We start from the raw sequence: 456,982 nt of genomic DNA on the forward strand, positions 1-456,982 counted from the left end.
TACGACTTCTATCCGGAATACTCGCTGCATCCGTACATCGGCGCCGGCGTCGGCCTCGACTATGTCAACGGCAAGGTCGACGGCCGCCTGGCCCAGGTTTCGGAAAGCATCAGCCTGAAGGGCAGCAAGGTCGTTCCGGCGGCGCAGTTCCTGATCGGTGTTTCGGCGCAGCTGTCCGAGCGCCTGAGCCTCGATCTCGGCTACCAGCTGACCTATGCCGGCAAGGTGAAGTACAATTCGAGCGTCGCCCCGCTGTCGGGCAACGCGAACGCCGACTACACCCCGGGCGCGTTCCAGGGCGACTTCAACGACCAGGTCCTGCTGGTCGGCCTGCGGTATTCGCTGGGCGCCAAGCCGGCTCCGGCCCCCGCGCCGCAGCCCTACACGCCGCCGCCCGCTCCGGCGCCGCAACCGGCCCCGGCGCCGCAGCCGCCTGTCGAGGCCGCTCCGGCCCCGGCCGCCGCTCCGGCCGCCGAAGCCCGTCAATTCACCGTCTACTTCCGCTTCGACCGCTATGCGCTGACGCCGGAAGCCAAGGCCGTGGTCAAGTCGGCTGCCGACTATGCCCTGAGCAACAACTCGCACAAGGTCACGGTCGTCGGCTATACCGACACCTCGGGTTCGGCCGCGTACAACATCAAGCTGTCGCAACGCCGCGCCAGCTCGACCGCCAAGGCCCTGGTGGCCGACGGTGTCGCGAACGCCGACGTTTCGGTCAGCTGGAAGGGTGAAACCGACCTGGCCGTGCCGACCGCCGACGGGGTGCGCGAACCGCGCAACCGCCGTGCGACGATCGACATCCAGTTCTAAGTAAAGGACGCCCGGCTGGGCAACAGCCGGGCGTCTGCCGCTCTGCCGGCAAAATTGTGGTGACGTATAGCGTTCAGGCTGCTAAGACAGTAACCATGTTGCGTCAAAGGGGCTGGCAGATCGCAAGATCCGGGTTGCCCGCCTCTATACTTCACAAAAGTCCGTAGCCGCGGAGTTTTGGCGGCGAACTTAATGCTTCTTGGCGACGGTCGATTTTCGTCGCGCGGTTGAATTGGCTGGCTTGTACTTTTTGATATTTGTTTTGCTGCGCACGTGAGGGCTGCAGCGGATATTGCGATATTTATTTGATTGGGGATTGTGATGCTTCATGTCGATGCAGGAGTGCTTAAGGCCGACAAGGTGACGGACGCGCAGGGTATTTCCGTGCAGACTGTCCGCCACGAAACGGCTGTGCCGCAGGCGACCGTGTCCGAGCGTATCATCCGCCTTCTGGACATCTTCATCAGCCTTGCGGTGTTGATTTTCTTCTTCCCGGTTCTCGCCGTCGTCGCCGTCGCGGTCAAGCTTCAGGACAACGGCCCGATTTTCTTCGGCCATACGCGCATCGGCTGCCATGGCCAGGAATTCAAGTGCTTCAAGTTCCGCAGCATGCTGGTCGACGCCGAGGCGCGTTTGCAGCGCCTGCTCGAGACGGATGCCCAGGCCCGCGCCGAATGGGCGCAGGACCACAAGCTGAAGAACGATCCGCGCATCACGGCCTTCGGCCTGCTGCTGCGCAAGACCAGCATCGACGAGTTTCCGCAGCTGTGGAACGTGCTCAAGGGCGATATGAGCCTGGTCGGCCCGCGTCCGATCGTCCGCACCGAGATCCGCAAGTACGGCAAATCCTTCCGCCAGTACGCCTCGGTTCGTCCGGGCCTGACGGGTCTGTGGCAGGTCGCCGGCCGTAACGATGTGTCCTATACCCGCCGCGTGGCCATGGACCGTCTGTTCTCGCGCCGCAAGAGCGTCAGCCTGTACCTCTATATCCTCTTCATGACGGTCCCGGCGGTGCTGATGCAACGCGGATCTTACTGATTTTTCCAAATATATTCGTGTTTAAAGCCGCCGTTATATTCACGGCGGCTTTATTTTTACCGAATTGTGAACACGTTAATTTGAATTTAACCACAATATCTTATAGTAAACGTGAATTAACTGTGATCATAGTTGAAGATTTAATCATGATCCTTAGACGTTAATTCAAATATCTATGCGAGGGTAAGCTTCGAAAGTGAGGCTTATTCTATGCGCTCTTCCGATTGTGCCGCTCTGGTTCCGACGCTTGCGAAGATGGGTGTGCTTGCATCCCTGCTCGGTCTCGGTGCCTGCTCCACGGTCAACTCGACGGCATCGCTGGAAGGTCCCGGCGCCGCTCCGGCGCGGGTTGCGGACTATGGCCGTTCGCCGGCCTACGAAAACTCCGATCCGGCGCCGCGCCGCGTAGCCCTGTCGAACAACCTCCGGTCGGACGCCATGCCTTATGGCGGCCGCACGGCGGCCCCGATGGGCTTCCTGGAAATGTGCTCGCGCTCGCCGATGGATTGCTCGCACTCCTCGCAATACGATCCGCAGCGCATCCGCATGCTGGCGCGCGACGGACTGGTCGCCCGCTATCAGATCGCCATGACCGGCCGCGATCCCAATTCCAATGTTCCCGATTTCCAGGTCGCGGCCACCGGCCAGGCGCCGGTTGCGGCAGCGGCAGCCCCGGCGCCGCAGATCGACCGCGCCTCGCTGGTCAACGGTTTCGTCAGCGGCGGCGTTCATCGCCTCGGGGGCTATCTAAATGTTCCGGCAGACAGCCCGAAGGGCGGCCCGGAAGGCGGCCCAGAAGGCGACAATACGCAGGTCGCCGGCAATGACGGCCCGGCGCCCGCCGCCGTGTCGTCCGACATGCGCCCGATGTTGAGCTGGGGCGCCAAGGCTTCGACGGAACAGGCCGTCCCGGTTGCCGCCCAGCTGGGCGGGGACGCGCGCGTCATGACGGCGGAGATGTCCGACCAGGCCCAGGACTATGTCCGGATCACGATGGACACTGACACGCTTGCCGTGATGCGGGCTGTCAACGACCAGGTCAACGGCATAATGCGCCCCGCGACCGACATGCAGAACTATGGCATCGCCGATTACTGGAATGTCCCGGCCCTTGTTCGCGGCGTCCGCGGCGACTGCGAGGACTTCGCCCTCGAAAAGCGCCGTCTGCTCATCGAGCACGGGGTTCCCGCCGGTGCGCTCAGCATCGCCATTGTCCGGACGCGTCTGGATGAGGAGCATGCCGTCCTCGTGGTCACGACCGACGCCGGCGACTACGTCCTCGATAACCTGGCCTATGATGTCCGTCCGTGGCGCCGCGCCGGCTACATCTGGGTCGCCCGCCAGGGTCCCGGCGACGACCTGACCTGGGTGTCGCTGGCCACGGCCAATTTCGCTCCGCCCATGCGCGCCGCGACCGTCTATGTAGCCAACGCGCGGTGACTGTGCTACCGCTCCACAATGGCTGAAACCTCCACCCATGCAATGGCGGCCAGGGTCACCCTGGCCGCCGTTTCGCTTGCCGTCGCCGTGGCCTGCGGGCTGGGTGCCTGGCAGCTTGCGGCGCCCCTGTCCGCGCCGGCGGTCTTTCCGTTTTCGGAAACCTTTTACGTGCGCTCGGCGGCGGCGCAAAAGCCCGCCGACGCGATCGGCTGGGCCCTGCGGGCCACCCAGGTGGCGCCGGCGCGGCCCGAAAACTGGCTTCTGCTGGCCCATGCCTATCACGTGGCCGACGGCTATCTTTCGACGCGTACGGTCAACGCGATCAGGACGTCCTACGCGGTGGGCGCCCTGTCCCCCAATGCCCATGAGTGGCGGCTGGCCTACGTCTATACGAACTGGGGCGCCATGCCGCGCGACATCCAGGTTTCGGCCCGCAACGAGATCCTGACCTATTCGACGCGGGGCGCGGGCCGGGCTTACCTGCGCAAGCTCCTGGCCATGACGACCGATCCGGATGCCCGCCTGGGCCTGGGGGCGCTGATGCTGAGGCGTCAGACGGAAGACCAGTTGCACGACTTCGAGATGCGCCGCAATTCCGCCCGTTAGGGGTGGCAATTTCGGGACATGTATCGTCTGGCACGAATCTCGCTTGTTATGTGCAGTGCAACAGAATATTGTGCCAAAATATTTGAAGCTTTTGATTGACCCGTGATGCTTGCTGCATTGAAGTCCTTTCTGAAACCCTCTGAAAGCGTCCGGCCATCGACGATTGGCCGGCTGACCTATGCTATCGGCGATATTCATGGCCGCGACGACCTGTTCGCGCGGATGATCGAGCGGATCGAGGCGGACAGCGCGCTTCAGGGCGAACGTCCGGTGATCGTTCTGCTGGGCGACTATGTCGACCGGGGCGCCGCGTCGGCCGAGGTCCTGGACCGCATTCTTCGCCTGGAACAGGCCGACTGGTGCGATGTTGTCGTCCTGCTTGGCAATCACGAGGAAACGCTCCTCAACTTCCTGTCGGATTCTTCCTGCGGCCCGGCCTGGGTCGAATACGGTGCCGGCGCAACGCTTGCCTCGTACGGCGTCCAGACACCGGCCATGCGGACCGATCCGGAGGCCTGGGAGCAGGTGCGTGAAGAACTGGTGGCCGCCATTCCGCCTGCCCATGTCGACCTGCTCAGGCGCATGCGGCTGACCTATCGCGACGGCGACTATTTCTTCGTCCATGCCGGCGTCCGTCCCGACGTGCCGCTGGAGGCGCAAGGGGCTGAGGACTTCCTGTGGATTCGCGGGGCGTTTCTGCAGGCTAAGAGAGCCTGCGACTATGTCGTCGTCCACGGCCATACGCCGGCCGAGGCGCCGGCGAACGACCGCTGGCGCGTCGGCCTGGATACGGGCGCCTATGCGACCGGCACGCTGACGGCGATGCGGTTCAAGGGCGAGTCACGTTTTGTGATGGACGTGCGGGTCTGATCGGCGGCTAACCCGTTGGCGGCCCACGAAATTTATTGTAAATTGAGCGTTAAGTGAATTTGACGCGTGAATATTGACGACAACACGGACTTTGAAGAGGTCGGACGAAATGAAGAAGGCGGTATTTGGTGCGTTTGTCCTGGGCGTTTCCGCAGCCCTGGTGCTTAGCTGGCAGTCGGCCGCAATGGCACAGGTCCCGACGGTGCCGTTGCCGACGGCTGCGCCGCCGCAGCCCGCGGTAGCCGCCGCGCCGGCCGTGCCCGAGGCCGGTGCCGGGTCTTCGAACAATGCGATCTATACTTACCGTCTGTCGGCCGGCGACAAGCTCAGCATTGCCGTTTTCGGCGAGCCTGATCTTGGTGGTGCCTTTACGGTTACTGGCGAAGGTAAGATCGCAGCGCCCCTGATCGGCGACGTCTACGTGATGGGTATGAGCGCCAGCGAAGTCCAGGCGACCCTGGAGACGAAATACCGTCAAGGTTACCTCAAGGATCCCAAGGTCCAGGTCCAGTTTACCAGTTATCGTCCGTTCTATATTCTGGGCGAAGTCAAGACGCCAGGGGAGTATGCCTATGACTCCGGTATGACCGTGGTCAAGGCAGTCGCTTTGGCACAAGGTTTTACCTATCGCGCCGACCAGAAAAAGGTGTATATTAAACATGTTAACGCCACCAAGGAAATTCAGGTGCCGTTGACTTCGACCCAAACGGTCGAACCGGGCGATACCGTCCGTATTGGTGAGCGTTACTTTTAAGCATCAACTCCGCATGGAAATACCAATTTTTGTGCGGGTGCGATATAAATGCGTTGTTATTGCTTGAAACATCTGTCGATGTATGCATTTTTGAATTCAGGGTTTTATGTGGAGGTGTGGTTATGAAGAAATTTGTTCTCGTGTGCGGGGCAGCCTTGCTCGCCATCGCGCCGATGACGTCGACGGTTGCCTGGGCGGCCAAGACGGTTAACGAAGCAACCGCGAACGCGCTTGCTGATCAATTCGTGGCGGCTGCCAAGGCGGCTGAAGCTTCGGCCAAGTCGGGCGGCAAGTCGGGCGATGAATTGCGTGCGGCTATCGTCGCGGCAATTGAATCGTCGGTCGAGCAAGCCGTCTCGCAAGGCAACAGCGGCGCCGATATCTCGGCGGCTCTGGTTCGCGGCGGTAACACGCCGGGCATCTCGGCTGACGTTGCCGCGGCCTTCGGCGTCGTTCAGGCGCAGCTGGCTTCGCTGCTCGACAAGAACGGACCTGGTGTTACCACGGGTGCCGGTGGTGGCACGGGCGGCGTTGGTACGCCGACCCCGCCGTCGCCGTCCGTGGCCGGTACCGGCTACGTCAGCGGCAGCTGATATTTTGCGTTCCGTACCGGCGCTTCGGCGCCGGTACACCCTTTAGTATCTTATTTTTAACGCACCATTTCCTTCGCGCGGGTTTTTGCGCGTAATGGGGGTTTTCTTATGTTATCTAAATCTGCGCTGTTGGTTGCTACGGCAGCCGTTCCGGTTTTTCTGACGGCCGGTCAGGCCTCGGCTCAAAGCACGTCCAATTTTGCCCGTGACCGGAACGTTGCGGTTACGGAACGCATCCCCGCGGGTTATGAGCCGCTCGGACTGCGGGTCGGTGCTTTTAACGTGTCGCCCACCCTGGGGATCGGCGCGGAAGCCAACGACAACATCTACTATACCAGCCAGGGCAAGACGCATGACATGATCTACAGCGTCGCGCCGGCGATCAGCGTTTCCTCCGACTGGAGCCGCCACGCCGTCACGGCCAAGATCAATACGCAGTATAATTCGTTCGCCAGCCACTCGGAAGAAAACACCTTCTTCTGGGACGTGGGCGTCGGCGGCCGTCTCGACATTCATGGTCATTCGTTCGCCTCGGCGGGCTACGACTTCAGCCAGAGCTTCGAGCCGCGCTACAGCCCGAACTCGCTGACCAGCAGCTTCGCCAAGGATCCGGCCAAGCCGATCAAGTTCGACGTCAACCAGTTCAACTCGAACCTTCACCTCGAAGGCAATCGTCTGCTGGTGACCCTGGGCGCCGACTACGCCAACTTCAACTACTTCGATGTACGCGCCAATGACGGCACGATGATCGACCAAGACGTTCGCGACTATCACTGGTGGAACTGGACGACGCGCGCCGATTACGCCGTCAGCCCGGACACTTCGATCTACCTGACCTATGTCGGCAACGACCGCAAGTATCGCGTCAGCGACACCCACGACTCGCACGGTTACATGGTCGGCATCGGCGCCAGCTTCGACCTGACCAACCTGGTCCGTGGCGACTTCTCGGTCGGCTCGCTGAAGCAGACCTACAAGAACGGTATCTACAAGCCGATTACCGGTACGGCGTTCAACGCCAACATCCAGTATTTCCCGACCGAGTTGACGACCGTGTCGTTCAACGCCAATACCTCGGTTCAGGAAACGCCGGACCAGCTGGCTTCGGGTTATCTGCAAAGCGGCACCGGCCTGCAGGTCGATCACGAGCTGCTGCGCGACCTGCGCCTGTTCGCCGGAACCAACTTCACGGAAGACAAGTACAAGGGCGAAGACCGCAAGGACAGCATCCACGGTATCAGCCTCGGCGCCAACTATCTGTTTTCGCGTAACCTGAATCTCCGAGCTGCGTACCAGTACAACAAGTTGTCGTCGCGCGGGTCGGCTTCGATCCGTTCGTACGAAGACAATGTGTTCAGCGTCACGCTCGGCCTGCAATATTAAGCAATACGCAACTGTTGATTTGATAATGCTGTCCGCGGGTAATCAAGCTTGTGGACAGCATTTTTCGCATTTAACGTCCTGGCGATTTTGGTATGAACATTATTACACAACACGCTCCCGAAGACACACAAAGCGGCGCCCGCCTGTTCCAGGCGGTTGACCTCAACGCCATCATCGCGGATTTCCGGCGCTTCAGCCGGTTTTTCGCGGCAATTTTTGTCCTTGCCTTTATCGCCATCGTCCTGCCGATCCTGACCAAGGCGCCGCAATATACGGCGACCTCGAGCGTCATGATCGACCCGCGGCAGATCAATGCCGCGCCGGATCAGGACGTGCTGTCGGGCTTGCCGCCCGACACGACCACCATCGATACCGAAGTCCAGGTGCTGTATTCGAACGCCCTGGCCGACCGTGTCGTCACGTCGCTGAAGCTCGACGAAGACCCCGAATTCAACGGCTACCTCAAGCCGAAGATGTTCCACGACAAGCCGGTCCCGATGGACCAGCTGACGCCGGAGCAACGCTCGCGTCTGCACGATTCGATCGTCCAGTCCGCCATCGGCCACATCTTCGTCCAGCGCCAGGGCCTGACGCGGATCATCGCCATCTACGCGACCTCGACCTCGCCGCAAAAGGCCCAGAAGATCGCCAACGAATGGGCGCGCCTGTACCTGTCGCAGCAGCTTGAAACCAAGTACCAGGCGACCAAGGAAGCCAATGACTGGCTGAATTCGCGTCTCGCCGACCTCAAGGTCCAGGTCGAACAGGCCGAAACCGCCGTCCAGCAGTACAAGATCGCCAACGGCCTGATGGCCACGGCAGGCGACACCACCATTGCCCAGACGGAAATCTCGACGCTCAACCAGCAACTGGCCACGGTCAAGGTCGACCAGGCCGAAAGCGAAGCCCGCCTGGCGGTCGCCAAGCGCCAGCTGGCTGGCGGTTCGCAGGGCGACGACGTCGGTGAAGCCCTGAATTCGCAGGTCATCAAGGATCTGCGCGCCCAGCGCGCCCAGGTCAGCGCCCACCTGGCCGACCTCGAAACCAAGTACGGCCCCCTGCACCCGGATATCGTGAAGTCCAAGCGTCAGATGGATGACATCGACAGCCAGATTCAGGCGGAAATCAAGCGCATCATGTCCAACCTGGAAGCGCAGGCGCAGATTCAGCGTCAACGCGCCGGCTCGCTGGCCGGCTCGGTCAACCAGGCCCGCGGCGCGCTTGCCAGCAACAATACGGCCTCGGTGAAGCTCAACGAACTGCAACGCAACGCCGATGCCGTGTCGAGCCTCTACCAGTCCTATCTCGACCGCTTCAAGCAGACCTCGTCGCAGGCCGGTCTGGACAAGACCGATGCGCGCATCGTGTCGACGGCAACCCTGCCGGGCTCACCCAGCGCGCCCAAGGTCCCGATGACGCTCGCCATCGGCTTCATGGGCGCCCTCGGTATCGCGGCCGCCGCGGTTCTTACGCGCCGCGCCCTCGACAGCGGCCTGACGACCGGTCAGGACGTCGAGCAGGTCCTGGGGCAACCCTACCTCGCCGGCGTCGCCAGCCTGGCCTCGACCGTGGACAAGTCGGTCAAGACCTCGCCGACCGACTATGTCGTCGAAAAGCCGCTGTCGGTCTTTGCCGAAGGCTTCCGCAGTCTGCGCGCCTCGCTGCTGTACACGCGCCTCGGCGAACAGGTGAAGATCGTCGCGGTGACCTCGTCCCTGCCGGGCGAAGGCAAGACCACGACCTCGGTCTGTCTGGCCCGCACCGCGGCCCTGTCGGGCCAGTCGGTCGTCATCGTCGACTGCGACCTGCGCCGCCGTTCGATCAACGCCTTCATCGGCCGCGACGTCGAAGTCGGCCTTCTGGAAGTGCTGGCCGGCAGCGCCAAGCTTGAGGACGTCCTTGTCAAGGACGAAGCCTCCGGCGCCAGCTTCCTGCCGTTGGCCCCCAGCGCCTACACGCCGAAGGACGTCTTCGGTCTGCCGGTGATGGACAAGCTGCTGGACGACCTGCGCAAGAAGTTCGACCTGGTCATCCTCGACACCGCACCCGTCCTGGCCGTGTCCGACACCCGCATTCTGGCGCGCAAGGCCGACATCGTGGCCATGCTGGTCCGCTGGCGAAAGACCCAGCGCAAGGCGGTCGGCACCTCGATCGGCCTGCTGGAAGACACCGGCGCCCGCATCGGCGGCGTGGTCCTGACCCAGGTCGATGTCCGCGAGCAAACCAAGTATGGTTACGGCGACAGCGGCTACTACTACAAGCAGTACAAGAAGTACTACACCGAATAGGAACAGAGGCCGCCGTGACCCGGCGGCCTTTGTCTTTTCTGCGATACCAAGGGGATATGATGACGCTTCCGCCCGCGTTGAAGATATGGGCCGCGCCCGGCCTGTATGCCGCGCTCCTGATCCTGGGCTTTGCCGTTCGCGGATCCGACCAGCCCTTGTGCTCCCTGGTACTGTCGGCCCTGTGGGCGCTCTTTGCCGCTGTCCTGTGGCTCCTGCCGAGCCGCAAGGCGGATCAGCGGCTCGCGCAGCCCGCCCTGGGGCTGATCGCCGCGGTCTTCGTGCTGTTCTGCGCCGTGATCGTGCTGGAGCCGGTCGTCGACTCGCGCTCCGTTTTCGACCTGTCCGCCTTCGTCACCGCTTTCCTCAAGCTTATGGGCCTGGCCTGCGCCTTCCTGGCCGGGGTGCGGCTGTGTTCCGACAATGACGGTGCCCGCCGGATCGTCGACGCCATCCTGGCCGGCGGCACCCTGTGGGCCATCTTCGCCATCCTGATGCAGGCCATCGATCCCTATGCCATCTACGGCGTCGCCAAGATCGGCGATCCGCGGCGGCTGGCAGCCGCCTTTACCTCGCCCAACAGCGCCGCGACCCTGTTCGGCTCGCTGGCCGTGCTGGCCTGGGGCCGCACACTCAGCCGCTTCATCCTGTCGGACCGCCATGAGTTCTTCGAACGCATCGATCCGCTCTACATCATCGAATTCGCGGTCTGCGCCACGGCGTTGATCATGAGCCTGTCGCGGTCGGGCTGGCTGGCGACCGCCGCCGCCCTGGCCGGGTTGACCATGGTCATGTTCCGCCGCCGCATATCCCTGCCGCTGTTCGCCGGCGGCCTTATCGCCGTCGCCGCGGCGGTCGCCGTCGTCCTGAAGCTGTCGTCCTTCACCATGGTCGACCGCCTGGTCAAGCTGCAGGCCGATATCGACACCCGCCAGATGCTATTTGCCGCGCACGCGGCCGCCGGCATGAAGCACCCTGTCATGGGCTGGGGCCTGGGGTCGTTCATCACCATCAACAACAGCGTCGTCACGGCCGACACCTATCCTGCCCTGTGGGCCGTACGGGCCGCGCACAATGTCTATCTGCAGTGGTTCGAGGAGACCGGCTTCGTCGGTATCGGCGCCCTGGTCGTTCTCAATCTCGCCGTCCTCGGAACCCTGTTCGCCGGCGCCATCAAGAAGAAGCGCATGGGCGACCGCCTGTGGGCCATGCTGTTCGCCTATCTCGTCTTCCTGATCCACGGCCTGACCGATTATGCCTTTCAGGAAACGTCGCTCAGCCTGTATGTCGCCATGCTTCTCGGCACCGGCTTTGCCATGGCGACCCGGTCCGAACGCGAAGCGGCGCCGGCCCGGCGACGCATGGGCGTGCCGCGCAACCGCAAGGCAGCCTGATCGCGGTCTTGTGAGCAGTCGTGAGTAGCGGCCGGGCCCGATTTTTACTATGCTTATTTCACGGGAAATGACCCGTATTCACTCCCCGGACTTTTGTCACGGGGCGACCCGGCGCCAGGGCACGGCAACCCGGTCTTTCGACACGGGACAGATTGCAAAGCCACACGCCATTTATGAAAGGCCCTCCGAGCGATCGGAGGGTCTTCGTGTTTGTGCGCGTGTAGAAGGAACCTTAAATCCCTTCGCCGCCGTAGATCGGGTTGTGAATGCCGCACTCGACCTTTTCGGAATCGGCCCAGCGGCCGGAGCGCGCGTCCTGGCCCTGCTCGACCGGCTTGGTGCAGGTGAAGCAGCCGATCGACGGGAAGCCCTGCTCGACCAGCGGGTGCGGCGGCAGGTCGTGCTGGGCGAAATAGGCGTCCAGGTCGGCCTGCGTCCACTTGGCCAGGGGATTGACCTTGAAGTGCTTGCCGTCCCATTCGACGATGGGCAGGTTGGCGCGCGTGCTGCTCTGGTGGCGCTTGCGGCCGGAAATCCAGGCGCCGTAACGCTCCATGACCCGGTTCAATGGCCGAACCTTGCGCAGGTCGCAGCAGGCGTCGGGATGGGTGCGCCACAGCGTACCCTTGGCGTCCTCGGTGGCCGCCTCCGTCTCGTCGGCCTTGAGCACGACCAGGTTTTGCAGGCCAAGCTTCGCCTTCAACTCGTCGCGGTATTGCAGCGTCTGGAAGAAGTGGCGGTCGGTGTCGAGGAACAGCACCGGCAGGTTCGGATCGATCTCCGACACCATGTGCAGCAGCACGGCGGAATCCGCGCCGAAGGACGACGACAGGGTGATGTCGCCGAAGAATTCGTTGCGGATGGCGTCGCGCAGGATGTCCTGCGGCGTCATGGTCTCATACTTGGCGCTGAGCGCCGCGGCGCGCTGACCGTTTTCCGAACGCGCCTGGTCTTTCACGATATCAATCAAGACCGTCATAACAATATGCCTTTCAGGCGCCGATTCCGTGGCGCTGGGCCCAGACCGGGCGGGCCGTGTCGGCCGCGCCCTGATAGGTAGTGGAAAAGCGTTGTGCCGCCGCCGCGATGGCGCCCGCCGGATCCCGGTCCTTGACCAGGAATTCGTCGAAGCCGCAGCGCATCATGATGAAGAGCTGGTCGCGCAGCACATCGCCGACGGCGCGGATGGCGCCGGTAAACGCCAGGTCCTCGCGCAGGATGCGGGCCGTGGAATAGCCGCGGCCGTCGCGATAGCCGGGGAAGGCGACCTCGATCAGGGTGATCTTTTCGAGGAAGGGCTCGAGCAGGCGCACGTCGTCGCCGGGATTGATGCGCACACCGTAATGACCGTTCAGGCCGTCGAGATCGCGCAAGGCGCGCTCGAAACCGAGGACATGCGGGCCGTCGGCGCCGGTCGTGTCCTCGTCGGCCAGCAGCTGCCAGCCATTGGGCATGACGTCGCCGGCGCGGGTAACCAGGGCGGGCTCGTAGGACGAATTGGGCTTAGGCAGGTTCATGCAGGGCCTCCGCGAAGGCATCACGGCCGACGCGCTCCAGGGTATCGATAAAACGTTCGGTGTCGTGGGTGCGCAGCTGGAGATACAGTTGCACCACGCGCTCGATGGCGGCGGGGACGGCCTCGGCGGGCAGCCCCTTGCCGGTGATCTGGCCGAGCGCGGCCTTTTCATCGGCGCGGCCGCCCAGCAGGATCTGGTAGAATTCGATGCCCTGCTTGTCGACGCCCAGGATGCCGATGTGGCCGACATGGTGGTGGCCGCAGGCATTGATGCAGCCTGATATCTTGATCTGCAGATCGCCGATCTTGTCCGTCAGGTTGGCGTCTTCGAAGCGCTGTGAGATCTCCTGGGACAGCGGGATCGAACGCGCATTGGCCAGCGAGCAGTAGTCGAGGCCCGGGCAGGCGATCATGTCCGTGATCTTGCCGACATTGGCGCTCGACAGGTTGACGGCGTCGAGGCGCGTATAGAGCGCATAGAGGTCGTTCTTGGCGACGTGCGGCAGGACGATATTCTGCTCGTGGCTGACGCGCAGTTCGCCATAGGCAAAGGCGTCGGCGACGTCGGCCATGACGTCCATCTGCGCCGACGACGCGTCGCCGGGCGGCAGGCCCGTGGGCTTCAGCGAAATGGTCACCGACACGTGGTCATCGCGCTTGTGGGCGTGGGTATTGTTCCGGATCCAGCGGGCGAAGGCGGCGTCGGCCGTGCGGGCACGCTCGAAGGCGGTCTCGTCGAACGCCGCCGTGGTGAAGGCCGGATCGGGGAAGAAGGTCTTCAGGCGATCGACTTCGGCCTGGGGCGCGTCGATCTTGCTCTTGTCCATGCGCGACCATTCTTCCTCGACCTGACGCTTGTATTCGTCGGGGCCCAGGGCGGCGACCAGGATCTTGATCCGGGCCTTGTAGCTGTTGTCGCGGCGGCCATAGCGGTTGTAGACGCGCAGGGCGGCTTCGAGATAGCTCAGCAGGTGCTCGCCCGGCAGGCCGGTGCGGATGCAATGGCCCAGGCTGGGCGTCCGGCCCATGCCGCCGCCGACATAGACGTCGAAGCCTTCGGGTTTCAGGTGCAGGCCGATATCGTGCACGCGGATGGCGGCGCGGTCCTTGTCGGCGCCGGTGATGGCGATCTTGAACTTTCGCGGCAGGAAGCTGAATTCCGGATGGTTCGACGACCACTGGCGGATCAGTTCGGCCCACGGACGCGGGTCGGAATGCTCGTCCTGGGCAGCCCCGGCGAACTGGTCGGTCGTGGTGTTTCGGATGCAGTTGCCCGAGGTCTGCAAGGCGTGCATCTCGACCTCGGCCAGCTCTTCCAGGATCTTCGGCACCTCGGCCAGCTTGATCCAGTTGAATTGCAGGTTCTGGCGCGTGGTGAAGTGACCGAAATCGCGGTCGTAGGTCCGCGCGATATGGGCCAGCTTGCGCACCTGGCGCGACGACAGCACGCCGTACGGCACGGCGATGCGCAGCATGTAGGCGTGCAGTTGCAGGTAGACGCCGTTCATCAGCCGCAGCGGCTTGAACTGGTCCTCGGTCAGCTCACCGCTGAGGCGGCGGGCGACCTGATCGGCGAATTCGCGGTTGCGGTCGCGCACGAAGGCGTGGTCGAAAGTGTCGTAGGCGTACATGATCAGTTCTCGAAAATGTCGGCGCGGTTGAACGCCTTGGACAGGGCGTCGGCGGTCTGGCCGATGGTCGGGCCGTTGGCACGGACGAATTCACGGACGTGTTCGCGCTGGACCGGCGTACCCGTGTCGGTGAGCGGGATGAGATAGGGCGCCACCACTTCGGTTTCGCGCAGCTTCCATTCGATGAGCAGCGTATCGGCCACTTCGTCGGCCAGGGCCGCGGCCTTGGCGCCGTCCTCAACCCAGCCGGCGCCGCTGTACCAGACGGTCAGGCCGTCCTGCAGGCGATTGGCGGTCAACAGTTTCATGCATTCATCCTTGAAGCGGTTTCTACGATGCCGGCGACTGCGGCCGCATCGTCGTGGTAAAGGGCGGCGACTTCGCCGATGATCAGCAGGGCAGGGCCCCTGGGCGGGGCCGCCGTAATGGTGGCGTCGAGCGATCCCAGCGAGGTGAGGCGGCGCGTTTCATCGGCGCGCGTGCCGTTTTCGACGACCAGGACCGGGGTTTCGGGCAGGCGGCCATGGCGCATCAGCTTGTCGGCGATCTCGGCCGAGGTCGCGACACCCATATAGACGACCAGGGTGTGATTGGAAGCGCTGAGCGCCGACCAATCGAGCATCAGCGGCGAATTTCCGCTGTCGCCATCCTTGGCGTGGCCGGTGATGAAGGTGACGCTCTGGGCGTGGTCGCGGTGGGTCAGCGGCACGCCGCTCGACGCCGCGCAGCCGAGCGCCGCCGTGATGCCGGGCGTGACGTGGACCTCGATGCCGGCTTCGCGCAGGGCTTCGACCTCCTCGCCGCCCCGCCCGAAGACGAAGGGATCGCCGCCCTTCAGGCGCACGACGCGCCTGCCCAGGCGGGCCTGTTCGACCAGCAGGTCGTGAATCTGGTCCTGCGGCACCGAGTGGTTGGAGCGCGCCTTGCCGACATAGAAGCGTTCTGCGTCGCGGCGCGCCAGGTCCATGATGGCGTCGCCGACCAGGCGGTCGTAGACGATGACGTCGGCTTCGGACAGCAGGCGCAGCGCCTTAAGCGTCAGCAGTTCGGGGTCGCCGGGGCCGGCGCCGACCAGGTGCACCACACCCTGGCGTTCGGCGCGGGTCTCGACCCCTTGCAGGGCCAATTCGACGGCTTCGGCGACCTGGCCACGGCGCGCCAGTTCGGCGGCGGGCGATTTCAGGACGGCTTCCCAGAAGCGGCGGCGGTCGTCGACATCGGGGATAGCCGTGCGCAGGGGCGCGCTGAGCGCCAGGGCGAATTCGGCGACCGAGGTTTCGGACGGGGGGACGGCGGCTTCGATGCGCGTGCGCGTTTCGCGGGCCAGAACGGGCGCGGTGCCGCCGGTGGCGACGCCGATGCTCATCGGGCCACGGTCGATGATGGCCGGGAAATGAAAATCGCTGAGGTCGGGATAGTCGACGACGTTCAGCGGCGCGCGCGATGTGCGGGCAAGGGCCGCGCCCCTTTCGGCCAGGGCGCGATCCTCGAACGCCACGACGACCAGGGCGGCGTCGTTAAGGTCCGCAGCTTCGGGCCAGCGGGCGTGACTTGCGGCGACGCCTTCCAGAACGGATTGTTCGGCGGGTTGGAAGGCGACGACCTCGGCCGGAGTCCGCTTGAGCAGGTTGACCTTGCGCACCAGCCACGCGCCGGCGCCGATCAGGACAACCCGACGGTTTTCCAGCGGCCAGGACAGGGGGAGGGCTAACATCGCGAATACTTCCTAACGAGGCTCTTATCTAGGAGTTTGCCCGTATGAAATAAAGCGATGGTTACTGTTTCCCGGGTTTAGGCTATCTCACCTTAAGCCCTATACCCGCCGGATTCGGCAGTCTGTTCAAGGTGTTGGGCGCCGGCTCGGTCGAGCAGAAGCGGTGGCTGAGCCGGAAGCGATTGAAGCGATGCGAGGGAGAACCGTCCTTCAGCGTGAGAGGGTCGCGTGACAGGAAGGCGACCAGGGTGCCGTGCGGACGGCAGATCGCGCAGTCGCAGGCGGCGCCATCGATATAGTCGGCATCGATCTCATAGGCGATATTGTGGGCGCTGAAAGGCGGTTGGTGACGCATGGCACTGATTCTCCGTTGAGAAGACGGTGCGACGCTAAAAAGTCGTCAATAAGGAAACAATGTGTGCGAATGGTGGCGGAACAAGAGACCTTTCGCCGCAGGACATGCGCTGCCGGAAAGCCTATAGTCTCCAACGGCGCTCGCGCCGTTGGCAAGGGCGACTGCCTGCCGCCGCCGATGCGGCGAGCCATGCGGCGTCTGAGCTGAAAAGACCTCAGGAGTACAGTTTATGACGTCCCCTCATGCCCTCGCCGCGCGCCAGAAGGTCCGCGAAGACGCTGCCGCGATCGGCGTCGACGAAGCCTTTATCTCGACCCTGGTCGATACCTTCTATGCCCGGGTGCGCGAACACCCGCAGCTGGGTCCCGTGTTCAACGGCGCCGTCGACGACTGGCCGGATCATCTGGCCAGGCTCAAGCAATTCTGGGAATCGGTCGCGCTCAATGCCGGCGTCTATTCCGGGCGGCCGATGCAGGCGCACATGCGTGTGCCGGCGATCGAACCGGCGCATTTCGGCCAGTGGCTCTACCTGTTCGAGCAGACCCTGCGCGACATCGCGCCCGGCGAAGAGGCCGTCGAATACTTCATGGTGCGCGCCCACCGTATCGGCGAAAGCCTGAAACTGGGCCTCTTCTTCCGTCCCGACCAGCCCTATCCGGGATAGAGGCGGTCCCACGTCAGACGTGCGATGCCTCGGGCACCGTTTCGTCCTCGCCGGTATCGTTCGGATTGTTGCCTTCCGGGTCCTCGGCGTCGCCGGCATCGACATCGTCACCGGCTTGTTTGATCGTGTCGGCATTGTTGCCGCCGGCGTCGTCCGCAGTGCCGATGTCGGTGTCGTAGCGGTCGTCCTGGCCGATCGGGCCATTCGGTTCCTGGCCGGTCAGCGGATCGATAGTGGTATTGGGCATGGCTGTCTCCTTTGGCTTCGAGACTAGGCTCATGGCGATAAAAACACCGCATGGCTGCGCAGCCCCGGCATAAGGACGCGGTAGAATTACGCGAGCTCAAGCCGCATGAACTGGTTGTGCGGGCTTGGCTGGTAATCGGCGAAGGCGCCGCAGGTCACGAAGCCCGCCCGGCGGTAGAGCGCGATCGCCGGGGCATGCAGTGCGGCGGTGCCGGTTTCCAGGCTCAGGCGGGTGTAGCCTCTCAGCCGGGCTTCGGCGATGACCTGCTCGAGCAGGGCGCGGCCGACACCTGTACCGCGCGCAGCCGGGGCGGCGCGCATCGATTTCACCTCGCCGTGCGTTGCGTCCAGGGCTTTCAGCGCGGCAAATCCGGCCAGTTTATCCCCGCGCCAGGCGGTCCAGAAGGTCACGTCGGATGCAGACAGTCCCGATGCGTCGAGCGCGAAGGCGTGTTCGGCCATCACACTGCGCAGCTCTTCGAGATGGTGGTTCAGCAAGCCTGCCACGTAAGGCGCGGTCGGGTCGTCCCGGCGGATGTCCAGCATTCGGCGGCGCCTATCCGCGATAGCTGTTCATCGTGTCGCGGATGATCTTCGCGCTCTTGTCGGCCGGCAGGTCCTCACCCAGCGGCGAGTCGAACTTGCCGGCGGGATTCATCAGGTAGATGACGGCCGAGTGGCTGTAGCTGTAGCTATCGCCGCTGCCCTGTTTGACGGCGGTGACGCCGTAGGCCTTTTCGACTGTGTCGATCTGCGTCTGCGTGCCGGTCAGGCCGATGACGCCTTCGGGAAAGCCGCCGCTTTTCAGATAGGCCTTGAGGTTGGCGGGCGTGTCGCGCGCCGGATCGACGGTGATGAAGACGATCTGAAGCTTGTCCGCATCGGCGCCCAGCGCCTTTTTCGTCCGCGCCAGCGATTGCAGGGTCAGCGGGCAGACGTCGGGACAGTAGGTGTAGCCGAAGAAGACGGCGGTCCATTTGCCTTTGAGCAGCGACTGGTCGGCCGGCTTGCCGTCCTGGTCGACCAGGGTAAAGGCGCCGCCGATGCGCGCCACGGCGGCCGGGTCGGCCTCGGACGTCATCTGCGGGCTCCTGAGCGTGCTGTACCAGCTCCATCCGGCCAGTCCTGCCAGCAGGATGAAGGCGGCGGCGATGATCGCCATGCGTAGTTTTGTCATCTATGCCAGTCCGTCGCGGGGCGGTAAAAGGCGGAGTCGTGCCACTTTCAAGGGGCTTTCCATGCCGGTCCGGACCCTAGACCGCCTCAGCGCCTTTTTCAACGGCGACAGATCGTCGCTGAGCGTCATCGGGCCGCGCGATCACCTGCGCCTGCGCACCCTGGTCCTGCTGCGCTGGCTGGCCATAGCGGGCCAGAGCGCCATGGTCTTCATGGTGTCCTGTGCCTTCGGATTCCATATCCATATCTGGTTGTGCGTGGCCATCATCATGGCGTCGGTCTGGCTGAACCTGGCGCTGGCCTTCGGGCGCCAGGACGCCCAGCGCCTGCGCGACTGGGAAGCCGCCCTGCAGCTCGGTTTCGACGCCGCGCAGCTGGCGGCGCTGCTCGGAATCACGGGCGGGCTCAACAATCCGTTCTGCCTTATGCTTGTGGCGCCGGCCACCATCGCCGCGGCCAACCTGCCGACGCGCTTCGGCATGATCGTGGTCGGCGTGTGCATGGCGTCGGGCTTCGTCCTGGCCTTCTGGTCGCTGGACCTGCCGTGGATCGCGGGAGAGGCCTTTGCCTTGCCCGAAATCTACCGCATCGGCATGCTGGTGGCGCTGCTTCTCGGCATCGTCTTCACGGCCGGCTATTCGTGGCAGGCCTCGCTGGAATCGGCGCGCATGGAGCAGGCCCTGGCCGCCACCCAGGCCGTGCTGGAACAGGAACACCGCATGAGCGCGCTGGGCGGCCTGGCGGCGGCGGCGGCGCACGAGCTGGGCACGCCGCTCGGCACCATCCAGGTCGTGGCCAAGGAAATGCTGCACAGCCTGAAACGCGACGATCCGCTGTATGAGGACGCCGAACTGCTGGTGTCGCAAAGCCAGCGCTGCCGCGACATCCTGAAAAACCTGTCGGCGCGGCCCGAGCGCAGCGATTCCGTATTCGACGAAACCACCCTGCGGGATTTCCTGGCCAGCGCCGTTGCTCCGTATACGGACAAAGGTAAGCGCATCGATATCGCGATCAAGGCCTATGACGCGCCGGACGGCGTCGATGCGGGGCAGGCGTTGCGTATCCGGCGGCGGCCGGAATGGCTGCACGCCCTGTCGGCCTTCGTCGAAAACGCCAGCGATTTCGCCAGGTCGGCTGTCCTGGTCCGCGTCGAAGTCACGCGGGCCTATGTCAGCCTCCGGATCGAGGACGACGGTCCGGGTTTCGCGCCGGACATATTGTCGCGGCTGGGCGAGCCCTACATCTCGTCGCGGGTCTATGGCGCGTCGTGGTCGGGGGAGGGCGCAAAGCCTTCCGGACAAAGCCATTCCGGCATGGGACTCGGCTTCTTCATCGCCAAGACCCTGTGCGAACATACCGGGGCCCGGGTGACGTTCGGCAATCGCGACGAGGGCGGCGCCTACGTCAAGGCCTTGTGGCGGCGGGACCGGATCGATATTTTGTATGACCGGAACGCGCAATAGCCCCGGATCTCCGGCGCGCATTGCGGCAGATCAAATCCGCGCGGGCGGATGATCCATACCGGATCGGAGACGACGATGAGCGATGAAGGGCATGAACTGGCGGCCGGCGACCTGAGGGCCGCCATCGCGGCCAGGCTGGAGGCTTTAAGCGACCGCTCCCTGCTGCTGATGGACGACGATGCGCCCTTCCGCAACCGGCTGGCGCGCGCCCTGGAACAGCGGGGCTTCGCGGTGACCATGGCGGAGAGCGTGCACCAGGCGCTCGATATCATCGCAAAGGCGCCGCCGGCCTTCGCGGTCATGGACATGCGGCTGGAAGACGGCAGCGGCCTGAAGGCGATCGAGGCCCTGCACGCCCGACGGCCCGACGCCCACGCCATCATGCTGACCGGCTACGGCAATATCGCCACGGCGGTCCAGGCGGTGAAGTCGGGCGCGATCGATTATCTGTCCAAGCCCGCCGACGCCGACGATGTCGCCCGCGCGCTGCTGGCGGTCGAGGACCATGCGCCTCCGCCGCCGGAAAATCCCATGTCGGCCGACCGCGTGCGCTGGGAGCATATCCAGCGCGTCTACACCCTGTGCGGCCAGAACGTGTCGGAAACGGCCCGTCGTCTCAACATGCATCGCCGGACGCTTCAGCGCATTCTGGCCAAGCGCGCGCCGAAATAATTATTCGTCCGCGATGACGATGCCCGGATTGTCGGGCGGGATGAAGTCGAACAGACCGAAGTCGAGCGCCTTCTGCGGGCGTGCCGGTTGCAGCGGTGTTTCCGTCAGGGCCAGGATCTGCTCGGGCGTCAGCTCGTAGGCCTTGCGCGATCGGCGCAGGGTCCGCGCCTGCTGGCCGGGCGCGGCATCGCCATGGGCCTGGCGGGGCGGCGGCAGGCGCTTCCAGTAGCTGACCGACAATTGCCAGATGGCGTGCGGCGCCTTGTCCGCCTTGGGCCAGCGTACCCCGTCGGCGAAGACCGGCTGCATCGGCGCGTGCTTGCGCGGCGGCGGCACCGCGATGCGGCAGGTCAGCACGCACACCTTGCTGTCGTCGAGCACCGAAGCGTAGACCTTTTTCGCCTCGGCCTCGCTGTCGAACAGCGGCCCCAGCGACTGGGTGACGAAGACGACCGGACCGCCCGCCAGACCCTCGGCTTCGCGTTCGCGCGCGGCACGATGGGTTTCGCCGCTGCGCAGGGCTTCGAGCGCGGCGTGTCCGTCACTGGCAATAGGGTAAAGGGGCAGGGTCATTGTCGTTCACGTTTTGATCCGATGCATCCTAAAGCGTGGCCCGGTGCGATGCAATCGCCATGCTCGGTCACTTGACGCCAATCCTTTATTTTGTTATTTTCCAAATTAACAAAGAAGGTGTCATGTCCGAAGTCTACAAAGCCCTTGCCGATCCGACCCGCCGCCGCATCCTTGAACTGCTGCGCGACGGTGAGATGAATGCCGGCGACCTGTCCAACCACGTTTCGGTCGCCAAGCCGACCCTGTCTGGGCATCTCAACGTGCTCAAGGCGGCGGGGCTGATCGATGTCACGCGCCAGGGCACCAGCCTGATCTACCGGCTGAACACTTCGGTGCTGGAAGACGCCATCTTTGGCCTGATGAATGCGTTCAGGGTCGGTCTTGAACGCAAGGCGGACCCCGGGGAGGCCGGTCATGTTCCTGAAAACTGAGAAGATCCTGATACCCGTCCTGTGCCTGGTCATGGCGGGCATCGGCCTGTGGGGACACATGACCCTGCCGGAGGGCGCCATCGCCGTGCATTTCGGCAGCGACGGCGCAGCCAACGGCTTCATGCCGCGCGATATGGGGCTTATGGTCCTGCCCGGCATGGCGGTGGTCATGATGGTGGCTCTGGTGTGGATCGTGCCGGCCCTTATGCCGAAATCGGCCAATCTGGAGCGGTCGTGCGCGGCGTACGGCGCCGTCATGCTGGCGACCTTTGCGCTTCTGACCGGCATCCAGGTCATGCTTGTCCTGACGGCGAAGGGCGTCGAGATCGATCATATTCGTGTCGCGACCCTCGGCGTCGGCGGTCTGCTGCTTGTCATGGGCAATTACCTGCCCAAGACGCGGCGCAACTATATCATGGGCATCCGGACGCCGTGGGCGCTGGCCGACGAACGCGTCTGGGACAGGACGCATCGCTTCGCCGGGCCGTTGTTCATGCTGGGCGGGCTGGCTGCCATTGCGGGCGCGATCTTCGGTGCGCCGCAGATCGCTATCGCCGTCCTGATGGCCGGCGCCCTGGTTCCGGGCGTCGTCAGCTATATCTATTCCTACCTCGTCGCCCGCGCGCTCAACCTGACGTAAACGGGGTGTTGCTCTTTTTTGTCCCGTCCGAAGCCAAACTGCTTTATAGTTAACCGTTAGACTTGATTCGGTTGGAGTTTGGAGCAGGCGTACACATGGCGATGGAGTCGATAGCCTATACGGCGGCAGCCGGCGCCATGACGCTGGCCCTGTCCACCACCTATCTCGCCTGGCGCATGCGCCGCCGGCTGACCTCCTCGCGCGATGCCCTGAAAACCGATCTCGGCGTCAAGGACACGATGCTGAGCGAGCTCGACGCCGCCACCTCGGCCTTCGACGAAGCCTTTCTCGCCGTCGAAGGCGATGCCGTCCGCCTGGTGTGGGGCGACGAAACCCTGAAACACTGTGCCCAGGCGCTGGGCCTGCGCAATATCGCCGATGCCGACTTCGCGCCGCGCGTCGTCGAGGCGCTGGGCGAGACCTCGCCCGAAGCCGCCATGGGCCTGAAGCGCCTGATCGCCGAGGGCCGCTCGTGCCGCTTCGAGGTTTTCGCCGAAGGCTCGGGCTCCGTGGTTACCGCCACGCCGGGCGTCACCCTGGTCGTCGAAGGCAAGTCGTCGGGCGCCACGGCCTGGATCCGCCTGGCCATCGCCGGTGGCAAGGCGTCGCTGTCGTCGGGCCCGTTCGCCCAGATGGCCGAGCATCTGCCGGCGCCGTGCTGGATCTGCGCGCGCGACGGCCGCATGGTATGGGCCAACGATGCCTGGCTGAAGGCGGTCGATGCTCCCAGCCTCGACGCCGCCCTGAAGGACAATATCAGCCTCGACCGCACGGCCGACGCCATGGTGACCGAGGCGATCGACAGCCGCAGCCGGCGCGAAGGCTATCGCTGGCTGACGGTCGGCGGTCAGCGCCGCTCTTTCCACATCATCGCCGAGCCGCTCAACGACGCCTATACCTGCGCCTACGCCATCGACGTCACCGAGGCCGAGGACAGCCGCGAAGCCTTGAAGCGCCACGCCAAGGCGCACGACGAAACCTTGAATGCCCTCGAAGACGCCGTCGCCATCTTCGGCCCCGAAAAGCAGCTGATGTTCCACAACCTGGCTTTCGAAAAGCTGTGGGACCTGGAACCGGCTTGGCTGGCGGAACGGCCGACGCATGGCGAATGGCTCGATCGCCTGCGCCAGAAGCGCCGCTCGCCCGAAACCTCGGACTATGCGGGTTTCAAGGCGCGCGAACTCGAATTCTACGGCCTGACGCACACCGCCGACGACGAGATGTGGACCCTCCCCGACGGCCGCTCGATGCGCGTCGTGCGCCAGCCGCATCCGCTGGGTGGCCTGCTGATCCTGTTCAGCGACAAGACGGGCGAACTCAAGCTCAAGGCGCAGTTCAACGCCCTGATCCAGGTGCAGAAGGCGACACTCGACCAGCTCAACGACGCCGTGTCGGTGTTCGGCAGCGACGGCCGCATCCGCCTGCGCAACCTGTCGTTCGAAAAGTTCTGGAACCTGCGCGGCGAAGACATCGGCGCCATCGCCGACTTCGCCGAGATTTCCGAGATGTGCCTGCCGCTGGTCCACGACCGCGGCTTCTGGTCCGAGCTCAAGGCGCGCATCACCGACACCGATCCGCTGGCGCGCGCGCCGCAGTCGGGCGAGGTCCGCATCTCGGATGGCCGCCTGGCGCAGTGGCGCACCCAGCCCCTGCCGGACGGCGCGACCCTGGTGGCGTTTTCCGACATCACGGCGACCCGCCAGCTGGAAAAGGCCATCGAGGCCCGCGACGAGGCGCTGAACGAGTCGGTCCGCCTGAAGCGCGACTTCGTCGCCAACGTGTCGTACGAACTGCGTACGCCGCTGACCACCATCGTCGGTTATGCCGACCTGCTGCACGCCCAGAACAAGGGCCAGGATCCCAAGCAGCGCGCCTATCTGGAATCGATCCAGTCGGCGGCGCAGGAACTGGCGCGCTCGATCGACGACGTGCTCGACATGGCGCAGATCGACGCCGGCGAAATGTCGATCACCCTGTCGGACGTCCGTTTGCTCGACGTTGTCGCCGAAGCCGGCGCCCGCCAGGCCGAGGCCTTCAAGGCGCGCGGCGTACAGTTCGACTACACGGGCGTTCGCGAATCCGGCATGATCCGTGTCGACGCGCGCCGCCTTGGCCAATGCCTGGAACACCTGCTGGGCAACGCCATCCGCAATGCGTCGAACGGCGGCGCGGTGCGCCTGAAGGCCACCAAGGACGGCGACAATCTCGAGCTGGAAGTCTCCTACGCCGGCCGCGGCATTCCCTATCACATGCAGGCGCACATCTTCGACCGCTATGTCGGGCGCGAGCGCGGCGGTCCGGGCCTTGGCCTGGCCCTAGTCAAGGCGCTGGTTGAGTTGCATGAAGGCTGGATCACGCTCGAATCCGAACCGAACGAGGGCGCCAGCTTCAAGATCCACCTGCCGAACCAGAGCGGCGCCGGTCAGTCGACCACGGCGGAAACCGTCATCCATCCGGCGGCGCCGGTGGCGATCATGGACCGGCTGGAAAGCGGCGACGGCGGCATCGAGGACGTAGCCTGATGCCTCGCGCCGAAGGGCTGTTCGACGTCAAGCGGGCGCCCGAGGCGGTACACGGCAAGGCCGAGGGTCTGCTGGGACGTCATGCGCTCGACAAGCAGTATCATGGCGCGCTCGACGCCACCGGCATCGGTGAGATGCTGAGCGCGGGCACGGCCACGCCGGGTTCGGCCGGCTATGTCGCCATCGAAAAGGTCACGGGCACGCTCGACGGCCGGGCCGGCAGCTTCTACATCCAGCATTCGGGGACGATGACGCGGGGGCAGGGCACACTTGTCATCCACGTCATTCCGGATTCCGGTACGGATGAATTGACCGAGCTCACCGGCACGATGCAGATCGTCATCGCCGACGGCAAGCACAGCTACGTTTTCGACTACGAGATTGCCTGAGGTTTGAAGGTTTTGCTTTAGGTCGAACCTATGCAATGCCCCTTCCGTCTACCCTTCGCCAAGGCTTAGAGCACTATGACTTTTGCTTGAAGCGGCAGCATTTGTGACGCGTTGGGCTCCCCCCTTCCGTCACTCGCTCCGCTCGCGCCACCTTCCCCGTAAACGGGGAAGGAATTAGATGGTTTAACTCCCTTCCTTCCCCGTTTACGGGGAAGGTGGCTGGATCGGCGCCAAGCCGAGCCAGACGGAAGGGGGAGAACGCTGCCACGCCTAATACTGCTTCCGCCTAAAATCACAACGATCTAGGGTAGCCACCTTCCCCGTAACCGGGGAAGGTGGTGCGAGCGAAGCGCGTGACGGAAAGGGGAAGCCGGACGTATAACAAGCGCCAGCATGTCCTTCTTACGGGTTTGGCGACTGCGTGGGGTCGTCCGGCAGGGTCCACACCTTGATATAGTCGATGACCATGTCGGACGGCGTCATGTCCGTGCGCTTTTCAGCCGAGCTGTAGGCCAGGTTGGCCAGGATGAACATCGGCTTCTGGAATTCCGGCAGGGATTCGAAGCGCATGATTTCCTGGCGGTCGAAATAGACGATCACCCAGTCGGGCGTCGTGCGGATGCCGAACTGGTGGAACTGGCCGTCGAACAGCCCGTCGGGAATCTTGCGGTAGCAGGACTTGCCCCAGTGCTTGGTCACGACATTGGACGGATCGGGTTTTTCGGCCGGCCACAGGTGGACCGAAAAGTGGAAGCCGTTGGGATCGCCCCCGCCATAGCCCTCGAAGACGTCGATCTCGGTGCGGGTTTCGGACGGGGCGGTGAACTGGTTGACGGTCTTCAGCCAGAAGGCCGGCCAGTTGGACGCGCCCTGCGGCAGCCTGGCGCGCATCTCGAAATAGCCGTAGGTCTGGGCGAAGCCCTGGCCGTGGGAATCGACCGACTGGATCAGGCCGGATGTCCACCGGCCGTCACGGTTCTGCATGCGGATGGTCAGCATGCCGTCCCTGAACTGGAAGGTGTCGTCGTCCTTGCGGTAGTCGAGGAAGCGGGCGCCGCCGAAGCCGCCGTGGACGCTGGTGTACCACTTGCCCCGACCACCGTCGCGCGCGATGTCGGGCGTATCGAAATCGTCGGAAAAGGTCATCGTCGCGCCGGTCAGATCGATCGTCTGACCTTCGTGGACGGCTGTTTTCTGGCAGTTGAAGGCTTCGAGGCGGGAAAGCGGCGTCTGCTCGGCAAGGGCGCTGCCCGCCAGGGTGCAGGCCGCGAAAACGGCGGCTGCGCCCGTCAATAAAGCGGTCTTCATCATACGGCTCCATGATCCCCGGCGGGGCGCACAGTTTCTCATATGATGGCGGTTGTCAATTCGCTGCGGTGCAGCGAACAGATGAATTTTGGATGACGCGTTCGTTACGCGAACAGCGACCAGACACCCGCCCAGAAGGCGCCGCAGATCACGGTCAGGCCGACCAGGGTCCAGGCGATCGGAATCTTCCTGACCTCGATATTGTCGGTGTCGAGCGGCGGCAGGCCCGAGATTTCGAAGCTGCGGTACAGGTCGTTTTGCAGGGTCAGGGCCGGGGAGGGCACGGCTTCGACCGTCTGGCCATCACCAACCAGCGCGATCTTGCTCTCTTCCACGGCCGGGGCGGGCGCGGCGTGGAGTTCAGCGGCTTCGACGGCTTTGGTCTTCAGGCGAGGCATGTCTTTAAACTCCTGAGGGTGGCTTTCCCGTTACTATGGACGTCTCAGGTTAAGACAAGGTTTTTAACGGCCAATTTTCGCCGCATTTACCAGGGTTTATTGTGGTTAACGGGCCGGTTACTATAGTACAGGGCCGGGATGTGCTGCCGGATCCTGATAATACGGTTTACAGCGAGTAAATATATTGCGATGCGGCGATGGCGAGAGCCTGATTGTCTCGCTCTCGCGGGAGAAATCTGCCTTTCAAGGGCCGTGGTATTCGCAGCCGCAATAACATTTCATAGGGCCGGTTGCCCGACTCGCTGCGCTGCATTATGAAGACGAAGCTGCGATATGGGGCGTTTCGATGCTGAAATCCTGTCTTCCCGCGCTGATGCTCGTCCTTGCCGCCCCCGCGACGGCGCAGACCGCCGAGCAATGGACCGACACGCCCGTCATCGTATCGGCGCAGTTGTCGGGGCCCGCCCTGTGGCGGTTGAAGAAGGGCAATTCCGAAGTCATCGTTATCGGTGTCCCGCCGGTCTTTCCAAAAAACCTCGGCTGGAAGACAAAGCGCGTCGAAAACGCCCTGAAGGGCGCCAAGGCGCTGATCACCCCGCCCGCCGGCAAGGCCGGTGTCGGCGACATGCTGAGCCTGATGCGCATGAAGGGACTGCCGAACGGCCAGGACCTGAAATCCGTCCTGCCGGCCGATCTCTATAATCGTTATGAGACGACGGCGGCGCGCGCCGGTGTGTCGACCCGCGCCTTCCAGCACGACAAACCTGTCTGGGCCGCTGCCCGGCTGCGCCAGGACGTGCTCGGTCACCTTGCCCTGACCGGCGACGAGCCCGTGCAGACGATCGCCCGCCTGGCGCGCCGCCAGGACGTGCCGGTGCGCGTGGCGGCGCGCTACAGGCTCAGTCCCGTGCTCAAGGATGTCAACGCGATGGACGCGGCGGCGGAGCGGACCTGCATGACACGCACGCTGGACGATATCGACTTCGATATCGACCGGGCGCCCAGGACGGCCGCCGCTTGGGTCGCCGGCGATATGAAGACGGTCCTTGCCAACTATCACGGCTCGGCCCTGATGGACTGCCTGGATGGTTCGGGCAAGGGCTCGGCCCTGATGGAGCAGGCGACCGACGACGCCGTCGATGCCATCACGGATGCCCTGGCGACGCCGGGCAAGACGGTGGCCGTCCTGCCGCTGGCGCCGTTGCTGCGCAGGGGCGGGGCGCTCGATCGCGTCCGCGCCCAGGGGATCGCGGTGACCGCGCCGAACTATTAAGCGGTTGCCGCCTTTTCACCGCGGATGACGGCCGATACGGCGTTGACCACGGCGGCGATGCGCAGGGCGGCCTGGACCTGGACATTGGTCACGTTGTGCTGGCGCAGCACCTTTTCGTGGCTGTCGAGACAGAGGCCGCAGCCGTTGACCGCCGACACCGCCAGCGACCACAGCTCGAAATCGACCTTGTCGACGCCCGGATTGGCCAGGATGTTCATGCGCAGGCCGGCGCGCAGGGTCTCGTATTCCTTGTTGTGCAGCAGGTGCAGCGAGCGATAATAGACATTGTTCATGCCCATGATCGCCGCGGCCGCCTTGGCGGCGTTCAGCGCTTCCGGCGTCAGGCTGGCGGCAGCCGACAGGTTCTGCACCACCTCCGGCACGCCGATCGCGTAGGCGCAGGCGACGAAGGCGCCCCACTTCTGCTGGTCGTTGAGCGTGGTCTCGTTGGCCAGCGTGGACAGGTTGAGCGACAGGTCCTTGGCATAGGCGGGGATCAGGTCGCGGAGGGCATCGATGGACATGACTATTCCTTATCTACAGGCATGAAAAAGGCGGCGCGCAAAGGAAAGAACGCGCCGCCTTTTTCGGATGGGCCTAGGCCCGTTTTGACTTACGCAGCCAGGGTCTCACCGCCGACGGCGCGGTTGCACGGGCACAGTTCGTCGGTTTGCAGGCCGTCGAGGACGCGCAGGGTTTCTTCCGGCGAACGGCCGACGTTCAGGCCGTTGACGGTCACGTGCTGCACCACATTGTCCGGATCGAGGATGAAGGTGGCGCGGAGCGCGACGTGAGCCTTGGGGTCAAGGACGCCGAGCGCCTGGGCGAAGACGGCACCGTTGTCGGCAAACTGCCAGATGGCCAGCTTGTCCAGGTCCTTGTGGTCGCGGCGCCAGCCGAGCTTGGAATGCTCGTTGTCGGTCGAGCCGCCGAGCACGACCGCGTCGCGGTCTTCGAAGTCACGGGCCAGGCGGGCATAGCCGGCGATTTCGGTCGGGCAGACGAAGGTGAAGTCCTTCGGGTAGAAGAAGATGATCTTCCACTTGCCCGGGAAGCTGGCCTTGGTCACGTCCTCGAAAGCGCTCTGGCCGTTTTCTTCATGGCGGTTGAAGCCGGGCTTCACACCGACGACGCTGAAGTCCGGGAGGGTTTCGCCAACACCGATCATAATCTGTCTCCTTGTCTGGATATCTTTCGGCCGGGAGTGCCGATGCAGAGGCCTTACGCCTCACAGGGGTAGAACTCAAATTAATTGTTTTTGAATTTTTTATAAATTGAATTTATGGGCCGGCGTTACTATAATGTGGGGCATGTTACCCACCCTGCGCCAGCTTCAGTATCTCAAGCTCCTCGACGAGCATAAGAGCTTCATGGCGGCGGCCGAGGCCGCGCACGTGTCGCAGCCCGCCCTGTCTTCGGGGATCGCCGAGCTCGAAAAAGGACTGGGGGCGCGTCTGGTCGACCGGACACGCGGGCAGGTGATTCTGACGGCGGTGGGCGAGGAGACGCTGAAGCGTGCGCTCGATATCCTGGCGCGGACCGAGGACCTGGTCGAGGCGGCACGCGGCGCCAACCGGCCGCTGAGCGGGCGGTTCCGCCTGGGGGTCATCCCGACGGTCGCGCCCTTCCTGTTGCCCAAGGCGCTGGTCCGCCTGCGCGAGGACTTTCCGCAACTGCGCCTGTTCCTGCGCGAGGACCAGACGGCGCGTCTGATCGCCTCGCTCAAGGCCGGCGCGCTCGACGCGGCGGTGATCGCCCTGCCGTATGATTTGAATGGGCTCGACCACGCTTTTGTCTGCAAGGACGAGATCATGGCCGCGACACCATGCGGCCATCCGTTGGCCCATGAGGACCGTATCGCGCCGGAATCGCTGAAGGGTGAGGAACTGATCCTGCTCGAAGACGGTCATTGTTTGCGCGACCATGCCCTGGCCGCCTGTTCGTGGACCGGCCCGACCGGTGGGGTCGAGACGCTCGGCAATCCCAATGGCGGCTTCGCGGCGACATCTCTCAATACTTTGGTGCAAATGGTGGGGTCGGGTTTGGGCGTTTCCCTGCTGCCGGCCATGGCCGTCGATGCGGGACTGGTGCGCAGCGACGAAGTGACCGTGCGGCCCTTGAAATCCGATCATGCCTATCGTGATATCGTCGTGGTCTGGCGGGCCGGATCGAGCCGCGCCGCCGAGGCGCGGCTGCTGGCCGACAGACTGAAGCTCACCGCTCCGGAGGCACACGCGGCATGAAACGGATAGCCTGTCTTTCGCTGCTGCTTGTACTGGCAGCGTGTTCGAAGCCGCAGGAAGCGGATGCGCCGCCCGCGCCGGTGGCGGTTCAGCCGGCAGCGCCCGATCCGTGGCCGGGCAAGTATGAAGGCGATGTCATGGTAGATGTGACGGGCTTTGCCGGCGCCTATCGCGCGTGGCTGCTGACGGCGAAGGCCGACGGCTGCACCGGCGATCTGGGCGTGGCGGACAAGGGCCTGCCGGCGCGCTCCGACGGCGACGCGCTTGAGGTCACGGTGCCGGCCAGGGACGCCTTGCCGCAATGTAGCATCCGCCTGACGCGCAAGGGGGCCGTGGTGACGGTGACCGAGGATGCCGGCTGCGCGTCCTATCACGGTGCCACCTGTGCCTTTGCCGGCACGGCGCGCCGGGTCCAGCCCGCGCATTAACCGGTCATAAACCCTGTTTGCCTAGCCTGAAGGCCTGACGAATCGCGCCTTTTCGGACGGTCATACCGGTCCGACCGCACGGTAGTGCGCGGCTATACCGGCATTATCACACCGTTTCCGGCACATTGTCCCTAAGCTCCTGAAGCCACAGTTTCGCATTGGCGTCCGACGGCATGCGCCAGTCGCCGCGTGGGCTGAGCGCCCCGCCGGAGATCAGCTTCGGCCCGTTCGGTATGGCCGAGCGCTTGAACTGCGAAATCGTGAAGAAGCGCCACAGAAACACTTCCAGCCAGTGCCGGATGTCGCCGAGCGCGTAGGCGCGGCGCTTGTCTTCCGGGAAATCGGGCGGCCAGCCGCCGGCCGCGGCGTCCTTCCAGGCGTGCCAGGCCAGGAAGGCGACCTTGGACGGTTTCAGCCCGTAACGCGTGATGTAGTAGAGGCTGAAGTCCTGGAGTTCGTAGGGTCCGACCTTGTCTTCGGTGCGCTGCGTCTTGCCGTCCTCGACCGGCACCAGTTCCGGTGAAATCTCGCGCTCCAGCACCGAATGGAGGATGCGGCCGGTCCGGGCGTCGAACTCCCGGGCGGCGGCCCAGCGGATCAGGTGCTGGATCAGCGTCTTCGGCGCGCCGCAATTGACGTTGTAATGGCTCATATGATCGCCGACGCCGTAGGTGCACCAGCCGAGCGCCAGCTCCGACAGGTCGCCGGTGCCGATGACGAAGCCCTTTTTTTCGCCGGCCAGGCGGAACAGGAAGTCGGTGCGCAGCCCGGCCTGAACGTTTTCGAAATTGACGTCGTAGACCTTTTTGCCCTCGGCATAGGGGTGGCCGATATCCATCAGCATGCGCTTGGCGGCCGGGCGGATGTCGAGGGTTTCGGCCGAGATGCCCAGCGCGCGCATCAGTTTCAGCGCGTCGTTCCTGGACCCCACCGTCGTGCCGAAGCCGGGCATGGTGTAGCCGTGGATATTGGCGCGCGGAAGGCCCAGGCGGTCGAAGGCCTTGCAGGTGACGATGACGGCGTGGGTAGAGTCGAGACCGCCCGAAATACCGATGACGACGGCCTTCGTGCCGGTGGTTTCGAGGCGCTGCATCAGGCCGTGGACCTGGATGTTGAAGGCTTCGTAGCAGTCCTCGTCGAGGCGCTCCCGGTCGCTCGGCACGTAGGGAAAGCGCGGGACGGCGCGGTAAAAGTCGGTCAGGTTATGTGGCGCCCAGGCGAAGGATGGACCTTTGCCCTCCGAAGGCAACGCTCTCAGGCGGGCGTCATTGAAGGTCGCAGTGCGTAAGCGGTCCTGGGCGATCCGCTCGACATCGATATCGCCGATCGTCACGGTGCCGGACGAGAAACGCTCGCCCTCGGCGACCAGCTCGCCCATCTCGTAGATCAAGGATTGGCCGTCCCACGACAGGTCGGTGGTCGACTCGCCCGGACCGGCGGCGCTGTAGGCATAGGCGCACATCAGGCGCTCGGATGTGGCCGCGCACAGCCGTTTGCGCGCCCGCGACTTGCCGACCACGACCGGCGAGGCCGACAGGTTCAGGATGAGGTGCGCGCCGTTCAGGGCTAGCCGGGTGCCGGGCGTGTCGGGCGCCCAGAGGTCTTCGCAGATTTCGACCGCAAAGGTAAAGGCATCGAAGCCCTGTGCTCGAAAGACAAGATCGGTGGCGACGGGGGCGGCGCCCGCGCCGTAAGCAAAATCGGCGGCCAGGCCCGCGCCCGAGGCAAACCAGCGCTTTTCGTAATATTCACGGTAGTTGGGCAGGAAGATCTTCGGGACGATGCCGAGGATGACGCCCTTATGGATCACGACCGCGCAGTTATAGACGGCGTCGCCGATCTTCAGCGGCGCGCCGGCGACGACGATGCCGCGCCAGGCGGCCGATGCCGCGACCAGGCCGTCGACCGCCTGGCGCGCGGCCTCAAGCAAGGCCTGTTGCAGGAACAGGTCGTCGAGCGCATAGGCCGACAGGCTGAGTTCGGGGAACAGGATCAGGTCGGCGCCGGCGTCGTCGGCTCGACCGGCCAGATCGATATGTTCGCTCAGGTTGGTCGCCGGATCTGCGATATGCACCTTCGGCGTTACGCAGGCTATGCGAACGAAACCATGTGTGGCGGGCGAAAAGAAGATTTCGGCAGTTTTGGGCATGATTTTTGTCCCTTGCGCGGATCGCGTTGGCAAATATGTGGTCTTTCTATCAGAAAATGTCTAATGCGTCGGGTTATGTTGCGAAAAATCGTTCACATATTGCGCATGTGATCGGACATTCGTGAGATTGTGTGAAAACTAGTATCAATTGATATTTATTGGTGCCTGCATTTTTTCCACCCCACGCAATCGCCCTCTGTTATGAGGCGCCATGAGCGTAACCTTTGCCGATATCGAAGCCGCCGCCGCGCGTATCGCCGGCCATGTCGTGCGCACGCCGTGCGCCTTTTCCCAGCGCCTGAGCGCCATTACCCGCGCAAAACTGTGGATCAAGGCCGAGAACCAGCAATACACCTCGGCCTTCAAGGAGCGCGGCGCGCTCAACAAGCTTTTGCAGCTTTCGGAAGACGAGCGCCGGCGCGGCGTGTTCGCAGCGTCCGCGGGCAATCATGCGCAGGGCCTGGCCTATCATGCCCAGCGCCTGGGCATTCCGGCCACCATCGTCATGCCGCAGGGCACGCCCTTCGTCAAAATCCAGAAGACCGAAGGTTTCGGCGCCACGGTCGTCATGGAAGGCAAGGGCTATGACGAGTCGTCGGCCCACGCCATTAAGCTGTGCGAAGCGGCGGGCGGTGTGTATGTGCACCCGTTCAATGACGAGGCCGTCCTGGCCGGCCAGGGCACCATCGCCATCGAAATGCTGGAGCAAGCGCCGGAACTCGACACGCTGATCGTGCCGATCGGCGGCGGCGGGCTGATCGCCGGCATGGCGATCGCGGCCAAGACGATCAAGCCGTGGATCAAAATCATCGGCGTCGAAGCGGCCATGTTCCCGTCATTCACGGCGCGGCGGCGCAACCTGCCCCTGCCGGCCGGCGGGAGCACGATCGCGGAAGGCATCGCCGTGCGCGAAGTCGGCGATATCACCTTCGCATTGGCCAACCCTTATGTCGACGATGTGCTGGTGATCGATGAAGCCGATTTCGAGCGTGCCATCGCGGCCTATGCCAATATCGAAAAGACAGTGGCCGAAGGCGCAGGCGCGGCGGGCCTGGCCGCGGTCATGCGTTACCCCGAACGCTTCGAAGGGCAGAATGTCGGCCTGGTGTTGTGCGGCCGCAATATCGACCTGCGCCTGCTGGCCAGCGTGTTGCAACGTGAACTGGTGCGTGAAAAGCGCCTTGTCACCTATCGTATTTTGGGCGACGATCGTCCCGGTATGCTGTCGCTGATGGCCGACGTCATCGCCTCAAAGGGGGGCAATATCGTCGACGTGGCGCACAATCGCCTGGTGCTCGACGTTCCGGCCAAGGGGGCGGAGTTCGACATCATGGTCGAGACCCAGGGGCCGCGTCACGCCTTTGAAATTTCAGAAGCCTTGAGGAGCACGGGATATGCGTTGCGCATGGATTAGCGGACTGGTTTTGGCGGGCGTCCTGTGCGCGGCGCCGGTGTTGGCGCAGACCGCGGCGGAGAACCTGAAGGCCGGCCAGGCCTATCTCAAGGCGGTGGCCAAACAGCCGGGCGTCGTCACCCTGCCGTCGGGCGTCATGTACCGCATCGTATCGCGCGCGCCCCAACCGGGCGCCCAGCCGACCGTGGCCGATACGGTCACCATCGACTACGAAGGCAAGTTGCTCAACGGATCGGTCTTCGATTCGTCCTATGCGCGCCACGAAGCCGCCAGCTTTCCGCTGGGCCGCCTGATTCCGGCGTGGCAGGAAGCCATTCCGCAAATGCATGTCGGCGACGAGATCATCCTGTACACGCCCGCCTCGCAGGCCTATGGCGACCGCGACCTCAGCCCCGACATCCCGCCGAACAGCACGCTGGTCTTCCGCGTGCACCTGATCGGCATCGGCGGACAATAAGGAAAGACCATGATCCGTACACGTATCATTCTGCCGCTGGTCGCGGCGTTCGCCCTGGCGGGCTGCGGCCAGAGCATGGATTCCGTCGACAAGGAAATGGCGAAGCGCGAGGCTCAGGACGAAGCGGCCGCCGCCGCCAATATCAAGGCCGGGCAGGCTTTCCTCACCAAGGTCGCCAAGGAGCCGGGCGTGGTCACCCTGCCGTCCGGCCTCATGTACAAGGTGGTGTCAGCGCCCGATCCCAACGGCGCCAAGCCGTCGCCCAACGCCACGGTCAAGATCAATTACGAAGGCAAGCTGATCGACGGCACGGTCTTCGATTCGTCCTATGACCGCGGCACGCCGGCCAGCTTCCCGCTGGCCCGCCTGGTCAAGGCCTGGCAGGTCGCCCTGCCGATGATGCACAAGGGCGATACCTGGATGCTGTACGTCCCGGCCGAGCTGGGCTACGGCCAGGCCGACATGGGCGCCATCCCGCCCAACAGCACGCTGGTCTTCAAGATCCAGCTGCTCGATTTCCAGGGTTAGAACTTAAGCGTTTCGTCGACGACCTGGCCGTTATGCCATACGCTGGCGGTCAGGGTCTGGCCCGACTTGAGGCTCAGGCCTGTCACATCGGCTGCCGCCTTGACCGGCTTGCCGTCGATGGCCAGCAGGATGTCCTCGGCCTTGATCCCGGCCGTCAGGCCCGCCGAGTCCTCGTTGACCGCCTGGATGAACAGGCCGTGGTCCAGCCCGTAATTGTTCATCAGGTCCGCCGGCGTCATGTCGCTGAACACCAGGCCCATAGGCACGGGTTGCAGCAGTTCGGGACGTACGGTGTAGCGCTTGCCGGCGGGAACGAGGTCGTTCAGCGCCATGAACTGGCGCTCGATCTGGTCGGGCGTCAGCACGACGCGCACCTCTCCACCCCGGCGCAGGCCGACCATATAGGTGATGCCGGTGGCCGCGTCGCGGCGCAGTTCGGCGTCAGGCACGGACAGCGTCAGGGTTTCCTTGTAGCGGCACTGGTGGGTGTCGCCGTTCTCGCCGCAGCGGACGATTTCACGCATCGGTGAGTCGGCGGGCACGGCCTTGCCGCCGCTATGCACCGAGCGGACGGTGCGCCAGTCGGTATCGACATAGTCGATGGCCAGGGTGAAGGTGTGACGGGGCGACCGCACCTTGCGGTCCATGTCGCTTTGCAGGACGGTGCGGGTATTGACCGTTGCCGGATCGAGCGTGCGCAGGATCAGGCCCGAGACATTGATATCCGACATCAACCGGTCGTCGACGACGACGACACCGAGCGGCGCCTGCGCATGTGCGGCGGCAGCCAAAAGAGAGGCGCCCACAAGCGCTGCGGCCAAACGGCGTTTCATGTCCCTAACCCCTTTCCCAGCAATGGGTTAGGGACATTTGCTCTGTCTTATGGGCGGCTGCAAGGCCGATATGTGTCAAAACTGAAATAATGTCAGTCTTGTCACTTTACGCGATTGATCAGCGCCGTGGTCGAGGGATCGTGATCGGCGACGGTGGCCGCGGTGAAGTCCTTGAGCACGCCGCTGGCCAGGGTCTTACCCAGCTCGACGCCCCACTGGTCGAAGCTGTTCAGGCCCATGACGATGCCTTCGGCGAAGGTCTTGTGCTCGTAAAGCGCCAGCAGCGCGCCCAGGGTCTCGGGCGTCAGTTCGCTGATGAGGACGGTGGTCGACGGCTTGTTGCCGGGGCAGACCTTCTGCGGGGCGATCTGGGCGGTCCGGGCGTCGTCGAAGCCCAAGGCCTTGCATTCGGCGACCGAGGTTTCCAGCGATTTGCCGACCATGAAGGCTTCGCCCTGGGCGATGACGTTCGACAGCAGCTTCTTCTGCATGTCGTCGGACGCTTCGGCGTTCTTTTGCACGGCGATCAGTTCCAGCGGCACGACGTCTTCCGACTGGTGCAGCATCTGGAAGAAGGCGTGCTGGGCGTTGGTGCCTTCGTCGCCGAAGACGACCGGGCAGGTCTTGGTCGCCAGCAGTTCGCCGGTCGGAGACGTCCGCTTGCCGTTCGATTCCATCTCGAGCTGTTGCAGGAAGGCGGCCAGGCGGCGCAGACGGTGGACATACGGGATGACGGCGCGGCTGGGGCGATCGTGGCCGATACGGTTATAGACCTGGGCGGCGGCCAGCAGGATCGGCGCGTTCTTTGAGAACGGCGCGGTCAGGAAGTGCTGGTCCATCTGGCGCGCGCCGTCGAGCAGGCGCTCATAGACGTCGAAGCCGAGCGCGATGATGATCGACAGCGACACGGCCGACCATAGCGAATAGCGGCCGCCGACCCAGTCCTTGAAACCGAAGACACGGTCGGGCGCGATGCCGTAGGCGCCGGTCTTATCGGGTGCGGCCGACACGGCGGCCAAGTGCTTTTTGGCGGCGTCTTCGCCGAGGCCCTTGATCAGCCAGTCGCGCGCGGCCAGGAAGTTGGCGAGCGTCTCCTGCGTGGTGAAGGTCTTCGACACGGCGATGACCAGGGTTTCGGCCGGATCGAGGCCGGCCAGCGCCAGGGCCAGTTCCGAACCGTCGACATTGGCGACGAAGCGGACGTCGATCTTCGGCGTCAGGGGCGACAGGCCTTGGAAGACCAGGCGCGGGCCCAGGTCCGAACCGCCGATGCCGATATGGATGATCGTTTTGAACGGCTTACCGGTAGCGCCCGTGATGGTGCCCGAGCGGATGGCGCCGGCATAGTCGCGCATGGCGTCGCGCGCCGATTTGACGTCGGCGGTGATTTCGGGGCCGCGCAGGCGGGCGTTTTCGGCGTCGCTGTCGCGCAGGGCGACGTGCAGGACGGCACGGCCTTCGGAGACGTTGATCTCTTTCCCGGTCCACATCTTCTCGCGCGCTTCGACCAGGCCTGACTGTTCGAACAGCTCGACGGCGCGGTCGAAACCGGGCTTCGACCAGGCTTGTTTGGAGACATCGACATAGAGGCCGCAGACATCGAGCGACATGTGGCTGAGGCGATCGGGGTCATTGCGGAACTGATCGACGATCTTTCCGTTGGCATCGACGAAGGCTTGCGTCTTCAGGGCGTCTAATGCGGCACTGCTCATGGGGACCTCCGGATGATTTTCAAAGGGTTCCATGTCAAAACTTTCGCCAGCCGTAAAGCGCCGATTTGCCGTTCACGCTGAATTTGTGTGCGGCTGCGAAGAATTGGTCCCATGCCTTTGCACGCGTCGCCAAGCGCCCGCCAGACAAGGCTGCCCTTGCCGTTCAGCGTGTCTTTGACCGCGCCTAAAAGCGTAAGACCAGTATGGATCGGAAGGGTCGGGATGAGCAGCAGAAGCGGCATGGTCTTGGCGTAGAGCCAGAGCCGATTGCGATAGCCGTGATAGAGGGCGAAGTCCGAGCGCACGCCTGTGCTGGCTGAGCCGATGTGCGCCACTTTCGCCTCCGGGACCAAGCGGCAATTGTGGCCGAGCAGGCGCGCCCGGGCGCCGAGATCGGCGTCCTCGCAATAGCAGAAGAAGCGTTCGTCGAAGCCGCCAAGCTGCCGGAACAGGTCGCGCCGGATGACGAAGGCCGCGCCGCACGGGGAAAAGACCGATTTGCCGTTGAGCTGTGCCGGCAAGGTTTGGCCGAAGCCGGCGCGATAGGGAAAGCCGAAGAAGGTCATGCCGTCGCCGGCACCGTCCATACGGCTGGGGTTGGCGGCGTCGACCTGAAGCGAGGTGAACATCGAGGTGTACGGCCAGGAGGTGATGGCCGTGGTCATGGCGTCGAGCCAGCCGGAGTCCGCAAAGGCGTCTGGATTGATAAAGCCCAGCCAGTCGCCGGTGGCCGCTTCGGCGGCACGGTTGTTGCCGGCGGCAAAGCCGAGATTCTCACTGAACGGCAGGCATTTGACCGTTGGATATCTCGTCTTTAGCGCGTCGAAGTCGAGATCGCCTGAACCGTTGTCGGCCAGGATGATTTCGACATTGAACGGAATCAACGCATTGAGGCAGCGATCGACATAGGCTGCACTCTTGTAGGCAAGAACTATGATCGAGAAGGTGGTCACAAAGATACCCCTCCACCCCTTCGGGGTGAGCGCAGCCGACATACAGCGTCGGCAAGCGCAAGTCCCCATCTAACGATGGGGAGGAGCGTTCGCGCATGTTTCTCCTCCCTACGCCAACGGCGTGGGCGAGGGTGAGCGCAGCCGAAGTATAGCTTCGGCAAGCGCAAGGAAGCGGTGGAGGGGTCAACCGTCAGAGTCATATCGCCCCTCCCATTCGTAGAGCACGCTGTCGTCGGTTTCGCCCGGCAGTCGTCCGGCCTTCAGTTCGACGAAGGCCTCCGTCGAAAGCCCCTGCCGCAACGCCCACACCGCCGCTCCCCGCACCACAGCCGCCTCATCGCCAAGGCTATTCATCAGTACGCTGATGATTTCATCATCCGGCACCGACTTGGCCGCATTCCCCAGCCCATAATGGACATTGCGCAAAAACGCCGCCCGTCCGATGCGCTTGATCGGCGATTTGCGGAACAGCGTCCGGAAGGCTTCGTCGTCAAGCCGCGCCAGGTCGGTCAGCTTCAAATTCGTAAAGCCGTCGCGCGTTTGTAATCGCGTCTCATGCGTCGCCTCGGCGAACTTGTTCCACGGGCACGCCGCCAGGCAGTCGTCGCAACCATAGACGCGATTGCCCATCTGGTGGCGGAACCGCTCCGGCCACGGCCCGCGCAGTTCGATCGTCAGATAGGACAGGCACTTGCGCGCATCCAGCCGGTACGGACCGACAAAGGCGCCGGTCGGGCAGATATCCAGACACGCCCGGCATGATCCGCAATGATCGACCTCGGGCGCATCGCCGGTCACGACCTGATCGAGCAGGATAACGCCCAGGAACAGCCAGGAACCGAAGTCGCGCGACACCAGGTTGGTGTGCTTGCCTTGCCAGCCGAGGCCGGCCAGTTGGGCCAGCGGCTTTTCCATCAGGGGCGCCGTATCGACGAAGACCTTGAGTTCGCAACCGGTCTTGGCCACGATCAGCCCGGCCAACTGTTTCAGCTTGCCCTTGATCAGTTCGTGATAATCGTCATTGCGGGCATAGACGCTGATATTGGCGACGTCCGGCCGCGTCAGCCCGTCCAACGGGTTTTCCGCCGGACCGTAATTATAACCCAGCACCAGGGCCGACTTCGCAGCTGGCCACATATTCCGCGGGTGCTTGCGCCGTTCCAGCGTTTCTTCCATCCACGCCATGTCGCCGTGGAATCCGGCCTCGACAAAGGCTTCGAGCCGGCCGGACGCCGCCCATACGTCCGGCAAGGGCGCAAAACGCGCGGCCGAAAACCCCAGCGCCGCCGCCTCGGCCCGGATCAGGGCGGCGAGGTCCACGGCAGGTTTCGCGGACACGCCCATTGTCTAGAAGTCTAGCTCTTTATAGTGCGCCGACGCCGGCACACCCGGCATCTTGTCGTTGAGCAGCGGGCGGAAGCAGGGCCGCGACTTGATAACCATGTACCAGGTCTTGAGCGCCGGATAGCGCGCCCAGTTGACCTCGTCGAGATAGTCGAGGACGCTCAGCTGGCCGGCGCAGGCGAAGTCGGCATAGCTCAGCGAATGGCCGGCCAGCCAGTTGCGCACCTGAAGCAGGCTTTCGAAATAGCGCAGGTGGTCCTTCAGTGCTTCGCGGCCGGCGCGCATCGACGCGATGTCCGGCGCGCCACGGCCCATCAGGCGTTTTTCCATCTTTTCATGGAGCAGCAGGGCGTTGACCTCGTAATCGAACTTGCGCTCGAACCAGCCGACCAGGCGGCGGGCTTCGGCGCGTTCATTGAGGTTGGACGGCCATAGCGCCGGATCGCGCACCGTCTCTTCCAGGTGCTCCATGATGGAGCGGTCTTCGCACACCTTGTGCGTCTGGCCGGTATTGCCGGGCTCCGGCGTCTCGACCAGGATGGGCAGAAGGCCCGACGGATTCAGGCGCAGGACGGTGTCGGACGGTTCCCAGTAGCGGACGTGGATTTCCTCGAACGGCAGCTTCTTTTCACCCAGGGCCAGGCGCACGGCGCGCGAATGCGGGTCGAAGGCAAAGTGGTAGAGCTGGCGGGTATAGGTCATGCCTGTCTTTCTGCCGTGGCCGGCCCGGAAGCACCTCCGGATTCGGCCTCGTGAACGTCGCCACCGTGAAACACGCCGGCGTGCGGCTCGGCAAGTCCCTTGGGATCGGGATGGATGATTATATCCGCATTCGGATAGACCTCAATCAGTCTGTTCTCGGCGGCGATGATAATGGTGTGGGCATCGGCCAGGCTGAGGCGCGGGTCGAGCTCGACATGCATCTGGATCAGGATCCACGGTCCCGCCAGGCGCGTGCGCAGCTCATGCAGCCCCAGAATCCGCGGGTCGGTCATGACGACTTCGCGGATGTGGGCCACGGCATCGTCGGGCAGGGCTTCGTCCATGAGGTGGGTCGAGGCTTCGCGGAAGACGCCGATGGCCGTCCACAGGAACCAGGCCGCCATGACGAAGCCGGCCAGGGGGTCGAAGATCGGAAAGCCCGCCGCGGCGACGACGACACCGATCAGGCCGATGATATTGGTCACGAAGTCGGTGAGATAGTGCATGCGGTCGGCGGACACGGCCACCGACTGTTCGTTTTTCAGCGCGCGCGTCTGTACCGTTACCAGCACGAAGGTGAGGACCAGCGAAAGGACCAGCACGGCGATCGACCAGGTTGACGCCCGCGCCGGTTGGGGATGCAGAAGGATATGGAGGCAATCCTGCATGATCAGCGCGCCCGAGGCGAACAGCAGGGCGCCCTGGAAGAGCGCGCTGAAGGCTTCCGCCTTGCCGTGGCCGAACGGGTGTTCCTTGTCCGGCGGCGTGCGGGCATAGCGCACGGCGAAGAAGGTGATCAGCGACGCCAGCAGGTCGAGGCCCGAGTCGGTCAGCGAGGCCAGGATCGCAGGCGAACCCGACAGCATGAGAACCACGGCCTTGGTCGCGACCAGGACCGCCGACACCGTGACGGACAAGGCCGAAGCCAGGGCGACGTGGCTGGCCGCTGTTGAAGGAGAGGTCGGGGCGCTCATGGCCTCGTCTTACCATGCATGACCCTGCGCGCAAGCCTGGAAGACGCACCGGACGCGCGAATCGCGAGGTGTCGCAAAGCTGTTAATAAGCGGTAAACCGCCATGGATTTTTGTAGCAAACGCGCCTACATCGAGGATCGGAATCAATCTTGATAATAATCGCCGCAGCATGCGGCGTATGCCACAGGACAATGCCATGTCACGTGTCTGGATCAGCCGTACGGAGGCGCTGAAGCGCCTCGACGTCAAGCCGCAAACCCTCTACGCCTATGTCAGCCGGCAGCGCATCGCCGCCAAGAGCGATCCCACGCATCCGCGCAAAAGCCTTTATGCGCTGGACGACGTCGAACGGCTGTCGCGCCGGGCGCCGGGCCGTACGGCGGGCCAGGTAACGACACCGGCGTCCGCGCCGGTGGTGTCCCTGGGCGGCGGTACGGTGACGCGCGGCGAGGCCGCCATCGACACGGAAGTTTCGATCACCGTCAATGGCCGGCATTATCTTCGCGGCCGCGATTGTCTGGAGCTGGCCGAGGGTGAGAATTTCGAGGCCGTGGCGGCGCTGCTGTGGCAGAGTCCGACCCCAAATCCCTTCGGCCCCCTGAAGCCGCGTCCTGACGTGAACTTCCCCGGCGGTCCGCGCATGCGCGTATTGTCGATGCTGGCGCGCCGCCTCGAAGAAGATGCCATGGCCGAATTCCATTCGGATCGCGATCTCGGCATCGAGGCGGCCGGCCTGGTCAACGAAATGGTCGATTCCATCACCAATGGCGGGCCGCGCCTGTTCTTCCACCAGCGCCTGGCGCGCGCCTGGAAGGTCTACGACAACAAGGATATCGACCTGCTGCGCCGGGCGCTGGTCCTGTCGGCCGACACCAGCCTGGACGAAGCCACCCTGGCCGCGCGGGCTGCCGCGGCGGTGCAGGGGCCTTTGGCCATTCCGTTGAACGTCGCCTTTGCCACGATGACGGGCCCGAAGCTGGGCGGGCGCATTTCGCGCGCCGAGCTTTATGTCACCCAGGTTCGCCGCCAGGGCAATCCGCAGCTGGTGGCGCGGACCCTGATGAACCAGGGGCTGGAGCTGCCGGGCTTTGAAAAGGATCCGTCGCCGTCCGAGCACCTGCGCGCGCGCAACCTGATCGAGGCGGCGCCGCATATGGGCGAGGACCTGAAGGCCATCCTGAAGGTCGGCGAGGACATGACGGGGCAGCCGGCGGGCATGTCGCTGGCTTTGGCGCTGATCGGCCGTCACCTCGACCTGCCGCGCGAGGCGCCGATGACCTTGTACGGCATCGGCCGCAGCGCCGGCTGGCTGGCGCACGCCATCGAACAGATGCACAGCGGTTCGGGCCCCAAGGCGCGGTTGCGTTATATCGGTGTGGCGCCCAGGGTCGTGGCGTCCGAGCTCAACTGAGAAATTTCGCAGCGCACCAATTAACAGCGCCGGAAATATGCTTTATGACCCGTGATATCGTAACGCGGGGATCATCATGCATTATCTGTTGTCGGTGCTGCTGGGCATCATCGAAGGGTTGACCGAGTTTCTGCCGGTTTCGTCGACGGCGCACCTGCTGATCGCTGAAAAGCTCATGGCCTTCCAGGATCCGGGTGGCAATTTCACCGTCATGATCCAGCTGGGCGCCATCCTGGCCGTGGTCATCCTGTATTTCGCCAAGCTATTCAAGGCGGTCGTCACCCTGCCGACTTCGGCGGAGTCGCGCCGGTTCGCCATCAGTGTCCTGGTGGCCTTCTTTCCGGCCGTCATCATCGGGGTGGTGGCCAAGAAGTCGCACCTGATCGACTTCCTGTTCGACAATATTCCGGTCATCTGCGGTGCGCTGATCGTCGGCGGGGTCGCGTTGTGGGCGGTCGACAAGTACGCCAAGCCGCCGGTGCATCACGACTCGGCAAAGCTTGACCTGAAGACGTCGCTGATCATCGGCCTGTTCCAGTGCCTGGCGATCATTCCGGGCATGTCGCGGTCGGGCTCGACCCTGATCGGCGCCATGGTGTGCAAGGTCGACAAGAAGGCCGGTGCGGAGTTTTCGTTCTTCCTGGCGATCCCGACCATGCTGGGTGCGTTCGTCGTGGACTTCGCGGAAAGCCACAAGCTCCTGACCTCGGATCAGTACAGCTCGATCGCCATCGGGTTCGTCGTGGCCTTCCTGGCGGCGCTGCTGGTCATCAAGCCGTTCATCAGCTTCGTGCAAAAACGCGGCTATGGCTTCTTCGCCCTGTGGCGCGTTGTGGTGGGTGTTGCCGGGCTGGTGTGGTGGTTCGGCTTCGCGCACGCTTGACGAATGGGGTGTGGGGTCCGCGACCCCACATCTTCTATGACCCAAAGAAAAAGCCAGGCCCAAAAGGCCTGGCTTTTTCTTTGGGTATTAAAGGCATTGGGGCCGCAGGCCCCAAACCCCATTCGTCAATCAGGCTGCGACGGCAAACTGCCCATTCTTGCGGAATCGCCACAGATAGGTCGGCACGATCGACTCGACCGCCGTGGCGGCGATACCGAGGTCTTTCAGGCCCTTGGCGCCCTTGGCGACCACATTGTCCTTCTGCAGCATCAGCACCTGGTCGGTCGTCAGCGGCGGACGGATCGGCGTGATCGACAGGATATTGCCCACCAGGCCGATAGCGCTTGCGGCCGCGAACGGCAGGTAGACCAGCGGGCGCGGACACATGACTTCCTGCGCCGTGTACTTGATCAGGTCCTTGAACTCGAACACTTCGGGGCCGCCCAGCTCGTAGGTCTGGCCGTAAGCCTTGGTGTTGCCGACCGTGCGCGCGACCGCCGCGGCGACATCGGCGACATAGACCGGCTGGAACTTCGTGTGGCCGCCGCCTATCGACGGCATCAAGGGCAGGCTCTTGATCTGGATCGCAAGGTTGGTGAAGAAGCTGTCCTGGGGACCGAACATCACGCTGGGACGCAGGATGACCGCATCCGGGATAGCCTTGCGCACGCCGTCTTCGGCGCGGCCTTTCGAGGCATAATAGCTGGACGACGACTTGCCGTCGGCGCCGATGGCCGAAACCTGCACGAAGCTGCGGATGCCGCGCGCGGCTGCCAGGCGGGCCACAGCGTCCGACGCCTGGCGGTTGACGCCTTCGAAGCTCTGCGACAGGCCCTGGTACATGATACCGACCAGGTTGACGACGGCGTCAGCGCCCTCCAGCGCACGGCTGATATCGGCTTCGCGTTTGACGTCGCAGCGCATGACCTGGATCTGGCCGACATCGCCCTGCAGGCGCAGGTCATAGGCTTGGGTCGGGCGACGGACGGCGACGCGAACGCGCCAGCCCTGACGGGCCAGGGCGCGCACCACGTGCTTGCCGGCAAAGCCCGAACCCCCGAAAACCGTGACAACCTGCGTCATGTGCATGTTCCCTGAAATCATACTCTAGGCCGGGATAGCGCAAGGCTTTCGCGACTGCAATGGATTATCGCGGACACACTGTAATTCTCCGGCGTCAGCCGGCAAGCGCGACTGCGCGCCCGAGCATGTGCGAGGAGCCATGCGGCGCTTGAGCTGAAAAAAAGACTGACATCGGACTCCGTGAAACGGAGACCGATGTTAGTCCGCGCCGAACAGGTCGCGCGTATAGACCTTGGTCTCGACGTCGCGAATATCGTCCGAGATGCGGTTGGCGACGATGACGTCCGACATCGACTTGAACGCATTGATGTCGCGGATGATCGGCGAGTTGAAGAAATCGTCGCCCTGGAAGGCGGGTTCATAAATCACGACCTCGACACCCTTGGCGCGGATACGCTTCATGATGCCCTGAACCGACGAATCGCGGAAATTGTCAGAATTGGTCTTCATGGTCAGGCGGTAGATGCCCACGGTCTTCGGCTTGCGCGACAGGATGCTGTCGGCGACGAAGTCCTTGCGCGTCGTGTTGGCGTCGACGATCGCCTTGATCATGTTCTGCGGAACCTTGGAATAGTTGGCCAGCAGTTGCTTGGTGTCCTTGGGCAGGCAGTAGCCGCCGTAGCCGAAGGACGGGTTGTTGTAGCCCTTGCCGATGCGCGGATCCAGGCTGACGCCCTCGATGATCTGCCGGCTGTCGAGACCGTGGGCCTCGGCGTAGGAATCGAGCTCGTTGAAATAGGCGACGCGCATGGCGAGGTAGGTGTTGGCGAACAGCTTGATCGCTTCGGCCTCGTCGCAATTGGTGAAGAGGATTTCGATATCCTTCTTTTCGGCGCCCTGGCGGAGCAGGTCGGCGAAGATGCGGCCGCGTTCCGAACGCTCGCCCACCACGATACGCGACGGGTAGAGGTTGTCGTACAGCGCCTTGCCTTCACGCAGGAATTCCGGCGAGAAGATCACGTTCTCGGTATCCAGCTCCTTGCGGACGCGGGCCGTGTAGCCCACCGGAATGGTCGACTTGATGACGATGGTGGCCGTCGGATTGATCGGCTTGATCGTGCGGATGACCGCTTCGATCGTCGAGGTGTCGAACTGGTTGGTGTTCGGATCGTAGTTGGTCGGCGTAGCGACGATGATGTAGTCCGCGCCGCCGAAAGCTTCCTGGGCGTCGAGCGTCGCCTTGAAGTCCAGCTTTTCGTGCGCCAGGAAGTGCTCGATCTCGGCATCGACGATCGGCGACGTCTTGTTGTTCAGCATCTCGACCTTGGCCGGCACCACATCGTAGGCGACGACCGTATTATGCCGCGCCAGCAGCATGGCATTGGACAAACCCACATAACCGAGGCCCGCAATCGCAATCTTCATTTTCGCTCCACGCGTTCAATCGTGCCCGGCATCCCCGCCGGGCCGTGTCAAAAATCATATCGGGTAAATACGCGCCCCGACCGCTCGTGTCTTTTTGGCACGGACGCGCCAAAAGAACAACTGGTTGCGCCGCAACATAACACGTCGCCCCGTCGTGCGGCAGGCCCTGCAAAGGGCCTGCCAAAACGGTAGTCCTTACTCGGCCGGTTCAGCCGTGCGCTCTTGCGCAAAGAAGGGCGTCAGGGCATCGCGCGCCGCCGCACCCAGTTGCGGATGTTTCAGGGCGAGAGCGACATTGGCCCTCAGGAGGCCGATCTTGTCGCCGCAGTCGTAGGTGACGCCGTCATATTCCAGCGCGTGGAAGCTTTGCGTCGTCATCAGGCGCGCCATGGCGTCGGTCAGCTGGATCTCGCCGCCGGCGCCGCGTTCCTGCGAGGCCAGAAGCTCGAAGATTTCGGGCTGGAGGATGTAGCGGCCCGACACGATCAGGTTCGACGGCGCCGTGCCCTTGGCGGGCTTCTCGACCATGCCGGTCATCTTGTTGAGGCGGCCGGACTGCGTCTCCAGCGCGACGACGCCGTATTGGTGCGTCTGGTCGTGCGGCACCGGCTCGACGACAATGATATTGCCGCCGACACTTGCCTGCGCGTCGATGGCTTGTTTGAGGGCAGGGACGTCAGCGTCCATCACCATGTCGGGCAGCAGCACGGCGAAGGGTTCGTCGCCGATGATGTCGCGGGCGCACCAGACGGCGTGGCCCAAACCATGCGGCTGCATCTGGCGCACGAAGCTCATCTGGCCGGCCTGCGGCAGTTCGCTCAGCAGTTCGTCCAGGATGGCGGTCTTGCCCTTGGCGGTCAGCTGCGCTTCGAGTTCGAGCTGATGGTCGAAATAGTCTTCGATGGCGCCCTTGTTGCGGCCGGTGACGAACACGAAATGCTCGATCCCCGCAGCCTTGGCTTCGGCGACGACGTAGGACAGGATCGGACGGTCCACCACGTTCAGCAGTTCCTTCGGGACGACCTTCGTCCCCGGAAGAACCCGCGTTCCCAATCCCGCAACCGGCACTACCGCCTTGCGTACCCGCTTCAATGACACGATGAAACTCCTGAATCCAAAATGGTGGCTGGTAAAAAATCGCTACTGGAATCCAATACTGATCCCTTGCCCGCAAGCTACTTTGTTGCGGCGCAAAATTCAATCGGGAAACCGACCGGGATCGTGCTACGCCTGCCTGTGTGGCACGGCGGCACTGGCAAGAAGTGTGCCGCCGCTACGTTTCGGAAAAATTAATGGAAAAATTTGCCAACCCCATTTCACATATGTCCGGGATGGTTATTATGTGCGCCGCATCGTGGCGGGGGCGTCGCAGCAAAAACGGAGACGGGAATGACGGCGGTACTGGTAGCAGGTGGTGCGGGGTTTATCGGGGCGCAGACCTGCAAGGCGTTGTCGCAGGCGGGCTACCTGCCGGTAACGCTCGACAACCTGGTGACGGGGTACGAAGCCGCCGTCAAATGGGGACCGCTGATCAAGGCCGATCTTCGCGACCGCGAAGCGATCCTCAAGGCCATTTCGGACCACAAGATCACCAGCGCCATCCACTTCGCTGCCTACAGCCTGGTCGGTGAAAGCACGAAGAACCCGGCCAAGTACTACGACAACAATGTCGGCGCCGCGACGGCCTTTGCCTCGGCCCTGGTCGAGGGGGGCGTTGAAGCCATCGTCTTTTCGTCGACGGCGGCGGCCTACGGGATTCCCACGGTTACGCCGATCCCCGAGGATCATGTGCTGGCGCCGATCAATCCTTACGGCGGCAGCAAGATCGCCTTCGAACAGGTCCTGCACTGGATGGGCCAGGCGCATCCGCTGCGCCATACCATCCTGCGCTATTTCAATGCCGCCGGCGCCGATCCTGACGGTGAGATCGGCGAAAGCCACGACCCGGAAACCCACCTGATCCCGTTGATCTGCCAGGCGGCGCTGGGCACCGGCAAGCCGCTGACCGTGTTCGGTACCGATTACGACACCAAGGACGGTACGGCCGTCCGCGACTATATCCACGTCGTCGACCTGGCGGCGGCGCACGTCGCGGCGGTCAAGCGCCTGCTCGACGGCGGTTCCAGCCGCATCTTCAACGTCGGCACGGGTGAAGGTGTCACCGTGAAGGAAATGCTGACGACGGCGGAAAAGGTGCTGGGCCGTCCGGTGCCGCATTCGTACGGCCCGCGCCGCGAAGGCGATCCGCAGTCGCTGGTGGCCGACGTCAAGCGCATCCGCGCCGAGCTCGACTGGGAAGCGAAGCACAGCGATCTCGAAACCCTCATCCGTACGGCCGCGGCCTGGCAGGCCAACAAGAAATATTAAGTCAGGGCCGGCTTCATCTGCGAGACCTGGTCCGACACGGACCTGATCCGGTTCCAGGTCTTTTCCAAACCTTCCCAGACGCTCCACAGCACGATGCTGAGGCCGACGCCGAACACCCACATGCCGACGCCGCCTTGCGGTGTCTTTAGGTGCGCCACGCGCTCATAGATCTCGTAAAAGAAGCGGTGCCACAGGAAGATGTTGAAGCTGGCGGCGGCGATGATCGACACCGTCTTGTGCGCGATGGCGGGCAGCGAGATCCGCTTGACGAACAGGAACAACAGGCTGCCGATGCTGAGCGTGTAGGTCACCAGCACGTTCGGCCCAAAGATGGCGAAGATGCTGACCAGGGCGACGCCGGCCATGGCCAGACGCGCGCGTAGCGGCGATCCCGACGGGTCGCTGACGAAGTAGAAGCACCAGCCCAGGCAGAAGTTCCAGAACTGCAGGTGCGGCAGGTGATGCATCAGCGGCACCGTGTCGACATATTGCGGCAGGACCAGCCGGATGACCGCGAAGACGCCGAACACGCCCAGCACCCAATAGGGCTGAAGGCGGCGGCCGATTGCGCCGAGACCGGGAATGAACGACAGGGCGTAGATGATCAGCAGGATCTGCAGCATGACCTGCGGATACCAGGTCGGGTATTTGGACACGCGTTCGGGCGAGAAGAAATTCTTGTAGAACAGCAGTTCCTGAACGTCGAAGCGCTTCAGGAGGGCGAAGAAGAACAGCACCATCAGGAAGCTGGGGATGATGAACGACGCGCCGTAGCGGATCAGCTGATGGCGCATCTGGCCGACGCTCGGCGCGGTCAGCACCAGCTTGGCGAAGTAGTAGCCCGAGATCATGAGCAGTACGTTCATGCCGCCGTCCAGCGAGAAGCCGAGGAATTTCGGCGCATCCGGATTGGCGTGGTTGAACGCCACCAGGCAGATGGCGACGGCGCGCAGGACGACGGCGACGTCGATGGCCTTGAGTTTAAACAGGTGTGTCATATTTCAGGCTTTCGAGTTCGGCGACGCTCAGCTTGTCCCAGTTGTCGGGCAGGAAGCCGAGATATTCGCTGACGGCGAGGCTGGTCTGGACGTAGGACAGGGAATCGGCCGCGACCTGGGCATAGGCGGTCTGGTCGCCGATGTCCTTGGTGCGCGATCCGCCTAGGAAGATGTCGCGGATGCTGGCGAAACTTTCGTCCTTGATGCTGTAGACATTGAACCAGTTGACGACAAATTCGCGCAGGAAGATGCCGGTCATGCCGACGGTGCGGAGGATCGGACTTGGTTCCTGGTGCAGGCGGATGATGTCGTGTTCCAGCGGATCGGCGCCCTTGCGCTCGACCTTTTCCATGAAGGTTTTAAGCGTCGCGAAGTCGTACTTGCCGTTCGACAGGCGCGGGATGGCGTCGGTGTGCACGACGGCGAAGGCATGCGGCGGAATGTGGAACTCGTCCTGCAGGACCTGCTCGACCGCGGCCTTGCGGTCTTCGGCGACGGTCGTCACGGCGACCAGGCAGGTGTCGTCGCCGGTACAGACGACCTCCATCTCCTGGCTCTGGAAGTGCTGCTGGATCTGGTCGAGGCTGATGCGGTTGCCGAACAGCTTGAGGAAGCGCGAACGGCGGCCAACGATGTAATAGAGGCCGTGGTCGTTGATGGCGCCAAGGTCACCCGTGGCCAGTTCGTTCGGCGTCTCGTCGGTCGAAAGATCGGCCGGTTCCAGCGCATAGCCGATCATGACATTGGGGCCGGCATAGAAGATTTCGCCCTGGACGCCGGGCTCGGTGACTTCGTTGCCGTCTTCGTCGCGGATGATCAGGCGGCCGCCCGGCACGGGCACGCCGATGCAGGTCGGAAAGTCGGCGACCTTTTCCGGCGGCACATAGGCGATGCGCGGCGCGGCCTCGGTCTGGCCGTACATGACATAAAAGCGCTTGCCCAGCGCGTTGCAGGCGGAAGCCATAACCGCCACCTTGTCCTCGGCCAGCTTGCCGCCGGCCTGGGTCAGGTATTCGAGGCTGGGATAGTCGTTGAGGTCGATGCGCTGGCTGAGGATCATCTCATAGGTATAGGGCACGCCCGAGAAGCTCTTGGCGCCGGTCCTGGCCAGCAGCGTCCAGAACTCGGAGTCCATCACCGAGCGGTCGGTCAGGACCAGTCTGGCGCCCGACACCAGGTAGGAATGGACGATCGACAGGCCGTAGGAATAGCTGGGCTTCAGCGTGGTGATTTCGATGCTGTCGCCCGTGATCCTCAGATATTCGGCGATGCTTTCGGCGTTCGAGATCAGGTTGCCCTGGCTCAGCTTGACGAACTTGGGCGTGCCGGTCGAACCCGAGGTCGAGAGCAGGATCGCCAGGTCGGCATGCAAGGCGATCGGCGTGGCGTCGAAAACGTGCAGGCCGTACACGCCGTTGTCGGTGCGGCCGATCAGGTTGGGGCGGTAGATCTCGGCCAGGGCCAGGGCCTTGTCGGCGTCGGCCGGATTGTACGGGAAGACGACGTGGCCGGCGGTCAGCAGCGCCACATAGTGCGACAGCGACGCGATGGTGTTGTCGACCTCTGCGAAGACCAGCTGCCGGCCGGTCCAGGCTTCGGCGAGGCGATCGGCGAGGACGGTCAGGTCGCCGTAGGTCGCGGCGTTGCCGGCTTCGTCCTGCCAGATCGTCCGCTCACGGAATTTTTCGAGAAAGGGTCTGAACATCGGCGTTTGTCTTTCCGTCAGTCCGCGCCCTGGCGGCCGAACTTGCGCAGGAGCTTGGTGCGGATGCCCGCGGTCTTGGCGATGACCTGCGCACGCAGGTCGATCAGGGCCTCGCCCAGCAGGTGGGCCGGCAGGTACAGGAAGAGCGCGGCGGCGACGCCCAGGCCGATCATGCCGCCGACGACATTGGCGACGAAGAAGGACAGGGGCAGGATGCCCGCCGTGACCACGCTGTCGATCAGGAAGATGAGGCCGGCCAGGATGGCGGCGCGGATATGGACCTCGATGACGCGCAGGAAGCTCAGGCCCACCAAGCGCATCGCATAAGCCAGCGACGACAGGTAGAAGATGGTGACGGCCAGGCTGGCACCGACAGCGACCCAGACCGGTCCATGCGGCGCGGCGAGAGCCGAGAAGCCGATCATGGCGGCGGCGTAGAGGCCCTGGCGCAGGGCGGCGGAGCCCGAGCGCTGAAAGGCCACGGTGACGCTTTCCGACACCTTGTAGCAGCAGCGCGGTACCAGGGCGAGGAAGAGTATGCTCATGATCACCGCCGTGTCGGCCCATTTCGGACCCAGCGACACCCAGACGATGAACTGGCTCTGCGCGATGGTCAGGGCGGCGATGGTGGCGAAGAAGGGCACGGCGACAGCCAGGGCGCGTTCCAGCGCCTTACGCGCGCGTTCGGGGTCGTCCTGCATGCGGGCGAAGGCCGGGAACAGCACTTCAGACATCGGCTGGGCCGACACGGTGGTCACCAGGTCGAGCAGCTTCCAGCCGCGCGAATAGAGGCCGAGCTGGGTTGCGCCCAGCATGCGGCCGACGACGCTGTTCGAGCCGGTCAGCGCCGCCCAGTTCAGAATCTGCGATACGGTCAGGAAGCCGCTGGTGGCGAAGACGTGGCCGATGTGCTGGCGCTGGATGAAGCGGTGGTAGGGCATCTTGGCCAGGAAGAGCGCGGCCACCGAGGTCAGGACGGCGACGGCGACCTGGCCTACGGCCAGCGCCCACACGCCATAGCCCATCAGGGCCAGGCCGATGGATACCGGGCCATAACCGATCAGCGAACAGCCGACCTGGTATATGGCGATGGTGCGGAACTGACCGCTGCGGCGCATCAGCGAGTACGAGACGTTGCTGGCGGCGTTGAAGACCAGCGAGGTCGAGGTGAAGCGGATGATGTCCGCCAGGTGCGGCATGTGGAAGAAGCCTTCCAGCCAGGGCGAAATGACCCACAGCACGCCGACCAGTATGGCGCTGAGGATGACCGATAGCCAGAAGGTGGTGGCGATATAGCCTTCGTCGATATCCTTCTTGATGGTCACGCCCATGCCGAAGGCGCCTTCGAAGATGGCGTTCGACAAGGCGATGACCAGCAGCACGACGGCCATGACGCCGAAGTCGTACGGCGTCAGCAGGCGCGCCAGCACCGCCGTAGTGACGAAGGAGATGGCCATGGAGACCAGCTTGCCGATGGCCAGCCAGCGCATTCCGCCCATGACGGCTTCACCCTTGCCCTTGCTCATCTCAGACTGCCTTCGCCATGGGGGTTTCGGACGGGTCGGCCTGTCCCAGGCGCGATTGGTACAGTTCGATATAGGCGCGCGCCACTTCGTCGATGCTGAAACGCTCGAGGATTGTATTGCGCGTCGCTGTACTCAGGGACTGCCATTGGTCGGCGGACTGGCTAAGCGCGGTTTCGATGGCCGCTTCCAGCGTGTCGGGCTGGTTGTCCGCGACGATGAAGCCCGAGCGGCCGGTATCGACCAGGTCGGCGGCGCCGCTGACCGGCGTGATGATCGGCACCACGCCATGCGCCATGGCTTCGAGAAGCGCGTTCGACATGCCTTCGGAGTCCGATGGCAGCAGGAACCAGGCATTGCCGCCGAATATCCGGGCCTTGTCGCTTTCGACGCCGTGCAGGCGGATGATCTCGCTGAGGCCCGCGGCCGTAACGCGGTCTTTCAACATGTCCTTGAGCGGGCCGCCGCCGAAGATGTTGAGACGGGCGTCGGGATGGCGCTTGGCGATGCGCTCGAAGGCTTCGACCAGCTTGACGATGCCTTTTTCATGCTCCAGCCGGCCGGCGAAGGTGAAGTTGCGCGTGCCGTCCGGGCCGGTAAAGGCCGCCATGGAGGCGGGCGGACATTCGACGCCGTTGGGCAGGCGGACGATATTGCCGGCCTTGGCGCCTTCCTTGACAAGGTCGTCGACGATGTCGGCGCTGTTGGCGATATACAGCATGTCCGAGGCGCGGATGGTGTCCGCCAGCCATTTACCCATGGGCAGCTTCTTGCCGCGCAGAAGTTTCAGGTCGAAATGCTCGCCGCCGCGGCCGAGCTTGCCCGAGACGATCTTGCCGAAGGCTTTGGCGAAACGCACGCCTGGAATGCTGTGCAGGCGCAGGTGCTGGATGGCCACCACGTCGATCTGGTCGCGGCGGTCGAAGAGATAGCGGTAGACCTGGCGCCACCAGTGGATCAACGACGGCAGCTTCTTGCCGCCCAGGAACGGCGGCTGTTTGGTCGCGATGCGTACGACCTTGACGCCGTCCTCGACCGTCTCGCCGGCAGCACCGGGGGTTTGTGTCGGTGCGATCAGGGTCGCGGTGTGGCCCAGGCGCTGGAAGGCGATCGCCAGAATGCGCGTGTGCTGCTCGGCACCACCCACCGTATCCGGAAAATAGGACGGCAGCAGCAGGACGATGTTCAGGGGGCGAGGCTGGGTCATGGCTGGGGTTTGGAAACAAAGCCGAACAGCGACTTTCGTACGCGTACGGTCCAGGAAAGAATGGGTATTTCGAGATATCGGTAAACGAGGTAACCAGTCGCGAGGCTGGCGACTATGCAAAGGCCCAGAACGGGATAGGTGCCGATCTTGGCGAGAAGATGAAGCTTTTTGGCGATCAGTATGACGCCGTTGATCGCGAAAATGTGGAACAGATAAAGGCTGAACGAAGCATCGCCGCCGGTGGTGAGTACCCGCGATACAATCGTCTGATCGTCATTGATGCGGATAAAGGCCGCGGCCGCGACCAGAGCAATCGCCAGCGGGAACTCTTCCTGTATGGGGCCGTCTACGGGTACGAAGGCCTGCTTTATACCCACAAGCACGGCAATAATGGCCAGGAAAGCCCAGCTGGGCAGGTTCAGGCGTTGCGGTATCACCTGGTGCAGGTAGGAAATGAGAGCGCCGGCCAGGAACAGCAGAATGATCGGCTTCGACAGATAGTGCGGGGCGGTGGCCTGCGGCGTGAAGCCATGCAAGGCGGCGACCAGCACGAAAGCTGCAGTACAGGCCAGGGTAATCGAGCGCGTGTTCAGGAAGATGCAGGCGCCGAACAGCACGTAGAAGAACATCTCGTAGTTCAGGCTCCAGCCGAGCGCCAGCACCGGGCTCATTTCCTGGTCACCCGGCCTCGGGTAGGGCACGAAACCGTAGGAGGCCAGGACGTGCAACGGATCCATGGCGGCATGGTTGACCTGCGACGAGAACAGGGTAGCCGCGCACAGGAAAAGGGTCGTTGCGATCCAGTACATCGGCGCGATACGCAGAAAGCGTTCGACCAGGAATTTCCACCAGTACCCTGGGGTCTTCAGTCGCGGCTTGGCCAGCGCATGCATGATGAAGCCGCTGATGACGAAGAAGATCTTCACTCCGAAAACGCCATCCACGGTCAGGTTGGTTATGCCGAAATGACCTTTGGCGGCAACCTGGTCGACCTCATGTATGCTGTGCTGGAACACAACCATCAGTGCCGCGACGATGCGAAGGTACTGAATGCTGTGAATCTTGTCTTTCGTGCTTTTGGCGGGTGCATCCGGCTGTGCGGACGCGGCCTTCGGCGTCGCCTTTTGCCGCGCGGATTCGGCGGGCACCGCAAAAGTCTGTGCCTCATCGTTCATCCGCGCACCCGCACGGCTATCATCTGGTTATGGAAGCCACTCATGGGAAGCCGCTGTAAAACAATATTAAATTAGATAGTAGTGCCGGTGGGTGACCGCCGGTTTGTCATGGTCTTTGGGCGTTCAGGCCCGCAGGCGCCAGCCTGGGGCGGGGCGCGGTCAACCGTCGCATCGCGTCGCTGAACTTGACCCGCTTGATGCTGCGGCCGAAAAATTCCGGCAAAAGCGCGATAATGATGAAGGCTACGAAAGCGCGTTGCCCGCCGCCTTCGTAATAGTTCGAAATGAAGACGACGATCATCGCCATAAGATAGGCCACGGCGGTCCGGCGTGAGAGGCTGCGGCGGTTCAAAAGCAGCCACAAAAGGCTACGCAGCCATGGGATGCAGTAGATGAACAGGCCGACGAAGCCGTTTTCCACGAGCGTTCGCTGGAATTCGCCATGGATGCCGAGGCGCATGTAGCCCGGCAGATAGGGACCCCAGGCGTCGCTCAGGTAAGGCAGGAAGCCGTCCGTACCGACACCGAACAGAGGATGCTGCTTCACCAGGGGTACGGACAGACGGTTGACGAATTCACGCTGCAGATCGCTCGGGGAATTGCCCTCTTCGTTCATGACAAGCTGGGCCAGCGTCATGTTCTTGACGCCGTTGCCTTCGGTGAGCGAGGTGAACTGCCGTATCAGGTAAGGGTTGGCGATGATCGCGGCTGAAAGCGCTACGGCCATTACGGCACCGCCCGTCGCGGCCACCAGAACGTTAAGGTATCCGCCGTAGATGGCGAGGCCGACACAGATCAGATAGGCAATCTGCGCCTTGCGCTCGCCGCTGAAGATCAGGATCACGCCCAGAAGCGCAATGCCGGCATATTCCAGGATCGTCGCCTGCCGTTTGGCAAAGATCATGTACCCGAAGATGATCGGCAGGCCGAAATTGAACATCGTCTTGGAGGCTTCAAGTTCCTTCCAGCCGGTGAGATAACCGTGGGAAATATGCCAGATCACGACGTACGCGATCATACCGATGGCATACAGGAAGAAGTAAAGCTTGACCGCGTTCCAGTTGAAGCGTGGGGCCGCCAGGGACACCGCCCAGGCAAAGACCACCATTTCAACCCCTTGCAAGCCTTCACGAACGAAGGTCTGTGTGCCAAGTTTCAGCGCGCCGAAAGCCAAAAGCGCGAAAAACGCAGCGATGATCAACAGGTTGAAGCTGAAGCGAAGACGGCGTGCAAAGACCGAATATACGATATAGGCGAGCGCCGCCGGAAACCCGATAATGTCGAACAGACGGATCTTGCCGCCGATATGAAACTGAAATTCGACGAATAGCGAGGCTAAGGCTATGCACAGCAATGCCACCAGGCCGTCTTCGATCGACCATGTCGCTCGAACGGGCTTGCGGAAGGTGGGGATGTTGGCCGTCAGCATAGTCGAAACTCTCTCAATCCAGTCGCGCCAGGGCGTCAGGAGCAGCCTGCCGGACATGATGCACGGCTTCCGCAACGCCGCACAGGCGCCGGCTCACCGTCGCCAGCCGTTCACGCATGGCCGCTTCCGAATAGATCCGTGCCATGTCGCGCGCGGCCGTTGTGCCAAGACGTTCGCGCAAGGTCGCGTCCTGCAACAGTCTTGCCAGTCCCTGTTCCAGGCCGTCAAGATCGCCGCGCGCCATGACCAGCCCGTTCTGTTCCGGTACAAGATAGTCCTTCAGGCCGCCCACCGGCGTGCATACCGAAGGAAGACCCGTCATCAGGGCTTCGGCGGCGACGATACAGAAGCCTTCCTCGTCGCTGGGGTTGACGAACAGATCATAATCGGCGGCGTTTCCCCACCAATCCTTGACGAAACCCTTGAAGAGCACGCGGTCGCCAAGGCCCAGCTCCGCGGCCAGGGCCTCGAGGCGCCCCTGCTCGGGCCCTTCGCCGAAGATCGACAGGCTGAGATCGTGGCCCTTTTCGATCTGGCGCGCCATGGCCTCGAGCACCAAGTCGTAGCGCTTGCGGGCAATCAGCCGGCCGACGGCCAGAAGGCGCACAGGCGAGCCCAGGGTATAATCCGACTTGGTCCGGACATTGGCCGGGCGGATGAACAAGGGAATGACGGTCTCGACGCGGCCGGGCTTGGGTGTGTAATAGGCGCGCGTTTCGACGAGGGTCGATTCACAGTCCGCCCAGACCTCGTTGACGCGGCCCGACAGGCGCTTCAGCAGGCCTTCGTACACGTTTTTGAGCTTGCCGGCCTCGAGTTGGGCGATGTGTTCGAAACCGACACACCAGATGCCTGGAAAGAAGCCCAGGACGAAGCGGCCGGCGATATTGCTCTGCTTGAGCGACAGGATGGCGACCTTGGGCCGCCAGCTCATCACCACCCCGAACAAGCGAAGGGTCCCGATCAGCAGGCTGGGCAGGGTCAGTTTCGGGGCGTTCGACACCAGGGTAACGCGGTCGGCGCCGATACGATCGCACAAAGCGTCGTAAAGCGTGCCGTTGCCCTTCATGAAGGCAAAGACGCGAAAATCGGCGTCCTTCATGAAGCCGTTGTCGAGGATGGTCAGCAGCCCCTGCTCGGCGCCGCCGCGCATGAAGCCGTTGATAACGTACAGAACCCTACTGGCCATAAGCGACCTGGCCTTCGCGGCGCGCGGCCGCTTTTTTCTTCATGGCGCCCAGCGGCAGGCCAAGGCGATGCGCCCAGAAGCTGAGTTGCGCGCGCCACGACAGCGGCGACAGCTGGACGGCCAGGCGATAGAAACGGCCGGCCTCGGCGTCGCTGCCCAGTTCGACCGCCGTGTTGCCGAGCTTGCGCGCGCGCTCGGACAGGCGGCGCGGCACCAGCGGATAGAGCCGTGGGAATCGCGCGGCCAGGTGGAAAGCGACGAACGCATGATGCGCCATCATCTCCTGGCGCTTCGCCGTGATCGAATTGGCGTGCACGCGCTTGAGCAGCAGCGGCTTGTCGATGCAGCAGAATTCGCAGATATCGGCCATGCGGCCGTAGAATTCCGTATCCTCGAACACCTTGATCCTGGCGTCGAAGCGGCCGACCTGCTCGAACAGGTCGCGGCGCACCAGGATGGTCGACGGGATGATCGGGCCTTCCTTCAGGAAGTAGTCGCGCAGCAGGTCGGACGAGCCGCCCAGATCGTTGACGTGCGCCACCATCCGGTTCTCGGGGTTTTCGTTGTCGAACTGCAGGTAACCCGAATAGACAAGTCCGGCATTCGGCCGGGCGCCGATGGCCGTGACCTGGTGTTCAAGCTTGTCCTCGGTCCAGATATCGTCGCCGTCGAGAATGGCGATCCAGTCGGAGGTACAATGGTCGGCGGCGAGGTTGCGCGCCTTGGGCAGGCCGTTGCCGCCGGAATAGATGACCTTCAGCCGCGAACAGCGCGCCTCCAGCCCTTTCAGAATCTCGAGCGTATCCGGGCGCGATCCGTCGTCGACGACGACGATGCGCTCGACCAGGTCATAGCGGCTCTGGTTGATGATGCTGTCGATCGCCGCCGTGATGTACGGGCCTTCATTGTAGCACGTCATGATCACGTCGACCGTCGGCCCCGCCGTCGTGCGGGGCGCGGTCGTCACCGATGTATCTGCGACCGTATCCATGGAATCGTGCAATCGAAGTCCGAACTGATGTCAGCGATAGAGTTAGGGCGAGACGGGTTAAGAACCCGTCACGCGTAGGTCTTCTTGAACCAGGTGCAGAACGATGCCACGCCTTCACCGACCTCGATAGCCGGCTTGAAGCCCGTCAGCGACTCCAGCAGCTTGGGGCTTGCGAAGGTGCGCGGCACGTCGCCCTTTTGCATGGGCAGCATGTTGCGCGTCAGCGGAACGCCCAGCGTTTCCTCGACCGTGTCGATGAAGGGGAGGAGGCCGACCGGGGTTCCGCCGCCGAGATTGACGACGCGGTACGGCGCTTGAGGAGAAAGCGTGTCGTTGACGCCGTCGGCGTTGACGCGGTTGTCCTCGGCCGGCACCACGTCCATCAGGCGGACGATGCATTCGACCAGGTCGTCGATATAGGTGAAGTCGCGTTGCTGCTGGCCTTCGCCGTAGACGTCGATCGGCTCGCCCTTGAGGCCGGCCTTGGCGAACTTGAACAGCGCCATGTCCGGACGGCCATAGGGACCGTAGACCGTGAAGAAGCGGAACGCCGTCGTCGGCAGCTTCCACAGGTGCGAATAGGAGTGCGCCATGACTTCCATCGACTTCTTGGTCGCGGCGTAGAGCGTCATCGGCTCGTCGGTCTTGTCGCTTTCCTCGAACGGGATCTTGGCGTTGGCGCCGTAGACGGACGAGGTCGAGGCCAGCATCAGGTGGCGCGGCTTGAACAGGCGCGCGATCTCGAGGACGTTGAACGATCCGACCAGGTTCGAGTCGACATAGGCGCGCGGGTTTTCGATCGAATAGCGCACACCGGCCTGGGCGGCCAGGTGGATGACGATCTCAGGCTGGCAGGCTTCGGCGGCGGCCGTCAGCGCCGGCATGTCTTCCAGCATGGCTTCGGTATGGGTGTATTCCGGATAGGCCTTCAGGATATCGCGACGGCTGTGCTTCAGCGACAGGTCGTAATATTGCGTCATCCCGTCATAGCCATGGACCGTATGGCCGTCGTCGAGAAGGCGTTTGGCCAGGTGGAATCCGATAAAGCCGGCCGTGCCCGTAATGAAAATCCGCATGCTTCAGTGCTCTTAATCTATGACAAACGCAAAAATCTTCAGACGCAGCGTAATGAACAAAAAATCTTAATAACCCGCCACTTGCTGAAAAATTTCAGGCTTTGGCCGGTTCGCAGGGTGAAACAAATATCGACGCCCGCACCCCCGCTTGCATCCGCCTAATTCCCTATCATAATTTTGCTGCAAAGCAAAAAAAATTTGCCGCCTTATGATCGGGACGGTAAGATCACTTAAAAGGTCATGTGCTTATTTTGCGCGGACTGCGACCTTTTTTCATTTTGAATTGTCCATTTATTCGGGGGTTTCGATTGTCATCGACCTGGAAGATTGCCCACGTCATTACCCGCTGGCTCAAGGCCGGATCGGAAGAAAACACGCTGGCCACATGCGTGTACCAGCTCAAACAAGGCCATGAGGTCACGCTGATCTATGGCGAGGAGTACGATCCCGTCTTTCTCGACAGCCTGCCCAAGGACCTGAAGCGGCTCCAGGTTCCGAGCATGGTGCACAAGATCGATCCGGTAAAGGATCTGCAATGCACCATGGACCTGCGCAGGATCTATCGCCAGGAAGGCTATGACGTCGTCCATACCCACCAGAGCAAGGCCGGTATCGTCGGCCGTTTCGCCGCGGCTGGCCTCAGGAAGCCGGTGGTCGTGCACACCGTCCATATTGCACCCTTCCTGAGCGTTTCAGGCGCAGCAAAAACGGTCTACCTTGTGACCGAACAACTGGGCGCCAAGCTCAGCGACCGTATTATCAATGTCAGCGAAGGCATGAAGAATGCCTGTCTCGACCACAAGGTGGGTACGCCCGAACAGCACGTGGTCATCCATTCCGGCATGCCGATCGAAAAGTTCCAGGCCGCCGAGCCTCCGGCCGACTGGCGCACGCGCATCGGCGGCTGGCCCGAGGGACCAAAGCCCAGGATGATCCTGATGCTGGCGGCGTTCGAACCGCGTAAGCGCCAGAAGCAGCTGATCGAAGCCATAGCGCCGATGCTCAAGGACCGTTCGGACGTGTGCCTGATGTTCGGCGGGCAGGGCACCATGTTCGAGGACTGCAAGGCGCTGGTCTCGTCGCTGGGCGCCGAGGACAAGATCCGGTTCCTGGGGTACGATGCCAATCCGCAGAGCCTGGTCGCCATGGCCGATGTCTGCGTGCTAACCTCTGAACGCGAAGGCCTGCCGCGTGTGGTGGTGCAATATCTTGCCGGCGGCAAGCCCGCCGTGGTGATGGACCTGGCCGGGATCGACGAAATCGTGACCGATGGGGTCAATGGCCTTGTCCTGCCGGCGGACGATTTTGCCGGCTTCAGCCGTACGCTGCTGTCTACCCTGGACGATCCGGCCAGGCTTGGCCAGTTGGCCGAAGGCGCGCGCCGGACCAATGTGTCGAAATGGGCGGTCGAGGAAATGGGCAAGCGCATCAGCGAGGCTTACGACCACGCTATACGGCGCCGCGCCTGAGGGCGCGGCCCGCCTCCAAATGCAACCGGGCAACCCTTACCGCCGCGACATAGTGTTCGCGGCGGTGCGTCCGGCCTTTAACTTTCGCTTAACTCTGACGGACGTTATTTTATATCAGCGATCGTCGGCGCCGCGGCGATCGAAATCCTTCAAATAGTCTGTATGTCTTCTATACACCTTCTATATATTTGACGGCGTTTAAAGTCCAAGATGTGGGAGTTTCTGTATTTTGTGCGCCAACACGCGTATAATTTTTCGTGCCGCCACTTTTACACTTCATTTCAGGCGTTTTATAATGTCGGGGACGGGGGAGTGTGATATCAGCACATCCGCCAGGTTTAGTGTTGTGGCGCCGCCGGGAAGCGGAATGCCTCGTTGAGGTTTTGCATGTCGTCCGACAAGGATATTTTCGGGAAGCTCAGCCTTTCCACTTCGTTTCTGAATCGCCGTCAGGCGCTCATGGGTCTGACCGGTCTGGCGGGAGGGACGGTTCTTCTGTCGGCCTGTGGCGGCGGGGGAGGCGGCGGATCGTCGCCGCAGCCGTCGAGCGGCGCTTCGTCTTCCAGTTCGTCGTCGAGCAGTTCGTCGTCGGTGACGCCCGCGCCCCAGTACCTGTCCGATCTCTCGACGGCGCCCGCCGCGGCCTATGCGACGCGCAAGGTGGTTGCCACTTACGCGGGGCCGGCGTTGCAGATCTATGTCGGCACGACCCTGACCGACCTCAACTTCACCGGCGACGATCTCGATGTGTCGGCCCTGGCCGACGGCCGCTACGAGGTCCAGAAGTGGTACGATCAGTCGGGGAATGCGCAGCACCTCAAGGGCGGGACGTCGCAGCGCCCGCACCTGTACATCCGCACCGGCCATCGTCCGTGCGTCATCTTCGCGGACAACGAGTTCATGGATGTTCCCGCCGCGGTCAAGCTGAACCGCGGCAATATGGCCGCCTTCATCGCCGCGCGTTTCATCTGGCAGTCCGAGACGCCGACCCATGCCTTCCATGTCGGCAACATCGCGACGGCCGTGCTCAAGGTCGGCACCTGGCTCGACCGGACGAAGCCGGAAACCCTGCATCTCGTGACGGAAAGCGCCACGACCGTACCCTCGTCGCCGTCGCTGCTGCCGACCTGCACCCCGTGCCTTGTGGGCATCAACAGCAGCGGGTCGGGTGTAAGCCTGCGCCGCGATGTGGCGACCGAAACCCTGTCGGCCCTGCCGTCCCTGACGCTGGCGGGCGGTCAGCTCGGCAACCAGAGCCCGACCTTGCCCGAGACCACGCGCCAGGACGTCTTCGGCTTCGTGCTCTACAGCACCGCCCTTTCGGCCGCCGTCGAACTGGCGGCCGCGGAAGTCATGACGCAGAAGCTGAACCTCAACAGCTGGACGCCGACGCACAATATCCTGGTCATCGGCGCCAGCACGGTCAAGGCGCTGGCCTCGACCAACAATATCGGCCTGACGCGCGTCATCCACGACAATTTCGCCAACAGCCCGAACATCTGGATCCGCAACGTCGTGTCGCATGACACCCTGTCCGCTGACGCCGGCACGATCCTGGCCGTATACAAGCGCTACTGGAATCAGACATCGCCCTATCTGAACGTAGAGCCGGCGGCGACGCACAACATCCTGTATTGCTGGCTGGGCGGCAACGACATCCGCTGGCTCAACGACACGCCGGCCCATGTCGAAAGCCTGCTCAACCAGTTCTTCAATATCCCGGCGGGCAACGGGCCCAGTCTTTCGGCCCAGGGCTGGACGGGCACGGTCTGGTCGACCGTCCTGCCGCGCGTGCCGCTGGTCGCGGCCTTCGATACCGGCCGTCGCCAGCTCAATATCGACATGAAGACGATGGCCGGGAACACCACGATTTGCGATGGTGACGCCCAGACGGCCACGGGCGGCGCCTTGCAGGGCTTCCCGTCGGACACGTCCTTGAGTTATGACGGCACCCACCTGACCGAGAAGGCCTATATCCTGCTCGGACCGACGGTTAAGGCCTCGATCGACAGGGCGTCTTAAGCGGTCAGGGAACGGGGCGCAGTGCTCACGGCCTCGAAGGTCAGGGGGGCGCCCCAGAAGGCTTCGATCAGCGTCGATTGCGATTTCGGTGCGCCGGTGGTGAAGAAGGCGCGGCGGCCGCTGTTTCCGATATCGTAGTCAGGATGGCGCGTAACATAGTCGCCAAGCGCCTTCGCGACCGAGGGCGGCTGGTGGATGATCGGCGTGCCTTCGGGGAGCGCCGCGCGGAACAGCTCGGCCACCAGCTCATAATGCGTGCAGCCCAGGATGGCGCGGTCGGGAAAACGTCCGATGCGCAGACGCAACGCCTGGACGTGGGCTTCGATCTTGGCCTTCAGCGCCTCCTGGCCAGCGCCCTGCTCGATCATGTCGGCCAGGCCCGGACAGGGCTCAGTGAAAACCGCCAGATCCTGGCGGCGCTTGTCGATTTCGATCTCGTAGACGCGGCTGTTGGCCGTGGCCCTGGTGGCGAAGATGCCGATGACGTCCAGCTTCTCGATCTTGGGGCCGCGGCGCTCGGCCTCGTGCTCCCACGGCAGCCCGGTGGCGGCCTCGATCGTCGGCACGATAATGCCCAGCACGTTGACGGGGCGGCCATAGGTCTTGCGAAACTGGGCCAGCCAGGTCGATTGCAGGCGGCGCAGCGCCACGGCCGAGGCGGTATTGCAGGCCAGTACGACCAGGGAGGCGCCGGCGTCGAACAGGGTTTCGCAACCCTGGCGCGTCAGCTCGACGATCTGCTCGCCGGTTTTGTCGCCATAGGGCGTATTGGCCTGGTCGGCCAGATAGATGAAATCGGCTTGAGGCAGGCGGTTGACGAGCGCGTGGTGGATGCTTAGTCCGCCGACGCCGGAATCGAATACGCCGATGGCCATGAGTTGCGTTTCCGGGGGTTAAAGAATCTTAACTTTACGGGCCTTTCCAGGCGCCTAATGTGAATCCCTACTCGCTTTGCTGCTTGCCGTAAACTGCCCATGTGGTAGCAATTGCAACAAATATGACGGGCGTCCGGCCCGTCTTGCTGAAGGGTTTTTCATGTCTCTCCATCGCCGCCATCTCCTGACCGCCATAGGCGCAGCCGCGCTTAGCCCGTCGCTCGGTTTCGCCGCCACGAAAAAGGCCTCAGCCGCATCGGGAAGCTATCTGACCAAGCCGTGGACAGGCCCCTATGGCGGGGTGCCGCCCTTCGACAAGGTGAAGATTGCCGACTTCGAGCCCGCCTATAAGGTCGCCATGGCGGAAAAGCGCGCCGAACTACGCGCCATCACGGTGGTGCGCTCGGTGCCGACCTTTGCCAACACGATCGAGGCCTTCGAGCGCGCCGGCCAGGCCTATGACCGCCTCGGCAACATCTACAGCATCTGGGATTCCAACCTGTCGACCACGGAATTCCAGGCGGTCTCGGAAAAGCTGTCGCCCGTCAAGGCGGCCTTCGAGGATGAGATCAACCAGAACCAGCCCCTGTTCCAGCGCATCGCCCAGGTCTACGACAAGCGCGACAGCCTGGCCCTCAATCCGCAGCAAAAACGCCTGCTGTGGAAGAAGTACAACAAGTTCGTGCGCAACGGCGCGAAACTGTCCAAGGAAGACAAGGCCCGTGTCGCCGACATCAACAAGCAGCTGGCCAGCCTGTTCGACGCCTTCTCGAAGAACCTGAAGCACGACGAAGCGCAGGCGACCTTCATCACGAAAGACGATCTTGACGGCCTGCCCGACACCTTCGTCGCCAGCGCCGCCACCAAGGCCAAGGCGATGGGCAAGGACGGCCTGTACGCCATCCAGAACACGCGCTCGGCCATGGAGCCGTTCCTGACCTTCTCGACGCGCCGCGACCTGCGCCAGAAGATCTGGAGCGCCTACATCATGCGCGGCGACAATAACGACCAGTGGGACAACAAGAAGATCAACAGCCAGATCCTGCGTCTGCGCGCCAAACGCGCCAAGCTGCTGGGCTATGCGACGCACGCCCATTGGCGGCTTGAGGTCGCCATGGCCAAGACGCCGGAAAACGCCATGGGGCTGATGGAGGCTGTGTGGGGCCCGGCGGTCAATCGCGTCCACGAGGAGGTCGCCGATATGCAGGCGATCGCTGACGCCGAAGGCAAGGGCGTGAAGATCGAGGCCTGGGACTATCGCTACTACTCGGAAAAGGTTCGCAAGGCGCGCTACGACCTCGATGAGGCGGCGCTGAAGCCTTACCTGCAACTCGGCAGGATTCAGGAAGCCATGTTCTACTGCGCCGGGCGCATGTACGGCTTCTCGTTCGAGCCGGTCCACGACGTGCCGGTCTTCCACCCCGACGTCACCACCTACAAGGTCCTGCGCGACGGCAAGCCGGTCGGCCTGTGGTACTACGATCCCTATGCCCGCGAAGGCAAGTCGTCGGGCGCCTGGGAGATGGAGTACCAGTCGCAGTCGGGCATGCGGAAATCGATCTGCATCTGCTCGAACAACTGCAACTTCCTCAAGGCCGAGGCCGGCAAGCCGATCCTGATCTCGTGGATCGACGCCACCACCATGTTCCACGAATTCGGCCACGCCATCCACGCCCTGTCGTCGAACGTCTACTATCCATCGCAGGCCGGCACCAATACCGCCACGGACTTCGTCGAGTTCCCGTCGCAGCTCAACGAACACTGGCTGCCGATCCCGGAAGTGCTGGAAAAGTTCTGCGTCCACGCCGAGACCGGCCAGCCCATGCCCAAGGACCTGCAGGACAAGCTGGCCAAGTCGGCCAAGTTCAACCAGGGCTTCGACACGGTCGAATACCTGGCCGACGCCATGATCGACATGGCCTACCATCTGGCGGGCGACGTCGATGTCGATATCGGCCAGTTCGAAAAGGACTACCTGGCCAAGATCAACATGCCCAAGGAGATCGTGCTGCGCCATCGCCCGACGCAGTTCGCGCACATCTTCTCCAGCGACGACTATTCGGCGGGCTACTATTCCTATCTGTGGTCCGACGCCCTGGTCGCCGATGTCTATGAAAAGTTCATGGCGGCGGGCGGTCCCTTCGCCGGCACGACGGCAAAGGACTATTTCACGCACATCCTCAGCGTCGGCGACACCATTCCGCAGGACGAAGCCTTCCGCAACCTGATGGGCCGTGACGTCAATCGCGATGCGTTGATGAGACTGCGTGGGTTCGCGTAAGGCTTTGTAGCTTGTGGCGGGCGGCGGATTGCCCCTTCCGTCATCCGCCGCTTGACGCGGCGTCTGCCACCTTCCCCGCTCCGCAGGGAAGGAATTAGTCAACTCATGCTCCCTTCCTTCCCCTTTTAAGGGGAAGGTGGCTGGGTCGGCGTCAAGCCGATCCAGACGGAAGGGGGGACTACAGGCGATATCAAGCGCCGAGCCTATTCCTTGAGCTTGTGGATCCGATCGTAATGCACTTCGAGGGTATTGTCCGCCTTGCGGTGCAGAATGCCCTCGAAGCTGCGGTCGAAATGGATTTCCTCGGACATGTAGGAATAGCGCGTCTGGATGCTCGACGACAGCGACTCGTCCAGGCCCGAGATCGAGACGATGATTTCGATATTCTTGTCGTGGATGGTTTCGGGTGTTTCGCCGAACAGCGGGCTCTGCTCGTCGATCCTGTGCATCAGGCTCCACGACAGTTGCATGATCGGCACTTTCGAGCGCACCAGCGACAGGTCGTGGTAACGCCGCATGATCGTGCCGTCGGGTAAGCGATCGTCGCGCATCATGAACAGCGACGCCTCGGCGTCGACGATGCGGTTGCCACGGTCGTTGACCAGCCGCATGATCAGGTGGCGTTCGCCCATGTCGTTATTGACGACCGCGTGCTCGGAAAAGGTGACGCGCGCCGTGGGGCGTGAAAACTTGGTGAAGATCAGCCCGGTCATCAGGGCATAGAAGGTGAAGCCCGTCACGGCTTCCAGCGTCACCAGCACATTGGCGACAACGCCTTCGGGGCTCATGCCGCCATAGCCGATGGTGGCCAGGGTTTGCACCGAAAAGAAGAAGTAGTCGAGGAAGACGCCGTGGCGGGCATGGACTATGCCTTCGCCCGGCCACAGGTCGGCCAGGCCGAAATAGGCGATGGCAAACGCCGTATTGATGACGCCGAAGGTGACGATGAACACCCACACCAGCTGCGGCCAGGTGGCGTCCATCAGCTCGGCATAGAGGTCGCCGTAGAAGTGCTTGCGCCGCCCGTGGATGATGACGCGTGGCGACGGCTTGCCGGGCCGCGGCACCAGGCGCGGGCGGAAGGTCGAGGCCGGTTTAGGCTCTGGCGTCCCGGTGTCCGGGAGGTCTTCGGCGGCGTTGGGTGTGGTCATCTTTGTCCGTCTGCGCGTGAATCGCCTGCATTAACGCTTTGGCGTCGCGACTTTTCAACAAAACTCTACATTTGTCGGCGCTTTGGCCCTATATAGCGCGCAATGACACGCCCGTTTCTCAAGATGAACGGTCTCGGCAACGACTTCGTCGTCGTCGATGCCCGCCAGACCGCTTTCTCTCCCGCGCTCGACCAGGTCCGCGCGTGGGGCGACCGTGCGTCCGGCATCGGCTTCGACCAGCTGATCAGCATTGAAGGATCGCAGGACGGCGACGCCTTCATGCGCGTGTGGAATTCCGATGGCAGCCCCGTCGAAACCTGCGGCAATGCCCTGCGCTGCGTCGCCTGGGTGCTTAATCCCGACGCCAGCGACAAGACGCTGAAGATCGACACTCTGGGTGGGCCGACAAAGGCGCGCGTGCTGCGCGCCGACGCCAAGACCGGTACGGCCAGCGTCGACATGGGCCGGCCGCGTCTCGACTGGCGCGAGATTCCGTTGTCGGAAGATATGGATACGCTGAGGCTGGAGCTTAAGGTCGGGCCGTACGACGCGCCGCTCTATCACACGCCGTGCGCCGTCTCGATGGGCAATCCGCACTGCGTCTTTTTCGTCGAGGACGTGTCCAAGGTGGATGTCGCCGCCACCGGCAGCCTGATCGAAAACCACCCGCTCTTCCCCGAAGGCGTCAATGTCGAGTTCGTCCAGGTGATCGATCGCGACACGCTGCGCATGCGCGTCTGGGAACGCGGCGCCGGCATCACGCGCGCCTGCGGCACCGGCGCCTGCGCGACGCTTGTGGCCACCGCGCGCCGCGGCCTGTCGAACCGCGCCGCCACCGTCATCATGGACGGCGGTCCGCTGCACGTCGCCTGGGCCGAAAACGACCACGTCGTCATGACGGGTCCGGTCGAGGTCGAGTTTTCCGGAGAGCTGTCGTGAGCGCCGACGATTCCGGCATGCAGAAGCCCTCGGTGGATGTCGTCACCTTCGGGTGCCGTCTGAACGCCTATGAGAGCGAAGCCATCCGCAAGACGGCGGCCGACGACGGCCTCGACAACGCCATCATCTTCAACACCTGTGCCGTGACGGGCGAGGCCGTGCGCCAAGCGCGCCAGGCCATCCGCCGCGCGCGCAAGGAAAACCCCGAAGCGCGCCTGATCGTCACCGGCTGCGCCGCCCAGACCGACCCCGACATGTTCGCCAACATGGCCGAGGTCGATTTCGTCATCGGCAATGGCGACAAGGCGAAGGCCGGCAGCTACGCCCTGACGCCCGACACGACGCGCGTGCGCGTCAACGACGTCTTTTCGGTGCGCGAAACCGCCGGCCATCTGATCGACGGCCTGAAGGACCGCGCCCGCGCCTTTGTCGAGGTGCAGAACGGCTGCGATCACCGCTGCACCTTCTGCATCATCCCTTACGGGCGGGGCAATTCGCGCTCGGCCGCCGCCGGCGACATCGTCGCCCAGACGCAGCGCCTGGTTGCCGAGGGTTATAACGAGATCGTCCTGACCGGTGTCGATTTGACGTCGTGGGGTGCCGATCTTCCGGGCACGCCGCAACTGGGTCACCTGGTCGTCCGTATCCTGCGCAATGTGCCGGAACTGAAGCGCCTGCGCCTGTCTTCGATCGATGCTGCCGAAATCGACGATACCCTGTTGCGCGCCTTCGCCGAGGAAGAGCGCCTGGCGCCCTACCTGCACCTGAGTTTGCAGCACGGCGACGACCTGATCCTCAAGCGCATGAAGCGCCGTCATTTGCGCGCCGACTCGATCCGTCTGGTCGAAAGCGTGCGCCGCATCCGTCCGGACATTGCGTTTGGCGCCGACATGATCGCCGGATTCCCCACCGAGAGCGAAGACCACTTCGCCAACGCCGTGTCGCTGGTCGATGATTGCGACCTTAGCTTCCTGCACGTCTTCCCCTATTCGCCGCGGCCGCAGACGCCGGCGGCCAAGATGCCGCAACTGCCGCGCCCGCTGATCAAGGAGCGCGCCGAACGCCTGCGTGCCAAAGGCACCGAGGCCCTGACACGCCACCTTGACCGGCAGGCCGGGCGCACGCTCAGCTGCGTTGTCGAAAAACCGGGCTTCGCCCGCGCCGCCGACTTTACCGAGGTGGTGTTCGAAGGTTCGTCCGTCCCCGGACAGCTGGCGGATATCGCCATTCACGGCCACGACGGCAAGCACGCGCTTGGCGCAAGCCTCTAGAGGATTCATGGCGGAAGAGAAGAAAAAAGGCTGGTTCCAGCGTCTTACGGAAGGTTTGTCGCGCACCTCGCAGACCCTGACCGAGCAGGTCACCCAGGTCTTCACCCAAAAGGAAGGGCTGGACGCGGCGGCACTCGAGGAGCTTGAGGACCTGCTGATCGAAAGCGATCTGGGTCCGGCCATTTCTGCGACGATCGCGCAGAAGATGGCGGACGCTCGCTTCAGCTCGGCCAGCGATCCCAACGCGGTGCGCACCGTCCTGGCCGACGCCCTGGCTGACGAACTGGTCGGCCACGAAGGCACCTTCGATCCCCTGTCGGGTCCGCGCCCCTATATCGTTCTGTTCGTCGGCGTCAACGGCTCGGGCAAGACGACGACGCTCGGCAAGATCGCGGCGTCGCTGACCGCCAAGGGCGCCAAGGTGCTGGTCGTCGCCGGCGACACCTTCCGCGCCGCCGCGGTCGAGCAGCTGAAGATCTGGGCGCAGCGCGCCAATGCCGACTTCATGGGCCGCAAGACCGGCGCCGACGCGGCGGGCCTGGCTTTCGATTCCGTCACCAAGGCCAAGGAAGAGGGCTACGACGTCGTGCTGATCGACACGGCCGGCCGCCTGCAGAACAAACAGCAGCTGATGGACGAGCTGTTGAAGATCGTCCGGGTCATCAAGCGCATCGATCCGGAGGCGCCGCACGAAACGCTGCTGGTGCTCGACGCCACGGTCGGGCGCAACGCCTTGTCGCAGGAACAGATTTTTGGCCGTCAGGCCTTCGTGTCGGGGCTGGTCATGACCAAGCTCGATGGCACGGCGCGCGGCGGTATCCTCATTCCCATTGCGAAAGCATCGGACGCGCCCATAAAGCTGATCGGTGTCGGTGAAGACATCGAAGACCTGCACGCCTTCAAGGCGCGCGATTTTGCCCGCTCCATGGTCGGGCTGGAGCCCGAAGCATGAGCGACAAAAAGCCTGACCTGCCCGAAACGGTGATGGAGGCCAATCCTGAGGTCGCCGCACGGGCCGGAGAGCCGCAGCAGAACTATGTCAAGATGGCCGTCGACTATGGCCCTGTCATCCTGTTCGGCCTGACGTTTTTTGCCTGCTCTGTCTTCAAGCTGGTGCCCAAGACCGACGCCCTGATATGGGCCAGCGGCGTACTGGCCGCGGCGTCGGTGCTGGCGGTGCTGGCCGGCCTGGTGCTGGAAAAGCGGATCGCATGGATCGGCCTGACCGCCGCCATCCTGGCGGTTCCCTTTGCCATCCTGACCGTGGTGTTCAAGAACGGCATCTTCATCAAGATCAAGATGACGATCATCGACCTGCTGATCGGATCGTTCCTCCTGGGCGCGCTGGCCATGAAGAAGCAGCCGCTGAAGGCGCTGCTGGGCGAAAGCCTCAAGCTCAGGGACGAGGCCTGGCCGAAGCTGACCGTCTATTACGCCCTGTTCTACTTCGCCATGGCGGCGATCAACGAGGTCGTATGGCGCACCCAGACCGAGGGTGTGTGGGTCACCTGGAAGATGGCGTCCATGGTCGGCGGCCCGATCGTACTGGCCCTTTGCCTGCTGCCGGTTTTCATGAAGTACATGATTGTGCCGGACGGCCCGGATGATAAAACCAACCGTCATAAGCGATGACCGTTGGTTTTATCTTTTTTAGCTCAAGCGCCGCATGGCTCGCCGCATCAGCGGCGGCGGGCAGTCGCCCTTACCAACGGCCATCGCCGTTGGTGTAAGGCCAGCTCTTGACAGGTTTCATCATCCGTGTGCGGATGGAAACGTCTTAAAAATGTTGTATAATCGTGGCAGTGTCCGGCACATGACTCAAAGCGTATCGGCCGAAACCCTGGATCAAGGGCTGACCATGAAGAAATCACGCCAGGCTGACGGAGCCGCGCCCCGCACGGTGCTGGAAGATTCTCCGTCCCACCTCCTGCACCGCGTGCTGCAGATTGCCCTCGACATCTACAATGCCGAAGCGGGCGAAGGGGCGCTGACCCAGCGCCAGTACGCCGTGCTCAAGGCCCTTCAGGGTACGGAAGGCCTGTCGCAGACCGATCTGGTCCGGCTGACGGGGATCGACCGCTCGACCCTGGCCGACCTGGTCGCGCGCATGTTGACCAAGAATTTGCTGAAGCGCGAACGCTCGACGACCGACGCCCGCGCCAATCTGGTGCAGATTGCCGAAGCCGGGCAGACGGCGCTGGACGAGATGGAGCCGCGCGTCATGGCGGCCGACGAAAAGATCCTGTCGCTGCTGTCGCCGCCCAAGCGCGACAGCTTCGTCAAGCTGCTGCGCAAGATCACCTCGGCCCGTGAAGACGGTACCGTGGCGCCGGAAGACCGCGCCGTGCAGAAGGCCGAAAAGGCCGCGCACAAGGCCGAGAAGAAGGCGCGCAAGAAGGCCAATAAGAAGGACGACACCAAGAAGCTGGCCAAGAAGCTGCGCAAGCTGCCGATGCCGGCTCTGTCGGAGGGCGTGGTGGGTGAGGATGTCGCCGCCGAGCCGGTGGTCGCGCCCGTCGCCGTAAAGGCCTAAACGACTATATTCAGATAGGAACCCGGCCGCCGCAGCGGTTGGTTCGGATCGGCCGCCTGCGCGGGGGCCGTCTTTTGTGTTGCCTGGGGCGCGGCGGTGGCGCGGGCAACATCGGCGGCCGTATAGGTCGGAGGAGTGACCTGCGGCGTCGTGATCTGGTTGAAGAAGGCCTTCTGAGCCGCCATGGCACTGGCGAAGCCACCCTGCGCCGCTTGCGGACGCGGAGTCGCGGCCGGCGCCGCTGCCTGCGGGTTCAACATCTGGGCGAGGGAAGGACGAATCTCTGTGGCCATGGCCGCAGAATGCACCAAATCAGGTATTTAAATGGTTAACGCGCGTTAGGCTTGGTTAAGCGGGCCCGATAAGCGCAAAAACGATGAGAGACCCTGATGGGGTGCAATGGTCTCTGCCATCACCCAAAACGCAAAGCCCCAAACGCAAAACGATGAGAGACCCTGATGGGGTGCAATGGTCTCTGCCATCACCCAAAACGCAAAACGGAGACCATTGGGGGGCAATGGTCTCCGTCGCATGCCACCGGTTTCGAGGGGGGGGATGATCCCGGTGACGAACTTGTAAGCCCTACGCTATCCGATAGAGGAAAACGGTCGGTTAACGACTCAGGCCTTCAGTCCTTAAATAGTACCTTCACCCTGTATGACAAGGTGTGCGGTGCAAAAAAATCTTCACGATTGGTTGAAGAGCTTGGCCCAGCGGCGCTTTTCACGGCCCTGCCAGTGCCCGCGGTGATAGGCGTCCGAACCGATCAGCGGCACGACGGTCGTCGCTTCGGCGAATACCATCTGTTCGTAGGTGGTCGAAACCTTGCCCCACGAAGCGGCTTCCTTCAGCGTCGACGACGAGCAGGCGCCGTCGCGGACGTCGGCGACCGTGATCTGGACGGCGTACTTGTGCATGTCGGCTTCGACGCCGAGGATTTCGGCGCAGACGACCGTGTCCTGGGCGAAGTTCTTCGGCACGCCGCCGCCGACCATGAACAGGCCGGTGGTGCCCGCCGCGATCTTGATGTCGGTCAGTTCGCGGAAGTCCGCGACCGCGTCGATCATCATGTAAGGCTTGCCTTCCTTGGCGCGTTCCTTCTGGTGCTTGACCAGGCCGAAACCGGCCGAACTGTCGACGAAGGCCGGGCAGAAGATCGGCACGCCTTCTTCATAGGCGGTCTGGATCAGCGAGCCGGGCTTTTTCGCGTTGCCTTCCGACAGCCACTTGCCCATTTCCCAGATGAATTCGCGCGAGGAATAGCCGCGCGGCTCCAGGCGGTTGGCGATCTCGAGGATCGTGTGGTCGCAGGCCTGCAACTCTTCTTCGTCGATATAGGTGTCGTAGATGCGGTCGATATAGTTGTCGCGCAGCACGTTGTCGTCGACGGTACCTGCCGCCTGGTAGTGCTTGAAGCCGAGCGCTTCGAAGAAGTCCATGTCGACGATCGAGGCGCCGGTGGCGACGACGGCATCGATCATGCCGAACTTCACCATGTCGCGATAGACGTGCATGCAGCCGCCGGCCGAAGTCGAACCGGCCAGAATCAGCCACGGCGAGCAGGACTTGTCTTCCAGCGCCATGTTGAAGATGTCGGCGGCGCGCGCGGTATCGCGCGACGAGAACGACATCTTGCGCATCGAATCGATGATCGGGCGGGCGTCGTAGGACGTGATGTCGACGTGCTCGACCGTTTCGGCGAGCAGGGTGGCCTTCATATTGGAAAGGGTTGGGGTGTCAGCGTTCATCTCTTGATCCTTTGAGAAGAGGAAAAGGTGGACGCCCGTCATTCCCCCTTGGATCCTCAGACGGAGCGATGAGGAGGGGTGATCGGCCGATCCGGATGGGACAGGACAGAATTTCGCGCGCCCTATAGCCGACAGGGCGCGCTTTGGCAAATCATGATTAGATGACGGTAGCGATTACGCCTTGGCCTTGACGCGCTTCTTGCCGCGCTTGCCGCCCTTGGGACGGTTCAGACGCACGACCTTGTTCGCATCCTCGATTTCGAAGGCCGAACGCGGATTGTTGAGCGTGCGCGGCCCCAGCCCGAACAGCGACGCCATCGGCGCGTCGTCCAGGAAGACGGTTTCCGTCTCGCCATAGCCGTTGAAGCGCGTGCCCATGGTGACGCCATAGGCGCCCAGCATGCCGATTTCGACGTAATCGCCTTCGTCGACATCGGCCGGCAGCCAGAACGGGCCCGGCATCGAGTCGATGGAATCGCAGGTCGGGCCGTAGAAGCGGAACGGCTTCAGGGTTTCGCTTTCGACGTCTTCGTCCTGGCGGTGCAGGCGCACCGGGAAGGGCCACTTGGCGTGGGTGGCGTCGAACAGGTTGCCGTAGGAACCGTCGTTGAGGTAGAGGGCGTCGCCCTTGCGCAGCTCGACCTTGGTCAGGACCGAGGTCGATTCCGCCACCAGCGAGCGGCCGGGTTCGGCCCAAAGCTGGGTTTCCTCATGCACCTTCATTTCGTCGAAGGCGCGGTTGATGACGTCCATGTATTCGGACAGGGCCGGCGGGATCATGCCGGGATAGACCGACGGGAAGCCGCCGCCGACATCGACGACGTCGGCGAAGACGCCGGCGCGGACGAGGCTGCGCGAAGCCGCCGCCATGGCCGCCGCATAGGCGGTCGGGCGCATGCATTGCGAACCGACGTGGAACGAAATGCCCATCAGGCCGCGCGTCGCCTGGCGCGTTGCCATCAGCAGCGACGGCGCTTCGTGCGTCTGGGCGCCGAACTTGTTGGTCAGCGGCAGGTTCGAGCCTTCGCCCGACGTCGCCAGGCGCACGATCAGGTTCAGGTCGCGGGCATTGCCGGTCGCCTGGAGGATCTTGGCCAGCTCTTCGTGGGTGTCGAGGCTGAAGGTGCGTACACCGAAATCGGAATAGGCCTGGGCGATCGCCGCGCGGCTCTTGACCGGGTGCATGAAGGCAAGGCGGGCCTGCGGCAGGGTCGAGCGGACCAGCTCGACCTCGTTCAGCGAGGCGACGTCGAACGAACGGACGCCGGCATCCCACAGGGTTTCCAGCACCCACGGCGACGGGTTTGCCTTGACGGCATAGAAGACATCGCCTTTGAAATTGGCCTGGAACCATTGCGCCGCAACAGTGACGGGCGCACGACGCACGAGGGCGACGGGGCGTTCCGGAGGCTGCTTGCGGACCAGGTCCAGGGCGGAAGTGTATGTGTCCACTTCAATTCCCCGATTTTGAAAACGTTAAACCCAGACCGGCGTTAGCAGCGTTACGAGAACTCTAGGGGTCCGCCGGAAGAACGCGTAAAATAGTGATATCGCCTCGCGTGTAAAGATGCAGCAGTAAAAAAATTTCGCATACGGGCAAGGGCTTCGCTGTCACGCCATTGTCACAAAATTCCCATCGTTAACTGCTAAATCCTGTTGCAACCGCACAGGAAACGTTAATAAAAGTTTCTCTGTGTATCAGTTGTCCGTCTCGGCGGATGCCGTTTCGTGCGCCGCGTTTTCGGTGGACATCAATAGGGATTGGCCATGGCGGCGCCGCTTGTCGAAGTCAAATCGATCAGCAAGACCTTTAACCGCAAGGCCAGGGCCGCCGGCGGATCGTCGATCCACAAGGCGCTGGATACCGTATCGTTCACCATGGACCGGCCGGAACGCATCGCCCTGATCGGGCCGTCGGGTTCGGGCAAGTCGACCCTGCTGCGCTCGATTTCGGGCCTGCACACCATCGACAGGGGCCAGGGCACGGTCGCCGTTTTCGGCCGCACCGTGCAATCGAACGGCCGGCTGGCCGGTGATGTCCGCAAGACCCGCGCCGACATGGGCCTGATCGCCCAGCAGTTCAACCTGGTCGGCCGCCTGTCGCTGTTCACCAATGTGGCGCTGGGCTTTCTCGGCAAGATTTCGGCCCTGCGCGGCCTGTTCGGCCTGTGGAGCGCCGACGAAAAGAAAAAGATCATGCAGGCGCTCGACCATGTCGGCGTCGCCGCCATGGCCGGCCAGCGCGCCAACACCCTGTCGGGCGGGCAGCAGCAGCGCGGTGCCATCGCGCGCGCCATCGTCCAGGGCGCGAAGGTCGTGCTGGCTGACGAGCCGGTCGCCTCGCTCGACCCGGTCACGGCGCGTAAAGTCATGAAACTGCTGGTCGACCTCAATGAGCGCGAGCAGGTGGGCGTCATCGTCACCCTGCACCAGGTCGACTACGCCAAGACCTATTGCGACCGGATTCTGGCGCTGAAGGACGGGAAAATCGTCTATGACGGCCCGTCCGCCGGGCTGGACGACGGCACGCTGAAAGACATTTACGGGGCGGAGATCGAGGACGCCTACTGGGGAGAGACCAATGCTCACTAAGACCGTTGTGAAAGCCGTTTCGGCCCTGGCCCTCGGTGTGGCCGGGCTGGTCCTGGGCTCGTGTTCGGAAAAGCCGGCCGAGGCGCCGGGCGGCCCGAAGGAAATCACCTTCTCCATCCTGTCGTTCGAGAAGTCGCAGAATCTCGACAAGATGTGGCAGCCGATCCTGGCCGACATGGAGAAGCAGACCGGCCTGAAGATCAAGCCGTTCTATTCCAGCAACTATACGTCGCTGGTCGAGGCCATGCGCTTCAACCAGGTGCAGGCCGGCTTCTTTTCCAGCTCGTCGGGCCTCGACGCCATGAAGCGGGCGACCGGCGAAGTCTTCGCCCACACCACGAATCCGGATGGCTCCGACGGCTATGAGAGCATCATCATCGTGCGCGCCGACTCCAGGCTGACGCTCGACGACGTGCTGAAGTGCGACCACAAGATCAATTTCGGTATTGGCGACGTGAAATCGACCTCGGGCACTATCGTCCCCAAGGTCCATCTCTTCCTGCCGCACGCTATCGATACCGACAACTGCTTCCGCTCGATCCATTCGGGCTCGCACCAGAACAATGTCGAAGGCGTCGTGGCCGGTGTCTATGACGCCGCTACCGCCAATACGGACACGCTCAAGGAACTGAACGACACGCCGGAAGGCCAGGCCAAGGCTGCCAAGCTCAAGGTTCTGTGGAGCTCGCCCCCCATCCCGAAGGGCGTCATCGAATACCGTTCCGACCTCAATCCCGCGGTCAAGGAAAAGCTGCGGTCCTTCTTCCTGAGCTATGGCCAGGGCACGGGCCCGGAGGCCGACCGCCAGCGCGCCAACCTGAAGGTCATGCAGTGGGGCGCCATGCAGCCGGCCGATGCGTCCTACCTGCTGCCGGAACGCCTGCTGGAGGCCACTGTTGCCGTGGCTGAAGCGAAAAAGGGCGGCGACGCCGGCAAGATCGCCAAGGCGCAGGCCGAGCTGGACGAGGTCAAGAAGGCGCAGGCCGTGGCGGCGTCCAACACGGTGCCGCAGGCGCCGGCCGATGCGCCGGCTTCGGCAAGCCGGTAATGGCCGGGACCCAAACGATGAACGACCTGGCGCCGCCGACGACCGGCATGGCGACGCGCATCGCCAACTGGCTGATGATCCTGGTGGTCGTTGCCATCCTGGCGGTCGCCTTCAAGGGCGCGCATATGCAAGACCTGCACAAGCTGGTCGATAAGTCGGCCAATACAGGCACCTACCTCCAAGCCTATCTGAAGCCCGATTTCAGCGATTGGAAGCGCTATATCGCGGCCATGTGGGAGACGCTGCAGATCGCGGTCTGGGGCACCTTCCTGTCGATCATCTTCGCCATCCCGATCAGCTTCCTGTGCTCGCGCAATATCGCGCCGGCCTGGGTGGTGCAGCCGATGCGCGGCCTGATCGCCTTGCTCCGCGCCTTCCCCGATATCGTGCTTGGCACAGCCTTCCTGGTGGCCGTGGGCCCCGGGCCGCTGGCGGGCGTGCTGGCGTTGACCATCAACAATACCGGGACCCTGGCCAAGCTCTTTTCCGAGGCGGTTGAGGCCATCGAGGCGGCACCGGTCGAAGGCGTTCGCGCCACGGGCGGGTCGCGCTTGCAGGAAATCGTCTGGGGCGTCATCCCGCAGGTCGGGCCCCTATGGACGTCGTTCGCGCTCTATCGTTTTGAATCGAACGCGCGTTCGGCGACCGTGCTGGGCCTGATCGGCGCCGGCGGCATCGGCCAGCTGCTGTTCGATAACCTCAACGGCTACGACTATGCCAGCGTCTCGGCGATCGCCCTGATCATCGTGGGGGCCGTGACCCTGATCGACATCCTGTCGCAGCAGATCCGCAAGCGCCTGCTCTAGGCTTGTGGTGTACGCTTGGGCCGGCGGCGCGTCAGATGACGCAGCCGGTTCCACAGTTTTGTCTTGGCGGGTTCCGGGTAGGGCTGCAGATTGTGGATGAACTCCTCGGCGCAGGCCCGCCAGGAAAACTTCTCGGCATAGGCGCGCACCGCCTTGCGGTCGAGCTTGAGCGCTTCGGTGATGGCGACGCCCAGGTCGTCGTCGATGACGCCGGCGCCCGAACCCGGGATCAGGTCGATCGGGCCGTGCGCCGGGAAGGCGGCGACCGGCGTACCGGTGGCCATGGCCTCGATGATCACCAGGCCGAAAGTGTCGGTCAGCGACGGAAACACGAAGACGTCGGAATCGGCGTAGGAGCGTGCCAGCTCGGTACCGAAACGCGGGCCGGTGAAAATCGCCTTGGGGTACTTGACCTTCAGGTCCTCGACCTGGGGGCCGCCGCCGACAATGACCTTGGTGCCCGGCAAATCGAGCTTCAGGAAGGCCTCGATGTTCTTTTCGACGGCGACGCGGCCGACATAGGTCATGACCGGGCGTTCGATGTCGCCGAGGATCGGCTCGAGGCCCGGACGGAAAAGCTCGGTATCGACGCCGCGCGTCCACGGCGAGATGTTGCGGAAGCCCCGCGCTTCCAGGTCGTGCTGAAGCGTCGGTGTGGCGACCATGACGCGGCCGGACGGCTGGTGGAACCAGCGCATGATGGCGTAGCCGACGCTCAAAGGGATGGGCAGGCGCGCGGCGACGTATTCCGGGAACTTGGTGTGGTAGCTGGTCGTGAAGGGCAGCTTCCATTCCTGGCAGACGCGGCGCGCGGCGAAACCCACGGGGCCTTCGGTGGCGATGTGGATGGCGTCCGGCTCATAGTCCTGGATGATCTCGCGGACTTCCTCGTAGCAGCCGAGCGCCAGCTTGACCTCGGGATAGTCCGGCCAGGAAATGGTCTTGAACTGGTTGTAGTCGACGATGCGGAACTCGTGGCCGAGTTTTTCGCATTCCTCGATCGTCCGCTTGAGGGTCGTCACCACCCCGTTGACCTGGGGTTCCCACGCGTCGGTGGCCAGCAAGATACGCAAAGTCCGGGTGTCCTGGATAAGATCAATGACAACCCCTCAATGCCCACTTCACAAGGACTTGGCAAGGGCAGGGTGACGGAAGTCTTGCGCCTCGCCGCAAACGGGATAAGTCCGGGCAGCGAACTATTTTGCGTTGCACAAATCGACGGTTATGTCGAAAATGTACAGCCCGGCCGCGCATTGTGGCTTGCTTAAAACGCCAAACGCCTTTATTTTAAAGGAAGGGGAGCCGCTGCGCCGAGCCACCGGCGGACAAGGCGGAACGAAAGAGTCGCGATGAACGATCGATCCAAATCACCGCAGGTGCGGGATAATTCTCCGGTTTCGGCCGGGGCTGCCAAGGATACGCCGAAATCGCGGCGCACCCGGGTGCAGATTCTCGAGACCGCCATGCGCCTGTTCGCCGAACTGGGTTACGATCGGGCCGGCAATGCCGCCATCGCCGAAGCGTGCGGCCTGACGCGCGGCGCCATGCTGTATCACTTCCCGACGCGCGAGGACCTGGTCGAGGCGGCCGCCTGGCACATCCACACGGCGCGTGAGGCCGCCTTCGAGGCCGAGGCGCGCAAGCTGAAGCCCGGCCAGGACGCGCTGGACGGCGCCATCGACGCCTATTGGCGCCTGCTCAATTCCGTGCCGTTCTCGGCCTTCCTGGCGCTGGAACGCGCCGCGCGCCAGGACGCCGACGTGGCCCGCGCCATCCGCCCGGCCCAGGAGGCCTTCGACAAGGCCGCCATGGGCCGCGCCACGCCGGGTTTCATCATGGCCGGCAACGACGCCCGCTTCCAGGCCAGCCGCGACCTGGCCCGCTTCGCGCTCGACGGCATGCATCGCTCGGCCCTGACCTACGAAACGGATGCGCGCGTCGAAAACGTGCTGAGCGTCATCAAGCGCGCCATTCACATGCTGAACCGCAAGGGCGACGTGACAGACCTGTGGTCTGACTGACGCTAACCCTTTCACGCACTTCGTGTATTGCCAGCCGCGGCGGGCACCGGCACAATGGCCCGCAGTCGCCGCCAGAAGCGTCGATACCGGTAAAATCGCACTGTACGCATGACCGATATCTGGTTCTATCACCTCGAACGCACCTCGCTTGAACAGGCCTTGCCGGATCTGCTGGAAAAGGTGTCTTCGCGCGGGTGGAAGGCCTATGTCCACGGCCTGGAAGAGGACATGGTCACGGCGCTCGATTCCCATCTCTGGACCTACAAACCCCAATCCTTCCTGGCGCACGGCCGCGAGGACGCGGAATTCGCGGCGCGCCAGCCGGTCCTGTTGGGCACGTCGGGCAAGATGGCCAACGAACCGCAGGTCTACCTGTCGGTGGCGCCGGTCGATCCGCCGACGCTCGACGGCCTGGAACGTGCCCTGATCGTGTTCGAAGGCAATGACGCCGCGCACCTCGGCTGGGCGCGGGAGCAGTGGAAGCGCATGAAGGGCGAGGGGCTGAACCTCGCCTACTGGAAACAAAACGACGACGGACGTTGGGAGAAGATGCAGTGAAGCTGTCGCGCAAACACGTGCTTGGGTTGGCTGTCGTGGCCGGGTTGCTGTCCGGGTTTCTGGCCGGATGCGGATCCGCACCGCGCGAACGGCCCGAGCCGGAGCCCCGCATGCCGTCGGCGCCGCAGCCCTATGTTCCGCCGTCGCGCCCGGTGCCCCAGCAATCCACGCCGCGCCCTGCGCCTGCGCCTGCCTACAGGCCGGCGTCCAACGACACCTGCGGCGCGGCCGCCCTGCAGTACCTGGTCGGCAAGCCGCGCACCGAGATTCCCGTGCCGCTGCAACCGTCTCAGCGCCGGGTCGTGTGCTCGACCTGCGTGACGACCCAGGAGTTCCGCGCCGACCGCCAGACCATCGTTTTCGACAGTGACACCGGCCTGATCACCTCCGTGAAATGCAGTTAAAGAACGCACCCATGGGGAGATCGTATTAAGGACACGTGTTATAGATATCTTTGATATTTAAGGGTCAGCGTAGACGCTGGCTGTAGCGGACACGGATGACCGGTGCTACCTTGAGTTTATCGCCCGATTCGGCGACAGCGCCTGGGGACCGCGATGAGACTGAGAGTTTGGGGGACACGAGAGAGGCGTTCGATGCACAAACTTGGCCGTCCGGCCCGGATTCTTCTGATCGATGACAATCGCGGCGACGCCATCCTGGCGGAACGCGCCTTTCGTGAATTGCAGCCGCCGCCCGAAGTGACGACCGCCTCCACCGGCGAAGCCGCGTTGGCCATCCTGAAGCGCGAGGGCGAACACGCAGACGCCGTGACTCCGGATGTCGTCCTGCTCGACCTCGGCCTGCCGCGCATGAGCGGGCTCGAGGTCCTGACCGCCATCAAGACCGACAGCGCCTTGCAGCATATTCCGGTCATCGTCATGTCGGCCTACGGCGCCGGACAGAACGTACTGAAAGCTTATCAGACGCACGCCAATGCTTATCTGGTCAAGCCATCGGATCTTAACCAGTACCGGGATACAATCGCGACCGTGGAAAAGTTCTTTCTCGGTACGGCCGCCCTTCCGGCTATGACGCATGACTGAGCCACGGAGACAAAACATGCACGCTTTTCAGCAGGTTATGGCGCCTACCGTCTCTACGCCCGAGGACGAGTTCCGCGATTTCGCCTATATCGTGTCGCATGACCTTTCGGGACCCGTCCGGACCATCGTCGGATTTTCCCAGCTTCTCGCCGAAAAACTGGACCAGTTGCCGAGCGACGAGGATCGCCTGCATCTCGAACTGATCCTCGAAAGCGGCCAGAAGCTCAACGAGATGATCCAGGGCCTGCTGGTCTTTTCGCGGTTGAATACCGTACCGCGCGCGCCGGAACTGATCGACCTCGAAATCACCCTGGCGCGGGTGCACATGGAGTTGCAGGCGCTGATCGATGCGACGCGCGCCCAGCTGACCTATCCGCGCATGCCGGAAATCCTGGCCGACAACAACCGCATGTTCTCGCTCTTCTATTTCCTGATCGAGAACGCCATCAAGTTCCGCCGCAAGGACACGCCGCCGGACATCCGCATCTTCGTCGCCGAGCGGCCCGAGGAATGGGAATTCTGCGTCAGCGACAACGGTATCGGCATAGACCCGATGTTCTATGACGATGTCTTCCGCCCCTTGCGCAAGCTGCACACCGACGACGCCTATCCCGGCGTCGGCATGGGCCTGACCCTGGCCCGCAAGATCGTCCTGCAGCATGGCGGCAATATCCGGCTCGAGGCCTCGCCTTCGGGCGGCACCGCGGTGATCTTCACCCTGTCCAAGGCGGGACCCGTAAAGTCGTAAGGCATTTGCCGCCGACAGAAAACAAAGGGCGCGGAGTGATCCGCGCCCTTCGTCTTTTTACGCTTGCTGTACCGGCTCGGCGTCCGGCTTGACCGGGGTATCGAGCTTGTCGGCCAGCAGCATGGCCATCAGGGCCTGGATGGTGCCTGAGCCGGCCATGTCGGCGCCGGGCGTGCCCGCGCCACCGCCGATGGCGATTTTCGGCACGATATCGACGCCCGACTTTTCCAGCGCCTCGGCGAAGCGTTCGGCGATCTGGCGCGCCAGCTGGTACTTGGCGCCGCCCGACGCTTCGGCCTGCTTGGCGATGGCCTCGGCCTGCGCCAGGCCGACCTTGGTCACCCGTTCGGCGTCGGCTTTCGCAAGGGCGACGATCCGGGCGGCTTCACCTTCACCGAGCAACTGGGTTCGGTCGGCTTCGGCTTTCGCGAGGGTCCGCGTCTGGTTGGCCTCCTGCTGCGAGCGCGCCAGGTTGGCGCGGCCGGCGTTTTCCTGGACCTGGATCGACAGGGCCGATTCCGTGATGGCCGTCTGCTGCTTGGCCTGGGCCTCGGCTTCGCGCAGGGCCCGTTCCTTTTGCGCGGCGATGACCTGGCGCTCGTAGGTGCCGACCTTTTCGTCGGCCAGCTGGCGTTGGCGCAGCTGATTGAGGATCTGCTCGATCTGGTCGTTGCCGGCGGCGGCGCGCGGCGTACCGATCAGCACTTCTTGCAGTTCCAGGCTGTAGCCGGCGAACTTGTCCTTCATCTCGACGGCGCTGATGCGCTGGATCTCGCTGCGGTCCTGCAGCAGTTCGATCAGGGTACGCGTCTGGGCGACGTTCTTGAAGTAGGCCGAGACCATGGGGTCCAGCGTCTGTTCGACCAGCTTCTTGATGTCGCCGAAGCGCTGCACGACCAGCGGCGCCTTGCGGTAGTCGATATGGACGACGACCGACAGGGGCAGGATGGGCTCGAACGCGTCCTTGGTGATCAGCGACACTTCCGACAGGTTTTCGTCGAACTTGTGCGGGCCGATGGTCGACTGGTCCCACTTCAGGATGAAGTTGGTCGTCGGGACCATCAGGATTTTACCCGCGTAAGGGTTGAAGGCGTACTTGCCGGGCAGCAGGGGTTCCGACCACACGCCGCGCGTGCCGCGGGCGACCAGTTCGCCGTGGCGGTAGTCGTCGCCCGACGTGTCCTTGCCCAGTTCGCCGGTATAGGAGACGACGACGCCGACATGGCCGACCTCGATGATGGTCTTGGCGACCTTTTCGACCGTGGCGAACAGGCGGTTGATGAAGTAGCTGCCTTCGACCAGAACCTGGAGCTGACGGCCGCGGCGGCCGCCGGCGGTGAGAAACGCTTCCGGGTTCTGGAAGTTGTTGTGGAAGGTGGCCGCGTTGGCGGGATCGCCGCCGACGGTGGGCGCGATGATCTGTTCGGCAGGAAGCGACGGGCCGTCGTGCACGGTGACGACGCCGATCGAATCTTCGCCGTCCTTGATGATGACGGCGTCGAAGCCCTGGCGGGACTGGATGATCTTGCTCATCTCCTCGAACAGGTCGCTGTCGGCGGCATCGAGCCGGACGCCGTAGATGCGATCGGCGGTGATGATGACGAACTGCGCCAGGTTGATGGCGTAGGTGCCTTCGCGCAGGATCTTGCGTTGCGGGCCTTTCTGGCCACCCGATAGCAGGAAGGTGCGGGCGTCCTGAAAATCCGTGGCGGTGTCGTTGTGCGCCAGGGTTTGCGTCGCATCCAGCGGTGCGCCGTCGCGGGCGAAGACGTAGCCGATCTGGCCTTGCGGGATCGTGACCAGCGGCTGGACGTGCAGGCGGTATTGGAAGGGCACGAAGAAATGGTAGCCGCCACGCAGGGTGCCCGGTTGAAAGCCGGCTTCGCCTTTGAGCGCGATCAGGCCACCCTGAATCGAGCCCCTGGCGGACCACAGTTTTTCAACGACGGCGACGTGGTTGTTGCCGACATAACGGATCATGCCGGACGTTACGACCAGCACGACAACGAGCAGCGCGCCGATAGCCAGCGCGGCCCAAGGTAAGTATTCAAAGCTCATAAAAGCCCCCGTGTGCGCATCGTGGCGGCCCCCGCCGCTGGTTTCGCGATGCGCGTGTTCGCAGGGACTTAGGCGGTCAGACCCATGCCGGGCCGCAGTCCCTGACGGCTTAAATATGGTGTGGCAAAACTATGGCCGCCATAATAATCAAGCGGATGTGATCAGGAGATGATTCCCATGACGCCCTGCTACAATGTCATTGCCGACCGGTTTCGCGATTGCGTGCGCCTGAGCGCGAAGATCGAACGCTTGTATGATGACTGCCGATGGGCGGAGGGGCCGGCCTATTTTCCGGCGCATCGATCGCTGGTGTGGAGCGATATTCCGAACGACCGCATGTTGCGCTGGGACGAGGCCAGCGGCCAGGTGTCGGTCTTCCGTGCGCCGGCGAACTATTCCAACGGCAATACGATCGATCGACAGGGGCGATTGGTGACGTGCGAGCACGGCGGCCGGCGCGTGACGCGAACTGAGATTGACGGGTCGGTAACGGTGATCACCGACAGCTATGACGGCAAGCGCTACAACAGTCCGAACGACGTGGTGGTGAAGTCGGACGGGACGATCTGGTTCACGGATCCGACCTATGGCATCGATACGGATTACGAGGGCCACAAGGCTGAGGCCGAGCAGGACGGCAGCCATGTCTACCGGGTGGCTACGGACGGTACCGTGGTCCGGGTTTTGGATGATTTTGTGAAGCCGAACGGGCTGGCGTTTTCGCCGGATGAAAAGCGTCTGTATGTGGTCGACAGCGGCCGGACGCATATTGCGACCGGCCCGCGGCATATCCGCGTGTTCGATGTAGGTTCGGACGGGAGTCTGACCGGCGGCGCGGTCTTTGCCGACAAGGGCAATTATGACGGGCTGCGGCTGGACGAAGACGGCCGCATCTGGACCAGCGCGACCGAGGCCGTGCACTGTTACGAGCCGGACGGAACGCTGATCGGGGAAATCATGATCGGTGAGCCGGTGTCCAATGTCTGCTTCGGCGGTCCGAAGCGGAACCGGCTGTTCATCACGGCGACGACAAGTGTGTATGCGGTGATGCTGGCGGTGAACGGAGCGAAGACGTTCTGAAACGAATGGGGTGTGGGGTCCGTGACCCCACAAACCTTTCTTCTCCAATAATAAGGCCCGCCCCTTAAAGGCGGGCCTTATTATTGGAGAGGGAAGACTTGGGGCCGCAGGCCCCAAACCCCGTTAGTTACACACCGGCTTCCGTCCGTGCGGCCTCATACACCTCAGCCGCGTCCATCCATTCCCCCTCAAGCGCCACCAGCTTCTCCTCCAGCCGCGCCTTGTCTTTCCCCAAGGCCACGGCTTCCGCAGCCCGCTTCACATAGATATCCGGATCGGCCAGTTTCAGATCGAGCAGCTTGATCTGGTTGCCCACCGTCTCGATCTGCTTTTCCAGGTCGTCGGCCTTCTTCTTCAAGGGTGCGATCGCCGCGCGGGCCGCCGCGGCCGCCTTGCGGGCGTCCTTCGAATTCACACCCTGCGGCTTGGCCGCAGCCGTTGCCTGAGCCTCCTCACGCGTCGCAGTCTTGGCGCGCTCGATCACCAGCTTGGCGTAATCGTCGAGACTGCCGCCATACGACTTCACCGTGCCGTCATTGACGAGCCACAGCTTGTCCGCCACCAGCTCGATCAGCGACCGGTCGTGGGTGATGATCAGCACCGCCCCCTCATAGTCGTTCAATGCATCGAGCAAGGCCCGCCGGCTGTCGATATCCAGGTGGTTGGTCGGTTCGTCGAGGATCAGCAGGTGCGGCGCATCCATCGCCACCATGTTGAGCAGCAGACGCGCACGCTCGCCACCCGACAGGTCCTTGACCTTGGTCTCGACCTTTTCGACCGTCATGCCGAAACTGCCCAGCCGCGCCCGGCGCCGGGACTCGGTTTCTTCCGGCCGTGCCCGCCGGATCATCTCCAGCGGGGTATCCTCCGGATCCATCGCCTCGATCTGATGCTGGTGGAACCACGCCACCGTCATGCGCCGGTCGCGCCATTGCGTGCCATGGCTTTCGGTCAGGGCGCCGGCCAGCAGCTTGGCGAAGGTCGACTTGCCCGCACCGTTCACGCCCAGCACGCCGATGCGATCGTCCGGGTCCAGACGAACATTGATATGTCGCAGGATCACCGTGCTGCCATAGCCCACGGACGCGTCTTCGAGCCGAAGGATCGGCGGCGCCAGCTGCTTTTCCGGCGACGGCAGAATAAATGGCGCGACGCGGTCCTCGATCGTCGCGGCGATCGGCGGCAGCTTTTCCAGCTTCTTCATGCGCGACTGCGCCTGGGCCGCCTTCGACGCCTTGGCGCGGAAACGGTCGACGAAGGCCTGCAAGTGCTCGCGCTCCGCCTCCTGCTTGGCGCGGTTGGCGGCGTTCAGGCGCGCCTTTTCGGCGCGCATTCGCTCGAAATTGTCGTAATTGCCGCTGTAATAGTCGAGCCTTTGTCCCACCACGTGGACGATGGCGTCTACCGCTTCGTTCAACAGGTCGCGGTCGTGGCTGATCATCAGCGCCGCATTGGGATAGCGCTTCAGCCGGGCCTCAAGCCACAGGGCGCCTTCCAGGTCGAGATAGTTGGTCGGCTCATCCAGCAGCAGCAGGTCGGGTTCGGCCAGCAACGCCCCGGCCAGGGCCGCGCGCATGCGCCAGCCGCCGGAAAAGTCCGAGATCGGCCGCGTCAGGTCGGCGTTGGAAAAGCCAAGGCCCGACAGGATTTCCGCCGCCTTGGACGGCGCACGGTCGGCGCCGATGGCGTAGAGGTCGTGGTGGATTTCGGCCTGGTGCATCGGATCGGCCGTTTCCAGCGCCTTCAGCAGGTTGGCGCGGCGCGTATCCAGCGCCAGAACGGCGTCGATCAGATGGACCGGCGAGGCGGCGATTTCCTGGTCGACACTGGCAATGCGCCAGGCCTTGGGCGTCGTGATCTCGCCGCCACCGGTCTGGAGTTGCCCCAGGATCAGCTTGAACAGGGTCGACTTGCCGACGCCGTTCAAACCGACAAGCCCGGCCTTCGTCCCAGGTGTCAGGGTGAGCGTGGCGCCATCGAAGAAGCGGCGGCCATAGGCGTCAAAGACGAGGTTGGTGATCTGCAACATGAAGGAAATGCGAAAGAAATAAGGGTTGGCGAACGCGGTGGCTGTCGCTATAAGCCGCGCAAACCTAAACACCAACCAAAATCGGAACCTCTTCCATGTCCCGTACCTTCTCGATCATCAAGCCGGACGCCACGCGCCGCAACCTGACCGGCAAGATCAATGCCGTCATCGAAGGCGCCGGCCTGCGCATCGTCGCGCAACGCCGCATCCGCATGACCCGCGAACAAGCCGAAGCCTTCTACGGCGTCCACAAGGAACGCCCCTTCTTCGGCGAGCTGGTCGCGCAAATGACGTCGGAACCGGTCGTCGTCCAGGTCCTGGAAGCCGACAACGCCGTTCCGGCCTACCGTGAAATCATGGGCGCCACCAACCCGGAAAACGCTGCCGAAGGCACGATCCGCAAGCTGTTCGCGCTGAACGTCGGCGAAAACTCGGTCCACGGTTCGGACTCGGACGAAAACGCCGCCATCGAAATCGCCCAGTTCTTCAGCGACGACCAGATCGTCGGCTAAGGCCTGGCGCCTCCGGACTCTAAAAACCCCGAAGGTCCGCCTTCGGGGTTTTTTGTTATATATAGAAGTGCAAGGCGTTTGTTGCTTCCTGCGCTTCCCCCTTCCGTCTGGATCGGCTTGACGCCGACCCAGCCCCTCCCTCGCGGAAGCTATACTTCCGCTTCGCTCGATCCGCCGTAAAAGGGGAAGGAAGGGAGCTTAACCGTTCAGTTCCTTCCCCGTTTACGGGGAAGGTGGCTGCGAAGCAGACGGAAGGGGGGAGCCGCGCGGCGTGGCAACCTCCAAGGCTTCCACTATATCTATGTCGTTCTAACCCCCGAAGATCATCATGCGTTCCCTGCTCCGTTCCAAGATCCACAATGCCTACGTCACCGAGGCGAACCTGGCCTATATCGGCTCGATCACCATCGACGAGACGCTGATGGACGCCGTCGGCCTGTGGGAAGGCGAGCGCGTGCTGGTGGTGTCGAACACCTCCGGTCACCGCCTCGAGACATATGTCATCAAGGGCGATCGCGATTCGGGAATCATCGCGATGAACGGCGCCGCCGCCCACCTCATCTCCGAAGGCGAGCAGATCATCATCATGGGATTCGAACTCACATCCGAGCCAATTATCCCCAATGTCGTGCTGGTCGACCGTCACAACAGGGTTGACCGCTACCTGTCGGAAACCCCCGGCCAGACCGTGTAATGATTCTTTCACAGAAATCGTGAATCGCGCGAATTTCTGTTAACAATTTGCAAGCCTTTGAGTGACTTGGGTAAAGCCGTTTTTTAAGGTTCTGTTAACGAAAAAGTCCACCAAAACATGGTCATAGTCGCTTGACGAAACTGGCGACTTGATCCCCATATATCGTCAGAAGGCGTGGTTAACACACTAGATGTAGTTGTTAACCGGCATTAATGGGTGCCCCGGTTGAGGGGCGAATCGCGTGAGGTTGAGACGATGTCGTTGGGTGAGGCAGCCAAGGCTGCGAGCGGTAAGCGTGGTGTATCGGCCGGCAAGACGAACGTTGAGGTGCGCCCCAAGGCCCGCCCCGAATTCAAGCTACTGCGCTCGGTCGTCACTGACCCGTCGCGCGATTCCAAGCTGACCGATTTCGGCAAGACGACGCTCGACGACCGTTATCTCCTGCCGGGCGAAACCTACCAGGACATGTTTGCCCGCGTCGCGACGACCTATGCCGACGATTCGGATCACGCCCAACGCATCTACGACTATATCTCGAAGCTTTGGTTCATGCCGGCGACGCCGGTCCTGTCGAACGGCGGCGCGGCGCGCGGCCTGCCGATCTCGTGCTTCCTGAACGCCGTGCCGGACAGCCTGGAAGGCATCGTCTCGACCTGGAACGAAAACGTCGCGCTCGCCAGCAACGGCGGCGGCATCGGCACCTACTGGGGTTCCGTCCGTTCGATCGGTGAAAAGGTCAAGGGCGCCGGCCAGACCTCGGGCATCATCCCCTTTATCCGCGTCATGGACTCGCTGACCCTGGCCATCAGCCAGGGGTCGCTGCGCCGCGGTTCGGCCGCCGTCTATATCGACATCTTCCACCCGGAAATCGAAGAGTTCCTCGAAATCCGCAAGCCTTCGGGCGACTTCAACCGTAAGTCCCTGAACCTGCACCACGGCATCGGCATCACCGACGAATTCATGGAAGCCGTGCGCGACGGCGTGCCCTTCGGCCTGCGCTCGCCCAAGAGCCATGAAGTCGTCCGCTACATCGACGCCCGCTCGCTGTGGCAGAAGATCCTGGAAATCCGCCTGCAAACCGGCGAGCCTTACCTGATCTTCTCCGACACCGTGAACCGCGCCATGCCGCTGCACCAGCGCGAGCTGGGTTTGCAGGTCCGCCAGTCGAACCTGTGCTCGGAAATCATGCTGCACACGGGCCCGGACCATCGCGGCATCGACCGCACCGCCGTTTGCTGCCTGTCGTCGGTCAACGCGGAAACCTTCCTGGAATGGCGTGAAGAGCCGCGCTTCATCGAAGACGTCATGCGCTTCCTCGACAATGTGCTGGAAGACTTCATCCAGTCGGCGCCCGAGGCGATGAATTCGGCTGTCTATTCGGCCATGTGCGAGCGCTCGGTCGGCCTCGGCCTGATGGGCTTCCACTCCTTCCTGCAAGCCCAGGGCGTCGCCTTCGAATCGGCCATGGCCAAGTCGTGGAATATGCGCCTGTTCAAGCACCTGCGCCGTGAAGCCGACAAGGCCAGCGTCAAGCTGGCCGAGGAACGCGGGCCGTGCCGCGACGCCGAGGAACGCGGCGTCATGGAACGCTTCTCGCACAAGCTGGCCATCGCGCCGACCGCTTCGATCTCGATCATCTGCGGCGGTACGTCGGCCGGCATCGAGCCGATCCCGGCCAACATCTACACGCACAAGACCCTGTCGGGCTCGTTCGCCGTCAAGAACCCGTACCTGGAAGCGCTGCTCGAAGCCAAGGGCCTCAACACCGCCGAGGTCTGGGACACGATCGTCCAGCACGAAGGCTCGGTCCAGCATCTCGACGCGCTCAGCGAAGACGAAAAGGCTGTCTTCAAGACCGCCTTCGAAATCGACCAGCGCTGGGTGGTCGAACTGGCCGCGGACCGCACGCCGGAAATCTGCCAGTCGCAGTCGCTCAACATCTTCCTGCCGGGCGATGTCGACAAGTGGGACCTGCACATGCTGCATTGGACGGCGTGGGAGCAAGGCCTGAAGTCGCTCTATTACCTGCGCTCCAAGTCGGTCCAGCGTGCGTCGCACGCCGGCGCCGAAGACAAGGAAGTCGTCGAAAAGATGGAAACGCCGCGCACCGACTACGAAGAGTGCCTGGCCTGCCAGTAAGCGGCCGAGCGACCGATCCCATCCAACCCCCGCGGCGTGCCGCGGGGGTTTTTCATTTCATTATATTTTTTAGCCGAGATGCCTGCTGCTTCTCGATTGGGCGCAAAGCTAGGGTGACGGCCTGTCACATCTCACAAGGGGCTTTTCCCATGCGCAAAAGCGACGCTATCTCCCTGCTGAAGGCCGACCATGACCTGGTCAAGAAGCTGTTCAAGGACTTCGAGGCCGCCGAAACCACCCGCGAAAAATCCGCCATCGCCAAACAGGCGATCCTGGAACTCAAAATCCATACGACGATCGAGGAAGAGATCTTCTATCCGGCCGTGCGCAAGGCGCTGAAGAAGAAGATCGGCAAGGACGAGACGACCGACCTGATGGACGAGGCCGACGAAGAGCACCACGTCGCCAAGCTTTTGATCGCTGAGCTTGAAACCATGAAGGCTTCGGACGATCATTGGGGCGGGAAGTTCACGGTCCTTTCCGAAAGCGTGCTGCACCACGTCAAGGAAGAGGAAAACGAGATGTTCCCCGAGGCGCGCAAGCTCGACCTCGACTACGAAGCGCTCGGCGCCGAGATGCTGGCCCGCAAGGAAGCGCTCAAAGCCAATGGCGTTCCGGAGTTTGCCGAACAGAGCCTGATCGCCAGCTTCGGCATAGCGGATTCGCCCGCCGAAGCGTCGCGGGTGCGTTAAGTGTTAAGCCAACCGGTATAAAACGCGTATAGTCGTCAAATCCAAAAGGAGGAACCCATGTCCCTGTCGCCCAAGGCCAAGGCCGCCGCCGACAAGATCAAGTCGTTCGACGAAGACGATCTGCATTCCATTTCCGAGGTGATCCGTCATGAGGTCGAACACGCGACCAATGTCATCACCGACCGCGCCAAGAAGGCCGAAGCGCGCATCCGTCAGTTCACGGACAATGCCGGTGAAAACCTCGGCGCCGCCAAGGATCGCGCCACCGAAGTCATCACCGACAACCCCGTCCCCGCCAGCCTGATCGCGCTCGGCGTCGGCGTGGTGCTGGGCATGATCCTGTCCAGCGGCCGCCGTTAAAACCGATACATTCGAAGGACAAAGGCCGCATCGATGATGCGGCCTTTGTTATTTTTACGGAAAACTTATTTCAAATCCGCGCCTTGAAGCTTTACCCATAGGGTATGAGCGACGGGGCCATTCCTGAAGACGCACGGCAGTTCCTGCTGAAAACCATCGATTCCGTCGCCCAGTGGGAAGCGGTTCTTTACCTGCGCACACATTCCGACCGCGCGACGGATGCGGCGGCGGTCGCCGGCCATCTCTATATTTCCGAAGCTGACGCCGTGCCGCTGCTGGAAGCCCTGGTTCGCCGGGGCGTCCTGAAAGCCTCGGACCATCGCTATGCCTATGCGCCGAAAACGCCGGATCTCGACGTCATGATAAGCCAGGTCGCGGACCTGTATCGCCAGTACCTCATTCCCGTCACCAACATCATCCATTCCCGGCCGCGCTCGCGCGTCCAGGAATTCGCCAATGCTTTCAGGATCAGGAAGGACTGATATGGCCGCGCTCATCTACAGCCTGTGCGCCCTGACCGCCTTTCTCTGCAGCTGGCTGCTGTTCGCCGCCTGGCGCCGCAGCCGCTACCGCCTGCTGCTGTGGGGCGCCTTGTGCTTTGCCGGCCTGACCTTCGGCAATCTCGTTTTGATCGTCGACAAGATCTTCCTGCCGGTCGAGATCGACCTGTCGGTCTGGCGATACGGCATTACGCTGGTTGCATTGCTGATCCTGCTCTACGGCCTGATTTTCGATACGGAGTGACCATGCTGAAGATGATGCTTCTCGGTGCGATTGCCATGGCGGCCTTCACCATCGCCCTGATCTTCGTCCGTTTCTGGCGCACGACGCGCGACCGCTTCTTCCTGTTTTTCGCGGCGGCCTTCGTCCTGATGGGGGCCGGGCGGATCGTGCTGGGCGCGGTGCCGCATTCCGACGATCAGACGCCGGTCATCTACCTGATCCAGCTCCTGGCCTTCGTCGTCATCCTGTTCGCCGTGGTCGACAAGAACCGGCGGACGCGCAAAGGCGGCTGACTATTTCTTCTCGGTGGGATGGCTGTTCACGACCGGCGCCGAATGGTCCTTCTTCTGCAGGTCGTGGATGCGCAGGATGACCGGGCCCAGGATGACCAGGAACAGCACGGGCAGGAAGAAGATGATCATCGGCACGGTCAGCTGGGCCGGCAGGGCGGCCGCCTTCTTTTCCGCCGCCGACAGGCGCAGTTCGCGGTTTTCCTTGGCCATGACGCGCAGGGCCGTGCCGAGGGGCGTCCCGTATTTTTCGGCCTGGATCATGGCGGTACACACCGCCTTGATACCGGGGTGGCCCGTCCGGCGCGACAGACCTTCATAGGCCATGCGACGTTCGGGCAGATAGCTCAGTTCAGCGACCAGCAGCGACAATTCCTCGGCCAGCTCGATAGAATTCGGGCCCATTTCGGCGCTGACCTTTTGCAGGGCGGCTTCGATCGACATACCGGCTTCGACCGAGATCAGCAGCAGGTCGAGCGCGTCCGGAAAGGCGGCGACGATCGATTCGCGGCGCTTCTGGGCCATGTTCGAAATATAGATGTTGGGCGCGTAATAGCCGGCCACGAAGGCGCCGACCGTGATCAGCAGCTTCACATTGAGCTGGAAGTGGCCGACCTTGACGACGAAGACTTCGATAAAGGCCAGGATGCCCAGCACGAACGGCATGGCCAGGCGGAAGAAGTAGAAGGTCGACACGGGCTTGGGACCACGGAAGCCGGCCATGGCCAGCTTGTCGACAACCTTGGGGTCTTCCAGCAAGGTCTTGAGGTTCAGCCGGTCGACGATCTTGCGGTACAGGCTTTCGTCGGTCTGGCGGATCGAGGTCGAGGCGACCTGCTGGCGCGACATGCGGCGCAGTTCCTCGCGCCGGGTCTGCACCGCCTTCATGCGCTTTTCCAGCTTTTCATCGACCACCATGCCCTTCATCAGGGTAATGACGGTGAAGAAGACCAGAAGGGCGACGGCGAACGACACCAGGGTCGCGGGCGACATCAGGGAGGCGGCGAAATCTTCCACGTCGTCCCCTTACATCTTGAAATTGATCATCTTGCGCATGGCAAGAATGCCCATCACCATCCACACGGCACCGCCCAGGAACATCATCTGGCCCATCGGGCGCGTGAACATGGGGTGCAAGTATTCGGGACGGGTAATGGTGATCATGACGCCCACCGCCGGCGGCAGCGAACCGATGATGCCGGCCGAGGCGATGGCTTCCGACGACAGGGCCTTGATCTTCTCGCGCATCATCTTGCGGGCGCGCAGGACGGACGACAGGTTGCCGAGCGCTTCGGCGAGGTTACCGCCGGTCTTGGCCTGGATAGCGATGACGATGGTGAAGAAGCGCAGTTCGGGCGAGGCGATGCTTTCGCTCATGCGCTCGAGCGCGTTATCCAGCGTCATGCCCACGCCGACATTCTCGACCAGACGCTGGAACATGGGGCCTAGCGGCGCCGGGCTTTCCTTGGCGATGATCTTCAGGCCGTCATTGACCGGCAGACCGGACTTGATGCCGCGGACGATGATGTCCATGGCGTTGGGGAATTCCTCGGTGAACTTCTTGAGGCGGCCGCCGGCCATGAAACCGAGGACCCAGCGCGGCGCGCCGTAACCGAAGGCGAACCCCGCGCCCACGCTGACCAGAAGCTTGATCGGCAGAGGCATCTTGAGCAGCACGAAAGGCACGATGGTCGCCACGATGCCGAACGCGATACTGTAGATGAGGAATTGTTTGATATTGGGCGTCAGGCCGGCGTGCTGCATGCGCGTACTCAGCGTCATGCGCTTCTTGCGTTCGCGCTTTTCGGCTTCCTTCAGCTGATCGGTAATCTGCTTTCGGCGCTCTTCCGGCGTCTTGGCGGTCGCGGCGCTCTTGCGCTTGGCGCGCGTCATGGCGCCCGTGCCGATGGCCTGGGTGCGCTTGGCCAGTTGCGGCGACGACGACGAGCCGGTCAGCACGAAGCCGACCGAAGCGATCAGGATAAAACCGACGAAGGCGATAAGCGCGATCAGCATCAACTACTCCGATGCGTCCAAAGCCTCGGCGAGCTCGCGCTCGAGGCCGTAATACTTGGCGCGGTCCCAGAAGCGCGGGCGGCCGATGCCGGTCGAACGGTGGCGGCCGATGATCTTGCCTTCCTTGTTCTCGCCCTCGATCTCGTAGAGGAACAGGTCCTGGGTGACGATGACGTCGCCTTCCAGGCCCAGCACCTCGGTGATGTGGGTGATGCGGCGCGAACCGTCGCGCAGGCGGGCGGCCTGGACGATCAGGTCGATCGAGCCGACGATCATTTCGCGGATGGTGCGCGACGGCAGGCCGTAGCCGCCCATGGTGATCATCGATTCGAGACGCGACACGGCTTCGCGCGGGCTGTTGGCGTGGAGCGTGCCCATCGAGCCGTCGTGGCCGGTGTTCATGGCCTGGAGGAGGTCGAACGCCTCCGGGCCCCGGACTTCGCCGACGATGATGCGTTCGGGGCGCATCCGCAGACAGTTCTTGACCAGGTCGCGCATGGTGATCATGCCCTGGCCTTCGAGGTTGGGCGGACGCGTTTCCAGGCGCACGACGTGCGGCTGCTGCAGCTGAAGTTCGGCGGCGTCTTCGCAGGTCACGACGCGTTCGGTCGGGTCGATGAAGGCGGTCAGCGTATTGAGCAGGGTCGTCTTGCCCGAACCGGTACCGCCTGAGATCAGGACGTTACAGCGCGACGCGCCGATGACACCCAGGACACGCGCCCCTTCCGGGCTGATGGAGCCGAACTCCACCAGGTTGCGCATGGTCAGCTTGTCCTTCTTGAACTTCCGGATGGTGAGCGTCGGGCCATCCAGCGCCAGCGGCGGCGTGATGACGTTGACGCGCGAACCGTCCGGCAAGCGGGCGTCGCAGATCGGCGATGCTTCGTCGACGCGGCGGCCGACCTGGCTGACGATGCGCTGGCAGATGTTCATCAGCTGCTGGTTGTCGCGGAAGCGCACATTGGTCAGCTGGACCTTGCCGCCGACTTCGATGAAGACGCGCTGGGCGCCGTTGACCATGATGTCGGCTATGTCGTCGCGCGCCAGCAGCGGTTCCAGCGGACCGTAGCCGAGGACGTCGTTGATGATGTCCTGGACCAGGCTGTCCTGCTCGGCCACCGACATCGATACGTTCTTGATGGCGACCAGTTCGGCGACGATGTCGCGGATTTCCTCGGACGCCGCCTTGTGGTCGAGCTGCGCCAGCTGCGACAGGTCGATCGTGTTCAGCAGCGCGTTGAAGATCGCGGTCTTGGTGGCGTGGTAGTAGTCGGACTGCTCGCGGACGATCTCGGTGATCGCCTGAGCCTTGTGCATCTGTTCCAGGCCGGCGGCCAGCTTGGCCTTGGTCCCGGGGGCTGCGGCAGGCTGTCCGGGCGCGGCGCCTTGCTGGCCGACGCGCTTTTCGTTGGCAAGCTCCGGCAGGGGCACGTTGCCGCCGACCGTCTCGGTGCGGCGCGCGGCATCGGGGCGTGTGGCCGTGTCGGCGGCGGCCGATGCGGGCGGCGGCGCCGACAGGGCCTGGGGCCGGGACGCGGCCTCGCCACGGGCGGCGTCACGCGCGGCGGCGACAGCCGCGGACGCGGGCCGCGGCGCCTGGGGGGCGGCGCGGTTACTGTCGGAATCCGTCGGACGTTTGCCAAACACGGGCGGTCAGCTCACTTCTTGAAGAGTTTGGACAGGAAGGACGGCTTGGCCTTGATCTCGGGCGTGCGGCCCGTGATGGCGGCCGTCAGCTGGTTCAGGCTGTCGGCGACCTTGCCGCCCTGGCCGATCTCGGCGATCATCTGGCCGTTGTTCGACGCCTGGCCGAACAGCTTGGGATCGAACGGGATCAGGCAGCTGGGCTCGATGCCGAGCGCTGCGGTGAAGTCCTTGACGGCGATTTCCGGACGGCCCGGGACCTCCATCTGGTTCAGCACCAGCTTGGGCGCGGAGTCGTTGGGGCGCGCGCCCTTCAGCAGGTCGATGATGTTCTTGGCGTTGCGTAAGGACGCCAGGTCCGGCGTCGCCACGATGACCACGTCGTCGGCGGTGATCAGGCTGCGCTTCAGCCACGGCGTCCAGACGTGCGGCAGGTCCATGACGATGAACGGCGCGACCGAGCGCACCTTACGCGTCACGTCCTCGAAGGCGTCGGTTTCGGCCAGGTAGTCCTGGTCGAGCGTCGCCGGCGCCGAGAACAGCGACAGGCGGTCCGAGCACTTGGTCAGCATGCGGTCGAGCAGCACGGCGTCGACGCGCTCAGGCTCGTTCAGCGCATCGGCCAGGCCTTGGAGCGGATCCTGGTTGAAGTCGAGGCCGGCGGTGCCGAAGGGCAGGTCGTAGTCGACGATGACCGTGTTGGCCTGCATGGCCTCGGCCAGGTTATAGGCGAAGTTGTGGGCGATCGACGAGGAGCCCGCGCCGCCGCGCGCGCCGACAAAGGCGATGGCGCGGCCGACGAACGGCGTTTCCGGGTCGTTAAACAGCGAGGCGACGGTCTTGATCAGCTGCAGCGGCTGGATCGGGCCGACCATGTATTCGCTGACGCCCTGGCGGATCAGCTCGCGGTACAGCGAGATGTCGTTGTGCGCGCCGATGACGACGACCTTGGTGGCGGCGTCGCAGACCTCGGCCAGCTGGGCCAGCTGGTCCAGCATGTCGCGGCCGCGCGCGCTGGTCTCCACGAAGATCAGCGACGGGGTCGGCTCGTTGCGATAGGTGTCGATGGCCTCGAAGATGCCGCCGCGCTTGACCATGCACTGGGCGCGCGTCATGCGGCGGTCCAGCGCCGCCGTATCGGCCGCCTGCAACGTCTCCTCGGAATCCGGGAAGAAGTGGATGCCGATGCGCGGGATCGAAATCGCGCCGATGTCGTCGTCGCCCATGGCATAGGCCGGGGACGCCGCCGGCGTGCTGGCGAAGGCGCTCATGCGCGCTTCGGGGGCCGGCGCGTCATAATCGTCGGCGAACGGGTCGCGGCCGATCGGCGTCTCGTAAGGACTTTCCAGCGCCGGATCTATCTCCGGCGTGGCCGGTTCGCCCAGGTCGTGCACGGGCGCGCCGTGATCGACCTTGAGCGGCGAATAGTCCGTGACGAACTCGTCGTCGAGATCGTCGAAGCTGTCGAAGGGATCGTTATGCTTTGCGGGATTGGGCATGACCTGTACCTACTTGATCGCCTCTGAGACATTGCCCTTGGCGTTGTCGTCGCTTTCGGACGACGTCTTTTCACCCTTGCGGTACTTGTCCAGAACGACGGACTTGCGCGCGGCGTCGGCGGGCGCGGTCGGCGCGGGCGAATCGATGTCGCGCGGATCGGCGATCTGGGCGGCGAGGTTCGAATTGATGGCGCAGCCGAAATTCTTGTACGGCTTGTTGTCGCGCGTCGCCGACAGGTTTTCCCACGTCTTGTTGCAGCCGTAGAGGTGGCTGCTGTAGGTCGTGACGTGGATGCTGATCACGTCGTCGGGCTGTTCGCGGCGGCTGGACACCGACAGGTCGTCGTCCGACACGTCGTGGCCCATCAGATAGGCGCTGACGGCGCGCCCGGCGGCGACCGCCGTGGGGCTGCCGCCGGTGACGACGTCGAGGCTGACGGGCTCGCCATTGGTCCAGCTGGCGCGGCTGGCCAGGCGGTCGAGCGCCCGGCGCTGGTTTTCGGACAGGCCGTTCGGATTGACGCGCAGGTTGACGTCGTCGGTCTGGGCGTCGGCGCGCAGCGGATACTGCTCGGTCGGCAGGACCGGGTCCGGCGTCTGGGCGGTCTTTTCAGATTGCGGCATCGAGGCGCAGGCGGCCAGAGCCAGCAGGCTGGCGCAGGCGGCGAGCGTCAGGCCGGTGCGGATACGAAGAGGATTCTGGAAAGTCATGGCGTTTCCTACTCGATCACGTAGCCGATGGGCGCCTGGTAGGGCGCGGCGGGGGGCGGCGCCTGGCCGTCGACGGGCTTGTGGATCACCTTGTTGAGGTTGCCCATGAACACGGTCGTCAGGTCGTTGGCCGGGTCCAGGTTGTCCGCGGGCGTCTGCAGGGCGTTCGGGCTGGTCGGGGCGACGATGTACGGCGTGACGATGACGACCATTTCGGTCTCGTCGTTCAGGAAGTCGCGCGAGCGGAACAGGGTGCCGAGCACGGGCAGGGTGGTCAGGCCCGGCAGCGAGCCGATGGCCTGCTTGTACTTGGATTGCAGCAGGCCCGCGATCATCAGCGACGAACCCGACTGCATCTCGACGCTGGTTTCGGCGCGGCGGACCGTCAGGCCGGGAATGGTCAGGGTCGAATTGAGCGCCAGGGCGCCGACATTGGTCAGTTCCGACACTTCGGTCGAGACCTTGAGCGAGATGCGGCCGCTTGAGGTGACGACCGGCGTGAAGCCCAGGCCGACGCCGAAGGGCTTGAATTCGACGGTGACGCGGCCCTGGTTGTCCTGGCCGACCGGCACGGGGAATTCACCGCCCGCCAGGAAGCGGGCCGATTCGCCCGACACGGCCGTCAGGTTGGGTTCGGCCAAGGTGCGCACAAGGCCGACCTGCTCGAAGGCCTGGATCATGGCGGTGGCCTTGTTGAGGCCGTCCGAGCCGATGGAGGCACGTGACATCGCCGTCTTGTAGTTCGAGGCGTCGGTCGGGCCGTGGACGACGACGTAACAGCCGGTGCTGCCGTCGCTGCAGGTCGTGGCCAGTTCCGGCTGCTGGGTCGTGTCGACCGAGTAGCCGCCGGTGACGCCGCCGAGTAGCTTGTTGTTGACGCCGTAGGTCGGCGACTGCGCCAGGCTGTACTGGACGCCGCCGACCTGGCCGATCAGGGCTGACTTGTCGAAGCCGAGCTGCTTGATGGTGTTGCGGTTGACCTCGACGATCCGCACCTTCAGCGTCACCTGGTCCTTGCCGGCGATGCTGATGAGGTTCAGGACGTTTTCGGGTTTGTCGACATAGGTCTGGGCCAGGCGGGCGATCTCGTCGGCCTCGCCGGCATTCCGGGCCATGCCCGACAGGACGATGTGGCCGTTCAGGCTCTGGATCTCGACGTGGCTGTCGGGGAACAGGCGGTGGACCGCGTCGGCGACATTGTCGGTGGCCGCTTCGACGCGGACCGACAGGTTCAGGATCTGGCGGCCCATGCCGTCAAAGAAGATGGCGTCGGACTGGCCGGGCGCGACGCCCAGCACGAAGATGCGGCGCGGCGTGCGCAGCACGGCGTCGGCGACGGCGGGGTTCGACACGAAGACATCGCTGGCGTCGGCGGGCAGGTCGATCACCGCCGAGCGGCCCTTGGCCAGGTTCAGGACCTGGGTCTTGACGGGCGCCGTCTGTGTCGTGACGCGCATGGCCGACGGCGACGGCAGGTAGGGCTGCGGTGCGGCGGACACGGCTGAGGCCGCGAACAGCATCGCGGCGCTCATGGTTAAGATATGAAGGCGGCTGCCTTTATAAGTCGGGACGGTGCGGGGGGTCATCGCGATACCAGGACCTCCGAGGTCTGACCGTTGCGGAATACGCGGACGCTCGATTGAATGTCGCCGGCGGGCGTCGCGCTGACGACACCGGAAGGGCCCTGCAGGTCGGCATAGGAGCGCAGCAGCAGGGAGAGGGTGCCGGACGCCTTGGCCAGGACCAGGGCCTGGCCGTCAGTGGCGGTGACTTCCAGCGTGGCGGTGGCGCCGATCATGTTGGGCTTGTCGTTCTCGCTCTTGACCTGCTGGTCGATGGCCAGGACGCGGATGTTGCGCAGGACGGGCTGGACGCTGTCGATATTGCCGCCGCCGCCGGCGCGCGGGATCTGGTGCGTGACCAGGATGTCGACGTGGTCGCCCGGCAGGATGAAGCCGCCGGCCGTATTGTCGACGCTGACCGGCACGGCGATGGCGCGCATGCCCGGATTGAGCATGACGGCCATGAAGCCGCCGGCGTCGGCGCGGACGATCTTGGCGTCGAGGATGGGCTCGCCGGCCTGGAGGTCTTCACGGGCGACGCCGCCGATATAGGCAGCCTTGGCGCCCGGTCCGATCATGCGCTGGACATTGCCGGCGACGGTCTGGCCGGTCTTGACGATCTTGGCGGCGGCTTCTTCGGAACCCGAAGCGGCTGCGCCAGGCGCGGGCGCAGGACCGGACTTGTCTGTGATGTAGGCGGCGTTGACCGTGCTGGCTGGCCAGTCCTGCCAGCTGAGGTCGTCTTCGGAAAGATGCGTGCCGGCCTTGATGGGGCGGGCGGCGACCAGGACGTGCGCCATGGCGACGGGCGGGGCCGCCGCCGTAACGGTCGCGGTCGCGGACGTCGTCGCCTTGCCCGAGATCAGGCCGCGTACGAGGAAAAACAGCAGGATGCCGGCAATCGCCGCTATGCCTAAAACGACGTATCGTGACGTCTTCATCCACCTGGTCCTTGAAGGTCCGCGCCGCCGTTTTGCAGGCGCGGTTCGAGAGAAAGTCGGCGGATGTTGGCTTAAGGTTAGTTAACGTCCGCCTAAAGAACGGGGATCTTCTTTTTTTTTCTCACAGCGTGGCATGATGACGCCCTTGCCGGCGGTATCCGATTACAGATGCAGCAGGGGCAGAAGGTCGCTGTGCGAAATGGCCAGCAGGCCGCCGGCGCAGATGGCGACACCGTAGGGGATGTCGGCCTTGGCTTCGAGGTGCTGGCCGATCGGGACGGGCAGGGCGGAGGCGAACTGCCCGACGGTGCGGCGCGCCCACAGCAGGCCCAGCGTCAGGGCGCCGCCGGCCAGGGCCGTATAGATCAGGAAGGCCAGGGCGCCGTCGCCGCCGAGCCAGATGAGGGTCGCGGCGATCAGCTTGGCGTCGCCGCCGCCCATGACGCGCAGGGCAAACAGGACCATGCCGGCGATCAGGCCGATGAAGGCCAGGCCCAGATGCACGCCCCATTGCTCGGGGCTCAGGCCCAGCAGCAGGGCGGCCGGCAGGAAGGCGGCGGCCAGGCCCAGGGTCAGGCGGTTGGAGATGGTCATGCTTTCGATATCGGTCTTCGCGGCCCACAGCAGGCAGGCGGGGTAGACAAGGGCGAAGAGGAGAGGGATCAGCACGATAATGTCCTTCGGACCAGAGGTTTCAAGTCTCTATAGCAGGACAGGGTTAACTGCCGGTTGCTCCGGTGACGGCGGTGCCGATACGGCCGAACATGGTGGCCATGGAGTCGCGGTAGCTGTAGAGCGCCGTCACGACGGCGAGAAAGACGAGCGCGCAGATGAGGGCGTACTCGATGACGGTGGCACCGCTCTCGTCCTTCAGAAACCTGCGCAGCATGAATGGGTATCCCCGGAAGTAAAAGGGCCGCAGACAGGATAAGTCTGCGGCCCAGTCGGATCTGGATGTCCTGCGCCCGGAAACCCGGGCGCCGGCCGCTTGCGCGGATTACTGAACCTTGGCGGCGACCTTGTTGAAGGTGCCCGACAGGTTCGAACCGAGCGTCGTCAGGATCGAGATCAGGGCGACGGCGATCAGGGCGGCGATCAGGCCATATTCAATGGCGGTCGCGCCGGATTCGTTCTTGGCAAAGCGGGTGATGAACTTGGTCATGTGGATCTCCTGGAACATATTGCTAAAGCAAACCATAGTCGTCTGGTATCGGGTGGGACCAGCTACTGGGCAGGTTTGCTCCCGAACACGAGACCAATTTAGCGACGAATGATTAAAACGAAGTAAATGTTTGTGTATTCGTCAGATTTTTCTATAGTTAATCGATGTTTATATTTAATTTGAATTAAGGTTAATTTGAATTATCCAACATCAATTTTGAATGAATTGAGGAATTTTTCTCTTAGTATTTCATTCAGCATTTTTAAAGAAATCTTCTTTACCCTCTTTCCTAACGCCGCCCTCATGTCTGGCTGTCTAGGCTTTGGGGGTATCGGTGCGCGGATGCGCGCCAGACTCTATAAAGACGCCAGAAAAGACGGATGGCCTTCATGACCGGTTTTCGTACGATCACTTTCCGCAAGGCTGTGCTGGCCGCCGCCATAGCTGCCGTCAGTTTCGCCGCGCCCCAGGCCTTCGCCGGGCAGCGCGTCGTCGTCGAGAAGAACCATGTGATGCGCGTCACGCTGTCGGCGCCGGCCGGTTCGGTCATCGTCGGCAATCCCGACATTGCCGATGTCAACGTCGTCGACTCGCGCACCGTCTATATATTGGGCAAGGGCTTCGGCAACAGCGCCGTCAGCATCACCGGCCGCGACGGCAGACCGCTGTTCGACGGCGAGGTCGTGGTCAGCGGCGTGCAACAGGGCGCCATCACCGTATATAAAGGTCTCAAGCCCAGCCTGATGGTGTGCTCGAACGTCTGCGTGGCCCAGGATGTCGGCGACAACAATACGTCGCAGGCGCCGTCGTCCGCGCCGTCGCTGTCGCTGGGCGGGGCTGTCGGCGCGCCCGCCGCAGCCGTGACGCAATAATATCCGGTCTTGCCTCGACGCCGCCCTGGCGGAAAAATGGCGTCCGATTAACGGACTATTGAGGCTGAACCTGTAAGGTCGCTGCATATTTCCTGAAGGGAAAGCCATGCAGGCCGGACGCCGCATCTTCGATATCGCGCGACTTCAACGCCGCTTTACGGGTGACCGCAAGGGCGCCGTCGCCGTCGAATTCGCGCTGGTCGCCTTTCCGCTGATCTTCATGCTGCTGGCCTGTTTCGAGCTGGCCATGATCATCGTGCTGTCGGTGACACTCGACCACGCCACCGATATTACCGCCCGCCAGGTCCGCACGGGCCTCATGACCCAGAGCAATTCCACGGCGGCGAGCTTTACCCAGAAGGTCTGCGACAATATGGGCTGGCTGGCGGCGACCTGTCCGTCCAGCCTGCACGTCGACGTCCAGACCTATGATAGCTTCGCCCAGGTGCCGACCGCCGACCTGATCAAGAACGGCCAGTTCGATACGGCCAACTTCTCGTACAATATCGGCGCCGGTTCCAAAATCCAGCTGGTGCGCGCCTATTACGAATGGCCGCTGTTCACGCCGCTGCTCCAGGCCGGCCTGTCGACGCTCGGCAACAAGGATGCCGTGATTTCGTCCAAGGTCGTCTTCCGCAACGAGCCGTTTTAAGGAGGGGGGACCAATGGGAATTCTTCGCCGCCTCGCAAATATGGTCCGGCTTCGCAGCTTCGTCGATGACCGCCGCGGCGTGTCCGCCGTCGAATTCGCGCTGATCGCCCCGATCCTGATCATGATCTACCTGGCTCTGGCCGAGCTGACCCTGGGCATGATGGCATCGCGCCGCACGTCTCACCTGGCGGCGACCATCGGCGACCTGGCGGCCCAGTCGGAAAACCTGACCAACGCCAACATCACCGACCTGTGGGCGATCGCCACCAGCATGATGCAGCCGTTCGACACCGGCACCATTCTCAAGATGCGGCTGACCTCGGTCACCATGGGCAGCGACAGCAAGGCCCGGGTGAACTGGAGCCAGGCCCAGAACATGACGCCCTATACGGCGAATGCCGTCATCACCACGATCTCGACCTCGCAGATCGCGTCCGGCGAAAGCCTGATGATGACCGAAGTCGAATACGACTACACCTCGCCGATCGGCAACTTCCTGCCTGGCACGTCGAAGTTCACGGACACCTTCTACCACCATCCGCGCAACGGCCAGGCGGTTACGAATACGAACTAAGGGCGCTCAAGCGCCGCGCGGGCTCGCCGCACCTGGAAGCGTCCTAACGCCGAATCGTCGGCCCGGTTCGCGCCTTCAGGACTTATGGCGTTAGTGCCCTTCGAGCACCGATCGTATCAAGGACAGTTTCGTCTCCGTCTCGATGCGCTCGTCGCGCGGATCGCTGTCGGCGACGATGCCGCCGCCGGCTGCCGCGCGGAACTGCCAGACCCGGCTGTCGTCGCGTTCGAAGGCCAGTGTCCGGATCAGCACGCTCGAATCCATCGCGCCGCCCGCATCGATAAAGAACAGCGACCCGCAATAGGGGCCGCGCGCCGCCTCCATTTCCGCGATCACCTTCATGGCCTGGACCTTGGGCGCGCCGCTGATCGAGCCTGGCGGGAAGGATGCCGTCAGCACATCGGCTGCCGTCCGGCCTTGCGCCAGCTGCGCCGTCACGGTCGACACCAGGTGATGGACATTGGCATAGGTCTCAAGGCCGTTCAGCCGCGGCACGGCGACGCTGCCGATGTCCGCAACGCGCGACAGGTCGTGGCGCATCAGATCGACGATCATCAGGTTTTCGGCGCGGTCCTTGGCGCTGGCCAGCAGTTCGGCCGCAAGGCGCGCATCGTCTTCCGGCGTTGGCCCGCGCGGGCGCGTGCCCTTGATCGGCCCGGTTTCCATGTGGCCGCTGGCATCGAGACGGATAAAGCGTTCCGGGCTGTTGGACACGATGGCGCGTTCGCCCAGGCGCAGCATGGCGCCGAAGGGCGCCGGGCCCCTGGCGTGGAGGGCTGCCGCAATATCGCCGGGCGTGACGCCTGCCTTCAGCCGCCCGGTCCAGCCACGCGCCAGATTGGCCTGGAACAGGTCGCCGGCGTGGATCTGGCGCACGACGGCCGCGACCTTGTCCTCATGCACGTCGTCGGGGGTCTCGAGCCGCAGCTTGCCGTCGGCCAGGGGACCTTGCAGCGGTCTTGTTTCGGGCGTGGCTTCGTAAAGCGCGATGAGGCGCTCGCAGGCTGTCCGGGCGTCATCTTCATTTGCGCCGCGTCCGATTGCGACCAGCCGTCCGGTTTCGTGGTCGAAGGCGAGCACGGCGGGGTAGAGACGCACCACCAGTTCAGGCCAGGCGCCGCGGCCTTCGATGCGGAAGGGCCGGCGCTTCAGGCTTTCCAGGCGCAAGCCCAGTTCGAACCCCGCCAATCCGATCACGCCGCCGGTGAAGGGCGGCAGGTCGTCGCGGTGATCCTGCGGCCGGACGAAGGCCGTCGCTTCGGCCAGGACCGCCGCGGCCTCGCGCGCATCGGTGTAGGGAAGCTCTGTTTCGGCGGCCGGTTCGGCCATCAGGTAGCTGAAGCGCGCATGCTCGCCGCCGGAGATCAGGGCGGCCGCGCCCGTGTGCTCGAACCATCCGGAAAGGCGAGCAAACAGCCCTTCGCCCCGTGGCATTTCGCGGGTGTGGATAAACGGGATGTGAGCCGAAAACGGCAACATTCACAGCAACTTGATTCGATTGTGGGCGGGCTGGAGCGCACACTGATATCAGGATTTCACTGCCGCATTCAAGGCATTCGCCAGGCCGAACGCAGCAATCGAAACCCTATGGATGGAGGTCCATTGATTGTCCCTTGGAGCGGTATGCGTATCTGCATCCCGCTCCTTTTTTGACCGAACCTCCCAGCCCAGTCAAAATCATCGGAACGGGGGCTCGTCGAACGCCCTGAGCTTGCGCGAATGCAGGCGCGAGCCGAAATCGCGCAGGATCCCCACCGTCTCGATGCCGATATCGATGTGTTCGCGGATTGCGCGCTCGTAGAAATGGTTGGCCTGGCCCGGCAGCTTGAGCTCGCCGTGCAGCGGCTTGTCCGACACGCACAACAACGTGCCGTAGGGCACGCGGAAGCGGTAGCCCTGGGCGGCCAGCGTGGCGCTTTCCATGTCGATGGCGACGGCGCGCGACTGCGAAAACCGCAAGGAACTCAAGGTATAGCGCAGTTCCCAGTTGCGGTCGTCGGTGGTGACGACCGTGCCGGTGCGCAGGCGCTTTTTCAGCGCGTCGCCGTCTTCGCCGGTGATGCGCACGGCGGCCTGGTGCAGGGCCTGCTGGACCTCGGCGATGGGCGGAATCGGAATCTCACGCGGCAGGACGTCGTCAAGCACGTGATCGTCACGCAAATAGGCGTGGGCCAGCACATAGTCGCCGATGCTCTGCGACGGGCGCAGGCCGCCGCAGTGGCCGATCATCAGCCAGACGTGCGGGCGCATGACCGCCAGGTGGTCGGTGATGTTCTTGGCGTTCGACGGCCCGACGCCGATATTGACCAGGCTGATGCCCTGGCGGCCCTCGGCCAACAGGTGATAGGCCGGCATCTGGTGCTTGCGCCACGGCGAATTGGCGATCAGTTCGTCCGGATTGGGCGTGTCCTTGGTGATCAGGAAGTTGCCGCAGCACGACAGGGCCGTATAGGGGCTGTCGGGCTTCTTCAACTGTTCCAGAGCGTAAGTAACGAACACATCGACATAGCGATTGTAGTTCGTCATCAGAATATAGCTTTGCGTATGCTCGGCCGGCGTTCCGGTATAGTGCTTCAGGCGCTGCAACGAGAAGTCGGTGCGCAGGCCGTCGAACAGGGCCAGCGGCATATTGCCTTCGTCATCGACCAGTTCGAGGCCATCGGCGACCTCGTTGCCGATCAGCGCCAGTTCCGTCGCCGGAAAGTGCCGCGTCAGGTCCAGCGCCGACACCGAGTTGAGATCCAGGCCCGCGCCGTCGAGCACATAGGGGTAGGGGATTTCCTGGTCGGACGGGCTGACGAAGCATTCGGCGCCGTAGTCGCGAACCAGGAGTTCCAGTTGTTCCTGAATGTATGCGCCGAACATATCGGGGCGCGTAATCGAGCTGGAATAGGAGCCGGGGCGCGAAAAGCGGGCATAGGCGCGGTTTACCTGAGGGTGACGCGGTGTGAAGACGGCGGTATCGTCCTCGGGTTCCTGTACGCCCTGCCACACGACGGTCAGCTTGGGGTAGCAGTAGCGGCCGGCGGCGCGCTTTTCGGGCGACGGACGCGTGCGGTCCTTGAGATAGGCCTGGAGGTCTTCCTGCAACGCTGTCACCGAGGCGTTGAACAGCGAGGACAGCGTCTTGACAGCGTCGGCCGCACTTAAGGGGCCGTTATTGGCCGCCGGTGCGGCCTTGGTTTTCATAGGCTTGTTCATGACGCACCCGTACCACGGTCGCCACGCCTGCGCCAATCGCCGGAAAGATGAATTTTTTAGGCGAGCGCTTCCGCCGACATCGGCTTCAGGCCCAGTTCGGCCATCAGGTGGGCATCGGTGCCGCGTTCCGGGTTGGGCGTGGTCAGAAGCTGGTTGCCGACGAAGACCGAATTGGCGCCGGCGAGGAAGCAGAGCGCCTGAAGTTCTTCGCTCATCTCGGTGCGGCCGGCCGACAGGCGGACCATCGATTTCGGGCAGACGATGCGCGCCACGGCGACCGTGCGCACGAATTCGATGCCGGAAATCCCGCCTTCGGCTTGCGCTTTTTCGCCCAGCGGCGTGCCGGTGACGGCGACCAGGTTGTTGATCGGCAGGCTGTCGGGATGGCGCGGCAGCGTCGCCAGCTGGTGCAGGAAGGACACGCGGTCGGCGCGGGTTTCGCCCAGGCCCATAATGCCGCCGCAGCACGTTTTCATGCCGGCGTCGGCCACGGCTTGAAGGGTGTCGAGGCGCTCCTGGTAGGTGCGGGTGGTGACGACCTTGTCGTAATATTCCGGCGAGGTGTCGAGGTTGTGATTGTAATAGTCGAGGCCGGCCGCCTTCAGCTGTTCGGCTTGGTCGGGACGCAGCATGCCGAGCGTGGCGCAGGTCTCCATGCCCATCGCCTTGACGCCCGAAATCATCGCTTCCAACGCCGGCAGGTCGCGGTCCTTGAGGTCGCGCCACGCCGCGCCCATGCAGAAACGCTGCGCGCCGCCGTCCTTGGCCGCCTGTGCCGCCGACAGCACCTCGTCGACGGGCATCAGCTTCGACGCCTTCAGCCCTGTGTCGAAGTGCGAGGACTGCGAGCAGTAGCCGCAGTTTTCCGCGCAGCCGCCGGTCTTGACCGACAGCAACTGCGACAACTGGACTTCGCTGGGATCGAAATGGCGGCGGTGCACGCTGGCGGCCTGGAAGACCAGCTCCATGAAGGGCAGGTCGAACAGGGCGGCGATTTCGCCCTTGGTCCAGTCGGTGCGCACGGTTGCGATCGGTTGCGAAGTGTCGGCCATGGTAGTCTCCTCAGGTCCGCTATCTCATGGTCGCGGGCCGATACGCAAGGGCTTATAGCGTTTCGAGAAATTGCGGGGGAACGGTATCGGTCAGCCAGACGCCGTTGTCGGCCTGGAAGAAGGCAAAGCCTTCGGCTTGCATGCGACCGGCGGCGACGCGGAAAATGATCGGCTTGCCGTGGCGCTGCCCGACCTTGAGCGCCGTCTCCTCGTCGCCCGACAGATGAACCTGCTGGCGCGCCTGCGGCTTCAGGCCCTCGGTGCGGATGGCGTCGGCGAAGCGTGTGGCGGTGCCGTGGAACAAGATATCGGGCGGAGTAACGGCCTTCAGGCCAAGCTCGACGGTGACGGAATGACCCTGGGCGGCACGAATGCGCAGGCCGTCGGGTGAAAAGCTGAAGCGCTGCTTTTCGCAATTGGCGGCAATGCGGCGCACGTCGTCTTCGGTGATCGCCTTGCCGTGGGCGCGGGTCTTCTCAACCAGTTCGGAAAGATCGGTCCAGCCGGCTTCGTCGAGCATCAATCCTATCGTCTCGGGCTGGTGACGCAGAACCAGGCTGAGGAATTTGCTTATCGTCTTATCATCCATACGCGGCGGCCATTAGCACGAATGACGCCGAGGCGCACGATCTCAATTCATATAAAGATATCTTTATATCTTTATTGCATGGTGTCGGCCAAGCCGGTATAAGCCGGTCATCGCAATTGCAACCGGAATAGACCCATGCCCGATACCCAGGACTTCATCGTCAGAGATTTGAGCCTCGCCGCCTGGGGCCGCAAGGAAATCGACATCGCCGAAGGTGAAATGCCGGGCCTGATGGCGACGCGCGCCGAATTCGGCAAGGACAAGCCGCTGAAGGGCGCGCGCATCGCCGGTTCGCTGCACATGACGATCCAGACGGCCGTGCTGATCGAAACGCTGCAGGCCCTGGGCGCCGAAGTGCGCTGGGCATCGTGCAACATCTTCTCGACCCAGGACCACGCTGCAGCCGCCATCGCCGAACGCGGCACGCCGGTCTTCGCGCTGAAGGGCGAGACGCTGGAAGAATACTGGGACTACGCCCACCGTATCTTCGAATGGCACGACGGAGGTTATCCCAACCTGATCCTCGACGACGGCGGCGACGCCACCTTGCTGTGCGTGCTCGGCCCCAAGGCCGAAAAGGATCCGTCGATCCTCAACAACCCGACCAACGAGGAAGAAGAAGCGTTGTACGCCGTGATGAAGCGCTACCTCAAGGAAAAGCCGGGCTTCTATTCGGCGATCCGCGACGCCATCAAGGGCGTGTCGGAAGAAACGACGACGGGCGTGCACCGTCTATACGCCATGGCGCAAAAGGGCGACCTCCCCTTCCCGGCGATCAACGTCAATGACAGCGTCACCAAGTCCAAGTTCGACAACCTCTATGGCTGCCGCGAAAGCCTGGTCGACGCCATCCGCCGCGCCACCGACGTCATGCTGGCCGGCAAGGTCGCGGTCGTCCTGGGCTATGGCGACGTCGGCAAGGGCTCGGCGGCTTCGCTCCGCAACGGCGGCGCCCGCGTCATCGTCACCGAAATCGACCCGATCTGCGCGCTTCAGGCCGCCATGGAAGGCTATGAGGTCCGCACCGTGGAAGAAGTCGCCGCGGCCGGCGATATCTTCGTCACCTGCACCGGCAACAAGGACGTGCTGCGTCTGGAACACATGCGCGAGATGAAGCACAACGCCATCGTCTGCAATATCGGTCACTTCGACTCGGAAATTCAGATCGCGTCGCTGCGTAACTTCAAGTGGGACGAGATCAAGCCGCAGGTCCACCACGTCGAATTCCCGGACGGCAAGAAGATTATCGTCCTGTCGGAAGGCCGCCTGGTCAACCTGGGCAACGCCACCGGCCACCCCAGCTTCGTCATGTCGGCCTCGTTCACCAACCAGACGCTCGCCCAGATCGAGCTGTGGACCAATGGCGGCAAGTACGAGCACAAGGTCTACACCCTGCCGAAGCACCTGGACGAAAAGGTCGCCCTGCTGCACCTCGAAAAACTGGGCGCCAGGCTGACCAGGCTCAATTCCGAACAGGCCAACTATATCGGCGTCTCGGTCGACGGACCGTTCAAGCCGGACCACTATCGCTATTAAAAGCGGTCGTCCGCATCGAAAAGAAAACGGCGCTTCCGCACAGGAAGCGCCGTTTTTTGTTACAACACCGGAATCCAGATTTCGACAATACCATTACCGGTCTTGCCATCGAAGCGCTCGTCCATGCGCTCGAAGCTGGCGGCGTGCGCCATGCGCAGGCCGGACGCCGGCAGCCAGCGGTCGTAGATGTGCCGCCACGTATCCAAGACGCCGGAGACATGGCCTTCGTGGGTGAAGACGGCATAGGTGTTGGCGGGGGTCGTCAAGGTCGTGAGGCCGTCGGGCGCCGCGCTGCCCGGCTGGACCTCGACGGCGGACATGTAGTCGAACTCATCCTTGCCGGCGAAATTGTAGGAGATGCCATAGGTCACGCGGCCCTTCTGGCCGTCGACATGACCGATATGGGGACGGAACCGCTGCCATTGTCCGGGAATGCCGGAAACGTCGCGGGTGGAATAATGTCCGCTGATGCCGATGAAGCTGAGGGCGGGGGCGCTCACCTTGCGGGGCGTCTGGTCGGGAAGAGAATGGGTGTCGGTCACGGGGAAGGGCTCCGTCAGGTTAAGGGTTCGGCCGATGGCCGGGTCACGCAGCGTCTTGGGAGACAGGCCGAACTGGGCGCGGAAGGCACGCGAAAAGGCTTCGTGCGATCCGTAGCCGGCGCCGAGCGCGGTATCGAGGATGTCCGCCCCGCCCATCAGCACCTTCGCGGCTTCGCTTAACCGTCGTGCCCTGACATAGGCCATCAGCGGCTGGCCGGTCATCGCGCCGAACAGACGCGTGGCGTGAAACCGGCTGATGCCGGCGGTCCGGGCGATGTCGCCGAGGCCGATATTGCGGTTCAGATGGCCTTCGATGAACCAGACGATCCTGCGCAGTAAGCTCACCCTGTCTCCTTAAGCGTTACAGGAGCCGTTCTATCGCAACCGCCTGCCGGCAACTTGATCGCGATTGCGGTTGGCGATCATTTGGTCGGTCCGCGCCGTGGCCTCCGCGATCAGGTCCGGAATAAGCGCCGCTTCGGGCAGGTTCTTCCAGTACTTTTTCGGCATGTGGGTCTGCATGGCCTTCACCTTGAGCCGAGCGGGGTTGAAAATATGGCAGTAGTAGGTGCGCCACAGGGTGTCAGCATGGTCGCTTAAGGCCGGTTTCGCGGCGGGTTCGTCGTCGGTGGTCAGGGTTTCGCCGTTCCAGGCGGCCGTGCCCTTCGGCGTGGCGATGATCCAGTCCATATCGTTGAACCGGCGCTGAAAGAAAGGGGCGGCGCGCGCGACGATGAAATGATCGGGCTCGAACCACGCCATAAAGCGCCGTCTTGGGCCTTCATTTCCAATATCCTTGAAGCGGACGAAAGCGCGCATCTTGTGGTCGTCGCGGTGCACGGATTTGGCCATCATGCGCGCCCGGGTGACGTCGGTGTCGGAGGCAATTTCCAGCAGGTGGCGTTCCGATTGCAGCCGCCAGAGCAGGCGGTAGGCCAGGGCGAAGCGCGCCGGGTCACTATGGCAGATAATGCTTTCAGCCAGATCGGCAAAGGCTTTCGAGACAGTGATCGTGGCGGGCGTCGGCGCGGGACCGGACGTCTCCAGGCATCCGAACAGATCGCTGGTGTCTTCGGCCGTCCAGGTGACGGCTTCCGGCGAAGTGCCGTCGTTGAGCAATCGTCGCGCCGCCAGACGCCATTCCGCGAAGTCGCCGCGGCCACGCAACCGCATCGTCCTCATAGCAGGCTCAGTTGCCGGGGTTCGGGCGCGAACAGGGTGCGCAGGTCGGCGCGGTCGAGCACCTTGAGCGGCGTCCAGCCATCGGCGACAATGAACGGCTTGACCTTTTTCAACGACACCTTGAGGCGTTTCAGATCATCGAGCCCCATGCGCGTATGGGCGCGGCCGTTAATGAGCGCATCGACCGTGCGCACGCCGAAGCCCGGCACGCGCAGCAGCATTTCGCGCTCGGCCGTATTGATGTCGACGGGAAAGCGGTCGCGGTTGCCCAGCGCCCAGGCCAGCTTGGGATCGACCTCGAGGTCGAGCATACCGTCCGGCCGGGCCGTGGTGATCTCGTCGATTCCAAAACCATAGAAACGATAGAGCCAGTCGGCCTGGTAAAGCCTGTGTTCGCGCATCAGCGGCGGCCTGGCCGGCGGCAGCAAGGACGACGCATCGGGAATGGGCGAAAAGGCCGAATAATAGACGCGCCTGAGCTGATAGGTGCCGTATAGTCCGGCGCTGGTGCCGAGGATGGTGGCGTCTGTCGCCGGATCGGCGCCGATAATCATCTGCGTGCTTTGGCCGGCCGGGGCGAAACGCTTGCGCTGTTTTGTCCGCAGGGTCGGTTCGGACGCTGCATCGATGTGCGTCTTCAGTTCGCCCATCGATTTGCGGATATTGGCCGGGTGTTTCTGCGGGGCGAATTTTTCGACGCCGGCATCGGTCGGGAGTTCGATATTGATCGACAAACGGTCGGCGAACAGCCCGGCCTCCTCGATCAGTTTGGCCGACGCCTCCGGGATGGTCTTGAGGTGGATATAGCCCTGGAAATTGTGCACGATGCGCAGATCGCGGGCGATGCGCACCATCTGCTCCATCGTGTAGTCGGAATTGCGGATAATGCCCGACGACAGGAACAGGCCTTCGATATAGTTGCGGCGATAGAATTCGAGCGTCAGCCACTCGACCTCTTCCGGCGTGAACCGCGCGCGCTCGACATTCGACGACGACCGGTTGATGCAATAGGCGCAGTCGTAGATGCAAACATTGGTCATCAGGATCTTGAGCAGCGATATGCACCGCCCATCTGGCGCATAGGCGTGGCAGATGCCGGACCCTTCGGTCGATCCCAGCCCGCCCGACTTCGCCGAATTGCGCTTTGTCGTGCCGGACGACGCGCAGGAGGCATCGTACTTGGCGGCGTCGGACAGGATGGCCAGCTTTTCTTTGAGAGTGCGCTTCATAAATGTTCATGATATGTTCTGATTGCGCGAAGTCAACGGCCAAGGCTGGCGCGGCGATAAAGTGATCGTTATGCTGGGACATGGCAGCCGATATCGTCACCGTTTCCATTGCCTGCGGGTCCGGCGCCGAGGCGCAAATGCTGGCGCGACGTCTGGTCGAAGCCAGACTTGCGGCGTGCGTGCAGACGCACCCCATCGCAAGCACCTATGCCTGGCAGGGCGAGATCGAGACCTCGGCCGAGATCATGTTGACCGCCAAGACCGTGGCGGACAAACTTGCGGCGATTGAAGCCCTGGTGAAAAAACACCACAGCTACGATGTGCCCGAGATTCTCGCCCAGCCGGTCGTGTGGGTCAGCACAGAGTACGAAGCCTGGCTGCGCGACACGATTGCGTGACCGGCGTCAACCCGGCCATCCGGCGGCCTGTACGCACGGAAAAGCCCGGTGCTATAGGTTTCTTCAGTATCGCGTAAAATCCCTTTCTTCCTGGAGCGATACCTGATGGCCGCTGAAGAACCGCCGATCATCATCCGCCACCGCGAGCAGTTGCTTGATACGTTGAGCGAGGCGGCCGAGATCGAGCATAACCTTATGTGCTGCTATCTCTACGCCGCCTGGTCGCTGAAGACCGAGCCAGACGACGGCATTGATCCTGAAATCCAGAAGGAAATCCGTGGCTGGCAGCGCGCCATCGTCGATGTCGCCATCGATGAGATGACGCACCTGACCCTGGTGTCGAACCTGATGAATGCGCTGGGCGGCGTGGCGCATCTGCACCGGCCGAACTTTCCGGTGTCGAACGGCTATCATCCGGCGGACCTCCAGGTGCGGCTGGCGCCGTTCAATCGCGACACCCTGCAACACTTTATCTATCTGGAACGCCCCGAAGGCAGCGACGAGCCCGACGGCCAGGGCTTCGATCAGCGTCCGACATATTCACGGGGCTTGCGCGGCATCCGGCTGATGCCGTCGGCGCAGGACTATCGCACGGTCGGTCACCTCTACCGGTCGGTCGAGGACGCGTTGAAGCAGCTGGCGGCCGAAATGGGGGAACCGGCCCTGTTCTGCGGCGATCCGGCGCTCCAGGTCTGTCCGAACATCCTGACCCTGACCGGTCTGGTGCGGATCACCGATCTTGCCTCGGCCTGCCGCGCCATTGAAACCATCGTCGAGCAGGGCGAAGGCGCGTCGAACAACAGCGCCGGATGTCACTATGCGCGCTTCGTCAAGATCCGCGAATCCTATGACGCGATCCTGGCGCGCGATCCAGACTTCAAACCGGGTCATCCGGTGGCGTCGAACCCGGTCATGCGCAAGCCGATCCAGAACCCGGAAGACCGCGTATGGATCGAGCGCGAGGATGCGCGCCAGGTGCTGGATCTCGGCAACGCCGTCTATAATCACATGCTGCGTTTCCTGGCGCAGGGCTTTGCTGCGACCGACGTCACCGAAAAGCGCCTGATGATCAATACGGCGATCGACATGATGATGGCCCTCGATCCGCTGGCGCGCGAACTGGCGCGGTTGAAAGCCAACGATAGCGACGACTGCAATGCGGGCCTGAGCTTCGCGACATTGCGCACGCTGATGGCGCCGAAAGCCTTCCCGGCGGTCTTCGAGGTGCTGAAAGGGCGGATCCAAGACCTCGCCCAGGGCGGCAAGTCGCTTCAGCAGACGCCGCGCGTGGCCAGGGCCGTGTCGAGCCTTGAAACCATTCACGCCAATCTTGGCCAGGCACTGGAAAAGTTCAACGTTCAGGGGGACGCACAGGTGGACACTTCAGATAAACCCGAAGCGCCGGCGAAATCGGAATCGCTGAAGACCGAAGCAACGGCTTCGCAGAGCGAAAACCAGGCCGACGCCGTCGCGCAAGGTTCAAATTCGGCGCCGGAAATCGTCGAAGGCCAGGACATCACCCTGGTGGTAGACATGAAGCGCTGCGTCCATTCGCGCTTCTGCGTTACCGGCGCACCCAAGACCTTTATCGCCAATGTCGAGGGCCCCTGGCTGCACCCGGACGAAAGTGACGCCGACCTTTTGGTGCGGATCGCCCACGACTGTCCATCTGGTGCCATTGCCTATCGCGGCAAGACCCGGGCCGACGAGTGTGCGCCCGAGGTCAACATGATGCGCATTCGTGAGAACGGCCCCAACGCCATCAACGCCCCGATGACGGTGGCGGGCGAATTCATCGGCTACCGCGCCACCTTCTGCCGCTGCGGCCAGTCTAAGAACAAGCCCTATTGCGACGGCTCGCACCACGATGCCGGCTTTGCCGCCTCGGGTGAGCCCGAGACGATCAGCCTCGACCCGCTGAGTGAACGCAATGGGCCGCTGGCCGTCGATCCTCAGCGCAACGGACCGCTTCGCGTTACGGGAAATCTCGAAATCTGCGCCGGCACCGGCCGCGTTGTCAAACGCGTCGAAGGCGCCGTCCTGTGCCGTTGCGGGCACTCGAAAAGCAAGCCGTTCTGCGACGGCAGTCACCGTGCCGCCGGGTTTGAGGCCGACGGCGTTTAGCCCCCTTTACCATCCTGCGCTCAGCCACTAAAGACGAAGGGCAGGAGCGCATCATGGTCGACATCAGCGGTATTTGTCCCGACAGGTTCGCGAAGGTAAAGGACGCCTTCGCCGAGAATTTCGCCGGAGGCGGTGAGCGCGGTGCGCGCTTCTCGGTCGTCGTGGGCGGTGAAACCGTACTCGATATCTGGGGCGGGTCGGCCGACCGTGAAGGCCAGAAGCCGTTCGACGACAATACCCTGACCCCGATCTTTTCGACCGGCAAGGCGGTGATGGCGACGCTGATCGCGCGCCTGGTCGATGCCGGGAAACTCGATTACGAAGTGCCGGTGGCGCATTACTGGCCGGAATTCGGCGAAAACGGCAAGTCGCGCATCACGCTCGGCCAGCTGATCTCGCACCAGGGCGGCCTGCCGGGCTTCGCGCCGGCGCAGGACCCGTCGATCTGGTTCGACGTCCAGGCGACGCTTGCCGCCCTGGCGAAGCAGGCGCCGTTGTGGACGCCGGGCCAGGGCTCGGGGTACCACCCCATCACCGGCGGCTACATGCTGGGCGAGGTGTTCCGCCGCGTCGACGGCCGGTCGCTGGGCACGGCGCTGCGTGAGGACTTCGCGAAAAAGTACGGCCTCGACCTGATGATCGGCACGCCCGATTCCGAAGAGGGCCGCATCGCGACGATGCAAAAGCCGATGTCGGCGCCGGATCTCGGCACGATCGACAAGATCAAGCAGTCGGCTTTTCTCGACAAGGGATCGGCGCCCGGCGGGCGCGGTTCGGGCGACTGGCGGCGCATGGAGATTCCGTCGGCCAATACGCACGGTACGGCGCTGGCGCTGGCGCAGTTCATGGGCATCATCGCGTCGGGCGGCTATTTCGGCAAGGATCGCATCCTGTCGGTGACGACGCTTGGCCAGGCGACGCGCGAACGCGTCTACGGCCAGGACCGCGTGCTGCCGTACAAGCTGTCGTGGGCGGCGGGATTCTTACGCAACCGCGGCATCCATATCTACGGGCCGAACGACCGGGCGCTCGGCCATTCGGGCTGGGGCGGGTCGTGCGCCATGGCCGATCCCGACCGCAAGCTGTCGGCCGGCTATGTCATGAACAAGCAGTCGTCCTACCTGATCGGCGATCCGAGACCCATGAAGCTGATCGACGCGCTGTATAAATCTCTTTAGACAAGGCCAAAGGGATGGAATGGGTTCTGAAGCTTTTGGCCGAAAACGCCCGTTTCTATCAAACCGATTTCTGGTTTTTTCTGCTGTCGCTTGCGCTCTTCGGCATAGTCGGTTTTGGCGGGAAAAAGGTGCTCGTCTATGTCCTCTTTTATGGCAACAAAAAGAAGGCTGAAAAGTATGATCACCAGATGCACGGCTTGCAGGGGTTTAGCCGTTTCTTTTTCTGGCTGGCTATAGTCGCGAACGCACCCTTCGCCGTCCTGACGTTGGGATATACTGTCTGGGAATGGCTTAGCCGGCACTCATGAGACGCTGGCTACCTTCACGGCTCTCAACCGCCGCCAGGCGCCGAAGGCGAAGACCACCGCGCCGAGCCAGATAAAGACGAAGGACACGCCGCGAAGCACGCTGAACGGCTCGCCCTGCATCAGGCCGATGAAGAAGGTCAGGATCGGACCGATGAACTGGATGAAGCCGAGCGTCGACAGCGGCAGCCGGCGCGCCGCAAAGGCGAACAGGACCAGCGGCAGCACCGTCACCGGCCCGGTTAGCAGAAACCAGAAGGCGTTCATCGGCGCCTTCAGGAAATGCCCCTGGCCGGTCGTCTCGAACCACACGATATAGATCAGGGCCGGCAGGAAGAGATAGGCGGTCTCGATGAACAAGCCCGCCAGCGCCGGCACGTGCAGCTGTTTGCGCAGAATGCCATAGCTGCCAAAGGTCCCCGCCAGGATCAGCGCCACCCACGGCACCTGGCCGATGGCGGCGGCCTGGATGGCGACGCCGATGACGGCCAGCCCGATGGCGGTCTTGCCCCAGGTGTCGATGCGCTCACGGAACAGCATCGCCCCTGCGGCCATATTGAGCAACGGATTGAGGTAATAGCCCAGCGCCGATTCGATCGTATGGCCGTTGGTCACCGCCCACACATAGACGCCCCAGTTCGTCGCCACCAAAAGCGAGGTGGTAAGCAGCATCCAGCGCAGATAGGCGTTTGCCAGAGCCGCCTTGACCTCGGGCCATTGTCTGGTCGCCAGCACAAGCCCGCCCGCCCAGGCGAAGGCCCAGACCGAACGGTGGGCGATGATCTCGATGGCGCCGCCGCCGAAGGCGTGGATCGGTGCGTAGAAAAGCGGCACCACACCCCAGATGAAATAGCAGGCGACGGCGAGCAAGACCGGTAGACGAGGATTGGGGGTGTCCGTGGTCATGACGATTCCCGAAAAAGAAGAAGGCCGGCGAACCTTGCGGTCCGCCGGCCTGAAAATATGCCGCAGTCCGTAAGGTCTCAGACTTTCGCGGCTTCGATGACGCCGCGTTCGTCGAGCAGTTGCGCGATCTGCACGGCGTTGAGCGCCGCACCCTTGCGCAGGTTGTCCGAGGCGCACCACAGCGAAATGCCGTGCGGTACGGTCGGGTCGTTGCGGATGCGCGAGACATAGGTGTCGAACTCGCCCACGACCTCGATCGGGGTGATATAGCCGCCGTTTTCGCGCTTATCGACCACGGCCACGCCCGGCGCCTCGCGCAGGATTTCGCGCGCCAGCTGTTCGTCCATCGGGCTTTCGAACTCGATATTGATCGATTCCGAGTGACCGACGAAGACCGGCACGCGCACGGCGGTCGGCACGACGTCGATCGTCGGGTCGAGGATCTTGTGCGTCTCGACGATCATCTTCCACTCTTCCTTGGTGTAGCCGTCTTCCATGAAGACGTCGATGTGGGGGATGACGTTGAAGGCGATCTGCTTGGTGAACTTCTTGGGGGTCTTGTCGCCCATGCCGTAGATGGCCTTGGTCTGGTCCCACAGCTCGTCCATGCCCGCCTTGCCGGCGCCGGCGACCGACTGATAGGTCGACACGACGACGCGCTTGATCTGTGCGGCGTCGTGCAAGGGCTTCAGTACGACCAGCATCTGGATGGTCGAGCAGTTCGGATTGGCGATGATGTTCTTCTTCTTGGCGTCCCAGACCGCATCCGGGTTCACTTCCGGGATGATCAGCGGAACCTGCGGGTCCATGCGCCAGGCCGACGAGTTGTCGATGACGATCGGGCCGGCGGCGCCGATCTTTTCCGACCAGGCCTTCGACACGTCGCCGCCCGCGCTCATCAGCACGATATCGACCTTGGAGAAATCGAATTGCTCAAGGTCCTGGCACTTCAGCGTCTTGCTGCCAAACGAAATCTCGATGCCCATCGATTTGCGCGAGGCAACCGCATAGATTTCGTCGATGGGGAAGTTCACTTCTTCGAGGATCGACATCATTTCGCGACCCACGGCGCCGGTTGCGCCGACAACGGCGACCCGATAACCCATATTCGTAACTCCAGGAGCTGAGAATTACGCGGCGTAATCGCCGCGACCGCGCGCACATGGCGCTTTTTTCCTGAAATGACAAGGGCAAACTACAGCTAATACCAACGGTCATAAAGAATGACCCTTGGCATTAGCTTTTTTTCAGCTCAAACGCCGCATGGCTCGCCGCATAGGCGGCGGCGGCCAAAAGAATGAAAATATTGGCGCCCTTGCCAACGGCGAACGAGTCAAAGTCATTCGCCGTTGGAAGTAATTGTCCGTTTTACCGCGCGGCGCGCAAAGTGCCCTCTAAGCCCGAACCGCGCGCGGCGTTCAGAATGCGGTCGATGGCGGCCTTCAGCCCGTCGGCCGTGAAGGGTTTGGGTAGGATGCCGTCGGCCAGGTCGGTCTCGTCTTCCAGGCGCCCGAGGAACAGGATCGGCGTATAGCCGAGGTGAAAGCCGTCCTCGGTCTGGCGGATTTCGCGGGCCGCCTGGATGCCGGGCATGTCGGGCAAGCCGGTATCCATCAGGACGATATCGTATTCCGTGGCCTGGAAAGCGCTGAGCGCCTCGGCGCCGGTCGTCGCGAAGTCGATGTCGATGCCGGTCGACGCCAGCATCAGGTCGACCATATGCCGCTGCGTGGCATTGTCCTCAACGCACAGGAACTTCACGAACGCTTGCCCCGATTAATGATAACCGCGTTATAAACGGGGCCGGTTAGCGAACTCTAAAGGCGCACCGGAAAAGTTGCGGCCGCGCGCGCGACGCGGTACTGGCGTTTCATGGACAGGTATCAGGTCATTATCATCGGCGGCGGTCCGGCGGGACTGTCATGCGCCATATGGCTGACAAAACTGGGCGCCAGTTCGCTGCTTCTGGAAGCGTCCGGCGGTCTCGGCGGGCTGCAAACGCGGTCGCCTTACGAAAACCTCTGGATACCGGGCGTGCAGGGCAAGACGGGGCAGCAGGTCGCCGCATCGATCGCCGCGCACGCCCTCGATGTCGGCGCCGAACTGCGTGTGGGGCAACGGGTGGCGGCGGTGGCGCGGGACGGCGATGGCTTTCGGGTCGCGACACCGGAGGCCGAGGTCCACGGCCGGTTCGTGGTGATCGCCACGGGCTCGACGCCGCGCACCGGCGGCTTCACGTCATCTGCTACGGTCGCCATTGGTCCCGGCGAGCCCATGGAAGCGCTGGATGTGGCGGGCCGTGCCGTGGCCATTCTGGGCGGCGGCGACAATGCCTTCGACCAGGCGCGGTTCGTGCGCGACCGCGGCGGGCATGTGACGGTGTTTTCGCGGGGCGTTCCGCGCGCGCAGACGCTGTTGCAGGCGCTGGTGCCGGACGTGCCCGTTATCGTCGGTGCATACGAAGCGCGGCAATCCGACATGACGGTCAATGGCCAACACTTCGATTGTTTCGGAATCCAGTACGGCTTCGAGGCCGTGGTGCCGGCGGGCCTCGATATCAAACGCCAGGGCGGCTATGTCGAGGTCGATCGTTTCGGCGAAACGAGCGTGGCCGATGTCTTTGCCTGCGGCGAGGTTACCGACTTCTGGCATCCGTGCGTCACGACCTCGGCGGCGCATGGTGTGCAGGTCGCGAAGCAGATATCCAAGCGGCTGTGATGTCCAAATCCCACAGCCAGGCCTTCTCTTTACGCAGCCGCAGCAATTTTTAACGCCATTTTTTATGATCTCGGGTAAAAGCGACCCCATATAAGATGCAAAAGGTGGGGCGAGGTCTGCTTGGACCTGGCACGGCAAGGACTTTATGGGTATCCGCAGCGAGTACAAACGGCTGGTCAAGTCCGGTGAACTGACGCCCGATGTGGCGCAGAAGGCCGCGATCGACGTCCTGTATCACCTGGAACGCAAGATCCGTATGAGCCGCTCGTGGTGGCGCTGGTTGTTCGGCCTGCGTCCCAAGGTGTTCGGACTGTACCTGTGGGGCCCGCCGGGCCGCGGCAAGTCCATGATGATGGACATCTTCTTCCGCAATGCCCACGTCAAATCCAAGAGCCGCATCCACTTCCACGCCTTCATGTCGGAAGTGCATCACCTGATCCGCAAGTGGCGCGAAAGCGACGCCGCGACGCGCAAGCAGATTTTCGGCACGCACAAGGGCGACGACCCGATCGCGCCGGTGGCCAGGCTGATCGCCAGGCGCTCGGCGTTGCTGTGCTTCGACGAGCTTCAGGTCACCGACATCGCCGACGCCATGATCCTGGGGCGCCTGTTCGAGGCCTTGTTCGCGCATCGCGTCGTGCTGGTGGCGACGTCGAACCGTCCGCCGGAAGACCTCTACAAGAACGGCCTTAACCGCGACCTGTTCGTGCCTTTCATCGACATGATCAAGCAGCGTTGCACGGTATTCGAGGTCGCGGGGCCCAAGGACTTCCGTCTCGACCGCCTGCGCGGCGCCAAGACCTATTTCTTTCCGTCGACCGCGCCCGACCAGATCGCTGGCTTCAACGCCCTGTGGGCCGATATGACCAAGCTGGTCAGCGAGCACGAGGCGGTGCTGACGGTCAACGAGCGCAAGCTGATCCTGAAACACGCCGCGGGCCCGATCCTGCGCGCGACCTTCTCGGAACTGTGCGGCGAAGCCAATGGCCCGGCCGACTACCTGGCCATCGCCGAGCGTTTCACCACGGTCTTCATCGAAAACGTGCCGCTGCTGTCGCCCAACAACCGTAACGAGGCACGCCGCTTCGTCACCCTGATCGATGCGCTTTACGAAGCCTCGACCAAGACGGTGATCCTGGCCGAAGCCGAGCCGGCCAAGCTCTATCCGTCGGGCGACGGCGCCTTCGAGTTCGAACGCACCGTGTCGCGCCTCGAGGAAATGCGCTCGGAAGACTATTTGTCGCGGCGCTGATTGAGGATTTCGCGCGCCTGTTCCAGATGCAGGCGCTCGACCATTTCCCCGTTTACCGAAATGACGCCGGCTTCGCTGTTTTCAAAAGCCCCGACCACGGCCTCGGCCCACGCAATCTCGTCGGCCGACGGCGAAAAGGCCGCGTTGGCGCCCGCGACCTGGCTGGGATGGATCAGCGTCTTGCCGTCAAAACCGAGGTCGCGCCCCTGCCGGCATTCGGCCAGGAAGCCGGCTTCGTCCTTGAACTGGTTATAGACGCCATCGAGCGCGACAAGGCCGTGGGCGCGGGCGTGCAGTACGATCTGCGACAAGGCGAACAGGATGTCCTGGCGGTCGGGCATGGGGCGCGTACGCAGGCCCTTGCGCAGGTCGTTCGGGCCGGCGATCAGCCCGGCCAGCGGAACATGTCCCGCGATATCGGTCAGGCGCGCCACGCCCAGCGGCGTTTCGATCATGGCCCACAGGCCCTGAAGACGGGGCAGGGCGTCGCGGACACGATGCAGGGTGTCGGGTGTCTCGACCTTGGGCACGACGATGCCGCCGACAGCCTTGCTCCGGACCAGTTGTCCCAGCGCATCGGCCGTGGCGTCGAGGTGGACGGGATGGATGCGAACCAGCACGTTCGGCGCCTTGATGCCGCCGGCTTCGAGCGTCGAGACCAGGCCTGCCAGGGCGCCGGCCCATTCGCTTTCGCCGACCGCGTCTTCGAGATCGAAGATCAGGGCGTCGGCGTCGAGATCGCGCGCCTTGGCAAGTGCACGCGCATTGGCGCAGGGAATGAACAGGGCGGAACGGAACATGGGCAGGCTCGGGCAGGCATTGGGGCCTTGAGTTTACCGCCTACGGCTTCGGATGGATATAGATCAGATCGAAACTCGGCTGCCATGTCTTGCCGTCGTCGTCGGACGTCTCCCCGGCCTGCTCGACGCTGCCGTCGGGGCGCGGTGTGTAGGTCATACGCGTGATCTGGCCGGCGTGGCCGGGCTGCGGCCACACGCCCTGGATGACCATGGCCTTGCCGTTCCAGCCGCCGGTGAAGTCGGCAAAGCCACTGCTGTCGAGCCAGGTCTGGCGCCACGCCTTTTTTTCCGCGACGAAGGCATTGAGGCTGCCGCCGCCCGGTCCCTTCAGCGGCATCCAGTTTTCGCGCACGGCGCAGTCGGCGTACAGCTTTTCGATCAGGCTGTCGGCGACCTTGGTTTGCGGATGGGCCGCCGGAAAGACCTCCCATTTCCCGACCCAGAAATCGAACTGATGGCTTTCAGCTGAGGTGCATGATCCCGGCGTTTGCGCGGCGGCCATGGCGGGAAGGGCGGCAAGGACCAGACCGGCGAGTATCCAGGGACGCATGGCGTATCTCCCGTGAAGAAAGTCCGACTGTATGCCTCAGCGGGCGGCGGGTTAAGTGAAAAGACTGTAATCTCAAGCCTCTTGCCACAGCTTCGCCACGAGCCCATATTAGTCGGTATCCGGGCTTCGCTTTTGGAGCCTGCACCTATACCAACAGGGATCTGTTATGGCTGACATCGACGGTCAAATCGTACAGGGCCAGTCCAAGGCCGGCGCAAAGGACAGCGCCAAGGCCATTCCGATGGACAAGGGCCTGCGCAACTTCCTCATCGGCATCTATCAGAAGATGGCGCTGGGTCTGCTCGTCACGGGCGGCATGGCCTGGGCGGTGTCGCATTCGCCGCTGCTTCTCGGCCTGCTGTATCAGCGGACGCCGGACGGTGGCTTCGGCTATACGCTGCTCGGCTACGTCTTCCTGTTCGCGCCGCTGGCCCTGTCGTTCGCCTCGAACATGTTCATGAGCCGCCTGAACGTTGCTGCCATGGCGATCTTCTACTGGCTGTTCGTCGCGGTGATGGGCGTGTCGCTGTCCTCGATCTTCCTGCTCTATACCGGCATGTCGATCGCTTCGATGTTCTTCGTCACGGCCGCGGCTTTCGGCGGCGTCAGCCTGCTGGGCTACACGACCAAGGTCAACATGTCGGGCTGGGGCAGCTTCCTGAGCCTGACCGTGCTGGGCATGATCATCGCTTCGGTCGTCAACGTCTTCTTCCTGAAGAGCGGCATCATGGACCTGGCGATTTCGGCCATCGGCGTCGTCGTCTTCTCCGCCCTGATCGCCTACAAGACCCAGTGGCTGAAGCAGGTCTATTACAGCCTTGAGAACTCCTATACCGGCCTGGCTGCCATGACCTATTACGGTGCGCTCAGCCTGTATATCAGCTTCATCAACCTGTTCCTCAGCCTGCTGCGCATCTTCGGCAGCCGTCGCTGATTGCAACGGTCAGGTTTATCAGAATAAATGGTCCCGGGCAGCGATGCCCGGGGCTTTTCGTTTGGGGGAAGAGATGGAGTTCGAATGTCGGACGGCGTGGTGCAGCAACGACTGCTGGACCGCTGTCAAACAGATGGATCAGGCTTTCGGAGAGACATTCGCCCGGCTGGCGCAAAGCCGTGTAGCTGCAATCTCCGGATTTGGCAGTCTCATAATTTTTCTTTCGATACGAAGTCCGGCTTTTACGACTGCCTCGGGCAATCAGCGAGGCAGCTATCATAAAGCTTCAGACACCTATTACGCTACTGGCACCCTGAATTACGATGACTGGGTATCCAGAAAATGGGTAGAGCGGGTTGATAGCTATGCTCGATCTGTTGCCGACTCGATCCGGCGGATAGCCAAGTCACGGATTACCAAGGAAGAACGTGAGCTTCTGCTTGAAATCGTGGCATTGACGATTGGTGAGGTCAGCGACGACGTACCTTCAGACGTGTTGCCCTTGGATTCGATATTCGTCAAACGCGACGCTTCCGGGCGGATTGTGGGTATGGGCAGCCTGCTTGCGTCCGACGCCGATCTCGCGATGGGCTATTCTGTTGAAGAGTTTATGCCAGGCGAACCACTGCCTGAGCGTGACATGTCTGAAGACCTGCCTGCCTTCAAACTCTATCGTCGTGATGACGACAGCCTGCACTATCATGAGGCGTGGGCAAGCGCGGGCGAGATTACGGAACACTGGGGATTGTGCGGCACGGAGGGCGAGAGCCGGGTCCACGCCTACGCGACCCCTGCCGAGGCCCGAAGGATCTGCGCGGCGCTGAAGGCAAAGGCCAGGGCGGAAGATTATCGTCCGGTCGCGCCATCGAGGCACAGGCGGCTGGTCGTCGAATTGCCCGTCGACGGGTTTGGTGATGTGGCCGACCTGGATACGCGACATGAGATCGAAGACTATCTCAACGACCGTCTAGGCTGGCTGGGGCTGGGACACTGCGATGGCGGATCGACGGGTAGTGGAACGATGGAGGTTTTCTGTTTTGTCGTAGACATGGCCATTGCCCGCGACGCCATCGCGCGGGACCTCGCGGCGCTGAGCCTGCCCGTCGTGCCGCGGATTTACGAGATGACCTGATCAGACGATGTCGAACTTGGTCTTGTCGAGGACGGCCAGCACCGGCCCCAGCTCACGGCCGCGTTTCAGCACCATGCCCGACTGATTGAAGACGGCAAACGCGCCTTGCTTGCGCGCCAGGGCCGGGCGTTTTTCAATCCGATACAATGGGGCTTCGGAGGTGCGGCGGAAGATCGAGAAGGCGACGGCATCGCCAAGCGTATCGATCGAATAGTCGCGCCAGTCGCCGGATGCGACTTTACGCCCGTAAAGTCTCAGGATCAGTTCCAGTTCCTTGCGTTCGAAGAAGACAGGGCCCTTTACGGGCTGGGGCGCTGAGGACGCGCCGCTGAAATCCTGAAGGCTCATGGCGGTTCGGGTTTCCAACTCTGCGGTTACTGATCACCCGAGGCTACGCCCGTTATGGCCCCGAGTAAATTCGTTTATATTTTCGGCCACAATCTTTATCGCGTGCAGACGAAAATACCCCATTGTGGACAAGAAGCGGTCACGTCAGCGCCTTTTCGCGCCGTCATAGTTCTCTTGTCGGCCAGACGTTGTTTGGTTCCTCCCCTGAACAGCCCCCCCAGCCCCCGGGGATCAGATGGCGACTGGCCGGCATGTTTCCTCCCCAATACCCCTGAAACCTGCGCCCCTGTCACCCGGTGACCGGGGCGCCGTTTTTTGTGCGCGCCCGCCCAAACAAAAACCCCTCCGGCGGAACCGGAGGGGTTTGTTATTTCGAGTAGCGGGACCGCTTATTCGGCGGCTTCGGCCGGGCCGCGCGCCAGGTTACGCAGGACGTACGGCATGACGCCGCCGTTCTTGTAGTATTCCAGCTCGGTCGGCGTATCGATGCGGCAGCGGACCGGGAAGCGGGCGACCTTGCCGTCCGACGCACGGAACAGCTCGACGATCACTTCCTGGCGGGGCTGGATGTTTTCCAGGCCGCGGATGGTGACGATTTCCTCGCCCGTCAGGCCGAGCTTGGACCAGCCGTCGACCTTGAACTGCAGCGGCAGGACGCCCATGCCGACCAGGTTCGAACGGTGGATGCGTTCGAACGACTCGGCGATGACGGCGCGGACGCCCAAAAGGCGCGTGCCCTTGGCCGCCCAGTCGCGCGACGAACCGGTGCCGTATTCCTTACCGGCGAAGATGACCAGGTTGCGGCCTTCGTTCTGGTAACGCATGGCGGCGTCGTAGATCGGCATCACCGTGCCCGACGGGAAGTGCTTGGTCACGCCGCCTTCGATATCCGGCACCATCTTGTTGCGGATACGGATGTTGGCGAAGGTGCCGCGCATCATGACTTCGTGGTGGCCACGGCGGGCGCCGTAAGAGTTGAACTCGGTCACCGGCACGCCATGCTCGGTCAGGTACAGGCCGGCGGGCGCCGTCTTCTTGATGTTGCCGGCGGGCGAGATGTGGTCGGTGGTGATCGAGTCGCCGAAGATGCCCAGGACGCGGGCCTCGACGATGTCGTTGACCTTTTCCGGCGTCATCGACATGCCTTCGAAGTACGGCGGGTTGGCGACATAGGTCGACTTTTCGTCCCAGCCATAGGTCTGGCCGCCCGAAACGGCGATGGCCTGCCAGTGCTGGTCGCCCTTGAAGACGTCCGAATAGCGGCTCTTGAACATGGCGTTGGTGACGTACTTGTCCTGAAGCTCGGCGATCTCGGCCTTGGTCGGCCAGATGTCCGCGAGATAAACCGGCTGACCGGTGGTATCGAGGCCCAGAGCCTGTTCACGCAGGTTGACCTTGGTCGAGCCGGCCAGGGCGTAGGCGACGACCAGCGGCGGCGAGGCCAGGTAGTTGGCGCGCACGTCGGGCGAGACGCGGCCTTCGAAGTTGCGGTTGCCCGACAGCACGGCCGAGGCCACCAGGTCGTTGGCGTTGATCGCCGCCGAGATGGCGTCCGGCAGCGGACCCGAGTTACCGATGCAGGTGGTGCAGCCATAGCCGACCAGGTTGAAGCCGAGCGCGTCGAGATCGGCGGTCAGGCCGGCGGCATTGAGGTAATCGGTGACGACCTGAGAGCCCGGCGCCAGCGACGTCTTGACCCACGGCTTCACCGTCAGGCCCTTTTCGCCCGCCTTGCGGGCGACCAGGCCGGCGGCGATCAGCACTGACGGGTTCGAGGTGTTGGTGCACGAGGTGATGGCGGCGATGACCACGTCGCCGTGGCCGACGGTGAAGTCGGAACCTTCGACGGCGACGCGCTGGTCTTCGACCCCGGCCTTGCCGAAGTCACCCGACAGGGCGGTGGCGAACTCTTCGGCGACCTTCGACAGGGCGACGCGGTCCTGCGGACGCTTGGGGCCGGCCAGCGACGGCTCGATGGTGGCGAGGTCCAGTTCCAGCGTGTCGGTGAAGACCGGCTCGTGCTCGGGGTCGAGCCACAGGCCTTGCGCCTTGGCGTAGGCCTCGACCAGGGCGACGCGCTCAGGCGTACGGCCGGACTTGGCCAGGAAGTCGATCGTGGCTTGATTGACCGGGAAGAAGCCGCAGGTGGCGCCGTATTCCGGGGCCATGTTGGCGATGGTCGCCTGGTCTTCCAGCGTCATGGTCAGCAGGCCGTCGCCGTAATATTCGACGAACTTGCCGACGACGCCCTTCTTGCGCAGCATCTGGGTGATGGTCAGGACCAGGTCGGTGGCGGTCGTATCTTCCGGCAGCTTGCCGGTCAGCTTGAAGCCGATGACTTCCGGGATCAGCATCGGGATCGGCTGGCCCAGCATGGCCGCTTCGGCTTCGATGCCGCCGACGCCCCAGCCGAGGACCGACAGGCCGTTGATCATGGTGGTGTGCGAGTCGGTGCCGACGACCGTGTCGGGATAGGCGACTTCGCCGCCATCAGCGACGTTCGTCCAGACGGTCTGGGCCAGGTATTCCAGGTTCACCTGGTGGCAGATGCCGGTGCCGGGGGGGACGACGCGGAAATTGTTGAAGGCTGAACTGCCCCAGCGCAGGAAGTTGTAGCGCTCCATGTTGCGCTCGTACTCGCGGTCGACGTTCTTGGTGAAGCTGTCGCCGTGGCCGAAATAGTCGACCATGACCGAGTGGTCGATGACCAGGTCGACGGGGTTGAGCGGGTTGATCTTCTTGGGGTCGGCGCCCAGCTTGACCATGGCGTCGCGCATGGCGGCCAGGTCGACGACGGCCGGAACGCCGGTGAAGTCCTGCATCAGCACGCGCGCCGGGCGGAAGCTGATTTCGTGCTCGACCGAGCCCTTGTTCTTGGTCCAGGCGGCCAGGGCCGCGATGTCGTCCTTGCTGACCGAGACGCCGTCTTCGTTACGCAGGAGGTTTTCCAGCAGGACCTTCAGCGAGGCCGGGAGCTTGGAGACGCCTTCGAGGCCATTGGCTTCGGCGGCTTTCAGGTCATAGTATGTATAGGTCTTGCCGGCGGCGGTGATTTCCGCTTTCGACTTGTAGCTGTCAATGGAAGACATCGGTACGAGCTGTCCTTTCGCTATGCCGCAGGTCTGCCCCAATGGCTGACCGTCGTTTCAGAAATCGCGCGTGGACCAAGGACGCACAGGGTTTCTAGGTCGCGCAGGCTGAGTTCCTGAAGGCGGCGAAAATGCTTCTAAACATGTTGACGGCATTCGTCTATGAAGCCTTGCACCGCGAAGGGTTTTTTTGATGCCACTGGAGTTAAAGGTTAACGGGCTGGCCCTGAAAAAAGGGTATAACCTGTTGATTTCAGGCGTGGATTTCACGCTTTCGCCCGGCGAGGCGTTAAGCCTTGCAGGCGAAAACGGCGTCGGCAAAACGACGCTGTTGCGAACACTGGCGGGGTTTGCGCCAAGTCATGCGGGCAATATTTCGTTTGTCTACAATGATCGCCCGCTCGAATCGGAAGAGGCGCAGGCCAAATACATCCATCTGCTTGGCCACCACGACGCCTTGTCGCCATCGCGCACCGTAGCGCAGGAGCTTGAATTTCAGGCGGATTTCCTGGGTGGCGAGGTGGCGAACGCGGTCGATGCTTTGAACCTCAAAACCCTGCTCGATCTGGAGACGCGCTACCTGTCGGCAGGCCAGAAGCGCCGCCTGTCGTGTGCGCGGTTACTGATGGCGAAACGGTCGCTGTGGCTGCTCGACGAACCGATGGCGCCCCTCGATGCCGACCACCGGGCGCTGATCGCCGGATTGATGCAGACGCACCTGGCGGCCGGCGGCATGCTGATCGCCGCGGTCCACGATCCGCTGCCTTTCGAGACGCGGATATTGCGGCTGACGCGTCCAACGCTTGCAGAACGGGAGGCGGCGCTTGGGTAGGATGTCTTCTTGTACCTCCCCGTTCGGAACGAATGGGGAGGGGGACCGCCCGAAGCCGCAGGCGAAGGGTGGTGGTGGGGTTTCTTGCTTTCCTTTCACCGGCGCTGGCTTGAAGACAGCAAGAAACCCCACCACCACATCTCCTTCACCAATGCTGACGCATTGGCTCAGTCGTGCGGTCCCCCTCCCCATGCTTCGCACGGGGAGGTACAAGACGATTCCATGACCCGCCAATCCCCCCTTATTGCCCTGATCAAACGCGACCTCGGCCTGGCGCTGACGCGCGGTGGCGGGCCGCTGCTCGGCATCGGCTTCTATCTGACGCTGATGGCGATGATTCCGTTGAGCCTCGGGCCCGACCAAGCCGTGCTGACGCGCATTGCGCCGGGGCTGACGTGGCTTTGCCTGGCGCTCTCAAGCCTGTTGAGTTTAGAACGTTTGTTCGAACGTGATTTCGACGACGGCGTGTTCGACGTGTTACGTCTCGGATCCTTGCCCCTGGAAGCGATCGCCGCCCTGAAATGCCTTAGCCAGTGGCTGGGAACAGGCCTTGTCCTATCGTTTGCTACGCCTGTTATAATGATCATCCTGGGCGCGGCGCCCGGCACGGCCCTGATGGCGTTGGTGTCGGCCATCCTGGGTTCGCTGAGCTTCGCCTTTGTCGGCGGCGTCGGCGCGGCCCTGAGCCTGGGTACACGCAAGGGCGGGGTGTTGATGGCGCTGCTGGTCCTGCCGTTCTACATTCCGCCGGTGATCTTCGGCGCCGGCTTGATGCAGGCCGTGCAGACGCACGGCTCGCCGTGGCAGGCCCTGGCCTTTCTCGCCGCCTATGCCCTGTTCGCGCTGGCGCTTTCGCCGGTCGCCATGGGGGCGGCGCTGAAAAGCGCTCTCAGCTAGCTTACCACGGGACCAGCTTGACGGTTCTCAGCCGGTGTTCGCGATAGCGCTCGCGGCGGGCGTTCTTGACGCCGAACCAGTAGCGCACCGGGATGCTGCCGCCGACCATGACAAGGACGGCTGTCTGGATCAGCAGGCGCGCCGCGGCGGCATCGGGAACGGTTCGCTGGATGAGGGCCACAAGGCCGGTGGTGATGAGGGCGGCTGGAAGCGCCATCCAGCGGCAGTCCTCACGGACCTCGAAAAAGTAGATGGACAAAGCGATGACGAAGACCGCGCCAAGGACCACATAGTCTGAAAGCATTCTTGCTCTCCCCTGTACGGCATTGAAATTACGCAAGGTTTGGAATCAAATCGTTAACGCGGCGGCATGCTGCGCAGCGCCCCTCTTGCCCGGTCATCCTAAACCCCTTATGTCCGTCACATGATCACCTGGCTGGCCAATCCCGAACGCTTCAACACCATTGCGCGGCCCTTGCGGCCGTGGCTGGCGGGGTTGAGCGCGGTGCTGCTCGCCTGGGGTCTGGTCCTGGCGTTTATGTCGCCCGAAGACTACCAGCAGGGCGATACGGTGCGGATCATGTATATCCACGTGCCGGCGGCCTGGATGGGCCTTCTGATCTACGCGGCGATGGGTATCGCCAGCTTTTTCGGACTGATTTTCCGCCACGCCCTTGCCGATGCCGCCGCCAAGGCAATCGCCCCGGTGGGCGCGGTCTTTACCGGCCTGGCCTTGCTGACCGGTGCGCTGTGGGGCATGCCGATGTGGGGCACGCCGTGGCAGTGGGACGGCCGCATGACATCGGAACTGGTGCTGTTCCTCTTCTACATCGCCTATATCGCGCTCCATGCCTCGATCGAGGACGAACAACGCGCCGCCAAATCGACGGCGATCCTGGCCATGGTCGGCCTGGTCAACCTGCCGATCGTGCACTTTTCGGTGCAATGGTGGAACAGCCTGCACCAGGGCGACTCGATCTTCGTCAAGGGCGGGCCGACGATCGCGCCCGCCATGCTGTGGCCGCTGTTCGTCATGGTCGGCGCCTATCACGTGCTAACCGCGTGGCTGTTTCTGGTGCGGCTCGACAGCGAAATCCTGATGCGCAAGTACCGGGCGCTGCGCATCCGCCTGACGTTCAACTGAGATACCGATGCACCTCGACCTCGACATGGGAAAATACGCGGTCTTCGTCTGGGGCGCCTATGGTGCGTCGGCGATCGCGATCGGCGCGTTGGTCCTGATATCGCTGCGCGCCCACGCCACGCGCAAGAAGCAGCTCGAAGCGCTTCAGGCCGCCGTCGAGGACAAGCGTCCGTGAAGCGCGTCCTGGCTCTTCTGCCGCTGGCAGTGTTTGCTGTGCTGCTGGCCGTGCTGGCCTGGTTCAACTTCCACAAAAAGGAACGTTACGAACCGACGGCCATGGTCGGGCAGTCCGTGCCTTCGGTGGTGCTGACCGATCTCGACGACGGCGGATCGTACGACCTGAAGACCCTGGCGGCCGGTTACAAGGGGCCGATCCTGGTCAATATGTTCGCATCCTGGTGTGTGCCCTGCCTGTCGGAAAACCCGCAGTTGATGGCCCTGAAGGCCAGGGGCGTGCCCATCGTCGGCATCGCCTGGAAGGACGCGGACAAGGACACGCGCAACTTCCTGAACCAGCACGACGATCCGTACGTCCATACGCTCAGCGACCCCGATGGCAGGATGGCTGTGGCCCTGGGGATTTCCGGCGTGCCCGAGACCTTTGTCGTGCAGCCTGACGGCACGATCAGCGACAAGATCCCGGGGCCGGTGGTGCCGCAATCGGTCGACAGCGTCTATGCCGCCGTGACCAAGGGGCAAAAGGTTCAGTAGTGAGGCGGCTTGGTGACCGGCGTCGGTTCGCCCGTCCGTTCCTCAAGCCCGATCAGGCGCTCGCTTAAACGCTCCAGGGTTCGGCGCATCCGGTCGATTGTCTTCCACTGTTCGGCCAGCTGGTCGGACAGCTCGTCGATGGTCCTGGCCTGATGCGCCACCATTTCCTCGAGCGCTATGACGCGGTCTTCGCTCATGTGCGCGGCGCCTCGCGGCGGAACGGATCGAGCGGGTAGGTGCCCAGGATTTCGACATCGACGGCGAAGAAGTGCAGTTCTTCCAGTGCCTGTTTCAACCCCGGATCGCTCGGCCGGCCTTCGACGTCGCAGTAGAAGACGGTCGAGGCGAAGACCCCGTTCTCGATGTAGGATTCGAGCTTGGTCATGTTGACGCCGTTGGTGGCGAAACCGCCCAGCGCCTTGTACAGCGCAGCCGGAATGTTCTTCACGCGGAAGATGAAGCTGGTCATGCACTCCGCGTCGGGCGCGGCCGGCGGGACGCGGTCCTCGGTCGTCAGCACCAGGAATCGCGTGGTGTTGTGGCGCGCGTCCTCCATATGGCGGCGAAGGATCTTCAGGCCGTATAGGTCTGCGGCGACTTCAGGCGCGATGGCGGCGCGGTCGAGCTCACGCGTCTGCGACAGCGAGCGCGCGGCGCCGGCGGTGTCGTGGAAGACTTCGGCGGTGATGCCGAGTTCGCGCAGGGAATTGCGGCACTGGAGCAGCGCCATGGCGTGCGAGGCTGCCACCTTGATGTCTTCCAGTTTCGCTTCCGGAACGGCCATCAGGTTCATTTCGATCGGCAGGAAGCGTTCGCCGATGATCTTCAGCCCCGAATTCGGCAGCAGGTGGTGCACGTCCGAGACGCGGCCGGCGACGGAATTCTCGATTGGGATCATGCCAAGCTCGCACTCGCCCGCGGTGACGGCGGCAAAGGCGGCTTCGAAGGTGGGAAAGGGCGTCGGGATAAAGTCGCTGAACCAACGCTTGCACGCCTGATGGCTGAAGGCCCCGGGCTCGCCCTGATAGGCGATTTTGCGTTGATTGGCAGTAGACATAGTCCTTGACGCTCGCTTTCCGAATATTTTTCGTGTTCCGCCAATATCGGCGGGCCGTTTCCTTTTTCAAAGCTGGATGGCTTTGGCAAGTTTATTCAGCCGCAAGCACTAATCGTTGCAGGATTTACCCGATTCTCCGAGGCCAACGGCCGAGGCAAGGGCGACCGCCCGCCGCCGCTCGTGCGGCGAGCCCGCGCGGCGCTTGAGCGCGTCGCAGAATGCGACCTTTTGCCGCGTCGCCGCCCGATTTCCCGGCTGCCATGGAAAAGCCCGCTTGCGTCTTTGGCGGTAGCGTGTCAGAGAGCCAGACACATGTAATGAATAAGGCGGGACGAATCCCGCCATTGACAGGGGCGGCGGAGCCTTACAAGCTGGCGCCGTTTTGATTCAAAAGGGTATCAGGGCGACATGAGCGGTGATCTTACTCTGAACAAGATTCTCGGGGCTTGTCTGGCGACCGGCCTGGTCATCATGGGCGTGCGCATCGGCGCCGGCATGCTGATCAAGAATCATGAGGCGGAAAAGCCGGGCTATGCCATCGAGGTGGCGGAAACGGGCGGGGAAGGCGGCGCGGCCGCTGCCGTCGATACGCCGCCCGACTGGGGCACGGTCCTGCCGAAGGCCGATGTCGCCGCCGGCGAAGCCACCTTCAAGAAGTGCACAAGCTGCCACAACAACGCCCAGGGCGGCCCGAACATGACGGGTCCGAACCTGTGGGGCGTGGTCGGCCGTCCGACCGCCTCGCACCCGGGCATGAGCTATTCCGACGCCATGCTGGCCCACGCCAAGGAGTCGCCGAACTGGACCTATGACCAGCTCTATATGTTCATCGGCGGACCGCAAAAGTGGGTCAAGGGCACCAAGATGACCTTTGCCGGCGTCAAGAAGCCGGAAGACCGCGTCAACCTGATCGCCTACCTGCGCAGCCAGGGTTCGACCGGTTACGCCATCCCCGCACCCGATCCGTCGCGTGCCGCGGGTGCTGCACCGGCTGCCGCCGGCGCGGCCTCGGGTTCGGCAGCGGCTCCCGCTCCGGCCGCAGGCGCAGCCGCCGCCGCGAAGCCGGCCGCTGCGACCGCTCCGGCGACGCCCGCTGCAAAGCCCGCCGCCGCGGCTCCGGCCTCTTCGGCCGCCGCCAAGCCGGCCGCCGCGCCCGCGCAATAAGGCGACGAGATGAATCAAAAAGCCCCGCCGGAGCGATCCGGCGGGGCTTTTTTCATTTTAAGCCGCAGTCAGAGACGGCGGAAGGCCGTGGGGCGGCCCGAACCGCAACCGTCGATGCGGCTGACCGCTTCGGACAGGGGCTCGATCGCCACCTTCATGTGATGGGCGTTGGCGTGGATGATATGGCTGTCGTCGACCATGATGGCGACGTGGCCCTTCCAGAAGACGAGGTCGCCGCGTTGCAGGCCCTGCAGGTCGGCGCCGATCATCAGCGGCAGGCCCAGCTTCATCTGCATGTCGCTGTCGCGCGGGCAGCCGTAGCCCGAGGCATACAGTGCCTGTTGCAGCAGGCCCGAGCAGTCGAGGCCGATGCTTTCGCGGCCGCCCCACTGATAGGGCGCGTTGATATAGCTTTCGGCCACGGCGACGAAGTCGTCGGCGAAGGTGTCGAAGGCCGACAGGTGGTTGGCGAAGACCCAGCCCATGTCGTTGATATAGGCGTAACCGTTCTCGTAGCGCGTCACGCTGACCAGGGCGTTGAGGCTGAGCGCCGACAGGATCGACGACTTCAGGTTCGGGCCGGCGAAGACGTAGGTGCGCAGGGTCGAGACATAGTGGGTCGGCAGGTACCAGTCGGCGCGGAAGGCCGAGACCGGCACATAGCCGACATAGCCGTCGCGCAGGGCCTGGCCCCAGTAGAAGTCGTGCTTGCGCTCGATGACTTTGAAACGTTCGCCCAGCAGCAGCTGGTCCCACTGTTCGGCGCCTTGCTCCGGCTGCGCCAGGATGGGCGCCGAGGCGTCGTAGCAGCTCAGGACCTCGCCCACGACATAGGACCGCGCGCGGACCAGGCCTTCATGCGCCTGGTCGGTGACGCCGTCCTTGAACGGGGTCACGCGCTTGTCGAAGGGCTCATCACTCATATGCGTCATGTAAGGTCATGCCTTTTGCATCAGTATCCCCGGACGGTGTCCTGTTTGTGACAGGATGGGGAGGCGTCCGATATGTGGGAAGCCTATCAGACGGATGCAAAGGTCACGTTAACAGCGACGGTCAATGGAAGGTTTAGAGAAAAAATTCTCTTAGAAACATTTGGTTAGGAGAGATTAACCGGAATATTCCTCGATCATCCTGAACACCGCGCGCAGGGTCTGGGCTTCTGCGCCGACGGGGGCGCCCGCCCGCCCGCGCGGGTTCCAGGCATAGATGTCGAGGTGCACCCAGGCGCCCGATTTCGGCGCGAAGCGCTGGAGGAACAGCGCCGCCGTGACCGATCCGGCCTGCGCCCAGGCGGACGGGTCGTTCTTGATGTCGGCGATGTCGGAGTCGAGCGCGTCCTTATACCCGGTCCACAGCGGCATGCGCCACAGCGGATCGTGGTGGGCGATCGAGGCGACCTCCAGCCGGCGCACGATGTCTTCGTCGTCGCAGTAGAAGGGAATGACCTCCGGGCCCAGCGCCACACGCGCGGCGCCGGTCAGCGTCGCGAAGTCGATCGTCAGGTTCGGCTCCAGCTCGGCGGCGCGGGTGAGGGCGTCCGCGAGGATGAGGCGGCCTTCGGCATCGGTATTGCCGACCTCGATCGTCAGGCCGGCACGCGATTGCAGGACGTCGCCCGGACGCATGGCGTCGCCGGCGATGGCGTTTTCGACCGTGGGGATCAGGATGTGGAGCTTCACCGGCAGATGGGTGGCCATGATCCAGTCGCCCAGCGCCAGGGCGTGGGCGGCCCCGCCCATGTCCTTCTTCATCAGGCCCATGCCGGACCCTGTCTTGATATTGAGCCCGCCGGTGTCGAAGACGACGCCCTTGCCGATCAGCACGACAGTCGGCAGGCCGACGCCCGGACCCTGCCACGACATCTCGATGAAGCGCGGGGCGTGATGCGGCGCGGCGGCGCGGCCGACGGCGTGGACGGCGGGATAGTTCTGCTTCAGCAGATCGTCGCCCGTGACGACATTCATCATGGCGCCGTGGGTCAGGGCGATTTCCTGCGCCATGTCGGCGATTTCGGCCGGCCCCAGGTCGTTGGCCGGCGTATTGACCAGGTCGCGCACCAGACTGTGGGCGCGGACTTCGCGTTCGACGGCAGCCATGTCCGGCACATCCGCCGTATCGAGCACGGCCTCGACCGTCTTGCCCGAGGCCTTGTAGCGGTTGAAGCTGTAGGCGCCCAGGCCCCACGCAACGTGGATGGCGTGGCGGTCGAGGCCGGCCTCGGTCTTCAGCGTCCATGTCCCCTTGGGCAATTGCGTCGGCAGGGCGCGAAAGGCCAGCGGATTATAGGCCGCGCGCGCGCCCAGGCCGAACCAGGCCGCCATGGTGCCGCCCTCGGCGGGCATGACGACCAGGCTTCCCGCCTTGCCGGTGAAGCTGCGGGCGGCAAGGAAACCCGACTGCGCCGGTTTCAGCGCGGCAAGCGCCGCTTCGGCCTCGTCCTCGAAGACGGCAAAGATGGTGTTGACGGGCTTGGCGGACGCGGTGGGGAGGGGCTTGGGCATGGTCGCTCGGTCGTCTGAATGAGGTTAAGATTCCTTAACACCCTTAACTTTAAATTCATCGCTGTCACTGAATCCTTAACCAGCCGAATTTCGCGAGTTTTTTGCCATGCGCTATCGTCTGATTGTCAGTCTGACCGCCTTAAGCGTCCTGTGCGCCAATCCCGCCGCCGCCGCCGGCCTTTTCGGCAAGTCCGAAAAGCCGCAGGACGCGGCCAAGGCCGCGCAGCCGGCGCAGTCTCCGCAGACGCAACTGCCGCAGGCGGCCGATGCTGACCAGCTGCCGGAATATCATAAGGCGACGCCGGTCGAGATCCAGGCGGCGCTCCGTGCCGAGCCGCTGGCCCAGGCGGCTTTCTTCGCCGACCAGTTCGACCACGACCCGACCGACGCGCAGATGGGCATCTACCTGTCGAACGCCCAGCGCGCCATGGGGCGCAATGCCGAGGCTGCCGACACGGCGCACACCGTCCTGCTGTTCGCGCCCAGGAATGTCGATGCCCTGCTGGCCGCGGCGCGCGCTCATATCGCCGACAACAATGCCTTCTATGCCGTCGAGCCGCTGAAGACCGTCACCGAGCTGAAGCCGAAAGACTGGCAGGCCTGGTCGCTGCTGGGCGTCGCCTATCAGCAGGTCAAGCGGCCCGACGATGCCCAGGCCGCCTGGGCCACGGCCTTGAAGCTGTCGCCCGACAATGCCGCCGTGCTGACCAATATGGCGATGGCCAAGGTCGCGGGGGGCGATTTCGCCGGCGCCGAACCCCTGCTGCGCACGGCCGTCGCCCAGAAGGACGCCACGCTTCAGATTCGCCAGAACCTGGCCCTGGTGCTGGGCCTGCAAGGCAAGATGGCCGAGGCCGAAAAGCTGCTCCGCCAGGACCTGCCGCCCGCTCAGGCCGACGCCAACCTGGCCTGGCTGCAACAGCAGACGCAGGGCGCCAAGACGCCGGCCGCGTCCACGGCCGCGCCCATCAATCGCTCGTGGGACAGCCTGAAAAGCGCCGGCTCGTAAGATTGTTGTGGTCCGGCGGCTACGGCTTGCCCCTTCCGTCACTCGCTCCGCTCGTGCCACCTTCCCTGTTCACGGGGAGGAAGGTGGCTGAATCGGCGTCAAGCCGAGCCAGACGGAAGGGGGAAAACGACTGTGGCACAGGCTGCGGGTCTGACGACCAGTCGCCATATCCCTTCCGAATAAAATCACGTTACAGCGCGTCCGAATCGCTCGACAGCGGCCTTAACGGCCGTTAACCTTTTGCCTTGCCCGGTCATCGGGCCGCGCAAAAGGCGCGCAACTGTCCACACAATATGTAGTCCTTAACCTAGCCTTAACACACTAGGTGTGGTGATATGGGCTCGCCCATCAGGCGTAGTAACGATTCGGGATTTGTTTATGACCGCGCAGCTTTCCACCCTCACTGGTTCCCTGGCCCTGCCGCAATCGAAGGCTGGCCTGCTTATCCCAAGCCATTCGTATAAGCCGTTCCGTTACCCGTGGGCCTTTGAATTCTGGCGCAAGCAGCAGCAGGTCCACTGGATCCCGGAAGAAGTGCCGCTGGGCGAGGACTGCAAGGACTGGGCGACCAAGCTGTCGGACAGCGAGCGCAACCTGCTGACCCAGATTTTCCGCTTCTTCACCCAGTCGGACATCGAGGTCCAGGACAACTACCTGGAACGCTATTCGCGCGTCTTCAAGCCGACCGAAATCAAGATGATGCTGTCGGCCTTCGCGAACATGGAAACCATCCATATCGCCGCCTATGCGCTGCTGCTCGAAACCATCGGCATGCCCGAAGCCGAATTCGGCGCCTTCATGGAATATGAGGCGATGCGCGACAAGCACGACTACATGCACCAGTTCGGCGTCGAGACCGAAGCGGACGTGTGCCGGACGCTCGCCATGTTCGGCGGTTTCACCGAAGGCCTGCAGCTGTTCGCCAGCTTCGCCATGCTGATGAACTTCCCGCGCTTCAACAAGATGAAGGGCATGGGCCAGATCGTGTCATGGTCGGTGCGTGACGAAAGCCTGCACTGCGAGGGCATCATCAAGCTGTACCATGCCTTCGCCAAGGAAACGAAGGCCGTGACCCCGGCCGTCGCCGACGACATCATCGACTGCTGCAAGACGGTCGTGAAGATGGAAGACAAGTTCATCGACCTGGCCTTCGAAATGGGCCCGGTCCAGGGCATGACCGCCGACGACATCAAGGCTTATATCCGCTACATCGCCGACTGGCGCCTGCGCCAGCTGGGCCTGCCGGAAGTGTTCGGCGCGGTGAAGGAAAATCCGCTGCCCTGGTTGCAGGTGCTGCTGTCGGGCGTCGAGCACGCCAACTTCTTCGAAGCGCGCGCCACCGAATATTCCAAGGCCGCGACCAAGGGCCAGTGGACCGGCGGCGAAGGCGTATGGGACGCGTTCGACATCCTGATGAAGAAGCGCGCCGAAGCGACCAAGGCGCCGGTATAAAGTCACAGTTCCTTTTTGTTACGGAATGCGGCAAACGCATTCCGTTAACAAAATCCCGCTATGTCTGGCTGTCCGGTGCCGCAGGTTTTTCTTGCGGTGCAGCGGATATGAACTATCCTCGCCCCGGTTCCGCAATCGGGGCAATTTCCGGCCGTTCCGCCGGACCGGCCAGCACAGGGGAGAGACATCGGGTATGACCGGCGCTGCGGTCTTGGCATTTGCGACAGGACGGCAGCTCGCGACCGGTAACCGCATCTGTGCGGGAGCCGCCTGATGGCTACCGTTACCGTCGCCATGACCGCATTCGATGCCGAGCGCACGATCGAGCGCGCGTTGAAATCCGCGCTGGCCCAGACTCTTCAACCCCTGGAAATCCTGGTCGTCGACGACGGCTCGACCGATGGCACTACAGCCGTGGTCGAGCGCATGGCGATCGAACATCCTCTGATCCGCCTGATCCGCCACGACGGCAATCTCGGCGTCGCCATGGCGCGCAACAGCCTGGTCGCCGAAGCCAAGGGCGATGTCCTGGCCTTCTTCGACGACGACGACGAAAGCCTGCCGCGCCGCCTTGACGTTCAGCTCCATCGCATCCTCGATTACGAGACCCGTACGGGCACGGACCTTATCCTGTGCCATACCGCGCGCCGCCAGGTCTTTCCGAAGGGCCGCCGCCATGTCGAGGCCGCCGTCGGCAGTCATTTCGACGTGCCCGCGCCGCACGGCATGGACATGGTGCAGAAGATCCTGGCCGGCAAACATGTGCGCAACGGCCACGGCACCTGCGCCACCTCAAGCCAGATGGCGCGCGTTTCGACCTACCGGGCCCTGGGCGGCTTCGACGCGGCCTTCCGCCGTTACGAAGACACCGACTTCTGCGTGCGGCTGGCGGCGGCCGGCGGGCACTTTGTCGGCATCCCGGAGCCGCTGGTCACCCAGTACATGACCGTGTCCGACGACAAGCAGCTCGAAATCGAGCTGAACTATGCCCGCGCCATGGTCGACAAGCACCGCGCCCTGTTCGCCTCTTCGGACGAATGGGCGTTTTCGCGCGCCTGGCTGGAACTGAAATATATGTCGCTGGCCAACCGGAAGGGCCCGTTCGCCGCCGGCCTGTCGCGGCTGATGCTGCAACGGCCGCTGTCGGTGATGATGCGTGCCGCCAACGCCATTCCGATGACGCGGTCGCGCGCCGCCCGGCGGAAACTGCATGCGCGCACCTCGCCGCCGGGCCGTTTATAAGCCGCTTATCGCGGCCGGCCATTCCCCGACTGTTTCCTTACCCGCCCCGGCCTAGGCTGGACGTGCCGCCGAAGACCCGATTTCGGGACACTCAGCGGTATTGAAAGACCAGGGACGCCGCATTCGGTCATAGTGAACCGCTCCGCCGAGGGTTCAGACGCTGTGGCGTCCTTTGGTTTTTCCGCTCAGGTGCCGCGGGGGCTTCTCGCATCAGCTCGGACGCGCAGTCGCGCTTGCCGAAGCGCATTTAGGCGCTTCGGACCTTCGTGCTTGGTATTCGTGTCAGGCCAACTCCGGCAATTCTACCACGGCATCGAACCCGTGCCCTTTTGCGACCTGCATCGAACTGACAGCGCAGGCTTCATCTCCTGTGAGGATCAGGCGCGCGATACCGACCGCGCGCAGCTGCGCGGCCAGGTTTCCGCCGGTGAAGATATCCGCCCCGTGCCGCGTCACGACCCAGTCGGGAAAGCGCGGATTGAGCGCGTCGATCAGCCCCCAGCCGTCGCCACGGGCCGCTTCGCGTACGAAGACGATCTGCGTCTTGTCCCGGCGCGCCTTGTCGACCTGGGCGCAGATACGGCGCACGGCAAAGGCGTCCTGACGCGACCGGTCGATAACGACAAGGGCGTGTTTAAGCGAAATATCAGGTTCGGCGGGGAGGGACATTTGCGGCTCCGGGTCGAAGGTCTGGACCGGAGGTTCTGTCTTCACCCCGGTCCCTGTTGCTGGGCGGGGGTGGGGGAAGGTGCCTTAAACCGAGAGCACACAACCGCGCCACGCCCCGCCACTGGCGGTCGTCGTAAGCGTTACGGCTGCGGTTCGGTTCATACGCATGTGCCCAGGGTGACACAGAAGCCGTTTTCCGTCAATGCGGACGGCTTGCCAAGAGTCTCACGATGCGGTTAACTCTTAACGGAGTGTTAAGGGGGATTTCATGTACAAGCGGGCATTGATGGTGGGCGCGGCCCTGTGGCTGGCAGCCGGGATGGCGCATGCCTCCGACAAGCTGGCTTTCGGACCCGCGCCCGATTGGGTCAAGCCCGTCACCCTGGCGCCCGGACCGGCGCGCGAAGCTTCGCTGCTGCCGGTGGCCATGATCAACCGCTCGCTGCAAGCCAATCTTTCCGACGCCGGCGACACCATGTATTCCGAGACGGCCATCGTCATCCAGAGCCCGCTGGGTCTGGCGGCGGGGCAGCCGACCATCATCTGGAACCCGGCGACCGACACCGTCACCGTCCACAAGGCCAAGATCATCCGTGGCGCCCAGGTCATCGACCTGCTGGCCCAGGGCCAGAAATTCTTCATCCTGCGCCGGGAAAAGGACCTGGAGCAGTCGATGATCGACGGCAAGCTGACAGCCGTCCTGCAAACCGAAGGGCTTGAGGTCGGCGACATCCTGGTCTTCGCCATGTCGGTGACGCATCGCATGGCGGCGCTGAAAGGCAAGTCGGAAGGCCGCTGGACCCTGCTCGACGGGGAAGGCATCAGCCGCCTCGACTATCGCATCCGCTGGCCGGCCACCAAGCCGATCAAGTGGGTCGCCAGCGAAGACCTGCCGGCGCCGGTCATCACGCAGGGCCCCGACGGCACCGAGCTCAATTTCAACCTGGCCAGCTACCGTCGCCAGGCGACGCCCGACCATGCACCGGCGCGTTTCGCTCAGACCGGACAGGTCGCCTATTCCGAATTCCCGACCTGGACGGAAGCCTCGGCGACCATGGCGCCGGTCTTCCTGAAGGCCGCGCAGCTTTCGCCCAATTCGCCGATCCACGACGAGGTCGCCCGCATCCGCGCCTTCAGCGCCGATCCCAAGGTCCAGGCCGCAGCCGCCCTGCGCCTGGTCGAGGAAAAGGTGCGCTACATGTATGTCGCGGCCAATGAGGGCGGTTATTACCCGCAGACCGCCGATGAAACCTGGCTCAAGCGCTACGGCGACTGCAAGGCCAAGACGGTCCTGCTGCTGGCCATACTGAGCGAACTGGGCATCGAGGCCGAACCGGCCCTGGTCGACACCGAAGGCGGCGATGCCGTAGGCAGCGACCTGCCGCGCCTTGGGCCCTTCGACCACGTCATCGTCCGCGCCACCATCGGCGGCAAGACCTACTGGATGGACGGCACGCGCTATGGCGACGGCGTCATCGAGCGCCTGCCCGTTCCGGGTTATCACTGGGCCCTGCCGCTGACGGCCAAGGGAACGGATCTGGAAAGGATGGTCGTGCCGCCGCTCGACCTGCCGGCCAAGGATATCGACCTGCGTCTCGACGCTTCCGGCGGCTTCGATGCGCCGGCACCCGCCCATGTCGAAGTCACCGTGCGCGGCGACAAGGCGATCGCGGCCGGCGTTGCCTGGGCAACCGTGCTGCCGGATGAGCTTCAGGACAATCTCAAGGCCCGGTGGCATGCGCTCTATCCGTGGATCGACGCCGAAAAGATGTCGGTCGAGTACAAGCCGGAAATCCAGGAGCTGACCCTGGTCATGGACGGCAAGGCCAAGATGTACTGGACGCCGGCGCGGCCGGGCCGGGGCCGCCGCTATGAAACGGACGGCTACGATCTCGGCATTGCCGTCATGGATGAGAAGGAACGGCCCGATGCGCTAGACCGCGACGGCGTGCCCCATGCCGATGCGCCGGTCGTCATCACCCACCCGCTGTTCCAGCGCGCCCATGAAACGATCGTGCTGCCGGACGCAGGCAAGGGCTATGCCGTCATCGGCACGCCGGTCGACAGGACGCTGTACGGCCTGGAGATGAAGCGTTCGCTCGAGATCAGGGACGGCGTCTTCACACTGACCGCCACGACGCGCAGCCTGACCGATGAACTGCCGTATGCCGACGCCAAGGCGGCTGAAAGCGAGCTGGCGGACATCAGCAGCACCAAGGTCCTGCTCGAGGCGCCGCAGACGTCGCCGGACGTCGCGCTCAATTCCGGCGGCGCGGCCGAAGGGCAGAATGCGTCCGGCGTTACGAAGCCGGTCGTGGCGGCGGCCGACGAGACGGCCTCGCCCGGCGACGACGATACGCGCAAGCCCGCGCCGAAGGTCGATACGCCGAAAGCTTCGCCGCGCAGCTTCGAGGACAATGCCAAGCTGTTCAGCGGATATAACTGGAACTGAGGCGATACAGGGGACTGCATGCAGTGGCTTTGGGTTGGCCTGATTGCAGGCGCTGCCGTGTTGTTCGCTCCGGCGGTCGGGTTCTGCGCGGCGCCTGAAGGCGCAATAGGCTGTCATGGATTCTATGTTGAGCTTGAAGACAGCTCAACGGTCATGTCGAAATCGCAGGCCAGATATCCGGTCCTTATGCGATCCGGCCCAGGAAACGGGTATAAAAGGCTTCGGCCTTCCGAAGACCTGGATATCACATTGTCGTTTGATATCGTCGCGCGAAAGGGCAACTGGCTGGAACTGGATGCGGATATGCCGGTCTGGGTAACGATCGACGAAGTCTATATACCGAAAGACGTTCAGCAGGACGAGCAAGCGCAAGTGGATTTGAAGAACGGGTGTCTGTCGGGCATCAAGGTGAAATAACGTCGGAAAGCGCTGATCTGATCTACTCCGCCTGTCCGGAGCGCGCGACCTGGTCTTCGCTGAGGTGGCGAGCCAGGAGGGCTTCCAGCTTGTCGGGATCGAAGGGCTTCGGAATATAGTCGTCCATGCCGGCGTCCAGGCACTTCTGGCGGTCGCCGGTCAGGGCATGGGCCGTCATGCCGATAATGCGTACGTCCTGAATCTGGTTCTCGGCCTGCATCTTGCGGATGACCGCCGTGGCCGTATAGCCGTCCATGACCGGCATCTGCACGTCCATCAGAACGATGTCGAACGGCCCGTTTTCCAGCTTCTGGATCGCCTCCTTGCCGTTGCTGGCGACCACGACCTCGTAGCCGGAATCCTGCAACAGGGTCAGCGCCACGATGACATTGCCTTCGTAGTCCTCGACCAGCAGCACGCGCTTGCGGTTCGAAGCCGCGACCCGGCGGACCGCGACGGGCTGCGGCTCATCGTCATTGTCGGCGATCTGCTCGATCTTCTGCAGCGGCAGGATCAGGGTGAATTTCGACCCCATGCCTTCCTGGCTGAACACCTGGACGTCGCCGCCCATCAAAGTGACCAGGTTGCGCACGATGGCCAGGCCGAGGCCCGTACCGCCGAAGCGGCGGGAAATGGTCTCGTCCGCCTGGACGAACTTGTCGAAGACGCGGGCGATCTGTTCGGGCGTCATGCCGATGCCGGAATCGACGACGTCGATGCGGACCTTGTTGTCGCCCTCGGGCTTGACCAGGACGTTGACGAAGCCTTCCTCGGTGAACTTCAGGGCGTTCGACACCAGGTTCAGCATGACCTGGCGCAGGCGCGCCACGTCGCCGACATAGTTCATCTGGGCGCGCGGCGGAGCCTTCAGCGTCAGCATCAGGTCCTTTTCCAGCGCGCGCACGTTCATGATCGAGCGCACTTCTTCCAGCACGTCGCCCAGGTTGAACGGGCGCAGTTCTATCTGCATCTCGCTCGACTCGATCTTGGCGATGTCGAGCAGGTCGTTGATCAGGTTGAGCAGCGAATTGGACGACAGGCGCAGCGTCGCGATGAATTCGCGCTGCTTGTCGGTCAGCTTGGGATCGCGGTCGAAGATGTTGGCGATGCCGATGATGGCGTTCATCGGCGTGCGCAGTTCATGGCTCATATTGGCCAGGAACTCGCTCTTGGCCAGGCTGGCCTCTTCGGCGGCCAGGCGCTCGGACTGGTTGGCGATGTGGATGATGCTCTGCGCCATCTCGACATCTTCACGCGACCACGACTTCGACTTGTTGCGGATCTCCTGCTTCCACAGGTCGAACGAGGCACGCGGCACCAGGCGGTAGCCGGCCTTTTCCTCGACCGCGGTCTTTTCCGGATTGCCGGCCCATTGCACGTCCTTGACGATGGCGTCGCGGAACCAGACGATATAGTCGCGGCGCATATGGCTGATCGGCGCGGCCAGGAAGCCGCCGTGCAGGGCCTCAAGGCCGGGCACGCCGGCGCAGAAGGTTTCGGCCTCCGCCGTCTTGACGACCGAGCCGGGATGCTTGTCGTGCAGCCATTCCGTCAGTGTGCGGATGGTCTCCGCCGGCGGGGCGGCGTCGAAGCCGTGGACCTGGCCCTTGTACTGCACCGCCATGCCCTGGGCCTTCATGGCCTCGAGCGTCAGCTCCTTCTTTTCGACCAGCAGGTCGTAGAGATTGAAATGCGTGCCCAGCGTCGCCGTCAGGCGTTCAACGATCAGCTTGCGCTTTTCGATCTCGGCGCGATCGACCAGCTCTTCCAGCGACGACAGCTGCGCCGAGAAGATATGGCCCATGATTTCCGACACGACCCGAATGCGATAGGGCACGTGATAGGGCGTATTGTGGTGACAGGCGATCAGGCCCCAGAAGCGGCCGTTCTGGATGATGGTGACCGACATGGAGGCCTGCACGCCCATATTGGCCAGGTATTGCACGTGCACCGGCGACACGCTGCGCAGCACCGACAACGACATGTCCAACGCCTTACTCGTGTGCGGATTGCGGGCGGGCAGGACCGGCACGGGCGCGTAGCCGATATCCGAGATCAGGCGGATGAAGTTCTTCATGTAAAGGGCGCGCGCCTGCGTCGGAATGTCCGAGGCCGGGAAGTGCAGGCCCAGGTAGGACGCCATCGACGGCACGCGGCTTTCGGCGACGACTTCGCCGTTCCAGTCCTCGTCGAAACGGTAGAGCTTCACGCGGTCGAAACCGGTGATCTTGCGGATCTGGTCGGTGACGAAGTCGTACAGGTCCTGGGGCTTGCGCTGGTCGCGCATGCCGACGGCGAAGGTGCGCAATTCGTCGTAGAAGAAGTCGCGTTGCAGCGACTTCTCGTCGTCGACGATCTCGAGTTCGACCACGATGTAGCCGTCGGCCAGGTGTACGACCGTGTCGAAGGTCTTGCCGTTGACGACAAGGACGCTCGATTGCAACGGGGCCAGTTCGCGGCGCACGAAGATGTGGCGGACGGTTTCAGCCTGTTCGGCGCCCAGGACGTCGTCCAGCCTGGCGCCGATGGCGGCTTCGTGCGTGACGCCGATCCAGGTGTCGAGGTTTTCGCTGGCCTGCAGGACGACGTGGGTTTCGGGATCGAGCACCAGCATGATGCCGTAGGGCTGGATCGAGCCGGGGGTGTGAATGGGCTCCTGGTCGCAACCCTTCAGGGCGCTTTCAAGTTGCGCTTCGGTCAGTTCCTGGCGGGGTTTGAAGGGCATGGCGGTCTTTCACGGCTAGCACGGCGTCGCAAACGGCGGCCACGCCTCTGAAGCATGCTACGGCCATGTTCACTGTTTCTGTCGGCTGCAAAAAAGGCGCTGTCGCGAATAAATTTTCAATAAATTTTTTCCAGCGCCTGCCGTTTTCGTCGCCGTAGCCGGCAAAAAATTTTTGATCGCTGAGGGGGTTAAGCTCCAGGGCCTGCCTGAGATTGCGGCTCATGACCGTCCCGCCGAGGGTCGAGCCCTGCCTGACATAGAGATAGCCCCATCGCTGCGATTCCGTCGTGATGGCGGGCAGGCTCACGCCGGGAAGCGCGAGGGGTTGAAGGGTCTGGCGGGCCAGATCGTGCGCCAGCCAGTCCAGCACCGGCGCGCCGTCGCCGGCTTGTGGCTCCATGCGGCTGTAAAAGGCCTGGAAGGCCAGCAGGGCGAAACGGTAGTCGTGCAGGGTGACATCGGGCGAAGCGAGCGGCGCCAGCAAGGGGTGATGGTGCAGGGCTTCGTGGGCGTCGCGGGTTTCACTGCGCAGGCGATCGAGCAGCGGGGTGTCTGCGGGCGCCATTCAGAACATGCGGCCGGGCAGGGGCTGCGGTGTGCAGTAGCCCCGTTCGCCGCGGTGTTCCGCATTGCTGCGGAAGCCCATGAAGCCATGGTCGATCTCTTCGGCGTAGAAGGCGCCGCGCGAGCGGTCGAGCGTGATGCGCAGGGCATTGCCCTTCTTGGTCACCTGGTTGACCAGGTAGTAGGCGCTGCCGGTGACATTGGCCGGGCACATGGCGTCGAGGCAGATCGAGTCGCGGATCAGCGAGCCGTGCGACGGATCGACGAAGCTGAACTTGAAGTCGGCGTGCTGGTCCGGGAAGACGGCCGACGGGAACAGGTCGATGAAGAAGACACCGTGGCTGACGACACGGGAGCCCGCCAGCACTTCGGTCTCGCACTTCAACGAAATCTCGGCCGGCGCCGACACGGTCGGGGCGACATTGGGCACGGCCGAGGGCGGTGGGGGGGGAGGCGGCGGCGGGGCGGGGAGGCTGGCGCGCGGCGCCACGGCGACGTCGCTGGCCGGCGGGATCGGCTTGCTGGTTTCGGCCGGTTGCGGCAGGGCGTCGGGCGTGGTGGCGACCGCCGGCGGGCCGGGATGAACGGGCTGCGCGGGGGCGGGTGGCGCCAGGGTCGAGTAGGGCACCGGACCGGCGGGCTTGGGCGCCGGTACGGGCGTCTTCTTGTGCCGGGCCTTGCGGTGCTTGGCCTTGACGGGGGTGTCCGATTCCGTGCCTTCGGCATGGGCGTAAGACGGTGCGACGGCCGGGACGACGCCGATGAGCAGGGCTGCCGCGGCGATGGACAGCAGCGATCTGGACAGCGTCCTCATGCCTCTTCGTCGAACCGGTTGGCGACCAGTTCGCTCAGCGCGGCGACGGCGGCCTCGGCCTGTTCGCCCTCCGCCTCGATTTCGATCATCGATCCCTTGGAAGCGGCCAGCATCAGCAGGCCCATGATCGACAGGGCGTCGACGCGGTTGTCGTCCTTGATGACGAAAATCTGGGTATTGTCGAAGCTGGACGCCAGCTTGACGAACTTCGCCGAGGCGCGGGCGTGCAGGCCCTTGTTGTTACAGATTTCGACTTGCGCGCGCACCGGGGAAGTTGTCTCGTTCATGGTCGTCCCTGTCGGGAGGCAAGTTTGTCGCCTGAAGGAATGATGAAAGAATTCGCGGGCCTAGTCCAGTCAAATTCCGGTCAATAACCGGTTCGGCGCGACAGCACGTCGCGTTGGGCGCGCAACTTCTGGCGCAAAGACTCCAGTTCCGCCGTTTCGGTCGCCACCAGCAGATACTCGCGGACCTGCTCGAGATGAGCGCGCATGGCCGCCCGCGCGGCGGCCGGATCGCGGCTTTTCAGCGCCTCGACGATCTTTTCGTGTTCCTCGATGCGCGCCGCGCGGCCGCCGCCCTGGGCGCGGCCCATGATCTGCGAGGCCAGGGGCGAACGCGTGCGCAGGTCCCACATGTGCTCGATCGTGTCGATCAGCGCGCTGTTCTCGGTAATGCCGGCCAGGTGGCTGTGGAATTCGCGGTCGGCCTGCTCGCATTCGGCCTCGTCGCCGTTGCGCATCCGGGCGATCAGCGTGTCCAGCGTCGCGATGTCGGCGTCGTTGACACCGGCGGCGGCGACGGCGGCCGTCTCGCCTTCGATGATGATGCGCGCCTCGATCAGTTCGAAGGCGCCCACATTCAGGTCCTCGCGCGCCGGCGGGGTTTCGTCGCCGCGTTCCGGCGCGACGACATAGATGCCCGAACCGTGGCGGATTTCGACGACGCCGTAGATTTCCAGCGCGATCATGGCTTCGCGCACCGTCGGCCGGCTGACGCCGAAGGTTTCGGCCAGTTCGCGTTCGGGCGGCAGCTTGTCGCCCGGCACGTAGGTGCCCTTGCGGATGGCGTCGGCCAGTTCGTCGGCGACGCGCCGGTAAAGCCGGTCGCTCTTGTTATTGGTCAGGCTCATGTGTGTCGCCGATAAAATTCTCCCGTTTTTCTTAAACGATATCGGGGCCGCCGCGCAACACAGTCGTACGAAGGAACCACTGTCACGCGAATGCTATTGCAATCTTATAACGGTTGGCACAGTTGCAGATGATTAACGATCATTAAGGATATTTCGCCATGACGTCTTCCATGCTTTTCCGGACGGTGTGCGCCGGCGCCGTGTTCGCAGGCCTCGCTCTTGTTCCGGTCGTCGCATCCGCCCAGCAGCCGGCCCGCCTCGACGGCTACTGCTATGTTCGCCAGACCGACATGCAGCGCAATTCAGCGGTCGATTCCTATGGCGTGAAACGCGCCTATGCCCGCTGCTACAACGGCGTCTACTATGCCTATTCGGGTGAGTCCTACTCCGCGCCGGCCGCGCCGGAAGGCTACCAGGTCGCCTACTATACCCGCCGTCCGGCGGACGACACCTTTACCCGCGTCGTCGATGCCGACAGCCGTTATGCCTCGGACAGCAGCTATTCTTCGAGCACCTATACCGGAGGTGACCGCTACGCCACGACGTCGTCCTACGATACGCAAGGCTATGACGCCAATGCCGGCTATGGCCGTTCGTCCGGCACCTATCGCCAGGATTCGGACGCCTATGACGACAGCCGCGGCAGCAATGACAGCTATTCGGATGATCGCAATTCCGGCGACCGCTACGATGACCGCGACGGCGGCCGGGATTACCGCCGCGGCGACGACCGTTATCAGGGCGACGACCGCGACTACAGCCGCCATACGGCGGTTGTGGGCTGGCGCGACGACAGCGGCCAGTGGCACCTGGGCCGTCCGCGCGCGGTCGGCTGGCAGGACGACAACGGCCGCTGGCATGTGGGCGAAGTCCAGGCCTATGGCTGGCGCGACGCGCGCGGCCAGTGGCATGAATCGCAGGACGACAGCGCCGATGCCGGCTCGGATTCGCGCTATACCTACTGATCGGCCTTGAGGCGGGGGCGCGGCCGCGCTCCCGCACCGGGCGCGTTCGGCTCATTGGCGCTTTTCGGCGTGTCGGGCAGGACGCCCGCGCGCGCCTGGGCCTGGGCGGCCTCCTCGCGCGTGCCGTAGAACTGGATGCGGCCGCCCTGCAGGATCATGACATTGTCGACGCAGGCCAGCACGCCGGCGCGGTGGGCGATGACGATCACCGACCCGCCGAGTTCGCGGAACAGCATGAGCGCACGGATCAGCAGGGTTTCGCCCTGGCCGTCCATGTTGGAATTGGGCTCGTCCATCACCAGGACCTTGGGACGGCGGTAGAGCGCGCGCGCCAGGGCTATCAGCTGGGCCTGGCCGGCGGACAGACCGGTGCCGTTCGGACCCAGCAGGGTATTATAGCCGTTGGGCAGGCGCAGGATCAGCTCATGGATGTCGGCGTCGCGCGCCGCCTGGACGACGGCGGCGTCGATCTCTTCCATGTCGCTGCCCGTCAGGTTTTCGAAGCGGCAGATATTGTCGCGGATCGAGCCCTCGAACAGGCAGGTGTCCTGCGGCACATAGCCGATGTGCGACGCCAGGCGCTGGCTGTCCCATTCGCGGCGGTCGGCGCCGTCGAAACGGACATGGCCGACATCGTAGTTTTCCGCGCCTACCAGCACGCGGGCCAGGGTCGTCTTGCCGGCGCCCGACGGTCCTATGACGCCCAGGATTTCGCCGGGTTTCACGATGAAGCTGACCTGGTTGAGGACGTACTGGCGCTGGACCTGGTTGAGGATCGACAGGGCCTCGACCTGGACCATGCCCTGCGGCGCCGGCAGCGCCGTGACGGGGCGCTCGGCATGGCTGACGGTGAACAGGTCGTTGAGCTCGAAGAAGGAGTTGTAGCCGTTCACCAGCGTCTTCCACGAGGTGATGATCTGGTCGATCGGGCTCATGGAGCGCGAGATCAGCAGCGAAGCGGCGAAGACGCCGCCCGGCGAAATCTGGTGGTCGATGGCCAGCAGGGTGCCGACGCCCAGGCCGGCCGACTGCATGATCAGGCGGATGAACTTGGCGGCGGTGCGATAGCGGTTGCCCGACATGGCCGCGCTGAGGCCGTCCTCGAGGCCTTCGCGGCGGCGGGACGATTGCGCGGTGACGACGGCATTGACCATGCCGAGCGCACGGATGGTGTCGGACCTTTGCAGCAACTGGTCCTGCATGGCGTGGGCCTTGGCCATCTGCTTGCCGGCCTGGGTCAGGCGGCCGACCGTGGCCCGCTCCTGCAGCCAGCTGATCAGGGCCATCGCGCCGGCTGCGCCGAGGCAGAGCAGGCCGAGCCAGGGGCTGAGCAGGCCGCACAGCACGACATAGATGAGGATCCAGGGCACGTCGAACAGGGCCGACACGCCCGGGCCGCTGAGCGCCGCCTTGAACTGGTCGAAGTCGCGCATGGCGTTCTGGAAACGGACGGGGCCCGACGTCTGGCGCGGCAGGGCCAGGACGTGGCGCATGACCTTGGTCGCCAGCAGGGCGTCGAGGCGCATGCCCGAGCGCACCATCAGCCGGCCGCGCAGGTTGTCGAGCGCCGCCAGCGTAAAGTAGGCGAAGGCCGCCATCAGGCTGATGTACAGCAGCGTCATCAGGCCGTTGGTCGGCATGACGCGATTGTAGACCTGAAGCATATATATGGTCTGCGTCAGGTAGAGCAGGTTGACGAAGAAGGAAAAGAACGCGGCGAACAGCAGATGCCGCCGGCAGGCTTTTATGGCGGTGGCCAGGGTTTCGTGAATCGTCTTGCCGGCAATAATCATTCAAGGCCCCCGGTGGCACCAAAGTATATATGATGTGCCGACTCCGGCCGGCCGCGTTAACGATCGGGCCGGTCGGCCATTAACTTGTTTAACGAAATGATGAAAAGTATTTACAGTTTCCGCGAGGTAAAAATTACGGGCACGGGTCAGAAAAGGCAATAGGTTTTTCCCGGACGCGCTGCTATAAATCGGCCATATTGGTTTAAGACATTTCATTTGGCGGGGAATTAGGAACGATCATGGCAAAAGGGAACCTGCTTGCACCATTGCGGACCGGGCTGACGCGTCTGGTCGACGGGCCTTCGTCCGGTGCCAACACCTTGCCGGAAACGACCGCGGCCGACAGCCCGGATCGCGATGTGCGCGCGGGTCTCTGGGTCGTCTTTGCCTTCTTCGGCCTGTTTATCGGCTGGGCCGCCATCGTGCGCGTCGACGCGGCCGTGACGGCGCGGGGCAAGGTCATCGTGTCCGGCGACCGCCAGCAGGTGCAGAACAAGACGGGCGGCGTCATCAAGAAGATGCTGGTCCACGAAGGCGACATGGTGACCAAGGGCCAGGTGCTGCTCGAGCTGGCCGGCGATGAGTCCCAGGCCTCGACCGAGTCCTATACGGCGCAATATATCGCGCTCAAGACCCAGGAAGCCCGCCTGCTGGCCGAGGAGGCCGGGGCGGCCACCTTCGCCCAGCCGGCGGAATTCGCCAAATATACCGGTGACGACGCTGCCTTGGTCGCCCAGGCGATGACGGTGCAGCGCCGGGCCATGCAGGCGCGGCGCCAGGCGCTGGGCGCCCAGCTGTCGGTGCTGGCGCAGCAACAGGCGCAGTCGCGCGAAACCATTACGGGCACGCAGGAGCGCCTGGCCGCCAACCAGAAGCAGCAGCAGCTGACCAGCGAAGAACTGGCCGGCGTCAAGTCGCTGAACGAAAGGGGCTATGCGCCCGGCACGCGCGTGCGCAGCCTGGAAAGCAGCCTGGCCGGGCTGCAGGGTGACAACGGGTCGCTGCACGCCGACGTTGCCCAGGCCAATGCGGTCATCGGCGAAAGCCAGATGCGCGCCGTCAGCCTGCGCCGCCAGAACGACCAGGACATCGTGACCGAGCTGCGCGATACCCAGTCGAAACTGGCCAACATCCAGCCGATGCTCGACGCCGCGCAAACCGAGTTCAACCGCACCCAGGTCCGCGCCCCGGTTAACGGCAAGGTCATGGGCCTGGTCACCACGACCGAAGGCGCGGTTATCACACCGGGCGAAAAGATGATGGACATCGTGCCGGACGACGAGCCCCTGGTCATCGAGACCCTGGTGTCGCCGCAGGACGGCGACGACATCCGTCCCGGCCAGGTGGCGCAGATCCGCTTCACCTCGCTGCACGAACGCGACATGCCGGAACTGACCGGCAAGGTGCTCGACGTTTCGGGTGACAGCTTCCAGGACCAGAAGTCCGGCGAGTCCTTCTACAAGGCGCGCGTCGAGGTTACCGGCAAGAGCCTGGCCGCCATTGCCAAGGTGCGCGGCCGCAACGACGTCGTGCGCCCGGGCCTGCCGGTCGAAGTCGTCGTGCCGGTGCGCAAGCGGACCGTGCTGGGCTATCTGTTCGAGCCGATCAACGAAACCTTCTGGCGTTCGTTCCACGAACACTAAAGCCTTCCAGACACAAACAAAACGCCCCGTCCGGTTGTCCGGGCGGGGCGTTTTGTTGTGGGGCCCTGGCTATTCCGCGGCGGGCTGCTGTTGCGGAGGCTTGACGACGACAGGCTTGCCCGCGACGGCTTCGATCATGCCGAGCTGGCGCGGCAGGCAGCTGGCCAGGTCGTACTTTCCGACGACCGAGGCGCGGGCCGCTTCGCGCAAGCGGCCGGAATGCTTGTCCTTCAGGGCCATGACGACCGAATCCACGACCTTGTCCGGGTCGAAGAAGTCGGTGAAATAGCCGTTTTCGCCGTGTTTCAGCACTTCGCGCACCGGCGCCGTGTCGGAGGCGACGATCAGGCAGCCGGCGGCCATGGCCTCCATGAAGGACCAGGACAGGACGAACGGATAGGTCAGGTAGACGTGGGCTGACGATATCTGCAGCAGCGAAACATATTTCGCATACGGCACTTGGCCCATGAAGTGCACGCGGCCTTCCGGCAGCGTGACTTCCTTCAGCATGACTTCGCGCCAGTTGCCGCCTTCGGTGGGCGAGGCGCCATAGGACACGCTGTCGCCGCCGACGATGACGACCTGCGCCTTCGGGCGTTCCTTCAAAAGGCGCGGCAGGGCGCGCATGAAGGTCGGGAAGCCGCGATAGGGCTCGAGGTTGCGCGCCACATAGGTAATGACCTCGTCCTTCGCCGTCAGTTCGCGGCCGTCAGGCAGGGCGAAGCGGGCTTCGGGATCAGGCTTTACGGTCTTGATGTCGATGCCGTCGAAGACCGTGGAAATCTTGTGCTGGAGTTCCCCGGGATGGCGCGACTTTTGCCATTCCGTCGGGCTCCAGCCGCGGTCGCAGGCCTCGAGGCTCAGCAGCAGATGGGCGTTGCGGGCGCGGGCGCGGCAGAGATCGTCAAGGCCGACTGGTTTTTCCGGATCGAAGCCGATATCGGCGCCGCTGCCCTGATAGTAGAATTCGCAGTAGTTGATCAGGGGCGAGCGTGGAAAAACGTCCTTGATGAACAGGGATTCGCCCCAGCCGGGATGCGCGACGACGACGTCGGGGAAGAAGCGCTCGGCCGCCAGTTGCTGGCACATGCGCGCGACCTGCTGGCCGTGCAGGATGCTGTTCTCGAACAGCCGCATATAGTGGTGGGTTCCGGCGCGAACCTGGCGATGCGGCTCGTAGATGATCTTGCGGACGCCCGGAATCTCGACGGTCTTCTGCTTGGTGATGAAGACGACCTCGTTGCCGGCGCGGGCCAGGGCAGGGGCAAGATACTTGAATTGTCCCGGCATGTTCTGATGCAGCATCAGGATTTTCATGCGTCCCCTCCCTTTACCTTCATCAAAGACCAACAGGCCTTAAAAAACCGTGTCCGGAACAGTCCGGACACGGTTCTGAAGGTACCTCAGTCCTAGCCGAAGTGGAAGTCGGATGCGGTAACCGTCGCTCCGCCGTTGAAGGTGGCGATGGCGACCGCCGCGTCTCCGCCGGCTCCGTCGTGGTCCCAGTACAGGGTATGGGTGGCGGCATCCCAGATGAACTGGGCTGCGTTGCCCACCGCGCTGCTGCCGGCGGTGAACTCCGAAGCGGTCAGGACGTGGCCGCTGGCGAAGCCGTAGTCGGCGCCCGTGAACAACAGCTGGTCGGTGCCGTGGACGAAGTCCTGGACGGTGTCGACGCCGTTGGCCGCGCCGGCAGCGGCGAAGACGAAGGTGTCCGCCCCGTTGCCACCGTTGAGCAGGTCGTTGCCCGTGCCGCCGATCAGCGTATCGTTGCCGTCGCCCCCGTTGAGCGTATCGTTGCCGCCCAGGCCCGTCAGGGTGTTGTTGCCGGCATTGCCGTTCAGCCCGTTGGCCAGGATGTTACCCGTGCCGTTGAGATTGGTGGCGCCCAGCAGGTTCAGGTTCTCGATGAAGTTGCCGAGGGTAAAGTCGACCGTCGACATGACCCGGTCGCCGCCGCCGTCATTGATGCCGGCCCCGGTCGATTCTTCCGACACGACATCGGACGTGCTGTCGACATAGTAGGTGTCGTTGCCGGCACCGCCGTACATCGTATCCGCGCCCGTGCCGCCGTCGAGCGTATCGTTGCCCTGGCCGCCGTAGAGCGTGTCCGAACCGTCGGCGCCGAGCAGCGAGTCGGCTCCCGCCATGCCCGACAGGACGTTATTGCCCGCATTGCCGGTTATGGTGTTGTCGCCGCCATTGCCGGTGCCGTCGATATTGGCCGCGCCCGTCAGGTAGAGATACTCGATATAGTTGCCGATGGTGTAGCTGACGCTGGCATAGACACGGTCGGCCAGGCCGCCCTCGTCGACGCCGGGCGTCGCTTCTTCCGAAGCCACGTCGGTCGCGTCATCGATATAGTAGGTATCGTTATTGGCCCCGCCGTAGAGGGTGTCGGAACCCGCTCCGCCCGACAGGGTATCGTTGCCGGCGCCGCCGAAGAGGACGTCGTTGCCGCCGTTGCCGTAGAGCTTGTCGTTGCCGTCCCCGCCCCACAGGGTGTTGTCGCCGGCATTGCCGTTTATGAGGTTGGCCAGGCTGTTGCCGGTGCCGTTGATGTTGGCGGTGCCGGTCAGGGTCAGGTTTTCGATGAAGTTGCCGATGGTGTAGGTCACCGAGGCCTGGACCAGGTCGGTGCCGCCATCGTCGACATTCGCGCCGGTCGACTCTTCCGAAGCCACGTCGCCGGTATTGTCGACGATATAGGTATCGTCGCCCGAACCGCCGTACATGGTGTCGGCGCCGGCGCCGCCGTTCATCACGTCGTTGCCGCCGAGACCCCACAGGTGGTTGTTGGCGATATTGCCGTTCATACCGTTGTTGAGGTTGTTGCCGGTGCCGTTCAGCGGCGCCACGCCCAGCAGGTTCAGGTTCTCGATGAAGTTGCCGAGCGTATAGTCGATCGACGAATAGACGCGGTCGACCCCGCCGCCGTCGTCGATGCCCGGGCCGGTCGATTCTTCCGACACGATGTCGTTGGGATCGTCGACCACATAGGTATCCGAACCGGCCCCGCCGTACATGGTGTCCTTGCCGGACCCGCCGTCGAGGCTGTCGTCACCGCCCTGGCCGAAGAGCAGGTCGTTGTCGTCGCCGCCCAGCAGGGTATCGTTACCGTCCAGGCCGTGCAGCGTATCGTTGCCGCCGAAGCCCTTGAGGGTATCCGGACCCGGTGTGCCGGTCAGGTTGTCCGGCGTGGTGTTGGCGTTCTGTGTGTTGCCGGTCGTGGCGACCGACGGCGTGACATCGAGATTGTCGAAGCGCAGGAGCTCGACATTGACGATGTGGTCCGCGCCCTGGTCGCCGTTTTCCGGGAAGTTGTCGACGACGTAGTAGCCGCCGGCGCCGTCCGAAGTGACCGTGTACTGGCTGCGCGCACCGGCGTAGATGGCGATATCGTAGCCCGCGCCGCCGTCGATGATGTCATTACCCTCGTTCGAGGTGATGACGTCGTCGCCGTTGCCGCCGTTGATGCTGTCGACGCCCGTGCCGCCGGTGATGGTGTCGTTGTCGTCACCGCCATTGATGGTGTCGTTGCCGTCGCCGCCGTTGAGGTGGTCGTTGCCGGCCCCGCCGAGGATCGATTCCGCGCCGGTATTGCCGTTGACCGTGTCGTCGCCGGCGTCGCCCGAGCCGAAGCTGCCGGCGGCGAGGTAGATCAGGTCGTTGCCGTTGCCGCCGGACAGCGTGCCGGCGCCTTGCAGCGTATCGTTGCCGTCGTCGCCGGACAGGTAGTTGGTGCCGTCGTAGTCGGTCAGGATGTCATTGTCGTCACCGCCCGACAGGGTGTCGTTGCCGATGCCGCCGTTGACGGTGTCGTTGCCGGCGTCGCCCATCAGGTAGTCGTCGTTCTGCTGGCCGTCGATAAAGTCGTTGCCGGTGCCGCCATGGATGGTGTCGTTGGCGAAGCCGCCCAGCAGCGAGTCATTGCCCGCGCCGCCGTCCAGCCAGTCCGTACCGTCGCCGCCGATGACCGTGTCGTTGCCTGCGTCGGCCGTGACCGTATCGTTGGCCGAGCCGGCGTCGACATAGTCGTCACCGTTGCCGGCATCGATCGAGTCGTCGCCGCCCATGCCGTAGATATAGTCGTTGCCGTCGCCGGCCGAGACCGTGTCGTTGTCGTCGAGCGCCGAGATCGAGTCGTCCAGCGCCGTGCCGACCAGGTTGTCGACGCCGTCGGTGCCGATGATGACCTGGCCGCCGACCAGGGGCGACAGGGTCACGTCGTTGAACACCAGGTGTTCCACGTTGCGGACCAGATCCGAACCCGTATTGCCGGCGTGGTCGATGACTTCGAAGGCGCCGCCGCCGAGGTCGATGACCGAGTAGTTGGCGCGCAGCCCGTTGATATAGACCGTATCGTCGCCGTCGCCGCCGTCGAGCGTATCGTTGCCGGCGCTGCCGGTCAGGATATCGTCGCCGGTGCCGCCGTTGAGGTTGCCCGAGCCGGTCAGCGTATCGTTGCCGTCGTCGCCGGTGATGATGTTGTTGCCGATCAGGTCGACGATGACGTCGTTGTCGCCGTTGCCGCGCAGGCTGTCGTCGCCGTAGCCGCCGGTGATGCTGTCCGCGCCGTCGCCGCCGCTGACCGTATCGTTGCCGTCGTTGCCGATCAGCGTATCGTTGCCGGCACCGCCGTTGAGCGCGTCGTCCTGGGCCCCGCCGTCGATCCAGTCATTGCCGTCGTCGCCGTACAGGGCATCCTCGCCGGCGCCGCCGGTGATGATGTCGTTGTCGGCGTCGCCATGGACCAGGTCGTCTTCGTCACCGCCATCGATCGAGTCGTTGCCGGTTCCGCCGAAGATGATGTCGGGTTCGGTGCCGCCCAGGATCGTGTCGTTGCCTTCATTGCCTTCGATATAGTCGGCGCCGGCCAGGCCGTTGATCAGGTCGTTGCCTTCGTGGCCGTAGATGGAGTCGTTGCCCGAGCTGGCATTGTTGTTGTCGGGCCGCGTCGAGGTGACCAGGGCGCTCGAATGGTCGCTGATCGTGTCGTCGCCGCTGGAGCCGTTATAGACATAGCCGTAGTTCGGATGGCCGGTGTAGTCGCCGTCCGAGAAATCGACCTTGTAGATGCCGTACAGCGTGTCGGTGCCGTTGGGCGAGCCCGCGCGGTTGTCGATGACGATGATCTTGCCGCTGAGCGTATCCTCGACGATCGTGTAGTCGTTGCGGTTGCCGTCGTAGTGCGCGACGTCGTCACCGCCGCCGCCATACATCTTGTCATTGCCGCCGCCGCCGACGAAGGTGTCGTCGCCGATGCCGCCGAACAGCTGGTCGTCGCCATAGCCGCCATCGAGCGAGTCGTTGCCGTCGCCGCCTTCCAGCGTATCCGAGCCGTAGCCCGCATAGATGGTGTCGTTGCCGGCGTCGCCGTAGAAGTGCTGGTCGCCCGGAGACCAGCCGTATTCGGTCAGCAGGTCGGTTCCGTCGTCGCCGTGGACGATGGCGCCGTCGCCGGCGGACACGGTGTCGTTGCCCGTACCGCCCGAGATGGAGCCCCAGCCGGTAATGACGTCGTCGCCGGCGTCGCCGGTCAGTACGCCCGAACCATAGAGGTTGTCGTTGTCGTCGCCGCCCGACAGGGTACCCGAACCGCTGAGGTAGTCGTTGCCGGCTTCGCCTTGCAGCAGACCGGAGCCATAGAGGCTGTCATTGCCGTCGCCGCCGAGGACGGTGTTGTTGCCCGTGCCGGCGTCGAGATAGTCGTCGCCCTGGCCGCCGGAAAGGGCATCGTTGCCGTCTTCGCCGTAGATCGTGTCGTTGCCGTTGCCGCCCGACAGGCTGTCGTCGCCAGTGCCGCCCCAGATCTGGTCTTCGCCGTCGCCGCCGAGAACCGTGTCATTGCCCGCGTCGGCATGGACCACGTCGTAGCCCGCGCCCGCGTCGATCGAGTCGTTGCCGTCGCCGCCCAGGATCTGGTCATTGCCAGCATTGCCGTTGAGCGTATCGTCGCCGCCGAGGCCGACCAGGCTGTCGTCATTGGCGCCGCCGTTGATGGCTTCGCCTGCCGCGGTGCCGGTCAGGATATTGCCGGCATTGGCGGCGATCAGAGCCAGGTCGCCGTCGGTGAAGTGCGCCGTTTCGACCGAGCTGACCGCGTCGGTGCCTTCGTTGGAGCGGTTGGCGACGATATCGAAGCCGCCCGCGCCGTCGTTGATCACCGAATAGTAGACGCGGTCGCGGCCATAGTTGGCGGTATCGTTGCCGTCGCCGCCGATGATGGTGTCGTTGTCCTGGCCGCCCGAAAGCTGGTCGTCGCCGGTGCCGCCGTCGATCGTGTCCTGGCCCCAGTTGCCGCTGATGGTGTCGTTGCCGTCACCGCCCTGCAGGTTCTGGTTGCCGTCGACATAGTAGGGTTCCCAGCCGAACAATACGTCGTCGCCCGCGCCGCCCATGCCGGTGCTGTTGCTGCCGACGCCCATGGTGTCGTTGTTGTCGCCGCCGTCGAGCTGGCCCCAGCCATAGAGGGTGTCGGCGCCCGTGCCGCCTTCCAGCGTGCCCGAGCCGTACAGGTAGTCGTTGCCGTCCTGGCCCTGGATCAGGTCGTTGTAGCCCGACAGGGTGTCGTTGTCGGCACCGCCTTCCAGCGTGCTGTTGTCGGCCGAGAGCGTGTCGTTGCCGGCGTCGCCCCACAGGTGGTTGATGCCGCTGTTGTCGGTGATGTAGTCGTTGCCGTCATCGCCGTGCAGGCTGTCGGAACCCTGGCCGCCGTCGATCGTGTCGTCGCCGGCGTCGCCGTGGACGAGGTCGCTGCCCGATCCGGCATAGATGTGGTCGAGCCCGTCGCCGCCCGACAGGGTATCGGCGCCCGAGTCGCCGTTGAGCACGTCGTTGCCGTCGCCGCCTTGCAGCGAGTCGTCGCCGTCGTCACCGCTCAGGCGGTCATTGCCCGCCAGGCCGATCAGCGTATCGTCGCCCGAGTCGCCGACCAGGATGTCGTCGAAGGCCGTGCCGGTGAAGAGGACGCCGGTATTGCCGCCGAACGGCAGGTTGATCTCGTCGTCGGCGAAGACCAGCAGCTCGACGCCGAATATGGTGTCGTCGCCTTCGTTGGTGACCTTGGAATGGATCACCGCGCCGTCGACGATATTGCCGTCGGTATCGACCTGGTAGGTGATGGTGTAGTCGTCACCGTCGATCGTGGTGTTGCCCATCGCGTCGGTGGTGGTGGTGCGGTGGAGCATGTGGCCGCTGTAGACGGCCTTGTCGTAGCCCGAACCGCCGTAGATCAGGTCATTGCCGTCGGCGCCGGTGATGGTGTCGTCGTTCTGGCCGCCGATCAGGGTGTCGTTGCCGCCATAGCCGTTGATGACGTCGTTGCCGACGCCGCCGTCCAGGTACTGGGCGCCGGTGTCGTAGGTGTAGGGCGACCAGCCGGACAGGGTGTCGTTGCCGTCGCCGCCGAGGCCGGTGCTGCCGGCCTGGACGTAGAGCTGGTCGTTGTCGGCGCCGCCGTCGAGCGTGCCCGAGCCGAAGATCGTGTCGTTGCCGGCGTCGCCGGACAGCAGACCCGCACCCGAGATGGAGTCCGCGCCGTCGCCGCCGTCGACCTGGCCGTTGGCGCTGATGGTGTCGTTGCCCAGGCCGCCGTCGATCGTATCCGTACCGGCATCACCGAAGATCTGGTCGTCGCCGGCGCCGCCGGCGATCGAGTCGTTGCCGTCGCCGCCATGGATGGTGTCGGCGTCGTCGCCGCCGTCGATCGTATCGTTGCCGGCGTCGCCGAAGATGGTGTCCTGACCGGTGCCGCCCAGGATCGAGTCGTCGCCAAGGTCGCCGTGCAGCACATCCCAGCCGCCGGCGCCCAGCACGGTGTCGTTGCCGTCGCCGCCGCTGATGATGTCGTTGCCGTTATCGGCCGCGCCCGGAACGCTGGTTACGCCACCGACGGCCACGCCGCCGCCCAGCAGGTCGTCGCCCGCGCCACCGGTGATGCTGTCGTCGTAATAGGTGCCGGCGATGGTGTCGCCGAGCGCCGTCCCGGTGAAGACCTGGCCGGTATTGCTGTTCGAGACTTCGAATTCATTGTTGTGGAAGCGAATGACGTCGAAGTTCGAAATGTCGTCCTGGCCGTCGTCGCCCAGGTAGGTGGCGCGGTTGTCGACGACATAGTAGCCGCCGTTGCCGTCCTGGATGACCGAGTGGACTTCGCGGTCGTTGCCGTAGACGGCGACATCGTAGCCGTCACCGCCGTCGAGGCTGTCATTGCCCTGCTGGCCGTAGATCGTGTCGTCGCCCGAGCCGCCCAGCAGCGTATCGTCGCCGTAACCGCCGTACAGGGTGTCGCTGCCGCCGTCGCCCGACGCGCTGTCATTGCCGTAGTTGGCGTAGACGACATCGTCTCCGGCGCCGCCCGAGAAGGTCTGGTCGCCGTCGTAGGGGGTGCCGGGCTGGTAGCCGGACAGGGTGTCGTTGCCATCGCCACCGTAGCCGGTCGCCGTTGTCTGGACATAGAGCTGGTCGTCGCCGGCGCCGCCGTCGAGCGTGCCGAGGCCAGTGACGGTGTCGTTGCCGTCATTGCCGAGCAGCAGGCCGCTGCCGCTGACATTGTCGTTGCCGACGCCGCCGTCGAGCGTCCCCGTGCCCGACAGGGTGTCGTTGTCGTCGCCGCCATACATCACGTTCTGGCCGAGCGAGTCGGTCAGCAGGTCGGCGCCGTTGCCGCCATAGATGGTGTCGTTGCCGTAGCCGCCGTCGAGGCTGTCATTGTCGAAGTCGGGATTGCCGTCGCTGTTGCCGTCGGCATTGTCGCTGAAGCCGCCGACCGTGGCATTGGTGCCGTACAGCACATCGTTGCCGGTGCCGCCCAGCAGGGTGTCGTCCCCCGAACCGCCGACCAGGGTATCGTCGCCGAAGCCGCCGGTGAGGACATCGTTGCCGATATTGCCGAAGGCCACGTCGTTGCCGGCGCCGGCATTGATATGGTCGAAGCCGGCAAAGCCCAGGATGGTGTCGTTGCCGTCGACATTGGTGTTGGCGAACGGATCGTTGCCGGGGATCGAGTCGTCGGCCGGAGTGCCGTTGATCAGTGCGCCGGCGACCGTCGGCGACAGGTAGTATTCCTCGCCGTTGTCGAAGACCAGCAGTTCGACGCCGGTCAGGGTGTCGGTGCCTTCCGGCGAGCCCGAGCGGTTATCGTGGACCGTGGTGACGCCGCCCGACGTGCTGATCGTGTAGTCCGAGCTGCTGCCGGTGTAATAGACGGCGTCATAGCCCGCGCCGCCGTTGATGACGTCGTTGCCGTCGAGGCCGGAGTCGCCGACGATGATGTCGTTGCCGTCACCGCCGTCGAGGCTGTCATTGCCGCCCAGGCCTTCCAGCTTGTCGTTGCCGGCGCCGCCCAGCAGGGTATCGTCGCCGCCGCTGCCGACCAGGCTGTCATTGCCGTCGCCGCCGTCGCCGGTGCCCGAGGTGACGTTCAGCGTATCGTTGCCGGCGCCGCCGGAAAGCGTGCCCGAGCCGATGATCGAGTCGTTGCCGTCGTCGCCGAACAGCTGGTTCGTGCCGTCGGGATCGTAGATGTAGTCGTTGTCGTCGCCGCCGTGGGCGGTATCGTTGCCGCCCTGGCCGTAGATGACGTCCGCGCCGACGCCGCCGATCAGGCTGTCATTGCCGCCTTCGCCGTAGAGGGTGTCGTTGCCGCCGGCGCCGTCGAGCGTATCGGCGATCGAGGTGCCGTCCAGCACGTTGTTATTGGCGTCGCCCGTCTGGCTGCCGCCCTGGATGTTGAGGCTGACCGTGCCGGTAGCGGTGCCGCCGTGGCCATCCGAGATCGAGTAGGTGAACGAGGCCGGGCCGCGATAATCCGTGTCCGGCGTAAAGGTCACATCGGTGCCGTCGAACGAGACGGTGCCGTGGGTCGCGCCCTGGACCGAGGTCAGGACCAGGCTGTCGTTCTCGGCGTCGGTGTCGTTGCTGAGCAGGTCGGCCGGATGAATCGTCGAAGCCTGGTTGGCGACCAGCGTGTAGGTGCCGTCGTTATTGGCGACCGGGTCGTCGTTGACCGCCGTCACGGAGACACTGACCGTGCCGTTCGAGGTCAGGGTGCCGTCCGAAACGACATAGGTGAAGCTGGCCGGGCCATTGTAATTGTGGTTCGGCGTAAAGGTGATGTGGTCGCCGGACAGGACGGCCACGCCGTTGCTGTAGCCGGAGATGCCGGTGATGGTCAGCGCATTGCCTTCGGCGTCGCTGTCGTTGGCCAGCAGGTCGGACAGCAGGAAGGTGATCGGCGTGTCTTCGGCCGTGGTGCCGGAATCGGCTCCGGCCGTGGGCGCCGTGTCGGGGAAGTTGAGGCTGACGGTCGCCGTCGCCGAACCGCCGTGACCGTCCGAAACCGTGTAGGTAAAGGAGGCGAGGCCGGCATAGCCGGTGGCCGGCGTGAAGACCACGTCGCTGCCGACGATGGCCACCGTGCCGTGGGTCGCATCCTGGACCGAGGTCAGGGTCAGGGCGTCGTGGTCGACGTCGCTGTCGTTGCCCAGCAGGGTCGAGATGGCGATCGACTTGTCGGTATTGACGACGCCGGTATAGGTGCCGTCGTTATTGGCGACCGGGTTGTCGTTGACCGAACTGACATTGACGTTGACATTGCCGTTGGTCGTCTTGGTGCCATCCGACAGGATGTAGGTGATCGTCGCCGTGCCGTTGAAGTTCGGGGTGGGCGTGAAGACGATATGGTCGCCGTCGATGACGGCGGATCCGCCGGTCGAACCCGCGATGCCCGTGATCGAGATGGGATCGCCGTCGCTGTCCGAGTCGTTGCTCAGCAGGTCGCTGAGCAGGATGTTGATCGGCGTGTCCTCGGGCGTGTTCACCGAATCGTTGCCGGCCGTCGGGGCGGCGTCGACGATGTAGGTGCCGTCCGAGAAGACCAGGGTCCGCACATTGGTCAGGGTGTCGGTGCCGTCATTGCCGTCGACGCCGGGCTGGTTGTCGGTGACGGTGGTCACGCCGCCCGATGTCGAGATGGTGTAGCTGGCCATCGTGCCGGCATAGACGGCCGTGTTGTGGCCCGTGCCGCCGTCGAGCGTATCGTCGCCGGCGCCGCCGACCAGGGTGTCGTCGCCCGCGCCGCCGTTGAGGTGGTCGAGGCCCGCCAGGCCTTCCAGGCGGTCATTGCCGCCCAGCCCGTCGATCGTGTCGTTGAGGATGGTGCCGGTAAGCGCCCCGGCGCCGCTGTCGTCGCCTTCGGAGCCGGTGATCGACGCGCCGGCGATGCCGGTATCGACCGACACGGACTGGTCCGAGAAGACCAGGGTCTGAACGTTGAGGACCGTGTCGGTGCCGTCGGGCGAGCCCGAGCGGTTGTCGATGATGGTCAGTCCGGTCTGGTCGCCGACGATGGTGTAGTTCGAGCGCGCACCGCTGAAATAGGCGATGTTGTCGCCGTCGCCACCATCGATATGGTCGTTGCCCGCGCCGCCGGAAATGCTGTCGTCGCCTGCCCCGCCCAGCAGGGAGTCGTTGCCGTTTTCGCCGCGGATCGAGTCGTTGCCGTCGCCGCCACTGACCGTGTCGTCGCCGCTGTCGGCATAGATGGCGTCGTTGCCCGTGCCGCCCGACAGGTTGTCGTTATAGCCGCCGCCTTGCAGGTAGTCGTCGCCGGCGCCGCCATCGACGCTGTCGGAATTGGTGTAGTTGTTATAGTCGTAGATGGTGTCGTTGCCGTCACCGCCCAGCAGGGTGCTGGCGGTCCAGCCCTGGCCGGCATAGTAGAGGTCGTAATTGGGATACTGATAGATGCGGTCGTCGCCGGCTCCGGCGTCGACATAGCCGTTGACGGCGTCGAAATTGTCGGCGCCGGCCCCGCCGATCAGCGTGTTGTGGCCGTTATAGTCCTGGATATAGTTGCCGTCGTCGCCGCCATGGATGCTGTCGTCGCCCGACCCGCCATAGATGGTGTTGTAACCCGAGCCGCCGTCGATCGTGTCGTTGCCGACGCCGCCGTCGATCGTGTCGGCGCCCGCGCCGCCGGTGATCGAGTCGTTGCTTTCATTGCCGGCCAGGTTGTCGTTGCCGTTGCCGCCATCGATCGTGTCGGCGCCCTTGCCGCCGGAAATGGTATCGTTGCCGTCGCCGCCGGTGATCGAGTCAGCGCCGCCGAGGCCGCTCAGCGAGTCATTGTCTTCCAGGCCGATGATAGTGTCATTGGCCGGTGTGCCGGCGAGCGTGTCGGGACCCGAGGTGCCGGTGAAGGTGCTGCCGGGATTGGGGCCGAAGGTCAGGTCGTTGTCGGCAAAGCTGAGGACTTCGACATTCCACAGCGTGTCCGTCCCCTGCGGCGACCCTGAACGGTCATCGACGACGGTGATAGAACCGTCGCCGTTTTCGGTAATCGTGTAGTCGCTGACATTGCCCGAGTAGAACACGGTGTCGCCGTTTGCGCCGCCGTCGATCGTATCGTTGCCCGCGCCGCCGTCGATCGAATCGAAGCCCGCGCCGCCGGAAATCGAATCGTTGCCGTTTTCGCCACGGATCGAGTCGTCTCCGTCGCCGCCACTGACCGTGTCGTCGCCGCTGTCGGCGTAGATGGCGTCGTTGCCCGTGCCGCCTTGCAGGCTGTCGTTATAGCCGCCGCCTTGCAGGTAGTCGTCGCCGGCGCCGCCATCGACGCTGTCGGAATTGGTGTAGTTGTTATAGTCGTAGATGGTGTCGTTGCCGTCACCGCCCAGCAGGGTGCTGGCGGTCCAGCCCTGGCCGGCATAGTAGAGGTCGTAATTGGGATACTGATAGATGCGGTCGTCGCCGGCCCCGGCGTCGACATAGCCGTTGACGGCGTCGAAATTGTCGGCTCCGGCCCCGCCGATCAGCGTGTTGTGGCCGTTATAGTCCTGGATGTAGTTGCCGTCGTCGCCGCCATGGATGCTGTCGTCGCCCGACCCGCCATAGATGGTGTTGTAGCCCGAGCCGCCTTCGATCGTGTCGTTGCCGTTGCTGCCGGTCAGGTAGTCGGCATCGGCGCCGCCGTCGATATGATCGTTGCCGTCGCCGCCATCGACCGTATCAGCGCCCGCCCCGGCGGTAATGCTGTCGTCGCCGACGCCGCCGGTGATATTGTCGTTGCCCGTGCCGCCGATGACGGTGTCGTCGCCGTCGCCGGCCGTGACGACATCGTTGCCGCCGCCGGCGTCGATGGAGTCGTTGCCCGTGCCGCCATCGATGACGTCGCCGCCGTCAAGGCCGTTGATGGTGTCGTTACCGCCGTGACCGTTGAGCTGGTCGCTCTGGTCCGAACCGGTGATCAGGTTGTCGGTGTCATCGCCGTCCTGCAATGTACCGGTATTGGCGGCGGTCGGGACGAAGTCGCCGTCGTTGAAATGCAGGGTCTCGACATGGGTCAGGGTGTCGGCGCCGTCAGGCGTGCCGCTGCGGTTGTCATAGACCAGGATATTGCCCGAGCCGTCGCGCGCGACCGTGTAGTCGGCCAGGTTGCCGCTGAAATAGGCGATGTCGTTGCCGTCGCCGCCATCGATATGGTCGTTGCCCGCACCGCCGGAAATGCTGTCGTCGCCCGCCCCGCCCATCAGCGAGTCGTTGCCGTTTTCGCCGCGGATCGAGTCGTTGTCGGCGCCGCCGTCGACCGTGTCGTCGCCGCTGTCGGCGTAGATGGCGTCGTCGCCCGTGCCGCCTTGCAGGCTGTCGTTATAGCCGCCGCCTTGCAGGTAGTCGTCGCCGGCGCCGCCGTCGACGCTGTCGGAATTGGTATAGTTGTTATAGTCGTAGATGGTGTCGTTGCCGTCACCGCCCAGCAGGGTGCTGGCGGTCCAGCCCTGACCGGCATAGTAGAGGTCGTAATTGGGATACTGATAGATGCGGTCGTCGCCGGCTCCGGCGTCGACATAGCCGTTGACGGCGTCGAAATTGTCGGCTCCGGCCCCGCCGATCAGCGTGTTGTGGCCGTTATAGTCCTGGATATAGTTGCCGTCGTCGCCGCCATGGATGCTGTCATCGCCGGACCCGCCATAGATGGTGTTGTAGCCCGAGCCGCCTTCGATCGTATCGTTGCCGTTGCCGCCGGTAAGATAGTCGGCATCGGCGCCGCCGTCGATATGGTCGTTATCGTCGCCGCCGTCGATCGTGTCGGAGCCTACGCCACCCGAAAGACTGTCGTTGCCGGCGCCGGCGGTAATGCTGTCGTTGCCCGTGCCGCCGATGACCGTGTCGTCGCCGTCGCCGGCCGTGACGACGTCATTGCCGTTGCCCGCGTCGATGGAGTCGTTGCCCGTGCCGCCATCGATGACGTCGCCGCCGTCGAGCCCGTTGATGGTGTCGTTGCCACCGAGGCCGCTCAGGTGGTCGCTCTGATCCGTACCGGTGATCAGGTTGTCAGTGTCGTCGCCGCTGGTCACCACGCCGGTATTGGCGGCGGTCGGGACGAAGTCGCCGTCGTTGAAGTGCAGGGTCTCGATATGGGTCAGGGTGTCGGCGCCGTCAGGCGTGCCGCTGCGGTTGTCGTAGACGAAGATGTGGCCGGAACCGTCGCGCGCGACCGTATAGTCGGCCAGGTTGCCGCTGTAATAGGCGATGTCGTTGCCGTCGCCGCCGTCGATCGTGTCATTGCCGGCGCCGCCGGAAATGCTGTCGTCGCCGGACCCGCCCATCAGCGAGTCGTTGCCGTTTTCGCCGCGGATCGAGTCGTTGTCGGCGCCGCCGTCGACCGTGTCGTCGCCGCTGTCGGCGTAGATGGCGTCGTTGCCCGTGCCGCCTTGCAGGCTGTCGTTATAGCCGCCGCCTTGCAGGTAGTCGTCGCCGGCGCCGCCATCGACGCTGTCGGAATTGGTGTAGTTGTTATAGTCGTAGATGGTGTCGTTGCCGTCACCGCCCAGCAGGGTGCTGGCGGTCCAGCCCTGGCCGGCATAGTAGAGGTCGTAATTGGGATACTGATAGATGCGGTCGTCGCCGGCCCCGGCGTCGACATAGCCGTTGACGGCGTCGAAATTGTCGGCTCCGGCCCCGCCGATCAGCGTGTTGTGGCCGTTATAGTCCTGGATGTAGTTTCCGTCGTCACCGCCATGGATGCTGTCGTCGCCGGACCCGCCGTAGATGGTGTTGTAGCCCGAGCCGCCTTCGATCGTATCGTTGCCGTTGCCGCCGGTCAGGTAGTCGGCATCGGCGCCGCCGTCGATATGGTCGTTATCGTCGCCGCCGTCAATCGTGTCGGAGCCCGCCCCGCCGACGATGCTGTCATTGCCCGCGTCGGCGGTAATGCTGTCGTTGCCGTCGCCGCCGTCGATCGTGTCGTTGCCATCGCCGCCGTCGACCGTGTCGAGGCCCGTGCCACCGAGAAGAATGTCGTTGCCGGCGCCGCCGTTTACGACGTCGTTGTCGTCACCGCCGTCCAGCGAGTCATTACCATCGAGACCGTCGATGTGATCGTTGCCGCCGAACCCGTGGATCGTATCGTCCGCAGGGGTACCGGTAAGAATATTGTCGAGATTATTGCCGTCAGCCATGGTCCCAGTCCCTGCATTAAATTTTTTGCAATAAACAGGGAGGGCTCAGCCGCGCTCAGCCCCCCAAAACGCTGGATACAATTCTTAATAATGGCTTAAGCTAGCAAATGTGGCCAAGACTGGCAACGTACAAAAAGTCACATAGCCCTTATTTTAAAAGGGTTTGCTGAGTCTGGTATTGGTTGTGGATTGCGGCGTTATTTCAAATAGGGCGATATATTGCGTTGACGTTGCAATGTGTTTTCTTTGAAAATCCTTGTAGACGGTCAACTGATTCGAGTCGCCCGGCCGACTTGTAAAGGCCTTTGCGAACGGTGTTATTTATTTAAAGGCAGCCAATACTTGCTGCGTAGGCAGGATGCGGGACTCGGGTCAGGGTTGTGCTGATGCGCGTAACATCTAGACAGAGTTGGATGGCGCCGAACAAAATCTGTCACAATGATGAATGCCGTCGAGGCGTATATACCGGTCTCCGGGTTCGGGGGTTCATCCGGGCACAAAAAAACCTCCCGCACGGGGAGGCGTTTTGGTTCATGGCGCACCCGACAGGATTCGAACCTGTGACCTTTGCCTTCGGAGGGCAACACTCTATCCAGCTGAGCTACGGATGCATTTATGAAGCGGCACCCGTGGACGCCGGGTGGCGGACGGCCGGAACCTAAGGCAAACCGCCTATGCGCTCAACCGCAAAAACGGGTTGTCCGCAAAAAACCGGCGTCACGCTTCTATCCAGACGACGTTGGGCTCAGGGCACCGGGCGCGCATCCGCTGCACCGTCATGACCAGTTCGGAGGCCAGCATCTCGGTCTCGTGCAGGCCGAAGCGCCGGAACAAGGCATCGGCCAGACGGTTGAAGACCTCGAGTTCGATGCCGGAGACCCGCACGCCGAAATGAGAGCGCACCAGTTGCTTTACCGCCTGGCATGCGACGTCGGAATCGGTGACGCGTTGCTTCAGCCGTGTGCAGACTCGTTCGATTTCCTGGTCCAGCATGGATGCCTCCTGTGCGGTGCACCAATTACATTCGCGGCGATAAATTCGCGATGCGGGCGTGCTGTTGAATCGGCCGTTTACTCTGTTCGACCAAACCTATTCTGACTGAAAAGCCGATGTCTTTCGCGTGTCGGCGGTAAAAACATAGACCAGCAGGGACAGGAAGATGCAGGCGCTGACGTACCAGAAGAAGGTGGTTTCCTGCCCGGCCTGCTTGAGCCACAGGGCGACATATTCAGCCGAGCCGCCGAACAGCGATACAGCCACCGCGTAGGGCAGGGCGACGCCCAGCGCCCGCACACCGGCCGGGAACAGCTCGGCCTTCACCACCGCGTTGATCGCCGTATAGCCGCTGACGATGATGAGCGCCAAAAGGATCAGCCCGCCCGCCACCCATCCATTATGCGTGCTGGCGATGCCGTGCATGATCGGCACGGTCAAAAGCGTGCCGGCGACGCCGAAGCCGATCAGCAGCGGCTTCCGGCCCACACGATCCGACAGGGCGCCGAAGGCCGGTTGCAGGACCATGTAGATCAATAAGGTCACCGCCGAGATCGCGGTGGCGGCTTCCTTGGAAAAGCCCGAGGTATTGACCAGGAACTTCTGCATGTAGGTGGTGTAGGTATAGAAGGCTAGCGTCCCGCCCGCCGTCAGGCCGACGACCTGCAAGGCTTGCAAGGGGTGTTTCTTCAGCAGGGTCCAGACGCGGCCGCGAGTTTCATCGGTGGACTTTTCAAAAGATTCCGTTTCGGCGATATGGCGGCGGACGTAGAGCGCAATCAGGGCCAAGCCCGCACCGACCGCGAACGGAATGCGCCAGCCCCAGGCTTCGAGCTGCGCTTCGGTGAGCAGCATCTTCTGCAACACGATCAGCACGCCCAGCGCGATCAGTTGCCCCATGATCAGGGTGACGTACTGGAAGCTCGACCAGAAGCCGCGGTGTTCGTGACCGGCCATTTCCGACAGATAGGTGGCGCTGGCGCCGTATTCGCCGCCGACGCTCAGGCCCTGCATCAGCCGCGCCAGCAACAGCAGAAGCGGCGAGGCGATGCCGATCGCGGCGAACGATGGCGAAAGCGCGATGATCAGCGAGCCCATGCACATCAGCAGCACCGAGGCTGTCAGCGCCGCGCGCCGGCCGAAGCGGTCGGCGTACCAGCCCAGCCACCAGCCGCCGACCGGCCGCATCAGGAAGCCGACGGCGAAGATGGCGGCGGTGTTGAGCAACTGTGCTGTCCCGTCGCCCTTGGGGAAGAAGACCTTGGAAAAATAAAGCGCGAACGCCGAATAGGCATACCAGTCGTACCATTCGACCAGATTGCCGATCGAGCCGCCGAGGATGGATTTCAGCCGGGAATGCGCCATGGCGGAAGGGTTTCACGTTTACGCGCAACCGACAAGGCATTTGACGCGGCCGAGCGGTTTGCATTAAGTGGGGCGAAACCTGTTCCTTCCCCGGATTTCCCTGTCATGAGCGATATCATCCCGCCCCCCGAAGTCATCTATGTCGACGGCCACAAGGTCGCCTGCAACGGCGGCGGCGGGGCGCTCGGCCATCCGCTGGTCTATCTCGAACTCGGCGGCGAAGGTACGGTCGAATGCGGCTATTGCGACCGCAAGTTCGTGCACAAGGACCACGCGCACGAATACGAAAATCCGGCGCCGCGCCCCGAAGGCGATCACTAAGCCCTATGCGCTATCTGCACACCATGGTGCGGGTAAAGGATCTCGACGCCGCGCTTTGTTTTTGGTGCGAAGGTCTTGGTCTGCGTGAAACCCGCCGGACCGAGAACGAGAAGGGTCGCTTTACCCTGGTTTTTCTGTCGGCTGGCGAAGACGCCGATCTGGCGACCAGCCAGGACGGCTTGCGTCCACAGGCCGAGGTCGAATTGACCTGGAACTGGCCCGACGCCGACGGCAAGACCGAGGACTATACGGGCGGCCGCAATTTCGGCCACCTGGCCTACGAATTCGACGACGTCTATGCGGCGTGCCAGCGCTTTGTCGACATGGGCGTGGTGATCAACCGCCCGCCGCGCGACGGCATGATGGCCTTCGTGCGCTCGCCCGACGGCATCAGCATCGAGCTGTTGCAAAAGGGACCGGCCCTGCCGCCGGCCGAGCCGTGGTTGAGCATGCCGAATACCGGCAGCTGGTAATACTGCCAAGGCCTGTCGCTTTGATTTGGCATGGAGCCCATATGGCTCTATGACGAACCTCTCATTTTGCGCGACAGACGATTCCCATGGACGATACAGCCTCCGCTCCCGAAGCCGTGACAACCGATAACGGCAAGGCTAAACGCCTGGTGCTGATCGACGGCTCGGGCTACATCTTCCGCGCCTATCACGGCTTGCCGCCCCTGACGCGCAAGTCGGACGGACTGCCGGTCGGCGCCGTTTCCGGCTACTGCAACATGCTGTTCAAGCTGATCAAGGAAAACCGCGGCGACGACGCGCCGTCGCACCTGGCGGTCATCTTCGATGCCAGCTCCAAGACTTTCCGCAACGAGCTGTACGACCAGTACAAGGCACACCGTCCCGAGCCGCCGGAAGACCTGATCCCGCAATTCCCGCTGATCCGCGACGCGACGCGCGCCTTCGGCCTGCCGGCGATCGAAATGCTGGGCTACGAGGCCGACGACCTGATCTGCACCTATGCCCATCAGGCGCGCGCGCAGGGTTTCAAGGTCACCATCGTGTCGTCCGACAAGGACCTGATGCAGCTGGTCAATGACGACGTGTCGATGCTGGAACCCGTCAAGGGTACGGACATCCGCCGCGAACAGGTCATCGAAAAGTTCGGTGTGCCGCCCGAACTGGTGGTCGACGCCCAGGCGCTGATCGGCGACACGGCCGACAATGTGCCGGGCGCCCCGGGCATCGGCGTCAAGACCGCCGCCCAACTGTTGCTCGAATACGGCGACCTCGACAGCGTTTTGGCACGCGCATCCGAGATCAAGCAGGAAAAGCGCCGCCAGACCCTGATCGACTTCAAGGACCAGATTCTGCTGTCGCGCGAACTGGTGCGCCTGCACTGCGGCGTGCCCGACCTGCCGGAAATCGAGACCTTTGCCCTGAAGCAGCCCGACGCCGATGTCCTGGCCAGCTTCCTGGCGGTGATGGAATTCAACAGCCTGGCCAAGCGCGTCGGCGGCCATATCAACCTGATGGAAACGACGGCGATCAGCCAGGTGCCGGTCGCGCCGGTGCTGCGCCCGCTTTACGGCGCGCCGAAGCAAACCGCCGAAGAGTCGGCGCGCCAGCCCTTCGATCTCGACGCCTATGAATGCGTGCAGTCGCTGGAAGCGCTCGAAGTCTGGGTCAAGCGCGCGCACCAGGCCCAGGTGGTGGCAGTCGATACCGAGACCGACGACCTGTCGGCCAGCCATTCCAACCTGGTCGGCATTTCGCTTTCGACCGCGCCCAACTGCGCCTGTTATATTCCGCTCGGCCACGACGCCGAAGGGCTGGATTTCGGTGGCGACGAATTGAAGCAAATCGCGCGCGACGACGTCATCCGCGTGCTGAAGCCGCTGCTCGAAGACCCCCGGATTCTCAAGGTCGGGCAGAATATCAAGTACGACCTCAGCGTCTTCCACCGCAACGGCATTGACGTCGCGCCGTTCGACGACACCATGCTGCTGTCCTATGTGCTCGAAGGCGGACTGCACGGCCACGGCATGGACGAGCTGTCGGAAATGCACCTGGGCCACAAGCCGATCGCCTTCAAGGAGGTCGCCGGCTCGGGCAAGGCGGCCAAGAGCTTCAAGTTCGTCGCGCTGAAGGAAGCCACGCGCTACGCCGCCGAGGACGCCGACGTGACGCTGCGCCTGTGGCAGCTGTTGAAACCGCGGCTGTGGCGGGAACGCATGGTCACGACCTATGAGACGCTGGAACGCGGCATGCCCGCGGTCCTGTCCGACATGGAGCTGGGCGGCATCCGTATCGATCCGGAACGCCTGCGCCTGCTCAGCCAGGACTTCGGTACGCGCATGGCGGCCATCGAGGCCGAAGCCCATACGGTGCTCGGCCGGCCGTTCAACCTCGGCAGCCCGCAGCAACTGGGCGCCATCTTTTTCGACGAAATGAAGCTGGCGGGCGGCAAGCGCACGGCGTCGGGCCAGTGGGCAACCGACGTCAAGGTGCTGGAAGAGCTGGCCGAACAGGGCGTGCCCTTGGCCCGGCTGGTCCTCGACTACCGCCAGATGTCCAAACTCAAGGGCACCTATACCGACAACCTGGTCGCCTATGCCGATCCCGGCACGCAGCGCATCCACACCAGCTTCCACCTGGCGGCGACGCCGACAGGGCGGTTGTCGTCGAACGAACCCAATCTGCAGAACATCCCGATCCGCACAGCCGAAGGGCGCAAGATCCGCGCTGCCTTCATCGCCAAGCCGGGGCACAAGCTGATCAGCGCCGACTATTCGCAGATCGAACTGCGGATTCTCGCCCACATCGGCGATATCCCGCAGTTGAAACAGGCCTTCGCACGCGGCGACGACATCCACGCCATGACGGCGTCGGAAATGTTCAATGTGCCGCTGAGCGAGATGACGTCGGAAATCCGCCGCCGCGCCAAGGCGATCAATTTCGGCATCATCTACGGTATTTCCGCTTTCGGCCTGTCGAACCAGCTCGGCATCGAGCGCGGCGAGGCCGGGCGCTATATCGAGACCTATTTCGACCGCTTCCCCGGCATCAAGGACTATATGGACCGGGCGCGCGACGAGGTCCGCGCCAACGGCTTCGTCATGACGCTGTTCGGCCGCAGGATCCATATCCCGGAAATCAACGGCAAGGGTGCGTTGAAGTCGTTCGCCGAACGCGCGGCCATCAACGCCCCGATCCAGGGCACGGCCGCCGATATCATCCGCCGCGCCATGATCCGCATGCCGGGCGCTCTGAAAACAGGCGGCTTCACCACGCGCATGCTGTTGCAGGTGCACGACGAACTGATCTTCGAGGCCCCCGAGTCCGAGGTCGACGCCGTCATCCCGGTGATCAAGGACATCATGTCTGGCGCGGCTCTGCCGGCCATCGACTTCAGCGTGCCGCTGGTCGTCGAAGCCCACGCCGCCGACAACTGGGACGAGGCGCACTGATGTTTGTGAAGAACCTCAATCATATCAATATCCAGACGCACGACATGGCGGGGACGATCGGCTTTTACGAGGACCTGCTGGGCCTCGAAGCGCGTGTCGCGCCGGAGCGTGATCCAGCATTACGGCAGTGGCTGCACGCGCCGTCGGGCCAGGCCGTAATCCACCTCAATCTGTGGGGCACGGACAACACGATCCCGCGCGACGTCCAGCCAGGAAAGCCGACCGGCGCTATCCACCACGTCGCCTTCGAATGCGACGGCTTCGACGAGACGGTGGAAAAGCTGAAAGCGCGTGGCCTGGAGTACGGCTACAACGAGATTCCGTCGATCTCACTTCGGCAGCTGTTCGTCGCCGATCCGAACAATGTCCTGCTCGAACTGAATTTCCGGGGCTGATTACGCCGCCAGGCCCGCCGCCTGCATCATGGGCTTAAGCTGCGCGACGGCCTGCGGATTGTTGTTGAGCGCTTCCTGCATGGCCGGCATGCGCAGGATCCGCATCACCTCCGCCTTGGCCTGATCGGCGACCGGGCCCAGGGGCGCGGCCTGGCCGGCGGCGAAGCTCAGCAACCAGGCCAGCTTGTGCAGGGCAGGGGCCTGGGCTCTCAGCATATTGGAGATGACCTGGCCGTCGGTGGCGATTTCGCCGCCGAACTTGCCGAGCTTGCCGGACACGTCTTCCAGGGCTTTATCGCCCAATTGCGCCGCGATGGCGCGCTTCTGCATCTGGGCCAGCCACAACAGGCGCTGCGGCGCCGGGCGGGCGTGGTCGCGGATATCGCGCTCGAATTTCAGCGAGCCGATCGACGAGGCCAGCCACTGCGCGGCCTGGCGCTTGTTGCCGGCGCCCGCCACGTTTTCACACAGCCAGACCAGTTTCTCGACCTCCTGGACCGGCGATTGCGCCGTGCGCACCAGGCTGTCGACGAAATCGGCCGAAATCAGCATCTTGGAGCGCTCGATAAAGGCCTCCTTGATGTCGTCGCGCTGGGCCTCTTCCTTGCCGGCGGCGGTGATGCACATGGCGAGCGCGCGCAGGGTCTCGATTTCGGCATTGGGATCGCCGGGCTTGAGGCGGCGCGGGCCTTTCAGCTCCTGCATCAGGCGCTTCTGGATATTCTGGCTGAGGTGGTGGAAAGATCCCAGCGCCATCAGCTTGTGATAGCCGGCCAGCACGTCCTTGAGCGGGGGAATGACGCGCGCCACTGCGGGATCGATCTGAGCGATCAGGTCGACTTCGCGGCTGGCAGCCATGCGCGTCAGCACGGCCAGGGAGGTGCCGAGGTCGGCCTCTTCGCCCAGCACGTCGCTTAAGGCGGTGCGCGACGAGAACAGCTCGACGACCGGGGCTTCGATGACATTCAACGCCCATTCGCGGCCGTCCGAAGCGTCGGCCAGCACCGTGGCGAACAGCAGAAGCTTTTCCAGCTTGACCGCCGGGCGGTTGTCCTTGGCGAGAACCTTGGCCAGCGCGCCGCCCAGGACATAGGCCTTTTCGGGATGGTCCTTGAGCTTGTCGATCGTCGCCAGCCAGTTCGACGGCACGATATCGGGGAAGGTGTTCTTGCGGCCGTCGGTGATCAGGCGTGTCACGGCCTTGTCGATCAGGGCCCGCCAGCGCCGCATGGTTTCGTGCAGGTCCGCGCCCGTATCCTGCGATTCCGGCACGGCCAGCTTCTGGCAGACGTGCTGCAGTTCGGTGCCGGTGGCGTCGAGACGTTCGGCCAGGTCCGGACGATGCAGCAGTTCGAAGGCGGTGACGCCGTTGCGCTTCAGCCATTCCTCAAGCAGGCGGCCGATCTTTTCGCGGGCGATGGGCGTGTAGAATTCCTGCGGGCTGGAACAGATGCTGTCGACTTCGCGCGCCAGCACCGTCTTTTTCTTTTGTTCGACTACGCCGTCGGTGAAGACGCTCAGCGAGCGGTATTCACCGCTTTCGACGTCGAGTGTTTCCTTGCTGACCATGACGGCGGCGGCGCGCCTGGCGGCCAGCAGTTCCTTGGCGGCCTGGATGGCGAGCTCGCGGTTTTCGAGCGCCGATTGCAGCGCCCATGACGAGGCCGGGGTCTTGCGGGCAAAGACCTCGTAATGCACCTGGCTGCGTGCGGAATCGCCCATCATTGCCTCGTTTCGGCCCGTTCTGAGCCTTGAAATTGTGGCGATGTTTGCACAAATGAGGTTAAAATCTCATTGAGGTCAAAGACCTGCCGAAATATGACCGTGTTTGCGCCCTGAAAAGAACGTGAGTATGGAAGTAGTGGTAGGCTACGGTCTGCGGCGGATTGGCGCCAAAGGCCTTCGTGCTACCCGGTTGCGTTTGTGAAGCCCGATCCCGCGGCGTTTGCGCGTACCCTTATGGAGATCAAATTGGCTCGAATCACCCTGGTTGATGACGACGAAAATATCGTGACGAGCGTGTCGCTGGCGCTGGAAAGCGGCGGACATACCATTTCTGCCTATTATGACGGCGCCACGGGCCTGGCAGCCCTGGAAAAGGATCCGCCCGACCTGGCCATCCTCGACGTCAAGATGCCGCGCATGGACGGCATGGAGGTGCTTAAGCGCCTGCGCGCCACCTCGAACATCCCGGTCATCATCCTGACGTCCAAGGACGACGAGATCGACGAGATTCTCGGCTTCAACCTCGGCGCCGACGACTACATGCACAAGCCGTTCTCGCAGCGCCTGCTGCTGGAGCGCGTCAAGGCGGTCCTGCGCCGCGCCGGCATCATCGAGCAGGGCGAGGCGCCCGAAGTCACCGAGGCGCTGAACGCCAAGTCGTTGAAGCGCGGCAAGCTGGTCATGGACGCCGCCCGCCACGAATGCACCTGGGACGGCAAGCCGGTGCGTCTGACGGTCACGGAATTCCTGCTGCTGCACGCCCTGGCCCAACGCCCGGGTTTCGTGAAGAGCCGCGACAACCTGATGGACGCCGCCTATGACGACCAGGTGTATGTCGACGACCGCACCATCGACAGCCACGTCAAGCGTATGCGCAAGAAGTTCCGCGTCGTCGATCAGAATTTCGATTCGATCGAGACGCTGTACGGCGTCGGTTACCGCTACAAGGAAGCGTAAGGCTTTCAACGCAAGAGTTCTTCGCCCTCCCCATTTATGGGGAGGGGGGACCGCCGAAGGCGGTGGGCGGGGCTTCTTTCTTCCTTTGCCGACACGATTTCCAGCTAGGTTAAGCACCGAAGGCAAAGGCCGCGCGATAATCATGAGGCATAGCAGTTTGTTACCTCGACGGAATTGCCCCGCCCACCGCCTTCGGCGGTCCCCCCTCCCCGCTGCGCAGGGAGGGCCGAAGCACGACTATTCCTTTGGCCTGGCGCTCTGATGTCGACCGGCCCCTGGTACAAACGGCTGCCCTTTATCCATTCGCGCCTCGGGCGGCTGGTCGTCGGGCTGAATATTGTCAGCCTGCTCATCCTGCTGGGCGGCGCCATGGCCGTGAACGAGCTGCAAAAGGGCCTGGTCAACGCCTACAAGGACTCCCTGACCTCGCAGGCCCATCTGATCGGGCACCTGATGGCGGCGGTGGCCACCGGCGACGGGCCGGAAGCCTATCTCGACCCCCTGTACGCCAACCGGGTCCTGTCCGACTTCATTCCGCCGGACCAGCGCGCCCGCCTGTTCGACGCCGATGGCAACCTGCTGTCCGATTCCTACGTCGTGTCGGAAAATGTCGACGTCCACAAACTGCCGCTGGCCCGCAAGCCCGGCGACCCCGCGCCCGACGACCGGTCGCAGGTCCGCGCCGAGCGCCGCGCCGAGGGCCGCAAGGAATTGCAGCTGGAGGTCCAGACCGCGCTCAAGGGCACCGAGGTCGAGCAGGTTCGCCATGACGAACGCGGCAAGAACGTCGTGTCCGTGTCGATCCCCATCCGCCGCGTACGCACCGTCCTGGGCGTGCTGACCCTGGAACGCGGCGATCTCGACCGCATCGTCGCCGACCAGCGCAAGGCCATGATCCCCTTTGCCCTGGTGGCCCTTTGCGTCAGCCTGGCCTCGTCGGTCATCCTGCACTTCCTGATCACCCGGCCGATCCAACGCCTGTCGGCCGCCGCCGACAGCGTGCGCGCCAACCAGACGCGGGCGATTTCGCTGCCCGACCTTGAGGAGCGCAAGGACGAGATCGGCGGGCTGGCGCGCTCGATCGAAAGCATGACGGCCACCCTGTGGCGGCGCATGGAGGAAATCGACCGTTTCGCGGCCGACGTGGCGCATGAGATCAAGAACCCGCTGACCTCGATCCGCAGTGCGCTGGAAACGCTCAAGCTCGTCAAGGACGACTCGGCCAAGGAGCGGCTGATGGGCGTGGTCAACCAGGACGTCCACCGCATCGACCGCCTGATCACCGACATTTCCAATGCTTCGCGCCTCGACGCCGAGCTGTCGCGCGATACGCCGCGCCGCGTCGAGGTGGGCGGACTGCTCGACGACATCGTGTCGCTGTACCAGCAGAGCCTGAAGCCCGCCGAGGCGGGGGTCGCCTTTGCGCGTGACGCCAATCCCGCCTTCGTCAGCGGCCGCGAAGGCCCGCTGGGCCAGGTCTTCCGCAATGTCATCGACAATGCGCGCTCGTTCAGCCCCCAGGGCGGCACGGTACGCGTCCGCCTGAGCCGCCGCGCCGATCCCCTTCGGCCCCTGCTGCTGACGGTCGAGGACGACGGCCCAGGCATTCCGGAAGAGAACCTGGAGACCATCTTCCAGCGCTTCTATACGTCGCGGCCCAAGGGCACCAGCTTCGGTCGCAATTCGGGACTGGGCCTGTCGATTTCGCGCCAGATCATCGAGGCGCACCGTGGCCTGATCTGGGCCGAGAACCGCAAGGACGCCGACGGCCAGGTCACCGGCGCGCGCTTCTCCATCGCTTTACCCGAGGCGTGACGGCCTATTTTTCGCACCTGCGCTCTTTTTGTCCCACTTGCCCGGAAAAGTCGTGCCCGGGGCGTGTCACATATCGCGTTACCGTCCTTTCGTCTAAGGTCGATGCTCCCCATATCCTTCTCGTACTGCGATGAGTAAGCTTGTTCTTCATGCCACGACTTTAAGCCTAATGGTCGGTCCCGCCTGGCGCGGCGTCCTGATCGTCGGGCCGTCGGGAATCGGCAAGAGCGACATGGCGCTCAGGGCCATGCAATCGGGATGTCAGCTGGTGTCGGACGACTATAGCTGCGTGTGGGTGTCCGGCGGCAATCTCTATGCCGCCCCTCCGGAAACCATTGACGGAAAAATGGAAATCCGCGGCCTTGGCATCATGAGCGACCTGCCCAGGCGCCCGATGACGCGCATCGGCCTGGTGGCCCTGGCCCAGACCGATCCCGTAGACCGGCTGCCCGAGGCCGAGGTCACGCCGATTCTGGGAATAAATGTGGCGACGATCCGGCTCAACCCCCGGGAGGCGTCGAGCGTGCCCAAGCTACTGACACGGCTGCGACGGGGCGGATAGAAATACCGCTCAAAGTTGCAATATGGACTGGGAATTCGGCGTTGACGTTGAATTTGCCAATATGGATTACAAATCTCATTTTGCAGTGCGAAGCAAACCGGACTAATATCACGCGTTATGGCTGGATTTCGCCCCGGAAACGGGCGGCCCGGCGACAAGGATTAGGCAATACATGATCGGACTGGTGATCGTAACGCATGGCAGACTCGCCGAAGAGTTTGTGGCGGCGATGGAACATGTGGTCGGCCCGCAAAGCCAGGTAACCCCTATCTGCATCGGACCCGAAGACGACGTCAGCCAGCGTCGCCAGGACATCCTGAAGGCTACAGCCGAGAACGACACCGGTGACGGGGTCATCCTGCTGACCGACATGTTCGGCGGCACGCCCTCGAACCTCGCCATCTCGGTCATGGAGCAGACGCGCGCCGAAGTCATCGCCGGCCTGAACCTGCCCATGCTGATCAAGCTGGCCTCGCTGCGCAAGAACGAGGACCTGAACAACTGCGTCTGTCACGCCCAGGAAGCCGGTCGCAAATATGTGACCGTGGCATCCTACGTCCTGTCGGGCGATAATTAGGGGCCGGCGGCGACTCCCACGGCGCCGACACTATTTTTTAAGCGCTTCCTAACCCTGCGGGTCTACTGTCGGCACGAAAATCCGTGCGAGTACCCGCCATGTCCATCCTCGAAAGAAATGCCGTCAGTGTCCGTGGCACGGGCCAGACGCCGCTCCTGTTCCTTCATGGCTACGGCTGCGACCAGCAGATATGGCAGGGCGTGCTTCCCCATTTCGAATCCAGCCACCGCTGCATCCTGCTCGACCATGTCGGCAGCGGCCGCTCGGACCTGTCCGCCTATGACAAGATCCGCTACGGCACCCTGCACGCCTATGCCGAGGACCTGATCGAGGTCTGCGACGCGCTTGGCCTCAGAGGTGCCGACGTCCTGGCCCACAGCGTTGCGTGCATGATCACCCTGCTGGCGGCGAAAAAGCGTCCCGACCTGTTCGGCCGGCTGATGCTGCTGGGGCCGTCGCCCTGCTATGTCGACGACGGTGACTATGTCGGCGGCTTTACGCACGAAGGCATAGACGACCTGCTGTCCATGCTGGCGCTCAATCACGCCGCCTGGTCGGCCCAGATGGCGCCCCTGGTCATGGCCAATCCCGACCGGCCGGAACTGGCGACCGAACTCGAAGGCTTCTTCTGCCGCAACGATCCCGGCATCATCCACCATTTCGCCGGCGTCGTCTTCCGTTCGGATCATCGCGCCGAAATCGCCGGCATCGACGTGCCGTGCCTGGTCATGCAGTGCCAGGACGACATCGTCGCGCCGCTCGAGGTCGGTGTCTATCTCCACGGCGCGCTGCCGGCCAGCGAACTGATGGTGCTCGACAGCCACGGGCATTACCCGCAACTCAGCGCGCCCGACGTGGTGGCCGAGGCGGCGAAGTGCTATCTTGCGCGCCCGGTCGCCCGGGCGGCCTGACATGGCGGAGGCGGCGGCCGACGAACACTTTCTCGACTTCGTGCCCTGCGGCATCGTCGCCTGCGATGTCCGCGGCCGCATCGTGCGCGCCAACGCCTTTTTTCGCAGGCTGTGCGGCATCAGCGCGGACGAGCCGCTGCAGTCCTTCAACCAGTACCTGACACGGCCGTCGCGCGTCATTCTCAACGCCCAGGTCCTGCCGCTGCTGCAACGCGCCGGCCAGGTGCGCGAGGCGACGCTGGACGTGCAAGGCGTGTCCTCCATCGTGCCGGTGCTGCTCAACGGTGACTTCGACGGCCACGGCACCTATGTTTTCTCGCTCTTTCCGGCCGCCGACCGGCGCCAGCATGAGCGCGAGCTTCTGCTGGCCCGCAAACAGCTCAACCAGTCGCGCGACTATCTCGAGCTGGCGGAAAAGCTGGCCAATGTCGGCCACTGGCACTTCGACCTGGCGACCGACAAGGGCTTCTGGTCGCCGGAAATCTACTCCATCATCGGGCTCGATCCCGACGGGCCGGCCCCGGCCCTGAACCAAAGCACCACCTTGTACCATCCCGACGACCAGGCGTCCGTCGCAGCCGGAATCGAAGCGGCCATCCGCTCCGGCGAAGGCTTCAGCTTCGCCAAGCGCATCATTCGCCCTGCGACCGGCGAAATCCGCCATGTCGTCGCCTCGGGCGTCTGCGAAACGGACGTCCACGGCACGGTCATCGGCCTGTTCGGCGTGTTCCGCGACATTACCGACGCCGTGCAGAACCAGGCCGACCTGGCCGCCAGCGAGAGCCGCTATCGCCTGCTGGCCGATCATTCGAACGACATCATCACCATCTTCGACGTCACAGGCACGATCAGCTACATCTCGCCGGCCATCACCAAGGTGCTGGGCTATGCCCCTGAGGAAATGGTGGGCAAGCACGTCAACGAGATCGTCCATCCCGACGACTTCGCCTCGGTCCAGGCCGCCTATCGTACCTATGTGCTCGGCGGTGTGTGGGACGATGCCCCGCGCATCCGCTATCGTGCCCTGCACAAGGGCGGGCACTATATATGGGCCGAGGCCAATCCGACCGTCATCCTGGGCGACGACGGCCGGGTCGCCTCCATCCAGGACGTGGTGCGCGACATTTCGCGGCAGAAGGCGACCGAGGACGCCCTGGCGCGCGCCAGCGTCGAGGCCAATGCCGCCGCCGAGGCCAAGGCCCAGTTCCTGGCCACGATGAGCCACGAGCTGCGTACGCCGCTAACCAGCATCATCGGCTTTTCGGGCCTGTTGCGCGACCTGCTGACAGGGCAGGACGACCTGCGCCGCCATGCTTCGCGCATCCAGACAGCCGGACAGTCGCTGCTGGGCCTGATCAACGACATTCTCGACCATTCCAAGCTCGAAGCGGGGCAGCTTGAGCTCGATCTTGCTCCCGCCGACGTCGGTGAGATCGTCGCCGAAGCCGTCGACCTGTTGCAGATACAGGCGGGCGCCAAGGGCCTGAGCCTCGAGGTCAACGGCGCCGGCGACCTGCCGTCGCCGCTGCTGGTCGATGACGGCCGCCTGCGCCAGATCCTGGTCAACCTTATCAGCAATGCCGTCAAGTTCACGGCTTCGGGCGGTGTCACGGTCGCCATCGCCTACGATCCGGACGGATCGGGACGCCTGCGGTTCTCCGTGCGCGATACCGGCCCCGGCATATCCGAGGCCGGCCAGAAGGCCCTGTTCCAGCGCTTTACCCAGGTCGACCGCGCCACGCACGACGGCAGCGGCGGGACAGGGCTGGGCCTGTCGATCTGCCGCCAACTGGTCGAGCTGATGCACGGCGCGATCGGCGTCAACAGCGTGCTGGGCCACGGTGCGGAATTCTGGTTCGACATTCCGCTGCCGGACACGGCCTCGGTCACCGAAGGCACGGCGGAGCATACGCCCGGCCACCTGCTGGTCGTTGACGACCAGGACGCCGTCGCCGAACTTCTGGTGAACCTGTTGCGCCGTCATGGTCATGTGGTCGATGTCGCGCACAATGGCTACGACGCCGTCGAGGCGTGCCGGCGCTCGGTCTACGACCTCGTCCTCATGGACATCAATATGCCGGTCATGGACGGTTTCACAGCCAGCCGCGCCATCCGCGATTCCAGTCCGCTCAACCGCGATGTTCCCATTCTGGCCCTGACCGCGGCCGGCGGCAGCGCGCGCCAGCAGGCCTGTCTTGCCTCGGGGATGAACGCGCTGGTCCTCAAGCCCGTCAATCCGTCCGCCCTGTCCGACACGGTCGCCCTGTGGCTGTCGTCGGCGCCGCGCGAAGCGGGCATGGCGGCGGCCATGGCCGGCCAGACCTCCGCCCGGCTGGTCCATGAATCGGAGTAGACCGGAAAAATCGTCATTGCCGTGCGTCCGCGCCGAACGGCGTTTCGCGATGTTTAACTTAAATGGCTTATAGTCGCCGGGACACCGACCTCCAGAGCTAAGCCATGACCCAGTCCCGCCGCATTTTGATCGTCGAAGACAATTCCGATATCGCAGAGCTGCTGATCCTGCGGCTCGGCCTTGCCGGTTACGACACCTATCGGGCCGCCGATGCCGAAAGCGCGGCGCAGGCCATGGACGTGTTCCGTCCGGACGGCATCCTGCTCGATATCGGCCTGCCGGGCCGGGACGGCCTGTCGTTCCTGCAATCGATCAAGGCGATCCCGAAATACAAGGACATTCCTGTCCTCATGCTGACGGCGCGCCAGGCCATGGGCGACATCCAGATTGCACTGAAGCTTGGCGCCAAGGACTATGTCGCCAAGCCGTTCGACGACAAGAAGCTGCTGTTCCGCATCGCGCGCATGATGGGTGAACAGGTCGCCAAGCCGACGCCGACGCAACGCACCTACGTCTGGAACAAGTAAATCAGGCTTGGGGTGACGGGCGCGCCAGGGTCGCGTCCTCCAGCACCCGCGCCATGGCGTCGCGCGCCGCCACCAGGATGGTGCGCAATTCGCAGTCGTCGGGCGTCGGACAATCGTCACACCGGGCATAGGCCGTGCGGCTGGCGCAGGTCGTCAGGGCCAGCGGTCCGTCGGTCAGACGGATAAGGTCGGCGATAGAGATCAGGTCGGCCGGCTTTGCCAGGGTGTAGCCGCCGCTGCGGCCGCGGCGCGACACCAGAAAGCCTTCGCGACGCAGGTCTAGCAATATCCCTTCCAGGAAATGCTGCGGCGCCTTGATGCGGGCCGCCAATTCCCCCGCTTGCAGGCTTTGTTCCGGCGGGCAGCGGGCTAATTCCTGCATCACCCGTATAGTATATTTGGCGCGCTGGGACAGCATGTCTGTTTCATTCCCGGTCTTTATCGCCTTGTTCCTTATGACAAATTGTGCGGAAGAACAAGCGGCCGGCAGCCGATCGTTGATTTTTTCTCATGCCAGGCGGTAGAAATTTTCGCGCGATAAAACTACACTGAAATGATAGGAATTTGATCGCCCATTTCGGAGACTTGCCCATGCCCGGTCCGCGCGCGACGACGACGCCCAACCATACCGTTCCGCTTATCTGGTATGCCCGCTGCCCGACGCTTACCGCCATCGGGCTGGTGGCGAACCGCGGCGTCTTCCAGCGCGAATTCCTGCGTGAGAACGTCAACCTGGTCTCGGTGCGCGAAACCAATACGCCATCCGTGCGCCAGGGCCATCTCGACCATACCCTGCCGAACCTTGTGCGCGAGGCCGATGCGGCGACCGCCCTGTGGGCCTACGGCCAGAATGCGCGCTCGCGCTTGCTGGCCATCGGCAGGACCTGGCACGCGGTCACCGTGGTGGCCAGGCCGCGCGGCCATGTTTCCAGCTTGCGCGACCTGATCGGCCGGCGCCTGTCCCTGCCCAAGGAGGCCGGGACCTTTTCGCCGGCGCAGGTGCGGGCGCTGCGGGCCTGGGAGACGGTGCTTTCGGTGGCGCATGTTTCGCAGCAGGATGTCGAGTTCGCGCCGGTGGTGGCCGACCATCCGTCCGTACCGTTCGGCGACATTGCTCGCCGTGAGGTCGAGGCGCTGCTGAGCGGCCATACGGACGTCGCCATCCTGTTCGGTGCCAAGGGGCTGGAGCTGGCGCGGTCCGCGCACCTGCATATCGTTCATCGCTTTGAAGCGCGCGCAATCCAGGCCTCGCCGCACCTTTCCGGCCTGGTCGAACTGCGGGCCCTGACGGTCGATCATCCCTTGCTCGACGGCAGCCCCGAGGTCGTAGCGCGCATCACCGGCAACCTGCTGAAGGCGGCGTCCTGGGCCGAATCCTTCCCCAGGGAGGCCCTGCGCCAGGTCGCCGTCGAGGGCAAGGTCGAGGAGGCCGACGCCACGGAAGCCTATGACGGCCTGATCGCCGAAGGCGCGCGGCTGGGCCTCGACAGCGAGCGGCGTGAGGAGATCGCCGCGCTTTCGCAGTGGCTGAAGACGCGGCATCTGGTGCCCGACGCGCTCGATCCGGAAGCATGGGAACGGCCCGAGGTGCTCGAGGCCGCGCGGCATGGATTGAAGGCGGTGGCGTGAAGGTCTTATCCGGCCTTCACACGCCCCTTTGACGACCCGAGACCGATCCCGGCGGTCTCGGGTCTTTTTTCGTGCGGACCGAGGTGATAATTACCCTTCATGAATCCCATCTTCGCCGACCTGCCGACCAGCATTTTCGAGATCATGTCGCTTGAGGCCAGGACCCGCGGCGCGGTCAATCTCGGCCAGGGCTTCCCGGAGACCGACGGCTTTCCCGAGGTGCGCGAAGCGGCGGCCCGGGCGCTGGGCGAACAGTCCAACCAGTACGCGCCCATGCGCGGCTTGCCCGTGCTGCGTCAGGCGGTGTCCGCCTTCTACGCGCGGACCCAGGGGCTGGCTTTCGACCCGGACAGCGAGGTCATGATTACCTCGGGCGCCACCGAGGCCATCTCCGCCGCCATCCTGGCTTTCGTGACGCCGGGGGACGAGGTCGTGCTGTTCGAGCCGATGTACGACGCCTACCTGCCGCTGGTCAGGCGGGCAGGGGGCGTGCCGAAGATCGTGCAGCTCAGGCCGCCGCACTGGACCTTCGGCGAAGACGACCTGGCTGCTGTGTTTAGCGACCGTACCAGGCTGGTCCTGCTGACCACCCCGAACAATCCGACGACGCACGCCGTGACGCGCGCCGAGCTCGACCTGCTGGCGCGGTATTGCGAGCGGCACGATGCCTATGTGATGAGCGACGAGGTCTGGGAGCAGGTGATCTTCGACCAGCCGCATCTTAGCGTGCTGCACGTGCCGGGGCTGAAGGACCGCGCCGTCAAGATCGGTTCGGCCGGCAAGATATTCTCGCTGACCGGCTGGAAGGTCGGCTTCGTCTGCGGGCCGAAGCCGCTGGTCGACCAGATGGCGCGGGCGCACCAGTTCATTACCTTCGCGACGCCGCCGGCCTTGCAGCACGGCGTGGCTTTCGGGCTCGGCCTGCCGCAGGCGCGGTTCGACACGGCGCTGTCGGAACTGCGGGAACAGCGCGACTACCTGGCGGGCCACCTGGCTCGCGCCGGGTTTCGCGTCATGGCGGCGGACGGCACCTATTTCGTCAATATCGACCTGGGCGAGGCCGTTTCCGACCCTGTCGCCTTCGCCTTCGAACTGGTGGCGCGGCACGGCGTGGCGACCATTCCGCTTAAGGCCTTCTGCGACAGCGGCCGCAACCTGCCTATCCTGCGCCTGTGCTTCGCCAAGTCGCGGGCTACGCTCGATCGCGGCATTGCCGGTCTAGTTTCGGCCCAGGAACGCCTGCTGTAGGCTGCGGATCAGGCCGATGCGGATTTCGCGCGTGTGACGGCCCAGGCCGCCCTGGTGCCTCTCGGGGATATGGGCGACGGGGTTGCCGTTGGCCTGGAAGATATAGTGGTCGAACATGACCTTCCAGTAATCGCGCTCGACCGGCGGCAGGTCCTTGAGGGCCAGGATGGCGTCATTGAAGCACAGGACCGGGTTTTCCAGCGGATTGGCCGGCGTGCCCCACCAGTAGTTGATGAGGATGTTGAAGCGCTCCAGCGACTGGACATGGTGCCACCAGTAGCGTGGAATGTAGAGGGCGTCGCCGGGTTCGAGCTCGGCGACCTGGGCCGTCGCGATGGCGTCGCGAAACTTCGGGTGCGCATCGAAATCGGGCGCTTCCAGGCTGGCCAGGCTGATCGGGCGGCCCGACGGGGTGCGCTCGAACGGACCGATATAGAGATTGGTCACCTGCTCGGGCGGGAACAGTGTAAAGCGCCGGCGGCCGGCCACGACGCACGCTATGTTGTAATCGTTGTCGTTGTGCGTCTGGGCGCGCGTGGCGTTGCTGATCCAGATGCGCGGCCCTATTTGCGGCGGCAGCAACGGACAGGGGTTTTCCGCCGCGAATTTCGGCATGTACTGGTCCAGCGGAGTCGACTGGACATAGACATAGGGCGGCTTCGGGTGTTCGAGCAGGCCCAGCAACTGGTCCACGCCGGCCGAAATCGAGCGGGTGCTGCGGTTGAAGTTGAAATCGTACATGTCCGGGCCGTAGGCGAACCGGCCTTCGATCTGGCTTCCGGCTTCCAGCACCGTGGTAGGCATTCCCAGGTCCATGGCCTTGAGATAGCCTGCCGCCGTCTGCGGTGAGGTCAGGCCCTGCCGGACCGCCGGCCACTGCGAAACCAGCCCCTTGAACACCACGGGCCGGGCCGCCGGAATGATTTCGCGCGCGAACTGTTCGGGGGTGACGCCGTCCACGGCCGGGACGGGGGGGATATCAAGGGCGTCTGGCATCGGAGGCTATGATTTCCTCTTTCATTCATATTGTCCTACTGCGCCACATTGCCGCGCCGCGCCACTCTTTTAACCGATTCGCTTCCCCTGCCCCATTTGCGCGAATTTCCCGCAAATCTTTGACAGCGCTGTCAGAAATGTCATCGTTTTCACAAAGTTGCGATTGAATATACAAAATATGTGAGCGGTAACCGAATTTTGGCATTTTGGGGGACTGGTAGACGTCAGAAGTGTGACATTCGTGCCATTATGAGCGCCGTTTGTGCCTTTGTTGTCATAATACGCCTAGTGTTCCGGCCTCCAATCCGGTAACAGAGAAAGATGAAATAATTAATCGGGAAGAAGCCGTCCGTCCGCTCCAATAAAAAATGCCGGTCCAGATCCGCGCGTGGCAAGGGAATTGACGCCTGCGTCAAAGCTGCGTTCGGGGACAGTCCCTGCATAAAAAACGGAACGGTCGGACAAGAGTCCAGGGCTTCGGCCGGTCAATAACTTCAGTTGGTATCAGCAGGTCTCACCGGCCGGATTCGTCCCGCCGTAAGGAGAATAGGGAGAACATACATGAAAAATTCCGGAAGCACGGCCTTCAGCGGGCTGCAGCTTTTAAAGGGAGGCGTTTCGCTCCTGGCGCTTACGGCGCTGGCCGCGGCGGCTGCGCCTGCCATGGCACAGGACAAGCCCGCCACCGGCGCCAAGAGCGATGAAGTCGTCGTCGTCGGCGTCCGCAAGGCCCTGAAGTCGGCGCAGGCCATCAAGAAGGACGCCGATACGGTCGTCGATTCGATCACGGCCAGCGACATCGGTTCGTTCCCGGACAAGTCGGTCGCCGAAGCGCTGCAGCGCGTCGCCGGCGTCACCGTGAACCGCTTCGCCGCCACCGGCGATACGGCGCACTTCTCGGCTGAACCCTCGGGCGTCGTCGTCCGCGGCCTGCAACAGGTCCGTTCGGAATTCAACGGCCGCGACATCTTCACCGCCGACTCGAACCGCGGCCTGTCCTGGTCGGACGTTTCGCCGGAACTGATGGGCGGCGTCGATACCTACAAGAACCAGACGGCTGAACTGATCGAAGGCGGCATCGCCGGTTCGATCAACCTGCGTACGCGTCTGCCGTTCGACCAGAAGGGCCGTCTGCTGGCCGCCACCGGCGAATACACCTGGGGCGACCTGTCGAAGAAGGGCCAGCCGGCCTATTCCGGCATCTATTCGGACCGCTTCCAAACGTCGCTCGGCGAATTCGGCATCATGATCAACGGCGCCCACTCGGCCGTGACGACCAATTCGCAAGGCATCCAGTTCGGCCGTATGGCGATCGTCCAGACCTCGTACTGGGGCCCCGACAAGCGCTATATCCCGATGACGGTTTCGTTCCGCGACAACACCTACGACCGTACCCGTGACGGCGTGTCGCTGGCCGCCCAGTGGCAGAACAACGAGCACACCATGCTCGCCACGCTGCAGTACAACCAGTCGAAGAAGATCGAGCAGTGGGAAGAGTTCGTCTCGACCGCTTCCTCGGGCGCCGACGCCTGGGCGACGGGTATCGATGCCGTCTCCACCGGCAGCAACGTCGAATGCCTCGGCGGGGTCTCGAACTGTTCCTTCGATTCGGACGGTTACATCCAGACCGGCACGCTGGTCCAGAATTCCTCGGCCTGGTACGGCACCATCGCCGCTCCGACCGGCGCCAGCGCCTCCAACGGCCAACTGGTTTGCTACAGCTGGGATGGCGGCGCCTGCGGCAATCCGGCGCAACGCGGCACCGGCTGGGCGAACGACACCCGCTGGAGCGACAGCCTGAACGACACGAAGGACGCTTCGTTCAACTTCAAGTGGGACGTCACCTCCAAGCTGAAGACGAACTTCGACGTCCAGTACGTCAAGGCGATCCAGAAGAACTACGACATCTCGACCGAACTGGCGACCTTCGCCAACACGACCTGGGATACGACCGGCGATCATCCGACCGTCGACGTGGCTGCGCCGAAAGGCTTCAACCTGACCTCGGGCTTCCTGACCGACCCGGCGAACTATCGCCAGCACTTCATCATGGACCACCTGACGGATTCGGACGGCCATGAATTCGCCACCCGCGCCGACCTGGCCTACAGCTTCGACTCGCCGTGGCTGAACACCCTGAAGGCCGGCGTCCGTTATGCCGACCGCGAACAAACCGTCCGCTGGTCGACCTATAACTGGGCCAACGTCGTCAACACCTGGTCGAACTACGACGCCAACAACTACTACATCACGGGTAACAAGTACCCGAACGCCGCCGACTACGGCGTGTTCGACTTCAAGTCGGACTTCTACGGCGGTGGTGCGCTCAATGCCAACCAGGGTGTCTTCTTCAGCGTCGATGCTCTGAAGAACCGCGAAGCGTTTGCGGCGGCCTACAACAACCTCGCCTACGACGCCCGCAATACGGATGGCACGCTATCCAACGCATGGACCCCGATCTGCTATCGTTCGGGTGAAATCGGCGGTGCGGCCGACGGTAACGCTGCGGCCATCGCGGCTTACAACGCCGCGGTTAAGGCTCACGTCACCGACCCGACGGTCGTGGTGCCGGCGAAGCCGACCCTGGGCGTGAACACGGGTGACGGCTGCTTCCGTCCGTCCGAAATCGCCGACGTGTCTGAAAAGACCAAGGCCGTCTACGTCCAGCTGAAGTTCGGCGGGAACGACGCGACGATCCTGAACGGTATCACCGTCACGGGTAACATCGGTGTCCGTTATGTCGAAACGCAAAACGTCAGCACCGGCGGTGTCAACTACAGCGACAACACGGTGTACGCCACGACGCCGACCTCGCCCGGCGTTGATCCGATTACCGGCCTTCCGACCTCGGTTCCGAACGCGAGCTACTACATCTCGGCGGACGACCGGGCCTTCATGCAGGCCAGCACGGCTCTGAACACTGTCGATGTGACGCACCGCAACGTGCTGCCCAGCTTCAACGTTCGTTTCGGCCTGACCGACAAGTGGTTCCTGCGCTTCGCGGCGTCGAAAGCCATGTCGCGTCCCGATATCGGTAACCTGAAGGAATACACGAACGTCAGCCGCGCTCAGACCGGTACGGTTCTCACCGGCCCGAACAAGTGCGACGCGTCGGTCGGGGCCTTCGTCTGCGACGGCAGCGGCAACATCGTCAAGACGCGCGTGGCCTATACCGCTTCGGCGAACAACCCGAACCTGAAGCCGGTCACCGCCGACCAGTTCGACATGTCGCTTGAAAACTACTTCACGTCGACCGGGTCGTTCACCTTCAACCTGTTCTACAAGAAGTTCCACGACTACATCCAAATGGGTCGTTACACTCAGGACTACACCAACAACGGCGTCACCAAGTCGGTGGTTGTCAGTGGCCCGATCAACGGCGACGGCGCGACCATCAAGGGCTTCGAAGCGGCTTACCAAAGCTTCTTCGACTTCCTGCCGGCTCCGTTCAACGGCCTCGGTATCCAGGCGAACTTCACCCACCTGCACAATACCGGCATCAAGAGCTCGAACGTTGTCGTCAACTCCGGCGACGGCTCCTCGACCCAGCTGGGTGGCAGCGCCACGGGCAACTCGGCGGTGACCTTCACCGACCTGCCGCTCGAAGGCCTGTCGGACAACACGTACAACATCATCGGTATGTACGAAAAGGGTGCCTGGTCGGCGCGTATCGCCTACAACTGGCGTTCGCAATACCTGGTTACGTCGCAAGACTGCTGCATGATCTTCCCGATCTGGCAGAAGGCTGCGGGTTACCTCGACGGCCGCGTCGCTTACCGCTTCAGCGACCATGTCGAAGTGTCGCTGGAAGGCTCGAACCTGCTCAACACCGAAACGGTGCTGGAACAACAGGTCGACGGCAACCGCAACGACGGTCACGTGCATGACCGCGTCCTGCTCCCGGGCTCCTGGTTCAAGAACGACCGCCGTATCCAGGCGTCGATCCGCCTGAAGTACTAAGGCCGGACCCAAACGGAATGAAGGCGCGCTGCCCCCGGGTAGCGCGCCTTTTTTTATGTGAAGCCGTCTTTTCCTGGCCGTGACTTTTCGCTTGCCAACGTGGGGCGGCGCACGGAAAAACCGGTGGTGAAACTGTGGTTTGCGGATTGCATTCCCGTCACCGGTGCGTCTTTATTCGCACCCGGAGAGCGCGTACAATGCGCCGGCAAGGACAGGATAGACGAACATATGGACACGAAGCCGATGCGGATCATCATCCTGGGAGGCGGCACGGCGGGCTGGATGACCGCCGCCGGCTTCGCAAAGACCCTTCGGCCGGAATTTTTCGACGTCCGGCTTATCGAATCCGAGGAAATCGGCACAGTCGGCGTCGGGGAAGCAACCTTGCCCCAGATCAAGGATTTCAACGATTTCCTGGAGATCAACGAACCCGAGTTCATGCGCGAAACCAATGCGACGTTCAAGCTCGGCATCGAGTTCCGCAACTGGGCGCGCGATGGCGACAGCTACGTCCACCCCTTCGGCATTCATGGCCAGGCCATAAATGGCGTGCCCCTGTTCCAGTACTGGCTGCGCGCACAGCAGAACGGACATGTGTCCAACCTGGAAGACTATTCGTTTCCCATCGTCGCGTGCCGGCACGACCGCTTCGATTTCCCGTCGAACGACGACCGTTCGGTCCGCTCGACCTTTGCCTACGCCTATCAGTTCGACGCCGTGCTCTATGCCCGATTCCTGCGCCGCTGGGCCGAGGCCCGTGGCCTGCGCCGCACCGAGGGCAAGGTCGTCGATGTCACGCTGCGGCCGGAGGACGGCTTTATCCAGTCGCTGACCCTGGCCTCCGGCGAGATCGTCGAAGGCGATCTCTTCATCGACTGCTCGGGTTTCCGCGCGCTGCTGATCGGGGAGACACTCAAGGTCGGCTGGCAGGACTGGACGCCCTGGCTGCCGTGCGACCGGGCGCTGGCCGTGCCGTGCGACCGGACCGACGACTTCCCGCCCTATACCCGTTGCACCGCGCAGGAGGCCGGCTGGACCTGGCGCATCCCGCTGCAGCACCGCACCGGCAACGGCTATGTCTTCGCCAGCACCTTCACGACGGAAGAGCGCGCCGCCGAAGTCCTTCTGGGCGCCATCGACGCCAGGGCGCAGGCCGAACCGCGGCTGCTCAAATTCCAGGCGGGCCGCCGTACGACCTCCTGGCACAAGAACTGCGTCGCCATCGGCCTTGCCAGCGGCTTCCTTGAACCGCTCGAATCGACCAGCATCTACCTGGCCCAGATCGCATCCGACTTCCTGATGCGCCTGTTTCCCGGCACGACGATCGATCCCAAACTGACCGACGAATTCAACCGCAAGGTCGATATCGAATACGACCGTGTCCGCGACTTTCTCATCCTGCACTATCACGCCAACCAGAAGCCGCCGGAGGAGGATCCCACCGGTTTCTGGCGTCATGTCCGCGAGAAGGCGGTGCCGGATACGCTCAAGGTGAGGATGGAGACTTTTGTCCGCCGTGGCCACATCCACCGCTACCGCGACGGCTTGTTCGCGCCGCCGTCCTGGGTCGCGGTCTATACGGGACAGCGCGTCTTCCCGCAAAGCTACGACCGCCAGGCCGACAATATGAGCCTCGACATCGTTCTGGAAAAAATGGCCGAGATGCGTGAGCGGGTCACGGTCAATGTCGAAAGCCTGCCCAGCCACGCCGAGTTCCTGAAATCCTATTGCTTCGATCCGTCGGCCACGACAACGCAGGAGGCCGTCAATGGCTGAGCCGGCAAAGCGAATTTCCAGGGTCGTCATCGTCGGCCGCGACGAAGCCTTGTGGCTGACGGTCAATGTGCTGTGGCGGGCGCTGGGCCACGCGGGAATCGACCTTACCTTTGTCGAGCTGCCGTCGATGCTGCGGCCGGGCGACGTGTTTCCGACGCTGAAACAGCAGGAAGCCTATCACAACCTGATCGGCCTGGACGAAGCGGCGACGATGCGGGCCAGTGAGGCGACCTTCTCGCTGGGGCAGCGCTTCGCAAACTTTTCGAAGACGCGGCCGCCGTTCCTCCATGCCTATTCCAGCTACGGACGGCCGCTTAACCGCGTCCCGTTCCATCACTACTGGATCAAGGCGCGCACGGCCGGGCTGAAGGCGGAATTCGAGGACTTCTCGATCAATGCCGCCGCTGCCAAGCACGGGCGTTTCTTCATGCCGGGCGAGGCTACCGACGGCTTTGCGACCTGCGACTATGCCTATCATCTCGGTGCGACAGGCTACTGCAACATGCTCAGGTCGACGGCCCTGAAGCGCCAGGCCGGCACACACATCCCCGGGCGCCTGGCCACCGTCGTCAAGGATCCCGACCAGGGCCATATCCGCGCCGTCACCCTGATGGACGGCCAGACCGTCGAGGGCGATTTCTTCATCGACGCCACCGGCTCGGAAAGCGCGCTGCTGGGCGATGCGCTGGGCGTACGCTTCGAGTCGTGGAAAAAATGGCTGCCGTGCGATCGCGTGCTCAACACCTATGCGCCGGCCATGTCGCCCCTGCCGCCCTTCAGTCAGATCGCGGCCTTCCGCTCGGGCTGGGTGGGCCTGTATCCTCTGCGCGACTGCACCGCGATCCAGCAAGTCTACACCAGCGTCGACATGAAGGACGAAGAGGCGTTCGACGCGGCGCGGATCGTATCCGGTCTCAATCTGGAGCCCAGCGCCGTCGTGACGCCGTTTTCGGCGGGTGCGCGCCAGGTCACCTGGGAAAAGAACTGCGTGGCCATCGGCGAGGCGGCTGTGGTCATGGACCCGATCGACAGCGTGCGCATGCATACCAATCTTGTCGGCCTGTCGCATCTGGTGTCTCTGTTCCCGATCGATAGCGACTGCGGACTGGAAAGCCTGGAATACAATCGCAATGTCTCGGCGTCGTTCGAGCGCATCCGCGACTACCAGATGTGCCACTATCTGCTCAACCAGCGCTTCGACCAGCCGTTCTGGGACTATTGCCGCACGATTCAACCGCCCGACATGCTGCGCTACAAGCTCGAGCTGTTCGCGGCCCGCGGAAGCCTGGCCCTGTATGACGACGAAACCTTCGACGAGGACGACTGGTATTCGATGCTCATCGGCCATGGCCTTATCCCGAAGGCCTACGATCCCCTGGTCGACCAGACGGGCGACGCGGAGGCGATCCAGCACTTCCAGCGCATGCTGGGCTTTATACGGATGAATGTGGAAAAGATGAACCCGATGGAAGCGTTTCTCGGCGCCCCGGTGGTGGCTTAGGAGCAATCATGGACTCAGTAGTCAAGAAGATCGTCATCGTCGGGGGCGGGACCGCCGGGTGGATGACGGCGGCCTGTTTCGCCAAGGCGTTGGGAACGCATTTCTACGACATCACCCTGGTCGAGTCCGAAGAGATCGGAACGGTCGGGGTCGGTGAGGCGACGATTCCCGCCATCATTGAATTCAACAATTTCCTCGGCATCGACGAGAACGAGTTTGTCCGCGAGACCAACGGCACATTCAAGCTGGGGATCGAGTTCGTCGACTGGCGGCAAAAAGGCGTCACCTATTTCCACCCCTTCGGGCTGTACGGCTTCGACATCGCCGGTTTCACCTTTCCGCACTACTATTTCCGCCACTACATCCAGCGCGGCGGCGGCCCGGTCGACATCGGCAAGTACAATGCTGAAACCGAAGCCGCGTCGCAGGGGCGCTTCGGGCGCGTCAAGCCCGAGGTCGGCAAGCCGACCGTCAACTATGCCTATCAGTTCGACGCCAGCCTGTATGCGCGCTTCTTGCGCCGCTATGCCGAGACGCGCGGCGTCGTCCGCCAGGAAGGCAAGATCGTCCAGGTCCACCAGAATCCGGAAACCGGCTATGTCACCTCGGTGCAGCTGACCGACGGGCGGCACGTCGAAGGCGACATCTTCATCGATTGCTCGGGCTTCCGGGGCTTGTTGATCGAAGAGACGCTGAAGACCGGCTATATCGACTGGAGCCGGTGGCTGCCGATGAACCGTGCCGCCGCCGTGCCATGCGAGCGCGTGGACGTGCTTACGCCCTTCACCCGCTGCACGGCGCGTGAGGCCGGCTGGCAGTGGCGCATCCCTCTGCAGCACCGCACGGGCAACGGCTATGTCTTCTGCTCGGACTTCATCAGCGAAGACGAAGCCGCCGCCACGGTACTGACGCGCCTTGACGGCAAGGCGCTGGCCGACCCGAAGATTCTCCGCTTCGTTACCGGCCGGCGCAAGAAGGCGTGGAACAAGAATGTCGTGGCGCTTGGCCTGGCCAGCGGGTTCCTGGAACCGCTGGAATCGACCAGCATCCACCTAGTCCAGTCGGGTGCGTTCAAATTTCTCGCGCTTTTCCCCCGTCACGGCATCAATCCGCACATCGTCGACGAGTATAACCGCCAGGTCGAACTCGACTACGAGAACATCAAGGACTTCATTATCGCGCACTACAAGGTCACCGAACGGGACGACACGCCGTTCTGGCGCCATGTGCAGCAGATGAGCATTCCTGACAGCCTCCAGGCGCGGTTCGACGTTTTCCGCGCCACCAGCCAGACCCTGGCGCGGGAGCCGGAACTGTTCCGTGAAGTCAGCTGGGTCGCCATCCTGACAGGGCAGGGCATGATACCGGAGGACTATCATCCGGCGGCCGACGCGCTTGATGACGACGATCTTCGCCTGCAACTGGGCCGGTGGCGGTCCGCCGTGCTCGAGCGCGTAAAGCCGCTGCCTCTGCACGAGGACTATATCCGCCGCAACTGCGCGTCCGAAGCGCTCAAGATGCTCTATGCGGGATAAGGGCCGTCCGGGTCCTGCTAGAGCATGATGATTTTAGCTTCGCTCAAATCCATGCTCTAGGTTTTTGTTTTGTCGCGCAATGTGTCCAAAAAGTGCGTCACACTTTTTGGATCGCGCTTTAGATGCTTTCGATATTGAAGAACAGGTTGGCGGTCAGCCGGCCTGTTTTCGGATCCGCGGTCAGGGGCGCATCGTTATTGAGGCGGGAGCGGTGCAACTGTCCCGCCCGGTAGAAAACCAGGCGGTTGAACCTGGGCTCGACATAGCCAATCTCTTCGTAAAAGGCTTCGACCGCGGCAGCGGGTTGTCCCTCGGTCTGCGCCAGCTCCTGGCGGCGCGTGCGGGCGTATTTGTCGCTGCGGATCGGCGTAATGAGTTCGCACCCCGTCGCCTTATGGCGATAGAAGGCCGTGCCGCCGAACGGGGCGTGCGTCAGGTAATGCACGGACGCGAAGCTGTTGAGGCGGGCGGAATCGGTGTGCGGGGCCCGTTGTGCAGGCGTGAAGTCGTCTGTGGCGACCGTGGCCAGGCCGAAGAAACCGTAGGTCGGGGCGGGGCTTGACGGGTTCATGCCGAACAGCTGCACCATCATCTGACGCATTTCCCGCGCCATAAGCTGCAGGTAGGTCATCGGTACGGGCGCGATTACGCCGGGATAGAAGGATTTCGGCGGCGGAGCGGCAAAGGCCGACTGTTCGGCATGGCGCAGCAGGGCGTCGGGATTGAGAAGGGCGTCGTCGACGACGAGCACGATGTTGTTTTCGTCGCCGATCATACGCCGTTCGAAGGGCGGGCGAGGATTGAGTTCGAGGGCGGGAAGGACGGTTTCGGTCATTCGGGCAGACTAGAGCGTCATGCCAAAAAGTGGAAACCACTTTTTGGATAAACACGATGCGAAAACAAAAATCAGAGCGGCGATTTGGTCTGCCGGATCGTATAAGGCCCCAAAGCGGCGCGCGGGATTTGCAACGGGTCTGATTTTGCGTCAGAAAGCGTCCAGTCTTAAGGAGAAGTGTGTGTCCGTACAGCGCATTCTTATGGGTGAGGAACAGGTTCCGGTCGTTGTCATCGACGACTTCTTTCAGGACCCCGATCATGTTATCGACTTGGCGACCGATGTGGCGCCGTTTCCCCGGCAGGAAGGTCACTACTATCCGGGTGTCCGTCACCGCATCCTCCCGAACGACGCACCGCGCTTCGGCTATGTCGAAGCCGTTTGCCAGGCGCTTGGCCCCCTCATGCACCAGGTCTACGGCTTGACGCGGTACGAAATCACCGATGCGGGATTTTCCTTGGTGACGATGCCGCCGGATGCCCTGGGGCCGCTGCAACGCGTGCCGCACTTCGACCATGCCGACGGCGAAGGCTTTGCCATCATTCACTATCTGTCAAAGACCCCGGGCGGCGGCACGGCCTTCTATCGTCACGACCGTACCGGTTATGAGACCCTGACCATGGAGCGTCTCGAGCTTTATGGACCGGCGCGCGCCGAGGATCTGAAAGAATTCGGGCCGGCCGAGGGCTATCATGCGGGCCATGGCAACGGCTTTACCGAACTCGGCATGGTCGAGGCGCGCTTCAACCGCGCCGCCATCTATCCCGGCAATATCCTGCATTCGGGCGTCTTGCCGCCGAATTTCGCCTTCAGCCCGGATCCGAGGCGTGGACGGCTGACGGCCAATATCTTCGTGCGCGCTAAAGGCTGAGGGCAGCCTCCAGCTTGTCCAGGCCTTCGTCGAGGATGGCGTCGGACGCGGTCAGCGGGCAGAGCAGGCGGATCGTGTTGGCATAGACGCCGCAGGTCAGCAGGATCAGGCCGTTTTCCTGCGCTTTTTGCGTTACCTGTTTGGCTAGGCCTGCATCGGGTGTGTGGCTGCCGCGTTCGGTGACGATGTCGAAGGCGACCATCGCGCCCAGGCCGCGGATGGCGTCGACCGGCACGATGCCGTTGCGCTGGCTGAGCGCTTTCAGGCGCGTCAGCAGCTTCGTCCCTTGCGCCTCGGCTTTTGCCAGAAGGCCTTCCTCTGCGATGACGTCGAGCACGGCCAGCGCCGCGGCGCAGGCGACCGGATTGCCGCCGTAGGTGCCGCCGAGGCCGCCGGTGACCGGCGCGTCCATCACCTCGGCGCGTCCCACGACGCCAGACAGCGGATAGCCGCCGGCCAGCGACTTGGCCATGGTCATCAGGTCGGGGCGGGCCTCATAGTGCTCCATGGCGAACAGCTTGCCGGTGCGGCCGAAGCCGGTCTGGACCTCGTCGGCGATCAGCAGGATGCCGTGCGTGTCGCAGATTTTGCGAAGGGCGGCCATCAGTTCGGGTGGCGTGATCAGGAAACCGCCTTCGCCCTGGACGGGTTCGATGATGATGGCGGCGACGGCGTCCGGCGCGATGTCGGCCTTGAACAGGTAGTCGAGCATTTTCAACGTATCGTCGGCGGATATGCCGTGGGCTTCGACGGGGAAGGGCAGGTGGTAGATACCGGCCTGCGGCGGCCCCAGATCCTTCTTGTAAGGCACGACCTTGCCGGTCAGGGCCGAGGTAAGCGCCGTGCGGCCATGGAAGCCGCCGGTAAAGGCGATGATGCCGTCGCGGCGGGTATGGGCGCGGGCGATCTTGACGGCGTTTTCGACGGCTTCGGCGCCGGTGGTGAAGAAGACCGACTTGGCGGGTCCGTCGATCGGTGCCAAGGCGTTGAGGCGTTCGGCCAGGGCGATGTAGCTTTCGTAAGGCACGACCTGGAAGGCGGTGTGCGTAAAGGCGTTCATCTGCGCTAAGGCTGCCGCCTGGACTTTCGGGTGGCGGTGGCCGGTATTGAGCACGGCGATGCCGCCGGCGAAGTCGATGAAGCGCCGGCCGTCGGCGTCCCACAACTCGGCGTTTTCGGCGTGCGCGGCATAGAGTGTGGTGGCGTGGCCGACCCCGCGCGGAACGGCTAAGGCACGGCGGGCGGCGAGGTCGGCATTGGCGCTCATGATCAGGCTCCGGGTGTTTGCGGAATCCTACGGTTTGTGATCACAATTTGCAACGCCGAGGTATCAAATTGCGCACCGCCCGAAAACTCCGAAATGCGAAGCGTTTCGGCAAGCGCGACTGCGTGCCCGAGGCTTTGCGCTCAAGCAGCGAAGCGGTAGCGCTTCGCTATGGGCGAGGAGCCCTTGCTGCGCCTGAGCAAATAAAAAGAGGGAGTGGGCCGGGAAATCCACTCCCTCTCTGCCGCGGCGTTGCCACGGCGCCCTCGCCGGGAGCGAGGATCTTGTGATGTGTAGAGCGGCGCCTAGTGAGCGGCGCTCATATCGACCGGGCCCTTGGGCCGCGGCAGGGTCCAGGCCAGGGTCGCGCAGATGGCGAAGACAATGGCCGCACCCATGAAGATTTCATTGGTCGCGATCATCATCGCCTGGCTCTGCACAAGCTGGTCGGACATGGCCAGGGTTGCCGACGATCCGCTGCCGCCGAAGACATGGTTGAGGTCGTCGAAATTCGTCAGCGGCGCCAGCTTGGCGTGGTTGGCATTGGTCGAATTCTCCCACGCCGTCGTGACGAACGAGGTTGCGACGGCGCCGGACATGGTGCGGATGAAGTTCTGCAGGCCTGCCGCCGAGGCGGTTTCCTCCGGTTTGACCGCGCCCATGGAGATGGCGATCAGCGGCATGAAGAAGAAGGGCATGCCGGCGCCCGCCAGGAAGATCCAGATGCCGATCTGGCCGAAGCTCATGCCTGTGTCGGCGTGCGAGCGCATGAAGGTGACGAAGGCCAGCCACATGACGCCCAGGAAGATCAGCTTGCGCGGATCGACCTTGGTGGTCAGCTGGGCCGAAATCGGCGCGGCGAAGATGGCCAGGATACCGATCAGACCCGTGGCGTTACCGGCCCAGGTGGCGGTCCAGCCCAGATTGAGCTGCATCCACATGGGCGCCAGGACGTTGATGGCAAAGAACGAACCGATCATCAGCGCCATGCACACCATGGCCAGTGTAAAGCCGCGATGGCGGAAGACGCGCAGATCGACGATCGGATTCGTGTCGGTCAGCTCCCAGATGATGAAGGCGACGAAGCCCAGGGCCGCGACGACGGCCAGCGAGATGATGAAGGGCGAGGCGAACCATTCGTTTTCCTTGCCGAGGTCGAGCATGATCTGCAGCGCGCCGACCCACAGGACCAGCAGGCCGAGGCCGATGACATCGACGCGCGCCTTGACCGTCTGGGTTTCCTGACTGAACAGGACGCGCCACACCAGGAAGCCGGCGCCGATGGCGATGGGCACGTTGACCAGGAAGATCGAGCCCCAGCCATAGTTGTCGCACAGGGTGCCGCCGAGCACGGGGCCGGCGATAGGCGCGATCAGCGTGGTGATGGCCCAGATCGACATGGCGGCCGGCCGCAGCTTCGGCGGGAAGATCGACAGCAGCAGGGTTTGCGACAGCGGCATCAGCGGGCCGCCGCAGAAGCCCTGGATGATGCGGGCGACGACCAGCAGGCTGAGCGAGGGCGCCATGCCGCACAATAGCGAGGCGATGCCGAAGCCGATAAGCGCGACCGAGAAGGTGCGCACCGTGCCGAAGCGCGACGCCAGCCACCCGGTCAGCGGCACCGAGATGGCCTCGGCGACGGCATAGGAGGTGATGACCCAGGTGCCCTGAGAGGTCGAGGCGCCGAGTGCGCCGGCGATGTTGGGCACCGAGACGTTGGCGATGGAGACGTCGAGAATGGCGACGAAGTTGGCGAGCGCCAGCAGGATGCCGGACATCCATAGCGTCATGCCGGTCAGTTGTTTACGGGGCGTTTGAGGCACACTTGTGCCGTCGGCGGTCGCAGCACCAGACATGGTCCTGTCCTTGAAAAAATATCTTTAAAAACGAACGGCGCGGGTGTGACCCGCGCCGCTTGAAACCTTAGTCGGCCACGTCGATCTTGGCGTCCATGCTCATGCCGACCCGCAGAGGGTGTTGCTTGAGCTCGCGCGGATCGAGCGCGATGCGGACGGGCAGGCGTTGCACGACCTTGATCCAGTTGCCGGTGGCGTTCTGGGCCGGGATGACCGAGAAGGCCGAGCCCGTGCCGCCCGACAGGCCCACGACCTTGCCGTGGAACTTGACCGAATGGCCGTAGAGGTCCGACGTCAGGACGACCGGCTGGCCGACCTTGACCTTCTTGAGCTGAACTTCCTTGAAGTTCGCGTTCACATAGGCGTTCTCGATCGGCACGACCGTCATGATCGGCGTGCCGACCTGGACGCGCTGGCCGACTTCGACCGTGTTCTTGGCGATGACGCCGTTGATCGGCGCGCGGATGACCGTGCGGTCGACATCGACCTGGGCCTGCTGGACGTGGACCTCGGCGGCCTTGACGGCCGGGTTGGCCTCGACATCGCTGTCGGAAATCTGCACGGCGTTCTGGGCGCGCTGCCCTTGGGCGGCGGCGACCTGGGCGCGGGCAGCCGTTGCGGCGGCCTGGGCCTTGTCGAGCGCGGCCTTGGCATTGGTCAGGTCTTCGCCGGCGACGGCGCCGATGGCGACCAGCGCCTTGCGGTCGTCATAGGCCTTCTGGGCCTGGGCCAGGGCGGCGTCGGCCGAGCCTACGTCGGCCTGGGCGGCGCTGGCCTGGGCGGCCAGGGTGGTGTCGGCGGTGTAGTAGCCCTTGACCTGGCGGCGGGCCTGGTCGAGCTGGGCCTGAGCCTGGGCCAGCGCCAGCTGCGCGTCGGTGTCGTCGAGCGTGACCAACACGTCGCCGGCCTTGACCGGCTTGGTGTCGAAGATGTCGGCCGTCTTGACGGTGGCCGCGATTTGCGGGGTCACCGTGGCGGACGAGGCTTCGACATAGGCGTTGTCGGTCGACACCGTCTTGCCGCCTTCGAGCAGCTCGTAGGCGCCCCAGGCGAGACCGCCCAGGACCACGACGCCGCCGAAAATCATGAACAGCGGACCGCGGCTCTTGCTGGCGGTTGCCTTGGGGGCGCCGCCGTTACCGCCGTTGCCGCCGCCCGGAGGCGAGGGCGGGGTATATTGTTCGGCGTTGTCGGTACGTTGGGGGGAGGAATCTTCGGCCATGATGCTAACTTCGGTTTTGAATCTGCGATGAAATCGTCTGGATCTATTGCTGCTGGAAACCGCCGCCGAGCGCGGCGATGAAGGCTATGCGGTTATTGTAGGCCTGAGCCTTTAAGTTTGTCTCATCAAGTTCGGCTGAGATCAGCGCCGAATGGGCCTGAAGGACATCGACCTTGGTGCCGAGACCCTTGCCGAAGCGCGCCTTGGAGAGGTCGTAGCTCTTTTGCGCGGCATCGACCCGGCGGCCGGCTTCCTTGATCTGGCCGACGGTCGACTGCGAGTTGGTCGCGGCGTCGGCCACCTGTTGCAGGGCCTGGGTCAGGGTCTTGTCGTAGGTCGCGACGGCGGCGTTGTAGTCGGCTTCCGACGAACGGTAGGCGGCGCGAAGATTGCCGCCGTTGAACAGCGGCAGGCTGATCGCCGGCCCGATCGTGCCGATCTGCGACTTGGGATCGCCAAGATATTGCAGGCCGACCGCCTGGATGCCCCACGAGGCGTTCAGCTTGACGTTGGGATAGAAGTCGGCGCGCGTATACTTGATGTTCTCGCCCTGCGCTTCGACACGCAGGCGGGCGGCCTGGACGTCGGGGCGGCGGCCCAGAAGGTCGGCGCGCACGTCGTCGGGCAAGGTGTCGATGCCGGCCGGGGCCAGCTTGGGGCGGGTGATCTGCAGGCCACGGTCGGGACCGGCGCCGATCAGCGCCGCGATCAAATTGCCCTGGACGCGGATGGCGCCGTCGATGGCGGCCAGGCGCTGGTTGACCTGGGCCTGGTCGTCCTGGGCGCGCAACAGCACGTCCATGGTGTCGAGATTGTGGTCGAGGCGGGCCTGGATCAGGTCGGTGCGCATGTCGGCGCCCTGCTTGATTTCGCCCAGGTCGTCGCGCTCCTGGTAGAGACGATCGAGTTCGACATAGGCGCGGGCGATCTGCTGCGCCAGGGTCTGGCGGGCGACCTCGGCTTCCAGTTCGGCGGCACGGGCCTGGCCGATCGAGCCGCGCAGCGCCGCGTGGCTCTTGCCCCACAGGTCGATGTCGTAGTTGGCGTCCAGCGTAAAGCGGCCTTCGGGCAGATAGCCGCCGGGCAGGAACGACTTGAAGGCGTCCGGGAAGCCCATGTTCAGGCTTTGCTTGGTCTCGACGACCGAGCCATTGGCCGTGACGGTGGGCGACAGGACGGCCTTGACCCGGTCGTAGAAGGCCTCGGCCGAGGCGACGCGCGCCTGCGCGGCCTTGAGGTCGGGCGAAGAGGTGAAGGCCTCGCTCATCAGGGCGTCGAGTTGCGGATCGTTGAAACCCTTCCACCACTCGCGGGCGGGCCAGGCGCCGGCCTCGCCCTTCAGGCTCTGGTCGGCGGCCAGGCTCTCGGCCTTGACGGGGGTGTCGGTCGTCGACTTCGGCACCGCAGCACAGGCGGAAAGGCCGGCGGTCGCGACAATCAAGGCCAGGACGCTTATCTTGCGCAGGGAAATACCTGCGATTTCAACGGGAAACATGATCGGGGGCAGCATGGGGGAGGAAATCCTGCAACACAAAAAGGTGAACCGTACTGTACAGTTTCGTTTCTATGCGCTACTATCCACAGCAAGTCAACAAAAAACGTACAGTATGGTTCAGATTTAGAATGGACACCCAGGTACCCAACTTTCGCGACGAACGCCGGGCGCGTATCATCGAAACGGCGCGCGAAGTCTTTTATGAAGTCGGCTATGCCGGCGCCAGCATGTCTATGATCTCGGGCCGCCTCGGCGGTTCAAAGGCGACGCTATACGCCTATTTCAGCAGCAAGGAAGAACTGTTCGCCGCAATCATCCGTGATCAATGCGCGGTCATGGCGAACGTCTTCCAGGCCCACATCGGCACCGAAGATCTCAGGCAATCCCTGACCACGGTATCGCGTCAGCTTATGTCAGTGGTGTTGTCCGACTGGGGCGCCCGCACGATGCAACTGATCATCGAGGAAAGCCACCGCAATCCCGGCCTGGCGGCGCTGTTCAGCGAAGCGATCGAGGAAAACGGCCGCGTCACGCTGAAGGCTTTGCTGCGCACGGCGCATGAAAAGCGCCAGATCGACGCGCCCGATATCGACGAGGCGGCGATCATTCTGAAAAGCCTGCTGTTCGGCGATATTCATTTCAAGCGTCTGCTCAACCTGGCCAAGCCGACCGAAGAGCAGATGTACAAACATATCGACCGCGCCATCGACGTCTTCATGACCTATTACGGTCTGGACGGGGCGCGTTTAAGTCGAGCGTCATAAAGCGCCGGTCGGGATCGGCCTCGTAGCCGGCAAAAGGCGGGCAGTCGATAAAGCCGTGACGCAGGTAGAACCGGTAGGCGGCGTGGAAATAGGGCCAGGTTCCTGTTTCCAGGCTCAGCCGGCCGAGACCCATGGCGCGCGCTTCACTTATCATATGTGTCAGGATGCGGCCGCCGGCGCCGGACTTGCGCCGGGCTTCGGCGGTATGCATGGATTTGACCTCACCATGGCTTGGGCCATGATCGGGCGACAGCGTCTTCAGCGCCCCGCAGCCGAGCAGGTCGTCGCCGTCCCACAGGGTAAAGAAGCGGATATCGGACGTCTTGAGGCCCGAGACGTCAAGCGCATGCGCCTTCCCGGGGGCGGTTTCCGCCCGTGCCCGCGCCACGTGCGTTTCGAGGAGTTCGAGGACGCGCGGGTCGTCGAGCTGGCCTTCCTTGATATCCATCAGCTTTTCCTCGCGATCGCGACAAGATAACGGGCCGGTTCCGCGCCCGGGACCTGGAAGCGCGTGCGGCCCCACAGGTGCAGACGCAGGCAGTCGCCGGCTTCGAGGTGATGCGCCGTGTCCGCATGGCTGAAGTCGAGCGCGCCCGACAGCATCCAGATATGCTGCTCCATCCCGGCCAGCGGCGGCGCGTCGTAAATGATGTCGGCACCGGACGGCAGTTCACTTTCGATCATCTCGATGGCAAGGTCTCGCGACGGAGGCGAAACGATGCGGCGGCGAAAGCCGGTTTCCGGATCGGTCCACAGGCTTTGCTGCGTGCGCCGGACGATTTCGGCGACGGGGGCGTCAAGCGGCGACAACAGTTGCGACATGGTCAGGCGCAGGGCGCTGCACAGCCGGCCGAGTTGCGCCGCCGTCGGGCTGGTTTCGCCGCGTTCGACGCGCGAGCAGGTGGCGCGCGACAGGCCGCTTTGCGCCGCCAGGTCGTCGAGCGTCCAGCCGCGGTCGATTCTTAACGCCTGGATGCGGGCGGCAAGGCGGCTGTCGAGATCATTATCGGAAATTTCGCTCATATTGGAGAAATATTCTCAAATATGAGAACGCGCAAGCCCGAAACCTGGCCGCCGCGGTCATTTGCGCGTTAATAACATCGTTAAGATGGGGCCGTTCATATTTACAAATGGGTAAACCTTTTTGGTTAACTTCGCGGTATCCATAAAGGTTTTCCCATGCCCCAAGCCGCCGAAGTCATCGCTCAAACCGCCGCTCCCGCGATCGAATCACAGGGTCGCGACCTTGAATTCGGCCGGATCTGCACCTCGATCTGCGACCTTGCCGCCGGCGTGTTCGAAACGCCGATGGTGCTGATCAAGCTTTACGAGGGCAGCCAGCTGGTTGTCAGCGGCACGGCCGGCTTCGCCAGCGCCGCCATGCTCGACGACCTCAGCTTCTCGCAGCGCAAGCTGATCCCGGGTGAAAGCCTGGTGATAAACGATGCGACGGCCGACGCGCGCTACTTCCTGGAAAGCGCCGTGCTCAACGGCCCGAAAATCCGTTTCTATGCCGACATGCCGCTGGTGTCGGACGGTGTCGTCCTGGGTGTCCTGGCCCTGTGCGAGCGCACGCCGCGCCACGACTTCACCGCCTCGAGGATCAACCTGTTCCGTCAGTTCGCCAACAATGCCGCCACGACGATCGCGCTGGCGCAATCGACGCTCGAGCGCAACGAACTGGCTTCGGAAATCAAGTCGCAGCAGTCGCGCTTCGATCTCGCCCAGGAAATGACGGGCATCGGTTACTGGGCGATCGACCTGAAGACGCGCGAAATCACCTGGTCCAAGGGCCTGTACGCCGTCTACGGCATCAGCCCCAAGTCGTACAAGCCGCGCGTCGCCACCCAGCTCGACATCTACGAGCAGGAAGACCAGGCGATCATTATCGACCGCTTCCAGCGCGCCGTGAACCAGGGCGAGGACTTCGACTTCACCGTCAACATCATGCGCCGCAAGGACAAGGTCACGCGCACGGTCCGCACCAAGGGCGGCGTCGAACTGGGTGAGGACGGCAAGCCGGCCCGCCTGTGCGCCTGCGTCCGCGACATCACCGAAGGCGCCAACGACGCCGAGGAACTGGTCCGGGCCCGCATGGCCGCCGACGAGGCCGACAGCGCCAAGACGGCCTTCCTGGAACAGATCACCAGCGAGCTGAAGACCCCGCTCAACAACATCCTGGGCTATGCGCGACTGATCAACGAACACCGCCACGATAATCCGGACATCGCGTCGTACACGCAGAACCTGATGAAGTCGGCCAAGGCGCTGCAGTCGATGGTCAAGGACACGATCGAAACGACCGCGCTGGAAACCGCGCCGTCGGTCCGCGAAACGGCCCACGCCCACACGACCGAAGAGTCGGTGAACGTGGTCAGCTTCGTCAAGGACCTGGTCAACCAGTTCGCGCCGCTGGCGCAGTCGAACCAGACCCGCCTCAACGCCCACTTCGTCGATTTCGACAATTCGTGGGCCCAGATGGACGTCATGCGCGTCCGCCAGGTCATCCAGAACCTGATGTCGAACGCGGTCAAGTTCACCAAGGGCGGGCTGATCAACGTCACGGCCTCGCAGGTCATGGTCGACAACGGCACCTGGCTGCGCATTTCGGTGCGTGACACCGGCATCGGCATGAGCGACGAGCAGTCGCACGGCCTGTTCGGCGGCAATGTCCAGGACATGAACGGCAACCGCGTTTCGGGTTCCGGCATCGGCCTGTCGATCGCCAAGGCCATTGTCGACCTGCTGGGCGGCCATATCGGCGTCGTCTCGCGCGTCGGCGAAGGCTCGAACTTCTGGTTCGAAATTCCGGTCAACTGGGTCGACGCACCGGCGCGCACGCGCATGACCGACGTGGCGTCCGCGCCGCTGGCCCGCAGCGTAAACCGCGTCCCCGGCGCCGACACCATGCGCCCCGGCGCGACCGCGCAGCGTCCGCCGGTCGATGAAGACCGCATCAATCGCGAATATCTCCGCGCCCTGCTCGAGGACATGAAGCTCGATATCGGCTGACCCGCCGGCGGCGCCGTACCCTATAAAGTAGCGTAGCGTTCAAACCTTCCCGATGCACCCTGCCCGCGCAGGGTGCATTTTTATATCGAAGCCAAATTTTAAGGGTTGGCGCATATCATCGTTCCTTCAAGCCCTCAAAAAGAGGGCGCCCCAGGGCGGAACGGGACAGTATGAGCGACGATTTCAAGCGCCAGCGCGACCGGTACATGGCTTTTTCGCTGGCGGCGGCCGACCTGCTCATAGAGGCCGGACCGGACCTGAAAATCGTCCAGACGATTGGCGCCAGCCAGGCGCTTCTGGGTCACCTCGGTGATTTGAACGGCCGCGACATCATCGACGTTTTCGCTGCGTCGGACCGCACCTTCGCCCGTCATCTCCTGCAACGCGCCCTGCGCGCCGGCCGCATCGAACCGTGCGGCCTGCATCTCGACCAGCGTTCGGGTACGCCCCTGCTGGTCAATCTCGGCGCCTGCCACTTGCCGACCGCCGGCGGTATCTATATCAGCCTGACCGTCCTGTCCGACGCCATGGTGCTGACGACCGAAAGCCACGACGCCACGGGCCTGCTCGACCGCGAGGATTTCGAGGAGATGGCGGAACGCGTCCTCGATCTCGATGGCGACCGCGCGCCGCGCGAAATGAAACTGATCCGTTTCAAGGGGCTGGCGGGTGTCATCCGCGGCCTGCCCAGCGCCCAGTCCGACCAGTTGCTCAGTGAAATCGGCTCGGCCCTGCGCGCGCACTCGATGGGCGGCAATGCCGCCGCGCGTCTGTCCGAGGAAGAATTCAGCTATCTGGCGCCGGCCAAGGGCGACCCCTCGACGCCTGAGACCTTGACCCAGGACCTGAGCGACCTGACCAAGGACGCCCTGGCGGCGGCCGGGGTTGCCGGCGACGTCATCAAGCCGAGCGTCCTTAGTTTCGAGCTCAACACCGGTAATCTCGACGAGGATAGCGTGGCGCGGGCGCTCAGCTTCGCGCTGACCCATTTCTGCCATCCCGACAATCGCCCGCCGGCCGCCTCGCTGCAGGACAGCCTGGCGCAGGCCATGGACGAGACGGTCCAGCATTTCGACTCGATCCGCAACCTGATCGAGGACAAGAACTTCACCCTGTTCTACCAGCCGGTGGTCGACCTCGATACGCGCAAGGTACACCATTACGAGGCGCTGATGCGCTTCAAGGACGGGCGCAAGGTGTTCGACACCATCCGGCTGTCGGAGCAGCTGGGCCTGGTCAAGGATTTCGACCTGGCCGTCGCCAAGAAGGCGCTGGAGACCCTGCAGACGCACGACGGCGTCACCATCGCCGTCAACATGTCGGGCCTGTCGGTGCAGGACGACAGCTTCCGCGACTCGCTCAAGCAGCTCTTGGCGCCGTTCCGCATGCTGAACCGCCGCCTGATGTTCGAATTGACCGAATCGAGCGCTATCGAGGACATGGACTCGGCCGGAAACTTCCTGAAATGGCTGCGCCAGCAGGGCTTCGGCGTCTGCCTCGACGACTTCGGCGCCGGCGCCGCCGCCTATGCCTACCTCCGCCGCTTCGATGTCGATTTCGTCAAGATCGACGGCCCCTTCCTGCGCGACGCGCGCGAAAACCCGCGCCAGCGCGCGCTGCTCAAGTCGGTGGCCATCCTGTGCAAGGACCTGCGCAGCAAGGTCGTGGCCGAGATGATCGAAGACGAGGAAACCGCCAAGCTGTGCAAGGCGCTCGGCATCGAGTACGGCCAGGGTTACCTGTTCGGCAAGCCGCGCGCCGAGATCGTCGTCCAGAAGGAAGCGCCGGTCGCGGCGCGCCGCCAGGGCGTCAAGGAAGGCTGGGGCTAAAAGCGCTTTTGTAACAGGCGGAAATTCTTCGCCCGGGCATCGTAGTGAATATGACCCAGAAAATCCTTGTTTCCGCGATCGCCGCCACCCTGCTGGCCGCGACGTCCGCCTCCGCGCACGAGCCCTGGTTCGGCGCCGACCTGTCCTACGTCAACGAGATGCAGGCCTGCGGTGCGCATTACGCCTACCAGGGCGAAACCGACCCCTACGCCATCTTCGCCAAATCGGGCACCAACATCGTGCGGGTGCGGCTGTGGAACAATCCGACCTGGACGAAATATTCCAATATCGCCGACGTGACGAAGACGATCGCGGCGGCCAAGGCGCGCGGCATGAAGGTGCTGCTCGACTTCCACTATTCCGACGACTGGGCCGACGGCGACCACCAGATCGTGCCGGCGGCGTGGGCGAAACTCGACACCGACGCGCAGGCCAAGGCCGTGCACCAGTTCACGCTCGACACGCTGAACGACCTCAAGGCCAAGGGCTTGATGCCGGACGCCGTGCAGGTCGGCAACGAAACCAATCACGAGATCATGCTGCCGGGCGACGGAAAGCAAGCCGGGCCGATCAACTGGACGCGTAACGCCAAGCTGTTCAACGCCGGTATCAGCGCCGTGCGTGAAGCCTCGCAAGGCAGTCCGATCAAGCCGGAAATCATGCTGCACATCGCCCAGCCGGAAAATGTCGAGGCGTGGTTCGCCGACGCAGCCAGGGCCGGGGTCACGGACTTCGACATCATCGGCATGAGCTATTACCGCAAATGGTCGAAGGACGACTTCGCCGCCGCCGCGGACGTCATCCGCCGCGTCCATGCGCGCTTCGGCAAGGAAGTGGTCATCGTCGAAACCGCCTATCCGTTCACCGATGACTATGCCGACAATGCGCCGAACCTGCTGGGTTCGGATTCCGCCCTGCCGGGCTATCCGGTGACGCCCGACGGCCAGGCCAGGTACATGCACGACCTGATGCAGCTGACGCTCGATTCGGGCGGCATGGGCGTCGTCTACTGGGAGCCGGCCTGGGTGTCGACCAAGTGCAGCACGCGCTGGGCGCAGGGCTCCAACTGGGAAAACGCCGCCTTCTTCGACTTCAAGGGCAAGGCCGTGCCGGCACTTGAGTGGCCGAAGGCGTCCTATGTTCTGCCGGTCGAGATCACCTTCACCGTACCCGATCATGGCCAGGCAACGCAGTTCATCAGCGCCGATTTCACCGGCGGGGTCGATGTCGCGATGACGAAGACCGCGCAGGGCTTTGTCTACAAGGCGATCCTGAGGCCCGGCAGCGACGTCGTGGTCGGTACCGCGGAGACGGAGGCGGGGCTCGATTCCGCCGAAGCCCTGAACCTGACCGTGCCCAATGCCGCGCGGACCGTGGCCCTGGCGAAACAGTAGGCCATATTATAATACAATAGACTGGCCAAACCGCCAAAACGTGTTATGACTCTGTCATAAAGGACCGGTGCGCGTGCAAAAGCGCCGGCCACGACAGGGAGGAATACGAAAAATGGCGGAAAGTGCGCTGCCAGGCATCATAGTAACGGAACCAAGGTCATGACGGCGGCGAAAAACAGCCGTGCCGCCCTTCTGGCCTTCGTGGGTACGCAGATCCTTCCGCATGAGGCGGATCTGCGCCGTATGCTGACGCGGCTGGGTGTGAAGGCGCATGAACGCGACGATATCGTGCAGGAAGTCTATTGCCGGCTGCTCCGTCTGGACAGCGTCGAGCATATCGACGATCCGCGCGCCTATGTCTTCCGCATGGCGCGCAATGTCGTCCTGGGGCAGATTCGCCGCAACCGCGTGGTGTCGATCATGACCATGCAGAATCTCGACGACCTGCACGTCGCCGACGCGACCCCGAATCCCGAAACGGCGACGGCCGCGCGCGTGGAGCTCAACCAGGTGCTTGGCCTGATCCGCGACCTGCCGGACCGTTGCCGCCAGGTGTTCGAGCTGCGCAAGGTCCACGGCCTGTCGCAGGCCGAGACCGCCGCGCGTCTGGGCGTCAGCGAGAACATCGTCGAAAAGGAAACGGCGAAGGGGCTGACGGCCATCCTGAAGACTCTGTCGGCGACGCCGTTGCTGACCCGGCCCGTGCTTGCAAGCGCTGAGGGGGCGCGGCATGTCGCCGATTGACCAGCTTGCCTCGGACTGGGTTGCGCGCCGGTATTCCGGCCGGATGGACGAGGCCGCCGAGGCCGCGTTCCAGACGTGGCATGACGCCGACCCGCGTCATGCCGGCGCCTATCTGCGCGCCGAGGCGGCGTGGGTGCTGCTCGACCGCAGCCAGGTGCTGACGCATGGCGAGGGGGGTGTTGAAGACGTCCTGTCGCGCCCGATTGAGGCGCCGCCCGTCCGCGCGCTTCCGGAACCGACGCGCCGCGCCGTGCTGATGGGCACGGTCGCCGCGTCGATCGCGGCGCTGGCCGGCATGGCCTGGTTCCTGCGCAGCCGGCTGAGCTTCGAAACGGGGCGGGGCGAACTGCGCAAGGTGCCGCTGGCCGACCGGTCGCTGGCCGCCATCAATACCGACAGCCGCATCGATGTGGCCATGAGCCAGAACCGCCGCGATATCCACCTGGTCAAGGGCGAGGCCTGGTTTGAAGTCGCCAAGAATCCTGACGCGCCTTTCGTCGTGTCGGCTGGCGATATCCGTGTGCGTGCGGTCGGCACCGCCTTCAGCGTCCGCCGCCACGCCGATGGCGCCGACGTCCTGGTCACCGAGGGCGTGGTCGAGACCTGGAGCGTGCGCGATCCCCTGAAGAAGACGCGCCTGACCGCCGGGGACCAGGCCTTCGTCGCCGATGCCGCCAGGGTCGCGACGGCTTTCGAGCCCGACGAAGTCACCCGCAAGCTGGCCTGGCGCGAGCGCAGGATCATCCTGCGTGAGGAAAACCTGTCGGACGCGGTGGCCGAATTCAACCGCTACAACGAACAGCAGATCGTTATCGCCGATCCGTCCCTGGCCAGCCTGAAGCTGGTCGGCGGTTTCGACGTCGACCAGCCCGAAGACTTCGCGCGCTCGGTCCATGCCGCCTCCAGCGCCCCCGTCAGCATCCGCGCTGACCGTATCATAATTGGCACACAAGCCGGCGCCGGATAAAATTGTCGTACAAAGGGCGGCGGAAAAATATTCGCCCGCGCATCTGACATCGTAAGGGCCGGGAACTGCCCTTTTCCTAAAGCATGCCGCAAAAAAGTGGAGACCGGTTTTTTGCGCCCGGCATGCGACGACTAAAGCTCCGGATCGGGCTGCGTTTCTTTCAGGGACGTAACAAGATTCGGGGCGCGCATGCGCTCGCGGCAAGGGTGCCTTCACTTTTGTGCAGCATGCTCGGCACTGAATAATAACAGGGAAATCCACATGTCAGACTTTTACAATGCACGCCTGCGGGCAGCCCTCCTGGGCTCCGTCGCGGTCGTCGCCATGGCCGCTCCGGCAATGGCGCAGGGGGAGAAGACCTTCAACATTCCGGCGCAGGACGCGGTGTCGTCCGTGCCGAGCTTCGCGCAGCAATCCGACCTTCAGGTCCTGGCCACCGCCGCCGACCTCAAGGGCGTGCGCACCAATGCCGTCCAGGGCACGATGGCGCCCGATTCCGCGCTCGAGGCGCTGATCCGCGGCACCGGCCTGTCGATCAAGAGCCGCGACGGTTCGTCGGTGGTGCTGGTTCGCGCCGCCACGGCCGACGCCGCCGCGACGCCGGCCGCCGCCGAAGCCAAGACCGACACCCAGGACGTCGTCGTCGTCGGCGTACGCAAGTCGCTGCGTGAAGCGCTCGACGTCAAGCGCCGCCAGACGGGCATCATGGAAGCCGTTTCGGCCAAGGACATCGGCGTCCTGCCGGACGTGACCATTGCCGAAACCCTGAACCGCCTGCCGGGCCTGAACGCTTCGCGGGACCGCGGCAACGACAGCCAGGCCTCGATCCGCGGCCTCGGCGCGCGCATGGTCCTGGGCACGGTCAACGGCCGCGAAGTCGCCTCGTCCGAACCCGACCGCAACATTCGCTGGGAAATCTACCCGTCGGAAGTGATCGCGGGCGCCGCCGTCTACAAGTCGTCGGAAGCCAAGCTGATCTCGGGCGGCATCTCGGGCACGGTCGACCTGCAGACCATCCGCCCGCTCGACTACCACGGCCCGTCGCTGGTCGTGCGCGCCGGCCCCGTCTATTACGACGGCGGTTCGCGCTTCCCGGGTTATGACGGCATGGGCTACCGCGGCGCCCTGTCCTACGTCACCAAGCTGACGCCGAACCTCGGCCTGGTGCTCGGCCTGACGTCGCAGCAGCAGAAGAACGGCTTCGAGTCGGTCCAGGGCTGGGGTTACAACTTCGGCGCCGACAACGGCGCAGTGCTGGCCAGCCAGCCGACCACCAAGTACAACACACCGTGGGGTGCGCAGTCGGAAGCCAAGAAGCTGACCGAAACGCGTACGGGCGCGTCGCTCGGCCTGCAGTACAAGCCGGCCGACAACTTCGAACTGGCTTATGACCTGTTGTACTCGGACGTGAAGATCGACGAGAACCAGGATCAGGCCTGGTACGGCAGCAACAAGTGGGGCAACTGGGACGGCGGCAACTATGCCGACTACGTCGCCGGCGCCGCCATCGGCGGCCAGCCGGTCATCCAGAACGGCGATGTGGTCGCCGCTACCCTGCCGTACGGCCAGGACCAGTCGATCGTCGCCAAGTACACCGAAGACAAGACCTTGCTGGTTACCGGCCTGAACGCCAAGTGGAAGACCGGCGCGTGGACCGTCACGGCGGACGCCGCCTATTCGAAGGCCGAACGCAACAACCTGTGGCGCGCCGCCGAATTCATCTACTATCCGAGCTGGGAAAGCTTCGATTTCCGCGGCAAGCCGGTGATCAAGGTCAGCCAGGATCCGGCGACGCAGACCCAAGGCGCCTACGGCGGTCAATGGACGACCGGCCGTGTCGCCGACACCCTGTCCTCGGGCCAGCTCGACTTCAAGCGTACCCTGGCTGACGAAGGCTTCACCTCGGTGATGTTCGGCGTGCGCTATTCGGACCGCACCAAGGTTCTGGCCGATGGCAGCGGCACGGCCTCGGTCCTCGGCACCGTTTCCAGCGTTCCGTCGAGCATGCTGACGGCTTACAACTTCAAGAACTTCGACGTTCCGACCATCCTGACCGGCGACTTCGACAAGCTGTCCAACTACCTCTACGGTACGGACATGTACCAGGACGCCAAGTCCCTGCCGGCCAACAACACCGTCAAGGAAAAGGTCGCCGAAGCCTATCTCGAAGGCACCTACGCCACCACCTTCTCGGGCGTTCCGGTCGACGGCAATGTCGGCTTCCGTATCGTCAACGCCAACACCCGTTCGGACGGCACGTCGTCGATGGGCGGTGCCTGGTACCAGGACCTGAGCGGCAACTGGGCCTACTACCCGCTGGTCGTGACCCACGCTTCGGGTGGCCGCAACTACACCACCTTCCTGCCGTCGGCGACGGCGCGCTTCGACTATGGCGACGGCCGCTACCTCAAGCTGTCGGCCGCCAAGGTCATCTCGCGCCCGCCGCTCAACGACCTGACCGCGACGCTCACCCTGTCGCCGATCGCCCCCTATTCGGGCGGTGGCGGCAACCCGTCGCTGAAGCCGTTCGAGGCCACGCAGTTCGACGCCAGCTATGAATACTACTTCAGCAAGGACTCGCTGATCGCCGCCTCGGGCTACTACAAGCTGGTCGACAACTATGTCGGCTACGCCCAGCGCACCCAGACCATCAACGGCAACAGCTATACGCTGACCTCGCCGGTCAACTCGACCAAGGGCGGCTATATCCGCGGCGCCGAATTCACCTTCCAGACGCCGTTCAGCTTCCTGCCGGGCTTCGGCATCTACTCGAACCTGTCGCTGGTCGAGTCCGATCTCAAGGAAATGGTCTACAACCTGCCCATGGTCGGCCTGGCCAAGACCACGGCGACGTTCGACCTGTGGTATTCGGGCCATGGCGTCGATGCCCGCCTCGGCACCAAGTACCACTCGACCTACACGGCCATCTACGGCTGGGACGATTCGGCGCTGATCCGCGTACAGCCTGAAACGACGCTGGACTTCTCGGCCAGCTACACGGTCAACAGCCACATTCAGCTGCGCCTGCAGGCCAACAACCTGCTCGATACGCCGCTGAAGACCTATCAGAACAATGTCGAAGACCGCCTGGGCCGCTATGACTACTACGGTCACCGTGTCCTGGCCGACATCACGTTCAAGTACTAAACCTTACGCGTAACCTCCGTACCCTCCCTACGGAGCAACTCGGGCCGGATGCTTGCGATACAGGCGTCCGGCCTTTATTATATTGTCCTATAATTACAGCAGGAAACACGCTCATGACGCCCCACCGCCGCGACATTCTCGTATCCGCTTCCGTCCTGGCCCTGATGGGATTGCCGATGACGGCGGGCGCGCAGACGAAGGCGGCGCCGGCGGACGGGCGAAGCCGGCTGGACGAGGGCTGGAAGTTCGCCTTCGGGCACCTCAACGACCCGGCGAAGGATTTCGGCTTCTCGGACGGCCTGCGCACCTTCGCCAAGCAGGGGCCGGATACCGGCCTGGCGACGAAAGCCGATTTCGACGATTCGAAGTGGCGCGATATTACGCTGCCGCACGACTGGGCGGTCGAACTGCCCTTCGTGCCCAATCCCAAGGCGGACACCTACAAACCCGACGACCATGGCTTTACCTGGGACCCGGACGCCGACCACGGCTTCAAGCCGCTCGGCCGCGACTATCCCGAAACCAGCATCGGCTGGTACCGCCGCCCGCTTGAGCTGACACCCCATGACAAGGGCAAGCGCATCCGGATCGATTTCGACAGCGTCTTCCGCAGCGCGATCGTCATGTTCAACGGTTATATCGTCAAGGAGCACGACGGCGGCTACGTGCCGTTCTCGGTCGACGTCACCGACTTCCTCAATACCGACGGCAAGCCCAATGTGCTGGCCGTGCGCGTCGATGCGAGCCTGGGCGAAGGCTGGTTCTATGAAGGCGCCGGCATCTACCGCCATGTCTGGCTGGTCAAACACGATCCCGTCCATGTCGTGAAGGACGGCGTGTGCGTGCGGGCAAGGACCGATGGCACGGTCGAGGTGTCCGTGACGATCCGTAATGACAGCGATCAGGTTCAGGACGTCGGCCTACAACTGGACGCGGGGCCGGAATTCGAAAAGGCCCCGGACAATCTGTCGCTTCGCGGCGTGGCCAAGCCGCAGACCTTTGCGCCGTTTTCGACGACGACGGTGACACAGACCTTGAAATTCGCCGAGCCTGTACTGTGGTCGATCGAGACGCCCACTCTTTATCGTCTGTCGGCGGCATTGACGAACGGTGGCAAGACCCTGGGCACCGCTACCACCCGCTTCGGCTTCCGCGATATCCGCTTCGATGCGGACCTGGGCTTCTTCCTCAACGGCAAGCCGGTCAAGCTCAAGGGCACCTGCAACCACCAGGACCATGCCGGCGTCGGCTCGGCCATTCCGGACGCGCTGAACTATTACCGCATCAAGTGCCTCAAGGAGATGGGCTGCAACGCCTGGCGCACCTCGCACAATCCGCCGGCCCCGGAACTGCTCGACGCCTGCGACGAGCTCGGCATGCTGGTCATCGACGAGACGCGCATGATGACGTCGTCGGAAGAGGGGCTGGACCAGCTGCGAACCATGATCGTGCGCGACCGCAACCACCCAAGCATCATCCTGTGGTCGATCGGCAACGAAGAGCCGCAGCAATGGACCGAACGCGGCGCCAATATCGCGCGCACCATGAAGCGCGTCTGCCGCGAGCTTGACCCCACACGCGGCATCACGGCGGCAATGGACGGCGGCTACGGGCAGGGCATTACCGAAGTGCTCGACGTCATCGGCTTCAATTATCGCGACAACAAGATCGACGATTTCCACAAGGCCTTTCCGCATATTCCGATCATCGGCACCGAGACGGCGTCGACGGTCGCCACGCGCGGTGAATATGTGAAGGATCCCGCGAAACACATCGTGCCGGCCTACGATACCGAAGCGCCGTGGTGGGCCAATACGGCCGAGGGCTGGTGGCCGCACTTCGATGCCAGGCCCTATATCGCCGGCGGTTTCATCTGGACGGGCTTCGACTATCGCGGCGAACCGACGCCCTATCCCAACTGGCCGTCGATCTCGTCGCAGTTCGGCGCACTCGATACCTGCGGCTTCCCGAAGGACAATTACTACTACTATCGTGCCTGGTGGCGGCCCGAGCCGCTGCTGCACCTGTTCCCGCATTGGAATTGGGAGGCAGGCTCGACCGTCAGCGTCTGGGCCTATTCGAACTGCGACGCGGTCGAACTGTTCGTCAACGGCAAGTCGCTGGGCAGGAAGGACATGGCGAAGGACATGCACGTCGAATGGAGCGTGCCCTATCAGCCGGGCAAGATCGTCGCCTATGGTTACACGGGCGGGAAGGTCGTCATAAAAGATTCACGTGAGACGGCGGGCGCCGCGGCGAGGGTCGTGCTGACGGCCGACCGCACGGCGCTGACGGCGGACGGCCGTGACTGTGCGGTCATCCGGGCCGAGGTCGTCGACGCCAGGGGCCGCACGGTTCCCAGGGCCGGCAATCTGATCCGTTTCGATGTCGCGGGTTCCGCCGCCGTCATCGGCGTCGGCAACGGCGATCCGAACTGTCACGAAGCCGACAAGGCGACGCAGCGGTCTGCCTTCAACGGCCTGGCCTGCGCCATCGTGCAGGCAGGAAAGGCCGCCGGCCCTGTGACGGTCACCGCCACGGCCGACGGCCTCGTTTCAGGCAAGGTCGTGTTGAAGACCGCTTAGTCGGCGAGCTTGCCCCAGAGCTTGTGCAGGGCGATGGCGCGGCCGCAGCCCAGCGCATAGCCGTCGTACTGGGCGGCGTGGGTCTGCCAGTAATGCTGGTGATAGGCCTCCGCCGGATAGAAGGGCAGCTTCAGCGACGACGCCTTGATGACCTGGGTCACGACTGTCTTCTTGAGGAAGGCCTGGACCTTGGCCTTCGAGGCGTTGGCGGCGGCATACTGGGCATCGTCGAAGGTGAAGATGGCCGTGTGGTAGCTGGGCGCCAGGTCGCAGATGACGCCGCGCGGATCGGTCGGGTCGGTGTGGTGCCAGTAGGTGTCGAGCAGGGTGTCGTAGCTGACCTTGGAGGGATCGAACACGACCTCTACGGCTTCGAGGTGGCCGGTGCCTTCACCCGTGACATCCTCATAGGACGGATTCTTGACAGTGCCGCCCATGAAGCCGGCGCGCGTCGAGATGATGCCCTGGACGTGGTCGAAGGCCTTCTGCATGCTCCAGAAGCAGCCGCCGGCAAAGACGGCGGTTTCACGCTGAGGCGCGGCCATCGCGGAAGCCGCCATTACGGAAACGGACAGGCCAAGCGTGGCGACAATGACGACAAGCAGACGTTTCAGCATGATTTAGGCCTTTGCCGGAATGAATTTGAGGGCGGCGCCGTTGCTGCAGTAGCGCAGCCCGGTGGGCTTGGGGCCGTCGTCGAACAGGTGGCCGTGGTGGCCGCCGCAGCGTGCGCAATGATATTCCGTGCGCGGTATGCCGATCGCGAAGTCGGTCTTTGTCTTGAGATGATCCGGGATGGCGCGGAAAAAGCTGGGCCAGCCGGTCCCGCTGTCGAACTTGGTATTCGAATCGAACAGCGGCAGGTCGCAGCCCAGGCAGGCGAAGATGCCCTTGCGGTGCTCTTCCAGCAGCGGCGAGCTGCCGGGGCGCTCCGTGGCTTCGTGCCGCAGGATTTCATAGGCCTGCGGCGGCAGGCGCTTCTTCCATTCGGCGTCGGGCAGGGTAAGCGGGGCTATGGTCTCGGCCGTGGCGCCGGTGGCGGCCGCCAAGGCCCCAAGGCTGAGGGCGGAGAGGAAATGACGGCGGTTCATGCGGTCGTCCTTCTGAGGTTATGCCCTTTATACGTCCAAACGGCCCATTGGGTTACTGGTTAATTTTCCCTTTTTACGACAAGGCTCCGCCGCCCGATGACCGTATGAAAGGAAAACTGCGCTTATTGCGCCACAGTCGGGACACAGTCCGGCCCATGTCATGGAACTGTCATGGAACTTACATGGGACCGTCATTCGCCCCCCGTATTTACCGCCTCATGGCCGGATTATGGCCAGAGATTTCTCACAAGGCGAACGACATGAAACTCACCTCCCTCCTCTTCGGCGCTGCTTCCGGCGCGCTTCTGCTGGCCGCCGCTGCCGGCGCCAATGCGCAAAGCTGGGCCGACTCGACGACCGTGTCGGGCCGCATCTATGCCGACTTCAGCAACATCACGAGCAAGGTTGACGGCGTCACCTCGAACTCGACCGCTACTTCGGGCATCCCGGCCGCCAACGGCACCGGCTTCGACGTGAAGCGCTTCTACGTCGGTATCGACCACAAGTTCACCGACGTCTGGTCGATGAACGTCACGACCGACTTCCAATATTCGTCGGCCATCAGCGCCACCGAAGTCTACATCAAGAAGGCCTACATCCAGGGCACCTTCTCGCCGGCCTTCATCGTCCGCGCCGGTTCGGCCGATCTGCCGTGGATCCCGTACGCCGAAGACATCTACGGCTCGCGCTACCTGGAAAAGACCGTTTCGGACCGTACCGGCTTCGGCACCTCGGCCGACTGGGGTCTGCACGTCCTCGGCAAGCTGAACGACAACTTCTCGTACCAGGTCTCGGCGATCAACGGCAACGGCTACAAGAACCCGACCCGCGCCAAGAGCATGGACATCGAAGGCCGCCTGAGCGCCAAGTTCGACCAGCTGAACTTCGCCATCGGCGGCTATACCGGCAAGCTCGGCCAGGCCGCTCCGGGCGTCGCGACGCCGCAAAAGGCTTCGCGCTTCAACGCCCTGGCCGCCTTCACGGGTGACCGTCTGCGCGCCGGCGTCGAATACTTCTCGGCCAACGACTTCTCGGGCACGCTCGTCAAGTCGACGACCCCGGACAAGGCCGACGGCACGTCCGTGTTCGGCTCGTTCCGCATCACGCCGGAATACAGCATCTTCGCCCGCGCCGACACCGCCAAGCTGTCGAAGCTGCTCAACGCGGCCAAGAAGGACGACTATTACAACCTCGGCGTCGAATGGAATGCCTTCAAGGGCGTGAACTTCTCGGCCATCGTGAAGCACGACAGCCTGACCCCGTCGGCCGGCCACAAGGTCGAAGCCAACGAAGTCGGCGTCTACTCGCAGTTCCGCTTCTAAGCGAGCGACTTACGGGCCTGCCTCCAAAAGGGGCAGGCCCGTCTTTCTATGAAATCCCGGCTGTAACATTAGTGTCATAAATTGCGGGTACAGGCTCGCAGCACTATCCCGGCCGGTTCTTAAACCGACATCCCCCAAGGAGATGGGACATGATGAAGCTTCTTTCCGCCGCGGCTGCCGTGGCTCTTTTGGCCGCGACGGCGTTCGCCTCGCAGGCTTCGGCCGAAACCATGACCGGCGCCGGCGCCACCTTCCCGGCTCCGCTGTACGCCAAGTGGGCCGAAGGCTACAAGCGCGCCACCGGCATCAGCCTGAACTACCAGGCCATCGGCTCGGGTGGCGGCATCAAGCAAATCCAGGCGAAGACCGTCGATTTCGGCGCCTCGGACAAGCCGCTGACGCAAGACGTCCTCGACCAGTACGGCCTCTTCCAGTTCCCGACCGTCATCGGCGGCGTGGTTCCGATGATCAACCTGCCGGGCGTTCCGACCGGCAAGCTGAAGCTGACCGGCGCCGTCCTGGCCGACATCTTCCTCGGCAAGATCACGATGTGGAATGACCCGGCGATCACCAAGCTGAACGCTGGCATTGCGCTCGCTCCGATGCCGATCACCGTCGTCCACCGTTCGGACGGGTCGGGCACCTCGTTCCTCTTCACCTCGTACCTGTCGATGAAGAGCGGCGAGTGGAAGCAAAAGGTCGGCGCCAACGACGCCGTCGACTGGCCGACGGGCGTGGGCGGCAAGGGCAATGACGGCGTGTCGGCCCTGGTCAAGCAAACGGCTGGTTCGATCGGCTACGTCGAATACGCCTACGTCATGAAGACGGCGGCCAACTACGCCCTACTGCAAAGCCATGACGGCACCTGGCCGCAACCGACGGCCGCCGCTTTCGGCGCCGCGACGGCTGGCGCCGACTGGACCAAGGCTCCGGGCAACTACCTGCTGGTCCTCGACCAGCCGGGCGCCAATGCCTGGCCGATCACCGGTGCGACCTTCATCCTGGTCTACAAGAACCAAGCCAATGCCGCCAAGGGCGCCAACGTGCTGAAGTTCTTCGACTGGGCCTACAAGAACGGCGACTTCAACGCCAAGGACCTGTACTACGTCACCCTGCCGCCCGCGGTTAAGAACCTGATGCGTCAGGAATGGGCCCAGAACGTGAAGGCCAACGGCCAACCGGTCTACGTTTCGCCGAACAAGTAAGCTTCACGCGTCTTGAGTATCGATCGGGGCGAGGTTATGCCTTTGGGTTATAGCCTCGCCCCGAAATCGTAAAAAGTCGTCGTAATAAAACCTGTTGATACCGCTTCCCGCGGCGACTATGCGGACACAGGACGTGTCCCAACTGTTTTTGGAACCAAAGGGCAAACAGCCGATGAGCGACGCAAAAACCTCGCACAGGTCCGATCCGTTCGATCCGATCTTTCGCTATGTGGCGTTCGCGGCGGCAACCCTGCTTCTGGCTGCGCTGGGTGGCATCGTCGTTTCGCTGGTGATCGGCGGATGGCCCGCCTTCGCGAAATTCGGCCTGCGTTTCTTCTTTACGACGGACTGGAACCCTGTGACGGAGACCTACGGCGCGGCCGGGCCTATCGTCGGTACGCTGGTTTCGTCCATCCTGGCCCTGGCCATGGCCCTGCCGATCGCCATCGGCATCGCGGTCTTTCTCACCCAATTCGCGCCGCGCATCATCGCCCAGCCGATCGCCATCGCGGTCGAGCTGCTGGCCGGCATCCCCTCGATCGTCTACGGCATGTGGGGCCTGTTCGTCTTCGCGCCCTTCTTCGCCAAATACGTCCAGATGCCGCTGCTGATGCATTTCGCGGCCAATCCGAATTCCATCTGGGCCAAGCTGTTCTACGGCATTCCCAACGGCGCCAACGTCTTCACCGCGTCGGTCATCCTGGCCATCATGATCCTGCCCTACATGTCGGCCGTCTTCCGCGAACTGTTCCGCTCGATCCCGGCCCAGGTGCGCGAAGCCGCCTTCGGGGTCGGCGCCACGCCGTTCGAAGTCGTTACCGGCGTCATCCTGCCCTACGTGCAAAAGGGCATGGTCGGCGTGATCATGCTGGGCTTCGGCCGCGCGCTGGGCGAGACCATGGCCGTGACCTTCATCATCGGCAATTCGCATAAATTCCCGAAATCGATCTTCGACTCGAGCTCGACCCTGGCCTCGACCATCGCCAACGAGTTCGCCGAAGCGACCACGGATCTGCACACCTCGGCGCTGATCGCGCTGGGCCTGGTGCTCTTCATCATTACCTTCTCGGTGCTGGCCGTCGCGCGCTGGCTCCTGTCGACGCAGCGTTACTAAGGAGTTCCGAGATGGCTACCACGACATCCGCCCGTGCTGCCCGCCGCAAGATACTGAACACGGTTTTCGTCACCCTTTGCATGTTGGCGACCGGGGTCGCCCTGTTCGCGCTGGGCCTGATCCTCTACTCGCTGTTCAAGCAGGGTTTCGGCGGCCTGAGCCTCGACATCTTCACCATGGATACGCCGGCGCCGGGGTCCCCCGGCGGCCTGCGCAATGCCCTGATCGGCTCGTTCCTGATGTGCGGCATCGGCATGGTCATCGCCCTGTTCATCGGTGTCCTGGCCGGCACCTGGCTGGCGGAAATCGGCGGCGACTCGCCCTACGGCCACGCCGTGCGCTTCCTTAACGACGTGCTGCTGTCGGCGCCGTCGATCCTGGTCGGCCTGTTCGTCTACGAACTGCTGGTCAAGCCGTTCGGCGGTTTCTCGGGCTGGGCCGGTGCGGTCGCCCTGGCGCTGCTGGCGACGCCGATCGTCACGCGGACCACCGAAGACATCCTGAACCTGCAGCCCAATGCCCTGCGCGAAGCCGGCATGGCGCTCGGCGGTTCGCAATTCGCCACCGTCCGCAAGATCATCTGGAAGGCAGCCGGCGCGGGCCTCCTGACCGGCGGCCTGCTGGGCTTCGCCCGGATTTCGGGTGAAACCGCGCCGCTGCTTTTCACCGCGCTTAACAACCAGTTTCTGCCGGACGACTGGTACAATGTCCCGCACCTCCTGTCGCAGCCGACCAGCAGCGTGCCGGTGGTCATGTACAATTACGCCCTCAGCCCGGATGATACCTGGATCCGCCTGGCCTGGGTGGGCGCCCTGATTGTCGCGCTGGCCGTGCTCGGCATCAACGTCCTCGGACGCTGGCTGGCGCGCGACAAGTCCGGCCATTAATCCAAGCTGCCTTGCCCCATTTCCTCTGAAACAGAGACTCTCATGAGCACCGACACAACGTCCCCCGATTTCAAGAGCGTCATCACGCCGCCGCCCGCCGACAGCCTGGTCCTCGAAGCCAAGGGCGTGAACTTCTATTACGGCAACCATCAGGCGCTGTTCGGCGTCGACATGCCGGTCAAGAAGAACGCCATCACGGCGCTGATCGGTCCGTCGGGCTGCGGCAAGTCGACCCTTCTGCGCATCTTCAATCGTATCTACGACCTCTATCCCGGCCAGCGCGCCGAGGGTGAGATCATGCTCGACGGCGAAAACATCCTGGGGTCCAAGGTCGACGCCACCTCGCTGCGCGCCCGCGTCGGCATGGTTTTCCAGAAGCCGACGCCGTTCCCGATGTCGATCTACGACAACGTGGCCTACGGCGTCCGCCTGCACCAGTCGAAGAGCAAGTCGGAACTCGACGAACTGGTCGAAACCAGCCTTCGCCGCGCCGCCCTGTGGGACGAAGTGAAGGACAAGCTGAACAAGTCGGGCCTGGGCCTGTCGGGTGGCCAGCAGCAGCGTCTCTGCGTGGCGCGCGGCATTGCCGTCAATCCGGAAATCCTGCTGCTCGACGAACCGGCTTCGGCGCTCGACCCGGTGTCGACCGCCAAGCTTGAAGACACGCTGGAAGAGCTGAAGCGCGACTACACGATCGTCATCGTGACGCACAACCTGCAACAGGCCGCGCGTTTGTCGGACTATACGGGCTTCATGTTCCTGGGGAAGATGATCGAGTTCGGCCCGACCGAGGAACTGTTCGTCAAGCCGAAGGTCGACAAGACCGGCGACTATATCGGCGGCCGCTTCGGCTAAGCCCCTGGGTTCAAGACAAAAATCAAAGGCGGCGCTCGCGGGCGCCGCCTTTTCTGTTCCTCGCTGTGTATACCTCCCTGTCGCGAAGCGATGGGGGACCGCCCGTAGCGCTAGCGAAGGGTGGTGGTGGGGTTTCTTGCTTGAGTCACACGCACCATCCTACTTCTTGGTGATGTAGATCTTGCGATCCGCGCCCTCGGTCTTGGTGCCGTCGGTCCGCGTCGCCTCGAGACTGAGATCGTGCTCGCCCGGTGTCAGCGATCCCGGCGGGAAGGTGAAGGTAAACTGGACCTTCGGATAGTTGGGATCGTAGCTGAGATAGTCCGGGGCGTGGAAGTTGATATCGTCGATGCCGTAATTGGCGGCGACGACCGGCTTATGGTCTATCATGACGTCGAGGTGGGTAATGCCCTTGGGATCGACCGCGATGCCGTAGTGTTGCTTGTTGTCCTTGACGGTGATGAAGCGGCCGCTTTGCGGATTGGCCAGGTAGAGCTGCGGAATCAGCGGGCAGGGGCCCTTGGGCAGGACGTCGAGCGGCTTTTGCCGGACGCGCGCCGTATAGAGCGACAGCACCGTGCGGCCCGGCGGCAGGGACGTGACCTTGAACGGCTCGATATCCTCGAAGGTCCTGCACAGGGTCGTGTACATGGCCAGCGACTCGCCTTCGTGCAACAGGTAGTCTGGCTCGTCGAGGATGATGACGACGCCCTTGCCGGCGCGGTCCTTTTGCAGGGCGTCGAGGTCGAGGTGCCAGTCGTGGCGGGCGACGACGAAGCGCGCCACATTGTCGTAAGGCTCGCCCAGGGTATAGATGTGGCGGCCTTCCTTGCCCGGGCCCGGGAATTCCAGGTGCACGGCCGTGCGGTGGCCCGTGGCGGCCCAAGCGATGTCGTCGCCGAAGCGGGCGTGAGCGCGCGCCGTCGCGGCGGCCAGGTCGGGCTCCGCCAGCAGATAGTTCTCGTTCTGCAGGATGTTATGTGCACGCTCGGTATAGGGAAGCTCGGCCGAATGGCGGAATTCCCACTGGTAGATGCTGGCGGCGACGCCGATGCCCAGCGCCAGGACCGGGCTGATGGCGATGATGGCGCTGCGGACGGCGCGGCCCACCGGGGTGGCGGCATTGTCGGCGAAGGCGATGAGCACGCCCGGCACATAGGGCAGCAGCGGCAGGTAGGCCATGAACGGCCAGTGGGGCATGACCTTCTTGTTGATCGTCGCCTGGACGACGTAGAACAGGAAGATGGTCACGGCCTGGTAGCCCAGCAGGGTATCGGGCTTGTTGCGGTCGTCGACCAGCGACACCTTGGCGGCGAAGCACAGGGCGATGAAGAAGATCGGCGTGCACAACCCGATCTGCGTCATGACGAAGCTGATGATATGGTCGGGCGCCGGGTCGAAATGCGGGCGGTTGATGACGTGGAACTGCACCGCTGGCCAGTCGTGGGTGGCGTTGTAGATGATGGCCGGAACGAAGCCGATGACGCCAAGCGCCGCGGTGATATACGGCCCGGGGCGGGTCCACAGCTTGCGGCCTTCGCGGTTGATCAGCATGAACAGCACGACGGCCAGGCCCGGCACCAGGAAGCGGAAATGGACCAGCTGGCCGATGCCGGCGCAGACGCCCGCCCAGATCCACCATTTGCGTTCGTCCGTCGCCACGGCGCGGATCAGGCAGCCGCACATCAGGACCAGCAGCAGCTGCAAGGCGCCTTCGGGATAGAAGATGGTGCCGTTGAGCGCCGACGGTGGCAGGAGCAGGGCGACAATGGCTGCCCAGATGGCGTTGCGCTTTGCCGTCAGCGGCCCGGCCAGAAAATAGACGGCGAACGGAATGGCGGTGGCGATCAGCAGGCCGATGATGCGCAGCGGCCAGATCTGCCAGCCGAAAACGGCGGTGACCACGCGGGCGATCCACGGAAAGCCCGCCGGAATATCGGGGTAGCCGAAGTCGGGATAGGCGCCCGACACGACGAAGTGGCTTTCTTCCCAGATGACGTGGCTGATCAGGCCGATCGAAAAGCGCCAGACCGTCATCAGGATCAGCAGGGCCAGGCCCGCGCGCATCAACATGCGATCGTCGCCGATCAGCAGCTTTTGCGATCCCATGCGCTGCCGTTCGGCACCCAGCTCGATATAGTCCATCGCCCGTCCCTTAGTCTTCCGGAGTGCGCGACTATAGCAGCGAAAGCCGTCGGGGAAAGGCGCTTATTGGGGGGATAGCCCCTGATCGGCCAGCCAGTCGCCAAGGCGCGACCGCCAGTCGTGGACGGCTTTGAGCTTCGAACGGTCGCCCATGTTAAACCCGTGCTGGCCGCCCGACAGGACATGGCGTTCCAGCGGCACGTCGGGCCACGCGCGATACAGGCCCTCGATGACATTGGTGTCGGCCACGCCCATCTTGTCGTCCCACGCCGTCAGCAGGAAGGCGGGCGGCGGGGCGGCGAAGACCGTCGGCGGGATGCCCAGCGGCCCCGGATAGATTTCGATCAGGAAGTCCGGGCGGCTCGACAGACGGTCGATCGGATCGGCGGCGTTGGCGTCGGCTGTCTTGGGCGTGAAGGTCACCATCGAGGTCAGCTCGCCGCCGGCGGAAAAGCCCATGACGCCGACCTTGTTGGGATCGATATTGTAATCGGCGGCGTGGGCGCGCACCCAGCGCACCGCGCGGATCAGGTCGGCCTGCGCGTCGCCTTCGATCGAGTAGGGCGAACCCGCCTCGCGCGCCAGCACGTATTTCAGCGCAAACGCCGTGACGCCCTGGCTGGCCAGGTATTGCGCCGGCTTTATGCCTTCCTCGCCGAAAACGACGTTCTGGTGGCCGCCGCCCGGCACGACGATAACGGCAGCGCGGCCAGCCTTGCCGGCAGGCGGGGTGAACACGGTGAGCGACGGATTGTTGATGCTGCGCCACCACCATTCGGCGTGCTGTTCGGGAATGTCACGGCGGGCCTCGAAGCCCGGCTGGCCCTTGGGCCATAGATAGACGACGGGCGGTCCGGCAGACTTGTCGGGGCTTTGGGCCTGGGCAACGGGCGCGACCAGACAGGCAGCCATAAGGGCGAACAGCAGACGCATGGAACTCTCCCCGATATGTTTTTGTAACCGATTACTATGCGCAGAAGCCGGGACTTGGCAAGCTGCTCTTACCAACGGTCATTTCTTTAATGACCGTTGGTATGCGCCGGATGCTGGGCCAGGAAGGCGTCGACCTCCCGCGGTGTCGGCGCGGCGTCGGCCGAGGCGCGGGTCACGGAAATCGCGGCGGCGGCCGAGGCATAGCGCAGGGCTTCGGCCACGGTTTCGCCCGCGATCAGACGATCGGTCAGGGCGCCGTTGAAGGTGTCGCCGGCGCCTGTCGCGTCCACGGCCCTGACCGCAAAGGCGGGAATACGGATCAGCTCGGAACCTGCCAGGGTCGCGCAGCCGGCCGAGCCCAGCGTGACCACGGCGCGGCGCGCGCCGGCCGTGATCAGGGCATTGAGGCCCTCGATCAGTGATGCGTCGGACAGGTCCGTTATACCGGTCAGCGCCATCAGTTCCAGTTCGTTCGGCGTCACGACATCCGCAAGCGGCAGCAGATCGAGGACGCCCGGATCGGCCGGCGCCGGATTGACGATGCTCAAGATTCCGTGCGCCCGGGCGAGTTCGAGTGCGCGGCGGACGGCCGGCAGAGGGATTTCCAGCTGCACGACGACGGCTGATGCCCCGGCGATCAGGCTTTCCGCCGCGTCGATATCGGCGGACGAGACGCGGCCATTGGCGCCTGGGGTGACGACGATCATGTTCTGGCCGTCCTCGGCGACCAGGATATGGGCCTGGCCCGTACGCGCGTCATTCAGCGTGCGCACATGCGCCGTGCCGACGCCCTTGCGTGTCAGATGCCCCAGGGCCTGCTGGCCGATGGCGTCGGCGCCGACCGCGCCGACCATCTCGACCGGACGTCCGAAAGCGGCGCAGGCGGCGGCCTGGTTCAGGCCCTTGCCGCCGATAGCCGTGCGGATCCCGCGCCCGATCAGGGTCTCGTTGGGCTTCGGCAGTCGTGCGACATCGATCAGGTAATCGAAATTAAGGCTGCCGACGACGACGATGGGCTTGGGCATGGGCGTTTCCAGTGGTGTGCGGGATGTTTAGCGCAGTTTGCCCGTTCACTGCAAAACCCTCTTTACGGGAGCGGCAGGCGCATGCGAATCGTGCGCCATGTCAAAGCGCAAGATCATCATCGACACCGATCCCGGCCAGGACGACGCCCTGGCCATCCTGCTGGCGCTGGCGTCGCCGGAAGACCTCGATGTCCTGGGGATCGTGGCGGTGGCCGGCAATGTGCCGTTACACCACACGCTCAACAATGCGCGCAGGCTGGTCGAACTGTCCGGGCGCAGGGACGTAAGGGTCTATGCCGGCAGCGAAAGGCCGTTGCGCCAGACGCTGGTCACCGCCGAACATATCCACGGCGCCACGGGCCTGGACGGGCCGGACCTGCCGGAACCGACCTTTCCGCTGGAGGACAAGCCGGGCGTCCAGTTCATCATCGATACCCTTCGCGCCGTCGACGATGTGACGCTGGTGACGTTGGGCCCGCTGACCGACATCGCGCGGGCGTTTACCGACGCACCCGATATCATCGGGCGCGTTCGCGAAGTCGTCATGATGCTGGGCTCGTGGCGCGAGCTTGGCAATGTCTCGCCGACCGCCGAGTTCAACGCCTATGTCGACGCCGTCGCCACCGATATCGTGCTGACCAGCGGAGCGAAGCTGACGCTCCTGCCGCTCGACGCCACGCACAAGGTGATCTCGACGCCCGAGCGCATGCAGACCCTGCGCGACATGGGCAATCGCACCGGGCCGCAGACGGCGATCATGCTCAAGGCGTCCGAGGCCTTCGACATGGCGCGCTTCGGCTGGGTGGGCGCGCCGCTGCACGATCCGTGCACCATCGCCTATCTTATCCGGCCTGGGCTGTTCAGCGGCCGCGAGGTCAATGTCATGGTGGAAACGCAAAGCGAGCTGACGCTGGGCATGACGGTGGTCGACTGGTGGAAATCGACCGATCGCCCGCCCAACGCCACCTTCATGACCGAGGCCGACGGCGAGGGCTTCTACCAGTTACTGTTCGAGCGCCTCAGACGCTTGCCTTAGACGGGAACCCGCGTGGCGTTTTCGACCGTGTAGTCGGCGGCGACGCGGATGTCACGCAGGTGGCGGACGCGGCGGATCGACTCTTCGTACAGAGGGTGGGCCTTGTAGGCGCGGAAGTCCTCGATAGTCGCGAACTCGCCGTAGACGATGACGTCGATATCATTGGCCAGCTGGTCGATCTTTTCGTTGTGCGACACTTCCAGCACCGCCGCGTGCGGAATCTGGGTCAGGACCGACAGGCCGCTGTAGATGCCATCGAGATCCGCCCGATCCTTGCAACTGAACATAACGATGTGACGGATCATGAGCACGCACGCGGTAGCGGTTGAAACCAGCGCCTTCCCTTAACGGTTAGGGACAGAGCGTCAAGACCGAAATACGGACTCAGGCGTCGCAGGCGCAGTCGGCGGTGTGGCGGTGAAGGGCGCGCAGCCCGCCATAATTGACGACGTGCGCAGCCGCGACCATCAGGGCGCCAATGACGCTCATGGGGGCTTCGACCGGCTCGAGGTCGGGAATGAAGGCCGCCGCAGACAGAAGGGCCAGGCCGGTGGCCATCGGACCCCAGACCCGGAGCCTGCGCCAGCCGCCGGAGCGCCACAGGGCCAGGGCGCTGAGCGGCGCCGCGACGCTCACCAGCACCTGGTGAACCCATTCGTTCTGCGAGAAGATACCGAGGAAGGGCAGGGCCGCCACGAGGAAGGGCAGGAGCAGGCAGTGGACGACGCACAGGCCCGAAAGCCCCATCGACGCCAGATCCAGCCATTTCGTCTTCTTCGGAGTCATTTCGCGTCCAGTGCTGCGGTTTCCATCACATATGTTATAGTGTAACTTTCCGCAAGCCTGATATTCGATAAAAAACGCTTGCCGATTTAGTAATTCAATTTTACTAAATCAAAAAAGGCCGGATGCCGGCCCAGACCCCAGGATAAGTAAATGACTTTCGATTCCCTCGCGCGCCTCAACGCCCTGCGTAGCGACCATGAAGCGCTGCTGAGCCGGCCTAATAGTCCGCAGCCCACGAGCAACGGCGTCTATCAGCGCTATGTGCATCCGGTGGTGACGGCGGGTCATGCGCCGCTGGAATGGCGCTACGATCTCAACCCGAAGACCAATCCGTTCATGATGGAGCGCCTGGGCGTCAACGCGGCCTTCAATGCCGGCGCCATGCTGTGGAACGGAAAATATATCGTCATGGTCCGCGTCGAGGGCGACGACCGCAAGTCCTTCTTCGCCGTGGCCGAAAGCCCCAACGGTGTCGACAATTTCCGCTTCTGGCCGCGTCCGGTCGTCATGCCGCAGACGGACGAGCCCGACACCAATGTCTATGACATGCGCCTGACGCAGCACGCGGACGGCTGGATCTACGGCCTGTTCTGCACCGAGCGCAAGGACCTGACGCAGCCCGGCGACCTGTCGGCTGCGGTGGCGCAATGCGGGATCGCCCGCACCAGGGATCTGGTGACGTGGGAACGCCTGCCCGATCTGAAGACGAACTCCGGCCAGCAGCGCAATGTCGTGCTGCATCCGGAATTCGTCGATGGCAAGTACGCCCTCTATACCCGCCCGCAGGACGGTTTCATCAGCGTCGGCGCCGGCGGCGGCATCGGCTGGGGCCTGTGCGACGACATGACGAACGCGGTCATCCCGCAGGAAACCATCGTCGACAACAAGGCCTATCACACCATCAAGGAAATCAAGAACGGCCAGGGCCCGGCGCCGATCAGGACCGCCGACGGCTGGCTGCACCTGGCGCATGGTGTGCGTAATACGGCTGCCGGACTGCGCTATGTGCTGTACATGTTCATGACCGAGCTGGATCGTCCGTGGGTGATCAATCATGCGCCCGGCGGCCACTTCATTGCGCCGCAAGGCGAAGAGCGTGTCGGCGACGTGTCGAACGTCGCCTTCTCCAACGGCTGGATCGAGGACAATGGGCGCGTCTTCATCTATTACGCCTCGTCCGACACGCGCCTGCACGTGGCGACGTCGAGCGTGGCGCAACTGGTCGACTACTGCAAGCATACGCCCGCCGATCCGCTGACCTCGGCGGCCTGCGTCCAGCAGCGCATCGATCTGGTCGCGCAGAACGAAGCCTATCTTGCCGCCCATGTCCGGGACGCGGTGTGATGCCGACGACTGAAGCCGCCCGCAGGCTGCGCCAGGAGGCGAAGGCGGAGGCGAAACATATTCTGGAGTGGTGGCGGACGCATATGCCGTCAGCCGATGGCGGGTTCCATGGCGAGATCGATGCCGACGGCCGGCCCGTGCCCGACGCACCGCGCAGCGTCATCCTCTACACGCGGATGCTGTGGTTCTTCTCGGCCATGGCGACCTATCTGAAATCGGACAAGGCTCTGGGTTTGGCGCATCGCGCGGCGGCCTATATCCGCGCGCACTTCGTCGATCCCGACCACGGCGGGCTATACTGGCTGCTCGACCATCGCGGCCAGGTGACCGACGCCAAGAAGCAGGGCTATGCCCAGGCCTTCGGCATATACGCCCTGGCCGAATATGTCCGCGCCACGGACGATGCGGCGTCGCTGGCCCTGGCCCGCCAGCTGCAGCGCGATGTCGAGGAACGGCTGTGGGAACCCGTGCACGGCGGCTATGTCGAGGCGATGAGCGCCTATTGGCGCGACGCCGGCGACCAGAGGCTGTCGGACAAGGATGCCGATTGCCCGAAGACGATGAACACGCATCTGCACGTGCTCGAAGCCTATACGCTTCTGCACCGTGTTGCGCCCGACGAGGTCAGCAATGCCGCGCTTTACCGTGCGCTCGACGTCTTCGCCGGACGCTTCGCGAATGGCGCCGACGGGCATCTGCGTCTGTTCTTCGACATCGACTGGACCGACCGCACAGCCGCCGTCTCCTATGGTCACGATGTCGAGGCCAGCTGGCTGATGTGGGAAGCGGCCGAGGTGCTGCACGACCGCGACATGATGGCGCGCATCCGCCCGCTGGTGCTCGGCCTGGCGGACGCGACGCTGAGGGACGGCTTCAACGGCCGGGGCGGTCTGTCTTATGAGCGCACGTTTGAAGGTCATCTCGACCGGGACGGCGAATGGTGGGGGCAGGCCGAGGGCGTGATCGGCTTCGTCAATGCCTGGCAGATGACGGCAGAACCCCGCTATCTCGACGCCGCCGCCGGTCTGTGGGAGTATCTGAAAGCGCAATACAAGGCCGGCAGCGGCGGGGAATGGACATGGTACGGCGCCGATGCTGTCCGTCCGCCCGTAGGCCTGGCCGGACAATGGAAGTGCCCGTACCACAACGGCCGGGCGATGATCGAACTCGATCACAGACTAAAGAAAACGAAAACCGCGTAAGCCAGTAATAACAAAGATAAAAAGGCATTGGGGAAACGAAGATGAACCTGCAACCGATCGATCTGGCCATAGTCGGCGGCTATGTGCTGCTGACCATCGGCCTCGGCTTCTGGGTATCGAAGCTGTCGTCGAAAAGCCTGTCGAGCTATTTCCTCGCGGGCAACAAGCTGCCTTGGTGGATACTCGGCCTGTCGAACGCGTCGGGCATGTTCGATGTCGGCGGCACCATGTGGATGGTCGGCCTGCTGGTCGTTTACGGCCTGAAGTCGGTCTTCATCCCCTGGCTGTGGCCGGTGTTCAACCAGATATTCCTCATGGCCTTCCTGGCCGTGTGGCTGAGACGTTCGGGCAAGCTGACCGGCGCCGAATGGATGACCTTCCGCTTCGGCGACGGGGCAGGGGCCCGCGCCTCGCACCTGATCAATGTCGTCTTCGCGCTGATCATGGTCGTCGGCATGCTGGCCTATGGGTTCTTAGGGATAGGCAAGCTGGTCGCCGAATTCAGCCCGTGGCGGCTGTCGGCCGATCCCCTGGTCAATGACAAGCTCTACGGCCTGATCGTCGTCGGCCTGACGACCCTCTATTCGGTCAAGGGCGGCATGTATTCAGTGGTGATGACCGAGGTGCTGCAGTTCTTCATCAAGCTGGTCGTCTGCATCGCCATCGGCTGGATCGCCTGGTCGACCGTATCGGCCGACATGATCCACGCCGTCGTACCCAAGGCCTGGGACAATATCCTGTTCGGCTGGAAGCTCGACCTCGACTGGGCGGGCGTCGGGGCGGCAGCGAAACCGGAAAACAAGGTCGTGGCACAATCGGCGGTGTCGACCATCGCCAGCGAAGGCCATTCCTATTTTGCGCTGTTCATGGGGCTGATGACCTTTCAGGGCCTGTTCAAGGCGCTGGCCGGGCCCGCGCCCAACTACGACATGCAGCGCCTGCTGTCGGCCAAGTCGCCGTCGGAAGCCGCCAAGGTGTCGGGCTTCGTCAATCTGGTCCTGCTCTTCCCGCGCTATTTGATGATCGCCGGCATGGCGGTCCTGGCCGTCGTTTTCATTGGCCCGGAATGGACGCACATGCAGGCCCAGGCGGCCGCCGCCGGCAAGCCTTTCACTGGCGATTTCGACTCGATCCTGCCGTGGGTGGTGCACAAATTCCTGCCGCCGGGCCTGCTGGGCCTGACCCTGGCGGGGCTTTTGTCGGCCTTCATGGCGACCTATTCGGCCTCGCTCAACGCCGCCCCGGCCTATGTGGTCAACGACATCTACAAGAAGTATTTCAACCCCAATGCCGAACAGAAGACCTATGTCCGGCTGTCCTACCTGACCTCGTTCCTGTTCGCTGTGATCGCCGCGGCGATCGGCTGGCAGCTGAAATCGTTCAACGAGATCATCTCGTGGATCACGACGGGCCTCTATGGTGGCTATACGGTCGCCAACGTCGTCAAATGGTACTGGTGGCGGCTGAACGGCACGGGCTATGCGGCGTCGATGGCGCTGGGCGTCGTCGCGGCCATGGCGATGACGATCTACAAGGACGCCGCCGGCAACCCGATCGACGGCCTGGCCGCCTTCCCGTGGCTGTTCGCGGCGCTGGTCGTGGTGGCGGTGGTGGGGTCGTACCTGACCAAGCCGACCGATATGGAGACGCTGAAGGCCTTCTATAAAAAGACGCGGCCGTGGGGCCTGTGGGGGCCGGTCTACAAGGCGCTCAAGGCCGACGAGCCCGACGTGCAGCCCAACCGCGACTTCGGCATCGACATGGTCAATGTCGTGGTCGGCGTGGTGTGGCAGACGGCGCTGACGGCCTCGGCCATCTTCCTGATCATCCACTCGATGGAGAAGTTCTACATCACTGCGGGCCTCGCCGTGGCGTGTACGGTCTTCCTCAAGTTCAGCCTGTGGGACCGCCTGCGCGACGAGCCGAAGTAACTATTCGGCCTTCACATACGGCTTGATTTCAGCGTCCTGCGATGCCCACAGATCGACCGCCAGCTTGCCGAAATAGGCCGAGCCCTTGGCGCTGAGGTGGGTATAGTCGAACCCTTGGTGCGACGCCGTCGTGCCCTGCGACGCGTCGGTGAAGACCGCCGGCACCGACGTGCCGGACGCCTCGGTATCGAGCACGTTCTGCGGGATAGGATCGCCGGCCATGCGGTTGGCGGCGACCGGGCCCATCGCCTGGACGGCTTTCTGTGTGGCGTCGTAAAAATCGACGATTTCCCAGCCCTTGTCGCGCGCGATCAGCTTGACCGCCGTCGACCACGGCAACAGATCGGGCTTCAGCCTGCCGTCCTTGAACCAGCGCTGGGTAAGCGGCGTGACGAAGATCGGGGTGGCGCCGGCGGCGGCGATATCGACGCCGTACTGGCGCATGTTGAGCGGGAATTCGGTGACGATATCGGTGTGGCGCTCGGGCTTGGGCGAGCCGTCATTATGGCCGAAGCCGATCCACACATAGGTTTTCGCATAGGCCGCATTGTCGCGGATCTGTTCCAGCGCCTTGTCCCACAGGCCTTCGACGCGATAGCTCTTGGAGGAGCGCCCGCCGCGCGCCAGGTTGACACAGGTCACTTCCGGCCTGAACTGGGCGCAGAAGCCCGTGCCGTAACCCGACTTTTCGGTCATGGTAGAATCGCCGACCATGATGACGCGGATGGGCTTAAGCGTTTCGGCGTGTGCCGACGTGGCGAAGGCAAGACCGATAAGGGCGACGGCGATACGGCGAAACGGCATTAATCCCTCCACATTATGGGTTATTCGTCCATATTATACGACAATCTCGGCAAAGTCTGTCGCAAAAAGAATGCAGCCGCTTGATCTGAACTGTAACAGGCTTATTTACGGATGAAATGGAGCGCCTCATGAAGATCGAAATCTGGTCCGATGTCATCTGTCCCTTCTGCTATATCGGCAAGACGCAGCTCGAAGCAGCGCTGGCGGAAACCGGCCTAAAGGCTGAGATCGAACACAAGGCTTTCCGCCTGATGCCGGGCGAGACGCCCTATCCGATCGAGGAGATGTTCGCACGCCGCTACGGCCAGTCGCCCGAGCAGGCGAAGGCTTCGATGCGCAATGTCGAGGCGATGGCGGCAGGGCAGGGGCTGGAATTCCATATTACGGGGACCAAGGCCGGCGACACGACCGACGCCCACAAGCTGTTGATTCTGGCGGGCGACCGCGGCGTGCAGCCCGGGTTGCTGGATGCGCTCTATAAGGCCTATTTTACCGACACGCGCGATGTCTTCGATCGCGGCGTTCTGCTGGCCATCGCCGAAGAGGCTGGACTCGATCGGGCCGAGGCGGCCGCGGCGCTCGAGTCCGAGGAACTGAAGGCCCGCGTCTCCGCAGACCAGCGCACCGCCGAGACCTTCAATGTGCGCGGCGTGCCCTTTGTCGTCATCGACCGCAAGGTGGCGGTTTCGGGCGCGCAGGGCACCGCCAATTTCGTCAAGGCGCTGCTGACGGCTGAACCTGCCGGTGCAAAGACGGGCGACGCTTGCGGAATAGATGGCTGCGACCCCGCATAAAATTCGCCAATCCGATTGGCGTCGGGACCGGCGCGCCCTATATAGGGCGAAATCGATACGATATATCCGAAAGCCGAGTTGATGAGCGCGCCACAGACCACCACCCAGACTGCGCCCCTGCCGAAACCCGATCCCAAGCTGAAAGATACCCTGGCCTTCCTGATGCCCTATCTTTGGCCCAAGGACCGTCCCGACCTGCGCGGCCAGGTCGTCCTGGCGCTTCTGGCCATGCTGGTCGGCAAGCTGTTGACGGCCCTGACGCCGCTGACGCTGAAATGGGCGACCAACGCCTTTGCCGGCAAGATGCCGGAGCTGGCGCATCCGACGTGGTGGCAGCTGGCGCTGGGTATGCCGGTGGCGATGGTCGCGGCCTATGGCGTCGTGCGCATCGTCTTCAACATCTTCAACAATATCCGCGACGCCCTGTTTGCAGCGGTCGGTCAGCACGCCGTGCGCGGCCTGGCCAACCGCGCCTTCGTCCACCTGCATAACCTGTCGCTGCGCTTCCACCTGCAGCGCCGCACCGGCGGCCTGTCACGCGTTATCGAGCGCGGCAAGAGCGGCATCGAAACCATCATCCGCCTCAGCATGATGGTCGGCATTCCGACCGTCATCGAATTCGCCCTGACCGCGCTGATCATCGGTTTGCAGCTGAGCCTGCCCTATGTCGCCGTCATTGCCGTCACGGTCGTGATCTATGTCTGGTTCTCGATCGTGGCGTCGAACTGGCGCATCGCCATCCGAAAGGACATGAACGACGCCGACTCGGATTCGATGTCGAAGGCGGTCGATTCCCTGCTCAACTTCGAAACCGTCAAATATTTCGGCAACGAAAAGCACGAGTCCGACCGCTATAACCGCGCCACCGCCAAGTACGAGCAGGCCGCCATCAAGACCTATATGTCGCTGGCCTGGCTCAATATCGGCCAGGCGGTGATTTTCGGCGTCGGCATGATCGTCGTGTTGCTGATGTCGGCCTATGAGGTCATGCACGGTACCAAGACGATCGGTCACCTGGTGATGGTCAACGCCTTCATGATGCAACTGGCCATTCCGCTGAACTTCATCGGCACGCTCTATCGCGAAATCTCGGTCGGCCTGATCGACATGGACGCCATGTTCAAGCTGCTTGACGAGCCGCAGGAAGTGGTCGATTCGGCGGACGCCAAGGCGCTCAACGTCGAAAACGCCGCGGTCGCCTTCAAGGACGTGCACTTCTCGTACGATCCGGACCGTCCCATCCTCAAAGGCGTCAGCTTCGAGGTGCCGGCCGGCAAGACGGTCGCTATCGTCGGTCCGTCGGGTGCCGGCAAGTCGACCATTTCGCGCCTGCTGTTCCGCTTCTATGACGTCAAGGGCGGGTCGATCGAGATCGACGGCCAGGACATCAGAACCGTCAGCCAGTCGAGCCTGCGCCACGCCATCGGCATGGTGCCGCAGGATACGGTGCTGTTCAACGACACGATCGCCTACAATATCGGCTACGGCAAGTTCGGGGCGTCGCGCGAGGAGATCGAGGATGCCGCCGAACGCGCCCAGATCGCCGGCTTCATCGGCACCCTGAGCAAAGGCTACGAAACCGAGGTCGGTGAGCGTGGCCTGAAGCTGTCGGGCGGGGAAAAGCAGCGCGTGGCGATCGCCCGCACCCTGCTGAAGTCGCCGCCGATCCTGATCCTCGACGAAGCGACTTCGGCGCTCGATACCCATACGGAGCGCGAAATCCAGGCCTCGCTCGACGACGTGTCGAAGAACCGCACGACCCTGGTCATTGCGCACCGCCTGTCGACCGTGGTCGGCGCCGACGAGATCCTGGTGCTCAAGGACGGGGTGGTGGCCGAGCGCGGCAAGCATCATCAGCTGATGCGCCTGGGCGGGCTCTATTACTCGATGTGGGAGCGCCAGCGTGCCGCCGACGAAGCCCGCGAAAACCTGGCCAAGGTCGTGGCCGAGGTCGAGTAGGCACAGCGCCTAAGCGCACAAAATGCAACAGGCGCGCCACCCGGATGTGGCGCGCCTGTTTTTGTTTCGCCGCAAGTGGCGAAAGGGATTACTGCGACGAGCTGGTCGTCGTGGTCGTCGTCGTCGTCGACCCGGCCATACCCGAGTCGGCCGACATCGCCGTGCCGGTGTCGGCGGGTGCGGCGACCTCGGTCGAGGTTTCCGTGGTGGTGGTGGTGTCGGCGGGCTTCGAGCAGGCGGCGGCGGTCAGGGCGAGCGCAGCGGCGGCGAGCGGAAGAAGCTTGGAAGTCATGCTGGTTTTCACGTGGAGGTCCCTTCTCACAAAGACGTGAAAAAGTATTGCACTGGCAGCCATAGGTAAGCCGTTCGGTAGGCCCTCCGATTTTATAAAAAGACCATAAGTCGGTCACAATTCCAGAAGGCTCGGGATAAAGCGGGCCAGGTTGGATGTTACCGGCCCGTCCTCCCGGACGCCGATACCGGCCGGCTCCCCGTCGACCACCCAGCTTCCCACGACGGGCATGCGGCCATTGCCGAAATCCGGCAGGTCGAACAGGCCCTGGAACAGGGTTTCGCCGGTGTACGGGCCGCCGGTTTCGGCAATGACCGTGCCGTTACGAACGACTGTGACGTTGCCGCCCTCGCGGGCAAGGCAGGGTTTGCAGACATAGTTGTTGCCGGCCGGGGCGTCGAAACGGGCCCACAACAGGTTCGGATGGCGCGGGAACAGGTCCCACAGAATCGGCAGAATAGCCTTGTTGCTCCATATCATTTTCCAGATCGGCTCGATCCAGAGGGTGCGGCCATGGTTTTCCGCAATCCGGCGGCCGAACGGTTCGTGCACCATCCATTCCCAAGGGTAGAGCTTGTAGAGGGCTCGGATTTCCCGATCTTCGAGGTCGTAGAAGCCGCCGCCCGCGGCATTCCCGGCCCAGCCGATATCGCCCATGGCCAGTCTCTTTACGGAAAGGCCGGCCTCACGGGCGGTATCCATCAGGTAGGCGACCGTAACCGTGTCTTCCCCGGCGGCATCGGGAACATGGGCAAAGTGCACAAGTCCGGTGCCCAGATACGGCGCGATGTCGCGCCATTTGGCGATCAGCTTCTCGTGCAAGGCATTGAACTGGTCGGCCTTCGGAAAGACGTCCTCTTTCCAGAACCATTGGACGACGGCGGCTTCCAGAAGCGAGGTCGGCGTATCGCAGTTGAATTCGAAAAGCTTGGGCGGTCCCTTGCCGTCGAAGCCCAGGTCGAAGCGGCCGTAATTCAGGGCCGGCGGGGCTTCGTTCCACGCCTCGACGATCAGCGGCTGGCACCAGTCGGGAATGCCGAAGCGATCGAAAAGACGCTGTTCGACGATATGGTCGCCGGCTGCCAGGAACATGCGGTAAAGATCGGCCGTCGCCGTCTCGATCAGCGCGATATCCTCACGGCTGAAGGCGTAGCAGGCGCTTTCGTCCCAATAGGGCGATCCCCCGGCCGAATGCCATATGAGACCGGCGGCCTCCACGCGCGCCTGCCAGTCCGGACGCGGGTCGAGTGTCAGGCGTCGCATGGCTATTCCCCGAAACCGCCGTGGCCGCCGCCAAAACCTTCACCGGTGCCGCCGAAGCCGCCCCGGCTCACGCCGCCCTCCGGCGCCAGGCCGTAACGCGTCCCGGAAGCCGGTGCATACGAGCCGCCTGTCACGCGCTCGCCGACGGCCGGGGCCTCGCCCCGGTTGATGTAGATCCAGCCGCCATGCCCGCCATAGGTGGCGCCCGGCGCGCAATTCGCGTCGGGCATGCGTAACCCGTTCCCGTCGGTGCAGACGCGCACGGACTCATAAGCCCGGCCGCAACTGCCCAGCAGACCCGCCGACACGGCCAGGACCGTGATCAGCGTTCCCTTGTCGATGACTTTCATGAAGCCCCCCAAAGACCGGCCATGCCCCCCGGCATGGTCCGATCCCGGATTATAAAAGATCCTGCGGGCCCGGCAAAGAGAAATCGGTTATTCCGCTACCCAGCCGCCGTCGATGCTGAGCGGCGCGCCGTTGATCTGGGCGGCCGCGTCCGAACACAGGAAGGTGGCCAGGGCCGCGACCTGTTCGACCGTGACGAACTGCTTGGTCGGCTGCGCGGCCAGGATGACGTCGCGGATGACCTGTTCCTCGGTCATGCCGCGCGCCTTGGCGGTGTCGGGAATCTGCTTCTCGACCAGGGGCGTCTTCACATAGCCCGGGCAGATGGCATTGCAGGTGATGCCCGAAGTGGCGCCTTCCAGCGCGATGGTGCGGGTAAAGCCGAGCAGGCCGTGCTTGGCGGCGACATAGGCCGACTTGAACGGCGAGGCGACCAGGGCGTGCGCCGAGGCGATATTGACGATGCGGCCCCACTTCTTCGCCTTCATGCCCGGAAAGGCCAGGCGCGTCGTGTGGAAAGCCGAGGTCAGGTTCAGGCCGATGATCAGGTCCCACTTTTCCGGCGGGAACTCTTCGATCGGCGAGACGTGCTGGACGCCGGCATTGTTCACCAGGATGTCGACGCCGCCGAGCTTGCTCTGGGCATTGGTGAACAGGGCTTCGATCTGGTCGGCCTTGGTCATGTCGGCGCCGTCGAACAGGACGTCTACGCCGTTGTCCTTCGCGATCTGCGCCCGTTCGGTCTGGATCGCCGCGGCATCGCCGAAGCCGTTGAGGATGATGTTGGCGCCTTGCGCGGCCAACGCCTTGGCGATGCCCATGCCGATGCCGCTGGTCGAACCTGTGACCAGTGCCGTCTTACCTGTCAATTGTGCCATGCGTTAAGGCCTTTAGTCTTTGGGGGGAGGAGAATCGGATTCGGAGGCGGTCTTGAGCGCCTGCTTGCCGCACTGTTCGACGAAGTTCATGGCGGCGCGGGTGCGGTCCTGGCCGTACTTGACGCAGGTCCGCGTCCAGCGCTGCTGCAGGTCGGCAAGGGCGGCGGGATCGTGGGTGTTGGTCGCTTCCTTCATCAGGTCGAAGGCTTCACGCGTAAAGGCCGTCGTTTCCTCGGCATAGCGTTGCGAGGTCGCGGTGATCATCTCGATCATGTTGATCAGGCTGCGGGCGGCCAGCTGCTGCTGGGCCCCCATCATGTTGAGGTTGGCTTCGAACGGTCCCCGGGTCTCGTCTTGGCTCATGCTCATCCCTGCCGCAAAGGGTCTATGTCGCGGAAATTATGGGCCCGTTTCGCGGTGTGTGCAATGCGGAAAAAACCGCCCGAAACGTGTAACGCGGTTTTAGGGACAGGGCGTGCGACAAAGCAAAAGCTAGTTCAGCAGGATCGACCCGATAAGCACCTTCGCGCCCTTTTGGCCGAGGACGGTGTCGGTGGCATTCTGGAGCTGGGTGGCCAGGTAGTCGGCATCGACCATGCTCGACGCCGTCAGGTTGGCGGCATAGGCCTGCAAACGGCTGATATAGGCGTCCTTCAGCCGCGGCATGTAGAGCTTGATGCGGTCGACCATCTTGGGATCGTTGGCGTAGAGGCCCATGTCGAGGCTCAGGTTTCCGTGCCGGCCGCCCTGTGCCGCCGTGAACACGTTCAGCATCGGGAACTGGGTGTAGCCGGGACCGCCGCCTTTCTTCTTTGGCTCGGTGGCGAGCGCCGGCGCGGCCCCGATACCCGCGGACAAGGCGGCGGACAGGAAAAGACTGGCGAGGAAACGGCGGCGAAGCATGGCACGACGATAGAGGTCACCGGTTAAGGGAGGGTTGAAGCACGGTTTATGAAAATTTAACCATAAAAAACAAAGCCTTGATCAACCGGCGATTAAGGGGTTTGCGTGTAGGCTATGCGGTGGTGCGGTCTGACCGTATCGCTCTCCAGGCAAAAGGCCACCGTATGACGACTCACCACGCCCACACGATGCGGCTGCTCAGCAAGATTGACTGCGCCCGTATCGCCGTGCTGGTCGTGGAGGACAACGACGCCTCGCGCCGCCTGGTCATGGAGCTGATGCGCGCCACCGGCTTCGAAAACGTCAATTTCGCACGCGACGCCGAAGAGGCCATCGCGCAGATGCAGGGGCAGGATCCCGACATCCTGCTGCTCGACTGGAACCTGCCGGGCATGTCGGGCCTGGACCTGGTGCGTCATATCCGCGCCAGCGCCAACACGCCCGACCCCCGTTTCACCAACCCCGAAGTGCCGATCGTCATGCTGACGGCGCGCCAGCGTGCGCGCGACGTGACCGCGGCCCGTAATGCCGGCGTCAATGCCTTCGTCGTCAAGCCGTTCTCGACCACCTCCCTGCTCAAGGCTGTGTGCGGGTCGCTGACGCGCAAGCGCAAATTCGTCGCCGAACCCGCCTATACCGGTCCCGACCGCCGCCGGCGCCGGGCCGAAAACTATCCCGGCCTGCTGCAACGCGCCGAAGACAAAATCGCCATCGCGCCGCCGGAGCTGCGCAAGGCCAGCAGCATCGAGCTCGACGGCCTGCGGGACTCCCTGAAATCCGGCGGCCGCCTGGCCGCGCGCGAGGTCGAGCGCAAGGTCCGCGACATGGTCGATTCCGAGCGCCAGGCCCAGGAAATCCGCCTTGGCCTGATGGAGCGCGCCGCCCAGTCGCTCAACGCCTATATCGGGCTGTTCGGCCGCGAAGCCGACGCCGAAGTCGTCGATGTCCACCTCGACGCCCTGATCCGCCTCAATGAAGTGCCGCACGGCCAGGAAGCCCTGGCCAACGGCATCGTCCGCCACCTCGACACCCTGGTCGCAAAACGCACCGAGGGCCGGAAATCGCTGGCATGAACGCATTCAGCACCAATACCGCCGCCACCCAGACGGCCCAGAACGCCAATAACCGCGATGTGCGTAACCTGGCCAACCTGGGAGAGCGCGCCTCGACAAGCCGCGTGCTGAACCTGTCGCACATCTACCTGACCTCGGCCCGGGAAAAGGAATACCAGCTCAGGCCCTTCTTCCGCGACTCGCAGCTCAACAAGTGCATCCTGGTCAAGCACACCCTCCGCGCCAACGAACGCGACCTTTTCGGCCGCACCAAGCGCACGGCGACCAAGATCATCCTGCCGTTCGACCCGAACGACCTGAAGCTGGGCGGCCGCTCGATCCTGGTCAACCAGATGGGCTTCGACGGCTTCTGCCGCAGCTATTTCGGCATCGACGACATCATGTCGATTCCGGATATCCAGATACTCCGCCTGCTCGACCAGTTGCCGTCGCTCGATCCGTTCCTGGTGCGCGAACACCTGAGCCGCAACGGCTTCAAGCCTGGCAGCTGTTATCTCAAGATCTCGCCGTTCGACGTGCAGCGCATGGTCGGCTTCGCCAATGCCGAGATCGAGCGCCTGGTCGTCACGGCCTTCGGCGAAGGCTTTGCCGGCGACGCCGGCGTCAAGCTGACCGGCAAGATCCTGGCCGACGAGCTCGACAAGGAGCTGGCGCCCCTGCGCCGCGTGCTGCGCATGTCGGAAGACGAGTTTTCCGACGGCATCTTTTCCTGGCGCGGCTTCCTCTATTTCAAGTGGCGGCATCTCGAGCTGCAGGACGAGATGCGCAAGGTCCTCGAAGGCCTGGCCACCTACCAGCCGCAGGGCTCGGCCGACGAGGCTCTGAAAGAATATCTGCGCGAAGTCCGGCCGCGCCTGGCGCGCAAGATCGTCGACGCCATCGCCAATGTCGGCCGCACCATGGCGGTCTACGACCAGGCCTATCATGCCCTGGTCGGGGGCGAGAATGCCGGGCCGTTCCGCCGGTTCCTGCTCGACGGACCGGAGTTGTTCTTCGAGCTGGGCGAGAATATCGGAATTCTCAGCCATATCGGCTCGTTCTGGTCGTACCGCATGAGCCAGGCGCTGGATCATCAGCGGCTGACGCCGATGGAATATGCCGACATTCTGATGGATTTCGAAGACTCGCTGGCTGTCGTGGCCAGGGATGAAGACGAAAAGCAGGCCTAGGCCTGCTTTTCCAGTGAAGGAAGCGTACGTGTTTGTAGAAGCCCCCATCATGGCCCGCCTGGCCGACAGCAGTTTCAATTCCACGCGGGAACTGCGCAACCTGGCGCACCTGACGCACGGGGGATCGAGCGACCGTATCCTCAACCTGTCGCGCATCTTCCGCCAGTTCCGCGAGGACGACGACTACAAGGAAAACCCGCTTTTCGAGAACTCGGCGCTGAACCGCGCCATCATCATCAAGCACAATCTGCGCGTGGACGAACGCCACCTGTTCCCATCGACGCGCCAGACGGTGACCAAGGTCATCCTGCCGTTCGATCCTTACGACCTGTCGCTGGGCGGCCGCACCCTGTTCGTGCGCCAGCAGCATTTCGAACAGCTGGTGAAGACCTACCTGTCGATCGAGGACCTGCTGAAAAGCCGCGACATCGATATCCTGCGCACGCTCGACAACCTGCCTTCGCTCGATCCCTTCCTGCTGCGCCAGCACCTGCTGCAAATCAACGTCCGGCCGTCGCCGAAATATTTCCAGATTTCGCCGGACGATCTCAACAGCATGGCGACATTTACCGCGCAGGAGGTCGAAAACCTGGTGCTGGCGGCGCTGGGCGCGGAGGCCGTGCAGGGCGCCGCGCGGTTCGGTTCCAAGATTCTGTCAGATAATCTCGACCGCGAGCTATGGCCGCTCAAGGACACGCTGGGCATGACCGACGACCAGTTTTCGAACGGCATCACCTGCTGGCGCGGCTTCCTCTATTACAAATGGGCCTATGTCCGCCTGCAGAACCAGCTCCGTGAAGTGATGAGCGGGCTGTCGAGCTACAAGCCCGTATCGACCCATGACGACGTCGTGCGCAACTATCTCAAGCGGTCGCGGCCGCGCGTCGCCAAGGCCCTGATCAAGACCATTCAGGAAAGCGGGAAGCTTCTTGAACGCTATGACGAGGTCTACCAGGCCATGGCGCTCGACCGGAACCCCGAGCCTTTCCGCCGCTTCCTGATGCAGGGCTCGACCCTGTTCCTGCAACTGGGCGAGAAGCTGGGCATTCTCAATCACATCGTCTCGTTCTGGAACTTCCGCATGGCGCGGGTGCTGGCCAACAATTCGCGGCCGCTGGAAAGCGTCGAATATGCCGACATCCTCGTCGATTTCGAGGCCAGCCTGTTCCCGTCATTGGCCCACGAGCAGCAAGGGTAGGCCCTGCCTGGTGCCGGTCACGCGATGGCCACGACCTCGACGCCCGCCCCGGCGACCACCGCTTCATCGCCGACGCTCTTTCCCATCAAGGCCTGGGCCAGCGGCGAAACATAGCCGATACTGCCGGCGCGCGGATCGGCCTCGTCCTCGCCGACGATACGGAATGCCTGCTCGCGTCCATCTTCGCGTGCGATTGTCACCGTGCACCCGAACACCACCGTTTCCGGCTGGTCCACCGGCTCGATCCGCTGCGCCGAAGCCAGCCGGGCGGTATAGTAGCGCAAATCCCGCGTCGCCCGCGCCATGGCGGTGCGGTCGTCGCTGACCTCGCCGGACGCCTGCGCCGCCACATAGGCGGCCCTGGCCTGCGCGAAGGCGGCTTCCAGCTGGGCCAGGCCTTGCGGCGTAACCAGGTTGGGATGGGATGAAATCGGGCGATCGGGCAGGTTGGCGGCAGCCGCCTCGTGGTCCTCGTCGCGGGTAAAGGCAACACTCATCGGATTATCGTAGCGCTACGGCCGCCCTCTGTCCAATCCGGCAGGAAGCAGGCCGCCTTTAGCCTAATCCATCAGCTTCTGCGCCAGGTAGGTGAACTCGATCGCGTAGCGATGCGCCGTTTCCCTGAGATTGGCCGCCGCGGCATGGCCGCCTTCCATGTTCTCGTAGTACAGGAAGGGCAGGCCCATATCCTCGAACAGGGCGGCCATCTTGCGCGCGTGCACCGGACCGACGCGGTCGTCCTTGGTCGAGGTCTCGAACAGCGGCTCCGGATAGGCGACGCCGGCCTTGACGTTGTGATAGGGCGAGATCGAGCGCAGGAAGGCGCCCTCGACGGGATCGTCCGGATTGCCGTATTCGCCCTGCCACGAGGCGCCGGCCGACATGTGGGTGAAGTTGACCATGTCGAGCAGCGGCACCTGGACGACGACGGCGTTCCACAGGTCGGGGCGCTGGGTCAGTTGCACGCCCATCAAAAGTCCGCCGTTCGAGCCACCCATGATGCCGAGCCGGCGCGGCGTCGTCACCTTGCGCGCGATCAGGTCTTCGGCCACGGCCTGGAAGTCGTCATAGATGCGCTGGCGGTGGGTCTTCAGGCCGGCTTCGTGCCACTTGGGCCCGAACTCGCCGCCGCCGCGGATATTGGCCAGCACATAGGCGCCGCCCTTTTCCAGCCACAGCTTGCCGACCCCGCCGGAATAGGAGGGCAGCATGGAGGCCTCGAACCCGCCATAGGCATAGAGCAGGGTGGGCGTATTGCCATCCAGCTTGATGTCCTTGCGCGCCACCAGGAAGTAGGGGACCTTGGTGCCGTCCTTCGATGTCGCCCAGAACTGCTGGACCTGCAGGCCTTCGGCGTTGAAGCGCTCGGGCGCCGACTTGATCTTTTCCACATTTCCGGAAGCGGCGTCGGCGCGATAGAGCGTCGTAGGCGACAGGAAGCCTGACGCCGTAACGAAGATATGGTCGCTTTCGTCGTCGGCCGAGGCGATGCCCAGGGTCGAATTGGCGGGCAGGGCCAGGGTCTGCGACGACCATTTACCAGCGGCGTAGTCGAAGCTCAGCACCTGGCCTGTGACGTTCGACAGGATGGCCAGGACCAGGCGGCCCTTTGTTTGGGCGACCGTGTCGACAGACTGGTGTTCGTCGGGCGCGAAGACGATAACGGGCTCCATGTGCGCCGGGTCGGCCAGCGCGGTCTTCAGGTCGATGGCGATGATCGAGCCGCTTTTGAAGACCGTGCCCCTGGCCGAGGTCCAGTCGTCCTTCAGGCGAAAGACCGCCTGGTTTTTGAAATAGGCACTGAAGTCGGTGGTCTGCGGCAGGGGCAGCACGACCGGCCCGTTTGGACCATAAAAAGTCTGGACCTGGTGGAAGAAGTCGAGGCTGCGATAGGCCATGTCCATCACATAGGCGCCGTCGATGTCGCGTAGGCTGTAGCGGCCGGCCGACACGTCGCTCTTTTCGCCGCGGAAGATTTCGACCGCCTGGTCGAGCGTCTGGCCGCGCTTCAGCGATTTGGTGATGAAGGCATAGCCCGATGTGGTGACATCGCCCGGCTGCCATTCGCGCGAGATGTAGAGGGTGTCGCGGTCGCGCCAGCTGACCGACTGCTTGCCGGCCGGCAGCTCGAAGCCGCCCTTGACGAAGGTTTTCGTCACCGTGTCGAACTCGCGCACGATATCGGCGTCGGTGCCGCCGTCGGACAGGCTGATCAGGCAGTAACGCTCTTCCGGCGGCAGGCAGTCGGCGCCGCGATAGACCCAGGTCTTGCCGTCCGCCTTCGACAGGGCGTCGATATCGAGCAGGGTCTCCCACTGCGGCGTGCCGGACCTGTACGACTCCCAAGTCGCTCGGCGCCAGATGCCCTGCTTGTGCCCGGCGTCCTGCCAGAAGTTGTCGACATGGTCATGCTTCGCGAAACTCGGAATGGCGATGCGGTCGGTGGCCTCGACGATCTTGACCATGTCGGCTTCGTACTGCGCGAAGCGCGGGTCCTTCGACAGGCGGTCGAAGGTCGCCTGGTTGTGGGCCTTCACCCAGCTCAGCGCTTTTTCACCTTCGATGGCGTCGAGATAGGCGCGCGGATCGACGGCAGCCTTGTCGGCGGTGTTGGGGTTGGAGGCGACGGACTTGGCGACGGTGGTCATCTGGGCCTGCGACGAATGAGCGAATGCGGCCATGATGGCCAGGGTCGCCGCCACATATAGTGATTTGGATGAAGCGCGCATGATCGTTCCCCCGAAAGATAGAGATATCGTGTGAAACTATTCCTTTTTTCCGGTCTGGCAAGGGATGGAGTTGATGTCTTCAGAAAGTGCTTTACAAAATAAAGTTCTTTGGTAATTTGGGGCCGATCTTGCCCAGGAGGCCTCGCGCCATGACGACCGATCAACTCGAATCCGAAATCGCCTATATGAAATCGCTGGCCGTGTCCGGCGGGCGCGGGCCGTTGAAAAACGGCGCCAACCTGTTCTGGGCCGGACTGCTCTACGGCTGCGCCGCCGTCGCGCAATACGCCATGATCAAGGGATTCCTGCCGCAAAAGGTGTGGGTTGCCGCGGGCATCTGGCTTGGCGTCAGCATCGCCTATGCCGTCATCCTGGCTGTGACCGTCGGCGGTGCGGCCAAGTGCGTGGAAGCGCCCGCCAGCCGGACCTCGCATTCGGCCTGGTCGGCGGTCGGCCTGGGCATACTGTCCTTCTTTTCGGCGATGATCGTCATGGTCAATCTCGTGCCGGGCGAACTCAATACCTTGTCCTTCCTGCTGGCGCCGATCATCCTGGTGCTGTACGGCGTCGGCTGGTGGGTCAGCGCCACGGCGTCGGGCACGGGCTGGATGCGCCTGGTGGCCCTGGGCTGCTTCGGCGGTGCGCCGGTCCTGTGCCTGCTGGTCAACCGGCCTGAGCAACTGCTGGCCTATGCCGCGGCCCTGGTCCTGTTCGCCATGGTTCCCGGCTATGCGTTGATGCGGGCCGAGAAGGCATAAGTCATGGACGCCTTCAGCATCGATTCGCTCGACGATGTCATCCATGGGCGGTTGCGATTGGGAATCATGGCCTTTTTGTCGACGGCCGGCGCGGCCGACTTCACGCTTCTCAAGACCCGGCTCCAGGCCACGGACGGCAACCTTTCCGTACAGTTGCGCAAGCTCGAAGAGGCCGGCTACGTCGCCATCGGCAAGACCTTCGCGGGCAAGAAGCCGCTGACGACCGTGACCCTGACCGGCGCCGGCCGCATCGCCTATATCGGCTATCTCGACGCCATGCGGAAGCTGATCGCCGACACAGGACAATAAGGGGTGTCGTGGGTGAGACGCTCACGGCACTTTTATTTGCAAATGAAACTATTTGAGCGCAAGATCGTGTCTGAAGAGGAGACGCCATGGACTCGATGCCTGCTTTCGGAAAACATGGAATTGTCGGCGGCTATGTGCCTGTTCGTTCCGACTGGACGATCGAGCAGGACTGGGCTGCCTATACACCTGCGGAGCATGCCACATGGAAGACCTTGTTCGACCGGCAGATCGCGTTGATGCCCGGCCGCGCGTGCCAGGCCTATCTTGACGGTCTTCGCACCCTGCCGATCGGCGCCGATACGATTCCGGATTTTGCGAGGTTAAGCGACGCCCTGATGCGCCGTACGGGCTGGCAAATCGTGGCTGTGCCCGGCATGGTGCCGAACGAAGTCTTTTTCGACCACCTTGCCAACCGCCGCTTTCCCGCCGGCCAGTTCATCCGCCAACCGCATGAGCTCGACTATCTGCAGGAGCCCGACGTCTTTCACGATGTGTTCGGCCACGTCCCCATGCTGACGAACCCGGTCATGGCCGATTTCATGCAGGCCTATGGCGAAGGCGGCAAACGCGCGGAAAAGCTGGGCGTGCTCGATCGGCTGGCGCGGCTCTACTGGTACACGGTCGAATTCGGCCTGGTCGAGGAGGCGGGACAGATTCGCATCTTCGGCGCCGGCATCCTGTCGTCTTTTTCGGAAACGACCTTCGCGCTCGACTCCGCGTCACCCAACCGTCTCGGCTTCGATCTTCGGCGCGTCATGCGAACCCTCTACCGCATCGACGAATTCCAGGAGAGCTATTTCGTCCTGCCGTCGATCGACAGCCTGCTCGACTTCGCCCGCACGGATTTCGCGCCGGTCTATGACGGACTGGCGGCGCAGCCCGATATCGCCGCATCGCAGGTCCTGGGGACGGACCGGGTATTTACCCGCGGCACCGGCGCCTATCACCAAGCATTGAACGCCTGAGCCTTGCCGGGCTCACGCCCGCGCCCATATAATCGGGCAGGAGGATCCCGGCATGCCGAAACTCAGCTCCGAACAGCTTGACGATGCGCAACGCGATCTCCCCCTGTGGCGGGTCGACAAGGATGCGCTCTTCCGCGACCTTGTCTTCGCCGACTTCAAACACGCCTTCGCCTTCATGACCGAGGTCGCCGCCGAGGCTGACCGGGCCGACCACCATCCCGACTGGTCGAACGTCTATGACAAGGTGTCGGTCCTGCTCAGTACGCACGATGCCGGCGGGGTGACGGAAAAGGACGTCGCGCTGGCCCGGTTCGTCGACGGCGCGGCTCAGCGCAATGATGTAAAATAATACCGCGTCGAAACGTCCCTGACTCGGCCTAAGTCGACAACCCTATTTAATTTTTATTTTTCTAAACCTACTCCTCGCACCACGCGTATACCCAGTTTGAAAGGCACCGCGAGTCGCACATGCTCGAGAAAAAAAACACGATCCTGATTGTGGATGACGAAGAAGAAATCCGCAAAATGCTCAGCATCTTTCTTGACGCCGCCGACTTCAAGGTCTGCGAGTGCGACAGCGGCAAGCAGGCCCTGCGTCTTTCCGCCTCGGTACGTCCCGACCTGATCCTGCTCGACCTCGGCCTGCCCGATATCGACGGCAAGGAGGTCATTGCCAAGATTCGCGAATGGTCGAATGTTCCTATCGTCGTGTTGACGGCGCGCGCCGAGGATTCGGACGCTGCCCCCGCGCTCAATACCGGCGCGGACGACTATGTCACCAAGCCGTTCAGCGCCGAAGTGCTGCTGGCGCGCATCAATGCCAACCTGCGCAAGTCCGCGGTCAAGGAGGTCGGCGAGCCCGAGATCGTCCATGGGCCGATCCGCATGGACCTGGTGCGCCATGAAGTCTACATCGACAATGAGCGCGTGGCCTTCACGCCCAAGGAGTACGACCTCCTGCGCTACTTCCTGGTCAATCGCGGCCGCATGCTGACGCACAAGCAGATCCTGAAGGAGGTCTGGGGCCCTGCCCACCTCGAGGATACGCAGTACCTGCGCGTCTATATCGGCCAGGTCCGCGACAAGCTGGAGACCCGCGAGGGCCTGGGCAAGTCGATCGTGTCGGAGTCGGGTATCGGCTACCGCATGGACCTTGTCGAATAAGTCTCTTTTTCCCCCTGAGTGCCGACGACTGACCCCGATGCGCAAGCCTCGGGGTTTTCTTTTGTTTGGCTTATGTCGTTCTTACGTAAGCGCTTTCGGACGCCTTTTGTATATTTATGGCGGATTTTCTAGGCTGGAGATCAGACGAAAAGGCGCGGGGGCGAGCCCCGGGCCAACCTATCCAAAAAGGAGGCATTCATGCTGAACTGGATCGTTACCTTCTTCATCCTGGCCGTTATCGCGGCCTTCCTGGGCTTTACAGGCATGGCCGGTACCTTCGCCGCCATCGCCAAGTTCATCGCCGTCATCTTCGTGGTGCTGTTCGTCGCCAGCCTGGTCTATCGCATGATCACCGGCCGCAGCGCCAACCCGCCGCTTTAAGGCTGCGGATACCCTAAGAAAAAGCCCCGCGTTTGCGGGGCTTTTTTATTGGGCGCGAGACTGCGCGCGTCGCCTGGCTGAATGCGCCAGGGCCTGTGCTGTCAAACCGCCCGGTGATCGCGATAGAAGAGGGTGAAAACCGCCCCGCCGTCGGGATGGTTGGTCAGTTCGATGCGGCCGTCGAGCAGCTTCATGATGTGCCGGCAGATGGTCAGGCCCAGGCCCGTGCCGGCGTTCTGCTGATCGGCGCGCTGCAAGCGCATGTACTTGTCGAACACCATGGCCTGCTTGTCCTGCGGGATGCCGTCGCCGTGGTCACGGATTCGCACGAAGCCCTCAGGGCCGGTGACGCCGTGCTCGATCTCGACATAGGGGTCTTCGCCGCCGTACTTGCGGACGCCGTGCTTGAAGGCGTTGTGCAGCACCAGGCCGATGGCGCGGCTGCCCAGCATGGGATCGGTCCAGATCTCGTCGCGGTCGCCCATGGCGCGGATTTCAAGCTCGCCTTTTGTCTTGAGCGGCCCCAGGCGCGACAGGCTGTCCTGGATCATCTGGCCCATGCGGCAGGCCTCGAAGCGCGGCTTGACGGCCGAGGCTTCGAACTTGGCCATGTCGAGGATGTTGGTGATGAAGTAGTCGAGCCGGAAGGCCTCGGTCAGGGCCGAGCTGATCAGCGACCGCCGTTTTTCCTCGGGCAGCTTGTCGTAGAGCATGGTCATGACCTCCAGCGAACCGATAATGGTCGCCAGCGGGGTCTTCAGGTCATGGGATACCGACGACAGCATCTGCCGGTGGAGATACTCGCGCATTTCGTCATGCGAAAGCGATGACAAATCATCGGGGGTCATGCTTGGGTTCATAACAATAATGTCTGCCACAGGCAATGAACCGTGATATCGAAAAGGTTACGAAAAAAAGGAAGCCGGCCAGGGTGCCGGCTTCCGGGTTCAGTAGGTCGAGGCACTGGCCGACCGGGCGTGCTGGCGGTCCTGCTGCTTCTGGCGGTCGGCAGCGGCTTTGACGTCGGACGACGCTTCGGAAATGGCCGAAGACGCCGCGCTGCCTGCCTTTGAGACAGCGGAACTGGTTTCCGCGCCTGCCTTGGACAGGGCCGAACCGGCGTTGGATACAGCGGAATTGTCGGCCAGGCCGCTGGTCGCGCTGGCCACGGTCGCGGCACCGGAATCGACGGCCGCGCCCAGCTTTTCCTCGGGGGTGCGATGGTCGTGCCGGTTCAGCAGCCACGCGGCGGCGAAGATGATCAGCAGCAGGACGATGGCGATGAACAGAAGGCGTCCGAGAGCGTTCATGCGGGCGGGCCCTTATTCGTCGATGTGCTCGGCGATCGACTTGAAGAGGGCCAGCTCTTCGACGTCCTCCTGCGGGTCGAACAGTTCGGGCGGCAGGTCGTCGTCATAGACGTCGCCGTCGTAGCGCACCTGGTGGGCATAGTCGGGCTTGCGGTCGGGAACGGGATAAGGGGTGGGCATCGAAGGCTCCGGGAAAAACGGGATCAGATTTCCGGCCGGTCGACCGGCGGAATTTCGGGCAGGACCTCGGGCGGCAGGCCTTCGGGCGGGCTCACGGGGTCGTTGGCCGGAATCTCTGGTTCGTTGACATCCGGATCGGGCGGATCGTTAGGGCCGGAATAAAGGCTGGACATGGTCAAATCCCCTGTCGGTTCTGTATCGTCCGACGATAGGGAAAAGCCTGCAAAGGCTCAGTGTCTAAGCGGGAAAGCGCCCGTAAGGAGCCGGTAAGAGGGTATATAAATTGGACGGTCTCTTACCGCAACTGGCCCAATTTAAGCGCCAGGATGTCCGGCAGGACGGGCTTTGAGATATAGTCGTCCATGCCGGCCTGCAGGCAGCGTTCGCGGTCGCCTGCCAGGGCGTGCGCCGTGACGCCGATGATGGTGTTGCGGTAGCCGCGGCCGGTGGCTTCCTTGGCCGCTTCCAGGTCGCGGATCCAGCGCGTCGTCTCCAGCCCGTCCATGCCCTGCATCTGTACGTCCATCAGGATGGCGTAGTGCGGCCCGGCCGTCGCCTTGATGATGTCGATCGCGTCAGTGCCCGAGGCGGCCGATACGGTGTCGTAGCCGAGTTCTTCCAGCATCAGGCTCAGCACCATGACGTTGGGGGCGTAGTCCTCGACGATCAGCACCAGGGGACGGCCACTTTCACCGAGCACCGGCTTATGGGTATTGCGCGGCGTCAGCAGCGACGACAGCGAAGCTGGCAGTGCGCGGGCCGCGGGCGCCGTATCGGCGATTTCGAGTTCGCCGGCGCGCTCCTGGCGCAGCGAGACGAAGAAGCCGGAGCCTTCGCCGTGGCGGCTTTCGACGCGGATTGTGCCGCCCATCAGCTCGACCAGCGACCGTGCGATCGACAGGCCCAGGCCCGAACCGCCGAAGCGCCGGGTGATGGTCTCGTCAGCCTGCGTGAACTTGTCGAAGATCAGCGGCAGCTTCTCGGCCGGAATACCGATGCCGGTGTCGCGCACGCTGAGGTCCAGGATGACATGGCCGTCGCCGTCGGGCTTCGTTTCGGCGGCGATGACGATCTGGCCTTGATCCGTGAATTTCAGAGCGTTGCTGACCAGGTTCATCAGGACCTGTTGCAGCCGCGTGCGGTCGCCCATCAGCACGTCGCCGTTCGTCCGGTCCGCCAGTTCGAGGCGCAGGTTTTTCCGGCTGGCGTCGGGCTCGAACATCAGGTGGATGTCCTTGAGGATCTCGGCCGGCTGATAGCGGATGCTTTCCAGCGCCACGCGGTCGTCCTCGATGCGGCTGATGTCGAGCAGGTCGTTGATCAGCTTGAGCAGCAGGTCGGCATTGGTGCGCAGGGTCTCGACGATCTTCTTCTGGTCGTCGTTGAGCTGGGATTTCGCCAGCACGGTCGCAAGACCCGTGACCACGTTCATCGGCGTGCGGATTTCGTGGCTCATGGTGGCCAGGAAGCGGCTCTTGGCCTCGCTGGCCTGTTCGGCGCGTTCCTTGGCCTGCATCAGCTCTTCGCGCTGGCGGGCGTTTTCGCGCAGGAGCATTTCCTTGGTGTAGGCGGCCTGCATGATGGCGGGCAGGAGGTCGAGATAGGTCTGGTTGACGTCCTTGACGGCGTAGTCGGCGGCGCCGCGCTGGAGGGCTTCGAGGGCGATGCGTTCGTCGCCGCCCACGGTCAGGATGACGGCCGGCGGGGAATCGGGGATGGCGTTAAGCTTCTCCAGGAATTCCAGCCCGCTCATGCCCGGCAGGTTGTAGTCGACCAGCAGCAGGTCGTACTGCCGGCCGCCGGTCATGATTTCAAGCGCCTGTTCCGCGGTTTCGGCCGTATCGACCTTCAGCCCCGCCCGGTCCATGCGCTTTTGCAGCAGACGCGCCAGGGCGGCGTCATCCTCGATGTAGAGGATGGTCTGCATGCCCGATTGCGGCTGAACATTGGGGTCAGGGTCGGCATCAAGCGGCATCACGGTATCAGTCATGAATATGGGGGACGCGCACAACGGTCATCATCAAGCCGAGCTTGCGGATGGCCTCGGAAAATTCATCGTAGCCCACGGGCTTGGTCATGAATACGTTGCACCCCAGAGCATAGCAACGGTCGATATCGCGCGGCGTATCGGTGGTGGTCAAAATCACGACCGGCATGCGCCGGGTCGCCTCGTTGGCCTTGATATGGCGCAGGATTTCGAAGCCGTCGATATCCGGCAGGTTGAGGTCGAGCACGGCCAGCATCTTGTCATAGGGGCGGTCAGGCTGGTCGGGACCGAAGAAGTACTCCATGGCGCTTGCGCCCGATTCGAGATGCTCGATCGGGTTCTGCACGCCAACGCGCTTCAGGTTGCGCTTGATCAGGCTGGCATGGCCCGCGTCGTCTTCGACAAGCACGATGGAGAAGGGTTCTTCTAGCTGGCTGATCATGATGAGTCCTGACGGCCTTCCTCAGCTGGCCAGTGCACGGGTTTCGGCCGTGTCGTTGCTGGCCGCGGGCGAAATCTTCTTGGGCAGGCTGAAGTGGAAGGTGGTGCCGACGCCGACATTCGATTCGAACCAGATGGCGCCCGACATCTTGCGCAGCGTCGCCTTGACGAAGGCCATGCCGAGGCCCAGTCCGCGCACGTCGCCGGTGTTGCGGGCGCGGCGGAAGATATGGAAAACCTTCTGGCTGTCCTCGGGCTCGATGCCGCGGCCGTTGTCGCGAATCGAGAAGACATAGTCGCGCGCCGTTTCCTGGGCCGAAATCTCGATATGGCCGGGGCGGTTGGGCTGGAGGTATTTGACCGCGTTGTCGAGCAGGTTGGAGAAGATCTGCTCCAGCGCCAGCGGGTCGGTTATCAGGTCGGGCATGGTGCCGATGACAACCTCGACCTCCTTGGCCGCGATCTCGTAGCTTTGCGCGCCCAGGCACTTGTCGAGAATGGCGCGCGAACTGACGACCTCCTCGCGGTAGACGTACTTGCCGATGCGCGACAGGTCGAGGATTGCGGTGGTCAGCGTATCCATGCGGTCGACGGCGTTGCCGATGAAGCCCAGCGCCTCGGGAATGTCGAGCTTGAGGACGGTATTCAGCCGTTCCCAGGTCTTGTCGCCCAGCTTGCCCCTGGCCGGCTCGAGAATCTGCTGCAGCTCGTCGACGGCCAGCGACAGCTCGTGGCTGAAACCCTTGAGGTTGACCAGGGGCGAGCGCATGTCGTGCGAGGTGATGTAGGTAAAGGCTTCCATGTCGGCATGGAGCTGCTTGAACTCTTCCTCGCGCTGCTTCTGTTCGGTGATGTCGGTGTGCGTGCCGATCAGGGTGCGGATCTGGCCGAACTTGTCCCAGACGCCGACGCCGCGCGACATGACCCAGCGCCAGGTGCCGTCGCGGTGGCGCATGCGGAAGATGTTGTTGTACAGCGGGGTCTGGCGCATGATGTACTGGCGCCGGATTTCCAGCATCTGCGCGACATCGTCCGGGTGGATCATGGCGATGACGCCGTCGGGCGTCAGGTCCAGCTCATGGTCGTCATAGCCCAGCATCGCCTTGAATTCCTTCGAGGCGAAGAAGGTCTCGGTGATGAAGTTGAGCTCGTAGAGTCCGTCATTGATGCCGTTCATCACCATGCGGAAGCGGGCTTCGGCCTTGCGGTTCTCGTCCTCGATCGTCTCGTTCTCGGATTCCAGCTTGATGATGGTCACCGTACCGGCCAGCACGATGCCGATCCCCAGGATCGAGCCGATGATCAGGATGTAGATGAAGTTGGCCTTTTGCGAGTCGACGTCCTTGATATGCTTTTCCAGGTCGACCAGGCGCGCCTTGACGCTCTTGTCCATCAGCTCGCGCAGCGTATCCATGCGCTGGCGCTGCACTTCCAGGTCGGCGACGGCGACCGCGCCGCGGCCGTGCGCCTGGACGGCGGTGACCTGGGTGTTGAGCAGCTTCTGCAGGTCCTCGATGCGATCCAGCCAGACATTGGTCTCGGCGAAGAAGGCGCCGTCATTGTAGGTGGCGTTGCGCAGGCCGAACAGCTCGGCGCGCACCTGGCCGCTGACCTTGGCGTAGGTTTCGAGGAATTTCGGGTCGGCCGAGATCACATAGCCGCGCACGCCGGTTTCCATGTCGACCAGGTCGAGCAGGATCAGCCGTGTCTGGCGGATCGCTTCATATTGCCGGATGGTATAGGCGTTCAGTTCCTCGACCGTGCGATACTGGTTGTAGATGATCATGGTGAAGGAACACAGGGCGATGGACACGATGCTGAAGAACGCCAGGTAGAGGTGTTTGACGTTTATGCCCCAGGGTAACCACATGGTGTCCGGTCAGCTTTCCCAATGCCCGCTGTCGTTCTGACGCAAGGCTTCGCTGTTTTATATCCCTTTGGGCCACCGAATAACAGTCTCTCGAGTGGTGGCGGCCGGCGTCCATGCGAACGTTCCCGATTTGACGGTAGGTCGCGTGATCACAAACGGCAATAAGGGGCGCCGGCTTAAAAATAAAAAACCCATAAGGAACACAGGTTCTTATGGGTTGAGTTTGCCAAGAGAAAACGGAAAACGCGGCCTTTACTTGGGAGCGGCCTTGGCCTTGGCGCGCCTGCCGACGGCCAGAATGCCGTCGAGGAATGCACCGGCCGTATCCGTCACCGGCGCCAGCGGAGTCTGGGTGCGGAAGACTTCCAGAACCTCGTCGCGAACCGTTTTCCAGATGCGCAACGCGATGACGACGGCCACGACGACCAGGACCAGCGCGGCGACGGCGATGACCGCGCCGGCCGTGGCAATGGCGGCGCCGGCATTAAGCATCTGCGCATAGCCGAGCCAGAGGAGCGCGCACACCATCAGTGCCGCCAGTACCGTGGCGAAGACGCCTAGGCAGATCACCAGGGCCAGTCCCGCAAGGGCGTTGAGCACATGCGGCCTGGCCGAGCTGAGCTTGCGGTTGGTGATGAAGAGTTCGAGAAACCGGGTAAGCGCGTGCATCACGGCGTGTCGGGCCTGTCCATGAAAAAGGCGCCCCGGAGCGCAATCCGATAAAGTGGCCACCACTTTTCGGAAACATTGCGCGACCAGGCACAAGGTTGCAAGGCGCCTTGCCGGTTTTAGCGGCGCGTCAGCAGGGCGCCGAGGATGAAGCCCGCGCCGAGCGCGATCAGGCTCGATCGGACGGGGTTCAGCCGGACTTCGTCCTGGATGCCGGACGAGACCTTGTTTGTCGATTCCAGCGTACGGTCGACGAAGCTGCGGAACTTCTGGCCGGCCTCGTTGGCATAGTCCGAGACATTGTCGATCGCCGCGCGGCCGTCAGCGACCAGATCGTCGGCGGCAGACTTCAGGTCGTTTTCAGCCGAGGCCTTGGTGACATTGGCGGCGACTTTGGTGGCGGTCGAAATCATTGCGTCGGTCTCCTTGGAACGAAAACGCGTCAAATTGTCAGGGAGAAAAAGGGGGGTCGCGTTCACGGAGGTCGTCTGGAGTCTTAGGCTAGGGGGGGCGATGAAGAGCCCCAAACCGGCTGCCGTGAACGCGATGATCAAAGGCTACAGGTGGCCACCTCAAAGCGCCATGTGCGGACCGCGATCTGAAAATAAAGAGTGCGTAAAAGCTTGGGTTGCATCGCGGAAAAGCTCCCGGTTTACCTCATTCTTATGCCGCCTCTTCCGCTCCGGTGCGTCAATTTTACGAGGCCTCGGCTAGGGTTGCTGAGACGCAGCCGAGGCTGCTCAGCCAATCACAGAAGGAGACATCACATGTCGATCAAGTCGAGCATCAAGGAAACCGCCGGCGCCACCGAAGAAGAACTGGGCGAGGCCATGCACAATGACAAGATGGCCGAAAAGGGCCGTCGTCTTCGCAACGAAGGCCGGGTTGGCAACGGCAAGATGCCGAAGGTCACCAAGGTCGGCTCCGAAAAGTAAGCCCTCGTTATTCGGCGAAGGTTCGCGCCTTGGCCGTCGCGGGGTTTCCCCCGCATTCCTTTGGCCTCCCGGTTTCGCCGGGAGGCCTTTTACGTTGGGGCGGACGCATATCGAATTCCGGCCCTTTCCATAAATCGGGTGCCGGATTTCGCGGATGAACCTTGATGCACCCGATCACATATGCGATTCATTCGCAAAAACGTATTGACGACGCGGCGTATGGGTATATTTTGCGATCAATTCTCATTTGCATGAGTTACGAGAGTCGATCATGGCCCCTTCCGATCTGCGCCAGCTGCGCTACAGCGACCATTTCCTCGTCTGGTCGATCCGGACATCCCTGACCTGTTGCACGCAATGCCGGACGCTGGTGCGGGAAATGGACCGGGCGTTCGGCCCGCTGAGCGAAGCCGGCCAATGCGGGCTCACTATCTTTCTCAAGGCAATGGGACAGGGCAAGCGGGTCATTCGCATCGGCCGGCCCGGCCACATCGAACTGACCCAGGACGAAAAGAGTTTCCTGGCGCTATTCGAAGCCTTGCAAGCCGGCGATCGCGACCGGGCGGCGGCGCACGCCCGCTGGCTGGCCGGAAGCGATGCCGTCCAGGACATCTGCCTGGCCGCCGGCGCGCTCTGCCGCCTGTTCACGCAGCGCGGCCTTGAGTTCCGCCGCCTCGAAGACACCCATGCGGCAGCGGAAGCCCTGCCGTGCGGCGACGGCAAGGTCACGATATTGCCGAAACGCGTGCATCCCGACACGGAGGTGCGCAGCCTTTCGTCCGTATTCTGATGATTGGGGGAGGGCTCTTTTCTGGAGCCCCGGATCTCTACAGCCCTAAGTGCGCCAGCAGGTCGCTGATTTTCAGCGAGGCGAAATGGATGCTGGAATCGGCTACGCCATAGGGCATGAACAGCCAGTCGCCGACGCGCAGGGCGCCGCAGGTATAGATGACGTTCGGCACGTAGCCTTCGCGATTGTCCTCAGACGGCGACAGCAGCGGGTCGACCGAGCGGGCGATGACCCTGGTCGGGTCCTTCTTGTCGAGCAGGGCGGCGCCCAGGGAATAGCGGCGGACCGCGCCGACCCCGTGGGTCAGGACCAGCCAGCCTTCGTCGAGCTCGATCGGCGAGCCGCAATTGCCCATCTGCACCAGTTCCCAGGGCTGTTCGGGGCCCAGGATGCGCTCGCCATTGTTCCAGATCAGCCGGTCGTCGCTTTCGAGATAGAACAGACTTTCGTGGTCCAGCCGGCCGATGGCGGCATAGCGGCCGTTGACCCGGCGCGGGAACAGGGCCAGCCCCTTGTGCTGGGAGGCGGCGCCGCGGAACGGCGTCAGCCGGAACGAGCGGAAGTCGCTGGTTTCGAAGCACTCGCAGGCCGTTTCGCGGCCATTATAGGCCGTGTAGCTGCCGAGATAGATCTGGCTGCCGTTTTCCTCGGTGAAGCGGAGCATACGCAGGTCTTCGAGACCGTTGGCCTGCTGCTTGGTGACGGGAAACAGCACGGTCTCCGATACTGGGCAGGCCTGGTGGCTGTGGACGGTGACGGCGCCTTCGTTCGGCACCGTGTCGCGCGGGCGGGCGGCGACGGCGAAGTCGGTCTCGGGCTTTATCTCGATCGACCCGTCGGCGAAGAAGGTGCCTTCCCGGAACGAAATCGTAGAGATATGGCCTTCGCCGACGGTGCGCGTCGACAGGATGAAGTTGACCGCGCCGTTGCCCGCGCCGGTCTGGTCCGGGTGGACGACGACGGACGGATTCATGACGGCGGCGGCCTGGTAGCTGTATTCGTGGCTGAAATAGGCCCCGATCAGCGCCTTGTGGTCTTCGTCGAGCGCGTCCAGCCCGCCGTGCATGGCCTGGACCTGTTTGTAGCGTTCGAGGAAGATGCCGCGCGTCTGCCAGTGGCGGCCGGTGAAGTCGCGGTTGACCTCTTCCAGCACGGTGCGCACCTGGTCTCCCGAAAGCGCCTTGATGGCCTCGCAGATACGGCCGACGCGCGAAAACGCGCCCATGGCCGAGTCCGAAGATGCCAGGGAAATTTGAAAGGGCAGGATCACGACGCGCTCGGGATTGGCGCGCAGTGTGATCGGGCTCTGCATCATGTCAGTCAGGGGCTTCGCGCCCCTGGGCGTATTGGCACTGCCGTCCATTCAGGTCTCCCGTTTTTGCCGCGCATCTTAATCCGAAACGTGCGTCACACGTTTCGGGATGCGCTCAAGACAGACACCGCCCCGCTCCCAAGCCATGTCAGGATATCGCGTCCGGGCGGACGGTGAAAGGGCGATCATGCGTCGGCGCGACGTTTATCTTGCACTGCGGCGTGCGTGACGGCCGGAATCTCGGCCTTGAGGTCGAGTTTGAGCGCCGTCCAGCCGAGGTGCCAGGCCAGGATCGACTCGGCGCCCTGGTTCTGGTTGCAGCCGTGCGGCGTCAGGCCGTCGAAGCAGCCGCCGTCCGGGGTGACCAGCGGAATGCCCTGGCTGTTGTCGCCTTCGAACCAGGCGAAGGCGCGCAGGGCTTCGTCCTGCCAGTCGGGTTCGTGCGTGATGCGCGCCGCCGTCAGGCAGGCCTCGATGCTGGCCACGGCCTCGATCGGCTGCTGGTCGTAAAGGGGGTGGACCTGGCCGTCCTCCTTGAAGCGCGAAGTCGGCACCGGCAGGAAACAGCCCTTTACCGGGACGGTCTGTTGTTTCATCAGCCATTGGAGGGCATTGAGGCCATCCTTCAGCATGTCGGCGTCGGACAGGAAGGACCCCGCCAGGATCAGGCCTTCGGCCAGGCGGGCATTGTCGTAGGCAAGCGCCGGTTCCAGCCACGGATGGTCCGGACGGGCGTAGCGCTTGTAATGGTCGTGCAGGATACGGCCGTGATGGCGGATGGCCGCCTGGATATCCTGCGGATTGCCGACGACGCCGAAGGCGCGGGTCAGCGCCTTGACCACGATGGCGACGCTGCGCAGCGACGTCCAGTGGGCGCTGGCCACGATGGCGCGCTGCGCCAGGTCGGCGGCCCAGGTCCGGATGTCGGCGGGCAGGTCGGACCGCGCGGTTTCGATCAGGGCTTCCAGCGTACGGGCGCAGCAGTCGTCGGAGCCGCCGTCGTCGAGCCATTTGCGCTCGAAGCTCATGAAGTTGCGGAAGCCGTCGCCCGTCCAGGCGTGGTTGATGAAGCCGGCATAGACATAGGTCAGCTTCTGCAAGTCCTGTGGCAGCCGGCCCAGGCCCGATTGGCGCGCCAGCAGTTGCAGGGCGCGGCAGTTGTCGTCCGTGCAATAGCCATGGGCACGGTCCGGCAGGCGATACTTGCCGTGCTGGTACAGGCCGGCGTCGTCGCTCATGCGCAGGATGGCGTCGACCGCGGGCCGCAGGGTGGTGAAGGAACGCAGGGGCATGGTTTTTTCCGCTTCGACGGCGCTCTGGCGCCTGACATTGTCTTCGGCCCGGGTGATGTAGGCCTCGGCGACAGCCGACCAGCGCGACGACCGGCCGTACATATAGGCCCGGCGCGTCATGGCCTCGCGGCGTTCATCGGAGGCCAGCAGGCCGGAAATGGCGCGCGCAAAGGCGGGCGTATCGTGGAAGTCGCACAGGATGCCGACGCCGCCGGCCAGGGCTTCCGCCGCGTGCCAATAGGGCGTGGACACGACCGGACGGCCCAAGGCCAGCGCATAGGCGAGGGTCCCGGACGTTATCTGGGTTTCCGTCAGGTAGGGCGTGACATAGACGTCGCTGGCCTGCAGGATCTCGATCAGGTCGTCGTCGTTGACGAAGCTGTTGATGAACCGGATGCTGTCCTCGACGCCCAGTTCGCGCGCCATGGCTTTCAGGCTGTCGCGGTACTTTTCGCCTTCGTTGCGCAGGAGGTGCGGGTGGGTCGCGCCGATCACCAGATAGACGGCGTCCGGGTTGGCGCTGAGGATTTCCGGCATGGCGGCGATGACGGTCTCGATGCCCTTGTTGGGCGACAGAAGACCGAAGGTGGTCAGGGTCTTCTTGCCGGCCAGGTCGAGCTTCGCCTTGAAGGCGTCGGTGGCGCGCAGGGGGCGCGACGGCGCACCGTGCGGCACGATGGCGATCTTGGAGTCCGGGACATTATAGACGCGCTTGAGTATTTCAGCGCCCTTGCGTGCCATGGTCACCAGGGTGGCCGACACGCGGATCAGGCCTTCCATCACGCGGCGCTGCTCGTCATTGGGCTTTTCGAGAACCGTGTGAAGGGTTGTCACGACCGGCATGGTCAGGCGGTCGAGCATGTCGAGCAGGTAGGCGCCCGACGGACCGCCATAGATGCCGAACTCGTGCTGAACGAACAGGACCTGCGTGCCATTGCTGTTGAGCGTGTCGGCCATGCGGATATAGGCGGCAACGTCGTTCTGCGGCAGCTGGTCCGTGACCTCGGGCGGATAGTCGTAGCTGTTGCCCGGATCGTTCATGGCGATGACGTTCCACTCGGCGTCGGGCAGCGCGCTCTTCAGGCAGGTGTACATGTCGCGGGTGAAGGTCGCCAGGCCGCACTGGCGCGGCGGGAAATTGCCGATGATGGCCGTATGGTGAAGACCGGCCTCCACGGCGGTGGCGCCGATCCCCGCTATGTCCGCGGCTGTGAAATCTTCGCCTTGCGCCGTGAAGGTAGTGGCTTCCAACATATCGACCTCTGCTTACTGTTCTGGGCCCGGCAGCGAGGATCGGAGGAAACAATCGACTCCGTCTGCGCTCGGGCGGTAGAATGATGACGTTCAAGGGCGAAGCGGAAGCTCGCCCCTTGCGCTGCACCATCGCCGGAAGGGCCATAAAAAGTCAGTTCGGTTGCCGGAAAGGCCTGTAAAGCGTTAATCAGAAATGTGACGGCCGGCGGCAATGTGCTGCGACATGCCCGGCATTATATTCATCAGCAAAATGAAAGACATGACGGCATGCGTACGCGCGCCGGCGCCGAGACGGGCACCGGTAGGTTCAAACCGTAATGACGGAATTGTGTCCGCTTTGTGTCGGGGCGACCGGCTGTCAGCCGACGTCTTCCCACCGTCCCGAGGTTTCGGAGCGGAAAAGGGCGTCGATGATGCGCATGTTCTGCCGGGCGTCGTCGACGCCGTAGGGCAGTGCGATTTCGCCGAGCACGGCGCGCGAGAAATCCTCGCTCATGCGCGTATACTGGTCGGACACGTCCATTTCAAAGACCTTTGCCGACGCGCCGTCGAGCGCCTCGCCGCTGTCGATGGCGAAGATGTTCGGCACATCGGGCTGAGCGTTGTACGGCACGGGAATGGTCAGGCGGCTGTCAGCCCCCCACACGGTCAGCTGCTGGGCGCGCGCCAGTTCGGTGGACACTCCGAAGGTCAGCTGGCGTCCCTGCCCGAAATCGAGCAGGCCGCCCGTGACGGTATCGGTGCCGAACTCGGCGTGGCGTGATACCAGCGCCATGACGCGCAGCGGTTCGGCTTCGAAGAAGAAGCGGCCGGCCACGATGGGATAGCAGCCGATATCCATCAGCCCGCCGCCGCCCCATTCGACCTTGTTGCGGATATTGGCGGGATCCTGGTTGTTGTAGCTGAAGAAGGACTGGATCATGCGCGGGGCCGAGCCGAGCGCACCGTTACGCACCTGTTCGCGCGCCGCGTTCCATTGCAGCGAATGGCGCACCATGAAGCCCTCCATGATCAGAACCTTGCCTTCAACAGCACGCAACTGGTCGAGCTCGGCGGCATTCAGCGCCATCGGCTTTTCGCACAGGACATGCTTGCCGGCCTCGGCTGCCTTCAGCGTCAGCGGCACATGCAGGTGGTTGGGCAGGGGATTGTAGATGGCGTCGATATCGGGATCGTCGAGCAGGTCTTCGTAACTGCCATAGGCCTTTTCGATGCCGATCGAGGACGCGGCGGCTTCGGCCGAGGCCAGATCGCGCGAAGCGATGGCGGCCACGTCGATATAGTGGCTCTTGCGCATGCCGGGGATGACCTTTGCCACACCGATCTTCGCGGTCGACAACACGCCCCATCTGACCTTTTTCATGTTGCGTCCCTCGCTTTTGATTGAATAGATGGCAGATACCGCGTGCGCATTCGCACCGCAATATGAGAGACCCCGATGATCACCGAAATCGCCACCCTCCGCATCGATCCTTTGAAGGCCGAAGCGTTTGAGGCCGCCGTCGCGTCCGCGAAGCCGTACTTCCAGACCTCGCCGGGCTGCCACGGCATGGCGCTGGACAAGGTGATCGAAACGCCCGGCCTCTATCATCTGCGCGTGCTGTGGGAGACGGTCGAGGCGCACGAGGTCACCTTCCGGGGCTCCGACAACTTCCAGCAGTGGCGGGCCCTTGCCGGGCCGTTCTTCGTATCCGCGCCGGACATCGTCCACACCGAAACCGTCGCGACGTTTTTTTAAGCGATGGCCGCGCCCGACAAGAAGCTCAAGGTCGCCACGGGCTTTGCCAGCGAAACGGGCCCGCGACCCGACAACCAGGATTTCGGCGCGGCCTATCTCGAAGGCCCGCCCCGCCACCACGGTCTGGTGGCGGCGGTGGCCGACGGCGTCGGCGGCCAGAAGGGCGGGCGCGTCGCCGCCGAGCTGAGCGTGCGCAACTTCATCGACGACTATGTCAGCCAGAGCGACGCCCTGCCGCCGCGCAAGACGGCGGCGCGCGCGCTGGAAAGCATCAACCACTGGATCCACCAGCAGGGCCAGAAGGACGAGAAGCTGAAGGGCATGGCGGCGGTGTTCACGGGCATCGTGCTCAAGGGCCACCGCCTGCACAGCTTCCACGCCGGCGACACCCGGCTCTACCGCCTGCGCGACGGTGCACTCAGCCTTTTGACGCGCGACCACAAGCCCGAGGGCGCCGAGGCCACCAACCTCATCACCCGCGCCGTCGGCATGGAAGAGTCGCTGCGCATCGACTACCGCGTCCACGACATCCAGCCGCACGACCGGCTTTTGCTGTCGAGCGACGGCGTGCACGGGCCGTTGAGCGATGCCGATATCGAAACCCTGCTGGCAGCGCGCGCCGCGCCTGAGGAAACCGCGCGCAAGCTGGTGGCCATGGCGTACGAAAAGCACGGCGACGACAACGCCACGGCCCTGGTCATCGACGTGCTGGAACTGCCGCCGGCGACCTTCGACGACCTCGACGCGGCCTTCGCCCGCCTGCCGATGGAGGAGCCGCCGGCCACGGGCGAAACCATCGACGGCTTCAAGCTGGAACAGCGTCTGGCCGATGGCGACTACAGCCGCGTCTTCCGCGCCCGCGACCAGAAAGAGCCGCGCACGGTCCTTTTGAAATTCCCGAAGCCCGACACGATCGGCAGCGAGGCGGCGGCGCGCAACGTCTTCGCGCGTGAGGCCTGGGTGGCCAGCCGCGTCCAGCACGCCCTGGTGGGCGGGGTGCTGGCCCTGCCGCCCGGCCGGCAGACCCGCCTCTACATCGCCCAGCCCTTCTACGAGGGCGAGACGCTGGAAGCGCGCCTGGAGCGCAAGGACAAGATCACGCTCGAGGCCGGGCTCGACATCGCCACCAAGCTGGCCAAGGCGGTGGCGGCGCTGCACCGCGCCGGCATCATCCACCGCGACATCAAGCCGGAAAACGTCATCCTTCAGCCCGACGGCGGGCTGAAGCTGATCGACCTCGGCGTGGCCCGGCTGACCTATCTCGATACCGATACCCAGATGGACCACGTGCCGGGCACGCCCAGCTACAAGGCGCCCGAACTGTACGACGGCGCGCCGGGCGACGAGCGCTCCGATATCTTCGCGCTCGGCATCAGCCTCTACCGCATGTTCACCGGCGGCCAGTTTCCCTATGGCGAATCCGGCGGCTTCACCAAACCGGTCTTCGGCCGCCCGCACCCCCTGTGGAAATGGCGGCGCGACCTGCCGGCCTGGCTCGACAATGTGCTGATGACGGCGATCGCGCCGGACGCCGATGAGCGTTTTCAGGACGGCTTCGAACTGGTCTACGCGCTCGAAAACGGCATGCTGTCGACCGCGCCGGCCTCGGTCAGGCGCGGGCGCTGGTGGCAGGCCAATCCCGAAAAGCTGTGGCAGGCCGTGTCGCTGGTCCTGTTCGTCCTGCTGCTGATCGCGATCGGCATGAAGCGGGGTTAGGCTACCGTCTCTTTCGTACGCAGGATAACCGCGAAGGTGTCCTTTTTCCTGGACTGCCTCGCGCGTTCGAAGGCGGCCGCATCGAAGCCGGGCAAGCCCCGGAGTCTTTCGATGAAAGCGTCGATGCCCGCCGCCTGTGACGGCAGGGTGAGGCTTTCGCCATCGTGCAGATCGAGATGGTAGAAGGCAGCGTCTTTCCACGGGCCCTTGTCCGTGACGATGAGCGCGGCCTTTCGGATCTCAGGCCATCCCGCCGAGCCGTGGACCGTGTCGTTTTCGAAGACGGTGAAGGCCAGGGCGTCGACGGCGACTCTGATCACCGCGCCGGCGGCCCTCTTCGGCCGTTTGAGTCGGCGCAGGCCATACATGACGAACACCGTGACAAACAGGACGGTAACGGCGGGATAGATGAGGAAGATCGGAAGCATCCCGGCCTACCGCTCCAGCTTGGCGGCCAGGATGACCGAGGTCGTCGTGCGTTCGACGCCGTCGAGCAGGCCGATGCGGTCGAGCAGTTCGTTCATCTCGACGCTGTTCGACGCTTCGACCATGGCGATGATGTCGTATTCGCCGCTGATGGCGTAGACGGCCGATACCTCGGCGATGCCGGCAAGCCCCGCCTCGGCCGCCTGGCCCTGGCGCGGCAGGGTCTTGATCATGACATGGGCGCGCATCCGTGTGCGCGAAAAGGCTTCGCCCAGGCGCACCGTATAGCCGCCGATGACGCCGTCTGCCTCAAGCCGTTCCAGGCGGGCGTAGACCTGGGCGCGCGGGATTTCGAGCTGCGCGGCCAGTTGTGACACCGGCAGCCGGGCATCTTCGCGCAGGGCGGCCAGCAGCCGGCGGTCTGTGCCATCGAGATCCGGGCCGATCTGCTCGGTCATCTGAACGTATCCTGTGTAACCAATTGTGGATAAAGGGTGACATGCCAAGGCCTTGCGATCAAGCGGCACGCGAGTCCTCTGGCCTAATGCGGTGCAGCATGCTTTTATAAATTATCCATAAAAGATGGATGAGCGGTCACCGCCGGGGCACACTATCCGATATGCGAACCAGATCGACCTGTATACGCTCCGCGGCGCCGCCGGTTTCAAGGCGGTCGGTTTTAAGGCGCTGGCAGCCATGACCACTGCCCCGGCCAGCCACCTGCCCGAGCCCTTCGACACCCGCGTCATCATCCCGGATATCGACGCCGTGCCGCACGGCGACGCGCACGCGGTCCGGCTGGTCTTTGGCGGCGACGCCTTCGGCACCGGCTGGCGCGTCGATCTCTACGCCGAACGCAGCGTCGCCAACCGGCTGGAAGACAGCCTGCCGCGCCGCATCCGCGCCTGGCTGGACCTGATCGACCGGCAGATGAGCCCGTACCGGCCCGATTCCGATCTTACCCGTTTCAACGAAGCGCCCGCCGACACCTTTGTGCCCCTGCCGCAAGTGATGATGCAGGTCCTGCGCCACGCCATCGACATGGCGGGCCTGACCAACGGCGCCTTCGATCCCGGCCTGCTGGCAGCGGTCGAGCTGTGGGGCTTCGGGCCGCGCATCGTGCCCGACGGCCTGCCGCAACAGGCCGATATCGAGGCCTTGAAAGGCGATGCCCACGGCTGGCGCCGGCTCGACTGGCGGCCGGACGGGCTGGTGCGCCCGGCGGGGTTTCACCTGGATCTCAACGCCATCGCCAAGGGCTACGCCGTCGACGGCCTGTGCCAGATGCTGCAGTTCGAGCCCGGCGTGTCGGCCGCCCTGGTCGAGATCGGCGGGGAATTGCGCGGCTTCGGCGCGCGGCCGGACGACCTGCCGTGGTGGGTCGAAATCGAGGCCGTGGATGAAACCGCCCCGCGCACCGTGGTCGCCATCAGCGGCCGGGCCGTCGCGACATCGGGTGACCTGCGCCGGTCCTTCCAGCACGAAGGCCTGATCCTGTCGCACACCATCGATGCGCGCACGGCCTGTCCGGCCCGTCCGGAAATCGCCAGCGCGACGGTCATCGACCCACAGGCCTGGCGCGCCGACGCGCTGGCCACGGCGCTGATCGTCATGGGCGAGGGCGAGGCGCGGGCATTTGCGAAACAACACAACCTGGCCTGCCTGCTGCGCGTGCGCGATAGCGGCGGCATCCGGGAAGTTTTGAGTCCTGTTCTGGAATCGTGGGTTTAGGGAGTTGGGTATGATCGGGGATATGGCTATGACATCGTGGGAAATCGAGTTGCTGCGTATCGGCGTGGGCGTCGTGCTGGGGCTGATGGCGGTGGGCGCGATTACGCGCCTGTTCCGGCGCAGGCCGGCCCTGGCCGGGGTAGCCGCGCCGCAACCCGTGACCGCGCCAGTGCCGGCATCCGCTGCGCCACGGGCCAACCCCACGCCGGCCGGCGGCTGGCGCATCGCGGCGCGCGAGGTGGTCAATGCCGAATCCCGTGCGGACAAGCTGGTGCAGATCGATCTCGAGCCGACCGAGGGCGCCGCGTCCTGGCGCGCCGGTGCCTCCGTGGAGATCGGCAGCCGCCGCTACCCCATCGCCTCCCTGCCGTCGGAAGGCCATGTGCGCCTCTGGGTGCCGGCGGGCGAAGACCCTTCCACGACGATTTCGCCGTCCGCCGTCCGCTTGGTGGCCGACGGCGCCTTCCGTGCACCGGACGGCGAGACGCCGCTGCTGATGGTGGGCATGGGGGCAGGGCTTGCCGCGCTGCGTCCCAACCTGATGGAGGCCCGCGCCGCCGGCCGCAAGTGCTGGCTGATCTACGGCGAGCACAATCCGGTCACTGACGGGGCCCTGTGCGACGAACTGATCGGCTGGCAGGACGACGGCAGCCTGTCGCGTCTCGACCTAACCTTCTATGCCGGCGCCGACGGCCGCCGTGTCGAGGACGTCTTCGTCGGGCGTACGCTTGAATTCCAGGGCTGGCTGGGCGAGGACGGCGCCGTTCTGGTGTCGGGATCGCACGACATGGCTGTCGCTGTCGATGCCGCCCTGCGCCGCCACATGGGCGATGCATGGGTGGAAAGCGCCATAGCCTCAGGCCGCTATCGCCGCGATATCGCGTAGGGCATCATGCCAAAAGGGGGATGCCGCTTTTGGGATAAATTACGTGCCAAAATAAAGGCCTAGCGCCTTTACGACGTCCGCTCGTGGCCCAGCAGCATGTCCATGGCGGCCGCCATCGAGCCTGCCGCCGTCACCGTGCCCCCGCCGACGAAGAAGATTTCGTCGGCGTTCTGGATGGTGTTGAGGCGGTGGGCGATGATGACCCGGGTGGTGGTTTCGGGTAGCCTGGCCAGGACCTCTTCCAGCATCTGCTCGGTGACGGTGTCGATATTGGCGGTGGCCTCGTCCAGGATCAGGATGTCCGGTTCGCGCATCACCGCCCTGAGGAAGGCCACCAGCTGCTTCTGACCCAGTGAAAGCCCGTCGCCCGTGCCCTTGACCGGCGTGTCCAGCCCGCTTTCGCCGAACCGCGCCAGGAAGCCCGCCAGCCCGAGTGCATTCATGCGTTCCGTCAATGCCTCCGTGCCGATATCGCCGAGATCGGGATGGCCGTAGACGATGTTGTCGCGGACCTTGCCGGCCAGCAGGAAGGGGTCTTGCAGGATAAAGCCGATCTTCGCCGCGCGCTCGGCGGCGGTGAAGGTGCGGATGTCCCGGCCTTCCAGATAGACTGTGCCTTCGGTCGGATCGTACAGCCGCGCCATCAGCATGGCCGTCGTGGTCTTGCCGCCGCCGGTCGGGCCGACCAGGGCGTAGGTCTTGCCGCGTTCCAGCGTCAGGTCGACCTTGTCGATCACCGGCTTGCCGCCTGGATAGGCGAACCTGACGTTTTCGAAGGCGAGGAGGGCGCCCGGCTGCTTTGCGGTCTGGCCCGCGTCTTGCGGGAGCTCGACCAGATTGGGTTCGAGCTTCAGCACCTCGGACACGCGGTCCATGGCCGCCATCATGGTCTGCAGGCTGGACCACACCGTCGCCAGCTGGCGCAGCGGATCGTAGAAGGACGACACGTAGAGCAGGTAGCCGACCAGCAGGCCGACGCTGAGCTGGCCGTGCAGGATCAGCCATACGCCAAGTCCCAGCACCAGGATCGAACCCGCGCTGCCTGCAAGCGTATACAGCGGCGCGAACACGCCGGACGCCACGCCGGATGTCACCGAGGCACGATAATTGTCCTGGTTGGCGGCTTTGAACTTCTCGCGGAAATAGTCGACCCGGTTGAAGGCGACGATCACCTGGAAGTTGGCCAGGCTCTCCGAGACATCGCCGGACAAGGCGCCCAGGCTCTCCAGGCTCTTGCGGTTGGCGTGCTTGACCCACGGCGACAGCACACGGGTGAGGACCAGCATGACCAGCGCCGGCGCGAGCGCGACCAGGCCCATCCGCCAGTTCAGGCAGAGCAGGATGATGCCCGCACCCATCACCCGGAACAGGCTGCCGAACATCTGCATCAAGGCCTGAGAAAAGAACTGGTTGATCTTGTCGGTGTCGCTGTTGACGCGCGAGATCAGGTCGCCGGCGCGGTTCTGGGCGAAGAAGGCGATGGGCAGGCGCGACAGCTGGGCGAACAGGCGGCCACGCAGCTTGAACAGCACGTTGCGCCCGACCGTGCCCATGCGCAGGGTCTGGAGATACATGGCCACCAGTCCCACGAGATAGATCGCGGCCAGCAGGCCTGCGTCGCGCAGGAGGAGGCCGTAGTCGCCGTGCTTGATCGCGGTGTCGATGATACGCGCCGTGATCACCGGTCCCAGCAGGTTGGCGGCCGTGCTGACGATTACGCAGGTCACGGCGACCGCGATATGACGGCGTTCGTCGCCCAGCAGGGGCTTCAAGGCCTGCCAGGCCGAGCCCAGACTCTCTTGCTTGCCGCCGGCTGTGGCGGATTTGAGGGTATAGTCCATCACACCGCCTCGTAAGCTTCGGTCGAGCGCTGCGAGCGCAGAATCTGGCCGTATTCGGGACTGGAATGCGCCAGTTCGGCGTGCGTGCCGACGGCCAGCACCTCGCCCTCCATCAACAGCACGATCTGGTCGAAGGCTTCGACCGGCGCGATCTTCTGCGTAATCGAGATCAGCGTCAGGTCGGGATAGTTCCTTTGGACATTGGCCAGAATCCGCGCTTCGGTCGTGACGTCGACCCGGGCGGTGAAGTCGTCGAGGAACAGGACCTTGGGGTTCAAGGCCAGGGCGCGCGCCAGCATGATCCTCTGCTTCTGGCCGCCCGACAGCGACAGGCCGCGTTCGGCGGCGACCGTGTCGAGCCCCTGCGGCAGGCCGTCGATGAAGCCCCGCAGTTCGGCCGTGTCGATCGCCCGGTTTAACTGCGCCTCGTCGACCTTGGTGTTGAAGGCGATGTTTTCGCGCAAAGTCAGGTTGAACAGCTGCGAGTCCTGGAAGACGAAGGCGATCTGGGCGTAGAGGCTGTCACGCGTATAGTCGTCGATGGGCCGGCCGTCGTACAGCACCTGTCCCGAGGCCGGCTGAAGCAGGCCCGTCATGGCATAGAGCAGTTGCGACTTGCCCGCCGCCGTCGGGCCGACGATGGCGGTGCGCGAACGCGGCTTGATGTCGAACGACACGCCTTTCAGCACCTTGCGCTCGCCATAGGCCATGACGAGATCCCGGACCGCGATGGCGCCGGTCAACGGACGCGCGGTTTCGCCGCGCGCCGGTGGCGGCGGGGCGTTCAGGACCTGGCCGATGCGCATGTAGGACGCCTGGGCCTGGCTGATCGACATCGAGGTAAAGCCGATGATGATGATCGGGAAGACCAGTATGGTCAGGTAGGACAGGAAGGCCGACAACTGGCCGACAGTCATCCCGCCGGTGATGACGAAATGGCCGCCGAGGCCGAGGATGATCAGCACGGCGACATTGGTCAGGAAGGTGATCAGCGGGATCATCGAAGCGAACTGGCGCAGGATCTTCATGCCGATGGCGCGCGTCGTCTCCGCCGCCCCGATAAAGCGCGCCGTTTCGCGCGCCTCGGTATTGACCAGGCGGATCAAAGGCGCGCCGACGATCGTCTCGGTCAGCACGCGGTTCATGGTGTCGACCAGGCTCTGGATCTGGCCGAACAGCTTGCCGACCCGGCCCATGATGACGAAGAAACTGGCGGCGATCAGGGGCAGGACGGCCAGCACGGGCAGGGCCAGCTTCCAGTTCAGCCACAACAGAAGGGCGCTGGCGCCGAGGATCACGAAGACCGACGAGATCAGGGTCGGCGCGGCCTGGGCGACGAAGCCCTTGATGGCGTCGACGTCCGAGGTGAAATTGGTCAGCAGCTTGGCCGGCGTCATGGTCTCGACGGCCGAATAGGTCTGCCGCGAAACCACCTCGGCCAGGCGCGTGCGCAGGTCGCGGGCCACACGCTCGGAGGCCATGGTCTGAACCACGTTCTGGAGGTTGCCGAAAATGAAGGTCCCGAGCGCAAGCGCTGCCAGGGACATCAGCGACGCATCGAGGTTGAGGTGGCCCGCGGTAAAAGCGTCGATGGCGTCGGCGGCCACCTTCGGTACGACCAGGTTAAGGGCATTGCCGGCCGCGGTCAGCACAACGAGAATCGCCATCTGGCCTTTGTAGGGCTTCAGCAGCGGCCAAAGGCTCGGCATGGGCGGCCGCTTCGGCTTCGGCGGCGCTTTCGGTTTGTCGGCCAAATCAGAGTCTCCCCTTCGGACCCGCCACCCCCCTGCGGCGACAGACCGATTGCGAATGCCCGCGGCTGCCTGGTCGAGGCCTCCGGCCAGAACCCTGGCGGCGGCGCGACGCTACGCGCGACGACGAGGTAATATCAAATCAAAAGTGCGCCTGTCATCACTTTCGGAGACTGCGGCGAGCGTCTCGGGCGGACGACTGTCACCTGAGTGGCCAAATCGCGCATCAGGGGCTTCTGGGTGGTGCTGGCGGCCCCTGTCCATGCCGCTGGGGGCGCGCGTGACTTTCACATTCCAGCGCAGCCGGGGCCGGCCAGGGCAGCCCGAGCCTCCGTCGTGGCCGGCGCTGTGCGGTAATTGAGCACAAAAAAAGCGCGATGTGTCGCCACATCGCGCTTTTTGTCGCCGGTTCCGGATATCAGAACTTGGTGCCCAACCGAACGCCGACGGTGCGCGGCGTATTGGTGATGATGTAGGAGCGGATATAGCACGATCCGCATTCCTGATAGCGGGCCAGCTGTGCGCGTTCGTCGGTCAGATTGCGGACGAACAGTTCCGCCGTCCAGGTATCCCAGCTGGTGCCGACCGAAATGCTGGTCGTGCTGTAGGCCTTGAGATTGCCCAGCAGCGCCGCCGGATTGACGGTGGCCCAGGTGCCGGTCTCGATCGCCGCGGAGCGGATGTCGGTCGAAGCCGAGGACTGGTAGGCGGTCTCGACCTGCCAGTAGGACGTATACTTGCCGACCGTCCAGCTGTAGCGCGCCACCAGGCTGGCCTTGTATTTCGGCGTGATCGGCAGGCGCGTGCCCTTGGGCGCGGCGACGAAGTCCTGGTTGTGCGTCACGTCCTGGGTCGCGACGCCGCCCGGATACCGGGTCTGGATGGTGTCGACAATGCCCGAGCAGTCGGCCTGGGTGTCGCCTTCGAAGGCGCACAGGGTCTGCTTGGTCTTGGCGTCGGTATAGGCGCCGTTGGCCGTGATCGTCAGGTGCGGGGTCGCCTGCCAGTTCACGTCGGCTTCCAGGCCGTTGATCGTGGCGTCGGGACCGTTGTGGACTTCCGTGAAGCTGTTGGCGCCCAGGTATGAATACTGGAACTTCTGCCATTCCTGCGAATAGACCGCACCGTTGAAATGGACCGTCTTGTCGAACAGGGTCCACTTCCAGCCGAGTTCGGTATTGACCAGGTAGTCGGGCTGGTACGGCGGCACGGTGCCGCGGCGGTTGATGCCGCCCGGACGGAAGCCCTTCGACCAGGTCGTGTAGAGCATCAGGTCGGGCGTCGCCTTCCAGGTCAGGTTCAGCTTGGGCGAGAAGCCCGAGCCCTTGGCGCGCTTGGGGCTGACGGTACCGTCGGCATTCTGCACGCCCAGGTCGGTACAGGGCGTGTTGGCCATGGCCGCCGGCACCAGGGTGCCCGGCGCATCGACGGGGTTGGTGGCGCCGACGGTCGCCGTGGTGAAGCAGCGGCGCACGCCCGACGAGGCGAAGGCGGCGTTGTCGGGACCGCCGAAGCCGAAGAAGCCGATCAGGCTGTTGTCATACGTGAACGACCGCCCGCCGGCGGTGACCGTCAGGGTCGGCGTGATGTCGTAGCTCAACTCGCCGAAAACGGCGGCGTCACGGTCGACGCGCATCTGGTCGGTCAGCCACAGCGTGCCCGGATGGCCGTTGACCGATTCATCGGCGGCCAGGCCCGGCACCTGATAGTCCTGGAAGATGTGGTGCGTCTGGCGCTGGAAGAAGACGCCGCCGACGAAGCGCAAAGGCTTGTCCGACGGCGAGGCGAAGCGCAGTTCGTGGCTTTCCTTGGTGAACTTGTCCTTGCCGATAATCGTCTGGCTGGAATTGATGGTGTCGCCGTTGTCGTTGACGAAGGCGAAGTAGTTGGCCACGCCGCCGTAATAGGCATAGTTCTGGTCGTAGGCCTCGGCGTAGTCGGTATAGTCCTGCTGGGTATCGAGCTTGCGCTCCATCCAGTCGCCGGCATAGGTCACGTCGAAGATGCCGATCTTGCCTTGGAGGGTCAGGGCCGCCTGGTAGAAACGGTCGTGATCGAATTCCGGGAAGAAGTGCTGGACCTTCAGGTCGCCGACGCTTGGGTCGTAGCCGGCCGAGCCCTTGGCCTTGCTGTCCTGGCCCATCAGCGACGCCGTCGCCGTCCAGTTGTCGTCAAGGTCGATCTTCAGAGCGGCGCGGCCGCCGGCGACGTCGTGGGTGTTGTAGTTCTTCTTGACGTACTGGGCGTTGGTCGTGGTGATGCCCGGCAGGTAGCCGCCGGCGCCGTCCGACAGGCCGGTAAAGGTGCGGCTGCCGGCCACGTTGTCGATATAGCCGGCGTCGTGCTGGTCCCAGCCGACGATGCGCAGCGCCATGCGCTGGCCGATCGGCGTGTTGAACATGCCTTCGACCTTGCCGCCGTAGCCGCCGTGGGCCACGCCGTTGCCTTCGACATCAAAGCGGCCGTAGGTCGCGGTGGCGTCGGGCTTGTTGGTGATGATGCGGATCGTGCCGGCTTCGGACGAGGCGCCGTAGAGGGTGCCCTGCGGGCCCGACAGGGATTCGATGCGCGCCACATCGTAGATGTGGACGTCGAGCGGTCCGCCGATGGTCGTCACCGGCTGTTCGTCGAGATAGATGCCGGCCGAGGGCTGCGAGCCCGAATGGTTGCCGTCGCCGCCCGACGCCACGCCGCGGAAATAGACGCTGGAGCCGAGATAGGGATTGTTCTGGTAGGAGACGCTGGGCAGGAGCGCCACGTAGTCGTCGATCCCGGCGACATTGAGCTGGTCCAGCTTCTTCGTCCCTAGCACCTGGATGCTGATCGGCACGCTGGTCAGCTTTTCCGTCCGCTTCTGCGCCGTGACGATGACGTCGGTCGTATCCTCGCTTTTGGTCTGGGCCTGGGCGTGCGCCAGCACGGGCAGGGAACTGAGCATTGTGGTGGAGAGAAGGCAGGCAGCCAGTGTGCGCACGCGCATGAAAACCCCCGGGGTCAGGTTGGTTGTGACAGGTGTGTGACTGTCGCGGCCATGCGTCAATCGCTGATGTCGTTGCTGCGCTGCGAAAAGAAAACTTCGTGACAGAATTGCAACTGACGCCGTTCGGGTCAGCGACGGAAGGCCTGCGGCGCGTTCGGATAGGCGTCGAGCACCGGTCCCAAGGCGGTCTTCAGTGGGCCAAGCCAGGGCTCAAACCCTTGCCAGGCATCGGTTCCGTCACGATTTACCGGGCGCCGGACCTGTTCTGAAGACGGTGTACGCACGGCGCGGCCGGTCTCGAAAAAGCGCAAGGTGGCCTCTTCGAAGTCCAGTCCGCAGGCCGAAACCAGGGCGCGGATCTCGCTTTCCGTATGGTCAACCAAGTGCTCGTGTATTGTGCGGTGCACACAAGCCGGCAGGACGGTATCGACATGCGCCATCAACCGGACGTAGTCGGCATAATAGCGGCCCATGTCGGCAAGGTCGTAGGTGAAATCCTGGCCGCGGGCGAAGTGTTGCTTGAAGTTCGAGAAGCCGCAGGCCAGCGGATGGCGGCGCGCGTCGACGATGGTGGCGTTCGGCAGGATCAGGTGGATGAAGGCGACGTGCGCCCAGTTGTTGGGCAGCTTGTCGATGAACATCGGACGGTCGGTCTTGCGCTGCACCCGCGTGCGGTCGAGATAGTCCTCGCCCAGCTTTTTGAAATCGGCGGCGTCGAGATCGAGGAGACGCGCCGGATACCGTCCGCCGCGCCGGGCGAGGGCCGGCATATCGGCCAGTTCCTGTGTGCCTTCGATCTGCGAATGGCTCGACAGGATCTGCTCGATCAGGGTCGAGCCGGCGCGGGGCATGCCCAGGATGAAGATCGGATCGCGCGCCGGACAGCCGACGCCCTGGCGCTCGGCAAAGAACCGCGGCGTGAACAGATCGATGCTTTCGTCGACCATGGCGGTGATAACGCCGGCATCGTAGCGATCGGATCGGCGGCGAAGCGCGTTGCCCGTGGCGTAATGGGCGAAGGACGCCGCATAGTCCCTGCGGTCTTCCAGCGCCTTGCCGAGCGCGAAGTCGAGATGCAGGCGGTCGGCATCCTTCAGGCCCGGCGTTTTCAGCGCCTTTTGCATGACGGCGACATCGTCGTCGCTGAAGCGATAGGTCTTGAGGTTGGCCAGACTCCACCACACCTCGCCGAGGTGCGGATTGAGCGCAAGCGCCTCGCGGTAAGCTTTGATCCCGTCGTCGCTGCGCCCGATCGTCTTCAGCGTATGGGCATAGCTCATCCAGACGCGCGGCTGGTTCGGCGCGTCCTTCAGGATGGCCTCGTACAGCCCCAATGCCTCCTCGAACTCGCCGATGCGGCCGAGCGCGGCGGCCTTGAGATTGGCCGGGCCCAGGCTATCGCTGTCGAGGTCTTCGTCGAGCAACCGGTCGAGCTCGGCTATAGCTTCGACGGAGCGGTTCTGGCGATAGAGGACGGTGGCCAGGTTTGCGCGGGCGGCGCCGAAGCCCGGCGCCAGTTCCAGCGCCCGCCGCAGCAGCGTTTCGGAATCGCGGAAACGGCCGATGCGCGCCGCCACCTCGGCCAGCAGGCGGATGGCGGCGACGTCGAACGGATTTTCCTTCAGGTATGCCCGCAGAGCGCGCTCCGCCTCGGGAATCCGGTTGTCGTGCAGGTCGAGCGCGGCGGCGACCAGGCGCGGATTAGTGAGGGCTGCGGCGACGGCGCGTTGCGATGTCTCGTCGCCCGCCCCCGTCATATCAGCCCTTCGGAGCCGCGGTCGAGGCGCGCAGGACCAGTTCGTGCGGCAGGGTCAGGTTGACGCGGCGGCTGGCGTGGCGTTCCAGGATATCGATCAGCAATTCGACCGTCTTGACGCCGATCTCGCGCATCGGCTGGCGCACGGTGGTCAGGGGCGGGGCGGCGAAGCGTGACGACGCGATGTCGTCGAAGCCGACGACCGAAACGTCGCGCGGGCAGTCGAGGCCGGTTTCGCGCAGGGTATGGCAGGCGCCGAACGCCATGTCGTCGCTGAAGCAGAAGATGGCCGTCGGGCGCGGAGTCATGGCCATCAGGTCGGCGGTCAGGCGCGCGCCGGATTCGATCGAATAGTCGCCGCTGACGATCGTGAGCCCGCTGGCGAGACCCCGGGCGCCGGCGCTGTCCTTGGCGCCTTTGAGGCGGTCGCGGCTGATCGGGCTCGACAGGTCGCCGGTGATGATGCCGACGGTCTTGTGTCCCAGGCCGTAAAGGTGCTCCATGACCTCGTGCGCCGCGGCGGCATTGTCGATGTGGACGCTGGAGACCGGCAGGGTGTCGGTATATTCGCAGCCGTTGACGACCGGCGCGGCCGGGCCCTGGCGCTCGATCATTTCCGCCAGCGAGTCCGGGATGTGGTGACCCAGGAAGATCAGCCCGTCGGCCTCGCGCCGGCGCAGCAGGCCGGCATAGACCTCCTCGCTGTCGGAATTGGAGCCGACATCGCCCAGCAGCACGGCATAGCCGGCGGCCTGGGCGGTCTCCTCGGCGCCGCGGATGATGCTGGCGAAGAACGGGTTGGCGATATCGGGAACGGTGACGATGATGCGGCTGGACTTCAGGGTGCGCAGCGACTTGGCCATGGCGTTGGGCGCGTAGCCCAGTTGCTCGATGGCTTCGGCGACGCGCACGGCGGTGTCGGTCGACACGTGCTCATAGCCGTTGAGCACGCGCGACACCGTCGCGGTCGATACGCCCGCCAGACGGGCAACGTCGGAAATTGTCGACATGAAAAACCTTGGCTCGCCGATACGCTGCAAAAGTCGTCTTTACGCGGACTTTCTACGAGTCGCTATCTTTTTACCTAACGAAACGATTTTGACCGGCGGATTTCGTCGCTGCTGATCCGCAGGGACTCCATGACGGGGCGAAGATAGGGCAGCTCCTGCTCGATGAAATAGCCCTTGACCCCGGTCTCGCGCGCGGTGGCCAAAACCGGTCCCCAGTCGATGACGCCACGGCCGACCTCGACCGAGCGCCAGCCGAGGGGCGCCGAGGCGTCCCTGACCATGTCCTTGACGTGCAGCAGGTCGATGCGTCCGGCATATTGCCTGAGGATCGGCAGGGGATCGTGCCCACCCGCTACCACCCAGCCGATATCGAGTTCGAACCGCAGGGCGTCGCTGGACTTTGCCAGCAGGCTGTAGCCGGTGACGCCGTTCCAGTCGCGGAACTCCATCGGATGGTTGTGATAGGTCATGACCAGGCCGGACTGCCGCGCCAGCGGCACCAGCCCCGCCAGGTGCGCGGCGTTCTGCTTCCACCCGTCCAGCGTCATCGTCTCATACATGGCTTCAAGCCACGGTTTCGACGGATCGAGCGTGCCGACCGTCAGCGGCGAGGCACAGACGATCCAGGTGGCGCCCAGCGTGCGGGCGTTGGCCATGTGGGCTTCGGGGCTGGCGATCAGGTCGGCCATGCTGGCGTGGTAGCTTTTGCACACCAGGCCGGCGTCCTCGATGTGCGTGCGCAGGGTGGCGGCGCTCATGCCGTAAAGGCCGGCGGTTTCCACCGTCGCGAAGCCGAGGCCCTTCAGGGCCTTCAGCGTCGCCATCGGATTGGCCTTCATCTCGGCATTGACGGTCCACAGCTGGATGCCCATCGGCCAGCGCGCATGGGCCGGAGGCCTGGCGGGCCGTACAGGGTGCGAATGGGACTTATGGTGGCGCGCCACGGCGCTGCCGGCCATCAGAGCGCTGCCCAGCGCCAGGGTGAAGGAACGGCGGGACAGGGGCGTCATGGTCAGTCGTGCAGGGTCTTGAGGTAGTCGATGATGGCCTGGCGCTTTGCGGCATCCTTCAGCCCGCCATAGGGCATGCGGTTGCCGGGAATTCTGGCCTGCGGCGCCGCGATGTAGGCGTCGAGCGCGGCGGCGTCCCAGGTCACGCCGGAACCGGTCATGGCCTTCGAATAGCTGAAGCCGGGCACGGCGCCCGCCCGGCGTCCGACGACGCCATAAAGCGACGGCCCGAAGCCGTTCTTGCCCTTCTCGACCGAGTGACAGCCCCTGCAGGCGCCGAATGCGGCCTGGCCGGCGGTGGGGGTGTCGTCGGCGTGCGCGGCCGAGGCCGTTGCAAGCAGGAACAGGGTAGCGGGAAGCAGGTGGCGCAGCATGAAATGGATCCCCCGTGTGGCGGCGCGCTACTCTTCGCGACTTTGGCCAATTTTGGCAAGCCTGCAATTTATTGTGCGGCGCAGCAATAAATTTACAGGCTTTTTACAGGGGGCGGAAGGCGGGGCTACGTCATCCTTACCTGTGCCCCCTTAGAATATACGGGTCTGTTACTTCACGGTTACAGATCATCCAAGCATGACTATGAACAATCATAGCCAGTTCTCAGTCTGTCCCCAGACGTCACCGCTCAACAGATCGCAAATTCAGTGCCGATCAAATCGCGAATCCCTTCGCGAAAAGGAGAACCCATGCCCAGACAAGACGACGATTATCGTTCGAACGACCGCGACCGCGATGAAAACGGCCGCTTCCAAAGCTCCGGCGGCCCGGCTCAGTCGCGCTCGCGCGACGATGACGACGACTACCGCGCGTCCGGCCGCTCTTCCGGCCAGTCCTCAGGTCAGGGCCGCGGCTGGTACGGTGATCCGGAAGGCCATGCCGAAGCCGGCCGCCACAGCCACGATAACGACCGGGGCACGTCGCGTTCGCGCAGCCGCGACGATGACGATTACGAGGACTGGCACGCCTACGGGCACAGCCGCGGCTATCACCAGCGCTCGGACCGCCGTCGCGACGAAGAAGGCCGTTATGCCAGCGGATCTTCCCGTGGCGGCCAATCTTACGGCCAGTCTTCGGGCCAGGGCCGCGGCTGGTTCGGCGACCCGGATGGCCATGCCGAAGCCGGGCGTCACAGCCACGACAACGATCGCGGCGGTTCGCGCGGCAGCAGCCGTTACGACGACGACAACCGCTATCAGTCGTCAGGCCGTGGCAGCAGCCGGGACCGCGAGGATCAGGGCCGCTTCGCGTCGGACGACGACGATCGCGGCTACCAGTCGCGCGGTCGCTCGCGTCAGGACGACGACTACCGTTCGTCGAACCGCGGCCAGTCTGCCCGAGGTGAGTCTGGCCGCGGTGAGTCTGCCCGAGGTGAGTCGTCCCGTTCGCAGGATCGTGACGAAAACGGCCGCTTTGCCGGCAGCCGCCACTGATCGCATCCCAAAACGGTGAGCAGCAAAAAGGGAGGCGGAGCCATCCGTCTCCCTTTTTGCACGTTTTTTATCCTGGCCGGCCACCTGGCCATTTCCGCCTTACCGGGCGGGAAGGCACGGTCCGCCGGCAAAGGATACGGTAAGCTTATGACGGCAGTCGAGACATTCTGGACGAATATCCAGGCCTGGTGGTGGCATCTGGTGGGCCTCGGTCCGGTGGCGCTGGCGATCAATGCCGGCCTGACCGTGGCGGTCATGGCCGTCGCGGTTGTGGTCGAACGGATCGTCGACTGGGCCATGTGCCGCGCCTTGTCCCGCCTCCCGCACGAATCGACCGCGGACCGCAATCTCAGGTCCGCCAAGGCGCTCAGGCTGACACGGTGGGCCCTGCGCGTGGCCGCCGCCGCGCTTGCCCTGGTCATTATCGCCGGAATCTGGGGCATGGACATCATGGCCTGGGCGTCCAGGGGCGACGGGCAGCGCATCGCGACCACGGCCATGCGCGTGCTGACGGTACTGGTCCTGACCGCCGTCGCCATGGAGGGCGTGGGCCTGTTCACGCGCACGGCGATCCACAGGCTGCGCACCCATGACGGCGATCCGCGCCGCGAGGCCCAGCTCGAGACCCTGGGACCGATCGTTCGTCGCATCCTGCAAGCGGTCATCATGGTGCTGGCGGTGATGACGCTGCTCAGCCAGGTCGGTGTGCAGATCGGCCCCATACTGGCGGGGGCCGGCGTGGCCGGCATCGCGGTCGGCTTCGGCGCCCAGACCCTGGTCAAGGACTTCTTCACAGGCTTCTTCCTGCTGGTCGAGGATATCGTGGCCATCGGCGACGTCGTGCAGATCCAGGCCTATGCCGGGCAGGTGGAGGACATGACCCTGCGCACCATCCGCCTGCGCGATTCCGACGGGACGCTTCATATTTTCCCGTATGGTGAGGCGCAGATCATCCACAACATGACCAAGACCTTCTCCTATGCGGCGGCGGACCTGCCGGTGCGTTACGACACCGACGTCGACCGCGCCATGCAGGTCATGCGCGACACGGCCGCCCGGCTGCGCAAGGACGCGCATTTCGGCCCGATGATCCTCGAGGACATGGAAATCATCGGAGTCGACCTGCTGTCGGATGTCGGTGTCATTCTCAAGGGCCGGATTCGCACCCGGCCGGCGGAGCGCTGGGTCGTGCTGCGCGAATACAACCGCCGGATCAAGCACGCCTTCGACGAAGCCGGCATCGTGATGACGCACAAGTAGCACGCGCGCCCCGGATCACACGGATTTCACAGATTGTTCCGGGTGCCGGGCAGTCGTTGGCGGACGGCGTGAATGCCCGTCCCGCGAAAGGTTTTCGCTCCCGGTCCGGCACAATCCTTCTGATTTTTCGGAAGAAACCTATGTGGCTTGCGGATCGCCTTAAAGCCCCGTCGGATAGGTCTCGCCGGCGTGCAGCTCGGGCTCCCACGCCCTCGTTTCGGGCAGGGGCTGGAGCGCGCTGGTCTGGTCGAGGTGGATGACCGCGTCGAACTCGTCCGGCAGGGCGACGTCGTAATAGTGGGTCTGGCGCTCGGTGTCGGGCCGGTAGATGACACCGATGAAGCGCGAAATACGCGGTTCCTCCAGCAGGTGGCGGACCTCGGGCCGGTCACGGAGGTTCAGCAGGAATTCCGGCATGCCGACGCGATGCAGAATGTCCTCGATGCTGCCGGCCAGGGCGTCGCGCACCTGTTTTGTCTCATGGGGACGGTCCCAGTCCTCGGCGGCGGTGACGGTGCCGTTATAGGTCGAAAAGCCGATGAGCAGGCTTTCATCCGGGTGACGCTGGCGCACCAGCTGACCGAGGTTCAACTCGCCGCGGCGTCGCATGTCGGTCGCGCGGGCGTCACCGATATGCGAATTGTGCGCCCACACCACGATACGGGCCGGCCGCCCCTGCTGCTCGCCGAGGAAGTCCGCCAGTTCGTCGAGCGTATCGGCCATATGCGTGTCGCGGACATTCCACGACCGTGGCCGGCCGCGGAACATGGCGCGATAATAGACCTCGGCATTCTTGACCAGGCGGGCATTCTGCTCGGCGGAGAAGAAGGCCTCGCCATCGAGCGCGCCGTCGTGGTCAAGCCAGGCGAAGGTGTTCTGGCGCAGGTCGCGCAGTTGCGCCGCCAGTTCGTCCTCGCACGACGCGTCTCCCGCGCGTCCGGTCATGTAGCCATAGGCTTCAGGATCCGCATAGGCCGTCATGCAGCCGTAGCGGCTGCGCGCCCGCTTCGCCGCTTCCGGATCGACGGACTCGAGATAGGCGACAACCGCGTCGATCGAGCTGTTGAGGCTGTAGAGGTCGAGACCGTAAAAGCCCACGGCGCCGCGCCGTGAGCGGATATTGTAGTCGTGCAGCCAGTCGACGAATCCCCGCACCTCGGTATTGCGCCACACCCACGTCGGGAAGCGGCGGAAGTCGCTTAAGGCTTCGGCGGCGCTGGCCACCTTGTCGCTCTTGAGATAGCGATTGACGGTGAAGGCGTCGGGCCAGTCGGCCTCGACCGCCACGGCCATGAACCCCTTCTCCTCGATCAGCCGGCGGGTTATCTCGGCGCGGCGGCGGTAAAATTCGGCGGTGCCGTGGCTGGCCTCGCCGATCAGCACGAAGCGTGCGTTTTCCGCCATGACCATCAGGGCGTCATAATCGCCGCGGGCGCCGGTCAGCGGCGTGGCGAAGGGGCGCAGCCGGCCGGCTATGATATCGGCGTGCCCGCGCGCCGGTTCGGGTGCGAAGGCGCCGGCCTCCTTCAGCAGGCGAACGACCTCGGCATCGGGCACCTGGTCGAAGCGCTCGTAATTCAGGCCGACACTGTAGAAGGGGTGCGGGCGCATCAGGCAGAAGACCTCGTCGGCTTCCGGCAGGTCGTTGTCCTCGCACGGCGGGGCCACGGGAATGGCGGCGATCAGCCGTTTCGGGCCTTCGCGGCGAAGCGCCTTCAGGGCGGCACGCAGGGACGCGCCCGTGGCGACGCCGTCGTCGACGACGATTACCGTCTTGTCGCGCACCTTGGGGTAGGCCTTGCCGTCGCGATAAATCCGTTCGCGCCGCTTCAGCTCGATGGCTTCGGCCTCCGCGACCTGCTCGATCGCGGCTTCGTCGATATTGCACGCCTTGACGACATCGTCGTTCATGACGCGCAAGCCGCCCGACGCCACGGCGCCCATGGCGATTTCCGGATTGGACGGCAGACCCAGCTTGCGCACCAGGAAGACGTCCAGCGGCAGGCCAAGCGCCCTGGCGATCTCGAACCCCACCGGCACGCCGCCGCGCGGCAGGGCCAGGACGATACAGTCGCGTGTGCCGGCGAATTCGCTTAACTGACGGGCCAGGTCCCGGCCGGCTTGCCGGCGGTCGTGCAGTCGCATGGCGCTCTCCCATCGTCTGACGTTTACGTGTGGTGTCTGCCTTTGCACCTAAGGGAAAAAGCCGGATAGACGGGAGGGTCGTCAGGATTCCATAAGTATCGAAATGGGGTGACAGAGGGCTGTACGGGGGCTACGATACGCCAGGCCGGGGACTTTGTTTGTCGCGCATCCTTTCCCAAAAACCGCTTCACACTTTGGGGATGCGCTTGAAGGAGACATCATGCTACTCACAGTCAGCGTCGAAGGAATCCAGCCCGGCAAGCCCATCGATACGCGCTTCGCCTTTTGCACGGCGGATGGCCATGGCGGCAGCATGCCCGCCGGCAATATCAGCCCCGCCATCAAATGGTCCGGTGCGCCGGGCGATGTGGAATCCTTCGCCGTGATCTGTGTAGACCGCGACGTCCCGGCTGATTTTTCCAACGCCAACCGCGCCGACGCGGTCATCGAAGAGGATGCGCCGCGCCGCAACTTTTATCATTGGCTGATGGTCGATATTCCGCCGATCATCAGCCATCTCGACGCCGGCACCGAAGGCTACGGCCTGATCGGCAAGAACAGCTATGGCGACAGCGCCAAGGGCGCGAACGGCTATGACGGGCCGTGCCCGCCGTTCAACGACCTGCGCCTGCACCGCTATCACTTCCTTGTCTATGCCCTGGGTGTGAAGACGCTGAACCTGCCGAAAGGCTTTACGGGCGAGCAGGCCGAAAAGGCGATTGCCGGCCACGTGCTGGCCCACGGCGAACTCATCGCCACCTACACGACCAACCCCAAGGTCCAGCAGGTCGCGTAGACCTCAGCCAAGCGCTTCCTTTATCTTTGCCTGGGCGACATGCGTCGCCTGGGCCAGGGTGATCCGGGGGGGAATGAACATGACGCCGGGGTCGATCATTACGTCCAGTACGAACGGCACCGGGCTTTTCAATCCCCGTTCGATGGCGGAGGGTAAATCCGCGGTGTCGTTGATGCGCACGCCATCCCCGCCGCACAGTTCGGCGAAAGCCGCGAAATTGGGGTTGTGCAGGTGGGTTTCGTAGGCCGGCATGCCCTTGCCCTCCTGTTCCATCTCGATCATGCCCAGGGTCTGGTTGTTGAACACGACGATCAGCATGGGCAGCTTGTACTTCACCGCCGTCGAAAAGTCGGTCATCAGCATGGAAAAGCCGCCATCGCCGGTCAGCGCAACGACCGGGCGGCCGGGGTAGGCCATCTTCGCGCCGATCGCCGCGCCCATGGAATAGGCCATGGTGGCGAGAATTCCGGAAACGGTGAAGCGTTGTCCGGCCTTGATCTGCAGGTACCGCGCCGTCCAGCCGGTGACCAGACCGGTGTCGCAGACAAAGATCGCATCGCTGGGCGCCGCCTGTCCGACTTCATAGGCCAGCCGGCCGGGATGGACCGGCCTTGACGGCTTTTGCGCGTCCTTCGCCATCTCCCGGCGCCATGTTTCCATGTGCTTCTGCGCGTCGTGCAGGAAGCCGCGTCCAGCCTTCTGGTTCAGCCGCGGCAGCAAGGCGTCGATGACCGCGCCCGCGTCCCCGGCAATACCGGCGTCGACCGGCAGCCGTTTTCCGATCGCACCGGGATCGAGATCGATCTGGACGGTCTTCACGTGCTGGGGCAGGAATTCGACATAGGGAAAGTTGGTGCCGATCATCAGCAGAAGGTCGGCATGGTCCATGGCGTGGAGCGCGGGCTTGACGCCCAGATTGCCGATGCCGCCGATGGACAGGGGATGCGACTCCGGAAACAGCTCCTTGCCGCGCAGGGCGTGCACGATCGGAGCTCCGATGGTTTCAGCCAGCTTGAAGACCTTGCACTCGGCGCCACGGCAGCCGATGCCGGCGAGGATGACCGGCTTTTCCGCCTCATTGATCAGCTTCGCCGCGTGTGCGACGTCGCGGCCGCTTTCCGGCTCGACGCGCAGCTCCGGGACGCGCACATGCCAGCGGTCGGCTTCCGAAACCGTCCGCGTCGCGATATCGAGCGGAATGTTGAGGTGGGCGACGCCGCGCTTTTCGATGGCGGCCTGGATGGCCTGGACGGCGACATAGGGAAAATGCTCGGGCGAGGTGACCACCTGGTTATAGACGGTCACATCCTTGAACAGGGCGTGCAAGTCGACTTCCTGCTGGTAGTCGCTGCCCATCATGCTCGTTGAAATCTGGCCGGTAATGGCCAGTACCGGCGCCCGGTCGCACTTGGCGTCGTACAGCGCGTTCAAAAGATGGATCGCGCCCGGGCCGGACGTGCCGGCGCACACACCGAGCCGGCCGGTAAGCTTGGCCTGCCCCACGGCGGCGAACGCGCCCGACTCTTCGTGGTTGACGTGAACGAAACGGACCTTGTCCTGGGTGCGGATGGCTTCCGTCAGGGCGTTGATCGAGTCGCCGGGCACGCCGAAAACCTGCTGCACGCCGATTTCACCGAGCAGCCGGACCAGCAGTTCGCAGACATTGGGCATGAATGCCTCCAATTTTCAGGAAATTTCAGGGCCGTGAATTGGCCAGCACACCATCATCGACGTCTTCGGCATTGTCGCCGTCGATGATTTCCGGATCGATGCCGGCGCGAAGGAATCCATGCAGCTCCGTATCGTCATTGGCGGCCAGCGTAACCAGATGCTCCAGTTCCGCCCGTGCCTTGAACAGTTCGATTTCGCCGCGCTGGAGGAGGGTCAGGACCCCGTCGATATGTTTGTTCAGCGCCTTGACGTCGTCTTCGGTGAGGGTAATGGCCATGACGTGCCTCCGGGTCTGCGATACCGCAGCGTCGCCTTTTCCCTGGTAAGCGGACAATCCGAAAGCCCGGGTGGCCTGTAAGGCCATGGTCAGTTGATCATAAAAAAAATCTACCTTATTAAAAAATACGTTCAATTTTCTTTATGTCTCGCTTGGTGGCACTATGCCGCCAGGAGGAAATCGAATGTCCGTTCTGATCCTGAAAGCCCGTTCCGCTGCCGCTCGCGTCCTGGTCTTGCCGGCGGCCGACACGTCCGTCACGACGCGCGCCGCCGGCCTGGCCATGGCCGCCGTTGTCGCAGGGTCCGTCTTTTCCGCCGGCTGGGCGGCGGCGGACCTGGTGCTCAGGACGCTTTGATCAGGCGCTCTGGGCAACAGCGCGAGGACGGTCGAGGTCGCGCTCGCCGTCGAACATGTAGTCGCGGGCGAGCGGCACGGCGTCGATCCGCCTGGCCAGCTGCACCTGCATGACCATCAGGTCGCCGTGACGGAAATTCATCTCGCAGGATGCCAGGTAGAATTCCCACATGCGCACGAAGCGCTCGTCATAGAGCCCGGCCATTTCGTCGCGATGCGCCATGAAGCGTTCGCGCCAGGCCTTCAGCGTCTCGGCATAGTGCAGGCGCAGGATTTCGACATCGGTGATCCAAAGGAACGTGCGTTCGGTCGACTGCGTCACCTGCGACAGGGACGGAATATAGCCGCCGGGGAAAATATATTTTTGAATCCAGCTGTTGCTGCCGCCCCTTGTGCCGCAGCGGGCGATCGAATGGACGACGGCGATGCCATCGTCGCTCAAAAGATTTCTTATTTTCGCGAAGTAGGTGTCGTAATTGGCGGGACCGACGTGCTCGAACATCCCCACCGAGATAATCCGGTCGAACCGGTCGTCGAGTTCGCGGTAGTCGATCAGCTCGAACTGTACGCGCCGGGCCAGGCCGGCGGCCTCGGCGCGCCGGCGGGCGACCTCCAGCTGCTCGTTCGACAGGGTGATGCCGGTCACCTCGACATCGGCGGCCTGGGCGATCTCGAGCGCCAGTCCGCCCCAGCCGCAACCGATATCGAGCACGCGCTGGCCGGCCCTGAGGTCGAGTTTGGCGATCAGGTGCCGTTTCTTGGCCATCTGCGCCTCTTCCAGGCTCATGCCGGGGCGCGGGAAATAGGCGCAGGAATATTGCCGGTCGGTATCGAGGAAGGCGCGGTACATCTCGTCCGGTAGGTCGTAATGGTGCGCCACATTCCGGCGGGAGGCCGCGACAGTATTGTATGTGGCGACGGCCTGTAGGACGCGGTGCCACAGCCTCATCCAGGGCGGCGGGGCGGGAATATTGTTCAGGTTTCGGCCGATGACGTCGAGCAGGCCCCACAGCGTCCCGTTCTCGACCGTCAAGTCTCCGTTCATATAGGCTTCGCCGAATGCGAGATAGGGATCGGCCAGAATCCTGGCCGCCGTGTCCTTGCGGTGCAGCCGCATGGTGGCATCGAGCGACGGATTATCGTGGGGAATGGCCCCGTAGGCCCGGGTGGTTCCGTCAGGGTAGATAACTGTAACGCGCCCGGTCTTGACGAGCTGCGTCATCAGGCTGTCGAACATGGTATTCTCTCCGCGTTCACAAACAAAAGCCCGGCTGCGGAGAGAATGACGGCCTAAATGATCAGGAAACAATTAGGATGGTTAAAACCGTTAACCTTCGTTCTCGTAGGGCCGGTCGGTCGTGCGGCCCAGCGGCGGTTCCTTGTCGGCGCCGCGCTTTTTGGTCGGCACAACGGTGGCCGGACCGTTGATCGGGTCGGTCGGGATGATGATCTGTTCCGGTTTTTCGCGAATATCGGACATGACGATGGTCCTCGATAAGGCCCCCTGGCGGTAACTTTACGACTGACGGAATAAGGGCGCGATCCCGAAAGATCGCGCCCGGATGCGTTACTGGATCTTGTCGCGCAGGCGGCCACCCAGCGCAGCGGCGACGCTGGCTATGAAGGCGCCGATCAGCAGAGCCAGGAAGCTGGCGAACGAGAAGCCGACAACGGCCTTTCGCGCCGCTTCGGTGGCAGCCACGGTCTCCGTGGCGGTGCGGTCGTTGCGGGCCGCCGTGTCGGCCGGAGCCTCGGTACCGGTAGCGCTGGCGGCGGCCTGTGCGGCGGCGGGCGCGACTTCGGCGGTGGTGTTGACCGTCGCCGTAGTGACCGAGGTCAGCACGATGACGCTGAACAGGGTGGCGACACCCCAGGCCAGGAAACCGTGCACCGTATCGCGGAAGAAGACTTCGTCGCTATGGGTATCGGCCCATTTGACGCGCAGGCGCCCGGCGATATAGCCGCCGACCAGCGACGATAGCCACTGGATGACGACCAGCCAGATCGCCCAGTTGGTCGTGAAGACCAGGGCGTTGTGGCCGATATCGCGCCAGGCCGACATGGCTGAAAAGCCGAAGGCGGAGCCAAGCGGCACCAGCATCATCGATACGGCGGTGGCGCCGACGGCGCCGCCTATGATCGACGCCCAGTGGATGCCGGACTTCGAGGATTCGAGATTGGGCCCGTCGCTGTGCGGGACGTGGGCCGTGACGGCGTTTGCCGTTTCCATGCGAGCCTCCCTCACCAGTGGAAGAGAAGGGCCAGGATGATAATGACCGGAATCGGCACGCCGAGCAGCCACAGCAGAATACCTTTACCCATTTTGAAAGCCTCCCAAGAAGGTTGATCCTGCTATCAGGGATAAGGTCTTTCGGCCTTTTCCGGAAATATCGGACACGCCGTCAAAACGTAATGCCCGCATAAACAGGTGGTTACACCCTGAAGGCCGACTTAGGCACGTGGGTGATGCGGCAGGCCAGGTCGGCCTCGCCCGAGGCGACGACGTAGTGGTCGCCGGCGTCCGCTATGCCCGTCGTGAAAACCACGTCACGCAGGTACATCTGGTGCTCGATGGGCCGCGTCAGGTCCGGATTGGGTTCCAGCAGGGGCTCGTGGCAAGTGCGCAAAGTCACGCTCGGGTCGTTGCGGTCCACGATCGACCAGTAGGTGCGATAGATGCCGACAATCTCCTTGGGCTCGACGCCATGCCACAGCGACAGCCAGCCGTCCTCGGTCAGGATCGGCGGCGTGCCCCCGCCCATGCGCGCGGTCGCGACCGTACCGGAATGCGGGCGGATGCCGGGCTTGAGGTACGGCTTCCAGAACAGGCCGTCATTGGAGTGCGCCAGGTTGATCGACGGGCCGGCGCGCCATTCGCTGCCGGGCGGATAAGCGAAATAAAGGTCGCCCATCGGCCGTGTCTGCGCCCAGAACTGGTTGTCGATCTTGCCTTCGAAGATCAGCATGTCCTTGTTCTGATGGTCAAGCACGATGTCCTCGAAGCGCCAGTCGAGGCCGTTGTCCGAACTGTAGAGGGTGGTGCAATGCCGCTCCGGGCTGACCGAGCAGGTGGTCATCAGCCAGCGGTCGCCGACCTTCGAGACCCGCGGATCCTCGACTCCGTAGCACTGGACGCTGTTTTGCGGCACGACCGCCTTGTCGTAGTGGTGGGCGACGACCTCAAGGCCGTCGGGCGACAGTTCGACCGGCAGAATCCATGACAGCGAGGTCAGGGCCATGATCTTCCATCCGCCGCCGCGCAGGGTGAATTTGCGCGGATCGGCCGTGTCGGCCAGTTCCAGCAGCCAGGCATCGAGCACATAGCGGCCGTCTTCCCAGCGGATGGCGTGGACATGGCCGTCGAAAATCGGCGTGCGCAACGCCTCGGCGATACGCACCATCATCATCAGGTTGCCGTTGGGCAGGCGCAGCAGGCCGGGATTGAAGGCGCCGAGCACATAGGTTTCGGCTTCGATATGGCCGCGCAAGGGCGATTTCGACAGGTCGATATCGTCGGGGACCAGCACCAGCCGGTCGACTTCGTACGGCCCGCGGGCCTGGGGCGACGAAGCGGTTTGGGGGGATTGGACCTGGCTGTCGGGCATGGCGGCCTCCGATTGAAGCTGCCAGACCATAGTCAAATGCACATAAGGAAAAGACCGCCCGTAGGCGGCCATTCATAAGGAAATCATAGATGCGGCAGGGGAAGTATGCCCCCTGCCGCGATACGCTTCAGGTTTAGCGGAACAGGGCGAGGACCGTACCCGTCGACTGGTTGGCGATCGACAGGGCCTGGACACCCAGCTGCTGCTTGGTTTGCAGCGCCTGGAGCTTGGCGCTTTCCTTGGCCATGTCGGCGTCGACCAGGTTGCCGATACCGGCCTGGATCGAGTCTTGCAGCTTGCCGACGAAGCTGGCGTGGTTTTCCAGCGCCTTCGACGAGGTACCGAGGCTGGCCAGCGACGACGACACGTTGTTGATCGAGGCGTCGATAGTGGTCAGCAGGTTGGCCGCCGAGGTCGCGGTCGTGAAGCCGGCCGCGGCCGAAAGCGTCACGATCGAGCCACCCAGGGACATGTCCTGGCCGGACACCGTGATCTTGCCCGAACCGTCCGAATTGGCCAGGGCGGTAATATTGGCGTTGGTGCCGTTGACCAGGTTGATGCCGTTGAACGTGGCGTTCGACAGCGTCTTGGTGATCTGGTCGCGGATCGACTGGAAGTCGTTGTTCAGGGCCGTACGCGACGTCGTATCCAGCGAGGTATCGGACGCGGCGAGCGCCTTTTCCTTCAGTTGGGTCAGCATGTCGGAGACCGAGGAACCGGCCGACATGGCGACATCGACCACCGACGAACCGCGCGACAGCGAGTCCTTGACAGCGTCAAGCGACGAAACGGTAGCGCGTTGGGTCTGGGCGATGGCGTAGGCGGCACCGTCGTCCTTGGCGCTGGCGACTTTCAGGCCCGTCGAAATGCGGGTCTGGGTGGCCATAAGGTCGGACGAGGTGGCGTTCAGGTTCTGCAGGGCGATCATCGCCCCGACGTTGGTATTCACGGAAGAAGACATTTCGTCTTGTCCTTCGTTTTGAAATGCCGGGCGACATTTTGTCGACCGGAGGCGTTTTGCCCAGGTCGAATATGAACGTTTAAGGCTAAATCTCCCTTAAGATCGTGAAATAAAACGCACTCAGCTACCGTTTTTTGCATGCAACCGTTTGCCTTAAACCCTTATTAAAAATGGTTTACAGAATGCACTGCGGTAATATATTGCTATTCACGCGATGCATGTTGTAGCTCGTGCGGCACATCTAAGGGTTGCCTGACGAAGGAAGGGGAGCCGTCAAACCGTGATCTTTTCGCATCGCTGCGCTGCCGATTGTTTTTGCTTTGCAAAAAAAATTCGTGAACGGAAATGCCCGCTACGGGTGTTTCATATCCTCCGCATCAACCATGTGGTTGTCGCTTTTGTGTCATAATCTATTGATTTAAAAAATATTTCTTGGAATTTTTTCCGAGACAAAATTATCGCTTTTACCAATTCCGCCCCAAACACATCGAATTTTTATGGCGCGTTAATCACTGTGCAACTGCGAAATAACGGTGTATCGTCCCTTTAACCGACAACCTCTGTCCCTTGCCAAGGAGAGTGTGTGATGCCGATTGAGGCTGTAGCCGGGCATGCCCGGAACAGGCGTGTTCCATCCGGACGATCGTCTGTCAGTGTGCGCCGTGCCATAGGCGATGTCGTCGTGCGATCCGCCGATATAGTTATCAGCCTGGCGGCGCTGATCTTCCTTTTACCCGCGCTTATGGCGATTGCGATCCTGGTAAAGATGCAGGACGGTGGTCCGGTGCTGTTCGCCCAGACGCGCATCGGGCGCGACATGCGCGAATTCAAATGCCTGAAATTCCGCAGCATGCGCATCAATGCCGCCGACCTGCTGGCCAAACTTCTGGAAAGCAGCGCCGCGGCCCGCGCCGAATGGGCGGCCGACCACAAGCTGAAGACCGATCCCCGTATCACGCGCCTGGGCCTGTTCCTGCGCAAGACCAGCCTCGACGAACTGCCGCAGCTCTTCAACGTGCTCAAGGGCGATATGAGCCTGGTGGGGCCGCGCCCCATCGTCCAGGCCGAGGTCGCCAAGTACGGCAAGTCGATGCGCCACTATACCTCGCGCCTGCCGGGCATTACCGGCCTGTGGCAGGTCAAGGGCCGCAACGATGTCTCCTATCGCCGCCGCGTGGCGCTGGACCGGTTGTTCGCCCGCAAGTTCTCTCCCGGTCTGTATGCCTTCATCCTGATCCTGACGGTCCCGGCGGTGGTCCTGCGCAAGGGCAGCTACTAGCCTTCCATCCAATTCGATCCTGTCGCGCCGTCGGGGTTTCACGCCGACGGCGTTTCAGTTTTTGCCCGTCAGCTCGCGGATGATGTCGATCTCGCGCTGGCGGTAAGGCGTGCCGTCGGCATGGAATAGGTCGTGGAACCACACGGTCGGTTCGCGGTCCGTATAGGGGTGCTGGTACGAATCCCACGGGAAGCGCGTCTGGGTCTTCCCGTCGACAAAGCCCCAGTTGTACATGGCGACGTGGTATTGCTTGCCCAGCGGCAGCGAGCCGTCGATCGTCGAACCGGCGCCACGCGCCATATATTCGGTGCAGAAGACTGGGCGGCCGTACCGGACCATCTGTTTGATGCGGTTCTCGAATTCCTCAGGCCAGCTATAGGAATGAAAGCTGAGGATATCCGACTGGTCAAGCTGGGTGCGCTGGATCGAGGTGAGAGCGGCTTCGTTGGTCGGCGACCAGTCGCCGCCATCGAACACCCCCGAGGTCAGGGGCTGCGTCGGATCGACGCTGCGCGCCCATTGATAGACCTGGGGCAGCAGGTCCGCGACCAGCTTGGCGTCGTCGGCATTATGGATCACGTCGGTGCCGCCTTCGTGCGGCTCGTTCCACACGTCCCAGCCCAGGATGCGATCATCCTTGGCGAAGACGCCGACCACGCCCTTCACATAGGCTTCGAGCTCGGGATAGTCGCTCTTGTTCTTGAGGCGGTCTATGCCGGGACTCTGTACCCAACCGGAATTATGCAGGCCGGGGCGTGGCGCGGGTTGTTTTCCAAGTTTCGGATGTGCATCCCAGCAGGAATCGAACAGGACGAACAACGGCTTGATATGGTGTTTCGCGGCGATGGTCAGAAAAGCGTCGATGCGCTTTTTGAAGCCCTCGGAATCCTGCGTCCACAACTGGTCCTGCAGAAAGACGCGCATGGTCGTCATGCCGGTATTTTCGGCCAGGCCCAGCTCCCAGTCGATTTCCTTCGGATTGAAGGTGTCGGTCTGCCACATTTCGAGCTGGTTGATGGCGTCCTTCGGAATGTAGTTGCTGCCGACCGGCCAGGTCTGCCTGGCGTACCAGGTGTTGGCCTGGTCGGCTGTCCATTGCGGACGCGCCTCGGCCGTGGCGGAAAAAGCGAGCGTGGCGAGCACAGCTGCGAAAATTTTCGTCTTCATACCGTCGGTTCCGGCTATAAGGAGCGTCTGATGGGAGCGCTGCCATGCGAACTGTAATCGTTTTCCTTATCATGCTGTTTGCCGGCGTGTCGACGGCCGAGGCCGGGAACCCGATCGTGCCCGGTTGGTACGCTGATCCGGAAATCCGCATCTTCGGCGGCCAGTACTGGATCTACCCGACCTATTCCGCCGACTATGGCACGCCCGACCGGTCGCCGCGGTTCACCTCCGGCCAGCAATGGCAGCGCGCGCAATCCGACCGCGTGTGGGCGCCTTTCCTGAGCCAGACCTTCTTCAATGCCTTTTCGTCGCCCGACCTGGTGCACTGGACGAAGCACGAGCATGTGCTGGACGTAAAGGATGTCAGCTGGGCGGCCTATGCCGTGTGGGCGCCGTCGGCGATCCAGGCAAACGGGCGCTACTACCTGTTCTTCGGCGCCAACGACATCAAGGACAACAACCAGTTGGGCGGCATCGGCGTGGCCGTCGCCGACAAGCCGGAAGGGCCGTTCCGCGATGCGCTGGGTCACCCGCTGATCGGGCAGATTCATAACGGCGCACAGCCGATCGACATGATGGTCTTCCGCGACGACGACGATCAGGCCTACATGATCTATGGCGGCTGGAAACACTGCAACATTGTGCGGTTGTCGAAGGATTTGCTCAGCGTCGAACCTTTCTCCGACGGCACCACCTATCGCGAGATCACGCCCGACAAGGACTATGTCGAAGGACCGTTCATGATCAAGCGCAAGGGCGTCTACTACCTGATGTGGTCGGAAGGCGACTGGACCGGGCCGGACTACCGCGTCGCCTACGCCACGGGGCCGAGCGTCACGGGACCGTTCACGCCGAAGGGCGTCATCCTGCAGCAGGATCTGACCGTCGCGCGCGGCGCCGGACACCACTCCGTCGTCAATATTCCGGGGACGGACGACTGGTATATCGTCTATCACCGCCGGCCCTTGACCGAGACCGATGGCAACCACCGCGAACTGGCGGTCGAACGCATGGAATTCAATGCCGACGGCACGATCCGGCCGGTGAAGATCACCAATGAGGGCGTTGCGCCGCGGCCTTTAAAGGCGCGTTAGGCGCACGGCCTGCCAGGGCTTCGACGGCAGGGGCAGGGTCGGGCGCGCCGGATCGCCGAAGTCGTATGCGTTCAGCCTCGCCATGGTGAAGGTGCCGGCGACCGGCGTCACCGTCATGGCCCAGGTGTCGAGAATATCGGCGCGGAAGACTTCGCCGCCGCTGAGGCCCACCTTCGGCAGGACGACGGGCCATGATGGCGGCGTCTCCGGCCCGAAATAGCGCAGATAGTATTTGCCGGGCTGCCCGCCGAGATGCCGGTCCCACCACTTGTCGATCGGATCGATCGGCGGCGCGTCGCTTAAGGCCGATTTCAGGAAGGCGAGGCGCGGGGCGCTTTCGCCGTAGAGCTTTCCGCCCTTGCCCGCCCACGAAGCATCGGGGCCGGCGTTTTCGGGCGTCAGGGTCTCGCTGTGGCCGGCATAGGTGCCGCCGATTGTGGCATACCAGAAACGCGACACCATCTCCTGTCCGCGCAACCGGCCCCAACGCGCCTCGACATGGCCTTCGTAACAGATCTCGTCGAAGACGACGGGCTTCTCCCACATGTCGCGATAGATTTCGGCGCGGGTATCGTCTGTGACGGCCGACCCGTTCTGTACGCTGGCATGGGTGATCCAGGGTTTGCGGTTGTCGTAGAGCACATGACAGTTATGGATCGAGCGCAGCCGGCCGTGCGGGTCTTCGGCCTGCACGACTTGCAGCAGATGGTCGAAATCGGCCGTATTCTTCGACTTCACCAGGTCGAACTCGTTGGCCATCGACCACCACACATTGCGAAAGGCTGACAGCCGCGCCATCACATAACGCAGATAGAGTTCGTCCTGGGCGCGCGTCATCTCCATCCAGCCGTGGCGGCTGTCATAGGGATGGAAGAGGATGATGTCAGCCTCCACGCCTATGGCCTGGAGGCGGCGGATACGGTCTTCGAAACGGCGAAAATAAGCCGGATTGAAGCGTTCCGGATCCCAGTCGCGGTCGCCTGGGCCTGTTGCGGCGAAGGGTTGGATCGGCTCGGCGGCGACGTTTGGAAAGACGCACATGCGGATCTTGTTGAACGGGGAAGCCGCCAGCGTTTGCAGGGTTTCGCCGCAGCGCGCATCCGGTTGTTGCGCCCAGGCATAGGCGGTGGTGCCGATCTGGATAAAGCGGCCGCCATCGGCATAATCGAAATGATAGCCGTCCGGGCTGACGGTCACAGGACCATGATTGCCGGCGGACGGCGCAATCGCCGTGAAGGCGCCGGTCTTGCCGTTCAGTCCCGGATCATGGCTTGCGCAGGTCCAGGTCCAGTTTCCGGCCTGCGGCGGGGAAAAACGGATGCGATAGACGCCGTTCCCATCGTAGAAGCCCGGGACGGTAACGGTCGTGCCGCCATTTTGAAAGATCGCCGCCAGGGTGACATCGACAAACGGATTGCCGGTCACAGGCCCGTTCAGTGCGATCTCATACAGACCCCACCGTTCGACCGTCGTCGCTGGTGGCGCGAAAGCGCTGCTGCCAAGTGCGATCAACGGCAGTCCGGCGGCCAGAACGGAGCGGCGACGCAATGTCATGGAAATCCCTGCGGCAGTTTTTCGCAGTCTAAAGCGAGATCCGAAAAGTGTGACGCACTTTTTGGATCGCGCTGGCACAGGACACAAAAAAACCGTGCCCGGGATGACTCCCGGGCACGGTCCTTGATGACTGTATTCGTGGCTTAGACGAAGTGGAAGTCGCTGGCGTCGACCGTCGGGCTGCCGCTGAAGGTCGCGATAGCGATGGCGGCGTGGCTGCCCGTGCCGTCGTCGTCCCAGTACAGGGTGTGCGTCGCGGCATCCCAGATGAACTGGGCCGAGGTGCCCACCGCAGCGCTGCCCGCGGTGAATTCCGAGGCCGTCAGGCTGTGGCCGGCCGCGAAGCCGTAGTCCGAACCCGTGAACACCAGCTGGTCGGTGCCGTGGACGAAGTCCTGGATGTTGTCGGTGCCATTGACGGAGGCCGCCGAGAACATGAAGGAGTCCGCGCCGTTGCCGCCGATCAGGGTATCGTTGCCGCCGTTGCCGACCAAGGTATCGTTGCCGTCAAGGCCCGACAGGACGTTGTTGCCCGAGTTGCCGAAGAGGAAGTTGTCCTCGGTATTGCCGGTGGCGTTGATGTTACCGGTGCCGAGCAGATCCAGTTCTTCGACATTGGTCGGCAGGGTGTAGGTGACCGAGCTCCAGACGTCGTCCCAGCCGCCGGCGTCGGCAGCGTTGGTTTCGATGATGACGTCGCTGGCACTGTTGATCCAGTAGACATCGTCGCCGTCGCCGCCGATCAGGGTGTCATGGCCGCCGGCCGTGGCATCGAGGGTATCGTTGCCGGCCAGGCCCGACAGGATGTTGTCGCCCGAGTTGCCGTAGAGGTAGTTGTCGCCCGTATTGCCGGTGCCGTTGATGTTGGCGGTACCGAGCAGGTCCAGCTCTTCGACGAAGGTCGGCAGGGTGTAGGTGATCGACGAGGCAACATGGTCGTAGCCGCCGTCGTCGTGACCCGGGGTCGACTGTTCGGAGACGACGTCGCCGGCATTGTCGACATAGTAGTAGTCGTCGCCCGAACCGCCCTGCATCGAGTCGGCGCCGCCGCCCCCTTGCAGGGTGTCGTTGCCGGCATTGCCGATCAGGGTGTCGTCGCCGGCCAGGCCGTTCAGATAGTTGTTGCCCGAGTTGCCGAACAGGTAGTTGACGCCCGCATTACCGGTCGCATTGATGTTGCCGGTGCCGAGCAGGTCCAGCTCTTCGACGTTGGTCGGCAGGGTATAGCTGACCGAGCTCCAGACGTCGTCCCAGCCGCCGGTGGCGCTGGCGTCGGTTTCGATGATGACGTCGCTGGCATTGTTGATCCAGTAGACATCGTCACCGGCGCCGCCGATCAGGGTGTCGGTGCCGCCGGCCGTGGCGTCGAGGGTGTCGTTACCGGCCAGGCCGCTCAAGACGTTGTTGCCCGAGTTGCCGTAGAGGTAGTTGTCTTCGGTGTTGCCGGTGCCGTTGATGTTGGCGGTGCCGAGCAGGTCGAGCTCTTCGACATACGCGGTCAGGGTGTAGGTGATCGAGGATTCGACCTGGTCCCAGCCCGTTCCGGCCGCGTCTTCGACAACCACGTCGCCGGCGTTGTCGACATAGTAGTAGTCGCTGCCGTCGCCGCCGACCATGCTATCGGCGCCGCCGCCCCCTTGCAGGGTGTCGTTGCCGGCATTGCCGATCAGGGTGTCGTCACCGGCCAGGCCGTTCAGATAGTTGTCGCCCGAGTTGCCGAACAGGTAGTTGACGCCCGCATTACCGGTCGCGTTGATGTTGCCGGTGCCGAGCAGGTCCAGCTCTTCGACGTTGGTCGGCAGGGTGTAGCTGACCGAGCTCCAGACGTCGTCCCAGCCGCCGGTGGCGCTGGCGTCCGTTTCGATGATGACGTCACCGGCATTGTTGATCCAGTAGACATCGTCACCGGCGCCACCGATCAGGGTATCCTTGCCGCCGGCCGTGGCGTCGAGGGTGTCGTTGCCGGCCAGGCCGCTCAAGACGTTGTTGCCCGAGTTGCCGTAGATGTAGTTGTCTTCGGTGTTGCCGGTCGCGTTGATGTTGGCGGTACCGAGCAGGTCGAGCTCTTCGACATTGGCGGTCAGGGTGTAGGTGATCGAGGATTCGACCTGGTCCCAGCCCGTGCCGGCCGCGTCTTCGACGACCACGTCGCCGGCGTTGTCGACATAGTAGTAGTCGCTGCCGTCGCCGCCGACCATGCTGTCGGCGCCGCCGCCGCCTTGCAGGGTATCGTTGCCTGCGCCGCCGATCAGGGTGTCGTTACCGGCCATGCCGTTCAGGACGTTGTCGCCCGAGTTGCCGAACAGGTAGTTGTCGCCCGCATTACCGGTCGCGTTGATGTTGGCGGTGCCGAGCAGGTCCAGTTCTTCGACATTGGTCGGCAGGGTGTAGCTGACCGAGCTCCAGACGTCGTCCCAGCCGCCGGTGGCGCTGGCGTCGGTTTCGATGATGACCGTGCTGGCGTCGCTGATCCAGTAGACATCGTCGCCGGCGCCGCCGATCAGGGTATCATGACCACCGGCCGTGGCGTCGAGGGTGTCGTTGCCGGCCAGGCCGCTCAAGACGTTGTTGCCCGAGTTGCCGTAGATGTAGTTGTCTTCGGTGTTGCCGGTGCCGTTGATGTTGGCGGTGCCGAGCAGGTCGAGCTCTTCGACATTGGCCGTCAGGGTGTAGGTGATCGTCGATTCGACCTGGTCCCAGCCGGTGCCGGCCGCGTCTTCGACGACTACGTCGCCAGCGTTGTCGACATAGTAGTAGTCGCTGCCGTCGCCGCCGACCATGCTGTCGGCGCCACCGCCGCCTTGCAGGGTGTCGTTGCCGGCATTGCCGATCAGGGTATCGTTACCGGCCATGCCGTTCAGGACGTTGTCGCCCGAATTGCCATACAGGTAGTTGTCGCCTGCATTGCCGGTCGCGTTGATGTTGGCGGTGCCGAGCAGGTCCAGTTCTTCGACATTGGTCGGCAGGGTGTAGCTGACCGAGCTCCAGACGTCGTCCCAGCCGCCGGCGGCGCTGGCGTTGGTTTCGACGATCACGGTGCTGGCGTCGCTGATCCAGTAGACATCGTCGCCGTCGCCGCCGATCAGGGTGTCGTGGCCGCCGGCCGTGGCGTCGAGCGTATCGTTGCCGGCCAGGCCCGACAGGATGTTGTCGCCGCTGTTGCCGTAGATGTAGTTGTCGAGTTCGTTGCCGGTGCCGTTGATATTGGCCGTGCCGAGCAGGTCGAGCTCTTCGACGTTCGCGGTGAGCGTATAGGTGATTTCGCTCCACACGGCGTCGTAGCCGCTGTTGGCGTTTTCAATCACGATGTCGCCGGCGTCCTTGACCCAGTAGCGATCATCACCGGCGCCGCCGTACAGGAGGTCGGTGCCGCCTTCACCCACCAGGGTGTCGTTGCCGTCGTTGCCGAAGATGGTGTCGTCGCCGACTGTCCCATCCAGATAGTTGCTTCCGCTGTTATCGTTAATAACTGCCATTTCAAATCCTCCCCGCTCGGGAAAAAAAATTAGATCCGTGAACGTCAGACACGCATCGTCAAATGTGTGGACAGCACGATGTTCACCTGAACAGGGTGCAAAAACAGCGCTATGCTTCCGTCAGGACATAACGCTTACGCAACTACTATAGTAAAACTTGTGATAGCGTCACAGGCGCCGAAATCCCCCTCACGGAATTTACGGTGCGGCTGGCACGCTGACCCACCTCGCCCTCAGCTTAGCCTTAATATCCCGCATTGCAAAGTGATTAGTTTGTAACAAACCCGTTCTTCAACTGACGGGGGAAATTTAAAAAGGGAATGCGTCCGGCAAGTGGAACAACGGAAAATATCGCACCGCAATATTAGCCGATTACGGGCATCGGGAAAAGGGCATTCAAAATTTCGGCGAACCTGATCGCGGCGGCCGTCATGGGCGTCGCGCCGGTGCCCAGCGCACCTGCGAGCGCCGGAAGATGACGCGGCCGCTTCAGTCCTTGGCGGCGTAGGGAAGGGTGTTGAAATGTACCGGCCCGTGTCATGAGGTGGCCATTGCTTGCTGTGTGGCTCCAGATAAGTCAATGATCGCAAGAAAATGGCACGTTATAATCGTTTCGACCATTCCTATGCTTTATTCGTATTGCACTGTTCCAGTTTAGTGGATAAGTGCCGGGTAGTCTCTTTTTTGATTCTCGGTGATTTATGGAAGACAAGCAGAATTTGACCGATATGGTCGTGGAAATTGTTACGGCGTTCGTCAGCAACAATGCCGTTCCCCCCACCGAGTTGCCCAGCCTGATTGGTAATGTCCATAAGGCGCTGGCGGGCCTCGGCACGGGCGAAGAGGTAAAGGCCGCCGAGCCGCTGGCGCCGGCCGTGCCCATCAAGAAATCGATCGGCCAGGACTTCATCATCTGTCTTGAGGACGGCCGCAAGTTCAAGTCGCTGAAGCGCCATCTGCGGACCAAATACGGCATGAGTCCGGAAGAATACCGCGCGAAGTGGGGCCTGCCGAAGGATTACCCGATGGTCGCGCCGGCCTATGCCGAAGCCCGCTCCAACCTCGCCAAGCAGATGGGGCTCGGCCAGGGCGGCCGCAAGCAGCCGGCGGCCAGGCGTGGCCGGCGGCCGGCGGGCGCCGCGTAAGAGGCAGCATCCGTTTCGAACGTCAGCGGCGCCGGAGGTTTCCGGCGTCGTTTTTTTGTCCTTGAAAGCGCGGGTGCAGCAAATATCGCCCTGCGGAGACGCATGGGCCTGCCGGTCCGGTTGACTGGATTTCGGGGAGAGCCGCGGCGGAATGGTGGCGGACGCAGTCCGGCCCTAGGCAGCCTCGGCTACCGTCTCGACCTGTTATGGCGCCGGAACAGGGAATTCAAAAAATTTTGGCGGGGTTGACCTCCAATCGCTCGCGCGCCCCAGGCTTCGTTGGCAGTTGCTGAGATGCGGGCGCCGCCGGTAACAGGGTGGTAGGCTTTAAATCGCCTTGGACGAGCCTATTCAATTCCCTGTTTCCTGTCCCAAGGTCGCGCGTTCAGTGGGATAGGGGCATCGCTACGTGGGACGATGATGGCCTCAAGTGGGATGAAAACGTCGCTTGGTGGGACGGCCGTCGGCCAAGCGGGATGACGGTCCGCTTCTCAGTTTATTGAGTGAGACCGCCGCGGCCTTGATCGAGCAGCGTAACGAACCTGTGGGACGGCCTGGGATACGGTCGGTGGTCCGTTTAAGCCAGTTCGGCGTACACCTGGTTGATCAAAACGATTTCGCTGACGACCGTCGTAAGTGGAATGCCGTAGCGGATTGCGTTACGTACCTGTCGAGCCGCATCAGCTATAACGCTATCGCCGCAGTCTTTGATGGCCTCGAGGACTGTCTTGGAGATGCGATCGAGTATGATTACAAGACGATTGCTTGCTTTTCGATCCAATGCAAGTCAATGATCGCAAGAAAATGACACGTTATAATCGTTATGGCCCGGTGGTATGCTTTATTTGTATTGCGCCGGATCAGCTTAGTCGATATGGGGCGAGACAGTCTCGTTTTTGATTCTCGGTGATTTATGGAAGATAAGCAAAATTTGACCGATATGGTCGTCGAAATTGTTTCCGCGTTTGTTAGCAACAACGCGGTTCCGCCCACAGAACTGCCGAGCCTGATCGCCAATGTGCACAAGGCGCTTACCGGTCTCGGCAATGGCGAAGAGACCAAGGCCGCCGAGCCGCAGTCGCCGGCCGTTTCGATCAAGAAGTCGATCGGTACCGACTTTATTATCTGCCTGGAAGACGGTCGCAAGTTCAAGTCGCTGAAGCGCCATCTCCGTACCAAGTACAATATGAGCCCGGAGGAGTACCGGGCGAAGTGGGGCCTGCCGAAGGATTACCCCATGGTGGCGCCCGCCTATGCCGCTGCACGCTCCAACCTCGCCAAGCAAATGGGCCTGGGCCAAGGTGGCCGTAAGGCGCCAGTCCCTAAGCGTGGCCGAAAGCCCTCTGGCGCCGCGTAATACGCGACATCCGCTTTGAACATCAGCGGCGCTGGAGCTTCTCCGGCGCCGTTTTTTTGTCGTTGAAAGAGCGCGCACGGCAAGCATTACTCAGCCTGCGAAAGGACGCAGCCATGACTGACGAGGACAATTGCCCTTACCTGTCCACCCCGGAGACTGATCCCAAGGTGGTGACGGAATTCAACGTAACCCTGCTACCGCCTGTCGCGGGATGCATGGATTTGGAAATCCGGTGTGATGGTGAGCTATCGCAGATCTGGACGAGTTACATCTATCCGCCCTTCGAGAAAATGAAGGCATGGTTGGAGGCCATCGCCCTAGGTGAAGCGGCGGAATTGCACATCGACCCTGAAGGAGGAATGCACCATCTGTACGTCACGTCCTTTACCCGTCAAAGCGACTGGGTGCGGTATTCGTCCTGGCTCCAGACTGATGGATTTAATACGTTCCGCCCCCACCTCCCCATCCGAAAAACCGTTATCAAAGGTCAATACGGAGAGTGGGTCATGACAGGTTCGGTGGACCTGACGGCGGACGTTGTCATGCCGAGACGTCAGTTCGTTTCTGCCTTTTACAACGGTCTGCTGGCGCAATGGGAAAAGCCCACACCAGAGTTGTTCTGGCGAGAATGGGATAATACCACGCCGGAATGGTATAAGGAGGATGGCGTCGACGAGGCCACTGGCCAGCCGTACGGCGCTTGGCACTTTTCGATGCAGTCGGACATTATCGACCGGTTTCTGGCGGAAGGAGCTCAGACCTCTCAAATCTCTTAGCCCTTCTTAGTAAGGGATTAGAGGGGCTTAGGCGGGCGTTAATAAGGGTCGGTTTGTCCACTTTTGGGGACAAAAACGGTATCATAGGGCCGGCTTATGCTTAAGGGGCTTATGTATTCGCCAAAGTCGATTTGAGACCAAAAATATTTTCACCAATGGAGGCTGGTGATTCGGTCGCGAGGACTGATCATCCGCCTTTCTATGCTGGCGCCAATTTCTTTTGTCTGGCAAGCAGTCGCAAGATGTTTTGAGCTAAGAAGCTTTAAGAGGCTCTAAGAGGCCTTTAAGCCCCAGTTTAAACGACAGTATTTTGTCGGCTGCGGGCGATTTGCATTTTGAATTGCGTTTCCGGATCATTGCGTCGTCTATTTAGAGGACATGATCGTGGAAACGCAGCTTCCTACCAAAAACATCGTCGAGCAGCCGGTCTCGGCGCTTCGGCCGTATTCCGGCAATGCCCGGACGCACTCGAAGAAACAGATCAAGCAGATCGCCGCCAGCATCACGCGCTTCGGCTTCACCAACCCGGTTCTGGTCAGTGACAACGGCGAGATCATCGCCGGTCATGGCAGGGTCGAGGCCGCCAAGCTCCTTAGGCTGCGGACGGTGCCGACGCTCGCGCTGTCGCATCTGACGGCTGCTGAACGCAAAGCTTACGTGTTGGCGGACAACAAGCTGGCGCTGAACGCGGGCTGGGACAAAGAGATTCTGGCGCTCGAGTTCCAGGGCCTGATCGACATGGAGTTCGACGTCGAGGTGACGGGCTTCAGCCTGGCGGAGATCGACTTTATTATCGATGACGCGGCCGCGGCCAGCCCAAATGGACCTGACGCCGCTGACGATGCCATCCCAGAAGCCAAGGCCGAGGTAGTCAGCCGGGCAGGGGACGTCTGGTTGCTCGGCCGGCACCGCCTGGTCTGCGGTGACGCCCGTAATCGAGATGACTACGTCAGGCTCCTTGGCAATGAAAAGGTCGACCTGGTGTTCACCGACCCGCCCTACAATGTGCCCATCGATGGTCACGTCTGTGGACTGGGTAGCGTGCGCCATCGCGAGTTTGCCTTCGCCAGTGGCGAGATGAGCGAGAGCCAGTTCACAGAGTTCCTGGCCTATACGCTCGGCGCCGGCGCTGCGGTCATGAAAGACGGCGCCATAGCCTTCGTCTGCATGGACTGGCGCCACATGGGTGAACTGATGACCGCCGGCAAGCGCGTCTTCACCGAGATGAAGAATCTTGTGGTCTGGAACAAGACCAACGGCGGCATGGGCACCTTCTATCGATCGAAGCACGAGCTCATCTTCGTGTTCAAGCAGGGCCAGGGGCAGCACACCAACACCTTCGGCCTTGGCGACACCGGCCGCTATCGGACGAACGTTTGGGACTACGCTGGCATCAGCTCGATTAGCAGCAGCCGCAATGAGGAGCTCGGCATGCATCCGACCGTGAAGCCGGTGGCTCTCATTGCCGATGCCATCAAGGACTGCTCCAAGCGGGGCGAGGTTGTCCTCGACATGTTTGCCGGCTCGGGCTCGACCTTGATCGCGGCCGAGAAGACTGGCCGCTCCGCCCGCCTTATCGAATACGATCCGCAGTACTGCGACACGATCGTCGCCCGCTGGCAGACCTACACCGGCAAGAAGGTCAAGCTCAGTGGTACCAACAGCAGCTTCGATGATGTCGCCGACGAGCGCCTGACCGGCTTGGTGACGGAGGTTGCGCAATGAGCGGGGACAACAAGGACGACAAGGTCGGCTACGGCAAGCCGCCGGTGACCGGCCGGTTCAAGAAAGGGCAGTCCGGAAACCCCAAAGGCCGACCCCGAAAGAAGAAGGATCCATCAGTCGTATCGCTGGCGGACCAACCCACGGAACAGGCGTGGAGAAAAGAAGTCTATAAACCTGTGACAGCCAAAACCGCGTCTGGCACCGTCACGATGCCTTTCAATGAAGCTTTGATACAAAAGCAGATGGCCATGGCGCTCGGCGGCAACCGCCTAGTTCTGAAAGACATGATGCAGCGAATCAAACACCAGGAGGAGAGTGAAGCTGAGCGGCGGGCGCAAGCCAGTCAGGATTGGTTCGACATCAAACGCGCCCAGCAGCAGCGGTTAGATGACGCCCGCCGCCGCGGCGAGTCGGATGTCCGGCTATATCCTCATCCCGACGACATCGTCCGCGACCGCAAGACCGGCGATTGGGACTTGGTCGGGCCGTTCGAGGAGGAGCAGATTTGGTACTTCGAGATGTGGAGATCGATTCAGCATCTGCTGCTGATATGGAATGAGCAATATCGCCGCTTGGGTCGCTCGGGCAGTTTGGAAAAGGAGATCCAGATGGAAGCCCTTGTCTGGATGATCGAAAACCAGCTGCCGCCAAGTTATAGGCTTGAGGAGCATTCCTGGATTGAGGCAATTGTGCGCTACGACCGGATGAGCGAAAAAACTCTATCGATTGCCGAAAAGACGCAGACATCTGCGATAGTCGCGTTGCGGCCCCATGCGCAGACCGATGTTTGTCTTCCAGAGGGTGCCTTGTTGCATCTACGGGAGATTGCGACTGGTATCGCTGAAACCTTGGCCCAAGTAGACTGAATTTTAAGAGCTGTTGGTGGCGGCGATGTTTCCATTGCTGCCTCACAATCAAAATTTATCAGCCCACCTGCATCAAGACTCCGACGATCGGCATATGAATGTAAAGGCGATCACACGGTCTGCCGGTCGCGGTTGCAATCGCCTCTGCATAAAGGGCAAGCTGTCCGCCGTAGCTCAAAGCTTTCTCGGACCATTTATCCCGTGAGCCTGGAAAACTCTTGTGGTCCAGAACCACGTATCCGTCATCGTCCTCGCCGAGTAAATCAATTCTGCCAGACACGAGCTGATCTCCAATTCGAGCGAATATCGGAGCCTCTCTATAGAGGCGAACGTTTGGCATCTTGATCTGAAGATGTGCGTTGAGCCGATCGCAGGCGCCCAAAACGTCCGAGGAGCGCACCTCCGAAACCTGCCACCGGCCAAGTATGCCCTCCGCCCGCCGTAATCGCTCACCTGGTTCCATAGTTCTGTCGTCCGCCGCGAATACAGCGTGCACGGCTTCACCTAGCTTGGCCATGTCCGGCGACCCTGTGATCGGCAGACGTGGTCCCAATGAGATGTTCTCCAATATGGAAAATATTTTGGTGCCGTTTTCGCTGCTCGGCCGACGGTGGAGAGGGGCACGCTTAATAACCGTTCGCGAAACCCTCACGTGCGCGGGACGGGCCGGGGCGTAAGAAAGCGTGTCGTCGATAGCCATTGGGTTGACACGTGCTCCAAATCGCTCCGTACCAACGACAATTTCATTTTCTCCACCGTTCGGAAGATGAAGGTGGTTGGTGCCGTCAACGTCAAGGACACCTAGCCAATTGAGATCTCCCCTACTTGGCGGGGCGAACACGACGTAGTCGCGGGCACGCGTTAGGCCTACATATAGAAGTCGCGTTTCTTCTTCTCTTGCGCGCTTCGCCGCAAGCTGACCTATGGTAGACGTAAGTGCTGTCTCATCGAGTGACACATCTTTGCTCTGGGAAGCGTACGGCCAGGGCCAATAGCGGATCCACCTATTTGACAGCGGATTGCGCCAATCCAGTTCGCCATCGACTTCGGCCACGGGTTCGAATAAGCGCGCTTTAGGCTCTCGGTTAAGTCCGGTCAGAACGACAAGCGGCCATTCAAGTCCTTTCGCCCCATGGTACGTCATCACCTTGACGGCGCCGCTCTGCAGACTCTTCGGGCGCTGAGGATCGTCGCGATCCAATGCTAGAATTAATCCCGACGGGGTCGCTGGCGTCCCCGCGCCTTTACAAAGTTGTTCGAAGCTTCGCGCGAAGCCGCGGAGAGCTTCAAGGTCTTCGAGCCTTGTGTCGGGATTTCCCCAACCTTCAACTCGACGTGTGACTTCGGGCAACAATATGATCGCGTCGAGCAGCTCTGCCGGCGTCAATGCGATAACTCTATTTCGCATAGCTGCAAGTTCGGATGATATTGGCACAGCACCTTCGAGAGCGTCTCTGTCGTCGGCGCCCGCGGCCTGCAGCCATCCATCCGAAGTCGGATCATCCGAAAAAAATCTAGCAAGCTCCGCGAGCGCGAGTCGATCTGTTGGATCGGCAACCCATCGAAATGCAGCCAACACCAACTCGACATGGGGCGTTCTGATCAGACCATCCCGCTCCACCGCCACTTTCACTCCAAGCGAGCTCAATGAAGAGGCGATCCTCGTAACATCGGCATTACTGCGACAAAGAACAGCGATATCACCTGCTTCCACTGCTCGAACCTGTTCGGCCGATTTGTCGAACACCTTCCAATCTTCGGTTTGAGCTAGCGCGTCGCGAATTCCAGCGGCCAAAGCTGCAAACTGTTCCTCAACTTTGCCATCTAGCCACCAGACCGCGAAAGGCGAATGCTTGAAGCCTTCCTCCCGCCGCGCGGTCCCACTGAACGAATGGTCTGCGGCTTCCAACCCCATGGCCGAAAAAGCCGGTTCGAAGGTCGCGTTAACGAGCCGAATTATACCGTCGCGACTACGATAGGACGTCGAAAGCACGTCCTGTGGTGCCTTTGACAGTTTGGCAACGCCGTCGAAAGCAGCTTGTGTGAGAACGCAATCCGCATTGCGGAATCCATAGATTGCCTGTTTGGGGTCTCCCACCCACGTACTCTGATCCACTAGGCCTGCCATCGCGGTAAAGATCGCAATCTGCAGCGGACTCGAATCTTGGAATTCGTCGACGAAAACCCGGCTAATCCTCTCGCTAAGCGTTTCCGCCATCTTGTCATCATGAAGCACTTGGAGGGTCAGTGCTTCTTGGTCGACGAAGTCCATCAATCCGCGCTGCGCTTTGTAATCCTGATAGGCAGTTAGCGCTTCGGCAGCACAAGCAAATAGGGTATCGATGAACTGCTCGCAGTGTTGGCGCAAGCGCGGATGTTCCGGGTGTCTAGCCGCTGCGGCCACCACTGTAGCCAGTGCATTATCGAATGCGGCGCCGTCCTTTGTCTTAGCACATTTGACTTTTGATAGCCGGGCCCAATCAGGCCAAGATATTGGTTCGTCATGGGAGAACGCGGCGTTCGCCTGACGAAGCAACTTTACTGAGCCGGTTGCAGTTGTGCTCGGGCTGGCGGGAATTGTCGCTACTGCCTGTCTTACGGCATTTGCCAAAGCCCCATCCAGGTGTTTGCCGTCGCCTTGGATTGTCGGCAACAGAGGAAGGAACGATTTCTTTGAAAGCTCCGCTGATCGCTTAAGGCCATCGGCATTAAGTCCGTTCGAGCGGGCAAGTTCGATCAATCGCCTAACCGTGGTTCGCCAGTCGGATCGCTCTGCGTCCTGTTGCCGCTTCGGTTCGAAATACCCGAATAACTCGGCAAGTTCATTCAGCGTCGGCGCATAGTTTTCGATTGCGGAGCTGGCCGCAACTTCAAATATCCGCCTGATTCCTTCTTCGGGAATGATTTCCGCGCGGGGCGACCGTCCGAGATCCATTGTGTGTTCGGAAACAATTTGACCGCAGATAGAATTCACGGTCCCAAATCTAGCACCGAGAAGTCGCGACGCCTTCACCGCCTGGCCCGTTTTGAAAAGATTGGCTCGGGATCTTTCGATCAGTTCGTCTGCTGCTTTGACTGTAAAAGTGGTCGCTACAATTTCCTCCGGCTCGCGGCTCTTCACCTCTTCAGCTATTGCGCTGACAATGCGGGTTGTCTTGCCGGCGCCAGCCGACGCGACCACGGTCTTTATGCGTAAATCTGACATCAGTTATTCTCCGCGGCAACGCGACAAAGGCCGGTCATTTCACAATAGGTGCAGGGTTCCTTTTTGGCTTCAAATCCAAGGTCAGATGGAAAATGCGCTTCCGCTCCTTCCACACCAGCAGCAACCGCGATTCCTTGCTGAGCAAGATCTCGCCAACCTTTCCATGTTGCGACAACGGCATCCCAAGTATCGCTGAGGGACCGTGTTGGCTCAATTTCGTCATCAGCCAGGAAGCTGCCTGTTGGTGCGATCAGGCGTCTCTGATTCAGAAGGTAATATGCCCCCGTGACCGCCGAAGTTTCGCTGCCATCAGCGATGGCTCCGTAGGTTGCCAACTGAATGGCGTTGCCATCCTTCAGTTCCGCGCGGCGTCGCTTATCGCTCTTGGTCCATTTCAAATCGACGACGCCGACGCCATCGGAAGGATGTCGCACGACCATATCGAGACGGCCGGTCACGGACAGCCCATCTGCGAAATCCATGTCCCGTTCGAGTTCGGTACCAACGAGCTCAATGCCTCGCTTCTCGAGAATGCGACTTAGATGGGCCAGCGCTTGCGGCACCTTCACCTTGGCCCGAGCCAGCTCTGCCGCGAATTCGGGTTGTAGAAGTGGCGCAGCGATAGCCGAAACAAGATCATCGAATTTATCCGACGCTTGAACACGGACTATGTCGCTAACTGGAGTAACGCCTGCTTGGAACACCTGGTTGGCGATCTCGTGAGCAAGGTTGCCGAGCAGTTGGTCGGCTCCAGGGATTTCCGCAAAACGTCCCGGCGACAATCGCAACACGTCAATAAGCAACCACCGCATTTGGCAATCGATTAGGCGTTCGAAACTGGTTGCGCTTTCCTTTCTGTCTTGGAGCTTCGACGCAATTGTCTCCGGTAGAGACCATTGTCCCCTAACTTGTGGAGGCTGAATTACGGATATTGGCTCTCTTGCCAATTTGCGGCCGGCGAAAGTTGGCGACGCATCGTCCAGCAAGGTTTCGGCGCGCCAACTAATTTTGGAACTTGGCTTGATAAGCAGTGGTTGGAGTTGGTGCGCTAACGGATGGCTTGTTGTCTCTTCATTGCCCGACAGGGCGGGGCGCACAAAAATTATGCGCTCGTGAGCCATCTTTACGACGTTCGCATAGTTCCAGCTTATACGGGCAGCCTGCTGTGCCGAGCTTTCGAGTGTGCATCCGGCCGAAGCCAAAGCTTCTAGTTCACGTTTCGACCATGGTGCCGGTCTTATGCGATCCCCAGGGCCTCGAAAATTCCACCAGATGATACGTCGTGCGGGAGCCCAAACAGCATCTGGTCCGGCAACACTGCGGAGCCCGCCGGCAGTTGCAACATGTCCTGGGTTTGTGGCGCCTTCGGCCAAAACCTGCTCTATTAGGCGGTCTATCGTCAACGCCGGCAAAACATCCTGGCCTAGCATCTCAATTGCGTCGCCCATGGCGCTTGCAGCCGTGGCCACGGAAAGCAAAAGAGGATCGCCCTTTCCGCCGTCTGTCTGTATTGCCCAATTACCGACTCGGCCGGCAATGGTGCGTGCAACAGAGGCCGGCATGCCTTCAGTTCGACGATGAGAGGTGGGTGTTGTCCACTCTTTCCAGCGCTTTAGCCGCTCAGCGATTTCTTTTTCCGCAACATCACTATCTTTGAAGCGGTCTTGGAGGTTGGTCTCGATCTTCGCCCAGGCTCTCGTCCAGGCGCCGCCACCCTGACCAGGCTCACGACTTAGCGCATAGGCCAAAACATGGGCCGCGTATTTTCCGATCGGAGGTCGGGGCAGCAGGAGGAGATCAAGTAATGCATTGGCATTGAACGGAGCCCAGCTTGCCGCAAATGCCATCGGTAGGACCTGCAATGCGCCGCGCCATGGGGAGGGGGCCGACTGACCGAGAAGGGGCAGGCCGCGCGCCGCGAGTGCCTGGTCGAGTAGGGCAGTATCCCCGTCCGGGTCGACCACCAAGGTGTCAGACAGTTCGTCGTCGGTGCCGCTAGCTAGCCAGTCTGCAATTGCCTCTGCAGCCATTAAGGAGGTGTCGGCCTCCAGCATGACGAAAGTGCCGTCCGCGGTTAGAGGCTCAATTTTCCCGGTACTAATGAAGTTCTGAGCGCGCGATAGGTCTCCTTCTCGAGAACCTTCATATGCTTTCGATTCAATGATCGCCACATTACATGCTTCTAACGCGATGAGCAGGCGCTGATATTGAGGCGGCAGCAGTTCCCTCGGCGTTACAAGGTGTACCTCTTGAAGGGCAAGCTTCGGAGAAGTTCTTAGGCTTCCGATAGCCAGGCAAAGGCGGTCGGCGAAACCAGCTGGAATCACCAAGCCCTCGTTCTCAATAGACGCGAGGTCATCGATCCGCTTCGCTCCTGTCGGCGATCGATCCCAGCCGGCGGCGATAAGGTCGTCGCGCCACGCGAGAAGCGTTTGAGCCGTAGCCCATGGGTCGCTGTCAAACGACTCCGAAAAGAAGCAGGAGCCTCGTGACGAGAGCGACTGAATTTTTTTGGCGTAGGCAGCAACGCGGACCGCCTCATTGCTTATCGGTCCCGTGAGCCCCAGTTGAATCTCAAGGGCTCGCAATAGGCCACGGGGACCAACGACGCTCGCGTCGACGGCGCCCTGACCCTGCCCCGGAAAATCAGGGAACACAGCTCCGTCGCAACCAACACCAAAATATATTTGCATTGCTGCCCCCATCGACGCACGCGAGACATTTCTCATACGTAGTCAGGTGAATGTTCGCCTTTTCGGTTAAAAGAGTCAACGGCTTGCACCTTTGGTTGCAAGTAGCTCGAAGCTAAAAGCTCCAGCTTCTCGAGTACCTTTGGTGCCAGGTCTTCCGACCGAAAACCTTTTATGCTGGGGAGACAGTTAAGCCCGGTCCAGGTCTTAATCACCTTGTTAAATGCGTAGCCCATTGCAAGTCCCAGGGTTTTTTCATCCGCCTCAGCGACAATGAAGCCGTCGTGGACAGAGAGGATTGGTCGCCTCAGGTCGTACGTGAATATCTCCATGACCAAGGTCGCGATGTCACTCTCGACGCGTTCAATCTCAGCAATTCGACCTTTTCTAAACCAGGGTTCAAGATTGCTGTGTACACGTTCGACCAATTGGACGACGTCGTCAAACTTTTCACCTCGAGGGATTTTGATGCCGGCCGGGCGGCTTAGCGAACCCTTTTTGAAGGTGTAGAACAGCGTCGCGAAGGCGACTTTTATTGCCTCGCGATCATAACGCTGTCCAAGCGCTCCCGGCAGGATATAGGCATCTTCGTCGGGTTCCAGTGGGCGCCCTTCCAACGCATATGCAATCCTGGGGGAGCTGCATTGGAAGTCCAGCTCGACCGTCTTTTCACTGTTAAAGGTGATTGCGGATCGGCGCTCCGCACTCATTTCCATCCACCAACCCGAATAGCGTCCACCATATTCAAATGAACCCCTAATGAAGCGCCGGACCAATAGCGGCTTGTTGAGCCGCAGCCGGACTTCCGCTCTTTCCTTTTTGCTTCCGGGCAAAATCTCGTGGCACCGATAGCGCGTTTCCCAATCCGACATGACCTGGCGAATGTGTCGCGTGAAGTCGGTTTCGTCGAATCGGAGGTATCGCGGCTGCGTAGAGCTCGGCTTATGCGCGTTGACGAGGCGGATGACGTCGTTCTCGGGACGTAGTGCAATTGACGATAATGCGTTCATTTCGGGTTCGACGATGCAGGTAACAGAAAGCCTGCTCGAACCTATCGCCCCGTTACGCCAGATTCTGACGTACCCAATCAGTCCAACATGGCAAGGGCTTTTCGCAGGGCGTCGCGATAATGCTCCCTGAGGGCAGGTGGGCTAACAATCTCAACGTCCTCTCCCCAGGTAAATAGATGCCAACCCATTTCCCTGAGACCACCGCAGGTGAACGACACTTCAATTGAGCCATCATCCAGCTCGGTTAGTTGCTGTCGGGGATGGAAATGGTAATCCCGTACATCTGCCGAAACTTCCGGTCTGAAGCGCCAGACTATGTCCTGTTCTTTTTCCTGGAAAATGCCAAATGCCTGTTCTGCATAGCCTCGTAACGAAAATTCTGGCCTAGGAGCGCAGGACGCATCGAGGAGCTGGATATCGGAAAGACCGTCGAGCGCGAAAAGTTTGGGCTGGGTTTCGTCGCCGGAGCACGCCACAAGATAGACTCTCGGGCCGAATAATAGGCCGCATGGCTCTAGGACGACTGTTTTTAGAGTCTGGTTGCGGCGCGATCTGTGCTGAGCCTGCAACCGACATTGTCTCATGAGCGCGGTCCGGACCAGTCGCAAAGCGTCTTGCGCAACTTTCGGCCGGGGGCCTGGACGAACAGCGAAACCTTCTGCGACGATCAATGACTCCAAGTCCGGTTCGATACGGCGTTGCTGTTGTGCTTTCAGGCTCGCCGACAGTTTGACCCTCAATGCCTTTAAGTTTGCAGCGCGTTCATCGAGACCTTGTCGCTCAGCATCCTCGATCGCCAGATTCAGGTCTTGGAGCTCCGTAGCATCGTATGAAATAAAGCTGTTGGCGGAACCAGCCGGCAATCGCCAACATTTCTGCCGGTCGGGGCCATCAACTTCTTCAAGGTCGGGAAAAATATCTCTGACTGCGTCTCGCATTCTCTCTGCGGTGCGCCGGCTAACAGCGAATTCGTCACGGATTTGGTCGAGTGATATACCTAACCGACTGCCTTGCATCATCAGCGCTAAGCGTAGCAGTTCCTGTGCGCGCTCATACATATCATGCCCTCCCATGTCCGCCTGTTGCCAACCGAACAACAGGGAGTAGCGCTAAAAAATCGGACTACGTCAATATTTGACGTATGCCTGTGCCAGCATGCGACGCATCGGTTTGCAACTGGCCCCTTCCAGTTGACACCGATGTAATGGCGTAGAGGGATCCATGGAAAAGCGTTTGAAGCCAAGACGTTCGCATCCTCGCAGAACACCTTCCGGACGGTACACTACCGTGAGAGCATGCATGGCAAACGTGCAGGTTTCGGAGAAGCCGAAAATCCGGCAAGTCTTGCACACCTGCTACCGATGCGGCGCGAAGGTTAGATCAGCGAGAATGCCGAACGGCGGGTGGGGCCATTTCGAAACCGCGGAAGGCCTGACCCGGGTGCAGCACGCTTGTTATTACATAGGAAAAGGGCTGTCGAAGCGGCGGGATGACAAAACCCTCGATTTGTTCGATCAAGACGAACTGGAAGCGGCGGGCGATCCCGTGAACGATAACTTACGCCTCGCCGACTTCGATGAAGAGGAATGATCGATGACACATGTTTCTCAGATCGGGCCGGTACCCAGCTGGATTAAGGCGCTCCGCGCACCGGGCTACAAAAATATCTTCGAACTCGGCATAGATCCGCCCACAATTTTCGGCACGGAACATCTATTCGGTGATTGGAACGGGGACCTGCTGCTGCTGGCGCAAGATTTCGCGCCGGCCGAGGAGGTGAGGGCGCTGGTCCAAAGAGGATTACCGGCTGAAAAAGTGTATCGGCACAACGACGGGGACGGCCGGTTTAAAACCGGCTACCGGACAAACTCCCGGTTAGTGAAGTTCCTAGGCTATGACAAATCAGCGCTGAGCGGGCATCGGGCAACGACGAGCGGGATATTGTACGGCAGTGCGTGTTTCTTCTTAAAAGAGGGTGAGACCTCCGACGCTCTGAAAGGTTTTTCGAAAGGCCGACCTGCATTCGACGGCTCTGCTGCGGTACTCAAGTATGTAGTGAGCAACATGAAAAACCTAAAGACCGTCGTGTGCTTGGGAGGCACCGCGCACCAGATGGTACAGTCGACTGGTATTGCGCGATCGGTCCCAACTTACGCTGTGCCTCACCCGTCAAGAGGTGCGGACATAACTCATCAAACTGCATGGAAAGACATTTTGGAGCGTCGAGGCAAGTCGAAATAAGCCGGTGCGCAGGCCAGTTTTCAGTTTACCGGAAGGGCGACGATTTCGGCAATTTGGTGGAATTCGCTCAAGATTTCAGGATGTCCATGTGCGAGGTATCGCACCACCATGGCGTTGTTCAGGAGGCTACCGAGATAACCTTTTGCCAGGGTTAGGTTCAGTACATCAGTTCCATAATTATCTTCGATAAGCCGATACTCGCGCTGCAAGCTTTCCATTTCGGCTTCCATTCGGCCCATCTGATTTTCGTCTAGACCTTTGATCTTCCGGGGCCGTTCGGGGTGCTCGAGCTGTGCCTTGGGGGTGGCCGCTAACAGGGCCATCGCATAGGGTTTTGTGTAAACGCCGGCGTCATTCATCAGCATGGCGGCTTCGACCTGGCGCAGTGGCTTCATCCGGCGCAACACCGGAAAGGTCTTCGGCGCCACCATTTTGTCTTTCAGCAGCTCGATAGCTTCCGAACAAATGCCATCCAGCATATTCCGTCGTTCCATGATCCGTTTAACGTTGGTCGAAAGAGCCGCGGCGAGCATCTCCTCTGAAACGCCGCGCTCGACGGCGCGTTGGATCATCTTGTTTTCCTGAATGGGCGAAAGTCGATTGAAGTGTTTATTGTAGGTGAAGCCTTCGTCATCGAGCGATATCAGGCAAAGGACCTCTGTCGCTCCAATTTCCTTAAGCGCCAGCAGGCGCAGATGGCCGTCTTGGAGAAAATACGTCTCTTTGCTGTCGGGGCTTCGACTAACGGCAGGCGGCTCGATTATGCCGACAGCCCGTATGGATGCGATGATCTGCGTAAACTTGTGGCTTTTGAGAACCTTTGCCGGGGTGACCTTAGTTGGGATGATGTTGTCGAGTGCGATGACGACCGTCTCCAACTCGAAGCCAGGGTTGATGTTTCCCCGGATCGACGGTTCTTCCTTCGGTCGCCGGCCCATGATTCACGCCTTCTTTTCCATCAGCGTCGCCAGCGGCTTCGGCAGTGTGCTCAAGCCCTCGGCGCGGAGCAAGGTGACGAAATTTTCGTCTCTCATTAGCGTCCGCAGGGCCTGGGTCACGAACACCAGACGGGTCGACACCATCTCCGCCTTTCGCGTTAGCAGACGCTTACGATCGACTTCCTTCTGAAACACCTTCATGAGGTCGTTGACGGTGAGTGGCCTGCCCTCGCTCGATTTCTTCTGCCGGTTCGTGTTTTTGAACTTCTTTCCCTGTTGGCGCCGGGTATCGATGAGCTTTTTGACGGCCAAAAGACGATTGCCGCGAAGCTGCTTGCTCTCATACGCCTGTTGCAGGACTTCCTGCTCATCGGCTGGATTTTCGGCCACCTTTATCGCGAGGTAGATCGGCATATGACCGCTCTCGACCGCAGAGAGAAGACGCTCTTCGCCTTGTTCCATCAGCCTGAGCAACCCATCGGCCAAATGATAGCTCATTCCTGTTTTCTTCGCGATAGCCGCTGCGTCGTAGCCACGCGCCCGTAGAACCTCGATCCCCTGAAGGATGTCACCCGATCTGTGCTTGCGTCTAGCCAAGTTCTCTACCAGACTCATGATCAGGGCTTGCTCTTGGCTTGCCTCGACCACCATTGCTGGGATGTGCGACTGACCGCTTGCGAGGAAGGCCTCCAGCCGGCCTTGACCACAAATCAGATCATAGTCCTTGCCTGGGGTATTGGATTTCGTAGGGGTGACGGTGATCGGCCGTTTCAATCCCACGGTTTTCATGTTGTTGGCGATATCGTGGAAGACCTTCTGGTTCCGCGCTCTCGGATTAAGAACGTTAATTCGGTCTACCGGGATAAGCTTAATCGATGGCGGGAGAGCAGGAGCAGTCATGCCGCCACCGGCCAGGCCGCTCTTTCAGCTAAGCTGAAAAACATGTCGAGGTCGTCGAAGCGGTAGGCGTCCAGAGCTAGAGGATTGCTTTCCGCAAACCGCAATTTGGGGGAGGCGAGGTCGATCGACGGCAGAAGGTAGTAATCGTAAACGTCCCGGTTATTGGCAGCCATCCGGATGGCGACAGTGATGTCTGGCAGCAGACCGGCATCGAGCCGGATCTTCCAGCAGTTTTTCCCGGATGGCGCGGCGAAACAGCGAGCGATGACGATCGACGCCCGAATCTCCTCGTTTACGATCAAGAAATCGGTTTCCGGGTCCGTACGTACCCTGGCGCCGAGGTCGTTAATCCGTGTGACGACGCCGGCGACGACATCGGGATGCATGCGCCGAATGAAGCGGTTATCTTCGATAAAGGAGAGGTCGCGTCCAGGGTCATAACCGATAAGCTGGTAGGCACGACTAAGCCCCCCAAAACGATAGGCGTAAGCTGAGCTCGAGGGCATGCCCTCGGTCTCGTCGATCAAAATGCCGGATAGCCAGCCTTGGCGCTCATGGAGCGAACGCAGGCGGCTCAGCATCTCATCATCGCTGAATTTCCTCGAGCGCTCCCGGATAATGCCTTGGGCTGTGTAGAAAACTGACGGCTCGATGATGGCGTCGAACACGCCGTCCGATCGGACCCACATGTCGGGGCTGTTTTGGACGCGACGCTTCTTCAGCTTGTAGGAGCGGCGATTGAAGACGTTGTTACCGATGTATTTCTCATTGGTGAGGACGGTGTGTACAACGCCGCGGGTCCATTCTCGCCCGAGGTCCGTCAATCTGCCCTGTTTGTTGAGGCGCTCCGCGATCGCGGCCTCCCGCAGTCCATCATGCGTGAACGCTTGATAGATCCACCGAACCGTCTCGACCTCTTCCTGGGGGCCGCGGACCAGAATGACACGGTCTGTCTGGAGAGACTTGTGCTCACCGCGTTTAAGCATCCCCTTCGGCTGACGGTGCTCATCTAAAAGCACGCGTCGCAGGCCGTAACCGGCTGGACCTCCTTGACGGAACCCGAGTTCGATGAGGCGGCATTGACCCGCGAAGACCTTGTTAGAAAGCTCGCGGGAATACTCCCCCGCCATCGCACGCTTCACCCCTTTGACGATGGTCGAGACAGGGCTGCCGTCGTTCTCGAACTGCTCGGCAACATATTGAACGTCGATGCCAGCGCGACGGCAAAGGTACTCGTAATAGGCACTCTCATCCGCGTCCTGGAACCGGCCCCACCGCGTGACGTCGAGGACCAAGATCATCGTGTAATCGGCGCCGCCGGCTTGCACGTCGTGGATCAAAGCTTGCAGGGCGTCACGGCCATCAAGGCTTAAGCCGCTCTTACCCGCGTCGGCATAGGTTTTGACGATATCGATCTGGTGGCGCTCCGCGTACTCGCGAATGGCGTCCGCCTGGTTCTCTGTCGAGTACTTTTGGTGGTCTGTCGACATGCGAACGTAAATGGCCGCCTTACGTCGCGTACTGCCGCCGCTCGGCGGCCGAGTCCAAGTATCCATGATCGCTTTCCTCGATCTCGAACCCCTGCCTGGTCGCTTTTGCGACATGGCAGATTAGCGCTGGGGAAACCCGGATGTCGCGGAGAAAAATAGAGCGAAAATTTTCAGCTCGGAGTCGCGATGCCGAGATGGCCAAAACTGTCTCCGCGGCGCTGCGAGAGGACTTCGGAGGGCAAGCATCGGCTATCAAGCAAATTGCCCAGATAACCGGTGCCAAGATGCCGACCGTCACCAACTGGTATCAGGGAAAAAACGTGCCTGGGGCCAGGTACTTATTGCGATTGGCGAGGGCATCGCCATCCATCCTGCGGTTTGTACTGACTCAGATCGGTGGCGAGCTTTTGATCGACGCCTATGAGATCTTTGCCCGTCGGTCGGCTACGTCGGGTAAAGCGCTGATGTCGACGGATATGCTCGAGCCTGTGCGGTTGGATGTCAGTACAAATGTCAGTATGGAGCCCCGAAGACAGTCCGAGAAAGCTGCCGTTCGCCGGCAAGATTGGTTTGTCATGCAACTCGCGACCGGCAAAACGGTCGCAGCATCTGACATCGCGAGCTATTGGGGCGTCGATGTAAGGACAGCTTGGAGAGATATTTGGGAGTTGAAGCGGCACCACCAAATCTCTTTCTGCGGTAGTCGCCGATACGGCTCCTATAGACTGGTTGACACGCGAAAGCGGCTTTGAATTGGCTCGACACTAGGCTCTTCGCAGTGACATATTGCCTTATATCGTGAGAGGCATCATGACAATTTTGGGCACCAACGAACTGCTGGGAGCTTTCCGCGAACGGGTCGTCGCCGAGGCCAATAGGCAGACCCCATCAAAAGTTCAGGGCGATCGCAAAAACCGTGGCTGGTTTAAAGTCGGCGAATGGGGCTATGACATCGACGGTCGCGCAACGCGGGTCACGCCAAATCCTTTGATATCTAGAACCGTGTCGCTCAGAGAGATCAAGGAACTTGGCAAATCGTTGACTAATAATCGCGGTCTAACCAAACCGATCGACTAAGCCGCCAATCGGAACACGAACTGGAAAATGAGAAGCGTATGAGCGAGAAATTGGAGAAGCTGATAATCCTTCTGAGGGAGGTGTTTCAGTTGGATCAGCCCGATCTCGATTTCGGCATTTACAAGATAATGCACGCCAAAAGCACGGAGGTGACGCAGTTCCTCGAGAAGGATTTGCTACCGCAAGTAAAGCAGGCGTTCGGACTGTATAAGACGGCAGACAAGGCGGAACTCGAGAAGGAACTTGCCAAGGCAATCGAGCAAGCGCAGGGCCTGGGCGCCGATCCCGAGACGTTACCGAAAGTGAAAGAACTGCGCGTCCGACTCGCTAACGAAGCAGTCGATATTGGCAGTCTTGAGAACGAGGTATACGACCACCTCTACAGTTTCTTCCGCCGTTACTATGCTGATGGGGATTTTCTGCCTAAGCGCGTCTACAGGTCCGGCGTCTACGCAATTCCCTACGAGGGGGAGGAGGTTAAACTACACTGGACTAATCGCGACCAGTATTACATCAAGACTAGCGAATATCTTCGCGACTACGCCTTTCGTCTTAGGGCGGACGATGACGCCGATCCCATGCGCGTACATTTCAAGCTCATGGATGCGGCCGAGGGCGAGCATGGCAACGTCAAGGCAACTGAGGGAAAAGACCGCGTCTTCATTCTGACCGACCAAGACTTTATTGCTAAGGAAGCGGGCGATTTGGTTCTCCGATTCGCCTATCGTCCAGCTGCCATGACCGACTGGCCGGAGAGCGAGCGGGACGGCAAGAAGAAACCCCCATCACAAAGGGACCTCTTAGCATCGGCCGTAAAAAGGATTCTGGCTGTGAGCGACCCGGTCTTCACCTCGTGGATCGCCGAGCTCGCTAAACCGCACACGAATCAAAATGGAGAAGCGACCACTCATTCACGTCTCGAAGCGCACCTCAAGCGCTACACCGCGCGTAATACGTTTGACTATTTTGTCCATAAGGACCTTGGCGCCTTCATGCGCCGCGAGCTGGATTTCTACGTCAAAAACGAGGTGATCCATCTCGACGACATTGAAAGCGATACGGCTCCGCGCGTTGAGCAATATCTTTCGAAGATAAAGGTTTTACGGAGGATCGCCGGAAAGATCATCGACTTCCTCGCCCAGCTTGAAGACTTCCAGAAAAAGCTTTGGCTGAAAAAGAAGTTTGTTGTGGAAACGGAATACTACATCACGCTGGACCAGATTCCGGAGGAATTTTATCCGGAAATCTCAGCCAACGATGCGCAGCGCGAGGAATGGGTTCGTCTCTTTGCAATCGACGATATTGACGGTGATCTCACGACGCCGGCATATACGACACCGTTGTCGGTCGATTTTCTTAAGTATTTCTCCGCTCTTCAGATTAATACAAGAAATTTTCCGTCGAGTTTTGTACAGGCTCTAATTGGCAGGTTCAAAAATTTAGATCAGGCAGTTTGTGGTCTGCTTTTTCATTCTGAGAATTCGCAGGCCCTGTCATTGATGTATTCAAGATTTCGAACATCAATTGACTGTGTTTTTTCTGATCCTCCGTACAACACGGGCTTAGGTGACTTCCCATACAAAGATGCGTATCAGCACGCATCGTGGCTAACGATGATGTCCGAACGGATATCGCTTATGCGACAGCTCTGCAGCGACGCCGGATCAATGTGGACAACCTTGGACGATAACCAGGCCGGCACATTTCGATCGCTTTTAGACGAGGTGTTAGGAAGCAGCGCTTTCAAGGGCCACATCGCCTGGGAGAAAGTGTACAGTCCAAGAATGGATGCCGCAGTATTTTCAAGCTCGTTCGATCATCTGTTTGTGGCATCGGCCAGTCCCGCTTGGACACCCAATCGCGTGAAAATAGAGGCGAATCTTGACCAGTTCCCCCATGTGGATGAGAGTGGTCGCCGTTATCGAAGCGATCCCCTCAGGAAGTGGGGTAAAGGGTCCTTGCGTTCGGATCGCCCCAATCTCTGGTTTCCCATTGAATCGCCGGACGGCGTAGAAGTCTTCCCAATTAAGCCGGACGGCACCGAAGGCCGGTGGCGTTGGGAACGTGCGACAGTGAAGCGCCGCTATGATGAGTTGGACTGGCTGGACAAAGGAAATGGGATGCAGCCCTATGTCCGTCAATATGCAGACAATTCTGATGATCGACCCGTTGAAACAATTTGGAAATACGATGAGTCCGGGTCTACCCATGAAGCGCAGGAAGAATTAAAGGCGATCCTCCCTAAGAACGCCTTTCCAACACCAAAGCCTACGCAGCTGATCAAAAATGTAATTCGGGCAGCGGGAAAGCCAAAATCTACTATTCTCGATGCGTTCGCAGGCTCGGGTACTACGGCGCATGCAACAATAGACCTCAACCGGCAGGATGGAGGGCGGCGGAAATTCATCCTAGTAGAGTCGAGTGATTATTTCGACAGCCTTCTAGTGCCCCGAGTCAGGAAGGTTTTATTCAGGCCTCATTGGGTTGGTGGCAAGCCGGTCGTTAACGCGGCTAACGCTGGCGGTGTCAGTGGCGTGCTCAAAGTCGTTCGCCTGGAATCCTACGAAGACGCTCTCAACAATCTGGTCCCACGCCGTACGATGCAGCAAGACGATCTTTTATCGTCAGCTGAAGCCCAAGGGGCCGATCGTCTAAAGGAGCAGTACATGCTCCGGTACATGCTCGATGTAGAGACACGCGGCAGCCAATCGCTCCTTAATTTGACGGCGTTCGCTGATCCTACCGCCTACAAGCTCAAAGTGAAGCGTCCTGGATCAGACGAAAGCCGGGAAGTGAATGTAGATCTGCTCGAAACTTTCAATTGGCTTCTAGGACTTACTGTATTCAGCATCGCAGCGCCGGAGGCTTTCACCGCTGAATTCGAGCGCGATTCCGAAGGAAGGCTGATCATCAATGAGGGCCTCAGCCAAAAGGCTCTTGGGCCTTGGTGGTTCCGCCCCGTGATCGGGACGATTGCTGACGGACGCTGGGTTTTGATCATTTGGCGGAAGCTTACCGGTAATCCGGAGCAGGACAACCTCATGCTCGACACTTGGTTCACGCGGGCGGGCTATTCGGCCAAAAAAAACGAATTCGCCCTGATCTACGTCAATGGCGACAACAATCTTGAGAACTTAAGGGGCGGCGACGATACATGGAAGGTGCGCCTAATTGAAGAGGACTTCCACAGGTTAATGTTCGAAACGGATGGTCTCTAATGCCGCGCGGCCGCCCTCATAAATCCGTTACCGCTGCCGCTACCTCGCCCCGCCGTTCAAACGGCCGGCCAAAGATCCCATTGGTTCAGAAGCTAATACTGAACCAATGGCTTCTTTCCCTATTCGGTGTGACGCAGTTCGAGCAGCTCGCTGAGCACCTGCGCGATGAGAATCTGGAGGGCATGGACGAGAACAACATCCATCACTTCCACCACGCTCTAACGGCACACCTCCCCAACCTAATCAAACTGCCGCCCGAACGTTTGCTGGAATACGACCAGAACATCGTTAAGCACACCCTGCGACTGAATGAACGTCGAATAACGCGCGGCGAAGCGCCGATCGTCTGGAAGTACTTCCAGTACCTGACGCTACTCTTCACAGAGATCTATCTAGATCATTATTTTAGCGACCCCGCGTCTTTAATGCATACGTTGAACGAACAGGTCGAAGCGTATAATGCCGACAAACCCGAAGGAGAACATATAGCCCCCTTCAAGGAAGAAGCTGAGGCATCGCCGCAAATCAACAAGATTGCCTTTTGGAGCGCGACCGGAAGCGGCAAGACCTTAGTGATGCACGCCAACGTCCTGCAATACCAGTTCTATCTTGATCGACACGGCCGACACCGGGAACTGAACCGGATCATATTGCTCACCCCTAATGAGGGGTTGAGCCTGCAGCATTTGCGCGAGTTCGAGGCTGCCGGTCTCGCCGCTGAGCTGTTTCAGAAAGACGGCGTCGGCCTTTTCGCCGGGCAACGGATCGAGATCCTTGATATCCATAAACTTAAGGATGAAATGGGCGACAAGACCATCGCCATCGATGCCTTTGAGGGCAACAACCTCGTGTTGGTAGACGAGGGACACCGCGGTGCATCCGGCGGCGACGACGGCGCCTGGCTGCGCTATCGCAACGCGCTCTCTGAAAAGGGGTTCTCGTTCGAATACTCAGCGACGTTCGGTCAGGCGGTGAAGAATAGCCGGGCACTGACCGACACCTACGCCAAAAGCATCGTGTTTGATTACTCATATCGCTATTTTTATGCCGACGGATTTGGCAAGGACTATCAGATCCTGAATTTAGACCATGGCACTCAGGCGAACCATTTGGACTCCTACTTGGTCGCCTGCCTGTTGACATTCTTTCAACAGCAACGCCTCTTTAAGGAGCAAGGCTTCGCCTTCGGGCGCTTCAATATAGAAAAGCCGCTATGGGTATTCGTCGGGAGCAGTGTAGCGAAGACTCTACCCTCCCGTGACGCTTCCGACATCATCGAAATCCTGAAGTTCCTTTCCCGCTACGTTTCAAATCGCACAAGGAGTACTGCGCACATCGAGCGTGTTCTGAAGCAAGGCCTCGTCACCGCTGGCGGGAAAAACCTATTCGCGGGCCGCTTTGCATATCTCAATACACTCGGCCTTACGGACGCGAATATCTTCGATGAAACGCTAACACTACTCTTCAATGCTGCGGGGGGCGGAGCGCTCCGTGTCGAGAACTTGAAAGGTGCATCTGGCGAAATCGCGCTGCGCGTGGGCGACAACGACCCTTTTGGTGTCGTCAACGTCGGCGATGATGCCAAGCTAATCAAACTTTGTCAGGACAACGGAATACCGACCCAGGATAGCGAATTCGCTGGATCGTTGTTTCACGCGATCAATAAACCTGACTCTAATGTCAACCTGTTGATCGGCTCAAAAAAGTTCACCGAAGGTTGGAGCAGCTGGCGCGTGAGCACTATGGGCCTCATGAACGTCGGTCAGACTGAAGGCTCACAGATCATCCAGCTCTTCGGCCGAGGCGTCCGGCTCAAGGGATTTGGATTGAGTTTAAAACGAAGTGGCAAGGCCCAGTTGCCCGAAGGAAGCGAGCGTCCGAAGCACATCGGAGTACTGGAAACACTATCGATTTTCGGGATTCGGGCAGACTACATGGCCCAATTCCGCGATTTTCTAGAAGAGGAAGGGCTGCCCGCAAACGCCGACCGTATCGAGTTCATGCTTCCTATATTGAAAAATCTGGGAAGCCAGAAGCTCAAGATAATAAGGCTTAAGAGTACGATCAACGGCGTAATGACGGGGTTTGGCGACGCATTTCGGCGGTTGGGGCCAATTCCGACGCTGTCAAAGCCTGATCCTGCTAAGGAACGTGCGACCGCTTATCTCCAGAAGAACCTGGTTGTCTTGAACTGGTATCCAAAAATACAGGCCATGAAATCAGGTGATGTTTCGGGCGGAGATATTGAGGGGCTGCCAAATGTGGCTCATCTGCGGTCGAGCCATATCGCATTCTTAGACTTAAACCGGCTTTTCTTCGAGTTACAGCGGTTCAAGGCTGAACGTGGCTGGTATAATCTCAATGTCTCGGCAGACACCATTGCCGACTTGCTTCTCGATCAGAGTTGGTATCAGCTCCTAATTCCAGCCGAGGAACTTGCATGCGATGCATTCGACAAAGTCCGGCTTTGGCAAGAAATCGCCTTGTCTCTTCTGAAGAAGTTTGTCGAGCGCTATTACATCTTCCGGAAGCGCGAGTGGGAGCTGCCGCACCTTGAATTGCAGGAGCTCACCGAAAACGATCCGAACTTCCCCGCCGGCCGCGATGCCGGCGGAGAAGGGTACTATCGTATTCTGGTCGACGGGTCGCAGGATGAGATCGTTACAAAGCTGACAGAGCTGAAACATCTGATAGACAATGGTGACTTAAAACCCTGGGAATTCAGTGGGATGAAGGCGCTGTGGTTCGGACGGCACCTCTATGAGCCACTATTATCTCTCGATCGAAATGTGATAGAGGTAAGCCCCGTTCCGCTCAACCGAGGCGAGCGGCAATTAGTTGAGGATGTTAAATCGTTCTATGACGGGACGCCTACTTTCTTCGCAGACAAAGAACTGTATCTTCTACGGAACCTAAGCAGGGGGCGCGGCGTAGGGTTTTTCGAAGCTGGGAATTTTCACCCGGACTTTATCCTTTGGCTAGTTTCGGGCGGAAGGCAGTTCATAACGTTTGTCGATCCAAAGGGCGTTCGAAACATCGGGTTCAGTGACCCTAAAATTCAGTTCTTCCGAACCATTAAGGAAATAGAAAGCCGCCTCGGTGAGCCATCCGTGTCCTTGAGCAGTTTCATTATATCGAACACGCCCTCTCATGTAATGGGACTTCTCTGGGACGTTGATAAGGCAGAGATGGAAGCCAGGAACGTCCTATTTCAGGAGGAGGACAGGTTAACCTATATCGGCAGGATGATGGAAAGGGCGCTTTGCCCGTAACTATTCTACAGTCAATAGGGTAATCGAAATTCTGGGTGAGAAAAGCCAGGAAGGCTCCTTGCTTGTGTTCGCGCCGGGCACCAAGTCGTGATTTCAGGCGGCCGCCGGAACGGCCGAGCCGTTGCCTTCGGCAAGACCATGAAAGTGTCGCGATTGCACTTTTTGGTTAATTGCGGCATTGATAGCAAGCGAACAGCGCTATGCGTGATTGTCCGCCGGTTCGGCGTCGATGCCAACTGACCACACTCGCGGGGGCGACTCTATTGAATCTGAATTCGATGCCAGGCCTGACAATGTTTTTTGTCGGGACGATACTCGTGCTGGTGATATGGTTTCATCGAAAATACGATGAAAAGGCCGTGCACTTTGGCCCAACGATTCTGACAACGACCGGAATTTTTGCCACGTTCGTCGGCATCGCAGTAGGACTGCTCGACTTCAACGCAAACAACATCCAGGCAAGTGTGCCTGCGCTCATCGGCGGCCTGAAGACGGCCTTTTGGGGATCCGTGATCGGCGTCGGCGGTGCCCTTTCGCTCAAGTTCCGCCAATTGCTCTTTGGAAATCCCGTGGCGCCGGCGACAGAAGACGCGCCCAAGGACGGGGTGACGGCAGAGCATTTGGCGCAGCTGTTGAAGGCCATCCAACAGGCATTGGTCGGCCAGGATGACTCGACGCTCATTACGCAGATGAAGCTCGCCCGGCAGGAAAACAACGACCGCTTGGACGCGTTGAAGAAGGCCCAAGTCGAGGCTCTCGAGAAGCTGTCTGAACTGGGGTCAAAGGCTCTGATTGAGGCCTTGAAGGATGTGATCCGCGACTTCAATGACAAGCTGACGGAGCAGTTTGGTGAGAATTTCAAGGCTCTGAACCAGGCCGTCGGCGAACTCGTAACCTGGCAAAATCAGTACAAGGCGCACATCGAAAAGGTCGAAGAGACCAATGCGACAATTGCAGCCGCGATGAAGGAATCGTCGGACAGCTACAAGAAGCTGGTCGGGGACGCCGAGGCCTTCACGAACGTCAGCCGCGATCTGTCGGGCCTGTTGACAGCGTTGGATGAGCAGCGGACGGAGCTGCGTCAATCTTTGGAAATGCTTAGCAAACTGGTCGCGTCTGCGGCGACCGGGCTGCCGCAGATCGAGGAAAAGATTCTTCAGATCACACAGCAGCTGTCCACGGCTGTCACCCAAAACCAAACCGAGCTCTCGAAGGCACTGACTGAAAACGCCAACTTGGTCCGGACCTCGATCGAGAGCTCGACCAAGGATATTGGCAAGGTCAACTCGGACTTCGCAGCGGAGATCGCGGCGATGGTAGCGAAGACAAAAGAGCAGGTGACCGTCCTCGATACCGCTCTGGCCGAGGAACTGACAAAGTCCCTCGAAGGCCTCGGTCGTCAGCTCGCGGCGCTTTCGGAGAAGTTTGTCAGCGACTATAGCCCGCTGACCGACAGGCTGCGTGACCTAGTTAAAGTTGCCGAGCGCGCGCAATGAGCATTGAAAAGATGCTGGCCATAAAGAGCGGCAACGCTCATCCGCACACCGATGAAGACCATTGGATACCGCTCGCGGACATCATGACCGGCCTGATGATGATGTTCTTGATGATCGCCGTCATCTTCATGGTGAAGGTCCAAGCGGACGCGGCGAGGGCTGACCAAGTCGCGGTGACCTATGACGAAATGCGGTCGCACATCTACGACGACCTCAATAAGGAGTTTGCCCGGGATCTGCCAAAATGGGGCGCCACCTTAGACCGCGATCTCACCATCCGGTTCAAAGAGCCGGATGTTCTGTTTGCCACCGGCCAGGACAACCTCAAGCCTCGCTTCGCACAGATATTGGACGACTTCTTCCCGCGGTATGTTCGCATTCTCAACGATCCCAAGTACCGCGACTCGATCGAGGAGATTCGCATCGAGGGACATACGTCGAGCTTTTGGAACGGGAACGCGTCAGCTGAGGAGGCGTACTTCAACAATATGGCGCTGTCACAGGCGCGCACCCGGACAACGCTTCAGTATGTGTTGTCGCGGCCGGCAGTACGGGGCGAGCGCGGCTGGCTGACAGCGCACCTTACCGCGAATGGCCTGTCGTCCTCAAAGCTCATCCGCTTGAAGAATGGCCAAGAAGATCGCGAAGCCTCTCAGCGGGTAGAATTTCGCGTCAGGACAAACGCGGATGCGCGCATTGAGCAAATGCTGAAGGCGAGTGGGCGATGAAGCTGCCGGATTTCTACAATAGCAGCAGCCTGAACAGCCTGCGCCGGAAAATGGGTATCGCGGCCACGCAGTTTGGTAACCTGGAGTTCGACCGCCTGGAGGGACGTCTATCTCGCGACGAGCTGGAGCGCCTGACGTCGTTGGAAGGCTTGGATATCGAGTCTCTTGACGATATCCGGGTGCTGGACGACGGCACTCTTGCTTACAAGAACAGCCGCGTCCTCCTCTATATCCGCGACCATACCGTCTACAACGAGCGGCCGATCGATCCGAAATTCCATGTCGTAAACTGCGACACGCTCGACGAAATGAAGCGCAGACGGCGGTTTGCGCGATACGTCGTTGCCACCAAGCTGGATGGAACATTCCGCCTCAACATCATCAACGGCAGCGAGAAGACGAGCGAAACCAAGAAGCTCTCTGTCTGCCAAAACTGCATGAACTTTCTGCACTTCGACGGGTTTGACATGACCATGCCGCGGGCACGCAGGTACGAGCTCGTCAATGCCTTCTCGATCGGCAGGTTCTTCGAAAAATATCCGAAGACCCTTATCAGCGACGTTCCAAAACACGATGCCGACAACGCACCGTTAAACGACTACAACCAGGATTTTTCCGCCAAAAGCACCGCACTTCGGGTTGCGGCAAACTGGCAGTGTCAGAACATTTCGTGTGGAATATCGCTAAGGGATACCAATCTCCGTAAGTACCTCCATGTGCACCACCTAAACGGCGTCAAATCTGATGACTCCGCTTCAAACCACAAGGTGCTCTGCATCGCTTGCCACGCTGACGAACCGAATCACGGGCACATGAAATCGTTGCCGGAGTATCGCGAGTTTATGGGTTTAGGGCTGACTTCTAGCCGCGTATCCGCTTAGTTGCAATGGAGGGGCAAATGAGCGCCGAAATTCTCAAAAATATGGACTTCAGAGACGTAGCTTTCTGGTACCGCAAGGACGGCTTTCTCCGGTATCAATATGACGGCGCGAAAGAGTTCGAAGGGATCTTTGACATAAGTAACGTCCTATACGCGTTCGTTGAGGGGCACGAGGTCCGCTATATCGGCAAGACAACCCAAAGCGCGCGGACCCGGTTTATAGGTTACTGTACACCTTCACCGGCCCAATCGACCAATGTGAAATGCAACCGTGAGATCGGGGAAATTGTCGATCGGGGCGGAACAGTACGCATCTTCATATTCAGCCCCATTTCCCATTTTTCTTATGCTGAATTTCCAATCAATCTCGCCGCAGGCTTAGAAGACGCCTTAGTTGCCCGCCTGCAGCCGCGGTGGAACGGTAAGGGTGCAGGCAAAAATGTCATCGTCAGGACCGAGACGGCCGAGCAGGAACAAGAAGCGCTCCATATCGAAGAGGAGCCGCTCGCAATCCCCACCGAGTACATATCGGAGTTTACGATTAAACTTGGGACAACCTATTACCGCGATGGGATGGTAAACCCGGGTGTGGACGCAAGTAAGCACTTGGGGCCTCGCGGCGACCCCATCACGATATCTTTCTCAGATGGAACCAGTGACGTAACTTCTGCGATCAATCGTACTGCAAATAAAACAGGAGCTGTTCGTTTTGTAGGTAATAATAGTCTTATTGCCGATTGGTTTAGGATGAACTTCCGTAAAGGCGAATACGTCCGCGTGCTCATTCTCAGTCCAAACCGAGTTATGTTTTTGGCTCAGCAACATTCAAAATCTTCAAATGTTTGATTGGGGGCAGGACGAGCGGCCGAATTAACGGCGTCGCGCTATCGGAGTTCGGTCAGAGCCGATATTCAAAGCAAATTGGTGCTAGACGGCTTTCGTCCAAATGCCATGGATTGTGGACCTGGATCGTGCCGCCTGACGTCCTTCCATTACTCTCGTCGAGTTCAATACCGGAGACGACGATTAAGATATTTTGTGGATGGCGGGAGAGATGGAGCGCGACTTCGCTCCGTGTGATCAGGATGGATTCAGATCCGCCTGTAGTCCCCTTGACCTCGACCACCCATTCTTGTCCGTCCCGGGTAGCTCGAAAGTCGCAGCTTTCTTTTGCTGATACGTCCTCATACTTGAACTTGTGGTCGTCAAGCCACTCACGCGCCATGCCCATGGCATGGAGCTCGACGGCCTTACGCAACGGGCCGGGCAGTCCGCGTCCCTGACCTTTCGCCGGCGGCTTGAGAGGGGAAACGACCTTGTCAATTTCAGCTTCCAGGTCACGAAGGTCCGGGCTAGCGGTGCCAGGCTGTAGGCCATGGTCTAGGGCGTAGTACAGCTTTTGCAGCGGGCCGAGAAACCGCACCAGGTCGGCTTCCAGTGTACTATCGCCAGGAATTGCGCCAGCTGGGTAGAACTTTGAGAATAAGGTCGTCCTCTCATACGCGCTCCCATATCCGACTGACCCCAAAGATATCCCCCTTCTGATCTGGCTGTCGTTTCGAAACTCTTGTCCGACAACCTTTCCTGCCCAATCCATCAGGTATTGGATTTCCTTCTCGGGCTTTGGAACGCCGTCATCAGTAGAGCCGTGGATGAGGCAAAGCGACACGCCGGATCCATCGGCATGAAAAAGATAGACAATGTACCAGCCGTCCTGCGCTGACGGTGCCTTCACCTTGTTGTACCACCTTGTCCAGGGAATATAAGTTTTGGTGCCGGTACCGTCTCGACCCTCAGCATCCGCGTCGGCGCCGTAGATGCCCAGTGGATCACGGAGCTTCTGGCCAAGTGCGCGCAACTGCAACGGCAGAGTCCTACGAACAAGGATGCCCCTCCGTTCCATGGCTGGCGTGTTCTGGGGGCTAAACTCCAGTTGGAGGCGGACGATTTCGGCCAATGTTTCGCGCATGTTATAGCAACCCTGTTAGTTAGCCTTTACGTCGAACCCAAGATACCGCATCGCTTTCGCCATGCGGCCTGTCATAGGCGGCGATACTTCAGGCTTCACTGTGCCGAGCAGCTCCAGTGCGCAGAATTTCCCAAAGAGTTGTAGTTTGTACTGCCGGTCATATAGCACGTCGTGCAGCCGCTCCACGAAATCGCCCTTATCGTGGAGCAGATGCATAAGCGTGGCCCGCACGCGCTCGACGTCGTTATTGTTTTGGCTCCAAAACTCCAATGGTAGGTTTTTGAGGCCACCAGCAACGAACCGAAGTTGTTCATTGAACGCGTGTAGGCATAAAAGGCCTTTCGTTATGCTTTGACGGTCAGCTGCGCGCAGAGCTTCGGACGTTCCGAACACATCTTGAACGGTGCCCAACCATGGAAAGTATTCATCGGGCACCATATGATCAGCAGTCTCCACCCATTGCGGGCCTAACTGAATGATTTTATCGTCTCGCGCCGAAGGTGGGAGGATTTCTGCTGTCTTCCAATTATCACCGGGAGCATGCGCCAGGCGCACCCAGTTCAAAAAGCGGTTGGTTTGGTTAGCGAGTCCCACACGCTCAAATTCCGGTCGGAGATATCCCGAGCCTTCTAGGACTTGTCCGATTCGCGTAAAATACGGCCTATATTGCTCGACGACGTCCTTTCGTAACCCGTCGATGAATAGCTGGACTTTAGTCTTGCTGGCGCTCTTGACGTCAAAGTTCCTGGGTCTGACCTTGCCGACCGCTTCTTCAATAATTTCATCGGGAGTTAAACCAGTTTTTTGCTGAAACTGCGCATGCACCGCTTTAAATCGCTCGAGTTGTGGTTCGTCGAGACTTTGGCCATACTGCCAAAGATCGGCGAAAAGCGCCCTTAGCTCATCCAACACGTCCGGTTCGTTTTCCGCCTCAACGCACAGCATCGCTTCCCGATTGGCCATTAGCCCGCCGCCGGTGAGGTTAGACGACCCCACCATTCCAGCGTTGTCGAAAAGATAGATCTTTGCGTGGAAGTCTCGGGTCAAAAAGCGAACGTTAGTGTTAGGAAGGGCGAGGGCTTGTCCTAACGCAGCCGGGCTGGTCACGGTATTCAATCCAATTAACAACTGGACGGTCCGTTCACCATTGGCGGCCAACCGCAATTCGTCCACCCTTGTAAAATACGGCGCCGCGGCGCATACGGTCGTCGAATTGTGTATATATTTCTGCAGCGGGCCGACCACAAAATCGCTAGGCCCCCCGTTCGAATAGAGTCGCTTTGTCATGTGCCCTCCCAAGCGTCGCCGTACCCTAGTGGGATAATTGGTGGACGACAACTCACACCCGGAAGCCGGCCACCAGGGCTAAAGAAATGACCGAAAATTTTTTGCGGACTTTTAGCGGACATTCCGATCGGCGCCAAAAAGGGTGCGCGATCAGTCCGAATTTGCCGGTTGGAAATCCGCATCGGCAAATATGCTCCCGAGTTTGCAGCATACTTTCGATAGGGGCGTACCCGCGTTCATAGCTGCAAATATCAAATCGATCTCGTCTTTGTCGAACTCGACCGTCACAGCGTATTCACCTCGCATCGTCAGTTCCGCCCGGACTGTTGCGTTGAATTTCAAACGAAAACCGTCGCGGCTCTCAATGGTATCGATGCAATCTTTAATGTTTTTCGGAGTGAGCTTTTTGGAGCCAATATGCTTAACGCCATGGCTGCGGTGCCAGCCCTCGTAATTCATCTTCATGGGGGGGGGGCCTCTTGTGCTGCCTAAACGTCATATATTAGATAACGGCCGGTTTCAAGTCTGAAATTTCGGATATTATCGTCACTAAACTATATTAGTGTCTTTGTTCGTCTCCATAGCTCTTGACCGGTCAGCGCTATAGGTGTAAACCAGAGGCTCGGGTATCGCGGGTGGGGACATGCATGAATTACTGGTTTGAGCCATACGGCCATTTCGACGTTGCGCGCGACGACGCGACCACATGCTCGCGATCACAGCGACAGCTGTGGGATCAGTGCGAAGCGCTCGACCCAGGCCTTTCGCGTGCAATCGGCTGCTACCTATTCTGTCTAAAGGACGGCCAGATTATCACGCCCTGGTATGTCGGAATGACGCGTGCACGAGATGGCTTCCGAGATGAGGTGTTTCAAGACCATAAGCTAGGTCTGTATCAATGGAGCCGCCAACAGGTTGGTCGAGGTCAGCCGATCCTTTACCTGTTCGCCCTTTGCACGGAAACTGGGCGTTTCAGCAACGCTCGTAAGGCCGACGAAGCTGTGATTAAGTGGACAGAAAAAATGCTGATCGGTTTGGCTTATGCCAAGAACCCCAATCTTGCGAACAAGCGCGACACAAAATTTCTCGAAAACACAGTCATAAACGGACTGCTGGGGCCACGTCGTCCTGGCCGGCCACCTTCGCATGTCCAAGACCTAAGAGAAGCGCTTTTCTAACAGCTACTTATGCTCCGCTCCGTCCCGCTTTCCATTGTCTGCCAGACTCAATTCGCCACTTATTCCGCTTCCTACATATCGGACGCGCAATTGGCGCGGCTGACCATTCCTAGAATTGATACATCCAGACTGCCCCGGTGATTGGTCGAGAAGGCAGATTGCCTATTGGTACATTTCCCACACCTCACAACAAAAGTGTTCTCCTCTGCCGCTATGCCAGACTGCAGGCGCCTTTTCTTAATGGCGTGCGGCACACACTGGTATCGAAATCTCGTTAAATTGGTCGTCTAAGCTACATAAAATGGACGGAAACGCCGTAAATTTTTTGTACCTGATTTCTGCAACTTGGTCCCATTTTAAAAACTTGGGTTGACCGTCCGTTGCTATCAATATTCCTGCCTCATATGTATCGAGGATAGTGGTCGGCAACATTTTTCCGCTAGTTAATACAATCGAACTTTGGTTTTGGCTTGAGATGAGAGTCCAAGCTCGATTGTCGCCTGCAAGAAGTGCCGCTCCTAATGCAATAGGAACGACTAGGTAAGATGATAGTCTAAAGGAGCCGGTAATGTGGCGATAGCGACCAAGGACATAACTTGAACCTGCCATAATGAGTTGGCCTAAAAGTACAATCACGGACGAGTAAAAGGTAAAATATATTGCACCTACAGACGCGACTACGATCGCGAGAATTTTCAAGACTCGGACTCGCCCGCGTTCATCGAACCTCGGTCTAACATCTTGACGTGGGGTGGTGCTCGTTTTCAGTTGATTATCATGCCAGACGGGAAGGTAGAAGTTTAAACCAATCGACACCCCTCCGTACAGCGCGGTCAGAGGCATTATTGCCAAAGTGCCTTTTGAAATATCGATCAGTGAGATGGGTACATCTCCGAAAAAAATTCCTAATCGGAGAAGAAAGGCGAGCCGGTACGCGTAACTAATGGCGAAGCTCACCGCTACAAAAGCCGCGCTCATCTTTAGGAAATAATCAATTTTCTTCTCGTCCATTACGCCCCCCGTATCTACACATTAGCGTTTGCTCTTACACTAGAGCCGAATTTCGTGTGGCGCAACAACTGCGCTCAATGCGGAGCGTATTGTCGGGCGCCCGGTTGGTGATAGCCGTGGAAGCTACGATACCCTGAAACATCGTCAATAGCAGGAAATGGCCCGTGACTGTGGGGCAGGTAGCAGGCGTAGGCTGTACAAACTGCGCAACGAGTTCAAGTTGCCACTCGCACTTCCCAGAGCCGCTATTATGCGCAACAGCGGGTTCTTAGACCTATAATATCGATTATGGGAAATACTGCCTGCCCTGTAGAAGGGTGTCTCGCATTCAGTGCAAGAGATCGACATTGATCCTTCCGATATCGACTCTGAAGCCACGTGGCGACACTGCCGTGTTGCGAGCAGGAGCCCCTGCGTTTTAGCTATAGCTAACCTAACGACCAGCCCCTCCGATGGTTTGAAGACTATGACGAGCGCCGCATGCGGCCGCCGGGCACGAACGCCGTATGGTTGCAATAAATAGTTAAGTCGCTTATGCTTGTGCAAGGCAAGCCGCCAAAGGTCATGAGAATAAATTGGCTAGGCGAAGCTTTAGGGGATGAATGACATCAATTTCGTTTGATAGCGCATGCGTTTTTGCCATCAGCCGTATGGAAACTTGAAGAATATGGATTGTCTCGGATGATATCGAAGCAAGTTCATCGATCCGGGCTAATTAATTTCACTGACGATCAAGCCAATCTGAAAAGAGCCATCCAAATGTTTCAGGATCTTGGACCGGGAGCCATTCGAAGGCTTTCCAGCCTAACGCCCTTCGACCGCTATATCGTAAAATATTTCTTCGAAGGGGTAAGTCCTGAATAGGGAGTTCGGCATTTGTGGAGGACACGAGGGTTATATTTAGGCTGGTTTTACGGAGGGGCTTTAAATGATCGAAGATTTAGCAGTTTCAAAGACGGCAACCTTTTTCAGTATTAAGCGTAAGTTGTCCAACAAATCATTAGAAGACATGTTTGTGGCCTTGCGACTGAGTTACGGCGTAACGACCAATAATCTCTTTAAGCATACTCGAGTAGCGTCGGGGGCGGCGCGCTGGTCCGCGATCTCATTCTTATACGAAAGTCCTCCTTCTTTTTTGGGAGCAGATACAGCGATACGGGAAACGCTTTGTGGCTATCTTATGCTAGTGGAGTATGAGGGACACGTTGCCATATTTTCCTCCAGAATAAGTCTTCCGTCGTCTTTCAAATCTACGCACCTGGCGCAGATCCCAATTGCAAAGATAGAGAACGCTATTGCTAAGGCTGACGCCGTATTCCACCGCATGAGAATGCGTAACATGTCGGTGTCCCCGTTTGCTATGCGCAACAAGACGTTGGAAGCAAAGAACCTCGCTAACGTTGTTGGACCCGCGGGTAGCCGCAGATACGCACCGCAAGCCTATACAGTTGAAGTGGGGGGAAACTTTAGCACGGCGACACCGAGCACCGGGCGCATCGGCATTCGTTCTGATCGCGTCGGCCATGATGAACTACTTGGCTTTGCCCAGCAAGTAATAGATGGCCTCCGCTCTCAGCCTGGCCAAGTGTCAACCTTTATAAGCTCATTTGCGAGACCAGTGTCTCTGGAAGACACACTAGCTGAGTGCCAGCCCGTGACGATGGCTATCGATACCAATCGACTAGTCGAAGAAGTAGCCGGGGAGGCGCCCACAGTTCGTCTTGTGCGGGGAGGGGAGAACCGCGTGGAGCTGTCAGCAGACGAATTGACTGCCCTATTCAATTATCTTGATCGGCCCGTCGAAATTACCGGCAACGACAGGCTTCGGAAGATTATTGATCCGGTCGATGCAGCCGAGGTCGGTTCGATAAGTGTAAACAAATCTAGAATTGCGCTCCGCTCTTTAACGCAGCCACCCGCATCGGATGTACAAGTCGAAAGTCTTGAATTTGGGGCTGGCGCAGATCCTAACCCCCGTTCTTTGCAAAAATACCTCGATGAAATCGACGCTCCCGTTATACTGTTTGACAATGTACGGTACGCCTATATCGACGGTCAGGTGTTTCGCGACGAAACATTGCTGGATGGAGGTGCGTCAATCCTTCGCTATTGTCGCACAGAAGCCCTTCTGGCGCAGGTTACGAGTGAAAAGGGAAACTTCGCGCCTGGCCAAGCGGTGTTCGATGCAACCTCTACGTTCGGCGTCATTGTAAACGAGATCGGCAACGCCGATACTACCTTAATCTGTGATGATCTCGGCGACGAATGGGCCGACTTCATCGGCATTAGGGTGGACAACAACATCACCCATATTAATTTCTATCACGCCAAGCATGGTCCCTTGTCGCTCGGAGCAGGACCATTTCATGTCGCGATTTCGCAAGCCATTAAAAACCTCGGCAATATGACCTTTCCTGAGGACCGCATGGTCGCAAAGATCCAAGGATGGTCGACAACGTATAACGCACCTGGCCAGGTTACTCAAATTCCTCGAATTTGCCGAACCAATTCAGTCGATCTCAACGGCCTTATAAATGAAGCTCGGCTAGCGCCGGAGTCTTTGAGGCGCGCCACGATCGTGACCTCTTCGTTGAGTAAGAAAGCCCTTAAAGACGCTTTCGAGTTGATCAAAAATGGGCAGAGGCCGACCCCATCATTTGTCCAGCTCTACTGGTTGCTACAATCCTTTTTTTCTGCGTGTTCTGAGGTTGGGGCGACGGGCGCTATAGTTTGTCAGCCATAACGAACATCGGTGATCTTGTCCGATTCTTTGATCCTCATATACAAAGAAAATTGATTCCTTGACGACTGCTTTGACGCGTTATCGCTTTGGACTCAATCGATGACCTTTATGTGAGCAAAGCGAACTTCTGGAATGATCTGGACTTCTGAGACACAACAAGCATTGCTGTTGGTGTCCAGCCCGGCGGTCCCGGGCTTCGGTCAGTGACGGCGCTGGGATAAGCCTAGCGCGTCATGATCCGAGGACGACATGACTAAGAAAGCCCAAAAACACAACTTTTCTGGCGATGCTAGCATCGATGGCGTCGCCGAGCCGATCTCGGCTGGAGCCGCCGCAGATCCGGTCGAAGCGGTTTCCGCTCCAAGCAGCGAGGAAGCTCCAGTCTTATCCCCGCAGGCACTACAAGCCACCTCGACCTCCAAACAGGACACCGTCATCGCGCTGATGCAGCGGGGGGAGGGCGCTTCGCTGGACGAGCTGGTAGCGGCTACTGGTTGGCAGAAGCACAGCGTCCGTGGCCTAATCTCGGGCGCTTTAAAGAAGAACCTGGGCCTGACGGTGGAGACGGAGAAGACCGCTGAAGGTACCGTCTACCGTATCGCGGCGACCGCCGGCGGGGGTACCAATGCCGTCTAAAGTTGTCGACGTGGCGGACGAAGTAAGCGCCATCGCGATCGCAGACCGCTCTATTCTCCTGGAGGAATGGCAGGCGCTTTACGGCCCCTCGGTCCCCAAGAACATCAGCACATTGCTGCTGCGGAGGGCGTTAGCGCATCGGCTGCAAGAGAAGGCGCGGGACGGGCTTAAGCCTGCCTTGCGTCAGTACCTTCGCCAGGTCGCTGAGACCCATAAGCCGTTGAAGCTGATAAAGGCGCCAGAGCCGGCCCTGGCCTCGGGCTCTCGCTTGATCCGGGAGTGGAATGGGAAGACTTACGAAGTGACGATGCTAGCCGAAGGCCAGTTCGAGATGGATGGCAAGACCTATCGGTCGCTGACCCAGATCGCCAGAATGATTACCGGTGTCGCCTGGTCCGGCCCGCGGTTCTTCGGCCTCGTGAAGGTCAAATCCAAATGACCAAAGCTCTTCGATGTGCCATTTACACCCGCAAGTCGTCAGAGGAGGGGCTGGAGCAGGACTTTAACTCTCTCCATGCCCAACGCGAGGCATGCGAGGCTTTTATCAAAAGCCAGCGCCATGAGGGCTGGGAGCTCGTTGAAGCCGCTTACGATGACGGTGGCATCTCTGGCGGCACGATGCAACGGCCGGCCCTCCAGCGCCTCCTAGACGACATCCGCAATCGTGAGGTCGACATCATCGTCGTCTACAAGGTGGATCGGCTAACGCGGTCGCTGGCGGATTTCGCTCGCATGGTGGAACTGTTCGATGCCCAGGGGGTGTCGTTCGTCTCGGTTACCCAACAGTTCAATACCACGTCATCGATGGGCCGGCTTACCTTGAATGTGCTGTTGTCCTTTGCGCAGTTCGAGCGCGAGGTCACGGGCGAACGCATTCGGGACAAGATAAAAGCCTCAAAAGCCAAAGGTATCTTCATGGGCGGGCGTGTGCCGCTCGGATACCGGGTGGAAGACCGCAAGCTCAATATCGTGGAGGACGAGGCCAAGACGGTTCGGCATATCTATGAGCGCTATCTGGCTTTGGGATGTGTTCCTGATCTGAAGAGAGAGCTCGACCGCCACAACATCCGCGGGCGGGCCGCCAATGCTGTCGATGGCTCGGGCAAGGCTGCGCGGTTTTCACGCGGTGCACTCCACGACCTGCTGCGCAATCCGGCCTATGTCGGTATGATCCGCCACAAGGATACCTGCCATCAGGGTCAACATGAGCCCATCCTAACCCGTGAATTATGGAACGCGGTCCAGGCCCAACTGGACGCCAACCGCAACGGGCCGAAGATGCCAACAGCTCCCCGCAAAACCGAACCGGCAGCTTTAATCGGAAAGGTCGTCGACGAGGCGGGGGAACGATTGACGCCTACCCATACTATCAAAAAAGGGCGGCGGTACCGCTACTACATCTCTCAACGTTTGACGCGGCAGGGCGGTGACACCGGCTGGCGCCTGCCCGGGAAGCGTTTCGAAGATCTGGTTAGCAAGGCCGTTCGGCAGATCTTCAGCGATAGCGTCGCACTGTCCTTGGCTTTGCAAGCAGCCGGCGTTCCCGCCACCGCCTTCGGCACCATGATCGCTGCCATTAAGCACCGAATGACAGAAGTTTCGGATGAGCATCTATTGACCCAGGTGGTCAAGCAAATCCAACTGGAAAGCGCGAGCATGCGCCTGACCTTGGACCTTAGCTCGATGATCGACCAGCAAGGGCAAGCAGACCAGCCCTTGCTGATCGAGCGTCTGGTCCCGATCGACATGAAGCGACGCGGCGTCGAGATGCGCCTGGTCCTGCGCTCCCATAACAACATCACTGCCAATGTCGATCCGATCCTGGTGAAGATCATCGCCAAGGCGCATACCTGGTTCGAGGACCTGGCGACGGGCTCTGTCGCCAACATCAAAGAGCTCGCTGCACGAGAAGGTGTAAGCCCGAGCTATGTCGGTGACCTACTGAAACTCGCCTTCCTGTCGCCGAGGGTGGTCGAGCAGATCGTCGCTGGACAGCAGCCGGCTAACCTCGTGGCCGACCACCTGATCCGCGCCCACGCTCTTCCGTTCGACTGGGATGCCCAGGAACAGCTGCTGGGCTTCGCCTAATCCTCAAAACTCAAGTACTGCCAAGTGTCTCTGGAGACGGGCGCCTTATTGCGCCTGGAGATCGGCCGAACGGCGGAGTCTCTGGTTGGGCTTTGTAACCGACAGACGGAGAATAGTCCGCACCTTCCGCGGGTTAGCGCAGCCGGGTAAAATCAAAGGAGTTTCAGGAGTGTCTACCGCGGCGGAATGGTGGAGCTAAGCGGATTCGAACCGCTGGCCTCCTCATTGCGAACGAGGCGCTCTACCAACTGAGCTATAGCCCCATTCCGTTCCACGGAGGCCGCTTTAATAAGCCAAGCGACGGGCATGTCAAGCCACAACTGAACTTGTGCATGCCGACGAATTCCCTATATTCACGACTGATTTTCAGGCCAAGAGGTCCGTGCGCATGGCGCCCATCATCCATATTATCTTCCATGTCATCAACGGGCTTTTCAGCCTTATCATCCTGGCGCTGATCATCAACGCCATCCTGAGTTGGCTGGTGGCGTTCAACGTCATCAACACCCGGAACCCCGCCGTGTGGCGGATCATGGACCTGCTGGACCGTATTACCGCGCCGATCCTGGCGCCCTTTCGCGCCTTCATTCCGCCGCTGGGCGGCCTGGACCTCAGCTATATCGTCGCCTACCTGGTGATCCAGGGCATCCAGATCTACCTGCTGGGGCCGGCCGAGCAGAACCTGACCCTTCTCGTCGGCGGATGATCCGCCTGTTCGTGCGCCTGACGCCCAAGTCTTCGGCGGAGCGCATCGACGGCTGGGATTTCGATGAGCACGGGCGGCGGTTCCTCAAGGTCCGCGTCCGTGCCGCGCCCATCGAAGGGCGGGCCAATGAAGCCCTGATCGCTTTTCTTGCGAAAACGCTGAAAGTGCCGAAGTCGCGGCTGACGCTTGTCGCCGGCGATACGGCGCGCCTCAAGGCGATCGAGATCGAGGGGCTGGACGAAGCCGCGCTCGCAACCCTCCTGCCATAAAAGAAGCCCTCCGGCGCAGAGCGCCGAAGGGCAGTTCACCTTTGCGAGGTGGTCTTCAGAGTGAATAGCGTAACCGGCTTTGATTAAGCGGCGGTCAACGCGGACTCACGAATCTGGTCGTTGATGGCTTTCGACACCTGGCTGCCCGAAGCCGAGCCGCCGAGGTCGCGCGTCAGGATGCCCTTTTCGACGATGGCGTCGATCGCAGCGTCGAGCGCGTCGGCTTCCGTCATCAGGTTCAGCGAGAAGCGCAGCATCATGGCGACCGACTTGAGCGTGCCGATCGGGTTGGCCAGGTCCTTGCCGGCGATGTCGGGCGCCGAGCCGTGGATGGGCTCGTAGAGGCCCTTGCCGGTAGCGCCGAGCGACGCCGAACCCAAAAGACCGATCGAGCCCGGCAGGACCGAGGCGAGGTCAGAAAGGATATCGCCGAACATGTTCTCGGTCAGCACGACGTCGAAGGTCGTGGGGCGCGTCACCAGGTGCATGGCCATCGAGTCGACGAGCGCGTGTTCGAGCTCGACGTCCGAATATTCTTCCTTGTGCAGGCGGATGACCGTCTCACGCCACAGGCGCGAGGTCTCGATGACGTTGGCCTTGTCGACACTGGTCACCTTGTTGCGGCGCTTGCGCGCGGCGTCGAAGGCGACGCGCGACACGCGTTCGATTTCCTCGACCGAATAGACGCATTCGTCCGATGCCATTGTCTCGGAGCGCGTGCGCTTGCCGAAATAGAGGCCGCCGGTCAGTTCGCGCACGATCAGCATGTCGGCGCCCTGGACGATCTCGGCTTTGAGCGGCGAGCGGTGGACCTGGCTGGCCTTGACGTCCATGGGGCGCAGGTTGGCGAACAGGCCCATCGACTTGCGCACGGCCAGCAGGCCCTGTTCCGGGCGCATCTTGCCCAGGTCCCACTTCGGGCCGCCGACGGCGCCCAGCAGGACGGCATCGGCCGCCAGGCAGGCGCGGTCGGTATCTTCGGGATACGGATTGGCGTCGGTATCGATGGCGATGCCGCCGATGCGCTTTTCGACGAATTCGAAGCTGTGGCCGTAGACTTCGCCGATGGTTTGCAGGGCCGATACGCCGGCGGCGGCGACTTCGGGGCCGATGCCGTCGCCCGGCAGGACGGTGATGTTGAAGCTGGCCATGTTACGCCGCCTTTCCGTGGGACTGTTCGAACTGTTCGATCTCGGGCAGGCGCTTGAGCAGCCAGCCCATGGCGTCGACGCCTTCCAGCAGGCACTGGCGGGCGAAGGCTTCGACCTCAAAGGTGAACACCGTGCCGTCTTCCAGCGTCAGCGCATTCTTTTCGAGGTCGATCGTGACGCGCTGCTGCGGGTTGGCCAGCAGCTTGTCGTGCGTCGCCTTGTCGACGACGACGGGCAGGAGGCCGTTCTTCAGGCAGTTCGACTTGAAGATGTCGGCGATCTCGGTCGAGATCACGGCCTTGAAGCCGTAGTCCATCAGCGCCCACGGCGCGTGTTCGCGCGAAGAGCCGCAGCCGAAGTTATTGCCGCCGACCAGGACGCGGTGCTCGGTCGGATCGATCGTGTTGAGGATATGCGGCTTTTCCGAACCGTCGGCATTGTAGCGCCAGTCGTTGAACGCGACCTTGCCCAGGCCGGCCTTGGTCGTGGTCGTCAGGAAGCGGGCGGGGATGATCTGGTCGGTGTCGATATTGGCTTCCGGCAGCACGAGGATGCGCGACGAGAAGGCGTGTATGGATTCCTGGTTGGACATGATTAAGCGCTTTCCAGAGCCATGAATTGACGGGGATCGGCGACGTGGCCGGCGATGGCGGACGCCGCGGCGGTCGCGGGCGAGGCCAGCACGGTGCGCGACCCCGGGCCCTGGCGGCCTTCGAAGTTGCGGTTGGAGGTCGAGACGGCCAGCTGGCCCGGCAGCACGAAGTCGCCGTTCATGGCGATGCACATCGAACAGCCCGGCAGACGCCATTCGGCGCCGGCGTCGAGGAAGATCTTGTCCAGGCCTTCCTTTTCGGCCTCGACGCGGACCCATTCGGAGCCCGGCACGATCAGGGCGCGCACGCCCTCGGCCACTTTACGGCCCTTCATGATCTCGGCGGCGGCGCGCAGGTCGGCCATGCGGCCGTTGGTGCACGAACCGATGAAGACGACGTCGACCTTTTCGACTTCGCGCTTTTCACCGCCGGTGAAGCCCATGTACTTGAGCGCGCGCTGGTCGTCGTCGCTGGCGGCAACGGGCACGCCCTTGGCGATGGCCGCGCCCTGGTCGGGCGAGGTGCCCCAGGTCGCCATCGGCTCGATGGCCGAACCGTCGATGGTGATTTCCTTGTCGAAGACAGCGCCTTCGTCGGAAGCCAGAGCCAGCCAGCCCTTGGCGGCTTCGTCGTAGGCAGCCCCTTGCGGCACGTATTCGCGGCCGCGCAGCCAGTCGACCGTCTTCTGGTCGGGGGCGATCATGCCGCAGCGCGCGCCGGCTTCGATCGACAGGTTGCAGACCGTCATGCGGCCTTCCATGTCGAGGTCGCGGATGACGCTTCCGGCGTATTCCAGCGCGTAGCCGGTGCCGCCCGAGAAGCCGAGCGTGGCGATGACGGTGAGGGCGACGTCCTTGCCGGTGACGCCCGGCTGGAGCTTGCCTTCGACATTGATGCGCATCGTCTTGGGCTTGCGCTGGGCCAGGCACTGGGTGGCGAGCACGTGGCCGACTTCCGAGGTGCCGATGCCGAAGGCGATGCAGCCGAAGGCGCCGTGCGTCGAGGTGTGGCTGTCGCCGCACACGACGGTGAAGCCCGGCTGGGTCAGGCCCATTTCCGGCCCGATGACGTGGACGACGCCGCGGTTTTCGGCGTCATAGCCGAACAGGCGCACGCCGTTCTTGGCGGCATTGGCTTCCAGCGTCTCGACCTGGCGCTTGGCCTGCTCGGTGACGTAGGGGCGGTTGCCCTGGGCGTCGGGGCGGAGCGTCGGGATCGAGTGGTCGAGCGTGGCGAAGGTACGGTCCGGACGGCGCACCTTCAGACCCCGGGCATCCAGCTCCGAGAAAGCTTGCGGGCTCGTCACTTCGTGGACGAGGTGCAGGTCGATATACAGGACGGCCGGCTTGTCGGCGCCTTCGGGCTCGACGACGTGCGCGTCCCAGACTTTTTCGAATAAGGATTTAGGCATCGTGCTCTCTCATGACGAAGTCCCGCGCCTCGGCCCGGGACCTGCCATGTCCTCGAATGGGGAAGGATGGCGTGCGCCATCCTTCGGGTTGGATTTATTCCGCCGGGACGGCCGCCCCGATCGGGTCGAGCCAGCCGAAGCGGTCTTCGGTGGTGCCATTGAACAGACCGTGGAACAGGGTCTGCAGACGGCGGGTGATCTTGCCCGGGCCGTTGGCGCGGACGGGGATGTCGTCGACCGAACGGATCGGCGTGATTTCGGCGGCCGTGCCGGTCATGAAGATTTCGTCGGCCAGGTACAGCAGTTCGCGCGGCAAGTCCTGCTCGACGACTTCGATACCGTCGGCGCGGGCCAGCTTGATGATGGTGTCGCGCGTGATGCCGCCCAGGATCGAGGCGGCCACCGGCGGCGTCAGGATCTTGCCGTTCATGATGACGAACAGGTTTTCGCCTGCGCCTTCCGAGATCAGGCCGTTGACGCCCAGGCCGATGCCTTCGACATAGCCGCGCGAACGGGCTTCCTTGCCGATCAGGTACGACGACAGGTAGTTGCCGCCGGCCTTGGCCAGCACGGGGATGGTGTTGGGGGCGGCGCGGTTCCACGACGAAATGCAGACGTCGACACCCTTTTCCAGGCCTTCTTCACCGAGGTAGGCGCCCCAGCCGAAGGCGGCGATGGCGACGTCGACCTTGACGTTTTCGGGCTTGGGGGTCACGCCCATGCCGCATTCGCCGAGGAAGGCGATCGGACGCCAGTAGGCGCTTTTCAGGCCGTTGGCGACGATGACTTCCTTCGACGCGGCGACCAGTTGGTCGAGCGTGTAGGGCAGGGCGAAGCCGTAGATGCGCGCGGAGTCTTCCAGGCGCTTCAGGTGGTCGGCCAGGCGGAAGCCGGCGGGGCCGTTCGGCGTGTCATAGCAACGGATGCCTTCGAACACCGAGGTGCCGTAGTGCAGGGCGTGCGTCATGACGTGGACCTGGGCGTTTTCCCAGGCGATGGTTTGGCCGTTGAACCAGATTTTATCAGCGAGCTTTTTCATGAATATCAGCTTTGGAAAGTCGTGTCGGTATGGATGGACCCTGTACTCCCATTTTCGGGCGTGACAAGGGTCGATTTCTCGGTGCCGCGCACAAGCGCGCTCAGACCGAGCCATACCGGACCGGGGCCGCGACCACGGCCCCGATGACCTTCTCCGATTGGTGATGGGCGCATACGGTGTGTCATGCGCCGATCTCGTGCTTCGCCTTGGCCGTCGCCGCCTTGCCGCCCGTGCGGGGATCGGCATCGAGGCGGGTCACGCCATACAGGCGATCGATCTGCAGACCCAAGGTGTCGGTATTGCGCGACGGATCGCGCGGACGCACCGTCAGCGACAGGCCGCGCTTTTCACCCAGGTCGTAAAGCTCAGCCGCGTCGATATGGAAGCCGCGCCGTTCGACGAGGCCCATGACGCGCATCAGGCTGCCTTCGAGACGATCCAGCTCAATATGAATCAAGTGGCTCATCCCAGCGTTCCTCCATCATGTCCGCGTTCGAGGCGCCCGGCGGAACGAGCGGCCAGACGTTTTCGCGCGGATCTATAACAACATGCAACAAGGTCGGTCCCTCGGCGGCGAGCAGGCGATCGATAGCGCCGTCGACCTCGTGCCGATGGGTGATACGGAAGGCGTCCAGGTTGAACGCCTTGGCGACGACGACGAAGTCGGGGTTGTCCGACAGGTCGATCTCGGAATAGTTTTCTTCGTAGAAGAGCTGCTGCCACTGGCGCACCAGGCCCAGCGACGAGTTGTCGAGCAGCACGATCTTCAGTGGGATCCGGTAACGGTTGAGCGTTGCCATCTCCTGGATATTCATCATGAAGCTGCCGTCGCCCGAAACCGTGACGACGTGCTTGTCCGGGCAGCCGAGCTTGGCGCCCAGGCCCGCCGGCAGGCCGTAGCCCATGGCGCCGGAGCCGCCCGAGGTCAGGTGCGCGCGGTTGTTGGCGAATTCGCAGTGCTGGGCGACCCACATCTGGTGCTGGCCGACATCGCAGGCGACCATGAACTTGTCGCCGGCCTTTTCGGACAGGGTCTTAAGCAGGCCCGGCGCATAGACGCCCTTGCCCGGCGCATTGTACTTGAAGCGGTGCTCCCACTTGTCGGCCTTGCACTTTTCGACCCACTTCTGGATGCCGCCGACCTTGGGATTCAAGGCCGCCAGCGCGACCTTGAAATCGCCCAGGACCGCGACGTCGGCGCGGCGCAGCTTGCTGATCTCGGCCGGGTCGATATCGAAATGGATGATCTTGGCGTTGGGCGCAAAGGCGTTGAGCTTGCCGGTGGCGCGGTCGTCGAAACGCGCGCCGATGGCGATCAGAAGGTCGCTGTCCTGGACGGCGATATTGGCGGCGCGCGTGCCGTGCATGCCCAGCATGCCCAGCGCCAGTTCGTGCGTCGTCGGAAGCGTCCCCAAGCCCTTCAGGGTCGAGACCAGCGGTATACCCGTGCGCGCAACCAGGTCGCGCAGCTCCTGCGAGGCATTGGCCATTTCAACGCCGCCGCCAACGTAGAACAGCGGCTTCTTCGCCTGCTCGATCAGCTTTTCGGCGGCCTTGAGCGCGCCGGCGTCGGGCGCCGGCGGCGTCCAGGCGGGGAAGGTGGCGGCGTGCGACGTCGCGACGCGCATCGAAGCGACGTCCTTCGGGATGTCGACCAGGACCGGGCCGGCGCGGCCTTCCTTGGCGATGGCAAAGGCCTCGGCCAGGATCGACGGAATTTCGGCGGGATCGCGGACCAGCCACGAATGTTTGACGATCGGCAGGGTGATGCCTAGGATATCGACTTCCTGGAAGCCGTCCGTGCCCATCAGGTGCGTGCCGACCTGGCCGGTGATGCAGACCAGCGGAATCGAGTCCATATAGGCGTTGGCGATGCCGGTGATCAGGTTGGTGGCGCCGGGGCCCGACGTCGCCATGCAGACGCCGACGCGCCCCGTGGCGCGGGCATAGGCGTCGGCGGCGAAGGCTGCGCCCTGCTCGTGGCGGACCAGGATGTGCTGCAGGCCGGATCCGGCCAGCGCATCGTAGATGGGCATGATCGCCCCGCCCGGATAGCCGAAAAGGGTCTCGACCCCAAGTGCCTTGAGGGTGGAGATGACCAGCTGTGCTCCGGTGGGTTGATTGCTCATCGTGGGCTCGAAGTAGAAAGAGAAAGAGGCTTTTCTCCCCATTGAAAATAGGGAGGTGTCAGCGAAGCTGACGGAGGGGTTTGCTACGGAGCTGACCCCTCCACCACTTCGTGGTCCCCCTCCCCATCGATGATGGGGAGGAGATTTTTGTTACGCGTCGACGTTCTGCTTGCTTTGCAGCCAGCTCATGCGCGAACGGAGGTCCTTGCCGACCGTTTCGATCTGATGCTCCAGGTCCTGGCGCATCAGGGCGGTGTAGCGCGGGCGGCCGGCCATGTTTTCCAGGATCCAGTCGCGGGCGAAGTCGCCCGACTGGATGTCGTTCAGCACTTCGCGCATGCGCTCACGGGTTTCCTCGTTGATGATGCGCGGGCCCGAAACCAGGTCGCCGTACTTGCAGGTTTCCGACACGAAGCTGTGCATCTTTTCCATGCCGCCTTCATACAGCAGGTCGACGATCAGCTTCAGCTCATGCAGGCATTCGAAATAGGCGATTTCCGGACGGTAGCCGGCTTCGACCAGGGTTTCGAAACCCATCATGACCAGCTCGGTCGTGCCGCCGCACAGGACGGCCTGTTCGCCGAACAGGTCGGTTTCGGTTTCTTCCTTGAAGCTGGTCTCGATGACGCCGCCGACGGTGCCGCCGATGCCGCGCGCGTAACCCAGGGCCTTGCGAGCGGCTTGACCCGAAACGTCGCGCTCGACCGCGAACAGCGAGGGGACGCCACGGCCGCGCTGGTATTCGCGGCGGACCAGGTCGCCCGGGCCCTTGGGGGCAACCAGGATGACGTCCATGTCGGCGCGCGGAACGACGCGGCCGTACAGGACCGAGAAGCCGTGGGCGAACAGCAGCGCCACGCCCTTGGGGGCGTAGGGCTCGATGATGTCCTTGTAGATGTCGGCGTGCGACATGTCCGGCGTCAGGATGGCGATGATCGTGGCGTCGGCGATGGCGTCCTTGATTTCCGCCGTCGTCAGGCCGTCATGGGTGGCCTTGTCGTAGCCCGAACCGCCCTTGCGCACGCCGACGATGACGTCGGCGCCCGAGTCGCGGAGGTTCTGGGCGTGGGCGCGGCCCTGGCTGCCGTAGCCGATGATGGCGACGCGTTCGCCCTTCAGGCTGTCGGGCGAAACGTCGTCATTGGTATAGATCTTCACTGAAAAGTCTCCGTAGTCGAAAGGATATAAAGGGGTTGAAGCTTATTCGGCGGCCGCGATCATGGCGGCGTAGCGGGCAGCAGCGTTGAAGGTCCCCTTCTTGCGCTGCGCGCCGCGCCGGATGTCGATGTCGGCCAGGATGTCGATGCGCCGGCCGGCGATATCGACGTGGATGATGTCGTCGTCGTTGACATAGGCGATCGGACCGCCGGCGGCGGCCGACGGCGCGATATTGCCGATGACGGCGCCCGAAGCGTTCGAGCCCGTGCGGCCGTCGGTGATGACGGTGACGCGCGCCAGGCCCGAGGCATTGAGCGCGGCGGTGACCGAGGCCACGCCGGTGTCGGCCAGGATATCGGCGTCGCGCGCGTCATTGCGCACGATCAGGATGTCGCAGTCGCGGATGCGGCCCTTCGCGATGGCTTCCAGCGCATCGGCGGCGGTCGAGAAGACGCGGGCCGGACCGTCGAAAATGTCGGCCTCGAACCCGCCCAGGCGCACCACGCAGCCTTCCGGCGCGAGGGTGCCGTGGAGGATGGCGAAGCCGGAAGCGCTGGTCTGTTGCGTTGTGTGCGCGGCGTCGAAGGCGGTCAGGACGGACATGATGTAACTCGGTGACGTGGGTTTAAGTCTGCGTAGGCCGGTCGGGAATGAAGATGTGCGAAAAGATCCCGCCCGTATGAGGAGCGGGAGGATTTGATCCTCTAAAAGCGAAGGTTCAGCCCTGCGCTACCACTCCGTAAGCAAGGGGCGTACTACGCCCCCAATAAGGAGAGATACGAGGCTAATCACGACGGACGACGAGAACAGGCCGACGGCCAGAACCTTGAGGCTCCGGTCGGCGTCATTCCGCATCGCTATGGCTTTCGCCGGGGTCATGATTTGGGCTCCAGACACGGCCGGCAAACGATATGCGCCGGTCGTTGCGGGGCATATAACCCGAAGCCGGATGAAAAAGCAAAGGAAAAGTTGGAAAAATTTTCCGCCATATCAAGCTATTACGGCGGCGCAGCAAAATTATTTTCCTGTTTTTGCTGCGTTTGTGAAAAACATTACCGGAAATTTTCGTTAATCGCCGGATTTAGCCGTCGTCATCCGGCGAATCCGGAAACGTTGTGCCCTCGTTTCGGGGGAAACGATTTTTGGGCAACTTGCGCGGGCGCGGGGGACGACTATCATATGCCTATGTTCACAGCCTCTTCCCTCTCCCGGTTGACCTTCGCTGCCGCGTGTATGGCGGCGTGCCTGGCCGTGCCTGCCTTGGCGGATGAGCGTAAGCCGGGCGATTATCCGCTGACGCCGGACTCGCTCGTCCAGGCGAATATAAAGCATGGCCGGCTGGAAGGGCCGTTCGAGTTTCATTCGAAACTGGTCCCGAACACCGTGCGGCGCTACTGGATCTATGTGCCGGCGGATTACGACGCGTCGCGCCCACCGAACCTTCTGGTCTTCCAGGACGGCCAGCGTGCCACCAATCCGGACGGCTCCCTGCGCGTGCAGAACGTGCTCGATAACCTGATTGCCAAAGGGGATATCCCCGCGACACTGGGCGTCTTCGTGACGCCGGGCAATGTCAGCGAGCACTATCCAGCCAATCTCGGCATGAGCAACCCCGACAACCGCGCCCCTGAATACGACGCGGTCAACGACACCTATGCCCGGATGCTGATCGAGGAGCTGCTGCCCGAGGTCGCGAAATCCTACAGTTTCGCTTCGGATCCGAAGCGCCGCGCCATCGGCGGTACCTCTTCGGGCGCCATCGCGTCTTTCACTGTCGGCTGGACCCATCCCGAAGCCTTCGGCAACGTCATCAGCGCCATCGGCTCCTACACCTCGATTGGCTATCATCCGGCGACGGCGACGACGCCCGCTGTCTATGGCGGCGACACCTATCCCGGCCTGATCCGCAAGTCGAAGATTCGGCCCCTGCGCATCTTCATGCAGGACGGTTCCAACGACCTCGACAACGAACACGGCAACTGGTTCCTGGCCAACCAGCAGATGGTCAAGTCGATCGAATGGGCCAACGCCAATGCCGACCAATGGAAGCTGGGCCCCGCGCGCTACGACCTGAAATATGTCTGGGGCGACGGCGGCCATTCCGACGCGCAAGGCGGGCAGCTGCTGCCCGACGCCCTGCGCTGGATCTGGCGGGACCAAAGGCCATGAGTACTTCCGTCTCCGTCATGCTGGCCGTTCCTGACTGCGCGGCGGCCGTCGCCTGGTACCGTGAGGCGCTCGACGCAACGGTTATGTGGAACCTGGGCGGCGTGGCAGGTCTGTCGATCAGAGGCGCGCCCGTCTTCCTGCACGAGCCGGTCGAAGGGAAGTTCAGTTCGCCGCTCGAAGCCGGTTTCACGACGGCGCGTGTTCAGCTGTTTTGCGACGACCCCGACGCGGTGATCTCGAAAGCGGCGGCTGCGGGCGCCGAGGGCAAGGACGTGCAGACCTACGAGTCGCCGTGGGGACCGCACCGCCAGGGCGGTTTCACCGACCCCTTCGGCCACGTCTGGCACGTAGGGGATCGCTCACCGCTTGGGTAGGGTGTTGTGCCGTCCGCTGACACCCTATATAGGCCAAAACCTTATTTCTTCTGGATTTGCTTTCACAGGTAACCATCATGCCTACGTACCGTTCCCGCACCACCACAGCCGGCCGCAACATGGCGGGCGCCCGGGCGCTCTGGCGGGCGACCGGCATGAAGGAGGCCGACTTCCAGAAGCCGATTATCGCCGTCGTCAACTCCTTCACCCAGTTCGTGCCCGGCCACGTCCACCTGAAGGACATCGGCCAGCTGGTGGCGCGTGAGATCGAAGCCGCCGGCGGCGTCGCCAAGGAATTCAACACCATCGCGGTCGACGACGGCATCGCCATGGGCCACGGCGGCATGCTGTACTCGCTGCCGTCGCGCGACCTGATCGCCGACTCGGTCGAATACATGGTCAATGCGCACTGCGCCGACGCCATGGTCTGCATCTCGAACTGCGACAAGATCACGCCCGGCATGCTGATGGCCGCCATGCGCCTCAACATTCCGGCGGTCTTCGTGTCGGGTGGCCCGATGGAGGCCGGCAAGGTCGTTTGGCCGGACGAAAACGGCGTGTCGAAGACGCATTCGCTCGATCTGATCGACGCCATGATCCAGGCCGGCGACGACCGCATCTCCGACGCCCAGGTCCAGGCCGTCGAAGAGGCAGCCTGCCCGACCTGCGGTTCGTGTTCGGGCATGTTCACCGCCAATTCGATGAACTGCCTGACGGAAGCCTTAGGCCTCAGCCTGCCCGGCAACGGCACGACCCTGGCCACGCACTCCGACCGCGAGCGCCTGTTCCAGCAGGCCGGCAAGCTGATCGTCGACATCTCCAAGCGCTATTACGAAAAGGACGACGTCTCGGTCCTGCCGCGCTCGATCTGCACCAAGGAAGCGTTCGAGAACGCCATGGCGCTCGATGTGGCCATGGGCGGCTCGACCAACACCGTGCTGCACATTCTGGCGGCGGCACAGGAGGGCGGCGTCGACTTCACAATGGCCGATATCGACCGCATTTCGCGCATCACGCCGTGCATCTGCAAGGTCGCGCCGGCCTCGTCCGAGGTCCATATCGAGGACGTCCACCGTGCCGGCGGCATCATGGGCATCCTGGGGGAACTGTCGCGCGGCGGGCTGTTGCAAACAGATGCCAAAACGGTGCATTCGCCGACGCTCGGCCACGCGCTCAGCTACTGGGACATCCGCCAGACCAACGACGAAGAGGTCACGGAATTCTTCCGCGCGGCGCCGGGCGGCGTGCGCACGACCCAGGCATTTTCGCAGTCGCGACGCTGGGACGAGCTCGACCGTGACCGCGTCGGCGGCGTGATCCGTTCGAAGGATAATGCCTTTACGCGCGACGGTGGCCTGGCCGTACTCTACGGCAATATCGCGGAAAAGGGCTGCATCGTGAAGACGGCCGGGGTCGATGAATCGATCTGGCGCTTCGACGGCACGGCGCGCGTTTTTGAGAGCCAGGACGAGGCGGCGTCAGCCATCCTGACCAACAAGATCAAGGAAGGCGACGTCGTCGTCATCCGTTACGAAGGCCCAAAGGGCGGCCCGGGCATGCAGGAAATGCTGTATCCCACGACCTATTTGAAGTCGAAGGGCCTGGGCAAGGCGTGCGCGCTGCTGACCGACGGCCGTTTTTCGGGCGGCACGTCGGGCCTGTCGATCGGCCACGCTTCGCCGGAAGCGGCGGCCGGCGGCCTGATCGCCCTGGTCCGTGACGGCGACACGATCGAGATCGATATCCCGGCGCGCACCATCCACCTGGCCATCTCGGACCGCGAGATCGCCGAGCGCCGCGCTGCCGAGGAACATCGCGGCAAGGCGGCCTATACGCCGGTAAGCCGCAAGCGCCAGGTCTCGGCCGCGCTCAAGGCCTATGCCGCGCTGGTCACCTCGGCCGACACGGGCGCTGTAAGGGATTTGGGGCAGTTGGAAGGGTAGGGCGCTTAAGTCTGCTTTTATAATTTTCGAAGCCCTTCCGGTGTTCCCGGGAGGGCTTTTTGCTGGGCGGTATGCGGAGCTGAAGCGGCCTGAAGAACAGTGACGGGACATTTGGAGCCCGCCTGATGCCTGTTGTCCTCAGTCCGCCGAAGCCTTCCGTCACGCCGCCGTCGCTTGGCGGCGATAGTGCCGCCGACGCCTATGCTCGGGCGGCGAAGGGCCGGGCGGAAACGACAGTGGCGCTTGATGCGACGAACCATTTGCAGGGCCTGCGGTTTGGGCTGTCCAACCCCGATACGGGGTACAGGTCACTGCTCGGCGGCGATGCAGTCAAGGGCATCGATGGCCAGGCGCTGAGCGGCCACTATCTGTCCCGCAGGTCCAGGCGCAGGAGCCTGTGCTCGGCGAGGACCTAACCCAGCAGGCCGTGGCGAAGAAGCAGGCGGCGCCAGCGCTTGACGATTCAGGCTTCGCGCTGGTGGCCAGAACCTTAGGCATCGATCCCGCGCCCGGCCCCTTGGATGTCATGATGAAGGCCAGGCTTGGCGCGTTGCGTTCCCGTGTTGACGCGGCAGTTGCCGCGGCCGAAGCCGCAGGCGGGCCGCTTTCGTCCGAGCAGCGAATGAAGGTTGCCCTCGATGCCGGCGCCACCACGGTCGATGGCCATCCTTTGTTCAAGTCTCCCCAGGTGGACGCCGTTCTGAATGTCAGACCGGACACGATGAAGACGCCTGAACCAACACCCAGACTCACAAAGCCTTATGCGCATGGCGGTTCTCACCCAGGCAATACCGGATATTTTCCGCCTACATTCTGGCCGGGCCAGCCGGAACAGGATCGCAAGATCAAATTTCGACCTCGGGTCTTTCCGCAAGTCGATTCTGGACAAGCTCTATCGCCCGGCGTCGGGAAATGCCGGTCCCTGGAAGAAGGTGACGGTGGGCGGCAAGTCGTATTTCGAAATGAGCGACTCGGCTGGAAACCATATCTCCACCACCGCTTTCGAACCGATCGACGATGAGGCCTGCGCAAGCCCACAACCGCTGACGCAGAGGAGTGGCCGCATTAGCTCGAAGGCGGACACACAGCTGTCCGGACTGGAGATGGGAAAAACGCTGGCTATCTTGTAAATCCAACTCGCGAGTTGGTCATCCCAGGAGGACAGGCGGTGCCTTCAGGTTCGGTTATGTTTAAGATAGGTCCAAATGGGGAATGGATTCCCATCAGAAAGTTTTGACGATGTCGTCTTGGAAGGAAAAGGGCTGTCCGGTTTGCCGGGGCCAGTGGGAATCAGGGAGCCCTCCCCCGGAGATTGCCGTAAATATTGCGTTACATGCTAAGCTGCACCGGTGTGTAGTGTGTGGAAGTTATTGGGAGCAGGCCGAAAGATATGCGACCACGATTACGCTGGAACAGGCCTGTGTTATGTTTCCGGATGCAGAAATATAGGAGCTTTTATGAGTCTTTTGCCTTTTAATCCTGAAAATGAATTGGACGAACGGCTGATTCAAGCCAAAAGCGGTAAGGTAGATATGGCGGATATTTTAAAACAGCTTTTGCAAGAGAATATTTACGTCCTTAGCAAGGAAGAAGTGCAATCGGACGGATCAGGATTTGTCCCACTTCTGCTTGAAGGACAAGACGGACCTCTGGTGGCTGTCTTCTCGGCATTACCCCATGCCACGATTCACCGGGATGCTGCGCAACACGCCCTGCAGATGAATGGTCGAGATTTCATTTCAAGGATGCCTCCTGGCTATGGTCTCGTATTGAATCCTGGCTTTACCGTGCATCTTGTGATCCCTAAAAATGGAATCGAAACGATAAAAGCCGACTTACGGTGACGCGTCGCAGACATGCATATGCTGGAGACGTCGAAATACAGGACTATCCAGGGTGGTCTTCCGCCACGTAAACTTGACGTGAACGGAAAGTTTTTGTTGTCGGCCACGCGGTCCTTCGCTACACATTTCCTCAAGACACCCGCGGACGACGGGGTCAAAAGCCTTGAGGGAGGCCCCAGTGCTTGGTTTGATGATGGATGCGCCGCTGCGCATCCCGGATATTCTGGAACACGCCGCCAAATATTACCCGAAGACGGCCATCGTCTCGCGTAACGAGGACTCGACTCTGCACCGCTACGGCTATGCCGACGCGGCCAGGCGCGTCCGGCAACTGGCCAAGGCGCTGAGCAAGCTGGGTCTGGCCCAGGGCGACCGTATCGCCACCCTGGCGTGGAACAATCACCGCCATTTCGAGCTTTATTACGCTGTCCCCGGGGCGGGCTTCGTCTGCCACACGGTCAATCCGCGCCTCTTTCCCGAACAGCTGGTCTTTATCCTCAACGACGCCCAGGATCGTTACCTGTTCGCCGACGCCTGTTTCGCGCGGCTGGTCGCGGGTGTCGCGCCCCACGCCAAGGGCTTGCGCGGCATCGTCTTCAACTGCGACCGCGACCACATGCCCAAGGACCTGCCCGAAGGCCTGCCGCCGGTGCTTTGCTACGAAGACCTGATCGACGCCGAGGACGACGATTTCGAATGGCCACAGCTCGATGAACGTACGGCTTCGGGCATGTGTTACACCTCGGGCACCACGGGCAACCCCAAGGGCGTCCTCTATTCGCACCGTTCGACCGTGCTGCATGCCATGGCGGTCAACCAGCCGGGCCTGTTCGGTATCGCGCCGGACGAAACCGTCCTGCCGGTCGTGCCGATGTTCCACGTCAATGCCTGGTGCGTGCCGTACGCTGCCGCCCTGGTGGGCGCGCGCATTGTCCTGCCGGGGCCACGCCTCGACGGGCCGGGCCTGCTGGAGGTCATCCACGGCGAAAAGGTCACCATCGGCGCCGGGGTGCCGACCATCTGGCTCAACCTCGTCAACTATGCCGACCAGGGCGGGCAGTCGGTGGCGCCGATGAACCGCGTCGTGGTCGGCGGCGCGGCCTGCCCGCAGGCCCTGATCGAGCGGCTGGCGGCGCACAAGGCACTGGCGGTCCACGCCTGGGGCATGACCGAGACCTCGCCCCTGGGATCTGTCAGCGTGCTGAGCAGCGAACAGCAATACCTGCCCGAAGCCGAAAAGATGCGGCTGATGCTGAAACAGGGCAGGGCGCCCTTCGGCATCGAGATGCGCATCACGGGGCCGGACGGCAAGCCGATGCCGTGGGATGGCGTGGCGCGCGGCGACCTCGAGGTGCGCGGGCCGTGGATCGCCTCCGCCTATTTCAACAACGACGACAAAAGCCAGTTCACCGCCGACGGCTGGTTCAAGACGGGCGACATATCGACCATCGACGCCGACGGCTTCATGAACATCGTCGACCGCTCGAAGGACGTCATCAAGTCGGGCGGCGAGTGGATTTCGTCGATCGAGTTCGAGAACCTGGCCATGGGGCACCCGAGCGTGCTGGAAGCCGCGGTGATCGCGCGCGCCGACAGCCGGTGGAGCGAACGCCCGCGCTATATCGTCGTGCTGCGCGAAGGCAAGGCGCTGACTGGCCCAGACCTGCGGGCCTTTATCGCGCCGCACGTCGCCAACTGGTGGATTCCGGAAGACATGATCATCGTGCCCGAACTGCCGCACGGCGGCACGGGCAAGGTGCTGAAGGTCGAGCTGCGCGCCAGGTTCGGCGCCGAGCATCACCCGGACGCGATCAAATTGGCGGAGTAGCCGTCAGGCGACCTGATCGAGCGCTTCCATCTGGTGCTTGACGTTGGCCGAGGCCTCGGCGACATCGCCGAAGGTCCGGCTCATATTGTCCAGGCTTTCGTTGATCTCGTCGACAGCCGAAACGGCGGCGTGCATATTGCCGGTGATTTCGTGCGCCACGGCGTCCTGTTGTTGCAGGGTCGACGCGACGGAGCTGACATTGTCGAGCACGGCGGTCATGGACGTCGAAATCAGGTCGAGCGCCGACACGACCTCGTTGGTCACCGACTGCATCGAGGCGATTTCGGCCGAGATGGTCTTGGTCGAGCTGGCAGCCTGGTTGGCCAGGGTCTTGACCTCGGACGCCACGACGGCGAAGCCCTTGCCGGCTTCGCCCGCCCGCGCCGATTCGATCGTGGCGTTGAGCGCCAAAAGGTTGATCTGGCCGGCGATGTCCTGGATCAGGGTGACGATATTGTTCATGGCGGCCGCCGAGCGGTTCAGCGATTCCGCCGAGCGGTTGGCGTTTTCCGAATGGCGGAAGACGCCCGTGACGCTGTCTTTCGCCATGCCCATATTGTTCGAGATGTCGCGCACGCTCTGGCTCAGCTCTTCGGACGCAGCCGCGACGCTGTTGATGATCGCACCGGTTTCGATCGAGGCTGTGCTGGCCTGGGTGGCCTGCATATGCGCACTGGAGATGCGTTCAACGACGTGACCCAGCTCACCGTTGAGCTCGGCGCTGCGCAATCGTTTGCGTACCGAGGCCGTAATATCCGTCGCGAACTTCACCACCTTCACCAGCGTGCCGGTGTCGTCGAAGACCGGGTTGTAGGTCGCCTGGATAAAGACTTCGCGCCCGCCCTTCGCCAGGCGGCGATATTCGCCCGCGGCATATTCGCCGCGGCGCAAGCCGTCCCAGAAGGCAGCGTAGTCCATGGTCTGGACATAGGCCGGGTCACAGAAGACGCGGTGATGTTTGCCGATGATTTCAGACGCGTCATAGCCCATGGCGGCGCAGAAATTGGGGTTGGCGGCCAGCACGATACCGTCGGGGGTGAATTCGATGACGGCCTGGCTGCGGCTGATGGCCTCGACCTTGCCCTTCAGGTCGATTTCGCGCGCCGTCTGGCCGGTGATGTCCGACGCGAACTTGATGACCTTGACGACCTTGCCAGAGGCATCGGTGATCGGGTTGTAACTGGCCTGCAGCCAGACGATCTTGCCGTTCTTGCCGAAGCGCTTGAACGTCCCGGTCGAAAAGCGGCCGGCGGCCAGATCCTGCCAGAAGCGGCGATAGTCTTCGCTGCCGGCATAGGCTTCGTCGCAGAACAGGCGGTGGTGGCGGCCTTCGATCTCCTTCAGGTCGTAACCGACGGTGGCAAGGAAGTTGTCGTTGGCGGTGAGGATAAGGCCTGTGGGTGTGAATTCGATCACGGCCTGCGACCGGTTCAGCGCGGCGAGGATCGCCTTGTCGTCGTCTTTTGCGGGTTTAAAAAACATATCGGCACACTCCCCGTAGCTTACACTCTGGCTCTCACCATACGTGTAAAGTTGCCGACTTAACCTTAAGGAAAGGCTAACTCAAAGTTGCGCCTGCGTTGCTTTTCGCACCGGAGTAAGTGCATTACAAATATCCAGCGCGCCGGCGGGCCGGACGAAAAAAGCGCCGCTGCGGTTGGCTTTTGCATGCAACCAGCGTTCGAACGTGCCGGAATGGGTGTCAAGGACCTGGAAGGCCGGCCGGTCTGCCGCGGGCAGGTCCGACACCATCTTCGCCGATACGATCTTCACTCTTTCGGCATCGGTCTTGTAAAACCCGAGATCGCCCGTTCCGCGCGGCCGGGCGGTCAGGAATTCCATGCCCTTGATGACGCGGCCGACAATGGCCAGGTTACGGTCGAGATGGCGCGGCGCCTGGCCGATGACGGTGTAAAGCTGGGTGGAATCGCCTGTGTCGGGAGCGACGTCGCGCGCCACGCCGATCATCCCATAGCAGTGGACCAGCCAGGCGGACTTGCCGTCCGACGCCGCCGGCCAGCCGTCGATGGCGCCGGCCGATTTCGCATAGGAGTCGGGCCAGGGCAGGGGAACCAGGCCTGCGCCTTTTCCGGGAAAATCGTATTCCGCGGGCGGATGCTTTTCGATGCCTTTGGCTTCGGTCTTGTCCTCGTCCGGGCGGCCCCATTGTACGACATAGCCATCCTGGACACGCAGGATGACGGCGCCGTCGAAATAGCCCGAACGCACAAGCTGGCGGATATTGGCGACATGAACGGGCGCGAACTTCGCTGCCAGCTGATAGGTCACCGTATTGCCGTCCGCCAGGGTCATGACAACCAGGTCGTCGGCCGCAATGTCCTTCCACGCCGAGGCCGGCGCGGCGTCAAGGATGTCCTGGGGTGACGGCGGCGCTTTCGGCGCCGGCGCGGCCGCCATGAGCACAAGGCCAAGTCCCGCCGCCAAACCCGTCGCTAGTATCCGCATGGTTGCCTCCGTCCGTTGCGATTGAGACTAATCGCCTGCGCCGGGACGGCAAGGGAAAACTTAAGGCGGCGCACCAGGGGGGGCGGTTAACTCTGTTGTGGAAAATCGCGCGCCCCCTCTGGCGGACGGCGAAAGTCGCGATATCGTCATAATCTTCCAGTTCCGATTCGCCGGCCGCGAGGGGTCTATGTTCGAGAGTAATGCCGTTCAGAATCAGATCATCGAAAGCCAGGCGCACCTCTATGAAGGCGCCTATGTCCGCCTCGATATCCGCTGGCATCACAACCCTGTCTTCGTTTGCGAAAAGGCCGGCGATCATTTCCGTGTCGCGGGTTTCGAATATGCCAATGACGGCCGGCCGCTGAGGCCCCATGTGCCGACGCCGGTGATCACCGGCATCGTGCCTGGCCAGAAATAGGAAAAGCCCGGGATGGTTCCCGGGCTTTGTCGTTTACCGCCTGCGATCGTAGCTGCGCGCGAAGCCGGTCCACGGCCGGTCTTCACCGGAATGGTCGCGCTGTTCGCGCTCACGCAGGTAACGGTCGTCGCGATAGTCGTCGCGGCTGTGGGCCTGGCGGTCATCGCGGCGATCGTCGCGGCGCTCACCCAGAAGGTCGCGGTCATATCCGCGATCGTGATTGGACCCACGATAGGCGTGTTTGTCGTCCTGGCGGCCATAGCGTTCGCGGTCGCGTTCATAGGCGTCCTGGTAGGACGGCTGCAGGTCGCGGCGGGTATAGGCATCCTGGCCGTCATTGGAACGATAGCCGCCCCGGCCGTCGCGGTTCTGCGTGTAGCGCCGGTCGCCGGCGGACGGGGCATAGTCGTCATCCGGGCCATATCGGCCGCTGGCCTGCCGGTCGCGGTCGTATGTGCTGCTTTGGTAGACGTCGAAATCGTCGTCGTTGCGCTCCCACGGCGTAACCTGAGGCTCGTAGGTGCGTCCGGACATCGAAGCGCCGGTCCCGCTCTGATAGGATCTGGGCATGGTTATCTCCTTTCGCCTGGATAAGGCGAAAGGAGTCTAGGCACCCCCTTCTAAGGTTGGCATGCCGATGGCGGGAAGGGACCGTAAAGTTTCAGTTCATGGACATCCGGTCGTCACCGCCGATCCTCTGCTGGAGTTCGGCGGTCTTGCCCTGCACATACACCACCAGGCATTCGTCGAAGGCGCGCGACAGGATGGGACTGAAGGTGCGGAGATCGCGCCGGGCGGTCTCCTCGCTGAGGAATTTCAGCGCATCCAGCACCCACTGATTGGCCAGTTCGGCGTCGTCGGTATCTGTAACCGTGAGTTCAGGCAGTTTATCGCGCAGCATAGACAGGTCCTTCGGGGGTATAGCCCAGGACGTTGCTGAGCCCCGTCCTGGCGGTTACGCGTTCAAGCTGATCCGGCGTCACGGCGATCGAAGCCGCCTGGATCCGGGAATGGGCGCCGATCTTGTGCGCGGCTCCGAGCCGGTCGAGCTGAATGCCCGAGCGTTCGAAGACGGAGCGCAGGATCAGGGTGGGCATAAGGCCGATAATACGGTCGATGCCGTGCGCCAGGGCGTATTCGAGATAGCCGGCGCAGATGCTGTGGCAGATTTCGCTGCGCAGTTCGGGAGCAAGATTGCTATCGATGCAGAACCGCGTGCCTTCCCAGGTGCGCGGCGTCGTGAAGACGGACCTGTCATCGACGAGATCGGGGAAGTGGTCGGCCAGCATGCAGCCGTAGGCGACCGGGGTCAGGCGGCTGACGCCCAGGGCGGTCCGGCCGTCGCGGCTGTAGACCAGGTAGACGGCGGCCAGGGTGTCGTATTCGTCGAACTCCATGCCGTCGATGGAATGGACGTCGTATTGCTGGCGTTCGATGAATTCCTGATGGCGCAGGCGGTATTGATCGAGCAGCAGGTCGCTGTGCTGCCGCAGGGTCTTGTGGGTTACAACCTTGAGCATCTGAGCCTCCATTGGGGAGACTCCAGTGCACCATGGGCGGTGCGTTTCCGGTACTACACGAACGTGTAGGCCGAGCATTTCCCGGCCGGGTGGACGCCGGCTGGCCGCAGGAAATGCGACCCGACAAAGAGCGCATTTCCCGGCCAGGTGGATGCCGGCTGGCCGCAGGAAATGCCACCCGACAAAAAGCGCATTTCCCGGCGCCGGCTGGGCTCAGAGCTCGAAAAGGCCCTGCGTCATGGAGACGACGACCGCCGTGACCCGGTTGTTGACGTCCAGTTTGATGAAGATGTTGCGCAGGTGATAGGCGATCGTATTCGCACTGACATTGAGGATGGTGGCGATGGCGTCGTCGGATTTTCCGGCGGCCACCCATTTCAGGACCTCCTGTTCGCGCGGCGACAGGCAGATCATCCTGGGCGGGCCGGGCCGGCGGGCGCGGATGATGCGCTTGTAGCTGGCGTAGAACTGATTGCAGTAGGCGCTGATCAGATCCATGTTGGTCAGGTGCTCGGCCTTGCGGTCCGATGTCGCCAGCGCCACGCCGGCGATCTGGGAGCGCGGCCCGGCAAACGGAATACCGATGCCGTTATTGAGGCCGGCGTCTTCTCCCAGGCGCAGGAACCGCGTCTGTGCCGGCGACAGCTTGAGGACACGTTCGAGCGTCCGCCAGCGAAACGGGTGAAATGTGCTGATGGCGCATCGGAATACCGGATCGATCCGGACATATCCGGCCTCGGCATAGTGCTTCTGCCAGTCCTCCGGATAGTTGCTGATAATGCCGAAGCGGTGGTCTTCCTCGGGCACTTCGTCATCGTGCTTGATCGAGAAATTGACCCGGTCGAACCCACAGCTCAGCATGGTTTCGCGGAAGTGGTCGTACAGGGTCTCACGCGACGTGATGCCACCCGTCGCCTCGATGAAATCCTCCAGCCGATATCTCGACCCGGGAAACAGCACGCGTCCACTCGTCCCTTGTATCGGCGAGTCGTACGCGCGCCTCGCCTTTAGGGCGAAATTATGGTTGATGCTCGCTATTGTCTACGAAAAATTGGTCCGGCGCCAAAAAATGAGCCTATTCTTCGGCGCCCATGGCGCGGACCAGGTCGACCAGGCGGCGGCGGATGGAGGGATGGCGAATCTTCGGGAAGGTCGCCGCCAGCTCCAGGCCTTCGCTCGAGCGCAGGAAGCTGTTGACGGCGACCTCGCTGCCCGAGACTTCCTCGGCTTCGCTGTTGTCTTCGACGTTCTGGAAGAAATAGGCGATCGGCACCTTCAGGGTCGCGGCAATGTTATACAGCATGGACGCACTGACGCGATTGGTCCCTTTTTCATACTTCTGGACCTGCTGGAAAGTGATACCGAGCGCACGGGCCAGCTCCTGCTGGGTGATGCTCAGGCTGCGGCGGCGAAGTCTCAGCAGGTTGCCGACGTGTATGTCAACGGGGTGCGGGCCAGCCTTTTCGTCCATGATACCTCCTGATTTGGTTTCATTATACATGATTTTCGGCCGGACAACATGTCCCGGACCATTGTTATCCGTGCGTTCCGCATACTCAGAAGCCGAGGGCGACCGCAAGCGGAGATATCATTCGCATAAATTCGAAATGTGCCGCCGCGCACACGGCGACAGTGACCGTCCACACCACGGCCTTGGCGGTTCGGCTGGGCAGGGCCCTGATCAGAACCGTTGAAATATCTGGCTTTCTGTGAAACGGGCGAGGCATGTCGATGTCTCCTTTCCCGTTAACCATGCCGCATCCGGCCTTATAATGACATTCGATAATATTTGGATTTTCGATAAGGAAAGATTATGCCTGTCGATCAGGGTCAACCCTGTCGGGTGGAGGGGAAAATGAAAGCTGTTTTGTTTGCGGGTGTCGTCCTGGGCTGTCTGGGCATAACTGGCAGCGCCGAGGCCTATGTCTCGTTCTGTTCGGCGCCGACGCCGCCGTCGTCATTCGATAAACCGCGTCTGCCGACGAAGCCGACCAAGCCATACTGCCTGAGCAGCTATACCGGCAAGTCTACCTGCAGCGACTGGGAAATCCGCAGCTACAACGACAGCGTCGATCAATACAACAACGCCCTGGAGCGCTACAAATCCGAGCGCCGCGACTATGTGGACCGGTTGCAACGGTATCTGGACGATGCGCAGCGGTATGCGGTCTGCGAGGTCAAGGCGCTGGACGACTAGCGGATTTGGGCGTGAAAGGGGCGTAAGTTTAAAGCCGGAAGTCCAGCAATGAACGGGCCGGAGCGGCTAGTCTGTTTCGACATTTGATATCATGTCCCCAAAATTCGTAGACTGATGTGTTTAGGGGCAACCGCGATGGGAAGGCGCTAAACGCAAAGCGACCTTTGGAGCGCAGCGACTAGCGCCGCTGAGGCGCGCAGCCTGCGCGGCGCCAGATGAGCGAAGCGAATTGAGCGCAAACTTAAAAGAAAAATGGTGCCGCTTAGGTGACTCGAACACCTGACCCCCTCATTACGAATGCGAAGGCCGTGAGGGCGGATGGAAACGGCGGGGGACGGGTGCGTTCTGTAATACGTTGATATCTATACAGTAATTTACTGGCCCGTGCCTCCCGTCTACGGTCTACATCGGATGGCTTACGGCCAATATGCTCACATCTTGCTCACATTCCTTCTCTTCCCCGTCTAGGAATACGGGCTCTTTTGGTGTATGAGAGCGGGCAGGGGAGGCGACCATGCCAAGCTTTACCACCGCGCTATTGACCAAGAGGGCCGCCGAGGAAGCCAAACCGGGTGACTGGCTATGGGATGGAGGAGCGCGCGGGGTCTCGGGCTTTGGCCTTCGTGTGGCAGCCGGTGGCACCAAGACCTTCCTCTATCGCTATCGGACATCCGCAGGGCAGCAACGCTTCGTCACTCTCGGGCGTTTCCCGGCGCTGACTGTCGAGGAGGGAAGGCAGTTAGCTCAGCTCCGAGCCGCAGAGGTGGCGAAGGGCGCTGACCCTAGCCGGGACCGTAAGCTCTATCGCACTGCCCCCACCTTTGCCGACCTTGCCAGCCACTACCTCGGGGAATATGCCTCCTCCCGTGGCCTTCGTCCTGCCACCGTCTCGAACGCCAAGACCGTCTTGAAGGTCGCCGTTGAGAAGCTAGGAACGCGCAAGGTTGCAGACGTGACCACAGTGGACATCAGGCGGCTTCATGGGGACCTGCGGAAACAGGGGCAGACGAAGGCCAAGGCGCGGGCTCAAACGCTACGGCAGCAGGCTCAGGAAGCCCCTACAGGCCCGACCCGTATCCGGCTTGACACTATGGCCACGAAGGAAGAGGGGCGGCTTGGGCAGGCTGGGAACTATCAGGCTAATCGCCTTCTTGCCGTGCTGAGCAAGATGTTCGCTTTGGCGGTGGAGCTGGGGTGGAGGACGGATAATCCCTACGCTGGCAAGGGCATTGTCAAGCACCCCGAGGACCAGCGTTGGCGTAGCCTGTCGGAGGACGAAGTGGGCCGCCTCCTTCTCGCCTGCGACGCCTATGAGCAAGAGCAGGCGTGGGATGACACAGCACGCAAGGCTGCCAATGCGATACGCCTCCTGTTATTCACAGGGGCTCGCCTGCGTGAGGTTCTTAATGCCGACTGGTCACAGTTCGATTTGGAGCGTGGGGTCTGGGAGAAGCCGTCCGCCCATACCAAGACCAAAAGGCAGCATTGGCTAGAGCTTGAGGGGCCGGCCCTTGAAGTCTTGAGGGGGATGCGGGAGGAGGACCCGGACGGACGCTTTCTCTTCCCCGGAAAGTCGGACTCTCCGTTCACTGGGGCGGCTAAGCCGAGGGCAGACCTCAAGCGGCCTTGGAGTTGGATTGTCCGAGAGGCTGCTCTCCAAGGTGTCCGCCTGCATGACCTCCGTAGGACCACTGCCAGCTTTATCCTGTCGAGCGGGCATAGCTTGGCGGTGGTGGGCAAGACCCTCGGGCACACCCAGCCCGCAACCACGGCCCGTTACGCCCACCTTCACAGTTCCGTGCAGCGGGAGGCATTGGGAGCGGCAGGAAACAAGATGGCGGCGCTGAAGGCTGTTGGCGCACCACGAGTGGTTACGCTGCGGGAAGGAAGGCACAGATGAAACCGGAGGGGTGGCACCACCTACTTTTCGTCACGCTAATAGTTGCAGTCATTTGGGGCGGTGGCTGGCTTCTGTTGGCACATCAGAAACCTGTGGATATGCATCCTGGAAATCTCCGGTCGCGTCCTATGACTGATGACGAGTTACGCCAACTGCAAAAGGCCTCCGATGAGGACCGGCGTTTCAGGCGTGAGCTTGCTGACGGAGTCGTGCGGGGTGACATGTCCTTTGAAGAAGCGGGGTGCATTTACCGGGGTGGTGAATGGCATAACAGGCGTTGCTCTAACGGTGCCTCCTAGCATAATGTCCGGCGTGGAGCGGGGCAGAACCGATGTCAATCATACTCATACCGTTGGGTTGTCTGGTCATTTTTGGCTTTATCAAAGCATTGGCACGCCATGGGGCAACTGACGGCGGGAAGATAACCGGAGATGCTGAGCGGGGCCAGTTACTAAAACACAACTCTTAGGGAGAGGCCTGCCAGAGCCTTCCCCCTCTGGTGACAAGCTGGACTGAGTGACGCCACGACTAAGCCTAATTCCCTCCCCCCTTAATATCCCAACCCCATAAATGGTCTCGTAGAGGGAGGGGGTTTGGGGGAGGGGTAGACCATTTCCAGCATTCGGCCTATAATCTGGTCATGAAGAGATGTTGACCGCCCCTAATTGGCAAGCGGCAATGTTGGTGCCAACCATGCACCTCGGGTGTTTGCGCGTGGAGTGCAAATAGCCAGCTCGCCTTAATATGACCTCGTGAACCGCGAAGACACGCGGCCTGCTTTGCCCGACCCCAGATGCGGCGAAGAGTTCAGGGAAAAAACTTGGGGCTCCACAATTCATGAACTGAATAGGGAGTTTCCTAATGGAAACCATCCAAGGGCGACTGCGGTTGCTCAAATCCCCTTTGCGCGTTCTTCTGGACGGCGGAGAAGAAATTCATTTGACCGGTATGGAAGCCTGCACCTACCGGCTTTTAGATGAATGCAAAGAGCGGGGACTTACTCAAGGCGAAGCAAATCCCCCGGGTCTTGCCTTCAGGTGGCCGGTTTATATCAGCGGCTTAAGAGGCAAGGGAATTGGAATTGAAACCTTGTGGGAACGGACTCCGTCTGGCGCTCGCATTGGACGCTATATCTTACGGTGTAATTTGAAGTTCGTGAGTGTCTAGCGGTGCGGCAATTCCTGTCAGAATATTTTACGTCGCGTCTGGCAAGCTATGTGCCTTTCGTTCTCTCCGCCCGTTCCCCCGTTGCCCCTCTTCCGGGCCACCCCGGGGTTTTTCTCTGAGGAGGGGGCATGTGTGAGCATCTGCTTACCACTCAACAGGCCGCGACCTTCCTTGGTGCCAGCCCTCGAACATTGGAGGATTGGAGGCTCAGGGGCGGCGGCCCGGTCTACCGCAAAATCGGTCGCCGTCTCGTGCGCTATTGCGATACGGACTTGTCCGCATTCATTGCGTCTGGCGCGCGGCTGAATACCGGCATGGACCACCTGTGACGGCTGGGTGTGGGCGTGGGGCATCGGCCTTGCGCTCACATCTTGCTCACACGAAAACCGACAGCAGGCACGCTGGCGCTATGACGCCTGTAACGCTATGATTTCATTGAAAAGAAATGGTGCCGCTTAGGTGACTCGAACACCTGACCCCCTCATTACGAATGAGGTGCTCTACCGGCTGAGCTAAAGCGGCCCGGAACATGTCCGCGAGGCAATTGGCCGTCGCGACAGGCGGGTGTCTTTACACACTTCCCCCCGGCTTGCCAAGCGCTTTTGTCTTCTATTTCACAGCTTTCGGCGCACGGGCCCTGCGGACCGGCTTGCGCTTGGGGAGGGCTTCGGCCGGTTCCTCAGCGTCGAGGTCCTGACCGGTGATGGCGGCGTCGAAGGCGCCGGGATCGTCGGGTTGCGGCACGGCGTGCGGCTGGCTGCGCGCGGCCTTGATGAACGGCATAGACGGCACGTAGCGCGACGCCAGCTCCGGCAGTTCCGGCAGGCCCTTTTCACCGCGTTCGAAGCGCGGGTGCGGCAGCACCGCCTTGCCGGCGAAGGTCAGGATCAGGTTCGACCAGTCCTGGGCGCCGTACGCAAAGGCGCGGCCTTCGGCGTCGATATCGGACCATTCGGGCTCGGACCTGGCCAGGGCCGCCTGGGCGACCCAGGTGCGCGCCGCGTCGAGGTCCTGCAGGCCCTGCGATCCGCGCGCCATGGCGGCGCAGACGCGCTTGGTGACGATGTCGTCGGCTGTATCGGGTTCCAGCGCGGTCATGGCGGCGGCGATGTCAGCCTTGCCGGCGCCGAGCACGGCCTGTTCGACGCGCAGGATGCGGCTTTCGCGGTGGCTGTCGTTGCGGTCGAGCAGGCCTTGCAGCCGGCGGGCGCGTTCGCGCGGGGTCTCGTCGGAAACAAGGTCGCGGTAGGCCAGCCACAGGGCCGGGTGCGGTGCGGCGGCCCAGGCCGCTTCCAGCACGTCTTCGGCGCGGCCGGGCTTGCCGGTTTTGAGCAGCAGGCGCGACGCGATGATGGCGGCCGGCGTGAACTGCGGTTGCAGCTTGGCGGCGCGGACGGCGTAGTCGAGCGCCTGGGTCTCGTCCGTCTCTTCCAGCGCGGCGGCCGAGGCGGCCATCAGGGACGCCTTGGCGCGCTCGCTGAAAATGGGCGAGATCAGCTTGCGGGTCAGCGCGCCGTCGATCAGGCTGAGCGCTTCGCTCCATTCGCCGGCTTCCAGGCGGGCCTCGAACAGGGTTTCGAACGCCCACATGGCCGGGCGCGGCTGGTTATAGGCCTCGCCCGCCAGCTTGACGGCCTCGGCGCGGTCAGCCTGGCTCTGCGCCAGCTGCACCAGGCCCTTGAGGCCGGCCAGCTTGAGCTCCGGCACGTTCAGCATGGCGGTATAGGCGGCGCGGGTGGCGGTGGCGTCGCCCGAAACCTCGGCCGACATGGCCGTCAGCACGCGCACCAGCAGGACATTGTCGCTGAGGTCCAGCGCCTTGGCGGCGTTGCGGCGGGCTTCGGCGCCGTCGCCGGCGGCGACCGCCATGAAACCGCGCGTCAGCACCTCTTCGCCCTGACGGCGGCGGGTTTCGGCGCGAGCGCGCTCGGCCCGCTGCGGCGAACGCGACAGCCACAGGGCCAGGTTCCAGAAACAGACGGCGCACAAGGCCAGAAAGCCCAGGATGCAGACGGCGGCGGCGGCACTGGTATCGATGCGATAGTTGAACCAGATCAGGCTGGCCTGCCCGGCGTCGCCCGCCAGGCCGAAAGCGACGGCGATCAGGATGGTGATGCCGAGAAGGATAAGGATGGTGCGAATCACGGCTGCGCTCCCGAAGGCGCCGCCGTTGCCTGGGTGCCGTCATTGGCCTGGACCAGGCGTTGCAGCGCGGCCTGGGTCAGGCGGCGCGTCAGGGCGTCGACGCGGGCCCGGGCCTGGGCGTCCGCCAGCCAGGGCTTGAGCGCCGCCTTGGCCGACGGGGTCAGCGTATCGAGATCGGCCAGGGCGGCGTCGAGATTGCCGTTCTTCAGCTGGACCTCGGCGCATTGCAACGCGCCCTGGATGCCTTTGCAGCCTTGCTTGTCGATGCGGCGCACCGAGATGAACGAGCCCAGGGCATGGCGGGCGCGATTGAACAGGCTGTCCTTGTCGGTATCGGCTTTGGACGCGATATTGGCCTTCATGGCGGATTGCGGGAAATCGAGCGCCAGCTCGACCTCGGACGGCACGCCATGCTCGGCGGCGGCGCGCAGGGGCGCGGTCAGCGACGGATCGTCGAAGGCGGGCTCGACGGCGGCCAGTTCCGCCAGGAAGGGTTCGGACGTGTGGGCCTTTTCCTCGAGCACCGTGGCGGCATAGGCCGTGGCCGCGGCGCGGGCCAGGGCGCGCTGGTTGGTTTCGAGGCGGTCCAGGCGGGCCGACAACTGGGCGATGGCGGCGGCGTCGGCGGAATAGACCGGGGCCGGGGCGGCTGTCGCGGGGGCGGGCGCCTGGCCGGGAATCTGGCCGGGAATTTGGCCGGGAACGGTCAACTGGCCTTGCAGGCGCAGGATCTGGCCTTGCAGCTGGGCGATCTGCGCGTCCTTGTCTACGGCAGGCGCGGTGGCTGCGGCGGGTGTCGCGGCGGTGGGCTGGAAGTGCTTGACCAGGTTCCAGGCCAGCAGCGCCAGCCCGATGGCGACGATGGCGATGGTCGGCATGACGATCAGCACGAAGCGGCGCATGGAGCGGGCCAGGTCCTGCCGGGCCGCGGCGTCCTCGGCGGTGTTCGCGCCCTGGGGGTCAAAGTCGCTCGCGGTATTCAGCCCGTCGTTCATCTCGTCATCTTCCGGACGCCTATTGGCCTATGTCCGCCCCTAACAAATCGAGCATGGCGGCCTCGGTGGGCTCATGCGCGATCCGGTGCCGCGCTCCTTCGGACAGCGCCCCGGCCGCGCCGGCAAACCCCTGCCATGCACCTTCAGACATACAGATAAACCACGGATTGGTGAACGCAAATTTGCCGTGAGTTGTCAGATACCTCGCGGCTTCACGTCCGCCGCGCGCCGAATGGATCAGCACATGGGTGATGCGCCCGAGGTCGGCGTCGCGCAGCTCCGGCCTGACGGCGACCGTATCGTAGACGGGGGCTTGCGTCACGCGGAAGCCCTCGGCCCACAGCCAGGCGGTCAGCGGCGCCGACGGCTGTTTCGCCGAAGCGTAGATATAGCGGGCGTCGCGCGGCGCTTTCGATTTCATCAGCGCGAACAGGGCCTCGACATCGCCCTCGGCCGAGACGACTGCCGCAAAGCCCGCGTCGCGCGCGGCATCGGCCGTGGCGTCGCCGACGCACCAGGCCGTGGCGCCGCGATGGTCGCTTCGGGCGGAAAAGGCCCTCACGCCGTTGCGGCTGGTGAAGATGACGGCGTCGAACGGAGTATCAAGCCGCACGTCGAGCGCCTCGACCGCCAGCACCGGCGCGGCGATGGCGATGTGGCCAAGGGCTTCGACGGCGCGCGCGGTCCTGTCCGCACCGTCCGCGGTCCTTGTAATCCAGACGGTGCAGGGCTCAGACAAGGATCAGCTCGGGCCCGGCTTCGGCCTTGATCTCAAGGCCCAGGCGCAGGCCCAGTTGGCGCGCCGTATCGGGCGTTGGCCCGGCAATCGTCTCGCGGCGTTGCCAGCGCTTGCGGCCGTCCGACGACAGGGCTTCGACGAACAGGGAAAGCGCACCGTCCGCCACCGTGGCATAGGCGCCGACAGCCGTCCGGCACGAGGCTTCGAGCGCCTCCAGCGCGCCGCGTTCGGCGCGGATGCGCAGGAAGGTGTCTTCGTGGTGGACGCGCTTGATCCAGTCCTGGCCGATGTCTGAGGTGCGGCACTGGATGGCCAGCGCGCCTTGCCCGGGCGCAGAAGCGAATACGTCCGCATCGACGAAGGAGCGGATTTCATGCTCGAGCCCCAGCCGGTTCAGGCCTGCCGCCGCCAGCAGCAGGGCGTCGCAGTCGCCGGCCTTGAGCTTGGCGATGCGCGTATCGACATTGCCGCGGATCATGACGACCTCAAGATCGGGGCGCTGGGCCAGGGCCTGGGCCTGGCGGCGCAGGCTGGCCGTACCGAGGCGCGCGCCTGGCGGCAGGTCGGCTATGGTCGCATAGCGCGGGCTGAGGAACGCGTCGCGCGGGTCCTCGCGCACCGGAAAGGCGCACAGGGACAGGCCGGGAATGTCGAAGGCCGGCACGTCCTTCAGCGAATGGACGGCGACATCCACCTCACCCGACAGCAGGGCCTCTTCGATCTCCTTGGTGAAGAGCTGCTTGCCGCCGGCCTCGATCAGCCGGCGGTCCTGGATGCGGTCACCCGTGGTGGTGATGACCTTCAGCGGCGCGATCTCGTCGGCGCGTGCCGGGTCGAAACCCATGGCCGCGACGATGCCCCGTTGCACCCAGCCGCACTGTGTCAGGGCCAGTTTGGAGCCGCGGGTGCCGATGGTCAGTTTTGCCGTCATATCTTTTTCCTCGCGACCTCCCTACGGCAATCGAGGGGGCGTGGGCAACGGAAAAGACGGGTTGCAGCCTTTGACCTCAGGCGGAGGGGGCGTCGCCTTCGGGCTTATGCGGCTTGTGTTGACGCCGCAGCGCCCGCCGCCGTTGCCGTTCGTCTTCGCGCTGCTTCTTTTTGGCCTGGATGCCGCTGCGCACGATGAAGAAGAGCGCGGCGCCGGCGCCGATGATGCAGACGGCAGCGGTGATGATGGCGGCCAGGGGCGGGGCGGACGGGCCGGGGTCGGGCGTGGCGCTGGCCGAGGCCGCGTCGTCGCCGGGCAGGCCGTTGAGGTGGCCGTCCAGTTGTGCCGCCATGGCGCTGAGCGAGGTGTCGAACGCCGCCTCCTCGACTGCCACGCTCATTTCTTCGTTGGTCACGGCGCGGGTGTCGACCGGAGGCGTGGTGGCTGCCGGCGCAGCGGCGGCGGCATCGGGGGCCGGACCGGCGTTTGCGACATTGACGTCGCCGCCGGGGTCAGGATCGGTGCGGTCGGCCTGTGTGGTGTCCGGGGTGGCGGTGGCCGGCGGATTGACCGCTGTCGTGGTCTGGCCTGTGGCGATAGCCGCTACGCTCGCGCCGCCCATCAGGACGGCAGCGCAGGAAATAATCAGAATCGGACGCATGTTCGCCCTTTAACCCTCCGTCCGGCGCCACGACATTCCTCCCCGGCCACGGCAACAGTAAGGCCATTTGTTTCAAGCCTGACATATAAATATGGCGCGGGGCGGGGGTTTCGCACCGGGCGCGCAGGCCTTATAGAACCGGCATGTCCAAGCCGCTTACAGTCCTCGGGATCGAATCGTCCTGCGATGAAACCGCCGTCGCCGTGGTGCGCCGCGACGAGGCGGGCAGGGTCGAGGTCCTGTCGAGCCTGATCCATTCCCAGGTCGTCCAGCACGCCGAATATGGCGGCGTCGTTCCCGAAATCGCCGCGCGCAGCCACGTCGAGACGATCGACGCCCTGGCCACGGAAGCCTTGAAGGCGGCGGGCGACGTTACGCTCGATGCCGTGGCCGCGACCGCCGGCCCCGGCCTGATCGGCGGGGTCATGGTGGGACTGTCCTTCGCGAAAGGCTACGCGTTGGCGCGCGACCTGCCGCTGGTGCCGGTCAACCACCTCGAAGGTCATGCCCTGTCGGCCAAACTGACGGAAAAGGTTGAGTTTCCTTTCCTGTTGCTCCTCGTCTCGGGCGGGCATTGTCAACTGTTGATCGTGCGTGGCGTCGGCGACTATGAGCGCCTGGGCACGACGATCGATGACGCGGCGGGCGAAGCCTTCGACAAGATCGCCAAGGTGCTGGGGCTGGGCTATCCCGGCGGGCCCGCGCTGGAAGCCTGCGCGCGCGAAGGCGATGTCACGCGGTTCGAATTGCCGCGGGCATTGCTGGGCCGCAAGGACTGCGCCTTTTCGTTTTCGGGCCTGAAGACGGCGGCGGCGAAAATCGCCTATGAGCAGGTGAAGACGGAACAGGACCGCGCCGACCTGTGCGCGGCGGTCCAGGCGGCAATTACGCGTCAGCTGGTCGAGCGCACCGCGCGCGCCATGACGCTCTTCCGGGAACAAAATACCGTGAAGACGCCTGACCTTGTCGTCGCTGGCGGGGTGGCGGCCAATACCGCCATCCGTACCGCCCTGACCGACCTGTCGGCGCGGCATGGCTTCACCTTCGTGGCCCCGCCGCTCAAATACTGCACAGACAATGCCGCCATGATCGCGCTGGCCGGGCTTGAACATTTCGCCGCCATGGGCAACATGCCTCACAACACAGCGGCCGACATGGCGGCGCTGGCGCGTCCGCGCTGGCCCCTCGATGAAAAACGCGCGGAAAGCGCGCCGGTCTATAAAACGCAGGGACGTAAAGGGGCCAAGGCATGACAGAGGTTTACCGCCAGGTGGGGGTGATCGGCGCGGGCGCGTGGGGAACGGCGCTGGCCCAGGCGGCGACGTTCGCCGGCCGTGAGGTGCTGATCCAGGCGCGCGAAACCGAGGTCGTCGACGGCATCAACTCTGCCCACGAAAACGGCCTCTATCTCAAGGGCGTCGCCCTGTCGCCCAAGGTCCGCGCCACAGGGGACCTGAGCGACCTGGCGCACTGCGACCTGATCCTGGCGGTGCCGCCGGCCCAGCACATGCGCGCCACCTTGAAGGCGTTCGCGCCCTATGCCCGCGCGGGCGTGCCGATCGTCCTGTGCTCAAAGGGCGTCGAGCGTGGTACCGACGCGCTGATGACCGAGGTGCTGAGCGCTGTCCTGCCGGACGCCACGGCGGCCGTGCTGGCCGGGCCAAACTTCGCGCGCGAAGTCGCCGAAGGCAAGCCGTCGGCCGTGACCATCGCCTGTGCGAACGAAGCCGCCGGCGCGCGCATAGCCGCCTCGATCGCCGGGCCCAGCTTCCGGCCCTACCTGTCGCCCGACCTGATCGGCGCCGAGGCCGGCGGGGCGATCAAGAACGTCATCGCCATCGCGTGCGGTATCGCCGAGGGCAAAGGGCTGGGGCGCAACGCCCACGCGGCCCTGATCACGCGTGGCTTTGCCGAGATGTCGCGTCTGGCCATGGCGCTGGGGGCAAAGTTCGAGACCATGTCCGGCCTGTGCGGCATGGGCGACCTGGTGCTGACCTGTTCGTCGCCGCAGTCGCGCAACATGTCGGTCGGCCTGGCCATGGGGCAGGGCATGACCCTGGCCCAGGCGCTGGAAGGCAAGGTCTCGGTGGCCGAAGGCGTCGAATCGGCGCCGGCCGTGGTCGAACTGGGCAAGCGCTTCGGCGTCGAACTGCCGCTGTGTAACGCTGTCCACGCCGTGCTGACGGGCAGGATCGACGTCGACACCGCCGTCGGCATGCTGATGTCGCGGCCGCTGAAGGTCGAGCGGGCGTAATCCGGCTCTTGTGTCAGCGACTGTTTACGGCCTAACCTCCCTGAAAAACAGGGAGTGGCGTAGCGTGAAACAGATCCTTTTGAGCGGCACCTGTGCGGTGCTGGCCTTGATGGCGCACGGTGCGCGGGCCGAGGACGCGCCGCCGACGCCGTTTATCGTCGTCGATCAGTTCGGCTACCTGCCCGATGCGCAAAAGGTCGCCGTTGTGCGTGACCCCGAGGTGGGTTTCGACAACGACTGGCGCTTTACACCCGGCAAGACCTATCAGGTCGTCGATACCAGGACCCAGGCCGTGGTGTTCAGCGGAACCCCCGTCATGTGGAACAACGGCGCGGTCGATCCGTCGTCCGGCGACCATGCCTGGCGCTTCGATTTCAGCGCCGTGACCGCGCCCGGCCGTTACGTCGTGCGCGATGCCGATGCGAAATACGATTCGGCGCCGTTCGATATCGCGCCCAACGTCTATAAGCCCGTCCTGGTCCAGGCGGTCCGTTTCTTCTACTACCAGCGCGCCGGCTTCGCGAAGGACGCCAAATACGCCGGTGCGGGCTGGGCGGACGGCGCCAGCCATATGCGTCCTGGCCAGGATACCGAGGCGCGGCTGTACAGCCGGAAGGGCGACAAAAGCACGCAGCGCGACGTCCACGGCGGCTGGTACGACGCCGGTGATTTCAACAAATACACCAGCTGGACCGCGCGCTACGTCATCACCCTGCTCAACGCCTATGATGAAAATCCTTCGGCCTTTACCGACGACTTCAACATTCCGGAATCGGGCAATGGCGTTCCGGACGTGCTCGATGAGGTCAAGTGGGGCACGGACTGGCTGGTCCGCATGCAGAATGACGACGGCTCGCTGCTGTCGGTCGTCGGCCTGGCGTCAGGATCGCCGCCGTCCGCCGCAACCGGGCCCAGCTATTACGGGCCGGCCAATACGCTGGCGACGCTGAACGGCGCCGGCGCCTTTGCACGCGCCGCCAAGGTCTATGGCGCCGATCCGCGCTTTGCGGGCTTCGCTGCCGATTTGAAGGCGCGGGCGGTGAGGGCGTGGGCGTGGGCGGATGCGCACCCCGCTGTCACCTTCTACAACAACGATGCGCGCGACCATTCCGAAGGCCTGGCCGCCGGCCAGCAGGAGGGCGACGACTTCGACCGGCGCGTGGCGAAACTGCAGGCCGCGGTTTACCTGTTCGACCTGACGGGAGAGGTTGCGTTTCGCGACTATGTCGATGCCCACTATCGCGACGCTGGCCTCTACGTCCATCATGCCAATATCGACTTCAACTACGAACAAAACGCGCCGCTATTGGTCTACGCCGCGCTGAAGGGCGCGACGCCCGCCGTGGCCGCCGATATCCGCAAGACCTTTGCCGACGGTTTCGAGGGCGATGGCTGGCAGTCGATGGCGAAAGACCCTTACGGCGCGTGGCTCGGCGCCTACACCTGGGGTTCCAGCGGCATCAAGTCGGTCCACGGCAGCATCTTTGCGGACGAAGCGCGTTATGGCCTGGGCGACCATTCTAAAAGCGCGGCCGTGGACGCGGCGGCGGGCTATATTCACTACCTCCACGGCGTCAATCCGCTCGGCAAGGTCTATCTGTCAAACATGAAGGCGTTCGGCGCGACCAATTCGGTCAGCCGCTTTTATCACACCTGGTACACCCACGGCAGCAGCCGGTGGGACGGTGTCTCAACCTCGCAGTTCGGCCCGCCGCCGGGCTATGTGGTCGGTGGCGCCAACCCGTCCTATACCTGGGACAAGCGTTGTCCCGACATCAATCCGGGCTGCGGTCACGCCATGCCGGCGCCGCCCTACGGCCAGCCGGCGCAAAAGAGTTACGCCGATTTCAACGACGGCTGGCCGCTGGATTCGTGGGAGGTCACCGAGCCGTCGGGGGCTTACCAGACGGCCTATATCCGTCTGTTGTCCAGGTTTGTGAAGTAATCTACTCCGCGTCGAACTTGGCGAGGTCGTCGATCAAGCCCTTGACCGAGGCGGCGATCAACTCCTTGCCATGCTCGACCGTCGCCAGGCTCGAATCCGAGCCGATACGGCCGTCGGGAAAGCGGTAACGGTAGTCGAGCGCATCGCGGATAGGGCCGTTGGGCGCGATTTGCGGCTCCATCGCCGCCGACTTCACGTGGTCGGGATAGGCCGCAAAGGTGACGGCGATTTCCGACGGTGTGGCATGGCTGCCATGACCGTTGGGATAGAGCCTGGCCGCAAGCCGGCTGATGCCCGGCAGGTCCCACCAGTTCTTCAGCTTCAGGATGAAGGGGCAGGGATTGCCGGCGTAGGAATAGGACGCATAGATTTCCGAAAACGTCGCCTCGATCGTGGCGACATTGCCGCCGTGGCCGTTGAGGAAATAGATGCGGTCGAAGCCGTGGCGCGAAAGCGACCTTACCCAGTCCTCGATCGCCGCCATGAAGGTCGACGGCCTGAGCGAAATCGTGCCGGCAAAGCCCAGGTGATGCTGCGCCATGCCGATATTGAAGGTCGGCGCCACCAGGATGTCGGCTTCTTTTTCAGCGGCGTGTGCGATGATTTCCGGGCACAGCCAGTCGGTGCCCAGAAGCCCCATGGGGCCGTGCTGCTCGTTCGAGCCGATGGGGATGACCACGGTGCGCGAGGACTTCAGGCGCGCGTCGATTTCGGGCCAGGTGGACAGGTGCAGTAACATCGAAACACTCCACGGAAATCCGGTTGCAAGAAACACAATCCCGTCGCCTCGGCAAGTTATGCAGTCAAAACCTCGGCCGGATCATTTTTTCTATGTGGTCCTATCGACTTGGTAAGGACCATTCCGTAAGGTCCGGCGCAAAAATACACCCGCCGGCCATGCCGCCCACGCGCCGCGGGATATCAGGAGAGACCGCGTGTCCGATCAAGCCCACGATAGCCTTTTTCCCGTTCCCGCCGATTTCATCCGTCCCGGCACCCTGACCGCCGAGGGCCTTCAGGCGCAGCACGACCTGTTCGCGCGCGATCCGGACGCCCATTGGACGAACCTGGGGCAGGCGCTCGACTGGATGACGCCTTTCACCAAGGTCAAGGACGTCAGCTATAACCGCGAAGACTTCCGCATCCGCTGGTACCACGACGGCGTGCTTAACGTGTCGGCCAACTGCATCGACCGGCATCTGGCGACGCGCGGCGACCAGGTTGCGCTGATCTTCGAAGGCGATGATCCGAACGTCTCCTACACGGTGACCTACAAGCAGCTCAGCGCCGAGGTCAACAAGCGGGCCAACCTGCTGAAAGCCTACGGCGTCAAGAAGGGCGACCGCGTCACCATCTACCTGCCGATGGTGCCGGAAGCGGCCTATTTCATGCTGGCCTGCACGCGCATCGGCGCGGTGCACAGCGTCGTTTTCGGCGGCTTCTCGCCGGACAGCATCGCCAACCGTATCCTCGATTGCCAGTCGGACATCGTCATCACGGCCAACGAGGGCCTGCGCGGTGGCAAGGCGATCCCGCTGAAAGCCAATGTCGACAAGGCGCTGGAACAGTGCCCGAACGTGCGCACGGTGCTGGTCGTCGAACACACCAATGCACCGGTCGACGCCAGGCCCGGCCGCGACGTCAAAGTCGCCGAGGCGCTGCAAGGCATGTCGGACGTCTGCGCGCCCGAACCGATGAACGCCGAAGACCCGCTGTTCATCCTCTATACCTCGGGCTCGACCGGCAAGCCCAAGGGCGTGCTGCACACGACGGGCGGCTACCTCGTCTGGGCGGCCTATACGCACAAGACGGTGTTCGACTATCAGGACGGCGACGTCTACTGGTGCACGGCCGATATCGGCTGGGTCACGGGCCACTCCTACGTCGTCTATGGGCCTCTGGCCAACGGCGCGACCTCGCTGATGTTCGAAGGCGTGCCGTCCTACCCTGACAACAGCCGCTTCTGGGCGGTGGTCGACAAGCACAAGGTCAGCATCTTCTATACCGCGCCGACGGCGATCCGCGCCCTGATGCGCGACGGCGAAGCGCCGGTGAAGCAGCATTCGCGCGCGAGCCTGCGCCTGCTCGGCACGGTCGGTGAGCCGATCAATCCCGAAGCCTGGCTGTGGTATTACCGCGTCGTCGGCGACAGCCGCTGCCCGATCGTCGACACCTGGTGGCAGACCGAGACCGGTGGTCACCTGATCACGCCGGTGCCGGGCGCGACGCCGCTGAAACCGGGTTCGGCGACCAAGCCGCTGCCGGGCATCGTGCCCAGCCTGGTCGATGCCAACGGCACCGAACTGGAAGGCGCGGTCGAGGGCAATCTGTGCATCAACGATTCCTGGCCCGGCCAGATGCGCACCGTCTTCGGCGACCATCAGCGCTTCCTGGAAACCTATTTCTCGACCTATCCCGGCAAGTATTTCACCGGCGACGGCTGCCGCCGCGACCAGGACGGCTATTACTGGATCACCGGCCGCGTCGATGACGTGCTGAACGTGTCCGGCCACCGCATCGGCACGGCCGAGGTCGAAAGCGCCCTGGTGGCGCACCATTCGGTCGCCGAAGCCGCGGTCGTCGGCTATCCGCACGACATCAAGGGCCAGGGCATCTGGTGCTATGTCACGCTGAAGGCCGGCGTTACCGGCACTGACGCCCTGAAGGTCGAGCTGCGCAATTTCGTGCGCCAGGAAATCGGCCCGATCGCTTCGCCCGACGTCATCCAGTGGGCGCCGGGCCTGCCGAAGACGCGCTCGGGCAAGATCATGCGCCGCATCCTGCGCAAGATCGCCGAAGGCGCGCCGGACCAGCTGGGCGATATCTCGACCCTGGCCGATCCGTCGGTCGTGGCCGACCTGATCGAAGGCGCAAAAGGGCTTAACTGAGGTTTTACAGGCGCTTCCCGGTTCGGCATTTCATTCTTATCCACACCGGAACACGATGGTCCTTCTATAATAAGGAGGACCGTCATGGCTGACTTGTTGCATAAGGACCCGATGCGTAAGGATTGGGCGAAGGATCCGTCCGTCGCCGACCGTACGACACCCGATACGGGCATCGCCGATTGCGCCGACCCTTCGCTGGGCGCGGGCGAAGGCGTGGACCGCGAAGACGCCGCCGAAAACCGCGACGATCCGTTGGCTCAGACCGGAACCTATGAAGGCAAAAAGGTCTTCCGGGCCAACGAGCTCAACCAGGCCGGCGAGGACAAGGAATACTTCCATCCCGACGACCATCACCGTTTTCGCGTTCCGAACGATGCGCAGCACCATGTGCTGAAGCCGGACGTGACGTTGACGCCGGGCGAAAAGCCCGCGGTCGAAGTCAAGCCGCGGACATGATACACCCGGCTTCATGCTCAACGCGTCGTCGCCGCTTGCCAGATTGATGAACGCCCCGGTGCGTCCGGGTGTGGTCGAATGGATCGGCGTCCGCCCGGAAAGGCGGGCGCCGATGCGCGTTATGGAGGCCGCTGAACTCGATCCGGCGCAGGGCGTGATCGGTGATCGTTATGCCGGCAAAAGCGGAAACCGGCACGTGACATTGATCGGCAGAGCGGATCTGGCGGCCATAGCCGACTTCCTGGGGCTTGACGAAGTGCCGCCAGATCTGTTGCGGCGGAATATCGTGGTGTCGGGCGTCAACCTGCTGGCGCTGAAGGAAAAGCGGTTCCGCCTGGGCGGGGCGCTTCTGGAAATGACCGGCGAATGCCATCCGTGTTCGCGCATGGAAGAGATTTTCGGAGAAGGCGGTTACAACGCCGTGCGCGGCCATGGCGGCATCACGGCGCGTGTACTCGCAGGTGGAACCGTGGGCCTTGGCGATGCGCTTGAGGTTGTGGCGGGGTAGACAGGCGGATGCATCCCCTGCGTATAAATATCCGGACGGAGCGCAGGAGATGGCGATGAAACATAGGCCCGTATGGATGATTTTGGCCTTGGGCCTGGTGGCCACGGCAGCGGGAACCGCTGACGCGCAAGGCATGTTCTCGAAACAGCGCCTGGCCGCCAAGAAGGCCGAGGAGGAACGCGCGATCGACCTTCAGGCCATCCGGCCCGGCGCGCGCAAGCTGACGGAATCCTATGGCGGCGATGCCCGCCAGGCCATCGACATCTATATCCCGCCGAATGCGAAAAATGCGCCGGTCCTGGTCATGGTGCACGGCGGCGCATGGATGATCGGTGACAAGGCCGATACGGGCTCGGTCGAAAACAAGCTGAAACACTGGCTGCCCAAGGGCTTTGTCGTGGTCAGCGTCAACTACCGCATGCTGCCGGACATCATGGCGTACGAACAGGCCGGGGACGTCGCCCATGCCCTGGCCTATGTCCAGGATCACGCGGCGGGCTGGGGCGGCGATGCTTCGAAACTTATCCTGATGGGCCATTCGGCCGGCGCGCACATAGTGGCGCTGATTTCGTCGGCGCCCGACATGGTCGGGCGGCCGTGGGCGGGGACGGTGGTGCTCGATTCCGCCGTCATGGATGTGACGGCCGTCCTCCAGCAACGCCATCCCGGCTTCTACGACAAGGCCTTCGGTTCCGATCCGGCTTACTGGCGCAAGGCCTCGCCGATCGACCGCTGGACGCCTGCGGCGGTGCCGATGATGCTGGTCTGCTCGACGAGACGGCCCGACCATCCGTGCGACGCGGCCAATGCGTTGCACGACAAGGCGGAAAAAGCCGGCAAGGCCATGCCGGTCTTCCCGCGCGCCCTGACCCACGAAGAGGTCAACCGCACGCTGGGCCTGCCCGGCGACTATACCGATGCGGTCGACGCCTTTATCACGGAGCGCCTGGGCGCCAACTGAACGTCTCAGGCCAGGGCAGGTGTGCGGACGGCTGTGACGCCTTCGGCGATGGACGGCTGCGACGGAATGGTCAGGGTGAAGCGCGTCTCCTTGAGATTGGAGATGGCTTCCAGCGTCCCGCCGTGCGACTTGGCGATTTCCGAGGCGATATAAAGCCCCAGACCCAGCCCTTGCGCTTCCGAGGGCATGTCGCCGCGCACAAAGGGGCGGAACAGGCGCGGCATGGCGTCAGATGGTATGGGAACGCCGCCGTTCGATACCGACAGCTGAAAGGCCTGGCGGTCGCTCGATGCTTCGATGACGATCGGGCGGTCGGGTGCGCCGTGGCTGACCGCATTGGCCAGCAGGTTGGAAAACAGTTGCGCGATGCGGTGGTCGTCGCACCAGACGGTTTCGGACAAAGCGTAGCGGATTTCCATGAGCCGGTCCGGGGACTTGGCGCGCACCTCGGCGACGACCTGGGCCAGGGTGGCTTCCAGTTGCGGGGCGTTGCGGCGGTCGAGATTGACGCCCACGCCCAGCCGGCCGCGCGCGAAATCGAGGATATTGTCGATCAGTTCGCTGATCCGGTCGGCGCTGCCGGCCATCATGGCCAGGACCTTGGCCTCACGGTCGCTCAAGGTGGCGCGTTTCAGGATGCTGGCGCCGGCGGTAATGGCGGCGACGGGGTTGCGCAGGTCGTGGCCCAGCACGGCGATGAACTGTTCGCGCAGGCCCGCTACGGTCGTGGCATCGGCCAGGGCGGCCTGGCTGGCCAGCATCTGTTCCTGCGCATCGATATGCCGGGCGATCAGGTCGGCGAACAGGGTGAACATGCCGATGATGCGGGGATTGTTGATCTGCGCCGGCCTGGGGTCGACGGCGCACAGGGTGCCGAAGAAGCGGCCGTCGCCCAGGATGATCGGCATCGAGATATAGCTGCGCAGGCCATACATTATGGGCGTATGGTGCGTGCGGAACACGGGGTCGTTCTGCGCGTCGTCGAAAACCACGCCCTGCCGCGACTGGCGAATCTCGTCGCAGATGGTCGAATCGAGTTTCAGCTCCCCGCCCGGTTTCAATCCGAAGTCGATGTCGTCGCGGACGGCGCAGGCCACCCATTGCGTATCGGTGACGCGCGCCACGGCGGCGAAACCCATGCCGGTCGTCTGCGCCACCACGTCGAGGATCGGCGGAACCACGCTCAGTTTCGCAATCGTTTCGATATCGGCGTCTATGTCTGTCATGTGCTTGCCCGTCCCCAGTCTGAATACTGGTCACTACAGCGGGGCAGGGCTGCAAAAAAGCAATGGGAATTATGCGGATACGGCGGTCGTGTTCATTTTCCGGTCCATTTCACCGCGGCGGACGGCGCCATACCAGGCCCACAACAGATGCGAGACGATCGAGCGGTACGGCGACCAGACCAGGGCGCGTTCGGCGCAATAGGCCTCGTTGGGACGGTCCTCCAGCCCGTCGAGCCACGCCACGGCTTCGCGCAAGGCGATGTCGCCGACCGGGAAGAGGTCGAGCCGGCCTTCGGAGAACATCAGATAGACCTCGGCGGTCCAGCGGCCGATGCCTTTCAGGCCGATCAGCGCCCTGGCGGCGTCTTCGGTCTCGAGCGCGGCGATGGCGTCGGCGTCGATGGCGCCTGTATGGAAGGCTTCGGCAAGCGCCCGGGCATAGCTGATCTTCGGCCGCGACAGGCCGTAGCTGCGCATGGCGTCGTGGTCGTGGTCGAGCAGGGCCTGCGGGCTGACATCGCCCAGGCCGGCATGCAGGCGCGCGATGATGGTGTCGGCCGCCTTGACCGACAGCTGCTGCTCGACGATCAGGCCCAGCAGTGCCGGAAAGCCGTTCGGCCGCCTGCGGTAGGTGATATGGCCGAAATGCGCGGTCAGCGGGGCCAGTTTCGGGTCAGCCGCCGCCAGGGCGGAAAGATGTACGGGGTCGAGAGGTGTCATGCCGTGAATATAGGAATTGGCTGACGAAAAAGCGGCAGCAGGTCTGAGTAGGGGGATGCGCCGGCGGAAACGCTCCGAATCTTGCGATCGTGTCCTCTACGGCAAGGCGGTCCACAGATTACACAGATTGCACAGATTATGTGTGGTTTTGGCTCGGCGTTCCGATGAGATATCGACGGCGCGTCGCGCCGTCAGGACAGCCCCCGCAGACTCCGCTAAGGCACGGAATAATCTGTGAAATCTGTGGATAGCCCTTAAGACTTGATACAGCCGACCTGGGCCACGCGGTATTCGCGGCGCAGGGTGTCGGCGACGATGCCGTAATTGCGCTTGGTCACCGTGGCTTCGTTGTCGAAGTCGGGCCGGCGGTCGGACACATTGCCCAGCGCGAACAGCGTCGCCGGGATCGAGGTGTAGATACGGCCGCGGCGCGGGGCTTCGCGAATAACGATGCCGACGGCGCGCGAATTGTCGTCGACGATCGGCGCGCCGCGCAGGGAATTCAGATCGCCCTTGATGCCGACGGTACGCCCGGCCTGGGCCCAGGCCAGCACCACTTCGTTATGACCGCCGCGCTTCGACTTTTCGATCACCGTGGTGCCGATCAGGCGCGCCGTGGCCTCGCCCGGATTGCCGCCCGGAAAGCCCGGCATGAAGCCGCGAATGCCCGGCTTGATCGTTTTGGGATCGGCCAGGGGCAGGGGCTTGCCGGCGCCGTCGGTCATGCCGATGACGTAGTTGTCGACGCCCTTGACGTCACGGATCTTGAACGGCACGCCAAGATTGCCGCCGATATTGAGGAAGGGGTGCGTGCAGCCCGCGATGGCTTCGCGCGATACGATCCATTCCCCGGCCTGCGAGACTGAAAAGGCCGTGCCGGTCATGACCTTCTGATCGTCGACCGGCAGGTTGATGATCGAGGAGGCGGAAAAGGGTGTGAAGTTGGCGAACAGGGCCATCTCGCCGACGCCCGGCTGCGGCGGAGCCGGCGGGGCATCGGAGGTCTCATGCCAGTTCGTGGTGACCACCACGATCCCGGTGACGGCCGCCAGATAAAGGAGCCAGTCGAGTTTCATGGCGGCCTACTGGACCGTGGCGGCGAGCAGGAGGGCGGCGGCCAGCTTGGCGGCGACCAGCAGCACGGCGGAAGACACTTCGCCTTCGTTCATGCGCGCGGGCAGGCCGGCCAGCAGGAAGTCGACGATGCGGAAGATGAGAAGCTGCAGGATCAGGGTCGCACCGCCCCACAGGACGATTTCGGCAAGCGACGTCGAGGCGACGATCGAGGCGGCCAGCGGGATCGCCAGGCCGATGATGACGCCGCCATAGCCCACGGCCGCGGCCGAGTTGCCGTCGCGGATCTGGCGGATTTCCTTGTAAGGCGTCAGGACCGAATAGATGGTCGCGCCGATCATCAGCATCAGCAGGGCGACACCGCCGTGCAGAAGCGTGGTGACAAAACCGTCGGCAAAGGCCTGGACTTCGGGACGCAGGGTTTCCGGCGTCAGGAAGTTGAGGTTAAGGGTGTTCGTTACCATGCGCTGACCATTCCCCTGCGGCACTTTCTGCGATGCGGGCCTGCCCCGTGCCAGACAGCCCGTTACTAATGCTGGAAAGTCCCTGCAAGATCAAGTCCACCGTCCACCCCTGTGGACACTTTCCCTGTGAGGGCGATAAAGTCTCGAAATACAACGGAATTGCGACGGCTTTACGATATCATGCCGGCGGCCAGGTGGGCGAAGGGCAGGCCGTCTTCCACGTCCTCGCTGTCTCCGTTTGACGCATCTTCGCGCTCGGCCTTGCGCACCGCGCTGGCGCGCAGCTTCTCGCTCTCGGACTTGAGCTGGCCGCAGGCCGCCAGGATGTCGCGGCCGCGCGGCGTGCGGATCGGCGAGGCATAGCCGGCCTTGTTGAGCACGGCGGCGAAGGCTTCGATCGTCTTCCAGTCCGAGCACTGGTACTGCGTGCCTGGCCACGGATTGAACGGGATCAGGTTGATCTTGGCCGGAATGCCCTTGAGCAGGCGGATCAGGGCGCGCGCTTCGGCCGGGCTGTCGTTGACGCCCTTCAGCATGACGTATTCGAAGGTGACGCGGCGGGCGTTCGACAAGCCGGGATAGGCGCGGATGCCGGCCATCAGCTGTTCGATCGGGTATTTCTTGTTGAGCGGCACCAGCTCGTTGCGCAACGCGTCATTGGTGGCGTGCAGCGAGATGGCCAGCATGGCGGCCGTGCGGCTGCCGAGCGCTTCGAGTTCGGGCACCACGCCGGAGGTCGAGACGGTGATGCGGCGGCGCGAAATCGCGATGCCCTCGTGGTCCGAAATGATGTCGATGGCGTCGGCGACGTTGTCGAGATTGTACAGCGGTTCGCCCATACCCATGAAGACGATATTCGACAAACGGCGGTCTTCCTTGGGCGACGGCCATTCCTCCAGGTCGTCGCGCACCACCTGGACCTGGGCGACGATCTCGGCGGCGGTGAGATTACGCACCAGCTTTTGCGTGCCGGTATGGCAGAAGGTGCAGTTGAGCGTGCAGCCGACCTGGCTCGAGACGCAGAGCGCGCCCGAACGGCCGACATCGGGGATGTAGACGCTTTCGACCTCGATGCCGGGCGCCATGCGGATCAGGTATTTGCGCGTGCCGTCGCGCGAAATCTGGCGCTCGACGATTTCCGGGCGGGCCAGGGTGAACTTTTCGGCGAAGACCGCGCGCTGTTCCTTGGCGATGTCGGTCATCTGGTCGAACGAGGTGAAGCCGTAGTGGTGCATCCAGCGCCACACCTGCTGCATGCGCATCTTGGCCTTGCGCGGCTCAACGGCGCCCGAGCTGACGAGAACCTCGACCAGGCCTTCGCGCGTCAGGCCGGTGATGTTGATCAGGGCGGGTTCGGCAGCGGGTTTTACGGACAGGTCGAGCGTATGGGCCAAGGCAGGCGGCTTTCGGTACTGGTATTTCGGGGATTTGTGCGCTGCCTATACAGGATAAGGCGCGAAATGTCCAATCAGTGCGTACAGACCGGGCAGGCGGGGTCCTGCGACAGGCCGACGACGCGTGATTGCATCGTCAGGCCGTCGAAGATCATCAACTGGCCCTTCAGCGCCGTACCCGCGCCGGTGATCAGCTTGACGGCCTCGAGCGCCGCCAGCGAGCCCATGACGCCGGCCAGGGCGCCAATGACGCCGACGCGCTCGCAGGTTTCGGCGTCGGGCGGGACCTCGGGCACCAGGCACTGATAGCAGGGACTGCCGTCGAACACGGCCAGTTGCCCGCTCCAGCGGCCCAGCGCCGCCGAAACGAGCGGAATTTTGCGTTGCAGGCAGACGCGATTGACCAGAAGCCGCGTCGGGAAGTTGTCGCAGCCGTCGATGACAAGGTCGTATGCCGCCAGGATCCCGGCGGCATTGTCGTCCGTCAGCCGTTCATCGTGCGGAATATAATCCGTATACGGATTAATTTCCCCAAGATGGCTGGCCGCCGCCTCGACCTTCGGACGGTCGATATCGGCCGTGGCGTACAGGACCTGGCGCTGCAGGTTGCTGAGCGACACCGTGTCGTGGTCGATCAGGCCGAGCGTGCCGACCCCGGCTGCCGCCAGATACAGCGCGGCGGGCGCGCCGATCCCGCCCATGCCGACCAGGGCGATCTTCGCGGCTTTCAGTTTCATCTGGCCCGCCCCGCCGATTTCCTTCAGCACGAGGTGGCGGGCATAGCGGTCGATTTCGTCGTCGGTCAGCATGCCGCCGATATAGGATGCGCAGTCTTCCATGGCCAGTTTTCTTTAGACCCGTCTTGCAAGCCGGCGGCAAAAGCGCCAAGTAGCGCCTCATGAGCGACAATAATAATTTCCCCAACTGGCACGGCACGACCATCGTCGCCGTGCGCAAGAACGGCAAGACAGTGATCGCCGGCGACGGCCAGGTCTCCATGGGCGCGACCATCGTCAAGGGCGGAGCGCGCAAGGTGCGGACCCTGGCCGGCGGCAAGGTCATAGTCGGTTTCGCCGGCGCCACAGCCGACGCCTTCACCCTGCTGGAACGGCTGGAAGCCAAGCTCGAACTGTTTCCGGACCAGCTGGCGCGCGCCTGCGTCGATCTCGCCAAGGACTGGCGCACCGACCGGTATCTGCGCCGCCTCGAAGCCATGCTGCTGGTCGGCGACCGCAACCATATCCTGACGATCACCGGCGTAGGCGACGTGCTGGAGCCCGAGGACGGCGTCGCCGCCATCGGTTCGGGCGGCACCTATGCCCTGTCGGCGGCGCGCGCGCTGCTGGAATACGAGCCCGACGCCGAGGTCATCGCGCGCAAGGCCATGGCCATTGCCGGTTCGATCTGCGTCTACACCAACGACCACGTTACGCTGGAGCAGCTGTCGTGACGCGCGTGACGGTCGAGGAGGCCTTGCAGCGGGCCCGCATGACCATCAACATGCCGGCCGTCTGCATCATGCTGGCATGCCTGGGGCAGGCCCTGGTCATCGTGCCGAGCGGAACGGCGCCGCTGCCGGTGCTTTATGGTTCGGGTCTCCTCGGCATCCTCGGCTGGCCGCTCAGCTGGCTTTACCGGTCGGTGCAGACGCCGCACTGGAAGCTGTGGGCCTATTCCGGCGCCGGCAATGCCCGCGAGATGAAGGCCGCGGCCATCGCGGCCAAGGTGATCGCGCCCGACGGCAGCCTGTTCGAACGCACTGAAATCTGTTCGCCCGAAATGCGGGCTGAAATCCGCCGGCTGGAAGGCCGTGCCTGATAAGTTATTGAAAATATTGCCATGACTACTTTTTCTCCCCGCGAAATCGTCTCCGAACTCGACCGCCATATCATCGGCCATCACGACGCCAAGAAGGCGGTCGCCGTGGCCCTGCGCAACCGCTGGCGCCGCAAGGCGACGGCGGACGACATCCGCGACGAGATCACGCCCAAGAACATCCTGATGATCGGGCCGACCGGCGTCGGCAAGACCGAGATCGCCCGCCGCCTGGCCAGGCTGGCCAATGCCCCCTTCATCAAGGTCGAGGCCACCAAGTTCACCGAGGTCGGCTATGTCGGCCGCGACGTCGACCAGATCGTGCGCGACCTGGTCGAGGCAGCCCAGCTGATGATCAAGGACAAGAACCGCCTGGGCGTGCGCGCCAAGGCCGAGCACAATGCCGAGGAACGCCTGATCGACGCCCTGGTCGGCGAAGGCGCCGGCCCCTCGACGCGCGACGTCTTCCGCAAGAAGCTGCGCAGCGGCGAGCTCGACGACAAGGAGATCGAACTGTCTCTCACCGAGACCAGCGGCGCCTCCAATGTGTTCGAGATTCCCGGCCAGCCCAATACCGGCGCCTTTAACCTTCAGGATATGCTCAGCAAGGCCATGGGCGGACGCAAGAAGACCGTCAAGACGACGGTAAAGGCCGCCTGGGCCCCGCTGATCGCCGAGGAGGGCGACAAGCTGCTCGACCAGGATTCGATCTCGGCCGATGCCCTGAAACTGGCGGAAAACGAAGGCATCGTCTTTATCGACGAAATCGACAAGGTCGCCTCGCGCCAGGATCGCGGCGGCGCCGACGTGTCGCGCGAAGGCGTGCAGCGCGACCTGCTGCCGCTGATTGAAGGCACGACCGTGTCGACCAAATACGGACCGGTCAAGACCGACCACATCCTGTTCATCGCGTCCGGCGCCTTCCACGTCTCCAAGCCGTCGGACCTGTTGCCTGAACTGCAGGGCCGCCTGCCGATCCGCGTCGAGCTGAAGGCCCTGACCCAGGAGGACTTCCGCCGGATTCTCTCCGAGCCCGAGGCCAACCTGATCCGGCAGAACCAAGCCCTGCTGGCGACCGAAGGCGTGACGCTTGAGTTCGATGACGGCGCCATCGCCGCCATGGCCGAGGCCGCCGCGACGGTCAACGCCAAGGTCGAGAATATCGGCGCGCGCCGGCTGCACACCGTCATGGAAAAGGTGATGGAGGACCTGAGCTATACGGCGTCCGACATGTCCGGCCAGACGGTGAAGATCGACGCCGACTATGTGCGCCAGCGCCTCGGCGAAATCGCCGGCGACGCCGACCTCAGCCGCTATATCCTGTAATCAGTCGCGGCCGAGATAGGCTTTGAAGTTGCCGGCATAGTCGTCGTAGTGCTGGGTGACGACGTCGCGGAACTGCGCGGTGAAGTGCTCGATGGCCTCATTGCGTTCCGAAGCGAAATCGGCCCCGGTTTCGGCGCCGGCTGCCGTCGCGAAGGCGACATAGCGGGCGGCGGCGTGCAAAAGCGCCGTGGCGACCACGTCCTGGCCGGCTTCGCGGCTGAAGGCATTGGCCTGGTCGATAAAGGCCGTGGCCATGCGGACAAAGGGCGTGTCGGTGGGTTCGGTCATTTTATTTGCGCTTTCCTGAACAATTTCGCGCATTTGCGGTCATGGCCGCGTTCAAGTCAACCGGCAATCAGCTTTTTAATCAGCGCCTCACTGGCTTCGTCGCACAGGCGATAGACGTCCTCGAAATCCTTCGGCCCGCCGTAATAGGGATCGGGCACATTCTTGGCGCGGCCCATCGCCTCGTCGAGATAGAGGGCGACCTTCGCCTGGCTTTCCCACGGCTTCATCTTTTCAAGGTAGGCGACATTGTCGCGGTCGAGCCCGAGGATCAGGTCGAAACGGTCGAAATCGCCAGCGGTCACCTGGCGGGCGCGTTGATCGCTGATATCGATGCCGTGATTGGCCGCTGCCGCGATCGAGCGGCGGTCGGGCTGCTCACCCTTATGCCAGCCGCCGCAGCCGGCGGAATCGATCTCGAAGCGATTGGACAGGCCCATGGCCTCGACCTTGTGACGGAAGACGCCCTCGGCCAGGGGCGAGCGGCAGATATTGCCAAGGCAGACAAAGAGAATTGCAGTCATGCGGCTAAACTATACAGCCATCCGCGCCTTGTCACCGCAGAGAATCGGCCTACATCTCGGGAACAATGCACGAACGGGTGTCCCGTGTCCCAATCCCAGAGTCCGCTTTCCGATCTCGACGCCTTCAGCGACCGGCTGAAGGCTATTTCCGACCGTTACGGCCGCGTCCATGATATCGACCGTGGCGGCGACTGGCACCTGTTGAAGGTGCAGGAAGAGATGGGGGAACTGACCCAGGCCTATCTGGCGATGACCGGCCGTTCGCGGCGGCTGGCGGATAATGCCCGCCGCGACGTCGCCATGGAAATGGCCGACGTCATGTGCATGCTGATCCTGATGGCGCGCGCCGAGGGCATCGACCTCAATGCGGCGATCGCCGAGAAGTGGCTGAAATGGGAGACGGTCATTGCCGAAGAAAACGCTGCCTGATGCGCTTCCGAAGCCGAAAACCAAGGCGGCTGTGAAGGCGAACCCGAAGCTGATCCGTGCCCTGTTCGAACGCTTCGAGGAGGACAAGCCCGATCCGCGCACCGAGCTGAACTTCGTCAATCCCTATACCTTGCTGGTGGCGGTGGCCCTGTCGGCCCAGACGACCGACGTGGCGGTCAACAAGGCGACGGCGCCCCTGTTCAAGGCGGTGACGACGCCGCAGCAGATGCTGGCGCTGGGCGAGGAAAAACTGGCCGGGACGATCCGGTCTATCAACCTCTATCCCAGCAAGGCGAGGAACGTCATCCGCGCGGCGCAGATACTGGTCGATAAGTACAATGGCGAAGTGCCGCTGACGCGCGAGGCTCTGATCGAGCTGCCGGGCGTCGGCAACAAGACGGCGTCGGTGGTGCTGAACGAACTGGATGTCAAACCGGCCATCGCCGTCGATACCCACGTCTTCCGCGTCTCGCATCGCTTAGGGATTGCCGACGGCGCGACGCCCGACAAGGTCGAAGCGCAGCTTATGGCCATCATTCCGAAACACTGGCTGACACGGGCGCACCACTGGCTGATCCTGCACGGCCGCTATGTCTGCGTGGCGCGCAAGCCCAAGTGCACGGTCTGCATCGTCAGCGACCTGTGCCCGCGCATCGGCGTTACGGAAAGTGTCTAGGCTACCGTTTCGGCGGGGCGGAGAATCCAGTCCGTGCCGTTCTTTTCCAGGCGCAGCGTATCGATCAGCGCCACGGTCTCGGTCAGCTTGGAATGGTCGAGCGGCTTGACGACATAATGGGCGGCGCCCATTTCGCGGGCCGCGTTGACATCGTCTTCGTAGTCCGAACCGCTGAGGATCACTACTGGAATACGGCTCAGTTCCGCATCGGCCTGGATGGTCTGCAACACCTTGGCGCCGCTGATGCGCGGCAGGTTGAGATCGAGGAAGATGACATCGGGCGCCGGTGCGCGTTCGAAGCCCGGATCGTGGCGCAGGAAACTCAGGGCATCTTCGCCGGAGCTGACCCAATGGCCGTCGAACTGGACCCGGGCGCGGTTGAGCAGCTCGGTCACCAGACGGATCTCGGCGGCGCTGTCGTCGATGAACAGGGCCTGCGCGAGCCTGGGTACGGCGTCGTCGGTCATGGTTATGGCTCGCCCCTAGCCGGTTGAAGATCGACATAAGACCCCGGCGTTAACATTTATCAAGTTGTTTTTTGGGAGCGCTCCCTTAGCGGCGGCTTGCAATATGGTGAATGATTTTCCCTGGATTCAACGCCATGGCGAAAACGGCCGCGTCAGGTGCCGCATGCGCACAATTCGTTACAAGGCCATGGGTCCGCGTCCGGGGCCGGGTTCTGCAAAGATACCGCGCCCGGTCCCGCAAGGATGTTAGCGTTCACATTCCCAAGTCGGGTTGTAACCTGAGTTGATCGTTCCGCACCCGGATTTTTCTTGAAAGCTTTTGCGCCGCACAATACATTGAAGGTGTTCGGCGTCGCTGACGCCGTTGCCCTTCCTGGGCGTTTCCTCCCTGTAGAACTTATGGCCGGTGCGGTTTCGCGCCGGCCTTTTTTTCACCCTGCATCCAGGGCTTCGAGTTCCTCTTCAAGTTGCCCGACCGTGAACGGCTTGGTGATCAGGTGGGTGCCCGTGTCCAGCACGCCGTTGTGCACGATGGCGTTCTGGGTATAGCCGGTCATGTACAGCACGTGCATGGCGGGGCGCAGGCGGTGAACGGCGTCGGCCAGTTCGCGGCCGCTTTTTCCGGGCATGACGACGTCGGTCAGCAGGATATGAATCTCGCCATTGTCCTCGACCAGCCGCATGGCCTGGTCGGCGTCGCCCGCCGACAGCACGTCGTAGCCGAGTTCGACCAGGGCCTCGGCGGCGAAGTCGCGCACCCCGGCTTCGTCGTCGACCACCAGCACCGTCTGGTGGCGCCGGTCGGACACGGCGCGCCGCGGCGGCTCGGGCGGGAAGGCCTCGGTGTCTTCGCCCGAGCGCGGCAGGTACAGCTTGATCGACGTGCCGTGGCCGGCTTCGGAATAGAGGCTGATATGGCCGCCCGACTGCTTGATGAAGCCATGGACCTGGCTGAGCCCCAGGCCGGTGCCGAGCCCGGGCGGCTTGGTGGTGAAGAAGGGTTCGAAGACCTTTTCCTGCACCTCCGGCGTCATGCCCGTGCCGGTGTCGCTGACTGCGACCATGACATATTGGCCGGGCGTCACCTCGTCCTGCGACTGGGCATAGGTGCGGTCGAGATAGGCATTGGCCGTCTCGATGGTCAGCTTGCCGCCGTCGGGCATGGCGTCGCGGGCATTGACCGCCAGGTTGACGATGGCCGTCTCGAGCTGGCCGGCGTCGACATGGGCGCGCCACAGGCCGGCGGTGCGCACGGTCTCGATGGCGATGCCTTCGCCCAGCGTCCGCGCCAGCAGCTCCGACAAGTCCGCCACCGACTTGCCGACATCGACCGCCTTCGGATCGAGCGGCTGGCGGCGTGAAAAGGCCAGCAGGCGCTGGGTGAGGGTAGCGGCGCGCTTGCCGGCGTCGAGGGAGCTCGACACGAAGCGCAGCAGCTTGGGGTCGGCCTCGGGATAGCGGCGCATCAGCAGCTCCAGATTGCCCAGGATCACCGCCAGCATATTGTTGAAATCGTGGGCGATCCCGCCGGTCAGCCGGCCGACGGCCTCCATCTTCTGGCTTTGGCGCAGGGCGGCCTCGGCGCGCTCGCGCTCGACGATTTCCTCACGCAGGCGGCGGTTGGTGCGGCCGAGCGCCCGGGCGTCGAGCGCCATGACCGCCAGCATCAGTGTCGCCATGACGACCAGAAGGCCCGCGCCGCCATAGCGCAGGGTGCGGATCATCAGCGTGTCGGTGCGCTGGCGGAAATAGACGGTGCCCAGAGGCACGCCGTTCTCGGCGACAGGCACGCGCAGGGCGATGAAGGGGCCGCCTGCGCCTTCATCGCGCATGGGGTCGGTTTCCGGGCCGTAGGCCGCGACAATACGGCCCTTGTCGTCATAGACGCCGACGGCGACGATATCGGGATTGGCCCTGAGCGCCGCCGTATATTGCTGGATGGCCGGCAGGTCGTTGAAGGCCAGGGCCGCGGACACCGAGTCTGCCAGAATGTGAGCCTGGACGGCCGCGGACTGGCGGACCTGGGCGTCGTGGCGGGCCTCGGAATAGATGGCGAGGCCGAGGCTTGCCCCGATCAGCAGGACCAGGCTGGCAATGACCGCAAGGGTGCGGCGATGGGCAAAACGGCGCAGGACGGCGATCATGCGGGGCCTCCCCTGGTCTTGACCGCCAGGGCCAGGCTCAGCAGCTTGGAACTGATGGTCAGGCCGGCCTCGTCGGCGGCGTCCTGGTCGATGCGGAAACGGACATGGCCGTCGGCCAGGCGAAAGGCGATCATGCCTTCGGGCGTACCCTCGTCGGTGACGGTCAGGACGGGCGCGCCGCGCAGGGCCTGCAGCCCCGCCTCGACCGGCTGGGCGCGCGAACCGCCAAGATAGGCGATGTCGCAGCCGGACTGCTTGCTTACGGTTTCAAGGCGCGTCACCTGGATCGGCCGCTGGGCGTAGACCTGGCCGGCGACCGCCTGGTCGAGCACGGCACCGAACGGGTCGGCGCCGACAACGCAGATGGTGAAGGGTTTCGAGGGATCGCTCTGCGGCCAGGTGACGAAGGGGGCGAACTTGTAAAGGTAGGTGGCCTTGACCGAGGTCTCGAGCGCGGAGGTGCGGGCGCCGGCCGGTTGGGCCGTTGCCAGGCAGACGACGCAGAGGAGAACCCGCCGCCACATGGTCAGAATCCGTATCGCAAGGTGGCGAAGACCGAGCGCGGAATGTAGCGCACGGGCGCGGTGGACGGATCCCAGACTTCGATATGGCGGGCGTGCAGCAGGTTATGGCCGTCGAGCGCCAGCGCCAGTGTGTCGGTTACCCGCCATTCGAGGTGGGCGTCGGCCTCCTGATAGGCCTTGACCGGCGCCAGGTCGACCTTGCCCACGGCGCGGAGCGACAGGTCGAACTCGACGGTCTTCGATATCTGCCATTGCGAGCGGACCTGCGCCTGATAATCGGGATCCTGGCCCTGGACGCCGGCATTTATGGCGTCGACCGCGCCGGGCTTGAGGCGGAATTTCTTGTGCAGCAGGTTGGCGCCGGCGCTGACCCGCCAGGCCTGGTTGACATCGAACTGCGCCCAGGCTTCCAGCCCCCAGGTCGTACCGCGCGCCCCGTTCTGCAATTGCAGGGGGAAGATGGTCACGGGCGTATAGGCGTCCGTGCGCAGGTCGGTATAGCGGTTGTAGTAGGCCGACAGCGAAAGCGACACGCGATCGGCGGGCTGGGCGCGCCAACCGGCCTCGATCGCGGTCAGCTTCTCGGCCTTGAAATCGGGCGCGGGAATGAGGAAGTTCGGCGCTTCCAGTTCGCGCTCGATGCGGTTGGGCGTGCGCACGGCGCGCGAGACGGCGGCCCATAGCAACTGGTTGTCGTCGGGCTGCCAGGCCAGGCGGACATTGGGCAGCCAGTCGAAGCCCGAATAGGAATTGGTTTCGCCTTTCAGGCCGAGCGTCAGACGCAGGCCGGGCCTCAGCGTGATTTCGTCCTGGGCGAAAACCGATCCGATCGAGATATCGGTCTTCGGGTCGGCGAAATGGAAGAGATTGAAAGAGCGGAAGTCTTCCCACCAGTAGCGGAATTCACCGCCCCACATCAGCTGGTGATCGCCTAGCGTCCGGGCGCGCTGGAATTCGACGTCGAAGGCCTCACGGCTTTCGTACAGGGTTGGCTCGTTGCGGATGTCGCGGCTGAACCAGGCATTGACGGCCGTGCTGACGCCGCTGTCGCCCGTCCGGTTCCAGCTGGTGGCATAGGACTGGCCGGAGAAGGTGCCGCCGTTGTCGGCGATATGGTTGGTATAGGTCTCGCCTTTCAGCGACCAGTCGGCGCCGCGGAACTTGCCGCCCAGGCGCACCTCGGCATTGCCGCCGGAAAAGGCATCGTTCGTCGTATCGGCGGGATCGACGGGTTCGGTTGCGTCGAAATCGAAGGCGTGGGCATAGATCTTGTACCAGACATCGCCCGCCTTGCCGCCGTAGCGCAGGGAGGCATTGCGCTCATAGCCGCCGGCCGACACCTGGAAAGCCGGCCCTTGCGCTGCCGAAGCCTGCGATGTGATGATGTTGATGACGCCGTTGACGGCATTGGCGCCCCACAGGGTGCCGCCGGGACCGCTGATCACCTCGATGCGCGTGACATTGGTCAGGTCGACATCGACCTGCTGCCACAGCACGCCGGACGCGATCGGCTCGTAGACGCTGCGGCCGTTGACCAGAACCAGCAGCTTGTTGGCGGTCTCGGGTGAATTGAAGCCGCGCGCGGTGACCGTCCAGCTATAGGCATTGACCTGCGCGACTTCCAGGTTGGGAGCCAGGCGCAGGGCCTGAGGCAGGCTGGTTGCGCCGGAACGGCGGATGTCGTCGGCCGTGATGACATAGACGGCGGCGGGCGCTTCGCTCAAGGATTCCGGACGTTTGGACAGCGATGTGACCTGGAGATTGGCCAGGTCGTCGATCGACAGGTTGCGCAGGTCTTCGACCGATGGCGTATTGGCCTCATCCCGCGCGGACGCGGCCAGTGCGAATTTCGGTACGATCAGGACGGCCGAAACGGCCAGAGCGCCAACCCAAGCAACGGAAATGCGATCCATCTTGCCCCACGCCTCCGGATGAAAGCGTTACTAGGCTCCGCCAGAATAAGAAATCCATGCGGAATTCGCGAAACTATTCAATAATCTCGGGGGTTAGATCGACAGATCGGCGCCCGCCTTCGCGCCCGCCGGATGGGCGGATTCGTGAAGGAAACGGGCGATATGGCTGCGGGTTTCCGCCGGGTTGGCCTGGCCGGAGGCTGCCGCATTGAACAGCTGCTTCTGGATGTCGCGCGGCAGATCATACCAGCGCGCGACGACGGCGGCGCCAAGACTTAGCAGGACGTTCCGCTCGGAGGCATCGAAGGCTTCCTGTCCGGTGACGCTCCAGGCCGGGCTGTCGTCTGCCGGCGGTTGCACATCAGCCGGAACCGAACCGTTATCCATCGTCGCCTCCCGTTTTCACCTTGAAGAGGGGCTGGAGCATGATGACGTCAGCGTCGCTCAAATCCATGCTTCAGGTTTTTAAAAAGTGCGTCACACGTTCTGGATCGCGCTTTAGCAGGCGCCGCGTAAGAAGGCGGCGCGGGACCGGAGTCGGGGCATCAAGATTTCATAAACGCGGATAATGGCCGGTTCCCGCTAGTCCGACCGTTCGCGACCTGATCCTTATAGGCGCCTACGCAGTCGCGAGGTCGGCGCCTGTCTGTCGCGACAGGCGGATACTCCTGGCCAGCAAATCCAGCATGTCGTGCAGCACGTCGATATTGACCGGCTTGACGAGATGGAGATCGAAGCCGCTTTCGGCCGTGCGCTTGCGGGCGGCGTCATCGCCCCAGCCGGTCTGGGCAATGATCTTGATGTGCGCGAAGCGGGGATCGGCCCGCAGGCGCTGGCAGACGTCGAAACCGCTCATGCCGGGCATGCCGAGGTCGAGCAGGACGATGTCGGGGCAAAAATCCTCGGCCAGGTCGAGCGCCGCCTGGCCACCGAAGACGGTACGCACGGCATAGCCTTCGGCCTCGACCGCCCAGCCCAGCGTCACCGCCGAAGCTTCGTTGTCGTCCACGACAAGAACCTTCAGCCGCGCGTCATCACGGCCGGGTCCGGCTGCTTGCAACTCATTCATCTCTGCCGTCACTAACCTTTTGAAACTGAACGTTTCCCATCACCCACAGGGCAGCCCCATGCCTGCCATATGCCGTATCGGACGGTAAAAATGCAGCAGGGCACGGCGAAAAACTTGTAAACGGACCATCAAGGACGATCTTCGCCCGGACGCTTAAAAGGAGAGCATGGCTTCATACGATCTCGATCGCTTCATTACCGCCCAGGCACCGGTCTTCGACACGGCGATGGCCGAATTGCGCGCCGGCCGCAAGCGGAGCCACTGGATGTGGTTCGTCTTTCCGCAACTCAGGGGGCTGGGGATGTCGGCGACGGCGCAGCACTTCGGCATCGCCTCCCTCGACGAAGCGCGGGCCTATCTGGATCATCCCGTCCTCGGGCCGCGGCTCGAACAGGCGACCCAGGCCGCGATCGCCGCGCCGGCGCCGTCCCTGCACGCCCTGTTCGGATCGCCCGACGACCTCAAGTTCCGCTCGGCCATGACCCTTTTCGCCCAGGTGAAAGCGGAACCGTTCCGGACGGCGCTCCGCCGCTGGTGCGACGGTCCGGATGAAAGGACGCTGAGCCGGCTCGGCCTGTAAAGGCGGCGTGGCCCGGCGTTTCTATACCGCCCTTATATCCGCCAAAAATTGTCCGGACGGTTTTCTTACGCGGCCGGTCCTACATTGAGACCATGAGGCGCCGGCCGTTGCCGGCGAAAGAGAGGTTTCGGACATGAAGGGCACGGGCACAGGCGGAAGCGTTGTCGTCATCACGGCGGCGGCCGGCGATCCGGGGCAGGCTATGGCAGTCGCCTTTGCGCGCGACGGCATGACGCTGATCCTGGCCGATCCCGATACGCATGCCCTGAAGGCGGTCGCCGCCCGATGCCGCGATGCGGGCGCTGAAACCCACCTCGTCGAAGCCGATATTTCCGATACCGCGTCGGCGCGCAAGCTGGTCAATGCCGCGCGTCAGGCCGGCGGCCGTATCGATATCTGGATCAGCCAGCCCGACAGCGCGCGCATCCCCCTGGACGGCATCACGCCGGATATCCGCGCCGTCGTGCCGGTTTTCCTGAAGCAGAAGCGCGGAACCCTCATCCACCTTGTCGCGGATACGGCCTTGCCGCTCAGCCTGCGGGCCCAGCTGTCCGCGCGGCGCGATATCCATCTGTGCGACGTTTATCCCGGCAACCTCGCCGCCCATCCGGACCGCCTGGCGGAGGCGATCTCCGCGCTGGCCGGGGCGCCGAAGGCGAAACTCACTTTCGGCGTCAACGACAATATGTTCGGCCATCTCCTGCGGGCCGGAGCCGGCGCGGGGCTGGCCACCCTGGCGAGCCTGAGCGGCCTGGTGACCGCCCTCGACTCCGCCAGGATCGGCTAAAGCCTGTTCCCATTGGTCGCGGTATTGCTGCCATAGTCTTCGGGTTGGGTATTTTCGGCCGGCGCCTGGCCATAGCGGCCGCGCTCGTCCTTTCCCTGGCCGGGAAGGTCGCTTTGGCTCTCTTCGTTTTCGAAGCCCGGACGTTGCCGGTTCACGTCGGTATTGTCGCTGACCTTTGCCGTGCTCTCATGCTGATGGTCGTCGGCATAGCGTGCGCCGCGCAGAGGGGATGCCCCGTATTGCGCGTCACGCCACGTCATGTCGTCTCCGCCGGTTTCGCGCTCGGCCAGGCCATAGGCCCCGGGACGGTCGTCGCGGTCCAGCACGCCGTAGCCGCCGCGTTCCGTGGGCGTGGCCCTGGGCTGATAGTCCTGCGACCAGACATTGCCGGTATGGCCTGCGGTCCGCGGCATGGCGGGGGCGGGCGCCGTATCGGTGCGGGGCGGGGTGGTTGCGGACATGGCGAAGCTCCTTTTTTTTCAAAGGAGAAACAGCTTAAAGCCCACGCAATAAGAAGGGCATGCCGAGCCTGAACGGCCTGGGCAAAGATTGGATCAGCGCTGGGTCGAGCCCATCAGCATGGCGCGGACGGCGCTGAAAGCGCGGTCGCGGTCCTGGGGCCGGACGGTCTGGACGTTGTTCATCAGGATGGCCAGGTTGGCCTGAAGGTGATCCGAAGCGTGCGAAGCGGGCATTGTGCGCCTGTGACTGTGCAAAAGGGGACGGCACTGTCGGCCGCGAACCCAAAGGACGATATGGTAACCTTACGGCCGCCACATCAAGAAGATGTAAATCCACAGGGTTAATTGCAAGGGGGGCTTTACAGCTCCGCGGGGCTTGCCGCGCGGCTGGCGGCCTTGGGCAGGAACAACCACAGGCCGGCGCCGACAATAACCACGACGCCCAGGCCCGTGAAGACATCGAGGCGGTCGCCGAAGAACAGGTAGCCGAGCAGCAGCCCCCACAGCATCTGCGAATACTGCGTCGGCGCGATGCGGCTGGCCGGCGAGCGGCGCGAAGCGATCATCAGGGCGATGTTGGCGGCCGCGGCCAGCACCGCGAAACCGAAGATGGCCAGCCACTGCCAGCCTGTCGGCGGGACGTAGCCCGGGACCATCAGGACGGCGCTGATGATCATGGGCGCGATCATGGCGGCGCCGAACAGGTTTACCGGCTTCTCGTCATGGCCGACATAACGCAGCAGCACCGACAGGGCCGAGCCGCACAGTCCGCAGGTCAGGGCGGCGATGTGGCCGATGCCGATCTCGCGGAAGCCTGGCCGCAGTACGATCAGCACGCCGATAAAGCCCAGGACGATGGCGGCCCAGCCCTGGCGGCTGACCTTTTCCTTGAGGACGAAGACCGACAGGGCCGTCGTGGTCAGCGGCATCAGGAAGATCAGGGCGAAGGCTTCGGCCATCGACAGGTGCGAAAAGGCGGTCACGCTGGAAAAGCTGCCGAGCGTGCCGAGCGCGCCGCGGGCGACCCACAGCCACGGCCGTTTGGCACGCACCAGGTCCATGACGGTTTCTCCGCGCCGCCAGATGAAGGGCAGGACCACGACCGAAAAGGCCGCGCCGAAGAAGGAGACCTGATACGGCGGAAGCGCCCCGTGGATCGCCTTGACGCAGGCGTCGCTCAGCGAAAAGAGGGCGAAGGCGAGAAAGCCCAGGGTGACGCCTTTGAACATGCGGGGCCCGGTCGAAACAACAGCCGGACGCGTCAGGCCGCGTCCGAAAACGCCTTAATAGCTCTGTGCGGGCGGCATGGCGATACGCTTTTGAACATTTTGTCGGGCGCTGTCATCGCGCCAAAGGGAGCGGTACCTTTTTTATTTGACGAGCCTTCGACAGGGTGTGATGGATTTTGCGTGAAATTGATCAATAATGATATTCATCTCCACATCCTGGGACCCATCATGCGCACCAGCCTGTTCATTGCGACGACCCTTGTCCTGGCCGCGCCAGCCTGCGCCGAGGTCAGGACCAGCACGGAGGCCGGCCATATCACGCTCGACAACGGGCTGGTGCGAGCGGTCGTCGATACCGGCTCGGGCGCGGTGACCTCGTTCCAGCAGCTGGGCGCCGGCGCGCCGGTCGAACTGATCGCGAAGGGACAATCGCTCTACTGGGATTCCAATGCCGAGCCGACCCATCCCGACCCGGCGCATCCTGGCCCGAAGAAGGGCTATTACCGCCCTGGACCCGGCAACACGACGGTCCGGCTGGCGTCGGCGACGCCCGGGCAGGCCGATGTCGAGGTCGATACCGGGCCTACCGAGTTTTATCCTTTCCGCGTCGAATACCACTTTATCATGCAGGACGGTTTGAGCGGGCTTTACGCCTATACGGCGCTGCGCCACGGGCCCGATTTGCCGGCTGCGACGCTGTACCAGACGCGCTTCGTCTTCCGCACCGCAGCCGATGACGCGGTCTTCAACTACTGGACCGTCGGGCGCGGCAAGACGATCCGCATTCCGCGCTCGGGCGTGGTCAGCAAGGTCACCGACGCCACCTATCTCCTGCAGGACGGCACGGTGAAGACAAAGTACCTGAACTCTGTCTACTTCGCCAAAACCCCGGCCTACGGCACGATCGGCGTCCACGACGGTGACGGCAGCCACGGCATCTTCATGATCGAGCCGTTCGGCGACTATCATAACGGCGGTCCCAGCCGGCAGGGCCAGACCGTGCACGACGACGTCCTGCTGCGCGTGGTGCAGGACACGCACTTCGGCTCGTCACCGGTGGTGCTCGAGGCGGGCGAGACGTGGTCGAAGGTCTACGGCCCGTTCCTGATCTATGCCAACCGCGCCCGCGACCCCAATGCCCTGTGGGACGATGTCGATCGGCAGCTCGCGGCGGAACAGGCGAAATGGCCCTATGGCTTCGTCACGGCGCCCGACTATGTCAAGGCGCGCGGCACGGTGACGGGCAAGGTCTTGCTCAATGGCGTTGCGCCGAAGGCCGCTCAGGTCATCCTGTCCGACCCCGATGCGCACGTCGCCTGGACCGCCCAGGCCCGTGGCTACAACTATTGGGCGCCGGTCCAGGCTGACGGGTCGTTTGCGCTGACGAATGTCGTGCCCGGGCAATATACGCTTTACGTCGACGGCGCCGACCAGCCGAACGACTTCGCACAGTCCGGTGTGACGGTCACTGCCGGCAAGGCGCAGGACGTCGGCCAGCTTGCCTGGACGCCCGAGACGCACGGCAAGACCCTGTGGCAGCTCGGGACCTTCGACCGCACCGCCGGTGAGTTCCGCGAAGGCGACGACGCGCGCGGCTACCAGATGTTCGCGCGTTACCCCCAAACCTTCCCGGACGATGTCGACTTTACGATTGGCAAGAGCAATCCCGCCAAGGACTGGAATTACGCGCAGTGGTCCTGGTACGCCAAAAATCCCGAGTGGCACCTGCGGTTTGCGTCGGCCGGACAGAAGGGGCAGGCGACCCTGACCATCGGCATCGCCTCGGCCCAGCCGGCGAAAGGCCGGCTGACCCACGTCCATGTGGCGCTGAACGGCCATGAGGTCGGTGTCATCGAACTGCCCAAGACCGGCACGGCGGGCTATCGCGGCGGCAACCAGGATTCGCCCTATAACGTGGTGACCTTCACCTTCGACGCGGCCTTAATCAAGACGGGGGCCAACGACCTGACCTTCCGCCACGACGACGCCCAGCCCTTCCCGCCGCCCGAGACCTATGCGCCGGCCGCCAATGCGGGGTCTGAGGACGACGATGCTCCGCCCGGCGTCAAGGGACCGGGCCAGGTCATGTACGACGCCATCAAACTCGAAGTGCAGTGACAATTTTTCGACAGGCGGATTGCATTCGGTCAGGGATGCCGCATACAGGCCTTTCGAAAAATTTCTCGCTTGGACGTTCTGGTACAATGAAGACGGCTCATCTCATCGGCATTTGCGGCATCGGTATGAGCGCGACGGCCTTGCTGCTCAAACAGGATGGCTTTGCTGTATCGGGATCGGATGCCGACTGTTACGGCCCGCCCAAGGGCATACTCGACCGCGCGGGCATCGTGCCGACCCTGGGCTATGCGCCGGAGAATATTCCGCAGGACGTCGACCTGGTGGTCATCGGCCGCAATGCTAAGCTGCTGCCATCGGAAAACGGCGAGGTTCGCTCGGCTTACGATCGCCACCTCAATATCCGTTCCTTCCCCGAAGTGCTGGGCGATATCACCAAGGACAGGTCGAACCTGGTCGTGGCCGGCAGCTACGGCAAGAGTACGACGACCTCGATCATTGCGCATATCCTGCGCCACGCCGGTGTCGACGCCGGCTACTTTATCGGTGCCGAACCCATCCGCTCGGCGACCCTGCCGGCGCCGTCGAATATCGGCACGGCCCCCGTATTCGTGCTCGAGGGCGATGAATATCCGTCCGGCCACGACGATCCCCGCGCCAAGTTCATGCACCTGCATCCGCACGATGTCGTCCTGACGGCTGTCGTTCATGACCACGTCAACATCTATCCGACCTATGAAGACTATACGAAGCCGTTCCACGACCTGCTGGCCGGCGTGCCGGACGGCGGCCAGGTCGTCGTCTGCGCCGAAGAGCCGGGCGCCCTGAAGATCGCCCGCGAAAGCAGCGCCCGCGTGGTGACCTACGGCGTCGATACGGGCGACTACCACGCTTCCGATATCCGCATCGGCGCGCGCAGCGGCTTCACCCTGAAGGGGCCCGATGGCCTGAGCGTGGAGCTGGAAACGGCCTTGCTCGGCCGGCACAATATCGAAAACATCGTCGCGGCCGGGGCGTGTCTGCTGTCACGGAAGCTGGTCGATGCGTCCGCCTTGCGGGCGGCCGTGGCGGATTTCGCCGGCGTGCGCCGCAAGCTCGACAATATCGCGCTTGGGTCGGCCGTCCCGGTCTACGAAGGCTTCGGGTCGTCCTACGAAAAGGCCCGCTCGGCCATCGAGGCCATCCAGCTCCACTTCCCCGGCCATCGCCTCGTCGTCGTGTTCGAACCGCACACCTTCGGCTGGCGCAACCGGGCGAACCTGTACTGGTACGACGACGTCTTCGCCGGGGCGGACCTGACCTGGGTCGCGGCGCCGGCCACCCAGGGCGCGGGCACCCACGCCCAACTGGCGGGCGAAGATATCCTCGAGCGGGTCCGCGCCAGCGGCATCGCGGCCGAGCCTTACGATCCGGCGAAGCTGTCGAACGTGGTGGATTCGCTTGGTGCGGGCGACGTCGTGCTGATCCTCACGTCCGGCGACCTCAACGGCTCGCTGGACGCCTTCAGCGCGTCGGTGGCCGGGCGGTTTGCGGAGGCATAGAACCGGCCGCCCTATCCGCCGCCGAGCCGCGCCGAGCGGGCGCGACAGCAGGGAACCGGGGGTCGCTAATCCCCGGCCTTGCCTCATCCTCTGCCTTGCGGCATAAGGCGCGGATGAGTGACAGCCTTCCGACAGCCGCGCACGACAAGGCGTTTCGTTTCTCCGTCGCGCCCATGATGGACTGGACGGACTTGCAAAGAAAACGTTTTATATTCAATTGATTGATGCTTGGCTTGGGCCTAATGCTGTACTAAATGCTGTACCTTTTCCAATAAAATGGAGCCAAATCGGCGGAAATCGGCAAAAATACATGGCAATATAAAACCATATTGCGTGATGAATTTAGTGCCTTATCCGCCACGTGCTGTACCGTGTGATGGAGTAAGTAGTATCAGCTAGTGCATCCAATCGGCAGCTTTGTCGATTTTTCCGACAACGATGCCGATATCGGGTGGAATTATTTTGAATTCTGACGTGCGAGACAGTTCCACCGCGTGGTCACAAAAACCGCACCTCCACAATCTTGTCCATGACTTAAGAACGGTGGTTTGTGCCGTTTCCCTATGCGGGCCCGCTCTTGAGCTTTCGTCCGCACCATCCATATACCATCCGTGTGGATGGAGAATTTCATGGATACACCTATTGCATCTAAAGTACCCGAGAGCGAGAAAATTACCATCAATCTCGGTTTCGTCGACCTAGGTCAGATCGACCTTATGGTTTCGGAAGGCTTTTATTCAAACCGAACGGACTTCATTCGCACGGCGATACGCTATCAACTGGACCGCCATGGCGACACGGTTAAACACCTGATCACGCGCCGTGAACTCGATCTCGGCTTGCGACATATCACCCGACGGGATCTGGAGGCGGCAAAAGCTGAAGGCACCGTTCTGCATGTCCATGTGCTCGGCCTGGCCACCATTGCGGCAGATGTTTCGCCCGAGCTGGCGCGTGACACCATAGCGTCCCTGCGAGTTCTAGGCGCTCTACAGGCTTCCCCTGAAATCAAGGCCGCGCTGCGCGACCGCATACTCTGATCGGACAAGCTTCATGATACGCAATATCGATATGGGCATGGCGACCCGCCTGACCCGAGAAGGCCGGCTGAACGAAGCCATGGCTGTCCTGCGCGGCGACGGCCCACTAACAGATGATACAGCTAACAATGTGGGCACCGGCACAATCGAAATGACGCGTGCGCCTGGCAATGACGGCGTTTGGCATCAACGATCTGACGGCAACGCTCAGGAAACGCGCCCGGCTTCGCGCCCGCTCGTACCGAAGGTTGGTCTGGCCGACCTCGTCCGCAAGCATCGCCGGGCAGGTTCACCCCCTCCCAGAGCTGCGATACCGATTGGCGCACACTTCGCGCCCGGCCACTATGCAGGTCCGGATGGCCGCCGTGCCTATAAACTTTATGTGCCGTCTATCTATGCCGGTCAGCCGGTTCCCCTGCTTGTCATGTTGCACGGTTGCACCCAAACGCCGGATGACTTTGCGCTCGGCACGCAGATGAATGCCCTTGCAGAAATCCACGGCTTTCTCGTTGTTTATCCCGAACAGAGCCAGTCGGCTAACATGAACCGATGCTGGAATTGGTTCAATTCGGCCGACCAGGGCCGTGATGCCGGCGAGCCGGCTGTCATAGCCGGGCTTACCCGACAAATCATGGCTGAGTACGCCATCGATCGCGATCGTGTCTTCGTCGCCGGCCTTTCGGCAGGCGGCGCCATGGCGGCGATCATGGGCGCGGCCTATCCGGACGTGTTTGCCGCCATAGGCGTGCACTCCGGGATCGCTGTCGGTGCGGCGCACGACATGCCATCGGCATTCGCGGCCATGGGAGGCAGCGCGTCGTCCGCCAAACCCGGCAAACGTCACAGCGTCCCGACCATTGTCTTCCACGGCGACGCGGACAGGACCGTCCACGTCGACAATGCCGCCCGGGTGTTGGCGCAGGCCAGGGGTGTCCAACCTGGGCGCCTTGAGGTAACAACGGGCATATCATCAGGCGGAATAGCCTACACCCGCACCGTCGAAACCGGCACGTCCGGCAAGCCGGCCCTCGAACACTGGCTGATTCACGGCGCCGGACACGCCTGGTCGGGCGGCCATTCCGCCGGATCATATACGCTGCCCGCGGGGCCGGATGCGAGTGGTGAGATGCTCCGGTTCTTTGGCATTGCGCCGTCGGCATGAACAACCTGCCATCAGCTTGGTCCGGGGACGCACATCATCGCATTGCCGAAACTATAAGCCTTGTTCAGCATGCCCTCCTTACGTCAGTCGCTATAGGATAGTCGCTCCCACCTCAAAAACATACCGGAGCTACAATGCCGAAGATCACGACTCTCGAAGAGGCGTTCGTTCACGAACTGTCCGATATCTATAGCGCTGAAAAGCAAATGACGAAGTCGCTGCCGAAATTGGCCAAGGCCTCTTCCAATCCTGACCTCGCCGCCGGCTTCACCATGCACCTCGAAGAAACACAGGGCCAGATCGAACGTATCGATCAGATCGTTGAAATGCTCGGCATCAAGCTGAAGCGCATCAAATGCCTGGCCATGGAAGGCCTGGTCGCTGAAGGCGAGGAAACTATCGACGAAATCGAAAAGGGCCCTGTTCGCGACGTCATGCTGATCGCCGGCGGTCAGAAGGTCGAGCACTACGAGATCGCGTCCTATGGCGGCTTGATCGCTATCGCGAAGGCCCTAGGCTACAAGGATGCCGCTAAGCTGCTCGCCGATACCTTGGCCGAGGAAAAGGCGACGGACGTCAAGCTGAACGGCATCGCAATGTCGAGCGTCAACAAGGACGCGCTAAAACAAGCGGCGGACCTCACACCCGCCCAATAAGACAACAATATTTCATGAAAGCCCCGCCGGTCGGCGGGACTTTTTGTGTCTCAAGGTCAAAAAGCCTTTCGGTTTAAGACGATAGGTATCCGTTCTTTACGGGCTGGGGAAATCGCCACATTTCGCGCTTATCGCCCCGGCCTCATTTTACGATGCACGGAGGGGTGAGGCAGCCCCTATTTCCAATTTTCGAAATCGGCCGGTCTGACACCTGTTCAGCCGGATATCCACGGAGATGTTCGCCGCATTTTTGCGGCGCGGGTCTTGGGACCTCAGGGGAGTTTGCGTATGAGCCTTCGAGCGGGAGCACACATCGTTCGGCGACACGGTTTGGCGGAGAGGCCGCTGACAGTGGCGCGTCTCGAAATCTCTCTCCGTGCAACCGGTTATGACGTCACCAATGTCGGGAACGACCCTCTGGCCATATTCCAGGACCAGACCTTCTCGACGCACAACCATTCTCTGCACGTCTACCAACATTCCGCAAACGCCGAACCTACTCCTTTAGCCGCGTAACTCGCTCGAGGAGAAGACCGATGGCAAAACACCCTAAACCCGGGATGCACGTGCCAGGGTTCTCTTCTGAGACCCTGGCCGTCGAGACAGATCTAAAACCAAAACTTTCGCCGATCAAAACGTTTCGGATCGGCGAGTTGACGATTGATGTCTCGCCGGGTCGTGACACGATCTGGGTTATTGTTCGAAGGCCAGGCAAGGGCGGCATTGTCCTTCGCACCAATCCTTTTCCCGGGCCCTATGCGCTCAAGCAAAAAGAAACTGGCGACCATCGTATCGTTCTCGATGTCAAGGCCAGCTCGGGTACATGGACTATAGAGATCTCCGTTCAGGAGAAGGAATTACTGCGCGTCAAGGTGTCGCTTACGCCGGTAACTGACCTCCTCCTCGCGTTCTGGCCGCGCGACATGTACGTGCTTGACGAACATGACGATCCGACCCAAGCCATAGGTCAGGTCGAAGCGGCGCAACGCGGCATGAACGGGGGCATTTGCTACTTTTGTGTTCAAAAGCCGGCTTTCGGGTCCGTGCTCTATGCCCAGAACCTGACAGCGCTCAATGCCTACTACGTCGCCACAAAGACCAAGCCCGACGGTGTTGTCGGCGGCCGCTGGCCATCGCTCGGCTACCAGCCTCCGACCTCGCCCATGGGCTATGCGCCGCCCGAACACCCGCTGGCCGCTGGCAAAGAGATTGTCATTTCCGACGCCTTGCTGGCCTTCGAAGCTGGCTGTGCCGCCGACGAAATGCAAAGCGCGCGGCATTTCATCGAATTGCTCGCGAAAATTTATCCGTACCTGGATAAGCCAGAGGTCAAGTTTCACGACTGGATTGAGCGCTCTCACCGCACCATTACAGACCTGACCAATGCGCCGCAGGCCCGGACAGAGCACTATGGCCACACCTATCTGCATGCCTATACCGACGCCGAATATCCCGACAGCATGGTGCAGATGTCGGTTCTGTCGTCCTTGCGCGAATGGGAGCTGTCACAGGGACGCATGGAGCCGCTGTCGAGGGATCTGTCCGCCGGCATAGGCCGCTTCTTCGATAAAGAGCTGGGCACCATCCGCCGCTATCTGCCCAATGTTGGAGACGACAAGGACGCCGATGCGGTTGATTCATGGTACCTGTTCCACCCCCTCATGAACCTGGCCAAACTGGCCATTGCCGGTAATAAGAAGTGTGAAAAGCTGTTCCGCGACTCGCTGGACTACACCGTCAAGTCGGCACGGCATTTCAACTATGTCTGGCCGATCCAGTTCAACATTACTGACTTTTCGGTCATTACCGGCGCCCGCAGCCCGCAGGGGCGTGGCCAGACAGACGCTGGTGGCCTCTACGCTTATGTGATGATCCTGGCACACGAGATCACCGGCGACAGCCTTTATCTCGATGAGGCCAAGGCGGCACTCAAGGCGCTCGAAGGCAATCGCTTCAACCTGGCCTACCAGACCAATCTAACGGCATGGGGCGCGGTGGCGTGTCTGAAACTTTGGCTGATGGACCGCCAGTCCGGCTACCTCGACCAGAGCATGGTCTTCGTCGCCAGCTTTCTGCACAATTGCGAACTGTGGAATTCGGACATCGAACACGCCAGACACTATACCAACTTCTTCGGCGTCACCTGCTTGCACGATGCGCCCTACATGGCGGCCTACGAATGTTTTGAAACTTTCGCCGCCTTCGATGAATATCTACGCATCGGTTACGACGACATCCCGCCGGCGGCCAAACTGCTGCTGTGCGAATACCGCCGCTTCGCCCAGGATTTTACCTGGTACTTCTACCCCGACGCCCTGCCCGAGGATGCCGTCGCCAAGGACAATGTCCGCAACGGTTATAACGACCGCAAACTGTCGTTTCCGCTGGAGGACCTGTATGGCGACGGCCAGCCGGCGGGTCAGGTCGGGCAAGAAATCTACGGTGCCGGCGGCGCCTTTATCTTTGTCGCGCGCGCCTTCAATGAATGTGGCGACAATGCCTTCCGGCTGTTCTGCGACTACCCGACCGACGTATCGTTCAGCGAGGATGGCGCCGTTCGCGTCAAGCTGCAGGGGCCGGTCGGCCAGGCCGGCCGCTTCCGCCTGCTGAAAAAAGGCCGGAAAGCCCTGCCACGCTTCAGCCTAAGCCTGGCGGACACCGACATTCTCATTCCAGCCCGGCAACGCGCTGCGGACTTCCGCGATTATGAAGTCCCGGCCGACGCAACCCTCATCATCCGCACCTCGACATCCTCCTGAGTTTCATTTTAAGGACACTCCCATGGTTACGCCCAACGATACCGACCTTGCCTCCGCGACCTTCGTAGATGTCGACGTGCTTCAGGGTAGCGGCGGCGAGACCCGCCAGCAGGCTGCCGACGGTGTGCCGCAACTGACCACCCAGTCCGGCACGCCGGTCTCGGACGACCAAAACTCGCTGAAGGTCGGCGCGCGCGGCCCGGTCGCCCTTGAAGATCATCACATGCGCGAGAAAATCTTCCACTTCGACCACGAGCGTATTCCCGAACGTGTGGTCCATGCGCGAGGGTACGGCGCCCATGGCTTCTTCGAGACCTACGAATCGCTCGCCGACGTGACCTCGGCCGACATCTTCCAGCGGGCCGGCGAAAAGACACCCGTGTTCGTCCGCTTCTCGACCGTGGCCGGCAACAAGGGCTCGGCCGACTTGGCGCGCGACGTCCGCGGTTTCGCCGTCAAATTCTATACCCAGCAGGGTAACTGGGACCTGGTCGGCAACAACATCCCGGTCTTCTTCATCCAGGATGCCATCAAGTTTCCCGACCTGATTCACGCCGCCAAGCAGGAACCGGATCGCGATTTTCCGCAGGCCCAGACGGCGCACGACAACTTCTGGGACTTCATCTCGTTGATGCCCGAGTCGATGCACATGGTCATGTGGACGATGTCGGACCGTGCCATTCCGCGCGGCTTCCGCTTCATGGAAGGCTTTGGCGTCCATACCTTCCGCCTGGTCGATGCGGCCGGCAAATCCACCTTCGTTAAGTTCCATTGGAAGCCCAAGCTCGGCATGCAGTCCGTCGTCTGGAACGAGGCCGTCAAGATCAACGGCGCCGATCCCGACTTCCACCGCCGCGACCTGTGGAACGCCATTCAATCGGGCAATTTCCCGGAATGGGAGCTGGGCCTGCAGTTGTTTGACGAGGACTTCGCCAACAGCTTTGATTTCGATGTCCTTGACGCCACCAAACTGATCCCGGAAGAGCTGGTGCCGCTGCGCATGGTCGGCCGCCTGGTTCTTGACCGGATGCCGGACAACTTCTTCGCCGAGACCGAACAGGTCGCCTTCCAGACCGGCAACATTGTCCCCGGCATCGATTTCAGCAATGACCCGCTGCTTCAGGGCCGCAACTTCTCCTATCTCGACACGCAGTTGAAGCGCCTCGGCGGACCGAACTTCACCCATATCCCGGTCAACGCCCCGAAATGCCCGTTCGCGCATTTCCAGCAGGACGGCCACATGGCCATGACCAATCCAAAGGGCCGGGTCAATTTCGAACCCAACTCCTACGGCGCCGAAGACGGCGGGCCGCGTGAAAGTGCCGCGGGCTTCAAGAGTTTCCCGGAACCGGCCGAGGACGGGGCCCAGAAACTGCGCATCCGTCCTGAAAGCTTCGCTGACCACTATAGCCAGGCGCGCCAGTTCTATCTCAGTCAGACCGAGACCGAACAGACCCACATCAAGAACGCGCTGGTGTTCGAACTCAGCCGTGTTGAGCGCCCCGCTATCCGCGTCCGCATCGTGTCCCACCTGCTTAATATAGACAAGGGATTGGCGGGAAAAGTCGCCGCGGGCCTGGGCCTGAAGGATCTGCCGGCGCCGGCAATGGCCGCGAAACCAACTCGCGATGACCTGCCGGTATCTGACGCGCTCAGCATCCTCAAGAACCCGCCGCCGTCGCTCGAAGGCCGCAAGATCGGCGTCCTGTTGACCGACGGTGCGAACGCGGAAACCTTCGCCGCTGTCCAAACGAACGCGGCTGCCAACGGCATGGTTGTCGAGGTCATCGCACCGATGATCGACGGCGTCGAACTCAGCGACGGCACGTGGGTTGAAGCCCAATACAAGATCGACGGCGGGCCCTCCGTCCTGTTCGACACCGTCGCCATTATTATCTCCGACCAGGGCGCTACCTTGCTAAGCAAGAAGGCCGCGGCACGCGACTTCATTGCTGACGCCTATGCCCACGTCAAATTCATCGCCTATTCGCCCGAGGCCCTGCCTTTGTTCGAAAAGAACGGCATCGACCTGGACGCTGCCTGCGTCGAATTGACCGCCGAGACTGTCGCCAGCTTCTTCGAAGCCTTGCCGGCATTGAGATACTGGGCGCGCGAGCCCCTCGTCAACGCCTTCTGATCCCGCCCCAAATAGCCGAGCGGGCACCGCGAAGCGCGGTGCCCGCTCGGCGGAGAATTTTCCATGCCTGATGTAAACAAAAAAGGCTGGTTTACCAGTCTTGCTCAACAGACGGCCGCTCTTGCGGGCAGTCCTCCGGCCTTCGGCCTGGCCATAGGTGTGGTCGTCGTCTGGGCACTGACGGGACCGATCTTTCATTTCTCGGATGTCTGGCAGCTGGTGATCAATACGGGCACGACCATCGTCACCTTCCTCATGGTTTTCCTGGTGCAGAACGCTCAGAACCGCGACGGCAAAATCATTCAGCTGAAGCTGGACGAACTGATCAGGGCCATCGAGACGGCCGAAACCGCTTATGTCGCGATGGATGAGATGAGCGAGCCAGAGCTTGATGAACTGCATGCACGCTATCTCAGGCTGGCACAGAAGGCTCGGTCGAAGAACAGCGGCCGTTTGGCCCAGATCGCTGAAGAGAAGGCGGCCGAAGTGGAAAACGAAGCGGATGCGCGTGATGTCCAGTCCGCACCTGGTGACCTGGTCACGTCGGAAACCGGGCACCTCGGCGCCGTCACCCAGCTTCAAATTCCTTCGTAACTTCAGACAGGCATAATCTTGGCACATACAAGTAAAATACCCAAGACGGCGCAGACACGCGACGCAATGCTGGCCGCCGCCCGTAACCTCAAGATGGCGCGATCCGCACACGCCTATGTGCGCGGAAATACGGCAAAGTTTTACGAGTGGCTGGCCGCCGATAAACAATTGGTCATACCCGATGGCCCGTCCGTATGGATATGCGGAGACTGCCATGTTGGTAATCTCGGGCCGCTTGCGAGTGCAAAAGGACAGATTGATATCCAGATCCGCGACCTGGACCAGACCGTTATCGGCAACCCGGCCTATGACCTCATCCGCCTCGGGCTTTCGTTGGCCAGCGCAGCGCGCGGCTCCGATCTGCCAGGGGTTACGACGTCCAGAATGCTCGAACAACTGGTCGAAGGCTATGAATTGGCCTTCTCCGACGACATTGGCGATCAAGAAGCGGTTCGACCGCAAGCCGTGGACGCGACCTTGAAAGCCGCCTTGAAACGCAAGTGGAAGCATCTGGCGGCGGAACGCATCAAGGGTACGACGCCGACCATCCCCATCGGTCGCACCTTCCTTGCCATTTCGAAGCCGGAACGCGAGGCTATAAATGCCTTGTTCAGGGACGAAAAGATACGCCGTTTGGTGACGTCGTTACGGTTTCGCGATGACGATGCGCAAATCGAGGTCCTCGATGCCGCGTACTGGGTGAAGGGCTGTAGTTCGCTTGGACTGCTGCGTTACGCGGTTTTGCTTGGCGTTGGCGGAAAAGACGGCGAAACATGTCTCGTCGATATCAAGGAAGGCATAAAGGCCGTGGCGCCGACAGCAGAGAAAGCCGACATGCCGAAGGACAACGCTGAACGTGTCGTCCAGGGCGCCTGGCATCTATCACCGGCGCTGGGCGAACGTATGCGCGCCTCTACGTTGCTTGGAAAATCCGTGTTTCTTCGCGAACTCCTACCGCAGGACCTGAAATTCGAAATCGAACATCTGACTCCTGACGAGGCCATGAAAGTCTCCAAGTTCCTAGCTCTGATTGTCGGCAAGGCGCACGCCCGCCAGATGAGCGACGATGATCGCAAGAGCTGGAAAAAGATATTGAATCATAATCGCCCGAAAACGCTCAATGCGCCGAACTGGCTTTGGTCAGGCGTGGTCGAATTGCTGGCAGAGCATGAAAAAGCCTATCTCGAGCATTGCCGGAAGTACGCCCTGGCGCTGGATGGAGTTCCAGGCTGAGAATGGATCCCGTGCGGTCCTGTTTGGCCGGATCCGGTAATGGACTAAGCTTGGAGCCGATTGTGATCGAGGCAAACCAACAGCCGGCTGTCTCACTGCTGGATGAAATTGACCATCTGCGAGCGTTGTCTCCGCAGACCGCGGCGATGAATTTTGCCCTAACCCTCGGGGTAGTATTCGCATGTCTGGTCGTCATCTGGCTCCTTCGCCGGATGTTGTGTTTTGCCTTGCGGGCGATACCCGGCCTGACCCGTGAGCAGCGAAAGACACAGGTCGCAAAAGTGCTCGGCTTGACCCATCTCGTCATGTCGACAGTGACCGGGCTCCTGACAATCGTCGCGATCGCATATATCTGGGGTCTTGACCCGCTTGCCTGGACGTCGACCATGTGGGGCAAGGCCATCGCTACAACCGGGTCACGTCTGGTGGTGGTCATTGGCATTACGGCCATCGCGTGGGAAGCGGCAAGCCTTTCGACCCAGTACGCTCTTGGCCAACTGCAACACAGGGTCGTCGACAATCCGCGGCAGAGAGCGCAAATCCAGACCCTCGGCCCGATTTTCCGCAGCGCCGTTCAAATCACCATCGTCGTCATCGCCCTAATGACGGTCCTTAGCCAGGTCGGCGTCGAGATTGCGCCAATTCTGGCCGGGGCGGGCGTGGCGGGCATTGCGGTAGGCTTCGGGGCGCAAACCCTGGTGAAGGACTTTTTCACCGGCTTTTTCCTGATCATCGAAGATATCGTCGCCGTCGGGGACGTTGTCCAAATTCAGGCCTTCAGCGGCACGGTCGAGGAAATGACCCTGCGCACCATCCGGCTGCGCGACTTCGACGGCACCTTGCATGTGCTGCCGTACGGAGAATCCCAGATCATCCACAACATGACCAAGACCTTTTCCTATGCTGCCCTTGATATCTGGGTTGGTGCCGGGACAGACATCGACAAGGCGGTCGGGATCATGCGGCAGACCGCCGAGACGTTGAAGAAGGACGACGCGATCGGGCCACTGATGATGGACGGCATCGAGATCCCCGGCGTCGATGCCATGACCGATGCCGGCATACTGATAAAGGGGCGAATCCGCACCCAGCCCGACGGTCGCTGGCTGGTGGTCCGGGCCTACAACCGGCTGCTGAAAATGGCTTTCGACACAGCGCAAATCTCACTTGGACACAAGGTGTAGGATGAAGTCCTCCCGTCTTTGCAGCACCGTGCCGGCCGCATTTTTCGATCATCCCCGTAGACGTCGGGCGTTTCACGGTTACCAAGATGTCTGATCACGCCGAATGTCTGATCATCGGAGGCGGCCCAGCCGGCCTGACCGCCGCACTCTATCTGGCGCGCTTTCGCCGGCGCGTGGCGCTGATCGACAATGACGGCAGCCGCGCAGGGCTCATACCCGTTTCGCACAACTTTCCCGGATTTCCCGATGGCGTCACCGGCCCGCAGCTTTTGGCGCGACTGCATCAACAATTGCAGCCTTACCCGGTCGCCTACCTTCAAGGTACGGTTGAAAGCCTGATTCAGGAAAATGGCCTGTTTCGCGCGTCATTTGCAGGCAATGAGACAAAAGCACCGATCGTACTGATTACGACGGGTATCGCCGACGCTGGCATGAGCGATCCGAACTGGCGCGCAGGGATAGCGGCCGGCACCCTTCGTATTTGCCCGGTTTGCGACGCTTACGAAGTCACCGACAAGCGCGTGGCCGTGGTGGCGAGGTCTGAAAACGCCGCCGCCCACGCCCGCTTCCTGCAAACCTATACGAAGGACCTGACCTTGATACATGCTGGCGACGGGCCATTGGCCGATGACTGCCGCGCGGACCTGGAACGGGACGGCGTTACGGTCATCGATGCTCATGATGTCAGGCTCGATATCGATCCTTTGGGCACCGTTAAGGTCATTGTCAGCTCGGAAACCCTCAGGTTCGACGCGGTCTATCCGATGTTCGGCTGCCGTCCCCGTGCCGAGTTGGCGCGAGGTCTGGGCGCCGCCTGCGACGAGGAAGGTAAATTGCTGACAGACGCCTTCCAGCAAACCAGTGTCGAAAATGTCTTCGCGGCCGGCGATGTCGTCAGCGGCCTGAACCAGATCAGCGTCGCCGTCGGTCAGGCTGCCATCGCCGCGACCCACATTCATCATAAGCTGGCCGAAGATGGCGCTTTTTGAATCCCTCCTGATCCTGCTGGCCGTGGCCATTGCCCTGTCACAGGTCTCGCGGCATCTGAACATACCGTATCCGACCATGCTTGCGGTCGCTGGCTTGCTGATCGCCGCAGTGCCGGGGCTTCCCGACATCGGCTTCGATCCCCATCTGGCGCTGGCGCTTTTCATTGCGCCGGCTCTGCTGGACGCTGCGTTCGATTTGCCTCCAAGGACCCTGATGCGTCACTGGATGCCTTTGCTCGCTCTGGTCGGGGGAGCGGTTATCCTGACGACGGCTGCCGTAGCATGGGTGGGCGTCAGCGGATGGGGCATGGCATGGCCGTCCGCCATCGCGCTGGGCGCCATCGTGGCGCCGCCGGATGCGGCCGCCGCTTCCGCCGTCCTGGCGCGTTTCAACTTGCCCAGAAATACGCTGGCGGTCCTCAAAGGCGAGAGCCTGCTCAATGATGCCGTATCACTGCTCATCTTCACCGTGGCCGTGGGCGCCGCGTCACCCGGCGTTCAGATATCCAGCCTGGCCCTGCAGGTATCCATCGCTGTTCCCGGTGGGCTGATTTTCGGCTTCATTGCTGGGCGAATCCTTGTCGTTATCGCTCCGAAGCTGGCCGGAACGGTCAGCGGAACCGTGGCCCAGTTCGTCGCCACGTTTGCCGTCTGGGTCATCGCCGATCAGCTTCACGTTTCAGCCATCCTGGCCGTTGTTGCCTACGGCATGACCGTTGCCCACTATGCGCCAGAAAGAACGGCGGCGCGCGACCGCATGCACGCCTACTCCGTCTGGGAGGCCGTGGTTTTTCTTCTCAATGTCCTGGCTTTCCTGCTTATGGGCCTCCAGGCGCGAACAATCCTGCTCCGCCTTCACGGCCCTGACCTCGGCAGGGCGCTGGTGTTTGCCTGCGTTGTCGTCGGCATTGTTGTCCTGGTTCGTTTCGTCTGGGTCATGATCTATAACAGGCTACGCGCGTTCGCGGGAAGACTATCCGCCAAGGAGGAAGCGCCAACGGCACGGCAGGGGTTTGTTGTCGCCTGGTGTGGCATGCGCGGGCTGGTAACCCTGGCCGCCGCCGTATCATTACCTTCGACGTTTCCGCAACGCGATCTTATTGTGCTTGGCGCCTTCGCCGTCGTCATTGGCACCCTGGTCGGCCAGGGCCTGACGCTGGGGCCGTTGATAAGTCTCCTGAAGTTCAAACCCGATGGTTCGTTCGACGCCGAATTGTCGAAGGCGCGCATGGCGCTTCTCGATTTCGGGCTGGCGACCTTCAAGGATCGCGCCGACCCGGCGGCCGTCAAGCTGCGGGACATCTACACCGCGGAACGCTCGATTTCCAACAAGGGAAAACACCCTCGCGAGGTGACTCGGCTCGATGAACTGCGACGTGCGACCATCGTCGCAATGCGGCGGCGCCTGGCCGACATGCGAAGAAATGCTGAAATGGATGACGACATCTTCCATGCGCTCGAACAGGAACTGGATATGTCCGAAATGGCGGCGCTTCCGACGGCCGAGCTGGAAATGCTCGAGAGTTAGACAATCATGCCGGCCACAAGTCGGATGATTGTCTATTGGAGGCAAGCATTTCAGACTTTCATCTCTCCGGCCAGTTTCATGAATCCGCACCGGTCATGTGGAACTCTTTCCGCAGTCCGAAATAGGGTGATGCTTTTCCTCTTCGAGGATGTCGTCGTCGCTGTCGTGAACTTCGAGTATGCCATCCGCGGGCATACGGTCGGAATCGATATCGACGCCCGCTCCGCTTCGGACCTGTGGATCCTCCATTTCAGTTGGCGATGTCAGTGTCGTGCCGCGGCCTTCAGGATCGCCTTGGCTAATATGGCGCGATCCATTCGCCAGGCCCTTGTTGTCGTTGACCGGTGCCTTTTGGTCGTCTTTCTGATCGTCGTGCATTCTGAGTTCCTCCACGATAAGAAGGAAAACGTACGCATCCGTGACTAAGTTTGCCGCAAGAGATCGGGCTGGAAAGATAAGGAGTTTGCACCGCGTCGACGCGCGGACCCTATCTCACCATTGGCTGGTACTGGGATTTCCGCCTTATTACCAATGAGGTTATTGTTACGTGGAAGTTAAATCGCGCAGGAGGGCATTCTTATTTATTTAGGAATTGCCCTATACATACCAAAGAATCTTGTTTAAATACCATTGCACTGTTCGCATGGTAAGTATACTGGTTCGTCCTTCCACAAAATCTAAGCACCTCGTTTGAATTTTGGCTTTTCTGCGGCAAAAATCTTTATAATTATTGGAATAATTCGCTGAAATTCGCGATCACAATAATATAAATCTGTATGAATAGAGAAAAAAGATTTCGCGAGGCATGTTGCCCATGATTATCTTATAGCTTCAAGCCTATCTTTGGTTGGTGGCCACGTGGCTGCGTTCTGCCAACTTATCCCCGGTTAGACCCAGGAATATTATCAGGCCCAAGGGTCAGCGATCCGTGGGCCATCACCCTTTTTAGCCCAAAAACTGGCGCCCGCATCACGCGGGGAGGAGACCTTATGTCTAAATCCCAAAATGAAGACGATAACCGTGGTTCGCAGGATCGCGAACGCGACGGCGATGGCCGTTTCGCCAGCGATGGGGGAAACCGTTCCTCGCGTTCGTCTCGCGATGAAGACGACAGCGGACGGTCGTCGCAGGCTTCCGGTCGAGGCGGGCAGTCCAGCCGCCAGCACGACGACGACGATGGCAACCGGTCTTCCAGCTCCAATCGCGGCTCGCGGTCCGGCGGCTCCCAGTCCGGCGATGGCCGTGGCTGGTTCGGCGACTCGCAAGGCCATGCCGAAACGGGCTCGCACAGTCACGACGACAGCCGTTCCCGCTCGCGCAGTGAGGACGACGATGGCGGCAATCGTGGTTCGCGCTCGGCCGGCGGCCGTTCGTCTCAGGACGGCGAAGACCAGGACTTCCAGGACTGGCACGATTATGGTCACGACCGTGGATATCACGCTCACCAGCAGGGCCGGTTCGGCAGCGCCAGCAAGGGCAAGTCCGGTCAACGCGAGGACAGCAGCCGCAATGGCTCGCGCAACGGTTCCGACCGCGAACGCGATGATGACGGCCGTTTTGCCAGCAATCGCCACTGACGATATCCGGAGGCCGGCGAAAGCCGGCTTCCGGTGCCCAAATCAGCACTCATGTTGCGTGTCCATTTTGTCGATGCAACCGAACGAACACATCACATCCTTATTTGTGCTTAACATACGATAAACCCTAAACGCGCGATCATTCTGCACCCGACTGGCACGGCGGAGCCTATCGCCCATCCCCATCGCAAAATGCGAGCCAAGAGGTCCGAAATGCACATCCGTCCGAATGAGACCACTCACCCCCGACGTATCCTCGTTGTCGACGACAATGAGATGTCGGCCTTGACACTCAGTTGGGCGATGGAACTCTACGGGTATGAGGTACGCACCTGCTATGATGGCCGCTCGGCCGTGCAGGTGGCGCACGAATTCCATCCGGAAGTCGTCCTGCTCGACATCGGAATGCCGGTCATGGACGGCTACGAAGTCTGCCGCGAACTGCGCAACGACGCGTCCCTGTGCGGTACGCGCATCGTCGCTCAATCCGGCTGGGGCGATCCTGAAGCCCGGCGCCGCACGGCCGAGGCGGGATTCGATTTGCATCTCACCAAGCCGCTTGATCTCGGGGTCGTGAAGGCACTCATTGACCATCCGGCCATGAAGCGAGACCGAAACTGAAACCACCGCCTCAACCGCGCCGCATGTCTGCCGACGGCAACGACATCATTGCATTGGCAGGCGACAGGCAGATTCGATCCGGCACCGCATTGAATCCTTGCAGCATCCGCGACACACCGGAAGCATGGCAGGCGGCAACTTCAACATCCTGATCAACGGCAAGTCGGGCACGGTGCTCAATATCGGCCAGCCGGCCATCGAAGCGGCGGTCGAGGCCAGCGGCATCGCGGTCAATGAGCTGTGCTTTTCCGAGCCCCAGGACATGCAGGCCAATCTCGAACGCCTGAGCCGCAAGCGCAATCGCCTGCTGATCGGCGGTGGCGACGGCACCTTGCGCGAAACAGCAAGATACCTGGCTGAGCAGAAAAAGCCGTTCGGTGTCCTGCCGCTCAGTCAGCCGCCGCCAGCGCCGCGATATCGCCGCCGCCTTCAGCGCCTCGACATCGCCGTGGCGGCTGTTCGTCCTGCACCACCCGATGGTCAATTCGAAGGATTTTCCGCTCGCCGTCACGGTGTTCAACGCGCGCGCCCTGCTCGAAACCCTGGCGGAACAGCGTGTCGATATTGTGCTCGCCGGCCATCATCACCATGCCTATGTCGAAACGCAGTCGATGGACGGCCACACCACGCTTTTCGTCAACGCCTCGACAGCGACATCCAATCGCCTGCGCCGCCAGCCTAATGGCTTCAACATGCTGGAATTCACCGGAACCTCCGTGCGCATCGACATGTTGCGGTACAAGGACGAGGCCTTCGCGGTCTTCGAGGCCGTCACGCACAGCAAGCACGCCTAGTTTCAGCCCTCCACCGTAACGTTCATGGGCTTTAGGTCAACATTCCCGAAATCCGGACGCCATCGGCGCCGACCCCTTTGCATTCCGGGGTTAGGTAGTTTCCGAGTCTCGCATTGCGGACGAAAGGGGCGACAATGGAGGCGGGTGCGGCGACCGACCTTCGACCATTTCCCCTTTGATCTCCGGGCCGAAACCATGGAAAGACATCGTTCTTTTGACAACGCCACGCCGTTCGTGCGTTTGTTTGACGCGAGGTGCGACGGTGCCGAAGTCGAAGCGACGGCACATGCCAGCCCGTCGCCATCGAAACCCATCAGTTTTGTAATACAGAAACTGGCCCGCAGCTGGAACGTTACTATGGAAGGTGATTTTTACGGCAACTTTGCCGAAGAAAAACTCGCGCTGCATGCGGCGCAAAGCGTGGCCCAAGCCATATGCAAGGCCGGCCACAGCGCAGAAATCATCCTGGCGCCCGGCAGAAACAAAAGCCTGACATGGCTGTCGTTTTCGGAGCCGCGATAATCGACATCATCGCGCATACCTGCTATGATTGCGTTCTGTTCCCCCTGGGAAGGCCCCTCTCCGAGACATTCAAGCCTTATGGCAAGCCGCCCGACCAAGGGAAGCACGGCATCCTCGACGTCCGTACATCACGCCACCTCCGCAGCCTCAGAGATCGTCGTGGTTGGCATCGGTGCGTCGGCGGGCGGGCTCGACGCCGCCAGCAAGCTTCTCGACGCTTTGCCCTCTGACACCGGCATGGCGTTTATCCTCGTTCAGCACCTTGACCCGACCCATGACAGCCTGATGGTTGACCTGCTGAGCATCCATACGCGCATGACGGTGGCGCAGGCGGCCGAAGGGATGCGCATTGCCGCCGACCATATCTACGTCATTCCGCCGGGCGCCTATCTGTCCGTCTCGAATGGCGCGCTGCATGTGTCGACGCCCAGGGAGCGGCACGGCGCCCGCTTGCCGTTCGACTTCATGCTGGCCTCCCTAGCGGAAGCCTACGGACCGAACGCGGTATGTGTGGTCCTGTCCGGCACGGGAGCAGACGGCGCCGTCGGCATCGGCGCCATAAAAAGCGGTGGCGGATTGGCGATCGCGCAGACCCCCGAAGAGGCGGCTTATGGAGGCATGCCCAAAAGCGCCATTGCCACGGGTCTCGTTGACCTTGTCCTGCCATTGGCCGGTATAAGCGAGGCGTTGGGCAGGCATTTGGCGCGGACAGCCGGGAACGACAAATCACTCAGCCGGCCACAGGTCACGAAAGCCGGCTGCCTGCCGGATATCGTCACACTCCTGCGCAACAAGACAGCGCACGACTATACGCTTTACAAGCCGGGGACCTTGCAGCGGCGGATCGAGCGCCGCATGGCCCTGGCCGCGATCAAGCCGGACAACATGGCCGGTTATCTCGACCTGCTGCGCGGAGATGACGGTGAACTGGAGCAACTGGCGAAAGACCTGCTTATCCACATAACCGGTTTTTTTCGCGACCCCAAGGTCTTCAAGCTGCTCGCCGACAAGATCGTGCCTGATCTCGTCGATGGCCATCCCAGCGACCAGTCCCTGCGTATTTGGGTGGCCGGATGCAGCACGGGGGAGGAAGCCTATTCTCTCGCCATCGTTTTCCGCGAGGCGCTGACCAAGGCCGGGCGCAGCAACAAGCTGCAGGTGTTCGCTTCCGACGTCGACGCGGACGCCATAGCCTCCGCCCGCGACGGACTCTATCCAGCCGCCATCGAGACCGATGTTTCCGCGGAACGGCTGGCGCGTTTCTTCGTCAGGGAAGATAGTAACTATCGCGTCACGCCCGAACTGCGCTCGACCGTCGTCTTCACGGTTCAGGACGTGCTGACGGACCCGCCATTTTCGCGCATCGATCTAGTTTCCTGTCGCAATCTGTTGATCTATCTTGGCGCCGAGGCGCAAGCCAAGGTCATCTCCCTCTTCCATTTCGCCCTGCGGCAGGGCGGTCTCATGCTGCTGGGCGCGTCTGAGACGCCTGGCCTTGTCGATGGCCGTTTCCAGATCGTCTCGAAGTCTGAACGCCTTTACCGCCAGATCGGCCGCAGCCGACCAGGCGATTTCGGCTTCTCCACGACGGTATGGGAGGGCCTGCGGCCACAGGGGCGCCAGGGTCAGCCGCCCACGCCCTCGCGTCAGGCCGCCCTCGCGGAATTTTGCCGGCAGTGGGCGCTGGAAACCTATGCGCCGGCAGTCGTTCTCCTCAACAGCAAGAACGAATGCCTGTTCAAGCTGGGGCCGATCAGCCGTTACCTCAGCGTGCCCGAGGGGCACCCGACCACGGACGTGCTCACCCTGGCCCCGCAAGGTCTTCGAACCAAGCTGCGCTCGGCCATTCAGCGGGCGCGGCAGACATTGGAGGCCGGGCCGGGCGCCGCCGCTACCCGCATAGTCGTCAGTTCAAACCATGTCGACATGGTGGGCGACAAAGCGGTGACCCAAATCGAGGTTCAATCCGTCATGAAGGACGGCGAGATGTTCTTCCTGCTGGGTTTTGTCGACGTCGCGATGCCGGATGCCGGCATCGGCCGTTCGGTTTCGGGGCATGAGCTAACGCGGGTCAAGGAACTCGAACAGGAACTTATTTCGACACGCATCGAGCTTCAGGGCGCTATCCATAACCTTGAAATGGCGGGCGAAGAGCAGAAAGCGATCAACGAGGAGGCCTTGTCGGTCAACGAGGAGTATCAGTCGACCAACGAAGAGCTTTTGACCTCCAAGGAAGAATTGCAATCGCTTAACGAAGAGCTGACCGCGCTGAACAGTCAGTTGCAGGAGACGCTCGACCGCCAGCGCACGACGGCCAGCGACCTGCAGAACGTGCTCTACAGCACCGACGTGGCGACACTTTTCCTGGACACCGAATTCAACATCCGTTTCTTCACGCCGGCGACGAAAAGTCTGTTCAACATCATTCCGGGCGATGTCGGCCGGCCCTTGACCGATCTCAGTTCCCTGGCAGCAGACGGCACGCTCCTAGATGACGCCCGTAGGGTTCTCAAGGACTCAACGCCGGTCGAGCGCGAGGTCGAAATGAAGGATGGCGTATGGTTCATCCGCCGCATCCTGCCCTATCGCGGTCATGACCAGAGGGTCGAGGGCGTCGTCATCACCTTTACGGACATCACCGAGCGCAAGATCGCCGCCAGGGCGCTGGACCTGGCGCGGCAGCAGGCAGAAGCCGCCAACATGGCGAAGACACGCTTCCTGGCCGCGGCCAGCCACGATCTGCGCCAGCCGCTGCAATCGCTTGCCCTGCTTCAGGGCATGCTTGCCAGGATGGCGGAGGGGGAAGGCGCTGCCCAACTGGTGGCGCGCCTTGATGAAACCCTGGAATCCATGGCGGGCATGCTGAATACGCTCCTGGACATCAATCAATTCGAAGCCGGGATTATTCGGCCTTTCAGAAAACGCTTCGTGGTCAATGATGTCCTGATGCGTCTGAAGGATGACTTCACTTACCATGCCGACGCAAAGCACCTGGTCTTGAAGGTCGTACCGTGCACGTTGGCGATAGACACCGACCCGGCCCTGCTTGAGCAGATATTGCGCAATCTGCTGTCCAACGCCCTGAAATATACACGTGCCGGCCGGGTCCTGCTGGGATGCCGCCGGTTCGGCGACGTCCTGCGCGTCGAAGTGTGGGACACCGGCATAGGCATACCGAAAAAAGATGTCGCCGCTATCTTCGACGAATACTATCAGGTCGACAATGACGCACGCGAACGCAGTCTCGGTCTGGGTCTCGGCCTGTCCATCGTGCAACGGCTGGGACAGCTGCTTGACCACCGGATAAGTGTGCGGTCGCAGTTCGGCAAGGGTTCGGTTTTCAGCATCGAAATCGGGATGATGCGCGACGATGCAGGCGCGGACGAGGCCATTGCACGTATTCCGCACTCCGCAAAGGTGGCACGGGATGTGGCCGAACGTCGTGGCCGGATTCTGGTCATCGAGGACGACCCGGAATTCCGCGATCTTCTGGAGACGTTTTTGCGCGGCGAAGGCCATGAGGTCATGGCTGTGGGCGACGGCGTCGCGGCGGTCGACGCTGTCGCGCGCGGCGCTTTCTATCCGGATCTCGTCATGGCGGATTACAATCTGCCGAAGGGTTTGACGGGCGTGCAGGCGTCGGTGGAAGTTCGCAGATTGCTCAAAACAGAGATTCCCGTCAGCATCCTGACCGGGGACATTTCCGCCGCCACGCGAAACGATATTTCTGGCCAGAACTGCCTTCAACTCAACAAGCCGGTGCGGTTCGGCGATCTGGTCGACATGATCCAGACGCTTTTGCCGCATGATCCCGGCGCGTCGAAGGCATCGCCCTTCGATACGCCCTCCTTGGTCGCCACCGACGTCAAGCCTTTGATCTATGTCGTCGACGACGATGTGCGGATCCGTGACGCCATGCGTCTTGTCTTCGAAAAGCAGGATATGACTGTGGAAACCTTCGCCGATGGTGAAACCTTCCTGGCCGGCTACCGTTCGAGCAGCGAAGCCTGTTTGCTGCTCGACGCCTATCTTCCCGGCATGAGCGGCCTCGACCTGCTGGCAAGGCTGCGCCATGACGGCGACATGTTGCCCGTTCTGATGATGACCGGCGACAGCGATGTCGCAACCGCCGTCCAGGCGATGCGGGCCGGAGCGTCCGACTTCCTGGAAAAGCCGATAATTCATAACGATCTGATGGCCAGCATAAGGCGGGCCTGGGACCAGGGCCGGGATTCGCGCAAATCGCAGGCATGGCATCAGGCGGCGGCCGGGCATCTGGCCGGTCTCACCGGGCGGCAGAGGCAAATCCTGGACCTGGTGCTCGACGGCCATCCCAACAAGAACATTGCCGCGGATCTCGGCATCAGTCAGCGGACGGTCGAAAATCATCGCGCCACCATCATGACGAAGACCGGGGCTAAGTCGCTGCCGGCCCTGGCGCGACTGGCGCTGGCGGCGGCGGAACGGACATTAGATGAATAGACTTGAAGGCAAGGTTGCCTTGATAACAGGTGGTGCCAGTGGCATAGGTGCCGCAATCGGAAAAGCGTTTGTCGCCGAAGGCGCCAATGTCATTCTGACCGACATTCACGAGGGGCCGGGCCAAGCTATGGCCAAATCCCTTGGCGCCGATTTCATGACTCTAGATGTTGCGGACGAAACGCAATGGATAGCTGTTATGTCGGCCGTTTTGCGCGACCATGGCGGCCTCGACATTCTGGTCAACAACGCTGGGATCACGGGCCTGGAGTCCGGCGTGTGCCACGATCCAGAACACGCCCGGCTCGATGATTGGCACGAGGTGATGCGCGTCAATCTCGACGGCGTATTTCTTGGCTGCAAGCATGCCGTCGCAGCTATGCGGCGAACAGGCAAGGGCGGAACAATTATCAACATGTCGTCGCGCTCCGGCCTGGTTGGTATCCCCCGCGCCGCCGCATACGCGGCCAGCAAGGCGGCCGTACGCAACCACAGCAAGACGGTTGCGCTTTATTGCGCTGAAGAGAACCTCAACATCCGCTGCAATTCGATCTACCCCGCCTCCATCCGCACGCCCATGTGGGACGGCATGGCGCATGGGCCAGACGCCGAGAAAGCCTTGCTGGCCGGCATGCCGCTGCACCGCTTCGGGCGGCCCGAGGAGGTCGCCGCGGTAGCGATCTTGCTGGCTTCCGATGAGGCGACCTATATCACCGGTTCGGAGTTCAATATCGATGGCGGCATCCTGGCAGGATCCGCGACGTCGCCCAAGTAAGCTCAGGTCAAAAATGCAATTCGCACCTATTTATGCTGGAAAGAGCCAAAAAATGATCCTTGTCCGCTCGGAAAACAAAATCCCGGAATTAACGCCGGGCAACACCAAACAGCCCGTGCTGTTTCACGTCAGGAAGCGATTGAAACTGTGGGTTGTGATGAGAGACGACATCTATGCGGGCAGCTATCCCGACGAGGATTCAGCACAGGCGGCTGGCCAAAAGCACGTAGACGCGATCATCAGAAGCGGCGGTGAAGCCAAGATGGTCTATCCGTCTGCTGAGTAGTTTCCGAAGCTGGCGCATGCGTGCCGAAGGCGCTAGGTTCGGTTGATGCCGAGAGAGGGCGGCATCGGCCAATAACAATGGGCGGCGAATTCCTGCGCCGCCCATTGTTATTGTTAACCGGCCAACCTTATACCGAAGATCGCTATCGTATCGTCCAATTCGAGGTCATCCCGTCGCGGTGCTGGACCGGTTGGTCGCCCGCTTTCCAGGGACCGGAAATATAGGTCCTATCCCCGACGCTCAATTGCAGGCCCGACATGTCGAACCTTGTAATCCGGGCGGCCAGGCTATTGCCAGCGCCGGTTTGAATATCCAGGATATCGCCGACCGCGAACGTTCCGCCGGAAATCGCAAATACGACGCCCTTATCGAGGCTCGGACTAAGAGTAAGGGCCCGGTGATGGGTCATGTGAACGCTCAGGCCTCGACCGCGGGCTTGCCCTTGCCCGCCAGGTCGGAATGCGCCATGGCTTCCCCGACGCTGGCTTTCGCCAAGGCTGCGGACGCTTCCCCCTTTTGCGTTTCACCGGCCTTGTAATGCCTGGCGGCCCAGTCGTGATGGTCGGCGGCGTGCCTAAAAGCCTTGGCGGCGCGTTCGTGGTGGGCCTTAAGTTCATTGGCTTGAGCGGACATGGCAAGTTCCTTGTTGTTTGCCCTCATGGGAGGTTTAACGCTGAACCCTATGCCTGTTCGAATAAATATTATATGCATTGTTTGAAATAGTAATATACATATTTATAATAATATCGATAAAATCGTAATGTGAATCTAAAATAAGTTAAGATTTATTGGAATTTTCTATCAATTTTATAAAATAAAATATATATTTTCTGGGTGTGAGTATTTTCCGATCCTTGCGACATGCGTGAATCTATTTAATGTGCTTTAACGTCCACTTCAGCCGAAGCGGCGCCGCCGCCTAACTGAATGGCGCGGCAGAAAGCGACCTTCCATGACCCTCAATCCTCACAACATTCCTTTCCATCGTGGCTACCTGAAAATCGCCGTGGCCGTGGCGGCTCTCGGGCTGACGACGTTCGCCGTTCCCGCCTTCGCGGATCAGACGGCGGCGTCTGCAGCCATCAGCCGCGCAGATGCCAAGATCGAAATGGTCACCGCCCAGGCCGGGCAGGCGGGGGACAATGGTGACCAAAGCTTCAACATGGCGCGGCAAAGGCTTACCGACGCGCATACCGCCCTGAACTCCGGCCGCTATGACACGGCCGAAATGTTGGCCGACGAAGCCGCGCTGCTCGCGACCCTGACCGGCGAGAAGGCCGTTCTGGCGGCCTTGCAAACGAGCCATGACAACCTGATGGCCGCAACCGGCCCTTCCGAACCCAATCAATAGGATTCCATTCCATGACCCACTCCGTTTCAACGCTTCAGATGCCTGGATGGCTCGCACTCGGCTCCGCCTTATTGGCGCTGGGCGCGTGCTCGTCGATCCAGCCGAATACCAACATCGCCGATGCGCAGGCACGACTTTCTACCGACTATAACGACAAGGACATCGCCGATCGCGGCCAGGGCGATCTGGCCAGCGCCAGGACTTCGCTTCAAGCGGCGCAGACCGGCTGGACGAATGGCGACAAGGAACAATCCGGCCACAATCTGATGATGGGCCAGACCTATCTTGACCTCGCCGAGACCCGTGGACGGGAAGCCAAGATCGAACAGGACAATACGCGGCTGGCCGGCCTGGCCCAGCTTAACGGCAAGAACCAGCAGATCGCGGCCCAGAGCCAGCAACTGGACGCAAAGGACATGCAGCTTGCCGGCAAGGACCGTCAAATCGCCGGGAAGAATGACCAGTTGGCTGACAAAAACCAGCAACTCGCTCAGGCGCAGGAGCAATTGCGTGGCTACGACATGACGGCAAACGATCTGGGCTCAACCATGGTCCTGCAGGACGTCAGCTTTGAGACCGGTAAGTCTCAGCTTCTTTCCGGCGGCGTAAATCGGCTGCAACCCCTGATAAATTACCTGCGTCTCAGTCCCAACACCCATGTGCGCATCGAAGGTTATACCGATAATGTCGGCGGCATGGTTTATAACCAGCAACTGTCTCTGGATCGAGCCAATGCCGTCAAGGCCATTCTTGCCGCTGGCGGCGTTGGCGACGACCGCATCTCGACGATCGGGTCGGGCCTGGATAAACCCGTCGCCACCAACGACACCGTAGCCGGGCGCCAGTCCAACCGGCGCGTCGAAATCACCCTTCTGAAGCAACCGGGAATGTAGGCTCCGGCAGGGGCAAACGCGTTTGATTGGCCGGGCGGGGGTGGCTCGTCATCATGCTTGCGGCGGAAGCGCCAAGGTGCCTTATGCTTGAAACCAACGCGGTAAAGAAAAGCCTCGTGCTCCTGGTCGACGATAGTCCAGACATGGGACTTGTCGTTAAATACATGCTTGAATTGATTGGATTTGACGTCGAACGAGCTTGGGACGGACGCGTAGCGGTCGAGAGAAGTCACGCGACTTGCTATGGCGCCATTCTGATGGATATCGAAATGCCGGAAATGGATGGGCTTGAGGCGGCCAAGGCGATACGGCAACGAGAGAGGACCGATTTCTTATCCCCGGTGCCGATCGTCGCCATGACGTCTCATGCCTCCAAGGGTATAAAAGCCTTGTGCCTTCATGCCGGCATGGACGAAGTATTGATGAAACCGTTTCTTGTCGCGCAACTGGAAGAAAAGATGCTGCGGGTCTGCGGGAAACTTCCAGATTCAATATGACGTGGGCAAGCTTCAATCGTCCGGCCGGGTGGGTAAAAACACCTTGAACGTGGTTCCTTCGAATTCGGAAGACGTTACATCGATGGTCCCACCATGCGCGACGACGATTTCCTTGGTGATGTAAAGACCAAGACCGAGATTTGTCGCAACCGGCTGGCTCTTCGTGTCTTCGTTCGATTGCGCCCTTGCAAGTGCGTTGAAGATGGTGCGCAGAGCATCGGCGGCGATCGGTGTGCCCTCATTATGCACACAGATGGCCAGGCCGTTGGGCAAACCTTCTACCCTTACCGTTATCGGCGCGCCTCTGAAGCCGTACTGGACGGCATTGGCAATCAGATTTGAAAAGATTTGGCCTATTCGCGCCTTGTCCCAGATGCCCGTGACGGGACCGCTAACCTTAAGCAGGAATTCGCGATTGGGATGCAAGGCCCGCATTTCATCGACAAGCTGATTGGCGACAAACCCCATGTCCATGGCTTGGCGAAGAATGGGCAGGCCCGAACCCAGTCGCGCGCGAGTCAAATCGAGAAGATTATTCACGATTTCCAAGGCCCGGTTCGTGCTGTCGGTTATCTGGGCCTGAAGCATGCTTTGCCGCCCGGTCAACGTACCGATCTTCATCGTCAGCTGTGACGACATGGAGATCGCGCCTAAGGGGTTGCGCAGGTCGTGGCTCAGAATGCCAAGAAACAGATTGCGGGACAGCTCCAGTTTTTTTGAGTAGTCTCTGATGGATTCCGTGAGCGCCTGGTCGATGGACTCGTTGAAGCGCGTAAGATCGTCGATATATTTTTCCGTTATATCCGGCTTGGAGACGTTCCACAGTTTGACAACACTGGCTCGCAACGCCCGATACTCCGATACCATCTGGTCCATGTTGAAGCCGCCATCATAGCGCAGGGAGGCGTGGATCCCCGCCGCGCTTGGATTGGAGGAGGCGGGCTTTTCGCCACGCGACTTGTCGGCCTGCTCTTCTGTCGTTTGCGCCGATTCTATGTCGACGATGATAAATTCGAGGATTTGCTGGATATGATCACGCAGTGTCAGGGAGCCCATGTGATCTGCGGCTGGGACCAAAGTACGGGCAAAATCCTCCCATTCTCCGATTATGGGGTCCATATTGTTGCGAATGAACTCTGCGAGGCGCATTGAAAAGTGTCTTTCAGCAGACTTTGGGCGCCGCGCTAGGCTCGTCTCCGACACTATATACTCAAGGGAGTGTTCTGACGCCCGAGGATTCGCAAGAAACATGGGCCCTGGTTAGGGAAACCCAAGGCTCACATCCCGGCGGGAATGCCTGTGTAGTAAAACACCGAGATGTCCCCGCCCGCCGTGTCCGTGACTTGCAGTTTTCACATACCGGACAAATCACAGCAGAGGCAGGTTCGGAATCTACTCATTGATTATTTGCTGACGGTTTCTGACCTTGATCGAGGAGTCTGCACATTATTGACCAGAATTTCAGGGGGCTGAGTCATTCTCGATATTGCCTCGTAATGTACGCAATATCGCCAATCAACGAACGCGCAATGGCTATTTTCCGGTCATGAACACGACACCGACCATCCCGGCCGCATAGTGTGTGGCGGCACCGGCCAGGACGTGCCGTGCCAGATCGCCCGGCGAAATGTCAGCCGCTTGATCGTGAAAAGCACGGCGCCAACCGAGTAGACGGCGCCGCCTGCCACGAGCAAGATCAATGTTGCCAGTGGTGCACTTTGGATAAACGGTTTCACGGCGATCAAGACGACCCACCCGAGCGCCAGGTAAAGCGCAATAGCTGGGTGTTAATCCCGGAAGTATCATATCAAATTGTGAGAGACAAAAATTCCGATGCCAAGCCGTTAAATCAAATATACAACATATTCAATATTGACTTGAATGATAAAATTGTGCACGTATGAGAAATCGATTCATAATTGTCTGCTGTTTTGTTTTGCGTTTTGCAAGCGCACCGAGCGAACCTTCCATTCAAAATTTGTTCGAGAGGCGTCCATGCATGTGCACTGGCGCGTATAATACTGTCATTGAAAAGGGTTCATTGTGAGCGCAGGTACAGTTAAGTGGTTCAATTCCACCAAGGGTTTTGGATTCATCGAGCCGTCTAACGGCGGCCAGGACGTTTTTGTTCACATCAGCGCGGTTGAACGCGCCGGCATGAGCGGTCTCAACGAAGGCCAGAAGATTTCCTACGAGCTGCAGCGTGATGCAAAGTCCGGCAAAATGTCGGCTGAGCAACTCCAAGCCGCCTAACTCGTCGCCTCAAGTGCGAGTCGAAGGGTCGAGCCGAACGGCTCGGCCTTTTTTATTGCTCGAACACCAACGCAGTGGGCCATCAGACCCTAGTTTATCCAAGCGGAGGTTTGCGCCTCGTCATCGCAGCGGTTCGAGAGGCCGCTTTAGGTAGTTGGATGGGAGCAAGCTGAACCTGTCCCCCTGTTCATGCCACAACCAACTGGTTCAGTCACCGCGCCTATATCCGGTATTCGAAATGAACATCCTGTTTTCCCCAAACCGCAAAAGCCATGCACAGAATCGGCCATTTGCCGCGATCATGTTAAAAAGTAACGTGTCCTAAGTCGAGAGAAAGCTGGCGAAACAACCGCTGAGGTGGGTTAGGCTGTCCGTTTCTCCGAAGGACTTTGACAAGATCAACGATGTGTCGTCGTACGGCGCCGTCTTCCAACAATGAAAAGAATTCAACCATTTCCGGCCCTCCGCCGACTGCATGATGCGCATGACCTTGGCATCAATTTCGGCTGCATAGACGGTGGCCTGGTCGTCATCGATTCCAGAAAAGAAGTAGGCGACGGGAACACCCAGGATTCGTGCGACCTCATAGGGTCGTGACGCACTGATCCGGTTTTCGCTTCGCTCGTATTTTTGAACCTGCTGGAAGGTGAGGCCCAACCGTTCAGCCATTTCGTGCTGATTCATACCAATGGCTCGGCGCCGGGCGCGAATGACCGGGCCGACATGGACATCGACAGGGTGCGGGCTCTTCGGGTCTACATCCGACCTCAAGAAGGCCCTTCCGCATTGGTATACGTGCGTTGTGCGGGCGCTGAATCACACATGGTAGATTAGCGCTTATCTCGGTCGCCAGGAAGTTGTTTTTGTATAGCGACCTTCCGAGCCAGCGTCTAACGCAAAGGGAATAGCCCTTGGCCTGGTTGTGAAAGGGATTGCCAATAGTCTGCAGGGGCCAATACGCCACCTTGGCGCTCCAGAGTCACGGCCGCGTCGGGGAAACTTAGCCGGGCATGCGCGGCATCTTCGCAAAAGGCATAGGTGCGCGCCCATTCTTCAATGGCTTTTTCGGTCGTGTCCGACGCGCAAACCGCGCTGATTTGCTGGCAAAATTGCAGGGACCGGACGAGGATCGACGGATTATTCGACCGGGAAAGCGCCCGGAGGGCATCGAGATAGTCGCCTCGATAAACTGTCGGAATGACGATCCTCGACAGACCCGCGCCAATGAGTTGTTTGGTCATCATGATCCGGCTTATGCGGCCATTGCCATCATTGAATGGATGAACCTCCGCCAGCAGGAAGTGAATCATTACGGCGCGGGAGAATTCGTCGGCGACGGCTTGCAGCAGTCCGACGCCAGCCTTGAGTGTGCCTATAACTCGATCTGGGGTGACGAAGACGGTGCTACCCGCCTTGTTGGCCTTTTCCTTGAAAGTCCCGGGTTTGATCGAGTCGCGCCCGTCCATTAAGCGACGATGGCGTTCGCCTATCTCGTCGATGAAGGTGTCGGGATCGATTGTCTCCGGACGCCGCTCCTCCATCTCCACGAGTTGGAGATATGTTCCAAGAACGTCATGGCCATCTTCAGGCCGTGCCGCGGGCATCCGGCCTTCGAAGACAATTTCCACCGCCTCGTCGATCAGGAATTCCGTGCCTTCGATATAGTTTGAGAAGTAGGCCTCGATAAAGGCGCCGGATCGCTTGCGCGCCCATGTCGTATCTTCGTCGGTCACGATGACGGGTGCGCGGTGGGCGAGATGTTGCTGAAGCAGCGTCAGGCGCTGGATGCAACCTTCGTCGTAGGGTTCGCCACGCGCACGGGCCTGTCCCTGCGGTGTGAGCAGCCGGGCCTGGCGCGTGCGCAGCATGGTCGAAATCATGCTGTCGAGGGTTTTGAATTCGTCGGGTTTATCGAGCGTATGCGAAACAATCCTGGCGTCGTCCCTGATCTTGTTGAGGTAGTTTTCGCCCTCCGTGGTGCACAGACTATCGAGGAGTTTTTCAACCTCTTCCGTGCCGACGGTGCGCGAAATGCTTCCGCGTTGCCGGGAGGGGGTCAGATTGTCGAGCAGTTTACGCACCGGACCTGCCAGCCAGGTTCCGAGATAGGGATGGTCGCCTTCGATGGGACCCTTGCCTCCACGGACGTTGATTGTCAGGCCGGGTACGCGCAGAATGTTGCGGGTACGGGGGGCGCTCATGAAGACCACGGCGTCTGCGTCCGCGCCGCCGGCGCGGTCCTTGAACGGCTTGCCATCGAAGCCCGTCCGGTCCGTGACCACACCATCGGGAACGAGCTTTCCGGCGATCTTGTACCAGTTGCGAAGAACCGTGGTTTCGATCGGTTCATGGCTTCGCGTGACATAGATGCCGGTGGCTGCTTTTAGGACATCCCCGGCTGCCTGGCGCCGGCGCAGGGCTTTGGCCTCGGCTGGGTCCGACGGCATGAAGATGATCTCGGCCATTTTCGTCTCCTTACGCGATCGGATTGCGAGTGATTGTCCAATTCAGTCTCGTAAGAGGTCGTCTTGTCCAGAATCGTCTCGTAAGCTCCAAGTCTCGTAATAATCAGAAAATATAAATTTTGTCCATATTTGTCTCGTAAGGGAGTCAAATTGGCCAAAACTGTCTCGTAAGGTGCGTAATCCGGCGGTGCCAACTGGGTAAGGCTGTTGAATAATTAGCGCTTACAAATCGATCGCCTTCTCGAGTTTCTCTATGAATTCGCTCGGTACAACGCCCATATGGACGACGCCGCATTGTGGCTCGCCCGGCTGGATTCTGGTTCAGCCGATCCCGCCGCATTCGAGGCCTGGCGCGCGGAAGATCCCCGTCGCGCTGCGGCATTCGCGCAAATTGCCGGTGCGGCGCGTGCGCTTGACCGGGTAAAACCCGAACTGAAACAGCGCGCTGAACGCGAGAAACCGGTCGATCGGAGGCAGTTTGTTTTTGCGGGTGCCGCGGCTGCGACCTTGGCGATAGGGGGAGGTCTGGCGGCATTTTTCGTGGGACAGAGCAAGGCGACGGCATCAACGCGCGTCGGTGGCCGCCGAACCATATCATTGGCCCTGGGTGGACGCCTCGAGCTGAATACCGACTCCAAGGTTCAATGGAAAGCCCAAGACAAGCGGCTGCAGGTTTGGCTCCGGCGTGGCGAAATCGCCTTGGATATTCGTGCGCCTATCCAGCAATGCATACTTTATGGCGGGCACACCGTTGCAGCTCTCGGCGTCGGAAAGGTCAACGCCAGGCTTCGGGGCGATTTGCTCGACCTGACGGTGGTCTCGGGCGAATGCACTGTGGCGTCAACCGGCGCAATGGCGCCGGTGGGGCCAACGCCGTCTCGCCGGCCTGTCATTGTAAAGGCGAACGAGGCGGTTCTGGCAGGTGGCGGAGAAGCTGATCAAGCTCGACATGGTTATCCTGGACGAGCTCGGTTAGGCGGCTATGACAAACTAACCATGCACGCCGCGTCCTTGCGAAACACTACGATATCGACGTCGATGCCAAGGCGGAACGGATCGTCTATCTAGGGGATTCAGAAAACGATGCGCCGATGTTTGCACACTTCCCGAAAAGCTTCGGCATGAATACGGTTGGAGAAGATCTTAGCGCCTATCCGACATGGCAAACCAATGGACCCGGCGGTGCAGGGTTTGTCGAGGTTGCCCGTCGTCTGCTCAATTCCATGTAGGGTGATGGACTGGACGGATTTTAAGAGAAAGCTATTTATATTCAATTTGTTGTAGTATGTTTAGGGTGTGATGCTGTACTAAATGCTGTACCCCATCCCATCAAATCGGGTTAATTTGAGCGAAATAGGCGGAAATATAGGGTAATATGAGACCATATGAAATGCGGTGTGTCGTGTTCTCGCGACCGCATGCTGTACCGCGCGATGGTCGGTGCCCCACAAACTAATCCGCGTCATTCAGCAGGTCTTCGGTTCTTCGAGCGACGATATCCTTTATCTTCGATTTCAGATCCCTTATCTGCCCGGGGTAATCCAGGTTGGGCAATTCCATCGTCCCGGCTGTGTCGATAACAGCCTTGATAAGGGTGGTTATTATCGAGACGGCGTCGGTCACGGTTATGCCGAGGGTCTGGGCCAGTTGAATGAAGTCGCGACGCTTCAGGCGGTCGTCCTTTCCGTTGACCTTCAACGCCATGCGGTCGTGTCCGAGGCCCGGAAATACCCGCGTAGTAACGGCGTCATAAAGAGGCGCGAAGCGGACGCTTTTGAAGTGCCGCTCGTTTTCATGGGCGGTCTTCAGCAAGGCCAGGTTCTTCAAGTGCATATCGCCGTCGGCAATCAGCCAGGCGAAAAGCGCGCGCTTGAAGAGCGTCTTCATGTCTTCGTCCGGTTGCGTGGAGAGAGGGCGGAGGCCGCGCCCCATCTTTTCGATTGTTCCGTCATATTTGGTGGAGGCGGGTTGATCCAGGACCGAGCAAAAATCCTCCATTGCCAGCCAACGGCGGTCATCTTTCGAACTGCGGATATCGAAGCGTTCGACCAGCAGGGCAGGCGGCATGCCTTCAGGCATGGCAACGAGGGCTGCGGCCGGCGTTTCGAACCCGGCCCCTCGTCCCAGTTCCAGGCATAGCCATTCGACGACGGGCAACCCCTCGAAGCCGGACGTGCCCGCTGGCTTCATGATGTGGGTGAATGGCAAGTCGATGGCGGGCTTGAGTTCGCCCACCGAAGTCAGGCACATCGGTGCCTTGATTTGAACGCCTGAAAGCCTTGGGGTCTGGGCATGGTTGAACACTTTCGCCAGATTTTGTTCAAATGTGCTTTCGATATCCTCCCTGGCAGGGCCTTGGTAAGTGCCGGTGAAACGCCCATGATCCGAGTGGGCCGCAAGGGGAGACTGCAAGATGTCGTCGGGCAGCGCGTTCAGGTCAGCCGATGACGGGACGATGTCGATGTTCGACATGTAGCGTTTGCCGGAGCGCAGGAAGTCGCGATCGTCGCGGGCTTCCAGGACTTGGGCCAGCCAGCCCTCCGGCAGGAGCGATTCGACCAGGGCCGGCAACTTTCCGGGGTGCGTATCTCTTATGAGCGGAGGTACCTTTGCGGACGAGGGCTTCCAGCGCCATTCGGCGCCATCGTGGATAAGGGTGCCGATCGGCTTCTTGTTCCAGGCAACGATCAGGTTGATCGTGGACTTGTTTTCGACGGGGCGGTGGCCTTCGTCTATTCCTGTCAGGTAGCGCTGGGCGCTTTCCAGTTCCTTGAGCCAGCCGTTTTCCCTGGCCAAGGGCCATAGGGCATCGACGATCGCGCTGGGGCTACCGAATTCGTCTCTCAGTCGCCGGGCCGTCGCGGCGCGTATGTCCTCGGTCATGGCACTGGCATGTTCGCTTCTCAAGCGGAAGGCTTCGAGGAAGCGTTGGCGCGGCGATGAGGCCTTGGCATGGATCTCACCCATGTCGTCACCGACGATGACGTCGATCAGTGACGGACTTGGAGGGGCTTCGTTCTGAATGATTTCGAGCGTTCTTAGCCGGGTGCGCTGATTCCGGCGTCCGCTTATGAATAGGCGTCCATCCGACGTCGGGGCTAGAGTTACCGACGATATGGAAGCCAGGTAAGCGGTGGGATATAGGTACCGGGCGATCCTGACGGCGTGGGAGCGGATGATCAGGTCTACATCAGGTGCTGCGGTGACGTAGACACCGCGGACGATCTGGATAAGTTCGCCCTTATGGGTCTGAAGGTGCGCCTGCTTAGGTGTAATGGTCTCGCCGACGAGGTATAGCATAGGAATTATCTCGCATCTGACATGCGTGATAATTCCTATGCCGTCGAGTGCCTGTCAAGAATTATCTCGCATGTCAGATGCGAGATAATTCTATGGCGTCGGTAATGAAGGCGCTTACCCTTAAGCTCATCCATCACGCCACGTTAGCCTTAACTCCCGTTCGTCGACCCAATCGATTGGCGCTGCTACATTGCTCAGTTGGTTGACATAGACCATCAGGCCCTCACACTGTGCAACGGGAGTGTCGGGTCTTCGTTGTCCACGCGCTCCCAATAGGCCTTGGCGGTCTCTATGCCGGCCTCGGTAACTACGCGGTCCGTCGGAACATCCGGATCCTCGGCGATCAGGCCGAGGCGGCTGAGTGCCTTGACACCACTTTCCCCGAACGAAAAATCGCTTAGCGTCCCGTCGGCGCTCCGTATATGCCATCGCCTGTCCGACGCATCCGCCAGTGCCAAGCGGTCGATTTTACGTGCGCCACCGGGAAAGCGTTCACTGAGGCAAAACGTCATGAAGTCGAGAATTGCGCGCGCCCGAGGTGGGAGCGTTTCCCAGGTCACGGCAAGTGGTGATTTCTCCGCCGTTGAAGGCATGACCAAATCTCCGGCGCCGATCAGGTAGGCCTTGACCAAAGCTCGCTCGATCTCCCCGATCGTGTTTTGGGAGGCGCCTGTCCGTCGCGCGGAGCGATCCTTGGCAATGATACGTCTTGCCGCTTCCTTGAAGCGAGCGCGAATGATCGGGTCGATCGTCGGTGTGGAAGTCATTGCCGTGCCTGTCACGTTTAACGTTGCTCTCTTTTGCAAGTATTTCCGCCGGCGAACAAGCTTGCTGCCTTGTTGTCTATAATGCTCATTCCGGGCTGGCCATTTCGTCAGGCTGGGCAGTTTCCTCGGGGGATGATGAGGGTTCGCCCCGGCTGTTGCGTATGAGTTTGAGGTCCTTCCCGGTATCTGCCTTGCCGAGATACTTTGCGCGCTTGAGCAGATACCTTATGCGAACCTCGGCGGCGTCCTTTGGCAAACCGTAGATCCTCGCCCAGGCGTCGATCATCATCCGTTTGGTCCTGGCTGGGTCGTGGTTGCAAAGCGCCAGCGCTTCATTGTAACGCGCCAGGCAGTCGAATGCGTTCGAACGGTCGGCTTGATAGCTCGTGACAAGGTAGCGCAGCCGTTCACTTTGACGAAGTCGCTGTGCGGCGGCCGGCCAGTCAACTTCGTGAGGTTGGTTGGGTTTGGAGGTGAGAACCGCTTTCATGTCCCTGAGTTGCAATAGCAGGTTGCCGGTCGACAGGTCGGCATTCCGTCGCTTGACTTCAGGGGCTATGCTTGCGCAGTCCGAACAAATGACGTGCGTCACTTCATGATCGATTGTCTCGTCATATGTGTCTTGGTCTTCGTCGAACGTTTCCCCGCAGACATATTCGGTATGGCGGAGCATTTTTCCCGACCACTTGCGCTTCCGATTTTTCGACCTGCGCAGGATTTCAATACGATTTCTGCCGCAACCGGGGCAACGCCAATCCGCCGGCGCTTCCCGCCATAGACCCTCAGCTCCGCCACCTCCGTCGTAGGCCGCCACTTCCTCTGGCGAGGGTGCCTCGACGGTCACGCGGTGTTTGGTCGTCCTGGCTGTCGCCGCAGCGTCCCTCGACAGGGAGCGGCCTTCGAAGGCGGCAATGTCCTCTTCAATTTCGAACCGTGAGCTACTCTCAAGGAAGCCTTGCATCATGTGCCGCCTGAGCAGGTCGCCCCGGTGCGGTGGCGATGATGCCCGCTCCTGGTCCAATTCGCCGGCCGCGATCATGCCGACGACGTGCGAAAGCAGGGCTTCGCGGGCAGTGATCTTCGGCAAGATCACGTCGTACAGGGCGCGTGCAGCTTTGAAGTCGACCTGATGCTCGGCGTTCGGGCGTACCGCGATGAAGGTCGAGATTTCCCGCGGGCTGAAGCTAAGCCATGGCGATATGTCCTTGAATTCCGCCTTCACCCGGCCATCGACATTGTTGCAGTCGATGCAAACCAATCCAGGCTCGAAACGAGCGATCATGGCGTCGAGGCGGTCTTGGAGACGGCCGGTGGCCGAGAGAACCCGATTGACCCATTGATCGCCGAATTCGGCCTTGAGCATTAGTTTCAGTCTGTCTTCCAGGTGATCGTGATGCCAATCGAGACGGGCCAATAGAACGTTCTTCGACGACAGCCGGAAGATTTTTGCCTTATCACGGCCGCAGCCCGGACAAGTCCACCAAGTCGGTGTACCGGCCCAGTTCGCATCCAGTTCAACCCTATCGGTCTTGAAGCGGGACATCGCCGTCTTGGTGACGTTGCTCCAAAGCCCATCGCGATCGAAGAATTGTCTTTGCAATTCTTCGTCCGTCATTCGCGTCAGGTTCGGAAGAGACAGTGTCACCTGCCTTTGCGAATCGGGCATTCCACACCTAGCCAAGAGTTCGATAAGATGACTGTGGCACGAACAAATGTCGAACGCCAAGATCTAGAATCGCGTCATTTTCAACATGATATCGGCCGCAGCCGCATACGAATCTCGGAGAGCGTAAGGTGATGAAGGAGGACGATCCGACAAAAACCGAAACCGAAACCGAAACCGATGTCGGTGGCGATGGCGGCTATAGACTATATCGCCATCCACTTTCGGACGTCGACCCGGCCAAGATGACGGAGGCTCTACTTGCGCTGGCCCGGGAGGGCGTCGACGACTTTCCAGCACTCATGCGTCAAATCGATTCGACCTTCCGAGCGGCATATCCCCCGCACGTGATCGCGGTGTTGGCTGCCTGGGGACTCTCGACGTCCGTTTCCAGCAAGGGAACCGAGAAGTCGACGATCATGTCGGAGGTCAACCAGCACCATGTGGAGATCCTGCAGGCATTGGCGCTAAGGCTTGATTACTGGGAGTGGGGCACGGAGCCGGCGGCGCCCGAGGACATCCAAGCGACGATCGATGCGGTAAAGGCTGCAGCAAATCATTTTCATGCCCGCCGCTACGCCAAAGTTGCAGCGGAGACGGATGCAGCGCAAAAGATGGTTTTGCTACTGCAGGAGAAACTGCGCCTGCACACGCAGTTCGTTCGAAACTGGGGCGCTTATCCGCACATGGTCGGGATTGCCCGCAGCCTGTACAGCCCGCTTGACGCCCAATTGCGAGCCGTCGCGGGTTATGGTCCATCGGATGTTCTCCGGATTGCGGAAGCACTGGTTACCCTGTCCGAGCGGCGAATGACATCCCGGATCACAAATCTCCGGGAAATCTTTGCAGAACCGACCATTCCGAAGTTCGTCCACGCGTTCTTCGCCAAATTCGCTTATGTGGAGGGTGACCCTGACGCCTTCGTGGCAGGCATACCTTCGGATACGGAGTTTGCCGCCGTCAAGCAGCGCCTGCTGGCTCATGCCGATAGAAGTCTGGGTGTCGTTTTCGATTTCTCGACCGACGCCATCGCAAGCGAGGTGGGCCTAGAAGCAGGCCTGGTTCAAAAGATCCTGAAGGATATATCCCTGACGCCTGGCGATCTTCACGCTGTTGATCCGGAGGCATTTTTTCTTGCGAACCCGATTTGGCAATCGCCGCTGATGGCGGTCGCGGACAATTTTTTCTGTCCCGTGCCCATGAGTTTGTGGGGCCAAATCCACCTGATTATTGCGAAGATCGCCGAGACGTACGGTTTAAAGGCGGATTTTGAAAAGCGCCGCGCGCGGTACTTGGAAGAGACGCTTGAAGAGATATTTTCAGCGAACCTGGGCGTTTCCCCTAAAGCCAATGTGAAATGGCGTTTGGGAACGGAACAATTCGAAACCGACCTGTTCGTGGTCCTCGATCAGGTGGCCGTCATCGTCGAGGCCAAGTCCTCGGCTCTTTCGGCGGCTGGCCTGCGGGGCGCACCGGATCGCATGAAGCGCCATATCCAGGAACTGGTGACGGCTCCATCCGAGCAATCGGCTCGGCTGGTCGATCTTGTTGTCCGTGCGCAAAAGGGTGACGCCGAGGCGGTTCGCATTCTGGCGCCGTTCGGCACCGATTTCAGGCGCATTCAAACCATCGTCCGCCTGTCGGTCACCTTGGAAGACTTTTCTGTCTTGTCGTCGTCCGAGATCGAACTCAAGCGTGCAGGCTTGATTCCGGAAGGGCTCAAACTCGCGCCGACCTTGAACGTCGCCGACCTGACCTGCGTGGCGGAGACCTTGAGCGAACCCGCCTACTTCATCGACTATCTGATCCAGCGGGACCGGCTGCAAGGCACGATGAGGCTGGTGGCTGACGAAGTGGATTTCCTCGGCTGTTACCTGGAGAACGGGCTCAATTTCGACGGCATCGACGGTTCTGAAAATCGCCTGATACTCAGCGGAATGTCCGAGGCCATCGATCATTACTATCAAAGCCAACATGCCGGCGTCGACGTGCCGAAGCCAAAGCTCAAGGTGCCTGACTATTTTCGTTTCATCATCGAGGTATTGCGCGAGCGCAATTTCCCGCATTGGCTGCCGATTTCACTGGATATACTGCGCAACATGGGTGTTGGCGACCAAGGCGAACTTATAGCTCAAATGGAGAAGCTACGCGTTTCCGTACAAGTGGAGTGGCCGGACGAAGATCACCCTTGCTCGGTGATGATTTCCCCTGTTGATCCAGACGCCGCGGCTTTGGTCATCTACGTATATCCCCCTGCCATGGTGGAAAAACGAAAGGAGATCGCGATGACGCTGATCAATAAGGCCTTTGAAACCGGGCGCAAACGTTGCGTCCTTGTAGCCAGGAATACAGACCACTGGCATTGGCCCTACGATTTCGTTTATCAGGCTGCGGCGGAAGCGTAAGGTCTTGAACACCTTTGGCGTGAAACGTGATGCCGTCGCGCCGGTAGCGGTTAGCGACTTACGCTGTCCGGGCAGGCCGCCTTGGCTCAGGAGGTGGAGGCGATCCAGGACGCCCCGATGGCGGCGGTGGACCGGCTCCCGGCGTAGACCCTTCCTGATCATCAATTTCGCCATCGTTGACAAGAACCTGCGCGGTCGCCGTTCCGACTGACGCCTTCCGGGCCGTGATTTAGACGGGTCCAGTCATTCACCGGAAATTACTGGCTGGGAATCAGCCGCTTGATGACGTTGCCGATCGTGCCGCCCTGCACGAGCACGGCGAACAGCACCACGACATAGGTACAGATTAGGATGGCGTTTTGCACGGCTCCCGCGCCGATAGACAGCGCCATCGCCATCGACAGGCCGCCGCGTAATCCGCCCCAAACCAGGGTTGCCATGGTCAGCCTGTCGGGTTTGATGGCCGGGAGCGCCTTCAACGGGAGGAAGACCGAGACGAAACGGACGAGCAGGACCAACGGAATACACAGGCCGCCGATCAGCAATAGGTGTGGATCGTTCAGGACAGAGATGGACTCCAGCCCAACCAGCAGGAACAGGACGGCGTTCAGGATTTCATCAATCAGCGTCCAGAACTTGAGCAGGTAGTCCCGCGTGGTAGCGCTCATCGCATGACCGACGGCGGCATTGCCGGTGATCAGGCCGGCCACCGCCATGGCCACGGGCCCGCTGACCCCCAGCCGATGTGCCACGGAATAGCCGCCCATGACGACGGCCAGGGTGATCATGACCTCGACGTTGCAGTCATCGATACCGCGCATCAGCAGGTAGCCTGCGCCGCCGATCACGCCGCCAAGGATGATGCCGCCACCCGCTTCGCGGGCAAAATCCCACAAGGCGTCGATAGGCGTGAGATCGGCGCCGCCGGTGGCTGCCAGCAGCGCGATGCCGAACAGGACGACGCCGACACCGTCGTTGAACAGGCTTTCCGCCGACAGCGTGGCCTTGAGCGTCGGGGGAACCGGAATGTCCTTCAGCACCGCGAACACCGCGACCGGATCGGTGGGGCTTATCAGCGCGCCGAAGACGAAACACCACGCCAAGGGGATGCCCAGCCCTGCCAGCCGCGACAGCAGAAGGAAGCCTGCGGCCACCAAGGCGGTCGAAGCCAGGGTGCTGACGGTGGACAGGACCAGAATCGGCCACCGGCTTTTCTTGATTTCCCGCCAGTCGATGTGCAAGGCGCCGGCAAAAAGCAGAAAGCACAACATGCCGTTCAGCAGGGTGTTCGGGAAATCGACCGACGCGAGAAACCTTACTAGAATGAACGATAGGCGAACGCCCGGCAAAATGGCGTCCATGCCGATGACGATCAGCGACGCGACTGCTCCCATTACCGTCATGCCGACCGCCGCCGGCAGTTTCAGGAAGCGATGGTTGACATAGCCCAGCAGCGCGGCCATTGCGATCAGGATCGCAGCGGCGTCAAAAGGCGTAGTAACGGCTTGACTCGAAAACATGCTCGAATGTTTACCCGTGATGGCGGCTCGCGTAAAATGAAACCGGCGGTCAAGACGGTCCGTTGCCTGCGCAGCAGGGGGCCAATGCCTTATTTGGCGAACTTGCAAAACCATAATTCATTTGCCGCCATCCTGCTTGTCCGTCGCCAAGGATATTGTCCTGTCCGTGATTTTGGTGCCGGTATATTTCTTGCACGCCGGCCGGATACTGGCCACTCGACGCCTTGATTTGGTGTACATGGCTTCCGGACCTATCAAGATAGCGAGCGAACCATGGCGTTTGACGATAAAACTCCAAATCCCGTCGATCTCCACGTTGGCGGACGGGTTCGCATGCGGCGTAAATTTCTCGGCATCAGCCAGGAAGGCCTCGGCGACCACCTCGACCTCACGTTCCAGCAAGTCCAGAAGTACGAACGGGGTTCGAACCGCATCAGCGCGTCAAAGCTTTATGAGATTGCGGCCGCGCTGAAGGTGCCGGTGGCCTATTTCTTCGAAGGCTATGGCGAGAGGCAGGCGCCCGAGGGATTCGACGAAAGCACGTCGGAACAGACGGTACATGGATTCTTGATGACCACGGAAGGCATCGAACTCGCCGAGGCCTTCCCCAGGATCAGGTCGGGCAAGCACCGGCGTAAGATTCTCGACCTCGTGCGGTCGCTTTCCGAAGACGATTGACGGTCTTGTCATGCGCCTTCTGTCAGGGCCGTGTCGTCCAGGTCATCGGAATCCGAGCCGGTTACGGCTTCGGTAACCTCTTCTAGAAAACGGTTCTCCGATTTCCGCCGGTCGGCGACCGCCCTGACGAGCATCTGCTCGAGCCGTTTTGGCTCGAACGGCTTGGTTATGTAGTCGTCCATACCGGCCGCGAGACACTTCTGACGGTCCTCGACCATCGCGTGGGCGGTCACGGCAATGATTTGATTGGGGGCCAGGCCGTTCGCCTGTTCATGGGCGCGAATGCGACGCGTGGTTTCGCGGCCATCCATATCCGGCATCTGAATGTCCATGAGGATCGCGTCGAAGGTCTCCCCGGCCACGATGCGGTCCAGGGCCTGGATGCCGTCCGTCGCCACTTCATGCCGAAAGCCGAATTCATCGAGATATCGCTCGGCGATGTAAACGTTCGCCGGAACATCCTCGACGATCAGGACCCGGGGTATGACAGGCGCCGACGGATGGGCTTCGTCGGCATCGTTCGCCGCAATCGGCATCGCGGGGCCGCGCCGCAAAGGCAGCGTGACGGTGAAGGTCGAGCCCACGCCCAGTTCGCTCGACGCTGCCACGGTCCCGTCCATTCCATCCACCAGGCCCTTGACGATGGCAAGGCCCAAGCCCGAACCGCCGAACTTGCGGCTCACCGAGCTATCCGCCTGCTCGAACTTGCCGAAGACCGCCTCCAGCTTTTCGGCCGGAATGCCTACGCCGGTGTCCTTGATGACGAAAATGAGGTCTTCAATGTCATCGACCGGGGTAGGCCGGCAACTTATGGCGACCGATATCCTGCCCCGGTCGGTGAACTTGATCGCATTGCTGCAAAGGTTGAGCAGCACCTGGCGAATCCGGTCCGGGTCGCCGACGAAAAGGCGCTCGTTGACGCAGGCGCATTCATTGACCTGTTCGATTTCGAGGCCCTTCACTTCCGTCTGTACCTCAAGCATCTGAAGCACTTCGGTCACGATATGCCTGGCATCGAACTGGACCTCCTGGAAGTCGAGATTGCCCGACTCGATCTTGCTGAGATCGAGGAAATCGTTAAGGAGTTGCATCAGGCTGTCAGCGCTGCCCTTCAGGACGCCGACAAGTTTCTCCTGTTTATCGTTCAGGGCGGGGCCCATGCCGAGCAATTGGGCGGCACCGATGATGGCGTTCATGGGCGTACGGATTTCGTGGCTCATATTGGCCAGGAAGTCGGACTTGGCTCGGTTCGCGGCCTCGGCCTGGTCCTTGAGGAGACGGAGATTATCCTCCATCTGCCGCTGCTCGGTTATATCGGCGTGTACGCCGAGCATGCGATAGGCCGACCCGGTTTCGTCGCGCAGAGCAATGCCGCGTGAAAGAATGGTGCGCCAGTTGCCATCAGCGTGGCGCATGCGGAAGATGGCCTTGTAATCCGGGGAACGGCCATCGATATACGCCCTGTAGGCTTCGGTGGCGGCAGAGGCATCGTCAGGATGCAGGTGAGAGCGCCATTCCCCCGTCGTCGTCGGATGGGCCTCCTTGCGTTCAAGACCCAGCATTTCGATGTATCTTGGCGACACATAGAGTTCGTCGGTAAGAACATTCCAGTCCCAGATGCCGTCCGAAGTCGCGCTGATGGCTAGGTTGTAGCGATCGACAGCCTCACGCAGTTCAACTTCCATGGCCTTGTGCTTCGTGACATCGACCGCGGAACAGTAGACTATGCCGGTATCTTCATCCCGCCGCCCTCGCCATGACAGCCAACGGTAATTCCCGTCCTTGTGCCGGTAACGATTCTCGAAGTCGATCAGTTCTTCTCCACGAGCCAGGATTTCCGAGGTCGCCAGCGTTCTGGCCAAGTCGTCCGGATGGAGGAGATCGGGCAAGGGCGTGCGCACCATTTCCTCGGCCGTCCAACCCAGAACCCGTTCGCAGGCGTTGCTGATCTTGTCGATACGTCCATCATTGTTGGACGTCAGGAGTATGTCGCTGGCGACGCGAAAGAACTGGGAGCGTTCGTACTCGGCCATGGTTGCCTCGTGAACATCGATGCACGCCGTGATGAACCCGAGAAATTCGCCGGCAGCATTGAAACGGGGTGCCGCCCGGTGCAGGACCCAGCGATACTGCCCCGAATGGTGGCGCAACCTGTACCTCGTCTCGTAGGTCTGGCGCTCGCGAAAGCGTGTCGCCAGCAGATCGCGGCACGATTGGGCGTCCTGTGGATGCAGGCCTTCCAGCCAGCCCGACCCGGCGTCTTCTTCGACGCTGCGCCCGCGAAACGCAAGCCACTCCCTGTTGAACCAGATCGATGCGCCCTCGGCATCGCAAATCCTGACTAAGGCAGGCAAGGTATCGGCCAATGCCTCGAAAAGTCCTAGTTCACTTCCACTTTTTATCTGTTGTAACACGGTAGCCCCTCGGGAACTCTCATCACCTGTGCAAGTTAGAGATGGGCCTGTGTGGTCCATGGTAAATAAAAAATCCATATGATGAATGGTTTAGGCGGAATGCTTGACCCTATGCGTGGCATAAGCGTTGAGAGCGGGCAACAACTCAAGGACGCGTCGGTAATGGCTGGCATCCGGCCTGACGTACTTTTAAAGTCATTGTGTAGGCAGTGGGTTGCAACAGAGGAGCGGCCTGCGAAGAGTCAATATGCGCGCGTACCAATAGTCAGGCATTCTCAACAGATGTGCATCAAAGAGGGTGAAGTCGCCTCCTTCGGAGCAACTCTTAAGACTCTTCGCGTTGGATACACGAGAACGGAAAAATTTTTCCGTCCGACACTCTTGACGGCAGCGGTATGATTTCCAAAATCTGTGCTCGTGAGGCTTGAGGCCCCACAGTTATCTGTTCAACCTTGCCATGAATGCTGATGAGGTTTCACACATGACACGCTCAATTTCATTTTCTCCCCTGTTCGGCAGCAGCATCGGTTTCGACCGCTTCGACGACCTGTTCGACACCTTGACGCGCACGAGCGACGAAGGTGAAGGGCAGCCGTCGTACAATATCGAACGCCACGGTGATGATGACTACACCATTACCCTCGCTGTCGCAGGCTTCTCCGAGTCCGACCTGGCCATCACGGTCCAAGACAGCACCCTGCTCATCTCCGGTGAGCGGAAGCCCCACGAGGCCAAGAGCCAATACCTCTACAAGGGTATAGGCCTTAACGACTTCCAGCGTAGGTTCCGCCTGGCAGACTATGTGGTCGTGAAGTCCGCAGAGCTTAAGGACGGCTTGCTCAAGGTTTCCCTGGCGCGCGAAGTTCCAGACGATCAAAAACCGCGCCGGATCGAAATCCGGACAAGGCCTGAACTGAAGGCGATCGAGAAGGCCCCTCAGAAGGTCGCCTGATTACGGCTCGTTTCATTGATGGCCATCGAAAGGAGGTAAAAAATGGACGTCAAGAAGCTCAACCCGTGGAACTGGTTCCGCCACGAGGCCCCCCAACTGCCCGCCGTGACGGGCGAGCGCGGCCTGTCGCCTCAGCTATCTCTGCTGCAATTCCATCGTGAGATGGAGCGCAATTTCCTGAACCTTGCGCGCGCCGTTGACATGGGCTGGCCGCATTTCGACACGGCCAGACCCTTGTGGCCGAGCCTGGATATCACGACGAAGGACAGGGAGTATGTCATCACGGTCGAGGTGCCTGGCGTTCAGGAGAAGGACCTGAAACTCGAGGTCACAGCTGACGGACTCCTTACGGTCAGCGGCGAGAAGCACCAGGAAACGCACAAAGGTATTCCTGGCAATACGCGCGTCGAGCGCAGCTACGGCACCTTCAGCCGTGTACTATCCCTGCCCGACGACGCCGACCGCGACGCGGTCAGCGCGTTCTTCCGCAACGGCCTTTTGACCATCACCTGTCCACGCCGGATCGAGGCGCGCGAACCTGCCCGGCAGATCGAAATTCAAAAAGTCGCCTGACCATTCCTGCAAGAGCGACTGTAGCCCGCCGGGAAACCGGCGGGCCTTGTCCGGATATACACTCATGGAATTGAACCGCTTCATCGGCCTCGCAACCCTGCTATACGCGCTGGCCAATCCCATCGGCATTGGTCCTGTGTTCCTGGCCCTTACAGGACACGGTCATTCGATCAACCGGCCGAAAGTCGTGGCGATCGCAGCCGCCGCGGTTGCGCTGCTTCTCATCGCCTCCGCCCTGGTCGGCCAACAGCTCCTTGCCTTCTTCAATGTCGGCCTGGACGATTTTCGGATCGCCGGTGGCCTCCTGGCCCTATTCATCGCCTTCGAGATGTTTCAGGCGCGCTTCGGTGGCATTTCGCAGACTGCGGAAGAGCGCTCGGAAGCGGAACGGGATCTGCACAGCGTCGCCATTACGCCGCTCGCCTTTCCGCTTCTGATCGGTCCGGCGGAGATGAGCATCATGATTACTTTAGCTTCCGATCACCCCGACTGGACGCAGAAGACGATGCTCGTTGCCGTGGCCTTGTTGACTGCGGCCATGATCGCCGCGACTCTGCTGTTCGCCTCCGCGATCAACCGCTTGATCGGCAAGACCGGCGTCAACATAGCCACGCGGGTCATGGCCCTGTTCGTCGCGGCCATCGGCATCAATTTTATCTTCACCGGCATTCGGAGCGAACTGCCCGGCCTGGCTTCCTAGGGGACGGGATGCTGACGATCTTGACAGGCGGTGCGATAAAAACCATTTCACCGATTTTTCGAAGGAGGTCACATGACAACGATGACAACTGAAAAGCCCCGGGAAGAACATGCTTTTGAAGCCGACGTCAGCCGGCTGCTTCATATGATGGTGCATTCGGTCTATTCCGATCGGGACGTGTTTCTGCGCGAGTTGATCTCGAATGCCGCCGATGCCTGCGAAAAACTCCGCTATGAGGCGATATCGCGACCGGACCTGGCGCCGGACGGCGTAAAGGGGCGGATCCTTGTCACACTAGATGACGCCAGGAACGAACTGACCGTCGAGGACAATGGCATCGGCATGAGCCGAGCCGAGTTGATCGATGCGCTCGGTACGATTGCCAAGTCGGGAACGCGTGCCTTCATGGACCGGGTCGAGGCGGCCAAGGGCGACGGCAGGGCCGAACTCATCGGGCAGTTCGGCATCGGCTTCTACTCGGCCTTTATGGTGGCGGACCGGGTCGATGTCACGTCACGGGCGGCAGGCCAATCCGAAGCCTGGACCTGGTCCTCCGACGGCAAGGGAACCTTCAGCGTCGAGCCGGCGGCGGCAGACGAAGCGCCGGTCACGGGCACGCGTATCCGCCTGCACCTCATGGAAGACGCCAAGACCTACACCTCGAGGTGGTCGATCGAACGGATCATTCGCGAACAATCCGGTCACGTTCCCGTGCCAATCGAACTAAAGGAAAAACCCGATGCGGAAGCCGCCGAGGTAACGGACGGCGCGGCCCTTTGGGCCAAGCCCAAGAACGAAATCTCGGATGACGACTATAAGGATTTCTATCGCAGCGTTTCCGGCCAGTTCGACGAACCCCTACTTAACGTTCATTTCCGGGCGGAGGGCATGCACGAATATACCGCCCTGGCTTTCGTTCCAAGCACCCAGCCCTTCGACCTGTTCGATCCCGAACGTCATGGGCGGATGAAGCTATATGCGCGCCGCGTGTTCATTACCGACGAAGCGGACCTGCTGCCGCGCTACCTGCGTTTTGTTCGCGGGATCGTCGATACGTCGGATCTGCCGCTGAACATTTCCCGCGAGATGATCCAGCAGTCGCCTGTGTTCAGCGCCATCAGGAAGGGCGTGACCGGCCGTATACTGTCCGCCATCGAAAGACTGGGGGAAACGGACTCCGACGCCTACGCGAAGCTATGGGGCCAGTTCGGCTCCGTTATCAAGGAAGGCATTTACGAGGATTACGAACGCCGCGCCCAACTCCTGAAACTGTCACGGTTCGCCTCGACCGCCGCGCTCGAAGGCGGCCGAACCCTCAGCGACTATGTCGCCGATATCAAGGATGGCCAAAGTGAAGTCTTCTACATCACCGGCACGTCGATCGAACAGTTGAAGGCATCTCCCCACCTGGAAGGCTTCAAGGCGAAGGGCATTGAAGTCCTTTTGCTGACGGACGCGGTCGATAGCTTCTGGACGACCAATACGCGGGATTTTGAGGGCAAGGCGTTCAAGTCGGTTACGCAAGGCCTGGCCGACCTCGACAAGGTCGCCGACGCGCAAGTTCCGGATGGCGAAAAGCCGACAACGTCGAGCGAGGTCGAAGGCTTCATCGCCTACCTCACCGAAACCTTGAAAGACCATGTCGAGTCCGTTCGCGCGTCGTCGCGTCTGACGGACAGTGCGGTCTGTCTCGTGGCCAGTGATCAAGGTCCGGACCGGCAACTGGAGAAATTGTTACAAGGATCCGGCCGACTGAAAGCGACCTCGAAGCCCGTACTCGAAATCAATCCGAGCCATGCCCTGATTACCCGCCTTGCCGGGCTGGACGACGGAGATTTGAGGTCCGATGCCGCCTGGCTGCTTCTCGACGAAGCCATGGTTCTCGACGGCGAAAAGCCGGTCAATCCCCGCGCTTTCGCCGACCGGCTGGGCCGGCTTATCGATCGCGTTTTGGCCGTGTAAAGAGCGACAATTGTTCCCTGCGCCTTGCTATTCGCCGTGGGCGTCGGGAGCCAAAAGCGAAGCCTTCTTTGCAAGCGCGCAGCCCTTTCCGGCTGCGCGCCATTAATGCTTTTCCCAACGTTATTAACGCCTTAAGTCAAAAAAATTTTGCATTTCCACCTCCCAGCCCTCTTGACGCAGTTTGTGAAATTCATATTTTTCCATTCGCGACGCGGCCACTTAGGCGCGTCGGCCCGCCCGGACCGATTGTCCGGTCCGGTTCAGCGGTTTTGATGATCACGTTTGTCCAGGAGGAGAACATGACGTTCCGACCACTGCATGACCGAATCCTTGTGCGCCGCATTGAAAGCGATGCCCGCACCAAGGGCGGCATTATCATTCCCGACACGGCGAAGGAAAAGCCTCAGGAAGGTGAAATCATCGCCACGGGACCCGGCATCCGCTCCGAGGATGGCCGGCTTCACGCCCTCGACGTCAAGCCCGGCGACCGGATCTTGTTCGGCAAATGGGGCGGTACCGAAATCAAGCTCGACGGCGAGGATCTGCTCATCCTCAAGGAGTCGGACGTGCTCGGTATCGTCGAACAGACCGCCGAACACAAGAAAGCGGCCTGATACCAGGCGCTTTTTCTCACCCAAAACTCAAACCTGCTTAATTCAAGAGGATTTGTCATGGCTGCGAAAGAAGTCAAGTTTAGCTCCGACGCGCGCGAACGCATGCTGCGCGGTGTCGATACCCTTGCCAATGCCGTAAAGGTAACGCTTGGGCCTAAGGGCCGGAACGTGGTGATCGAGAAGTCGTTCGGTGCGCCCCGCGTCACGAAGGACGGCGTCTCGGTCGCCAAGGAAATCGAACTGACCGACAAGTTCGAAAACATGGGCGCCCAGATGATCAAGGAGGTTGCCTCCAAGACCAATGATCGCGCCGGTGATGGCACGACGACGGCGACCGTTCTCGCCCAGGCCATCGTGAAGGAGGGCGCCAAGCTTGTCGCGTCCGGTCTCAATCCGATGGACCTCAAGCGCGGCATCGATCAGGCCGTCGGCGCCGTCGTGGAGGAGTTGAAGACCAAGGCGCGGAAGATTTCCAACAGCAATGAAGTCGCCCAGGTCGGTACGATTTCCGCCAATGGCGACGCCGAAATCGGCCAACTGCTCGC

413 protein-coding genes, 3 tRNA genes and 1 pseudogene (2 of these 417 only partly in view) are annotated in these 456,982 nt (G+C 62.4%); 216 read left to right on the top strand and 201 right to left on the bottom strand.

Annotation, left to right across the window (positions count from 1 at the left end):
- The 10 genes from AB8717_RS00505 to AB8717_RS00550 form a co-directional block, all read left to right on the top strand.
- A protein-coding gene (locus tag AB8717_RS00505) for an OmpA family protein (RefSeq protein ID WP_443749068.1) crosses the window boundary here: on the top strand, positions 1 to 810 show its 3' portion. Its footprint begins 420 nt before the window's first position; 810 of the gene's 1,230 nt are visible here — the last part of the coding sequence; its start codon lies beyond the left edge, outside the window; the stop codon is at positions 808 to 810.
- 321 nt (positions 811 to 1,131) lie between these two features.
- Positions 1,132 to 1,848, top strand: a complete 717-nt coding sequence (locus AB8717_RS00510) for a sugar transferase (protein WP_443749069.1) — start codon at positions 1,132 to 1,134, stop codon at positions 1,846 to 1,848.
- 261 nt (positions 1,849 to 2,109) lie between these two features.
- Positions 2,110 to 3,288, top strand: a complete 1,179-nt coding sequence (locus AB8717_RS00515; protein WP_443749070.1) for a transglutaminase-like cysteine peptidase — start codon at positions 2,110 to 2,112, stop codon at positions 3,286 to 3,288.
- Positions 3,289 to 3,306: 18 nt separating this feature from the next.
- Entirely contained in the window at positions 3,307 to 3,894 is a 588-nt protein-coding gene (locus tag AB8717_RS00520; RefSeq protein WP_443749071.1) for a hypothetical protein, read from the top strand.
- A 105-nt stretch (positions 3,895 to 3,999) separates the two neighbouring features.
- Complete coding sequence (locus AB8717_RS00525; RefSeq protein WP_443749072.1) at positions 4,000 to 4,764, top strand: metallophosphoesterase family protein; 765 nt, start codon at positions 4,000 to 4,002, stop codon at positions 4,762 to 4,764.
- 109 nt (positions 4,765 to 4,873) lie between these two features.
- Positions 4,874 to 5,518, top strand: coding sequence for a polysaccharide biosynthesis/export family protein (locus AB8717_RS00530; RefSeq protein WP_443749073.1), 645 nt, complete (start codon positions 4,874 to 4,876; stop codon positions 5,516 to 5,518).
- A 122-nt stretch (positions 5,519 to 5,640) separates the two neighbouring features.
- A complete protein-coding gene (locus AB8717_RS00535) occupies positions 5,641 to 6,111 on the top strand; it encodes a hypothetical protein (protein WP_443749074.1) in 471 nt (156 codons plus the stop codon).
- 282 nt (positions 6,112 to 6,393) lie between these two features.
- Complete coding sequence (locus tag AB8717_RS00540) at positions 6,394 to 7,494, top strand: outer membrane beta-barrel protein (RefSeq protein ID WP_443749075.1); 1,101 nt, start codon at positions 6,394 to 6,396, stop codon at positions 7,492 to 7,494.
- Between the two features lie 92 nt (positions 7,495 to 7,586).
- On the top strand, positions 7,587 to 9,782 hold the full coding sequence (locus tag AB8717_RS00545) for a GumC family protein (RefSeq protein ID WP_443749076.1): 2,196 nt from the start codon (positions 7,587 to 7,589) through the stop codon (positions 9,780 to 9,782).
- 59 nt (positions 9,783 to 9,841) lie between these two features.
- Positions 9,842 to 11,173, top strand: a complete 1,332-nt coding sequence (locus AB8717_RS00550) for an O-antigen ligase family protein (protein WP_443749077.1) — start codon at positions 9,842 to 9,844, stop codon at positions 11,171 to 11,173.
- 232 nt (positions 11,174 to 11,405) lie between these two features.
- Here the strand turns inward: AB8717_RS00550 and AB8717_RS00555 are convergent, their stop codons facing one another.
- The 6 genes from AB8717_RS00555 to AB8717_RS00580 form a co-directional block, all read right to left on the bottom strand.
- Positions 11,406 to 12,152, bottom strand: a complete 747-nt coding sequence (locus tag AB8717_RS00555; RefSeq protein ID WP_443749078.1) for a phosphoadenylyl-sulfate reductase — start codon at positions 12,150 to 12,152, stop codon at positions 11,406 to 11,408.
- Positions 12,153 to 12,165: 13 nt separating this feature from the next.
- Entirely contained in the window at positions 12,166 to 12,690 is a 525-nt protein-coding gene (locus AB8717_RS00560; RefSeq protein ID WP_443749079.1) for a DUF934 domain-containing protein, read from the bottom strand.
- Positions 12,677 to 14,320, bottom strand: coding sequence for a nitrite/sulfite reductase (locus AB8717_RS00565; RefSeq protein ID WP_443749080.1), 1,644 nt, complete (start codon positions 14,318 to 14,320; stop codon positions 12,677 to 12,679). Before AB8717_RS00565 ends, AB8717_RS00560 begins: the two co-directional genes overlap by 14 nt.
- A gap of 2 nt (positions 14,321 to 14,322) precedes the next feature.
- Positions 14,323 to 14,628: a DUF2849 domain-containing protein gene (locus AB8717_RS00570; protein ID WP_443749081.1), complete on the bottom strand. Its 306-nt coding sequence runs from the start codon at positions 14,626 to 14,628 to the stop codon at positions 14,323 to 14,325.
- Positions 14,625 to 16,034 (bottom strand): siroheme synthase CysG, encoded by a 1,410-nt coding sequence (cysG, locus tag AB8717_RS00575; protein ID WP_443749082.1) that lies wholly within the window; start codon positions 16,032 to 16,034, stop codon positions 14,625 to 14,627. The genes AB8717_RS00570 and cysG overlap by 4 nt, the downstream gene beginning before the upstream one ends.
- An 82-nt stretch (positions 16,035 to 16,116) precedes the next feature.
- Positions 16,117 to 16,389 (bottom strand): hypothetical protein, encoded by a 273-nt coding sequence (locus AB8717_RS00580; protein WP_443749083.1) that lies wholly within the window; start codon positions 16,387 to 16,389, stop codon positions 16,117 to 16,119.
- A 229-nt stretch (positions 16,390 to 16,618) separates the two neighbouring features.
- Here AB8717_RS00580 and AB8717_RS00585 point away from each other — a divergent pair, with 229 nt between their 5' ends.
- Positions 16,619 to 17,053, top strand: a complete 435-nt coding sequence (locus AB8717_RS00585) for a group III truncated hemoglobin (protein WP_443749084.1) — start codon at positions 16,619 to 16,621, stop codon at positions 17,051 to 17,053.
- A gap of 13 nt (positions 17,054 to 17,066) precedes the next feature.
- Here AB8717_RS00585 and AB8717_RS00590 read toward each other — a convergent pair whose 3' ends face one another.
- The 3 genes from AB8717_RS00590 to AB8717_RS00600 form a co-directional block, all read right to left on the bottom strand.
- Complete coding sequence (locus tag AB8717_RS00590) at positions 17,067 to 17,300, bottom strand: hypothetical protein (RefSeq protein ID WP_443749085.1); 234 nt, start codon at positions 17,298 to 17,300, stop codon at positions 17,067 to 17,069.
- 86 nt (positions 17,301 to 17,386) lie between these two features.
- Entirely contained in the window at positions 17,387 to 17,845 is a 459-nt protein-coding gene (locus AB8717_RS00595; protein WP_443749086.1) for a GNAT family N-acetyltransferase, read from the bottom strand.
- Positions 17,846 to 17,855: 10 nt separating this feature from the next.
- Entirely contained in the window at positions 17,856 to 18,476 is a 621-nt protein-coding gene (locus AB8717_RS00600) for an SCO family protein (RefSeq protein WP_443749087.1), read from the bottom strand.
- Between the two features lie 61 nt (positions 18,477 to 18,537).
- Here AB8717_RS00600 and AB8717_RS00605 point away from each other — a divergent pair, with 61 nt between their 5' ends.
- Together AB8717_RS00605 and AB8717_RS00610 are read left to right on the top strand one after the other, a co-directional pair.
- Positions 18,538 to 19,938 (top strand): ActS/PrrB/RegB family redox-sensitive histidine kinase, encoded by a 1,401-nt coding sequence (locus tag AB8717_RS00605; RefSeq protein ID WP_443749088.1) that lies wholly within the window; start codon positions 18,538 to 18,540, stop codon positions 19,936 to 19,938.
- Between the two features lie 168 nt (positions 19,939 to 20,106).
- Positions 20,107 to 20,610 carry an ActR/PrrA/RegA family redox response regulator transcription factor gene (locus AB8717_RS00610; RefSeq protein WP_443750833.1) on the top strand — a complete coding sequence of 168 codons (504 nt, stop codon included), beginning with the start codon at positions 20,107 to 20,109 and terminating at the stop codon, positions 20,608 to 20,610.
- Here the strand turns inward: AB8717_RS00610 and AB8717_RS00615 are convergent, their stop codons facing one another.
- Positions 20,611 to 21,183 carry a hypothetical protein gene (locus AB8717_RS00615; protein ID WP_443749089.1) on the bottom strand — a complete coding sequence of 191 codons (573 nt, stop codon included), beginning with the start codon at positions 21,181 to 21,183 and terminating at the stop codon, positions 20,611 to 20,613.
- 122 nt (positions 21,184 to 21,305) lie between these two features.
- On the opposite strand from AB8717_RS00615, the gene AB8717_RS00620 reads away from it, so the two are divergent.
- The 4 genes from AB8717_RS00620 to AB8717_RS00635 all read left to right on the top strand — a co-directional run bounded on the left by AB8717_RS00620 (position 21,306) and on the right by AB8717_RS00635 (position 25,165).
- Positions 21,306 to 21,614 (top strand): autorepressor SdpR family transcription factor, encoded by a 309-nt coding sequence (locus tag AB8717_RS00620; protein ID WP_443749090.1) that lies wholly within the window; start codon positions 21,306 to 21,308, stop codon positions 21,612 to 21,614.
- Positions 21,598 to 22,254 carry an SdpI family protein gene (locus AB8717_RS00625; protein ID WP_443749091.1) on the top strand — a complete coding sequence of 219 codons (657 nt, stop codon included), beginning with the start codon at positions 21,598 to 21,600 and terminating at the stop codon, positions 22,252 to 22,254. The genes AB8717_RS00620 and AB8717_RS00625 overlap by 17 nt, the downstream gene beginning before the upstream one ends.
- A gap of 95 nt (positions 22,255 to 22,349) precedes the next feature.
- Positions 22,350 to 24,776 carry an ATP-binding protein gene (locus AB8717_RS00630; protein WP_443749092.1) on the top strand — a complete coding sequence of 809 codons (2,427 nt, stop codon included), beginning with the start codon at positions 22,350 to 22,352 and terminating at the stop codon, positions 24,774 to 24,776.
- Positions 24,776 to 25,165: a DUF3224 domain-containing protein gene (locus tag AB8717_RS00635; protein WP_443749093.1), complete on the top strand. Its 390-nt coding sequence runs from the start codon at positions 24,776 to 24,778 to the stop codon at positions 25,163 to 25,165. Before AB8717_RS00630 ends, AB8717_RS00635 begins: the two co-directional genes overlap by 1 nt.
- A 402-nt stretch (positions 25,166 to 25,567) precedes the next feature.
- Here AB8717_RS00635 and AB8717_RS00640 read toward each other — a convergent pair whose 3' ends face one another.
- Together AB8717_RS00640 and AB8717_RS00645 are read right to left on the bottom strand one after the other, a co-directional pair.
- The gene (locus tag AB8717_RS00640; RefSeq protein WP_443749094.1) at positions 25,568 to 26,473 is read right to left on the bottom strand and encodes a glycoside hydrolase family 16 protein; all 906 of its coding nucleotides are present in this window, start codon (positions 26,471 to 26,473) and stop codon (positions 25,568 to 25,570) included.
- A gap of 104 nt (positions 26,474 to 26,577) precedes the next feature.
- Entirely contained in the window at positions 26,578 to 26,871 is a 294-nt protein-coding gene (locus tag AB8717_RS00645) for a hypothetical protein (protein ID WP_443749095.1), read from the bottom strand.
- A 346-nt stretch (positions 26,872 to 27,217) separates the two neighbouring features.
- On the opposite strand from AB8717_RS00645, the gene AB8717_RS00650 reads away from it, so the two are divergent.
- Positions 27,218 to 28,144, top strand: coding sequence for a TraB/GumN family protein (locus AB8717_RS00650; protein WP_443749096.1), 927 nt, complete (start codon positions 27,218 to 27,220; stop codon positions 28,142 to 28,144).
- Here the strand turns inward: AB8717_RS00650 and AB8717_RS00655 are convergent.
- Both AB8717_RS00655 and AB8717_RS00660 read right to left on the bottom strand, forming a co-directional pair.
- A complete protein-coding gene (locus tag AB8717_RS00655) occupies positions 28,141 to 28,668 on the bottom strand; it encodes a carboxymuconolactone decarboxylase family protein (protein ID WP_443749097.1) in 528 nt (175 codons plus the stop codon). The two genes, AB8717_RS00650 and AB8717_RS00655, sit on opposite strands and share 4 nt — an antisense overlap.
- An 89-nt stretch (positions 28,669 to 28,757) precedes the next feature.
- Positions 28,758 to 29,312 carry a peroxiredoxin gene (locus AB8717_RS00660; RefSeq protein ID WP_443749098.1) on the bottom strand — a complete coding sequence of 185 codons (555 nt, stop codon included), beginning with the start codon at positions 29,310 to 29,312 and terminating at the stop codon, positions 28,758 to 28,760.
- Between the two features lie 142 nt (positions 29,313 to 29,454).
- On the opposite strand from AB8717_RS00660, the gene AB8717_RS00665 reads away from it, so the two are divergent.
- Together AB8717_RS00665 and AB8717_RS00670 are read left to right on the top strand one after the other, a co-directional pair.
- A complete protein-coding gene (locus tag AB8717_RS00665; protein ID WP_443749099.1) occupies positions 29,455 to 30,387 on the top strand; it encodes a hydrogen peroxide-inducible genes activator in 933 nt (310 codons plus the stop codon).
- Positions 30,384 to 30,815, top strand: a complete 432-nt coding sequence (locus AB8717_RS00670) for a hypothetical protein (protein WP_443749100.1) — start codon at positions 30,384 to 30,386, stop codon at positions 30,813 to 30,815. Before AB8717_RS00665 ends, AB8717_RS00670 begins: the two co-directional genes overlap by 4 nt.
- Positions 30,816 to 30,921: 106 nt before the next feature.
- On the opposite strand, the gene AB8717_RS00675 is transcribed toward AB8717_RS00670, so the two are convergent.
- A complete protein-coding gene (locus tag AB8717_RS00675) occupies positions 30,922 to 32,964 on the bottom strand; it encodes an NAD(+) synthase (RefSeq protein WP_443749101.1) in 2,043 nt (680 codons plus the stop codon).
- A gap of 211 nt (positions 32,965 to 33,175) precedes the next feature.
- On the opposite strand from AB8717_RS00675, the gene AB8717_RS00680 reads away from it, so the two are divergent.
- From AB8717_RS00680 to AB8717_RS00690, 3 genes are read left to right on the top strand one after another with little or no spacing between them, the layout of a single operon-like run.
- Entirely contained in the window at positions 33,176 to 34,378 is a 1,203-nt protein-coding gene (locus AB8717_RS00680; RefSeq protein WP_443749102.1) for a threonine ammonia-lyase, read from the top strand.
- A complete protein-coding gene (locus AB8717_RS00685; RefSeq protein ID WP_443749103.1) occupies positions 34,359 to 34,835 on the top strand; it encodes an FKBP-type peptidyl-prolyl cis-trans isomerase in 477 nt (158 codons plus the stop codon). The genes AB8717_RS00680 and AB8717_RS00685 overlap by 20 nt, the downstream gene beginning before the upstream one ends.
- Positions 34,836 to 34,844: 9 nt before the next feature.
- Positions 34,845 to 35,363: an FKBP-type peptidyl-prolyl cis-trans isomerase gene (locus AB8717_RS00690; RefSeq protein ID WP_443749104.1), complete on the top strand. Its 519-nt coding sequence runs from the start codon at positions 34,845 to 34,847 to the stop codon at positions 35,361 to 35,363.
- On the opposite strand, the gene AB8717_RS00695 is transcribed toward AB8717_RS00690, so the two are convergent.
- The 6 genes from AB8717_RS00695 to AB8717_RS00720 form a co-directional block, all read right to left on the bottom strand.
- Positions 35,360 to 36,196, bottom strand: a complete 837-nt coding sequence (locus AB8717_RS00695; RefSeq protein WP_443749105.1) for a PDZ domain-containing protein — start codon at positions 36,194 to 36,196, stop codon at positions 35,360 to 35,362. The genes AB8717_RS00690 and AB8717_RS00695 overlap by 4 nt on opposite strands.
- A 101-nt stretch (positions 36,197 to 36,297) precedes the next feature.
- Entirely contained in the window at positions 36,298 to 37,908 is a 1,611-nt protein-coding gene (gene pgi, locus AB8717_RS00700) for a glucose-6-phosphate isomerase (RefSeq protein WP_443749106.1), read from the bottom strand.
- Positions 37,905 to 38,861: a glycosyltransferase family 2 protein gene (locus AB8717_RS00705; RefSeq protein WP_443749107.1), complete on the bottom strand. Its 957-nt coding sequence runs from the start codon at positions 38,859 to 38,861 to the stop codon at positions 37,905 to 37,907. The genes pgi and AB8717_RS00705 overlap by 4 nt, the downstream gene beginning before the upstream one ends.
- 183 nt (positions 38,862 to 39,044) lie before the next feature.
- Positions 39,045 to 40,199: a tRNA epoxyqueuosine(34) reductase QueG gene (gene queG / locus AB8717_RS00710; protein ID WP_443749108.1), complete on the bottom strand. Its 1,155-nt coding sequence runs from the start codon at positions 40,197 to 40,199 to the stop codon at positions 39,045 to 39,047.
- A gap of 9 nt (positions 40,200 to 40,208) precedes the next feature.
- Entirely contained in the window at positions 40,209 to 40,907 is a 699-nt protein-coding gene (gene fzlA / locus AB8717_RS00715) for an FtsZ-binding protein FzlA (protein ID WP_443749109.1), read from the bottom strand.
- The gene (locus AB8717_RS00720) at positions 40,904 to 41,881 is read right to left on the bottom strand and encodes a cation diffusion facilitator family transporter (protein WP_443749110.1); all 978 of its coding nucleotides are present in this window, start codon (positions 41,879 to 41,881) and stop codon (positions 40,904 to 40,906) included. The genes fzlA and AB8717_RS00720 overlap by 4 nt, the downstream gene beginning before the upstream one ends.
- Before the next feature lie 196 nt (positions 41,882 to 42,077).
- Between AB8717_RS00720 and AB8717_RS00725 the strand changes: the two genes are divergently transcribed.
- Positions 42,078 to 43,292, top strand: a complete 1,215-nt coding sequence (locus tag AB8717_RS00725) for a citrate/2-methylcitrate synthase (RefSeq protein WP_443749111.1) — start codon at positions 42,078 to 42,080, stop codon at positions 43,290 to 43,292.
- A 76-nt stretch (positions 43,293 to 43,368) separates the two neighbouring features.
- Complete coding sequence (locus AB8717_RS00730) at positions 43,369 to 44,175, top strand: undecaprenyl-diphosphate phosphatase (RefSeq protein ID WP_443749112.1); 807 nt, start codon at positions 43,369 to 43,371, stop codon at positions 44,173 to 44,175.
- A gap of 129 nt (positions 44,176 to 44,304) precedes the next feature.
- Here the strand turns inward: AB8717_RS00730 and AB8717_RS00735 are convergent, their stop codons facing one another.
- The 3 genes from AB8717_RS00735 to AB8717_RS00745 form a co-directional block, all read right to left on the bottom strand.
- Complete coding sequence (locus AB8717_RS00735) at positions 44,305 to 45,258, bottom strand: complex I NDUFA9 subunit family protein (RefSeq protein ID WP_443749113.1); 954 nt, start codon at positions 45,256 to 45,258, stop codon at positions 44,305 to 44,307.
- A gap of 198 nt (positions 45,259 to 45,456) precedes the next feature.
- Positions 45,457 to 46,623 carry a nucleotide sugar dehydrogenase gene (locus tag AB8717_RS00740; protein WP_443749114.1) on the bottom strand — a complete coding sequence of 389 codons (1,167 nt, stop codon included), beginning with the start codon at positions 46,621 to 46,623 and terminating at the stop codon, positions 45,457 to 45,459.
- Positions 46,624 to 46,818: 195 nt separating this feature from the next.
- Positions 46,819 to 47,721, bottom strand: a complete 903-nt coding sequence (locus tag AB8717_RS00745) for a UTP--glucose-1-phosphate uridylyltransferase (RefSeq protein ID WP_443749115.1) — start codon at positions 47,719 to 47,721, stop codon at positions 46,819 to 46,821.
- Positions 47,722 to 48,012: 291 nt separating this feature from the next.
- On the opposite strand from AB8717_RS00745, the gene galE reads away from it, so the two are divergent.
- Positions 48,013 to 48,990: a UDP-glucose 4-epimerase GalE gene (gene galE, locus AB8717_RS00750; RefSeq protein WP_443749116.1), complete on the top strand. Its 978-nt coding sequence runs from the start codon at positions 48,013 to 48,015 to the stop codon at positions 48,988 to 48,990.
- Here galE and AB8717_RS00755 read toward each other — a convergent pair.
- From AB8717_RS00755 to AB8717_RS00795, 9 genes are all read right to left on the bottom strand, one after another.
- Positions 48,987 to 49,988: an acyltransferase family protein gene (locus AB8717_RS00755; protein ID WP_443749117.1), complete on the bottom strand. Its 1,002-nt coding sequence runs from the start codon at positions 49,986 to 49,988 to the stop codon at positions 48,987 to 48,989. The two genes, galE and AB8717_RS00755, sit on opposite strands and share 4 nt — an antisense overlap.
- The gene (locus AB8717_RS00760) at positions 49,972 to 51,693 is read right to left on the bottom strand and encodes an AMP-binding protein (protein ID WP_443749118.1); all 1,722 of its coding nucleotides are present in this window, start codon (positions 51,691 to 51,693) and stop codon (positions 49,972 to 49,974) included. The genes AB8717_RS00755 and AB8717_RS00760 overlap by 17 nt, the downstream gene beginning before the upstream one ends.
- A 17-nt stretch (positions 51,694 to 51,710) precedes the next feature.
- Positions 51,711 to 53,219 (bottom strand): lipopolysaccharide biosynthesis protein, encoded by a 1,509-nt coding sequence (locus AB8717_RS00765; protein ID WP_443749119.1) that lies wholly within the window; start codon positions 53,217 to 53,219, stop codon positions 51,711 to 51,713.
- A gap of 1 nt (position 53,220) precedes the next feature.
- Positions 53,221 to 54,423 (bottom strand): glycosyltransferase family 4 protein, encoded by a 1,203-nt coding sequence (locus AB8717_RS00770; protein WP_443749120.1) that lies wholly within the window; start codon positions 54,421 to 54,423, stop codon positions 53,221 to 53,223.
- Positions 54,420 to 55,598, bottom strand: a complete 1,179-nt coding sequence (locus AB8717_RS00775) for an acyltransferase family protein (RefSeq protein WP_443749121.1) — start codon at positions 55,596 to 55,598, stop codon at positions 54,420 to 54,422. The genes AB8717_RS00770 and AB8717_RS00775 overlap by 4 nt, the downstream gene beginning before the upstream one ends.
- A gap of 106 nt (positions 55,599 to 55,704) precedes the next feature.
- Positions 55,705 to 57,084 carry an O-antigen ligase family protein gene (locus AB8717_RS00780; RefSeq protein ID WP_443749122.1) on the bottom strand — a complete coding sequence of 460 codons (1,380 nt, stop codon included), beginning with the start codon at positions 57,082 to 57,084 and terminating at the stop codon, positions 55,705 to 55,707.
- The gene (locus AB8717_RS00785; RefSeq protein ID WP_443749123.1) at positions 57,041 to 58,216 is read right to left on the bottom strand and encodes a glycosyltransferase; all 1,176 of its coding nucleotides are present in this window, start codon (positions 58,214 to 58,216) and stop codon (positions 57,041 to 57,043) included. Before AB8717_RS00785 ends, AB8717_RS00780 begins: the two co-directional genes overlap by 44 nt.
- Positions 58,206 to 59,207, bottom strand: coding sequence for a glycosyltransferase family 2 protein (locus AB8717_RS00790; RefSeq protein WP_443749124.1), 1,002 nt, complete (start codon positions 59,205 to 59,207; stop codon positions 58,206 to 58,208). The genes AB8717_RS00785 and AB8717_RS00790 overlap by 11 nt, the downstream gene beginning before the upstream one ends.
- Positions 59,208 to 59,275: 68 nt before the next feature.
- A complete protein-coding gene (locus AB8717_RS00795) occupies positions 59,276 to 60,283 on the bottom strand; it encodes an NAD-dependent epimerase/dehydratase family protein (RefSeq protein WP_443749125.1) in 1,008 nt (335 codons plus the stop codon).
- A 308-nt stretch (positions 60,284 to 60,591) separates the two neighbouring features.
- Between AB8717_RS00795 and AB8717_RS00800 the strand changes: the two genes are divergently transcribed.
- A complete protein-coding gene (locus AB8717_RS00800; RefSeq protein WP_443749126.1) occupies positions 60,592 to 61,752 on the top strand; it encodes a glycosyltransferase in 1,161 nt (386 codons plus the stop codon).
- A gap of 459 nt (positions 61,753 to 62,211) precedes the next feature.
- On the top strand, positions 62,212 to 63,774 hold the full coding sequence (locus tag AB8717_RS00805) for a hypothetical protein (protein ID WP_443749127.1): 1,563 nt from the start codon (positions 62,212 to 62,214) through the stop codon (positions 63,772 to 63,774).
- On the opposite strand, the gene AB8717_RS00810 is transcribed toward AB8717_RS00805, so the two are convergent.
- A complete protein-coding gene (locus AB8717_RS00810) occupies positions 63,771 to 64,649 on the bottom strand; it encodes a glutamate racemase (protein WP_443749128.1) in 879 nt (292 codons plus the stop codon). The two genes, AB8717_RS00805 and AB8717_RS00810, sit on opposite strands and share 4 nt — an antisense overlap.
- Positions 64,650 to 64,809: 160 nt before the next feature.
- Between AB8717_RS00810 and AB8717_RS00815 the strand changes: the two genes are divergently transcribed.
- The gene (locus tag AB8717_RS00815; RefSeq protein WP_443749129.1) at positions 64,810 to 66,930 is read left to right on the top strand and encodes a M3 family metallopeptidase; all 2,121 of its coding nucleotides are present in this window, start codon (positions 64,810 to 64,812) and stop codon (positions 66,928 to 66,930) included.
- Positions 66,931 to 67,133: 203 nt separating this feature from the next.
- Here the strand turns inward: AB8717_RS00815 and AB8717_RS00820 are convergent, their stop codons facing one another.
- On the bottom strand, positions 67,134 to 68,081 hold the full coding sequence (locus AB8717_RS00820) for an ion channel (RefSeq protein WP_443749130.1): 948 nt from the start codon (positions 68,079 to 68,081) through the stop codon (positions 67,134 to 67,136).
- A gap of 102 nt (positions 68,082 to 68,183) precedes the next feature.
- On the opposite strand from AB8717_RS00820, the gene dapF reads away from it, so the two are divergent.
- The 5 genes from dapF to AB8717_RS00845 all read left to right on the top strand — a co-directional run bounded on the left by dapF (position 68,184) and on the right by AB8717_RS00845 (position 72,824).
- Entirely contained in the window at positions 68,184 to 69,020 is an 837-nt protein-coding gene (dapF, locus tag AB8717_RS00825) for a diaminopimelate epimerase (protein WP_443749131.1), read from the top strand.
- Positions 69,021 to 69,037: 17 nt separating this feature from the next.
- Positions 69,038 to 70,291 (top strand): tRNA (N(6)-L-threonylcarbamoyladenosine(37)-C(2))-methylthiotransferase MtaB, encoded by a 1,254-nt coding sequence (mtaB, locus tag AB8717_RS00830; RefSeq protein WP_443750834.1) that lies wholly within the window; start codon positions 69,038 to 69,040, stop codon positions 70,289 to 70,291.
- A gap of 7 nt (positions 70,292 to 70,298) precedes the next feature.
- Positions 70,299 to 71,243, top strand: coding sequence for a signal recognition particle-docking protein FtsY (gene ftsY / locus AB8717_RS00835; RefSeq protein WP_443749132.1), 945 nt, complete (start codon positions 70,299 to 70,301; stop codon positions 71,241 to 71,243).
- The gene (locus AB8717_RS00840) at positions 71,240 to 71,923 is read left to right on the top strand and encodes an inner membrane-spanning protein YciB (protein WP_443749133.1); all 684 of its coding nucleotides are present in this window, start codon (positions 71,240 to 71,242) and stop codon (positions 71,921 to 71,923) included. The genes ftsY and AB8717_RS00840 overlap by 4 nt, the downstream gene beginning before the upstream one ends.
- A 226-nt stretch (positions 71,924 to 72,149) precedes the next feature.
- Positions 72,150 to 72,824 carry a MarR family winged helix-turn-helix transcriptional regulator gene (locus tag AB8717_RS00845; RefSeq protein WP_443749134.1) on the top strand — a complete coding sequence of 225 codons (675 nt, stop codon included), beginning with the start codon at positions 72,150 to 72,152 and terminating at the stop codon, positions 72,822 to 72,824.
- On the opposite strand, the gene AB8717_RS00850 is transcribed toward AB8717_RS00845, so the two are convergent.
- The 3 genes from AB8717_RS00850 to AB8717_RS00860 form a co-directional block, all read right to left on the bottom strand.
- A complete protein-coding gene (locus tag AB8717_RS00850; RefSeq protein WP_443749135.1) occupies positions 72,821 to 73,117 on the bottom strand; it encodes a hypothetical protein in 297 nt (98 codons plus the stop codon). The genes AB8717_RS00845 and AB8717_RS00850 overlap by 4 nt on opposite strands.
- Positions 73,118 to 73,510: 393 nt before the next feature.
- Positions 73,511 to 74,572: a 1,9-bis(guanidino)-5-aza-nonane synthase gene (locus AB8717_RS00855; protein WP_443749136.1), complete on the bottom strand. Its 1,062-nt coding sequence runs from the start codon at positions 74,570 to 74,572 to the stop codon at positions 73,511 to 73,513.
- Between the two features lie 174 nt (positions 74,573 to 74,746).
- Positions 74,747 to 76,024 carry a type III PLP-dependent enzyme gene (locus AB8717_RS00860; protein ID WP_443749137.1) on the bottom strand — a complete coding sequence of 426 codons (1,278 nt, stop codon included), beginning with the start codon at positions 76,022 to 76,024 and terminating at the stop codon, positions 74,747 to 74,749.
- A 315-nt stretch (positions 76,025 to 76,339) separates the two neighbouring features.
- Between AB8717_RS00860 and AB8717_RS00865 the strand changes: the two genes are divergently transcribed.
- The 3 genes from AB8717_RS00865 to phnE are packed head-to-tail and all read left to right on the top strand — an operon-like array spanning position 76,340 to position 79,018.
- A complete protein-coding gene (locus AB8717_RS00865) occupies positions 76,340 to 77,164 on the top strand; it encodes a phosphonate ABC transporter ATP-binding protein (protein WP_443749138.1) in 825 nt (274 codons plus the stop codon).
- On the top strand, positions 77,154 to 78,212 hold the full coding sequence (gene phnD / locus AB8717_RS00870) for a phosphate/phosphite/phosphonate ABC transporter substrate-binding protein (RefSeq protein WP_443749139.1): 1,059 nt from the start codon (positions 77,154 to 77,156) through the stop codon (positions 78,210 to 78,212). Before AB8717_RS00865 ends, phnD begins: the two co-directional genes overlap by 11 nt.
- Entirely contained in the window at positions 78,212 to 79,018 is an 807-nt protein-coding gene (gene phnE, locus AB8717_RS00875) for a phosphonate ABC transporter, permease protein PhnE (RefSeq protein WP_443749140.1), read from the top strand. The genes phnD and phnE overlap by 1 nt, the downstream gene beginning before the upstream one ends.
- Here the strand turns inward: phnE and AB8717_RS00880 are convergent.
- Positions 79,015 to 80,091 (bottom strand): glycosyltransferase family 4 protein, encoded by a 1,077-nt coding sequence (locus AB8717_RS00880; RefSeq protein WP_443749141.1) that lies wholly within the window; start codon positions 80,089 to 80,091, stop codon positions 79,015 to 79,017. The two genes, phnE and AB8717_RS00880, sit on opposite strands and share 4 nt — an antisense overlap.
- A 276-nt stretch (positions 80,092 to 80,367) precedes the next feature.
- On the opposite strand from AB8717_RS00880, the gene AB8717_RS00885 reads away from it, so the two are divergent.
- The 5 genes from AB8717_RS00885 to AB8717_RS00905 all read left to right on the top strand — a co-directional run bounded on the left by AB8717_RS00885 (position 80,368) and on the right by AB8717_RS00905 (position 83,391).
- Positions 80,368 to 81,039 carry a TetR/AcrR family transcriptional regulator gene (locus AB8717_RS00885; protein ID WP_443749142.1) on the top strand — a complete coding sequence of 224 codons (672 nt, stop codon included), beginning with the start codon at positions 80,368 to 80,370 and terminating at the stop codon, positions 81,037 to 81,039.
- 108 nt (positions 81,040 to 81,147) lie between these two features.
- Positions 81,148 to 81,597 (top strand): DNA polymerase III subunit chi, encoded by a 450-nt coding sequence (locus AB8717_RS00890; RefSeq protein WP_443749143.1) that lies wholly within the window; start codon positions 81,148 to 81,150, stop codon positions 81,595 to 81,597.
- A gap of 110 nt (positions 81,598 to 81,707) precedes the next feature.
- Positions 81,708 to 82,001, top strand: a complete 294-nt coding sequence (locus tag AB8717_RS00895) for a proteinase inhibitor i78 (protein ID WP_443749144.1) — start codon at positions 81,708 to 81,710, stop codon at positions 81,999 to 82,001.
- Between the two features lie 192 nt (positions 82,002 to 82,193).
- Entirely contained in the window at positions 82,194 to 82,643 is a 450-nt protein-coding gene (locus AB8717_RS00900) for a response regulator (RefSeq protein ID WP_443749145.1), read from the top strand.
- Between the two features lie 16 nt (positions 82,644 to 82,659).
- A complete protein-coding gene (locus AB8717_RS00905; RefSeq protein WP_443749146.1) occupies positions 82,660 to 83,391 on the top strand; it encodes a sensor histidine kinase in 732 nt (243 codons plus the stop codon).
- Positions 83,392 to 83,448: 57 nt separating this feature from the next.
- Here AB8717_RS00905 and AB8717_RS00910 read toward each other — a convergent pair whose 3' ends face one another.
- Entirely contained in the window at positions 83,449 to 85,449 is a 2,001-nt protein-coding gene (locus AB8717_RS00910) for an SPFH domain-containing protein (protein ID WP_443749147.1), read from the bottom strand.
- A gap of 177 nt (positions 85,450 to 85,626) precedes the next feature.
- Here AB8717_RS00910 and AB8717_RS00915 point away from each other — a divergent pair, with 177 nt between their 5' ends.
- Positions 85,627 to 86,529, top strand: a complete 903-nt coding sequence (locus AB8717_RS00915) for an SMP-30/gluconolactonase/LRE family protein (RefSeq protein WP_443749148.1) — start codon at positions 85,627 to 85,629, stop codon at positions 86,527 to 86,529.
- A gap of 127 nt (positions 86,530 to 86,656) precedes the next feature.
- Here the strand turns inward: AB8717_RS00915 and AB8717_RS00920 are convergent, their stop codons facing one another.
- Positions 86,657 to 88,558, bottom strand: coding sequence for an ABC-F family ATP-binding cassette domain-containing protein (locus tag AB8717_RS00920; protein WP_443749149.1), 1,902 nt, complete (start codon positions 88,556 to 88,558; stop codon positions 86,657 to 86,659).
- 95 nt (positions 88,559 to 88,653) lie between these two features.
- Here AB8717_RS00920 and ndk point away from each other — a divergent pair, with 95 nt between their 5' ends.
- The 8 genes from ndk to AB8717_RS00960 all read left to right on the top strand — a co-directional run bounded on the left by ndk (position 88,654) and on the right by AB8717_RS00960 (position 93,971).
- Positions 88,654 to 89,070 (top strand): nucleoside-diphosphate kinase, encoded by a 417-nt coding sequence (gene ndk, locus AB8717_RS00925; protein ID WP_443749150.1) that lies wholly within the window; start codon positions 88,654 to 88,656, stop codon positions 89,068 to 89,070.
- A gap of 328 nt (positions 89,071 to 89,398) precedes the next feature.
- Positions 89,399 to 89,764 (top strand): aspartate 1-decarboxylase, encoded by a 366-nt coding sequence (gene panD / locus AB8717_RS00930; RefSeq protein WP_443749151.1) that lies wholly within the window; start codon positions 89,399 to 89,401, stop codon positions 89,762 to 89,764.
- A gap of 255 nt (positions 89,765 to 90,019) precedes the next feature.
- Positions 90,020 to 91,903, top strand: a complete 1,884-nt coding sequence (locus AB8717_RS00935) for a ribonucleoside-diphosphate reductase subunit alpha (protein WP_443749152.1) — start codon at positions 90,020 to 90,022, stop codon at positions 91,901 to 91,903.
- Between the two features lie 149 nt (positions 91,904 to 92,052).
- Positions 92,053 to 92,595, top strand: coding sequence for a hemerythrin domain-containing protein (locus AB8717_RS00940; protein WP_443749153.1), 543 nt, complete (start codon positions 92,053 to 92,055; stop codon positions 92,593 to 92,595).
- Between the two features lie 57 nt (positions 92,596 to 92,652).
- Positions 92,653 to 92,955 carry a hypothetical protein gene (locus AB8717_RS00945; protein WP_443749154.1) on the top strand — a complete coding sequence of 101 codons (303 nt, stop codon included), beginning with the start codon at positions 92,653 to 92,655 and terminating at the stop codon, positions 92,953 to 92,955.
- Positions 92,956 to 93,059: 104 nt separating this feature from the next.
- Entirely contained in the window at positions 93,060 to 93,437 is a 378-nt protein-coding gene (locus AB8717_RS00950; RefSeq protein ID WP_443749155.1) for a hypothetical protein, read from the top strand.
- A 1-nt stretch (position 93,438) separates the two neighbouring features.
- Positions 93,439 to 93,699 carry a DUF5985 family protein gene (locus AB8717_RS00955; RefSeq protein ID WP_443749156.1) on the top strand — a complete coding sequence of 87 codons (261 nt, stop codon included), beginning with the start codon at positions 93,439 to 93,441 and terminating at the stop codon, positions 93,697 to 93,699.
- Between the two features lie 2 nt (positions 93,700 to 93,701).
- The gene (locus tag AB8717_RS00960; RefSeq protein WP_443749157.1) at positions 93,702 to 93,971 is read left to right on the top strand and encodes a DUF5985 family protein; all 270 of its coding nucleotides are present in this window, start codon (positions 93,702 to 93,704) and stop codon (positions 93,969 to 93,971) included.
- Here AB8717_RS00960 and AB8717_RS00965 read toward each other — a convergent pair whose 3' ends face one another.
- The 10 genes from AB8717_RS00965 to AB8717_RS01010 all read right to left on the bottom strand — a co-directional run bounded on the left by AB8717_RS00965 (position 93,972) and on the right by AB8717_RS01010 (position 103,503).
- Positions 93,972 to 94,985, bottom strand: coding sequence for a type II secretion system F family protein (locus AB8717_RS00965; RefSeq protein ID WP_443749158.1), 1,014 nt, complete (start codon positions 94,983 to 94,985; stop codon positions 93,972 to 93,974).
- 9 nt (positions 94,986 to 94,994) lie between these two features.
- Complete coding sequence (locus AB8717_RS00970) at positions 94,995 to 95,984, bottom strand: type II secretion system F family protein (protein WP_443749159.1); 990 nt, start codon at positions 95,982 to 95,984, stop codon at positions 94,995 to 94,997.
- A gap of 3 nt (positions 95,985 to 95,987) precedes the next feature.
- A complete protein-coding gene (locus tag AB8717_RS00975; protein WP_443750835.1) occupies positions 95,988 to 97,502 on the bottom strand; it encodes a CpaF family protein in 1,515 nt (504 codons plus the stop codon).
- Between the two features lie 140 nt (positions 97,503 to 97,642).
- Positions 97,643 to 99,127, bottom strand: coding sequence for an AAA family ATPase (locus AB8717_RS00980; protein WP_443749160.1), 1,485 nt, complete (start codon positions 99,125 to 99,127; stop codon positions 97,643 to 97,645).
- 9 nt (positions 99,128 to 99,136) lie between these two features.
- Positions 99,137 to 99,838, bottom strand: a complete 702-nt coding sequence (locus tag AB8717_RS00985) for a CpaD family pilus assembly protein (RefSeq protein ID WP_443749161.1) — start codon at positions 99,836 to 99,838, stop codon at positions 99,137 to 99,139.
- An 8-nt stretch (positions 99,839 to 99,846) separates the two neighbouring features.
- Positions 99,847 to 101,370 carry a type II and III secretion system protein family protein gene (locus AB8717_RS00990; RefSeq protein WP_443749162.1) on the bottom strand — a complete coding sequence of 508 codons (1,524 nt, stop codon included), beginning with the start codon at positions 101,368 to 101,370 and terminating at the stop codon, positions 99,847 to 99,849.
- Between the two features lie 50 nt (positions 101,371 to 101,420).
- Entirely contained in the window at positions 101,421 to 102,341 is a 921-nt protein-coding gene (cpaB, locus tag AB8717_RS00995) for a Flp pilus assembly protein CpaB (protein ID WP_443749163.1), read from the bottom strand.
- Between the two features lie 162 nt (positions 102,342 to 102,503).
- Positions 102,504 to 103,010 carry an A24 family peptidase gene (locus AB8717_RS01000; protein WP_443749164.1) on the bottom strand — a complete coding sequence of 169 codons (507 nt, stop codon included), beginning with the start codon at positions 103,008 to 103,010 and terminating at the stop codon, positions 102,504 to 102,506.
- A 49-nt stretch (positions 103,011 to 103,059) separates the two neighbouring features.
- A complete protein-coding gene (locus AB8717_RS01005) occupies positions 103,060 to 103,230 on the bottom strand; it encodes a Flp family type IVb pilin (protein ID WP_443749165.1) in 171 nt (56 codons plus the stop codon).
- Positions 103,231 to 103,338: 108 nt separating this feature from the next.
- On the bottom strand, positions 103,339 to 103,503 hold the full coding sequence (locus tag AB8717_RS01010) for a Flp family type IVb pilin (protein WP_443749166.1): 165 nt from the start codon (positions 103,501 to 103,503) through the stop codon (positions 103,339 to 103,341).
- Between the two features lie 389 nt (positions 103,504 to 103,892).
- On the opposite strand from AB8717_RS01010, the gene AB8717_RS01015 reads away from it, so the two are divergent.
- The 3 genes from AB8717_RS01015 (at position 103,893) to AB8717_RS01025 (ending at position 105,601) form a co-directional block, all read left to right on the top strand.
- Complete coding sequence (locus tag AB8717_RS01015; RefSeq protein WP_443749167.1) at positions 103,893 to 104,375, top strand: pilus assembly protein N-terminal domain-containing protein; 483 nt, start codon at positions 103,893 to 103,895, stop codon at positions 104,373 to 104,375.
- A 106-nt stretch (positions 104,376 to 104,481) separates the two neighbouring features.
- On the top strand, positions 104,482 to 105,027 hold the full coding sequence (locus AB8717_RS01020; protein ID WP_443749168.1) for a TadE/TadG family type IV pilus assembly protein: 546 nt from the start codon (positions 104,482 to 104,484) through the stop codon (positions 105,025 to 105,027).
- Positions 105,028 to 105,040: 13 nt separating this feature from the next.
- Positions 105,041 to 105,601: a TadE/TadG family type IV pilus assembly protein gene (locus AB8717_RS01025; RefSeq protein ID WP_443749169.1), complete on the top strand. Its 561-nt coding sequence runs from the start codon at positions 105,041 to 105,043 to the stop codon at positions 105,599 to 105,601.
- Between the two features lie 90 nt (positions 105,602 to 105,691).
- On the opposite strand, the gene AB8717_RS01030 is transcribed toward AB8717_RS01025, so the two are convergent.
- From AB8717_RS01030 to AB8717_RS01045, 4 genes are all read right to left on the bottom strand, one after another.
- A complete protein-coding gene (locus AB8717_RS01030; protein WP_443749170.1) occupies positions 105,692 to 107,035 on the bottom strand; it encodes an anthranilate synthase component I family protein in 1,344 nt (447 codons plus the stop codon).
- A 243-nt stretch (positions 107,036 to 107,278) separates the two neighbouring features.
- A complete protein-coding gene (locus AB8717_RS01035; protein WP_443750836.1) occupies positions 107,279 to 108,790 on the bottom strand; it encodes an AMP nucleosidase in 1,512 nt (503 codons plus the stop codon).
- A 68-nt stretch (positions 108,791 to 108,858) separates the two neighbouring features.
- Entirely contained in the window at positions 108,859 to 109,854 is a 996-nt protein-coding gene (gene bioB / locus AB8717_RS01040) for a biotin synthase BioB (protein WP_443749171.1), read from the bottom strand.
- A gap of 52 nt (positions 109,855 to 109,906) precedes the next feature.
- A complete protein-coding gene (locus AB8717_RS01045; protein ID WP_443749172.1) occupies positions 109,907 to 110,443 on the bottom strand; it encodes an RNA 2'-phosphotransferase in 537 nt (178 codons plus the stop codon).
- A gap of 135 nt (positions 110,444 to 110,578) precedes the next feature.
- Here AB8717_RS01045 and ahcY point away from each other — a divergent pair, with 135 nt between their 5' ends.
- Entirely contained in the window at positions 110,579 to 111,979 is a 1,401-nt protein-coding gene (ahcY, locus tag AB8717_RS01050; RefSeq protein WP_443749173.1) for an adenosylhomocysteinase, read from the top strand.
- A gap of 59 nt (positions 111,980 to 112,038) precedes the next feature.
- Here the strand turns inward: ahcY and AB8717_RS01055 are convergent, their stop codons facing one another.
- The 3 genes from AB8717_RS01055 to AB8717_RS01065 are packed head-to-tail and all read right to left on the bottom strand — an operon-like array spanning position 112,039 to position 114,932.
- The gene (locus AB8717_RS01055; RefSeq protein ID WP_443749174.1) at positions 112,039 to 112,866 is read right to left on the bottom strand and encodes an AraC family transcriptional regulator; all 828 of its coding nucleotides are present in this window, start codon (positions 112,864 to 112,866) and stop codon (positions 112,039 to 112,041) included.
- A gap of 30 nt (positions 112,867 to 112,896) precedes the next feature.
- Positions 112,897 to 113,703: a TIGR03915 family putative DNA repair protein gene (locus AB8717_RS01060; RefSeq protein ID WP_443749175.1), complete on the bottom strand. Its 807-nt coding sequence runs from the start codon at positions 113,701 to 113,703 to the stop codon at positions 112,897 to 112,899.
- Positions 113,700 to 114,932: a putative DNA modification/repair radical SAM protein gene (locus tag AB8717_RS01065; protein WP_443749176.1), complete on the bottom strand. Its 1,233-nt coding sequence runs from the start codon at positions 114,930 to 114,932 to the stop codon at positions 113,700 to 113,702. Before AB8717_RS01065 ends, AB8717_RS01060 begins: the two co-directional genes overlap by 4 nt.
- 137 nt (positions 114,933 to 115,069) lie before the next feature.
- Between AB8717_RS01065 and cutA the strand changes: the two genes are divergently transcribed.
- From cutA to AB8717_RS01085, 4 genes are all read left to right on the top strand, one after another.
- The gene (gene cutA / locus AB8717_RS01070; protein WP_443749177.1) at positions 115,070 to 115,330 is read left to right on the top strand and encodes a divalent-cation tolerance protein CutA; all 261 of its coding nucleotides are present in this window, start codon (positions 115,070 to 115,072) and stop codon (positions 115,328 to 115,330) included.
- A gap of 105 nt (positions 115,331 to 115,435) precedes the next feature.
- Positions 115,436 to 117,454, top strand: coding sequence for a ferritin-like domain-containing protein (locus tag AB8717_RS01075; RefSeq protein ID WP_443749178.1), 2,019 nt, complete (start codon positions 115,436 to 115,438; stop codon positions 117,452 to 117,454).
- Between the two features lie 53 nt (positions 117,455 to 117,507).
- Positions 117,508 to 118,632, top strand: a complete 1,125-nt coding sequence (locus tag AB8717_RS01080; RefSeq protein WP_443749179.1) for a serine hydrolase domain-containing protein — start codon at positions 117,508 to 117,510, stop codon at positions 118,630 to 118,632.
- Between the two features lie 14 nt (positions 118,633 to 118,646).
- Complete coding sequence (locus AB8717_RS01085) at positions 118,647 to 118,940, top strand: hypothetical protein (protein WP_443749180.1); 294 nt, start codon at positions 118,647 to 118,649, stop codon at positions 118,938 to 118,940.
- On the opposite strand, the gene rarD is transcribed toward AB8717_RS01085, so the two are convergent.
- The 3 genes from rarD to AB8717_RS01100 form a co-directional block, all read right to left on the bottom strand.
- A complete protein-coding gene (gene rarD, locus AB8717_RS01090) occupies positions 118,935 to 119,843 on the bottom strand; it encodes an EamA family transporter RarD (RefSeq protein ID WP_443749181.1) in 909 nt (302 codons plus the stop codon). The two genes, AB8717_RS01085 and rarD, sit on opposite strands and share 6 nt — an antisense overlap.
- Positions 119,844 to 119,920: 77 nt before the next feature.
- Positions 119,921 to 120,949, bottom strand: a complete 1,029-nt coding sequence (locus AB8717_RS01095) for an aspartate-semialdehyde dehydrogenase (RefSeq protein WP_443749182.1) — start codon at positions 120,947 to 120,949, stop codon at positions 119,921 to 119,923.
- Positions 120,950 to 121,211: 262 nt separating this feature from the next.
- Positions 121,212 to 121,604 (bottom strand): response regulator, encoded by a 393-nt coding sequence (locus AB8717_RS01100; protein ID WP_443749183.1) that lies wholly within the window; start codon positions 121,602 to 121,604, stop codon positions 121,212 to 121,214.
- A gap of 111 nt (positions 121,605 to 121,715) precedes the next feature.
- Between AB8717_RS01100 and AB8717_RS01105 the strand changes: the two genes are divergently transcribed.
- Both AB8717_RS01105 and zapE read left to right on the top strand, forming a co-directional pair.
- Entirely contained in the window at positions 121,716 to 122,561 is an 846-nt protein-coding gene (locus AB8717_RS01105) for an NAD(P)/FAD-dependent oxidoreductase (RefSeq protein ID WP_443749184.1), read from the top strand.
- A 145-nt stretch (positions 122,562 to 122,706) separates the two neighbouring features.
- Positions 122,707 to 123,813, top strand: a complete 1,107-nt coding sequence (zapE, locus tag AB8717_RS01110; protein WP_443749185.1) for a cell division protein ZapE — start codon at positions 122,707 to 122,709, stop codon at positions 123,811 to 123,813.
- On the opposite strand, the gene AB8717_RS01115 is transcribed toward zapE, so the two are convergent.
- Both AB8717_RS01115 and AB8717_RS01120 read right to left on the bottom strand, forming a co-directional pair.
- The gene (locus tag AB8717_RS01115) at positions 123,795 to 124,613 is read right to left on the bottom strand and encodes an HpcH/HpaI aldolase/citrate lyase family protein (protein ID WP_443749186.1); all 819 of its coding nucleotides are present in this window, start codon (positions 124,611 to 124,613) and stop codon (positions 123,795 to 123,797) included. The genes zapE and AB8717_RS01115 overlap by 19 nt on opposite strands.
- Before the next feature lie 40 nt (positions 124,614 to 124,653).
- Positions 124,654 to 125,163, bottom strand: a complete 510-nt coding sequence (locus tag AB8717_RS01120) for a hypothetical protein (protein WP_443749187.1) — start codon at positions 125,161 to 125,163, stop codon at positions 124,654 to 124,656.
- Positions 125,164 to 125,329: 166 nt separating this feature from the next.
- On the opposite strand from AB8717_RS01120, the gene AB8717_RS01125 reads away from it, so the two are divergent.
- Together AB8717_RS01125 and AB8717_RS01130 are read left to right on the top strand one after the other, a co-directional pair.
- A complete protein-coding gene (locus tag AB8717_RS01125) occupies positions 125,330 to 126,097 on the top strand; it encodes a Bax inhibitor-1/YccA family protein (RefSeq protein ID WP_443749188.1) in 768 nt (255 codons plus the stop codon).
- 73 nt (positions 126,098 to 126,170) lie between these two features.
- Positions 126,171 to 127,229 (top strand): hypothetical protein, encoded by a 1,059-nt coding sequence (locus AB8717_RS01130; RefSeq protein ID WP_443749189.1) that lies wholly within the window; start codon positions 126,171 to 126,173, stop codon positions 127,227 to 127,229.
- Here AB8717_RS01130 and AB8717_RS01135 read toward each other — a convergent pair whose 3' ends face one another.
- Both AB8717_RS01135 and acnA read right to left on the bottom strand, forming a co-directional pair.
- Entirely contained in the window at positions 127,230 to 127,577 is a 348-nt protein-coding gene (locus AB8717_RS01135; protein WP_443749190.1) for a DUF2794 domain-containing protein, read from the bottom strand. It abuts the gene before it with no gap.
- Between the two features lie 389 nt (positions 127,578 to 127,966).
- Positions 127,967 to 130,666, bottom strand: coding sequence for an aconitate hydratase AcnA (gene acnA / locus AB8717_RS01140; RefSeq protein WP_443749191.1), 2,700 nt, complete (start codon positions 130,664 to 130,666; stop codon positions 127,967 to 127,969).
- Positions 130,667 to 130,859: 193 nt separating this feature from the next.
- Here acnA and ccmA point away from each other — a divergent pair, with 193 nt between their 5' ends.
- Positions 130,860 to 131,498, top strand: a complete 639-nt coding sequence (gene ccmA / locus AB8717_RS01145; RefSeq protein ID WP_443749192.1) for a heme ABC exporter ATP-binding protein CcmA — start codon at positions 130,860 to 130,862, stop codon at positions 131,496 to 131,498.
- A 222-nt stretch (positions 131,499 to 131,720) separates the two neighbouring features.
- Complete coding sequence (gene ccmB, locus AB8717_RS01150) at positions 131,721 to 132,395, top strand: heme exporter protein CcmB (protein WP_443749193.1); 675 nt, start codon at positions 131,721 to 131,723, stop codon at positions 132,393 to 132,395.
- A gap of 1 nt (position 132,396) precedes the next feature.
- Here ccmB and AB8717_RS01155 read toward each other — a convergent pair whose 3' ends face one another.
- Positions 132,397 to 132,699: a hypothetical protein gene (locus AB8717_RS01155; RefSeq protein ID WP_443749194.1), complete on the bottom strand. Its 303-nt coding sequence runs from the start codon at positions 132,697 to 132,699 to the stop codon at positions 132,397 to 132,399.
- Positions 132,700 to 132,819: 120 nt separating this feature from the next.
- Here AB8717_RS01155 and ccmC point away from each other — a divergent pair, with 120 nt between their 5' ends.
- The 3 genes from ccmC to AB8717_RS01170 are packed head-to-tail and all read left to right on the top strand — an operon-like array spanning position 132,820 to position 134,250.
- Positions 132,820 to 133,539, top strand: a complete 720-nt coding sequence (gene ccmC / locus AB8717_RS01160; protein WP_443749195.1) for a heme ABC transporter permease CcmC — start codon at positions 132,820 to 132,822, stop codon at positions 133,537 to 133,539.
- A gap of 7 nt (positions 133,540 to 133,546) precedes the next feature.
- Positions 133,547 to 133,714 carry a heme exporter protein CcmD gene (gene ccmD / locus AB8717_RS01165; protein WP_443749196.1) on the top strand — a complete coding sequence of 56 codons (168 nt, stop codon included), beginning with the start codon at positions 133,547 to 133,549 and terminating at the stop codon, positions 133,712 to 133,714.
- Positions 133,711 to 134,250 (top strand): redoxin family protein, encoded by a 540-nt coding sequence (locus AB8717_RS01170; RefSeq protein WP_443749197.1) that lies wholly within the window; start codon positions 133,711 to 133,713, stop codon positions 134,248 to 134,250. Before ccmD ends, AB8717_RS01170 begins: the two co-directional genes overlap by 4 nt.
- On the opposite strand, the gene AB8717_RS01175 is transcribed toward AB8717_RS01170, so the two are convergent.
- The gene (locus AB8717_RS01175; RefSeq protein ID WP_443749198.1) at positions 134,244 to 134,447 is read right to left on the bottom strand and encodes a SlyX family protein; all 204 of its coding nucleotides are present in this window, start codon (positions 134,445 to 134,447) and stop codon (positions 134,244 to 134,246) included. The genes AB8717_RS01170 and AB8717_RS01175 overlap by 7 nt on opposite strands.
- The gene (locus tag AB8717_RS01180) at positions 134,444 to 135,307 is read right to left on the bottom strand and encodes a prephenate dehydratase (protein ID WP_443749199.1); all 864 of its coding nucleotides are present in this window, start codon (positions 135,305 to 135,307) and stop codon (positions 134,444 to 134,446) included. The genes AB8717_RS01175 and AB8717_RS01180 overlap by 4 nt, the downstream gene beginning before the upstream one ends.
- Before the next feature lie 408 nt (positions 135,308 to 135,715).
- Here AB8717_RS01180 and AB8717_RS01185 point away from each other — a divergent pair, with 408 nt between their 5' ends.
- The gene (locus AB8717_RS01185) at positions 135,716 to 136,471 is read left to right on the top strand and encodes a c-type cytochrome (RefSeq protein WP_443749200.1); all 756 of its coding nucleotides are present in this window, start codon (positions 135,716 to 135,718) and stop codon (positions 136,469 to 136,471) included.
- Positions 136,472 to 136,539: 68 nt separating this feature from the next.
- Here AB8717_RS01185 and AB8717_RS01190 read toward each other — a convergent pair whose 3' ends face one another.
- On the bottom strand, positions 136,540 to 137,403 hold the full coding sequence (locus AB8717_RS01190) for a C40 family peptidase (RefSeq protein ID WP_443749201.1): 864 nt from the start codon (positions 137,401 to 137,403) through the stop codon (positions 136,540 to 136,542).
- Between the two features lie 174 nt (positions 137,404 to 137,577).
- Entirely contained in the window at positions 137,578 to 138,972 is a 1,395-nt protein-coding gene (locus AB8717_RS01195) for a leucyl aminopeptidase family protein (RefSeq protein ID WP_443749202.1), read from the bottom strand.
- 106 nt (positions 138,973 to 139,078) lie between these two features.
- Here AB8717_RS01195 and AB8717_RS01200 point away from each other — a divergent pair, with 106 nt between their 5' ends.
- The 3 genes from AB8717_RS01200 to AB8717_RS01210 all read left to right on the top strand — a co-directional run bounded on the left by AB8717_RS01200 (position 139,079) and on the right by AB8717_RS01210 (position 142,675).
- Complete coding sequence (locus tag AB8717_RS01200; RefSeq protein WP_443749203.1) at positions 139,079 to 139,981, top strand: tetratricopeptide repeat protein; 903 nt, start codon at positions 139,079 to 139,081, stop codon at positions 139,979 to 139,981.
- A gap of 378 nt (positions 139,982 to 140,359) precedes the next feature.
- Positions 140,360 to 141,433 carry a ribonucleotide-diphosphate reductase subunit beta gene (locus AB8717_RS01205; protein ID WP_443749204.1) on the top strand — a complete coding sequence of 358 codons (1,074 nt, stop codon included), beginning with the start codon at positions 140,360 to 140,362 and terminating at the stop codon, positions 141,431 to 141,433.
- Between the two features lie 273 nt (positions 141,434 to 141,706).
- Positions 141,707 to 142,675 carry a glycosyltransferase family 2 protein gene (locus AB8717_RS01210; protein WP_443749205.1) on the top strand — a complete coding sequence of 323 codons (969 nt, stop codon included), beginning with the start codon at positions 141,707 to 141,709 and terminating at the stop codon, positions 142,673 to 142,675.
- A gap of 282 nt (positions 142,676 to 142,957) precedes the next feature.
- Here AB8717_RS01210 and AB8717_RS01215 read toward each other — a convergent pair whose 3' ends face one another.
- Entirely contained in the window at positions 142,958 to 143,344 is a 387-nt protein-coding gene (locus AB8717_RS01215) for a cysteine hydrolase family protein (protein ID WP_443749206.1), read from the bottom strand.
- Positions 143,345 to 143,612: 268 nt separating this feature from the next.
- On the opposite strand from AB8717_RS01215, the gene AB8717_RS01220 reads away from it, so the two are divergent.
- Entirely contained in the window at positions 143,613 to 145,796 is a 2,184-nt protein-coding gene (locus tag AB8717_RS01220; protein ID WP_443749207.1) for a DUF3857 domain-containing protein, read from the top strand.
- 18 nt (positions 145,797 to 145,814) lie between these two features.
- Positions 145,815 to 146,213 (top strand): hypothetical protein, encoded by a 399-nt coding sequence (locus tag AB8717_RS01225; protein WP_443749208.1) that lies wholly within the window; start codon positions 145,815 to 145,817, stop codon positions 146,211 to 146,213.
- A 22-nt stretch (positions 146,214 to 146,235) separates the two neighbouring features.
- On the opposite strand, the gene AB8717_RS01230 is transcribed toward AB8717_RS01225, so the two are convergent.
- From AB8717_RS01230 to AB8717_RS01250, 5 genes are all read right to left on the bottom strand, one after another.
- Complete coding sequence (locus AB8717_RS01230) at positions 146,236 to 148,938, bottom strand: ATP-binding protein (protein WP_443749209.1); 2,703 nt, start codon at positions 148,936 to 148,938, stop codon at positions 146,236 to 146,238.
- On the bottom strand, positions 148,895 to 149,503 hold the full coding sequence (locus AB8717_RS01235) for a biliverdin-producing heme oxygenase (protein ID WP_443749210.1): 609 nt from the start codon (positions 149,501 to 149,503) through the stop codon (positions 148,895 to 148,897). The genes AB8717_RS01230 and AB8717_RS01235 overlap by 44 nt, the downstream gene beginning before the upstream one ends.
- Positions 149,504 to 150,316, bottom strand: a complete 813-nt coding sequence (locus tag AB8717_RS01240; protein ID WP_443749211.1) for a hypothetical protein — start codon at positions 150,314 to 150,316, stop codon at positions 149,504 to 149,506. It lies immediately after the preceding gene.
- Complete coding sequence (locus tag AB8717_RS01245; RefSeq protein ID WP_443749212.1) at positions 150,313 to 150,603, bottom strand: HPr family phosphocarrier protein; 291 nt, start codon at positions 150,601 to 150,603, stop codon at positions 150,313 to 150,315. The genes AB8717_RS01240 and AB8717_RS01245 overlap by 4 nt, the downstream gene beginning before the upstream one ends.
- Positions 150,604 to 150,683: 80 nt before the next feature.
- The gene (locus tag AB8717_RS01250) at positions 150,684 to 151,448 is read right to left on the bottom strand and encodes a FadR/GntR family transcriptional regulator (protein ID WP_443749213.1); all 765 of its coding nucleotides are present in this window, start codon (positions 151,446 to 151,448) and stop codon (positions 150,684 to 150,686) included.
- Between the two features lie 158 nt (positions 151,449 to 151,606).
- Here AB8717_RS01250 and AB8717_RS01255 point away from each other — a divergent pair, with 158 nt between their 5' ends.
- The gene (locus AB8717_RS01255; RefSeq protein ID WP_443749214.1) at positions 151,607 to 152,413 is read left to right on the top strand and encodes a hypothetical protein; all 807 of its coding nucleotides are present in this window, start codon (positions 151,607 to 151,609) and stop codon (positions 152,411 to 152,413) included.
- Here AB8717_RS01255 and AB8717_RS01260 read toward each other — a convergent pair.
- Positions 152,407 to 154,206 (bottom strand): type I secretion system permease/ATPase, encoded by a 1,800-nt coding sequence (locus AB8717_RS01260; RefSeq protein ID WP_443749215.1) that lies wholly within the window; start codon positions 154,204 to 154,206, stop codon positions 152,407 to 152,409. The two genes, AB8717_RS01255 and AB8717_RS01260, sit on opposite strands and share 7 nt — an antisense overlap.
- Positions 154,207 to 154,445: 239 nt before the next feature.
- On the opposite strand from AB8717_RS01260, the gene AB8717_RS01265 reads away from it, so the two are divergent.
- Positions 154,446 to 155,849: an HlyD family type I secretion periplasmic adaptor subunit gene (locus AB8717_RS01265; RefSeq protein WP_443749216.1), complete on the top strand. Its 1,404-nt coding sequence runs from the start codon at positions 154,446 to 154,448 to the stop codon at positions 155,847 to 155,849.
- A gap of 69 nt (positions 155,850 to 155,918) precedes the next feature.
- Here the strand turns inward: AB8717_RS01265 and AB8717_RS01270 are convergent, their stop codons facing one another.
- From AB8717_RS01270 to AB8717_RS01290, 5 genes are all read right to left on the bottom strand, one after another.
- A complete protein-coding gene (locus tag AB8717_RS01270) occupies positions 155,919 to 157,166 on the bottom strand; it encodes a glycosyltransferase family 4 protein (protein WP_443749217.1) in 1,248 nt (415 codons plus the stop codon).
- Between the two features lie 92 nt (positions 157,167 to 157,258).
- Positions 157,259 to 171,310 carry a cadherin-like domain-containing protein gene (locus AB8717_RS01275; protein ID WP_443749218.1) on the bottom strand — a complete coding sequence of 4,684 codons (14,052 nt, stop codon included), beginning with the start codon at positions 171,308 to 171,310 and terminating at the stop codon, positions 157,259 to 157,261.
- Between the two features lie 534 nt (positions 171,311 to 171,844).
- Positions 171,845 to 171,921: transfer RNA gene (locus AB8717_RS01280), tRNA-Arg, on the bottom strand.
- 106 nt (positions 171,922 to 172,027) lie between these two features.
- Positions 172,028 to 172,303: a hypothetical protein gene (locus AB8717_RS01285; RefSeq protein WP_443749219.1), complete on the bottom strand. Its 276-nt coding sequence runs from the start codon at positions 172,301 to 172,303 to the stop codon at positions 172,028 to 172,030.
- Positions 172,304 to 172,399: 96 nt separating this feature from the next.
- Positions 172,400 to 173,668, bottom strand: coding sequence for an MFS transporter (locus AB8717_RS01290; protein ID WP_443749220.1), 1,269 nt, complete (start codon positions 173,666 to 173,668; stop codon positions 172,400 to 172,402).
- A gap of 105 nt (positions 173,669 to 173,773) precedes the next feature.
- Between AB8717_RS01290 and AB8717_RS01295 the strand changes: the two genes are divergently transcribed.
- From AB8717_RS01295 to AB8717_RS01310, 4 genes are all read left to right on the top strand, one after another.
- Positions 173,774 to 173,989 (top strand): zinc-finger domain-containing protein, encoded by a 216-nt coding sequence (locus AB8717_RS01295; RefSeq protein ID WP_443749221.1) that lies wholly within the window; start codon positions 173,774 to 173,776, stop codon positions 173,987 to 173,989.
- 5 nt (positions 173,990 to 173,994) lie between these two features.
- Positions 173,995 to 174,462 (top strand): VOC family protein, encoded by a 468-nt coding sequence (locus AB8717_RS01300; protein ID WP_443749222.1) that lies wholly within the window; start codon positions 173,995 to 173,997, stop codon positions 174,460 to 174,462.
- A gap of 86 nt (positions 174,463 to 174,548) precedes the next feature.
- Positions 174,549 to 177,410, top strand: a complete 2,862-nt coding sequence (gene polA, locus AB8717_RS01305) for a DNA polymerase I (protein ID WP_443749223.1) — start codon at positions 174,549 to 174,551, stop codon at positions 177,408 to 177,410.
- On the top strand, positions 177,410 to 177,805 hold the full coding sequence (locus tag AB8717_RS01310; RefSeq protein WP_443749224.1) for a VOC family protein: 396 nt from the start codon (positions 177,410 to 177,412) through the stop codon (positions 177,803 to 177,805). The genes polA and AB8717_RS01310 overlap by 1 nt, the downstream gene beginning before the upstream one ends.
- Here AB8717_RS01310 and AB8717_RS01315 read toward each other — a convergent pair whose 3' ends face one another.
- Entirely contained in the window at positions 177,806 to 179,527 is a 1,722-nt protein-coding gene (locus tag AB8717_RS01315) for a hypothetical protein (protein ID WP_443749225.1), read from the bottom strand.
- 249 nt (positions 179,528 to 179,776) lie between these two features.
- Between AB8717_RS01315 and AB8717_RS01320 the strand changes: the two genes are divergently transcribed.
- From AB8717_RS01320 to AB8717_RS01350, 7 genes are all read left to right on the top strand, one after another.
- The gene (locus tag AB8717_RS01320; RefSeq protein ID WP_443749226.1) at positions 179,777 to 180,487 is read left to right on the top strand and encodes a response regulator transcription factor; all 711 of its coding nucleotides are present in this window, start codon (positions 179,777 to 179,779) and stop codon (positions 180,485 to 180,487) included.
- Between the two features lie 261 nt (positions 180,488 to 180,748).
- Complete coding sequence (locus AB8717_RS01325; protein WP_443749227.1) at positions 180,749 to 182,302, top strand: ATP-binding protein; 1,554 nt, start codon at positions 180,749 to 180,751, stop codon at positions 182,300 to 182,302.
- A gap of 130 nt (positions 182,303 to 182,432) precedes the next feature.
- Positions 182,433 to 182,864, top strand: coding sequence for an HPr kinase/phosphorylase (locus AB8717_RS01330; protein ID WP_443749228.1), 432 nt, complete (start codon positions 182,433 to 182,435; stop codon positions 182,862 to 182,864).
- A gap of 172 nt (positions 182,865 to 183,036) precedes the next feature.
- Positions 183,037 to 183,441 carry a PTS sugar transporter subunit IIA gene (locus AB8717_RS01335; protein WP_443749229.1) on the top strand — a complete coding sequence of 135 codons (405 nt, stop codon included), beginning with the start codon at positions 183,037 to 183,039 and terminating at the stop codon, positions 183,439 to 183,441.
- A 98-nt stretch (positions 183,442 to 183,539) separates the two neighbouring features.
- On the top strand, positions 183,540 to 184,352 hold the full coding sequence (locus AB8717_RS01340; RefSeq protein WP_443749230.1) for an alpha/beta fold hydrolase: 813 nt from the start codon (positions 183,540 to 183,542) through the stop codon (positions 184,350 to 184,352).
- Position 184,353: 1 nt separating this feature from the next.
- Positions 184,354 to 186,705, top strand: a complete 2,352-nt coding sequence (locus tag AB8717_RS01345) for a PAS domain S-box protein (RefSeq protein WP_443749231.1) — start codon at positions 184,354 to 184,356, stop codon at positions 186,703 to 186,705.
- A 104-nt stretch (positions 186,706 to 186,809) separates the two neighbouring features.
- The gene (locus tag AB8717_RS01350) at positions 186,810 to 187,232 is read left to right on the top strand and encodes a response regulator transcription factor (protein ID WP_443749232.1); all 423 of its coding nucleotides are present in this window, start codon (positions 186,810 to 186,812) and stop codon (positions 187,230 to 187,232) included.
- Between the two features lies 1 nt (position 187,233).
- On the opposite strand, the gene AB8717_RS01355 is transcribed toward AB8717_RS01350, so the two are convergent.
- Positions 187,234 to 187,650, bottom strand: coding sequence for an RrF2 family transcriptional regulator (locus AB8717_RS01355; RefSeq protein WP_443749233.1), 417 nt, complete (start codon positions 187,648 to 187,650; stop codon positions 187,234 to 187,236).
- 173 nt (positions 187,651 to 187,823) lie between these two features.
- Between AB8717_RS01355 and AB8717_RS01360 the strand changes: the two genes are divergently transcribed.
- Both AB8717_RS01360 and AB8717_RS01365 read left to right on the top strand, forming a co-directional pair.
- Positions 187,824 to 188,861 carry an ABC transporter substrate-binding protein gene (locus AB8717_RS01360; RefSeq protein WP_443749234.1) on the top strand — a complete coding sequence of 346 codons (1,038 nt, stop codon included), beginning with the start codon at positions 187,824 to 187,826 and terminating at the stop codon, positions 188,859 to 188,861.
- 99 nt (positions 188,862 to 188,960) lie between these two features.
- Complete coding sequence (locus AB8717_RS01365; protein WP_443749235.1) at positions 188,961 to 190,109, top strand: aminotransferase; 1,149 nt, start codon at positions 188,961 to 188,963, stop codon at positions 190,107 to 190,109.
- On the opposite strand, the gene AB8717_RS01370 is transcribed toward AB8717_RS01365, so the two are convergent.
- Positions 190,080 to 191,105, bottom strand: a complete 1,026-nt coding sequence (locus AB8717_RS01370) for a cupin-like domain-containing protein (protein ID WP_443749236.1) — start codon at positions 191,103 to 191,105, stop codon at positions 190,080 to 190,082. The genes AB8717_RS01365 and AB8717_RS01370 overlap by 30 nt on opposite strands.
- Before the next feature lie 561 nt (positions 191,106 to 191,666).
- On the opposite strand from AB8717_RS01370, the gene AB8717_RS01375 reads away from it, so the two are divergent.
- The 4 genes from AB8717_RS01375 (at position 191,667) to AB8717_RS01390 (ending at position 199,877) form a co-directional block, all read left to right on the top strand.
- Positions 191,667 to 195,065, top strand: a complete 3,399-nt coding sequence (locus AB8717_RS01375; protein ID WP_443749237.1) for a TonB-dependent receptor — start codon at positions 191,667 to 191,669, stop codon at positions 195,063 to 195,065.
- A 228-nt stretch (positions 195,066 to 195,293) separates the two neighbouring features.
- Positions 195,294 to 196,841, top strand: a complete 1,548-nt coding sequence (locus AB8717_RS01380; RefSeq protein WP_443749238.1) for a tryptophan halogenase family protein — start codon at positions 195,294 to 195,296, stop codon at positions 196,839 to 196,841.
- Complete coding sequence (locus AB8717_RS01385; RefSeq protein WP_443749239.1) at positions 196,834 to 198,342, top strand: tryptophan halogenase family protein; 1,509 nt, start codon at positions 196,834 to 196,836, stop codon at positions 198,340 to 198,342. Before AB8717_RS01380 ends, AB8717_RS01385 begins: the two co-directional genes overlap by 8 nt.
- An 8-nt stretch (positions 198,343 to 198,350) precedes the next feature.
- Complete coding sequence (locus tag AB8717_RS01390) at positions 198,351 to 199,877, top strand: tryptophan halogenase family protein (RefSeq protein WP_443749240.1); 1,527 nt, start codon at positions 198,351 to 198,353, stop codon at positions 199,875 to 199,877.
- A 118-nt stretch (positions 199,878 to 199,995) separates the two neighbouring features.
- On the opposite strand, the gene AB8717_RS01395 is transcribed toward AB8717_RS01390, so the two are convergent.
- Positions 199,996 to 200,712, bottom strand: a complete 717-nt coding sequence (locus tag AB8717_RS01395) for a DUF6445 family protein (RefSeq protein WP_443749241.1) — start codon at positions 200,710 to 200,712, stop codon at positions 199,996 to 199,998.
- Positions 200,713 to 200,893: 181 nt separating this feature from the next.
- Here AB8717_RS01395 and AB8717_RS01400 point away from each other — a divergent pair, with 181 nt between their 5' ends.
- Entirely contained in the window at positions 200,894 to 201,583 is a 690-nt protein-coding gene (locus tag AB8717_RS01400; protein ID WP_443749242.1) for a DUF6445 family protein, read from the top strand.
- On the opposite strand, the gene gabT is transcribed toward AB8717_RS01400, so the two are convergent.
- From gabT to AB8717_RS01420, 4 genes are all read right to left on the bottom strand, one after another.
- The gene (gene gabT / locus AB8717_RS01405) at positions 201,573 to 202,850 is read right to left on the bottom strand and encodes a 4-aminobutyrate--2-oxoglutarate transaminase (protein WP_443749243.1); all 1,278 of its coding nucleotides are present in this window, start codon (positions 202,848 to 202,850) and stop codon (positions 201,573 to 201,575) included. The genes AB8717_RS01400 and gabT overlap by 11 nt on opposite strands.
- Before the next feature lie 302 nt (positions 202,851 to 203,152).
- Positions 203,153 to 204,703 carry a DHA2 family efflux MFS transporter permease subunit gene (locus AB8717_RS01410; RefSeq protein WP_443749244.1) on the bottom strand — a complete coding sequence of 517 codons (1,551 nt, stop codon included), beginning with the start codon at positions 204,701 to 204,703 and terminating at the stop codon, positions 203,153 to 203,155.
- Positions 204,704 to 204,770: 67 nt separating this feature from the next.
- Positions 204,771 to 205,925 (bottom strand): HlyD family secretion protein, encoded by a 1,155-nt coding sequence (locus tag AB8717_RS01415; protein WP_443749245.1) that lies wholly within the window; start codon positions 205,923 to 205,925, stop codon positions 204,771 to 204,773.
- A 43-nt stretch (positions 205,926 to 205,968) separates the two neighbouring features.
- Positions 205,969 to 207,435, bottom strand: a complete 1,467-nt coding sequence (locus AB8717_RS01420; protein WP_443749246.1) for an efflux transporter outer membrane subunit — start codon at positions 207,433 to 207,435, stop codon at positions 205,969 to 205,971.
- Between the two features lie 113 nt (positions 207,436 to 207,548).
- On the opposite strand from AB8717_RS01420, the gene AB8717_RS01425 reads away from it, so the two are divergent.
- Positions 207,549 to 208,184 carry a TetR/AcrR family transcriptional regulator gene (locus tag AB8717_RS01425; RefSeq protein WP_443749247.1) on the top strand — a complete coding sequence of 212 codons (636 nt, stop codon included), beginning with the start codon at positions 207,549 to 207,551 and terminating at the stop codon, positions 208,182 to 208,184.
- Here the strand turns inward: AB8717_RS01425 and AB8717_RS01430 are convergent.
- Positions 208,135 to 208,632: a GNAT family N-acetyltransferase gene (locus AB8717_RS01430; protein ID WP_443749248.1), complete on the bottom strand. Its 498-nt coding sequence runs from the start codon at positions 208,630 to 208,632 to the stop codon at positions 208,135 to 208,137. The two genes, AB8717_RS01425 and AB8717_RS01430, sit on opposite strands and share 50 nt — an antisense overlap.
- On the bottom strand, positions 208,632 to 209,207 hold the full coding sequence (locus tag AB8717_RS01435; RefSeq protein WP_443749249.1) for a helix-turn-helix domain-containing protein: 576 nt from the start codon (positions 209,205 to 209,207) through the stop codon (positions 208,632 to 208,634). The genes AB8717_RS01430 and AB8717_RS01435 overlap by 1 nt, the downstream gene beginning before the upstream one ends.
- 156 nt (positions 209,208 to 209,363) lie before the next feature.
- Between AB8717_RS01435 and AB8717_RS01440 the strand changes: the two genes are divergently transcribed.
- The 7 genes from AB8717_RS01440 (at position 209,364) to galA (ending at position 221,862) form a co-directional block, all read left to right on the top strand.
- Positions 209,364 to 211,196, top strand: a complete 1,833-nt coding sequence (locus AB8717_RS01440) for an ATP-binding protein (protein ID WP_443749250.1) — start codon at positions 209,364 to 209,366, stop codon at positions 211,194 to 211,196.
- A 170-nt stretch (positions 211,197 to 211,366) separates the two neighbouring features.
- The gene (locus tag AB8717_RS01445; protein ID WP_443749251.1) at positions 211,367 to 213,025 is read left to right on the top strand and encodes an EAL domain-containing protein; all 1,659 of its coding nucleotides are present in this window, start codon (positions 211,367 to 211,369) and stop codon (positions 213,023 to 213,025) included.
- Positions 213,026 to 213,075: 50 nt separating this feature from the next.
- Positions 213,076 to 214,419 (top strand): glycoside hydrolase family 53 protein, encoded by a 1,344-nt coding sequence (locus AB8717_RS01450; RefSeq protein WP_443749252.1) that lies wholly within the window; start codon positions 213,076 to 213,078, stop codon positions 214,417 to 214,419.
- A gap of 159 nt (positions 214,420 to 214,578) precedes the next feature.
- The gene (locus AB8717_RS01455) at positions 214,579 to 215,163 is read left to right on the top strand and encodes an RNA polymerase sigma factor (RefSeq protein WP_443749253.1); all 585 of its coding nucleotides are present in this window, start codon (positions 214,579 to 214,581) and stop codon (positions 215,161 to 215,163) included.
- On the top strand, positions 215,150 to 216,130 hold the full coding sequence (locus tag AB8717_RS01460) for a FecR family protein (protein ID WP_443749254.1): 981 nt from the start codon (positions 215,150 to 215,152) through the stop codon (positions 216,128 to 216,130). Before AB8717_RS01455 ends, AB8717_RS01460 begins: the two co-directional genes overlap by 14 nt.
- Before the next feature lie 261 nt (positions 216,131 to 216,391).
- Positions 216,392 to 219,277, top strand: a complete 2,886-nt coding sequence (locus AB8717_RS01465; protein ID WP_443749255.1) for a TonB-dependent receptor — start codon at positions 216,392 to 216,394, stop codon at positions 219,275 to 219,277.
- Positions 219,278 to 219,390: 113 nt separating this feature from the next.
- Positions 219,391 to 221,862, top strand: coding sequence for a beta-galactosidase GalA (gene galA / locus AB8717_RS01470; protein WP_443749256.1), 2,472 nt, complete (start codon positions 219,391 to 219,393; stop codon positions 221,860 to 221,862).
- On the opposite strand, the gene msrA is transcribed toward galA, so the two are convergent.
- Positions 221,859 to 222,479, bottom strand: coding sequence for a peptide-methionine (S)-S-oxide reductase MsrA (gene msrA, locus AB8717_RS01475; protein ID WP_443749257.1), 621 nt, complete (start codon positions 222,477 to 222,479; stop codon positions 221,859 to 221,861). The genes galA and msrA overlap by 4 nt on opposite strands.
- Before the next feature lie 3 nt (positions 222,480 to 222,482).
- The gene (msrB, locus tag AB8717_RS01480) at positions 222,483 to 222,953 is read right to left on the bottom strand and encodes a peptide-methionine (R)-S-oxide reductase MsrB (RefSeq protein ID WP_443749258.1); all 471 of its coding nucleotides are present in this window, start codon (positions 222,951 to 222,953) and stop codon (positions 222,483 to 222,485) included.
- Between the two features lie 260 nt (positions 222,954 to 223,213).
- Between msrB and AB8717_RS01485 the strand changes: the two genes are divergently transcribed.
- The 5 genes from AB8717_RS01485 (at position 223,214) to pstB (ending at position 228,336) form a co-directional block, all read left to right on the top strand.
- Positions 223,214 to 224,275, top strand: coding sequence for a porin (locus AB8717_RS01485; protein WP_443749259.1), 1,062 nt, complete (start codon positions 223,214 to 223,216; stop codon positions 224,273 to 224,275).
- 149 nt (positions 224,276 to 224,424) lie between these two features.
- Positions 224,425 to 225,480, top strand: a complete 1,056-nt coding sequence (pstS, locus tag AB8717_RS01490) for a phosphate ABC transporter substrate-binding protein PstS (RefSeq protein ID WP_443749260.1) — start codon at positions 224,425 to 224,427, stop codon at positions 225,478 to 225,480.
- Positions 225,481 to 225,652: 172 nt separating this feature from the next.
- The gene (pstC, locus tag AB8717_RS01495) at positions 225,653 to 226,594 is read left to right on the top strand and encodes a phosphate ABC transporter permease subunit PstC (RefSeq protein ID WP_443749261.1); all 942 of its coding nucleotides are present in this window, start codon (positions 225,653 to 225,655) and stop codon (positions 226,592 to 226,594) included.
- Positions 226,595 to 226,605: 11 nt separating this feature from the next.
- Positions 226,606 to 227,481, top strand: coding sequence for a phosphate ABC transporter permease PstA (pstA, locus tag AB8717_RS01500; protein WP_443749262.1), 876 nt, complete (start codon positions 226,606 to 226,608; stop codon positions 227,479 to 227,481).
- A gap of 42 nt (positions 227,482 to 227,523) precedes the next feature.
- The gene (pstB, locus tag AB8717_RS01505) at positions 227,524 to 228,336 is read left to right on the top strand and encodes a phosphate ABC transporter ATP-binding protein PstB (protein WP_443749263.1); all 813 of its coding nucleotides are present in this window, start codon (positions 227,524 to 227,526) and stop codon (positions 228,334 to 228,336) included.
- A 159-nt stretch (positions 228,337 to 228,495) separates the two neighbouring features.
- Here the strand turns inward: pstB and AB8717_RS01510 are convergent, their stop codons facing one another.
- The 3 genes from AB8717_RS01510 to AB8717_RS01520 all read right to left on the bottom strand — a co-directional run bounded on the left by AB8717_RS01510 (position 228,496) and on the right by AB8717_RS01520 (position 232,439).
- A complete protein-coding gene (locus tag AB8717_RS01510; RefSeq protein ID WP_443749264.1) occupies positions 228,496 to 230,481 on the bottom strand; it encodes an ArnT family glycosyltransferase in 1,986 nt (661 codons plus the stop codon).
- Between the two features lie 63 nt (positions 230,482 to 230,544).
- Positions 230,545 to 231,414 carry an alpha/beta hydrolase gene (locus tag AB8717_RS01515; RefSeq protein ID WP_443749265.1) on the bottom strand — a complete coding sequence of 290 codons (870 nt, stop codon included), beginning with the start codon at positions 231,412 to 231,414 and terminating at the stop codon, positions 230,545 to 230,547.
- Positions 231,415 to 231,500: 86 nt separating this feature from the next.
- On the bottom strand, positions 231,501 to 232,439 hold the full coding sequence (locus tag AB8717_RS01520) for a ribokinase (RefSeq protein ID WP_443749266.1): 939 nt from the start codon (positions 232,437 to 232,439) through the stop codon (positions 231,501 to 231,503).
- A gap of 97 nt (positions 232,440 to 232,536) precedes the next feature.
- On the opposite strand from AB8717_RS01520, the gene AB8717_RS01525 reads away from it, so the two are divergent.
- Complete coding sequence (locus AB8717_RS01525; RefSeq protein ID WP_443749267.1) at positions 232,537 to 233,475, top strand: nucleoside hydrolase; 939 nt, start codon at positions 232,537 to 232,539, stop codon at positions 233,473 to 233,475.
- Here the strand turns inward: AB8717_RS01525 and AB8717_RS01530 are convergent.
- Together AB8717_RS01530 and AB8717_RS01535 are read right to left on the bottom strand one after the other, a co-directional pair.
- Positions 233,472 to 233,780 carry a Dabb family protein gene (locus AB8717_RS01530; RefSeq protein WP_443749268.1) on the bottom strand — a complete coding sequence of 103 codons (309 nt, stop codon included), beginning with the start codon at positions 233,778 to 233,780 and terminating at the stop codon, positions 233,472 to 233,474. The genes AB8717_RS01525 and AB8717_RS01530 overlap by 4 nt on opposite strands.
- Positions 233,781 to 233,859: 79 nt before the next feature.
- Positions 233,860 to 234,261 (bottom strand): MerC domain-containing protein, encoded by a 402-nt coding sequence (locus AB8717_RS01535; RefSeq protein ID WP_443749269.1) that lies wholly within the window; start codon positions 234,259 to 234,261, stop codon positions 233,860 to 233,862.
- A gap of 150 nt (positions 234,262 to 234,411) precedes the next feature.
- On the opposite strand from AB8717_RS01535, the gene AB8717_RS01540 reads away from it, so the two are divergent.
- From AB8717_RS01540 to AB8717_RS01550, 3 genes are read left to right on the top strand one after another with little or no spacing between them, the layout of a single operon-like run.
- Positions 234,412 to 235,605 (top strand): glycoside hydrolase family 130 protein, encoded by a 1,194-nt coding sequence (locus AB8717_RS01540; protein WP_443749270.1) that lies wholly within the window; start codon positions 234,412 to 234,414, stop codon positions 235,603 to 235,605.
- On the top strand, positions 235,605 to 236,807 hold the full coding sequence (locus AB8717_RS01545; protein ID WP_443749271.1) for an AGE family epimerase/isomerase: 1,203 nt from the start codon (positions 235,605 to 235,607) through the stop codon (positions 236,805 to 236,807). The genes AB8717_RS01540 and AB8717_RS01545 overlap by 1 nt, the downstream gene beginning before the upstream one ends.
- Positions 236,808 to 236,848: 41 nt before the next feature.
- The gene (locus tag AB8717_RS01550; RefSeq protein WP_443749272.1) at positions 236,849 to 238,738 is read left to right on the top strand and encodes a sodium:solute symporter family protein; all 1,890 of its coding nucleotides are present in this window, start codon (positions 236,849 to 236,851) and stop codon (positions 238,736 to 238,738) included.
- On the opposite strand, the gene AB8717_RS01555 is transcribed toward AB8717_RS01550, so the two are convergent.
- On the bottom strand, positions 238,739 to 239,542 hold the full coding sequence (locus AB8717_RS01555; RefSeq protein WP_443749273.1) for an SGNH/GDSL hydrolase family protein: 804 nt from the start codon (positions 239,540 to 239,542) through the stop codon (positions 238,739 to 238,741). It abuts the gene before it with no gap.
- Between the two features lie 128 nt (positions 239,543 to 239,670).
- Here AB8717_RS01555 and AB8717_RS01560 point away from each other — a divergent pair, with 128 nt between their 5' ends.
- Together AB8717_RS01560 and AB8717_RS01565 are read left to right on the top strand one after the other, a co-directional pair.
- The gene (locus tag AB8717_RS01560) at positions 239,671 to 240,336 is read left to right on the top strand and encodes a DsbA family oxidoreductase (RefSeq protein ID WP_443749274.1); all 666 of its coding nucleotides are present in this window, start codon (positions 239,671 to 239,673) and stop codon (positions 240,334 to 240,336) included.
- Positions 240,337 to 240,417: 81 nt separating this feature from the next.
- Positions 240,418 to 242,295, top strand: a complete 1,878-nt coding sequence (locus AB8717_RS01565) for an ABCB family ABC transporter ATP-binding protein/permease (protein ID WP_443749275.1) — start codon at positions 240,418 to 240,420, stop codon at positions 242,293 to 242,295.
- Positions 242,296 to 242,383: 88 nt separating this feature from the next.
- On the opposite strand, the gene AB8717_RS01570 is transcribed toward AB8717_RS01565, so the two are convergent.
- The 6 genes from AB8717_RS01570 to AB8717_RS01595 form a co-directional block, all read right to left on the bottom strand.
- The gene (locus AB8717_RS01570) at positions 242,384 to 242,587 is read right to left on the bottom strand and encodes a hypothetical protein (RefSeq protein WP_443749276.1); all 204 of its coding nucleotides are present in this window, start codon (positions 242,585 to 242,587) and stop codon (positions 242,384 to 242,386) included.
- 114 nt (positions 242,588 to 242,701) lie between these two features.
- Positions 242,702 to 243,850, bottom strand: coding sequence for a glutathionylspermidine synthase family protein (locus tag AB8717_RS01575; protein WP_443749277.1), 1,149 nt, complete (start codon positions 243,848 to 243,850; stop codon positions 242,702 to 242,704).
- A gap of 2 nt (positions 243,851 to 243,852) precedes the next feature.
- Positions 243,853 to 244,200, bottom strand: a complete 348-nt coding sequence (locus tag AB8717_RS01580) for a hypothetical protein (RefSeq protein WP_443749278.1) — start codon at positions 244,198 to 244,200, stop codon at positions 243,853 to 243,855.
- A gap of 87 nt (positions 244,201 to 244,287) precedes the next feature.
- Positions 244,288 to 245,076 carry a 3-hydroxybutyrate dehydrogenase gene (locus tag AB8717_RS01585; protein WP_443749279.1) on the bottom strand — a complete coding sequence of 263 codons (789 nt, stop codon included), beginning with the start codon at positions 245,074 to 245,076 and terminating at the stop codon, positions 244,288 to 244,290.
- A gap of 12 nt (positions 245,077 to 245,088) precedes the next feature.
- Positions 245,089 to 245,439: a phasin gene (locus AB8717_RS01590; RefSeq protein ID WP_443749280.1), complete on the bottom strand. Its 351-nt coding sequence runs from the start codon at positions 245,437 to 245,439 to the stop codon at positions 245,089 to 245,091.
- A gap of 129 nt (positions 245,440 to 245,568) precedes the next feature.
- Positions 245,569 to 245,979, bottom strand: coding sequence for a Tat pathway signal protein (locus tag AB8717_RS01595; protein WP_443749281.1), 411 nt, complete (start codon positions 245,977 to 245,979; stop codon positions 245,569 to 245,571).
- 164 nt (positions 245,980 to 246,143) lie between these two features.
- Here AB8717_RS01595 and AB8717_RS01600 point away from each other — a divergent pair, with 164 nt between their 5' ends.
- The 3 genes from AB8717_RS01600 to AB8717_RS01610 are packed head-to-tail and all read left to right on the top strand — an operon-like array spanning position 246,144 to position 249,419.
- Positions 246,144 to 247,052, top strand: coding sequence for a response regulator (locus AB8717_RS01600; RefSeq protein WP_443749282.1), 909 nt, complete (start codon positions 246,144 to 246,146; stop codon positions 247,050 to 247,052).
- Positions 247,049 to 248,221 carry a hypothetical protein gene (locus AB8717_RS01605; RefSeq protein ID WP_443749283.1) on the top strand — a complete coding sequence of 391 codons (1,173 nt, stop codon included), beginning with the start codon at positions 247,049 to 247,051 and terminating at the stop codon, positions 248,219 to 248,221. Before AB8717_RS01600 ends, AB8717_RS01605 begins: the two co-directional genes overlap by 4 nt.
- 28 nt (positions 248,222 to 248,249) lie before the next feature.
- On the top strand, positions 248,250 to 249,419 hold the full coding sequence (locus tag AB8717_RS01610; RefSeq protein ID WP_443749284.1) for a hypothetical protein: 1,170 nt from the start codon (positions 248,250 to 248,252) through the stop codon (positions 249,417 to 249,419).
- 17 nt (positions 249,420 to 249,436) lie between these two features.
- Here the strand turns inward: AB8717_RS01610 and greA are convergent, their stop codons facing one another.
- Together greA and AB8717_RS01620 are read right to left on the bottom strand one after the other, a co-directional pair.
- Entirely contained in the window at positions 249,437 to 249,916 is a 480-nt protein-coding gene (gene greA, locus AB8717_RS01615) for a transcription elongation factor GreA (protein WP_443749285.1), read from the bottom strand.
- A gap of 63 nt (positions 249,917 to 249,979) precedes the next feature.
- Positions 249,980 to 252,148, bottom strand: a complete 2,169-nt coding sequence (locus AB8717_RS01620; protein ID WP_443749286.1) for a prolyl oligopeptidase family serine peptidase — start codon at positions 252,146 to 252,148, stop codon at positions 249,980 to 249,982.
- Between the two features lie 149 nt (positions 252,149 to 252,297).
- Here AB8717_RS01620 and AB8717_RS01625 point away from each other — a divergent pair, with 149 nt between their 5' ends.
- The 6 genes from AB8717_RS01625 (at position 252,298) to AB8717_RS01650 (ending at position 255,725) form a co-directional block, all read left to right on the top strand.
- Positions 252,298 to 252,906 (top strand): hypothetical protein, encoded by a 609-nt coding sequence (locus AB8717_RS01625; RefSeq protein WP_443749287.1) that lies wholly within the window; start codon positions 252,298 to 252,300, stop codon positions 252,904 to 252,906.
- Positions 252,907 to 252,909: 3 nt separating this feature from the next.
- Entirely contained in the window at positions 252,910 to 253,215 is a 306-nt protein-coding gene (locus AB8717_RS01630; protein ID WP_443749288.1) for a winged helix-turn-helix domain-containing protein, read from the top strand.
- A gap of 95 nt (positions 253,216 to 253,310) precedes the next feature.
- A complete protein-coding gene (gene phhA / locus AB8717_RS01635; protein WP_443750837.1) occupies positions 253,311 to 254,180 on the top strand; it encodes a phenylalanine 4-monooxygenase in 870 nt (289 codons plus the stop codon).
- A gap of 52 nt (positions 254,181 to 254,232) precedes the next feature.
- On the top strand, positions 254,233 to 254,529 hold the full coding sequence (locus tag AB8717_RS01640; RefSeq protein ID WP_443749289.1) for a 4a-hydroxytetrahydrobiopterin dehydratase: 297 nt from the start codon (positions 254,233 to 254,235) through the stop codon (positions 254,527 to 254,529).
- 119 nt (positions 254,530 to 254,648) lie between these two features.
- Positions 254,649 to 255,344 (top strand): response regulator, encoded by a 696-nt coding sequence (locus AB8717_RS01645; protein WP_443749290.1) that lies wholly within the window; start codon positions 254,649 to 254,651, stop codon positions 255,342 to 255,344.
- Positions 255,345 to 255,542: 198 nt separating this feature from the next.
- The gene (locus tag AB8717_RS01650; protein ID WP_443749291.1) at positions 255,543 to 255,725 is read left to right on the top strand and encodes a DUF1328 domain-containing protein; all 183 of its coding nucleotides are present in this window, start codon (positions 255,543 to 255,545) and stop codon (positions 255,723 to 255,725) included.
- 101 nt (positions 255,726 to 255,826) lie between these two features.
- On the opposite strand, the gene AB8717_RS01655 is transcribed toward AB8717_RS01650, so the two are convergent.
- The 9 genes from AB8717_RS01655 to AB8717_RS01695 form a co-directional block, all read right to left on the bottom strand.
- Positions 255,827 to 256,534: a sensor histidine kinase gene (locus tag AB8717_RS01655; RefSeq protein WP_443749292.1), complete on the bottom strand. Its 708-nt coding sequence runs from the start codon at positions 256,532 to 256,534 to the stop codon at positions 255,827 to 255,829.
- A gap of 138 nt (positions 256,535 to 256,672) precedes the next feature.
- The gene (locus tag AB8717_RS01660; protein ID WP_443749293.1) at positions 256,673 to 257,035 is read right to left on the bottom strand and encodes a hypothetical protein; all 363 of its coding nucleotides are present in this window, start codon (positions 257,033 to 257,035) and stop codon (positions 256,673 to 256,675) included.
- A gap of 12 nt (positions 257,036 to 257,047) precedes the next feature.
- On the bottom strand, positions 257,048 to 257,215 hold the full coding sequence (locus AB8717_RS01665; protein ID WP_443749294.1) for a hypothetical protein: 168 nt from the start codon (positions 257,213 to 257,215) through the stop codon (positions 257,048 to 257,050).
- Between the two features lie 23 nt (positions 257,216 to 257,238).
- Entirely contained in the window at positions 257,239 to 257,388 is a 150-nt protein-coding gene (locus tag AB8717_RS01670) for a hypothetical protein (protein ID WP_443749295.1), read from the bottom strand.
- 122 nt (positions 257,389 to 257,510) lie between these two features.
- Positions 257,511 to 259,205 (bottom strand): response regulator, encoded by a 1,695-nt coding sequence (locus AB8717_RS01675; protein WP_443749296.1) that lies wholly within the window; start codon positions 259,203 to 259,205, stop codon positions 257,511 to 257,513.
- The gene (locus AB8717_RS01680; RefSeq protein ID WP_443749297.1) at positions 259,198 to 259,644 is read right to left on the bottom strand and encodes a response regulator; all 447 of its coding nucleotides are present in this window, start codon (positions 259,642 to 259,644) and stop codon (positions 259,198 to 259,200) included. The genes AB8717_RS01675 and AB8717_RS01680 overlap by 8 nt, the downstream gene beginning before the upstream one ends.
- Positions 259,645 to 259,665: 21 nt before the next feature.
- A complete protein-coding gene (locus AB8717_RS01685; RefSeq protein ID WP_443749298.1) occupies positions 259,666 to 261,513 on the bottom strand; it encodes a sensor histidine kinase in 1,848 nt (615 codons plus the stop codon).
- A gap of 252 nt (positions 261,514 to 261,765) precedes the next feature.
- Complete coding sequence (locus AB8717_RS01690; protein ID WP_443749299.1) at positions 261,766 to 262,182, bottom strand: hypothetical protein; 417 nt, start codon at positions 262,180 to 262,182, stop codon at positions 261,766 to 261,768.
- Positions 262,183 to 262,301: 119 nt separating this feature from the next.
- Positions 262,302 to 262,595, bottom strand: coding sequence for a DUF883 family protein (locus AB8717_RS01695; protein ID WP_443749300.1), 294 nt, complete (start codon positions 262,593 to 262,595; stop codon positions 262,302 to 262,304).
- 354 nt (positions 262,596 to 262,949) lie between these two features.
- On the opposite strand from AB8717_RS01695, the gene AB8717_RS01700 reads away from it, so the two are divergent.
- Together AB8717_RS01700 and AB8717_RS01705 are read left to right on the top strand one after the other, a co-directional pair.
- A complete protein-coding gene (locus AB8717_RS01700; RefSeq protein ID WP_443749301.1) occupies positions 262,950 to 263,117 on the top strand; it encodes a hypothetical protein in 168 nt (55 codons plus the stop codon).
- Positions 263,118 to 263,388: 271 nt separating this feature from the next.
- On the top strand, positions 263,389 to 263,907 hold the full coding sequence (locus AB8717_RS01705) for a hypothetical protein (RefSeq protein WP_443749302.1): 519 nt from the start codon (positions 263,389 to 263,391) through the stop codon (positions 263,905 to 263,907).
- Between the two features lie 37 nt (positions 263,908 to 263,944).
- Here AB8717_RS01705 and AB8717_RS01710 read toward each other — a convergent pair whose 3' ends face one another.
- The 3 genes from AB8717_RS01710 to AB8717_RS01720 all read right to left on the bottom strand — a co-directional run bounded on the left by AB8717_RS01710 (position 263,945) and on the right by AB8717_RS01720 (position 269,128).
- Complete coding sequence (locus tag AB8717_RS01710; protein ID WP_443749303.1) at positions 263,945 to 265,270, bottom strand: glycoside hydrolase family 130 protein; 1,326 nt, start codon at positions 265,268 to 265,270, stop codon at positions 263,945 to 263,947.
- 134 nt (positions 265,271 to 265,404) lie between these two features.
- On the bottom strand, positions 265,405 to 267,765 hold the full coding sequence (locus AB8717_RS01715; RefSeq protein WP_443749304.1) for a glycosyltransferase: 2,361 nt from the start codon (positions 267,763 to 267,765) through the stop codon (positions 265,405 to 265,407).
- Between the two features lie 358 nt (positions 267,766 to 268,123).
- Positions 268,124 to 269,128, bottom strand: coding sequence for a Gfo/Idh/MocA family protein (locus tag AB8717_RS01720; protein WP_443749305.1), 1,005 nt, complete (start codon positions 269,126 to 269,128; stop codon positions 268,124 to 268,126).
- Between the two features lie 75 nt (positions 269,129 to 269,203).
- Between AB8717_RS01720 and AB8717_RS01725 the strand changes: the two genes are divergently transcribed.
- Positions 269,204 to 269,503, top strand: coding sequence for an antibiotic biosynthesis monooxygenase family protein (locus AB8717_RS01725; RefSeq protein ID WP_443749306.1), 300 nt, complete (start codon positions 269,204 to 269,206; stop codon positions 269,501 to 269,503).
- 3 nt (positions 269,504 to 269,506) lie between these two features.
- Positions 269,507 to 271,219, top strand: a complete 1,713-nt coding sequence (locus tag AB8717_RS01730) for a bifunctional protein-serine/threonine kinase/phosphatase (RefSeq protein ID WP_443749307.1) — start codon at positions 269,507 to 269,509, stop codon at positions 271,217 to 271,219.
- Here the strand turns inward: AB8717_RS01730 and AB8717_RS01735 are convergent.
- Together AB8717_RS01735 and AB8717_RS01740 are read right to left on the bottom strand one after the other, a co-directional pair.
- Positions 271,216 to 271,647, bottom strand: a complete 432-nt coding sequence (locus AB8717_RS01735) for a hypothetical protein (RefSeq protein WP_443749308.1) — start codon at positions 271,645 to 271,647, stop codon at positions 271,216 to 271,218. The genes AB8717_RS01730 and AB8717_RS01735 overlap by 4 nt on opposite strands.
- Before the next feature lie 6 nt (positions 271,648 to 271,653).
- Positions 271,654 to 272,103, bottom strand: a complete 450-nt coding sequence (locus AB8717_RS01740; RefSeq protein ID WP_443749309.1) for an Lrp/AsnC family transcriptional regulator — start codon at positions 272,101 to 272,103, stop codon at positions 271,654 to 271,656.
- A 238-nt stretch (positions 272,104 to 272,341) separates the two neighbouring features.
- On the opposite strand from AB8717_RS01740, the gene AB8717_RS01745 reads away from it, so the two are divergent.
- Complete coding sequence (locus AB8717_RS01745) at positions 272,342 to 273,376, top strand: FAD:protein FMN transferase (protein ID WP_443749310.1); 1,035 nt, start codon at positions 272,342 to 272,344, stop codon at positions 273,374 to 273,376.
- Between the two features lie 28 nt (positions 273,377 to 273,404).
- Positions 273,405 to 274,262 carry a hypothetical protein gene (locus tag AB8717_RS01750; RefSeq protein ID WP_443749311.1) on the top strand — a complete coding sequence of 286 codons (858 nt, stop codon included), beginning with the start codon at positions 273,405 to 273,407 and terminating at the stop codon, positions 274,260 to 274,262.
- Between the two features lie 68 nt (positions 274,263 to 274,330).
- On the opposite strand, the gene AB8717_RS01755 is transcribed toward AB8717_RS01750, so the two are convergent.
- The 7 genes from AB8717_RS01755 to AB8717_RS01785 form a co-directional block, all read right to left on the bottom strand.
- The gene (locus AB8717_RS01755; RefSeq protein WP_443749312.1) at positions 274,331 to 276,103 is read right to left on the bottom strand and encodes an ABC transporter ATP-binding protein; all 1,773 of its coding nucleotides are present in this window, start codon (positions 276,101 to 276,103) and stop codon (positions 274,331 to 274,333) included.
- Entirely contained in the window at positions 276,103 to 277,812 is a 1,710-nt protein-coding gene (locus tag AB8717_RS01760; RefSeq protein WP_443749313.1) for an ABC transporter ATP-binding protein, read from the bottom strand. The genes AB8717_RS01755 and AB8717_RS01760 overlap by 1 nt, the downstream gene beginning before the upstream one ends.
- A gap of 460 nt (positions 277,813 to 278,272) precedes the next feature.
- A complete protein-coding gene (locus AB8717_RS01765) occupies positions 278,273 to 280,834 on the bottom strand; it encodes a TonB-dependent receptor (protein WP_443749314.1) in 2,562 nt (853 codons plus the stop codon).
- Between the two features lie 128 nt (positions 280,835 to 280,962).
- The gene (locus tag AB8717_RS01770) at positions 280,963 to 282,591 is read right to left on the bottom strand and encodes a sulfotransferase (protein ID WP_443749315.1); all 1,629 of its coding nucleotides are present in this window, start codon (positions 282,589 to 282,591) and stop codon (positions 280,963 to 280,965) included.
- 1 nt (position 282,592) lies between these two features.
- Positions 282,593 to 283,600, bottom strand: coding sequence for a LacI family DNA-binding transcriptional regulator (locus AB8717_RS01775; RefSeq protein ID WP_443749316.1), 1,008 nt, complete (start codon positions 283,598 to 283,600; stop codon positions 282,593 to 282,595).
- A gap of 74 nt (positions 283,601 to 283,674) precedes the next feature.
- Positions 283,675 to 284,610: a sugar phosphate isomerase/epimerase family protein gene (locus AB8717_RS01780; RefSeq protein ID WP_443749317.1), complete on the bottom strand. Its 936-nt coding sequence runs from the start codon at positions 284,608 to 284,610 to the stop codon at positions 283,675 to 283,677.
- A 2-nt stretch (positions 284,611 to 284,612) separates the two neighbouring features.
- On the bottom strand, positions 284,613 to 284,984 hold the full coding sequence (locus tag AB8717_RS01785; protein ID WP_443749318.1) for a c-type cytochrome: 372 nt from the start codon (positions 284,982 to 284,984) through the stop codon (positions 284,613 to 284,615).
- A gap of 309 nt (positions 284,985 to 285,293) precedes the next feature.
- On the opposite strand from AB8717_RS01785, the gene AB8717_RS01790 reads away from it, so the two are divergent.
- Together AB8717_RS01790 and AB8717_RS01795 are read left to right on the top strand one after the other, a co-directional pair.
- A complete protein-coding gene (locus AB8717_RS01790) occupies positions 285,294 to 286,037 on the top strand; it encodes a hypothetical protein (protein ID WP_443749319.1) in 744 nt (247 codons plus the stop codon).
- A gap of 147 nt (positions 286,038 to 286,184) precedes the next feature.
- Positions 286,185 to 287,297, top strand: a complete 1,113-nt coding sequence (locus AB8717_RS01795; RefSeq protein ID WP_443749320.1) for a mechanosensitive ion channel family protein — start codon at positions 286,185 to 286,187, stop codon at positions 287,295 to 287,297.
- A gap of 159 nt (positions 287,298 to 287,456) precedes the next feature.
- Here the strand turns inward: AB8717_RS01795 and AB8717_RS01800 are convergent, their stop codons facing one another.
- Positions 287,457 to 289,442, bottom strand: coding sequence for an erythromycin esterase family protein (locus AB8717_RS01800; protein ID WP_443749321.1), 1,986 nt, complete (start codon positions 289,440 to 289,442; stop codon positions 287,457 to 287,459).
- A gap of 220 nt (positions 289,443 to 289,662) precedes the next feature.
- On the opposite strand from AB8717_RS01800, the gene AB8717_RS01805 reads away from it, so the two are divergent.
- Positions 289,663 to 290,238, top strand: a complete 576-nt coding sequence (locus tag AB8717_RS01805; protein ID WP_443749322.1) for a YbhB/YbcL family Raf kinase inhibitor-like protein — start codon at positions 289,663 to 289,665, stop codon at positions 290,236 to 290,238.
- Between the two features lie 3 nt (positions 290,239 to 290,241).
- Here the strand turns inward: AB8717_RS01805 and AB8717_RS01810 are convergent, their stop codons facing one another.
- Both AB8717_RS01810 and AB8717_RS01815 read right to left on the bottom strand, forming a co-directional pair.
- On the bottom strand, positions 290,242 to 291,909 hold the full coding sequence (locus tag AB8717_RS01810) for a thiamine pyrophosphate-dependent enzyme (RefSeq protein WP_443749323.1): 1,668 nt from the start codon (positions 291,907 to 291,909) through the stop codon (positions 290,242 to 290,244).
- A gap of 25 nt (positions 291,910 to 291,934) precedes the next feature.
- Complete coding sequence (locus tag AB8717_RS01815) at positions 291,935 to 292,186, bottom strand: hypothetical protein (protein WP_443749324.1); 252 nt, start codon at positions 292,184 to 292,186, stop codon at positions 291,935 to 291,937.
- A gap of 184 nt (positions 292,187 to 292,370) precedes the next feature.
- Between AB8717_RS01815 and AB8717_RS01820 the strand changes: the two genes are divergently transcribed.
- Positions 292,371 to 292,544 (top strand): hypothetical protein, encoded by a 174-nt coding sequence (locus tag AB8717_RS01820; protein ID WP_443749325.1) that lies wholly within the window; start codon positions 292,371 to 292,373, stop codon positions 292,542 to 292,544.
- Here the strand turns inward: AB8717_RS01820 and AB8717_RS01825 are convergent, their stop codons facing one another.
- The 5 genes from AB8717_RS01825 to AB8717_RS01845 form a co-directional block, all read right to left on the bottom strand.
- Positions 292,545 to 293,780: a class I SAM-dependent methyltransferase gene (locus AB8717_RS01825; RefSeq protein ID WP_443749326.1), complete on the bottom strand. Its 1,236-nt coding sequence runs from the start codon at positions 293,778 to 293,780 to the stop codon at positions 292,545 to 292,547.
- Between the two features lie 90 nt (positions 293,781 to 293,870).
- Positions 293,871 to 294,023, bottom strand: coding sequence for a hypothetical protein (locus AB8717_RS01830; RefSeq protein ID WP_443749327.1), 153 nt, complete (start codon positions 294,021 to 294,023; stop codon positions 293,871 to 293,873).
- Between the two features lie 87 nt (positions 294,024 to 294,110).
- Positions 294,111 to 294,773 (bottom strand): hypothetical protein, encoded by a 663-nt coding sequence (locus AB8717_RS01835; protein WP_443749328.1) that lies wholly within the window; start codon positions 294,771 to 294,773, stop codon positions 294,111 to 294,113.
- Between the two features lie 202 nt (positions 294,774 to 294,975).
- Entirely contained in the window at positions 294,976 to 296,148 is a 1,173-nt protein-coding gene (locus AB8717_RS01840; protein ID WP_443749329.1) for a glycosidase, read from the bottom strand.
- A 133-nt stretch (positions 296,149 to 296,281) separates the two neighbouring features.
- Entirely contained in the window at positions 296,282 to 297,109 is an 828-nt protein-coding gene (locus AB8717_RS01845) for a flagellin (protein ID WP_443749330.1), read from the bottom strand.
- 655 nt (positions 297,110 to 297,764) lie between these two features.
- Here AB8717_RS01845 and AB8717_RS01850 point away from each other — a divergent pair.
- A complete protein-coding gene (locus AB8717_RS01850; protein ID WP_443749331.1) occupies positions 297,765 to 298,388 on the top strand; it encodes a sugar transferase in 624 nt (207 codons plus the stop codon).
- A 54-nt stretch (positions 298,389 to 298,442) separates the two neighbouring features.
- Here the strand turns inward: AB8717_RS01850 and AB8717_RS01855 are convergent, their stop codons facing one another.
- Complete coding sequence (locus tag AB8717_RS01855; protein WP_443749332.1) at positions 298,443 to 299,555, bottom strand: cellulase family glycosylhydrolase; 1,113 nt, start codon at positions 299,553 to 299,555, stop codon at positions 298,443 to 298,445.
- 44 nt (positions 299,556 to 299,599) lie between these two features.
- Between AB8717_RS01855 and AB8717_RS01860 the strand changes: the two genes are divergently transcribed.
- Entirely contained in the window at positions 299,600 to 300,649 is a 1,050-nt protein-coding gene (locus AB8717_RS01860; protein ID WP_443749333.1) for a glycoside hydrolase family 43 protein, read from the top strand.
- Here the strand turns inward: AB8717_RS01860 and AB8717_RS01865 are convergent.
- The gene (locus AB8717_RS01865; RefSeq protein WP_443749334.1) at positions 300,635 to 302,203 is read right to left on the bottom strand and encodes a DUF5060 domain-containing protein; all 1,569 of its coding nucleotides are present in this window, start codon (positions 302,201 to 302,203) and stop codon (positions 300,635 to 300,637) included. The two genes, AB8717_RS01860 and AB8717_RS01865, sit on opposite strands and share 15 nt — an antisense overlap.
- Positions 302,204 to 302,346: 143 nt before the next feature.
- A complete protein-coding gene (locus AB8717_RS01870; RefSeq protein ID WP_443749335.1) occupies positions 302,347 to 305,679 on the bottom strand; it encodes a beta strand repeat-containing protein in 3,333 nt (1,110 codons plus the stop codon).
- A gap of 701 nt (positions 305,680 to 306,380) precedes the next feature.
- Between AB8717_RS01870 and AB8717_RS01875 the strand changes: the two genes are divergently transcribed.
- The 5 genes from AB8717_RS01875 (at position 306,381) to AB8717_RS01895 (ending at position 311,548) form a co-directional block, all read left to right on the top strand.
- Positions 306,381 to 306,824, top strand: coding sequence for a MucR family transcriptional regulator (locus tag AB8717_RS01875; protein WP_443749336.1), 444 nt, complete (start codon positions 306,381 to 306,383; stop codon positions 306,822 to 306,824).
- A gap of 913 nt (positions 306,825 to 307,737) precedes the next feature.
- Positions 307,738 to 308,181: a MucR family transcriptional regulator gene (locus tag AB8717_RS01880; RefSeq protein ID WP_443749337.1), complete on the top strand. Its 444-nt coding sequence runs from the start codon at positions 307,738 to 307,740 to the stop codon at positions 308,179 to 308,181.
- A 113-nt stretch (positions 308,182 to 308,294) separates the two neighbouring features.
- Positions 308,295 to 308,957, top strand: a complete 663-nt coding sequence (locus AB8717_RS01885; RefSeq protein ID WP_443749338.1) for a hypothetical protein — start codon at positions 308,295 to 308,297, stop codon at positions 308,955 to 308,957.
- A 384-nt stretch (positions 308,958 to 309,341) separates the two neighbouring features.
- Positions 309,342 to 310,682, top strand: a complete 1,341-nt coding sequence (locus AB8717_RS01890; protein ID WP_443749339.1) for a site-specific DNA-methyltransferase — start codon at positions 309,342 to 309,344, stop codon at positions 310,680 to 310,682.
- On the top strand, positions 310,679 to 311,548 hold the full coding sequence (locus AB8717_RS01895; RefSeq protein WP_443749340.1) for a DUF5681 domain-containing protein: 870 nt from the start codon (positions 310,679 to 310,681) through the stop codon (positions 311,546 to 311,548). The genes AB8717_RS01890 and AB8717_RS01895 overlap by 4 nt, the downstream gene beginning before the upstream one ends.
- Before the next feature lie 58 nt (positions 311,549 to 311,606).
- On the opposite strand, the gene AB8717_RS01900 is transcribed toward AB8717_RS01895, so the two are convergent.
- From AB8717_RS01900 to AB8717_RS01915, 4 genes are all read right to left on the bottom strand, one after another.
- Positions 311,607 to 314,753, bottom strand: a complete 3,147-nt coding sequence (locus tag AB8717_RS01900; protein WP_443749341.1) for a UvrD-helicase domain-containing protein — start codon at positions 314,751 to 314,753, stop codon at positions 311,607 to 311,609.
- Complete coding sequence (locus AB8717_RS01905; protein ID WP_443749342.1) at positions 314,753 to 317,446, bottom strand: RecB family exonuclease; 2,694 nt, start codon at positions 317,444 to 317,446, stop codon at positions 314,753 to 314,755. Before AB8717_RS01905 ends, AB8717_RS01900 begins: the two co-directional genes overlap by 1 nt.
- A 32-nt stretch (positions 317,447 to 317,478) precedes the next feature.
- A complete protein-coding gene (locus AB8717_RS01910) occupies positions 317,479 to 318,453 on the bottom strand; it encodes a hypothetical protein (RefSeq protein WP_443749343.1) in 975 nt (324 codons plus the stop codon).
- A 77-nt stretch (positions 318,454 to 318,530) separates the two neighbouring features.
- Entirely contained in the window at positions 318,531 to 319,511 is a 981-nt protein-coding gene (locus AB8717_RS01915; protein WP_443749344.1) for a helix-turn-helix transcriptional regulator, read from the bottom strand.
- A 241-nt stretch (positions 319,512 to 319,752) separates the two neighbouring features.
- Here AB8717_RS01915 and AB8717_RS01920 point away from each other — a divergent pair, with 241 nt between their 5' ends.
- Complete coding sequence (locus AB8717_RS01920) at positions 319,753 to 320,043, top strand: hypothetical protein (RefSeq protein WP_443749345.1); 291 nt, start codon at positions 319,753 to 319,755, stop codon at positions 320,041 to 320,043.
- Between the two features lie 3 nt (positions 320,044 to 320,046).
- Complete coding sequence (locus AB8717_RS01925; protein ID WP_443749346.1) at positions 320,047 to 320,694, top strand: hypothetical protein; 648 nt, start codon at positions 320,047 to 320,049, stop codon at positions 320,692 to 320,694.
- A 20-nt stretch (positions 320,695 to 320,714) separates the two neighbouring features.
- On the opposite strand, the gene AB8717_RS01930 is transcribed toward AB8717_RS01925, so the two are convergent.
- The 3 genes from AB8717_RS01930 to AB8717_RS01940 are packed head-to-tail and all read right to left on the bottom strand — an operon-like array spanning position 320,715 to position 324,088.
- Positions 320,715 to 321,632: a plasmid partitioning protein RepB C-terminal domain-containing protein gene (locus AB8717_RS01930; protein ID WP_443749347.1), complete on the bottom strand. Its 918-nt coding sequence runs from the start codon at positions 321,630 to 321,632 to the stop codon at positions 320,715 to 320,717.
- A gap of 3 nt (positions 321,633 to 321,635) precedes the next feature.
- Complete coding sequence (locus AB8717_RS01935; RefSeq protein WP_443749348.1) at positions 321,636 to 322,532, bottom strand: plasmid partitioning protein RepB C-terminal domain-containing protein; 897 nt, start codon at positions 322,530 to 322,532, stop codon at positions 321,636 to 321,638.
- Positions 322,529 to 324,088 (bottom strand): recombinase family protein, encoded by a 1,560-nt coding sequence (locus AB8717_RS01940; protein WP_443749349.1) that lies wholly within the window; start codon positions 324,086 to 324,088, stop codon positions 322,529 to 322,531. Before AB8717_RS01940 ends, AB8717_RS01935 begins: the two co-directional genes overlap by 4 nt.
- 128 nt (positions 324,089 to 324,216) lie before the next feature.
- On the opposite strand from AB8717_RS01940, the gene AB8717_RS01945 reads away from it, so the two are divergent.
- From AB8717_RS01945 to AB8717_RS01980, 8 genes are all read left to right on the top strand, one after another.
- On the top strand, positions 324,217 to 324,774 hold the full coding sequence (locus tag AB8717_RS01945; protein WP_443749350.1) for a hypothetical protein: 558 nt from the start codon (positions 324,217 to 324,219) through the stop codon (positions 324,772 to 324,774).
- Positions 324,775 to 324,832: 58 nt separating this feature from the next.
- Complete coding sequence (locus AB8717_RS01950; RefSeq protein WP_443749351.1) at positions 324,833 to 325,099, top strand: hypothetical protein; 267 nt, start codon at positions 324,833 to 324,835, stop codon at positions 325,097 to 325,099.
- A 38-nt stretch (positions 325,100 to 325,137) separates the two neighbouring features.
- Entirely contained in the window at positions 325,138 to 328,317 is a 3,180-nt protein-coding gene (locus AB8717_RS01955) for a site-specific DNA-methyltransferase (protein ID WP_443749352.1), read from the top strand.
- A complete protein-coding gene (locus AB8717_RS01960; protein WP_443749353.1) occupies positions 328,317 to 331,589 on the top strand; it encodes a DEAD/DEAH box helicase family protein in 3,273 nt (1,090 codons plus the stop codon). Before AB8717_RS01955 ends, AB8717_RS01960 begins: the two co-directional genes overlap by 1 nt.
- 263 nt (positions 331,590 to 331,852) lie before the next feature.
- On the top strand, positions 331,853 to 333,085 hold the full coding sequence (locus AB8717_RS01965) for a hypothetical protein (protein WP_443749354.1): 1,233 nt from the start codon (positions 331,853 to 331,855) through the stop codon (positions 333,083 to 333,085).
- The gene (locus tag AB8717_RS01970) at positions 333,082 to 333,813 is read left to right on the top strand and encodes an OmpA/MotB family protein (RefSeq protein WP_443749355.1); all 732 of its coding nucleotides are present in this window, start codon (positions 333,082 to 333,084) and stop codon (positions 333,811 to 333,813) included. The genes AB8717_RS01965 and AB8717_RS01970 overlap by 4 nt, the downstream gene beginning before the upstream one ends.
- The gene (locus tag AB8717_RS01975) at positions 333,810 to 334,694 is read left to right on the top strand and encodes a hypothetical protein (protein WP_443749356.1); all 885 of its coding nucleotides are present in this window, start codon (positions 333,810 to 333,812) and stop codon (positions 334,692 to 334,694) included. The genes AB8717_RS01970 and AB8717_RS01975 overlap by 4 nt, the downstream gene beginning before the upstream one ends.
- 17 nt (positions 334,695 to 334,711) lie before the next feature.
- The gene (locus AB8717_RS01980; RefSeq protein ID WP_443749357.1) at positions 334,712 to 335,539 is read left to right on the top strand and encodes a hypothetical protein; all 828 of its coding nucleotides are present in this window, start codon (positions 334,712 to 334,714) and stop codon (positions 335,537 to 335,539) included.
- A 52-nt stretch (positions 335,540 to 335,591) separates the two neighbouring features.
- Here AB8717_RS01980 and AB8717_RS01985 read toward each other — a convergent pair whose 3' ends face one another.
- The 3 genes from AB8717_RS01985 to AB8717_RS01995 form a co-directional block, all read right to left on the bottom strand.
- The gene (locus AB8717_RS01985; protein WP_443749358.1) at positions 335,592 to 336,662 is read right to left on the bottom strand and encodes an MrcB family domain-containing protein; all 1,071 of its coding nucleotides are present in this window, start codon (positions 336,660 to 336,662) and stop codon (positions 335,592 to 335,594) included.
- 15 nt (positions 336,663 to 336,677) lie between these two features.
- Positions 336,678 to 337,949 carry a phospholipase D-like domain-containing protein gene (locus AB8717_RS01990; protein ID WP_443749359.1) on the bottom strand — a complete coding sequence of 424 codons (1,272 nt, stop codon included), beginning with the start codon at positions 337,947 to 337,949 and terminating at the stop codon, positions 336,678 to 336,680.
- Between the two features lie 150 nt (positions 337,950 to 338,099).
- Entirely contained in the window at positions 338,100 to 338,414 is a 315-nt protein-coding gene (locus tag AB8717_RS01995) for a hypothetical protein (RefSeq protein WP_443749360.1), read from the bottom strand.
- A gap of 182 nt (positions 338,415 to 338,596) precedes the next feature.
- On the opposite strand from AB8717_RS01995, the gene AB8717_RS02000 reads away from it, so the two are divergent.
- Positions 338,597 to 339,127: a hypothetical protein gene (locus tag AB8717_RS02000; protein ID WP_443749361.1), complete on the top strand. Its 531-nt coding sequence runs from the start codon at positions 338,597 to 338,599 to the stop codon at positions 339,125 to 339,127.
- A gap of 237 nt (positions 339,128 to 339,364) precedes the next feature.
- On the opposite strand, the gene AB8717_RS02005 is transcribed toward AB8717_RS02000, so the two are convergent.
- On the bottom strand, positions 339,365 to 340,138 hold the full coding sequence (locus AB8717_RS02005) for a hypothetical protein (protein WP_443749362.1): 774 nt from the start codon (positions 340,136 to 340,138) through the stop codon (positions 339,365 to 339,367).
- A gap of 928 nt (positions 340,139 to 341,066) precedes the next feature.
- Between AB8717_RS02005 and AB8717_RS02010 the strand changes: the two genes are divergently transcribed.
- From AB8717_RS02010 to AB8717_RS02025, 4 genes are all read left to right on the top strand, one after another.
- Positions 341,067 to 342,881 carry a hypothetical protein gene (locus AB8717_RS02010; RefSeq protein ID WP_443749363.1) on the top strand — a complete coding sequence of 605 codons (1,815 nt, stop codon included), beginning with the start codon at positions 341,067 to 341,069 and terminating at the stop codon, positions 342,879 to 342,881.
- Between the two features lie 249 nt (positions 342,882 to 343,130).
- Complete coding sequence (locus AB8717_RS02015; RefSeq protein ID WP_443749364.1) at positions 343,131 to 343,517, top strand: DUF3489 domain-containing protein; 387 nt, start codon at positions 343,131 to 343,133, stop codon at positions 343,515 to 343,517.
- Positions 343,507 to 343,956 (top strand): DUF2924 domain-containing protein, encoded by a 450-nt coding sequence (locus AB8717_RS02020; protein WP_443749365.1) that lies wholly within the window; start codon positions 343,507 to 343,509, stop codon positions 343,954 to 343,956. Before AB8717_RS02015 ends, AB8717_RS02020 begins: the two co-directional genes overlap by 11 nt.
- Entirely contained in the window at positions 343,953 to 345,605 is a 1,653-nt protein-coding gene (locus tag AB8717_RS02025) for a recombinase family protein (protein WP_443749366.1), read from the top strand. Before AB8717_RS02020 ends, AB8717_RS02025 begins: the two co-directional genes overlap by 4 nt.
- Positions 345,606 to 345,792: 187 nt before the next feature.
- Here the strand turns inward: AB8717_RS02025 and AB8717_RS02030 are convergent.
- Positions 345,793 to 345,868 (bottom strand) — tRNA-Ala (locus AB8717_RS02030).
- 125 nt (positions 345,869 to 345,993) lie between these two features.
- On the opposite strand from AB8717_RS02030, the gene AB8717_RS02035 reads away from it, so the two are divergent.
- Both AB8717_RS02035 and AB8717_RS02040 read left to right on the top strand, forming a co-directional pair.
- Positions 345,994 to 346,311 (top strand): YggT family protein, encoded by a 318-nt coding sequence (locus AB8717_RS02035; RefSeq protein ID WP_443749367.1) that lies wholly within the window; start codon positions 345,994 to 345,996, stop codon positions 346,309 to 346,311.
- Positions 346,308 to 346,580, top strand: a complete 273-nt coding sequence (locus tag AB8717_RS02040; protein ID WP_443749368.1) for a DUF167 family protein — start codon at positions 346,308 to 346,310, stop codon at positions 346,578 to 346,580. The genes AB8717_RS02035 and AB8717_RS02040 overlap by 4 nt, the downstream gene beginning before the upstream one ends.
- An 83-nt stretch (positions 346,581 to 346,663) precedes the next feature.
- Here AB8717_RS02040 and leuB read toward each other — a convergent pair whose 3' ends face one another.
- The 8 genes from leuB to AB8717_RS02080 form a co-directional block, all read right to left on the bottom strand.
- Positions 346,664 to 347,731 carry a 3-isopropylmalate dehydrogenase gene (leuB, locus tag AB8717_RS02045; RefSeq protein ID WP_443749369.1) on the bottom strand — a complete coding sequence of 356 codons (1,068 nt, stop codon included), beginning with the start codon at positions 347,729 to 347,731 and terminating at the stop codon, positions 346,664 to 346,666.
- Position 347,732: 1 nt separating this feature from the next.
- Positions 347,733 to 348,323 carry a 3-isopropylmalate dehydratase small subunit gene (gene leuD / locus AB8717_RS02050; RefSeq protein ID WP_443749370.1) on the bottom strand — a complete coding sequence of 197 codons (591 nt, stop codon included), beginning with the start codon at positions 348,321 to 348,323 and terminating at the stop codon, positions 347,733 to 347,735.
- Between the two features lie 2 nt (positions 348,324 to 348,325).
- A complete protein-coding gene (leuC, locus tag AB8717_RS02055) occupies positions 348,326 to 349,735 on the bottom strand; it encodes a 3-isopropylmalate dehydratase large subunit (RefSeq protein WP_443749371.1) in 1,410 nt (469 codons plus the stop codon).
- A 94-nt stretch (positions 349,736 to 349,829) separates the two neighbouring features.
- Positions 349,830 to 350,774: a branched-chain amino acid transaminase gene (locus AB8717_RS02060; RefSeq protein ID WP_443749372.1), complete on the bottom strand. Its 945-nt coding sequence runs from the start codon at positions 350,772 to 350,774 to the stop codon at positions 349,830 to 349,832.
- 181 nt (positions 350,775 to 350,955) lie between these two features.
- A complete protein-coding gene (locus tag AB8717_RS02065) occupies positions 350,956 to 351,240 on the bottom strand; it encodes an ACT domain-containing protein (RefSeq protein WP_443749373.1) in 285 nt (94 codons plus the stop codon).
- Positions 351,218 to 352,903: an acetolactate synthase 2 catalytic subunit gene (gene ilvG / locus AB8717_RS02070; RefSeq protein WP_443749374.1), complete on the bottom strand. Its 1,686-nt coding sequence runs from the start codon at positions 352,901 to 352,903 to the stop codon at positions 351,218 to 351,220. The genes AB8717_RS02065 and ilvG overlap by 23 nt, the downstream gene beginning before the upstream one ends.
- 150 nt (positions 352,904 to 353,053) lie before the next feature.
- Positions 353,054 to 354,061 carry a ketol-acid reductoisomerase gene (ilvC, locus tag AB8717_RS02075; RefSeq protein ID WP_443749375.1) on the bottom strand — a complete coding sequence of 336 codons (1,008 nt, stop codon included), beginning with the start codon at positions 354,059 to 354,061 and terminating at the stop codon, positions 353,054 to 353,056.
- 42 nt (positions 354,062 to 354,103) lie between these two features.
- Positions 354,104 to 354,664: a hypothetical protein gene (locus AB8717_RS02080; RefSeq protein WP_443749376.1), complete on the bottom strand. Its 561-nt coding sequence runs from the start codon at positions 354,662 to 354,664 to the stop codon at positions 354,104 to 354,106.
- Positions 354,665 to 355,312: 648 nt separating this feature from the next.
- Here AB8717_RS02080 and AB8717_RS02085 point away from each other — a divergent pair.
- The 7 genes from AB8717_RS02085 (at position 355,313) to AB8717_RS02115 (ending at position 362,219) form a co-directional block, all read left to right on the top strand.
- A complete protein-coding gene (locus AB8717_RS02085) occupies positions 355,313 to 356,230 on the top strand; it encodes an alpha/beta hydrolase (RefSeq protein ID WP_443749377.1) in 918 nt (305 codons plus the stop codon).
- Entirely contained in the window at positions 356,227 to 356,604 is a 378-nt protein-coding gene (locus AB8717_RS02090; RefSeq protein WP_443749378.1) for a VOC family protein, read from the top strand. The genes AB8717_RS02085 and AB8717_RS02090 overlap by 4 nt, the downstream gene beginning before the upstream one ends.
- Before the next feature lie 77 nt (positions 356,605 to 356,681).
- Positions 356,682 to 358,547: a dihydroxy-acid dehydratase gene (gene ilvD / locus AB8717_RS02095; protein ID WP_443749379.1), complete on the top strand. Its 1,866-nt coding sequence runs from the start codon at positions 356,682 to 356,684 to the stop codon at positions 358,545 to 358,547.
- A gap of 125 nt (positions 358,548 to 358,672) precedes the next feature.
- Entirely contained in the window at positions 358,673 to 358,963 is a 291-nt protein-coding gene (locus tag AB8717_RS02100) for a hypothetical protein (protein WP_443749380.1), read from the top strand.
- Positions 358,945 to 359,568, top strand: a complete 624-nt coding sequence (locus AB8717_RS02105; protein WP_443749381.1) for a hypothetical protein — start codon at positions 358,945 to 358,947, stop codon at positions 359,566 to 359,568. The genes AB8717_RS02100 and AB8717_RS02105 overlap by 19 nt, the downstream gene beginning before the upstream one ends.
- 436 nt (positions 359,569 to 360,004) lie before the next feature.
- Positions 360,005 to 360,391, top strand: a complete 387-nt coding sequence (locus AB8717_RS02110) for an SseB family protein (RefSeq protein ID WP_443749382.1) — start codon at positions 360,005 to 360,007, stop codon at positions 360,389 to 360,391.
- A gap of 178 nt (positions 360,392 to 360,569) precedes the next feature.
- On the top strand, positions 360,570 to 362,219 hold the full coding sequence (locus AB8717_RS02115; protein ID WP_443749383.1) for a long-chain fatty acid--CoA ligase: 1,650 nt from the start codon (positions 360,570 to 360,572) through the stop codon (positions 362,217 to 362,219).
- A 3-nt stretch (positions 362,220 to 362,222) separates the two neighbouring features.
- On the opposite strand, the gene AB8717_RS02120 is transcribed toward AB8717_RS02115, so the two are convergent.
- Both AB8717_RS02120 and AB8717_RS02125 read right to left on the bottom strand, forming a co-directional pair.
- Positions 362,223 to 363,701, bottom strand: a complete 1,479-nt coding sequence (locus tag AB8717_RS02120) for a methyl-accepting chemotaxis protein (protein ID WP_443749384.1) — start codon at positions 363,699 to 363,701, stop codon at positions 362,223 to 362,225.
- 81 nt (positions 363,702 to 363,782) lie between these two features.
- Positions 363,783 to 364,685 (bottom strand): peptidylprolyl isomerase, encoded by a 903-nt coding sequence (locus tag AB8717_RS02125; protein WP_443749385.1) that lies wholly within the window; start codon positions 364,683 to 364,685, stop codon positions 363,783 to 363,785.
- Positions 364,686 to 364,872: 187 nt separating this feature from the next.
- On the opposite strand from AB8717_RS02125, the gene AB8717_RS02130 reads away from it, so the two are divergent.
- Positions 364,873 to 365,103, top strand: a complete 231-nt coding sequence (locus AB8717_RS02130) for a hypothetical protein (protein WP_443749386.1) — start codon at positions 364,873 to 364,875, stop codon at positions 365,101 to 365,103.
- A gap of 33 nt (positions 365,104 to 365,136) precedes the next feature.
- On the opposite strand, the gene AB8717_RS02135 is transcribed toward AB8717_RS02130, so the two are convergent.
- From AB8717_RS02135 to AB8717_RS02155, 5 genes are all read right to left on the bottom strand, one after another.
- Positions 365,137 to 365,673, bottom strand: coding sequence for a hypothetical protein (locus AB8717_RS02135; RefSeq protein WP_443749387.1), 537 nt, complete (start codon positions 365,671 to 365,673; stop codon positions 365,137 to 365,139).
- Between the two features lie 91 nt (positions 365,674 to 365,764).
- Positions 365,765 to 366,004: a hypothetical protein gene (locus AB8717_RS02140; RefSeq protein ID WP_443749388.1), complete on the bottom strand. Its 240-nt coding sequence runs from the start codon at positions 366,002 to 366,004 to the stop codon at positions 365,765 to 365,767.
- Entirely contained in the window at positions 365,991 to 366,623 is a 633-nt protein-coding gene (locus tag AB8717_RS02145) for an acyl-homoserine-lactone synthase (protein WP_443749389.1), read from the bottom strand. Before AB8717_RS02145 ends, AB8717_RS02140 begins: the two co-directional genes overlap by 14 nt.
- A 213-nt stretch (positions 366,624 to 366,836) precedes the next feature.
- Positions 366,837 to 367,583, bottom strand: coding sequence for a LuxR family transcriptional regulator (locus AB8717_RS02150; RefSeq protein ID WP_443749390.1), 747 nt, complete (start codon positions 367,581 to 367,583; stop codon positions 366,837 to 366,839).
- Between the two features lie 115 nt (positions 367,584 to 367,698).
- Complete coding sequence (locus AB8717_RS02155; RefSeq protein ID WP_443749391.1) at positions 367,699 to 368,094, bottom strand: helix-turn-helix domain-containing protein; 396 nt, start codon at positions 368,092 to 368,094, stop codon at positions 367,699 to 367,701.
- 384 nt (positions 368,095 to 368,478) lie between these two features.
- Here AB8717_RS02155 and AB8717_RS02160 point away from each other — a divergent pair, with 384 nt between their 5' ends.
- The 4 genes from AB8717_RS02160 (at position 368,479) to AB8717_RS02175 (ending at position 372,216) form a co-directional block, all read left to right on the top strand.
- Positions 368,479 to 368,820: a hypothetical protein gene (locus AB8717_RS02160; protein WP_443749392.1), complete on the top strand. Its 342-nt coding sequence runs from the start codon at positions 368,479 to 368,481 to the stop codon at positions 368,818 to 368,820.
- Between the two features lie 514 nt (positions 368,821 to 369,334).
- Positions 369,335 to 370,720, top strand: a complete 1,386-nt coding sequence (locus tag AB8717_RS02165) for a tyrosine-type recombinase/integrase (RefSeq protein WP_443749393.1) — start codon at positions 369,335 to 369,337, stop codon at positions 370,718 to 370,720.
- A gap of 861 nt (positions 370,721 to 371,581) precedes the next feature.
- Entirely contained in the window at positions 371,582 to 371,887 is a 306-nt protein-coding gene (locus AB8717_RS02170; protein ID WP_443749394.1) for a winged helix domain-containing protein, read from the top strand.
- Positions 371,888 to 372,015: 128 nt separating this feature from the next.
- Positions 372,016 to 372,216 carry a helix-turn-helix transcriptional regulator gene (locus AB8717_RS02175; RefSeq protein WP_443749395.1) on the top strand — a complete coding sequence of 67 codons (201 nt, stop codon included), beginning with the start codon at positions 372,016 to 372,018 and terminating at the stop codon, positions 372,214 to 372,216.
- A gap of 117 nt (positions 372,217 to 372,333) precedes the next feature.
- Here the strand turns inward: AB8717_RS02175 and AB8717_RS02180 are convergent.
- The 6 genes from AB8717_RS02180 to AB8717_RS02205 all read right to left on the bottom strand — a co-directional run bounded on the left by AB8717_RS02180 (position 372,334) and on the right by AB8717_RS02205 (position 377,358).
- A tRNA-Thr gene (locus AB8717_RS02180) sits at positions 372,334 to 372,409 on the bottom strand.
- Between the two features lie 87 nt (positions 372,410 to 372,496).
- Positions 372,497 to 374,032, bottom strand: a complete 1,536-nt coding sequence (locus AB8717_RS02185) for a heme biosynthesis HemY N-terminal domain-containing protein (RefSeq protein ID WP_443749396.1) — start codon at positions 374,030 to 374,032, stop codon at positions 372,497 to 372,499.
- Complete coding sequence (locus tag AB8717_RS02190) at positions 374,029 to 375,027, bottom strand: COG4223 family protein (RefSeq protein ID WP_443749397.1); 999 nt, start codon at positions 375,025 to 375,027, stop codon at positions 374,029 to 374,031. The genes AB8717_RS02185 and AB8717_RS02190 overlap by 4 nt, the downstream gene beginning before the upstream one ends.
- Positions 375,028 to 375,046: 19 nt before the next feature.
- Positions 375,047 to 375,766, bottom strand: coding sequence for a uroporphyrinogen-III synthase (locus AB8717_RS02195; protein ID WP_443749398.1), 720 nt, complete (start codon positions 375,764 to 375,766; stop codon positions 375,047 to 375,049).
- On the bottom strand, positions 375,759 to 376,697 hold the full coding sequence (gene hemC, locus AB8717_RS02200) for a hydroxymethylbilane synthase (protein WP_443749399.1): 939 nt from the start codon (positions 376,695 to 376,697) through the stop codon (positions 375,759 to 375,761). The genes AB8717_RS02195 and hemC overlap by 8 nt, the downstream gene beginning before the upstream one ends.
- Before the next feature lie 76 nt (positions 376,698 to 376,773).
- Complete coding sequence (locus AB8717_RS02205; RefSeq protein WP_443749400.1) at positions 376,774 to 377,358, bottom strand: hypothetical protein; 585 nt, start codon at positions 377,356 to 377,358, stop codon at positions 376,774 to 376,776.
- Between the two features lie 143 nt (positions 377,359 to 377,501).
- Here AB8717_RS02205 and tsaD point away from each other — a divergent pair, with 143 nt between their 5' ends.
- From tsaD to AB8717_RS02220, 3 genes are all read left to right on the top strand, one after another.
- Positions 377,502 to 378,611: a tRNA (adenosine(37)-N6)-threonylcarbamoyltransferase complex transferase subunit TsaD gene (tsaD, locus tag AB8717_RS02210; RefSeq protein ID WP_443749401.1), complete on the top strand. Its 1,110-nt coding sequence runs from the start codon at positions 377,502 to 377,504 to the stop codon at positions 378,609 to 378,611.
- Positions 378,608 to 379,612 carry an NAD(P)H-dependent glycerol-3-phosphate dehydrogenase gene (locus tag AB8717_RS02215; protein WP_443749402.1) on the top strand — a complete coding sequence of 335 codons (1,005 nt, stop codon included), beginning with the start codon at positions 378,608 to 378,610 and terminating at the stop codon, positions 379,610 to 379,612. The genes tsaD and AB8717_RS02215 overlap by 4 nt, the downstream gene beginning before the upstream one ends.
- A 64-nt stretch (positions 379,613 to 379,676) precedes the next feature.
- Entirely contained in the window at positions 379,677 to 381,557 is a 1,881-nt protein-coding gene (locus AB8717_RS02220) for a glycoside hydrolase family 9 protein (RefSeq protein ID WP_443749403.1), read from the top strand.
- A gap of 1 nt (position 381,558) precedes the next feature.
- Here the strand turns inward: AB8717_RS02220 and AB8717_RS02225 are convergent, their stop codons facing one another.
- A complete protein-coding gene (locus AB8717_RS02225; protein ID WP_443749404.1) occupies positions 381,559 to 382,296 on the bottom strand; it encodes a creatininase family protein in 738 nt (245 codons plus the stop codon).
- A 196-nt stretch (positions 382,297 to 382,492) separates the two neighbouring features.
- Between AB8717_RS02225 and acs the strand changes: the two genes are divergently transcribed.
- The 4 genes from acs to AB8717_RS02245 all read left to right on the top strand — a co-directional run bounded on the left by acs (position 382,493) and on the right by AB8717_RS02245 (position 386,370).
- Entirely contained in the window at positions 382,493 to 384,445 is a 1,953-nt protein-coding gene (acs, locus tag AB8717_RS02230; RefSeq protein ID WP_443749405.1) for an acetate--CoA ligase, read from the top strand.
- Between the two features lie 84 nt (positions 384,446 to 384,529).
- Positions 384,530 to 384,901, top strand: coding sequence for a hypothetical protein (locus AB8717_RS02235; RefSeq protein WP_443749406.1), 372 nt, complete (start codon positions 384,530 to 384,532; stop codon positions 384,899 to 384,901).
- 13 nt (positions 384,902 to 384,914) lie between these two features.
- Complete coding sequence (locus tag AB8717_RS02240) at positions 384,915 to 385,409, top strand: MOSC domain-containing protein (protein ID WP_443749407.1); 495 nt, start codon at positions 384,915 to 384,917, stop codon at positions 385,407 to 385,409.
- A gap of 55 nt (positions 385,410 to 385,464) precedes the next feature.
- Positions 385,465 to 386,370, top strand: coding sequence for an alpha/beta hydrolase (locus AB8717_RS02245; protein WP_443749408.1), 906 nt, complete (start codon positions 385,465 to 385,467; stop codon positions 386,368 to 386,370).
- A gap of 5 nt (positions 386,371 to 386,375) precedes the next feature.
- Here AB8717_RS02245 and AB8717_RS02250 read toward each other — a convergent pair whose 3' ends face one another.
- From AB8717_RS02250 to AB8717_RS02275, 6 genes are all read right to left on the bottom strand, one after another.
- Positions 386,376 to 387,596: a GAF domain-containing sensor histidine kinase gene (locus AB8717_RS02250; RefSeq protein WP_443749409.1), complete on the bottom strand. Its 1,221-nt coding sequence runs from the start codon at positions 387,594 to 387,596 to the stop codon at positions 386,376 to 386,378.
- Between the two features lie 69 nt (positions 387,597 to 387,665).
- The gene (locus AB8717_RS02255) at positions 387,666 to 388,316 is read right to left on the bottom strand and encodes a DNA-3-methyladenine glycosylase family protein (RefSeq protein WP_443749410.1); all 651 of its coding nucleotides are present in this window, start codon (positions 388,314 to 388,316) and stop codon (positions 387,666 to 387,668) included.
- 254 nt (positions 388,317 to 388,570) lie between these two features.
- Positions 388,571 to 389,392, bottom strand: coding sequence for a peptidase (locus tag AB8717_RS02260; RefSeq protein WP_443749411.1), 822 nt, complete (start codon positions 389,390 to 389,392; stop codon positions 388,571 to 388,573).
- Positions 389,393 to 389,398: 6 nt separating this feature from the next.
- The gene (locus tag AB8717_RS02265; RefSeq protein WP_443749412.1) at positions 389,399 to 389,854 is read right to left on the bottom strand and encodes a DUF350 domain-containing protein; all 456 of its coding nucleotides are present in this window, start codon (positions 389,852 to 389,854) and stop codon (positions 389,399 to 389,401) included.
- 170 nt (positions 389,855 to 390,024) lie between these two features.
- Complete coding sequence (gene rlmN / locus AB8717_RS02270) at positions 390,025 to 391,248, bottom strand: 23S rRNA (adenine(2503)-C(2))-methyltransferase RlmN (RefSeq protein ID WP_443749413.1); 1,224 nt, start codon at positions 391,246 to 391,248, stop codon at positions 390,025 to 390,027.
- Positions 391,249 to 391,322: 74 nt separating this feature from the next.
- Positions 391,323 to 392,087, bottom strand: coding sequence for a HesA/MoeB/ThiF family protein (locus AB8717_RS02275; RefSeq protein ID WP_443749414.1), 765 nt, complete (start codon positions 392,085 to 392,087; stop codon positions 391,323 to 391,325).
- Positions 392,088 to 392,146: 59 nt separating this feature from the next.
- On the opposite strand from AB8717_RS02275, the gene hslV reads away from it, so the two are divergent.
- From hslV to hslU, 3 genes are read left to right on the top strand one after another with little or no spacing between them, the layout of a single operon-like run.
- On the top strand, positions 392,147 to 392,698 hold the full coding sequence (gene hslV, locus AB8717_RS02280; protein WP_443749415.1) for an ATP-dependent protease subunit HslV: 552 nt from the start codon (positions 392,147 to 392,149) through the stop codon (positions 392,696 to 392,698).
- On the top strand, positions 392,695 to 393,066 hold the full coding sequence (locus AB8717_RS02285; RefSeq protein ID WP_443749416.1) for a hypothetical protein: 372 nt from the start codon (positions 392,695 to 392,697) through the stop codon (positions 393,064 to 393,066). The genes hslV and AB8717_RS02285 overlap by 4 nt, the downstream gene beginning before the upstream one ends.
- Positions 393,067 to 393,087: 21 nt before the next feature.
- Complete coding sequence (hslU, locus tag AB8717_RS02290; RefSeq protein ID WP_443749417.1) at positions 393,088 to 394,389, top strand: ATP-dependent protease ATPase subunit HslU; 1,302 nt, start codon at positions 393,088 to 393,090, stop codon at positions 394,387 to 394,389.
- Here hslU and AB8717_RS02295 read toward each other — a convergent pair whose 3' ends face one another.
- Both AB8717_RS02295 and AB8717_RS02300 read right to left on the bottom strand, forming a co-directional pair.
- On the bottom strand, positions 394,390 to 394,677 hold the full coding sequence (locus tag AB8717_RS02295) for a DUF3144 domain-containing protein (RefSeq protein WP_443749418.1): 288 nt from the start codon (positions 394,675 to 394,677) through the stop codon (positions 394,390 to 394,392). It abuts the gene before it with no gap.
- A gap of 56 nt (positions 394,678 to 394,733) precedes the next feature.
- On the bottom strand, positions 394,734 to 395,198 hold the full coding sequence (locus AB8717_RS02300) for a low molecular weight protein-tyrosine-phosphatase (protein ID WP_443749419.1): 465 nt from the start codon (positions 395,196 to 395,198) through the stop codon (positions 394,734 to 394,736).
- Positions 395,199 to 395,282: 84 nt separating this feature from the next.
- On the opposite strand from AB8717_RS02300, the gene AB8717_RS02305 reads away from it, so the two are divergent.
- Both AB8717_RS02305 and nth read left to right on the top strand, forming a co-directional pair.
- The gene (locus AB8717_RS02305) at positions 395,283 to 395,627 is read left to right on the top strand and encodes a phosphoribosyl-ATP pyrophosphohydrolase (protein WP_443749420.1); all 345 of its coding nucleotides are present in this window, start codon (positions 395,283 to 395,285) and stop codon (positions 395,625 to 395,627) included.
- The gene (nth, locus tag AB8717_RS02310) at positions 395,605 to 396,303 is read left to right on the top strand and encodes an endonuclease III (RefSeq protein WP_443749421.1); all 699 of its coding nucleotides are present in this window, start codon (positions 395,605 to 395,607) and stop codon (positions 396,301 to 396,303) included. Before AB8717_RS02305 ends, nth begins: the two co-directional genes overlap by 23 nt.
- On the opposite strand, the gene AB8717_RS02315 is transcribed toward nth, so the two are convergent.
- The 6 genes from AB8717_RS02315 to AB8717_RS02340 form a co-directional block, all read right to left on the bottom strand.
- Positions 396,300 to 396,770 (bottom strand): response regulator, encoded by a 471-nt coding sequence (locus tag AB8717_RS02315; protein WP_443749422.1) that lies wholly within the window; start codon positions 396,768 to 396,770, stop codon positions 396,300 to 396,302. The two genes, nth and AB8717_RS02315, sit on opposite strands and share 4 nt — an antisense overlap.
- Positions 396,771 to 397,201: 431 nt before the next feature.
- Complete coding sequence (locus AB8717_RS02320) at positions 397,202 to 398,914, bottom strand: ATP-binding protein (RefSeq protein WP_443749423.1); 1,713 nt, start codon at positions 398,912 to 398,914, stop codon at positions 397,202 to 397,204.
- Positions 398,911 to 399,438, bottom strand: a complete 528-nt coding sequence (locus AB8717_RS02325; protein ID WP_443749424.1) for a YfiR family protein — start codon at positions 399,436 to 399,438, stop codon at positions 398,911 to 398,913. Before AB8717_RS02325 ends, AB8717_RS02320 begins: the two co-directional genes overlap by 4 nt.
- Before the next feature lie 2 nt (positions 399,439 to 399,440).
- On the bottom strand, positions 399,441 to 401,351 hold the full coding sequence (locus AB8717_RS02330; protein WP_443749425.1) for a TonB-dependent receptor plug domain-containing protein: 1,911 nt from the start codon (positions 401,349 to 401,351) through the stop codon (positions 399,441 to 399,443).
- Positions 401,352 to 401,444: 93 nt separating this feature from the next.
- The gene (locus tag AB8717_RS02335) at positions 401,445 to 401,738 is read right to left on the bottom strand and encodes a hypothetical protein (protein ID WP_443749426.1); all 294 of its coding nucleotides are present in this window, start codon (positions 401,736 to 401,738) and stop codon (positions 401,445 to 401,447) included.
- 232 nt (positions 401,739 to 401,970) lie between these two features.
- Positions 401,971 to 402,420, bottom strand: a complete 450-nt coding sequence (locus AB8717_RS02340) for a response regulator (protein ID WP_443749427.1) — start codon at positions 402,418 to 402,420, stop codon at positions 401,971 to 401,973.
- A 166-nt stretch (positions 402,421 to 402,586) separates the two neighbouring features.
- On the opposite strand from AB8717_RS02340, the gene AB8717_RS02345 reads away from it, so the two are divergent.
- Positions 402,587 to 403,000: a DUF1810 domain-containing protein gene (locus AB8717_RS02345; RefSeq protein WP_443749428.1), complete on the top strand. Its 414-nt coding sequence runs from the start codon at positions 402,587 to 402,589 to the stop codon at positions 402,998 to 403,000.
- Between the two features lie 133 nt (positions 403,001 to 403,133).
- Complete coding sequence (locus tag AB8717_RS02350) at positions 403,134 to 403,787, top strand: SDR family NAD(P)-dependent oxidoreductase (RefSeq protein ID WP_443749429.1); 654 nt, start codon at positions 403,134 to 403,136, stop codon at positions 403,785 to 403,787.
- Here the strand turns inward: AB8717_RS02350 and AB8717_RS02355 are convergent.
- The 3 genes from AB8717_RS02355 to AB8717_RS02365 all read right to left on the bottom strand — a co-directional run bounded on the left by AB8717_RS02355 (position 403,784) and on the right by AB8717_RS02365 (position 405,477).
- Positions 403,784 to 404,248: a hypothetical protein gene (locus AB8717_RS02355; RefSeq protein WP_443749430.1), complete on the bottom strand. Its 465-nt coding sequence runs from the start codon at positions 404,246 to 404,248 to the stop codon at positions 403,784 to 403,786. The two genes, AB8717_RS02350 and AB8717_RS02355, sit on opposite strands and share 4 nt — an antisense overlap.
- 93 nt (positions 404,249 to 404,341) lie before the next feature.
- Complete coding sequence (locus AB8717_RS02360) at positions 404,342 to 404,482, bottom strand: hypothetical protein (RefSeq protein WP_443749431.1); 141 nt, start codon at positions 404,480 to 404,482, stop codon at positions 404,342 to 404,344.
- Between the two features lie 125 nt (positions 404,483 to 404,607).
- Positions 404,608 to 405,477, bottom strand: a complete 870-nt coding sequence (locus AB8717_RS02365) for a DMT family transporter (RefSeq protein WP_443749432.1) — start codon at positions 405,475 to 405,477, stop codon at positions 404,608 to 404,610.
- A gap of 228 nt (positions 405,478 to 405,705) precedes the next feature.
- Between AB8717_RS02365 and AB8717_RS02370 the strand changes: the two genes are divergently transcribed.
- The 12 genes from AB8717_RS02370 (at position 405,706) to AB8717_RS02425 (ending at position 422,376) form a co-directional block, all read left to right on the top strand.
- Entirely contained in the window at positions 405,706 to 407,595 is a 1,890-nt protein-coding gene (locus AB8717_RS02370; protein WP_443749433.1) for a polysaccharide lyase family protein, read from the top strand.
- A gap of 86 nt (positions 407,596 to 407,681) precedes the next feature.
- Positions 407,682 to 409,094 (top strand): UDP-N-acetylmuramate--L-alanine ligase, encoded by a 1,413-nt coding sequence (locus tag AB8717_RS02375; RefSeq protein ID WP_443749434.1) that lies wholly within the window; start codon positions 407,682 to 407,684, stop codon positions 409,092 to 409,094.
- 629 nt (positions 409,095 to 409,723) lie between these two features.
- Positions 409,724 to 410,134, top strand: a complete 411-nt coding sequence (locus tag AB8717_RS02380; protein ID WP_443749435.1) for a CopG family transcriptional regulator — start codon at positions 409,724 to 409,726, stop codon at positions 410,132 to 410,134.
- A 13-nt stretch (positions 410,135 to 410,147) separates the two neighbouring features.
- Positions 410,148 to 411,296, top strand: a complete 1,149-nt coding sequence (locus AB8717_RS02385; RefSeq protein WP_443749436.1) for an extracellular catalytic domain type 1 short-chain-length polyhydroxyalkanoate depolymerase — start codon at positions 410,148 to 410,150, stop codon at positions 411,294 to 411,296.
- Between the two features lie 134 nt (positions 411,297 to 411,430).
- Positions 411,431 to 411,952 (top strand): YciE/YciF ferroxidase family protein, encoded by a 522-nt coding sequence (locus AB8717_RS02390; RefSeq protein ID WP_443749437.1) that lies wholly within the window; start codon positions 411,431 to 411,433, stop codon positions 411,950 to 411,952.
- A 536-nt stretch (positions 411,953 to 412,488) separates the two neighbouring features.
- Entirely contained in the window at positions 412,489 to 414,711 is a 2,223-nt protein-coding gene (locus AB8717_RS02395) for a hypothetical protein (protein ID WP_443749438.1), read from the top strand.
- Between the two features lie 22 nt (positions 414,712 to 414,733).
- Entirely contained in the window at positions 414,734 to 416,848 is a 2,115-nt protein-coding gene (locus AB8717_RS02400; protein ID WP_443749439.1) for a catalase, read from the top strand.
- Positions 416,849 to 416,911: 63 nt separating this feature from the next.
- Positions 416,912 to 417,442: a low affinity iron permease family protein gene (locus tag AB8717_RS02405; RefSeq protein WP_443749440.1), complete on the top strand. Its 531-nt coding sequence runs from the start codon at positions 416,912 to 416,914 to the stop codon at positions 417,440 to 417,442.
- A gap of 66 nt (positions 417,443 to 417,508) precedes the next feature.
- Positions 417,509 to 418,675, top strand: coding sequence for a DUF2252 family protein (locus AB8717_RS02410; RefSeq protein ID WP_443749441.1), 1,167 nt, complete (start codon positions 417,509 to 417,511; stop codon positions 418,673 to 418,675).
- Positions 418,676 to 418,737: 62 nt separating this feature from the next.
- Positions 418,738 to 419,859: a mechanosensitive ion channel family protein gene (locus tag AB8717_RS02415; RefSeq protein WP_443749442.1), complete on the top strand. Its 1,122-nt coding sequence runs from the start codon at positions 418,738 to 418,740 to the stop codon at positions 419,857 to 419,859.
- Between the two features lie 86 nt (positions 419,860 to 419,945).
- Positions 419,946 to 420,848 (top strand): NAD(P)/FAD-dependent oxidoreductase, encoded by a 903-nt coding sequence (locus AB8717_RS02420; RefSeq protein WP_443749443.1) that lies wholly within the window; start codon positions 419,946 to 419,948, stop codon positions 420,846 to 420,848.
- Positions 420,835 to 422,376: a cation:proton antiporter gene (locus AB8717_RS02425; RefSeq protein ID WP_443749444.1), complete on the top strand. Its 1,542-nt coding sequence runs from the start codon at positions 420,835 to 420,837 to the stop codon at positions 422,374 to 422,376. The genes AB8717_RS02420 and AB8717_RS02425 overlap by 14 nt, the downstream gene beginning before the upstream one ends.
- A gap of 93 nt (positions 422,377 to 422,469) precedes the next feature.
- Here the strand turns inward: AB8717_RS02425 and AB8717_RS02430 are convergent, their stop codons facing one another.
- The gene (locus AB8717_RS02430; protein ID WP_443749445.1) at positions 422,470 to 422,754 is read right to left on the bottom strand and encodes a hypothetical protein; all 285 of its coding nucleotides are present in this window, start codon (positions 422,752 to 422,754) and stop codon (positions 422,470 to 422,472) included.
- Between the two features lie 611 nt (positions 422,755 to 423,365).
- On the opposite strand from AB8717_RS02430, the gene AB8717_RS02435 reads away from it, so the two are divergent.
- The 8 genes and pseudogenes from AB8717_RS02435 to AB8717_RS02470 all read left to right on the top strand — a co-directional run bounded on the left by AB8717_RS02435 (position 423,366) and on the right by AB8717_RS02470 (position 431,430).
- Positions 423,366 to 423,953, top strand: a complete 588-nt coding sequence (locus AB8717_RS02435; protein WP_443749446.1) for a hypothetical protein — start codon at positions 423,366 to 423,368, stop codon at positions 423,951 to 423,953.
- A gap of 276 nt (positions 423,954 to 424,229) precedes the next feature.
- Positions 424,230 to 424,574 (top strand): response regulator, encoded by a 345-nt coding sequence (locus tag AB8717_RS02440; protein ID WP_443750838.1) that lies wholly within the window; start codon positions 424,230 to 424,232, stop codon positions 424,572 to 424,574.
- Positions 424,575 to 424,698: 124 nt separating this feature from the next.
- Positions 424,699 to 424,905 (top strand): annotated as a pseudogene (locus AB8717_RS02445) (diacylglycerol/lipid kinase family protein); the annotation flags it as partial.
- A 181-nt stretch (positions 424,906 to 425,086) separates the two neighbouring features.
- Positions 425,087 to 425,368 (top strand): metallophosphoesterase family protein, encoded by a 282-nt coding sequence (locus AB8717_RS02450; RefSeq protein ID WP_443750928.1) that lies wholly within the window; start codon positions 425,087 to 425,089, stop codon positions 425,366 to 425,368.
- 195 nt (positions 425,369 to 425,563) lie between these two features.
- Positions 425,564 to 425,890: a hypothetical protein gene (locus AB8717_RS02455; RefSeq protein WP_443749447.1), complete on the top strand. Its 327-nt coding sequence runs from the start codon at positions 425,564 to 425,566 to the stop codon at positions 425,888 to 425,890.
- A 159-nt stretch (positions 425,891 to 426,049) separates the two neighbouring features.
- Entirely contained in the window at positions 426,050 to 430,372 is a 4,323-nt protein-coding gene (locus tag AB8717_RS02460; RefSeq protein WP_443749448.1) for a chemotaxis protein CheB, read from the top strand.
- A complete protein-coding gene (locus tag AB8717_RS02465; RefSeq protein WP_443749449.1) occupies positions 430,365 to 431,144 on the top strand; it encodes a glucose 1-dehydrogenase in 780 nt (259 codons plus the stop codon). The genes AB8717_RS02460 and AB8717_RS02465 overlap by 8 nt, the downstream gene beginning before the upstream one ends.
- A gap of 52 nt (positions 431,145 to 431,196) precedes the next feature.
- A complete protein-coding gene (locus tag AB8717_RS02470) occupies positions 431,197 to 431,430 on the top strand; it encodes a hypothetical protein (RefSeq protein ID WP_443749450.1) in 234 nt (77 codons plus the stop codon).
- A 417-nt stretch (positions 431,431 to 431,847) separates the two neighbouring features.
- On the opposite strand, the gene AB8717_RS02475 is transcribed toward AB8717_RS02470, so the two are convergent.
- Positions 431,848 to 432,063: a hypothetical protein gene (locus tag AB8717_RS02475; protein ID WP_443749451.1), complete on the bottom strand. Its 216-nt coding sequence runs from the start codon at positions 432,061 to 432,063 to the stop codon at positions 431,848 to 431,850.
- Between the two features lie 319 nt (positions 432,064 to 432,382).
- Between AB8717_RS02475 and AB8717_RS02480 the strand changes: the two genes are divergently transcribed.
- From AB8717_RS02480 to AB8717_RS02490, 3 genes are all read left to right on the top strand, one after another.
- On the top strand, positions 432,383 to 432,781 hold the full coding sequence (locus tag AB8717_RS02480) for a hypothetical protein (protein ID WP_443749452.1): 399 nt from the start codon (positions 432,383 to 432,385) through the stop codon (positions 432,779 to 432,781).
- Positions 432,782 to 432,792: 11 nt separating this feature from the next.
- Complete coding sequence (locus tag AB8717_RS02485) at positions 432,793 to 433,674, top strand: OmpA family protein (RefSeq protein ID WP_443749453.1); 882 nt, start codon at positions 432,793 to 432,795, stop codon at positions 433,672 to 433,674.
- An 83-nt stretch (positions 433,675 to 433,757) separates the two neighbouring features.
- Complete coding sequence (locus AB8717_RS02490; RefSeq protein WP_443749454.1) at positions 433,758 to 434,171, top strand: response regulator; 414 nt, start codon at positions 433,758 to 433,760, stop codon at positions 434,169 to 434,171.
- Between the two features lie 12 nt (positions 434,172 to 434,183).
- Here AB8717_RS02490 and AB8717_RS02495 read toward each other — a convergent pair whose 3' ends face one another.
- Positions 434,184 to 435,320 carry a sensor histidine kinase gene (locus AB8717_RS02495; RefSeq protein WP_443749455.1) on the bottom strand — a complete coding sequence of 379 codons (1,137 nt, stop codon included), beginning with the start codon at positions 435,318 to 435,320 and terminating at the stop codon, positions 434,184 to 434,186.
- An 894-nt stretch (positions 435,321 to 436,214) separates the two neighbouring features.
- Here AB8717_RS02495 and AB8717_RS02500 point away from each other — a divergent pair.
- Positions 436,215 to 436,424, top strand: a complete 210-nt coding sequence (locus AB8717_RS02500) for a cold-shock protein (RefSeq protein ID WP_443749456.1) — start codon at positions 436,215 to 436,217, stop codon at positions 436,422 to 436,424.
- Positions 436,425 to 436,745: 321 nt separating this feature from the next.
- On the opposite strand, the gene AB8717_RS02505 is transcribed toward AB8717_RS02500, so the two are convergent.
- Together AB8717_RS02505 and AB8717_RS02510 are read right to left on the bottom strand one after the other, a co-directional pair.
- Positions 436,746 to 437,108, bottom strand: coding sequence for a helix-turn-helix domain-containing protein (locus AB8717_RS02505; protein WP_443749457.1), 363 nt, complete (start codon positions 437,106 to 437,108; stop codon positions 436,746 to 436,748).
- 206 nt (positions 437,109 to 437,314) lie between these two features.
- Positions 437,315 to 438,889, bottom strand: coding sequence for a Fic family protein (locus tag AB8717_RS02510; protein WP_443749458.1), 1,575 nt, complete (start codon positions 438,887 to 438,889; stop codon positions 437,315 to 437,317).
- 279 nt (positions 438,890 to 439,168) lie between these two features.
- Here AB8717_RS02510 and AB8717_RS02515 point away from each other — a divergent pair, with 279 nt between their 5' ends.
- On the top strand, positions 439,169 to 439,957 hold the full coding sequence (locus AB8717_RS02515) for a DUF4880 domain-containing protein (protein WP_443749459.1): 789 nt from the start codon (positions 439,169 to 439,171) through the stop codon (positions 439,955 to 439,957).
- A complete protein-coding gene (locus tag AB8717_RS02520; protein WP_443750839.1) occupies positions 439,945 to 440,118 on the top strand; it encodes a hypothetical protein in 174 nt (57 codons plus the stop codon). Before AB8717_RS02515 ends, AB8717_RS02520 begins: the two co-directional genes overlap by 13 nt.
- A 223-nt stretch (positions 440,119 to 440,341) precedes the next feature.
- On the opposite strand, the gene AB8717_RS02525 is transcribed toward AB8717_RS02520, so the two are convergent.
- The 3 genes from AB8717_RS02525 to AB8717_RS02535 form a co-directional block, all read right to left on the bottom strand.
- Entirely contained in the window at positions 440,342 to 442,189 is a 1,848-nt protein-coding gene (locus AB8717_RS02525; RefSeq protein ID WP_443749460.1) for a type II toxin-antitoxin system HipA family toxin, read from the bottom strand.
- A gap of 215 nt (positions 442,190 to 442,404) precedes the next feature.
- Positions 442,405 to 442,956, bottom strand: coding sequence for a hypothetical protein (locus AB8717_RS02530; RefSeq protein ID WP_443749461.1), 552 nt, complete (start codon positions 442,954 to 442,956; stop codon positions 442,405 to 442,407).
- Positions 442,957 to 443,041: 85 nt separating this feature from the next.
- Complete coding sequence (locus AB8717_RS02535) at positions 443,042 to 444,571, bottom strand: hypothetical protein (protein WP_443749462.1); 1,530 nt, start codon at positions 444,569 to 444,571, stop codon at positions 443,042 to 443,044.
- Between the two features lie 182 nt (positions 444,572 to 444,753).
- On the opposite strand from AB8717_RS02535, the gene AB8717_RS02540 reads away from it, so the two are divergent.
- The gene (locus AB8717_RS02540; RefSeq protein ID WP_443749463.1) at positions 444,754 to 447,024 is read left to right on the top strand and encodes a hypothetical protein; all 2,271 of its coding nucleotides are present in this window, start codon (positions 444,754 to 444,756) and stop codon (positions 447,022 to 447,024) included.
- Between the two features lie 257 nt (positions 447,025 to 447,281).
- Here the strand turns inward: AB8717_RS02540 and AB8717_RS02545 are convergent, their stop codons facing one another.
- Complete coding sequence (locus tag AB8717_RS02545; protein WP_443749464.1) at positions 447,282 to 448,544, bottom strand: cation:proton antiporter; 1,263 nt, start codon at positions 448,542 to 448,544, stop codon at positions 447,282 to 447,284.
- Between the two features lie 273 nt (positions 448,545 to 448,817).
- Between AB8717_RS02545 and AB8717_RS02550 the strand changes: the two genes are divergently transcribed.
- On the top strand, positions 448,818 to 449,222 hold the full coding sequence (locus AB8717_RS02550; RefSeq protein WP_443749465.1) for a helix-turn-helix domain-containing protein: 405 nt from the start codon (positions 448,818 to 448,820) through the stop codon (positions 449,220 to 449,222).
- An 8-nt stretch (positions 449,223 to 449,230) separates the two neighbouring features.
- Here AB8717_RS02550 and AB8717_RS02555 read toward each other — a convergent pair whose 3' ends face one another.
- Positions 449,231 to 451,588 (bottom strand): PAS domain-containing protein, encoded by a 2,358-nt coding sequence (locus AB8717_RS02555; protein ID WP_443749466.1) that lies wholly within the window; start codon positions 451,586 to 451,588, stop codon positions 449,231 to 449,233.
- A 529-nt stretch (positions 451,589 to 452,117) separates the two neighbouring features.
- Between AB8717_RS02555 and AB8717_RS02560 the strand changes: the two genes are divergently transcribed.
- From AB8717_RS02560 to groL, 6 genes are all read left to right on the top strand, one after another.
- Complete coding sequence (locus AB8717_RS02560) at positions 452,118 to 452,588, top strand: Hsp20 family protein (RefSeq protein ID WP_443749467.1); 471 nt, start codon at positions 452,118 to 452,120, stop codon at positions 452,586 to 452,588.
- A gap of 42 nt (positions 452,589 to 452,630) precedes the next feature.
- A complete protein-coding gene (locus AB8717_RS02565) occupies positions 452,631 to 453,161 on the top strand; it encodes an Hsp20/alpha crystallin family protein (protein WP_443749468.1) in 531 nt (176 codons plus the stop codon).
- Positions 453,162 to 453,225: 64 nt separating this feature from the next.
- The gene (locus AB8717_RS02570) at positions 453,226 to 453,861 is read left to right on the top strand and encodes a MarC family protein (RefSeq protein WP_443749469.1); all 636 of its coding nucleotides are present in this window, start codon (positions 453,226 to 453,228) and stop codon (positions 453,859 to 453,861) included.
- Between the two features lie 72 nt (positions 453,862 to 453,933).
- Entirely contained in the window at positions 453,934 to 455,823 is a 1,890-nt protein-coding gene (gene htpG, locus AB8717_RS02575; RefSeq protein ID WP_443749470.1) for a molecular chaperone HtpG, read from the top strand.
- 299 nt (positions 455,824 to 456,122) lie between these two features.
- On the top strand, positions 456,123 to 456,437 hold the full coding sequence (locus tag AB8717_RS02580) for a co-chaperone GroES (protein WP_443750840.1): 315 nt from the start codon (positions 456,123 to 456,125) through the stop codon (positions 456,435 to 456,437).
- A gap of 57 nt (positions 456,438 to 456,494) precedes the next feature.
- A protein-coding gene (groL, locus tag AB8717_RS02585) for a chaperonin GroEL (RefSeq protein WP_443749471.1) crosses the window boundary here: on the top strand, positions 456,495 to 456,982 show its start. Its footprint extends 1,138 nt past the window's final position; the window shows 488 of its 1,626 coding nt (coding positions 1–488); the start codon lies at positions 456,495 to 456,497; its stop codon lies off the right edge, out of view.

Origin of the sequence: Asticcacaulis solisilvae (assembly GCF_052327315.1) — a bacterium.
Classification (GTDB): Bacteria; Pseudomonadota; Alphaproteobacteria; order Caulobacterales; family Caulobacteraceae; genus Asticcacaulis; species Asticcacaulis solisilvae_B.

Bases quoted from the DNA above. Each gene is read 5' to 3' on its own strand.
- AB8717_RS00510 (WP_443749069.1), top strand. From the start codon at position 1,132: ATGCTTCATGTCGATGCAGGAGTGCTTAAGGCCGACAAGGTGACGGAC.
- AB8717_RS00520 (WP_443749071.1), top strand. From the start codon at position 3,307: ATGGCTGAAACCTCCACCCATGCAATGGCGGCCAGGGTCACCCTGGCC.
- AB8717_RS00525 (WP_443749072.1), top strand. From the start codon at position 4,000: ATGCTTGCTGCATTGAAGTCCTTTCTGAAACCCTCTGAAAGCGTCCGG.
- AB8717_RS00530 (WP_443749073.1), top strand. From the start codon at position 4,874: ATGAAGAAGGCGGTATTTGGTGCGTTTGTCCTGGGCGTTTCCGCAGCC.
- AB8717_RS00535 (WP_443749074.1), top strand. From the start codon at position 5,641: ATGAAGAAATTTGTTCTCGTGTGCGGGGCAGCCTTGCTCGCCATCGCG.
- AB8717_RS00545 (WP_443749076.1), top strand. From the start codon at position 7,587: ATGAACATTATTACACAACACGCTCCCGAAGACACACAAAGCGGCGCC.
- AB8717_RS00550 (WP_443749077.1), top strand. From the start codon at position 9,842: ATGACGCTTCCGCCCGCGTTGAAGATATGGGCCGCGCCCGGCCTGTAT.
- AB8717_RS00555 (WP_443749078.1), bottom strand. From the start codon at position 12,152: ATGACGGTCTTGATTGATATCGTGAAAGACCAGGCGCGTTCGGAAAAC.
- AB8717_RS00560 (WP_443749079.1), bottom strand. From the start codon at position 12,690: ATGAACCTGCCTAAGCCCAATTCGTCCTACGAGCCCGCCCTGGTTACC.
- AB8717_RS00565 (WP_443749080.1), bottom strand. From the start codon at position 14,320: ATGTACGCCTACGACACTTTCGACCACGCCTTCGTGCGCGACCGCAAC.
- AB8717_RS00570 (WP_443749081.1), bottom strand. From the start codon at position 14,628: ATGAAACTGTTGACCGCCAATCGCCTGCAGGACGGCCTGACCGTCTGG.
- cysG (WP_443749082.1), bottom strand. From the start codon at position 16,034: ATGTTAGCCCTCCCCCTGTCCTGGCCGCTGGAAAACCGTCGGGTTGTC.
- AB8717_RS00580 (WP_443749083.1), bottom strand. From the start codon at position 16,389: ATGCGTCACCAACCGCCTTTCAGCGCCCACAATATCGCCTATGAGATC.
- AB8717_RS00585 (WP_443749084.1), top strand. From the start codon at position 16,619: ATGACGTCCCCTCATGCCCTCGCCGCGCGCCAGAAGGTCCGCGAAGAC.
- AB8717_RS00590 (WP_443749085.1), bottom strand. From the start codon at position 17,300: ATGCCCAATACCACTATCGATCCGCTGACCGGCCAGGAACCGAATGGC.
- AB8717_RS00595 (WP_443749086.1), bottom strand. From the start codon at position 17,845: ATGCTGGACATCCGCCGGGACGACCCGACCGCGCCTTACGTGGCAGGC.
- AB8717_RS00600 (WP_443749087.1), bottom strand. From the start codon at position 18,476: ATGACAAAACTACGCATGGCGATCATCGCCGCCGCCTTCATCCTGCTG.
- AB8717_RS00605 (WP_443749088.1), top strand. From the start codon at position 18,538: ATGCCGGTCCGGACCCTAGACCGCCTCAGCGCCTTTTTCAACGGCGAC.
- AB8717_RS00610 (WP_443750833.1), top strand. From the start codon at position 20,107: ATGGACGACGATGCGCCCTTCCGCAACCGGCTGGCGCGCGCCCTGGAA.
- AB8717_RS00615 (WP_443749089.1), bottom strand. From the start codon at position 21,183: ATGACCCTGCCCCTTTACCCTATTGCCAGTGACGGACACGCCGCGCTC.
- AB8717_RS00620 (WP_443749090.1), top strand. From the start codon at position 21,306: ATGTCCGAAGTCTACAAAGCCCTTGCCGATCCGACCCGCCGCCGCATC.
- AB8717_RS00625 (WP_443749091.1), top strand. From the start codon at position 21,598: ATGTTCCTGAAAACTGAGAAGATCCTGATACCCGTCCTGTGCCTGGTC.
- AB8717_RS00630 (WP_443749092.1), top strand. From the start codon at position 22,350: ATGGCGATGGAGTCGATAGCCTATACGGCGGCAGCCGGCGCCATGACG.
- AB8717_RS00635 (WP_443749093.1), top strand. From the start codon at position 24,776: ATGCCTCGCGCCGAAGGGCTGTTCGACGTCAAGCGGGCGCCCGAGGCG.
- AB8717_RS00640 (WP_443749094.1), bottom strand. From the start codon at position 26,473: ATGAAGACCGCTTTATTGACGGGCGCAGCCGCCGTTTTCGCGGCCTGC.
- AB8717_RS00645 (WP_443749095.1), bottom strand. From the start codon at position 26,871: ATGCCTCGCCTGAAGACCAAAGCCGTCGAAGCCGCTGAACTCCACGCC.
- AB8717_RS00650 (WP_443749096.1), top strand. From the start codon at position 27,218: ATGCTGAAATCCTGTCTTCCCGCGCTGATGCTCGTCCTTGCCGCCCCC.
- AB8717_RS00655 (WP_443749097.1), bottom strand. From the start codon at position 28,668: ATGTCCATCGATGCCCTCCGCGACCTGATCCCCGCCTATGCCAAGGAC.
- AB8717_RS00660 (WP_443749098.1), bottom strand. From the start codon at position 29,312: ATGATCGGTGTTGGCGAAACCCTCCCGGACTTCAGCGTCGTCGGTGTG.
- AB8717_RS00665 (WP_443749099.1), top strand. From the start codon at position 29,455: ATGTTACCCACCCTGCGCCAGCTTCAGTATCTCAAGCTCCTCGACGAG.
- AB8717_RS00670 (WP_443749100.1), top strand. From the start codon at position 30,384: ATGAAACGGATAGCCTGTCTTTCGCTGCTGCTTGTACTGGCAGCGTGT.
- AB8717_RS00675 (WP_443749101.1), bottom strand. From the start codon at position 32,964: ATGCCCAAAACTGCCGAAATCTTCTTTTCGCCCGCCACACATGGTTTC.
- AB8717_RS00680 (WP_443749102.1), top strand. From the start codon at position 33,176: ATGAGCGTAACCTTTGCCGATATCGAAGCCGCCGCCGCGCGTATCGCC.
- AB8717_RS00685 (WP_443749103.1), top strand. From the start codon at position 34,359: ATGCGTTGCGCATGGATTAGCGGACTGGTTTTGGCGGGCGTCCTGTGC.
- AB8717_RS00690 (WP_443749104.1), top strand. From the start codon at position 34,845: ATGATCCGTACACGTATCATTCTGCCGCTGGTCGCGGCGTTCGCCCTG.
- AB8717_RS00695 (WP_443749105.1), bottom strand. From the start codon at position 36,196: ATGAAACGCCGTTTGGCCGCAGCGCTTGTGGGCGCCTCTCTTTTGGCT.
- pgi (WP_443749106.1), bottom strand. From the start codon at position 37,908: ATGAGCAGTGCCGCATTAGACGCCCTGAAGACGCAAGCCTTCGTCGAT.
- fzlA (WP_443749109.1), bottom strand. From the start codon at position 40,907: ATGACCTATACCCGCCAGCTCTACCACTTTGCCTTCGACCCGCATTCG.
- AB8717_RS00720 (WP_443749110.1), bottom strand. From the start codon at position 41,881: ATGAGCGCCCCGACCTCTCCTTCAACAGCGGCCAGCCACGTCGCCCTG.
- AB8717_RS00725 (WP_443749111.1), top strand. From the start codon at position 42,078: ATGTCACGTGTCTGGATCAGCCGTACGGAGGCGCTGAAGCGCCTCGAC.
- AB8717_RS00730 (WP_443749112.1), top strand. From the start codon at position 43,369: ATGCATTATCTGTTGTCGGTGCTGCTGGGCATCATCGAAGGGTTGACC.
- AB8717_RS00735 (WP_443749113.1), bottom strand. From the start codon at position 45,258: ATGACGCAGGTTGTCACGGTTTTCGGGGGTTCGGGCTTTGCCGGCAAG.
- AB8717_RS00740 (WP_443749114.1), bottom strand. From the start codon at position 46,623: ATGAAGATTGCGATTGCGGGCCTCGGTTATGTGGGTTTGTCCAATGCC.
- galE (WP_443749116.1), top strand. From the start codon at position 48,013: ATGACGGCGGTACTGGTAGCAGGTGGTGCGGGGTTTATCGGGGCGCAG.
- AB8717_RS00755 (WP_443749117.1), bottom strand. From the start codon at position 49,988: ATGACACACCTGTTTAAACTCAAGGCCATCGACGTCGCCGTCGTCCTG.
- AB8717_RS00760 (WP_443749118.1), bottom strand. From the start codon at position 51,693: ATGTTCAGACCCTTTCTCGAAAAATTCCGTGAGCGGACGATCTGGCAG.
- AB8717_RS00765 (WP_443749119.1), bottom strand. From the start codon at position 53,219: ATGAGCAAGGGCAAGGGTGAAGCCGTCATGGGCGGAATGCGCTGGCTG.
- AB8717_RS00770 (WP_443749120.1), bottom strand. From the start codon at position 54,423: ATGACCCAGCCTCGCCCCCTGAACATCGTCCTGCTGCTGCCGTCCTAT.
- AB8717_RS00775 (WP_443749121.1), bottom strand. From the start codon at position 55,598: ATGAACGATGAGGCACAGACTTTTGCGGTGCCCGCCGAATCCGCGCGG.
- AB8717_RS00780 (WP_443749122.1), bottom strand. From the start codon at position 57,084: ATGTCCGGCAGGCTGCTCCTGACGCCCTGGCGCGACTGGATTGAGAGA.
- AB8717_RS00785 (WP_443749123.1), bottom strand. From the start codon at position 58,216: ATGGCCAGTAGGGTTCTGTACGTTATCAACGGCTTCATGCGCGGCGGC.
- AB8717_RS00790 (WP_443749124.1), bottom strand. From the start codon at position 59,207: ATGGATACGGTCGCAGATACATCGGTGACGACCGCGCCCCGCACGACG.
- AB8717_RS00795 (WP_443749125.1), bottom strand. From the start codon at position 60,283: ATGCGGATTTTCATTACGGGCACGGCCGGCTTTATCGGATTCCACCTG.
- AB8717_RS00805 (WP_443749127.1), top strand. From the start codon at position 62,212: ATGGGTCTGACCGGTCTGGCGGGAGGGACGGTTCTTCTGTCGGCCTGT.
- AB8717_RS00810 (WP_443749128.1), bottom strand. From the start codon at position 64,649: ATGGCCATCGGCGTATTCGATTCCGGCGTCGGCGGACTAAGCATCCAC.
- AB8717_RS00815 (WP_443749129.1), top strand. From the start codon at position 64,810: ATGTCTCTCCATCGCCGCCATCTCCTGACCGCCATAGGCGCAGCCGCG.
- AB8717_RS00820 (WP_443749130.1), bottom strand. From the start codon at position 68,081: ATGACCACACCCAACGCCGCCGAAGACCTCCCGGACACCGGGACGCCA.
- dapF (WP_443749131.1), top strand. From the start codon at position 68,184: ATGACACGCCCGTTTCTCAAGATGAACGGTCTCGGCAACGACTTCGTC.
- mtaB (WP_443750834.1), top strand. From the start codon at position 69,038: ATGCAGAAGCCCTCGGTGGATGTCGTCACCTTCGGGTGCCGTCTGAAC.
- ftsY (WP_443749132.1), top strand. From the start codon at position 70,299: ATGGCGGAAGAGAAGAAAAAAGGCTGGTTCCAGCGTCTTACGGAAGGT.
- AB8717_RS00840 (WP_443749133.1), top strand. From the start codon at position 71,240: ATGAGCGACAAAAAGCCTGACCTGCCCGAAACGGTGATGGAGGCCAAT.
- AB8717_RS00845 (WP_443749134.1), top strand. From the start codon at position 72,150: ATGAAGAAATCACGCCAGGCTGACGGAGCCGCGCCCCGCACGGTGCTG.
- AB8717_RS00850 (WP_443749135.1), bottom strand. From the start codon at position 73,117: ATGGCCACAGAGATTCGTCCTTCCCTCGCCCAGATGTTGAACCCGCAG.
- AB8717_RS00855 (WP_443749136.1), bottom strand. From the start codon at position 74,572: ATGAACGCTGACACCCCAACCCTTTCCAATATGAAGGCCACCCTGCTC.
- AB8717_RS00865 (WP_443749138.1), top strand. From the start codon at position 76,340: ATGGCGGCGCCGCTTGTCGAAGTCAAATCGATCAGCAAGACCTTTAAC.
- phnD (WP_443749139.1), top strand. From the start codon at position 77,154: ATGCTCACTAAGACCGTTGTGAAAGCCGTTTCGGCCCTGGCCCTCGGT.
- phnE (WP_443749140.1), top strand. From the start codon at position 78,212: ATGGCCGGGACCCAAACGATGAACGACCTGGCGCCGCCGACGACCGGC.
- AB8717_RS00885 (WP_443749142.1), top strand. From the start codon at position 80,368: ATGAACGATCGATCCAAATCACCGCAGGTGCGGGATAATTCTCCGGTT.
- AB8717_RS00890 (WP_443749143.1), top strand. From the start codon at position 81,148: ATGACCGATATCTGGTTCTATCACCTCGAACGCACCTCGCTTGAACAG.
- AB8717_RS00895 (WP_443749144.1), top strand. From the start codon at position 81,708: ATGCCGTCGGCGCCGCAGCCCTATGTTCCGCCGTCGCGCCCGGTGCCC.
- AB8717_RS00900 (WP_443749145.1), top strand. From the start codon at position 82,194: ATGCACAAACTTGGCCGTCCGGCCCGGATTCTTCTGATCGATGACAAT.
- AB8717_RS00905 (WP_443749146.1), top strand. From the start codon at position 82,660: ATGCACGCTTTTCAGCAGGTTATGGCGCCTACCGTCTCTACGCCCGAG.
- AB8717_RS00910 (WP_443749147.1), bottom strand. From the start codon at position 85,449: ATGAGCTTTGAATACTTACCTTGGGCCGCGCTGGCTATCGGCGCGCTG.
- AB8717_RS00915 (WP_443749148.1), top strand. From the start codon at position 85,627: ATGACGCCCTGCTACAATGTCATTGCCGACCGGTTTCGCGATTGCGTG.
- AB8717_RS00920 (WP_443749149.1), bottom strand. From the start codon at position 88,558: ATGTTGCAGATCACCAACCTCGTCTTTGACGCCTATGGCCGCCGCTTC.
- ndk (WP_443749150.1), top strand. From the start codon at position 88,654: ATGTCCCGTACCTTCTCGATCATCAAGCCGGACGCCACGCGCCGCAAC.
- panD (WP_443749151.1), top strand. From the start codon at position 89,399: ATGCGTTCCCTGCTCCGTTCCAAGATCCACAATGCCTACGTCACCGAG.
- AB8717_RS00935 (WP_443749152.1), top strand. From the start codon at position 90,020: ATGTCGTTGGGTGAGGCAGCCAAGGCTGCGAGCGGTAAGCGTGGTGTA.
- AB8717_RS00940 (WP_443749153.1), top strand. From the start codon at position 92,053: ATGCGCAAAAGCGACGCTATCTCCCTGCTGAAGGCCGACCATGACCTG.
- AB8717_RS00945 (WP_443749154.1), top strand. From the start codon at position 92,653: ATGTCCCTGTCGCCCAAGGCCAAGGCCGCCGCCGACAAGATCAAGTCG.
- AB8717_RS00950 (WP_443749155.1), top strand. From the start codon at position 93,060: ATGAGCGACGGGGCCATTCCTGAAGACGCACGGCAGTTCCTGCTGAAA.
- AB8717_RS00955 (WP_443749156.1), top strand. From the start codon at position 93,439: ATGGCCGCGCTCATCTACAGCCTGTGCGCCCTGACCGCCTTTCTCTGC.
- AB8717_RS00960 (WP_443749157.1), top strand. From the start codon at position 93,702: ATGCTGAAGATGATGCTTCTCGGTGCGATTGCCATGGCGGCCTTCACC.
- AB8717_RS00970 (WP_443749159.1), bottom strand. From the start codon at position 95,984: ATGCTGATCGCGCTTATCGCCTTCGTCGGTTTTATCCTGATCGCTTCG.
- AB8717_RS00980 (WP_443749160.1), bottom strand. From the start codon at position 99,127: ATGCCCAATCCCGCAAAGCATAACGATCCCTTCGACAGCTTCGACGAT.
- AB8717_RS00985 (WP_443749161.1), bottom strand. From the start codon at position 99,838: ATGACTTTCCAGAATCCTCTTCGTATCCGCACCGGCCTGACGCTCGCC.
- AB8717_RS00990 (WP_443749162.1), bottom strand. From the start codon at position 101,370: ATGAGCGCCGCGATGCTGTTCGCGGCCTCAGCCGTGTCCGCCGCACCG.
- cpaB (WP_443749163.1), bottom strand. From the start codon at position 102,341: ATGAAGACGTCACGATACGTCGTTTTAGGCATAGCGGCGATTGCCGGC.
- AB8717_RS01005 (WP_443749165.1), bottom strand. From the start codon at position 103,230: ATGCTGCGCAGGTTTCTGAAGGACGAGAGCGGTGCCACCGTCATCGAG.
- AB8717_RS01010 (WP_443749166.1), bottom strand. From the start codon at position 103,503: ATGACCAAGTTCATCACCCGCTTTGCCAAGAACGAATCCGGCGCGACC.
- AB8717_RS01015 (WP_443749167.1), top strand. From the start codon at position 103,893: ATGACCGGTTTTCGTACGATCACTTTCCGCAAGGCTGTGCTGGCCGCC.
- AB8717_RS01020 (WP_443749168.1), top strand. From the start codon at position 104,482: ATGCAGGCCGGACGCCGCATCTTCGATATCGCGCGACTTCAACGCCGC.
- AB8717_RS01025 (WP_443749169.1), top strand. From the start codon at position 105,041: ATGGGAATTCTTCGCCGCCTCGCAAATATGGTCCGGCTTCGCAGCTTC.
- AB8717_RS01030 (WP_443749170.1), bottom strand. From the start codon at position 107,035: ATGCCACGGGGCGAAGGGCTGTTTGCTCGCCTTTCCGGATGGTTCGAG.
- AB8717_RS01035 (WP_443750836.1), bottom strand. From the start codon at position 108,790: ATGAAAACCAAGGCCGCACCGGCGGCCAATAACGGCCCCTTAAGTGCG.
- bioB (WP_443749171.1), bottom strand. From the start codon at position 109,854: ATGGCCGACACTTCGCAACCGATCGCAACCGTGCGCACCGACTGGACC.
- AB8717_RS01045 (WP_443749172.1), bottom strand. From the start codon at position 110,443: ATGGATGATAAGACGATAAGCAAATTCCTCAGCCTGGTTCTGCGTCAC.
- ahcY (WP_443749173.1), top strand. From the start codon at position 110,579: ATGCCCGATACCCAGGACTTCATCGTCAGAGATTTGAGCCTCGCCGCC.
- AB8717_RS01060 (WP_443749175.1), bottom strand. From the start codon at position 113,703: ATGAGGACGATGCGGTTGCGTGGCCGCGGCGACTTCGCGGAATGGCGT.
- AB8717_RS01065 (WP_443749176.1), bottom strand. From the start codon at position 114,932: ATGAAGCGCACTCTCAAAGAAAAGCTGGCCATCCTGTCCGACGCCGCC.
- cutA (WP_443749177.1), top strand. From the start codon at position 115,070: ATGCTGGCGCGACGTCTGGTCGAAGCCAGACTTGCGGCGTGCGTGCAG.
- AB8717_RS01075 (WP_443749178.1), top strand. From the start codon at position 115,436: ATGGCCGCTGAAGAACCGCCGATCATCATCCGCCACCGCGAGCAGTTG.
- AB8717_RS01080 (WP_443749179.1), top strand. From the start codon at position 117,508: ATGGTCGACATCAGCGGTATTTGTCCCGACAGGTTCGCGAAGGTAAAG.
- AB8717_RS01085 (WP_443749180.1), top strand. From the start codon at position 118,647: ATGGAATGGGTTCTGAAGCTTTTGGCCGAAAACGCCCGTTTCTATCAA.
- rarD (WP_443749181.1), bottom strand. From the start codon at position 119,843: ATGACCACGGACACCCCCAATCCTCGTCTACCGGTCTTGCTCGCCGTC.
- AB8717_RS01095 (WP_443749182.1), bottom strand. From the start codon at position 120,949: ATGGGTTATCGGGTCGCCGTTGTCGGCGCAACCGGCGCCGTGGGTCGC.
- AB8717_RS01105 (WP_443749184.1), top strand. From the start codon at position 121,716: ATGGACAGGTATCAGGTCATTATCATCGGCGGCGGTCCGGCGGGACTG.
- zapE (WP_443749185.1), top strand. From the start codon at position 122,707: ATGGGTATCCGCAGCGAGTACAAACGGCTGGTCAAGTCCGGTGAACTG.
- AB8717_RS01115 (WP_443749186.1), bottom strand. From the start codon at position 124,613: ATGTTCCGTTCCGCCCTGTTCATTCCCTGCGCCAATGCGCGTGCACTT.
- AB8717_RS01120 (WP_443749187.1), bottom strand. From the start codon at position 125,163: ATGCGTCCCTGGATACTCGCCGGTCTGGTCCTTGCCGCCCTTCCCGCC.
- AB8717_RS01125 (WP_443749188.1), top strand. From the start codon at position 125,330: ATGGCTGACATCGACGGTCAAATCGTACAGGGCCAGTCCAAGGCCGGC.
- AB8717_RS01130 (WP_443749189.1), top strand. From the start codon at position 126,171: ATGGAGTTCGAATGTCGGACGGCGTGGTGCAGCAACGACTGCTGGACC.
- AB8717_RS01135 (WP_443749190.1), bottom strand. From the start codon at position 127,577: ATGAGCCTTCAGGATTTCAGCGGCGCGTCCTCAGCGCCCCAGCCCGTA.
- acnA (WP_443749191.1), bottom strand. From the start codon at position 130,666: ATGTCTTCCATTGACAGCTACAAGTCGAAAGCGGAAATCACCGCCGCC.
- ccmA (WP_443749192.1), top strand. From the start codon at position 130,860: ATGCCACTGGAGTTAAAGGTTAACGGGCTGGCCCTGAAAAAAGGGTAT.
- ccmB (WP_443749193.1), top strand. From the start codon at position 131,721: ATGACCCGCCAATCCCCCCTTATTGCCCTGATCAAACGCGACCTCGGC.
- AB8717_RS01155 (WP_443749194.1), bottom strand. From the start codon at position 132,699: ATGCTTTCAGACTATGTGGTCCTTGGCGCGGTCTTCGTCATCGCTTTG.
- ccmC (WP_443749195.1), top strand. From the start codon at position 132,820: ATGATCACCTGGCTGGCCAATCCCGAACGCTTCAACACCATTGCGCGG.
- ccmD (WP_443749196.1), top strand. From the start codon at position 133,547: ATGCACCTCGACCTCGACATGGGAAAATACGCGGTCTTCGTCTGGGGC.
- AB8717_RS01175 (WP_443749198.1), bottom strand. From the start codon at position 134,447: ATGAGCGAAGACCGCGTCATAGCGCTCGAGGAAATGGTGGCGCATCAG.
- AB8717_RS01180 (WP_443749199.1), bottom strand. From the start codon at position 135,307: ATGTCTACTGCCAATCAACGCAAAATCGCCTATCAGGGCGAGCCCGGG.
- AB8717_RS01185 (WP_443749200.1), top strand. From the start codon at position 135,716: ATGAGCGGTGATCTTACTCTGAACAAGATTCTCGGGGCTTGTCTGGCG.
- AB8717_RS01190 (WP_443749201.1), bottom strand. From the start codon at position 137,403: ATGACGCATATGAGTGATGAGCCCTTCGACAAGCGCGTGACCCCGTTC.
- AB8717_RS01195 (WP_443749202.1), bottom strand. From the start codon at position 138,972: ATGCCCAAGCCCCTCCCCACCGCGTCCGCCAAGCCCGTCAACACCATC.
- AB8717_RS01200 (WP_443749203.1), top strand. From the start codon at position 139,079: ATGCGCTATCGTCTGATTGTCAGTCTGACCGCCTTAAGCGTCCTGTGC.
- AB8717_RS01205 (WP_443749204.1), top strand. From the start codon at position 140,360: ATGACCGCGCAGCTTTCCACCCTCACTGGTTCCCTGGCCCTGCCGCAA.
- AB8717_RS01210 (WP_443749205.1), top strand. From the start codon at position 141,707: ATGGCTACCGTTACCGTCGCCATGACCGCATTCGATGCCGAGCGCACG.
- AB8717_RS01215 (WP_443749206.1), bottom strand. From the start codon at position 143,344: ATGTCCCTCCCCGCCGAACCTGATATTTCGCTTAAACACGCCCTTGTC.
- AB8717_RS01220 (WP_443749207.1), top strand. From the start codon at position 143,613: ATGTACAAGCGGGCATTGATGGTGGGCGCGGCCCTGTGGCTGGCAGCC.
- AB8717_RS01225 (WP_443749208.1), top strand. From the start codon at position 145,815: ATGCAGTGGCTTTGGGTTGGCCTGATTGCAGGCGCTGCCGTGTTGTTC.
- AB8717_RS01230 (WP_443749209.1), bottom strand. From the start codon at position 148,938: ATGCCCTTCAAACCCCGCCAGGAACTGACCGAAGCGCAACTTGAAAGC.
- AB8717_RS01235 (WP_443749210.1), bottom strand. From the start codon at position 149,503: ATGGCGCCCGCAGACACCCCGCTGCTCGATCGCCTGCGCAGTGAAACC.
- AB8717_RS01240 (WP_443749211.1), bottom strand. From the start codon at position 150,316: ATGAGGACGCTGTCCAGATCGCTGCTGTCCATCGCCGCGGCAGCCCTG.
- AB8717_RS01245 (WP_443749212.1), bottom strand. From the start codon at position 150,603: ATGAACGAGACAACTTCCCCGGTGCGCGCGCAAGTCGAAATCTGTAAC.
- AB8717_RS01250 (WP_443749213.1), bottom strand. From the start codon at position 151,448: ATGAGCCTGACCAATAACAAGAGCGACCGGCTTTACCGGCGCGTCGCC.
- AB8717_RS01255 (WP_443749214.1), top strand. From the start codon at position 151,607: ATGACGTCTTCCATGCTTTTCCGGACGGTGTGCGCCGGCGCCGTGTTC.
- AB8717_RS01260 (WP_443749215.1), bottom strand. From the start codon at position 154,206: ATGATTATTGCCGGCAAGACGATTCACGAAACCCTGGCCACCGCCATA.
- AB8717_RS01265 (WP_443749216.1), top strand. From the start codon at position 154,446: ATGGCAAAAGGGAACCTGCTTGCACCATTGCGGACCGGGCTGACGCGT.
- AB8717_RS01270 (WP_443749217.1), bottom strand. From the start codon at position 157,166: ATGAAAATCCTGATGCTGCATCAGAACATGCCGGGACAATTCAAGTAT.
- AB8717_RS01275 (WP_443749218.1), bottom strand. From the start codon at position 171,310: ATGGCTGACGGCAATAATCTCGACAATATTCTTACCGGTACCCCTGCG.
- AB8717_RS01285 (WP_443749219.1), bottom strand. From the start codon at position 172,303: ATGCTGGACCAGGAAATCGAACGAGTCTGCACACGGCTGAAGCAACGC.
- AB8717_RS01290 (WP_443749220.1), bottom strand. From the start codon at position 173,668: ATGGCGCATTCCCGGCTGAAATCCATCCTCGGCGGCTCGATCGGCAAT.
- AB8717_RS01295 (WP_443749221.1), top strand. From the start codon at position 173,774: ATGAGCGATATCATCCCGCCCCCCGAAGTCATCTATGTCGACGGCCAC.
- AB8717_RS01300 (WP_443749222.1), top strand. From the start codon at position 173,995: ATGCGCTATCTGCACACCATGGTGCGGGTAAAGGATCTCGACGCCGCG.
- polA (WP_443749223.1), top strand. From the start codon at position 174,549: ATGGACGATACAGCCTCCGCTCCCGAAGCCGTGACAACCGATAACGGC.
- AB8717_RS01310 (WP_443749224.1), top strand. From the start codon at position 177,410: ATGTTTGTGAAGAACCTCAATCATATCAATATCCAGACGCACGACATG.
- AB8717_RS01315 (WP_443749225.1), bottom strand. From the start codon at position 179,527: ATGGGCGATTCCGCACGCAGCCAGGTGCATTACGAGGTCTTTGCCCGC.
- AB8717_RS01325 (WP_443749227.1), top strand. From the start codon at position 180,749: ATGTCGACCGGCCCCTGGTACAAACGGCTGCCCTTTATCCATTCGCGC.
- AB8717_RS01330 (WP_443749228.1), top strand. From the start codon at position 182,433: ATGAGTAAGCTTGTTCTTCATGCCACGACTTTAAGCCTAATGGTCGGT.
- AB8717_RS01335 (WP_443749229.1), top strand. From the start codon at position 183,037: ATGATCGGACTGGTGATCGTAACGCATGGCAGACTCGCCGAAGAGTTT.
- AB8717_RS01340 (WP_443749230.1), top strand. From the start codon at position 183,540: ATGTCCATCCTCGAAAGAAATGCCGTCAGTGTCCGTGGCACGGGCCAG.
- AB8717_RS01345 (WP_443749231.1), top strand. From the start codon at position 184,354: ATGGCGGAGGCGGCGGCCGACGAACACTTTCTCGACTTCGTGCCCTGC.
- AB8717_RS01350 (WP_443749232.1), top strand. From the start codon at position 186,810: ATGACCCAGTCCCGCCGCATTTTGATCGTCGAAGACAATTCCGATATC.
- AB8717_RS01355 (WP_443749233.1), bottom strand. From the start codon at position 187,650: ATGCTGTCCCAGCGCGCCAAATATACTATACGGGTGATGCAGGAATTA.
- AB8717_RS01360 (WP_443749234.1), top strand. From the start codon at position 187,824: ATGCCCGGTCCGCGCGCGACGACGACGCCCAACCATACCGTTCCGCTT.
- AB8717_RS01365 (WP_443749235.1), top strand. From the start codon at position 188,961: ATGAATCCCATCTTCGCCGACCTGCCGACCAGCATTTTCGAGATCATG.
- AB8717_RS01370 (WP_443749236.1), bottom strand. From the start codon at position 191,105: ATGCCAGACGCCCTTGATATCCCCCCCGTCCCGGCCGTGGACGGCGTC.
- AB8717_RS01375 (WP_443749237.1), top strand. From the start codon at position 191,667: ATGAAAAATTCCGGAAGCACGGCCTTCAGCGGGCTGCAGCTTTTAAAG.
- AB8717_RS01380 (WP_443749238.1), top strand. From the start codon at position 195,294: ATGGACACGAAGCCGATGCGGATCATCATCCTGGGAGGCGGCACGGCG.
- AB8717_RS01385 (WP_443749239.1), top strand. From the start codon at position 196,834: ATGGCTGAGCCGGCAAAGCGAATTTCCAGGGTCGTCATCGTCGGCCGC.
- AB8717_RS01390 (WP_443749240.1), top strand. From the start codon at position 198,351: ATGGACTCAGTAGTCAAGAAGATCGTCATCGTCGGGGGCGGGACCGCC.
- AB8717_RS01395 (WP_443749241.1), bottom strand. From the start codon at position 200,712: ATGACCGAAACCGTCCTTCCCGCCCTCGAACTCAATCCTCGCCCGCCC.
- gabT (WP_443749243.1), bottom strand. From the start codon at position 202,850: ATGAGCGCCAATGCCGACCTCGCCGCCCGCCGTGCCTTAGCCGTTCCG.
- AB8717_RS01410 (WP_443749244.1), bottom strand. From the start codon at position 204,703: ATGTCTGGTGCTGCGACCGCCGACGGCACAAGTGTGCCTCAAACGCCC.
- AB8717_RS01415 (WP_443749245.1), bottom strand. From the start codon at position 205,925: ATGGCCGAAGATTCCTCCCCCCAACGTACCGACAACGCCGAACAATAT.
- AB8717_RS01420 (WP_443749246.1), bottom strand. From the start codon at position 207,435: ATGCTGCCCCCGATCATGTTTCCCGTTGAAATCGCAGGTATTTCCCTG.
- AB8717_RS01425 (WP_443749247.1), top strand. From the start codon at position 207,549: ATGGACACCCAGGTACCCAACTTTCGCGACGAACGCCGGGCGCGTATC.
- AB8717_RS01430 (WP_443749248.1), bottom strand. From the start codon at position 208,632: ATGGATATCAAGGAAGGCCAGCTCGACGACCCGCGCGTCCTCGAACTC.
- AB8717_RS01435 (WP_443749249.1), bottom strand. From the start codon at position 209,207: ATGAGCGAAATTTCCGATAATGATCTCGACAGCCGCCTTGCCGCCCGC.
- AB8717_RS01440 (WP_443749250.1), top strand. From the start codon at position 209,364: ATGCCCCAAGCCGCCGAAGTCATCGCTCAAACCGCCGCTCCCGCGATC.
- AB8717_RS01445 (WP_443749251.1), top strand. From the start codon at position 211,367: ATGAGCGACGATTTCAAGCGCCAGCGCGACCGGTACATGGCTTTTTCG.
- AB8717_RS01450 (WP_443749252.1), top strand. From the start codon at position 213,076: ATGACCCAGAAAATCCTTGTTTCCGCGATCGCCGCCACCCTGCTGGCC.
- AB8717_RS01455 (WP_443749253.1), top strand. From the start codon at position 214,579: ATGACGGCGGCGAAAAACAGCCGTGCCGCCCTTCTGGCCTTCGTGGGT.
- AB8717_RS01460 (WP_443749254.1), top strand. From the start codon at position 215,150: ATGTCGCCGATTGACCAGCTTGCCTCGGACTGGGTTGCGCGCCGGTAT.
- AB8717_RS01465 (WP_443749255.1), top strand. From the start codon at position 216,392: ATGTCAGACTTTTACAATGCACGCCTGCGGGCAGCCCTCCTGGGCTCC.
- galA (WP_443749256.1), top strand. From the start codon at position 219,391: ATGACGCCCCACCGCCGCGACATTCTCGTATCCGCTTCCGTCCTGGCC.
- msrA (WP_443749257.1), bottom strand. From the start codon at position 222,479: ATGCTGAAACGTCTGCTTGTCGTCATTGTCGCCACGCTTGGCCTGTCC.
- msrB (WP_443749258.1), bottom strand. From the start codon at position 222,953: ATGAACCGCCGTCATTTCCTCTCCGCCCTCAGCCTTGGGGCCTTGGCG.
- AB8717_RS01485 (WP_443749259.1), top strand. From the start codon at position 223,214: ATGAAACTCACCTCCCTCCTCTTCGGCGCTGCTTCCGGCGCGCTTCTG.
- pstS (WP_443749260.1), top strand. From the start codon at position 224,425: ATGATGAAGCTTCTTTCCGCCGCGGCTGCCGTGGCTCTTTTGGCCGCG.
- pstC (WP_443749261.1), top strand. From the start codon at position 225,653: ATGAGCGACGCAAAAACCTCGCACAGGTCCGATCCGTTCGATCCGATC.
- pstA (WP_443749262.1), top strand. From the start codon at position 226,606: ATGGCTACCACGACATCCGCCCGTGCTGCCCGCCGCAAGATACTGAAC.
- pstB (WP_443749263.1), top strand. From the start codon at position 227,524: ATGAGCACCGACACAACGTCCCCCGATTTCAAGAGCGTCATCACGCCG.
- AB8717_RS01510 (WP_443749264.1), bottom strand. From the start codon at position 230,481: ATGGACTATATCGAGCTGGGTGCCGAACGGCAGCGCATGGGATCGCAA.
- AB8717_RS01515 (WP_443749265.1), bottom strand. From the start codon at position 231,414: ATGCGTCTGCTGTTCGCCCTTATGGCTGCCTGTCTGGTCGCGCCCGTT.
- AB8717_RS01520 (WP_443749266.1), bottom strand. From the start codon at position 232,439: ATGCCCAAGCCCATCGTCGTCGTCGGCAGCCTTAATTTCGATTACCTG.
- AB8717_RS01525 (WP_443749267.1), top strand. From the start codon at position 232,537: ATGTCAAAGCGCAAGATCATCATCGACACCGATCCCGGCCAGGACGAC.
- AB8717_RS01530 (WP_443749268.1), bottom strand. From the start codon at position 233,780: ATGATCCGTCACATCGTTATGTTCAGTTGCAAGGATCGGGCGGATCTC.
- AB8717_RS01535 (WP_443749269.1), bottom strand. From the start codon at position 234,261: ATGACTCCGAAGAAGACGAAATGGCTGGATCTGGCGTCGATGGGGCTT.
- AB8717_RS01540 (WP_443749270.1), top strand. From the start codon at position 234,412: ATGACTTTCGATTCCCTCGCGCGCCTCAACGCCCTGCGTAGCGACCAT.
- AB8717_RS01545 (WP_443749271.1), top strand. From the start codon at position 235,605: ATGCCGACGACTGAAGCCGCCCGCAGGCTGCGCCAGGAGGCGAAGGCG.
- AB8717_RS01550 (WP_443749272.1), top strand. From the start codon at position 236,849: ATGAACCTGCAACCGATCGATCTGGCCATAGTCGGCGGCTATGTGCTG.
- AB8717_RS01555 (WP_443749273.1), bottom strand. From the start codon at position 239,542: ATGCCGTTTCGCCGTATCGCCGTCGCCCTTATCGGTCTTGCCTTCGCC.
- AB8717_RS01560 (WP_443749274.1), top strand. From the start codon at position 239,671: ATGAAGATCGAAATCTGGTCCGATGTCATCTGTCCCTTCTGCTATATC.
- AB8717_RS01565 (WP_443749275.1), top strand. From the start codon at position 240,418: ATGAGCGCGCCACAGACCACCACCCAGACTGCGCCCCTGCCGAAACCC.
- AB8717_RS01570 (WP_443749276.1), bottom strand. From the start codon at position 242,587: ATGACTTCCAAGCTTCTTCCGCTCGCCGCCGCTGCGCTCGCCCTGACC.
- AB8717_RS01575 (WP_443749277.1), bottom strand. From the start codon at position 243,850: ATGCGACGCCTGACACTCGACCCGCGTCCGGACTGGCAGGCGCGCGTG.
- AB8717_RS01580 (WP_443749278.1), bottom strand. From the start codon at position 244,200: ATGAAAGTCATCGACAAGGGAACGCTGATCACGGTCCTGGCCGTGTCG.
- AB8717_RS01585 (WP_443749279.1), bottom strand. From the start codon at position 245,076: ATGGCACAATTGACAGGTAAGACGGCACTGGTCACAGGTTCGACCAGC.
- AB8717_RS01590 (WP_443749280.1), bottom strand. From the start codon at position 245,439: ATGAGCCAAGACGAGACCCGGGGACCGTTCGAAGCCAACCTCAACATG.
- AB8717_RS01595 (WP_443749281.1), bottom strand. From the start codon at position 245,979: ATGCTTCGCCGCCGTTTCCTCGCCAGTCTTTTCCTGTCCGCCGCCTTG.
- AB8717_RS01600 (WP_443749282.1), top strand. From the start codon at position 246,144: ATGACGACTCACCACGCCCACACGATGCGGCTGCTCAGCAAGATTGAC.
- AB8717_RS01605 (WP_443749283.1), top strand. From the start codon at position 247,049: ATGAACGCATTCAGCACCAATACCGCCGCCACCCAGACGGCCCAGAAC.
- greA (WP_443749285.1), bottom strand. From the start codon at position 249,916: ATGAGTGTTGCCTTTACCCGCGACGAGGACCACGAGGCGGCTGCCGCC.
- AB8717_RS01620 (WP_443749286.1), bottom strand. From the start codon at position 252,148: ATGCGCGCTTCATCCAAATCACTATATGTGGCGGCGACCCTGGCCATC.
- AB8717_RS01625 (WP_443749287.1), top strand. From the start codon at position 252,298: ATGACGACCGATCAACTCGAATCCGAAATCGCCTATATGAAATCGCTG.
- AB8717_RS01630 (WP_443749288.1), top strand. From the start codon at position 252,910: ATGGACGCCTTCAGCATCGATTCGCTCGACGATGTCATCCATGGGCGG.
- phhA (WP_443750837.1), top strand. From the start codon at position 253,311: ATGCCTGCTTTCGGAAAACATGGAATTGTCGGCGGCTATGTGCCTGTT.
- AB8717_RS01640 (WP_443749289.1), top strand. From the start codon at position 254,233: ATGCCGAAACTCAGCTCCGAACAGCTTGACGATGCGCAACGCGATCTC.
- AB8717_RS01645 (WP_443749290.1), top strand. From the start codon at position 254,649: ATGCTCGAGAAAAAAAACACGATCCTGATTGTGGATGACGAAGAAGAA.
- AB8717_RS01650 (WP_443749291.1), top strand. From the start codon at position 255,543: ATGCTGAACTGGATCGTTACCTTCTTCATCCTGGCCGTTATCGCGGCC.
- AB8717_RS01655 (WP_443749292.1), bottom strand. From the start codon at position 256,534: ATGCGCGAGTATCTCCACCGGCAGATGCTGTCGTCGGTATCCCATGAC.
- AB8717_RS01660 (WP_443749293.1), bottom strand. From the start codon at position 257,035: ATGAACGCTCTCGGACGCCTTCTGTTCATCGCCATCGTCCTGCTGCTG.
- AB8717_RS01665 (WP_443749294.1), bottom strand. From the start codon at position 257,215: ATGCCCACCCCTTATCCCGTTCCCGACCGCAAGCCCGACTATGCCCAC.
- AB8717_RS01670 (WP_443749295.1), bottom strand. From the start codon at position 257,388: ATGTCCAGCCTTTATTCCGGCCCTAACGATCCGCCCGATCCGGATGTC.
- AB8717_RS01675 (WP_443749296.1), bottom strand. From the start codon at position 259,205: ATGACTGATACCGTGATGCCGCTTGATGCCGACCCTGACCCCAATGTT.
- AB8717_RS01680 (WP_443749297.1), bottom strand. From the start codon at position 259,644: ATGATCAGCCAGCTAGAAGAACCCTTCTCCATCGTGCTTGTCGAAGAC.
- AB8717_RS01685 (WP_443749298.1), bottom strand. From the start codon at position 261,513: ATGTGGTTACCCTGGGGCATAAACGTCAAACACCTCTACCTGGCGTTC.
- AB8717_RS01690 (WP_443749299.1), bottom strand. From the start codon at position 262,182: ATGCACGCGCTTACCCGGTTTCTCGAACTCTTCATCACCAACCGCAAG.
- AB8717_RS01695 (WP_443749300.1), bottom strand. From the start codon at position 262,595: ATGATTTCGACCGCCACCAAAGTCGCCGCCAATGTCACCAAGGCCTCG.
- AB8717_RS01700 (WP_443749301.1), top strand. From the start codon at position 262,950: ATGTCGATCAAGTCGAGCATCAAGGAAACCGCCGGCGCCACCGAAGAA.
- AB8717_RS01705 (WP_443749302.1), top strand. From the start codon at position 263,389: ATGGCCCCTTCCGATCTGCGCCAGCTGCGCTACAGCGACCATTTCCTC.
- AB8717_RS01710 (WP_443749303.1), bottom strand. From the start codon at position 265,270: ATGGACGGCAGTGCCAATACGCCCAGGGGCGCGAAGCCCCTGACTGAC.
- AB8717_RS01715 (WP_443749304.1), bottom strand. From the start codon at position 267,765: ATGTTGGAAGCCACTACCTTCACGGCGCAAGGCGAAGATTTCACAGCC.
- AB8717_RS01720 (WP_443749305.1), bottom strand. From the start codon at position 269,128: ATGAAAAAGGTCAGATGGGGCGTGTTGTCGACCGCGAAGATCGGTGTG.
- AB8717_RS01725 (WP_443749306.1), top strand. From the start codon at position 269,204: ATGATCACCGAAATCGCCACCCTCCGCATCGATCCTTTGAAGGCCGAA.
- AB8717_RS01730 (WP_443749307.1), top strand. From the start codon at position 269,507: ATGGCCGCGCCCGACAAGAAGCTCAAGGTCGCCACGGGCTTTGCCAGC.
- AB8717_RS01735 (WP_443749308.1), bottom strand. From the start codon at position 271,647: ATGCTTCCGATCTTCCTCATCTATCCCGCCGTTACCGTCCTGTTTGTC.
- AB8717_RS01740 (WP_443749309.1), bottom strand. From the start codon at position 272,103: ATGACCGAGCAGATCGGCCCGGATCTCGATGGCACAGACCGCCGGCTG.
- AB8717_RS01745 (WP_443749310.1), top strand. From the start codon at position 272,342: ATGACCACTGCCCCGGCCAGCCACCTGCCCGAGCCCTTCGACACCCGC.
- AB8717_RS01750 (WP_443749311.1), top strand. From the start codon at position 273,405: ATGACATCGTGGGAAATCGAGTTGCTGCGTATCGGCGTGGGCGTCGTG.
- AB8717_RS01755 (WP_443749312.1), bottom strand. From the start codon at position 276,103: ATGGACTATACCCTCAAATCCGCCACAGCCGGCGGCAAGCAAGAGAGT.
- AB8717_RS01760 (WP_443749313.1), bottom strand. From the start codon at position 277,812: ATGCCGAGCCTTTGGCCGCTGCTGAAGCCCTACAAAGGCCAGATGGCG.
- AB8717_RS01765 (WP_443749314.1), bottom strand. From the start codon at position 280,834: ATGCGCGTGCGCACACTGGCTGCCTGCCTTCTCTCCACCACAATGCTC.
- AB8717_RS01770 (WP_443749315.1), bottom strand. From the start codon at position 282,591: ATGACGGGGGCGGGCGACGAGACATCGCAACGCGCCGTCGCCGCAGCC.
- AB8717_RS01775 (WP_443749316.1), bottom strand. From the start codon at position 283,600: ATGTCGACAATTTCCGACGTTGCCCGTCTGGCGGGCGTATCGACCGCG.
- AB8717_RS01780 (WP_443749317.1), bottom strand. From the start codon at position 284,610: ATGACGCCCCTGTCCCGCCGTTCCTTCACCCTGGCGCTGGGCAGCGCT.
- AB8717_RS01785 (WP_443749318.1), bottom strand. From the start codon at position 284,984: ATGCTGCGCCACCTGCTTCCCGCTACCCTGTTCCTGCTTGCAACGGCC.
- AB8717_RS01790 (WP_443749319.1), top strand. From the start codon at position 285,294: ATGCCCAGACAAGACGACGATTATCGTTCGAACGACCGCGACCGCGAT.
- AB8717_RS01795 (WP_443749320.1), top strand. From the start codon at position 286,185: ATGACGGCAGTCGAGACATTCTGGACGAATATCCAGGCCTGGTGGTGG.
- AB8717_RS01800 (WP_443749321.1), bottom strand. From the start codon at position 289,442: ATGCGACTGCACGACCGCCGGCAAGCCGGCCGGGACCTGGCCCGTCAG.
- AB8717_RS01805 (WP_443749322.1), top strand. From the start codon at position 289,663: ATGCTACTCACAGTCAGCGTCGAAGGAATCCAGCCCGGCAAGCCCATC.
- AB8717_RS01810 (WP_443749323.1), bottom strand. From the start codon at position 291,909: ATGCCCAATGTCTGCGAACTGCTGGTCCGGCTGCTCGGTGAAATCGGC.
- AB8717_RS01815 (WP_443749324.1), bottom strand. From the start codon at position 292,186: ATGGCCATTACCCTCACCGAAGACGACGTCAAGGCGCTGAACAAACAT.
- AB8717_RS01820 (WP_443749325.1), top strand. From the start codon at position 292,371: ATGTCCGTTCTGATCCTGAAAGCCCGTTCCGCTGCCGCTCGCGTCCTG.
- AB8717_RS01825 (WP_443749326.1), bottom strand. From the start codon at position 293,780: ATGTTCGACAGCCTGATGACGCAGCTCGTCAAGACCGGGCGCGTTACA.
- AB8717_RS01830 (WP_443749327.1), bottom strand. From the start codon at position 294,023: ATGTCCGATATTCGCGAAAAACCGGAACAGATCATCATCCCGACCGAC.
- AB8717_RS01835 (WP_443749328.1), bottom strand. From the start codon at position 294,773: ATGGAAACGGCAAACGCCGTCACGGCCCACGTCCCGCACAGCGACGGG.
- AB8717_RS01840 (WP_443749329.1), bottom strand. From the start codon at position 296,148: ATGCCCGACAGCCAGGTCCAATCCCCCCAAACCGCTTCGTCGCCCCAG.
- AB8717_RS01845 (WP_443749330.1), bottom strand. From the start codon at position 297,109: ATGTCTTCTTCCGTGAATACCAACGTCGGGGCGATGATCGCCCTGCAG.
- AB8717_RS01855 (WP_443749332.1), bottom strand. From the start codon at position 299,555: ATGAAGACGAAAATTTTCGCAGCTGTGCTCGCCACGCTCGCTTTTTCC.
- AB8717_RS01860 (WP_443749333.1), top strand. From the start codon at position 299,600: ATGCGAACTGTAATCGTTTTCCTTATCATGCTGTTTGCCGGCGTGTCG.
- AB8717_RS01865 (WP_443749334.1), bottom strand. From the start codon at position 302,203: ATGACATTGCGTCGCCGCTCCGTTCTGGCCGCCGGACTGCCGTTGATC.
- AB8717_RS01870 (WP_443749335.1), bottom strand. From the start codon at position 305,679: ATGGCAGTTATTAACGATAACAGCGGAAGCAACTATCTGGATGGGACA.
- AB8717_RS01875 (WP_443749336.1), top strand. From the start codon at position 306,381: ATGGAAGACAAGCAGAATTTGACCGATATGGTCGTGGAAATTGTTACG.
- AB8717_RS01880 (WP_443749337.1), top strand. From the start codon at position 307,738: ATGGAAGATAAGCAAAATTTGACCGATATGGTCGTCGAAATTGTTTCC.
- AB8717_RS01885 (WP_443749338.1), top strand. From the start codon at position 308,295: ATGACTGACGAGGACAATTGCCCTTACCTGTCCACCCCGGAGACTGAT.
- AB8717_RS01895 (WP_443749340.1), top strand. From the start codon at position 310,679: ATGAGCGGGGACAACAAGGACGACAAGGTCGGCTACGGCAAGCCGCCG.
- AB8717_RS01900 (WP_443749341.1), bottom strand. From the start codon at position 314,753: ATGTCAGATTTACGCATAAAGACCGTGGTCGCGTCGGCTGGCGCCGGC.
- AB8717_RS01905 (WP_443749342.1), bottom strand. From the start codon at position 317,446: ATGCAAATATATTTTGGTGTTGGTTGCGACGGAGCTGTGTTCCCTGAT.
- AB8717_RS01910 (WP_443749343.1), bottom strand. From the start codon at position 318,453: ATGAACGCATTATCGTCAATTGCACTACGTCCCGAGAACGACGTCATC.
- AB8717_RS01915 (WP_443749344.1), bottom strand. From the start codon at position 319,511: ATGTATGAGCGCGCACAGGAACTGCTACGCTTAGCGCTGATGATGCAA.
- AB8717_RS01920 (WP_443749345.1), top strand. From the start codon at position 319,753: ATGGCAAACGTGCAGGTTTCGGAGAAGCCGAAAATCCGGCAAGTCTTG.
- AB8717_RS01925 (WP_443749346.1), top strand. From the start codon at position 320,047: ATGACACATGTTTCTCAGATCGGGCCGGTACCCAGCTGGATTAAGGCG.
- AB8717_RS01930 (WP_443749347.1), bottom strand. From the start codon at position 321,632: ATGGGCCGGCGACCGAAGGAAGAACCGTCGATCCGGGGAAACATCAAC.
- AB8717_RS01935 (WP_443749348.1), bottom strand. From the start codon at position 322,532: ATGACTGCTCCTGCTCTCCCGCCATCGATTAAGCTTATCCCGGTAGAC.
- AB8717_RS01940 (WP_443749349.1), bottom strand. From the start codon at position 324,088: ATGGATACTTGGACTCGGCCGCCGAGCGGCGGCAGTACGCGACGTAAG.
- AB8717_RS01945 (WP_443749350.1), top strand. From the start codon at position 324,217: ATGGCCAAAACTGTCTCCGCGGCGCTGCGAGAGGACTTCGGAGGGCAA.
- AB8717_RS01950 (WP_443749351.1), top strand. From the start codon at position 324,833: ATGACAATTTTGGGCACCAACGAACTGCTGGGAGCTTTCCGCGAACGG.
- AB8717_RS01955 (WP_443749352.1), top strand. From the start codon at position 325,138: ATGAGCGAGAAATTGGAGAAGCTGATAATCCTTCTGAGGGAGGTGTTT.
- AB8717_RS01960 (WP_443749353.1), top strand. From the start codon at position 328,317: ATGCCGCGCGGCCGCCCTCATAAATCCGTTACCGCTGCCGCTACCTCG.
- AB8717_RS01970 (WP_443749355.1), top strand. From the start codon at position 333,082: ATGAGCATTGAAAAGATGCTGGCCATAAAGAGCGGCAACGCTCATCCG.
- AB8717_RS01975 (WP_443749356.1), top strand. From the start codon at position 333,810: ATGAAGCTGCCGGATTTCTACAATAGCAGCAGCCTGAACAGCCTGCGC.
- AB8717_RS01980 (WP_443749357.1), top strand. From the start codon at position 334,712: ATGAGCGCCGAAATTCTCAAAAATATGGACTTCAGAGACGTAGCTTTC.
- AB8717_RS01985 (WP_443749358.1), bottom strand. From the start codon at position 336,662: ATGCGCGAAACATTGGCCGAAATCGTCCGCCTCCAACTGGAGTTTAGC.
- AB8717_RS01990 (WP_443749359.1), bottom strand. From the start codon at position 337,949: ATGACAAAGCGACTCTATTCGAACGGGGGGCCTAGCGATTTTGTGGTC.
- AB8717_RS01995 (WP_443749360.1), bottom strand. From the start codon at position 338,414: ATGAAGATGAATTACGAGGGCTGGCACCGCAGCCATGGCGTTAAGCAT.
- AB8717_RS02000 (WP_443749361.1), top strand. From the start codon at position 338,597: ATGAATTACTGGTTTGAGCCATACGGCCATTTCGACGTTGCGCGCGAC.
- AB8717_RS02005 (WP_443749362.1), bottom strand. From the start codon at position 340,138: ATGGACGAGAAGAAAATTGATTATTTCCTAAAGATGAGCGCGGCTTTT.
- AB8717_RS02010 (WP_443749363.1), top strand. From the start codon at position 341,067: ATGATCGAAGATTTAGCAGTTTCAAAGACGGCAACCTTTTTCAGTATT.
- AB8717_RS02015 (WP_443749364.1), top strand. From the start codon at position 343,131: ATGACTAAGAAAGCCCAAAAACACAACTTTTCTGGCGATGCTAGCATC.
- AB8717_RS02020 (WP_443749365.1), top strand. From the start codon at position 343,507: ATGCCGTCTAAAGTTGTCGACGTGGCGGACGAAGTAAGCGCCATCGCG.
- AB8717_RS02025 (WP_443749366.1), top strand. From the start codon at position 343,953: ATGACCAAAGCTCTTCGATGTGCCATTTACACCCGCAAGTCGTCAGAG.
- AB8717_RS02035 (WP_443749367.1), top strand. From the start codon at position 345,994: ATGGCGCCCATCATCCATATTATCTTCCATGTCATCAACGGGCTTTTC.
- AB8717_RS02040 (WP_443749368.1), top strand. From the start codon at position 346,308: ATGATCCGCCTGTTCGTGCGCCTGACGCCCAAGTCTTCGGCGGAGCGC.
- leuB (WP_443749369.1), bottom strand. From the start codon at position 347,731: ATGGCCAGCTTCAACATCACCGTCCTGCCGGGCGACGGCATCGGCCCC.
- leuD (WP_443749370.1), bottom strand. From the start codon at position 348,323: ATGTCCAACCAGGAATCCATACACGCCTTCTCGTCGCGCATCCTCGTG.
- leuC (WP_443749371.1), bottom strand. From the start codon at position 349,735: ATGCCTAAATCCTTATTCGAAAAAGTCTGGGACGCGCACGTCGTCGAG.
- AB8717_RS02060 (WP_443749372.1), bottom strand. From the start codon at position 350,774: ATGAAAAAGCTCGCTGATAAAATCTGGTTCAACGGCCAAACCATCGCC.
- AB8717_RS02065 (WP_443749373.1), bottom strand. From the start codon at position 351,240: ATGAGCCACTTGATTCATATTGAGCTGGATCGTCTCGAAGGCAGCCTG.
- ilvG (WP_443749374.1), bottom strand. From the start codon at position 352,903: ATGAGCAATCAACCCACCGGAGCACAGCTGGTCATCTCCACCCTCAAG.
- AB8717_RS02080 (WP_443749376.1), bottom strand. From the start codon at position 354,664: ATGTCCGTCCTGACCGCCTTCGACGCCGCGCACACAACGCAACAGACC.
- AB8717_RS02090 (WP_443749378.1), top strand. From the start codon at position 356,227: ATGAGTACTTCCGTCTCCGTCATGCTGGCCGTTCCTGACTGCGCGGCG.
- ilvD (WP_443749379.1), top strand. From the start codon at position 356,682: ATGCCTACGTACCGTTCCCGCACCACCACAGCCGGCCGCAACATGGCG.
- AB8717_RS02100 (WP_443749380.1), top strand. From the start codon at position 358,673: ATGCCTGTTGTCCTCAGTCCGCCGAAGCCTTCCGTCACGCCGCCGTCG.
- AB8717_RS02110 (WP_443749382.1), top strand. From the start codon at position 360,005: ATGAGTCTTTTGCCTTTTAATCCTGAAAATGAATTGGACGAACGGCTG.
- AB8717_RS02120 (WP_443749384.1), bottom strand. From the start codon at position 363,701: ATGTTTTTTAAACCCGCAAAAGACGACGACAAGGCGATCCTCGCCGCG.
- AB8717_RS02125 (WP_443749385.1), bottom strand. From the start codon at position 364,685: ATGCGGATACTAGCGACGGGTTTGGCGGCGGGACTTGGCCTTGTGCTC.
- AB8717_RS02130 (WP_443749386.1), top strand. From the start codon at position 364,873: ATGTTCGAGAGTAATGCCGTTCAGAATCAGATCATCGAAAGCCAGGCG.
- AB8717_RS02135 (WP_443749387.1), bottom strand. From the start codon at position 365,673: ATGCCCAGATCCTATCAGAGCGGGACCGGCGCTTCGATGTCCGGACGC.
- AB8717_RS02140 (WP_443749388.1), bottom strand. From the start codon at position 366,004: ATGCTGCGCGATAAACTGCCTGAACTCACGGTTACAGATACCGACGAC.
- AB8717_RS02145 (WP_443749389.1), bottom strand. From the start codon at position 366,623: ATGCTCAAGGTTGTAACCCACAAGACCCTGCGGCAGCACAGCGACCTG.
- AB8717_RS02155 (WP_443749391.1), bottom strand. From the start codon at position 368,094: ATGGACGAAAAGGCTGGCCCGCACCCCGTTGACATACACGTCGGCAAC.
- AB8717_RS02160 (WP_443749392.1), top strand. From the start codon at position 368,479: ATGAAAGCTGTTTTGTTTGCGGGTGTCGTCCTGGGCTGTCTGGGCATA.
- AB8717_RS02165 (WP_443749393.1), top strand. From the start codon at position 369,335: ATGCCAAGCTTTACCACCGCGCTATTGACCAAGAGGGCCGCCGAGGAA.
- AB8717_RS02170 (WP_443749394.1), top strand. From the start codon at position 371,582: ATGGAAACCATCCAAGGGCGACTGCGGTTGCTCAAATCCCCTTTGCGC.
- AB8717_RS02175 (WP_443749395.1), top strand. From the start codon at position 372,016: ATGTGTGAGCATCTGCTTACCACTCAACAGGCCGCGACCTTCCTTGGT.
- AB8717_RS02190 (WP_443749397.1), bottom strand. From the start codon at position 375,027: ATGAACGACGGGCTGAATACCGCGAGCGACTTTGACCCCCAGGGCGCG.
- hemC (WP_443749399.1), bottom strand. From the start codon at position 376,697: ATGACGGCAAAACTGACCATCGGCACCCGCGGCTCCAAACTGGCCCTG.
- AB8717_RS02205 (WP_443749400.1), bottom strand. From the start codon at position 377,358: ATGCGTCCGATTCTGATTATTTCCTGCGCTGCCGTCCTGATGGGCGGC.
- tsaD (WP_443749401.1), top strand. From the start codon at position 377,502: ATGTCCAAGCCGCTTACAGTCCTCGGGATCGAATCGTCCTGCGATGAA.
- AB8717_RS02215 (WP_443749402.1), top strand. From the start codon at position 378,608: ATGACAGAGGTTTACCGCCAGGTGGGGGTGATCGGCGCGGGCGCGTGG.
- AB8717_RS02225 (WP_443749404.1), bottom strand. From the start codon at position 382,296: ATGTTACTGCACCTGTCCACCTGGCCCGAAATCGACGCGCGCCTGAAG.
- AB8717_RS02235 (WP_443749406.1), top strand. From the start codon at position 384,530: ATGGCTGACTTGTTGCATAAGGACCCGATGCGTAAGGATTGGGCGAAG.
- AB8717_RS02240 (WP_443749407.1), top strand. From the start codon at position 384,915: ATGCTCAACGCGTCGTCGCCGCTTGCCAGATTGATGAACGCCCCGGTG.
- AB8717_RS02245 (WP_443749408.1), top strand. From the start codon at position 385,465: ATGAAACATAGGCCCGTATGGATGATTTTGGCCTTGGGCCTGGTGGCC.
- AB8717_RS02250 (WP_443749409.1), bottom strand. From the start codon at position 387,596: ATGACAGACATAGACGCCGATATCGAAACGATTGCGAAACTGAGCGTG.
- AB8717_RS02255 (WP_443749410.1), bottom strand. From the start codon at position 388,316: ATGACACCTCTCGACCCCGTACATCTTTCCGCCCTGGCGGCGGCTGAC.
- AB8717_RS02260 (WP_443749411.1), bottom strand. From the start codon at position 389,392: ATGAAACTCGACTGGCTCCTTTATCTGGCGGCCGTCACCGGGATCGTG.
- AB8717_RS02265 (WP_443749412.1), bottom strand. From the start codon at position 389,854: ATGGTAACGAACACCCTTAACCTCAACTTCCTGACGCCGGAAACCCTG.
- AB8717_RS02275 (WP_443749414.1), bottom strand. From the start codon at position 392,087: ATGGAAGACTGCGCATCCTATATCGGCGGCATGCTGACCGACGACGAA.
- hslV (WP_443749415.1), top strand. From the start codon at position 392,147: ATGAGCGACAATAATAATTTCCCCAACTGGCACGGCACGACCATCGTC.
- hslU (WP_443749417.1), top strand. From the start codon at position 393,088: ATGACTACTTTTTCTCCCCGCGAAATCGTCTCCGAACTCGACCGCCAT.
- AB8717_RS02295 (WP_443749418.1), bottom strand. From the start codon at position 394,677: ATGACCGAACCCACCGACACGCCCTTTGTCCGCATGGCCACGGCCTTT.
- AB8717_RS02300 (WP_443749419.1), bottom strand. From the start codon at position 395,198: ATGACTGCAATTCTCTTTGTCTGCCTTGGCAATATCTGCCGCTCGCCC.
- AB8717_RS02315 (WP_443749422.1), bottom strand. From the start codon at position 396,770: ATGACCGACGACGCCGTACCCAGGCTCGCGCAGGCCCTGTTCATCGAC.
- AB8717_RS02320 (WP_443749423.1), bottom strand. From the start codon at position 398,914: ATGATCGCCGTCCTGCGCCGTTTTGCCCATCGCCGCACCCTTGCGGTC.
- AB8717_RS02325 (WP_443749424.1), bottom strand. From the start codon at position 399,438: ATGTGGCGGCGGGTTCTCCTCTGCGTCGTCTGCCTGGCAACGGCCCAA.
- AB8717_RS02330 (WP_443749425.1), bottom strand. From the start codon at position 401,351: ATGGATCGCATTTCCGTTGCTTGGGTTGGCGCTCTGGCCGTTTCGGCC.
- AB8717_RS02335 (WP_443749426.1), bottom strand. From the start codon at position 401,738: ATGGATAACGGTTCGGTTCCGGCTGATGTGCAACCGCCGGCAGACGAC.
- AB8717_RS02340 (WP_443749427.1), bottom strand. From the start codon at position 402,420: ATGAATGAGTTGCAAGCAGCCGGACCCGGCCGTGATGACGCGCGGCTG.
- AB8717_RS02345 (WP_443749428.1), top strand. From the start codon at position 402,587: ATGGCTTCATACGATCTCGATCGCTTCATTACCGCCCAGGCACCGGTC.
- AB8717_RS02350 (WP_443749429.1), top strand. From the start codon at position 403,134: ATGAAGGGCACGGGCACAGGCGGAAGCGTTGTCGTCATCACGGCGGCG.
- AB8717_RS02355 (WP_443749430.1), bottom strand. From the start codon at position 404,248: ATGTCCGCAACCACCCCGCCCCGCACCGATACGGCGCCCGCCCCCGCC.
- AB8717_RS02360 (WP_443749431.1), bottom strand. From the start codon at position 404,482: ATGCCCGCTTCGCACGCTTCGGATCACCTTCAGGCCAACCTGGCCATC.
- AB8717_RS02365 (WP_443749432.1), bottom strand. From the start codon at position 405,477: ATGTTCAAAGGCGTCACCCTGGGCTTTCTCGCCTTCGCCCTCTTTTCG.
- AB8717_RS02370 (WP_443749433.1), top strand. From the start codon at position 405,706: ATGCGCACCAGCCTGTTCATTGCGACGACCCTTGTCCTGGCCGCGCCA.
- AB8717_RS02375 (WP_443749434.1), top strand. From the start codon at position 407,682: ATGAAGACGGCTCATCTCATCGGCATTTGCGGCATCGGTATGAGCGCG.
- AB8717_RS02380 (WP_443749435.1), top strand. From the start codon at position 409,724: ATGGATACACCTATTGCATCTAAAGTACCCGAGAGCGAGAAAATTACC.
- AB8717_RS02385 (WP_443749436.1), top strand. From the start codon at position 410,148: ATGATACGCAATATCGATATGGGCATGGCGACCCGCCTGACCCGAGAA.
- AB8717_RS02390 (WP_443749437.1), top strand. From the start codon at position 411,431: ATGCCGAAGATCACGACTCTCGAAGAGGCGTTCGTTCACGAACTGTCC.
- AB8717_RS02395 (WP_443749438.1), top strand. From the start codon at position 412,489: ATGGCAAAACACCCTAAACCCGGGATGCACGTGCCAGGGTTCTCTTCT.
- AB8717_RS02400 (WP_443749439.1), top strand. From the start codon at position 414,734: ATGGTTACGCCCAACGATACCGACCTTGCCTCCGCGACCTTCGTAGAT.
- AB8717_RS02405 (WP_443749440.1), top strand. From the start codon at position 416,912: ATGCCTGATGTAAACAAAAAAGGCTGGTTTACCAGTCTTGCTCAACAG.
- AB8717_RS02410 (WP_443749441.1), top strand. From the start codon at position 417,509: ATGCTGGCCGCCGCCCGTAACCTCAAGATGGCGCGATCCGCACACGCC.
- AB8717_RS02420 (WP_443749443.1), top strand. From the start codon at position 419,946: ATGTCTGATCACGCCGAATGTCTGATCATCGGAGGCGGCCCAGCCGGC.
- AB8717_RS02425 (WP_443749444.1), top strand. From the start codon at position 420,835: ATGGCGCTTTTTGAATCCCTCCTGATCCTGCTGGCCGTGGCCATTGCC.
- AB8717_RS02430 (WP_443749445.1), bottom strand. From the start codon at position 422,754: ATGCACGACGATCAGAAAGACGACCAAAAGGCACCGGTCAACGACAAC.
- AB8717_RS02435 (WP_443749446.1), top strand. From the start codon at position 423,366: ATGTCTAAATCCCAAAATGAAGACGATAACCGTGGTTCGCAGGATCGC.
- AB8717_RS02440 (WP_443750838.1), top strand. From the start codon at position 424,230: ATGTCGGCCTTGACACTCAGTTGGGCGATGGAACTCTACGGGTATGAG.
- AB8717_RS02455 (WP_443749447.1), top strand. From the start codon at position 425,564: ATGGAAAGACATCGTTCTTTTGACAACGCCACGCCGTTCGTGCGTTTG.
- AB8717_RS02465 (WP_443749449.1), top strand. From the start codon at position 430,365: ATGAATAGACTTGAAGGCAAGGTTGCCTTGATAACAGGTGGTGCCAGT.
- AB8717_RS02470 (WP_443749450.1), top strand. From the start codon at position 431,197: ATGATCCTTGTCCGCTCGGAAAACAAAATCCCGGAATTAACGCCGGGC.
- AB8717_RS02475 (WP_443749451.1), bottom strand. From the start codon at position 432,063: ATGTCCGCTCAAGCCAATGAACTTAAGGCCCACCACGAACGCGCCGCC.
- AB8717_RS02480 (WP_443749452.1), top strand. From the start codon at position 432,383: ATGACCCTCAATCCTCACAACATTCCTTTCCATCGTGGCTACCTGAAA.
- AB8717_RS02485 (WP_443749453.1), top strand. From the start codon at position 432,793: ATGACCCACTCCGTTTCAACGCTTCAGATGCCTGGATGGCTCGCACTC.
- AB8717_RS02490 (WP_443749454.1), top strand. From the start codon at position 433,758: ATGCTTGAAACCAACGCGGTAAAGAAAAGCCTCGTGCTCCTGGTCGAC.
- AB8717_RS02495 (WP_443749455.1), bottom strand. From the start codon at position 435,320: ATGCGCCTCGCAGAGTTCATTCGCAACAATATGGACCCCATAATCGGA.
- AB8717_RS02505 (WP_443749457.1), bottom strand. From the start codon at position 437,108: ATGAATCAGCACGAAATGGCTGAACGGTTGGGCCTCACCTTCCAGCAG.
- AB8717_RS02510 (WP_443749458.1), bottom strand. From the start codon at position 438,889: ATGGCCGAGATCATCTTCATGCCGTCGGACCCAGCCGAGGCCAAAGCC.
- AB8717_RS02515 (WP_443749459.1), top strand. From the start codon at position 439,169: ATGGACGACGCCGCATTGTGGCTCGCCCGGCTGGATTCTGGTTCAGCC.
- AB8717_RS02525 (WP_443749460.1), bottom strand. From the start codon at position 442,189: ATGCTATACCTCGTCGGCGAGACCATTACACCTAAGCAGGCGCACCTT.
- AB8717_RS02530 (WP_443749461.1), bottom strand. From the start codon at position 442,956: ATGACTTCCACACCGACGATCGACCCGATCATTCGCGCTCGCTTCAAG.
- AB8717_RS02535 (WP_443749462.1), bottom strand. From the start codon at position 444,571: ATGACGGACGAAGAATTGCAAAGACAATTCTTCGATCGCGATGGGCTT.
- AB8717_RS02540 (WP_443749463.1), top strand. From the start codon at position 444,754: ATGAAGGAGGACGATCCGACAAAAACCGAAACCGAAACCGAAACCGAT.
- AB8717_RS02545 (WP_443749464.1), bottom strand. From the start codon at position 448,544: ATGTTTTCGAGTCAAGCCGTTACTACGCCTTTTGACGCCGCTGCGATC.
- AB8717_RS02550 (WP_443749465.1), top strand. From the start codon at position 448,818: ATGGCGTTTGACGATAAAACTCCAAATCCCGTCGATCTCCACGTTGGC.
- AB8717_RS02560 (WP_443749467.1), top strand. From the start codon at position 452,118: ATGACACGCTCAATTTCATTTTCTCCCCTGTTCGGCAGCAGCATCGGT.
- AB8717_RS02565 (WP_443749468.1), top strand. From the start codon at position 452,631: ATGGACGTCAAGAAGCTCAACCCGTGGAACTGGTTCCGCCACGAGGCC.
- AB8717_RS02570 (WP_443749469.1), top strand. From the start codon at position 453,226: ATGGAATTGAACCGCTTCATCGGCCTCGCAACCCTGCTATACGCGCTG.
- htpG (WP_443749470.1), top strand. From the start codon at position 453,934: ATGACAACGATGACAACTGAAAAGCCCCGGGAAGAACATGCTTTTGAA.
- AB8717_RS02580 (WP_443750840.1), top strand. From the start codon at position 456,123: ATGACGTTCCGACCACTGCATGACCGAATCCTTGTGCGCCGCATTGAA.